436 protein-coding genes, 3 tRNA genes, 2 pseudogenes and 1 riboswitch (2 of these 442 cut by a window edge) are annotated in these 448,445 nt (G+C 65.7%); of the genes and pseudogenes, 191 read left to right on the top strand and 250 right to left on the bottom strand.

Annotated elements, in window-relative coordinates:
• From DIZ22_RS03025 to DIZ22_RS03010, 4 genes are all read left to right on the top strand, one after another.
• Nucleotides 1–147, top strand: the 3' end of a protein-coding gene (locus DIZ22_RS03025) for a patatin-like phospholipase family protein (protein ID WP_240626796.1). The gene continues 732 nt to the left of window position 1, outside the view; 147 of the gene's 879 nt are visible here — the last part of the coding sequence; its start codon lies beyond the left edge, outside the window; its stop codon occupies nucleotides 145–147.
• Entirely contained in the window at nucleotides 140–1,600 is a 1,461-nt protein-coding gene (locus DIZ22_RS03020) for a GntP family permease (RefSeq protein ID WP_048937471.1), read from the top strand. The genes DIZ22_RS03025 and DIZ22_RS03020 overlap by 8 nt, the downstream gene beginning before the upstream one ends.
• Before the next feature lie 45 nt (nucleotides 1,601–1,645).
• The gene (locus DIZ22_RS03015; protein ID WP_122927890.1) at nucleotides 1,646–2,548 is read left to right on the top strand and encodes a DMT family transporter; all 903 of its coding nucleotides are present in this window, start codon (nucleotides 1,646–1,648) and stop codon (nucleotides 2,546–2,548) included.
• A 72-nt stretch (nucleotides 2,549–2,620) separates the two neighbouring features.
• Nucleotides 2,621–3,595, top strand: coding sequence for a cupin-like domain-containing protein (locus DIZ22_RS03010; protein WP_048937469.1), 975 nt, complete (start codon nucleotides 2,621–2,623; stop codon nucleotides 3,593–3,595).
• A 6-nt stretch (nucleotides 3,596–3,601) separates the two neighbouring features.
• On the opposite strand, the gene DIZ22_RS03005 is transcribed toward DIZ22_RS03010, so the two are convergent.
• Nucleotides 3,602–3,880 (bottom strand): chorismate mutase, encoded by a 279-nt coding sequence (locus DIZ22_RS03005; RefSeq protein WP_004207932.1) that lies wholly within the window; start codon nucleotides 3,878–3,880, stop codon nucleotides 3,602–3,604.
• 161 nt (nucleotides 3,881–4,041) lie between these two features.
• Between DIZ22_RS03005 and DIZ22_RS03000 the strand changes: the two genes are divergently transcribed.
• The 8 genes from DIZ22_RS03000 to DIZ22_RS02965 all read left to right on the top strand — a co-directional run bounded on the left by DIZ22_RS03000 (nucleotide 4,042) and on the right by DIZ22_RS02965 (nucleotide 14,484).
• Nucleotides 4,042–5,067: a polyprenyl synthetase family protein gene (locus DIZ22_RS03000; RefSeq protein ID WP_048937468.1), complete on the top strand. Its 1,026-nt coding sequence runs from the start codon at nucleotides 4,042–4,044 to the stop codon at nucleotides 5,065–5,067.
• A gap of 206 nt (nucleotides 5,068–5,273) precedes the next feature.
• Nucleotides 5,274–6,053, top strand: coding sequence for a TSUP family transporter (locus DIZ22_RS02995; protein ID WP_048937467.1), 780 nt, complete (start codon nucleotides 5,274–5,276; stop codon nucleotides 6,051–6,053).
• A gap of 119 nt (nucleotides 6,054–6,172) precedes the next feature.
• Nucleotides 6,173–7,690 carry an arylsulfatase gene (locus tag DIZ22_RS02990; RefSeq protein WP_048937466.1) on the top strand — a complete coding sequence of 506 codons (1,518 nt, stop codon included), beginning with the start codon at nucleotides 6,173–6,175 and terminating at the stop codon, nucleotides 7,688–7,690.
• 118 nt (nucleotides 7,691–7,808) lie between these two features.
• Nucleotides 7,809–10,259: an ATP-dependent helicase HrpB gene (hrpB, locus tag DIZ22_RS02985; RefSeq protein ID WP_048937465.1), complete on the top strand. Its 2,451-nt coding sequence runs from the start codon at nucleotides 7,809–7,811 to the stop codon at nucleotides 10,257–10,259.
• Nucleotides 10,260–10,315: 56 nt separating this feature from the next.
• Nucleotides 10,316–10,594, top strand: coding sequence for an ETC complex I subunit (locus tag DIZ22_RS02980; RefSeq protein WP_004207936.1), 279 nt, complete (start codon nucleotides 10,316–10,318; stop codon nucleotides 10,592–10,594).
• Nucleotides 10,595–10,758: 164 nt separating this feature from the next.
• On the top strand, nucleotides 10,759–11,004 hold the full coding sequence (locus DIZ22_RS02975) for an acyl carrier protein (protein ID WP_010336300.1): 246 nt from the start codon (nucleotides 10,759–10,761) through the stop codon (nucleotides 11,002–11,004).
• Nucleotides 11,005–11,137: 133 nt separating this feature from the next.
• Nucleotides 11,138–12,370: an aminotransferase class I/II-fold pyridoxal phosphate-dependent enzyme gene (locus DIZ22_RS02970; protein WP_122927889.1), complete on the top strand. Its 1,233-nt coding sequence runs from the start codon at nucleotides 11,138–11,140 to the stop codon at nucleotides 12,368–12,370.
• A gap of 122 nt (nucleotides 12,371–12,492) precedes the next feature.
• A complete protein-coding gene (locus tag DIZ22_RS02965; protein WP_107917638.1) occupies nucleotides 12,493–14,484 on the top strand; it encodes an ATP-binding protein in 1,992 nt (663 codons plus the stop codon).
• Here DIZ22_RS02965 and DIZ22_RS02960 read toward each other — a convergent pair.
• The 30 genes and pseudogenes from DIZ22_RS02960 to DIZ22_RS02810 all read right to left on the bottom strand — a co-directional run bounded on the left by DIZ22_RS02960 (nucleotide 14,441) and on the right by DIZ22_RS02810 (nucleotide 48,593).
• Nucleotides 14,441–15,322 carry a hypothetical protein gene (locus DIZ22_RS02960; protein ID WP_048937563.1) on the bottom strand — a complete coding sequence of 294 codons (882 nt, stop codon included), beginning with the start codon at nucleotides 15,320–15,322 and terminating at the stop codon, nucleotides 14,441–14,443. The two genes, DIZ22_RS02965 and DIZ22_RS02960, sit on opposite strands and share 44 nt — an antisense overlap.
• Nucleotides 15,323–15,398: 76 nt before the next feature.
• A pseudogene (locus DIZ22_RS02955) lies at nucleotides 15,399–15,698 on the bottom strand (DUF938 domain-containing protein); the annotation flags it as partial.
• Nucleotides 15,699–16,104: 406 nt separating this feature from the next.
• The gene (locus tag DIZ22_RS02950) at nucleotides 16,105–16,821 is read right to left on the bottom strand and encodes a DUF938 domain-containing protein (RefSeq protein WP_122927888.1); all 717 of its coding nucleotides are present in this window, start codon (nucleotides 16,819–16,821) and stop codon (nucleotides 16,105–16,107) included.
• A 73-nt stretch (nucleotides 16,822–16,894) separates the two neighbouring features.
• Nucleotides 16,895–18,466 (bottom strand): aminomethyl-transferring glycine dehydrogenase subunit GcvPB, encoded by a 1,572-nt coding sequence (gene gcvPB / locus DIZ22_RS02945; RefSeq protein WP_048937462.1) that lies wholly within the window; start codon nucleotides 18,464–18,466, stop codon nucleotides 16,895–16,897.
• On the bottom strand, nucleotides 18,463–19,821 hold the full coding sequence (gcvPA, locus tag DIZ22_RS02940; protein ID WP_026109309.1) for an aminomethyl-transferring glycine dehydrogenase subunit GcvPA: 1,359 nt from the start codon (nucleotides 19,819–19,821) through the stop codon (nucleotides 18,463–18,465). Before gcvPA ends, gcvPB begins: the two co-directional genes overlap by 4 nt.
• Before the next feature lie 152 nt (nucleotides 19,822–19,973).
• Nucleotides 19,974–20,345: a glycine cleavage system protein GcvH gene (gcvH, locus tag DIZ22_RS02935; RefSeq protein WP_004207946.1), complete on the bottom strand. Its 372-nt coding sequence runs from the start codon at nucleotides 20,343–20,345 to the stop codon at nucleotides 19,974–19,976.
• Nucleotides 20,346–20,371: 26 nt separating this feature from the next.
• Complete coding sequence (gene gcvT / locus DIZ22_RS02930; protein ID WP_048937461.1) at nucleotides 20,372–21,535, bottom strand: glycine cleavage system aminomethyltransferase GcvT; 1,164 nt, start codon at nucleotides 21,533–21,535, stop codon at nucleotides 20,372–20,374.
• A gap of 176 nt (nucleotides 21,536–21,711) precedes the next feature.
• Nucleotides 21,712–21,812: riboswitch (glycine riboswitch) on the bottom strand.
• 98 nt (nucleotides 21,813–21,910) lie between these two features.
• Complete coding sequence (locus DIZ22_RS02925; RefSeq protein WP_080993573.1) at nucleotides 21,911–22,195, bottom strand: hypothetical protein; 285 nt, start codon at nucleotides 22,193–22,195, stop codon at nucleotides 21,911–21,913.
• A 1,177-nt stretch (nucleotides 22,196–23,372) separates the two neighbouring features.
• A complete protein-coding gene (locus DIZ22_RS02915; RefSeq protein WP_048939669.1) occupies nucleotides 23,373–24,524 on the bottom strand; it encodes a deoxyguanosinetriphosphate triphosphohydrolase in 1,152 nt (383 codons plus the stop codon).
• A 9-nt stretch (nucleotides 24,525–24,533) separates the two neighbouring features.
• Nucleotides 24,534–26,540 (bottom strand): tetratricopeptide repeat protein, encoded by a 2,007-nt coding sequence (locus DIZ22_RS02910; RefSeq protein WP_122927886.1) that lies wholly within the window; start codon nucleotides 26,538–26,540, stop codon nucleotides 24,534–24,536.
• Nucleotides 26,541–26,792: 252 nt separating this feature from the next.
• A complete protein-coding gene (gene ftsZ, locus DIZ22_RS02905; protein WP_107917640.1) occupies nucleotides 26,793–28,259 on the bottom strand; it encodes a cell division protein FtsZ in 1,467 nt (488 codons plus the stop codon).
• A 108-nt stretch (nucleotides 28,260–28,367) separates the two neighbouring features.
• On the bottom strand, nucleotides 28,368–29,651 hold the full coding sequence (gene ftsA / locus DIZ22_RS02900) for a cell division protein FtsA (protein WP_004207952.1): 1,284 nt from the start codon (nucleotides 29,649–29,651) through the stop codon (nucleotides 28,368–28,370).
• Between the two features lie 3 nt (nucleotides 29,652–29,654).
• The gene (locus tag DIZ22_RS02895) at nucleotides 29,655–30,617 is read right to left on the bottom strand and encodes a cell division protein FtsQ/DivIB (RefSeq protein WP_037510504.1); all 963 of its coding nucleotides are present in this window, start codon (nucleotides 30,615–30,617) and stop codon (nucleotides 29,655–29,657) included.
• A complete protein-coding gene (locus DIZ22_RS02890) occupies nucleotides 30,610–31,566 on the bottom strand; it encodes a D-alanine--D-alanine ligase (protein ID WP_048938802.1) in 957 nt (318 codons plus the stop codon). Before DIZ22_RS02890 ends, DIZ22_RS02895 begins: the two co-directional genes overlap by 8 nt.
• A gap of 121 nt (nucleotides 31,567–31,687) precedes the next feature.
• Nucleotides 31,688–32,614, bottom strand: coding sequence for a UDP-N-acetylmuramate dehydrogenase (gene murB, locus DIZ22_RS02885; RefSeq protein ID WP_170978394.1), 927 nt, complete (start codon nucleotides 32,612–32,614; stop codon nucleotides 31,688–31,690).
• A gap of 5 nt (nucleotides 32,615–32,619) precedes the next feature.
• Nucleotides 32,620–32,817 carry a hypothetical protein gene (locus tag DIZ22_RS02880; protein WP_004207957.1) on the bottom strand — a complete coding sequence of 66 codons (198 nt, stop codon included), beginning with the start codon at nucleotides 32,815–32,817 and terminating at the stop codon, nucleotides 32,620–32,622.
• Nucleotides 32,817–34,244: a UDP-N-acetylmuramate--L-alanine ligase gene (gene murC / locus DIZ22_RS02875; protein WP_048938800.1), complete on the bottom strand. Its 1,428-nt coding sequence runs from the start codon at nucleotides 34,242–34,244 to the stop codon at nucleotides 32,817–32,819. The genes DIZ22_RS02880 and murC overlap by 1 nt, the downstream gene beginning before the upstream one ends.
• A gap of 139 nt (nucleotides 34,245–34,383) precedes the next feature.
• Nucleotides 34,384–35,550 (bottom strand): undecaprenyldiphospho-muramoylpentapeptide beta-N-acetylglucosaminyltransferase, encoded by a 1,167-nt coding sequence (murG, locus tag DIZ22_RS02870; protein WP_004207959.1) that lies wholly within the window; start codon nucleotides 35,548–35,550, stop codon nucleotides 34,384–34,386.
• Nucleotides 35,547–36,749, bottom strand: coding sequence for a putative peptidoglycan glycosyltransferase FtsW (locus tag DIZ22_RS02865; protein WP_010336276.1), 1,203 nt, complete (start codon nucleotides 36,747–36,749; stop codon nucleotides 35,547–35,549). Before DIZ22_RS02865 ends, murG begins: the two co-directional genes overlap by 4 nt.
• 62 nt (nucleotides 36,750–36,811) lie before the next feature.
• Nucleotides 36,812–38,125, bottom strand: coding sequence for a UDP-N-acetylmuramoyl-L-alanine--D-glutamate ligase (gene murD, locus DIZ22_RS02860; RefSeq protein WP_048938799.1), 1,314 nt, complete (start codon nucleotides 38,123–38,125; stop codon nucleotides 36,812–36,814).
• 4 nt (nucleotides 38,126–38,129) lie between these two features.
• Nucleotides 38,130–39,203, bottom strand: a complete 1,074-nt coding sequence (mraY, locus tag DIZ22_RS02855; protein ID WP_037510490.1) for a phospho-N-acetylmuramoyl-pentapeptide-transferase — start codon at nucleotides 39,201–39,203, stop codon at nucleotides 38,130–38,132.
• Nucleotides 39,203–40,594 carry a UDP-N-acetylmuramoyl-tripeptide--D-alanyl-D-alanine ligase gene (gene murF / locus DIZ22_RS02850; protein WP_048938798.1) on the bottom strand — a complete coding sequence of 464 codons (1,392 nt, stop codon included), beginning with the start codon at nucleotides 40,592–40,594 and terminating at the stop codon, nucleotides 39,203–39,205. The genes mraY and murF overlap by 1 nt, the downstream gene beginning before the upstream one ends.
• Nucleotides 40,591–42,033, bottom strand: coding sequence for a UDP-N-acetylmuramoyl-L-alanyl-D-glutamate--2,6-diaminopimelate ligase (locus tag DIZ22_RS02845; RefSeq protein ID WP_010336273.1), 1,443 nt, complete (start codon nucleotides 42,031–42,033; stop codon nucleotides 40,591–40,593). The genes murF and DIZ22_RS02845 overlap by 4 nt, the downstream gene beginning before the upstream one ends.
• Nucleotides 42,033–43,736, bottom strand: a complete 1,704-nt coding sequence (locus DIZ22_RS02840) for a penicillin-binding protein 2 (protein WP_004207965.1) — start codon at nucleotides 43,734–43,736, stop codon at nucleotides 42,033–42,035. Before DIZ22_RS02840 ends, DIZ22_RS02845 begins: the two co-directional genes overlap by 1 nt.
• Nucleotides 43,736–44,389, bottom strand: a complete 654-nt coding sequence (locus DIZ22_RS02835) for a hypothetical protein (RefSeq protein WP_004207966.1) — start codon at nucleotides 44,387–44,389, stop codon at nucleotides 43,736–43,738. The genes DIZ22_RS02840 and DIZ22_RS02835 overlap by 1 nt, the downstream gene beginning before the upstream one ends.
• Complete coding sequence (rsmH, locus tag DIZ22_RS02830) at nucleotides 44,386–45,333, bottom strand: 16S rRNA (cytosine(1402)-N(4))-methyltransferase RsmH (protein WP_122927885.1); 948 nt, start codon at nucleotides 45,331–45,333, stop codon at nucleotides 44,386–44,388. The genes DIZ22_RS02835 and rsmH overlap by 4 nt, the downstream gene beginning before the upstream one ends.
• Nucleotides 45,330–45,827 carry an MraZ protein gene (locus tag DIZ22_RS02825; protein WP_048938795.1) on the bottom strand — a complete coding sequence of 166 codons (498 nt, stop codon included), beginning with the start codon at nucleotides 45,825–45,827 and terminating at the stop codon, nucleotides 45,330–45,332. The genes rsmH and DIZ22_RS02825 overlap by 4 nt, the downstream gene beginning before the upstream one ends.
• Before the next feature lie 183 nt (nucleotides 45,828–46,010).
• The gene (locus DIZ22_RS02820) at nucleotides 46,011–47,234 is read right to left on the bottom strand and encodes a Gldg family protein (protein WP_048938794.1); all 1,224 of its coding nucleotides are present in this window, start codon (nucleotides 47,232–47,234) and stop codon (nucleotides 46,011–46,013) included.
• 6 nt (nucleotides 47,235–47,240) lie between these two features.
• A complete protein-coding gene (locus tag DIZ22_RS02815) occupies nucleotides 47,241–47,558 on the bottom strand; it encodes a hypothetical protein (RefSeq protein ID WP_004207970.1) in 318 nt (105 codons plus the stop codon).
• A 42-nt stretch (nucleotides 47,559–47,600) separates the two neighbouring features.
• Nucleotides 47,601–48,593 (bottom strand): cysteine synthase A, encoded by a 993-nt coding sequence (locus DIZ22_RS02810; protein WP_037510479.1) that lies wholly within the window; start codon nucleotides 48,591–48,593, stop codon nucleotides 47,601–47,603.
• A 198-nt stretch (nucleotides 48,594–48,791) separates the two neighbouring features.
• Here DIZ22_RS02810 and DIZ22_RS02805 point away from each other — a divergent pair, with 198 nt between their 5' ends.
• A complete protein-coding gene (locus DIZ22_RS02805; RefSeq protein ID WP_122928745.1) occupies nucleotides 48,792–49,769 on the top strand; it encodes a cell wall hydrolase in 978 nt (325 codons plus the stop codon).
• A 371-nt stretch (nucleotides 49,770–50,140) separates the two neighbouring features.
• The gene (locus DIZ22_RS02800; protein ID WP_004207973.1) at nucleotides 50,141–50,269 is read left to right on the top strand and encodes an entericidin A/B family lipoprotein; all 129 of its coding nucleotides are present in this window, start codon (nucleotides 50,141–50,143) and stop codon (nucleotides 50,267–50,269) included.
• A gap of 35 nt (nucleotides 50,270–50,304) precedes the next feature.
• Here DIZ22_RS02800 and tatC read toward each other — a convergent pair whose 3' ends face one another.
• The 9 genes from tatC to DIZ22_RS02755 form a co-directional block, all read right to left on the bottom strand.
• On the bottom strand, nucleotides 50,305–51,096 hold the full coding sequence (gene tatC, locus DIZ22_RS02795; protein WP_017501221.1) for a twin-arginine translocase subunit TatC: 792 nt from the start codon (nucleotides 51,094–51,096) through the stop codon (nucleotides 50,305–50,307).
• Complete coding sequence (locus DIZ22_RS02790) at nucleotides 51,093–51,557, bottom strand: translocase (protein ID WP_048938792.1); 465 nt, start codon at nucleotides 51,555–51,557, stop codon at nucleotides 51,093–51,095. The genes tatC and DIZ22_RS02790 overlap by 4 nt, the downstream gene beginning before the upstream one ends.
• A 26-nt stretch (nucleotides 51,558–51,583) precedes the next feature.
• Complete coding sequence (locus tag DIZ22_RS02785) at nucleotides 51,584–51,823, bottom strand: twin-arginine translocase TatA/TatE family subunit (RefSeq protein ID WP_004207976.1); 240 nt, start codon at nucleotides 51,821–51,823, stop codon at nucleotides 51,584–51,586.
• A gap of 28 nt (nucleotides 51,824–51,851) precedes the next feature.
• The gene (scpB, locus tag DIZ22_RS02780) at nucleotides 51,852–52,445 is read right to left on the bottom strand and encodes an SMC-Scp complex subunit ScpB (RefSeq protein WP_004207977.1); all 594 of its coding nucleotides are present in this window, start codon (nucleotides 52,443–52,445) and stop codon (nucleotides 51,852–51,854) included.
• Nucleotides 52,442–53,224, bottom strand: coding sequence for a ScpA family protein (locus DIZ22_RS02775; RefSeq protein ID WP_004207978.1), 783 nt, complete (start codon nucleotides 53,222–53,224; stop codon nucleotides 52,442–52,444). The genes scpB and DIZ22_RS02775 overlap by 4 nt, the downstream gene beginning before the upstream one ends.
• A 17-nt stretch (nucleotides 53,225–53,241) precedes the next feature.
• The gene (gene nagZ / locus DIZ22_RS02770; protein ID WP_048938791.1) at nucleotides 53,242–54,252 is read right to left on the bottom strand and encodes a beta-N-acetylhexosaminidase; all 1,011 of its coding nucleotides are present in this window, start codon (nucleotides 54,250–54,252) and stop codon (nucleotides 53,242–53,244) included.
• 55 nt (nucleotides 54,253–54,307) lie between these two features.
• Nucleotides 54,308–55,027 (bottom strand): SPOR domain-containing protein, encoded by a 720-nt coding sequence (locus DIZ22_RS02765; RefSeq protein ID WP_048938790.1) that lies wholly within the window; start codon nucleotides 55,025–55,027, stop codon nucleotides 54,308–54,310.
• 19 nt (nucleotides 55,028–55,046) lie between these two features.
• The gene (gene argS, locus DIZ22_RS02760; protein WP_048938805.1) at nucleotides 55,047–56,774 is read right to left on the bottom strand and encodes an arginine--tRNA ligase; all 1,728 of its coding nucleotides are present in this window, start codon (nucleotides 56,772–56,774) and stop codon (nucleotides 55,047–55,049) included.
• Nucleotides 56,775–56,903: 129 nt separating this feature from the next.
• Complete coding sequence (locus DIZ22_RS02755) at nucleotides 56,904–57,512, bottom strand: hypothetical protein (RefSeq protein WP_010336260.1); 609 nt, start codon at nucleotides 57,510–57,512, stop codon at nucleotides 56,904–56,906.
• A 167-nt stretch (nucleotides 57,513–57,679) separates the two neighbouring features.
• Here DIZ22_RS02755 and ispH point away from each other — a divergent pair, with 167 nt between their 5' ends.
• The 3 genes from ispH to rnhA are packed head-to-tail and all read left to right on the top strand — an operon-like array spanning nucleotide 57,680 to nucleotide 60,065.
• Entirely contained in the window at nucleotides 57,680–58,639 is a 960-nt protein-coding gene (gene ispH / locus DIZ22_RS02750; protein ID WP_048938789.1) for a 4-hydroxy-3-methylbut-2-enyl diphosphate reductase, read from the top strand.
• Between the two features lie 5 nt (nucleotides 58,640–58,644).
• On the top strand, nucleotides 58,645–59,622 hold the full coding sequence (gene thrB, locus DIZ22_RS02745) for a homoserine kinase (RefSeq protein ID WP_048938788.1): 978 nt from the start codon (nucleotides 58,645–58,647) through the stop codon (nucleotides 59,620–59,622).
• Complete coding sequence (gene rnhA, locus DIZ22_RS02740; protein ID WP_048938787.1) at nucleotides 59,619–60,065, top strand: ribonuclease HI; 447 nt, start codon at nucleotides 59,619–59,621, stop codon at nucleotides 60,063–60,065. Before thrB ends, rnhA begins: the two co-directional genes overlap by 4 nt.
• A gap of 39 nt (nucleotides 60,066–60,104) precedes the next feature.
• Here the strand turns inward: rnhA and DIZ22_RS02735 are convergent, their stop codons facing one another.
• From DIZ22_RS02735 to DIZ22_RS02725, 3 genes are read right to left on the bottom strand one after another with little or no spacing between them, the layout of a single operon-like run.
• Nucleotides 60,105–60,281 carry a DUF1508 domain-containing protein gene (locus tag DIZ22_RS02735; protein WP_004207987.1) on the bottom strand — a complete coding sequence of 59 codons (177 nt, stop codon included), beginning with the start codon at nucleotides 60,279–60,281 and terminating at the stop codon, nucleotides 60,105–60,107.
• Nucleotides 60,282–60,302: 21 nt separating this feature from the next.
• Entirely contained in the window at nucleotides 60,303–61,406 is a 1,104-nt protein-coding gene (locus tag DIZ22_RS02730) for an FAD-binding oxidoreductase (protein WP_048938786.1), read from the bottom strand.
• A complete protein-coding gene (locus tag DIZ22_RS02725; RefSeq protein WP_048938785.1) occupies nucleotides 61,403–62,356 on the bottom strand; it encodes an alpha/beta hydrolase in 954 nt (317 codons plus the stop codon). The genes DIZ22_RS02730 and DIZ22_RS02725 overlap by 4 nt, the downstream gene beginning before the upstream one ends.
• 49 nt (nucleotides 62,357–62,405) lie before the next feature.
• On the opposite strand from DIZ22_RS02725, the gene DIZ22_RS02720 reads away from it, so the two are divergent.
• The 8 genes from DIZ22_RS02720 to DIZ22_RS02685 all read left to right on the top strand — a co-directional run bounded on the left by DIZ22_RS02720 (nucleotide 62,406) and on the right by DIZ22_RS02685 (nucleotide 70,070).
• On the top strand, nucleotides 62,406–62,879 hold the full coding sequence (locus DIZ22_RS02720) for a prepilin peptidase (protein ID WP_010336255.1): 474 nt from the start codon (nucleotides 62,406–62,408) through the stop codon (nucleotides 62,877–62,879).
• 51 nt (nucleotides 62,880–62,930) lie between these two features.
• Nucleotides 62,931–63,947 (top strand): Flp pilus assembly protein CpaB, encoded by a 1,017-nt coding sequence (gene cpaB / locus DIZ22_RS02715; RefSeq protein ID WP_048938784.1) that lies wholly within the window; start codon nucleotides 62,931–62,933, stop codon nucleotides 63,945–63,947.
• Between the two features lies 1 nt (nucleotide 63,948).
• Nucleotides 63,949–65,472 (top strand): type II and III secretion system protein family protein, encoded by a 1,524-nt coding sequence (locus DIZ22_RS02710; protein WP_048938783.1) that lies wholly within the window; start codon nucleotides 63,949–63,951, stop codon nucleotides 65,470–65,472.
• Nucleotides 65,473–65,488: 16 nt separating this feature from the next.
• A complete protein-coding gene (locus DIZ22_RS02705; protein ID WP_048938782.1) occupies nucleotides 65,489–66,142 on the top strand; it encodes a CpaD family pilus assembly protein in 654 nt (217 codons plus the stop codon).
• Between the two features lies 1 nt (nucleotide 66,143).
• Nucleotides 66,144–67,439, top strand: a complete 1,296-nt coding sequence (locus DIZ22_RS02700; RefSeq protein WP_048938781.1) for a P-loop NTPase — start codon at nucleotides 66,144–66,146, stop codon at nucleotides 67,437–67,439.
• A gap of 62 nt (nucleotides 67,440–67,501) precedes the next feature.
• Nucleotides 67,502–68,500, top strand: a complete 999-nt coding sequence (locus DIZ22_RS02695) for a type II secretion system F family protein (protein ID WP_048938780.1) — start codon at nucleotides 67,502–67,504, stop codon at nucleotides 68,498–68,500.
• Between the two features lie 18 nt (nucleotides 68,501–68,518).
• Nucleotides 68,519–69,508: a type II secretion system F family protein gene (locus DIZ22_RS02690; protein WP_004207996.1), complete on the top strand. Its 990-nt coding sequence runs from the start codon at nucleotides 68,519–68,521 to the stop codon at nucleotides 69,506–69,508.
• Between the two features lie 133 nt (nucleotides 69,509–69,641).
• Complete coding sequence (locus DIZ22_RS02685; RefSeq protein WP_037510295.1) at nucleotides 69,642–70,070, top strand: DUF2147 domain-containing protein; 429 nt, start codon at nucleotides 69,642–69,644, stop codon at nucleotides 70,068–70,070.
• 69 nt (nucleotides 70,071–70,139) lie between these two features.
• On the opposite strand, the gene DIZ22_RS02680 is transcribed toward DIZ22_RS02685, so the two are convergent.
• Nucleotides 70,140–70,478: a metalloregulator ArsR/SmtB family transcription factor gene (locus DIZ22_RS02680; RefSeq protein ID WP_004207998.1), complete on the bottom strand. Its 339-nt coding sequence runs from the start codon at nucleotides 70,476–70,478 to the stop codon at nucleotides 70,140–70,142.
• Between the two features lie 288 nt (nucleotides 70,479–70,766).
• Here DIZ22_RS02680 and DIZ22_RS02670 point away from each other — a divergent pair, with 288 nt between their 5' ends.
• Together DIZ22_RS02670 and folP are read left to right on the top strand one after the other, a co-directional pair.
• Nucleotides 70,767–71,900 carry a site-specific DNA-methyltransferase gene (locus tag DIZ22_RS02670; protein WP_010336249.1) on the top strand — a complete coding sequence of 378 codons (1,134 nt, stop codon included), beginning with the start codon at nucleotides 70,767–70,769 and terminating at the stop codon, nucleotides 71,898–71,900.
• 80 nt (nucleotides 71,901–71,980) lie between these two features.
• Entirely contained in the window at nucleotides 71,981–73,105 is a 1,125-nt protein-coding gene (gene folP, locus DIZ22_RS02665) for a dihydropteroate synthase (protein WP_048938778.1), read from the top strand.
• A 24-nt stretch (nucleotides 73,106–73,129) separates the two neighbouring features.
• Here folP and DIZ22_RS02660 read toward each other — a convergent pair whose 3' ends face one another.
• From DIZ22_RS02660 to DIZ22_RS02635, 6 genes are all read right to left on the bottom strand, one after another.
• Nucleotides 73,130–73,822: an amino acid racemase gene (locus DIZ22_RS02660; RefSeq protein ID WP_048938777.1), complete on the bottom strand. Its 693-nt coding sequence runs from the start codon at nucleotides 73,820–73,822 to the stop codon at nucleotides 73,130–73,132.
• 155 nt (nucleotides 73,823–73,977) lie between these two features.
• Nucleotides 73,978–75,399 carry an NAD(P)(+) transhydrogenase (Re/Si-specific) subunit beta gene (locus tag DIZ22_RS02655; protein WP_037517256.1) on the bottom strand — a complete coding sequence of 474 codons (1,422 nt, stop codon included), beginning with the start codon at nucleotides 75,397–75,399 and terminating at the stop codon, nucleotides 73,978–73,980.
• Entirely contained in the window at nucleotides 75,399–75,683 is a 285-nt protein-coding gene (locus tag DIZ22_RS02650) for an NAD(P) transhydrogenase subunit alpha (RefSeq protein WP_004208003.1), read from the bottom strand. The genes DIZ22_RS02655 and DIZ22_RS02650 overlap by 1 nt, the downstream gene beginning before the upstream one ends.
• 1 nt (nucleotide 75,684) lies before the next feature.
• Nucleotides 75,685–76,041: an endonuclease domain-containing protein gene (locus tag DIZ22_RS02645; protein WP_037510285.1), complete on the bottom strand. Its 357-nt coding sequence runs from the start codon at nucleotides 76,039–76,041 to the stop codon at nucleotides 75,685–75,687.
• 102 nt (nucleotides 76,042–76,143) lie between these two features.
• Nucleotides 76,144–77,268 (bottom strand): NAD(P) transhydrogenase subunit alpha, encoded by a 1,125-nt coding sequence (locus DIZ22_RS02640; protein WP_048938776.1) that lies wholly within the window; start codon nucleotides 77,266–77,268, stop codon nucleotides 76,144–76,146.
• Between the two features lie 36 nt (nucleotides 77,269–77,304).
• A complete protein-coding gene (locus DIZ22_RS02635; protein WP_010336245.1) occupies nucleotides 77,305–77,430 on the bottom strand; it encodes an aa3-type cytochrome c oxidase subunit IV in 126 nt (41 codons plus the stop codon).
• A gap of 154 nt (nucleotides 77,431–77,584) precedes the next feature.
• On the opposite strand from DIZ22_RS02635, the gene DIZ22_RS02630 reads away from it, so the two are divergent.
• From DIZ22_RS02630 to DIZ22_RS02620, 3 genes are all read left to right on the top strand, one after another.
• Complete coding sequence (locus DIZ22_RS02630) at nucleotides 77,585–79,021, top strand: sigma-54 dependent transcriptional regulator (protein ID WP_048938775.1); 1,437 nt, start codon at nucleotides 77,585–77,587, stop codon at nucleotides 79,019–79,021.
• A 94-nt stretch (nucleotides 79,022–79,115) separates the two neighbouring features.
• The gene (locus DIZ22_RS02625; RefSeq protein ID WP_048938804.1) at nucleotides 79,116–79,751 is read left to right on the top strand and encodes a hypothetical protein; all 636 of its coding nucleotides are present in this window, start codon (nucleotides 79,116–79,118) and stop codon (nucleotides 79,749–79,751) included.
• 75 nt (nucleotides 79,752–79,826) lie between these two features.
• Nucleotides 79,827–80,327, top strand: a complete 501-nt coding sequence (locus DIZ22_RS02620; protein WP_048938774.1) for a GNAT family N-acetyltransferase — start codon at nucleotides 79,827–79,829, stop codon at nucleotides 80,325–80,327.
• Nucleotide 80,328: 1 nt separating this feature from the next.
• Here the strand turns inward: DIZ22_RS02620 and DIZ22_RS02615 are convergent, their stop codons facing one another.
• From DIZ22_RS02615 to ptsP, 10 genes are all read right to left on the bottom strand, one after another.
• The gene (locus tag DIZ22_RS02615) at nucleotides 80,329–80,847 is read right to left on the bottom strand and encodes a tetratricopeptide repeat protein (protein WP_037517267.1); all 519 of its coding nucleotides are present in this window, start codon (nucleotides 80,845–80,847) and stop codon (nucleotides 80,329–80,331) included.
• A gap of 92 nt (nucleotides 80,848–80,939) precedes the next feature.
• On the bottom strand, nucleotides 80,940–82,115 hold the full coding sequence (locus DIZ22_RS02610) for an RsmB/NOP family class I SAM-dependent RNA methyltransferase (protein WP_122927884.1): 1,176 nt from the start codon (nucleotides 82,113–82,115) through the stop codon (nucleotides 80,940–80,942).
• A 12-nt stretch (nucleotides 82,116–82,127) separates the two neighbouring features.
• Nucleotides 82,128–83,585, bottom strand: a complete 1,458-nt coding sequence (guaB, locus tag DIZ22_RS02605; protein WP_010336239.1) for an IMP dehydrogenase — start codon at nucleotides 83,583–83,585, stop codon at nucleotides 82,128–82,130.
• A 159-nt stretch (nucleotides 83,586–83,744) separates the two neighbouring features.
• The gene (locus DIZ22_RS02600; protein ID WP_048938772.1) at nucleotides 83,745–85,391 is read right to left on the bottom strand and encodes a family 43 glycosylhydrolase; all 1,647 of its coding nucleotides are present in this window, start codon (nucleotides 85,389–85,391) and stop codon (nucleotides 83,745–83,747) included.
• A gap of 151 nt (nucleotides 85,392–85,542) precedes the next feature.
• Entirely contained in the window at nucleotides 85,543–87,489 is a 1,947-nt protein-coding gene (gene ftsH / locus DIZ22_RS02595) for an ATP-dependent zinc metalloprotease FtsH (RefSeq protein ID WP_004208015.1), read from the bottom strand.
• Between the two features lie 100 nt (nucleotides 87,490–87,589).
• Nucleotides 87,590–87,781 carry a hypothetical protein gene (locus DIZ22_RS02590; RefSeq protein WP_017502470.1) on the bottom strand — a complete coding sequence of 64 codons (192 nt, stop codon included), beginning with the start codon at nucleotides 87,779–87,781 and terminating at the stop codon, nucleotides 87,590–87,592.
• A gap of 130 nt (nucleotides 87,782–87,911) precedes the next feature.
• Nucleotides 87,912–88,859, bottom strand: coding sequence for a tRNA lysidine(34) synthetase TilS (tilS, locus tag DIZ22_RS02585; RefSeq protein WP_048938771.1), 948 nt, complete (start codon nucleotides 88,857–88,859; stop codon nucleotides 87,912–87,914).
• 10 nt (nucleotides 88,860–88,869) lie between these two features.
• A complete protein-coding gene (locus DIZ22_RS02580) occupies nucleotides 88,870–89,811 on the bottom strand; it encodes a hypothetical protein (RefSeq protein WP_010336235.1) in 942 nt (313 codons plus the stop codon).
• 96 nt (nucleotides 89,812–89,907) lie between these two features.
• Nucleotides 89,908–90,846 carry a helix-turn-helix domain-containing protein gene (locus DIZ22_RS02575; RefSeq protein WP_107917643.1) on the bottom strand — a complete coding sequence of 313 codons (939 nt, stop codon included), beginning with the start codon at nucleotides 90,844–90,846 and terminating at the stop codon, nucleotides 89,908–89,910.
• Between the two features lie 74 nt (nucleotides 90,847–90,920).
• A complete protein-coding gene (gene ptsP, locus DIZ22_RS02570) occupies nucleotides 90,921–93,194 on the bottom strand; it encodes a phosphoenolpyruvate--protein phosphotransferase (RefSeq protein WP_004208020.1) in 2,274 nt (757 codons plus the stop codon).
• Between the two features lie 196 nt (nucleotides 93,195–93,390).
• Here ptsP and DIZ22_RS02565 point away from each other — a divergent pair, with 196 nt between their 5' ends.
• A complete protein-coding gene (locus tag DIZ22_RS02565) occupies nucleotides 93,391–94,548 on the top strand; it encodes a pyridoxal phosphate-dependent aminotransferase (protein ID WP_122927883.1) in 1,158 nt (385 codons plus the stop codon).
• A gap of 144 nt (nucleotides 94,549–94,692) precedes the next feature.
• A complete protein-coding gene (locus DIZ22_RS02560; RefSeq protein WP_048937677.1) occupies nucleotides 94,693–95,859 on the top strand; it encodes a pyridoxal phosphate-dependent aminotransferase in 1,167 nt (388 codons plus the stop codon).
• 69 nt (nucleotides 95,860–95,928) lie between these two features.
• Here DIZ22_RS02560 and DIZ22_RS02555 read toward each other — a convergent pair whose 3' ends face one another.
• The 4 genes from DIZ22_RS02555 to DIZ22_RS02540 form a co-directional block, all read right to left on the bottom strand.
• Nucleotides 95,929–96,465, bottom strand: a complete 537-nt coding sequence (locus DIZ22_RS02555; RefSeq protein ID WP_122927882.1) for a hypothetical protein — start codon at nucleotides 96,463–96,465, stop codon at nucleotides 95,929–95,931.
• A gap of 78 nt (nucleotides 96,466–96,543) precedes the next feature.
• Complete coding sequence (locus DIZ22_RS02550) at nucleotides 96,544–99,276, bottom strand: TonB-dependent receptor (protein WP_048937784.1); 2,733 nt, start codon at nucleotides 99,274–99,276, stop codon at nucleotides 96,544–96,546.
• Between the two features lie 14 nt (nucleotides 99,277–99,290).
• Nucleotides 99,291–100,004 (bottom strand): EF-hand domain-containing protein, encoded by a 714-nt coding sequence (locus tag DIZ22_RS02545; protein WP_048937679.1) that lies wholly within the window; start codon nucleotides 100,002–100,004, stop codon nucleotides 99,291–99,293.
• A gap of 74 nt (nucleotides 100,005–100,078) precedes the next feature.
• Nucleotides 100,079–100,357 (bottom strand): BA14K family protein, encoded by a 279-nt coding sequence (locus tag DIZ22_RS02540; RefSeq protein WP_234415627.1) that lies wholly within the window; start codon nucleotides 100,355–100,357, stop codon nucleotides 100,079–100,081.
• Between the two features lie 239 nt (nucleotides 100,358–100,596).
• On the opposite strand from DIZ22_RS02540, the gene DIZ22_RS02535 reads away from it, so the two are divergent.
• Together DIZ22_RS02535 and DIZ22_RS02530 are read left to right on the top strand one after the other, a co-directional pair.
• Nucleotides 100,597–101,856: an oligogalacturonate lyase family protein gene (locus DIZ22_RS02535; protein WP_048937681.1), complete on the top strand. Its 1,260-nt coding sequence runs from the start codon at nucleotides 100,597–100,599 to the stop codon at nucleotides 101,854–101,856.
• 567 nt (nucleotides 101,857–102,423) lie between these two features.
• A complete protein-coding gene (locus DIZ22_RS02530) occupies nucleotides 102,424–103,383 on the top strand; it encodes a hypothetical protein (RefSeq protein WP_048937682.1) in 960 nt (319 codons plus the stop codon).
• Here DIZ22_RS02530 and DIZ22_RS02525 read toward each other — a convergent pair.
• From DIZ22_RS02525 to DIZ22_RS02505, 5 genes are all read right to left on the bottom strand, one after another.
• A complete protein-coding gene (locus DIZ22_RS02525) occupies nucleotides 103,346–103,813 on the bottom strand; it encodes an SRPBCC domain-containing protein (RefSeq protein WP_122927881.1) in 468 nt (155 codons plus the stop codon). The two genes, DIZ22_RS02530 and DIZ22_RS02525, sit on opposite strands and share 38 nt — an antisense overlap.
• Nucleotides 103,810–104,301 carry a VOC family protein gene (locus tag DIZ22_RS02520; protein WP_048937684.1) on the bottom strand — a complete coding sequence of 164 codons (492 nt, stop codon included), beginning with the start codon at nucleotides 104,299–104,301 and terminating at the stop codon, nucleotides 103,810–103,812. The genes DIZ22_RS02525 and DIZ22_RS02520 overlap by 4 nt, the downstream gene beginning before the upstream one ends.
• Nucleotides 104,301–105,101: a VOC family protein gene (locus DIZ22_RS02515; RefSeq protein WP_048937685.1), complete on the bottom strand. Its 801-nt coding sequence runs from the start codon at nucleotides 105,099–105,101 to the stop codon at nucleotides 104,301–104,303. Before DIZ22_RS02515 ends, DIZ22_RS02520 begins: the two co-directional genes overlap by 1 nt.
• Nucleotides 105,102–105,269: 168 nt before the next feature.
• A complete protein-coding gene (locus DIZ22_RS02510) occupies nucleotides 105,270–105,629 on the bottom strand; it encodes a DUF1428 domain-containing protein (protein WP_048937686.1) in 360 nt (119 codons plus the stop codon).
• Nucleotides 105,630–105,659: 30 nt separating this feature from the next.
• Nucleotides 105,660–106,106, bottom strand: coding sequence for a VOC family protein (locus DIZ22_RS02505; RefSeq protein WP_048937687.1), 447 nt, complete (start codon nucleotides 106,104–106,106; stop codon nucleotides 105,660–105,662).
• Between the two features lie 113 nt (nucleotides 106,107–106,219).
• Between DIZ22_RS02505 and DIZ22_RS02500 the strand changes: the two genes are divergently transcribed.
• Entirely contained in the window at nucleotides 106,220–106,915 is a 696-nt protein-coding gene (locus DIZ22_RS02500) for a helix-turn-helix domain-containing protein (protein WP_048937688.1), read from the top strand.
• On the opposite strand, the gene sugE is transcribed toward DIZ22_RS02500, so the two are convergent.
• Both sugE and DIZ22_RS02490 read right to left on the bottom strand, forming a co-directional pair.
• Nucleotides 106,887–107,207, bottom strand: coding sequence for a quaternary ammonium compound efflux SMR transporter SugE (sugE, locus tag DIZ22_RS02495; protein WP_010337553.1), 321 nt, complete (start codon nucleotides 107,205–107,207; stop codon nucleotides 106,887–106,889). The genes DIZ22_RS02500 and sugE overlap by 29 nt on opposite strands.
• 127 nt (nucleotides 107,208–107,334) lie before the next feature.
• Nucleotides 107,335–108,075 (bottom strand): SDR family oxidoreductase, encoded by a 741-nt coding sequence (locus DIZ22_RS02490; protein ID WP_048937689.1) that lies wholly within the window; start codon nucleotides 108,073–108,075, stop codon nucleotides 107,335–107,337.
• 101 nt (nucleotides 108,076–108,176) lie between these two features.
• On the opposite strand from DIZ22_RS02490, the gene DIZ22_RS02485 reads away from it, so the two are divergent.
• Nucleotides 108,177–108,614 carry a helix-turn-helix domain-containing protein gene (locus DIZ22_RS02485; RefSeq protein WP_048937690.1) on the top strand — a complete coding sequence of 146 codons (438 nt, stop codon included), beginning with the start codon at nucleotides 108,177–108,179 and terminating at the stop codon, nucleotides 108,612–108,614.
• Between the two features lie 7 nt (nucleotides 108,615–108,621).
• On the opposite strand, the gene DIZ22_RS02480 is transcribed toward DIZ22_RS02485, so the two are convergent.
• The 5 genes from DIZ22_RS02480 to DIZ22_RS02465 form a co-directional block, all read right to left on the bottom strand.
• The gene (locus DIZ22_RS02480; protein WP_048937691.1) at nucleotides 108,622–109,551 is read right to left on the bottom strand and encodes a hypothetical protein; all 930 of its coding nucleotides are present in this window, start codon (nucleotides 109,549–109,551) and stop codon (nucleotides 108,622–108,624) included.
• A 201-nt stretch (nucleotides 109,552–109,752) separates the two neighbouring features.
• Entirely contained in the window at nucleotides 109,753–110,511 is a 759-nt protein-coding gene (locus DIZ22_RS02475; protein WP_048937692.1) for a hypothetical protein, read from the bottom strand.
• 85 nt (nucleotides 110,512–110,596) lie between these two features.
• Nucleotides 110,597–111,610, bottom strand: a complete 1,014-nt coding sequence (locus tag DIZ22_RS02470) for a nitronate monooxygenase (RefSeq protein ID WP_017501365.1) — start codon at nucleotides 111,608–111,610, stop codon at nucleotides 110,597–110,599.
• Complete coding sequence (locus DIZ22_RS21580) at nucleotides 111,607–111,855, bottom strand: hypothetical protein (protein WP_137405873.1); 249 nt, start codon at nucleotides 111,853–111,855, stop codon at nucleotides 111,607–111,609. The genes DIZ22_RS02470 and DIZ22_RS21580 overlap by 4 nt, the downstream gene beginning before the upstream one ends.
• 191 nt (nucleotides 111,856–112,046) lie before the next feature.
• A complete protein-coding gene (locus DIZ22_RS02465) occupies nucleotides 112,047–113,312 on the bottom strand; it encodes an aspartate kinase (RefSeq protein WP_004208043.1) in 1,266 nt (421 codons plus the stop codon).
• Nucleotides 113,313–113,664: 352 nt separating this feature from the next.
• Here DIZ22_RS02465 and ubiG point away from each other — a divergent pair, with 352 nt between their 5' ends.
• The 3 genes from ubiG to DIZ22_RS02450 all read left to right on the top strand — a co-directional run bounded on the left by ubiG (nucleotide 113,665) and on the right by DIZ22_RS02450 (nucleotide 116,054).
• Nucleotides 113,665–114,399: a bifunctional 2-polyprenyl-6-hydroxyphenol methylase/3-demethylubiquinol 3-O-methyltransferase UbiG gene (gene ubiG / locus DIZ22_RS02460; protein ID WP_048937693.1), complete on the top strand. Its 735-nt coding sequence runs from the start codon at nucleotides 113,665–113,667 to the stop codon at nucleotides 114,397–114,399.
• A 383-nt stretch (nucleotides 114,400–114,782) separates the two neighbouring features.
• A complete protein-coding gene (locus DIZ22_RS02455; RefSeq protein ID WP_048937694.1) occupies nucleotides 114,783–115,316 on the top strand; it encodes an energy transducer TonB in 534 nt (177 codons plus the stop codon).
• A 144-nt stretch (nucleotides 115,317–115,460) separates the two neighbouring features.
• A complete protein-coding gene (locus tag DIZ22_RS02450) occupies nucleotides 115,461–116,054 on the top strand; it encodes a YdeI/OmpD-associated family protein (RefSeq protein WP_048937695.1) in 594 nt (197 codons plus the stop codon).
• Nucleotides 116,055–116,058: 4 nt separating this feature from the next.
• Here DIZ22_RS02450 and DIZ22_RS02445 read toward each other — a convergent pair whose 3' ends face one another.
• Both DIZ22_RS02445 and DIZ22_RS02440 read right to left on the bottom strand, forming a co-directional pair.
• Entirely contained in the window at nucleotides 116,059–116,331 is a 273-nt protein-coding gene (locus DIZ22_RS02445; RefSeq protein WP_107917693.1) for a hypothetical protein, read from the bottom strand.
• Nucleotides 116,332–116,381: 50 nt separating this feature from the next.
• Nucleotides 116,382–119,009 carry a TonB-dependent receptor gene (locus tag DIZ22_RS02440; RefSeq protein WP_048937696.1) on the bottom strand — a complete coding sequence of 876 codons (2,628 nt, stop codon included), beginning with the start codon at nucleotides 119,007–119,009 and terminating at the stop codon, nucleotides 116,382–116,384.
• A gap of 445 nt (nucleotides 119,010–119,454) precedes the next feature.
• On the opposite strand from DIZ22_RS02440, the gene DIZ22_RS02435 reads away from it, so the two are divergent.
• Nucleotides 119,455–121,491, top strand: a complete 2,037-nt coding sequence (locus DIZ22_RS02435) for a tetratricopeptide repeat-containing sulfotransferase family protein (protein WP_048937697.1) — start codon at nucleotides 119,455–119,457, stop codon at nucleotides 121,489–121,491.
• Between the two features lie 93 nt (nucleotides 121,492–121,584).
• Here the strand turns inward: DIZ22_RS02435 and DIZ22_RS02430 are convergent, their stop codons facing one another.
• Nucleotides 121,585–122,997, bottom strand: coding sequence for a sensor histidine kinase (locus DIZ22_RS02430; protein WP_048937698.1), 1,413 nt, complete (start codon nucleotides 122,995–122,997; stop codon nucleotides 121,585–121,587).
• Entirely contained in the window at nucleotides 122,987–123,640 is a 654-nt protein-coding gene (locus DIZ22_RS02425; RefSeq protein ID WP_004208051.1) for a response regulator transcription factor, read from the bottom strand. The genes DIZ22_RS02430 and DIZ22_RS02425 overlap by 11 nt, the downstream gene beginning before the upstream one ends.
• Nucleotides 123,641–123,746: 106 nt before the next feature.
• Here DIZ22_RS02425 and DIZ22_RS02420 point away from each other — a divergent pair, with 106 nt between their 5' ends.
• From DIZ22_RS02420 to DIZ22_RS02405, 4 genes are read left to right on the top strand one after another with little or no spacing between them, the layout of a single operon-like run.
• Complete coding sequence (locus DIZ22_RS02420) at nucleotides 123,747–124,820, top strand: ABC transporter substrate-binding protein (RefSeq protein ID WP_048937699.1); 1,074 nt, start codon at nucleotides 123,747–123,749, stop codon at nucleotides 124,818–124,820.
• 2 nt (nucleotides 124,821–124,822) lie between these two features.
• Nucleotides 124,823–126,313, top strand: a complete 1,491-nt coding sequence (locus DIZ22_RS02415) for a porin (RefSeq protein WP_048937700.1) — start codon at nucleotides 124,823–124,825, stop codon at nucleotides 126,311–126,313.
• A gap of 34 nt (nucleotides 126,314–126,347) precedes the next feature.
• Nucleotides 126,348–127,649, top strand: a complete 1,302-nt coding sequence (locus tag DIZ22_RS02410; protein WP_004208055.1) for a CitMHS family transporter — start codon at nucleotides 126,348–126,350, stop codon at nucleotides 127,647–127,649.
• A gap of 4 nt (nucleotides 127,650–127,653) precedes the next feature.
• On the top strand, nucleotides 127,654–128,697 hold the full coding sequence (locus DIZ22_RS02405) for an AbrB family transcriptional regulator (protein ID WP_048937701.1): 1,044 nt from the start codon (nucleotides 127,654–127,656) through the stop codon (nucleotides 128,695–128,697).
• Between the two features lie 157 nt (nucleotides 128,698–128,854).
• On the opposite strand, the gene DIZ22_RS02400 is transcribed toward DIZ22_RS02405, so the two are convergent.
• On the bottom strand, nucleotides 128,855–129,508 hold the full coding sequence (locus tag DIZ22_RS02400; protein WP_048937702.1) for a YjbE family putative metal transport protein: 654 nt from the start codon (nucleotides 129,506–129,508) through the stop codon (nucleotides 128,855–128,857).
• A 117-nt stretch (nucleotides 129,509–129,625) separates the two neighbouring features.
• Nucleotides 129,626–130,276, bottom strand: coding sequence for a DedA family protein (locus DIZ22_RS02395; RefSeq protein WP_004208058.1), 651 nt, complete (start codon nucleotides 130,274–130,276; stop codon nucleotides 129,626–129,628).
• A gap of 201 nt (nucleotides 130,277–130,477) precedes the next feature.
• On the opposite strand from DIZ22_RS02395, the gene DIZ22_RS02390 reads away from it, so the two are divergent.
• On the top strand, nucleotides 130,478–131,524 hold the full coding sequence (locus DIZ22_RS02390; protein ID WP_010335553.1) for an NADP(H)-dependent aldo-keto reductase: 1,047 nt from the start codon (nucleotides 130,478–130,480) through the stop codon (nucleotides 131,522–131,524).
• An 18-nt stretch (nucleotides 131,525–131,542) separates the two neighbouring features.
• Here DIZ22_RS02390 and DIZ22_RS02385 read toward each other — a convergent pair whose 3' ends face one another.
• Both DIZ22_RS02385 and DIZ22_RS02380 read right to left on the bottom strand, forming a co-directional pair.
• The gene (locus DIZ22_RS02385; protein ID WP_048937703.1) at nucleotides 131,543–132,883 is read right to left on the bottom strand and encodes a HAMP domain-containing sensor histidine kinase; all 1,341 of its coding nucleotides are present in this window, start codon (nucleotides 132,881–132,883) and stop codon (nucleotides 131,543–131,545) included.
• Nucleotides 132,873–134,282: a sigma-54 dependent transcriptional regulator gene (locus DIZ22_RS02380; protein WP_170978427.1), complete on the bottom strand. Its 1,410-nt coding sequence runs from the start codon at nucleotides 134,280–134,282 to the stop codon at nucleotides 132,873–132,875. Before DIZ22_RS02380 ends, DIZ22_RS02385 begins: the two co-directional genes overlap by 11 nt.
• Nucleotides 134,283–134,454: 172 nt before the next feature.
• On the opposite strand from DIZ22_RS02380, the gene DIZ22_RS02375 reads away from it, so the two are divergent.
• From DIZ22_RS02375 to DIZ22_RS02360, 4 genes are read left to right on the top strand one after another with little or no spacing between them, the layout of a single operon-like run.
• Nucleotides 134,455–134,655, top strand: coding sequence for a hypothetical protein (locus tag DIZ22_RS02375; protein WP_048937705.1), 201 nt, complete (start codon nucleotides 134,455–134,457; stop codon nucleotides 134,653–134,655).
• A gap of 52 nt (nucleotides 134,656–134,707) precedes the next feature.
• Nucleotides 134,708–136,024: an efflux RND transporter periplasmic adaptor subunit gene (locus DIZ22_RS02370; protein ID WP_048937706.1), complete on the top strand. Its 1,317-nt coding sequence runs from the start codon at nucleotides 134,708–134,710 to the stop codon at nucleotides 136,022–136,024.
• Nucleotides 136,025–136,035: 11 nt separating this feature from the next.
• On the top strand, nucleotides 136,036–136,728 hold the full coding sequence (locus DIZ22_RS02365; protein ID WP_122927880.1) for an ABC transporter ATP-binding protein: 693 nt from the start codon (nucleotides 136,036–136,038) through the stop codon (nucleotides 136,726–136,728).
• Nucleotides 136,729–136,752: 24 nt separating this feature from the next.
• On the top strand, nucleotides 136,753–139,257 hold the full coding sequence (locus DIZ22_RS02360) for an FtsX-like permease family protein (RefSeq protein WP_122927879.1): 2,505 nt from the start codon (nucleotides 136,753–136,755) through the stop codon (nucleotides 139,255–139,257).
• Between the two features lie 63 nt (nucleotides 139,258–139,320).
• Here DIZ22_RS02360 and DIZ22_RS02355 read toward each other — a convergent pair whose 3' ends face one another.
• The gene (locus DIZ22_RS02355; RefSeq protein ID WP_017501382.1) at nucleotides 139,321–139,764 is read right to left on the bottom strand and encodes a pseudoazurin; all 444 of its coding nucleotides are present in this window, start codon (nucleotides 139,762–139,764) and stop codon (nucleotides 139,321–139,323) included.
• An 88-nt stretch (nucleotides 139,765–139,852) separates the two neighbouring features.
• A complete protein-coding gene (locus tag DIZ22_RS02350) occupies nucleotides 139,853–140,398 on the bottom strand; it encodes a rhodanese-like domain-containing protein (protein ID WP_048937708.1) in 546 nt (181 codons plus the stop codon).
• Nucleotides 140,399–140,482: 84 nt separating this feature from the next.
• Between DIZ22_RS02350 and DIZ22_RS02345 the strand changes: the two genes are divergently transcribed.
• Nucleotides 140,483–141,307 carry a quinoprotein dehydrogenase-associated SoxYZ-like carrier gene (locus DIZ22_RS02345; protein WP_048937709.1) on the top strand — a complete coding sequence of 275 codons (825 nt, stop codon included), beginning with the start codon at nucleotides 140,483–140,485 and terminating at the stop codon, nucleotides 141,305–141,307.
• The gene (locus tag DIZ22_RS02340; RefSeq protein ID WP_048937710.1) at nucleotides 141,304–142,257 is read left to right on the top strand and encodes a quinoprotein relay system zinc metallohydrolase 1; all 954 of its coding nucleotides are present in this window, start codon (nucleotides 141,304–141,306) and stop codon (nucleotides 142,255–142,257) included. Before DIZ22_RS02345 ends, DIZ22_RS02340 begins: the two co-directional genes overlap by 4 nt.
• Before the next feature lie 13 nt (nucleotides 142,258–142,270).
• Here the strand turns inward: DIZ22_RS02340 and DIZ22_RS02335 are convergent, their stop codons facing one another.
• Together DIZ22_RS02335 and DIZ22_RS02330 are read right to left on the bottom strand one after the other, a co-directional pair.
• The gene (locus DIZ22_RS02335) at nucleotides 142,271–143,206 is read right to left on the bottom strand and encodes a lactate dehydrogenase (RefSeq protein WP_010335543.1); all 936 of its coding nucleotides are present in this window, start codon (nucleotides 143,204–143,206) and stop codon (nucleotides 142,271–142,273) included.
• Nucleotides 143,207–143,222: 16 nt separating this feature from the next.
• Nucleotides 143,223–144,038 carry a CoA ester lyase gene (locus DIZ22_RS02330; protein WP_048937711.1) on the bottom strand — a complete coding sequence of 272 codons (816 nt, stop codon included), beginning with the start codon at nucleotides 144,036–144,038 and terminating at the stop codon, nucleotides 143,223–143,225.
• A gap of 77 nt (nucleotides 144,039–144,115) precedes the next feature.
• On the opposite strand from DIZ22_RS02330, the gene DIZ22_RS02325 reads away from it, so the two are divergent.
• The 5 genes from DIZ22_RS02325 to DIZ22_RS02305 all read left to right on the top strand — a co-directional run bounded on the left by DIZ22_RS02325 (nucleotide 144,116) and on the right by DIZ22_RS02305 (nucleotide 149,871).
• Nucleotides 144,116–145,087 (top strand): SPFH domain-containing protein, encoded by a 972-nt coding sequence (locus tag DIZ22_RS02325; RefSeq protein WP_017501387.1) that lies wholly within the window; start codon nucleotides 144,116–144,118, stop codon nucleotides 145,085–145,087.
• A 409-nt stretch (nucleotides 145,088–145,496) separates the two neighbouring features.
• Nucleotides 145,497–145,943, top strand: coding sequence for an NfeD family protein (locus tag DIZ22_RS02320; RefSeq protein WP_048937712.1), 447 nt, complete (start codon nucleotides 145,497–145,499; stop codon nucleotides 145,941–145,943).
• A 179-nt stretch (nucleotides 145,944–146,122) separates the two neighbouring features.
• Complete coding sequence (locus DIZ22_RS02315) at nucleotides 146,123–147,286, top strand: DUF3644 domain-containing protein (RefSeq protein ID WP_048937713.1); 1,164 nt, start codon at nucleotides 146,123–146,125, stop codon at nucleotides 147,284–147,286.
• Between the two features lie 168 nt (nucleotides 147,287–147,454).
• Nucleotides 147,455–147,949 (top strand): hypothetical protein, encoded by a 495-nt coding sequence (locus DIZ22_RS02310; protein ID WP_048937714.1) that lies wholly within the window; start codon nucleotides 147,455–147,457, stop codon nucleotides 147,947–147,949.
• Between the two features lie 86 nt (nucleotides 147,950–148,035).
• Entirely contained in the window at nucleotides 148,036–149,871 is a 1,836-nt protein-coding gene (locus tag DIZ22_RS02305; protein ID WP_048937715.1) for a DUF885 family protein, read from the top strand.
• 243 nt (nucleotides 149,872–150,114) lie between these two features.
• On the opposite strand, the gene DIZ22_RS02300 is transcribed toward DIZ22_RS02305, so the two are convergent.
• The 3 genes from DIZ22_RS02300 to DIZ22_RS02290 form a co-directional block, all read right to left on the bottom strand.
• Nucleotides 150,115–150,963, bottom strand: a complete 849-nt coding sequence (locus DIZ22_RS02300) for a ferredoxin--NADP reductase (RefSeq protein WP_048937716.1) — start codon at nucleotides 150,961–150,963, stop codon at nucleotides 150,115–150,117.
• Nucleotides 150,964–151,101: 138 nt separating this feature from the next.
• Nucleotides 151,102–151,419, bottom strand: coding sequence for a hypothetical protein (locus DIZ22_RS02295; RefSeq protein ID WP_048937717.1), 318 nt, complete (start codon nucleotides 151,417–151,419; stop codon nucleotides 151,102–151,104).
• A 125-nt stretch (nucleotides 151,420–151,544) separates the two neighbouring features.
• Complete coding sequence (locus tag DIZ22_RS02290) at nucleotides 151,545–153,146, bottom strand: phosphoenolpyruvate carboxykinase (protein WP_048937718.1); 1,602 nt, start codon at nucleotides 153,144–153,146, stop codon at nucleotides 151,545–151,547.
• A 284-nt stretch (nucleotides 153,147–153,430) separates the two neighbouring features.
• On the opposite strand from DIZ22_RS02290, the gene DIZ22_RS02285 reads away from it, so the two are divergent.
• The 9 genes from DIZ22_RS02285 (at nucleotide 153,431) to DIZ22_RS02245 (ending at nucleotide 161,347) form a co-directional block, all read left to right on the top strand.
• The gene (locus DIZ22_RS02285; RefSeq protein WP_004208080.1) at nucleotides 153,431–154,135 is read left to right on the top strand and encodes a response regulator transcription factor; all 705 of its coding nucleotides are present in this window, start codon (nucleotides 153,431–153,433) and stop codon (nucleotides 154,133–154,135) included.
• Nucleotides 154,104–155,699 (top strand): ATP-binding protein, encoded by a 1,596-nt coding sequence (locus DIZ22_RS02280; protein WP_010335533.1) that lies wholly within the window; start codon nucleotides 154,104–154,106, stop codon nucleotides 155,697–155,699. The genes DIZ22_RS02285 and DIZ22_RS02280 overlap by 32 nt, the downstream gene beginning before the upstream one ends.
• 117 nt (nucleotides 155,700–155,816) lie before the next feature.
• A complete protein-coding gene (locus DIZ22_RS02275) occupies nucleotides 155,817–156,251 on the top strand; it encodes an HPr kinase/phosphatase C-terminal domain-containing protein (RefSeq protein ID WP_004208082.1) in 435 nt (144 codons plus the stop codon).
• On the top strand, nucleotides 156,248–157,186 hold the full coding sequence (gene rapZ, locus DIZ22_RS02270; RefSeq protein ID WP_048937719.1) for an RNase adapter RapZ: 939 nt from the start codon (nucleotides 156,248–156,250) through the stop codon (nucleotides 157,184–157,186). The genes DIZ22_RS02275 and rapZ overlap by 4 nt, the downstream gene beginning before the upstream one ends.
• Before the next feature lie 22 nt (nucleotides 157,187–157,208).
• Nucleotides 157,209–157,613, top strand: a complete 405-nt coding sequence (locus DIZ22_RS02265; RefSeq protein WP_004208084.1) for a PTS sugar transporter subunit IIA — start codon at nucleotides 157,209–157,211, stop codon at nucleotides 157,611–157,613.
• Nucleotides 157,610–157,882, top strand: a complete 273-nt coding sequence (locus DIZ22_RS02260; protein WP_048937720.1) for an HPr family phosphocarrier protein — start codon at nucleotides 157,610–157,612, stop codon at nucleotides 157,880–157,882. Before DIZ22_RS02265 ends, DIZ22_RS02260 begins: the two co-directional genes overlap by 4 nt.
• A gap of 139 nt (nucleotides 157,883–158,021) precedes the next feature.
• Entirely contained in the window at nucleotides 158,022–159,017 is a 996-nt protein-coding gene (locus DIZ22_RS02255) for a sensor domain-containing diguanylate cyclase (protein ID WP_048937721.1), read from the top strand.
• 88 nt (nucleotides 159,018–159,105) lie between these two features.
• Entirely contained in the window at nucleotides 159,106–159,903 is a 798-nt protein-coding gene (locus tag DIZ22_RS02250) for an RNA methyltransferase (protein ID WP_037507764.1), read from the top strand.
• A gap of 172 nt (nucleotides 159,904–160,075) precedes the next feature.
• The gene (locus tag DIZ22_RS02245; protein ID WP_122927878.1) at nucleotides 160,076–161,347 is read left to right on the top strand and encodes an MFS transporter; all 1,272 of its coding nucleotides are present in this window, start codon (nucleotides 160,076–160,078) and stop codon (nucleotides 161,345–161,347) included.
• A 1-nt stretch (nucleotide 161,348) separates the two neighbouring features.
• Here DIZ22_RS02245 and DIZ22_RS02240 read toward each other — a convergent pair whose 3' ends face one another.
• The 12 genes from DIZ22_RS02240 to DIZ22_RS02185 all read right to left on the bottom strand — a co-directional run bounded on the left by DIZ22_RS02240 (nucleotide 161,349) and on the right by DIZ22_RS02185 (nucleotide 171,980).
• A complete protein-coding gene (locus DIZ22_RS02240) occupies nucleotides 161,349–161,864 on the bottom strand; it encodes a GNAT family N-acetyltransferase (RefSeq protein WP_122927877.1) in 516 nt (171 codons plus the stop codon).
• 68 nt (nucleotides 161,865–161,932) lie between these two features.
• Complete coding sequence (locus DIZ22_RS02235) at nucleotides 161,933–164,629, bottom strand: TonB-dependent receptor (RefSeq protein ID WP_122927876.1); 2,697 nt, start codon at nucleotides 164,627–164,629, stop codon at nucleotides 161,933–161,935.
• Nucleotides 164,630–164,955: 326 nt separating this feature from the next.
• Nucleotides 164,956–165,324, bottom strand: a complete 369-nt coding sequence (rplS, locus tag DIZ22_RS02230) for a 50S ribosomal protein L19 (protein ID WP_004208091.1) — start codon at nucleotides 165,322–165,324, stop codon at nucleotides 164,956–164,958.
• A 5-nt stretch (nucleotides 165,325–165,329) separates the two neighbouring features.
• A complete protein-coding gene (gene trmD, locus DIZ22_RS02225; protein WP_004208092.1) occupies nucleotides 165,330–166,067 on the bottom strand; it encodes a tRNA (guanosine(37)-N1)-methyltransferase TrmD in 738 nt (245 codons plus the stop codon).
• Complete coding sequence (locus DIZ22_RS02220) at nucleotides 166,064–166,336, bottom strand: hypothetical protein (protein WP_004208093.1); 273 nt, start codon at nucleotides 166,334–166,336, stop codon at nucleotides 166,064–166,066. Before DIZ22_RS02220 ends, trmD begins: the two co-directional genes overlap by 4 nt.
• A gap of 54 nt (nucleotides 166,337–166,390) precedes the next feature.
• Nucleotides 166,391–167,902 (bottom strand): serine hydrolase domain-containing protein, encoded by a 1,512-nt coding sequence (locus DIZ22_RS02215; protein WP_048937725.1) that lies wholly within the window; start codon nucleotides 167,900–167,902, stop codon nucleotides 166,391–166,393.
• A complete protein-coding gene (locus DIZ22_RS02210; RefSeq protein ID WP_048937726.1) occupies nucleotides 167,899–168,324 on the bottom strand; it encodes a type II toxin-antitoxin system VapC family toxin in 426 nt (141 codons plus the stop codon). Before DIZ22_RS02210 ends, DIZ22_RS02215 begins: the two co-directional genes overlap by 4 nt.
• Nucleotides 168,294–168,560, bottom strand: coding sequence for a hypothetical protein (locus tag DIZ22_RS02205; protein ID WP_004208096.1), 267 nt, complete (start codon nucleotides 168,558–168,560; stop codon nucleotides 168,294–168,296). The genes DIZ22_RS02210 and DIZ22_RS02205 overlap by 31 nt, the downstream gene beginning before the upstream one ends.
• Nucleotides 168,561–168,591: 31 nt before the next feature.
• Nucleotides 168,592–169,086, bottom strand: coding sequence for a ribosome maturation factor RimM (gene rimM, locus DIZ22_RS02200; RefSeq protein ID WP_004208097.1), 495 nt, complete (start codon nucleotides 169,084–169,086; stop codon nucleotides 168,592–168,594).
• A 5-nt stretch (nucleotides 169,087–169,091) separates the two neighbouring features.
• The gene (gene rpsP, locus DIZ22_RS02195; protein ID WP_004208098.1) at nucleotides 169,092–169,532 is read right to left on the bottom strand and encodes a 30S ribosomal protein S16; all 441 of its coding nucleotides are present in this window, start codon (nucleotides 169,530–169,532) and stop codon (nucleotides 169,092–169,094) included.
• 41 nt (nucleotides 169,533–169,573) lie between these two features.
• On the bottom strand, nucleotides 169,574–171,064 hold the full coding sequence (ffh, locus tag DIZ22_RS02190; RefSeq protein WP_010335520.1) for a signal recognition particle protein: 1,491 nt from the start codon (nucleotides 171,062–171,064) through the stop codon (nucleotides 169,574–169,576).
• A 193-nt stretch (nucleotides 171,065–171,257) separates the two neighbouring features.
• Nucleotides 171,258–171,980 carry a hypothetical protein gene (locus DIZ22_RS02185; protein ID WP_048937727.1) on the bottom strand — a complete coding sequence of 241 codons (723 nt, stop codon included), beginning with the start codon at nucleotides 171,978–171,980 and terminating at the stop codon, nucleotides 171,258–171,260.
• A gap of 148 nt (nucleotides 171,981–172,128) precedes the next feature.
• Here DIZ22_RS02185 and DIZ22_RS02180 point away from each other — a divergent pair, with 148 nt between their 5' ends.
• Nucleotides 172,129–173,526, top strand: a complete 1,398-nt coding sequence (locus DIZ22_RS02180; RefSeq protein ID WP_048937728.1) for an amino acid permease — start codon at nucleotides 172,129–172,131, stop codon at nucleotides 173,524–173,526.
• An 80-nt stretch (nucleotides 173,527–173,606) separates the two neighbouring features.
• On the opposite strand, the gene DIZ22_RS02175 is transcribed toward DIZ22_RS02180, so the two are convergent.
• Genes DIZ22_RS02175 through DIZ22_RS02165 form a run of 3 tightly spaced genes read right to left on the bottom strand, consistent with a single transcriptional unit; the run spans nucleotide 173,607 to nucleotide 177,789 of the window.
• On the bottom strand, nucleotides 173,607–175,133 hold the full coding sequence (locus DIZ22_RS02175; protein WP_004208105.1) for a DHA2 family efflux MFS transporter permease subunit: 1,527 nt from the start codon (nucleotides 175,131–175,133) through the stop codon (nucleotides 173,607–173,609).
• Nucleotides 175,134–175,145: 12 nt separating this feature from the next.
• Nucleotides 175,146–176,282, bottom strand: a complete 1,137-nt coding sequence (locus DIZ22_RS02170) for an EmrA/EmrK family multidrug efflux transporter periplasmic adaptor subunit (protein ID WP_010336804.1) — start codon at nucleotides 176,280–176,282, stop codon at nucleotides 175,146–175,148.
• Nucleotides 176,275–177,789 carry an efflux transporter outer membrane subunit gene (locus tag DIZ22_RS02165; protein WP_017501881.1) on the bottom strand — a complete coding sequence of 505 codons (1,515 nt, stop codon included), beginning with the start codon at nucleotides 177,787–177,789 and terminating at the stop codon, nucleotides 176,275–176,277. Before DIZ22_RS02165 ends, DIZ22_RS02170 begins: the two co-directional genes overlap by 8 nt.
• A 90-nt stretch (nucleotides 177,790–177,879) precedes the next feature.
• On the opposite strand from DIZ22_RS02165, the gene DIZ22_RS02160 reads away from it, so the two are divergent.
• A complete protein-coding gene (locus DIZ22_RS02160) occupies nucleotides 177,880–178,533 on the top strand; it encodes a TetR/AcrR family transcriptional regulator (protein WP_026109325.1) in 654 nt (217 codons plus the stop codon).
• 52 nt (nucleotides 178,534–178,585) lie between these two features.
• Nucleotides 178,586–179,209, top strand: coding sequence for a response regulator (locus DIZ22_RS02155; RefSeq protein WP_037507792.1), 624 nt, complete (start codon nucleotides 178,586–178,588; stop codon nucleotides 179,207–179,209).
• Here the strand turns inward: DIZ22_RS02155 and DIZ22_RS02150 are convergent.
• Genes DIZ22_RS02150 through argH form a run of 4 tightly spaced genes read right to left on the bottom strand, consistent with a single transcriptional unit; the run spans nucleotide 179,190 to nucleotide 182,878 of the window.
• Nucleotides 179,190–179,948 carry an NAD(P)-dependent oxidoreductase gene (locus DIZ22_RS02150; protein ID WP_048937786.1) on the bottom strand — a complete coding sequence of 253 codons (759 nt, stop codon included), beginning with the start codon at nucleotides 179,946–179,948 and terminating at the stop codon, nucleotides 179,190–179,192. The genes DIZ22_RS02155 and DIZ22_RS02150 overlap by 20 nt on opposite strands.
• Nucleotides 179,948–181,213, bottom strand: coding sequence for a diaminopimelate decarboxylase (lysA, locus tag DIZ22_RS02145; protein WP_048937787.1), 1,266 nt, complete (start codon nucleotides 181,211–181,213; stop codon nucleotides 179,948–179,950). Before lysA ends, DIZ22_RS02150 begins: the two co-directional genes overlap by 1 nt.
• 25 nt (nucleotides 181,214–181,238) lie before the next feature.
• Nucleotides 181,239–181,505, bottom strand: coding sequence for a hypothetical protein (locus DIZ22_RS02140; RefSeq protein ID WP_048937729.1), 267 nt, complete (start codon nucleotides 181,503–181,505; stop codon nucleotides 181,239–181,241).
• A 5-nt stretch (nucleotides 181,506–181,510) separates the two neighbouring features.
• A complete protein-coding gene (argH, locus tag DIZ22_RS02135) occupies nucleotides 181,511–182,878 on the bottom strand; it encodes an argininosuccinate lyase (protein WP_048937788.1) in 1,368 nt (455 codons plus the stop codon).
• A gap of 43 nt (nucleotides 182,879–182,921) precedes the next feature.
• Between argH and DIZ22_RS02130 the strand changes: the two genes are divergently transcribed.
• From DIZ22_RS02130 to nadB, 8 genes are all read left to right on the top strand, one after another.
• Complete coding sequence (locus tag DIZ22_RS02130) at nucleotides 182,922–183,524, top strand: TlpA disulfide reductase family protein (RefSeq protein ID WP_048937730.1); 603 nt, start codon at nucleotides 182,922–182,924, stop codon at nucleotides 183,522–183,524.
• A gap of 252 nt (nucleotides 183,525–183,776) precedes the next feature.
• The gene (locus tag DIZ22_RS02125) at nucleotides 183,777–186,344 is read left to right on the top strand and encodes a TonB-dependent receptor (protein WP_048937731.1); all 2,568 of its coding nucleotides are present in this window, start codon (nucleotides 183,777–183,779) and stop codon (nucleotides 186,342–186,344) included.
• Nucleotides 186,345–186,501: 157 nt separating this feature from the next.
• Complete coding sequence (locus tag DIZ22_RS02120; RefSeq protein WP_048937732.1) at nucleotides 186,502–187,638, top strand: aminotransferase class I/II-fold pyridoxal phosphate-dependent enzyme; 1,137 nt, start codon at nucleotides 186,502–186,504, stop codon at nucleotides 187,636–187,638.
• Complete coding sequence (locus DIZ22_RS02115) at nucleotides 187,635–188,894, top strand: aminotransferase class V-fold PLP-dependent enzyme (RefSeq protein ID WP_048937733.1); 1,260 nt, start codon at nucleotides 187,635–187,637, stop codon at nucleotides 188,892–188,894. The genes DIZ22_RS02120 and DIZ22_RS02115 overlap by 4 nt, the downstream gene beginning before the upstream one ends.
• A gap of 20 nt (nucleotides 188,895–188,914) precedes the next feature.
• On the top strand, nucleotides 188,915–189,340 hold the full coding sequence (locus DIZ22_RS02110) for a RidA family protein (protein ID WP_037507790.1): 426 nt from the start codon (nucleotides 188,915–188,917) through the stop codon (nucleotides 189,338–189,340).
• Between the two features lie 84 nt (nucleotides 189,341–189,424).
• Nucleotides 189,425–189,712: a hypothetical protein gene (locus DIZ22_RS02105; RefSeq protein ID WP_048937734.1), complete on the top strand. Its 288-nt coding sequence runs from the start codon at nucleotides 189,425–189,427 to the stop codon at nucleotides 189,710–189,712.
• 206 nt (nucleotides 189,713–189,918) lie between these two features.
• The gene (locus DIZ22_RS02100; RefSeq protein WP_004208122.1) at nucleotides 189,919–190,848 is read left to right on the top strand and encodes an ABC transporter ATP-binding protein; all 930 of its coding nucleotides are present in this window, start codon (nucleotides 189,919–189,921) and stop codon (nucleotides 190,846–190,848) included.
• Between the two features lie 101 nt (nucleotides 190,849–190,949).
• On the top strand, nucleotides 190,950–192,569 hold the full coding sequence (nadB, locus tag DIZ22_RS02095; protein WP_048937735.1) for an L-aspartate oxidase: 1,620 nt from the start codon (nucleotides 190,950–190,952) through the stop codon (nucleotides 192,567–192,569).
• 115 nt (nucleotides 192,570–192,684) lie between these two features.
• Here the strand turns inward: nadB and DIZ22_RS02090 are convergent, their stop codons facing one another.
• On the bottom strand, nucleotides 192,685–193,527 hold the full coding sequence (locus tag DIZ22_RS02090; RefSeq protein WP_048937736.1) for an alpha/beta hydrolase: 843 nt from the start codon (nucleotides 193,525–193,527) through the stop codon (nucleotides 192,685–192,687).
• Nucleotides 193,528–193,682: 155 nt separating this feature from the next.
• Here DIZ22_RS02090 and DIZ22_RS02085 point away from each other — a divergent pair, with 155 nt between their 5' ends.
• Nucleotides 193,683–194,831 carry a serine hydrolase gene (locus DIZ22_RS02085; protein WP_048937737.1) on the top strand — a complete coding sequence of 383 codons (1,149 nt, stop codon included), beginning with the start codon at nucleotides 193,683–193,685 and terminating at the stop codon, nucleotides 194,829–194,831.
• Nucleotides 194,832–194,904: 73 nt separating this feature from the next.
• Here DIZ22_RS02085 and DIZ22_RS02080 read toward each other — a convergent pair whose 3' ends face one another.
• A complete protein-coding gene (locus tag DIZ22_RS02080; RefSeq protein WP_048937738.1) occupies nucleotides 194,905–195,708 on the bottom strand; it encodes a transporter in 804 nt (267 codons plus the stop codon).
• A gap of 105 nt (nucleotides 195,709–195,813) precedes the next feature.
• Here DIZ22_RS02080 and DIZ22_RS02075 point away from each other — a divergent pair, with 105 nt between their 5' ends.
• The 3 genes from DIZ22_RS02075 (at nucleotide 195,814) to DIZ22_RS02065 (ending at nucleotide 200,154) form a co-directional block, all read left to right on the top strand.
• Nucleotides 195,814–196,905 (top strand): FUSC family protein, encoded by a 1,092-nt coding sequence (locus tag DIZ22_RS02075; protein WP_048937739.1) that lies wholly within the window; start codon nucleotides 195,814–195,816, stop codon nucleotides 196,903–196,905.
• A 47-nt stretch (nucleotides 196,906–196,952) separates the two neighbouring features.
• Nucleotides 196,953–199,751, top strand: a complete 2,799-nt coding sequence (polA, locus tag DIZ22_RS02070) for a DNA polymerase I (RefSeq protein ID WP_048937740.1) — start codon at nucleotides 196,953–196,955, stop codon at nucleotides 199,749–199,751.
• A 109-nt stretch (nucleotides 199,752–199,860) separates the two neighbouring features.
• The gene (locus tag DIZ22_RS02065; RefSeq protein WP_122927875.1) at nucleotides 199,861–200,154 is read left to right on the top strand and encodes a GIY-YIG nuclease family protein; all 294 of its coding nucleotides are present in this window, start codon (nucleotides 199,861–199,863) and stop codon (nucleotides 200,152–200,154) included.
• 154 nt (nucleotides 200,155–200,308) lie between these two features.
• Here the strand turns inward: DIZ22_RS02065 and DIZ22_RS02060 are convergent, their stop codons facing one another.
• From DIZ22_RS02060 to DIZ22_RS02050, 3 genes are all read right to left on the bottom strand, one after another.
• Entirely contained in the window at nucleotides 200,309–200,590 is a 282-nt protein-coding gene (locus DIZ22_RS02060; RefSeq protein ID WP_122927874.1) for a zf-TFIIB domain-containing protein, read from the bottom strand.
• A gap of 2 nt (nucleotides 200,591–200,592) precedes the next feature.
• On the bottom strand, nucleotides 200,593–201,285 hold the full coding sequence (locus DIZ22_RS02055; RefSeq protein WP_037517646.1) for a Bax inhibitor-1/YccA family protein: 693 nt from the start codon (nucleotides 201,283–201,285) through the stop codon (nucleotides 200,593–200,595).
• A gap of 251 nt (nucleotides 201,286–201,536) precedes the next feature.
• A complete protein-coding gene (locus DIZ22_RS02050; protein ID WP_048937742.1) occupies nucleotides 201,537–202,298 on the bottom strand; it encodes a MerR family transcriptional regulator in 762 nt (253 codons plus the stop codon).
• Nucleotides 202,299–202,383: 85 nt separating this feature from the next.
• On the opposite strand from DIZ22_RS02050, the gene cysS reads away from it, so the two are divergent.
• Both cysS and DIZ22_RS02040 read left to right on the top strand, forming a co-directional pair.
• Nucleotides 202,384–203,898 carry a cysteine--tRNA ligase gene (cysS, locus tag DIZ22_RS02045; RefSeq protein WP_048937743.1) on the top strand — a complete coding sequence of 505 codons (1,515 nt, stop codon included), beginning with the start codon at nucleotides 202,384–202,386 and terminating at the stop codon, nucleotides 203,896–203,898.
• A gap of 63 nt (nucleotides 203,899–203,961) precedes the next feature.
• On the top strand, nucleotides 203,962–206,850 hold the full coding sequence (locus DIZ22_RS02040; protein ID WP_048937744.1) for a CHAT domain-containing tetratricopeptide repeat protein: 2,889 nt from the start codon (nucleotides 203,962–203,964) through the stop codon (nucleotides 206,848–206,850).
• Here DIZ22_RS02040 and DIZ22_RS02035 read toward each other — a convergent pair.
• Nucleotides 206,831–207,844: a 2-hydroxyacid dehydrogenase gene (locus DIZ22_RS02035; protein WP_048937745.1), complete on the bottom strand. Its 1,014-nt coding sequence runs from the start codon at nucleotides 207,842–207,844 to the stop codon at nucleotides 206,831–206,833. The two genes, DIZ22_RS02040 and DIZ22_RS02035, sit on opposite strands and share 20 nt — an antisense overlap.
• 153 nt (nucleotides 207,845–207,997) lie before the next feature.
• Here DIZ22_RS02035 and DIZ22_RS02030 point away from each other — a divergent pair, with 153 nt between their 5' ends.
• Nucleotides 207,998–208,357 (top strand): Rap1a/Tai family immunity protein, encoded by a 360-nt coding sequence (locus tag DIZ22_RS02030; protein WP_037517635.1) that lies wholly within the window; start codon nucleotides 207,998–208,000, stop codon nucleotides 208,355–208,357.
• Nucleotides 208,358–208,484: 127 nt separating this feature from the next.
• Nucleotides 208,485–209,855 carry a 3-deoxy-7-phosphoheptulonate synthase class II gene (locus tag DIZ22_RS02025; RefSeq protein WP_004208138.1) on the top strand — a complete coding sequence of 457 codons (1,371 nt, stop codon included), beginning with the start codon at nucleotides 208,485–208,487 and terminating at the stop codon, nucleotides 209,853–209,855.
• Nucleotides 209,856–209,920: 65 nt separating this feature from the next.
• Here the strand turns inward: DIZ22_RS02025 and DIZ22_RS02020 are convergent, their stop codons facing one another.
• Complete coding sequence (locus DIZ22_RS02020) at nucleotides 209,921–211,249, bottom strand: cytochrome P450 (protein ID WP_048937746.1); 1,329 nt, start codon at nucleotides 211,247–211,249, stop codon at nucleotides 209,921–209,923.
• 139 nt (nucleotides 211,250–211,388) lie between these two features.
• Between DIZ22_RS02020 and DIZ22_RS02015 the strand changes: the two genes are divergently transcribed.
• A complete protein-coding gene (locus DIZ22_RS02015) occupies nucleotides 211,389–213,242 on the top strand; it encodes an acyltransferase family protein (protein WP_048937790.1) in 1,854 nt (617 codons plus the stop codon).
• Between the two features lies 1 nt (nucleotide 213,243).
• Here DIZ22_RS02015 and DIZ22_RS02010 read toward each other — a convergent pair whose 3' ends face one another.
• Complete coding sequence (locus tag DIZ22_RS02010) at nucleotides 213,244–214,140, bottom strand: N-formylglutamate amidohydrolase (RefSeq protein WP_048937747.1); 897 nt, start codon at nucleotides 214,138–214,140, stop codon at nucleotides 213,244–213,246.
• A 135-nt stretch (nucleotides 214,141–214,275) separates the two neighbouring features.
• On the opposite strand from DIZ22_RS02010, the gene DIZ22_RS02005 reads away from it, so the two are divergent.
• Nucleotides 214,276–214,653 (top strand): response regulator, encoded by a 378-nt coding sequence (locus tag DIZ22_RS02005; RefSeq protein ID WP_004208143.1) that lies wholly within the window; start codon nucleotides 214,276–214,278, stop codon nucleotides 214,651–214,653.
• On the opposite strand, the gene DIZ22_RS02000 is transcribed toward DIZ22_RS02005, so the two are convergent.
• A complete protein-coding gene (locus tag DIZ22_RS02000) occupies nucleotides 214,646–215,986 on the bottom strand; it encodes a dicarboxylate/amino acid:cation symporter (RefSeq protein ID WP_010338427.1) in 1,341 nt (446 codons plus the stop codon). The genes DIZ22_RS02005 and DIZ22_RS02000 overlap by 8 nt on opposite strands.
• Nucleotides 215,987–216,129: 143 nt before the next feature.
• On the opposite strand from DIZ22_RS02000, the gene DIZ22_RS01995 reads away from it, so the two are divergent.
• Together DIZ22_RS01995 and DIZ22_RS01990 are read left to right on the top strand one after the other, a co-directional pair.
• A tRNA-Val gene (locus DIZ22_RS01995) sits at nucleotides 216,130–216,204 on the top strand.
• A gap of 109 nt (nucleotides 216,205–216,313) precedes the next feature.
• Nucleotides 216,314–216,910: a 5'-methylthioadenosine/S-adenosylhomocysteine nucleosidase gene (locus DIZ22_RS01990; RefSeq protein WP_107917652.1), complete on the top strand. Its 597-nt coding sequence runs from the start codon at nucleotides 216,314–216,316 to the stop codon at nucleotides 216,908–216,910.
• Here the strand turns inward: DIZ22_RS01990 and DIZ22_RS01985 are convergent.
• From DIZ22_RS01985 to petA, 5 genes are all read right to left on the bottom strand, one after another.
• A complete protein-coding gene (locus tag DIZ22_RS01985) occupies nucleotides 216,907–217,980 on the bottom strand; it encodes an endonuclease/exonuclease/phosphatase family protein (protein ID WP_048938723.1) in 1,074 nt (357 codons plus the stop codon). The genes DIZ22_RS01990 and DIZ22_RS01985 overlap by 4 nt on opposite strands.
• A gap of 71 nt (nucleotides 217,981–218,051) precedes the next feature.
• Nucleotides 218,052–218,588 carry an adenine phosphoribosyltransferase gene (locus tag DIZ22_RS01980; protein WP_048938714.1) on the bottom strand — a complete coding sequence of 179 codons (537 nt, stop codon included), beginning with the start codon at nucleotides 218,586–218,588 and terminating at the stop codon, nucleotides 218,052–218,054.
• 80 nt (nucleotides 218,589–218,668) lie between these two features.
• Nucleotides 218,669–219,517, bottom strand: a complete 849-nt coding sequence (locus DIZ22_RS01975; RefSeq protein ID WP_037507701.1) for a cytochrome c1 — start codon at nucleotides 219,515–219,517, stop codon at nucleotides 218,669–218,671.
• Between the two features lie 14 nt (nucleotides 219,518–219,531).
• On the bottom strand, nucleotides 219,532–220,824 hold the full coding sequence (locus DIZ22_RS01970) for a cytochrome b/b6 (RefSeq protein WP_048938713.1): 1,293 nt from the start codon (nucleotides 220,822–220,824) through the stop codon (nucleotides 219,532–219,534).
• Between the two features lie 11 nt (nucleotides 220,825–220,835).
• Nucleotides 220,836–221,402, bottom strand: coding sequence for a ubiquinol-cytochrome c reductase iron-sulfur subunit (gene petA / locus DIZ22_RS01965; RefSeq protein WP_004208161.1), 567 nt, complete (start codon nucleotides 221,400–221,402; stop codon nucleotides 220,836–220,838).
• 193 nt (nucleotides 221,403–221,595) lie between these two features.
• Here petA and DIZ22_RS01960 point away from each other — a divergent pair, with 193 nt between their 5' ends.
• The 3 genes from DIZ22_RS01960 to DIZ22_RS01950 are packed head-to-tail and all read left to right on the top strand — an operon-like array spanning nucleotide 221,596 to nucleotide 223,530.
• Nucleotides 221,596–222,054: a tRNA (cytidine(34)-2'-O)-methyltransferase gene (locus DIZ22_RS01960; protein ID WP_004208162.1), complete on the top strand. Its 459-nt coding sequence runs from the start codon at nucleotides 221,596–221,598 to the stop codon at nucleotides 222,052–222,054.
• A complete protein-coding gene (gene hemF / locus DIZ22_RS01955; RefSeq protein WP_048938712.1) occupies nucleotides 222,051–222,926 on the top strand; it encodes an oxygen-dependent coproporphyrinogen oxidase in 876 nt (291 codons plus the stop codon). Before DIZ22_RS01960 ends, hemF begins: the two co-directional genes overlap by 4 nt.
• Nucleotides 222,927–222,930: 4 nt before the next feature.
• Nucleotides 222,931–223,530 carry a GNAT family N-acetyltransferase gene (locus DIZ22_RS01950; RefSeq protein WP_048938711.1) on the top strand — a complete coding sequence of 200 codons (600 nt, stop codon included), beginning with the start codon at nucleotides 222,931–222,933 and terminating at the stop codon, nucleotides 223,528–223,530.
• Here the strand turns inward: DIZ22_RS01950 and DIZ22_RS01945 are convergent.
• Nucleotides 223,512–224,306: a hypothetical protein gene (locus DIZ22_RS01945; protein WP_048938710.1), complete on the bottom strand. Its 795-nt coding sequence runs from the start codon at nucleotides 224,304–224,306 to the stop codon at nucleotides 223,512–223,514. The two genes, DIZ22_RS01950 and DIZ22_RS01945, sit on opposite strands and share 19 nt — an antisense overlap.
• Before the next feature lie 76 nt (nucleotides 224,307–224,382).
• Here DIZ22_RS01945 and lipB point away from each other — a divergent pair, with 76 nt between their 5' ends.
• The 3 genes from lipB to DIZ22_RS01930 all read left to right on the top strand — a co-directional run bounded on the left by lipB (nucleotide 224,383) and on the right by DIZ22_RS01930 (nucleotide 226,236).
• Nucleotides 224,383–225,087: a lipoyl(octanoyl) transferase LipB gene (gene lipB, locus DIZ22_RS01940; RefSeq protein WP_048938709.1), complete on the top strand. Its 705-nt coding sequence runs from the start codon at nucleotides 224,383–224,385 to the stop codon at nucleotides 225,085–225,087.
• A 62-nt stretch (nucleotides 225,088–225,149) separates the two neighbouring features.
• Complete coding sequence (locus DIZ22_RS01935) at nucleotides 225,150–225,437, top strand: hypothetical protein (RefSeq protein WP_048938722.1); 288 nt, start codon at nucleotides 225,150–225,152, stop codon at nucleotides 225,435–225,437.
• Nucleotides 225,438–225,540: 103 nt separating this feature from the next.
• Nucleotides 225,541–226,236 carry a hypothetical protein gene (locus DIZ22_RS01930; RefSeq protein ID WP_048938708.1) on the top strand — a complete coding sequence of 232 codons (696 nt, stop codon included), beginning with the start codon at nucleotides 225,541–225,543 and terminating at the stop codon, nucleotides 226,234–226,236.
• A gap of 12 nt (nucleotides 226,237–226,248) precedes the next feature.
• Here DIZ22_RS01930 and queE read toward each other — a convergent pair whose 3' ends face one another.
• From queE to DIZ22_RS01805, 25 genes are all read right to left on the bottom strand, one after another.
• Nucleotides 226,249–226,893, bottom strand: a complete 645-nt coding sequence (gene queE / locus DIZ22_RS01925; RefSeq protein ID WP_037507690.1) for a 7-carboxy-7-deazaguanine synthase — start codon at nucleotides 226,891–226,893, stop codon at nucleotides 226,249–226,251.
• 3 nt (nucleotides 226,894–226,896) lie between these two features.
• Nucleotides 226,897–227,598, bottom strand: a complete 702-nt coding sequence (gene queC, locus DIZ22_RS01920) for a 7-cyano-7-deazaguanine synthase QueC (RefSeq protein WP_004208170.1) — start codon at nucleotides 227,596–227,598, stop codon at nucleotides 226,897–226,899.
• A 47-nt stretch (nucleotides 227,599–227,645) separates the two neighbouring features.
• A complete protein-coding gene (locus DIZ22_RS01915; protein ID WP_037507688.1) occupies nucleotides 227,646–228,053 on the bottom strand; it encodes a hypothetical protein in 408 nt (135 codons plus the stop codon).
• 126 nt (nucleotides 228,054–228,179) lie between these two features.
• A complete protein-coding gene (locus tag DIZ22_RS01910) occupies nucleotides 228,180–229,085 on the bottom strand; it encodes an Hsp33 family molecular chaperone HslO (protein WP_004208172.1) in 906 nt (301 codons plus the stop codon).
• Between the two features lie 123 nt (nucleotides 229,086–229,208).
• The gene (gene argF / locus DIZ22_RS01905) at nucleotides 229,209–230,135 is read right to left on the bottom strand and encodes an ornithine carbamoyltransferase (protein WP_037507687.1); all 927 of its coding nucleotides are present in this window, start codon (nucleotides 230,133–230,135) and stop codon (nucleotides 229,209–229,211) included.
• A 125-nt stretch (nucleotides 230,136–230,260) separates the two neighbouring features.
• Nucleotides 230,261–231,457 (bottom strand): aspartate aminotransferase family protein, encoded by a 1,197-nt coding sequence (locus tag DIZ22_RS01900; protein WP_048938706.1) that lies wholly within the window; start codon nucleotides 231,455–231,457, stop codon nucleotides 230,261–230,263.
• A 175-nt stretch (nucleotides 231,458–231,632) separates the two neighbouring features.
• The gene (locus DIZ22_RS01895; RefSeq protein ID WP_004208175.1) at nucleotides 231,633–232,034 is read right to left on the bottom strand and encodes a flagellar protein FliS; all 402 of its coding nucleotides are present in this window, start codon (nucleotides 232,032–232,034) and stop codon (nucleotides 231,633–231,635) included.
• Between the two features lie 16 nt (nucleotides 232,035–232,050).
• Nucleotides 232,051–233,463, bottom strand: coding sequence for a flagellar filament capping protein FliD (gene fliD, locus DIZ22_RS01890; protein ID WP_122927873.1), 1,413 nt, complete (start codon nucleotides 233,461–233,463; stop codon nucleotides 232,051–232,053).
• 101 nt (nucleotides 233,464–233,564) lie between these two features.
• Complete coding sequence (locus DIZ22_RS01885) at nucleotides 233,565–234,044, bottom strand: hypothetical protein (protein WP_026109657.1); 480 nt, start codon at nucleotides 234,042–234,044, stop codon at nucleotides 233,565–233,567.
• A 110-nt stretch (nucleotides 234,045–234,154) separates the two neighbouring features.
• Nucleotides 234,155–235,291, bottom strand: coding sequence for a flagellar type III secretion system protein FlhB (locus tag DIZ22_RS01880; protein WP_017503353.1), 1,137 nt, complete (start codon nucleotides 235,289–235,291; stop codon nucleotides 234,155–234,157).
• A gap of 3 nt (nucleotides 235,292–235,294) precedes the next feature.
• Entirely contained in the window at nucleotides 235,295–236,077 is a 783-nt protein-coding gene (gene fliR / locus DIZ22_RS01875) for a flagellar biosynthetic protein FliR (RefSeq protein WP_004208179.1), read from the bottom strand.
• Nucleotides 236,074–236,346: a flagellar biosynthesis protein FliQ gene (gene fliQ, locus DIZ22_RS01870; RefSeq protein WP_004208180.1), complete on the bottom strand. Its 273-nt coding sequence runs from the start codon at nucleotides 236,344–236,346 to the stop codon at nucleotides 236,074–236,076. The genes fliR and fliQ overlap by 4 nt, the downstream gene beginning before the upstream one ends.
• A gap of 10 nt (nucleotides 236,347–236,356) precedes the next feature.
• A complete protein-coding gene (gene fliP / locus DIZ22_RS01865; RefSeq protein WP_206364625.1) occupies nucleotides 236,357–237,094 on the bottom strand; it encodes a flagellar type III secretion system pore protein FliP in 738 nt (245 codons plus the stop codon).
• Between the two features lie 40 nt (nucleotides 237,095–237,134).
• Entirely contained in the window at nucleotides 237,135–237,398 is a 264-nt protein-coding gene (locus DIZ22_RS01860) for a flagellar biosynthetic protein FliO (RefSeq protein ID WP_004208182.1), read from the bottom strand.
• An 83-nt stretch (nucleotides 237,399–237,481) separates the two neighbouring features.
• On the bottom strand, nucleotides 237,482–237,820 hold the full coding sequence (fliN, locus tag DIZ22_RS01855; protein WP_004208183.1) for a flagellar motor switch protein FliN: 339 nt from the start codon (nucleotides 237,818–237,820) through the stop codon (nucleotides 237,482–237,484).
• A complete protein-coding gene (locus tag DIZ22_RS01850) occupies nucleotides 237,817–238,701 on the bottom strand; it encodes a FliM/FliN family flagellar motor switch protein (protein ID WP_048938704.1) in 885 nt (294 codons plus the stop codon). The genes fliN and DIZ22_RS01850 overlap by 4 nt, the downstream gene beginning before the upstream one ends.
• 48 nt (nucleotides 238,702–238,749) lie before the next feature.
• On the bottom strand, nucleotides 238,750–239,418 hold the full coding sequence (locus DIZ22_RS01845) for a flagellar basal body-associated FliL family protein (protein ID WP_037517584.1): 669 nt from the start codon (nucleotides 239,416–239,418) through the stop codon (nucleotides 238,750–238,752).
• A 34-nt stretch (nucleotides 239,419–239,452) separates the two neighbouring features.
• On the bottom strand, nucleotides 239,453–241,594 hold the full coding sequence (locus tag DIZ22_RS01840) for a flagellar hook-length control protein FliK (RefSeq protein ID WP_122927871.1): 2,142 nt from the start codon (nucleotides 241,592–241,594) through the stop codon (nucleotides 239,453–239,455).
• 1 nt (nucleotide 241,595) lies between these two features.
• Nucleotides 241,596–242,021, bottom strand: a complete 426-nt coding sequence (locus DIZ22_RS01835; protein WP_010338845.1) for a hypothetical protein — start codon at nucleotides 242,019–242,021, stop codon at nucleotides 241,596–241,598.
• The gene (locus tag DIZ22_RS01830; RefSeq protein ID WP_010338846.1) at nucleotides 242,018–243,346 is read right to left on the bottom strand and encodes a FliI/YscN family ATPase; all 1,329 of its coding nucleotides are present in this window, start codon (nucleotides 243,344–243,346) and stop codon (nucleotides 242,018–242,020) included. The genes DIZ22_RS01835 and DIZ22_RS01830 overlap by 4 nt, the downstream gene beginning before the upstream one ends.
• A complete protein-coding gene (locus DIZ22_RS01825; protein WP_037490446.1) occupies nucleotides 243,343–243,984 on the bottom strand; it encodes a FliH/SctL family protein in 642 nt (213 codons plus the stop codon). Before DIZ22_RS01825 ends, DIZ22_RS01830 begins: the two co-directional genes overlap by 4 nt.
• Nucleotides 243,977–244,993, bottom strand: a complete 1,017-nt coding sequence (fliG, locus tag DIZ22_RS01820; RefSeq protein WP_004208190.1) for a flagellar motor switch protein FliG — start codon at nucleotides 244,991–244,993, stop codon at nucleotides 243,977–243,979. The genes DIZ22_RS01825 and fliG overlap by 8 nt, the downstream gene beginning before the upstream one ends.
• Nucleotides 244,986–246,734, bottom strand: a complete 1,749-nt coding sequence (gene fliF / locus DIZ22_RS01815; protein WP_017500446.1) for a flagellar basal-body MS-ring/collar protein FliF — start codon at nucleotides 246,732–246,734, stop codon at nucleotides 244,986–244,988. Before fliF ends, fliG begins: the two co-directional genes overlap by 8 nt.
• 3 nt (nucleotides 246,735–246,737) lie before the next feature.
• Nucleotides 246,738–247,097, bottom strand: coding sequence for a flagellar hook-basal body complex protein FliE (gene fliE / locus DIZ22_RS01810; protein ID WP_048938702.1), 360 nt, complete (start codon nucleotides 247,095–247,097; stop codon nucleotides 246,738–246,740).
• Nucleotides 247,098–247,110: 13 nt separating this feature from the next.
• On the bottom strand, nucleotides 247,111–248,388 hold the full coding sequence (locus DIZ22_RS01805) for a sigma-54 dependent transcriptional regulator (protein WP_048938701.1): 1,278 nt from the start codon (nucleotides 248,386–248,388) through the stop codon (nucleotides 247,111–247,113).
• 312 nt (nucleotides 248,389–248,700) lie between these two features.
• On the opposite strand from DIZ22_RS01805, the gene DIZ22_RS01800 reads away from it, so the two are divergent.
• From DIZ22_RS01800 to mdoH, 3 genes are all read left to right on the top strand, one after another.
• A complete protein-coding gene (locus tag DIZ22_RS01800) occupies nucleotides 248,701–249,561 on the top strand; it encodes a flagellin (protein WP_010338850.1) in 861 nt (286 codons plus the stop codon).
• Between the two features lie 213 nt (nucleotides 249,562–249,774).
• Nucleotides 249,775–251,262, top strand: a complete 1,488-nt coding sequence (locus DIZ22_RS01795) for a glucan biosynthesis protein (RefSeq protein ID WP_048938700.1) — start codon at nucleotides 249,775–249,777, stop codon at nucleotides 251,260–251,262.
• 60 nt (nucleotides 251,263–251,322) lie between these two features.
• A complete protein-coding gene (mdoH, locus tag DIZ22_RS01790; protein WP_048938699.1) occupies nucleotides 251,323–253,209 on the top strand; it encodes a glucans biosynthesis glucosyltransferase MdoH in 1,887 nt (628 codons plus the stop codon).
• Between the two features lie 16 nt (nucleotides 253,210–253,225).
• On the opposite strand, the gene DIZ22_RS01785 is transcribed toward mdoH, so the two are convergent.
• The 8 genes from DIZ22_RS01785 to DIZ22_RS01750 all read right to left on the bottom strand — a co-directional run bounded on the left by DIZ22_RS01785 (nucleotide 253,226) and on the right by DIZ22_RS01750 (nucleotide 259,508).
• Nucleotides 253,226–253,963, bottom strand: coding sequence for a FliA/WhiG family RNA polymerase sigma factor (locus DIZ22_RS01785; RefSeq protein ID WP_010338853.1), 738 nt, complete (start codon nucleotides 253,961–253,963; stop codon nucleotides 253,226–253,228).
• 12 nt (nucleotides 253,964–253,975) lie between these two features.
• Nucleotides 253,976–256,093, bottom strand: a complete 2,118-nt coding sequence (gene flhA / locus DIZ22_RS01780) for a flagellar biosynthesis protein FlhA (RefSeq protein ID WP_004208198.1) — start codon at nucleotides 256,091–256,093, stop codon at nucleotides 253,976–253,978.
• Nucleotides 256,094–256,102: 9 nt separating this feature from the next.
• Complete coding sequence (locus DIZ22_RS01775) at nucleotides 256,103–256,924, bottom strand: flagellar protein FlgJ (RefSeq protein ID WP_048938698.1); 822 nt, start codon at nucleotides 256,922–256,924, stop codon at nucleotides 256,103–256,105.
• Nucleotides 256,925–257,070: 146 nt separating this feature from the next.
• Nucleotides 257,071–257,382 carry a hypothetical protein gene (locus tag DIZ22_RS01770; RefSeq protein ID WP_048938697.1) on the bottom strand — a complete coding sequence of 104 codons (312 nt, stop codon included), beginning with the start codon at nucleotides 257,380–257,382 and terminating at the stop codon, nucleotides 257,071–257,073.
• A 15-nt stretch (nucleotides 257,383–257,397) separates the two neighbouring features.
• Entirely contained in the window at nucleotides 257,398–257,673 is a 276-nt protein-coding gene (gene flgM / locus DIZ22_RS01765) for a flagellar biosynthesis anti-sigma factor FlgM (RefSeq protein WP_048938696.1), read from the bottom strand.
• A gap of 45 nt (nucleotides 257,674–257,718) precedes the next feature.
• Nucleotides 257,719–258,267 carry a flagella basal body P-ring formation protein FlgA gene (locus tag DIZ22_RS01760; protein WP_010338857.1) on the bottom strand — a complete coding sequence of 183 codons (549 nt, stop codon included), beginning with the start codon at nucleotides 258,265–258,267 and terminating at the stop codon, nucleotides 257,719–257,721.
• 63 nt (nucleotides 258,268–258,330) lie between these two features.
• Nucleotides 258,331–258,843: a flagellar motor protein MotB gene (locus DIZ22_RS01755; RefSeq protein WP_048938695.1), complete on the bottom strand. Its 513-nt coding sequence runs from the start codon at nucleotides 258,841–258,843 to the stop codon at nucleotides 258,331–258,333.
• On the bottom strand, nucleotides 258,840–259,508 hold the full coding sequence (locus DIZ22_RS01750) for a MotA/TolQ/ExbB proton channel family protein (RefSeq protein WP_004208204.1): 669 nt from the start codon (nucleotides 259,506–259,508) through the stop codon (nucleotides 258,840–258,842). Before DIZ22_RS01750 ends, DIZ22_RS01755 begins: the two co-directional genes overlap by 4 nt.
• A 258-nt stretch (nucleotides 259,509–259,766) precedes the next feature.
• Between DIZ22_RS01750 and flgB the strand changes: the two genes are divergently transcribed.
• The 14 genes from flgB (at nucleotide 259,767) to proP (ending at nucleotide 271,999) form a co-directional block, all read left to right on the top strand.
• Nucleotides 259,767–260,135 carry a flagellar basal body rod protein FlgB gene (gene flgB / locus DIZ22_RS01745; RefSeq protein WP_004208205.1) on the top strand — a complete coding sequence of 123 codons (369 nt, stop codon included), beginning with the start codon at nucleotides 259,767–259,769 and terminating at the stop codon, nucleotides 260,133–260,135.
• 2 nt (nucleotides 260,136–260,137) lie between these two features.
• A complete protein-coding gene (gene flgC, locus DIZ22_RS01740) occupies nucleotides 260,138–260,548 on the top strand; it encodes a flagellar basal body rod protein FlgC (protein ID WP_004208206.1) in 411 nt (136 codons plus the stop codon).
• Nucleotides 260,545–261,204, top strand: coding sequence for a flagellar hook capping FlgD N-terminal domain-containing protein (locus DIZ22_RS01735; protein ID WP_010338861.1), 660 nt, complete (start codon nucleotides 260,545–260,547; stop codon nucleotides 261,202–261,204). The genes flgC and DIZ22_RS01735 overlap by 4 nt, the downstream gene beginning before the upstream one ends.
• 34 nt (nucleotides 261,205–261,238) lie before the next feature.
• Complete coding sequence (locus DIZ22_RS01730; RefSeq protein WP_017500436.1) at nucleotides 261,239–262,084, top strand: flagellar hook-basal body complex protein; 846 nt, start codon at nucleotides 261,239–261,241, stop codon at nucleotides 262,082–262,084.
• A 24-nt stretch (nucleotides 262,085–262,108) separates the two neighbouring features.
• Nucleotides 262,109–262,852, top strand: a complete 744-nt coding sequence (locus DIZ22_RS01725) for a flagellar basal body rod protein FlgF (protein ID WP_004208209.1) — start codon at nucleotides 262,109–262,111, stop codon at nucleotides 262,850–262,852.
• Between the two features lie 68 nt (nucleotides 262,853–262,920).
• Nucleotides 262,921–263,709, top strand: a complete 789-nt coding sequence (gene flgG, locus DIZ22_RS01720) for a flagellar basal-body rod protein FlgG (RefSeq protein ID WP_010338863.1) — start codon at nucleotides 262,921–262,923, stop codon at nucleotides 263,707–263,709.
• 8 nt (nucleotides 263,710–263,717) lie between these two features.
• Nucleotides 263,718–264,398 (top strand): flagellar basal body L-ring protein FlgH, encoded by a 681-nt coding sequence (locus tag DIZ22_RS01715; RefSeq protein WP_048938692.1) that lies wholly within the window; start codon nucleotides 263,718–263,720, stop codon nucleotides 264,396–264,398.
• Entirely contained in the window at nucleotides 264,398–265,513 is a 1,116-nt protein-coding gene (locus tag DIZ22_RS01710) for a flagellar basal body P-ring protein FlgI (protein ID WP_004208212.1), read from the top strand. Before DIZ22_RS01715 ends, DIZ22_RS01710 begins: the two co-directional genes overlap by 1 nt.
• Entirely contained in the window at nucleotides 265,513–265,857 is a 345-nt protein-coding gene (locus DIZ22_RS01705) for a rod-binding protein (RefSeq protein ID WP_004208213.1), read from the top strand. The genes DIZ22_RS01710 and DIZ22_RS01705 overlap by 1 nt, the downstream gene beginning before the upstream one ends.
• Nucleotides 265,854–267,194 (top strand): flagellar hook-associated protein FlgK, encoded by a 1,341-nt coding sequence (gene flgK / locus DIZ22_RS01700; RefSeq protein ID WP_004208214.1) that lies wholly within the window; start codon nucleotides 265,854–265,856, stop codon nucleotides 267,192–267,194. The genes DIZ22_RS01705 and flgK overlap by 4 nt, the downstream gene beginning before the upstream one ends.
• A 17-nt stretch (nucleotides 267,195–267,211) precedes the next feature.
• Nucleotides 267,212–268,057 (top strand): flagellin, encoded by an 846-nt coding sequence (locus DIZ22_RS01695; protein ID WP_004208215.1) that lies wholly within the window; start codon nucleotides 267,212–267,214, stop codon nucleotides 268,055–268,057.
• A gap of 123 nt (nucleotides 268,058–268,180) precedes the next feature.
• Nucleotides 268,181–269,044: a flagellar motor stator protein MotA gene (gene motA, locus DIZ22_RS01690; protein ID WP_010338868.1), complete on the top strand. Its 864-nt coding sequence runs from the start codon at nucleotides 268,181–268,183 to the stop codon at nucleotides 269,042–269,044.
• A gap of 3 nt (nucleotides 269,045–269,047) precedes the next feature.
• Nucleotides 269,048–270,103 (top strand): flagellar motor protein MotB, encoded by a 1,056-nt coding sequence (locus DIZ22_RS01685; RefSeq protein ID WP_048938690.1) that lies wholly within the window; start codon nucleotides 269,048–269,050, stop codon nucleotides 270,101–270,103.
• 378 nt (nucleotides 270,104–270,481) lie between these two features.
• The gene (gene proP / locus DIZ22_RS01680) at nucleotides 270,482–271,999 is read left to right on the top strand and encodes a glycine betaine/L-proline transporter ProP (RefSeq protein WP_107917695.1); all 1,518 of its coding nucleotides are present in this window, start codon (nucleotides 270,482–270,484) and stop codon (nucleotides 271,997–271,999) included.
• A gap of 103 nt (nucleotides 272,000–272,102) precedes the next feature.
• Here proP and DIZ22_RS01675 read toward each other — a convergent pair whose 3' ends face one another.
• From DIZ22_RS01675 to DIZ22_RS01650, 6 genes are all read right to left on the bottom strand, one after another.
• Nucleotides 272,103–273,476: an ATP-binding protein gene (locus DIZ22_RS01675; protein WP_048938688.1), complete on the bottom strand. Its 1,374-nt coding sequence runs from the start codon at nucleotides 273,474–273,476 to the stop codon at nucleotides 272,103–272,105.
• A complete protein-coding gene (locus DIZ22_RS01670; protein WP_004208220.1) occupies nucleotides 273,473–274,192 on the bottom strand; it encodes a response regulator in 720 nt (239 codons plus the stop codon). The genes DIZ22_RS01675 and DIZ22_RS01670 overlap by 4 nt, the downstream gene beginning before the upstream one ends.
• A gap of 139 nt (nucleotides 274,193–274,331) precedes the next feature.
• Nucleotides 274,332–275,012, bottom strand: coding sequence for an EF-hand domain-containing protein (locus DIZ22_RS01665; protein ID WP_048938687.1), 681 nt, complete (start codon nucleotides 275,010–275,012; stop codon nucleotides 274,332–274,334).
• A gap of 196 nt (nucleotides 275,013–275,208) precedes the next feature.
• A complete protein-coding gene (locus DIZ22_RS01660) occupies nucleotides 275,209–276,429 on the bottom strand; it encodes an argininosuccinate synthase (RefSeq protein WP_122927870.1) in 1,221 nt (406 codons plus the stop codon).
• A gap of 291 nt (nucleotides 276,430–276,720) precedes the next feature.
• Entirely contained in the window at nucleotides 276,721–277,725 is a 1,005-nt protein-coding gene (locus tag DIZ22_RS01655) for a hypothetical protein (protein ID WP_107917653.1), read from the bottom strand.
• A gap of 161 nt (nucleotides 277,726–277,886) precedes the next feature.
• Complete coding sequence (locus DIZ22_RS01650; RefSeq protein ID WP_037507656.1) at nucleotides 277,887–278,087, bottom strand: DUF4169 family protein; 201 nt, start codon at nucleotides 278,085–278,087, stop codon at nucleotides 277,887–277,889.
• An 85-nt stretch (nucleotides 278,088–278,172) separates the two neighbouring features.
• Here DIZ22_RS01650 and DIZ22_RS01645 point away from each other — a divergent pair, with 85 nt between their 5' ends.
• Complete coding sequence (locus DIZ22_RS01645) at nucleotides 278,173–279,168, top strand: LacI family DNA-binding transcriptional regulator (protein ID WP_048939512.1); 996 nt, start codon at nucleotides 278,173–278,175, stop codon at nucleotides 279,166–279,168.
• A 179-nt stretch (nucleotides 279,169–279,347) separates the two neighbouring features.
• Entirely contained in the window at nucleotides 279,348–279,659 is a 312-nt protein-coding gene (locus DIZ22_RS22110; protein WP_240626794.1) for a hypothetical protein, read from the top strand.
• 64 nt (nucleotides 279,660–279,723) lie between these two features.
• Here DIZ22_RS22110 and DIZ22_RS01635 read toward each other — a convergent pair whose 3' ends face one another.
• Entirely contained in the window at nucleotides 279,724–280,485 is a 762-nt protein-coding gene (locus DIZ22_RS01635) for a hypothetical protein (protein WP_240626793.1), read from the bottom strand.
• Between the two features lie 203 nt (nucleotides 280,486–280,688).
• Here DIZ22_RS01635 and DIZ22_RS01630 point away from each other — a divergent pair, with 203 nt between their 5' ends.
• The 4 genes from DIZ22_RS01630 (at nucleotide 280,689) to DIZ22_RS01615 (ending at nucleotide 286,244) form a co-directional block, all read left to right on the top strand.
• Nucleotides 280,689–281,195 (top strand): sigma-70 family RNA polymerase sigma factor, encoded by a 507-nt coding sequence (locus tag DIZ22_RS01630; protein ID WP_122927869.1) that lies wholly within the window; start codon nucleotides 280,689–280,691, stop codon nucleotides 281,193–281,195.
• A 26-nt stretch (nucleotides 281,196–281,221) separates the two neighbouring features.
• On the top strand, nucleotides 281,222–282,124 hold the full coding sequence (locus tag DIZ22_RS01625; protein ID WP_234415633.1) for a FecR domain-containing protein: 903 nt from the start codon (nucleotides 281,222–281,224) through the stop codon (nucleotides 282,122–282,124).
• Nucleotides 282,125–282,207: 83 nt separating this feature from the next.
• Nucleotides 282,208–285,099 (top strand): TonB-dependent receptor, encoded by a 2,892-nt coding sequence (locus tag DIZ22_RS01620; protein ID WP_048939514.1) that lies wholly within the window; start codon nucleotides 282,208–282,210, stop codon nucleotides 285,097–285,099.
• Nucleotides 285,100–285,113: 14 nt separating this feature from the next.
• Nucleotides 285,114–286,244, top strand: coding sequence for an alkaline phosphatase (locus DIZ22_RS01615; RefSeq protein WP_048939515.1), 1,131 nt, complete (start codon nucleotides 285,114–285,116; stop codon nucleotides 286,242–286,244).
• 72 nt (nucleotides 286,245–286,316) lie between these two features.
• Here DIZ22_RS01615 and DIZ22_RS01610 read toward each other — a convergent pair.
• A tRNA-Gly gene (locus DIZ22_RS01610) sits at nucleotides 286,317–286,390 on the bottom strand.
• Nucleotides 286,391–286,503: 113 nt separating this feature from the next.
• Between DIZ22_RS01610 and DIZ22_RS01605 the strand changes: the two genes are divergently transcribed.
• The 4 genes from DIZ22_RS01605 (at nucleotide 286,504) to DIZ22_RS01590 (ending at nucleotide 292,159) form a co-directional block, all read left to right on the top strand.
• Nucleotides 286,504–287,493 (top strand): LysR family transcriptional regulator, encoded by a 990-nt coding sequence (locus tag DIZ22_RS01605; RefSeq protein ID WP_164488922.1) that lies wholly within the window; start codon nucleotides 286,504–286,506, stop codon nucleotides 287,491–287,493.
• Nucleotides 287,494–287,693: 200 nt separating this feature from the next.
• A complete protein-coding gene (locus DIZ22_RS01600) occupies nucleotides 287,694–289,859 on the top strand; it encodes a TonB-dependent receptor (RefSeq protein ID WP_048939517.1) in 2,166 nt (721 codons plus the stop codon).
• Nucleotides 289,860–290,023: 164 nt separating this feature from the next.
• A complete protein-coding gene (locus DIZ22_RS01595) occupies nucleotides 290,024–291,142 on the top strand; it encodes a DUF47 family protein (RefSeq protein ID WP_010338330.1) in 1,119 nt (372 codons plus the stop codon).
• A gap of 15 nt (nucleotides 291,143–291,157) precedes the next feature.
• Nucleotides 291,158–292,159, top strand: a complete 1,002-nt coding sequence (locus DIZ22_RS01590) for an inorganic phosphate transporter (RefSeq protein ID WP_048939518.1) — start codon at nucleotides 291,158–291,160, stop codon at nucleotides 292,157–292,159.
• A gap of 73 nt (nucleotides 292,160–292,232) precedes the next feature.
• Here DIZ22_RS01590 and DIZ22_RS21575 read toward each other — a convergent pair whose 3' ends face one another.
• The gene (locus DIZ22_RS21575; protein ID WP_004208258.1) at nucleotides 292,233–292,406 is read right to left on the bottom strand and encodes a hypothetical protein; all 174 of its coding nucleotides are present in this window, start codon (nucleotides 292,404–292,406) and stop codon (nucleotides 292,233–292,235) included.
• Nucleotides 292,407–292,546: 140 nt separating this feature from the next.
• On the opposite strand from DIZ22_RS21575, the gene DIZ22_RS01585 reads away from it, so the two are divergent.
• Nucleotides 292,547–293,962 (top strand): XRE family transcriptional regulator, encoded by a 1,416-nt coding sequence (locus DIZ22_RS01585; RefSeq protein ID WP_048939519.1) that lies wholly within the window; start codon nucleotides 292,547–292,549, stop codon nucleotides 293,960–293,962.
• Between the two features lie 89 nt (nucleotides 293,963–294,051).
• On the opposite strand, the gene DIZ22_RS01580 is transcribed toward DIZ22_RS01585, so the two are convergent.
• From DIZ22_RS01580 to DIZ22_RS22325, 4 genes are all read right to left on the bottom strand, one after another.
• Nucleotides 294,052–295,500, bottom strand: coding sequence for a hypothetical protein (locus tag DIZ22_RS01580; RefSeq protein ID WP_010338328.1), 1,449 nt, complete (start codon nucleotides 295,498–295,500; stop codon nucleotides 294,052–294,054).
• 32 nt (nucleotides 295,501–295,532) lie between these two features.
• Nucleotides 295,533–295,853 carry a hypothetical protein gene (locus tag DIZ22_RS01575; protein ID WP_048939520.1) on the bottom strand — a complete coding sequence of 107 codons (321 nt, stop codon included), beginning with the start codon at nucleotides 295,851–295,853 and terminating at the stop codon, nucleotides 295,533–295,535.
• 215 nt (nucleotides 295,854–296,068) lie between these two features.
• The gene (locus tag DIZ22_RS01570) at nucleotides 296,069–298,477 is read right to left on the bottom strand and encodes a TonB-dependent receptor (RefSeq protein WP_048939521.1); all 2,409 of its coding nucleotides are present in this window, start codon (nucleotides 298,475–298,477) and stop codon (nucleotides 296,069–296,071) included.
• Between the two features lie 383 nt (nucleotides 298,478–298,860).
• Nucleotides 298,861–299,691 (bottom strand): cold-shock protein, encoded by an 831-nt coding sequence (locus DIZ22_RS22325; protein ID WP_048939522.1) that lies wholly within the window; start codon nucleotides 299,689–299,691, stop codon nucleotides 298,861–298,863.
• A gap of 234 nt (nucleotides 299,692–299,925) precedes the next feature.
• Here DIZ22_RS22325 and DIZ22_RS01560 point away from each other — a divergent pair, with 234 nt between their 5' ends.
• The 3 genes from DIZ22_RS01560 to DIZ22_RS01550 are packed head-to-tail and all read left to right on the top strand — an operon-like array spanning nucleotide 299,926 to nucleotide 301,769.
• Complete coding sequence (locus tag DIZ22_RS01560; protein WP_048939523.1) at nucleotides 299,926–300,543, top strand: ribonuclease D; 618 nt, start codon at nucleotides 299,926–299,928, stop codon at nucleotides 300,541–300,543.
• 21 nt (nucleotides 300,544–300,564) lie between these two features.
• Nucleotides 300,565–301,212 (top strand): hypothetical protein, encoded by a 648-nt coding sequence (locus DIZ22_RS01555; protein WP_004208264.1) that lies wholly within the window; start codon nucleotides 300,565–300,567, stop codon nucleotides 301,210–301,212.
• The gene (locus DIZ22_RS01550; protein WP_004208265.1) at nucleotides 301,212–301,769 is read left to right on the top strand and encodes an LptA/OstA family protein; all 558 of its coding nucleotides are present in this window, start codon (nucleotides 301,212–301,214) and stop codon (nucleotides 301,767–301,769) included. Before DIZ22_RS01555 ends, DIZ22_RS01550 begins: the two co-directional genes overlap by 1 nt.
• Nucleotides 301,770–301,922: 153 nt before the next feature.
• Here DIZ22_RS01550 and DIZ22_RS01545 read toward each other — a convergent pair.
• The 9 genes and pseudogenes from DIZ22_RS01545 to DIZ22_RS01505 all read right to left on the bottom strand — a co-directional run bounded on the left by DIZ22_RS01545 (nucleotide 301,923) and on the right by DIZ22_RS01505 (nucleotide 310,326).
• Nucleotides 301,923–303,230, bottom strand: a pseudogene (locus tag DIZ22_RS01545) (IS1182 family transposase).
• A 122-nt stretch (nucleotides 303,231–303,352) separates the two neighbouring features.
• Nucleotides 303,353–303,664, bottom strand: coding sequence for a YdeI/OmpD-associated family protein (locus DIZ22_RS01540; protein WP_048939016.1), 312 nt, complete (start codon nucleotides 303,662–303,664; stop codon nucleotides 303,353–303,355).
• A gap of 30 nt (nucleotides 303,665–303,694) precedes the next feature.
• The gene (locus DIZ22_RS01535; protein ID WP_122927867.1) at nucleotides 303,695–304,210 is read right to left on the bottom strand and encodes a DUF2239 family protein; all 516 of its coding nucleotides are present in this window, start codon (nucleotides 304,208–304,210) and stop codon (nucleotides 303,695–303,697) included.
• A gap of 61 nt (nucleotides 304,211–304,271) precedes the next feature.
• Nucleotides 304,272–305,054: an exodeoxyribonuclease III gene (gene xth, locus DIZ22_RS01530; protein ID WP_048939014.1), complete on the bottom strand. Its 783-nt coding sequence runs from the start codon at nucleotides 305,052–305,054 to the stop codon at nucleotides 304,272–304,274.
• Nucleotides 305,055–305,125: 71 nt separating this feature from the next.
• Nucleotides 305,126–305,452 carry an iron-sulfur cluster insertion protein ErpA gene (gene erpA / locus DIZ22_RS01525; RefSeq protein ID WP_004211010.1) on the bottom strand — a complete coding sequence of 109 codons (327 nt, stop codon included), beginning with the start codon at nucleotides 305,450–305,452 and terminating at the stop codon, nucleotides 305,126–305,128.
• Between the two features lie 82 nt (nucleotides 305,453–305,534).
• Nucleotides 305,535–306,263: a M23 family metallopeptidase gene (locus DIZ22_RS01520; RefSeq protein WP_004211009.1), complete on the bottom strand. Its 729-nt coding sequence runs from the start codon at nucleotides 306,261–306,263 to the stop codon at nucleotides 305,535–305,537.
• A gap of 109 nt (nucleotides 306,264–306,372) precedes the next feature.
• Nucleotides 306,373–307,182, bottom strand: coding sequence for a ferritin-like domain-containing protein (locus DIZ22_RS01515; RefSeq protein ID WP_048939013.1), 810 nt, complete (start codon nucleotides 307,180–307,182; stop codon nucleotides 306,373–306,375).
• A complete protein-coding gene (bcp, locus tag DIZ22_RS01510) occupies nucleotides 307,179–307,640 on the bottom strand; it encodes a thioredoxin-dependent thiol peroxidase (protein WP_048939012.1) in 462 nt (153 codons plus the stop codon). Before bcp ends, DIZ22_RS01515 begins: the two co-directional genes overlap by 4 nt.
• Nucleotides 307,633–310,326, bottom strand: a complete 2,694-nt coding sequence (locus DIZ22_RS01505) for a bifunctional [glutamine synthetase] adenylyltransferase/[glutamine synthetase]-adenylyl-L-tyrosine phosphorylase (protein WP_122927866.1) — start codon at nucleotides 310,324–310,326, stop codon at nucleotides 307,633–307,635. Before DIZ22_RS01505 ends, bcp begins: the two co-directional genes overlap by 8 nt.
• An 86-nt stretch (nucleotides 310,327–310,412) precedes the next feature.
• Between DIZ22_RS01505 and DIZ22_RS01500 the strand changes: the two genes are divergently transcribed.
• Nucleotides 310,413–310,604 carry a hypothetical protein gene (locus DIZ22_RS01500; RefSeq protein ID WP_048939010.1) on the top strand — a complete coding sequence of 64 codons (192 nt, stop codon included), beginning with the start codon at nucleotides 310,413–310,415 and terminating at the stop codon, nucleotides 310,602–310,604.
• Nucleotides 310,605–310,688: 84 nt separating this feature from the next.
• On the top strand, nucleotides 310,689–311,003 hold the full coding sequence (locus DIZ22_RS01495; protein ID WP_107917654.1) for a hypothetical protein: 315 nt from the start codon (nucleotides 310,689–310,691) through the stop codon (nucleotides 311,001–311,003).
• Between the two features lie 6 nt (nucleotides 311,004–311,009).
• On the opposite strand, the gene DIZ22_RS01490 is transcribed toward DIZ22_RS01495, so the two are convergent.
• Complete coding sequence (locus tag DIZ22_RS01490; RefSeq protein ID WP_048939008.1) at nucleotides 311,010–311,903, bottom strand: neutral zinc metallopeptidase; 894 nt, start codon at nucleotides 311,901–311,903, stop codon at nucleotides 311,010–311,012.
• 152 nt (nucleotides 311,904–312,055) lie between these two features.
• Here DIZ22_RS01490 and DIZ22_RS01485 point away from each other — a divergent pair, with 152 nt between their 5' ends.
• The 4 genes from DIZ22_RS01485 (at nucleotide 312,056) to DIZ22_RS01470 (ending at nucleotide 315,894) form a co-directional block, all read left to right on the top strand.
• Entirely contained in the window at nucleotides 312,056–313,234 is a 1,179-nt protein-coding gene (locus tag DIZ22_RS01485) for a DUF3734 domain-containing protein (protein ID WP_048939007.1), read from the top strand.
• Nucleotides 313,231–314,022, top strand: a complete 792-nt coding sequence (locus DIZ22_RS01480; RefSeq protein ID WP_004210994.1) for a 3-hydroxybutyrate dehydrogenase — start codon at nucleotides 313,231–313,233, stop codon at nucleotides 314,020–314,022. The genes DIZ22_RS01485 and DIZ22_RS01480 overlap by 4 nt, the downstream gene beginning before the upstream one ends.
• 94 nt (nucleotides 314,023–314,116) lie before the next feature.
• Nucleotides 314,117–314,983 (top strand): SDR family oxidoreductase, encoded by an 867-nt coding sequence (locus DIZ22_RS01475; RefSeq protein WP_122927865.1) that lies wholly within the window; start codon nucleotides 314,117–314,119, stop codon nucleotides 314,981–314,983.
• On the top strand, nucleotides 314,980–315,894 hold the full coding sequence (locus tag DIZ22_RS01470) for a TIGR03619 family F420-dependent LLM class oxidoreductase (RefSeq protein WP_048939005.1): 915 nt from the start codon (nucleotides 314,980–314,982) through the stop codon (nucleotides 315,892–315,894). The genes DIZ22_RS01475 and DIZ22_RS01470 overlap by 4 nt, the downstream gene beginning before the upstream one ends.
• Here DIZ22_RS01470 and DIZ22_RS01465 read toward each other — a convergent pair.
• On the bottom strand, nucleotides 315,891–316,418 hold the full coding sequence (locus DIZ22_RS01465; RefSeq protein WP_240626792.1) for a hypothetical protein: 528 nt from the start codon (nucleotides 316,416–316,418) through the stop codon (nucleotides 315,891–315,893). The two genes, DIZ22_RS01470 and DIZ22_RS01465, sit on opposite strands and share 4 nt — an antisense overlap.
• A gap of 209 nt (nucleotides 316,419–316,627) precedes the next feature.
• On the opposite strand from DIZ22_RS01465, the gene DIZ22_RS01460 reads away from it, so the two are divergent.
• Nucleotides 316,628–318,049 carry an amino acid permease gene (locus tag DIZ22_RS01460; protein WP_048939004.1) on the top strand — a complete coding sequence of 474 codons (1,422 nt, stop codon included), beginning with the start codon at nucleotides 316,628–316,630 and terminating at the stop codon, nucleotides 318,047–318,049.
• Between the two features lie 4 nt (nucleotides 318,050–318,053).
• Here the strand turns inward: DIZ22_RS01460 and DIZ22_RS01455 are convergent, their stop codons facing one another.
• The 5 genes from DIZ22_RS01455 to glmM form a co-directional block, all read right to left on the bottom strand.
• Entirely contained in the window at nucleotides 318,054–318,692 is a 639-nt protein-coding gene (locus tag DIZ22_RS01455) for a L,D-transpeptidase family protein (RefSeq protein WP_048939017.1), read from the bottom strand.
• A 79-nt stretch (nucleotides 318,693–318,771) separates the two neighbouring features.
• Nucleotides 318,772–319,371, bottom strand: coding sequence for a ribonuclease HII (locus tag DIZ22_RS01450; RefSeq protein ID WP_048939003.1), 600 nt, complete (start codon nucleotides 319,369–319,371; stop codon nucleotides 318,772–318,774).
• Nucleotides 319,364–320,125, bottom strand: a complete 762-nt coding sequence (thiD, locus tag DIZ22_RS01445; protein ID WP_048939002.1) for a bifunctional hydroxymethylpyrimidine kinase/phosphomethylpyrimidine kinase — start codon at nucleotides 320,123–320,125, stop codon at nucleotides 319,364–319,366. Before thiD ends, DIZ22_RS01450 begins: the two co-directional genes overlap by 8 nt.
• Nucleotides 320,122–320,346 (bottom strand): DUF1272 domain-containing protein, encoded by a 225-nt coding sequence (locus tag DIZ22_RS01440; protein ID WP_048939001.1) that lies wholly within the window; start codon nucleotides 320,344–320,346, stop codon nucleotides 320,122–320,124. The genes thiD and DIZ22_RS01440 overlap by 4 nt, the downstream gene beginning before the upstream one ends.
• Complete coding sequence (gene glmM, locus DIZ22_RS01435) at nucleotides 320,346–321,686, bottom strand: phosphoglucosamine mutase (RefSeq protein ID WP_122927864.1); 1,341 nt, start codon at nucleotides 321,684–321,686, stop codon at nucleotides 320,346–320,348. The genes DIZ22_RS01440 and glmM overlap by 1 nt, the downstream gene beginning before the upstream one ends.
• Nucleotides 321,687–321,778: 92 nt before the next feature.
• On the opposite strand from glmM, the gene DIZ22_RS01430 reads away from it, so the two are divergent.
• Nucleotides 321,779–323,146: an amino acid carrier protein gene (locus tag DIZ22_RS01430; RefSeq protein WP_004210978.1), complete on the top strand. Its 1,368-nt coding sequence runs from the start codon at nucleotides 321,779–321,781 to the stop codon at nucleotides 323,144–323,146.
• A 159-nt stretch (nucleotides 323,147–323,305) separates the two neighbouring features.
• Here the strand turns inward: DIZ22_RS01430 and DIZ22_RS01425 are convergent, their stop codons facing one another.
• The 8 genes from DIZ22_RS01425 to DIZ22_RS01395 form a co-directional block, all read right to left on the bottom strand.
• Complete coding sequence (locus DIZ22_RS01425) at nucleotides 323,306–323,488, bottom strand: CsbD family protein (RefSeq protein ID WP_122927863.1); 183 nt, start codon at nucleotides 323,486–323,488, stop codon at nucleotides 323,306–323,308.
• 87 nt (nucleotides 323,489–323,575) lie between these two features.
• Entirely contained in the window at nucleotides 323,576–326,128 is a 2,553-nt protein-coding gene (locus tag DIZ22_RS01420) for a DUF3857 domain-containing protein (RefSeq protein ID WP_240626791.1), read from the bottom strand.
• On the bottom strand, nucleotides 326,129–326,341 hold the full coding sequence (locus DIZ22_RS22095; RefSeq protein ID WP_234415636.1) for a hypothetical protein: 213 nt from the start codon (nucleotides 326,339–326,341) through the stop codon (nucleotides 326,129–326,131).
• A gap of 184 nt (nucleotides 326,342–326,525) precedes the next feature.
• A complete protein-coding gene (rpsI, locus tag DIZ22_RS01415; protein ID WP_004210975.1) occupies nucleotides 326,526–327,062 on the bottom strand; it encodes a 30S ribosomal protein S9 in 537 nt (178 codons plus the stop codon).
• Nucleotides 327,062–327,541: a 50S ribosomal protein L13 gene (rplM, locus tag DIZ22_RS01410; RefSeq protein WP_004210974.1), complete on the bottom strand. Its 480-nt coding sequence runs from the start codon at nucleotides 327,539–327,541 to the stop codon at nucleotides 327,062–327,064. Before rplM ends, rpsI begins: the two co-directional genes overlap by 1 nt.
• Before the next feature lie 130 nt (nucleotides 327,542–327,671).
• A complete protein-coding gene (locus tag DIZ22_RS01405; protein ID WP_048938997.1) occupies nucleotides 327,672–328,463 on the bottom strand; it encodes a hypothetical protein in 792 nt (263 codons plus the stop codon).
• Complete coding sequence (gene cutA / locus DIZ22_RS01400; protein ID WP_048938996.1) at nucleotides 328,460–328,789, bottom strand: divalent-cation tolerance protein CutA; 330 nt, start codon at nucleotides 328,787–328,789, stop codon at nucleotides 328,460–328,462. The genes DIZ22_RS01405 and cutA overlap by 4 nt, the downstream gene beginning before the upstream one ends.
• A complete protein-coding gene (locus tag DIZ22_RS01395) occupies nucleotides 328,786–329,829 on the bottom strand; it encodes a COX15/CtaA family protein (RefSeq protein ID WP_048938995.1) in 1,044 nt (347 codons plus the stop codon). The genes cutA and DIZ22_RS01395 overlap by 4 nt, the downstream gene beginning before the upstream one ends.
• A gap of 134 nt (nucleotides 329,830–329,963) precedes the next feature.
• On the opposite strand from DIZ22_RS01395, the gene DIZ22_RS01390 reads away from it, so the two are divergent.
• The gene (locus tag DIZ22_RS01390; protein ID WP_048938994.1) at nucleotides 329,964–332,006 is read left to right on the top strand and encodes a PAS domain-containing sensor histidine kinase; all 2,043 of its coding nucleotides are present in this window, start codon (nucleotides 329,964–329,966) and stop codon (nucleotides 332,004–332,006) included.
• Nucleotides 332,007–332,011: 5 nt separating this feature from the next.
• On the opposite strand, the gene DIZ22_RS01385 is transcribed toward DIZ22_RS01390, so the two are convergent.
• Nucleotides 332,012–332,644: a 2-dehydro-3-deoxy-6-phosphogalactonate aldolase gene (locus DIZ22_RS01385; RefSeq protein WP_048938993.1), complete on the bottom strand. Its 633-nt coding sequence runs from the start codon at nucleotides 332,642–332,644 to the stop codon at nucleotides 332,012–332,014.
• Nucleotides 332,645–332,647: 3 nt separating this feature from the next.
• Nucleotides 332,648–333,550, bottom strand: a complete 903-nt coding sequence (locus DIZ22_RS01380; RefSeq protein ID WP_048938992.1) for a 2-dehydro-3-deoxygalactonokinase — start codon at nucleotides 333,548–333,550, stop codon at nucleotides 332,648–332,650.
• Nucleotides 333,551–333,685: 135 nt separating this feature from the next.
• Here DIZ22_RS01380 and DIZ22_RS01375 point away from each other — a divergent pair, with 135 nt between their 5' ends.
• The 5 genes from DIZ22_RS01375 (at nucleotide 333,686) to DIZ22_RS01355 (ending at nucleotide 339,890) form a co-directional block, all read left to right on the top strand.
• Nucleotides 333,686–335,488: an IlvD/Edd family dehydratase gene (locus tag DIZ22_RS01375; protein ID WP_010337622.1), complete on the top strand. Its 1,803-nt coding sequence runs from the start codon at nucleotides 333,686–333,688 to the stop codon at nucleotides 335,486–335,488.
• A 158-nt stretch (nucleotides 335,489–335,646) separates the two neighbouring features.
• Entirely contained in the window at nucleotides 335,647–337,224 is a 1,578-nt protein-coding gene (locus DIZ22_RS01370) for an aldehyde dehydrogenase (NADP(+)) (protein ID WP_048938991.1), read from the top strand.
• Nucleotides 337,221–338,201 (top strand): AraD1 family protein, encoded by a 981-nt coding sequence (gene araD1, locus DIZ22_RS01365; RefSeq protein ID WP_048938990.1) that lies wholly within the window; start codon nucleotides 337,221–337,223, stop codon nucleotides 338,199–338,201. The genes DIZ22_RS01370 and araD1 overlap by 4 nt, the downstream gene beginning before the upstream one ends.
• The gene (locus DIZ22_RS01360; RefSeq protein WP_048938989.1) at nucleotides 338,198–339,121 is read left to right on the top strand and encodes a Gfo/Idh/MocA family oxidoreductase; all 924 of its coding nucleotides are present in this window, start codon (nucleotides 338,198–338,200) and stop codon (nucleotides 339,119–339,121) included. Before araD1 ends, DIZ22_RS01360 begins: the two co-directional genes overlap by 4 nt.
• A 16-nt stretch (nucleotides 339,122–339,137) precedes the next feature.
• Nucleotides 339,138–339,890 (top strand): FCD domain-containing protein, encoded by a 753-nt coding sequence (locus DIZ22_RS01355; protein ID WP_048938988.1) that lies wholly within the window; start codon nucleotides 339,138–339,140, stop codon nucleotides 339,888–339,890.
• On the opposite strand, the gene DIZ22_RS01350 is transcribed toward DIZ22_RS01355, so the two are convergent.
• From DIZ22_RS01350 to DIZ22_RS01310, 9 genes are all read right to left on the bottom strand, one after another.
• Nucleotides 339,891–340,553, bottom strand: coding sequence for a S8 family serine peptidase (locus DIZ22_RS01350; protein ID WP_048938987.1), 663 nt, complete (start codon nucleotides 340,551–340,553; stop codon nucleotides 339,891–339,893). It lies immediately after the preceding gene.
• The gene (locus DIZ22_RS01345) at nucleotides 340,546–342,240 is read right to left on the bottom strand and encodes an ABC transporter ATP-binding protein (protein ID WP_048938986.1); all 1,695 of its coding nucleotides are present in this window, start codon (nucleotides 342,238–342,240) and stop codon (nucleotides 340,546–340,548) included. The genes DIZ22_RS01350 and DIZ22_RS01345 overlap by 8 nt, the downstream gene beginning before the upstream one ends.
• On the bottom strand, nucleotides 342,237–343,256 hold the full coding sequence (locus DIZ22_RS01340; RefSeq protein ID WP_234415637.1) for a hypothetical protein: 1,020 nt from the start codon (nucleotides 343,254–343,256) through the stop codon (nucleotides 342,237–342,239). The genes DIZ22_RS01345 and DIZ22_RS01340 overlap by 4 nt, the downstream gene beginning before the upstream one ends.
• Complete coding sequence (locus tag DIZ22_RS01335) at nucleotides 343,253–344,344, bottom strand: hypothetical protein (RefSeq protein WP_048938984.1); 1,092 nt, start codon at nucleotides 344,342–344,344, stop codon at nucleotides 343,253–343,255. Before DIZ22_RS01335 ends, DIZ22_RS01340 begins: the two co-directional genes overlap by 4 nt.
• Before the next feature lie 8 nt (nucleotides 344,345–344,352).
• Nucleotides 344,353–344,733, bottom strand: coding sequence for a quinohemoprotein amine dehydrogenase subunit gamma (qhpC, locus tag DIZ22_RS01330; RefSeq protein WP_048938983.1), 381 nt, complete (start codon nucleotides 344,731–344,733; stop codon nucleotides 344,353–344,355).
• A complete protein-coding gene (gene peaB, locus DIZ22_RS01325) occupies nucleotides 344,730–346,178 on the bottom strand; it encodes a quinohemoprotein amine dehydrogenase maturation protein (RefSeq protein WP_122927862.1) in 1,449 nt (482 codons plus the stop codon). The genes qhpC and peaB overlap by 4 nt, the downstream gene beginning before the upstream one ends.
• Nucleotides 346,175–347,899 (bottom strand): quinohemoprotein amine dehydrogenase subunit alpha, encoded by a 1,725-nt coding sequence (gene peaA, locus DIZ22_RS01320; protein ID WP_048938981.1) that lies wholly within the window; start codon nucleotides 347,897–347,899, stop codon nucleotides 346,175–346,177. Before peaA ends, peaB begins: the two co-directional genes overlap by 4 nt.
• Before the next feature lie 175 nt (nucleotides 347,900–348,074).
• Nucleotides 348,075–350,258, bottom strand: coding sequence for a molybdopterin cofactor-binding domain-containing protein (locus DIZ22_RS01315; RefSeq protein ID WP_048938980.1), 2,184 nt, complete (start codon nucleotides 350,256–350,258; stop codon nucleotides 348,075–348,077).
• Nucleotides 350,255–350,722 (bottom strand): (2Fe-2S)-binding protein, encoded by a 468-nt coding sequence (locus tag DIZ22_RS01310; RefSeq protein ID WP_048938979.1) that lies wholly within the window; start codon nucleotides 350,720–350,722, stop codon nucleotides 350,255–350,257. Before DIZ22_RS01310 ends, DIZ22_RS01315 begins: the two co-directional genes overlap by 4 nt.
• Before the next feature lie 188 nt (nucleotides 350,723–350,910).
• Here DIZ22_RS01310 and DIZ22_RS01305 point away from each other — a divergent pair, with 188 nt between their 5' ends.
• Nucleotides 350,911–352,749, top strand: coding sequence for a DUF885 domain-containing protein (locus tag DIZ22_RS01305; RefSeq protein ID WP_048938978.1), 1,839 nt, complete (start codon nucleotides 350,911–350,913; stop codon nucleotides 352,747–352,749).
• Nucleotides 352,750–352,818: 69 nt separating this feature from the next.
• Here the strand turns inward: DIZ22_RS01305 and DIZ22_RS01300 are convergent, their stop codons facing one another.
• The 3 genes from DIZ22_RS01300 to DIZ22_RS01290 form a co-directional block, all read right to left on the bottom strand.
• The gene (locus tag DIZ22_RS01300; protein WP_048938977.1) at nucleotides 352,819–354,990 is read right to left on the bottom strand and encodes a TonB-dependent siderophore receptor; all 2,172 of its coding nucleotides are present in this window, start codon (nucleotides 354,988–354,990) and stop codon (nucleotides 352,819–352,821) included.
• A 323-nt stretch (nucleotides 354,991–355,313) separates the two neighbouring features.
• The gene (locus tag DIZ22_RS01295) at nucleotides 355,314–356,081 is read right to left on the bottom strand and encodes an energy transducer TonB (RefSeq protein ID WP_107917655.1); all 768 of its coding nucleotides are present in this window, start codon (nucleotides 356,079–356,081) and stop codon (nucleotides 355,314–355,316) included.
• A gap of 4 nt (nucleotides 356,082–356,085) precedes the next feature.
• Nucleotides 356,086–358,179 (bottom strand): TonB-dependent receptor, encoded by a 2,094-nt coding sequence (locus DIZ22_RS01290; protein WP_234415638.1) that lies wholly within the window; start codon nucleotides 358,177–358,179, stop codon nucleotides 356,086–356,088.
• Nucleotides 358,180–358,312: 133 nt separating this feature from the next.
• Between DIZ22_RS01290 and DIZ22_RS01285 the strand changes: the two genes are divergently transcribed.
• Nucleotides 358,313–359,119 (top strand): DUF4198 domain-containing protein, encoded by an 807-nt coding sequence (locus tag DIZ22_RS01285; RefSeq protein WP_048938728.1) that lies wholly within the window; start codon nucleotides 358,313–358,315, stop codon nucleotides 359,117–359,119.
• A 17-nt stretch (nucleotides 359,120–359,136) separates the two neighbouring features.
• The gene (locus tag DIZ22_RS01280; RefSeq protein ID WP_048938729.1) at nucleotides 359,137–359,628 is read left to right on the top strand and encodes a hypothetical protein; all 492 of its coding nucleotides are present in this window, start codon (nucleotides 359,137–359,139) and stop codon (nucleotides 359,626–359,628) included.
• Between the two features lie 211 nt (nucleotides 359,629–359,839).
• On the opposite strand, the gene DIZ22_RS01270 is transcribed toward DIZ22_RS01280, so the two are convergent.
• A complete protein-coding gene (locus DIZ22_RS01270; RefSeq protein ID WP_048938730.1) occupies nucleotides 359,840–360,118 on the bottom strand; it encodes a DUF2218 domain-containing protein in 279 nt (92 codons plus the stop codon).
• Nucleotides 360,119–360,122: 4 nt separating this feature from the next.
• Nucleotides 360,123–360,863 carry a PadR family transcriptional regulator gene (locus DIZ22_RS01265; protein WP_240626790.1) on the bottom strand — a complete coding sequence of 247 codons (741 nt, stop codon included), beginning with the start codon at nucleotides 360,861–360,863 and terminating at the stop codon, nucleotides 360,123–360,125.
• A gap of 283 nt (nucleotides 360,864–361,146) precedes the next feature.
• On the opposite strand from DIZ22_RS01265, the gene DIZ22_RS01260 reads away from it, so the two are divergent.
• Nucleotides 361,147–363,351 (top strand): TonB-dependent receptor, encoded by a 2,205-nt coding sequence (locus DIZ22_RS01260; protein WP_122928743.1) that lies wholly within the window; start codon nucleotides 361,147–361,149, stop codon nucleotides 363,349–363,351.
• 38 nt (nucleotides 363,352–363,389) lie between these two features.
• Here the strand turns inward: DIZ22_RS01260 and DIZ22_RS01255 are convergent, their stop codons facing one another.
• From DIZ22_RS01255 to DIZ22_RS01235, 5 genes are all read right to left on the bottom strand, one after another.
• Nucleotides 363,390–364,631 carry a threonine synthase gene (locus DIZ22_RS01255; RefSeq protein WP_048938732.1) on the bottom strand — a complete coding sequence of 414 codons (1,242 nt, stop codon included), beginning with the start codon at nucleotides 364,629–364,631 and terminating at the stop codon, nucleotides 363,390–363,392.
• Between the two features lie 94 nt (nucleotides 364,632–364,725).
• Nucleotides 364,726–365,289: a nucleotide exchange factor GrpE gene (gene grpE / locus DIZ22_RS01250; protein WP_048938733.1), complete on the bottom strand. Its 564-nt coding sequence runs from the start codon at nucleotides 365,287–365,289 to the stop codon at nucleotides 364,726–364,728.
• On the bottom strand, nucleotides 365,286–366,329 hold the full coding sequence (gene hrcA, locus DIZ22_RS01245) for a heat-inducible transcriptional repressor HrcA (protein ID WP_037510582.1): 1,044 nt from the start codon (nucleotides 366,327–366,329) through the stop codon (nucleotides 365,286–365,288). The genes grpE and hrcA overlap by 4 nt, the downstream gene beginning before the upstream one ends.
• Before the next feature lie 228 nt (nucleotides 366,330–366,557).
• On the bottom strand, nucleotides 366,558–367,742 hold the full coding sequence (locus DIZ22_RS01240) for a hypothetical protein (protein WP_122927860.1): 1,185 nt from the start codon (nucleotides 367,740–367,742) through the stop codon (nucleotides 366,558–366,560).
• Between the two features lie 422 nt (nucleotides 367,743–368,164).
• Complete coding sequence (locus DIZ22_RS01235; RefSeq protein WP_037516263.1) at nucleotides 368,165–368,692, bottom strand: DUF6438 domain-containing protein; 528 nt, start codon at nucleotides 368,690–368,692, stop codon at nucleotides 368,165–368,167.
• A gap of 96 nt (nucleotides 368,693–368,788) precedes the next feature.
• Here DIZ22_RS01235 and rph point away from each other — a divergent pair, with 96 nt between their 5' ends.
• Both rph and rdgB read left to right on the top strand, forming a co-directional pair.
• A complete protein-coding gene (rph, locus tag DIZ22_RS01230) occupies nucleotides 368,789–369,505 on the top strand; it encodes a ribonuclease PH (protein ID WP_037516262.1) in 717 nt (238 codons plus the stop codon).
• Nucleotides 369,506–369,601: 96 nt separating this feature from the next.
• Nucleotides 369,602–370,231: an RdgB/HAM1 family non-canonical purine NTP pyrophosphatase gene (rdgB, locus tag DIZ22_RS01225; protein ID WP_037516261.1), complete on the top strand. Its 630-nt coding sequence runs from the start codon at nucleotides 369,602–369,604 to the stop codon at nucleotides 370,229–370,231.
• Between the two features lie 27 nt (nucleotides 370,232–370,258).
• Here the strand turns inward: rdgB and DIZ22_RS01220 are convergent, their stop codons facing one another.
• The 3 genes from DIZ22_RS01220 to DIZ22_RS01210 all read right to left on the bottom strand — a co-directional run bounded on the left by DIZ22_RS01220 (nucleotide 370,259) and on the right by DIZ22_RS01210 (nucleotide 372,433).
• Nucleotides 370,259–370,879: a CAP domain-containing protein gene (locus tag DIZ22_RS01220; RefSeq protein WP_048938735.1), complete on the bottom strand. Its 621-nt coding sequence runs from the start codon at nucleotides 370,877–370,879 to the stop codon at nucleotides 370,259–370,261.
• A 134-nt stretch (nucleotides 370,880–371,013) separates the two neighbouring features.
• Nucleotides 371,014–371,742: a hypothetical protein gene (locus DIZ22_RS01215; RefSeq protein WP_080993665.1), complete on the bottom strand. Its 729-nt coding sequence runs from the start codon at nucleotides 371,740–371,742 to the stop codon at nucleotides 371,014–371,016.
• Between the two features lie 115 nt (nucleotides 371,743–371,857).
• On the bottom strand, nucleotides 371,858–372,433 hold the full coding sequence (locus DIZ22_RS01210) for a CAP domain-containing protein (protein ID WP_010337592.1): 576 nt from the start codon (nucleotides 372,431–372,433) through the stop codon (nucleotides 371,858–371,860).
• Between the two features lie 52 nt (nucleotides 372,434–372,485).
• Here DIZ22_RS01210 and hemW point away from each other — a divergent pair, with 52 nt between their 5' ends.
• Nucleotides 372,486–373,661, top strand: coding sequence for a radical SAM family heme chaperone HemW (hemW, locus tag DIZ22_RS01205; protein WP_080993666.1), 1,176 nt, complete (start codon nucleotides 372,486–372,488; stop codon nucleotides 373,659–373,661).
• 6 nt (nucleotides 373,662–373,667) lie between these two features.
• Here hemW and DIZ22_RS01200 read toward each other — a convergent pair whose 3' ends face one another.
• From DIZ22_RS01200 to DIZ22_RS01165, 8 genes are all read right to left on the bottom strand, one after another.
• Nucleotides 373,668–375,266, bottom strand: a complete 1,599-nt coding sequence (locus DIZ22_RS01200) for a M56 family metallopeptidase (protein WP_048938738.1) — start codon at nucleotides 375,264–375,266, stop codon at nucleotides 373,668–373,670.
• Complete coding sequence (locus DIZ22_RS01195; protein ID WP_004210924.1) at nucleotides 375,263–375,631, bottom strand: BlaI/MecI/CopY family transcriptional regulator; 369 nt, start codon at nucleotides 375,629–375,631, stop codon at nucleotides 375,263–375,265. Before DIZ22_RS01195 ends, DIZ22_RS01200 begins: the two co-directional genes overlap by 4 nt.
• Nucleotides 375,632–376,065: 434 nt before the next feature.
• Complete coding sequence (gene grxD / locus DIZ22_RS01190) at nucleotides 376,066–376,398, bottom strand: Grx4 family monothiol glutaredoxin (protein WP_004210908.1); 333 nt, start codon at nucleotides 376,396–376,398, stop codon at nucleotides 376,066–376,068.
• Between the two features lie 65 nt (nucleotides 376,399–376,463).
• Nucleotides 376,464–376,697, bottom strand: a complete 234-nt coding sequence (locus tag DIZ22_RS01185; protein ID WP_004210906.1) for a BolA family transcriptional regulator — start codon at nucleotides 376,695–376,697, stop codon at nucleotides 376,464–376,466.
• Between the two features lie 13 nt (nucleotides 376,698–376,710).
• The gene (locus tag DIZ22_RS01180; protein ID WP_004210904.1) at nucleotides 376,711–377,034 is read right to left on the bottom strand and encodes a DUF1476 domain-containing protein; all 324 of its coding nucleotides are present in this window, start codon (nucleotides 377,032–377,034) and stop codon (nucleotides 376,711–376,713) included.
• Nucleotides 377,035–377,091: 57 nt separating this feature from the next.
• Complete coding sequence (gene leuD / locus DIZ22_RS01175) at nucleotides 377,092–377,685, bottom strand: 3-isopropylmalate dehydratase small subunit (protein WP_010337589.1); 594 nt, start codon at nucleotides 377,683–377,685, stop codon at nucleotides 377,092–377,094.
• Nucleotides 377,686–377,794: 109 nt separating this feature from the next.
• Nucleotides 377,795–379,246, bottom strand: a complete 1,452-nt coding sequence (gene leuC, locus DIZ22_RS01170; RefSeq protein ID WP_048938739.1) for a 3-isopropylmalate dehydratase large subunit — start codon at nucleotides 379,244–379,246, stop codon at nucleotides 377,795–377,797.
• 99 nt (nucleotides 379,247–379,345) lie between these two features.
• Nucleotides 379,346–380,032, bottom strand: a complete 687-nt coding sequence (locus DIZ22_RS01165) for a glutathione S-transferase family protein (RefSeq protein ID WP_048938740.1) — start codon at nucleotides 380,030–380,032, stop codon at nucleotides 379,346–379,348.
• A 1,074-nt stretch (nucleotides 380,033–381,106) separates the two neighbouring features.
• On the opposite strand from DIZ22_RS01165, the gene DIZ22_RS01160 reads away from it, so the two are divergent.
• Together DIZ22_RS01160 and DIZ22_RS01155 are read left to right on the top strand one after the other, a co-directional pair.
• Nucleotides 381,107–381,415: a hypothetical protein gene (locus tag DIZ22_RS01160; RefSeq protein ID WP_048938742.1), complete on the top strand. Its 309-nt coding sequence runs from the start codon at nucleotides 381,107–381,109 to the stop codon at nucleotides 381,413–381,415.
• Between the two features lie 310 nt (nucleotides 381,416–381,725).
• Entirely contained in the window at nucleotides 381,726–383,534 is a 1,809-nt protein-coding gene (locus DIZ22_RS01155) for a DUF885 family protein (RefSeq protein WP_048938743.1), read from the top strand.
• Nucleotides 383,535–383,788: 254 nt separating this feature from the next.
• Here DIZ22_RS01155 and DIZ22_RS01150 read toward each other — a convergent pair whose 3' ends face one another.
• Nucleotides 383,789–385,381, bottom strand: coding sequence for an isocitrate lyase (locus DIZ22_RS01150; RefSeq protein WP_048938744.1), 1,593 nt, complete (start codon nucleotides 385,379–385,381; stop codon nucleotides 383,789–383,791).
• A 147-nt stretch (nucleotides 385,382–385,528) separates the two neighbouring features.
• Between DIZ22_RS01150 and DIZ22_RS01145 the strand changes: the two genes are divergently transcribed.
• The 5 genes from DIZ22_RS01145 (at nucleotide 385,529) to DIZ22_RS01125 (ending at nucleotide 392,539) form a co-directional block, all read left to right on the top strand.
• A complete protein-coding gene (locus DIZ22_RS01145; protein WP_122927859.1) occupies nucleotides 385,529–386,926 on the top strand; it encodes a helix-turn-helix transcriptional regulator in 1,398 nt (465 codons plus the stop codon).
• Nucleotides 386,927–386,972: 46 nt separating this feature from the next.
• Nucleotides 386,973–388,250, top strand: a complete 1,278-nt coding sequence (locus DIZ22_RS01140) for an MFS transporter (protein WP_048938768.1) — start codon at nucleotides 386,973–386,975, stop codon at nucleotides 388,248–388,250.
• Between the two features lie 66 nt (nucleotides 388,251–388,316).
• Nucleotides 388,317–389,831 (top strand): peptidase S10, encoded by a 1,515-nt coding sequence (locus tag DIZ22_RS01135; protein ID WP_048938746.1) that lies wholly within the window; start codon nucleotides 388,317–388,319, stop codon nucleotides 389,829–389,831.
• A gap of 228 nt (nucleotides 389,832–390,059) precedes the next feature.
• Nucleotides 390,060–391,067, top strand: a complete 1,008-nt coding sequence (locus tag DIZ22_RS01130) for a DUF2279 domain-containing protein (protein WP_048938747.1) — start codon at nucleotides 390,060–390,062, stop codon at nucleotides 391,065–391,067.
• A gap of 95 nt (nucleotides 391,068–391,162) precedes the next feature.
• On the top strand, nucleotides 391,163–392,539 hold the full coding sequence (locus DIZ22_RS01125; protein ID WP_048938748.1) for an amidohydrolase: 1,377 nt from the start codon (nucleotides 391,163–391,165) through the stop codon (nucleotides 392,537–392,539).
• Here DIZ22_RS01125 and DIZ22_RS01120 read toward each other — a convergent pair.
• From DIZ22_RS01120 to bdcA, 3 genes are all read right to left on the bottom strand, one after another.
• Nucleotides 392,536–393,522 (bottom strand): phosphatase PAP2 family protein, encoded by a 987-nt coding sequence (locus DIZ22_RS01120; protein WP_048938749.1) that lies wholly within the window; start codon nucleotides 393,520–393,522, stop codon nucleotides 392,536–392,538. The genes DIZ22_RS01125 and DIZ22_RS01120 overlap by 4 nt on opposite strands.
• Before the next feature lie 87 nt (nucleotides 393,523–393,609).
• Nucleotides 393,610–394,800, bottom strand: coding sequence for a chromate efflux transporter (chrA, locus tag DIZ22_RS01115; RefSeq protein ID WP_048938769.1), 1,191 nt, complete (start codon nucleotides 394,798–394,800; stop codon nucleotides 393,610–393,612).
• 172 nt (nucleotides 394,801–394,972) lie between these two features.
• Nucleotides 394,973–395,686 (bottom strand): SDR family oxidoreductase, encoded by a 714-nt coding sequence (gene bdcA / locus DIZ22_RS01110; protein WP_048938750.1) that lies wholly within the window; start codon nucleotides 395,684–395,686, stop codon nucleotides 394,973–394,975.
• A gap of 72 nt (nucleotides 395,687–395,758) precedes the next feature.
• Here bdcA and DIZ22_RS01105 point away from each other — a divergent pair, with 72 nt between their 5' ends.
• Nucleotides 395,759–396,352: a TetR/AcrR family transcriptional regulator gene (locus DIZ22_RS01105; protein ID WP_048938751.1), complete on the top strand. Its 594-nt coding sequence runs from the start codon at nucleotides 395,759–395,761 to the stop codon at nucleotides 396,350–396,352.
• A 1-nt stretch (nucleotide 396,353) separates the two neighbouring features.
• Here the strand turns inward: DIZ22_RS01105 and DIZ22_RS01100 are convergent, their stop codons facing one another.
• From DIZ22_RS01100 to DIZ22_RS01080, 5 genes are all read right to left on the bottom strand, one after another.
• A complete protein-coding gene (locus DIZ22_RS01100) occupies nucleotides 396,354–397,343 on the bottom strand; it encodes a nucleotidyltransferase family protein (protein WP_048938752.1) in 990 nt (329 codons plus the stop codon).
• Nucleotides 397,340–398,203 carry an HprK-related kinase A gene (locus tag DIZ22_RS01095; RefSeq protein ID WP_048938753.1) on the bottom strand — a complete coding sequence of 288 codons (864 nt, stop codon included), beginning with the start codon at nucleotides 398,201–398,203 and terminating at the stop codon, nucleotides 397,340–397,342. The genes DIZ22_RS01100 and DIZ22_RS01095 overlap by 4 nt, the downstream gene beginning before the upstream one ends.
• The gene (locus DIZ22_RS01090) at nucleotides 398,200–398,484 is read right to left on the bottom strand and encodes an HPr-rel-A system PqqD family peptide chaperone (RefSeq protein ID WP_048938754.1); all 285 of its coding nucleotides are present in this window, start codon (nucleotides 398,482–398,484) and stop codon (nucleotides 398,200–398,202) included. The genes DIZ22_RS01095 and DIZ22_RS01090 overlap by 4 nt, the downstream gene beginning before the upstream one ends.
• 65 nt (nucleotides 398,485–398,549) lie before the next feature.
• On the bottom strand, nucleotides 398,550–399,728 hold the full coding sequence (locus DIZ22_RS01085) for a glycosyltransferase (protein WP_048938755.1): 1,179 nt from the start codon (nucleotides 399,726–399,728) through the stop codon (nucleotides 398,550–398,552).
• 97 nt (nucleotides 399,729–399,825) lie between these two features.
• Nucleotides 399,826–400,266: a hypothetical protein gene (locus DIZ22_RS01080; protein WP_048938756.1), complete on the bottom strand. Its 441-nt coding sequence runs from the start codon at nucleotides 400,264–400,266 to the stop codon at nucleotides 399,826–399,828.
• 99 nt (nucleotides 400,267–400,365) lie between these two features.
• Here DIZ22_RS01080 and DIZ22_RS01075 point away from each other — a divergent pair, with 99 nt between their 5' ends.
• The 7 genes from DIZ22_RS01075 (at nucleotide 400,366) to phoB (ending at nucleotide 407,767) form a co-directional block, all read left to right on the top strand.
• Nucleotides 400,366–401,619: an ATP-binding protein gene (locus DIZ22_RS01075; RefSeq protein WP_048938757.1), complete on the top strand. Its 1,254-nt coding sequence runs from the start codon at nucleotides 400,366–400,368 to the stop codon at nucleotides 401,617–401,619.
• Between the two features lie 143 nt (nucleotides 401,620–401,762).
• Nucleotides 401,763–402,818: a substrate-binding domain-containing protein gene (locus DIZ22_RS01070; protein ID WP_122928740.1), complete on the top strand. Its 1,056-nt coding sequence runs from the start codon at nucleotides 401,763–401,765 to the stop codon at nucleotides 402,816–402,818.
• A 7-nt stretch (nucleotides 402,819–402,825) separates the two neighbouring features.
• Entirely contained in the window at nucleotides 402,826–404,220 is a 1,395-nt protein-coding gene (gene pstC, locus DIZ22_RS01065) for a phosphate ABC transporter permease subunit PstC (protein WP_004210867.1), read from the top strand.
• A complete protein-coding gene (gene pstA / locus DIZ22_RS01060) occupies nucleotides 404,220–405,464 on the top strand; it encodes a phosphate ABC transporter permease PstA (protein ID WP_048938758.1) in 1,245 nt (414 codons plus the stop codon). The genes pstC and pstA overlap by 1 nt, the downstream gene beginning before the upstream one ends.
• Before the next feature lie 8 nt (nucleotides 405,465–405,472).
• Entirely contained in the window at nucleotides 405,473–406,261 is a 789-nt protein-coding gene (pstB, locus tag DIZ22_RS01055) for a phosphate ABC transporter ATP-binding protein PstB (RefSeq protein WP_004210863.1), read from the top strand.
• Between the two features lie 108 nt (nucleotides 406,262–406,369).
• Nucleotides 406,370–407,065 carry a phosphate signaling complex protein PhoU gene (phoU, locus tag DIZ22_RS01050; protein ID WP_004210862.1) on the top strand — a complete coding sequence of 232 codons (696 nt, stop codon included), beginning with the start codon at nucleotides 406,370–406,372 and terminating at the stop codon, nucleotides 407,063–407,065.
• 3 nt (nucleotides 407,066–407,068) lie between these two features.
• Complete coding sequence (gene phoB, locus DIZ22_RS01045) at nucleotides 407,069–407,767, top strand: phosphate regulon transcriptional regulator PhoB (RefSeq protein WP_004210860.1); 699 nt, start codon at nucleotides 407,069–407,071, stop codon at nucleotides 407,765–407,767.
• 84 nt (nucleotides 407,768–407,851) lie between these two features.
• Here phoB and def read toward each other — a convergent pair whose 3' ends face one another.
• Nucleotides 407,852–408,382: a peptide deformylase gene (def, locus tag DIZ22_RS01040; RefSeq protein ID WP_004210855.1), complete on the bottom strand. Its 531-nt coding sequence runs from the start codon at nucleotides 408,380–408,382 to the stop codon at nucleotides 407,852–407,854.
• Nucleotides 408,383–408,481: 99 nt separating this feature from the next.
• On the opposite strand from def, the gene DIZ22_RS01035 reads away from it, so the two are divergent.
• The 3 genes from DIZ22_RS01035 to DIZ22_RS01025 all read left to right on the top strand — a co-directional run bounded on the left by DIZ22_RS01035 (nucleotide 408,482) and on the right by DIZ22_RS01025 (nucleotide 410,709).
• Nucleotides 408,482–409,072 (top strand): TetR/AcrR family transcriptional regulator, encoded by a 591-nt coding sequence (locus tag DIZ22_RS01035; RefSeq protein WP_048938760.1) that lies wholly within the window; start codon nucleotides 408,482–408,484, stop codon nucleotides 409,070–409,072.
• Nucleotides 409,073–409,180: 108 nt separating this feature from the next.
• Nucleotides 409,181–410,374, top strand: coding sequence for an aromatic ring-hydroxylating dioxygenase subunit alpha (locus DIZ22_RS01030; protein WP_234415639.1), 1,194 nt, complete (start codon nucleotides 409,181–409,183; stop codon nucleotides 410,372–410,374).
• Nucleotides 410,371–410,709 (top strand): hypothetical protein, encoded by a 339-nt coding sequence (locus tag DIZ22_RS01025; protein WP_048938761.1) that lies wholly within the window; start codon nucleotides 410,371–410,373, stop codon nucleotides 410,707–410,709. Before DIZ22_RS01030 ends, DIZ22_RS01025 begins: the two co-directional genes overlap by 4 nt.
• A gap of 588 nt (nucleotides 410,710–411,297) precedes the next feature.
• Here DIZ22_RS01025 and recR read toward each other — a convergent pair.
• Nucleotides 411,298–411,894: a recombination mediator RecR gene (recR, locus tag DIZ22_RS01020; RefSeq protein ID WP_048938762.1), complete on the bottom strand. Its 597-nt coding sequence runs from the start codon at nucleotides 411,892–411,894 to the stop codon at nucleotides 411,298–411,300.
• Between the two features lie 179 nt (nucleotides 411,895–412,073).
• Between recR and fmt the strand changes: the two genes are divergently transcribed.
• Nucleotides 412,074–412,982, top strand: coding sequence for a methionyl-tRNA formyltransferase (fmt, locus tag DIZ22_RS01015; RefSeq protein ID WP_048938763.1), 909 nt, complete (start codon nucleotides 412,074–412,076; stop codon nucleotides 412,980–412,982).
• 4 nt (nucleotides 412,983–412,986) lie between these two features.
• A complete protein-coding gene (gene truA, locus DIZ22_RS01010; protein ID WP_048938764.1) occupies nucleotides 412,987–413,745 on the top strand; it encodes a tRNA pseudouridine(38-40) synthase TruA in 759 nt (252 codons plus the stop codon).
• On the opposite strand, the gene DIZ22_RS01005 is transcribed toward truA, so the two are convergent.
• Nucleotides 413,718–414,662 carry a GGDEF domain-containing protein gene (locus DIZ22_RS01005; RefSeq protein ID WP_048938765.1) on the bottom strand — a complete coding sequence of 315 codons (945 nt, stop codon included), beginning with the start codon at nucleotides 414,660–414,662 and terminating at the stop codon, nucleotides 413,718–413,720. The genes truA and DIZ22_RS01005 overlap by 28 nt on opposite strands.
• 141 nt (nucleotides 414,663–414,803) lie before the next feature.
• On the bottom strand, nucleotides 414,804–415,526 hold the full coding sequence (locus DIZ22_RS01000) for a queuosine precursor transporter (protein ID WP_037517900.1): 723 nt from the start codon (nucleotides 415,524–415,526) through the stop codon (nucleotides 414,804–414,806).
• An 87-nt stretch (nucleotides 415,527–415,613) separates the two neighbouring features.
• Between DIZ22_RS01000 and DIZ22_RS00995 the strand changes: the two genes are divergently transcribed.
• Nucleotides 415,614–415,690: transfer RNA gene (locus tag DIZ22_RS00995), tRNA-Arg, on the top strand.
• Between the two features lies 1 nt (nucleotide 415,691).
• Here DIZ22_RS00995 and DIZ22_RS00990 read toward each other — a convergent pair.
• The 3 genes from DIZ22_RS00990 to fsa all read right to left on the bottom strand — a co-directional run bounded on the left by DIZ22_RS00990 (nucleotide 415,692) and on the right by fsa (nucleotide 418,024).
• Nucleotides 415,692–416,888 (bottom strand): GGDEF domain-containing protein, encoded by a 1,197-nt coding sequence (locus DIZ22_RS00990; protein ID WP_234415641.1) that lies wholly within the window; start codon nucleotides 416,886–416,888, stop codon nucleotides 415,692–415,694.
• A 69-nt stretch (nucleotides 416,889–416,957) separates the two neighbouring features.
• Complete coding sequence (locus tag DIZ22_RS00985) at nucleotides 416,958–417,284, bottom strand: antibiotic biosynthesis monooxygenase (protein WP_010338587.1); 327 nt, start codon at nucleotides 417,282–417,284, stop codon at nucleotides 416,958–416,960.
• Between the two features lie 86 nt (nucleotides 417,285–417,370).
• Nucleotides 417,371–418,024: a fructose-6-phosphate aldolase gene (fsa, locus tag DIZ22_RS00980; RefSeq protein ID WP_004210778.1), complete on the bottom strand. Its 654-nt coding sequence runs from the start codon at nucleotides 418,022–418,024 to the stop codon at nucleotides 417,371–417,373.
• A gap of 141 nt (nucleotides 418,025–418,165) precedes the next feature.
• Here fsa and DIZ22_RS00975 point away from each other — a divergent pair, with 141 nt between their 5' ends.
• Genes DIZ22_RS00975 through DIZ22_RS00965 form a run of 3 tightly spaced genes read left to right on the top strand, consistent with a single transcriptional unit; the run spans nucleotide 418,166 to nucleotide 421,187 of the window.
• Nucleotides 418,166–418,804 (top strand): DUF2490 domain-containing protein, encoded by a 639-nt coding sequence (locus tag DIZ22_RS00975; RefSeq protein ID WP_240626789.1) that lies wholly within the window; start codon nucleotides 418,166–418,168, stop codon nucleotides 418,802–418,804.
• Nucleotides 418,805–418,842: 38 nt separating this feature from the next.
• Nucleotides 418,843–421,011: a primosomal protein N' gene (locus DIZ22_RS00970; RefSeq protein ID WP_048938601.1), complete on the top strand. Its 2,169-nt coding sequence runs from the start codon at nucleotides 418,843–418,845 to the stop codon at nucleotides 421,009–421,011.
• A complete protein-coding gene (locus tag DIZ22_RS00965) occupies nucleotides 421,011–421,187 on the top strand; it encodes a DUF1289 domain-containing protein (RefSeq protein ID WP_048938600.1) in 177 nt (58 codons plus the stop codon). Before DIZ22_RS00970 ends, DIZ22_RS00965 begins: the two co-directional genes overlap by 1 nt.
• On the opposite strand, the gene DIZ22_RS00960 is transcribed toward DIZ22_RS00965, so the two are convergent.
• The 4 genes from DIZ22_RS00960 to ada form a co-directional block, all read right to left on the bottom strand.
• On the bottom strand, nucleotides 421,184–421,675 hold the full coding sequence (locus DIZ22_RS00960) for an OmpA family protein (RefSeq protein WP_048938615.1): 492 nt from the start codon (nucleotides 421,673–421,675) through the stop codon (nucleotides 421,184–421,186). The genes DIZ22_RS00965 and DIZ22_RS00960 overlap by 4 nt on opposite strands.
• A 14-nt stretch (nucleotides 421,676–421,689) precedes the next feature.
• The gene (locus DIZ22_RS00955) at nucleotides 421,690–422,910 is read right to left on the bottom strand and encodes a diguanylate cyclase (RefSeq protein WP_122927857.1); all 1,221 of its coding nucleotides are present in this window, start codon (nucleotides 422,908–422,910) and stop codon (nucleotides 421,690–421,692) included.
• Between the two features lie 2 nt (nucleotides 422,911–422,912).
• On the bottom strand, nucleotides 422,913–423,458 hold the full coding sequence (locus tag DIZ22_RS00950; protein WP_234415643.1) for a YfiR family protein: 546 nt from the start codon (nucleotides 423,456–423,458) through the stop codon (nucleotides 422,913–422,915).
• Nucleotides 423,459–423,544: 86 nt separating this feature from the next.
• Nucleotides 423,545–424,633: a bifunctional DNA-binding transcriptional regulator/O6-methylguanine-DNA methyltransferase Ada gene (ada, locus tag DIZ22_RS00945; protein ID WP_048938598.1), complete on the bottom strand. Its 1,089-nt coding sequence runs from the start codon at nucleotides 424,631–424,633 to the stop codon at nucleotides 423,545–423,547.
• 125 nt (nucleotides 424,634–424,758) lie between these two features.
• On the opposite strand from ada, the gene DIZ22_RS00940 reads away from it, so the two are divergent.
• The 8 genes from DIZ22_RS00940 (at nucleotide 424,759) to DIZ22_RS00905 (ending at nucleotide 433,666) form a co-directional block, all read left to right on the top strand.
• Complete coding sequence (locus tag DIZ22_RS00940) at nucleotides 424,759–426,318, top strand: serine protease (RefSeq protein ID WP_048938597.1); 1,560 nt, start codon at nucleotides 424,759–424,761, stop codon at nucleotides 426,316–426,318.
• Between the two features lie 181 nt (nucleotides 426,319–426,499).
• Entirely contained in the window at nucleotides 426,500–427,054 is a 555-nt protein-coding gene (locus DIZ22_RS00935) for a F0F1 ATP synthase subunit delta (RefSeq protein ID WP_004210769.1), read from the top strand.
• 2 nt (nucleotides 427,055–427,056) lie between these two features.
• On the top strand, nucleotides 427,057–428,586 hold the full coding sequence (gene atpA / locus DIZ22_RS00930; RefSeq protein WP_004210768.1) for a F0F1 ATP synthase subunit alpha: 1,530 nt from the start codon (nucleotides 427,057–427,059) through the stop codon (nucleotides 428,584–428,586).
• A gap of 42 nt (nucleotides 428,587–428,628) precedes the next feature.
• Nucleotides 428,629–429,219 (top strand): LysE family translocator, encoded by a 591-nt coding sequence (locus DIZ22_RS00925; protein ID WP_037511450.1) that lies wholly within the window; start codon nucleotides 428,629–428,631, stop codon nucleotides 429,217–429,219.
• A 3-nt stretch (nucleotides 429,220–429,222) separates the two neighbouring features.
• Nucleotides 429,223–430,107: a F0F1 ATP synthase subunit gamma gene (locus DIZ22_RS00920; RefSeq protein WP_004210766.1), complete on the top strand. Its 885-nt coding sequence runs from the start codon at nucleotides 429,223–429,225 to the stop codon at nucleotides 430,105–430,107.
• Between the two features lie 24 nt (nucleotides 430,108–430,131).
• Nucleotides 430,132–431,577, top strand: a complete 1,446-nt coding sequence (gene atpD / locus DIZ22_RS00915; protein WP_004210765.1) for a F0F1 ATP synthase subunit beta — start codon at nucleotides 430,132–430,134, stop codon at nucleotides 431,575–431,577.
• Between the two features lie 153 nt (nucleotides 431,578–431,730).
• Nucleotides 431,731–431,985 (top strand): ATP synthase F1 subunit epsilon, encoded by a 255-nt coding sequence (locus DIZ22_RS00910; protein WP_048938594.1) that lies wholly within the window; start codon nucleotides 431,731–431,733, stop codon nucleotides 431,983–431,985.
• Nucleotides 431,986–432,106: 121 nt separating this feature from the next.
• Nucleotides 432,107–433,666, top strand: coding sequence for a hypothetical protein (locus DIZ22_RS00905; RefSeq protein ID WP_048938593.1), 1,560 nt, complete (start codon nucleotides 432,107–432,109; stop codon nucleotides 433,664–433,666).
• Here the strand turns inward: DIZ22_RS00905 and DIZ22_RS00900 are convergent.
• A complete protein-coding gene (locus DIZ22_RS00900; protein ID WP_048938592.1) occupies nucleotides 433,640–434,365 on the bottom strand; it encodes a class I SAM-dependent methyltransferase in 726 nt (241 codons plus the stop codon). The two genes, DIZ22_RS00905 and DIZ22_RS00900, sit on opposite strands and share 27 nt — an antisense overlap.
• Nucleotides 434,338–435,363 (bottom strand): glycosyltransferase family 2 protein, encoded by a 1,026-nt coding sequence (locus DIZ22_RS00895; RefSeq protein WP_048938591.1) that lies wholly within the window; start codon nucleotides 435,361–435,363, stop codon nucleotides 434,338–434,340. Before DIZ22_RS00895 ends, DIZ22_RS00900 begins: the two co-directional genes overlap by 28 nt.
• A gap of 243 nt (nucleotides 435,364–435,606) precedes the next feature.
• Here DIZ22_RS00895 and DIZ22_RS00890 point away from each other — a divergent pair, with 243 nt between their 5' ends.
• The 7 genes from DIZ22_RS00890 to DIZ22_RS00860 all read left to right on the top strand — a co-directional run bounded on the left by DIZ22_RS00890 (nucleotide 435,607) and on the right by DIZ22_RS00860 (nucleotide 442,318).
• Nucleotides 435,607–437,139 (top strand): CpaF family protein, encoded by a 1,533-nt coding sequence (locus tag DIZ22_RS00890; protein ID WP_004210759.1) that lies wholly within the window; start codon nucleotides 435,607–435,609, stop codon nucleotides 437,137–437,139.
• Nucleotides 437,140–437,218: 79 nt separating this feature from the next.
• Nucleotides 437,219–437,944 carry a hypothetical protein gene (locus DIZ22_RS00885; protein WP_234415644.1) on the top strand — a complete coding sequence of 242 codons (726 nt, stop codon included), beginning with the start codon at nucleotides 437,219–437,221 and terminating at the stop codon, nucleotides 437,942–437,944.
• Nucleotides 437,945–437,990: 46 nt separating this feature from the next.
• Nucleotides 437,991–439,214: a glycosyltransferase family 1 protein gene (locus DIZ22_RS00880; protein ID WP_048938589.1), complete on the top strand. Its 1,224-nt coding sequence runs from the start codon at nucleotides 437,991–437,993 to the stop codon at nucleotides 439,212–439,214.
• A 5-nt stretch (nucleotides 439,215–439,219) separates the two neighbouring features.
• Entirely contained in the window at nucleotides 439,220–439,747 is a 528-nt protein-coding gene (locus DIZ22_RS00875) for a sigma-70 family RNA polymerase sigma factor (RefSeq protein WP_234415645.1), read from the top strand.
• Nucleotides 439,740–440,465: an anti-sigma factor gene (locus DIZ22_RS00870; RefSeq protein WP_048938587.1), complete on the top strand. Its 726-nt coding sequence runs from the start codon at nucleotides 439,740–439,742 to the stop codon at nucleotides 440,463–440,465. The genes DIZ22_RS00875 and DIZ22_RS00870 overlap by 8 nt, the downstream gene beginning before the upstream one ends.
• 87 nt (nucleotides 440,466–440,552) lie before the next feature.
• Nucleotides 440,553–441,359, top strand: coding sequence for a class I SAM-dependent methyltransferase (locus DIZ22_RS00865; RefSeq protein ID WP_010338569.1), 807 nt, complete (start codon nucleotides 440,553–440,555; stop codon nucleotides 441,357–441,359).
• A gap of 53 nt (nucleotides 441,360–441,412) precedes the next feature.
• The gene (locus tag DIZ22_RS00860) at nucleotides 441,413–442,318 is read left to right on the top strand and encodes a DMT family transporter (protein ID WP_048938586.1); all 906 of its coding nucleotides are present in this window, start codon (nucleotides 441,413–441,415) and stop codon (nucleotides 442,316–442,318) included.
• Here DIZ22_RS00860 and DIZ22_RS00855 read toward each other — a convergent pair.
• Nucleotides 442,315–442,746 carry an OsmC family protein gene (locus tag DIZ22_RS00855; RefSeq protein WP_017500508.1) on the bottom strand — a complete coding sequence of 144 codons (432 nt, stop codon included), beginning with the start codon at nucleotides 442,744–442,746 and terminating at the stop codon, nucleotides 442,315–442,317. The genes DIZ22_RS00860 and DIZ22_RS00855 overlap by 4 nt on opposite strands.
• Nucleotides 442,747–442,832: 86 nt before the next feature.
• Between DIZ22_RS00855 and DIZ22_RS00850 the strand changes: the two genes are divergently transcribed.
• The 6 genes from DIZ22_RS00850 to DIZ22_RS00825 form a co-directional block, all read left to right on the top strand.
• Nucleotides 442,833–443,198, top strand: coding sequence for a PRC-barrel domain-containing protein (locus tag DIZ22_RS00850; protein WP_004210742.1), 366 nt, complete (start codon nucleotides 442,833–442,835; stop codon nucleotides 443,196–443,198).
• A 174-nt stretch (nucleotides 443,199–443,372) separates the two neighbouring features.
• Nucleotides 443,373–444,041: an alpha/beta hydrolase gene (locus DIZ22_RS00845; RefSeq protein WP_010338566.1), complete on the top strand. Its 669-nt coding sequence runs from the start codon at nucleotides 443,373–443,375 to the stop codon at nucleotides 444,039–444,041.
• A gap of 110 nt (nucleotides 444,042–444,151) precedes the next feature.
• On the top strand, nucleotides 444,152–444,340 hold the full coding sequence (locus DIZ22_RS00840) for a YezD family protein (RefSeq protein ID WP_010338565.1): 189 nt from the start codon (nucleotides 444,152–444,154) through the stop codon (nucleotides 444,338–444,340).
• A 167-nt stretch (nucleotides 444,341–444,507) separates the two neighbouring features.
• The gene (locus tag DIZ22_RS00835; protein ID WP_122927856.1) at nucleotides 444,508–446,967 is read left to right on the top strand and encodes a TonB-dependent receptor; all 2,460 of its coding nucleotides are present in this window, start codon (nucleotides 444,508–444,510) and stop codon (nucleotides 446,965–446,967) included.
• Nucleotides 446,968–447,069: 102 nt separating this feature from the next.
• Complete coding sequence (gene panB, locus DIZ22_RS00830) at nucleotides 447,070–447,942, top strand: 3-methyl-2-oxobutanoate hydroxymethyltransferase (protein ID WP_004210735.1); 873 nt, start codon at nucleotides 447,070–447,072, stop codon at nucleotides 447,940–447,942.
• A 74-nt stretch (nucleotides 447,943–448,016) separates the two neighbouring features.
• Nucleotides 448,017–448,445, top strand: the 5' portion of a protein-coding gene (locus tag DIZ22_RS00825; RefSeq protein ID WP_004210734.1) for a tetratricopeptide repeat protein. It continues 270 nt past the right edge of the window; only the first 429 of its 699 coding nucleotides appear in the window; it begins with the start codon at nucleotides 448,017–448,019; the stop codon falls past the right edge of the window.

Raw genomic sequence — 448,445 nt, 5'->3', positions numbered from 1 at the left:
TCGTCCAAGCTGAACGCCGAATGGGCTTTCCTGTGGAAGCTCAAGAAGATCGGGCGCAAGGCGGCGGACGATTTCCTGAAGGATCATGGCCAGGCGATCGGCCGGGAATCGACGCTCGATATCGACGCGCTGCTCGCCCATGTCTGAGGCATTGAGCTTCCTTGGCATATTGGTCGCGCTCGGCGCGCTGATCGCCATGGCCTATCGCGGCTGGAGCGTGCTGTTCCTCGCCCCGGCACTGGCGATGATTGCCGCCAGCTTTTCGGGCTATCCGATGCTGGCGAGTTGGACCCAGATATTCATGGTCGCCGCCGCCGGCTTCCTCGCCCAATTTTTCCCGCTCTTCCTGCTCGGCGCGATCTTCGCCAAGCTGATGAACGACAGCGGATCGGTGCGCACCATTGCCGACGCCATGATCGGCTGGCTGGGGTCCGGCCGCGCGATCATGGCGGTGGTGCTGGCCGGCGCGATCCTGACCTATGGCGGGGTCAGCCTGTTCGTCGCCTTCTTCGTGCTGGTGCCGATGGCGCAGGCGCTGTTCCGCGCCGGCAACATCCCCCGGCGGCTGGTGCCCGCGACCATCATCCTGGGCACATCGACCTTCACCATGACCGCCCTGCCCGGCACGCCGGCGATCCAGAATGTCATTCCCATGCCCTTCTTCGGCACCTCCATCTATGCCGCGCCGGGCCTGGGCCTGATCGCCGCGATCATCATGCTGGCGGTGGGCCTGGGCTGGCTGTTGCGGGCACAGGCAGCGGCCGCCGCCCGGCAGGAGGGCTATGATCCCAGCCTGTCCCCCGTGGCGCCGGTCGACAGCGCGCGGATGCGCGAGCATACGACGACGGCCTCCACCTTCGACCCCGCAGAGATGGACAAGGGGGCGCCCACCGACGACCGCCCTTCGCTCGGCATCGCCTTCCTGCCGATCGGCGTGATGATCGGTTGCAACCTCATCCTCTCGCTCTGGCTGTTCCCGACCTGGGACGCGCCCTTCCTGGCGGAGCCTTTATGGGGCAGCACCAGCCTGGGCGCGGTTGCGGGCATATGGTCGGTGACGGCGGCGCTGATGATCGCGACGCTCGCCATCATCCTGTGCAACCGGGCGCGCCTCGTCAGCCTGCGCGACAGCATCGATTCGGGCGCCAACGCCGCCGTGCTGCCGATCATCAGCGTGGCGAGCCTGGTCGGCTTCGGCGCGGTGATCGCCGCGCTGCCCGCCTTCCACATGATCCGCGACTGGGTGCTGGGCATGGGCGGCGGGCCGCTGGTGTCGCTGGCGGTGGCGACCAACCTGCTCGCCGCGCTCACCGGATCGGCCTCGGGCGGGCTCACCATCGCGCTAGAGGCGCTGGGGCCGACCTATATGGACATCGCCGCGCGAACTGGCACCGACCCCGCCATCATGCACCGGGTGGCGGTGATCGGGTCCGGCACGCTGGACATATTGCCGCATAATGGTGCGATCGTGACGTTGCTGGCGCTGAGCGGCGTCACCCACCGCGAATCCTATCTGGATATCGCCATGGCCGGCATCGTCAGCTCGCTTGCGGCGCTGGTCGCCGTGATCCTGATCGGGTCGACGCTGGGCAGCTTCTGATCCCTTCGCCCCTTGGCCGGGTCGACAGGCGCGCGCGCATCGGCCATGGGCTGCGCCATGTTCGGCATTATCGCATCCCTGTTGTTCGTTCTGATCTGGTCCACCGGTTTCATCGTCGCCCGCGCGATGGTGCCCCATGGCGCGCCAGAGCTGATCCTGGCCGCGCGCCTGTGCCTGACGGCGCTACTTCTGGGTGCGCTGGCGCTGCATGGGCGTCAGCCCTGGCCGCGCGGCCGGCGATTGGGGCTGCATCTGGCGGCGGGCGCGATGCTGCATGGCCTTTACCTCACGCTCAGCTGGTGGGCGGTCAGCCATGGCATGCCGGCCGGCATCATGTCGCTGCTGGGCGCGACACAGCCGCTGATGGTGGCGGTCGCCAGCGTCGCGATCCTGGGCGAGCGCTTGCCCGCGCGCGCCTGGAGCGGCCTTGCCATCGCCATCCTGGGTGTCGGCTGCGTGCTGATGCCGGCGATCGCCAAGTCGGGCGCGGGCGCGATCACGCTCATTCCCGCGATCGGCGGCATCGTCGCGGTGCTGGCGATGACCGGCGGCACGCTGATCCAGCGCGGCACGATCGGCGGCGATCCGATCTGGGTGTCGGGCGCGGTGCAGAATGCCGGCGGCGCGCTGGTGGCGATCGCCGCCACCCTGATCGTGGGCGAATGGCGCTGGGACAATAGCCCGATGTTGTGGATCGGCCTCAGCTGGTCGGTGCTGGGCCTGTCGGCCGCCGGCCTGTCGCTGCTGGTCTGGCTGGTGCGCACCCAGGGACCGACGCGCATGTCGATGCTGCTGCTGCTGGTGCCGCCACTGGCCGCGGTGGAGGCCTGGCTGCTGTTCGGCGAGAAGCTCGGCCCGGTGCAGATCGCCGGCTTCGCGCTGGCGCTGGGCGGCGTGCTGCTGGGCCGGTCGCAGCCCAAGCGGACCGAGGTGGTGGAGCCGGCCTGAACCGCCACCGCGCCGTCACAGGTTCGTCACATCCTGCAACATGGCGGTCATGATCGCGCGCTAGGGCGGGTCATGAGCAAATCCGGCCGCGCCCCGCCGCTTCCCTCGATCCTGTCGCAGGCGGCGGACATGCAGATGCAGATGACCCTGCGCCAGGTCGGCTTTGGCGCGCCGTCCGCCAATGCCGTGCCCCATGTGCCGCCCAAGCCCGCGCCCGCGCCCCGCGACGACAGCGCGCTCGCGCTCAAGCGGCGCGACTGGCTGCTCAACGTCATGGAACAGCAGCGTGCCCTGTCGCCCTATGCCTCCGGCCTGCTGACCGCCGACGCGCTGTCGGGCGAGGACTTCCTGCATAATTTCTATGCGCCCGGCCGCCCGGTCCTGATCAAGGGGGCGATGGAGGGCTGGCCCGCCCGTGCAAAATGGACGCCGGACTATCTGACCGATGCCGTTGGCGCGGCGGAAATCGAATATCAGGGCGGCCGCGCACAGGCCGCCGACTATGAACTGGCCAAGGACCGGCACAAGCGTCGCGCGCCGTTCCGCCAGTTCATCGATCTGGTGCGCGATGGCGGCAATGACGCCTATCTGACCGCCTATAACAGCGCGGCCAATGGCCCGGCCCTCGCGCCGCTCCAGGCCGATCTCGGCCATCCCGACGCCTATCTGGCGCCGACGCCGGGCATGCTCTGGATCGGCGGCGTGGGCGCGTTCACCCCGCTCCATTTCGACCTCACCAACAATCTGCTGGCACAGGTGACCGGCACCAAGCATGTCATCCTGGTGCCGCCGTCGCAGACCCATCGGCTGGCGCATAACCGCCATGTCTTCAGCGATGTCGGCGACCTGACCGATCCGGCGCGGCTGGCTCGACACCCGCGCGCCCGCGACGTTCTGCGCTACGAAGTGCGGCTGACGCCGGGCGACCTGCTCTTCATCCCGATCGGCTGGTGGCATCAGGTCCGGTCGGAAAGCTTCTCGACCATGCTGACCTACACGCATTTCCACTGGCCCAATGCAGGCCATGAAAATTATCCGAAGGATTAAAGCCTCTTATCCCTCCCGCAGCCGCTCGTGATGGCGGATCACCTCATCGATGATGAAGCGCAGGAATTTCTCGGTGAAGTCGGGGTCCAGATTAGCGTCGAGCGCGAGCTGGCGCAGGCGCGAAATCTGGCGTTCCTCGCGGCCCGGATCGGCCGGCGGCAGGTCGTGGGTCGCCTTATATTCGCCGACCGCCTGGGTGACCTTGAACCGCTCCGCCAGCATGAAGACGAGCGCCGCGTCGATATTGTCGATGCTCTCGCGATAGCGCTTCAAAGTCTCGTCCACCTGGCATTCTCCACAGCGGCATCGCGGCGGGAAAAGGCGTGGCTTTTCCGTTACTGCGACGCGTCAATCAATCGTCCGGCGCGCTTTTTGCGCCATTGCGCCGCGCAGGCAAGCTATTCCCGCTTGCCATCTGCTTTTTGCCCCGCCAGAGGACGCTTGTCATGACTGCATCCTCCCCCGGCAACGTCCACCCGATCGGCCGCACCAGCGCCCCTTCGCTCGCTCCCATCATGGCGCTCGTCGCCGATGGCATGAACCAGGTGAACAGCGTGATCCTGGACCGGATGCAGTCGCGCATCCCGCTGATCCCGGAACTGGCCGGCCATCTGATCGCCGGCGGCGGCAAGCGGCTGCGGCCGATGCTGACGCTCGCCTGCGCCGACCTGGTCGGCTATGCCGGATCGCGCCATTACAAGCTGGCCGCATCGGTCGAATTCATCCACACCGCCACGCTGCTGCATGACGATGTCGTCGACGGATCGGGCCTGCGCCGCGGCCGCAAGACCGCCAACATCATCTGGGGCAACAGCGCCTCGGTGCTGGTCGGCGACTTCCTCTTCTCCCGCTCGTTCGAGCTGATGGTCGAGGCCGAGTCGCTCAAGGTGCTGAAGATCCTGTCGGGCGCATCGGCGATCATCGCCGAGGGCGAGGTCAACCAGCTGACCGCCCAGCGCAAGATCGACACCAGCGAAGAACAATATCTCGACATCATCGGCGCCAAGACCGCCGCCCTGTTCGCCGCCGCCTGCCGCATTTCCGCCGTGGTCGCCGACCGCAGCGAGGCGGAGGAACATGCGCTCGACGTCTATGGCCGCAACCTTGGCATCGCCTTCCAACTGATCGACGACGCGATCGACTATGAATCGGACGGCGCCACCATGGGCAAGGATGCCGGCGACGATTTCCGCGACGGCAAGGTCACCCTGCCGGTGATCCTGGCCTATGCGCGCGGGTCGGACGAGGACAAGGCCTTCTGGAAGGCCGCGATCTCGGGCCATCGCATCAGCGACGAGGATCTGGCTCATGCGACGCAGCTGCTGCGCCAGACCGGCGCGATTGCCGACACGCTGGCCCGCGCCCGCCATTATGGCCAGCGCGCGATCGACGCGCTGGGCATGTTCGATGCCGGCAAGGCGAAAGCGGCCCTTAGCGAAGCGGTCGAATTCGCGATAGCACGGGCATATTGAAGCATTTTCGAAGCGGACGGCACGTCCGCTGACTCGGAAAATGCGGCAAGCCATAAGTTGAGGGAATGAACGGTTTCGCTCGTTTCCCCTTCCAATATCCGTTCGCCCTGAGCGAAGTCGAAGGGCAGAACTGAGCCACAGGCGAAGTTCCTTCGCTTCGCTCTGGTGCGGGCTTCGACGTCGCTCAGCCCGAACGGGGTAATATCGTGATCCTCTCCCCCGAAACCATCGCCTTCCTCATGGCCGCTGCCTTCATGGCCGGCTGCATCGACGCGATGGCGGGCGGGGGCGGCCTCATTGCCCTGCCCGCATTGCTTGCCGCCGGCGTACCGCCGGTGCCGGCGGTCGCGACCAACAAGCTGCAAAGCTGCCTTGGCACCTTCGGCGCCTGCGTCGCCTATGCCCGGCGCGGCCATATGGACCTCAAAACCTACAAGGGTCCGGTGATCGCCGCCTTCATCGGGTCGATCGGCGGCGCCTGGCTGCTGCAACGGGTCGATCCGTCGATCCTGGCCGGACTGATGCCCGCGCTGCTGATCGCCATGGCGGCCTATTTCACCTTCTCGCCCAAGCTGAGCGATGCCGATCGCCATGCCCGCGTCGGCATGTGGGGCCTGTCCGGCATGATCGGCGTGGTCGGCTTCTATGACGGCTTCTTCGGACCCGGCGCCGGCGCCTTCTACACCACCATCTTCATCGCGCTGGGCGGCCTGTCGCTGCTGCGCGCCACCGCCCAGACCAAGGCCGCCAATTTTGCGTCCAATGTCGCGGGATTGCTGACCATGGTGGCGGGTGGCCATGTCATCTGGATCGCGGGCCTCGCCATGGCGGTCGGATCGATCACCGGCGGCCAGATCGGATCGCACCTTGCCATGCGCTTCGGCTCGAAGCTGATCAAGCCGCTGCTCATCATCATGTCGCTGGCACTGACGACCAAGATGCTGCTCGATCCGAAGAACCCGATCCACATCTATCTGTTCGGCTAGGCGCCCCCCTTCTCCGGGCATAGGGGATGTCCCCGCCGCTTCTCGGGATTATCCCCATGCAGCGTCGCGGACCGCCCGCCATTAGCCTTCCGCCGATCCATCATGGTCGGAGACTCGGCATGGCTACGAAGAAACCCAATATCCTGGTCATCTGGGGTGACGATATCGGCTGGCAGAATGTCAGCGCCTATGGCCTGGGCACGATGGGCTATACCACGCCCAATATCGATAGCATCGGCTATGGCGGCATCCGCTTCACCGACCATTATGCGCAGCAAAGCTGCACCGCCGGCCGCGCCGCCTTCATCACCGGCCAATATCCGATCCGGTCGGGCATGGTGACCGTCGGCCAGCCGGGCGATCCACTGGGGCTGCAGCCGGCATCGCCTTGCCTGGCCGAAGTGCTCAAGGCGGCGGGCTATCGCACCGGCCATTTCGGCAAGAGCCATCTGGGCGATCGCAACGAGCATCTGCCGACCAACCATGGTTTCGACGAATTTTTCGGCAATCTCTACCATCTCAACGTGTCGGAAGAGGAAGAGCAGCGCGATTATCAGAATTTCGCCAAGGCCCATTCTGGCAGCGTCGAAGCCTATATGAAGAAATTCGGCCCGCGCGGCGTGATCCACAGCTGGGCCACCGATGTCGATGATCCGACCGAGGATCCGCGCTACGGCAAGGTCGGCAAGCAGAAGATCGTCGACACCGGCCCGCTGCACCAGGAACGGATGCACGAGGTGGACGAAAAGGAGTTCATCCCGCCCGCGCTCGACTTCATGCAGAAGGCCAAGGATGCCGACGAGCCCTTCTTCGTCTGGCTCAACACCAGCCGCATGCACCTCTACACCCGCCTCAACGACAAATGGCGCTATGCGGCGGAAAAATACACGTCGGACGCCGACCTGCACGGCTCGGGCATGCTGCAGCATGACCATGATATCGGCATCGTGCTCGACTGGCTGAAGGAAAGCGGGCTGGAGGAGGATACCATCGTCTGGTATTCGACCGACAATGGCCCGGAACATTCCTCCTGGCCGCATGGCGCGACCACACCCTGGCGCGGCGAGAAGATGACCACCTATGAAGGCGGCGTCCGTGTGATCTCGATGCTGAAATGGCCCGGCGTGATCGAACCGCTGCAGCTCAAGAACGGCATCCAGTGCCATCAGGACATGTTCACCACCCTCGCCGTCGCCGCCGGCGTCACGGACGTGAACGAGAAGGTTCTCAAGGAGAAGAGCCAGTATATCGATGGCGTCAACAACCTCGACTACTGGACCGGCAAGGCCGAGGATTCGGCGCGGAACCATGTGTTCCATTATAATGAATCCCGGCTCACCGCGCTGCGCATGGGTCCCTGGAAATGGCATTTCTCGACCAACGAGGATTATTACGGCACCATGGTCGGCCGCTCAAAGCCGATGGTCTTCAACATCCGCATGGATCCGTTCGAAAGCTATGACAACAGCGACTCCTACGGCCATCTGCTCCAGAAGGTGGCGTGGCAGACCGGGCCGCTCGGCGCGTTGATGACCGAACATCTGACGACCCTCGCCCAATATCCGCCAGTCCAGGGCGGCAAGAGCTTCGACATGTCCAACGTCGTCGAACAGTTCATGAGCAAGGGCCACGACTGACCCTCGCGCACCATCGCCGGAATAGACGCAATGCCCGGAGCCGCACGGCTTCGGGCATCGCCGTTTCTGCCCAGCGCGCCTTGCGCTCGGCCCTGATTGGCGCGAGAGGGGGCGGATCATGACCGCCCCTGCCCTGCCGATCCATGCCGTCCTGCCCGACCTGCTCGCCGCCTTGGCGCGCGGCAGCAATGCCGTGCTGGTGGCGCCGCCGGGCGCGGGCAAGACGACAGCGGTGGCCCCCACCCTGCTCGACCAGTCCTGGTGCGAGGGGCAGGTGCTGCTGCTCTCCCCCCGCCGCCTCGCCGCGCGCGCCGCAGCCGAGCGCATTGCCGAGATGCTGGGCGAGCAGCCCGGCGGCACGGTCGGCTATGCGACGCGGATGGACAGCAAGGTCAGCGCGAAGACGCGGCTGCTGGTGCTGACCGAGGGCATTTTCGTCCGCCGCATCCAGGATGATCCCGAACTGGCCGGCGTGTCCGCAGTGCTGTTCGATGAAGTACATGAGCGCAGCCTGGACAGCGATTTCGGCCTGGCGCTGGCGCTCGACGCGCAGGCGGCGCTGCGCCCGGACCTGCGCATCCTGCCGATGTCGGCCACGCTCGACGGCGCGCGTTTCTCCACCTTGCTCGATGGCGCGCCCGTCATCGAGAGCGAGGGCAAGATCCAGCCGCTCGAACTACGCCATATCGGCCGCCATGCCGAAAAGCGGATCGAGGATGAGATGGCCGCGGCCATCCGCCGCGCGCTGGAAGAGGAGGCCGAAGGCGACCTGCTCGCCTTCCTGCCCGGCGTCCGGGAAATCGAGCGCACCGCCGAACGGATCGAGGGTGGCGCGTTCGAGGTCCACATGTTGCACGGCTCGCTCGATCCGGCGGCTCAGCGCGCGGCCATCCGCCCCTCGCGCGAAGGGCGGCGCAAGGTGATCCTCGCCACCTCGATTGCCGAAACCAGCCTGACCATCGATGGCGTGCGCATCGTCGTCGACAGCGGCCTTGCCCGGCGCCCGCGCTATGACCGCGCCGCCGGCGTCACCCGCCTCGTCACCGAACGCGCCAGCCAGGCGTCGGCCACCCAGCGCGCCGGCCGTGCCGCGCGCCAGCGCCCCGGCGTCGCCTATCGCCTGTGGGAAGCCGCCGCGACGGCGGGCATGCCGCCCTTCGACCCGCCCGAAATATTGGAAAGCGACTTGTCCAGCCTGCTGCTCGACTGCGCGCTCTGGGGCGTGAGCGACCCGGCCAGCCTGCGCTGGCTCGACGCGCCGCCCGCCGCCGCCGTGGCCGAGGCCGCCAAGCGACTGACCGCCCTGGAGGCGCTCGACGCCGACGGCCGCATCACGGCCCATGGCAAGGCGCTGGCCACCCTGCCGCTGGCGCCGCGTATCGCCCATATGCTGGTGCGTGCCGGCGAGCGCGGCCTCGCCCGCACCGCCGCCGAGATCGCAGTATTGCTGGGCGAACGCGGCCTTGGCGGGCAGGATACCGACCTCACTTTGCGGCTCCAGCGCTGGCGCCGCGAAGGCGGCAAGCGGGCCGAGGCCGGACGGGGATTGGCGAAGCGCTGGGCCAGGCTGGTCGATGCCCGCCCGCCCGCAGAGGGTGGACTGCACGATGTCGGCCTCTGCCTCGCCCTTGCCTTTCCCGATCGCGTCGCCAAGCGCCGCTCCGCCGATGGCGCGGACTGGGCCAGCGTGGGCGGGCGCGGCTTCCGGCTCGATCCACTCTCGCCATTGGCCAGCGAAGCCTGGCTGGCGGTGGGCGAAGTGCAGGGCAGCGCCGCCGGCGCGCGCATCCTGTCGGCCGCCCCGATCGGCGAGGCGGAGGTGATCGCTCTGTTCGGCGAGCGCATCGCCGAGCATCGCACGGTGAAGTTCCGCCCCGCCAATGGCGGGATCGAGGCACTGCGGGAGCGCCGGCTGGGCGCGGTGCGCCTGTCCTCCGGCTCCGATGACCGGCCCGATCCCGATGCCGTGGTCGCCGCGCTGGTCGATGGCGTGCGGCAGGGCGGCCTTGCCCTCCTCCCCTGGTCGGAGGCGGCGCAATCGCTGCGGATGCGGGCGGACTTTGCCGGGATCGAGGCGCTGTCCGACGCGGCGCTGATCGACACGCTGGACGAGTGGCTGCCGCCGCTGCTGGCGGGCAAACGCCGCCTGTCCGACATCGACCGCTCGCAGCTGTCGGGCGTGCTCGAAACGCTGATCGGCTGGGACGGCAAGCAGCAGCTCGACCAGCTCGCCCCGCCCGATTTCCGCTCGCCCGCCGGCTCCACCCATGCGATCGACTATGCGGCCGAAGGTGGCCCGCGCGTGGAATTGCGGGTGCAGGCGCTGTTCGGCCTGTCGCAGCATCCGACCGTCGGCAACCAGCGCATCCCGCTGGTCCTTTCGCTCACATCGCCCGCCGGCCGGCCGATCCAGACGACGCGCGACCTGCCCGGCTTCTGGGCCGGCAACTGGCGCGACGTGGCCAAGGAAATGCGTGGTCGCTATCCCCGCCACCCCTGGCCCGACGATCCGGCGAGCGCCAATGCCACATTGCGCACCAAAAATGCGGATGCGCGCCGCAACTCTTGACTTCACGGCGACCGCTGGTGCAACGCACAATGACGATTTTACGGAGTTTCATCGCGATGACCGCGCGCATTTACCAGATCCAGAAGAACGCCCTCCAGTCCGGCAAGGCGCTGACTCACAAGTGGGTGCTGGAATATGCGCCCGCCGAAGCGAAGAAGGCCGATCCGCTGACCGGCTGGGCCGGCTCGGGCGACACCAAGCAGCAGCTGAAGCTCAGCTTCTCCTCGCAGGACGCCGCCGTCGCCTATGCCGAGCGCGAGAAGATCGCCTACACCGTCATCGCGACCCCGCCCAAGACGCTGAAAATTCAGGCCTACGCCGACAATTTCCGCTGATCCTCCCGCCCCTTCGGGGCTGGAATAGCAGAGCGCGGCGCGACACGGCGCGCCGCGAACAAGGCATTTTGCCCCAGATGCTGCCCGATTGACGCCTTATTCGCTTGCCAAAGAGCAAGCCAAGGCGGCAAAAGCCGTGCTTTCATGGAAAGATTGAAGAGATAATGACCGATCGCAGCGAGATTTTCGACAGCGTCGCAGCGCAGATCGCCCCCTTCAACAAGAAGGGCGTCGAGCTGACCGAAGCCACCACCTTTGCCGGCGACCTGGAATGGGACAGCCTGACCGTGATGGATTTCGTCGCCGCCATCGAGGACGAGTTCGACATCATCATCACCATGAACATGCAGGCCGAGATCGAGACCGTGGGCCAGCTGGTCGACGCGGTCGCCAAGCTCAAGGCCGCCTGACACTTTAACTACCGTTCGGGCTGAGCGAAGTCGAAGCCCATTGCCGAGCGGAGCCGAGGCTCCATGCTTCGCCTTCGCTCAGCAGCGTCCTTCGACTTCGCTCAGGACGAACGGGTTTGGGATCATTGATATTATGACCGACGCCGCCATCGCCACCGAAACCCGCGATCTCTTCTCCAAGTTCGATCCGCTGATCAACGAGCGCGAGGCGCTGCTGGCGACGGGCGTGCGCGATCCCTATGCGATCGTCATGGACCAGGTGCTCTCGCCCACGCGCGCGATCATCAAGGGCAAGGAAACCATCCTGCTCGGCACCTATAATTATATGGGCATGACCTTCGACCCGGATGTAGTCGAAGCCGGCAAGAAGGCGCTGGACGAGTTCGGCGCCGGCACCACCGGCAGCCGCGTCCTCAACGGCACCTATCAGGGCCACAAGGAAGTCGAGGACGCGCTCAAGGAATTTTACGGCACGAGCGGAGCCATGGTCTTTTCGACCGGCTATCAGGCGAACTTGGGCATCATTTCCACCCTGGCGGGCAAGGGCGACTATGTCGTGCTCGACGCCGACAGCCATGCCTCCATCTATGATGGCTGCGCCATGGGCAACGCGGAGATCGTCCGCTTCCGCCACAACAGCGTCGAGGATCTGGACAAGCGCCTGGGCCGCCTGCCCGCCGACGCGCTGAAGCTGGTCGTGCTGGAAGGCGTCTATTCGATGCTGGGCGACGTCGCGCCGCTGCCCGAGATGGTCGCCGCCATCCGCAAGCACCCCAATTGCATGATCCTGTGCGACGAAGCCCATGGCATGGGCTTCTTCGGCCCCAACGGCCGTGGCGCCTATGAGGAACAGGGCGTCGAGGGCGAGATCGACTTCGTGGTCGGCACCTTCTCCAAGTCGGTCGGCACGGTCGGTGGCTTCTGCGTCTCGAACCATCCCAAGTTCGAGATCCTGCGCCTCGTCTGCCGTCCCTATGTCTTCACCGCATCGCTGCCGCCCAGCGTCGTCGCCACCGCCGCGACCAGCATCCGCAAGCTGATGCACGCCGGCGAGAAGCGCGCGCATCTGTGGAAGAACAGCCAGCGCCTGCACCAGGGCCTGTCCGACCTCGGCTTCAAGCTGGGCAGCGCCACACCGCAGTCGGCGATCATCGCCGTCATCCTGACCGACCAGATGCAGGCGGTGGCGATGTGGCAGACGCTGCTGGAGCTGGGCCTCTACGTCAACATGGCGCGCCCGCCGGCAACCCCGGCCGGCACCTTCCTGCTGCGCTGCTCGCTCTGCGCCGAACATAGCGACGAGCAGGTCGAACAGATCATCGCCATGTTCGTAACCGCCGGCAAGGCCACCGGCGCGATCAACTGATCGCGCTTTTCGACACTCCGACGATCGACCGGGTATTTCCTGCGATAGAATCTGCTACAGCAGCGGAACCATCTAACCTGCATATTCGCGCGGTTAACATAGTTCGGTTAGTGTAACGGTATATGGCGGAACGCGAAGTGATCGATGAACAGGACCGGGGCTGGCGCGCCGCGGCGCGGCGCTACATGCCCCTGGTCCTTGGCATATTGCTGATCGGATCGCTCGGCGCCCTGCTCTACAGCGCCAGCAGCGCCTCGCGCGATCATCAGCGCGCCCTTGCCGAACAGCAGCGCAGTTGGGAAATCATGGCGCTTGCCCGCGCCTTCGAGGCCAAGACCGCCCGCGCCGAAGTGACGCTGGCCCGCTATGTCATCAGCCTAGACCCCGACACCGGCCGGCTGTTCCAGGACCAGTGGCGCACCGCCGCCAGCCAGCTCAAGTCGCTGACCTATGCCACCCGCAAGTCCGACTGGCAGCGCGGCAATGTCCGCGCGCTCCAGGCCGCCTTCGAACAGCGCGGCAAGACGCTGAGCGAAATCGGCCTGCGCACCACCTATGACCAGAAGATGGGCGCGCTCGCGCAATTCCATCAGGCCGGGCGATCACAGGATATCAAGCGACTGACGGCGCTGATCGACCTGGTGATCCAGGCCGAAAATGCGCGGCTGCGCGAACGCAGCCTGGCCGTCAGCCTGGCGGGCGACCGCACCGAACTGGTCGGCAAGACGTCGCGCATGGTCGGCCTCGCCCTGCTGGTCTGCGTGCTGTTCGCGCTGTGGCTGGTCAACGCGGCCTATACCGAACGGCGCAACGCGCGCCGCATGGCGGAGATGGAGGCGGAACGCGCCGACCGGCTGGAAGAGGCCGTTTCCGCCCGCACCAGCGAATTGTCGGACGCCTATGAGCAGTTGAAGCGCGAATCCGCCGAACGCGCCGCCGCAGAGGATAATCTGCGCCAGATGCAGAAGATGGACGCGGTCGGCCAGTTGACCGGCGGCATCGCCCATGACTTCAACAATATGCTGGCGGTCGTCGTCGGCGGGCTGGAACTGGCCAAGCGCAAGCTGCGGCTGAAACCGGCCGAGGCCGGCCATCATCTCGACAATGCGATGGAGGGCGCCAACCGCGCCGCCGCGCTGACCCGCCGCCTGCTTGCCTTTGCCCGGTCCGAACCACTGCTGCCCAATGCGGTCGATCCCGACAGCCTGCTGCGCGGCATGGCCGACCTGGTCGACCGCACGATCGGCGACCAGATCATCGTCAGCTTCGCCCACAAGGCGAGCGGCTGGCGCATCTTCGTCGACCAGCATCAGATGGAAAATGCCCTCCTCAACCTGTGCGTCAACGCCCGCGACGCGATGGAGGGTCGCGGCAAGCTCACCATCTCGACCGGCCAGGCCCAGCTTGCCGCCAACCAGATCGGCGAATGCCCGGCCGGCGACTATGTCACCGTCTGCGTCACCGACAATGGCTGCGGCATGACGGCCGAGGTCGCCGCCCGCGTGTTCGAGCCCTTCTTCACCACCAAGCCGGTCGGCAAGGGCACCGGCCTTGGCCTCAGCCAGATTTTTGGCTTCGTGCGCCAGAGCCAGGGCGAAATCCGCATCGAGTCCGAACTGGGCACCGGCACCAGCGTCCATATCTACCTGCCGCGCCGCATCCTGACCGAGCAGGAGGCCGCGGCAGAGGCCCCGGCGAGCGAGCAGCTGCACACGCTCCATCCCCCTACCCGCATCCTGGTGGTAGAGGATGATCCGCGCGTGCTCAACCAGACGATGGCGGCGCTGGCCGAACTCGGTCACCTGCCGATCGCCTGCGACCATCCCAGCAAGGCGGCCAAGCTGCTCAGCAACAATGCCGATATTGGCCTCATCATGAGCGACGTGCTGATGCCCGACATGACCGGGCCGGAAATGATCCGCACCCTGCCCGCCCATATGCGCCATCTGCCGGTGCTGTTCGTCACCGGCTTCACCGGCGATGCGACCGACAGCGACGATTTCCGGGGGCATGAAGTGCTGCGCAAGCCCTACACGCTCAATGCCCTGGGCCTTGCGCTGTCGAACGCGCTCAGCGGATCGAACCACCCAGGAACAGCCGCGGCAGCAGAGTGACCGCGCCCAGCAGCGGCCAGCGCCGCTGCCAGGGCTTGATCTCGATTGCGGTGCCGGCATGGCGGTTGATCTTCCACGCCAGATAATCGATCCCGCCGGCATAGGTGAAGCTCGCCTTGGCGAGGCGCATCACCGACAGATATTTGCCGCGTCGCTGCAGCCCGCGCCACAGCTTGTCCGCATGGTCGGGCGACGGCGGCAGCCCCTCGGCCAGCGCCGCCGCGCCGAAACGGCGATAGCGCTCAGGATCGGCATCGACGATCGAGAGCGAACGCCCCGTCTTCTCCGCCCGCAATTCGGCATTATAGGTGAGGGTGAAGCCGGTCTTCCACAGCTGGATCGGGTCATCCCCATGCCCGTCCGCCATCGGCCGGGCCAGCGACAACAGGGTCGGCGCGGCCTGCGCCACCGCCGCCAGCGCGCGCTGGCGCGCCAGATCATCCGCCGACCATAGCAGCCGCGACGGTTGGGCAAAGCGCGCCCAGACCGAGACATTGTCGGCCTTCATGCTGTTCAGCCGGGCAAAGTCGGCCTCCGACAGCACGGCATATTTGGCGATCAGGCCGCCATGTTCGAACGGAAAGACATTGGGCGGGATCGCCCGGTTGGCGCGCGCCAGCCAGCCCTTGCCATAGGCCGCCTCATAATCGGAGACGATCAGGTAGAAATCGAGCATCAGCCCGTCGAGATTGGCCTCGCGCAGGCAGGAGCCGTAGAAGAGCACCGCCCGTGCCGCGCCGGGATATTTCGCCGCCAGCGCCCCGGCCATGGCGGCCGCGCGCGGATCGGCCGGCGCGGACAGTTCAGCAGCGACAAGCGAGAACAGGCTGTTGGTCATCGCCAAGCGCTTTAGAGCCAGATCCCGCCGGGTGGAAGCATCTTGCGCGGATCATGCGCGCACGACCATCAGCGCCCTATCCCCGACGATAGACCAGCATCAGATTATTGGCCGGCATCGCCACCCGCCGGGTGCGTTCCAACCCGACATCGGCCGCCGCACGGTCGACATCGGTCAAGGTCCGCAGGCCCCATTGCGGGTTGCGATCCTTCAGCGACAGGTCGAACGCCAGATTGGAGGAGGCGGTCGGCACATCATCCTCGACATAGGGGCCATAGAGGATCAGCGGCGCGCCCGGCGCCAGCAATTGCGCGCCACGCGCCAGCAGCCCCAGCGTAGCGCCCCAGGGGCTGATATGCACCATGTTCATGGTTAACCACTACGCCACGGTCACTCTGAGTGGAGCAGCACTTTTGGGTGAGAAGCGGACCGGCGGCTTCCACCCTGTTTCAAGCCAATACCTGACAGAGAAATCTACGAAGGGCGGCTTGGGCTATTGGGGGGATGCCCGGCGTCGCCAAAGCCCCCAGCACAGCCAACCTAAATTAAACAAGCAGAGCAGCCCTCCGCCCAAATTCATCCAATCGCGCTTAACCCCCTGCAACGGGCTAAAATGGAGCCCCGCCCAAAGCAAGGCAGCAAAAGCCAAGCCGTTGAACCACAAAAATAGAGAGTTACGCAGGTCTTCGCTCATCGGATGGCCAATTCTTTCGCTCGACGGCATATGTGTCTGCTTCTGGGGAGCGCTGCAAGCAGCATAAACGGCAAGAAATGGTCGGTTTTCAGATATCTTGGTCGTGATGGTAGATCAGCATCAGATTGTTAGCTGGCATTTCAACCCGCCGGACCCGTTTGAATCCAAACTCAACAGCGACCTTATCTATGTCAGACACGTTACGAATGGCCCACTTCGGGTTACGCTCCATCAATGAGCGATCAAAGGCCAAATTCGACGGCGCAATTTCGACACCATCTTCCAGATACGGGCCATAAAGGATCAGCGGTGCCGCAGATGGCAGCAGCCTCTCGCATCCCCTGAATAGTCCTACTGTTGCTGCCCATTCGCTTATATGGATCATGTTGATACATAAACAGGCAACATAACCTACTGATTTTTCTTCCCCACAACTGTTAGACTGCATGTTGATGCACAGGAGCGCGTCGGCCGCATCGATCGGCCAGTCGGCGCCCGCCGCGTCGATCAGCAGCGGCGTGCGCAGATTGGGCAGATTGGCGTCGCCGCGCAGCGCCGCGATCGAAGCCAGCGCGGCGGGATCGGGATCACTGGGCTGCCAATCGAGCGCGGGGAACGTGACAGCGAAGTGGACTATATGTTCGCCGCTGCCGCTCGCCACTTCCAGCACCAGTCCGGCATCGGGCAGTTCGTTCCGCAGGACAGCCGCAATCGCATCGCGGTTGCGCAGCGTCGCGGGGGCATGGCGGCGCGGATCGGGGCCGTCGCCCTGCGGCGTCCAGGGTGCGGGGGCATCCTGTGTCATGGACAAATCCTTGTCTGTGGCCGACCGATGCAAAAAGGGCGGTGGAGATCCTCCACCGCCCTTTGCTTCCGGCTTATTCGGCGGCGACCGCCAGGTCCGGCTCGGACCAGGTCAGCACCGGCTTGCGCGCGGCCAGCGTCTCGTCGAGGCGACGGCGCGGGGCGTGATAGGGCGCGCCCTTCAGCGCCTCGTCACCCGCCTTGGCCCGTTCGGCGAGGCTCCGCAGCGCCATGATGAACTGATCGAGCGCCGCCTTGCTTTCCGTCTCGGTCGGTTCGACCAGCATCGCGCCATGGACGACCAGCGGGAAATACATGGTCATCGGGTGGAAGCCTTCGTCGATCAGGCCCTTGGCGATATCCAGCGTCGTGAAGCCTTCGGCCAGCCCCTTGTCGCTGAACAGTGCCTCATGCATGCACGGGCCAGCCGCACCGAAGGGCGCGTCGAGCACGTCATCTAGGCTGCGCAGGATGTAATTGGCGTTCAGCACCGCATCGCTCGCGACCTGGCGCAGGCCGTCGGCGCCGTGGCTGAGGATATAGGTCAGCGCGCGGGTGAACATGCCCATCTGGCCATGGAAGGCGACCATCCGGCCAAAGGTCTGGGCGTGGTGATCCTCCGCCGTTTCCTCTTCGACCAGCACGAACTTGTCGGCCTGCTTTTCCACGAAGGGGAGCGGCGCGAAGGGCGTGAGCGCTTCCGACAGCACCACCGGACCCGAACCCGGACCACCGCCGCCATGGGGCGTCGAGAAGGTCTTGTGCAGGTTGATGTGCATCGCGTCGACGCCCAGGTCGCCGGGGCGGACCCGGCCGACAATGGCGTTGAAGTTCGCGCCGTCGCAATAGACGAAGGCCCCGGCGGCATGGACCGCGTCGGAGATGGTCTTCATGTCGCGCTCGAACAGGCCGCAGGTGTTGGGGTTGGTGATCATCACCGCCGCAACGTCCGGTCCCAGACGGGCCTTCAAGGCTTCCAGGTCAACGCGGCCATCCGGGGTCGCCGGGATATCCTCGACCTTGTAGCCGCAGAAGGCGGCCGTCGCCGGGTTGGTGCCATGGGCGCTTTCGGGCACCAGGATGACGCTGCGCGCGTCGCCACGGGCTTCGAGCGCGGCGCGGATCGCCAGCAGGCCGCACAGTTCGCCATGGGCGCCCGCCTTGGGCGACATGGCGACCGAGTGCATGCCGGTCAGCGTCACCAGCCAGGCGGCCAGTTCATGGATGACCGCCAGCGCGCCCTGCACCGTCGACTGCGGCTGCAGCGGGTGGATGTCGGCGAAACCGGGCATCCGCGCGACCTTTTCGTTGAGGCGCGGGTTGTGCTTCATGGTGCAGCTGCCAAGCGGGAACAGGCCAAGGTCGATGGCGTAGTTCTGGCGCGACAGGCGGGTGTAATGGCGCACCGTTTCCTGTTCCGACAGGCCGGGCAGCCCGATGCTGTCGGTGCGGGCGAGCGAGCCGAGGCGGCTGGCCACCTTGGGCGCATCGGCGAAATCCACGCCGGTCGTGTCGGTCGAGCCGATCTCGAAGATCAGCTTTTCCTCCAGCATCAGGGCGCGATTGCCGGTGGCGGTTTCCGGGGCCATATGCTCCTGCGCGACGGCCTGCGGGGTGGTCGGGCGACCTTCCTTCAACATGGTCATGCCAGTTCCTCCTCAAGCGCTGCGGCAAGCGTTTCGATATCCTCCGGCGTGACGGTTTCCGTCACGGCGACGACCAGGCCGTTGCCGATCTCCGGCGCGTCCGGGAACAGGCGGCCGAGCGAGACGCCGGCCAGCACGCCCTTGTCGGCGAGGTTGCGGACGACGTCGCGCGCGTCCTTGGTCAGGACCAGCGTGAATTCGTTGAAGAAGCCGTCGTTGAGCAGCGTCACGCCCGGCACCTTGGCGAGGCGATCGGCAGCCTGCACGGCCAGGCCGTGGTTCAGGGTCGCCAGTTCTCGCAGGCCCTTCTCGCCCAGCAGGGTCATGTGGATGCTGAACGCCAGCGCGCACAGGCCCGAGTTGGTGCAGATGTTCGACGTCGCCTTTTCGCGGCGGATATGCTGCTCGCGAGTGGAAAGCGTCAGCACGAAGCCGCGCTTGCCGGCCGCGTCGACCGTCTCGCCGCACAGGCGGCCCGGCATCTGGCGGACATATTTCTGCTTGCAGCCGAACAGGCCGAGATAGGGACCGCCAAATTGCAGGCCGACGCCGATCGACTGGCCTTCGCCCACGACGATGTCCGCGCCCATATGGCCCGGTGCCTTGATCGCGCCCAGAGCGACGGGTTCCGTCACGACCGCGACCAGCAGCGCGCCAGCGGCGTGCGCCGCTTCGGCCAGCGGCGTCAGGTCGGCGATGCGGCCGAGAATGTCGGGATATTGCACGACGACGCAGGACGTGTCCTTGTCGATCGATGCGATCAGCGCGTCGATATCGGTCGCGGCGTCCAGCGTCGGCGCCTGATGCACCAGCGCGTCGCCGGTGAACTTCGCCATGGTGTTGGCGACCGAGACATAATGGGGGTGCAGGCCGGACGACAGCAAAGCCTTGCCGCGCTTGGTGATGCGGCGGGCCATGCCGATCGCTTCCCAGCAGGCGGTCGAGCCGTCATACATGGAGGCGTTGGCGACATCGACGCCCAGCAGGCGGGCAACCTGGGTCTGGAACTCGAACAGCACCTGCAACGTGCCCTGCGCGATTTCCGGCTGATAGGGCGTGTAGGCGGTCAGGAACTCGCCGCGCTGGATCAGATGATCGACGCTGGCGGGGACATGATGCTTGTAGGCGCCGGCGCCCAGGAAGAAGGGCGCTTCCCCTGCCGACAGATTCTTGCGAGCGAGGGCGCCCATGTGGCGCTCGACCGCCAGTTCGCTGGCATGATCGGGCAGGCCGGCGATGGTGCCGCTCAGGCGGGCTTCGGCGGGCACGTCGATGAACAGGTCGTCGATCGTCTCGGCGCCGATGACGGACAGCATCTCCTGCCGGTCGGTGTCGGTAAGGGGTAGGTAGCGCATGTATTTCTCCACTCCCCTCCCTTTTAGGGAGGGGCCGGGGGTGGGTGCGATTGCGCAGCAATCGCCGGCAACGCCTGAGGCCAGGTTGCAAGGCTCGCTTCGCTCGCCACCCACCCCAACCCCTCCCTTGAAAGGGAGGGGCGATTATCGGATCAGAGGCTCGCCACGAACTTCTTGTAAGCGGCTTCGTTCATCAGGCCTTCCAGCTCGCTGGCGTCGGCGATGCGCAGCTTGAAGAACCAGCCATCTTCCTCGGCATCGCTGTTGACCAGCGCCGGCTCGTCTTCCAGCGCGCCATTGGCTTCGACGACTTCGCCCGAGATCGGGGCATAGACGTCGGACGCGGCCTTGACCGATTCCACGACGGCGGCGTCGTCGCCCTTTTCGAAGGTCGTGCCTTCGGCGGGCAGTTCGACGAACACGATGTCGCCCAGCTGTTCCTGCGCATAATCGGTGATGCCGACGGTGGCGATGTCGCCTGCAACGTCGATCCATTCATGTTCGTCGGTGAAATAGCGGCTCATGCTTGCTCTCCTCGAAAAGCGGTAATTCAGGCCTTGCGGCGATAACGATGCGGAACGAACGGCATCGGCGCAACCGCCGCTGCAATCCGCTTGCCGCGCACTTCGATCTCCAGCGCGGTGTCGAGCGCGGAATAAGGCAGGCTGACCCAGCCCATGGCGATCGGCGCGCCCACGCTCGGCGCGAAGCCGCCCGAGGTGACTTCGCCCACCAGCACATCGCCGGCATAGATTTGCGCGCCTTCGCGGGCCGGCAGGCGGCCTTCGATCTTCAGGCCGACGCGCTTGGAACCGGGGCCTTCGGCCAGTTCCTTCATCACGCGGGCATGGCCGATGAAGCCACCTTCCTCGCGGCGGCGCTTCTGGATGGCAAAGCCCAGGTCCGCACCGATGGTGCTGACGGCGGGCGACAGGTCATGGCCATAGAGCGGCAGGCCGGCTTCCAGACGCAGCGAGTCACGCGCGCCAAGGCCGATCGGCTTGACCTGCGGCAGTGCGCACAGCGCATCGGCCAGCAGCGCGACGGAATCGCCCGGCACGCTGATTTCAAAGCCATCCTCGCCGGTATAGCCAGACCGGCTGATCCACAGCGGCACGCCGCGCCAGGTGAAGGGACCGGACTGCATGAAGATGAGGTCGGCGGTTTCCGGGATGAGCGCGGCCATTGCCTCGCCCGCTTCGGGGCCCTGCAGCGCCAGCAGCGCCTGGTCGGCCATATGGTTCATGGTGACGTCGTCGGGCAGATGCTCGATCATCCAGCCGATATCGTCATATTTGGTCGCGCCATTGACGACCATGTAGATCGCCGCGCCTTCGAATGCACCGTCGCCGGGACGCGAGACCATCAGGTCGTCGAGGATGCCGCCTTCCGCGTCCAGCAGCATCGAATAGCGCTGGCGGAAGGGCTTCAGCCCCTTGATGTCGCTGGGCAGGAGGGTTTCGAGCGCGGCATCGACGCTGGCGCCGCCGGTCTCGTCGGAAAAGGTGAGCTGACCCATATGGCTGACGTCGAACAGGCCGGCATGTTCGCGGGTCCAGCTATGTTCCGCCATGATGCCTTCATACTGGATCGGCATATGATAGCCGGCGAAGCCGACCATGCGCGCGCCCTTGGCACGGTGCCAGGCGTCCAGCGGCAGGGCTTCGAGGGGCAGTTCCGCTTCGAGGGCGGCGACGTCGTCAGTGGCGGTCATGGCAAGACCTTTCCGTAGGAGGGATGCGGCGACAGGCCAGCGCAGCCGACGAATCGGCGCTTCCGGCATGCCACCCCCTCTGTCACGGAACCTGAGAGCTTTGACCAGCGGCTTGGGGCCGGCTGGCTTACCCCTTCGGTGGGACGGCACGGGGCCATCCGCTTTCCAGAGTATCTACGCGCGATGCGGTCCTTTGGCCTGAGAGATTCCGGGGCGGTTGCTCCTTCGGCGACGGGCTCAAGCCTGAAAGGCGCCCATGCTCTCCCGCATCGTGCCCGCTGCCGAATCCTCGGCACCGGAGACGCCCCACGCATTTGCCCAAAGCGCGGGCGGCGTCAATCGGGCAAATGTCGCAGGGTGCAGCTTAGAGCCGGATCAGCCTTCTTCGCGGGCCAGCCGCTGCGCCATGGCGAGGGCCGCCGCCCGGCATTCGGATAGCCTCACATCGGAAGCGTCGTCCGAGAGGGTCAGGTCGGCAAAGCCCGCCTCTCCCTCGAACATCTCCAGGAAGCGGGTGACGCCGGCATAGTTGGAGTCCGCCACGGCGCGCTGGATGAGGTCGATCCGATCCGCCCAGGGCCGCGCGCCCTGCGCCCGCAGCAGGCGGGAAAGATCGTCAAGCTGGGCGGCAAAGGCCGCGATCTGGGGATGCAGTGTCATGGGCAGAGAGATAAAGCCCGCGCGACGACCGGACCAGCCGGCGGAACGCCAACGCAGCGTTTCCGTTGGCGGAGTTGGGTGGGTTTGAGACGGTCTGCTTTTGGTCTAGGCCTATCACGACGCGGACCGGATCACGGGAACAAGGAAATGCTTTTTAATAAAATATCCATGCCTCTCCTGTTGATATGGGGCTTTGTTTCCGTTGTATTATTTTTGCTTGGAATTAGATTTTCTGGTGGCATTCTAAACGTCTTTATAGGTCCGCCGGCCAATGTTGACCTCATATCTATAGCATTTTGGTTGATGGCATGGGCATTTGTACTTGCTCCATTTCCATTACTAATGCTTCGGCTCATCCAATTTTTTATGCGTTAAATTCTGAGCAATTTGCTTGCGGCCTTTGGATAATTTTCTGCTCTTGGGGACGCTCATAGCCGCGACAAAAGCCGAACTGTGGTCGTTACCTGATGCTGCCTCCCGGAAGGCGTGATCTCCACTCCAGCATCGCAACCAGCGTAATTACCAAGAGGCAGATGATGCGCCATTTGCTTGGAAGATCGATAAACAGCAGTAGAACTGGCGCTAGGGTCGCAATGAAAGAACTGCTGTCGACGCGGACTGACCGTCGCGCTTGGAACGTGAGATAGGTCGCGGTCCCAAGGCCCAACAAGGCAAGAAGCACATAGCAGATAGTATATACGATGGGTGACAGGCCGACATAGCGAAAGAAGGCGCTGGCTGCGCTAAGCATGCCTAGCATCAGCCATATGTCGCGCGAAGGCCTGATGATGCTCATGGTTGCACTTTAGCGGTGAACAGAATGTCCGCAATCGCGAACAACTGGCGGTAGTCTAAACGGCAAAAAATGGTCGTCAGCGGCCAGAGCCCTGATCGCCCGTGCCCTTTCCTACTCGGCCTTTCTCTGATCTATTCTGCGCGATGGAACAGTCCCCTGCCCTTTCCGCCTTATCTCCCGCAAAGCCCCACTGGCGTCGCTTCGCTGTCGCCTGGCTGTCGCCTCATTGTCGCGTCGGTGTCGCGCGGGAGAGGCGTCATAGGCGCGTCGACATGATCCAGGCGGCGCGTCGCAGGCGCGTGGGCCGTGCAAACACGCCAGAATGCGCGTGCAACGACGCTGTGAACTTTCAACTGTCGCGTCGGAGGCGGCCGCTCGCGCTTAGACCAGTGCGCCACAAATTTCGGCATGCCGCTTTTCGGCATAGCGATCGGTCATGCCGGCGATGAAGTCGGCGATGTGGCGGCTGCGGGTCGGTTCCTCCAGCGCGCACTCGTCGCGCCATTCTGGCGGCATCAGCGCGGGATCGGCCAGATAGGCGCGGAACAGGTCCATCACGATCACCCGCGCCCGGTCGGCGGCAGCCAGCTGGTCGGGATGATGATAGAGGGTCGCATACATGAAGCGCTTCAGTTCCCGCTCCTGCGCCGCCAGTTCGGGCGAGAAGGCGACCAGCGTGCGGCCCAGCGCGCGGACATCGGCGACCGTCTCCACCCCGGCGGCCGCGATATTGGCACGGGTGGTGGTGAGCAGATCATTAGCCATCACGCCAATCTGTTCGCGCACCAGTTCGCGCAGCAGGCGATCCTGCGGCACATCGGGATAGCGGGTAGTCACCCGATCCCAGCAATGGCGCACCAGCGGCACCGTCAAAAGCTGCTCCAGGCTCAGCAGCCCGGCGCGCAGCCCATCGTCAATGTCGTGATTGTCATAGGCGATATCGTCCGACAGCGCCGCCAGCTGCGCCTCCAGCGAGGCATGGCTGGCAAGGTCGAGCGGGAACAGCGCGTCCAGTTCGCGCATCGCCCAGCCGGGCCTGGTCACCGGCCCATTATGCTTGGCCAGCCCCTCCAGCATTTCCCAGCTGAGGTTGAGGCCGCGAAAGCGCGGATAGGGCGAATCCAGCAGCATCAGCGTGCGCAGCGTATGCGCATTATGATCGAAGCCGCCATGATCCTCCAGCGCCGCCTCCAGCGCATCCTCGCCGGCATGGCCGAAGGGCGGATGGCCGATATCATGGGCCAGGCACAGCGCCTCGGTCAGATCCTCGTTGAGGGCAAGCGTGCGGGCGATGGCGCGGCCGATCTGCGCCACCTCCAGACTGTGGGTCATGCGCACGCGATAATGATCGCCGTCGGGCGACACGAACACCTGCGTCTTGTGCCGCAGCCGGCGGAAGGAGATCGAATGGATGATGCGGTCGCGGTCGCGCTGAAACACGTCGCGCGGGCCGCGCATCTCGCCGCCCGGTTCGGCATGGAGCCGCCCCCGGCTCTGGTCGGGCTGAGAGGCGTAGGATGCGAGCATCGTCATGCGAACCCCTTATTTGCTGCCCAGCTTTTCGACCACCTCGCCCGCGTCGCTCTGCCAGGCGAAGGCGTCGGCGCCAGCCTTTTTGAGGTCCGCCTCGACCGCCCTGGCGCGGGTGAAGCTGGCAAAGGGACCGATCAGCAGGCGCGAGGTCTGGCCCCAGCTTGCGCTCCAGCCATCCTGCGGCGCGACCGCGTCATATTTGCCCTGCAAGCGCTTGAAGGTGAAGGCCAGCGCGCTCTTCTGCCCGGTGCCGATCTGCACCCAGTTGCGCGCGGGGTTGGCGGCCAGTCGCTTCTTTTCCTCGGCTTCCTTCTTCGCCTTGGCATCGGCTTCCGCCTTGGCCTTGGCGGCGGCCGCCTTCTTCGCCTTGTCCGCCTCCGCCTGGCGCGCAGCGGCGCGGCGGGCAGCCTGCAGCTTCTCGACCTCGGCTAAGTCGACCGCGACCACGTTCGAGCGGCGTTCGCTGTCGGGCACGTCGATGGCGTGGATGATGTCGGCCAGACTGCGCGTCGCCTCCGGCGCCGGCTGCGGCGCAGCGCTGTCGGCCGGCGGCGTAAATTGGGTGGCGACCGGCGCCGATGGCGTCTCTGCAGGCGGCGTGCCCTGCGGCGCGGGCGGGGTCACGCTCGACGCCTGGGCAAGCGCGCTCGAATTGAGCTGCGAGGCGGCGCTCGGCTGGCCGGTGGTCGGCGCCGGCGCGGTGGAGCGCGGCGCGCCGCCATCCAGCGCATCGAGGCCCGGCGCAGGCGGCCCCTGCACATCGGCCGATGCGCTGCGGACCGGGGCAGGCGTTGGTGCCGGGGTCGGCGCAGGCGCTGTCGCCTGACCGGGCACCGGCTGCACCATCTCCGAACGGGCGCTCTGGCTCGGCGTCGGCTGGACGATCGGCTGGCGGCCGCGCGTGTCGGCGGGCAGCGGCTGGACCGTTGCGGGTGCAGGCGTCGGCGTCGGCGTCGGCGTGGGGGCAGCAGGCTGCGTGGCTTGTGCGGCAAGCTGCGTCCCGCTCTGTGTCGGCGCGGGCTGGCTGGCGGCAGGCTGGCTGGCAGTAGGCTGGCTGGCAGTAGGCTGGCTGGCAGCAGGCTGGCGGGCGGCGGGCGTGCCGAGCGGCGCGCGGGCCAGCGACGTGCCGCGCTGCCGGCCACTGCCGTTGCGGGTCGTACGGCGATCCCCCTGGGCCGGCGCGGTCGACGCGGCGGCGGCGGGTGCGGCGTCGCGCGACGCCAGCTGGACGCCCGGCGCCGGCGGGGTCGGCACGATCGGCGTGATGCTGGTTGCGACCACCTGCGGGAAATGGCCGAAATGGACCGCGGCCGCCTTCTGCGCCGCCGTCAGATAGGGCATTTTCTGCATATAGGGGGTGATGGCGCTCGCCAGCTGGGCCGGCATGGTCTGGTCGACCACCTTCTTGGCCTCGGCCTGGCGGTTGTTCATCGCCAGGATGAAGGCATTATAGCGCCAGGCGGCCCGGTCGCTCTTGTAGAGCAGCGGCTGCAACACCTTGTCGGCGGCATCCACCTGCCCCGAAATACCGAGCGAGGCGGCATAGCGGCGCACCAGTTCGGCATCGTCCGGGGTGCGTTGCAGGGCGGCATGATAATCGCGCTGCGCCCCGGCCTGGTCGCCGGTCATGTCGCGCGCAAGGCCACGGTCGCCCTGGATGGTCGCTTCGGGATAGCCGGCACGGGTCGCCTGGTCGAACAGGCGCAGCGCTTCGGCCGGGTTCTGCATCTTCAGCATGACCCGGCCCAGGCCCGCCTTGGTGCGTCCATTATTGGGCTGGATCGCGTCGGCGCGGGCAAAGAAACCGGCGGCCGCGCGGGCATCGTCCAGCTCCAGCGCGGCTTCGCCCGCCCCCACCAACGCGTTGAAATCCCGCGGATTGGTGGCCAGTTTCGCCAGATTATTGTTGAGGTCTGCGGCGCCCGAGGGCCGGACCAGATCGGCCTGGTCGGTTTGCGCCTGCGCAGCCGTGGCAAGAAGCAGGCTGCCGAGAATCCATAGATGAGATCGTGTCACATCGCTCCCTTAGAGCCTGATCGTTTGAGGGGGAAGCGCTTCGCGCTTCCGCCGATAACGTGAATCAGGCTCTAGTCGATGATTTCAGACCTTGATTCACGCTTCGGGCTGATTCAGCCCGAAGCGATCAAGGTCTAGCGGATCGCGGAAGCAATGGGAAATGACCTGCACAAAAAAGCGCGCCGGGTCGCCCGAAGCGACCGACGGCGCGCCTTTGGCAGGCCGGTGCGGGCCTATGCCCGCACGCTGGCCTTACTGGTTGTTCTGGCGGTTGAGAAAGCGCGGGATATCCAGACCCTGCGTGCCTTCTTCGGCGCCCGGTGCCTTTTCGCTGCCACGGGTCAGGCCGGCCATACGTTCGAACAGCGTGCCACCGGTCGCGACGCGCGGCGCCGGCTGGGCGGGCTTGGGCGCGGCTTCCGGTGCGGTCGGTTCGGCTGCTTCGGCGCCGAGCAGCAGTTCATCCTGCGAGGGATCCTCGTCGGAGAAGACGGCGGCGGGACGCGCAGGTGCGAAGGCCGGCGGCGCCTTTTCGGCGGCAGGCGCAGCGATCGGCGCAGGCGCCGGGGCTTCGGGCACGTCCAGTTCCAGCGCTTCGGACTCAGGCGCGGCGACCGGGGTCGGTGCAGCAGCGACCGGCGCGGCCGGGGCGGGTGCGGCCACCGGTGCCGGGCGCGGCGCCTGCGGCACGGCGACGGCCGGGCGGCTGGCGAAGCTGAACGGCTGGGTCAGCGGTGCGGCCTGGCTGCCGACTTCATTGTCGATGCCGGTCGCGACGACCGACACGCGGATCTTGCCGTTCAGATTGTCGTTGAAGGCGCTGCCCCAGATGATGTTCGCATCGGGGTCGACCAGTTCGCGGATATGGTTGGCCGCTTCGTCGACTTCCATCAGGCGCATGTCGTCGCCACCGACGATCGACACGATCACGCCCTTGGCGCCGCGCATCGACACGCCGTCGAGCAGCGGGTTGGCGATCGCCTTTTCCGCCGCCTGGAGCGCACGGCCGTCGCCTTCCGCTTCGCCGGTGCCCATCATCGCCTTCCCCATCTCGCCCATCACCGAACGCACGTCGGCGAAGTCGAGGTTGATGAGGCCCGGCATGATCATCAGGTCGGTGATCGAGCGCACGCCCTGCTGCAGCACCTCGTCCGCCATCTGGAACGCTTCCTTGAAGGTCGTGTTCGGGTTGGCGATCAGGAACAGATTCTGGTTCGGGATGACGATCAGCGTGTCGACATGCTTCTGCAGCTCGTCGATGCCGCTTTCCGCCGACTTCATGCGGCGATTGCCCTCGAAGGTGAAGGGCTTGGTCACGACGCCGACGGTCAGGATGCCCTTTTCACGCGCCGCCTTGGCGATGACCGGGGCCGCACCGGTGCCGGTGCCGCCGCCCATGCCGGCAGTGATGAAGCACATATGGGCGCCTTCCAGCGCCTGTTCGACGGTGATGATGGTTTCTTCCGCAGCCGCGCGACCGATTTCGGGGCGCGAACCGGCGCCCAGACCCTCGGTGATCTGCGGGCCAAGCTGGATGCGCCGTTCGGCCGGCGAGGCGTTCAGCGCCTGCGCGTCGGTGTTGGCGACGATGAAGTCGACGCCCTCGACGCTGGCCGCGATCATGTTCGCGATGGCGTTACCGCCTGCACCGCCAACGCCTATCACCGCAATGCGTGGCTTCAATTCATCCACATGCGGCGGGCTGATCTCGATGCTCATATACTTTGCTCCCTCAGCTTCCTCGTCAGGAAGTGACAACCGTCATCAATTGTTAACACCAGAAAATAGAGTATTTCACCTGCTATTTTCGTTTTCGTTCAAATTCGCTCAGTAATTCGTCCGCATCGCCCGCATCATGCGCTGCCACCATTGCGGGGCGCCCAGACGATGCACGGTTTGCGGCGCAGGCGCCATCGCCCTAAGATCAACCGGGTTTGAAGCGCCGTAAAGCGCCAATCCGGCCAAAGTAGCGAAGGCCGGGCCACTATGCGCTTCGGGCATGGCTGACAAGCCGCGCGGGCGACCGACCCGCACCGCACGCCCCAGTGCGCCTTGCGCATAGTCGGCAATGCCCTTCATCTCCGCGCCACCGCCGGTCAGCACGACCTGACGCCCGGTGCTGTTGAAGCCCATGCCGGCCAGCGCCGCATTCACTTCCGCCATGATCTGGTTCAGTCGTTCGCAAATGACGCCGACCAGCGCCGCGCGGGTGATCTTGCCGCCCTCTGCATTGGGGCCGGCGCTCTGCCCCGGAATGGCGACATCGCCATGGGGCGTCGCGATCTCGATCATCTCGCGGAAGTCGCGGCGGTTCTGCATCGCTGAACCATAGAAGCATTTGATCCGCTCCGCCTGGCTGCGGCGAATGCCGAAGGCCGAAGCGATATCATCGGTAATGTCGGACGCACCCATCGGGATCGAATGCAGCCCCACCAGCATGCCGCCGGCATAGAGCGATACATTGGTGACCCCTGCCCCCATCTCGACCAGCGCCACGCCCAGGTCGCGTTCCTCTTCCGACAGGCAGGCGAGGCCCGTGGCGATCGGCGAAGCGACGATCGAATTGACGTTCAGATAGGCGCCACGCACGCACAGGTCGAGATTGGCGAGCGGCGCGCCATCCGCCAGCACCACATGGATATCGACGCCCAGCAGATCGGCATGCATGCCAAGCGGCTTCTTCACCGGCACCTTGCCATTGATGGTAAAGCAGGTCGGCTGCGCATGCAGGATGATGCGGCCATCGGGGTCGATACCCTGCTGGCCGGTGGTCAACAGATCGTCGATGTCCGGCTGCTCGACGCGATAGCCGCCCATGTCGCGCTCGACCGTGACGACGTCGCTGACCAGGCTGCCACCCGAGAAGCTGACCCAGACATCCTCGATATTGGTGCCGGCGACACGCTCGGCCTGTTCCACCGTCTCGCGCACGGCCAGTTCGGTGCGTTCCATGTCGGCGATGAAGCCGCGGCGCACGCCCCGGCTTTCGCGCTGGCCGGTGCCCAGGATCGCCAGCTCACCCGTATCGGTACGCCCCGCGATCAGCGCGGACACCTTCCACGATCCGATATCGATCGCGGTGATGAGCTTTTCGACCTTGGGCTGTGCCATGACTTAGCCTTCCTCGCCCGCGGCAGGCGCACTTGCGGTCTTTTCCGCCTTGGCGTCCGCCGCTGCCGGCTTATCGCTGGTCTGGCCCTGCGGCAGACGCAGCACGAAACGATCGGGATCGCGCATGTCGAACTTGACGATGCCCCGGCCGAGCAACCGGTTGACGCCATCCATGCGCGCGAAATTCACCAGCGCGGCCGCCGATGTCTGTTCCCCCTCAGGCAGCGACAGCGTCTCCCCAGACTGAAAGCGCAGATCCCAGCGACGGTTTCCGACCCAGGTCGCACCAGCCAGCATCGGCTTCAAGGCAGGCGCGCTTTCCATCAGCTTGTTGAGGCCAGCGGTCTGGAGATTGGCGTTGGGGCCGACCACCAGCGGCAGGTCCGGCATCGCCCCGGCCGACACCGATTGCAGCACCACGCCCGCCACGTCGATCAGATGCAGTTGCCCGTCATGCTGCCACACCGCGACCGGATCACGCTCGACGATATCGACGACCAGCGTGTCGGGCAGGCGGCGGGAAATGCGCGCATCCTTGACCCAGCCGAGCTTCAGCATTTCCTGCCGCACCTTGGGCAGGTCGAGCGAGAGCATCGAGCGATCGACCTGGCCGAGCGCGATATTATAGACCGGCATCTCGTCCATGCGCTCGACGCCGCGCACCTCGACCTTCTCCACCTCGAAACCGGCGCGCGCGGCCAGGCTTGCCGCCTGCTGGCGCGCCATGTCGGGCAGCCCCGCATAGATGGCGATGGCGATCAATATACCACCGAAGATCGCGAAGATCGCCCAGGTCGCCAGCTTCTGCAGCGTATCCTCGCTGATCGGCAGCAGTTCGAGCAACCGATCGAAGGAGGACTGGCGCTTGAGCTGGCGGCCACGGCCCGATCCGGCCTTGGCGCGCACCTTGCCCCGCGCCGTGCTCAGCCGCGCCGTGCCGCCGCGCCGGATCCGTGCCTCAGCCATTGCCAGCCCCCATGTTCGGCCCCCTCGTCAATGCTTCCTCGCAGATCCGCTCGACCAGCTCGGCATATTCGATACTCAGCTTTTTCGCCTGTTCCGGCACCAGGCTCAAGGGGGTCATGCCCGGCTGGGTATTGACCTCCAGCAGGTAAAGCCCCTCGACGCCCTGGCTGTCGTCCCAGCGGAAGTCGGAGCGCGACGCGCCCTTGCAGCCAAGCAACTGGTGCGCCTGGAGCGCGATCGCCTTGCATGCCTGCGTGATCTCGTCCGGTATCTCCGCCGGGCAGACATGTTCGGTCATGCCGTCGGTATATTTGGCGTCGAAATCATAGAAGCCGCTCTTGGGGCGCAGCTCGGTAACGAGCAGCGCCTCATCGCCCAGCACGGCGGTGGTCAGCTCGCGCCCGCGAATATAGGGTTCGGCCAGAAGCTCGGGAAATTCCTGCCAGGGGCCGACGCTGTCACGGGCGATGGGATTGCCATAATTGCCCTCGGCCGTGACGATCGCGACGCCGACCGAGCTGCCCTCATTGACGGGCTTCAGAACATAGGGGCGCGGCAGCGGATCGCCGGCGTACAGGCTCTCGCTCGTCACGATATGGCCGCCGGGCATGGGGATACCGTGCGGCACCAGCGCCTGCTTGGTCAGCTGCTTGTCGATCGCGATGACCGATGTGGCAAGGCCGCTATGGGTGTAGGTGAGGCCCATCAGGTCCATCATGCCCTGCACCGTGCCATCCTCGCCCGGCACGCCATGCAGCGCGTTGAACACCACGTCCGCCCCGGTTTCGGTCAGGCGCGCGGCAACGTCGCGATCCATGTCGATCCGCGTGACCCGATGCCCACGCGATTCCAGCGCCTTGGCAACGCCCTCGCCGCTCGACAGCGACACCGGCCGCTCCGCCGACCAGCCGCCCATCAGTACGGCGACATGCCAGGGACCACGGCTCATGCGTAACACTCCAGATACATCGTCATGCCAGCGAAGGCTGGCATCTCACTGCCTTTGAACGCAGCGAAGGAAGAAAAGAGGGATCCCAGCCTTCGCTGGGATGACGGATTGGGAGCACAAATCACTTCGCCAACCCCACGGCATCTCTGTTTGCGCCGTCGGCAAACATGCCGACACGCTGGATTTCCCATTCCAGCTCGACGCCGCTCTTTTCCTTCACGCGGCGGCGGACTTCCTCGCCCAGCGCTTCGATGTCGGCGCTGGTAGCATCGCCGGTGTTGAGCAGGAAGTTGGTGTGCTTCTCACTTACCTGCGCGCCGCCCAGCGCGAGGCCGCGACAGCCCGCTTCATCGACCAGCGCCCAGGCCTTGTGCCCGTCCGGATTCTTGAAGGTCGATCCGCCGGTCTTGCTGCGCAGCGGCTGGCTTTCCTCGCGCGCGGTGGCGATGCGGTCCATTTCCGCCTGGATCGCGGCCGGTTCGCCGGGTTCGCCGCGGAAGGTGGCCGACACGACAACCGCGCCGTCGACCATGTTGGAATGGCGATAGCTGTAATGAAGATCGCGGTTGAGCAGGGTCACCTGCTCCCCCGAACGCAGCACCACCTCGCATTCGACCAATATGTCCGCAGTCTCGCGGCCATAGGCACCGCCGTTCATCCGCACGAAGCCGCCGACCGTGCCGGGGATGGAACGGAGAAATTCAAGACCGGCAATGCCGGCATCCCGCGCCGTCGAGGAGACGAGGATGCCCGACGCACCGCCGCCGCAGACCAGGGTGGTGGCGTCCAGCGCCTCCACCTTGGCGAAGGGCTTGCCCAGGCGCACGACCACGCCCGGCACGCCGCCATCGCGGACAATGAGGTTGGAGCCGAGGCCGAGCGCCATCACCGGCATGGCCGGATCGAGCATGGCAAGGAAATCGGACAGGTCGTCGGCGTCCTTGGGCTCGAACAGCCATTGCGCCGCCCCGCCCGCCTTGAACCAGACGAGCGGTGCCAGCGGCGCATCGGCCTTGAGCGTGCCGCGAACGGCCGGGAGAGAAGCCATCACCGTCAACCGCGCACGCCCCAGAGATTCATCCAGCTCTTCATCGCCTTCATGCCCGCCTCGCCGGCCTGATGCGCCGCCATGCCAGTCTGCACCTGCTTCTGCGCCGCCTCGACCATGTCGCGCGCGACTTCCACGCCCTGCATCTGCATGTCGATCATGCGCTTCTGCATTTCGAGGCCGACATTGAAGAGCTCGAACATCAGGCGGTTTCCTTGACCTTGGCGGTGACCGCAGCGGACAGGCCCGCCGCCCATTTGGTGATGTCGCCGGCCCCCAGGCAGATGATCATGTCGTCGGCCTGGACATCGGCGGCGATGACGCGGGCAAGATCGTCCGCATTGGCGACGGTGGCGGCGTTGCGATGGCCACGGCGCTTGAGCCCGGCGACCAGCGCCGCGCTGTCGACATCCTCGATCGGCTGCTCGCCAGCGGTATAGACCGGGGCGGCATAGACGATGTCGGCGTCGTTGAAGGCCTGCTGGAAATCATCCATCAGGTCGCGCAGGCGGGTGAAGCGATGCGGCTGGACCACGGCGATCACCCGGCCCTTCGCGCCTTCGCGGGCGGCGGCGAGCACCGCCTTGATCTCGACCGGATGGTGGCCATAATCGTCGATGACGGTGGCCACGCCTGCCCCGGCCGGGATTTCGCCGACCTTGGTGAAGCGGCGCTTCACGCCGCCGAACTTGGCAAAGCCGGTCTGGATGGTCGCGTCATCAATGCCCATCTGCAGCGCCACGCCGATCGCGGCCATCGCGTTCAGCACATTGTGGCGGCCGGGCATAGGCAGTTCGATGCCCTCGATCCGGCGGGTCGCGCCGTCGCGCTCGCGGATCTGGACGTCGAAGCGATTGCCGCCGGGCACCGGCTGGACATTCTCGCCGCGAATATCGGCCTGGGCAGAGAAGCCATAGGTGACGATGCGACGGTCCTGCACGCGCGGCAGGATAGCCTGCACCTCGGGATGGTCGAGGCAGAGCATCGCCGCACCATAGAAGGGCACATTTTCGACAAACTCGACAAAGGCGTCCTTCACCGCGTCGAAGCTGCCATAATGGTCGAGATGTTCGGGATCGATATTGGTCACGACCGCGATCGTGCCGTCGAGGCGCAGGAAGCTGCCATCGCTCTCATCGGCTTCCACGACCATCCAGTCGCTGTTGCCCAGGCGCGCGTTGGAGCCATAGCTGTTGATGATGCCGCCGTTGATGACGGTCGGATCGACCCCGCCCGCGTCCAGCAGTGCCGCGACCATCGAGGTGGTCGTGGTCTTGCCATGGGTGCCGGCGATGGCGACCGTGGACTTCAAACGCATCAGTTCGGCCAGCATTTCCGCGCGGCGGATCACCGGCACGCGATTTTCCAGCGCCAGCTCGACTTCCGGATTGCCGCGCTTGATCGCGGTCGAGGTGACGACCACGGCGGCATCGCCCAGATTTTCGGCCTTGTGGCCGATCATCACCTTGATGCCCTTGGCGCGCAGCCCTTCCACGACATAGCCTTCGGCGACGTCGGATCCTTGAACCTTGTAACCCAGATTATGCATGACTTCGGCGATACCGGACATGCCGATGCCGCCAATGCCGATGAAATGGATCGTGCCGATGTCGGTGCCGACACCCTTCATGCCTGATATTCCTTGTTCCAATATCCGTTCGCCCTGAGCGAAGTCGAAGGGCCCAGCAGAGCCGCAGGCGAAGCGGCTTCGCTCCGCTCAGCAGAGGGCTTCGACAGGCTCAGCCCGAACGGGGAGAGATATGTGCGGATCATGCAGGGACGCCCTGCAAATTGAGCGTGGTCGGCGTGGGGCCGACGCGAAGCGGGTCATTCATGATCGGCGCGGGGCCGATGCTTTCGAGCAGGTCGGCCATGTCGCGCGCCGCATCCGGGCGGCCACAGGCGCGGGCGCGCTTGGCGGCATTTTGCAGGGCGCCCGGTTCCAGCGCCATCTTCTGCATCTGCTTGGCCAGTTCCACCGCAGTGAAGCGCGACTGGGGGATGGTGCGGGCGCCACCGGCCTCGGTCATCTCGCGCGCATTGGCGGTCTGATGATCGTCCATCGCGCTGGGCAGCGGCACCAGGATGGCGGGGCGGCCGGCGCAGGTCAGCTCGGCCAGGGTCGATGCCCCTGCCCGCGCGATCATCAGGTGCGACCAGCCCAGCTTTTCGGGCACGTCGTTGAAATAGGTGGCGAGATCGGCCGGGATTTCCATCTCGGCATAGGTGGCGCGGACGCGCTCGATATCCTCCGCGCGGCACTGCTGCGTCACCTGAAGGCGGCGGCGCAGCGCGATCGGCAGCATCGACAGCCCTTCGGGCACGACGCTCGACAGGATGCTCGCCCCCTGGCTGCCGCCGATCACCAGCACGCGGAACACGCTCTCGTCGGTCAGCGCGGGAAATTCCTCGTCGCGCAGCGCCTTCACTTCCTCGCGCACCGGATTGCCGACCAGATGCACCTTGCCGGCATATTTGTCCTTGAGGCGCTCGACCACCGGATAGGCGGTGGCGATCGCGTCGACCCGACCGGCGAGCAGACGGTTGACCCGGCCCAGCACCGCATTCTGTTCATGGATCGCGGTCGGGATGCCGTCGGCCAGCGCGCCCAGCAAAGCGGGCATGGCGGGATAGCCGCCAAAGCCGACCACGGCAGTCGGCTTGAACGTGTCGTTGAGACGGCGAGCCATCGCCCGGCCGGCCAGGATCGCCTTCAGGGCGCCGGGCCAGCTCGCCGGATTCTTGGTCATGCGGCCCGCCGGCATGACATGGACCTGCGCCTTATCGAAGATGCCGGGGATCTTGGCGCCGCGTTCATCGGTGACAAGGGCGACATGATGGCCGCGCGCCATCAGTTCCTCTGCCACCGCATGCGCGGGAATCATGTGACCACCCGTCCCGCCGGCGGCGAGGACAAAGTGACGGGAAATGCTCATCGACCACTCCATTTGACGACCGTGTGCCGACCCATGAAGGGGTTGCGCCGCGTGAATGCGAGCAGCAGGCCGACGCCGATACAAAGCGCGAGCATAGAGGAGCCACCGTAGCTGATAAAGGGCAGCGTCATGCCCTTTGACGGAAAAATCTGCGCATTGACGCCCATATTGATAATCGCCTGCAGCCCGAACTGCGTGGTGAGGCCGGCGGCGGCAAGGATGGTGAAATTATCCTCCTCGTCCAGCAGGCGCAGCAACACGCGCACGACGATCGCCAGATAGACGCAGGCGATGGCGATGCAGGCGAGCAGGCCGAACTCCTCGCCGATCACCGAGAAGATATAGTCGGTATGGGCTTCGGGCAGGCGGAACTTGTTCTGCCCCCCGCCCGGCCCGACGCCGGTGAAGCCGCCATGGGTGATGGTGCGGAAGGCCAGGTCCGTCTGGTCCGGGCCAGTATCCATCTGGACGCCGATGCCCAGGAAGTCGTTGATGCGCTGGCGGCCATTTTCATAGAACATGTAGACCGCGACAAGCCCCGCCAGCGCCAGCCCGCCCAGCATGGCGATCCAGCGCATTTCGAGGCCCGAGAGCATCAGCAGCACGCCCCAGCAGGCAAGGAAGATGACCGTCTGGCCAAAGTCCGGCTGCTTCATCAGGATCGCGGCGATCAGCAGCGTCATCGCGCCGGTGAGCGGCATCACCGGCAGGCTCTGGTCCTTGGCGCGCAGCGACAGCAGCCAGGCCAGCGTCACGACATAGACGGGCTTCAGAAATTCCGAGGGCTGGAAGCGGAAGCCCGGCAGGTCGATCCAGCGCTTGGCCCCGTTCACGGTGGAACCCAGCAGCGGCACGAACAGCAGCATCAGGAAGAAGAAGACGGCCAGGAAGATTGCCAGCCGCCGCGCCTGTGGCCGGGGCAGCATGGAGATGACCAGCATGATCGGCAGGCCGATGAACACCCACATCAGCTGGCGGTAGAAATAGATCAGCGGATTGACCGCCACCTGCGCGGTCGAGCGGTCGATCGCGGCCACCGGCGATGCGGCGGCCACGGCGACCAGCCCGATCGCCATCAGCGCGACGATCAGCGACAGCAGCACCCGGTCGATTTCCCAGAACCAGATGGCCAGCGCGGTACGCTCGCGCGGCACGGTGCGGGTCTTGAAGCCCTTCACCAGTTCGCCCGCCCTGAACATGCCCTTACGTCCCTCGCTATCCATCCCGTTGCCCCCGATCGCCCTGCCTATTCCAGTGCGTTCTATTCCAGTGCGTTCACGGCCGCGGCAAAGGCATCGCCGCGCGCCTCGAAATCCCGGAACTGGTCGAAACTGGCGCAGGCCGGCGACAGCAGCACGACATCGCCCGGCTGGGCAATACGCGCGGCGCGACGGACGGCGGCGCTCAGCATCTCGCTGTCATCGACCGCCATGTGCGGCCGCAACAGGTCGGCAAACATGTGGCCCGCCTCACCGATGGTGTAGGCATGGGCGATATTGCCATAATAAGGCGCGCATTCGTCCAGATTGTCGGACTTGGCGACACCGCCCAAAATCCAGTGGATGCGCGGCTTGCCATCCTTGGCCGGCCAGGCGCCCAGCGCCGGCGCGGTCGAGGCGGCATTGGTCGCCTTGCTGTCATTGACGTAGAGCACGCCATTATGCGTTCCCACCGCCTGCATCCGGTGCGGCAGGCTGGCATAGCTGGCGAGCGCGGCCATGATGGTCGCGTCATCAATGTCCAATGCCCGGCCGACGGCGATCGCGACCGCGGCATTCTGGGCATTGTGCGGCCCCCGCAGCGACGGCCAGCCAAGCTGAGCCTCCGGATCGATATCGGCGGCCTTCACTTCGCGCAGTTGCGCCGGGGCCGATGCGGCGATGCCACGGCTCGGCTCATCCTCGGTCGCGATGACCGCGACATGGTCGGCCGATTGCATGGCGAACAGCCGCGCCTTCGACGCGACATAGCCGGCAAAACCATTGTAGCGATCAAGATGGTCGGGCGTGATGTTGAGCAGCACAGCGACATCGCAGTCGAGGCTGTGGGTCAGGTCGATCTGGTAGCTGGACAGTTCCAGCACATAGATGCCCACGCCATGCAGGTTCGGCTCCAGCGGCTCCTGCCCCAGGATCGGCAGGCCGATATTGCCGCCCATCCGCGCCGGGAAGCCGGCCTGTTCGATGATGTGATGGATCAGCGCGGTGGTGGTTGACTTGCCGTTGGTGCCGGTGATGCCGACGACCTTGTGCGGCGGCAGCGTCGGCCGGGCGAGCGCGAACAGTTCAATGTCGCCGATGATCGGCACGCCGGCGATCTTCGCCCGCATCGCGATCGGATGCTTGTTGAGCGGCACGCCCGGCGACACGACGATGCCGTCGAAACCGGCCAGGTCGATCTCCATCGGGTCGCCCAATTCAGCCTTGTCGGCGACGGCCGCCCGCGCTTCCTCGCGACTGTCCCAGGCGACGACGCGCGCGCCGCTGGCGACGAGCGTCTCGACCGTGGCCAGCCCCGAACGGGCCAGCCCCAATACGGCGTAGGTCTTCCCCTTGAAGGCCTGCGAAACGATCATCCGCTTACCTCAGCTTCAGCGTGGCGAGGCCGGCGAGTGCCAGCACGAAGGAGATGATCCAGAAGCGGATCACCACGGTCGGTTCGGCCCAGCCAAGCTGTTCGAAATGATGGTGGATCGGCGCCATCTTGAACACGCGCTTGCCGGTCCGCTTGTAGAAGAAGACCTGGATGATGACCGACAGTGCCTCGACCACGAACAGGCCGCCGACGACGCCCAGAACGATTTCATGATGGGCGGTCACCGCGATCACGCCAATCGTGCCACCCAGCGCCAGACTGCCGGTATCGCCCATGAAGACCGCGGCAGGCGGTGCGTTGAACCAGAGGAACGCCAGCCCCGCGCCGATGATCGCCCCGCACAAGATGGTAAGGTTGCCCGCGCCCGGCACATGCGGGATGCCCAGATAGGTGGCGAAGTCCGCGCGGCCAACCAGATAGACGATCGCCATGAACGCCATGCAGGCGATGATGACCGGCATGGTCGCCAGGCCATCGAGCCCGTCGGTCAGGTTCACCGCATTGCCGAAGGCGACGATGACGAAGGCGGCAAACAGGAAATAGAAAGGCCCAAGCTCGATCGCAGGCCCATTGTAGAAGGGCACATAGAGCGCGGTGTTGCCATGTTGGTTGACGATCATCCAGGCGGCGAAACCGGCGATCAGGAACTCGAAGGCCAGGCGCATCTTGGCCGACAGCCCCTTGTGGCTGGCCTTGGTCACCTTGTCATAATCGTCGAGGAAGCCGATCGCGCCGAAACCCAGGGTCACGAACAGACAGGCCCAGACATAGGTGGAGGACAGGTCCATCCACAGCAGCACCGATACGACCATGGAGGTCAGGATCATCAGGCCGCCCATGGTCGGCGTGCCGCGCTTGGCCAGATGGGTCTGCGGCCCGTCGCTGCGGATCGGCTGCCCCTTGCCCTGGCGCACGCGCAGCCAGCCGATGAACTTGGGGCCGATGACGAGGCCGATGATCAGCGCGGTCGCGATCGCCGCGCCCGCCCGGAAGGACAGGTAGCGGATGAGGTTGAAGGCCCCCGCAAAATCCAGGGTCTGGGCAAGCCAGTAGAGCATCAGTCTTTATCTCCGTCGCGGGCGGCATCGCCAAGGGCGGCGACCAGGCGGGACAGCCCGATGCCATTGGAGCCCTTGACCAGGATCGCGTCACCCGCACGCATTTCCTTGTTGATCAGATCGGTGGCCGACGCGGCGTCCGGCACATGGTCGAAGGCGACAAGGCCGCCAAGGGCGTCGGCCAGCGGCGCCATCTCCTCGCCCACCAATATCGCATAGTCGACGCCATTCTCGCTCAACGGTTGCGAGAGTGCGGCGTGCAGTTCGGTGCTGCGGCTGCCCAGTTCGCGCATGCCGCCCAGCACGGCGATGCGGCGGTCGGCCTGCTCGCGCCCCAATTGCTTGAGCGTCGCGGCCATGCTGAGGGGGTTGGCGTTATAGCTTTCGTCGATCAGCAGCGCCTCGCCCCCCGCCACCGGCAGAATGCGGCGCGCACCGCGTCCGGGCAGGCCCGGCATTTCCGCGAGCGCAAGGCCCGCAGCGGCCAGATCGCCGCCCAGCGCCTCGACCGCCGCCAGCACGGCAAGCGAATTGGACACCCAATGGTCGCCCGGCGCGCCGACGGTGAAGCAAAGCTCCACCCCCGGCAGCGCGGCGGTCACCAGCGTGCCACCACCCGGCGCCGGCACGGTATCGCGCACGAAAATATCCGCCTCCGGGCTGAAGCCAAAGGTCAGGATATGATCGGCATGGCGCTCCGCCTTGCCATAGAGGGTCGCGACATGCGGGCTATCATAGGGGATGACAGCGGTGCCGCCCGGCTCCAGCCCCTCGAAAATCTCGGCCTTGGCTTCGGCGATCTTTTCCTCGGTCCCGAAAAATTCGATATGGGCCGGCGCGATGGCGGTGACGATCGCCACGTTCGGGCGCACCTGCCGCGTCAGCGCAGCCAGTTCGCCGGCATGGTTCATGCCCATTTCGAACACGCCATAGGCCGCATCGCGCGGCATCCGCGCCAGGCTCAGCGGCACGCCGACATGGTTGTTATAGCTTTTGACCGACCGATGGACGCCGCCCGGACAGGCCCGTTCAAGGGCATGGAACAGCGCTTCCTTGGTGCCGGTCTTGCCGACCGACCCGGTCACGCCGATGATCTTCGCGCTGCTGCGCTTGCGCGACGCGCGGCCCAGCGCTTCCAGCGCGGCGGCACTGTCGGCCACCAGCACATGGGGATAGTCGACCGGCTCGCTGACAATCGCGCCGGCCGCGCCCTGGGCGAAGGCCTTGTCGACGAATTTGTGGCCGTCGGTCGTTTCGCCCTTCATCGCGACGAACAGGTCACCCGCGCCCACCTCGCGACTGTCGAAGGCTACGCCAGAAACGGCGAACGGCGCCGACACGGCGCCGCCCGTAGCGTCTGCGATCTCGGCCGAGGTCCAGAGATCGCTCACCCCGCGCACTCCCGTGCCACGGTGACATCGTCAAAGGGTAGCACCCGGTCGCCGATGATCTGGCCCTGCTCATGCCCCTTGCCGGCGAGCAGGACGATGTCATCGCCCCCCGCCTGGCCGATGGCGGCGGCGATCGCCGCGCGGCGGCCGCCAATTTCCTCCGCCCCCGGCGCGCCCGCCATCACGGCGGCGCGGATCGCGGAGGGTTCTTCCGAACGGGGATTGTCGTCGGTCACGATGACATGGTCGGCCAGATCGGCGGCAACCTTGCCCATCAGCGGGCGCTTGCCGGCATCGCGATCACCGCCCGCGCCGAACAGCGCGATCAGCTTGCCCCGGGTATGGGGACGCAGTGCCTCGATCGCGGCGCGCAGGCCATCGGGCGTATGGGCATAGTCGACATAGACGGGCGCGCCCGCCTTGCTGATGACCGCGCGTTCCAGACGGCCGCGCACCGGCTGGACCCGACCCAGCAATTCCAGCACCTTGGCGGTATCGCCGCCGGTCGCGATGACCAGACCAGCCGCCGTCAGCGCATTGGCCGCCTGATAGGCGCCGATCAGCGGCAGATTGACCTTGTAGAGCTTGCCATCGGCTTCGATTTCCAGCGTCTGGCCCAACTGGGTCGGGGTGCGGTTGGCAAGACGCAATGCCTGCCCCTGCACCCCGACGCTCAGCACACGAAGCCCCCGCTTCGTAGCCCGCTGGATCGCCTTGTCCGACCATTCATCGTCGGCCCAGATGACGGCCGCGCCGCCATCGCCCACGACTTCGTCGAACAGGCGCATCTTGGCATCGAAATAGCTGTCCATGTCGCCATGATAATCGAGATGATCGCGCGACAGGTTGGTGAAGGCGCCGGCCGCAACCGGCAGCCCCTCGGTGCGATACTGGTCGAGGCCATGGCTCGACGCCTCGAACGCGGCATGGGTGATGCCCTCGCGCTTGAGGCCCGACATGTTGGCGAGGAAGGTGACGATGTCCGGGGTGGTGAGCCCGGTCGACACCTGATCGACCGAGGTGGTGACGCCCAGCGTCCCGATCGAGGCCGACTTGTGACCCAGCATGCGCCACAACTGGCGCGCCAGCTCGACCGTGCTGGTCTTGCCATTGGTGCCGGTGACGGCGACGGTCACATCAGGGAAAGGCGCGAAATAGCGCGCGGCCAGTTGCGCGAACAGGCGGCGGGGATTGGCGTCGGCGATATGCACCGCGCCCTCGACCTTCGCCTCCGGCCGGGCGACGATCGCGACCGCGCCCGCCTTCACCGCATCGGCAATAAAATCCTCGCCATTGACGCGCAGGCCCTGAAAGGCACCGAAGATGGTGCCCGGCGCAACCTTGCGATTGTCGATGGCAAAACCCGTCACGGACGTGTCGAGGCCGGTGTTGCCACCGACCTCGACGCCCAGCTCCTCGATTAGCGACCCGAGGCGCATCACTCTGTCTCCTTGTCGCCGTGCAACAGCGGCATCAAATCCGAAATATCCACGTCCCGCCGCTCGTCCGGCATTACGCCAAGCATCGGCCCGGTGCGCTCCACCACCCGCTTCACCACCGGCGCCGCCGTCCATGCAGCGGTGCGCAGGCCATATTGGCCCGTCGCCTCGTCCATCGTGACGAGAACCACATAGCGGGGATTGTCCATCGGGAAGGCGGAAGCGAAAGTCGTCACCAGCGAAGTCTTGTTGTAGCGCCCTTCCTGGGGCTTTTCAGCGGAACCCGTCTTGCCGCCCACCCGGAATCCCTTGGCGTCGGCGCTACGCCCTGTACCCGCCGACACGATCATCCGCAACAGCTGGCGCATGCGCGCGCTGGTCGCGGCGGAAAAGACCCGGCGCCCCTCGGGCACTTCATCGGCCTTGAGCTTGCGGATCGTCGCCGGGCGCCAGATGCCGCCATTGACCAGCGCCGCATAGGCCGCCGCCAGATGCAGCGGCGTCACCGCGATGCCATGGCCATAGGAGGTGGTCATGCTGGTGATCCGGCCCCAATTGGTCGGCCACAGGCCACCGGCACGCTCATTGAACTCGATCGGCGCACGCTGGTCGAAATCCAGGCTGCGGAACAGCTTCTGCAGCGGCGCGGCGCCCATTTCGTCGGCGATCCGGGCGGTGCCGATATTGGAGCTGTGGACCAGGATTTCCGGCACGTTGATCCAGCGGCCGAGCGAGTGGTCGTCCTTGATGCGGAAGCCGCCAACGGCCAGCGGCGCGGTCGCGTCATAACGCTTGCTCATCGAGGTCACGACGCCGGCGTCCATGGCCGCCGCGATCGACAACGGCTTGAAGGCCGAACCCAGTTCGTAGCGGGCCTGCACCATATGGTTGCAGAGTGGCGATTCGGAGCAGCGCTTGCCGGCATAATTTTGCAGCTTGTTGGGATCGAACACCGGGATCGATGCCATGGCGATCACTTCGCCGGTATTGACGTCCAGGATGATGCCACCGGCACCCTTGGCCCGTGTCTGGACCAGCTGGGCATACAGCTCGCTTTCCAGCGCGCCCTGCACCCGGCTGTCGATCGACATGGCGAAGGGCCGGCTACGCTGCGCCGGATCGATCATCCGATCATTGAACGCGGCCTCCACGCCCATGCCGCCCTTGCCCTCGGCATTGGGCGCAAAGCCGAGAATATGCGCGGCCAGCGTGCGCTGGGGATAGAGACGCTCTTTCTCGCGCGGAAATTCGATGCCGATCTCACCCAGCGCGTTCACCGCCGCCACTTCCTCGGGCAGCGCGCGCCGGCGCAGATAGGCCCAGCCGCGCCCCCTCAGCTTCTTGGCGAACACCGCTTCGGACTCGTCCGGGAAGATTTCGTGCAGCTTGCGCGCCAGTTCGTCGGGATCGCCGATCAGCTTGGACGGGCGCACCGCGATCGAATAGGCGTCCATGGTCCGCGCCAGCGGCACCCCATTGCGGTCGACAATGTCCGCGCGCGCCGGGGTGAAGCCCGACAATCCATCACCATTGCCATTGCCGCTCGCGAAAATGCCGACCCAGGTCAGACGCAGGATCAGCACGGCCGTGATCATCATGAACAGGATCAACAGCAACATCAGGCGATTATGCGCGATCGCCGTCAGGTTGACCCGTTGCCGCCCGGCACGGGCGCCGCCCGGCTGGACGATGATCGTGGCCATTAGCGACCTCCCTTTCGCTCGCGCGCCGCACGCGCACTGAGGTCACCCATGGTGCTGTCGTCCAGCAGCTTGGCATCCAGCATCGCCATGCGCTCGGCCCGGCGCGCGACCGGATTGGGCCGCGACACATCTGCGTCGGCCTTGGCACGCTGTTCAGCCAGTTTCACCGGCGCGGCGGGCTTGGCCAGCTTCTCGACATTGTCGGCGGCATGCGCCTCGCGGATCACGGCGATATCGCTGCGGATCTGGCTGGCGGCGGGGCTGGCCGGCGCGGCCTGCGGCGCGGACGGCAGATCGGCCGGCGTCTCGACCATCGCCACCATCACCGGCGGCGCGACATAGTCCGGGCCATTGGGCTGGACGCCATCCAGATGCGCCAGAGCCTGTTCGCCTGCCAGATACTGGCCGGCGGTCGGCGTCGCATACATGAAGTCGTCCTGGTTCCACCGCTCCAGCTGGCGCATGCTGGCGCGCGCGCTGAACTCGGTTTCCAGATAGCGGATATCGCCGCGCGCCTGCGCGATCTGCATCCGCACCCGCATCACGTCATTGCGCTCGGTCGCGACCTTCAAGGAGACGAGATAGGCGCCAAGCGCACCAAGCGCGACCAGCAACACCCAGATCAGGCTCTGCAATCTCTTGACCGCGATCATGGCCGGGCACTCCGATGGGCATTGGCAACAGGGGCGCCGGTCCGCACGGCGCTGCGCAGGGTGGCGGAACGGGCACGCGGATTGCGCGCCAGTTCCGTTTCGCCAGACTTTACGGCCTTGGCGGGCTTTTCGAATGCAGGCGCAGCCTCGGCCTTCTTCTCGGGCAGGTGGCGCGATCCGCCCGCCTCGCTGCCGCTGCGCTTGCGCAGGAACTGCTTGACGATGCGGTCCTCCAGACTGTGGAAGGTCACGATCGCAAGGCGGCCGCCCGGCTCCAGCAGCGCTTCCGCCGCTTCGAGCGCGCGCTCCAGCTCCTCCAGTTCGCGATTCACATGGATGCGGATCGCCTGGAAGGTGCGGGTCGAGGGGTCCTTCTTGTCGTGCGGCTTGTAGCCCAGCGCCCGGCGCACCACGGCAGCAAGCTGCCCGGTCCGCTCCAGCGGCCGCGCATCGACGATCGCGCGGGCAACCCGGCGCGAACGCGGCTCCTCACCATAGCGATAGATGACGTCGGCAATATCCTCTTCCGCGGCGGTGTTGAGGAAATCGGCCGCGCTCATGCCGCCCTGACTCATCGTCATGTCCAGCGGACCATCCGCCTGGAAGGAAAAGCCGCGTTCGGGCCGGTCGAGCTGCATCGACGACACGCCGATATCCAGCGTGATGCCCGACACGCTGCTGACACCGCGCTCAGCCAACAGCTCCTCCATCCGCGAAAATTCGCCGGGGATCAGCGTGATACCCTTTTCATCGGCCAGCGCCTGCCCTTCCCGGATCGCATCGGGGTCGCGATCAAAGGCAAAGACCTGCGCGCCAGCCGCCGCCATGGCGCTGGAATAGCCGCCCGCGCCGAAGGTGCCGTCGACATGTCGCTCGCCCGGGGTAATGGCGAGCGCATCGAGCACTTCGGTCAGGAGGACGGGGATATGCGGCGCGGCGCTCACTTGCAGCCCTCCGCTGCGCGCTGTTCCAGCCAGCGGCGCACCTTGTTGCGGATCAGCGCCGGGCGATCCGGGCTTTCGACCAGCGCCTCGGGCTTCCAGATCTGGAAATAACGGCCAACGCCATAGAAGAACACGACGTCGGTGATACCGGCCTCTTCCTTGATATCGGGGTGCAGGAAGAAGCGGCCACCCTCGTCGAAATTCACGTCCTCGATCGTGCCCAGGCGATTCTCGCGCTCCAGATCACCATTGAACGGGCGATTGGCGGCGCGCGCCTCGCGCTCCAGCTCATTCACTTCCTCGAACAGGAACAGCTTGTGGGACAGGCCGAAGCCGGTGGCGCAGCCATTGTCCATATGGACCGACAGGCACAGACGGTTTTCGCCGCCGCTCGCCAGCTTCACCTGGCGGCGCATCTCCAGGGGCAACACGAAACGGCCCTTGCCGTCCGCGACGCTGAACGCGTTGCCCGAATAGAGAATGACGTCCGACACGCTGGAAATTCGCCCCTTTTAAGCAGGGCGCAGGCTTCCCGTCGCCGGAACCGCATTTTCGAATCCCGGCGCAAGACTCTCGCAAAGCCTGACTAACCCCAATGTTGGAATATCTACCAAGCATGAGGCGGCCTGCAAAGGGAAATGTTGGGTGAAGTTGGGAAAAGCCGGTCAGAAACGGGATTAACCGTTTTTTACTCCTTTCACCAGCTTATTTTCACTTTTTGTTCTCATGCCATTCCGCCCGCAACGATGGCGCAGCAGCATCAGACCCACTATCGCCCAGCCTGTCCCAGCCAGAAGCGCCGATCGCAGCCCCAGCCGGACATCCGCGACATCGCGCATCCAGCGGCGACCATCCGGCATCTCCGCCCCCAGCCATTGCGCCACCAGCGCCGGCGTATCGGCGCTCCAGGCGCGCGGATCGAGCGGCCGCGCCGGATCGGCCAGCCACAGCCGGTCGTCGATCAGGTCCGCGTCGCCCAGCAGAAGCACCTCCCCGCGGCCGATCCGCAACCGCAACGGAACAGCGCCCTCCTGCCCCTCCAATGACAAGGGCTGCATCCCGGCCATCGTCAAAAGCCGGCCATCGGGCAGGAAATGGCGTATTTCCCGATCGCGCACCGCCCCGCCCCGCACACCCCAATGCGCCAGCAAGGGGCCAAGCGTGCCGACCATCGGCGCCCGGCGCCGGTCACCCAGCGGCAAATCGGACGGCCAGCGCAGACGCGGATCGGTGAACAGCAGCAGCCGGCCGCCATCCCGGACCCAGCGGTCAAGCGCGACCAGCGCCTGCGGCGTCATCGGTCGGGGCTGCGCCAGCAGCAGGACCGGCGCGCCGGATGCGGCCAGTGCCCGCACATCATCGATCGGCCGCACGTCGAACCGGCTGCGCAGCAGCGTCACGATCGGCGCGTCCCGCCTTGTCCCAGCCCAACCCTCTTCCCAGAAGAGCGGCAGCGCGGTGATGACGGCAAGCACCGGACGATCAGGCTGGGAGGAAATGGGACGGGCCGGACCGAAGCCGAGCAGCAGCAGCGCTGCGGCCAATGCGACACATGCCGGCAGCCAGCGCCGCTGCCACAGCAAAGCGCCACCGCCGGCCGCCGCCAGCACCAGCAGCACCAAGCCGATCATGGCCCAGGGATCGGGCATGCGTGCAGCGGCCAGGGCGCAGAAGAGCAGCGCCATCCCGGCGCCACCCAGCCCCACCCACAACGCATGCAGAAAGTCCTGCCGCGCCAGCCACCACCCCGTCGGCACGAGCAACAGCAGCGCCGGCCAGCCCCAGCACCATGGATCCGCCTGCCCGGTGCGCCAGGCAGCCGCCAGACCGGCGAACAGCATCAGCGTCGCCGGCAGCAACAGGGTGAGCAATCGCGAAAGAAAGCGAACGAGCGACATCATCGCCCGTCAGGGCGTCTGCGGCGTGGGTTCCTGGTCCATCGGCTTGCGGATCTTGGGATCGGGCTGCAGATCGGGGACGATCGGCGCCATTTCCGGCGCGGGCTGCACACCCAGTTCGGCGAGCGGCTCCTTGGGCGTGGTGGCGGCGACAGCGGCATTGACGTCGATCGTCGGCACGGCCGGCGGCGCGGACGCAATATCGTCCACCCGCGCCTTGTCGATGACGATGTTCGCCAGCCCGACCAGCAGGACAACGCCTGCCAGGCCGGTCAGCCCTATCTGAACGCGCTGCAACCCCTCCTGTCGGCGGGAATGATCAGCCATGAACATGCTCTATTTTATGCCGCCGCGACCCGTGTCGGCCCGTCAATTGTGCGCGAGCCAGGGGAATATCGTCAAGCCCTTCGATTCGAGCCACTGCCGGTTGTAGAGGGTCGACAGATAGCGGAAGCCGGTATCGCACAGGATTGTCACGATTTTCTTGCCCGGCCCAAGCTGTTTCGCGAGCGCAACGGCACCGGCGACATTGATGCCCGAGGACAGGCCCAGGCACAGTCCCTCCTCGGCCAGCAGGCGGCGGACCCACTCCAGCCCTTCCTCGTCGGAAATGCGGAACTGGGTGTCGATCGGCGCGCCTTCCAGATTGGCGGTGATGCGCCCCTGGCCGATGCCTTCGGCGACCGAATTGCCCTCCGCCTTCAACTCGCCATGGGCGTAGTAATTATAGAGCGCCGCGCCATGGGGATCGGCGAGGCCGATGACGATATTCTCGTCATGCGCCTTGAGGCCCAGGCCCACGCCGGCGATCGTGCCGCCGGTGCCCGCCGCACAGATGAAGCCGTCGATCCGGCCTTCCATCTGGGTCCAGATTTCCTCGGCCGTGCCGACGATATGCGCCTTGCGATTGGCGATATTGTCGAACTGGTTGGCCCAGATCGCCCCTTCCGTCTCCTCGGCCAGGCGGCGCGAGGTGTGGACGAAATGGCCGGGGTTGGAATAGGGCGCCGCCGGCACCGTCACCAGTTCCGCGCCCAGCGCGCGCAGCGTGTCCATCTTTTCCCGGCTCTGCGTCTCGGGCATGACGATGATCGACTTGTACCCCTTGGCATTGGCGACCAGCGCCAGGCCGATGCCGGTATTGCCGGCCGTCCCCTCGACGATCGTGCCGCCGGGCTTCAGCAGCCCCTTCTCCTCGGCATCATTGACGATGAAAAGGGCGGCGCGATCCTTCACCGACGCGCCGGGATTGGCGAATTCGCACTTGGCGTAGATATCGCATCCGGTGGCTTCGGACGGACCGGCGAGACGCACCATCGGGGTATTACCGATCAGGGCGAGGCTATCTTTCTGGAGCAGCATGCACCCCGCATAGCGGAGCCGATACGTGCTTGCCAAGCAAGGGAATGCTGCACCACGAAAAGAGCCGGTTTGCCCCGGCTTTGCGCGCCGGTCGCCCGTCCCCGATCCAGGACCGCCCCTATTCCGTGGAGGAATTGGAAAGGAAAATCGGCTATGGCCAAGGCCGCGCGGCAATCAGGCCCGCTCGATACCGGCTGGATGATGCGGCTTTCGCGACAACAGGAACGATGGATCTGGCATGGCGGCCTGGGCGCACTGGCGCTTGCGGTGCTGGTCGTGCCGCATCTCATCACCGCCGCGCCGCTCGACATGCTGGCCGAGGATCATCATGGCCCCGACCCGGCCGAGCAGGCGGGCGCCAATTTCCCCGGCTCCGCCTTCTTCTATGCCGAGGGCGCCTTCGATCCGGCGCCCGGCGCACTCACCATCCAGAGCCCGCATGTCATGGGCCTGGCCGAGGTCAAGGCAGCGCCGGCCGCCACCTTCCGCGGGCTCACGGCGACCGACAGCTATCGCGCGCTCAACTGCCTGACATCGGCCATCTATTATGAAGCCGGGAACGAGCCAGAGGAGGGCCAGCGCGCCGTGGCACAGGTGGTATTGAACCGCGTGCGCAGCCCGCTCTGGCCCAACAGCGTCTGCGGCGTGGTCTATCAGGGGTCGGAACGCACCGACTTCCACTGCCAGTTCACCTTCAGCTGCGATGGCGCCATGGCCCGCCTGCCCAACGCCGTCGCCTGGGTCCGCGCGCGCGGCATCGCCCAGCAGGCATTGTCGGGCAAAGCCTATGCCCCGGTGGGCCTTGCCACCCATTATCATACGCTGGCCGTCCGCCCGGCCTGGTCCGCCACGCTGCAGCCGGTTGCCGTGATCGGCGCCCATATCTTCTATCGCGGCATGGGCTTCAACGGTACGCCCGCCGCCTTTAGCGACGCCTATCCGGGGCGCGAACTGATATCCGGCCCTGCCCGCCGGATCTGGCCAGTCCAGCCGGTGACGCCCGTCGAACTGATGAGCGCGGGACCGGCAACCGCCTATGTGCCCCTGCCGACGGTCGCGCCCTCCACGCCGGCGACGCAGCCCGCGCCCGCGGCGCCCCTTGCCGCGCCGATCGACAATCTGCCGGAATCGACGATCCGTCCCGAATATCGCAACAGCGGCCGGCCGCTCGGTTGAACCGCACCATCTTTTTGCGCTCGCCCGGCGAGATTATTTTAGGTTAATATCCAATCAACCAGCGAAATGCCTGAAAACAAGGGCAATTAAAATTCGCGATCGGGAGCGGAAATCGGGAACCACCCGCTTTGCCGCTCGTTCTGAATTTCGGATAGCAAATCTTTTGCCCCCCGCTCTTGCTATCCAAAAAATATGAGCCCGGAACGCATCATCCCCCCCCCGACGCGTTCCGGGCTCAGACTTTTTCGGGCCACCCTCCCCCATCGTCGAACCAGCGCCAGCCGGCGGAACCCTTCCCGTCCAGGCGTGTTCTCCAGCGGTCACCGATATGGCTCGCCATGCGGTCGGCCGAATTTCGGAAGGAGAAACCGATGACCAAGACAATCGTCACCGCCCTGCTGCTCACCGGCTCGCTGCTGGTATCCGCCTGCAACACGGTGGAAGGCGCTGGCAGGGACGTGCAGAGCGCCGGCAAGGCCGTCGAGAAGTCGGCCAACTGATCAGATAAAAAGGCCCGCGTTTCGCGGGCCTTTTCTTATGCGGAAACTTCCTCTGCCGCCGCTTCTGCGGCGGCCCGTTTCGCCTGGCTGCGATCGGTGAACCAGATCGCGACCAGCGTGATTTCGTAGAGCAGCAGCAGCGGGATGGCGAGCATCAGCTGCGACACCACATCCGGCGGGGTCAACACCGCGGCCAGGATGAAGGCGCCGACGATCATGTAGCGGCGCATACCCTTGAGCTGGTCACGCGACACAAAGCCGGCCCGGTTGAGCAGCATCAGCAGCACCGGCAGCAGGAAACAGATGCCGAAAGCCAGGATAAACTGCATCACCAGGCCCAGATAGCTGTCCGCGCTCGGCAATGCCTCGATCTGCAGCCCGCTTGCATCCCCCTGATAGCCCAGGAAGAAATGGAAGGCGGTCGGCATCACCACGAAATAGGCCAGGCTCGCGCCCAGCGCGAACAGGAAGGGCGTGGCGATCAGGAACGGCAGCAGCGCCTTCTTTTCCTTCGCATACAGGCCCGGCGCGACGAACGCCCAGAGCTGGTTGGCGATGATCGGAAAGGACAGGCAGAACGCACCGAAGGCCGCGATCTTGATCTGCACGAAAAAGGCTTCGTAGAGTTTGGTGTAGACCAGCTTGCCGCCGGCGTCGCCAAAGGCTTCCTTGAGCGGATGGACCAGGATGGCAAAGAGCTGTTCGGAGAAATAGAAACAGATCCCCCCGGTGATGAACAGCGCATAGACGCATTTGAGCAGGCGGCTGCGCAGCTCGATCAGATGGTCCAGCAAAGGCGCCTTGCTGTCGTCAATCTCGCCGATCATGCCGCCGCATCCCCCTGCTTGGGCGCCACCGGCTCCTCGGCAACATAGGGTGGCTTGTCCGCCACCGGTGGCGGCGCGGCCTCCGCCACATAGGGCGGCGCATCGGCAACGGGGGCCGCCGGCGCTTCCGCCACATAAGGCGGCTTGTCGTCTACAGCCGAAGCAGCGGGCGCATCGCTGGCCGAACCATGCTCGATGACCTGGGTTTCTGGAACCTGGGTCTCGGGCGGATGCTCGGCCATGATGCGCTTATTCTGCTCGGCCCATTTCTTTTCCAGCTCTTCCAGCTCAACTTCCCGCACCATGGCATCGATGCCGGTGCGGAAATGCCGGGCCATGCCCTGGGCCTTCCCCACGATCTGCCCCACCTTGTAGAGCGCGCGCGGAAGATCCTTCGGGCCGATCACGATCACCGCAATGATCACGATCACCAGAAATTCGGTCGAATCGATGCCAAACATGCGCGACTACCAGCCTGCGTTAGAGATCAGGCCTTGGTCTTTTCTTCGGTTGCGCTCGGCGCATCCTGTTCGGGCACGCGATGACCCTCGATCCGGGTCGCGGGCTTTGCCGGCGTCGCGTCGTCCTCGTCGTCGGCCATGCCCTTCTTGAAGCTCTTGATGCCCTTGGCCACGTCACCCATCAGGCCGGAAATCCGGCCGCCACCGAACAGCAGCATGACGACCAGGAGCACGATCACCCAGTGCATCAGCGAGAAAGAACCCATTTTCACATACTCCTGAAAGGAGGCCTTTCTAGGCCTCTTCCTCATCCTTTTCCAGAACGGATTGACCGCCCAGACCCTCCAGCGCCAAATCCACCGGATCCAGCAACCCCGCAGCCCGCAAATCGTCCAGACCCGGCAAGTCCCGGCGGCTGCTAAGGCCAAAATGTGACAGAAACTCTACGCTGGTCGCATAGATGAGCGGGCGACCCGGCACTTCGCGCCGCCCCACCGGACGCACCCAGCCAGCCTCCATCAGCACATCCAGCGTGCCCTTGGCCACCTGAACCCCGCGAATCGCCTCGATCTCCGCGCGGCTCACCGGCTCATGATAGGCGATGATCGCCAGCGTCTCCATCGCGGCGCGGGACAGCTTGCGCGTCTCGTCCCGTTCCCGCCGCAGGATATGCGCCAGGTCGGCCGCCGTCTGGAAATGCCAGCGCCCGCCCCGCTCGACCAGATTGACGCCGCGCCCGGCATAATCCTGCGCCAGCCCGGCCAGCGTCGCGGGCAGATCACCGCCATCGCCGACATGGGCGCGCAGTTCGGCAGGCGTCAGCGGCTCCTCCGACGCGAACAAGGCCGCCTCCACCGCGCGCGCGAAATCATCCATCTCCCGGATCACCGCAACTGCTCCCATTGATCGCCCGACAGCGCCGCCCGCAGATAGATCGGCTCGAATATTCCGTCCTGCCTTATGTCCACCCGCCCCTGCTTGGCCAGTTCCAGCATCGCCACGAAGCTGCTGGCCAGCGCCGATTTCGCCATCGGTCCGTCGCGATCGTCGGGCAGGAAGGATTCCAGGGTCGTCCAGTCGAGCGCCGATCCGACCAGCGCACTCACCCGCTGGATCGCCTCGTCGAGGGTCATCACCGGCCGCACCGCAACCATATGCACCACCGGCTGGTTACGCGCGCGGATCTGGCCATAGGCCTGGATCAGATCATAAAGGCTGGCGCTCCACTTCGCCCGCCGCACCATGTGCAGCCCCTCGGGCCGGGGGCGGACGAACACGTCGCGCCCGATTCGATCGCCGGCCATCAGTCGCGCGCCGGCCTCGCGCATGGCGTGCAGCCGTTGCAGCCGCAATTGCAGCCGCAGCGCCATTTCCTCGGGACTGGGCTCGGGCTGCGCTTCCTTGGGCAGCAGCATCGCCGATTTGAGATAGGCGAGCCACGCCGCCATCACCAGATAGTCGGCCGCCAGTTCCAGCTTCAGCTGCCGCGCGCCATCTACATAGGCCAGATATTGCTCGACCAGCGCCAGGATGGAGATTTCGCGCAGGTCGACCTTCTGCGTCCGCGCCAGCGCCAGCAACAGGTCGAGCGGCCCCTCCCAGCTTTCGAAGCTGACGGTCAGGACCTCGGCGGGCGTCGCGGCCGGGGCGGTGAAGAGATCGTCCATCGCCCCCGCGTCCGCGATCAGGCCGGAACCAGCGCCAGCAACGTGTCGCGGGTCGCCAGCAACTCCTCGAACGGCGGCAGGTCGGCGACATGGGCCGAGCCCATCGCCCGATCGAGCCGCGCCTGCGCCGCCGGCGTGATCTCCGGCAGCAGATTGGCGATGCCGACCATATCGTCCATCCGCCCCCAGCAATTGAGCGCCAGGTCGCACCCGGCCGCGACCACGCCGGCGGCCAGTTCCGGAATCGAGCCCTTGAGCGCCTTCATGTCGAGATCGTCGGACATCAGCAGCCCGTCAAAGCCGATGCGCTGGCGAATAATCTCCTCGATCACGATCGGCGACAGGCTGGCCGGCCGATCGGCATCCCAGGCGGTGTAGACGACATGGGCCGTCATGCCCATCGGTGCGTCCTTGAGCGCGCGGAACGGCGCCAGGTCGGTGTCCAGTTCCTCCGTCCCGGCATGGACGACCGGCAGTTCCAGATGGCTGTCGACCAGCGCGCGGCCATGGCCGGGCATATGCTTGACGATGCCCACCACATTGCCGTCGGCCAGCCCCTCGATCACGGCGCGACCAAGCGCCGCGACGCGCATCGGTTCGGCGCCCAGCGTCCGGTCGCCCATGATGTCGCTTGCGCCCGCCTGCCGCACGTCCAGCAGCGGCAGCGCATCGACCGTGATGCCAACCTCCGCCAGCATCAGCGCCAGAGCCCGCGCATTGGCCCGCGCCGCCGCGATCGCGCTGGACGGCGCAATGTCATAGAGATGATCGAACACCGCGCCGGCGGGAAAGCTGGGCCAGACCGGCGCCTGCATCCGCGCGACCCGGCCGCCCTCCTGATCGATCATGATCAGCAGGTCGTCGCGCCCGTGCAGCGCGCGCAGTTCGTCGGTCAGCGCCCGCACCTGCGCGCGATCGGCGATGTTGCGCTTGAACAAGATATAGCCGGCCGGCTGCGCCTCGGCAAAGAAGGCGCGCTCGTCGGCGGTCAGGGTTTCGCCGGATAGGCCGAAGATGACGGGTTTCATGACGCCGATGCTAATGACTAAGGCGCGGGCTGTCGACGCCCGCGCCCTGTTTGGGTCAATTGACGATGATGCAGCTTTCGCCCGCGACCTTCAGCTTGCCGCAAACGGTGCCCGCCTGCCCGCCGGCGCTGGCGCGCAGACGATAGACGGTGCTGCCGCCCACTTCGGCCGGCTCGACCGACATGGCGAGCGGCGCCAGATAGGCAAAGCGCTTCGACAGGCGGCCCCAGGCATCCTTGGCGCCCGACGCACTGCCATAGGCGCCCAGCTGGATGACGCCGCTGCCAGCCGCCTTGGGCGCGGCTGCCTTGGGCGCGGCCCTGGTCTCGTCCTCGACCTTGGCGGTGACGCTCTGCGCCGGCTTGGCCGGAACAGCGGGCTTGGTGCCTGCGGGGGCAGCGCCGGTCGGGGTGATCGGCGCCTCGGGCACGCGGCTCGGATCGATCTGGCCATCGCGGGCCACGCCCTCGCTCGCGGCGAAGCTGGCATCGCCCTCGCCCTGGAACTTCTTGGCGTCCGCTTCCTTGGCCGCGATCTTGTAGTCGCCCTGCGGCGCGGCGATCAGCTGCCCCTCGCCCGCGCCGCCGTCGTTGCGGTTCTGCAGCCACCACATGCCCGCGACCACAGCGCCGATCAGCACCAGCCCCAGGATGATGAGGCCCAGCAGGCGCAGCGGCGAAATCCGCTCCTCATCCGCCTCGTCGAGCGCAGGCTCCAGCCAGGGCAGCCGGTCCTCGTCATCGAGGTCAAGTCGCCCACGTGCATAGTCACCCATTATCGAAACTCCGCTCGGCTCACTGCATTTCGGTCAGCGCGACCACGCCCATCAGGGCAAGGCCGTTGCGGATGATCTGCCCGATTCCGCGGCTCAAGAAAAGCCGGGCCGAGGTGAGCGCCGGATCGTCCGCCAGCACCACGCGCGCGCGCGGATCATCATTGCCCATATTCCACCAGCCATGGAATGCCGAAGCCAAGTCATTGAGATAGAAGGCAATACGATGCGGTTCGCGAGCCTGCGCCGATCCTTCGACGACGCGCGGGAACTGCGCTGCCAGCTTCACCAGGCTCAGCTCCGCCGTCCCAAGCAGGGACAGGTCAGGCGCGGGAAGGTCGATCCCGGCCTCCTCTGCACGGCGGCCGAGCGAGGAAATGCGGGCATGGGCATATTGCACATAGAAGACCGGATTGTCCTTCGAAGCTTCCACCACCTTGGCGAAATCGAAGTCCATCTGGGCATCGGCCTTACGCGTCAGCATGGTGAAGCGGACGACATCCTTGCCCACTTCGCGCACGACATCGGCCAGCGTCACGAAATTGCCGGCGCGCTTGGACATCTTCACCGGTTCGCCATCGCGCAGCAGGCGGACCATCTGGATGAGCTTCACGTCGAACCGCGCCTTGCCCTCGGTCAGGGCGGCGACGGCGGCCTGGATGCGCTTCACCGTGCCGGCATGGTCCGCGCCCCAGATGTCGATCAGTTGATCGGCCGATTGCGCCTTCTGGAAATGATAGGCCATGTCGGCGCCGAAATAGGTCCAGCTGCCATTCGACTTCTTGATCGGCCGATCCTGGTCGTCGCCGAACTTGGTCGAACGGAACAGCGGCAGCTCCACCGGCTCCCAATCGTCGGGCAATTCGCCCTTGGGCGCTTCCAGCACGCCGTCATAGACCAGGTCATGGGCGCGCAGCCAGGCCTCGGCCTCGGCCGGCTTGCCTGCCGCCTGCAGTTCGGCCTCCGATGAGAAAATGTCATGATGGATGCCCAGCAGCGCGAGATCGCTGCGGATCATGTCCATCATCTTTGCCACGGCAAAGGTGCGGAACAGGACCAGCCAGTCGCCTTCCGGCGCGCCAACGAACTTGTCGCCATATTCGGCGGCCAGCGCCTGACCCACCGGCACCAGATAATCGCCCGGATAAAGCCCCTCGGGGATCGCGCCGACATCCTCGCCCAGCGCTTCGCGGTAGCGGACATGCGCCGAGCGGGCGAGCACATCGACCTGGCCGCCGGCATCATTGATATAATATTCGCGGATCACCTTGTGCCCGGCATATTCCAGCAGGGTGGCGAGCGCGTCACCGACCACCGCGCCGCGGCAATGGCCCATATGCATGGGACCGGTGGGGTTGGCCGAGACATATTCGACGTTCACGGTCGTGCCCGCGCCGAAATCGGACCGGCCATAATCGGCGGCTTCGGCATGGATCGCCGCCAGTTCGGCGCGCCAGGTCGGGTCGGTCAGGGTCAGGTTGATGAAGCCGGGGCCGGCGATGCTGGCTACCTCGACCTCGTCCAGCGCCTGCAGCTTGGTCACGATCGCATCGGCCAGCGCGCGCGGATTGGTGCCGGCGGGCTTGGCCAGCACCATCGCGGCGTTGGTGGCCAGGTCGCCATGGCTGGGATCGCGCGGCGGCTCCACCGTCACCGGCTTGCGGTTGAGGCCGGCGGGCAGCGTGCCTTCAGCCTCCAGCGCGTCGAGCACGGCATCGAGATGGGCGGTGAAACGGGTGTAAAGGGACACGGGCATTTCCTTCAACTCCGTTCGCCCTGAGCGAAGTCGAAGGGCCAGGCTGAACGGAGTGAAGCACTTCGCTTCGCTCAGTGGCGGGCTTCGACTTCGCTCAGCCCGAACGGAAACAAATCAACGGGCTTAACGGGTCGCGTTATATTTGAGCTGATCCTGGGTCAGATTGAAACCCACGAGCAGCTCGAAGCTGGTTCGCTGCAGCGCCGCCTTGACGTCCGGCTGGGCGAAGGGGTCGATCGCGGCATCCGCGTCGCCTGCCTTGCGCTTCTGCGTGATCTTCTGCTGAATTTCCGGCGGCAGCGTGGCCGATGCCTTGTCGACATAGGAACCGGCCGTCGCGGTCGCGGTCGCGCGATATTCGCCCGGCGCGAAGTTCAACGTCACCTGGCCGATCCGCTTGGCGACGACGGCGCTGCCGCCGCGCACGATCGCCGAGAAATAGGGCAAGGTCACCTGGCGCGCGGCGCTGGCGTCGTTGCGACGCGCATTCACCACGAAGGTCGCCTGGGTATAAAGCTGGGCGCCATCGGAACAGGTCGAGCGCAGATCGGTGATGTTCGCCACCACGTCGATCGCGGAAGCATCGCGGCTCTGGGCCGGATTGAACAGGGTCACGTCACCGGTATAGGCCGGGATTGCAGCCACCGGGCAAGCCGAACGCACCGTGACGATACCGCCCGTCGGGTCGATTTCCCCCCGACGAGAACAGCCGGCAAGGGCAAGGGCGAGCATTCCGGTCAACGCAATTCGGGACAATGTCACAGGCAGCAATTCCTCAGCATGCCCCTTGGACAGAGGCGTCCGGCTTCCTTATCCATCCCCCGCCGCCCACGCAACACAAAGCGCGGTGATTTGCGTTGGCCCTTCCTTCGGGCGCGACATTGCCCTAAGCCGCGCCCATGACGCAGAGCCCCGCCCCTCGCCCGCCGATGACCCTGTTGATCGCTGCCCCGCGCGGCTTCTGTGCCGGTGTCGACCGCGCCATCATCATCGTCGAGCGCGCGATCGAGAAATATGGCGCGCCGGTCTATGTCCGCCATGAAATCGTCCACAACAAGTTCGTGGTCGACAGCCTGAAGGCCAAGGGCGCGATCTTCGTCGAGGAACTGGACCAGGTGCCCGACGGCGTGCCGGTGGTCTTTTCCGCCCATGGCGTGCCCAAGGCGGTGCCGGCCAAGGCGGAGGAGCGCGGCCTCGACTATCTCGACGCCACCTGCCCGCTGGTCAGCAAGGTGCATCGCCAGGCCGAACGCATGGTGACCGCCGGTCGCCACATCCTGTTCATCGGCCACAAGGGCCATCCGGAAGTGATCGGCACCTTCGGCCAGGTGCCCGAGGGGACGATGACGCTGATCGAGACGGTCGAGGATGCCGAAGCGCTGGCGCCTGTTGACGCCGACAATCTCGCCTTCCTGACCCAGACGACCCTGTCAGTGGACGACACCGCCGCGATCGTCGCCACGCTGGAGCGCCGCTTCCCCGCGATCATCGCGCCCAAGGGCGAGGATATCTGCTACGCGACATCGAACCGCCAGACGGCGGTCAAGGCGATCGCTGCCCGCTGCGACGCCGTCTATGTGATCGGCGCGCCCAACAGCTCCAACTCGCTGCGCCTGGTCGAGGTCGCCGAGCGTGAGGGCACCCCCGCCCGCCTGATCCAGCGCGCCGAGGAGATCGACTTTGCCTGGCTGGAGGGCGTGACGACGCTCGGCCTCACCGCCGGCGCCTCCGCGCCCGAAATATTGGTGCGCGAAGTCGTCGACCGGATTGCGGAGCGCTTCGCCGTGACCGAGGAACAGGTGGAAACAGCGCAGGAGAATATCTCCTTCAAGCTGCCGCGCGGACTGGAGGTCGCATAACCCCCATGGCCGTTTATACGCACGTTCCCGCCGAAGAGATTGATGCCTTCCTCAGCCGCTATGATGCCGGCCGGCTAGTGTCCGCCAAGGGCATCGCCGAAGGGGTGGAAAACAGCAATTATCTGCTCGAAACCACCGCACATGACGGAAGCGGCCACCGCTATATCCTGACCCTCTATGAAAAGCGGGTGGATGAGGCGGACCTGCCCTTCTTCATGGACCTGCTCGACCATCTGGGCGCGCGCGGCTGTCTGGTGCCGCGCTTCATCGCCGACACCGATGGCAAGCGGCTGCAACAGCTGGGCGGGCGCCCGGCCTGCCTGATCGAGTTTCTGACCGGCATTTCCGTGACCGAACCGACCCCGGCCCAGGCGCGCGCCTGCGGCGTGGCGCTGGGCGAACTGCACAGGGCGGCGCAGGGTTTTGCCGGCGAGCGGCGCAATGCGCTGGACAAGGATGGCTGGCACGCGCTGGCGGCCAAGTGCGGCGATGACTTCGACCAGATCGCGCCGGGCCTTGGCGCCCGCGTGGCGGAGGAACTGGCCTTTCTCGACGCCCATTGGCCGGCCGACCTGCCGCGTTCGGTGATCCATGCCGACCTGTTCCCGGACAATGTCCTGATGCTGGGCGATGAAGTCACCGGCCTCATCGACTTCTATTTCAGCTGCACCGACATTCGCGCCTATGATCTGGCCGTCACCCACAGCGCCTGGTGCTTCAGCAATGACGGCGCCACCTGGTATGGCGACCGCGCGGTCGCGATCGGCGCGGGCTATGGCGAGGCCCATGGCCTGACCGATGCGGAACGGGCCGCCTTCCCGATCCTGTGCCGCGGCGCAGCGCTGCGCTTCCTGCTGACCCGCGCCTATGACTGGATCAACACGCCCGCCGATGCACTGGTGACCCGCAAGGATCCGCTCGCCTATCTGCGCCGCATGGATTTCTACGCCAAGGCCGACCCGGCGGAGCTGCTCGGCGCATGAGCGACCTGCCGCAAGTCCAGATCTTCACCGACGGCGCGTGCAAGGGCAATCCTGGTCCGGGCGGCTGGGGCGCGGTGCTGCGCTTTGGCGACCAGGAGAAGGAAATCTTCGGCGGCGAGGCGATGACCACCAACAACCGAATGGAGATGATGGCCGCGGTCGAGGCGCTCAACACGCTCAAGAAGCCGTGCGAGGTGACGCTCTACACCGACAGCAAATATGTCATGGACGGCATCACCAAATGGATCTTCGGCTGGCAGAAGCGCGGCTGGAAGACCGCCGACAACAAGCCGGTCAAGAATGTCGAGATCTGGCAGGAACTGGTGAAGGCCGCCGCCCGGCACAAACTGACATGGCAATGGGTCAAAGGCCATGCCGGCCACCCGGAAAATGAGCGGGCCGATGCCCTCGCCTGCGCCGCGGCGGAAAGCTTCCGCAAATAGGATACGGACGGGGAGGTCACCCTCCCCGCGCCGCGCAGCTTATTCGGCTTCTTCGATCGGCGCGCCGGGGCCGTTCTTCAGGATCGACTCGATCGCATTCTTCGCGCTGGCCTTGGAGCTGTAGCCCTCGGTCCAGAAGATGATCTCGGCATTATATTTGAACTTGGCCACGAACTCGCCGGCCTTGTTCTTCTCGATCACGAACTTGTGCGCCATCATGCTCTCCTGCTGGTTGCGCTATCGAAACCGTTCGGGAGCATAAGCAGCGATATCGAGGCTGGCAATCGCCTGCGGCATCGCCTTGCCAGTCAACAGGCTGGCGCCCAGCAGCGCCGCCGCCGGGGCGGTCTGGATGCCGAAACCGCCCTGCCCGGCGAACCAGAAGAAGCCCTCGACCGCCGGCTCGAAGCCATAGACCGGCACCCGGTCCGGCGCGAAGCTGCGCAGGCCGGCCCATTTGCGTTCGACCGCCGCGATCCGCCAGTCGACCGCCGCCTGGAACCGGTCGATGGCCTGGGCGATCGCCAGTTCCTCGGGCGCGGCGTCGCAGGGGGGCGAGGCAACCTCGTCATGCGGCGTCAGCCAGATCCGCCCCTGCCCCTCGGGCTTGAAATAGAAGCCGCCCTGCATGTCCATCACCAGCGGCATCTCGTCGGCTGGCATATCCTCCAGCCGCAACTGCACCACCGTCCGGCGGTAGGGCGTGATGCCGACCGGCGCGACACCGCAGGCCACAGCGACATCATCCGCCCAAGCCCCGGCGGCATTGACCAGCAGGCCGCATTCGATCGGCCCGTCACCGGTCTCGATCCGCCAGCCATCGCCCTGTCGTTCGGCGCGCTCCAGCCTTGCCCCCAGCCGCATTTCGCCGCCCAGCTTGCGGAACCGGCGCAGATAGGCCTGATGCAGCGCCGCGACATCGATGTCGCGGCAACTCGGTTCCAGCACGCCCAGCACCCAGTCGGACCGCAACCCCGGCACCAGGCTCGCCGGCGCCACCGGCTGCAATTCGACCGCCCCGGCAAAATCGGCCAGCAGCGCGTCGCGCAAGCCTTCATCCCCGGCCCGGCCGATATGCAGCGTGCGGCGCGGGGAGAGGAAGGAGCCATCGAAGAAATCGGGATCGGGCGACTCCAGCAGCCTGCCCGAAGCCGTGGTCAGCGGCTGGACCACCGGCCCGCCATAGGTTTCTTCCCAGAAGGCGACCGATCGCCCCGTCGCATGATAGCCGGCGCTATCCTCCATCTCCAGGATCAGCACCCGCGCCGTTTCCGCCAGCGTCGCGCCCAGGCTGGCGCCTGCAATCCCGCCACCGACAATCACGATATCGGGTCTGTTCAACGGGCAACCTCATCCAGGAAACGGTCGATCCGCCCCAGCGCATCGAGCCGCACCGGGTCGAGCTCGCGCAGGATTTCATGCGCGGCCTCGCGCCCATAGACATGCAGGCGGGCATCGGGCAAGCGCGCCGCGATCCGCCGGATGGCCGGCGTCGCCACCAGCCGGTCGCGACTGGCCGCCAGGACAAGAGTCGGCGTCGCGATTCGCTCCGGCCCGTTTCCGGCCTCCAAAGCGCGAGTCGACTCGAGCGCCAGCCGCACCCAGTTCCAGCTCGGCGGCCCCAGCGCGATGTCCCGACTATGGTCCCGCCACCAGATTTCATCGGCATAGCGATCGGGGTCATGGGTCAGCCGCTTCTGCCGCATCTGGCGCTGCCGCTCGCTCTCTTCCTTCTGTGTCCAGGCCTGCTTTTCCCCTTGGCCGATCCCGCACATGACATTGGCGATCGCCACCGCCAGCCAGCGCGGTAGCGGGGCCGTATGCAGGCCCAGCATCGGCGCCACGGCCACGGCCGCACCGGGTGCAGGCAGGCCTTCGGCCAGCGCCCGCAGCAGCATATGCCCGCCCATGCTGTGGCCCAACATGACCGTCGGGCCACTGCCCTCCGCGCGCCAATCATTTGAAAGCGCGCGCAAATCGTCAATCCACCGGGCGAAGTCGTCGATATGGCCGCACAGCGGATCATCGGTCAGCCGGCCCGACCCGCCCTGCCCGCGCCAGTCGAAGCTGGTCACAGCCCAGCCCCGCTGCGCCCAGTGGTGGATCACCTCCAGATATTTCTCGATCATGTCGCCACGACCGTTGAGGATCAGCATCCGGCCACGGGTACCAGCGCCCAGCCGATAGCGGCGGATCGGCCAGCCGTCGGGGGCCTGCCAATAATCCAGCTGGCCACCCATCGGCCAGGCACGACGGTCAAGGGCGGGCGACGGGAAGATCGGCGAATCCATGGGCCATGGTTACGGTTTGGTAAGCCATATGGTCTAGTGCCTGACCCTCATGTTGGGGGAATATTTCAGACTGGCGCTGATCGCCGCACTGGGCATCCTGCTGATCGCAGCCGCGATCACGGACCTGCGCGCGCGCATCATCTCCAACCGGCTGAACCTGGGCGTCGCCGCCCTGGCGCCACTATGGTGGATCGCCTGCGGCTTGCCGCTCTGGCCGGGCATGGCGGTGCAGTTGCTGGTCGGCCTGCTGGTCTTCGTCCTGTTCGCCGCGCTGTTCGCGTTCGGCATGATGGGCGGGGGCGATGTGAAGCTGCTCGGCGCGCTGGCGCTGTGGTTTCCGTGGCAGGCGGTGCTGACCCTGTTGACGCTGATGGCGATTCTGGGCGGGGCCGTGACGATCGTCACGGTGATCCACCACCGCCTCCGCCGGAAGCAGGGCCAACCCGAAATACCCTACGGCGTAGCCATATCGATCGCCGCCCTTTGGTTACTTGGCGAACGATATCTTAACCAATTTGCGTGATGATTGGGCCCCTGGGGGCAGGCCGCCCATTTGAGAAAGGCGAGTTTCGTCATGGATGCTAAGAAGATCGTGCTGCTGGTGGGGGCGCTAATCATAGCGGTCACTACAGCCTTGCTTGCGCGCAGCATGCTGAGTTCTTCATCTACGCCGCAGGTGAACGCGGCCGCAATGCCGAACGAGGCGGACCAGCCGCATGTTCTGGTGGCGACCAAGGCCCTGCCGGTGGGGACCATTTTGGACGCGGAAAGCTTCCGCTTCCAGCCCTGGCCCAAGGATCTGATCGAGGCCGCTTATTATCTCAAGGGCCAGGCCGATCCGCTCAAGCTTGCAGGCAGCGTGGTGCGCAATCCGATCACCGCCGGCCAGCCGCTGACCCAGGGCGCCGTCATCCGTCCGGGCGACCGTGGCTTCCTGGCCGCAGCTCTCGGTCCGGGCATGCGGGCCGTGACGGTCCCGGTCTCCTCGCAGAACGCGGTTGCCGGCTTCGTTTTCCCGGGCGATCGCATCGACCTGGTATTGACCCAGACGGTCGCCGGTGGCGGCGATGGCGCCCCGCTCAAGGTGTCGGAAACGATCCTGCGCAACCTGCGCGTGCTCGCCACCGACCAGCGCACCGACGCGCTCGGCCCCGATGGCAAGCCCGTCGTCCAGACCTATTCCAACGTCACGCTCGAAGTGACGCCCAAGATCGCGGAAAAGATCGCCGTGTCGCAGACCATCGGCTCGCTGTCGCTGTCGCTGCGCTCGATCGCCGACACCGCGTCGGACCTTGACGCCGCCATTGCCGGTTCCGACGTCGACCTGCCCGATGGCAGCAATCCGGGTTCGGAAAAGTCGATCATTGCCAAGATCGCGGCCCGTCCGGTCGATCGCGGCTCCACCTATTCGACCGGCGCCGACGTGTCGCGCTACCAGCGCAGCAGCGTCCCGGCCAAGCCTGATGCAGCGGCCATGCCCGCCATGGCGGCTCCGGGTGGCGCACCGGTCGGCACGGCCGAGTTCAAGGGGCCGACCGTCCGCATCGCCCGCGGCACCAGTGTGACCGAAGTTCCGGTCGGGGGGAAGTAAGATGAACGCTTATCAGATGCTTGCGCGGCACAAGGCGGCTCGTCCGCTCGCCGCCCCGGCGATCGCGCTCGGCCTGGCTATCGCCGCCGTCGCGGCGCCCGCCACGGCCCTCAACGCCGCCCCCGCAGCGGATCAGGACAATGCGATCCTGATGTCGGTCGGCGGCAGCAAGGTCGTCAACCTGCCGGCCAAGATGTCCGATGTCGTCATCGCCAATCCCGATGTCGTCGATGTCCATGTCCGCTCGAACAACCAGCTCTATCTGATCGCCAAGAAGCCGGGCGAAACCACCGTCTTCGTCACGGCCGGCAATGGCAAGGTGCTGTTTTCCGGTACCGTTCGCGTCGGCAACAACCTGACCACCATCGACGACATGCTGCGCCTGGCGATGCCGGGTGCCAATATCGCCGTCAACAAGATGAACGGCATGGTGCTGCTGACCGGCACGATCAAGGCGCCCGAGGACGCGGCCGAAGCCGAACGTCTGACCCAGGCTTTCGTCGGCAAGGAAACGACCGTCGTCAGCCGCCTGCTGATGGCGACCCCGCTTCAGGTCATGCTGCAGGTCAAGATCGCCGAAGTCAGCAAGGATGTCGGCCACAAGATCGGCACCAACTTCGCCACCACGGATTCAGCCACCGAAAGCACACGCGGGATGATGGGAGGCGGTTCGCGCGCCTTCGCCACTTATGACCGCAATGAGGACGTCTGGAATTTCACTTACCCGTCTGACGGGAGCTACAGCTTGGGCGGCGTTGCCCGGCTGTTCGGCATGGATGTCGCCGGTGCGCTCGACCTTGCCGAATCCAGCGGCCTGGCCACCATGCTGGCACAGCCAAATCTGACGTCCTTGTCGGGCGAAACCGCCAGCTTCCTGGCCGGTGGCGAATATCCCTACACGGTCAACAATGGTCCGTCGTCGGGCAACAGCATCCAGTTCAAGCAATATGGCGTGCAACTGGCCTTCACGCCGACCGTGCTGGCCGATGGCCGCATCTCGCTGCGCGTCCGCCCGACCGTGTCGAGCCTGGACTTCAGCGTCAGCAGTTCGGTGCCTGCACTCAAGAGCCGCACTGCCGAAACCACGGTGGAACTGGGTTCCGGCCAGGCCTTCATGATCGCCGGCCTGCTCAACAATGAAACCGGCAACACGGTCAACAAGGTGCCGGGCCTGGGCAATGTCCCGATCCTGGGCAGCCTGTTCAAGTCGCGCAGCTTCCAACGCAACGAGACCGAACTGGTGATCGTCGTCACCCCCTATCTGGTGAAGCCGGTCAACGCGTCCGACATTCGTCTGCCCACCGATGGGTTCCGCAACGCCAATGTCGGCCAGGGCCTGTTCCTGGAACAGATGCATGACGGCGTCAGCGGCGCCCAGCCCAATATGCCGACCCGTGCGCCGGGCTCGCCCGTCGCCCCCGCACCCGGTCCGCAGGCTTCGATCGCCGCACCCGCGCTCGCCGCTCGCGAAGACAGCCGGTCGTCCGGCAAGTCGGGCGGCGCGACCCCCGGCTTCAGCTTCTGACGGAAGGACGAAAGATATGACTTCCACGTCCCGCAAGACCCTCGTCCGCCTCGGCACCCTCGCCCTGCTGGCGCTGCCGCTCGCGGCCTGCTCGACCGACAGCCCCAATCGCGGCGTGGACTCGGTCCACCAGCCGGTCGTCAGCTATAGCAGCTACACCTTCGACGTGCAGGCTGGCGGCGGTCGCCTTTCGCCTGCCGAAGCCGCGCGCCTGGATGACTGGTTCGCCACGATCAAGCTTGGCTATGGTGATCGGGTCGCAATCGTTACCGACGCAGGCTATTACAGCCCGGACATTGGCGAAGATATCGCCAATGTTGTCGCGCGCCATGGCATGTTGCTGGGCCAGGACAGTTCGGCAGCCGCCGGCTCCGCCCCGGAAGGCAGCATCCGACTGGTCGTGCGCCGCACCACCGCGTCAGTCCCCGGCTGCCCCGACTGGTCGAACAAGGCTGAAACGCCGATGAGCTTGGGCGTCTCCTCCAATTTCGGTTGCGCCATGAACAGCAATCTGGCGGCGATGGTCGCCGACCCCGAAGATCTGGTCCGTGGCCAGAGCAGCGATAGCGAATTGCGCACCGCGACTTCGAACCGCGCCATTTCCACCTATCGCGACAAGGCACCGACCGGCGCTGGCGATCTCAAGCAACTCTCGAACGGAGGCCAGTAAGATGAACGCACCCTGGAAACATGGTTCCGTGGGCCAGCGTGACCCCTTCCACGCCTTCGTTTGCGACGATCACAGCTTCGATCTGCTGCGCGCAGTCGCATCCGAAATGGGCTGGGCACCGGAAAAGGTGAACAAGGGCGGCATGCGCAACGCAGTGCAGAGCCTGTCGATCACCGCCAGCCCGCAGATCCTGTTCGTCGACATGTCGGAAAGCGGCGATCCGCTGAACGACATCAACAGCCTCGCGGAAGTGTGCGAACCCGGCACTGTCGTGATCGCCGCAGGCCAGGTCAACGACGTGCGCCTCTATCGTGATCTGGTCGCCAGCGGCATCCAGGATTATCTGCTCAAGCCTTTTGGTGCTGACCAGCTGCGCGATGCGCTGGCGCAGGCGCAGGCCGTCTTCCTCGCCCCGCGCGACGTGGGGCCTGAACGCCCGCACATGACGGTCGCCGTCGTCGGCACCCGTGGCGGCGTCGGCGCCTCCAGCATGGCGACCTCGCTCGCCTGGATGCTGAGCGAAAAGAAGAAGCGCCCAACCGCACTGCTCGATCTCGACATCCATTTCGGCACCAATGCGCTGGCGATGGATCTGGAACCGGGCCGTGGCCTGACCGACGCGATCGAGAATCCCAGCCGCATCGACGGGCTGTTCATCGAGCGCGCCATGGTTCGCGCCAGCGACATGCTGGCCATCCTGTCGGCCGAAGCGCCGATCAACCAGCCGATGATGACCGATGGTGGCGCCTTCTACCAGTTGCTGGAAGAGTTCCGTCAGGCGTTCGAATGCAGCATCATCGATCTGCCGCGCAACATGCTGATCCAGCACACGCACCTGATGACCGACGTCAATGTCGCGGTGGTGGTGACCGAACTCAGCCTGGCGGCGGCGCGCGACACGATCCGCATCCTGTCCTGGCTCAAGTCGAATGCACCGCAGGCCCGCATCCTGGTGGTCGCCAATCGCGTCCATCCCGGCGCACCGGAAATCAGCCGCAAGGATTTCGAACAGTCGATCGAACGCAAGGTCGATGTGATCGTGCCGTTCGACCTGCGCATCGCGGCCCAGGCCGCCAAGCTCGGCAAGACGCTGGCCGAAACCGCCAAGGGCAGCAAGGTCGGCGCCGCCTGCACCGCCATGATGGACGAAGTTCTGGGTCTGGCCGGCGATGAAGCCGATAATGCGGGCGGCAAGTCCGCAGCGAAGAAGGGCGATTCCCTGCTCGGCAAGATCGGCGATTTCAAGAGCATGATCCCGTCGCGCCGCAAGGACAAGGCGACGGCACTGGAAGGCTGACGCGCGGGCCGCTTCAGGGCGGCCCCGCACAGCCATATTCACGCACGGGGAACGGGCGAACAATGGACGGCAATTTCCTTCTGATCTTGGTGTTGATCGCGACCATGCTTGGCTTGGTCGTGGTTGCCTTTGCCGGCCCCTCGCCCGACAAGGCGCAGAAACGCCGGGTCGCGCTGATCCGTGGCCGCCACAGCGACTCCACCGAGGCGATGATGGAAGCGCGCATGCGCAAGGCCATCTCCACTCGGGCGACCGGCAACGAAGCCAAGATGCTGGTCTCGCTGATCCCCAATCCGGAGAATCTGGCCAAGCGCATCCGCATGACCGGCAAGAAATGGACGCTCAGCCAATATATGACGTCCTGCGCGGTGGTCTTCCTGGTCGCGACGCTTTTCCTGCTGATGCGCGGATTTCCCTTCCTGCTGGCCCTGATGGTGGGGCTGGCGGCGGGGCTCGGCCTGCCGCATCTGTGGGTCGGCCGCCTGATCAAGAAGCGCATCAACCAGTTCACGACGAAATTTCCCGACGCGCTCGAGCTGCTGACCCGCGGCCTGCGATCGGGCCTGCCGGTCGGCGAGACGCTGGGCATCGTGTCGAGCGAAATCCCCGGCCCGGTCGGCGAGGAATTCAAGCTGATCACCGAACGGATCAAGATCGGCAAGAGCATGGACCAGGCGCTGCAGGAAACCGCCGATCGCCTGGGCACGCCGGAATTCCAGTTCTTCGTCATCACCCTGGCGATCCAGCGCGAAACCGGCGGCAACCTCGCCGAAACGCTGCAGAACCTTGCCACCGTGCTGCGCCAACGCGCCCAGATGAAGCTCAAGATCCGCGCCATGTCGTCGGAATCCAAGGCGTCGGCCTATATCATCGGCGTCCTGCCTTTCCTCGTGTTCGGCATGATCTGCTACATCAACTTTGGCTATATGAGCCCCTTCTTCACCCCCGATCCGGCGGGCATTTTCGGGCTCTCGACGATGCAGGTCGTCGGCATCGGCGGCATGTGCTGGATGGCCATCGGCGCCTTCATCATGGCCCAGATGATCAACTTCGAGATTTGACGGGGAACGGATAGAGATATGGACGCCCCTACCCCCACCGGCACGCTGTTCGGCATGACCGCGACCGATTTCGGCACGCTGCTCGCCGCGCTGGCCACGCTCGCCACCCTCTACGCGCTCTACGCCGTGATGACCGTGCGCGATCCGATGGCCAAGCGCGTCAAGGCGCTCAACGAACGTCGTGAGCAGCTCAAGGCCGGCATCACCGCCTCGACCGCCAAGCGCCGCGCCAAGCTGGTCAACAAGAACCAGACGACCGACCAGATGCGGTCCTTCCTGACCAGCCTCAAGGTGCTGCAGGACGACCAGCTCAAGGACGCCCAGATCCGCCTGGCCCAGGCCGGCATCCGCTCCAAGGACTGGGCGGTCGCCGTCATCTTCGGCCGCATGATCATGCCGATCCTGATCGGCGGCACCGCCGCGATCCTGCTCTATGCCGTGGGCATCTATCCCGAATGGGGCGGTGCCAAGCGGTTCATGGCCTTCGCCGGCGCACTGCTGCTCGCCTACAAGGCCCCCGACCTCTTCATCGACAACAAGATCGCCAAGCGTTCTGCCGCGATCCGCAAGGGCCTGCCCGACGCGCTCGACCTTCTGGTCATCTGCGCCGAGGCCGGCCTGACCGTCGACGCCGCCTTCAGCCGCGTCGCCCGCGAACTGGGCCGCGCCTATCCCGAACTGGGTGACGAGTTCCAGTTGACGGCGATCGAGCTCAGCTTCCTCACCGAACGCCGCATGGCCTTTGAGAATCTGGCGACCCGCGTGAAACTGGACGCGGTCAAGGGCGTGGTCACGACCATGATCCAGACCGAGAAATATGGCACGCCGCTCGCTTCCGCGCTGCGCGTCCTGTCGGCCGAGTTCCGCCATGAACGCATGATGCGCGCGGAAGAAAAGGCCGCCCGCCTCCCCGCGATCATGACCGTGCCGCTGATTCTCTTCATCCTGCCGACCCTGTTCGTCGTCATCCTGGGGCCGGCCGCCTGCTCGATCAGCACGGCTTTCTAAAAAAATTCGGGCTAGGAGGGGGCGCTGCCGTAGCGTCCCCTCTTTCCGTTTCCGTAAACTGCAAGCGAAGCGCTGGCGCGCCGCATTTTCCTCCCTTATTCTCACCCTCAACCCAAAAGGAGAGGATCGCATCATGACCATCAAGACCGGCGCTCGCGTCGCCATCGCCGCTCTGGCCGCTTTCACCACCGCCCTGCCCGCTTATGCGGCCCAGCCCATCACCGGCCGCTGGTCGACCGTTGATGGCAAGGCGATCGTCCAGATCGCGCCGTGCGGAAAGAGCATCTGCGGCAAGATCGAGAAGATCGTGAAGCCGACGCCAGGCCGCCCGCAGACCGACATCAAGAATCCCGATCCGGCGCTGCGCTCCAAGCCGCTGGTCGGCCTTGCCCTGCTGTCGGGCTTCAGCGATGCGGGCGACATCTGGAAGGGCACGATCTACGACCCGGAAAGCGGCAAGAGCTATACGTCCAAGGTCAGCCGCAATGGCGACGGCACGCTCAAGGTTCAGGGCTGCATCGCCTTCTTCTGCAAGACCCAGACCTGGACGCCGCTGCGCTGATCCCGCGCACAGCCTGGAAAACGAAAGGGGCGCCAAATGGCGCCCCTTTTCCTGTCGATACGGTCCCGTTCAGTCCCCGGCATGCTCCATCGGCGTGAAGCGCTGCGACCAGAGCGCGCCATAGATCGCCATCCACTGCACCACCGGCCCCAGCCCCTTGGTCCGCGCCGCGAACCAGGTTTCGCGCCCCGTCCGCCGGGCCGTCACCAGACCGGCACGCTTGAGCTTGCCCATATGGCGCGACACCATCGGTTGCGACACGCCGGCCACGGCGGTCAGCGCGACGACATTCTGCTCCCCTTCGCGCACCAGATATTCCAGCAGGGCACGTCGTGTGCCGTCGGACAGCGCCTTGAAGAGTGAATCGCTGTTCGCTCCAAGGTCGCCTCTGAATTTCACTTCCGTCATGCAAATTTCATAATCATCTGGTTATGATTTGGTCAAGCGAAGGATGATTTTGGACTCGGTCGCGCCATTAACGAAAAAAAGTGCGAACCGCCTCCTCGCTGAGTCTTTTGAGTCACACCACCCGATGATGAGTCTCGCGCGACTCGCATGACTCAATATGTTGTGGCTACCCGCTTCGTTCTCCACCATCCTCGCAATCCTGACAGGGATGAGCGCTAAATCCCTGACCTTGACGGCAGACTCCTGAGGACTCAGTGCTGACGGACGAAACATATGGGGGTTGCACACATGGGTGTCATGGAACGCGTCGCACCGCGGCGGAAGAAGGCGGTTGCGCTCGCGCCGGCACCGGCGATCGAGGCAAACCGCCTGCTGCGCGGTGACTGTATCGCGGAAATGGCCAAGCTGCCCGACGGCTGCATCGACATGATCTTTGCCGATCCGCCTTATAATCTCCAGCTCGGCGGCGACCTGTTCCGCCCCGAGGGCGGCCGCGTCGATGCGGTCGACAATGACTGGGACAAGTTCGACACGCTTAGCAGCTATGACCGCTTCACCAAGGCGTGGCTGGCGCAGGCGCGCCGCATCCTCAAGCCCAATGGCACGATCTGGGTGATCGGCAGCTATCACAACATCTTCCGCGTCGGCGCTGCCTTGCAGGATGAGGGATTCTGGATCCTCAACGACATCATCTGGCGCAAGGCGAACCCGATGCCCAATTTCAAGGGCACCCGCTTCACCAACGCGCATGAGACGCTGATCTGGGCCAGCCAGGGCGAGGACGCCAAGTACACGTTCAACTACAAGGCGATGAAGACGCTCAATGACGAGCTGCAGATGCGCTCCGACTGGGTGCTGCCGATCTGCGGCGGCCAGGAGCGGCTGAAGCGCAACGGCACCAAGGCGCATCCGACGCAGAAGCCGGAATCGCTGCTCTATCGGGTGATGCTGTCCTGCACCAAGCCGGGCGACATCGTGCTCGATCCCTTCTTCGGCACCGGCACCACTGGCGCCGTCGCCAAGCGCCTGGGTCGCCAGTGGATCGGCATCGAGCGCGAGCCCGACTATATCGAGGTGGCCGAGGAACGCATTGCCGAGGCGCTGCCGCTCGATGAATCCGCGCTCGCCATCATGCAGACCGCACGCCAGCAGCCCAAGGTCGCCTTCGGCACGCTGGTCGAGACCGGCTATCTCCAGCCCGGCTCGGTGGTGATGGACAGCAAGCGCCGCTGGAGCGCCACCGTGCGCGCCGACGGCTCGCTCGCCGTGGGCAGCGACACCGGTTCGATCCACAAGCTGGGTGCCACGCTTCAGGGCGCGCCGAGCTGCAACGGCTGGACCTTCTGGCATATCGAGAAGGCGGGCAAGCTGCACCCAATCGACACGCTGCGCCAGACCTATCTGCTCGCCAACGAGCCTTGATTTCCGTCCCCCGTTCGGGTTGAGGCAGCCATAGTTCTTCCAAGACATGGCCCCGACCCGTCCGGGGCGAACGGAGCTTTATGACCCTCTCCTCCATCCCCGCTGACGCCCGGCTATACCTCAAGCCGACCTGGTTCGTGCCGAGCCCGATCGGCCTGGCGGACGGATCGGCGGCGCGGATGGGCAATGGCCTGATCTGGTTCCAGGCCTATGAACTGACGGCGCGCCATGCCGGCCGCCGCATCGCCCGCGAAACCATCCCGGTCGCCGCGTTCGAGACGGTCACCGCCACCCTGCCCGACCCGCTGGCCGAGCGCGCCCGCCAACTGGCCGCGAACATCTCCGCCCAGCGCGCGCCACTCAGCCTTGGCGATCGCGTCATCCGCTTCGACGCGCCGCAGGCGATGGCGATCCTCAACATCACGCCCGACAGCTTCTCCGACGGCGGCAAGCATATGACGGACCCGCAGGCGGCGGCCGATGCCGGCTTTGCCATGGCGGCGGCCGGCGCCGCGCTGATCGATGTCGGCGGCGAATCCACCCGGCCCAAGGCGCCCAAGCTATGGGAGGGCGATGAGATCGCTCGCATCGTGCCGGTGATCGAGAAGCTCGCCGCAGCCGGCGTCGCCATGTCGGTCGACACGCGCAAGGCGGCGGTGATGGAGGCGGCGCTGGCCGCCGGCGCCCATGTCATCAACGATGTCAGCGCGCTGGAGCATGATCCCCGCAGCCTGGAGGTCGCGGCCCGTGCCGGCTGTCCGGTGATCCTGATGCACGCGCCTTCGACCGGTGACGATCCGCACGACAATCCCAACGGCTATGCCGATGTCGTCACCGACGTGTTCGACTATCTCGACGCCCGCATCGCCGCCTGCCTCGACGCTGGCATCGCGCGCGAGAAGATCATGGTCGATCCGGGGCTGGGCTTCGGCAAGAGCCTGGCGGACAATCTGGCGCTGGTGAACGGCCTTGCGACCTTCCAGGGGCTGGGCGTGCCGCTGCTCTTCGCCGGCAGCCGCAAGCGCCTGATCGGCGCCCTGTCGAACGAGGCACCGGCGCCAGACCGGCTCGGCGGTTCGGTCGCCCTCGCCTTCCGCGCGGCACAACTGGGCGCGCAGATGGTGCGGGTCCACGACGTCAAGGAAAGCGTTCAGGCGCTCCATCTTTGGCGGGGCCTGGCCGATGCGGGGCTGAGCGCGGTCTGACACCGCGCCCGGCCACCGCCATCCTTATTCGCTCAGGATGAACTCCACGCCCGCCATGGCGTGGATTTCGGTGCAGTCGTAGATCGGCAGCACATTGGCCTTCACGTCGACGATCATCTCCAGTTCGGTGCAGGCCAGCACGACGGCCTGCACATCCTCCTTGGCGATGTCGGTTAGTTCCGACTTCATGAAACGCTCGGAATCGCGGTTGATCTTGCCGACGGTCAGTTCGTCATAGACGATCCGGTCGATCCGCTCGGCCAGCGCCACATCGGCCGGCAGCAGCGACACGCCATGCGACACCAGCCGCTGGCGATAATATTTCTCGGTCATCACGTTGCGCGTGCCGATCAGCGCGGCGCGATCGATCCGGTCGGCCTTCATCCGCGTGCCGACGACATCGGCGATGTGGATGATGGGAATGGCGATGCTCGCCTGGATCCGGTCATAGATGCGGTGCATGCTATTGGCGCAGATCAGCAGCGCTTCGGCCCCGCCCTGTTCCAGCCGCTGGGCCGCGCCGATCAGATGGCCCGATGCGCAATCCCAGTCTTCCTGCGTAATGCAGCCGGAAACCTGCGCGAAATCGAGGCTTTCGATCAGCAGCCGCGCACTGTGCTGGCCACCCTTGGCCCGGTGGATCGCCTGGTTGATGATCTCATAATAGCGGGCGGTGGACGTCCAGCTGAGACCACCAATCAGACCGAGTTTACGCATGTCGCTCCCAATATGGGGGCGCCTGTCCGGCCCCGTGCGGGCCGGGCATGTCGGTGCCCCAGCCCTTCTTTTACGAAAGATGCGGGCTTCGACAAGTCAGGACGATCCACCCGCCCCGTCGACGGGGCGATCCGACGCGGGTGGATCGGGTCACTTTAGTGGGCCAGCGCCTTGACGATCTCCTCGACCATCTTCTTGGCGTCGGCCAGCAGCATCATGGTGTTGTCCATGTAGAAGACCTCATTGTCGACGCCGGCATAGCCGGCCCCGCCCATGGAGCGCTTCACGAACAGCACCGACTTGGCGTTGGCGACGTCCAGGATCGGCATGCCATAGATGGGCGACGTCTTGTCGGTCTTGGCCGCCGGATTGGTCACGTCATTGGCGCCGATGACGAAGGCAACGTCGGCCTGGCCGAACTCGCTGTTGATGTCCTCCAGCTCGAACACCTCGTCATAGGGAACGTTCGCTTCGGCCAGCAGCACGTTCATGTGGCCGGGCATGCGCCCTGCGACCGGATGGATCGCATATTTGACGTTCACGCCTTCCTTCTTGAGCAGGTCGGCCATTTCGCGCAGCGCATGCTGCGCCTGGCTGACCGCCATGCCGTAACCCGGCACGATGATGACATTGTCCGCCTGGCTCATCAGGAAGGCCGCATCCTCGGCGCTGCCGCGCTTGTAGGGACGGTCGACCGCCGCCGCGCCGCCGCCCGACGGACCGGCTTCCGCGCCGAAGCCGCCGGCGATCACGCTGATGAAGCTGCGGTTCATCGCCTTGCACATGATGTAGGACAGGATCGCGCCGGAACTGCCCACCAGCGCGCCGGTGATGATCATCGCCGTATTGCCCAGGGTGAAGCCCATGGCTGCAGCGGCCCAGCCCGAATAGCTGTTCAGCATCGACACCACGACCGGCATGTCCGCGCCGCCGATCGGGATGATCAGCAGGAAGCCGATGACGAAGCTCAGCGCCGTCACGGTCCAGAAGATCCAGGGCGACTGGTCGGTCACGAAATAGGCGATCAGGCCCAGGATCGCCGCCAGCGTCGCCAGATTGATGACATGGCGGCCCGGCAGCATGATCGGCTTGCCCGACATGTTGCCGTTCAGTTTCAGGAAGGCAATGACCGAACCCGAGAAGGTGATCGCGCCGATCGCGACGCCCAGCCCCATCTCGATGCGGCTGGCATTGTGGATCTCGTTCGTCAGCGGATCGAGAATGCCGAACGCGCCGGGATTGAGATAGGCGGCCGCGCCGACCAGCACGGCGGCCAGGCCGACCAGCGAGTGGAAGGCCGCGACCAGCTGCGGCATCGCCGTCATCTCGATGCGACGGGCGATGATGAAGCCGATGCCGCCACCGATGGCGATGGCGCCCAGGATCTCGGGCAGGCTCAGCACATCATGGGTATAAAGGGTCGTGACCACGGCGATCGCCATGCCGACCATGCCCATGCGGTTGCCGCGACGGCTGGTCGACGGGCTCGACAGGCCGCGCAGCGCCAGGATGAAGAGGACGCCGGAAACCAGATAGGCCAGCGCAACGAAGGGCGAGACGGGCGCAAGCTCGTGCATCACTTGCGCTCCTTCTTCTTGTACATGGCCAGCATGCGCTCGGTCACGGCAAAGCCACCGAAGATGTTGACCGACGCAAAGACCACCGCGACCAGCCCCAGCAGCTTGGCCGCCAGGCTACCGGCCTCCGCCGACGCGACCAGCGCACCGACGATGATGACCGACGAAATGGCATTGGTAACCGCCATCAGCGGCGTGTGCAGCGCGGGCGTCACCGACCAGACCACATAATAGCCGACGAAGCACGCCAGCACGAAAATCGACAGGATGGCAATGAAGTCCATTCTAGTCCTCCCCACTTGTTTCGACTGCCCTGGCCAGGATCGCGGCTACGGCATTGTCCCTATCATTCATGATTGCGGCGGCCGGCAGACGCAGAACGGACAGTCCCCGTTCCGCAAACCAGCAGTCGCGTTGCTCATCCCTCATCGGCGCATCCCCTCTTGCATGCGCTTCGCCGTCGACCTCGATCACCAGCCGCGCCTCATGGCAGTAAAAATCTGCCACATAAGGACCGGACGGGTGCTGACGGCGAAATTTCAGACCTTGCGGCCTTTGCCTCAATATCTGCCAGAGCAGGACTTCCGGCTTCGACATCGCCTTGCGCAACTGCCGTGCCCTGTTCGCCTGCCCTTGCAGCACATCATCCTCCCCTGGAAGGGGAGGTGGCTGGCGAAGCCAGACGGAGGGGTGTCCCGTTCATGACAGGGCGATACCCCTCCACCAGCCTGCGGCTGGTCCCCATCAGCTTGCCAGCAGCCGTTCGTTGACGACCTTGCCCCCCTGGGTCAGGCGGATGGCGTTGCCGATTTCCTCGTCCAGCACCGGCGCATTCTTGTCCTTGTCCCAGAAGGCGGACAGGAAATTATAGAGATTGCGCGAGAACAGGGCCGAGGTGTCGGCGGCCAGGCGGCTGGGCACGTTGCGATGGCCCACGATCTTGACGCCGTGGCGCACGACCACTTCGCCGGCGACCGCGCCCTCGACATTGCCACCCTGCTCGACCGCGAGATCAACGATCACGCTGCCCGGCTTCATCGACGCGATCTGCGCGTCACTGATCAGGCGCGGCGCAGGCCGGCCGGGGATCAGCGCGGTGGTGATGACGATGTCCTGCTTGGCGATGTGCGACGATACCAGCTCGGCCTGGGCCGCCTTATATTCGTCGGACATTTCCGTGGCATAGCCACCGGTGCCCTCACCCTCGATGCCGGCCACCTTCTCCACGAAGATCGCCTTGGCGCCGAGCGATTCGATCTGCTCCTTGGTCGCGGCACGCACATCGGTGGCGCTCACCTGCGCGCCCAGGCGCCGCGCGGTGGCGATCGCCTGAAGGCCGGCCACGCCTACGCCCATGACGAAGCATTTGGCCGCCGACACGGTGCCTGCTGCCGTCATCATCATCGGGAAGGCGCGGTCATATTCGGCCGCCGCGTCCAGCACGGCCTTGTATCCCGACAGGTTCGACTGGGATGACAAGATATCCATCGATTGCGCGCGGGTGATGCGCGGCATGAACTCCATCGCCAGCGCCTCATAGCCACCGGCGGCATAGGCATCGACCCGCGCCCGATCGCCAAACGGGTTGAGGCCCGCGACGATCCAGGCTCCCGCCGCAGCGCCGCCAAGGCTGGCCGGATCGGGGCCTTGCACGCCCAGCAGGATATCGGCGCCCGCCAGCGTCGCGGCACGATCGCCAACGCTGGCACCGGCCGCAGCATAAGCGTCGTCAGCAATCGACGCCGTCGCGCCAGCGCCGGCCTCGACAGCCACGCTTGCGCCCAGCGCGATGAACTTCTTCACGGTCTCGGGCGTGCCGGCCACGCGCCGTTCGCCCGCAGCCTGTTCCTTCAATATCGCAATTTTCATTATATCAGCATCCCCCTCCTATAGCGTCGACATGGCTCAGCTGGAGATCAGCAGCACGACAATCGCGGCGACGATGAGGCAGGCAATGGTGCCCCACTTCACGAAGCCGACAAACCCTTCATAGGTCTGGGTTGCGCTCTGGATGTTCCCGTCAGAAGCCATATCCGTTCCCCTAGTTATTACATCGTTGTGCAACCTCTTATCCTGTCCCCCCACCCCCCTCAAGCCGTAGGGGCACAAGAAAATCTTTACAGGTTAAGGGCGCTTTTACCCCCGGCGCCTAGGATGACCTCCTGTTTGCACAAGAGGGGTCCAGATGGTTCGCGAAGGCGTTCCCTTGCTGATGTTGATCGACGACGAGCCCGCGCAGCGCCGGCTGGTGTCCGCGCTGGCCGCGCGCGCGGGATGGCGGACCATCTTCGCCAGCGATGCCGAAACCGCCCTGGCGACGCTGGGCACGCAGGACGGCATGCAGCTCGACGCGGTCCTGATCGATCAATGGAGCCCGGATTTCGATCCGGCCGACCTGATCGGCGCCATCCATGCGCAGCGCCCCGCCCTGCCGATCCTGGTGCTGACGGCGCATAACAGCGTCGCCGTCGCGGTGCAGGCGATGCGCGCCGGCGCCACCGACTATCTCTCCAAGCCGATCGCGCCCGAACGGCTGCTCGCCGCGCTCAACGCGACGCTGGAGGGCAATGTGCGCGGCGAACTGCGGCCGCTCACCGAGAAGATCAGCGCCCCGCTGGCGTTCGAGGATGTCGTCGGCGCGGCGCCCCAGTTCCGCACCGCCCTTGCCATCGCGGCCAAGGCCGCACGCGCCCGCGTGCCGGTGCTGATCGAGGGCGAAAGCGGCGTCGGCAAGGATGTCGTCGCCCGCGCCATCCACGCCGCCTCGCCGCGCCACAAGCAGGCGATGGTGACAGTCAATTGCGGCGCGATCCCCGCCAACCTCGTCGAATCAGAACTGTTCGGTCATGAACGCGGCGCCTTCACCGGTGCCTTTGACCGCCATGTCGGCAAATTCCTGTCGGCCGACATGGGCACCATCTTCCTCGACGAAGTCAGCGAAATGCCGCTCGACGCGCAGGTCAAGCTGCTGCGCGTGCTCCAGGATGGCGAGGTGCAGCCGATCGGCGCGCGCCGCCCCGTCCATGTCGATGTCCGCGTCATCGCCGCCACCAACAAGAAGCTCAGCGACGAGATCGAGGCGGGCCGGTTCCGCGAGGATCTCTATTATCGCCTCAACGTCGTCCAGTTGACCGTGCCCCCATTGCGGGAGCGTATGGGCGACATTCCCGCCCTCTGCCGCCACCTCCTCGCCCGCATCGCGACGCAGCCGGGCCTGCGGGGCCTGGGCCTCACCGACGATGCGCTGGCGCTGCTGATGCAGCATGACTGGCCGGGCAATGTCCGCCAGCTCCAGAACGCCCTGTTCCGCGCCGCCGTGCTGTGCGAGGGCGATGCGCTGACCCCGCATGACTTCCCGCAGGTCGCCGCCCATATCCTGTCCCGCCGCGCCAGCGGTCCGCGCCAACGCGTTGCCGCCACGCCGCCGCGCGAAGCCGCCGGCATCACCCTGTTCGAAGGCGACGGCCATGTCCGCCAGCTCGCGGAGATCGAGGCCGACGTCATCCGCCTGGCCATCGGCCATTATCGCGGTCGCATGACCGAAGTCGCCCGCCGGCTGGGGATCGGCCGTTCGACCCTCTATCGCAAGCTCGCGGAACTGGGCATCGACAACGCGGCCTGATCGCGGGACCGGGCGCCCTGCGGCTGGGGCATATTGTCGCGGGGGTTCCGCTACGGCGTTGAATTATCCCCGCGCCTATGCTTTTGAACGGGGCATGAAAGCGCCCCTCCTCGCCGCCTGCTCCCCCCTCCTGCTGCTGGTCGCCTGTGGCCGTGCCGAACCGGTCGCGGACATGCCGAGCCAGGAGGAACTGGCCGCCGCCGCCAATGCGGCCGCTGCCAATGCGCTGGCCAACGCGCAGAAGGATGATGCCGGCGACAGCCGCAACTATGTGAATATCGACCATGGCTATTCCGTCACCATGCCCGAAGGCTGGATGAAGGATGGCGAAGCCAGCAATGCCGATGGCGTCGTCTATCAGGATCCCGGCGCGGGCGCCGACGTCCGCGTCTTCTGGCAGAAGAATGACAATGACCAGACGCTGCAGCAGATCGTCGAGGCACTGTCCGACGGCGCTGAGGGCGTGGATGGCGATTTCATCGGCGAGAATGAATATCGCGGCACCGCCAATGACGGCGAAGGCAATAATGTCGCGCTGCGCCTGCTGAAACAGCCTGACGGCGCGATCGTCACCGCCACCTTCGTCTATCCCGAGATGCTGAGCGAACAATATCAGCCGATCGCGCAAGCCCTGCTCGACAGCCTGCGTATCTTCGCGCCCAAGGCCCAGACGCCGGAGGGCGCCAGCGCCACGGCCACGCCCGCACCGGCCTCCAACGCCAGCAACTGACCGGCGGCTTTCGGCGCGGTCGTTCGTTTCCGTCCGCGTCGATCATTCCGAACCGCTGCCAGGAAGCCCAGCCCCTTGCCCCTGATCCGCCCCTTCGCCCCCGCCGACCAGCCGGGCATTCTCGACCTGATCCTTGGCATTCAGCGCGACGAATATGGCATCGCCATCACCGCAGCGGACCAGCCGGACCTCACCGACATAGCCGGCTTCTACCTGCCCGGCGCCGGCGGCTTCTGGGTCGCGGAGGAGGACGGCCTGATCATCGGCACGATCGCGCTCAAGGATATCGGCCAGGGTCAGGGCGCGCTGCGTAAGATGTTCGTGGCGTCCAGCCATCGCGGCCGCGCCGCCGGCGTCGCCCAGGCGCTGCTCGACCATCTGCTCAACGCGGCGGCCGACCGCGGCCTCGCCCAAATCTATCTCGGCACCACTGCCCGTTTCCTGGCGGCGCACCGCTTCTACGAGAAGAATGGCTTCGCGCTGGTCGAAGCCGACGACCTGCCGCCCGCCTTCCCCAGGATGGCGGTCGACACGCGCTTCTACGAAAAATCGATCGAACCGCCGAAAGCCGGATAGATTACGGATTATCGGTGCTGTTGGCCTTGGCGCCCGGCACCGCTTCCTTGCTGGTCATCGCCACTGCCGGCGGTCCTTTCTGGATCGCGGCATTGAGCTGCGCGACTTCGGGGCAGCTGCCCTTGCACAGGTTCTGCGCCTGGGCCAGATTTTCCTTGGCCTTGGCGATCGCGCCCTTCTCGACCATCGCCTCGCCCTGGCCGGCGATCGCGGTCACGTCGGTCGGGTCGAGCAGCAACGCTTCCTTGTAGAGGCGGATGGCCTTGCCCTGCAGTCCCTGCGCGCGGGCCACTTCGGCCAGTTCGATATAGGCCGCGCGATTGCGCGGATCGACCGCCAGCGCGCTTTCCAGCGCGTCGGTGGCACCGGTCAGATTGCCCGCCTTGCGCGCCGCCTCGCCCGCCTTCTGCCATTCGATCGACCGCGGTTCGATCTGGGTATCAGGGCGCTGGGTCAGGCCCACGCTGGAAACGGTGGTCAGAAGGACGGCAAGGGCAATCGAGGCCGGGGTGAAACGCATCAAAATCTCCAGCCATGTTTCAGGCATTGACTCAGGCCCGCAGACCGAAGGGCAAGTGTCGCTATTTTGCGCGCGCTTGTCCATGGCCTGTTTCAGGCGGCCCTCCGCAGCCTGGCGAAGTAGAAGCCATCGGTGCCGTCATGGCCGGGCGTCAGCAGCAGCCCATGGCCATGGGCGCGGCCCATATCCGCTTCGATCGGCTCGGCACTCCAGCCGGCCTGACGCGCCAGAAACGCATCCACCTGATCCCGCCCCTCTCTGTCGGTCAATGCACAGGTAGCATAGACCAGCAAACCGCCGGGCGCCAGCAAGGGCGCGGCGAAATCCAGGATCCGGGCCTGTTCCGACACCAGCCGGTCGAGCCGCGCCTGGGTCAGGCGCCAGCGCGCCTCGGGATTGCGGCGCCAGGTGCCCGTGCCCGAGCAGGGCGCGTCGACCAGCACGATGTCCGCCTGCCCCGCCAGCGGCGCCAGCGCGCGTGCCTCATGCCCCTGGTCCAGCAGCAGCCTCTCGATACAGGTCACGCCAGCCCGTTCGGCACGCGGCGCCAGCCGATCGATCCGGTTGCGGATCGTGTCGGCGGCGATCAGCCGGCCCTTGCCGCTCATCGCCGCAGCCAGCGCCAGCGTCTTGCCACCCGCACCCGCGCACAGGTCGATCACCGTCTGGCCGGCCTGCGCCCCGCAAGCGGCCGAAATCAGCTGGCTGCCGGCATCCTGCACCTCGACCGCGCCGCGCTTCCACGCCTCGCTCTGCTCGACCGGATAGCCTTCGGGCAGGCGCAGCGCGTCCGGGATGCCGGCGATCGGCGTCGCGTCCGGCAATTCGGGCGCCACTTGCGCGGGCGTCGCCTTCAGTCGATTGACGCGCAGGTCCACCGGCGCGCGGCCCAGCAACGCATCCTGCTCCACCGGCGCGGCCAGCAAGGGCTGCAACCAGCCCGGCACCGCGCCAGCCGCCGCGCCTGCTTCGCCCGGCTCGATCGGCAGCGGCGCATGGGCCGATCCGTCGAACAGCGCGGCCAGCTCCGGCTGCGCATCGACCAGGCCGATCATCGCCGCGCGGCCGGTTTCGGGCCGATCGGCGACGCGGCGGATCGCGTCATAGACATGGTCGCGCACCGCGCGGCGATCGCGCGACCCGGCATAGCGCCGTTCCTTGAAATAGCGCGCGATCAGCGTGTCCGCCGCCGGCCCGCCATCGCGGGCGGCAGCAATGATCGCGTCCAGCAGGTCGATCGCGGCCTGCACTCGGGCCGCAGGCGTCATGCCGCCTGCTCCTTAGCGCGTCGGATAGTTGGGGGCCTCACGCGTGATCGTCACATCGTGAACATGGCTTTCCGACAGGCCGGCATTGGTGATCTGGACGAAGCGGGCACGCTCCTGCAGATCCTTGATGGTGCGGCTGCCGGTATAGCCCATCGCGGCCTTCACGCCGCCGACCAGCTGGTGAATGACATCCTTGGCCGGGCCCTTGAACGGCACCTGGCCTTCGATACCCTCGGGCACCAGCTTCATCTGGTCCTTGATGTCGGCCTGGAAATAGCGGTCGGCGCTGCCGCGCGCCATTGCGCCGACGCTGCCCATGCCGCGATAGCTCTTATAGGCGCGGCCCTGATACAGGAAGGTTTCGCCCGGCGCTTCGGCCGTGCCCGCCAGCAGAGAGCCCACCATGACGCAGCCAGCGCCCGCCGCCAGCGCCTTGGCGACGTCGCCCGACGTGCGCAGGCCACCATCGGCGATCACCGGCACGCCATGCTTGTGCGCTTCATTGGCCGAATCCATGACGGCGGTCAGCTGCGGTACGCCCACGCCGGCGACGACGCGGGTGGTGCAGATGGAGCCGGGGCCGATGCCGACCTTCACGCAGTCCGCGCCGGCGTCGATCAGCGCCTTGGTCGCTTCGGCGGTGGCGACATTGCCGGCCACGACCTGGACATGGTTGGACAGTTTCTTGACCGCTTCCACCGCGACCGCGACCTGCTTGCTGTGGCCATGGGCGGTGTCGATGACGATCAGATCGCATTCCGCGTCGATCAGCGCCTTGCTGCGCTCCAGCCCCTTGTCGCCCACGGTCGATGCCGCGGCGACGCGCAGTCGGCCCGACGCATCCTTGGTCGCCTGCGGATAGGTGACGGCCTTCTCGATATCCTTGACGGTGATCAGGCCCACGCAGTGATAATTATCGTCCACCACCAGCAGCTTCTCGATCCGGCGGGCATGCAGCAGGCGCATCGCCTCATCCTGGCCGACGCCGGCCTTGACCGTCGCCAGATTGTCCTTGGTCATCAGCTCGCTGACCGGCTGACCGGGATTTTCGGCAAAGCGGGTATCGCGATGGGTCAGGATGCCGACCAGCTTGCCGTTCGCCTCGACGACCGGAATGCCGCTGATCCTGTGGCGCTGCATCAGCATCTGCGCGTCGGCCAGCGTGGCGGTCGGCAGGATGGTGATGGGATTGACGACCATGCCGCTCTCGAAGCGCTTGACCGCGCGGACCGCATCGGCCTGCTCCTCGACCGTCAGGTTACGGTGCAGCACGCCGATACCGCCCAGCTGCGCCATGACGATCGCCATGTCGGCCTCGGTCACCGTGTCCATCGCCGACGACAGGATCGGGATGTTCAGCTTGATCGCCTTGGTCACATGGGTGGACGTGTCCGCCTGGCTGGGCAGCACATCGGATTCGGCGGGCTGCAACAGCACGTCGTCAAAGGTGAGGCCAAGGCGGATGTCCATGTGAAAGCCACTTTCTGCTGCGCGGGTCGGGCGGAGGGGAACCGGACCGCTGGGGATTCGTGGCGGCCCATGTAACCATTAACCCGCAAAACGGCCAGACCCCTTGGGGATTTTCTTGCCGCCTTTCTTGCGATCCCGATCTTGGCGTTCGGCTGGTCGCTATGCCCCCTGGCTGCCCCGCCCTCGATAGAGCAGATTGGAAAAGCGCGCCTGCCCGGCTCCCGATACGAACAGCGCCGGGCGCAGGCTCAGGAAGCCATCCGCCAGATTATGATGATAGCTCGACACTTCATAGGAAATGATCTTGCGCCACACCTTGCCTGCACCGCGAATATGGAAGCTCGCGACATTGTCGTCATTCACGACCCGCAGCGAAAAACGGCCGCCTTCCGCCGGTCCGGGCGGCGGATAGCCCTGCTCGCGCCCGACCTTGTAATTGTGCAGCGCGCCCACTTCCGACCCCAGGCCGACAAAATATTGGGGATTGTAGAAGAGCAGCAGACCCGCCTGAGCGCCGCCCTCCAGTTCGACATCGACGCTCACCTCATAGGAACGATCCCCGGCGATGAAGGCCAATGGCGATGACTCCGCCGGCCCCTTGCCCTGCGCCTTCAGCACCAGCGCACCATCCCTGAAAGCGGCACGATCGAGATAATCCTTCTGCGGCGCAAAGAAGGCCAGCCGGCTCCCCATGTCGCTGGGCTTGAACGGGCCGGACAGCGCAAGCCCCGATCCGCCCGCGCGCCTGGCCGCCGGCATGGGCAGCGCCGCCGACAGATCGCCACCGGTCATGCCCGGCCAGCCATCCGCGTCCCAGACGAACGGCTCCAGCAGCATCTGCCGTCCCAGCGTGCGATAGCCATTTTCATAGCCATGATAGGCGAGCCACCAATCGCCCGCCGGCCCTTCCACCGCCGTGCCATGGCCACGCGACCACCAGGGTTCGCCCGCCCGCGCCGTCCGCACAATCGGGTTATGTGGACAATTTTCCCACGGTCCGTTGATCGATCGGGACCGGGCGACGATCACCATATGGCTGGTCGGCGGCCCGGCCGTCCCGCCCTGCCCGGAAAACAGGTAGAACCAGCCATCCCGGCGCAGCACCTTGGGGCCTTCAAGTGCCGGCGCCTCGATGATCCAGTCCTCCGGGATCGGCCACCCCTCATAGACCTGCTCGATCGGCCCGTCCCGGCGCAGCCCGTCATCGCTGATCCGCACCCGCGCGCCGCCATTCAGGAACAGATAGCGTTTACCGTCCTCGCCCACCGCATGGCCGGGGTCGATATAGCCCTTGATGTCCAGGTCGACGGGGGCGCTCCATGGCCCTTCCATCCGGTCGGCATGGACGACGAAAATCTTGCAGGGAATGGCCGGCCCCGCCGAAAAGCTGGGATCGGTCGGATTGAACACCGGAATATAGATGAAATAGCGACCTTCATGCTTGGCGATGTCCAGCGCCCAGACCGAACCCAGCGGCGCGGTCAGCGCCGGCCCCACCGGCCGCCAGTTCACCAGATCGCGCGAATGCCAGATCACGACCGCCGGGAAATAGTCGAAGGACGAAAAGGTCGCCCAATAGTCGTCGCCATCCTTCAATATGTTGGGATCAGGCCGATCCCCCGACAGCACCGGGTTCAGAAAGCGGCCATTGCCAAGGTCCGCCAGCCGCTCGCGCTCGGCGCCATAGCGCCAGGCCGGCGCAGAGGCACAGCTATCCGACGCCCTCGCCTCGCCCAGCCCCGGCATCGCCAGCCCCGCCGTCGAAGCCAGTCCCAGAAACATCGCGTCACGGCGGGAATGGGCCAAGATATTTCCCCAAAATTGATGGTGTCCGGCCCCGCTTCTGGTCCGCTCGTGCATGCAACGCAATGGTCCGAAACGCAAAAGTACCGGAAACGAAAAAGGGGCGCGACCATCATGGCCGCGCCCCTTTTTCATTCCACTGCCTGCTCGGCGCTTACGCGCCAGCGGGGGTCGGATCGCCGAACGGCCCCTTGCGCTTGCGCGTCTTGGGGATGGACGACCCCGCCGCCGGGATCACCGACGGCTTGATCGTGGTGCCGTCGTCGCGGGTGATCTCGCCCTTTTCCAGCAGCGCCTTGATCTCCTCGCCGGAGAGCGTCTCATATTCCAGCATGGCATTGGCCAGCAGGTGCAGCTGGTCCTCATGGCCCTTGAGCAGTTCCTGCGCACGGGCATAGCCCTGCTCCACCAGGCCACGGATTTCCTTGTCGATCAGCTTCGCCGTCTCGTCCGACATATGGACGCGCTGGCTCTGCGAATAGCCCAGGAAGGTCTCGCCCTGCTGCTCTTCATATTGCAGCGGCCCCAGCTTGTCGGACATGCCCCACTGGGTCACCATGTCGCGCGCCAGCTTGGTGGCATATTGGATATCGCCCGACGCACCCGACGACACCTTGTCGTAACCGAAGATGATTTCCTCGGCGACGCGGCCACCCATGGCGACGGCCATGTTCGCGTGCATCTTGTCACGATGATAGCTGTAGCTGTCCCGCTCCGGCAGGCGCATCACCATGCCCAGCGCGCGGCCGCGCGGGATGATCGTCGCCTTGTGGATCGGGTCGGACGCCGGCTCATGGACTGCGACGATGGCATGGCCCGCCTCATGATAGGCGGTCATCTTCTTCTCGTCGTCGGTCATGACCATGGAGCGGCGCTCGCTGCCCATCATGACCTTGTCCTTGGCCGCTTCGAACTCGTCCATGGCGACCAGACGCTTGCCGCGACGGGCCGCCATCAGGGCGGCTTCGTTGACCAGATTGGCCAGGTCCGCGCCGGAGAAGCCCGGCGTGCCGCGCGCGATGGTGCGCGGGTTGACGTCGGGCGCCAGCGGCACCTTCTTCATGTGGACAGCCAAAATCTTCTCGCGCCCCTCGATGTCGGGACGGGGCACCACGACCTGACGGTCGAAACGGCCCGGACGCAGCAGCGCGGGGTCCAGCACGTCGGGGCGGTTGGTCGCCGCGACGATGATGATGCCCTCATTGGCCTCGAAACCGTCCATCTCGACCAGAAGCTGGTTCAGCGTCTGCTCGCGCTCGTCATTGCCATTGCCCAGGCCCGCGCCGCGATGGCGACCGACCGCATCGATTTCGTCGATGAAGACGATGCACGGCGCATTCTTCTTGGCCTGCTCGAACATGTCGCGCACGCGGCTCGCGCCGACGCCGACGAACATCTCGACAAAGTCCGAACCCGAAATGGTAAAGAAGGGCACGCCCGCTTCACCCGCAATCGCGCGGGCCAGCAGCGTCTTGCCGGTGCCCGGCGAACCGACCAGCAGCGCGCCCTTGGGGATCTTGCCGCCAAGACGTGCGAACTTGCTCGGGTCCTTCAGGAACTCGACGATTTCCTGCAGTTCCTCACGGGCTTCGTCGATGCCGGCAACGTCATCGAACGTCACCTTGCCATGCTTTTCGGTCAGCAGCTTGGCCTTGGACTTGCCAAAGCCCATCGCGCCACCGGCGCCGCCGCCCTTCTGCATCTGGCGCAGCACGAAGAAGGCGATGCCCAGGATCAGCAGGAACGGCAGCGACTGGTACAGCATGATCTGCCAGAAGCTGGGCTGCTGTTCGGCCTGGCCCGAATATTTGACATTATAATCGTCCAGCAGGTCGGTCAGCTTGGGGTCATTGACCGGGACCGTGCTGAAACCCTGGCCACTCGACAGGGTGCCGGTGATCCGGTCGGGCGCGATCGCCACATCCTTGACCTGGCCTTCCTGCACCTTGGCACGGAATTCCGAATAGGCGATGGCGCTGCCGGCCTGGGTGGTCGGGCGCTCGAACAGCGAAACGAACAGGAGCAGGGCGATGATGACCCCTGCCCAAATCATCGCACTCTTGATCCAGGGATTACCCTGTGGGTCTTTTTCGTCGTTCATCATCACTCTCTTTCACCCCGCAAGATAGGGTGTGGCCGGCAAAGCGCAAGCTGGACGCGCTGTCCGCTGCCGATTTCCAGCCCTGTCGATATCCGGGCGATCAGTTGCCGGTCAGCTGGAACAGCGCGACATAGGCCAGCACCAGCGCCAGGCCGGCGGACAGGCCGCACAGCAGATAGCCCATATAGAGAAGCAGCGGCGGATGCGCCTTGTTCAGCTTCCGGTTCCGCTTCACGGCCGAGAGGATCACGCTGACCAGCAAGCCATAGGTCAGCGCCGCAAATTCCATCATTCCGAACAAATCCCGCTATTGGTCACGCCACGTGGTTAACGGCCCATGGGTTAAGAACCGGTCAGCATGCCGCCCAAAAGCGACCAGCCGTTGATGTCCCGCGTTGGACGGTGGAACTTTTCCGAAAATCTCAGCGTCGCGGGGGTGCCGGTGACAGGGTCCATACCGCGCCACCGCGCAGCAGCCAGTCGCCCAGACTCGCCTGGCGCCCCGCCCGCGCAGCGGCAATCGCCCGGTCCAGCGCCTCGCCGCGCGGCAGCACGATCTCCGGGTCGGCGGAACAGAGCATCTCGATCAGCAGCCGCCGCAACAGTTCGCGCGGCAGGTCGGTGCGGTCCAGCACCCAGGCGTCGGTCGATGGATGGATATGCGTGGCCGCCAGCCCCGCCACCGTCCATATCAGCGCAGCCTCCGCCTCCGCCAGCGCCGCCGCGCTGCGCGCCGCCGCCTCGGCATCGATCCAGTCGACGCCATCCAGCCACTTGCGCAGCGCCGCCCGGTCGAAGCGCGGATCGGCATTGGACGGGTCCAGCACATAGGGCAGCCCCGCCTGGTCGGCATGGGCCTGCAATTGCGCCTTGCGCACCGTCAGCAACGGCCGCAGCACCCGGCCGGCCCGCGCCCGCACCCCGGCCAGGCCGCCGACCCCCGATCCCCGGTTGAGCCGCATCAGCAGGGTTTCCAGCTGGTCGTCGGCATGATGGGCGGTCAATATCCAGTCCAGCCCGGCGCCGGCCCGCCATGCCTCCAGCTGGGCATAACGCTGCCGCCGCGCCCAATCCTGGATATTGCCGGACACCGCAGTCTCCGGCGCGAGCGTCGCATGGGGGACGCGCCGCTCCGCGCACCAGCGCGCAACCATCGCCGCCTCGGCCGCAGATTCAGCCCGCAATCCATGATCCAGCGTCGCCGCCGCCACCCGGCCGGGCCAGGCCTGCACCGCCAGGTCCAGCAGCGCCATGCTGTCCGGCCCGCCCGACACCGCAATGCCGAACCGGGCCGTCTCCTCTCCGTCCACCAGCGCGCGCACGGCCAGCCGCAGCGCATCGGGGCGATGGGAAGGTGCCAGCTCCGGCACGTCTATCGGCTCAAACGCTGCACTTGGCCTTGGTCCGGCCCTTGTCCATCATGCCGCGCAGGCCGCTCGACAGGGTCGAACCATAGACCTGTTCCAGCTCCGCATAGACCTTGCAGGCATCCGCAGGCTTCTTGAGCTGGATCAGCGCCTCGCCCAGATAGGCCAGGCTGTCGGGCGCGCGCTCGCCACGCGGGCGCTTCTGGTAATTTTCGTAGAAGGCGACCGACGCCAGCGCCGGCTTGCCATCGTCCAGATAGGCGCGGCCCAGCAGGTTGGCGGCGCGGCTGCCGACCGACCCGTCGCCATATTTGTCGACCGTCGCCTTGAGCTGTGCCTGCGCCTCGGGATAGAATTTCGCGTCCCATAGGCGGAAGCCATAGCTATAGGCATCGCCCGCCGCATCGCCGGTATCCGGCTTCTCGATCGCCGCCACCGCCGTCTTGCGCGCATCGCTGGCCACCGGCGCGGCGGCCGACTTTGCGGGCGGGGTCGTCGGCTTGGCAGCAGCCGGCTTGGGCGCGGGCGCATCGGTCGCGACCGTCGGACGCATCACCGGCGGGCCGGCCTCGACCGGCGTTGCGGCCCGCGCTTCGGCTTCCGCCTTGTAGCGGTTGAACGCCTCTTCCAACTGCTTGAGCTTGTAGCTGTTTTCCTCGACCTGGCCGGTGATCGAGGCGAGCTGCGATTCCAGCGCCCCCACCCGCGCGGTCAGGTCGGCCACCGGGCTCGACGTCGGGCTGCCCGGCGCGATGGTCGGCGTCTGGGGACGGGTGATTTCCGCCTCTACCGGCGTGCCGGCCGGGAACACCTTGCGCTGCACCGCCCGCATTTCCTTTTCCAGCCGGTCGACACGCAGTTCGACCGTGGGATTCTGCTGGGCAGCGGCCGGCACGGCCGACAGCAGCGGGGCCGCCAGCGCGATGGCGGTGGTGGCGAAAAAGGCGTAACGCATGATGATCCCCGACTAAATCTTTCCGCCTTTAACCATAGGCGGACGCGCCACGCAATAAAGCGCGGCCCGCTCGTGCCTGTCCGGCTATGGGACGGGTCAGTTGCCCGCGCTGGGCTGCGGCGCGGCGGTCGGCGGCGGGGACGAAGCCGGCGTCGGCACGCTCCCCTGCCCGCCCGCGGGCGTCGTCGGCGTGCGCGGCGGCTGGCCAGCCGGCGCCGGAGCGCCCGCCGGAGCCCCTGCCGGTGCGGCGGCCCGTGCCAGCAGCGCCTCGGCACTGACCGGAACGTCGGCAATGGTGCGGTCGGCCGCGCCCAGCGGCGGGATCGCCTTGCCACCCACGGTCACGTCCAGCGCCTGCGGGCGACCGGTCAGGATCGTCGGATTGCGCGCGCCGGCCGGCAGGGTGAAGCTCTCGCCCTTCTTCAGCAGCCCGTCCTTCAGCCGCTCGCCCGCCTCGTCGACAATGCGCATCCACACATCGTCATTGGCGGTGAACACCACCGGCCCGGTCACGGGCGCCGCAATCGGCGCCTGCACGCCGGCCTTGGGCGCGGCAGCGGGCTTTTCTGCCTGCTGCTCGGCGATTTCCTCGCCGGTCGGCGGGGTCAGCAACTGGGTGCGCCAGATGGTGAAGCCGGCAATCACGATGATGCCGATCACCGCCGCGGTCCAGGCCAGGGTTCGCGACGGCACCCGCGCCGGATCGGCCGGCTCGAACGCTTCGTAGCGGGTCGCCCCCATGTCGGAATTATGCACGGCATTGCGCACGTCGGCGGCGATCGCCACCTCGTCCAGATCGATCGCGCGGGCATAGGCGCGGGCGAAACCCACCGCATAGGGAATGCCCGGCAAGGCGCCATAATCGTCCCGCTCGATCGCCTCCAGCTGGCGCTGGGCGATGCGGGTCCGGGTGGCGATATCCTGCACCGACAGCCCCTGCGCCTCGCGCGCGGCGCGCAACTTGGCGCCGGGGGTGCTGGGCTGCGCTGCCGTCGCGTCGTCCGCGACGGGTTCGAATTCGGGTTCGTCTGCCATGCTGCTCCGCGACCTTGATTGGCGGCCTTGTCTCATTGCGGGACGGCGCTTGTCAACGCCGGGGCGGTGTCTTTTCAGGCCAGCTCGATGTTCCGCTGCTCGGCCCAGCTGGTCAGTTGCGCGCGCAGATCGCTTGCCCCGCTGTCCAACAGATCGCGCATCAGCGCCTGCAATTCGGCCGCATCGATCGCGCGGATCATCGCCTTGACCGGCCCGACCGACGCCGGCGTGATCGACAGCCGCCGCACGCCCAGGCCAATCAGCGCCATCGCCTCCAGCGTGCGTCCGCCCATTTCGCCACAGACGCCGACCGGCACCTTGTAGATCTCGCAGATCCGCACCACCCGATCCAGGAAACGCAGGATCGCCAGGCTCAGCCAGTCATAACGCTCCGCCAGCTTGGGATGGGCGCGGTCGGCGGCGAACAGGAACTGGGTCAGGTCGTTGGTGCCGATCGACAGGAAATCGAGCTGCGGCAACAGCAGGTCCAGCACCTCGGCCAGCGCCGGCACCTCCAGCATCGCGCCATAGCGCACCGCCACCGGCAGCTTCTTCTTCTGCCCGATCAGCCATTGCCGCTGATGCTCGACCAGCGTGCGCGCCTCCTCGAACTCCCAGGGTTCCGACACCATCGGGAACATGATGTTCAGCACCTTGCCCGCGCTCGCCTCCAGCAATGCGCGCGCCTGCGCCTTCATCAGGCCGTCGCGGTCCAGCGCCAGCCGGATCGCGCGCCAGCCCATCGCCGGATTATCCTCATGCTCGTCATCCTCGCGCGTCATGTAAGGCAGCGCCTTGTCACCGCCGATGTCGACAGTGCGGAAGATGACGGGCCGGTCGCCGGCCGCGTCCAACACATCCTTGTAGAGCCGCTGCTGCTTCTCGCGCTGCGGCAGCGTCGCCGAGACCAGGAACTGGAATTCGGTGCGGAACAGGCCGATGCCGTCGGCGCCGACCATGTCCAGCGCCTGCGCATCCTCGCGCAGGCCGGCATTGACCATCAGCTCGATCCGCGCCCCATCCTGCGTCACCGACGGCAGGTCGCGCAGCGCGGCAAATTCCGCCCGCCGCTTCTGGGTGATGTGCAGCTTGGTCTCGAACGCCTCCTCCATGTCGGGCGTCGGCCGGATCAGCAGCGCATTTTCGGCGACATCCATCAGGATCAGGTCGCCTTCATTGACCCGGTGGCGAATGTCGCGCACCCGGCCCAGCACCGGCACGCCCATGGCGCGGGCGACGATGGTGACATGGGCGGTCAGCGACCCTTCCTCCAGGATCACGCCCTTCAGCCGCCGCCGGTCATATTCCAGCAGCTCCGCCGGCCCCAGGTTGCGTGCGATCAGGATCGCGTCCTGCCGCAGCCCCAGTTGCGCCGCCGTGCCCAATTGCCCGGACACGATGCGCAGCAGCCGGTTGGCCATGTCCTCCAGATCGTGCATCCGGTCCTGCAGCAGCGGATCGTCGATCTGGCGCATCCGCATCCGGGTGCGCTGCTGCACCCGCTCGATTGCAGCCTCGGCGGTCAGGCCGCTGTCGATCGCCTCGTTGATGCGGCGGATCCAGCCCTCGTCATAGGCGAACATCTTGTAGGTTTCGAGCACCTCCTGATGCTCGCCCTCGGTCCCGAAATCGGCCGTGCCGGTCATCCGGTCGATCTGTTCGCGCATCTTGGCAAAGGCGGAAATGACCCGCTGCCGCTCCGCTTCCGTATCCTCGGCGACGGTATGCTCGATATGGACGCGCGGCTGGTGGAAGACGACATGGCCCCGCGCCATGCCCATCACCAGCTGCAGGCCGGTCATGATGTTCGATCCGGTTTCCTGCACCCGCGCATCGGTCGGGCCGTCATCGGCCAGTTCGGCATTGGCGATCAGCTCGGACAGCACCATGGCGACCGTCTGCAGCGCCTCGATCTCGACCTCTTCATATTTGCGCGGCTCGACATGCTGCACGCACAGCACGCCCAGCGCGCGCTCGCGCCGCACGATCGGCACGCCGGCAAAGCTGTGGAACAGCTCCTCGCCGGTTTCCGGGCGATAGGAAAAGTCGGGATGGGCGGCGGCCTCGTCCAGATTCAGCGGCTCGACATTGGTGGCGATCAGCCCGACCAGACCCTCGCCCTTGGCCATGCGGGTGACATGCACCGCCTCCTGCTTCAGGCCGCGGGTCGCGAACAGTTCCAGCACGCCCTCGCGCACCAGATAGATGGAGCAGACCTCGCTCGACAGCGATTCGCCGATGATCTCCACCACCTTGTTCAGCTTGGCCTGCGCGCTGGTGCGCGCCGCCATTACCTCCTGCAGGCGGACGAGGATCTGGCGGGCGGCGGCGGCGGGCGTACTGGGCATGGCAAATCGCTAACAGATGGATGGCTTTCTTTCCAAGCGCTTTCCTCGCGATATGTTCATGAACCCCGCAGAAAAGCACGATTGTTACGCATCGCTGATAAGCTAGGTCATCTTCCTCATTTGCGTGGCGGATACATGCTGTACATTCGTCTAACGCCGCAAAGGCAGCATCAAGCATGTCTGGGAGTCAGGGATCATGGAAACGACCACGCCAACGGAGTTTGAACAGGAGCTTCTGGACCGCGGCTATTCGCGCCGCCAGCTGGTCAAGGTGACCGCGCTGCTCGGCGCCGGCGCCGTTGCGATGCGCACCGTCGGTGCCGCCGCACAGCAGGCCGCCAAGCCGGTCGAAGGCGCGGTCCGCATCGGCGCCAACGAATGCTGGACCGGCCCCTTCCCGGTCGCCGCCGAAGCCGCCTTCAAGCTGGTGACCGAAGGCAATCGCTACGAACCCGACAATGAGCATGAGAAGCTGTTCGCCGCGGTCGCGCAGGTGGAGGGCATTCCGGCCGACCGCATCGTTGCCTGGCCCGGCTCGTCCGATCCGCTGAGCCGCGTCGCCGTTGCCTTCGCCTCGCCGACCAAGGGCATCGTCACCGCCGACCCGACCTATGAAGCGATCTGGCGCACCGGCGCCTGGCTCGGCGCCAAGGTGACGAAGGTGCCGCTGACCAAGGACAATGCCCATGACGTGAAGGCGATGCTGGCGGCCGATCCCAATGCCGGCGTCTATTATATCTGCTCGCCCAACAACCCGACCGGCACGATCACGCCGATCGCCGACATCGAATGGCTGGCCGCCAACAAGCCCAAGGATTCGGTGCTGGTGGTCGACGAAGCCTATATCCACTGGACCGATACGCCGCGCGCCGCCAAGCTCGCCGCCACCCGCGACGACGTGCTGGTGCTGCGCACCTTCTCGAAGCTGTTCGGCATGGCCGGCATGCGCCTCGGCCTCACCTTCGCCGCGCCCTCGCTGATGGAAAAGATGATGCGCTATGACGGTGGCCAGGTCACCGCCATGCTGCCGATGACGGCCGTCGCCTGCGGCACCGTCTCGGTCGCCCAGGCCGATCTCATCAAGGCGCGCCAGGCCGAAATGGCGGCCAACCGTGACAAGGCGATCGCCCATTTGACCAAGAAGGGGATCAAGGTGCTGCCGGGCAGCATGGCGAACATGTTCATGGTCGACTGGGGAAAGCCCGCCAAGGACATGCAGGCCGCCCTGCTGACGCAGAAGGTGCAGATCGGCCGCAACTGGCCGATCTGGCCCAATGTCTCGCGCATCTCGGTCGGCTCTGCCAGCGAGATGGACGCCTTCTGCAAGGCTGTGGACGCGGTCTGGAAGGCCTGATCTGACCTGACCTTACCAAAAAGGGGCTGCGGCACGCAAAATAAAGCGTGCCGCAGCCCCTTTTGCATTGCGGAAATTGTTTCCGCCTTCGTTTCTCCAGACGAAATCCAAGGCATTTCGCAGGAAAACAAGGGGACAATCGGCATGACCATGATGTTGGACAAGGAAGCGCGGGAAGACCTGATCGAGCGCGGCTATTCGCGCCGCCAGCTTGCCAAGGTTGCCGCCCTGATCGGCGCTGGCGCCGCGATGCACGAAATGCTGGCCGCGCCCGCCTTCGCGCAGCAGCAGGCCGCCCGCGGCATCAAGGGCGCGGTGCGCATCGGCTCGAACGAATGCTGGACCGGCCCCTTCCCCTCGGGCGTCGACGCCATCGCCAAGGCCGGCGCCGTCGGCAACTGGTATGACCCCGACAATTATCGCGGCGACCTGGTCTCGACCATCGCCAAGGTGGAGGGCATTCCCGAAGCCCAGGTGATGCTGTGGCCCGGCTCGGGTGGCCCGCTGGTCTCGACCGTCGCGGCCTATTGCTCGCCGACCAAGGGCCTGGTCACCGCCGACCCGACCTTCGAATCCGCCTGGCGCACCGCCGATTACCTCAAGGCGCCGATCGCCAAGGCACCCCAGGCCGTCGGCAAGGGCCATGACGTCAAGGCCATGCTGGCCGCCAACCCGAACGCCGGCCTCTATTATATCTGCACACCCAACAACCCGACCGGCACGATCACGCCGATCGCCGACATCAAGTGGCTGCTCGACAACAAGCCGGCCGATTCCATGCTGCTGGTAGACGAAGCCTATATCCACTTCTCGGACGCACCCAGCGCCGCTTCGCTGATCGGCAACCGCAAGGACATCATCGTCATGCGGACCTTCTCGAAGCTGTTCGGCATGGCCGGCATCCGCCTCGGCCTCACCTTCGCCGATCCCGAAGTGCAGAAGCGCCTGATGCTGTTCGGCCCGTCGGCCGGCGGCCTGTCGATCACCGCCATGGCCTGCGGCAACGCCGTCTATCCCGAAGCCGCGCTCATCAAGGCGCGCCGCGACGAGATGATCGCCGCCCGCGACCAGACCATCGCCTGGCTCACCAAGAAGGGCATCGAAGTCCAGCCCGGCAGCGAAGCCAACATGTTCATGGTCAACTGGAAGAAGCCGGCCAAGGAAATGCAGGCCGCCCTGCTCGCCTCGCCGGAAAAGGTGCAGATCGGCCGCAACTGGCCGATCTGGCCCAATGTCTCGCGCGTCACCGTCGGTTCGGCCGAAGACATGACGAAATTCTGTGCGGCTGTGGACAAGGTCTACAAGGCCTGAGCCACGGCATCCCATAGCAAAGCCGTCACGAAGGAGGGGCGTTCGGACAACCGGGCGCCCCTTTTCATATCAGGGCGCATCGCCTTCCTGACTGTCGAGCGCCTTGCGATCCTCATGCGACACGAACTCGCAGGTCAGCAATGTCCGCCCCGCCAGGGCAGGCCCCTGCCGCGCAACGACGGAAATCAACCCCATCTCGCGCATGTCCTGCGCCCCATCGTCCAGTTGCCGCGCAAAGCCCAGGCTCGACGCGCCGAACAGGCGGCTCTTTTCCCTGGCAAGCCCATAACGGGCGGCCGCGGCCTCCGCGACCTCGCCATCCAGCAGCACGCCGACCGACATGCCGGCAAAGACCACCGCCCGCGCCACAAAGCCGTCCCGCTCGATCGGCGTGGGCAGCGTATAGATCGCCGCCCCCAACATCGATGTATCTGCTTTGGCGACCTTTTCGGCGGCTTCATACAGGGCGGTCGCGCTGTCGGTCGAATAGGGCGGCTGGCACAGCGCCGCGCCGAAAAAGTCCGGTGCCTCCTGCGCTGCGGCGGGCGTCCCCAGCAGGACGCCGATCGGCGCCACCATCCGGGCAAGGAAAGAGATTTTGCTCATCCGCGCCAGATGCGCATTTTATGACCGGTTTTCAATCAGGTTGAAGGGACGCCGATTCAGCAGGTGCCCCTTCCCAATTCACAATAGCTTCCGCACCGACAGCATCAGCGTCCGCCCCTCGGGATCGAGATAGGCGGGCTGATAGGCGACCGGCGTCGCACCCGTGCCATCGGTCACCTTCTGACGCCGGTTCAGCAGATTTCCGACGGTGAAGCTCACCCGCATGCCCCGCGCCCAGTCCTGGCCGCGGAACCGGTTGGCCATGTTGGCGAACAGCCGCAGGTCGAACGTCACCAGCTGGCCAAAGCGCAGGTCGCCACCCGACGCCGTCTGGTCCCCGGTCACATGCGACGCACTCTGCCAGTTGCCGTCCAGCCGGATGCCGACGCCATTGTCGATCACGCCACTGCTCAGCTGCACCTTGTGGCGCGGCTGCGGACTCCCGCCCAGCGTGCCACCATTCAGCAAATCGACCCATGGCCCACCCTCGCTCAGCAGCACCGCGTCGCGCAGCATGATGCTGTGATAGAGCGAGAGTTGCAGCCGCGCGCCATTGTCGCTGCCGCCGCCGAACGGACCACCACCGGGCGGACCGAAGCCGCCCCGTCCGCCCGGCCCACCGGGACCGCCCGGACCACCAGGTCCACCGCCGGGCGGCGGGCCATCGGGCGGCCCCATGCCATCGGGCGGGGGGCCAGGCGGCGGACCGAAGCCGTCCGGCCCGCCAAAGCCGCCGGGCGGCCCCATCGGCGTCGCATCATCGGGCCGATGGCCATCGACCAGGATCGCATCCTGCTCGGCATCGGGACCACCGCCGGGCGCGCCCTCTGCGGGCTGCCCGTCGCCACCCTCCGCCTTTGGCGCCGCCATCTGCGCCTCATCGCCCTGCACCGCCGTCCGCCGCCATGGCGGCACGAAGCCGGCCGGCGGCTCGGGCCGCTTGGGCTTGCGCAATAGCTGCGTGAAATTGAGGCCCCAGCGCAGCTGCTTCACCTCCTCGCGCGCGACATTGACGGAGCGTGTGTCGATCCGCGTCAGCATCCCTTCCTCGTCGCGGCTGTAGCGATCGGGGAAGGCCGCCTCCAATGCGGAAGACACGCCGGTCAGGCTGATGATCGCGTCGCGCGTCTCGCTGCTCACATAATTGGCCGACAGGGTCAGGTTGACCTTGGTGAGCGGCTTCACCGTCGCGCCCAGCTTGAACTGGTGGCGATTGTCGGCGGTCAGCGCCGGATTGCCGCCGCTCACCTGCGTCACCGTCACGCTCTGCCCGCGCACATAGTCATAGACGCGTACATTGCTGGTCGTGATGGTCGGGCTGTTGCGCTGGTCCAGCGTCGGCGCGGTCCGGTCATTATTGACCGCCGTGATGATGGTGATGCCGGTGCGCGGCGTCCAGCTGAGGCCATAGCCCAGCGTGCCGAGCGTGCCATAGTCGGAAACCTGCGTCACCGACGCGTTCATATTGGCGGTCAGCGTCCCCAGCACCGGCAGGAAGCCATTGCGCCGGCTGGCGATCGGCAGGTCGAAACTGATCTGCGCGCCGCCATTGGTGCGGCTCGCGGTCCGCTGCGACATCACCCCATCCAGCATACTGGACGATCGCAGGCTGCTCGTGTCGCCGCTCAGGCGCAGGTTCATGCCGACATTGCCGGCCGGCAGCTTGAACAGCTTGCCATTGACCAGCAGGCTGGCGCTGCCCGTGTCCTGCAACGCGCGCGCCTTCTGCGTGCCCATGCCCCCCAGCAGGCTCGCGGGCAGCACGCCATCGGTCGCCACATCGCCCGCGTCCAGCGCCGCCTGCACATCGTCCAGATCATAGCCGCGATCGCTGTCGGTGCGGCTGTCGCTATGGCTGTAGCTGCCGATCACCGACATGCGCCAGGTCTTGGACAGGTCGACATTCAGGCTGATGCCGCTGCTCAGCGTCAGCGCGCGCGTATCCTGATGCAGCGGATCGAGCGACAGGATGCGGTCGACCGTCTCGTCGCCATCGGTCAGGCTGCCGGTGGGCAGGCCATTCAGCGCCTTGCTGGTCTTGTAGTCCGCCCGCCCGTTCCAGGACAGGTTCGCCGTCTCGCTCAACTGATGCGCGACCGTGGCGTTCAGCATATAGCTGCGGGTGGCAGGCGACAGGGTGCGATAGGCGCGGTCGTCACTGACCCGCCCGGTCGGATCGCCCGCCGCCTCCGGATCGACGATCACATCGCGCTCGCTTTCCAGCAGCGAGGCGGAGGACTTGGCCCGCGCCGTCACACTCACCCGGTCATTGTCGCGAATGCGGGTATAGCCGACGTCGCCGGCCAGATTTTCGCCCTGCCCCGCCGTCGCCATCCCGCCGCCCGCATTGGCGACCTGCGATCGGAAGCGGCGGTGCAGGATGATGTTCACCACCTTGCGCTGCGCATCATAGCCATATTTGAGCGCGACCTCCTCGGGCAGGATGTCGAGCCGCAAGATCGCCTCGGTCGGCAGGTCGATGACCTCGTTGACGCCCGAAATCCGCTTGCCATTGACCAGCACCACCGGGCCGTCATCGCTGCGCCCCTGGTTGCTGCTGGTCTGCGACGCGATCTCGTCCAGCAATTCGCTGACCGTGCCGACGCCATAGGCATCGATGTCGGCACGGCCGAGCTGGTTCTGCGCGGGAATGTCGCCGATCACCGCGCCCGGCGGCGCCTGCCCGGTGACGACGATATCGTCGCTCGCCACGCTCTGCGCCGCAGCGGGCGTCGATAGGGCGAACAGGCTGCATCCGGCGAGCAGCAGGGCGCTGCCCGCCCGACGGCAGGACAAGGATAGGCAAGGCATCGGCATCAATCCCGTCAGTTGCGCGGCGGCGGTCCGCCCGCGCCGCCCGGTCCACCCGGACCGCCGGGGCCTCCCCCCGGACCACGCCGCGGCATCAGGCTGCGCATCTCCTCGGCCGACAGCACGCCGTCATGATCGGCGTCCGCCGCGTCGAAGCGGGCATGTTCGAACGCCAGCACTTCCTCCAGCGATGCGCCGGCATCATAATTGCTGTTGGCCTGCGCGATCGCGCTGGCATTGAGCGGTTCGATCAGCCGGCCCAGTATCGCATCCTCGGGGTCGTCGCCCAGCTTGGGCATGATCGCCTCGGCCACCGGCCCGCCCTGATCGCCCATCGCGCCCGTTTCCGACAGCGCGACCGATCCCATGCTGCTCTGCCACGCCTGGAACTCGGCCAGGCTCAGCGTGCCGTCATGATTGCTGTCGATCGCGTCGAAACGCGTGCGGATGATCGCTTCGCGCCGCGCCTGCACCACCAGCCGCAATTCGTCGATCGTCACGATGCCGTCGCGATTGCTGTCGGCTTCGGCAAACATGGCGGTCACGATCCTGTCGATCTGGCTACGCTTGATCGGCTTCATCTCGCGCGGCTTTTGCGGCCGGCCTTCGCCGCCACCGGGAGGGCCGCCGCCGCCGGGCGGGCCACCGCCCATGCCACCCATGCCCCCCTGGGCCAGCAACGGCGCCGAACAGAGCAACAGCGCCGCCCCGATCATCATCTTGCGCATCGCGCATCGTCCTTCTTCATGAAAACAGGAACGGGGCGGCGCCGTCCCCCGGCGCCGCCCCGTGTCGATCGCGATCAGAGCGTGCAGCGCACCCGCTTGCCGCGATAGAGATAGCTGTCCAGCCTGGCGTCATAGCTCTTGTAGCGATTGCGGCAGGCCTTCTGGTGCGCCGCGCCGGTCGAACGGCCCTGGGCCTTGGCCGGCTGGGCCTTTGCCGGAGCAGGCTTCTTGGCCGGCGCCTTGCTGCTCACCGGCTGGCTCGCGCCATGATGCGGCGCCTGCGCCATGGCCGGCGCGCCCAGCGTCGCCATCAGCGCGGCGGCGCCCAGGGTCAGGAGCGAGGGATAAGTCATGTCATGGCCTTTCATCTGGGTGGAAAATCTCCGCCCCGTCTGTGGCCACCCGATTTTGCCCCGTCATTTCACGAATATTTCAGAAGCCCGCGCCTTATTGCCCTCCTCTGTCAAAGACTTGGCCCCGCAAGCACGCGCCGCGCCGCGATCACAGCCGCCTTGCCAAATTCCCGATATGCGGTATCCAATCCCGCAAATTGAACTTGAACTGGGAGGATGGGATGCGGTTGAGGCAGGCAATGATCGGGCTGGCCCTTCCCCTGCTCGTCGCAGCGCAAGCACCCGCGCCCGCCAGCTGGACCGACCCGACCACCGGCCACCGCATCGTCCGCGTCGATGACCGGCCCGGCAATTACGGCCTCTATTTCAACTATAATCCCTTCACCCCCGACGGGAAGCGCATGGTCTATCTGACGCCGGAGGGTATCCGGGTCGCCGACACGAGCGACTGGACCACCCGGCTGGTGCTGAAGGAAAAGGTCGACCGGCTGCTGTTCGTCGGCCACCGCGCCAATGTCGCTTATTATACCACCAACCCGACCGGCAGCAGCGAGGGCGAGCCGTCCTTCATCGTCTGGTCGGTCGATCTCGACAGCGGCAAGCGGCGCCGCATTGCCGAAATGCCGGGTGGCCGCATCGAATCCATCAATGCTAACGACACGCTACTCGCCGGCCATCGCGAACTCGCCCCGCCGCCGCCTGCCATCGCCGCCCAGGGCAAGCGCGATCCGAAAACCGGCTCGCCCAGCTATAGCGGCACCGACGATCAGGGCCGCCCCCTCTCCTTCGCCGCCGCCAAGGAAAAATGGATGGAGGCCCGGCTCGCCGCCGGCGTGCCGATGGAAATCTTCGCGATCGACATCGCCACCGGCCAGCAGCGCCGCATCACCGCGTCGAAGGACTGGCTCAACCATGTCCAATTCTCGCCGACCGATCCCGATCTGCTCATGTATTGCCATGAAGGCCCCTGGCAGCAGGTCGATCGTATCTGGACCATCCGCACCGATGGCAGCGCCAGGACCAAGGTGCATCAGCGCATCCTGCAGGGCGAGATTGCCGGCCATGAATATTGGGCGCCCGACGGCCGCACCATCTGGTATGACCTCATCATGCCGCAGGGGATGCGCTGGCTCGCCGGCCATGACGTCGCCAATGGCGCGCGCCGCTGGTATGCGATCCGTCCGGGCCAGGGCTCCTATCATTTCGCCTCATCGCCCGACGGCCGCAGCTTCTCCGGCGACGGCGCCAATGACGGCAAATATATCAGCCTCTTCCACCCCCGCCCCGACGACAATCCCCGCGCCCGCAACACGCTGGACGGCGACACGCTGATCGCCACCGGCACGCTGGAGACGGAACGGCTCGTCGATCTGACAAGCCATGACTATACGCTCGAACCCAACCAGCATTTCACCCCCGACGGCAAATGGCTGGTCTATCGCAGCAATGTCGCCGGCAGCCCCGCCATCTACGCCGTCGAAATCGCGAAACCCCGCTAGACCGCGCGCGCACAAGTCCGACGCCCGCCGAATGGCGAGGATGGGTAGGGTGCGCAATGCCCCTTATCCCGTCACCCCAGCGAAGGCTGGCATCTCAGGCAGGCGACCGCGCGGACAACGGATAGCGCAAGACGGCTGACCTCCTTCTGCCACCGCCTCAAACCCCAGCCTTCGCTTGGGTGACAGAGTTGGGTGGGAACAAGACATAGCCCCTCCCTTCCAGGGAGGGGTTGGGGTGGGTGGCGAGCGTAGCGAGCTTCTGCCCTATCGACCGTAGACCGCCGCTACGCGGCGCACCCACCCCCGGCCCCTCCCTGGAAGGGAGGGGAGTAGGAAACGTCCGCTTCTGGTCGCTTCCAGACCGCCCGAATTTGTCTACATGGCCCAGAACCAAAGAATAGCGCCTGTTTCACGCCATCGGCGAATGCGCGTGACGCTTCCGTCTCGGGCGATCTGGCCCAACAGGGTAAACACCCCCTTCATCCCATCCCCTCATATTCCGGTAACAGCTTCCCCGTCAGGCTGCCGCCGCGGCGCGCCCGCATTCCTTCCTGCCGGATCCTTGCCATGCGCCGCCTCACGACCAGCTTCATCGACAGCGCCTTTGGCCATGGCGCGGACGGCCGCCCGTTGTTCATGCCCTTCGGCCTGATCGGCGGCCAATATGCCATCCCCGACATGGCCACCGCGCAGCGCCTGCGTCGTGGCGTCGCGCGCCTGCTGCCGCTCGCCCTGCTGCCGATGCTCTGCCTGCTCGCGCTGTTCCTGCCGCCACTGCGCCACGCCTACGCCCTGCCGCTGCTCGGCGCCATGGCGGCCAGCTTCGCGCTGTTCAGCATCACCTTTTTCCTCTGGGTCCGCCACGCCACGCGCGGCCTGCACCGCGTCGATCGCGCGCGACAGGGCATGCCCGCCCTGCTCGATCCGGACGAAGCGCTCGCCCGCCGCCTGCTCGACCGGGTCCGTCCGCCGCGCACCCGTTCGGCCGAAGAGACGCTTGGCGCCCTGGCCGGTTTCGCCTGCCAGATGCTGCTGCGCCATCGCGCCGAGCAGGAGGGCACCGCCGCCCCGTTGATCGAGGTCGCGACCCATGACGGGCGGCTGCGCTATTTCGGCGATGCCCTGAATGGCCTGCTCGCCGAATATCCCGGCTCGCTCTGGGCGGGCCTGGGCGATGGCAAGCCGGCGCTGCTACTTGGCCCGATCTTCCGCGAGATGACCGATGCCTGTGTCGGCGACTCCCGCGACTATGCCGACATGATCGGCCTGCTCCAGCGCCACTGGAGCGCCACCGCGCTGATCCTGCGCGGCCAGGGCGTGGATATCGAACGCTGGCCCGACCTGTTCGTCCGCGCGCTGCGGGAACTGGTGCAGGAAAGCGGCGACACATCGCTGCGCCCCGCCCTCCTCTTCATGCGCGCCGCCATCGCCATGTCGAAAATGGACCCGGCGGAAATATTGGTGCCCGACCAGCCCGCCGGCGATCCGCTCAGGCGCTCGCGGCCGACGTCTCGCACAGCGCCTTGAACTGGGCCATCATTTCGTCCCAGCCGGGATGGAATCCCATTTCCTCATGCCGCGCCTTCGCCTCCGCGTCCCAATGGCGCGCTGTCGCGGTGAAGCGGGTGCCATCGCTCTCCGCCGCGAATTCCCAGATCGCGGTCATGAACGGGCTCTGCGGTATCCAGCCGGCGGCATAGGCGTCGGTGGTGACGATCCGCGCACCGGGCACCACCTCCAGGAAAATGCCCTCCATCGGCCCGGTTTCCTCGCCATTCGGCCCGAACATCTGCACCGCGCTGCGGCCGCCGGGGCGCATATCCTCCTCGATCACCTCGGCCCGCCAGGGTCTGGGACAGAACCATTCGTCCTTGAGGTCGGTCCACACCTTCCAGCAAATCTCGCGCGGCGCCTCGATCAGGCAGGTGACCGACAATTCATGCTCCGCCCCGCTCATGCCGCCTCTCCCAGGAACGCCGCGTGCATCGCGCCGCTGTCCAGCTTCTGCATCGTCATCATCGCCTGCATCATGCGGGCAATGCCGGCGCGGTCGCCGCTATGATAATTGTCCATGATCTGGCGCGTCACCAACTGCCAGGAGAGGCCATATTTGTCGGTTACCCAGCCGCACGGCCCGGCCGTGCCGCCATCGCCGGTCAGTCGATCGAAATAGCCGTCCAGCTCGGCCTGGTCCGCGCATGCCACCGACAGCGATATCGCCTCGTCGAAGCTGAATTGCGGCCCGCCGTTCAACGCCTGATAGCTTTGCCCGAACAGGCTGAACTCGACCAGCAGCACGCTCCCGCCCGGCAGCGGCGAAGGCGAGGGATTGACCTCGGGATAATAGCTCACATGGTCGACCGACCCGCCGAACACCGACGCATAATAATGCGCCGCCTCCTCGGCCTGGCCGTCGAACCACAGGCAAGGGGAAATCTTGTCCATCACCCCTCTCCCTTGCTGCCGACCAGCGCGAACATCGCGCCCTGCGGATCGGTCGCCTGGATGATCCAGGCGCCACCCGGCACCTCCATCGGCCCCTGCAGCACCGTGCCGCCACCGGCCGTCACCCGCTCGACCGCCGCATCGATGTCGCCGACGGTGAAGTAGAACAGCCATAGCGGCACCGGCATCATCGGCGGCACCAGCATGATGCCGCCGGTCATGCCGTCAAAGTCCGTCGAGCCGGTCTGCGAGACAAGCTGGTAACTGCCCATCTCGCCCATATCCATGGCCTCGCCCTTCGACCAGCCGAGCTGCCCGGTATAGAAGGCCAGATCCTTGTCGAAATCGCCGGCATATAGCTCGTGCCAGCCGACATGGCCCGGTGCCATGGGCGGCGGCGCATCCATCCCCTCGGGGCTTGATCCCTTGAGCAGCATGAACACCGCGCCGCCCGGATCGGCCATCACCGCAAAGCGGCCGACGCCCGGAATATCCTCGGGCGGACGCTTCACGCTGCCCCCGGCCGCGCTCAGCCGTTCGGCATCGGCATCGACATCGGCAGACCCGACATAGCCGCCCCACCAGGGCGTCATGCCACAATCCTTCGCCTCGGCCGGGATCGCCATCACACCGCCCAACGGCCCGGCGCTGCCGGAAATCACCTGATAAGGGCCGTCGGGCAGATCGCCGCCAAACGGCTCTGCCGTCCAGCCGACGACATCGCCATAAAAGGCCAGCGCCGCCGCGGGATCGCTGGTCATCAGTTCATACCAGAAGAATTTGCCATTGAAGTCGGTCATCGTCCGTCTCCCGAAAACACGAGTTCCAGGATTGATCGTCATTGCGGTCAGGTGGAGCCGAAAAGCGTGATTTTCGAGTAACGGAGCGCAGCGTACTTAAAGTACGTGAGCACCGGAACGCAGAAAAGCGCGCTTTGCAGGCCCGCCTGGGCGGAATGGCGGTCAATCTTACTTGTGGTCGACCAGCACCTCGAACCCGCCATATATCAGCCGCGCGCCGATGAAGGGCATGTCCTCGCCCTCCTTGGGCTGCATCCGCTCATCCTTCATCACCTTCTCGGCGCCGGCATCGCGGGTCGCCTTGTCGGGCCATTCGATCCAGGAGAAGACGACTTCCTCATCCTCTTCGGCGATGACGGCAGTGCGGAAATCATTGACCTTGCCGGGCTTGATGTCGTTGGCCCAGCATTCGACCACGCGCAGCGCGCCATGTTCGATGAAGATCGGCGCGGCGAATGCCGCGACCTCCTTGTAGCGTTCCTTGTTGCCCTTGGGCACCGGGATCACGAACCCGTCCATATAGCTCATCGTCTCTCTCCTTCTGCAAGGTCGTCGACATCAGGTGTCGGCAGTTTCTCCCTGGTTCGCGGCCATTGCGGCGGCGACATCCATCCACATCACTTCCCAGATATGGCCGTCCAGATCGGCAAAATTGCGGCCATACATGAAGCCATGATCCTGCTTGGGGTTCGGCTCGGTCCCGCCCGCCGCCAGCGCCCTGTCCACCGTCACGTCCACCGCGTCCCGGCTCATCTCGCTCAAACACAGCAGTACCTGCGCGGTTTCATGGGCATTGGGGATCTTGCGCGGGGTAAAGCCGGCGAACCGTTCATGGGTTAGCAGCATCGCATGGATCGTCTCGGAAAAACTGATCATCTGCGCGCTGTCATCGGCGAAATCATTGTTCCGCACGGCGCCGACCGCTTCATAGAAGGCGATCGCGGCGGGCAGATCGGTGACGGGCAGGTTGACGAAGATCATCTTCGGCGCGGGCGCATCGGCCATCGTCTCTCTCCTCATGCTTTCCCGGCGGCTCGCACCTTGTCGTGAGTCGCCGACTTGAACTTTGTGCGCCTGAAGATTATATTATGCAACAGACAAGTTAGAAAAGATAACCAATGAGTCCCAACCCGCGCAAACGCGCCTATCAGGATGGCTGTGCCACCGCCCATGCGCTCGATCTGATCGGCGATCGCTGGGCGATGCCGATCATGCGGGAATTGCTGCTCGGCCCCAAGCGCTTCACCGACCTGCGCGCCAGCCTGCCCGGAATCAGCGCCAATGTGCTGACCCAGCGGCTGGAGGAACTGGAAGCGGCCAGCATCCTTGTCCGTCGCCGGCTGCCCCCGCCCGCCGCCAGCCAGATTTACGAGCTGACCGAATGGGGCCGCGAGTCGGAAATATTGTTCATGGTGCTGGGCCGCTGGGCCTGCCGATCGCCGACGATGCAGCCGGGCATGCCGATGAGCCAGGTGTCGGTGGTGATGTCGATGCGCACCATGATCGATCGCGCCGCGATCGGCGATCTGGATGCGACGATCGGCTTCCGCTTCGGTGAGGAGGAATTTCGCGCCACGCTCCATGACGGCGATTTCAGCATCGATCGGGGCGAAGCGGCCGGCGCCGACCTGATCTTCACCGGCGACCAGAATGCACTCGCCGCCATCGTCTATGGCGGCCAGTCCTTCGCCGCGATGGCGCCGGCCCTGCAAATGGAGGGCGACCGGGCGCTGGCGGAACGCTTCGTCCGCCTCTTCCCCCTACCGCCCAAGGCGCCCTCAACCGTCAGCCCGGCGACGCCAGCTTCATCATGACAAGACCGGAGAGGATCAGCGCCGCCGCCGCCAGCCGCGCCGGGCTGATCGCTTCGCCCAGGAAGGCGACGCCGACGGCAAAGGCCCCCAGCGCCCCGATCCCGGTCCAGATCATATAGGCGGTGCCCAGCGGCAGGCTGCGCATCGCCAGCGACAACAGGCCGAAACTGGCAATCATCGCGCCAAGGGTGATGAGGCTCGGCACCAGCCGGGTGAAACCATGCGACTGCTTCATCGCAAAGGCCCAGACGATTTCCAGCAATCCGGCAAAAAACAGGGCAATCCAGGCCATGATGGCGCTCCTTCAAGAGGGGCGCCGGGCCGTCCCGGACTTGAAACCCGCATGGCGGGGGAGGACGTGGCCTCGCTTGACGAAGCCCAGATAGTCCTCCCCCCGGCAGGAGACAAGGGTCAGGGTCTCAATGCGCCCCGTTCAGCATCCCGAACACCTGGTCGAATTCGCCGCGCCGGGTCGCCTCGCTCAGGAACTTGACCCGCTCGACATGGATTTCGGCCGGGGTCGGCTCCTGCCGCAAAAGGCCCATCGTCTCGCTGATGAAATCGGCGAGCGGCATCATCTGCGGATTTTCGGCATGGCCGGGCATCAGGTCGGTCTGCACGCCCGGTGGCACGATCTCCACCACATCGACGCTCGTGTCCTTGAGCTGCTCGCGCATCGAGATCGACCAGCCATGGATCGCCGCCTTGGTCGCGCAATAGGTCGGCGTCGCCGCCAGCGGCACGAAGGCCAGGCCCGACGACACGGTCAGGATGGTCGCGCTCTTCTGCGCCAGCAGATGCGGCAGCAGCGCATGGGTCAGGCGGATCGGGCCGAGCAGATTGGTCGCCACCGTCGCCTCGGCAATGGCGAGGTCGATCTGGTCCTCTGCCACCATGATGCCGGCATTCAGCAGCACCGCGTCGAGTGCCGGGAAGTCGGCGACCAGCTTGTCCGCGAAGGCGGCGATCGCCGCCGGATCTTCCATGTCGATCACCATCGACGCCATGCCGGGGTGCGCCGCGACCACCTCGTCGAGTGCCGCCTGCCGCCGCCCGGCGATGATGACCTGGTTGCCCGCTGCGTGGAATTCATGCGCCAGCGCCGCGCCGATGCCCGAACCGCCGCCGGTGATGAGGATGGTGTTGCCGGAATTTTTCATGGGAAAGCTCCTTAGTTTGGTGGCTTGCCCATCAATTTAGGCCTATACTCTCTTTTGGAAAGAAGGCACCGAAAAGTGCCATAGGCACCCAAAGGTAAGAAATGGCAAATCCTCTAGAATCCCGCTTCGCCACCGCCGAAATAGCGGCCGCAGAGCAGTATCTCGACCATGATCCGCCGACCGATCTCGATCCGCGGGTAGAGCGACTCGTCAACGAACTGATCGGCCGGGTGGCCGACAAATGGACGATGCTGATCCTGGAATTGCTGGAGGAGCGCGGCACGCTGCGCTTTACCGAGGTCGGCCGCGCGGTCGAGGGGATCAGCCAGAAGATGCTGACCCAGACGCTGCGCCAGATGGAGCGCGATGGCCTGCTCACCCGCACCGTCCATCCGGTCGTGCCGCCGCGCGTCGACTATGCCCTCACCCCACTCGGCAACAGCCTCAGCGCCGCCTTCTGCGGCGTATGGGTCTGGGCCGAACGCAATCTCGCCACGGTCGAGGACGCCCGCGCCCGCTTCGACGCGCGCGACGCCTGACCGGCGATCAGCTTTCGGGCGGCGCGGGAACCGGCTGCAACGGCAATTTGGGCGCCTGCACCTGCGGCTGGGTCGGCACCACCGGCGGCGGCGCGCTCGGCGTTGCAGGAACAGACGGGGCCGGCGCAGCCGGAGCCGGAGCAGCAGGCGCGGAAGCCGGTGCATCGGGCAGGATCATGTCCGATGGCCGCTGCATCGGCGTGGCCGGCACCTGCCCCATCGGCGCGGGCGCGGTCGGCGCCGGCGGCTCATGGTCGTTCAGATCATCGCCGCCGACCGGGCCGACCAGCTTCACCGTCGCGCCGAAGCGCTTGCGCCATTCCTCCAGCCGCCGCAGATAATCCTCATATTCCGCCCAGAAATCGCGGAAGGGCTGCTCCAGTTCGTCCAGCGCCTTGGGCGCATAGGCGGCCAGCGCGTCGGGCGTCAGCCCGTTGATGATCGTCATCGTCGCCACCGCCTTCTGGCAGAAGGCCTTCTGCGCCGGCGGCAGGGCGAAGAAATTATAGACCAGCGTGTTCAGCACTTCGCGCATGCGGATCGCGCTGCTGCCGTAACGCTGCTGATAGCTGACCTCCAGCGTATCGTTGGCGCGCTTCAGCGACGCGCCATGCACGGTCAGCATCTGGTTGTACAATATGCGCGTCTGGCCATTGGTCTCGGGACAGCCCAGCGCCGCGACGTTCAGCCCCATGCGCACATGCCACAGCGCCTGGTCCCCCTCGGAATCGCGATTGGGGGTGATGAACTTCCCGGCCTCGTCCTTGTCGGGCGGCACCATGTCGGGCGCGGAATAGCGCGGCGGGGTCGGCATCACCGTCGGCACCACCGCCGGCGGCGGCGTGGGCGGCACTTGCTTCACCGGCGTCGCACAGGCCGCCAGCGCCGTCAGGGCAAGCAGCGACAGACGGGAAGACAGGGAACGTGGCAGGAACATCAACTACTCCGACGATCTGGCCCGGCCAACATGCCGGGCATTTCCACCGGAGGAAATATGCTTAACGCGCAGCCAGGGACGGCCCCGCCTGTGGTTCACCGCTGAACCCCCGCCCGGTTGCTGTTAAAAGCCCGCTATCCCAATTGGTTGCAATGCGGCAAGCCGAGCATCGCGAAAAAGGCCGGAAATAACCGATTTTTCTCAGTCGGCGCGCGCCAGCAGGCGCGGCATCGCTCCCTTCGGCACCGTCACGCCATCATCCGCGATCAGGTCCGCCCGGCTCAGCCGGACCTCCAGCACCACCGGCGCCGCCGCCAGCGTCCGCCCCGAACGCCATGCCGCCAGGTCGGTCTGATAGCGGGCATAGGCATCGAAGAAGTCGGTGAAGGGCTTTTCCAGCGCGGCGAGGCCGGTCGGCGCATAGGCCAGCAACTGGTCCGTCGGCAGACTGTTGACGGCCGCCCCCACCCGCACCGCCTCCGCGCAGAAACCCGCCTGCGCCGGCGGCAGGGCAAAGAAATTATAGACGATAGTATTCAGCCGCTCGCGCTGCGCGATCGCGCCGCCGCCGAACTCCGCCTTATATTCCCCCTCGACCTGCGCATTGGCCCGCGTCAGCGCCGCCCTGTGCCGGGCCAACAGCGCATTATATTGCAGCCGCGCCGCGTCGCCGCTCCCCTGGCAGGACAGGGCGGCCACGTTCAGCGCCATGCGCATATGCCATAGCGTTGCCGCCCCGCTCAGGTCGCGGTTGGGCGTGACGCGCAGGCCATCGGCGCCGATCGGCGGTATCTGCATATTGGCCGTCGCGCCCATCGGCGGCAGCGGCTGGGGCACGGGCTGCGTCCGCACCGGCACAGGCGGCGGCGCAACCGCCACCTCCCGCTGCCCCGCGCAGCCCGACAGCAGCGCAATCCCGCCCAGCGGGCACAATAGCAGGTGACGGATCGAGGCACGCATGGACGGTCTCCGACAAATCTGATGCCGGAAACCATGCCCGATATTGGTTAAAAGCCGATAAAGCCTGTTTTTTAGGCAGCGGGGATCAGGCCGCGCGGCGTTCCAGCGCCGTTGCGGCCTGCGCCATCAGTTCGGCGATGATGTCGGCAACCGGCTCTTCCTTGGTCACCATGCCGACCGACTGGCCCGCCATCAGCGACCCGCCCTCGACATCGCCGTCGATCACCGCCTTGCGCAGCGCGCCGGCCCAATAATGCTCAATCTGCAACTGCGCCTCGCCCATGTCGACCGCGCCGCTGTCCAGCAGGTTGGCGACTTCGCGCTGCTTCGCGGTGAAGGCTTCGGTGCCGGCATTCTTGAGCGCGCGCACCGGGATCACCGGCAGGCGCGGGTCGATCTGCACGCTGGCGATGGCATCGCGCGCCGACGCGCGGAAGAAGGCCTTCTTGAACGCGGGATGGGCGATGCTCTCGCTCGCGCAGGCAAAGCGCGTGCCCAGCTGCACGCCGGCGGCGCCCATTTCCAGATAGGCGGCGATCGCCTCGCCCCGGCCGATGCCGCCGGCCACGAACACCGGAACCTGCTGCGCCATTTCGGGCAGGATTTCCTGCGCCAGCACGCTGGTCGCGACCGGGCCGATATGGCCGCCCGCTTCCATGCCCTCGACCACCAGCGCGTCGACGCCCGATCGCACCAGCTTCTTCGCCAGCGCCAGCGCGGGCGCAAAGCAGATCAGCTTGGCGCCATTGGCCTTGATCGCCTCGATGCTGCCCTTGGGCGGCAGGCCACCGGCCAGCACGACATGGCTCACCTCATGCTTGGCGCACACCGCGATCAGGTCGAACAGCTGCGGATGCATGGTGATCAGGTTCACGCCGAACGGCTTGTCGGTCAGCGCCCTGGTCGCCGCAATTTCCGCGTCCAGCAATTCGGGCGACATCGCGCCACAGGCAATCACACCGAAACCGCCGGCGTTCGAGATCGCCGACACCAGATGCCGCTCACTGACCCAGCTCATCGCCCCGCACAGGATCGCGCTCTCGCAGCCGAGAAATTCGGTGCCGCGGGCCATCAGGGAAGCGAGTTTGGCAGTGGTCATCGTCGGAAAAACTCCAAAGGCAACCAACCCTTCGCATTGCGCTTAGGAGGTTCGATACCTTTTTCTTCAAGTCGTTTCAGGATAATAGGTTCAGGGAATGGTCCCCAACCATCTTCGTTAGCCGAGCAGCATATCGTACACGCCATGATGCCGTAGCCTTGCAGCTTTCGCAAATCGTAGACGTGCGGTCCATAGTCTTTTGGACGACCGCAGACCTCACAGTTGATTTTGATCGCTTCAGACATGAATTGCCTCAAATGGTGATTGCACCATCCGAGGCATAGCCGATATTTGGCTCAGGCCGAGCCGAAAATGGTGCCTTTCGAGACCCTCGGGCCGAGTCACGCGCCTCGGCCCGACGCAGCGGGCTTAAAGCACGTGAGCACCGGAAGCGGAGAAAGGTGCCATTTGCAGGCCGGCCTCAGCCAAATAGCGATTAAGCCGCCGGGGCGTCGAGGCCATAGGCGGTATGCAGCACGCGCACCGCCAGTTCGGTCTCGTCCTCGTCGATCAGCACCGAAACCTTGATCTCGCTGGTGGAGATCGCCTCGATGTTGATGCCGCGCTCGGCCAGCGTCTTGAACATGGTGGCGGCGACGCCGGCATGGCTGCGCATGCCCACGCCCACGACGCTGATCTTGGCGACTTCGGTGTCGGTGATGATGCGGCGGAAGCCGATCGCGTCCTTGTTGGCTTCCAGGATGTCGACGCTGCGGGCGAGGTCCGCGCGCGGGACAGTGAAGGTGACGTCGGTCTCCTCATTGTCCTTGCTGTCATTCTGGATGATCATGTCGACGTTGATCGCCGCATCGGCCAGCGGGGTGAAGATGCTGGCCACCGCGCCCGGCTTGTCGGGCACGCGGGTGACGATGATCTTCGCCTCATTCTTGTCATGGGCGATGCCGGTGATGAGCTGACGTTCCATCTTGGTTTCCTTGAGCTTGGCTTCCAGTTCCTCGTCGCTCACGATCAGCGTGCCGGGGAGGTCGTCCTGGGTGGGATCATCGAAGGAGGAAAGCACCTGCACGACCACGCCTTCCTTCATGGCGAGGCCGACCGAGCGGGTCTGCAGCACCTTGGCGCCGACCGAAGCCAGCTCCAGCATTTCCTCATAGGTGACGAGGTCCAGCTTGCGGGCACGCGCCACGATGCGCGGGTCTGTGGTGTAGACGCCGTCGACGTCGGTGTAGATGTCGCAACGATCGGCCTTGACCGCCGCGGCCACCGCGACCGCCGATGTGTCCGAACCGCCACGGCCCAGCGTCGACACCCGGCCATCGTCCATCATGCCCTGGAAACCGGGGATGACGGCGACCTGGCCGGACTGCATCGCCGCGATCAGCGCATCGGTCTCGATCGTGCTGATGCGCGCCTTGGCATGGGCCTCGATCGTGCGGATCGGCAATTGCCAGCCCAGCCAGCTGCGCGCGTCCACGCCGATCGCCTTCAGCGTCATCGCCAGCAGGCCGCTGGTGACCTGTTCGCCTGCCGCCACGACGACATCATATTCGGCCGGGTCGTAAAGGGCGGAGGCTTCCTTGCAGAAGCCGACCAGGCGATCGGTCTCGCCGGCCATGGCCGACACCACGACCGCCACTTCATGGCCTTGGTCGACGACATGTTTGACGCGCGCGGCCACGTTGCGAATTCGCTCCATCCCCGCCATGGAGGTGCCGCCGAATTTCATCACGATGCGCGCCATTTGCTTGTCGAACCTGTCCTTTAAGCGTTTTCGAAGCAGGTGGAACACCTGCTGACTTCAGAAAACGCGACCAACAAAAGATATGGAGCAGCCGAGCCGATGCAATCGGATCGGACATTGCTCCAATTGTGAAACAAAATGTCCCAAAGGGGCAAAACGGCTGCCCTATTAGCAGCCGCGACGGATATGGCAAGCAATCCCGCCATCCGCTCGCCCTCCTTGCCGCCACCCGCGCTCCTACATGCCCCGCCTTCAAAGACATAGCTATGACAGCATGGCACATTGGCCTTCCCGCCGCCCGCTGCTAGAACGGCGGCACGAGTGCTTCGCCACCCAGCAAGACCCAAGGTGCATGATGACTGAGACGACCGCGACGATCGACCCGAAGGAAGCCGCCCATTTCGGCACCATGGCCGCTGACTGGTGGGATCCCAAGGGGTCGAGCGCGATGCTGCACAAGCTGAACCCGGTCCGCCTCGCCTATATCCGCGCCGCGATCGACCGGCATTGGGACAGCGACGATCATGGCTTCCGTCCGCTCAGCGGCAAGCGCGCGCTCGATGTCGGCTGCGGCGCCGGCCTGCTGGCCGAACCGCTTGCCCGCCTCGGCGCCAGCGTCACCGGCCTCGACGCCGCGCCCGAAAATATCGCCGTCGCTGTCGCCCATGCACAGGGCCAGGGCCTCGCCATCGACTATCGCGCCACCCCGGTCGAGCAGGTCGGCGACAGCGGCTATGATCTCGTCACCTCGATGGAAGTGATCGAACATGTCGCCGATCCCGCCGCCTTCGTTCGCGCCCTCGCGGCCAAGCTCGCGCCGGACGGGCTGATGATCCTCTCCACCCCCAACCGCACGCCGATGTCGCGCCTCGCCATGATCACCATCGGCGAAAGCATCGGCGGCATTCCCAAGGGCACGCATGACTGGGCCAAGTTCATCACCCCCGAAGAACTGACCGCCCTGCTCGAAGACGCGGGCCTGGAAGTCACCGACAGCAGCGGCCTCGCCTTCGATCCGGCACGCGGCTTCACCCTGTCGGCCAACACAGCGATCAACTATCTGCTGACGGCGCGGCACAAGGGCTGACGAAGACTCGGGCGCGCCAGCCTCAAGTCGACCGTCCCGCCATGGTCGAACGCGCCCCCGCCGCTTTGCGCCATGCCGGTCCGCGCACCGGAATAGCGCGCGGTTTTCCGGGACTTCCTCCCTTCCCCTGCCATCCAGCGCCAGAGAGGCCGCCCAAGAAACGCTGTTCTCACGAAAAGCATTTGCAACTAAATTTTAATTTACAAACATCTTAAGCATCTAAATGGCAAATTCATTTGTGAAATTGTCATTTCATATTTCGCCTGATAAAAATGCGGGTGCAGACATTGCCGGGTCGCCGTCTGCACCTTCGACCGCATGCGGGCCGACCAACGACGTCCTTCCCGCCCCCGGCCGATCATCCGCTCTCAGGAGATCGAAACATGAAACTGCTTTTTTGCCTCTGCCTTGCCGTGCCGCTGCTGCTGCCGGCCGCATCCCGCGCCCAGTCATCCGCCCCCTCGATCGACGTGACGGCGCCCACCACCGCCCCGCCCACGCTCGACCGCTGGGTCGAACGCACCGGCAACATCCTCTCCAACCGGCTGCGCTATCCCACCATCCTGTCCGGGCCGGAGGAAGGCATCGTCCAGGTCAAGTTCGCCTGCAGCGACAGCGGTGCGCCGGCCGGCATCGCCCTGCTCAACTCGTCCGGCTCGCGCCAACTCGACAAGGCGGCGATGCGCGCCATCCAGAGCATCCCGACCCTGCATCCGCTGCCCGCCGGCATCGGCGCCGGGCAGAATTATGTCGCCACCATCCTCTTCGCCACGACCCAGGCCAGCTACAATCGGCAGATCCGCGATCTCCAGCGGCAGGCGCTCGACAATAATGCCCGCTTCGCCCGTCGCGCGGGTGGCCCCGCCATGGCCATCGCCCTGCTCGACACGCCGGACACCCCGCGCGCTGTCAACTGAGCCAGGCTCTGCGGGCGCGTGAAAGGGGCGCGCCCGCAGTCCCTCTCGCTGCGCCCCGTGCGTTGCACTATCCATCGGCTGATGGCATCACCGGCCGATCGGGACAGCCGCTTGAGCCCGCGGCACAGCGAGGGGGATCATCCTATGGCCATGGATCCGCGGATCGACGCCTATATCGCCGCCCAGGCGGACTTCGCCCGCCCCATTCTCGACCATATCCGCGCGCTGATGCACGCCGCGTCGCCGGACATGGGCGAAGCGGTCAAATGGGGCATGCCCTTCTTCACCTACAAGGACCAGAATCTCGCCAACATGGCCGCCTTCAAGGGCCATGCCGCCTTCGGCTTCTGGCATGACAAGGTTGGCAGGGAAGATGCCAGCGACGACGCCATGGGCCAGTTCGGCCGCCTCACCGTCCTTTCCGACCTCCCGTCCGATGCCGCCATCGCCGGCCTGATCGCCCAGGCCATGGCCCTGATCGACGCCGGCGATCGCCCACGCACCGGCCCCAAGCCGCCCAAAGCGCCTTTGCCCGTCCACCCCGCCTTCGCCGACGCCATCGCCGCCAACTCGGTGGCGGCGGCCATCTGGGCCGCCTTCCCGCCCGGCAAGATCCGCGACTATTGCGAGTGGATCAATGAGGCGAAGACCGACGCCACCCGCGACAAGCGCATCGCCCAGGCCGTCGACTGGATTGGCGAGGGCAAGGGCCGCAACTGGAAATATGAGAAGAAATAGGGACTTACTTCCGTCCCTCCCGCGGCTCTGCGGGCCAGCAATTGGTGCAGCGCCGCCAGCAACTGACGCCCGGCATCGCTGCCGCCGGCTTCAGCCCCGGTTCGGGATGCAGCCCTGCCAATATCTCCGGTGAGACGCCCTCTGGCGCGGCGCGACTGTGGCACATCAGGCATCGGGCGCGATAGGCTGCGCGCGTCAGGCCGGAATGATCCTCCTGCGCGCGCGGCCGCTCCGGCATGGCGAGCAGCATGCCCGCCACTCCGATGAAAATGGCCATGCCCCGCGCGCATATCGTGCGGGGCATGGCCATCCTGTTCGGCGACCTGTTTAGAATTTTTGGCCGAACCTTATGCCGAAGAATTGCGGCTTGATCGTGAAGGTGCGCGAGCTGTTGGCGCAGAAGTCGATCGAGCAGAAGGTGTTGCGCGTCAGCTGCCCACGCTTGTCGAAGGCGTTCTGCAGGAACAGAGTGACGCTCCAATTATCCTTCTTGATCCCGCCCGAAAAATCGAAGCTGACAAAGCCCTTGGTATTGCCCAGCAGCTCGTTGCTCTCGACGTTCAGATCCTGCGTCGCGCCGGTCTGGTAGAGCGCCGCGCCCTGGATATAGGCGGCATAGTCGCCCAGGTCGGTGTCATAGCGGATCGATGTCGTCCCCTTGAAGCGCGGCTGGCGCGGCAGGCGGGTGCCGTTGGCGGCCGCGACCTGCGGCGTCGGCGGGCTCGATCCTTCGACGAAATCGCCCAGCGTACAGCTGCTCAGCTGGGCGATCGACTCGGTCTCGGTATTGAGCGCGAAGTTGCAGAAATCGCCCTTCAGCTTGGCATCGTTGAACGCGCCGGAGGTGGAGATCGTCACCTTGCCCAGCCGCAGGTCCGCATCATATTCGATGCCCTTGACCTCGGCCTTGCCGGCATTGCCGGTCATGCCCGCGCCCTGTGCGCCCGACACGACCACGCCATATTGGATATTGTTCCACTTCTCATAATAGACGGCGGCGTTGAAGCGGAAGATATTGTTCCAGGTGGTCTTTACGCCGACTTCGAAATTGGTCAGCGTTTCCGACTTGAACGGCGCGACATTGACGATCTTACCCAGGCTGCGGATGCGCAGCGGCCGGTTGAACCCGCCGGGGCGGAAGCCGGTCGAATAGTTGAAATAGACCATCTTGTCGGGCTGGAACTGCCAGTCGAGCGCGACCTTGTGGGTCTCGCCATCCTCCTTGTAGCGGCCGGTGCCGTCCGCCGCATTGGGGTTGGTGTTGACGCAGGTCAGCCGCTCGTCATCGGGCAGCGGCGTGGTGCAACCCACGCCTGCGGCCGATCCGGCCACGCCGGCAAAGCCCCGAACCTTGTAGTCGGTCCAGAAATAGCGGATGCCGCCGGTCAGCTTCAGCGTCGGCGTGATGTTGTAATGGCCTTCGGCAAAGATCGCCTTGTCATGATAGAGCTGGTCCTGCTCGACATAATAGAAGGCGTCGCCCTTCACCGCCTGGGTGCCCAGGATCATCGTGCCCAGCGGATTGCCGTTGGCGTTGATGACGTCGCTGGTATCGAAATAGGGATTGCCGTCCTCGTCATAGGCGATGCCATACATGGCCGGCACGCCGATCAGCCCGCCCGCCACATCGCCGCCGCCGGTCGCGGTATAGCCGGTGATCGTATCCAGTCCGCGGATCGCATAGCTGGTGTTCAGCTCATTCTTCTGCCGCTGGTAGAAGCCACCGACGGTCACGTCGAACGGCCAGTCCTTGGGCGTCGAGATCCGCAATTCCTGGGTGAATTTGTTGCGGTGCGTGTCGGCATGATAATATTGGGTCGGATTGATCATCTGGCACTGCTGGCTGGCGCCTGAGCCCGTGCAATTGTCGAAGAATTGCAGATAGCTTTCATAGCCCGGCCCGAAGCCGTCATAGGTGACCGTGTAATAGGTATAGTCGTTCAGCGTGCGGGTGCGGCGCTTGAAATAGCCGGTAGCCGAGACGATGTCCCAATCGCCGATATGGCCATGGATCGACAGCGCCGCCTGATACCAGCGATCGTCATTCTTGGTCTGGTCATAGTCATGGACTTCCAGGTCGCCGACCCGCGGATCATAGCCGAAATAGCCGCGCGCCACCTGCTTCTGGGCCGTGATCTCGGGCGTGATGTCCCAGCCCTCGGTCGGCTGCCACAGCAGCTGGAAGCGGCCGCCAAATTCGCGGATGGTGTTGTAATCATCCTTGGCGATGTCGCTATTGTCGAGCGTGTAGGATGTGTTGGGGTTGTTGTCGCCCAGCGTCAGCGTCGACGAACTGCCATCGTTGAACGTGCCATTGTTGGGCGTATTGTCGATATAGCCGCCGTCGCGCCGATAATAGCCCATGGCCCGCACCGCCAGCGTCGGCGCCAGCGGCACGTTGATGTAGGATTCCAGCTGGCCGCCGAAATCGCCCTTGCCATATTTATTGGCTTCCACGTCATAGCCGAACTCGAACGTGTCGAGCTTGGGCTTGTTGGTGATCAGGCGGATGGTGCCGGCCAGCGAGCCCGCGCCATAGAGCGTGCCCTGAGGCCCCGACAGCGCCTCAACCCGCTCCAGGTCATAGGCATGGATATCGGGCACTTCGGTGCCGGTGATCGGCATGTCGTCCAGATAATAGCCGACCGAGGCATAGGCACCGCCGGCGGGCACGATGCCGCGGAAGAAGGCGGTGTTGCGGCCGGGGCCAATGCCCTCGAACGAAACCGACGGCAGCAGGGCGGCGAAATCGCTCAGGCCCTTCACCTGTCGTTCCTGCAATTTCTCCGCGCCCAGCGCCTGCATCGAAATCGGCACCTTCTGGATGCTCTGCGCGCTGCGCGTCGCGGTGACGACGATCTCGCCCAGCCCCTGCTCGGCCTCGGCGGCGGCCGCATCGGCGGCGGCGGCATCGGCTGCCGGGGCCTGCGCCAGTGCCGGCGCGGACAGGATCATCGGTGTGAGGAACGTGCTCGTGCCAAGCGCGCAGAACGTGCGCACTCTTCGCGAGCGGAGACGAATGGCCATACGAATACCCCCTGATACGCGTTGCGACTCGTCCTCTCCTGCGAAATTCGCCCGGTGCTCCGGGTCTCGTTCCCTGACGCGTTCGCATGGCCTCGCGCACCGGCGGCCGACAGGGCGAAGGATGCCCCGCCCGAAAGAGAGACTCTTTCAGGATCGCCGCCAGACGCTGGCCACGCTGTTTATCTGTTCCATAATCCCCGGACAGTTCGCTTTTGCAGCAATCAGAACAACTGTCCTAAATTCGATACTGCCGATCGGACACGCCCTGTCAAGCAGCTGTTCGGCGACTTTTTGAAACTTTTACGACAAGCTGACTCGACGCCTGCCTGCGGCCGACATAAGATTTTGAGCAGTCGCACAAATATGAGGGGCTATGGGGAACGCGTCCGCCGTATCGGCAACCGACAGCATCCAGACGGCGCTGGCAGACGCTGCCGCCCTGCTCGACGCCCGCCCCGATGCGGCCTTGGCGCAGGCCGAGGCTATCCTGCGCCGGGCCGGGCGCCTGCCCCCCGCCGAACTGCTGATCGGACAGGCGCTGCGCCGCCTCGGCAAGCCCAAGGCCGCACTGGCCCGGCTCGCCCCCCTCGCCCGCCAGCATCCCAGCGTCCCGGCGATATTGTGGGAACTGGCCCAGGCCGCGCAGGAAGCCGGCGACCAGCGTCAGGCGATCGGCGCGCTCGAAAGCCTGACCCGCCAGCAACCCGGCGTCCCCGGCGGCTGGTTCATGCTGGCCGGGCTGCTACGCACGATTGGGCGCGATGGCGATGCCTGGCGTGCCGACCTGTCGGGCGTCCACGCCGCCTCGCGCGATCGCGACCTGCTGGCAGCGGCAATGGCGATGAACGAGGGGCGACTGGACGACGCGGCCACGCTGCTGTCGGCGCGCGCCGATCGCCTGCCCGACGATCCCGCCGGCATCCGCCTGATGGGTGAGGTGCAATGGCGGCGCGGCGACATGAATGCCGCCCTCGCTCATGTCGAGCGCGCCGTCGCGCTGGCACCCGGCTTCGACCTCGCCCGCGATTTCCTCATCCGCCTGCTATTGCAGAACAACCGCCTGAGCGAAGCGCTGGCCCATGCCGAAACCCTCGCCCGCTCGCCGATCCATAATCCGGGCTATGACCTCATCCGCGCATCGGTGCTGGTGCGGCTGGGCGATCAGGACGCTGCGCGCTCCATTTATGAAAGCCTGCTGGCCGACCGTCCCGACCAGCCGCAGGTCTGGCAGAATCTGGGCCATGCGCTCAAGACGCTGGGGCGACAGGCCGACGCGGTCCATGCCTATCGCCAGGCGGTGCATCATCGCCCGACCATGGGCGAAGCCTGGTGGAGCCTCGCCAACCTCAAGACCGTGAAGCTCGACGCCGCCGACATCGCGACGATGGAGCGCGCGCTCGAAACCCTGGCCCGCGATGGCCAGACGGAGGGCGAGGATGTCTTCCACCTCCATTTTTCGCTCGGCAAGGCGCAGGAGGATCGCAAGGCGGACGAAGCCGCCTTCCGCCATTATGACGCCGGCAACCGGCTGCGCCGCGCCATGATCCGCCACGATGCCGGCGAATTTTCCGCCGAAGTGGCGGCCACCGCCGCGACCTTCAGCGCGCCCTTCATCGCCGCCATGGGCGATGGCGGCTGCCCCGCGCCCGACCCGATCTTCATCGTCGGCCTGCCGCGCGCGGGATCGACATTGGTCGAACAGATCCTCGCCAGCCACAGCCAGGTCGAAGGCACGATGGAACTGCCCGAGATGATGATGATCGCCAGCCGCCTGCAATCGCGGGTGGACGATGGCGAATTTGCCGATTTCGCGGCCATGGCGGCGTCGCTGACCCCGGCCGACCGCCGGCGTCTGGGCGAGGAATATGTCGAGCAGACCCGCGTCCACCGCCAGAGCGGCAAGCCGCGCTTCATCGACAAGATGCCCAACAACTGGCAGCATGTCGGCCTCATCAAGCTGATCCTGCCCAATGCCAGCATCATCGACGCGCGGCGCCATCCGATGGGCTGCTGCTTTTCCGGCTGGAAACAGCATTTTGCCCGCGGCCAGGCCTTCACCTATGACCTCACCGACATAGGCCTTTATTATCGCGACTATGTCGCGCTGATGGCCGCCTATGACGCGGCCGCGCCGGGCCGGGTCCACCGCGTCATCTACGAACAGATGGTCGCCGACACGCTCGGCGAGGTCGACCGGCTGCTCGCCTATCTCGGCCTCGATTTCGAGGCGGCCTGCCTGTCCTTCTGGCAGACCGACCGGGCGGTGCGCACCGCCAGTTCCGAACAGGTGCGCCAGCCCATCTATACCGGCGGCGTCGATCATTGGCGGCGATTCGAACCCTGGCTGACCCCGCTGGCCGACGCGCTCGGGCCGATCGCGCAAAGCTATCCCGACCTGCCGCCGCGCTGATCATGCGCGCCTTTCATCCCCTCCCTTCCAGGGAGGAGCCGGCGGTGGGTGCTCCGCGAAGCGGCGGCCTGCGCACAAGTGGGCAGAAGCGCGCTAAACCGCGCCACCCTCCCCCCGTCGCGGAAAGCGCACGCGGATATGCGTGCCCGCGCCGCCCTCGACAATCTCCACCTGCGCGCCCATGCGCGACGCGGCGGACTGGACGATGGCAAGGCCCAGCCCCGTCCCCTCCGGCGCGCTGGCGCCGCCCACGCGAAAGAAGCGTTCGAACACCTTGTCGCGATGCTCCACCGCAATGCCGGGGCCGTCGTCGCTGACCGTCATCAGGGTCGCGTCCTCGCCCTGCGCCAGCGCGATCGTCACCGTGCCGCCGGACCGGTTATAGCGGATGCCATTGTCGACCAGATTGGCCAATATCTCGAACACCAGCGTGCGATGCGCCTCGACGCGATAGCTTTCCGCGTCCGACGCTTCCAGATTGAGTTCGACCTGCGCCTGGATCGCCTGGTTGATCAGCCGGTTGACCACCACCGCGCTGACCTCTTTCAGGTCCACCGTCTCCAGTGGCGGCGATGCCCCGGCTTCCTCGGCCCGCGCCAGCGCCAACAACTGCGTCACCAGCCGCTCCAGCCGCTGCGCCGCATCGGCAATCTCGTCGAACGCCTCGCGCGATCCCCGGCGCGCCAGCTCGATCTGCACCTTCAGGACCGAAATCGGCGTGCGCATCTGGTGCGAGGCATCGGCGGTGAAGCGGCGCACGCCCCCCGTGGCCTGGTCCAGCTGGCGCAGCAGCCGGTTGAACGCCCGCGCCAATGGCCGCAATTCGCTCGGCAACGGCCCCGCATCCAGCGCCGAGAAATCCGGCCGCGCGCTGCCATCGCGCACCTCGACCGCGCGCCGCAGCCGCAGCAACGGCCGCAGGCTCCAGCCCAGCGCCGGCCGCAGCAGCAGGATCGCCACCCCCACCAGCGTCAGTTCGCCGATCAGCAGCGCGATCATCAGCCGGTGCATCAGCGCCCGCCGGTTATCCAGCGTCTCGGCCACCTGCACGATCACCGGGTCGGCGATCCGCGGCAGGCTGCGCTTCACCTCGCCGATGCGGATGTCCTGCCCGCGATACCGGGCAAAGCGGAACCGCGGCTGGTCGACCGGCATGGTCCGCGGGTCGGGCGCGGGCAGATCGGCATAGCCGGTCAGCAGCGTGCCGCCCACCGCGATCCGGTAATAGACATTGTCCCGCTCGCTATTCTCCAGCATGCCAAAGGCGGCGGGCGGCAGGTCCAGCGTCACCTCGCCCCGTTCCACCTGCACGGTTTCGGCGATCGCGCCCAGCGCGCCGCCCAGCACCCGGTCGTTGGTCCGGCGGACGACGTCGGAAATCAGCGTCGCGCCGCCCACGCCGATGATCGCCGCCGCGCCCAGCATCGGCCCCAGCATCGCCGCCAGCAGGCGGGTGCGCAGGGCAATGGCCCGCCCCTCGCCCGATGGCCGTCCCTCATTGGGCATCGAGCATATAGCCCACGCCGCGCACCGTGCGGATGCCCGGCCCGTCGGGCGCCAGCTTGCCGCGCAGCCGGGTCACATGCACCTCGATCGCATTGCTGCCGACCGGCTCGTCAAAACCGAACACCTCGCCGATCAGCAATTCGCGCGGCACCACCTGCCCGGCTCTGGTCGCCAGCGACTCGAGCACCGCCAGTTCACGCCGGCGCAGGTCCAGCGCCCGTCCGGCGACATCGGCGGCACCGGTCGATCGATTGATGGTCAGCGGCCCGACCGTGATTTCCGGGGTCGGATCGCCACCGCGCCGCCGCCCCAGCGCCCGCACCCGCGCTTCCAGTTCCTGCGGCTCGAAGGGCTTGCGCAGATAATCGTCGGCGCCCAGGTCCAGCCCCCGCACCCGGTCGTCCAGCGCATCGCGTGCGGTCAGCATCAGCACCGGCACTTTCTCGCCGCGCCGGCGCAATTCCGCCAATACGGTGAAGCCGTCGATATCGGGCAGGCCCACGTCCAGTATCACCAGTGCATAGGGTTCCCCGCCCACCACCGCCAGCGCATCCTCGCCGGTCGCGACATGGTCCACCGCATGGCCGCCCGCCCGCAGCAGGGCTGCAATGCTGCGCGCCAGTGCGGCGTCATCCTCGATCATCAAAATCCGAATAGGGCACCCGATGCTGAAAGGTTGATGACAGCTTGGCTTCGTAACTGCCTCTCCCAATCCGACAGAAGAACGGAACATGTGAGGAGCAGGGTCGATGCGAAGGGTTATTCAGATAGTGGCGGCGCTGGCAAGCCTGTCCGTCACCAGCGCGACAGCGGTAGCGCAAAGGCCAACCGGCTATCCGCGTTCCTATGACGATCTGATCGGCGATGCCCGTGCCGAACGGCAGGTCATCGTCTATGCCAATGCCGACACGTCGGAAATGGCACCGGTCATCCTGGCGTTCCAGCGCCGCTATCCCGGCGTCACCGTCAGCTATTCCGACCTCGGGTCGAACGAGATGTTCCGCCGCTTCTCGACCGAGGCGCGCAGCGGCCGGATGTCAGCCGACCTGGTCTGGTCGTCAGCGATGGACCAGCAGGTCAAGCTCATCAACGACGGCTTTGCCCAGGCCTATGCCAGCCCGGAAAAGCCCGCCCTGCCCGCCAATGCGGTGTGGAAGAATATGGGCTTTGGCGTCACCGCAGAGCCGATCGCCTATGTCTACAACAAGAAGGCGATTGCCAATCCGCCACGCAGCCACGCCGCGCTGGAGGCGATGCTGCGCAAGGATAGCAAGACGCTGACCGGCAAGGTCGCGACCTTCGATCCCGCCCGGTCGAACACCGGCTATCTCTATCTGACGCAGGATTATGCCATCACCCGCGACACCGGTTCGCTGGTGGAGGCGATGGCCGCGACCCGGCCGCAACTGCACATCACCACCGAACCGATGCTGCGCGGCGTGGCCGAAGGCAAATTCTCGATCGCCTATAATGTGATCGGCTCCTACGCGCAGGAACGCGCCCGCCGCGACCCGCGCATCGGCGTCGTCTTTCCCGAAGATTATACCATCGTGATGTCGCGCATCGCCTTCATCGCGCGCGAGGCGCGGCACCCTGCCGCCGCCAAGCTGTTCCTCGACTTCCTCCTCTCGCGCGAAGGGCAATCGCTGCTCGCACAACATAGCCTCTGGCCGGTGCGGACCGACATCAACGGCCGCCGCCTGCCCGCTGCCCAGGCCCGCTCGATCCGCGTCGGCCCGCAGCTTCTCGTCAATCTCGACCGCCTCACGCGCCAGCGCTTCCTGCGCGAATGGCAGGCGGCCCTTATTTCCGGAGCCCGATAAGCATGTCCCATCTGATGTTGCGCGGCGGTTGCGCCGCGCTGGCACTGATCGTCGCCACGCCCGCCCTCGCCCAGACGCCCAGCGCCGATGACCTGGCCGCTCTGGTAAAGGCCCAGGCGGCCGAGATCGCCGCGCTCAAGGCCCGGCTCGACAAGATCGAGGGGCAACAGGCCGCCGCCCAGGCCGCGACGCCCCCCGCCGCTGCGCAGCCCGCGCCGCAAATGGCCCAGCAGGACACGGCCCAGCCGCTGGTCATCGCCCCCTTCGCGCCGCAGATCGTGCCCCCCGGCCCGGCCGATATCGACGTGGCCCAGGCCCGCGCGGTCGCCGCCAATCCGTCCGGCGTCACCACCGAATGGGGCGCGGGCCTGCCCGTCTTCCGCTCGGCCGACGGCGTCTTCACCTACAAGCCGCGCGGTCGCATCCTGGTCGACGTCAGCTCGACCATGGGGTCGAAATATGGCGGCCGCAACACCACGACGACCGGCATGCGCGCGCTGCGCCTGGGTCTGGAAGGCGGCGTCGGCCCGCATTTCTTCTACCAGTTCGAAAGCGATTTTTCGGAGAATGAGGTCGACATCGTCACCGCCTTCCTGGGCTATCGCAACAAGATCAGCAGCAAGGTCGATTATGACGTGCGCGCGGGGCACCTGTTCAACGACCGCGCCTTCGAAGGCAGCACCGGTTCGGACTCCACCCCCTTCCTGGAACGGGGCGTGGTGTCGACCGCCATCATCCCGCAGCGCGGCTTCTACGGCATCGGCATCATGGGCCGCATGTTCGGTCCCAACTGGCATGCCTCGCTCAGCGTGACCGGCGACCGCGTCGATGGCGAACAGGCGACCAATGACAGCCGCACCTTCAGCGGCCGTGCGCACTGGAACCCGATCAGGACCGATCGCTCGCTGCTCCATGTCGGCGGCTGGTTCTTCGACGAAGCCCTGTCGTCCGCCGCGACCACGCTGACCCGCAGCACCGTCATCGGCGGCCGCTTCAACGGCGCGGTCCGCGTCACCACCGGCGAACTGCTCGGCGGCCGCTCGACCACCGGCTATGGCGCGGAACTGGGCGGCTATGTCGGCGGCCTTTGGGTGATGGGTGAGGCCGGTCGCCGCATCGCGCGGCTCGACGGCGGACGCCCCAGCTTCGAAAGCAAGGCCTGGAGCCTGTCGAGCGGCCTATTCCTGACCGGCGAACTGCCGCCCTACAACCCGCGCCTCGGCAGCTTCGGCCAGCCCAATGTGCTCGACCCCGTGCTCGACGGCGGCCTCGGCGCGATCGAGCTGACCGCCCGCTACGAAAATCTCGATTATACCGACCTGGTGCTGGGCGGCGACGGCTGGGCCGCGACGCTGGGCGTCAACTGGTATCTCAACAGCTTCACCCGGATCCAGCTCAACGGCATCCAGTGGCACACCAACAACCGCGCCGGCACCTACACGGGCGGCGATGACGGCCAGACCGTCAGCGCCCGCGTCGGCGTGACCTTCTGATCCTCCTTCCTCCAGCCCCCTCAAGGACGCAGCGATGAATCTTGCCCTGCTCGGCTTCCTGATGGTCGCCACCTTCATGACGCTGATCATGACCAAGCGGATGACGCCGCTGGTCGCGCTGATCGTCATCCCCTCGCTGTTCGGCGTGATCGCCGGTCAGGCCGCCGGCCTTGGCGACATGATGATCGACGGCATCAAGAATCTGGCGCCGACCGGCGTCATGCTGCTGTTCGCCATCCTCTTCTTCTCGACCATGACCGACACCGGCCTGTTCGACCCGCTGGTCGCCCGGCTGGTGAAGATCGTGCATGGCGATCCGCTGCTGATCCTGCTGGGCACCGTGGTGCTCTGCTCGATCGTCAGCCTCGACGGCGACGGGTCTACCACCTACATCATCACCATCGCCGCGCTGCTCCCCCTCTACAAAAGGTTCGACATGAACCGGCTCTATCTCGTCTGCCTGCTGATGGTGACGAGCGGGATCATGAACCTGACCCCGTGGGGCGGGCCGACCGCCCGCGCCGCGAGCGCGCTGAAGCTGGACCCGGCCACCCTGTTCCTGCCGCTCATCCCCGGCATGATCGCCGGCCTCGCCTTCCTGCTCGGCCTCGCCTTCTGGTTCGGCATCAAGGAACGCCGGCGCCTCGGCAAGGTGCAGGCGCGCCAGTCGGTCGCCCCGTCGGACCTGGGCGTCTCGCAATATCCCGAAGCGCGCCGGCCGCATCTGCGCTGGTTCAACGGCCTGCTGGTGGTGGCGCTGCTCGTCCTGCTGGTCTGGGGCGTGCTGCCGCTCTCGGTGCTGATGATGATCGCCTTCGCCATCGCCATGATCGTCAACTATCCCGGCGTCGCCCAGCAGAAGGAACGGATCGCCGCCCATGCCGGCAATGTCCTGTCGGTCGTGTCGCTGATCTTCGCCGCCGGCATCTTCACCGGCATCCTCGGCGGCACCGGCATGGTGGAGGCGATGAGCAAGGAAGTCGTCGGCGTCATCCCGCCCGCGCTCGGCCCCTATATGGCGCCGATCACCGCCCTGCTCTCCATGCCCTTCACCTTCTTCATCTCCAACGATGCCTTCTATTTCGGCATGCTGCCGATCCTCGCCGAAGCCGGCGCCCATTATGGCGTCGAACCGATGGCGATCGCCCGCGCCTCGCTGATGGGCCAGCCGGTCCACCTGCTCAGCCCGCTGGTCCCCTCCACCTATCTGCTGGTCAGCCTGGCGGGTGTGGACCTGGCCGATCATCAGCGCTTCACCCTGCTGCCCGCCGCGGCGGTCGGCATCGTCATGACTTTGGTCGGCATGATCGCCCTGGCCTTCCCCTTTGTCGCCTAGGGGATTGGACACACTCCTCCGCTTCCTGGCGGCGCTTGCCGTCGGGGCGGCCGGCGGCGCGCTTTTCTGGTCGATCCATGCGCCACTGCCCTGGGTGCTCGGATCGATGGCGGCCTGCGCGGTCGCCAGCGTCGCCGGTTTGCCGATTCAGGCTTCCGCCGCCACCCGCCGCCCGATGGCGGCGGTGATCGGCGTGGTGCTGGGTAGCAGCTTTGGCCCGCATTTGTTGCCACAGGCGCGCGACTGGATCATCCCGCTCGCCGCCCTGCCCTTCTTCCTCGCCACCGCCGCGCTGCTGTGCGTCACCTATTTCCGCAAGGTCGCGAAGTTCGACCCTGCCACCGCCTATTTCGCCGGCATGCCCGGCGGCATTGCCGAGATGGTGGTGATGGGGGCGGAGCGCGGCGCCGACGAGCGCGCCATCGGCCTGATCCATGGCGCGCGCATCTTCCTCGTCGTCTTCATCCTGCCCTTCCTGATCCGGCTCGACCATGCGCCGGTCGCGGCCAGCGCCATCACCCCGGTGACCGGCGATGTCGCCAGCTGGTCGCTGCTCTTCTGGGGGCTGGGCTGCGCGCTGCTGGGCCTGCTGATCGGCCGGCTGCTGCGCCTGCCCGCCTGGCATCTGGTCGGGCCGCTGGCGGTCAGCGCCGCCGTGCATATGAGCGGCCTCGCCGATTTCCGCATTCCCGGCTGGGCGCTGGCCGCGGCACAGGTCGGCCTTGGCGCCACCATGGGCTGCCGCTTCGTCGGCCTGACATTGAAGGAATTGCTGCGCATCCTGGCGCTGGCGGCGGGGTCGACGGCGATCCTGCTGGCCGTCACCTTTGCCTGGGCGGCGGGGATCGGCACGCTTGCCGGGGTCGATCCGGTACTGCTGACTCTCGCTTATTCGCCGGGCGGTCTCGCCGAAATGAGCATGGTCGCGCTCAGCCTGGCGCTGGAACCGGGCGTCGTCGTCATCCACCATCTGACCCGCGTCATCCTGGTGCTGATCTGCGCGCCGCTCGGCTTTGCTTCCATGGGGCGGAAGAGCGGGGCCGACTGACCGGCCCCGCGCTCTCTTATGCGCCTCTGGCGCATCCGCACCGGCCCGCGCCCCCACCCGACCGCCCAGACATGGTACCCTGATGGGAGGTCGGGTGGGGGCGCGGGCCGGTGCCGCATCGAAAATGCGCTCTTCCGCGCATTTTCCAAATCAGCTCTCAGAACAGGGTGATGAGGCCCGTGGCCGGGTCGATCGCCCCTTCATAGATCATCTTGCCGGCGACATAGAGGATCACGATCAGGCCGAAATAGGCGATCGCGCGATAGCGTTCGATCACGCGGGCCAGCAGGTTCGCCGCCACGCCCATCAGCGCCACCGACAGGACAAGGCCGATCACCAGGATGCCGGGATGCTCCCGCGCCGCGCCGGCCACCGCTAGCACATTGTCCAGGCTCATGCTGACGTCGGCGATCGCGACCGCCCAGGCCGCCTGGGCAAAGCCCTTGGGCGCAGCCTTGCCGGCAATATCCTCGGCATCTTCCGGTTCGCCATGCGCGCGCAGTTCGCGCCACATCTTCCAGCCGACCCAGACCAGCAGCAGGCCGCCGGCAAAGACCAGGCCGACAAGCTGCATCAGCTGCGTGACCAGCAGGGCAAAGGCGATGCGCAGAACCAGCGCGGCGATCACGCCGATCGCGATCACCTTGCGCCGCGATGCAGGCGGCAGGCCGGCGGCCAGCGCGCCGACGACGATCGCATTATCCGCCGCCAGCATGATGTCGATCAGCACCACCTGGCCAAAGGCGGCCAGCGCGGATGGAGAGCCGAGATTGGAAAAATCGGCGACTATGTGAGTCCAGATATCGTTCATAAATCCTCTCGCCGTCCCGCAAGGCAACGACGTGAAGAACATCACCGCCGCAGCGAACAGCCTATTGGGTGTGAATTGGGCCGCCGCCGATTAGCGAAGCAGCCTGTCATCAACCTTTCAGCCGCGCTGTGCGGACATGGTGCGATGCCGCTGGCGCGGCTTGTTGAAGAAACGGATCGCCAGCCACCCCAGCAGCAGCGGCACCAGGCACAGGCCCAGCGCCATCATCGCGAAATGCTCCGCCTCGAAATCGAAATGGGTCAGCCGGCCGCCAGCCAGATAGCCGGGCAACAGCAGCGCCGGCACCCACAGCAGGGCGGACAGGATATTGGCGATCTGGAACGGGCCATGCGGCATCTTCACCACGCCCGCGACCACCGGCACGGTCGAGCGGACCGGCCCCAGGAAGCGGCCGAGCAGCACCGAGATGAAGCCATAGCGGCGAAAGAAGAGCCGCGCCCGCGCAAAGGCCAGCCGATGCCCGCGCAGCCAGCGATGGCGATAGATGGCCGGCCCGACCGACCGCCCCAGCGTATAGGATACCCAGTCGCCCAGGATCGCGCCGAACACGGCGCAGGCGAACACTGGCGCCGGATCGACCAGCCCCGCCCCGATCAGCCCGCCGACCGCGATCATCGTGGCGATCGCCGGCACGAACAGCCCGATCACCACCAGCGATTCGAAAAAGGCCAGCACGCCGATGATCGGCCCGCTCCACCAGCCATAGCGGGTAATCATGTCCAGGATGAGATCAGACAGGTCAGACATGCTCGATCAACGCACCAACAGGGAAGGAGTCGCAACCTAGGGCGATCCGATGAGCCTTTGGTTAACCGATGGACGAGCTGTTTCCTGTCTGCGGCCGGACGGATGCTGTCAATGATAGTTTCTCAACCGATCCCGCCATGGCTTTGCATTTCCCGACAAACGGCTAGAAACCAGTCGCTTGCCAAGAAAGGGCCATGACATATGGAATATCGCACGCTCGGTCGCACCGACCTCTGGGTCAGCCTGATCTGCCTTGGCACCATGACCTGGGGATCGCAAAACAGCGAAGCCGAAGCGCACGCCCAGCTCGACTATGCGATCGGCCAGGGCGTCAATTTCATCGACACCGCCGAAATGTATCCGGTCACCCCGGTCAGCCGCGAGACCCAGGGCCTGACCGAAGCCTATATCGGCAGCTGGATCGCCGGGCGAAAGAAGCGCGACGACATCATCCTGGCGACCAAGGTGGCCGGCCCCGCGCGCGATCCCTCGCGCGGCATCCGCACGGCGGACCGGCTCGATCGCCGGAACATCGAACAGGCAATCGACGACAGCCTGCGCCGGTTGCAGACCGACTATATCGATCTCTACCAGGTCCACTGGCCCGACCGGCCCGTCCCCTCCTTCGGCGTGCGCGGCCTGTCCGCTCTGGCCGACCGGCCCGACACCGTGCCGATCGAGGAAACGCTCGATGCCCTTGCCGATCTGGTGAAGGCGGGCAAGATCCGCCATGTCGGCGTGTCGAACGAAACGCCTTGGGGCGTCAGCGAATATCTGCGCCTGGCGCGGGACCAGGGCCTGCCCCGCATCGCGTCGATCCAGAACGCCTATAATCTGCTTAACCGCGTGTTCGAAATCGGCCTGTCCGAATTTGCCCTGCGTGAAGATGTCGGCCTGCTCGCCTATTCGCCGCTCGCCGGCGGCAATCTGACCGGCAAATATCTGGGCGGGGTGATCGCGCCCGGCACCCGCCGCGACGTCGCGCGCCAGTTCGTCCGCTACGACCTGCCCGGCCAGGCACCGGCCGCCGCCCGCTATGTCGCGATCGCCCATGCCCATGGCCTTGATCCCGCCCAGCTCGCACTCGCCTATGTCAACAGCCGCCCATTCGTCACCGCGACGATCATAGGCGCGACCTCGCTGGACCAGCTCAGGGCTGACATCGACAGCGTCAACCTGACGCTCAGCGCCGACGCCATCGCCGCGATCGAGGCGGTGCATCGCGACCTGCCCGACCCCTGCCCCTGACCGGGGCCGGCCGCCGCGCTACAGCGTCAGCCGGAACAGCGCGCCGCCCGATGGCGCGCTGTCGATCTCGATCGTGCCGTCATGCGCCAGCAGCACCTGCCGACCAAGGCTCAGGCCGATGCCGCTGCCGGTCTTCTTGGTGGTGAAGAAGGGCAGGAAGATGTCGTGGCGCAGCGCCTCGGGCACGCCGGGGCCATTGTCCGCCACCTCGATCCGGGTGCGCCCGGCGCTGATCGCCGCGATGCTCAGCGACACTTCCGGCCGGTCGCGATGGCATTCGGCTGCATCCGCTGCATTGCGCAGCAGGTTGATGACCACCTGCGCCAACAGGTCGGGATCGGCATCGATGCGATGGTCGGCCGGGCTGACCCGCACATCCAGATGCACGCTCGCGCGATCGGCATCGGCCGCGAACAGCTTGGCCAGTTCGTCGGCAAAGGGCCGCGCCGCGAACAACCGGCGATCGACCAGCGGCGGGCGGGTGATGGTGCGATAGGTTTCGACGAAATGCATCACCCCGTCGGCGCGCCGGGCCAGCGTATCGACGGCAGCACGGGCATCGGCGATCAGCGGATCGCCGCCATCGTCCGCCTGCGCCATCAGGTCCGACGCGGTGCGGGCGAGCGAGGTCACCGGCGTCATCGAATTCATGATCTCATGCGTCAGCACGCGGATAAGGTCGCTCTGCGCCGCCACCTCGACCGCGTTCAGGGCCTGCTGGATCACCTGCACCGCAATCACCCGCGTCGCCCCGCCCAGCCGGGTCAGGCTGGCGCAGCGGATCAGCACGCGCTGCGGCCCGATATCGGTCTCGATCAACATGGTCTGACTGCGCCCCGGCTCCAGCGCGGTCAGCGTCGCGGCGAAATGGCCGCCATAGGGGGCATAATCGTCCGGCCGCACCCCGGCATGGCGGTTGAACAGCTTGCGCGCTGCCTTGTTCACCGGCTCGATGCGGCCATCGGGCGCGATCGTCAGCAGCGCGGCGGGCGCATCATCGGCCAGCGCCTCGTAGAAGCGCGACGCCTCCTGCAAGCGCACCCGATCGTCGCGGAGCTTGCGGATGCCGCGGTCGAGCGCCGCGCCCAACTGGTCGAAGCCGCTGTCCGACCCCGGCCGGGCGAAGCGCGCCTGCAGGTCGCCAAACTCGATCGCCTCGACAAAGCGGGCCAGTTCGAAATTGGCGCGGCGCACATGATGCCATAGCGCCATAGCGCTGACTGCCGCCCCGATCGCGCACAGGATGCGCACGGCGCCAAGGTCCGGCGTCATCAACGCCCAGGCGAGCGCCGCCAGGCACGCCATCGCCATGATGAGCCGCAGCGCCAGGCCGATCGAGAAGCGCCGATCAAAGCCCATGTTTTTCCATGCGGCGATAGAGGGAGGCGCGGGTCAGGCCCAGCTCGGCGGCGGCGCTGGATATATTATAGCCATGCTTCATCAGCGCGGTCTCGACCAGCCGCCGCTCGACCCGTTCCAGATTCATGTCGTCGGGTGGTGGCGGCGCCTCCACCACGGCGGCCCGGTCGATCCGGACCGGCTCGGGACTTCCATGGCTGCGCAGCGGGATATCCTCGATGCCAAAGGGCGCGTCGCCGGCCAGGATCACCGCCCGTTCGATCGCATGGCGCAGCGCGCGGACATTGCCCGGCCAGTCATAGGCGACCAGCGCCGCCATCAGCTCGGGCGCGATCGGATGGACCGGCCGGGCATATTTGCGGGCATAGAGCGCATGATAATGGGCGACCAGCGCGGGAATATCCTCGCGCCGTTCGCGCAGCGGCGGCAGCACTATCTCGACCGTATTGAGCCGGAACAGCAGATCCTGGCGGAACCGCCCCTCGTCCGCGATCTGCCCGGCGCTCAGGTTGGTGGCGGCGATCACCCTGATGTCCACCGGCACCGGCTTGTTGGCGCCCACCGGCGTCACCTTGCGCTGCTCCAGTGCGGTCAGCAGCTTGGGCTGCAGGTGCAGCGGCAGATTACCGATCTCGTCCAGGAACAGGGTGCCGCCATCGGCCGCCTGCAACCGCCCGATCCGGTCGGCCCGCGCATCGGTGAAGGCGCCCTTCACATGCCCGAACAATTCGGAATCGATCACGCTCTCGGCCACCGCGCCCAGGTCGACCGGCAGCATGATCCGCTCGGCCCGCCGCGATCGGCGATGCAGTTCGCGCGCGACCAGTTCCTTGCCCGTGCCATTCTCGCCCAGGATCAGCACATTGGCGTCGGTCGGCGCGGCACGGTCGATCAGTTGCTGCACCCGCGCCATCGCCGGTGACGTGCCGAGCAGCGGCGTTTCGCCCGCCGGCGCCGCCGCGATCATCGCCACCTTGTCCTTCTGCGCCACTGCCTTGCGCGACGCGCGCAGCGCTGCGGCCGTGCGCACCGTCGCCAGCAGCCGCTCGTTCGACCAGGGCTTGGTCACGAAGTCGGTGGCCCCGCGCTTCATCGCCTCGATCGCGACCTGCACCCCGGCATGGGCGGTAATCATCACGATCACGGCTTGCGGATCGCGCGCCAGGAAACGGCCCAGCCATTCGAACCCTTCCGCCGCATTGGTCGCCCCGCGCGAGAAATTGGCGTCGAGCAGGAATGCTTCGGGGGTCAGACCGGCGGTCGCGGCAAAGGCGGATTCGGGGTCGCGGAAGGTCAGCACTTCGCCAAAGATCGCGCGCAGCAACAGGCGCGCGGCCAGCAATATGTCGTCATCATCATCGATGACGACGCACAGCTCGAATGGCTTCTCCTGTGTCATCCGCCCCTCTGTCATCCGTTCGCTCCCGTACAGCGCCTGTCCGGAACCGTGCAATCAATATCCGTGCCAGACCCGTCACGGCCCGCATATGCTCGCAAAAAGGCAACTGGCACGCCGCTTGCGAAGCATCGGGCAAAGGGCGTGCGCGCCCATGTCCAGATGGAGACTGACAATGTATCGCCGGCCCGGCTCCTTGCTGTCAAAACCGCTTTCGATCCTGCTCGGCATCGCCGCCACCCTGCTGGTAATGGCGGCGCCGCAGGCCGCTTCCCGGCCGTTCGGCTGCGAAGCGCCGCGCCAGATGGCGGCCGAGGCCGGGCATCTCCGCTGCCCCGCCCGCGCCGGCACCGGCTGCAAGCCCTTCCTCGCCTGATGTTCGCTATCGGACAAGCAATGTTCGGAATCGGACAGTGGAGCCGCCGCGCATGAGCGTCGTCAGCATGCCCAGCGAAACGCCGCGGGCCGCCGCGCCCACCAGCGGCGGCGCGATGGACCGGGTGGTGGCGCGCAAGACCCTGCCGCTGCGCGCAAAGATCGCACTGGGCGCCGCCGGCGCGATCGCGCTGCTCGGCACCGCCTGGTATTATATGCCCAGCAGCAACAGCCAGACCCTGCCGGCCGACCGCATCGTCGTCTCCACCGTCAGCCAGGGCCGGTTCGACGATTTCCTGCCGCTCCGCGCCCGCGTCACCCCGCTCATCACCGTCTATCTCGACGCGATCGAGGGCGGCCGGGTCGAGGAGGTGCTGGTCGAGGATGGCGCCACTGTCCAGAAGGGCCAGTTGCTCGCCCGCCTGTCCAACGCCGAACTGCAACTGTCGGTCCTCGCCCGCCAGACCGAAGTGACACAGCAGCTCAATTCCATGCGCAGCCAGGAACTGGCGCTGTCGCAGAACCGGCTCACCAACAACCGCGCCATGCTGGAGGCCGATCTCGACCTCAAGAAGGCGCAGCGCCAATATGAGCGGGAAGCACCGCTGGCCGCGCGCGGCTTCGTCGCCGGCCGGACCTTTGCCGACACGCGCGACGACCTTACCTATCAGCGCGACCGGCGGGCCGTCCTCGCCCGCACCCAGCAGACCGACGAGCGGCTCCAGACCAGCCAGCTCGCCCAGCTGCGCGCCTCGGCCGAAACCCTCCAGTCCAGCCTCGGCGTCGCCCGCGCCAGCCTGGAAGCGCTGAACCTGCGCGCGCCGGTCGCCGGAACAGTCTCCGCCTTCTCGATCCAGGTCGGCCAGTCGATGGCGCGCGGCGAGCGGCTGGGCCAGATCGACAGCCCCGGCCGCAACAAGCTGGTCGCCGGGATCGACGAATTCTACCTGCCCCGCGTCCAGCTCGGCCAGACCGCGACGGTCGACTGGAACGGCAAGAGCTACCGGATGAAGGTCGCGAAAATCTATCCGACCGTGCGCAACGGCCAGTTCGAGATCGACCTGCAGTTCCTCGACGGCGAACCGCCCCAGATCCAGCGCGGCCAGACGCTCCAGGCCAAGCTGACCCTGGGCGATCCGGTGCGCGCGCGGCTCATCCCCAATGGCAGCTTCTACAATGATACCGGCGGTAGCTGGGTGTTCGTGGTGACGCCCGACGGCGGCGAGGCGGTGAAGCGCGCCGTGCGCCTCGGCCGGCGCAACGCCGACTATATCGAGATTCTCGACGGGCTGGAGCCCGGCGAGCAGGTGCTCACATCCCCCTATACCGGGTTTGCCGACAAGGATCGGCTGGTCCTCGAAAAGAAGTGAAAGGCAAAGACATGACCCAAGCGTTGCTCAGCCTGCGTGACCTCAGCCGCGTCTATCGCACCGACATGGTCGAAACCACCGCGCTCGACGCGATCGACCTCGACATCTTCCAGGGCGAATTTGTCGCGATCATGGGCCCGTCGGGCTGCGGCAAGTCGACCCTGCTGAACATGATCGGCATGCTCGACAGCCCGTCGAGCGGCTCCTACCGCTTTGGCGACACCGAGATTGCGGGCCTGCCCGAACCCAGGCTGGCGGGCATCCGCAAGACGCATCTGGGCTTCATCTTCCAGAGCTTCAACCTGATCGACGAGCTGAGCGTGGCCGAGAATATCGAGCTCGCCCTGCTCTATCACGCCATGCCCGCCGCCGAGCGCAAGGCGAAGGTCGAGGCGGTGATGGACCGGGTCGGCATCGCCCATCGTGCCCGCCACCGGCCCAGCCAGCTGTCGGGCGGCCAGCAGCAGCGCGTTGCCGTCGCCCGCGCGCTGGTGTCCGAACCGCGCCTGATCCTGGCCGACGAACCGACCGGCAATCTCGACACCAGCCATGGCGAGGAGGTGATGAAGATGCTCCAGACGCTCAACGCCGAAGGATCGACCATCGTCATGGTCACCCATTCGCCCGCCCATGCCGATTATGCCAGCCGCGTCGTCCATATGCTGGACGGCCGTATCCTGCAGGAACGGCGCCGCGCTGCCTGACAGCCCAAGACGGAGAGACTTCCCATGTGGCGCAATTATCTGACGGTGGGCCTGCGGTCGCTGCTCAAGAGCCGCACCTATGCGGCGATCAACATATTGGGGCTGGCGACCGGCATGGCGGCCTGCCTCATCATCCTGCTGTTCGTCCGCAATGAACTGACCTTCGACGCCTGGATGCCGCAGGCGGACCGGACCTTCCAGTTCCAGACCTATTATACCGATCCGCATGGCGGCCGCGAAAATAATCTCCAGATGGCGCCCTATGTCGCGCAGGCGGCGCTGCGGAAGGATTTTCCGCAGATCGCGGCGGCCGTCCACCTGCTGTCGGCGGGGCCGGTCGTGCTGCGCAACGGCGTCGCGACCGAAGTCGACGACATGAAATTCGTCGACGGCCCGGTGTTCGATGTGCTCGACCTGCCGCTGGTGAAGGGCGATCCGCGTACCGCGCTCGCAAAGCCCGGCGACATGGTGCTGACCGACAGCGAGGCGAAGCGCCGCTTCGGCAGCGAAGACCCGATGGGCCAGACGCTGACGCTCATCTCGCGCGGCATCTCGACCGACTATCGCGTCAATGGCGTGCTCAAGGATCTGCCCAAGGCCTCGCACCTCAAGCTCACCATGCTCGCCCGCTATGATCCGCCCAGCTACTGGGCGCAGACGCCCGATTTCCTCAGCCAATATGGCTGGCAGTCGGGCTGGATCTATGTCCGGCTGAAGCCCGGCGCCGACGTCAAGGCGATCAATGCCCAGCTGCCGCAATGGGAAAAGCGCAACATCCCCGACCAGTTTTTCGGCGGCCGCCGCTTCAACCAGGGCGACGACATGAACTTCGCCCTCGTCAATGTCCGCGACGTCCATCTTGGTCGGGCTCAGAACGGGTCGATGACGCCGGGCAATGATCGCGGCTCGATCGTCACCTTCGCCATCGTCGCCCTGCTCATCCTCGGCATGGCCTGCGTCAATTTCGTCAACCTCGCCACCGCCCGCGCCAGCCAGCGCGCGCGGGAAGTTGCCCTGCGCAAGGTGCTGGGCGCCAATCGCCGCCAGTTGGTGCTGCAATTCATCGGCGAATCCATCCTGGTCTCGGCGGTGGCGATGCTGGTCGCGCTGGCGCTGACCGAATTGCTGCTGCCGCTGGTCAGCCGCTTCCTCGACGCGGACCTCAGCCTCCATTATTTCGGCAGCGGCGGCCTCATCCTGCCGATCATCGGCCTGGTGCTTCTTGTGGGCGTGGCCGGCGGCGCCTATCCCGCCTTCTACCTGTCCCGCTTCCAGCCCGCCCGCGTGCTCAAGGCCAACAAGTCGGCGGCCGATGCGGAAGGATCGGGCCGGCTGCGCAGTGCGCTGGTCGTCGCCCAGTTCGCGGTGTCGATCGGCCTCATCATCTGCACCGCGGTGGTCTATGCCCAGACCCTCTACGCCCGCAATTCCGATCCCGGCTACAAGCGCGAGGGGCTGATCCAGATTTCCGGCATCAGCCGCCGCCAGCTTGATCCGGTGCTCGACACGATGGTGCGGGAAATCGAGAAGGTCGACGGCGTGACCTCGGTCGGCCGCACCAATATCGGCATCAGCACCACCAACAACACCAACAGCGGCATCCTCGTGCCCGGCCGTGAAGAGCCGATCAGCATGGGCATCTATCAGGTCGACACCAAATTCTTCGACACGATGGGCATCAAGCTGCTCGCCGGGCGGAGCTTCGACATCAACCGGCCGATCGACGACATCACCCGTCCCTTCCCGGAAGTCCCGGAGGCCGAGCGGGCCTTTGCCGCGCGCGGCGCCAATACCGTGGTCAACGAACTGGCGGTCAAGCGGCTGGGCTTTACCTCACCGCAGGATGCGATCGGCAAGCAGGTCCGTGGCGGCCTGGTGCGCGACGAATTTGGCGGCAGCGTGCCCATCACCATCATCGGCGTCGTCCAGGATTCGCGCTTCCGCTCGATCCGCGATCCGATGGACCCGATCTTCTTCCTCTTCGATCGCGACAATCATAACGAAATGCTGATCCGCTATCATGGCAATCCGGCGACGGTGCTGGCGCGGATCGAAAGCGTGTGGAAGCGGCTCGCTCCCGAAGTGCCCTTCACCGCCCGCTTCAGCGACGACATCGTGCGCGAAGTCTATCATGCCGAGGAAGCACGGGCCCAGGCCTTCGCCGCCTTCGCCCTGCTGGCGGTGATCGTCGGCTGCCTCGGCCTGTTCGGCCTGTCCGCCTTCACCGCGCAGCGCCGGACCAAGGAAATCGGCATCCGCAAGGTGCTGGGCGCCAGCACGGGCAAGATCGTGCAACTGCTGGTCTGGCAGTTCACCCGCCCGGTGATGATCGCCAACCTGATCGCCTGGCCGGTCGCCTGGTGGGTGATGCGCGACTGGCTCAACGGCTTTGACTCCCGCATCGCGCTGACGCCCCTGCCCTTCCTGCTGGCAGGCGGGCTGGCGCTGCTGATCGCGATCCTCACGATCGGCGCGCACAGCTTCCGCGTCGCGCGCACCAACCCGATCCACGCGCTGCGCTACGAATGACAGGAAACAGGCCGGCTATCCTGGTGGATGACCGGCCTGCCTGTTCGCGGGACTGGCCCGCGCCTATTTCACCTGGGCGAGCGCCGCATTCATCCGCTTGGCGGCGAAGGGCGGCAGCTTGACCGCCTTGGCCGCCGTCACATCGGCCGCCGTCGGCTTGCCCACCTGCACCAGCGCCACCATGCCCATCGAATAATGGGGCATGCACTTGATGCCATAGAGGCCCGGCTTGCTGACGGTCAGCACCGCTTCCTTGTTCATCGCGCCCTTCATCGGGGTCGCGCCGGCCGGCAACATGGTGGAGATGGTCTCGGCATTATGGCTGGGGTCGGTCGGCTGGAAATGGATCACGTCGCCCGGCGCCGCCTTCACGAAGGACGGCTCGAACACCATCGCGCCATCGGCGCCCTTGTTCTTCATATGGACGGTGATATCCTTGGCCGCGGCCGGCATCGCACTGGCCATGGCCAGGCCGCCGATGATCGCCAGCGCCGAACGATGAAGCATTTACTCTCTCCCGAAAATCAATGGTTTGAACTACCCCGTTAGCGTGCAACATGCCCAAAAACGGGGGCCAGACAATTGACCTTTGGTCCTATCGGCGCGCGGGTTGGACGGGCGTCAGGTCGCGTCCCAGATCGCGCCAGCCGTCCGTTCCCTCGGCCAGCCACCAGATATTGCGATAGCCCATCGCCCGCAGCCGTCGCGCCGCATTCCAGCCCATCCAGCAATCCGCGCGGCAGAAGGTGACGATCATCCGGTCGCGCTTCCCCCCGGTCAGCCGCGCAACCCCGCGCGCGAACCAGTCGGCGATATCCGGCATCGGCGCGCCCCGCCCGCTTTCGGGAAACCAGTGGGCACCGGGAATGCTCTCATGCGGCTGCGCCAGTTGCCAGCGTCCGTCCGCCTCGCGATGGCCGCCCTCGGCCGGCAGCACGTCGATCAGGATCATGTCGACATCCGGCCGCAGCCCGGCGATCGCGGCCGGCGCGATCCGGCCCACGCCCTCGGGCGGGCGATGCACGGGACTGCGATAATGAGCGATGCGATAGCCCTCCGCATCGAACAGCCCCGCCTCCTGCGCCTGCGTCACGCCAGGCACCAGCAGCAGCACCGCCATCAGCCCTATCCTCGCCCGCATCCCCATCCCTCCCAGGCTCCACGACCCAAGGTGCAATGGTAGCCGGTTTTTCCCGGCGCTAGGCATGGACTTTGGGAGAAGAGGATGAACAGGCGCAAGACCCTGACAGCCATGGCCATGTCCTGCCTGCTGGCAGCCGGCAGCATCGCGCCTGCCCGCGCGCCCTATCCCGCCGATCCGCTGCACTCGCCGATGTGGACCGCCCATGCGCAGACCATCTTCGGCGACGATCCGGTCCGCTTCGATCCGCGCGTGAAGGTCAGCTATCCCGAAATCGCGGAAAATCAGCGCAGCTTCCCGGTCGCGCTCGACGCGCGCGGCCTCGGTCCGGTCAGGCGCATGCTGATCCTGGCCGATCTCAATCCCATCCCGATCGCCATCGACTATCGCCCCGCCGGCGCGCAGCCCTATGTCGCCACCCGCATCAAGCTCGACCAGCGCACCCCGGTGCGCGGCGCGGTGCAACTGGCGGACGGCCAATGGCTGGTCAGCGGCGGCTGGGTCGATGCGGCGGGCGGCGGCTGTTCGGCCCCGCCGGTCAGCCGGGTGAAGGGCGACTGGGCCCAGCATCTGGGCGAAATGCGGGGCGAAGCCTGGCCGATGGCCGACGGCGCCAGTCGGCTGCGCGTCACCTTCCGCCATCCGATGGACACCGGCTTCGTCGCCAATATCCCGACCTATCATATCGAACAGATGCGCGTGACCGGCCCTGACGGCCGGCTGCTCGGTCAGATGGAGATATGGGCCGCCGTCGCCGAAGACCCCGCCATCACGCTGATGCCCCGCGCCCATCCCGGCGACACGCTCTCCATCGCCGCGCGCGACACCAATGGCCGCGCCTATCTCGCCAAGGTGACGGTCGCTCGCCAATCGCCCCTGCCCGCTGCCACCGGCGCGACCGGCCGATGATGCTCAGCCGCCGACAGGCGCTGGCCGGCATGACCGGCGCCCTCCCGCTGCTGGCCGGCGCCGCGACGGACGAGTATCGCATCGATCCGCAGCCGGTCGCCGATGGCCTGTGGATGATCCATGGCGCCGACGAACCGATGCTCTTCGCCAATGGCGGCGCGATCGCCAATATTACGATCATCGCCACCCCGGCCGGCACATTGCTGGTCGATGCCGGCCCGTCGATCCGCTATGGCCACATGCTCAGGAAAGTGGCGGAGACGCTGACCGGCCAGCCGGTCATACGGGTCTATGTCACCCATCTCCATCCCGACCATGGCATGGGCATCGCCGCCTTCGATCCCGCCACCGTCGCCGCCCTGCCCGGCACCATCACCGACATGGAACGGGACGGACGCGGCTTTTCCGATGCGCTCTATCGCCTGCTGGGCGACTGGATGCACGGCACCGACCTCGCCCTGCCGGGGCGGCGGATCGACCAGCCGGCGGAGGATTTCGGCGGCCGCCGCCTGCAACTACTGCCGCTCGCCGGCCACAGCAATGCCGATCTCGCCTTATTGGACGAACGCACCGGCACGCTGGTCGCAGGCGACCTGCTCTTCCTCGACCGCGCGCCCAGCACCCCGACCGCGAACCTTGGCCGCTGGCGCGAAAGCCTGGATGCGCTCGCAAAGCTGCCGCACAAGGCGGCGATCCCCGGCCATGGCCCGTTCGATCCCGCCGGCACCCGCGCCATCGCCCAGACCCGCGACTGGCTCGACTGGCTCGACATGACGCTGCGCGCCGCCGTGCAGTCAGGACTCGACATGGTGGAGGCCGGCACTCTCCCCATCCCCGCCCGCTTCGCCACCATCGCCGCCGCCCGCTACGAGCTGCAACGCAGCGTCGCCCACCTCTATCCCGCCCTGGAGGCGGAACTGCTGCCCAGGGTGGACCTGCCGGAGGGATGATCGCCGGCGATTTTCAATGGGATTCCAGCCCGTCCATGATGCCCTGCAACACCGCTGCCGACGCCCGCAGCGCCGCCCGTTCCTCCGCATCCAGGTCCGGCGCCAGCACCCGGCTCACCCCCAGCGCCCCGATCACGCAGGGCAGGCTCAGATAGACGCCCGCCACGCCGCATTCTCCATGGGCCAGGGTCGACACCGGCAGCACCACCTGCTCGTCGCGCCGCACCGCCTCGCACAGCCGCACGATCGCCGTCGCCACGCCATAGCTTGTATGGCCCTTGCCATAGTTGATCGCATAGCCCGCCCGCATCGTCTCATGCGCCAGTTCCGCCCGGTCCAGCACCGCGCCGCCGCGAAACTGGTCCAGTGTCACCCCGCCGATCCGCACGCCCGAAAAGACCGCCACCTCGCTGTCGCCATGTTCGCCCAGCACCTGTCCCTCGACCGACACCGGCGCCACCCCCAGCCGGTCGGCCAGCCGCCGGCGAAAGCGCGCACTGTCGAGCAGCGTCCCCGTGCCGATCACCTGCCCCACCGGCAGCCCCGACGCGCGCTGCGCCACCTGCGCCATCGCGTCGACCGGGTTGGACGCGACGATCATCACCCCGCCAAAGCCTGCTTCCACCACCCGCCGCGCACAGTCCGCCACGATGGCGGCGCTGCGTCCGGCGACTGACAGCCGGCTTTCCTCGCCATGGGTGGTCGCGCCGGCCGTGATGACGACGATCGCCGCGTCGCCCGCATCCCGATAGTCGCCGCGCAGGACATGGGCCGGCCGCGCCAGCGCATTGGCGTCGGCAATGTCCAGCGCCTCGGCCTGCGCGCGCGGCCCGTCCGCATCGATCAGCAATATCTGCGTGAACAGCCCGCGCAGCATCATCGCATAGGCGGCCGTGGCACCGACATGACCGGTCCCGATGATCGCAACCTTGTCGAACCGTACCGCCATGCCTTGTCGCCTTTCGCTATTGCCCGACCGCCTCCGCCCGCGCCACCAGCGCCCGCGCCTCGTCGACATGCATCGCCTCGATCATCCGCCCCTCGAAGCGCTCGGCCCCGCCGGTCGCCGCCTCGATCAGCCGGCGCGCATCCGCCACCGCCTGCGCGTCCGGGCCGAACGCCTGGTTCGCCACCGGCACCTGTCCGGGGTGGATCAGCGTCTTGCCGTCAAAGCCGAAGCCATGCCCCTCGGCGCATTCCGCCTCCAGCCCCGCCTCGTCATCCAGCCGGTTGAACACCCCGTCGAACACCGCGATCCCCGCCGCCCGCGCCGCCAGCACCACGCTCTGCAGCACATGGACCAGCCCCGCCCGCCCGGCCGAGGGCGGAATGGCCAGATCCTTGCGCAAATCATTGGTGCCCACGAACAGCGCCGCGCAGCCCTCGCCCGCCGCGATTCCCGGCGCCGCCAGCACGCCCTTCGCGCTCTCGATCATCGCGATCACCGGCTTCTGCGCGACGGAATAGACATCCTTCACCTGCTTGGCATTCTCGACCTTGGGCAGCACCACATAGTCGACCGCGGTGCGCTTCAATGCCACCATCTCGGGGCCATGCGACGGCATCCCCTCGACATTGATCCGCACCGCCATCAGCCGCCCGCCAAAGCCCTCGCCCACGGCCTCCACCGCCGCGTCCAGCGCCGCCGCCTTGTCCGCGTCGGGCACCGCATCCTCCAGGTCGAGGATCACCATGTCGCACGGCAGCGTGCGTGCCTTGGCCACCGCGCGCGGGTTGGACGCGGGCAGGAACAGCAGGGATCGGGCGTGGCGCAACTGCATCTTATGTCTCTCCATCACTTTGCCTTTTCCCGTTAACGAATAGCCGCCATAGTGCGCTCCCACATTGGGGAGGACATATGGTGACGACCTTCGCACTCACGGTCACGTTTCTGGTGCTCTTCTACCTGGCGGTCAGCGTCAAGGTGGTGCGGCAGGGCTATCAATATACCATCGAGCGTTTCGGCCGCTTTACCGAGGTGGCGAAGCCCGGCCTCAATTTCTATCCCGCCTTCTTCTACGCCGTCGGTCGCAAGATCAACATGATGGAGCAGGTCGTCGACATTCCGGGGCAGGAAATCATCACCAAGGACAATGCCATGGTGTCGGTCGACGGTGTGGTCTTCTTCCAGGTGCTCGACGCCGCCAAGGCCGCCTATGAAGTGTCCGAACTCTATGTCGCCATCATGCAGCTCGCCACCACCAATTTGCGCACCGTGATGGGCTCGATGGACCTCGACGAGACCCTGTCGAAGCGCGACGAGATCAACGCCCGCCTCCTCTCCGTGGTCGATCATGCCACCAACGCCTGGGGCATCAAGATCACCCGCGTCGAGCTCAAGGACATCCGCCCGCCCGCCGACATCGTCAACGCCATGGGCCGGCAGATGAAGGCGGAGCGCGAGAAGCGCGCCAACATCCTGGAGGCCGAGGGCCTGAAAAGCAGCGAGATCCTGCGCGCCGAGGGCCAGAAACAGTCGCAGATCCTGGAAGCCGAAGGCCGCCGCGAAGCCGCCTTCCGCGATGCCGAGGCGCGCGAACGCGAGGCGGAAGCCGAAGCCAAGGCGACGCAGATGGTGTCGGACGCGATCGCCGCGGGCAATCCGCAGGCGCTCAATTACTTCATCGCCCAGAAATATACCGACGCGGTGCAGCAATTCGCCACCTCGCCCAATGCCAAGACCATCCTCTTCCCGGTCGAGGCGACCCAGCTCATCGGCACGCTCGGCGGCATCGGCCAGCTCGCCAAGGAAGCGCTAGGCGACACCCCCACCCCACCAGCGCCACCCGCCGCGCCACGCCGAGGCCCGTTCGGCCAGACCCAGGGCTGAGGGGGAGAGCGATGGCGCCCCTGCGCAACCGGTCCGCTCTGTCAGGCCATAGCGGCCAAGCCACCGCGCGCTACGCACCCATCCCGCTTGCCGAAAACGCCACCACCACCCCGAACCGCCCACCACATCCGTTCGCTTCGAGCGAAGTCGAGAAGCCTATAGCGCAACGCATCCTCCTAAAACCGTTCGCCCTGAGCCTGTCGAAGGGTCTCTCTTTTTTTAAAGGCAAAGGGCTTCGACAAGCTCAGCCCGAACGGACGAAAGCTGGCCCCACCCACCCCCGTCATTCCCGCGAAAGCGGGAACCCATCTCCCGCACTTTCCGCTATCCGCGACGCCAGAGCGATAGCGCCCCGCCGCCACCGAAACGACACAAAACCACCCCACCCCACCAACCACAGGACCACCCCATGAACGACTGGCTCAGCATGCTCCAGGATCATTGGGCCTGGCTGGTCTTCGCCGCGCTGCTGGCTATTGCGGAAGTGCTGATCCCCGGCGTCTTCCTGATCTGGATCGCGATCGCCGCCGCCATCACCGGCCTCGCCGCGCTGGCGCTGCCGATCGGCATTCCGCTCCAGCTGCTGATCTTCGCCGCGCTCTGCGTCGTCTCGGTCTGGGCCGGGCGGCGCTGGTATGTGGACAATCAGGTGCCCTCGACCGACCCCAATCTCAACGACCGCACCGCCCGCCTGATCGGCGAACTGGTGACAGTCGTAGAGCCGATCCGCGGCGGCGAAGGCCGGGTCAAGGTCGGCGACAGCGTCTGGACCGCCCGCGGCCCGGACAGCGAAGCCGGCGCGCGGGTCCGCGTGACGGGTGCGGAAGGCGCGGTGCTGTGGGTGGAAGGGGTTTAGGGGCTACGACCGGCTAGCGCCATTTTCGGTCGTTCGAGGGCCCACATGTGGTGCTTACGAGCTGCCATTTGCGCTTCCAAAAACTTGACGGCTACAGCGAGGGCCTCTTCGCGTATTCCCGCTAGATTCGACGCTCATGAAGGTTATGACTTAGCTAATTGGGGAGCGGTGGGGCAGGCATGGCTAAAGTGATTCTCTCTGATCAGGAAATCGGACTGATAAAAGGACTGATCCAGCACCGGGCGTTGAACGATCAGCAAGTGCTAGCAATTTTCAGTTTTCTTGACCGTAACTTCAACCACCGCGAAATTGGAGCCATTCGCAAAGGGACGAAGGCACGTTATGCAGGCATTGCAGCAGCCACGGCTCCCGAAGTAGATGCATTGCTCTATCAGTATTCCAAGCTGGCGGCATTGGCAGAGCAGCTCGGATTTTATGCGACGACGTATGCTGAGGCTCAGGTTCGCAAGGCCGTAGAAATCTTCAAGACCGCCGTCCTCGTCTATAACAACAATATACTTTTCACACGGTCAGAGACCTTTATCGTTCTCTCAATCATCGCGTGGACCTATGTTCTTCACGCCCGTTTGATCGGAGAGGGCATCTGCCCGGTTTACAAGAACGCGGACGGGACATCTGTTCTGATCGATGGGCAGGAAAAGCTTTGGGAATTGAGCTACTGTATCGAGCGGCCGGAAGCAGGCCTTTCAGCAGGTGAGATAGCTAATCTCAAATACCTTATCGCTATCCGTAACGCGATCGAGCATCGGTCATCGGAGGACATCAATGATGCTCTTCAGGCCAAGATACAAGCCAACGCACTTAATTTCCTCAAATACGCTAAAGAGAAATTTGGCGCAAAGTATGATTTCTCTCATGACTTGGCCTTCGCCATCCAGCTTCAGGCGCTAACTCTCAAGTCGCCAAACGTCCTTAAAGGCATAGCTCCCGTCGCCAAAGCAGTAGCGGCTGTAAATGCGCTTCTCGAAGGGCCAATGACGCAGGCGGAGTTCAATGATCCTGCCTATTCGTTCCGCGTATATGTCGTTCCCAAGGTCACTAACAACGCTAAGAAGGCTGACCAAGCCGTGACCTATAGCCCTGTTGGCTCGGATGTGGAGGTAGCTATCAAGCTTGTTGAGCGTCCAAAATATAGGATGACGGATGCCATTAAAAAGCTTTTGGATGATGATGGTCTTACCGTTTCTAGCTACGAGTTTCAGCAGGCGTGGAAGCTCAACGACCTCAAAAACCCGGCAAAGGGGCTAGCGGTTCAGCTCGGCGGGCAGTGGTTCTGGTATCAAGAGGGCATCGACAAGATCAGAGAGATTATAACGGCGTGATCGGCAGTGGAAGAGCACTTCCAATGATTCAATCAATTTACGATGTGTTCCGGCCAAATCAAAGAGATGAACGAATGGCGGTTCCGTGGATCAATTGACTTGATAACGGTCATTCCGAAATGATCCGACCCTGTCCTACACCTCCCGCCCCATGATAGCCTCGCCGGCATGACCGACATGCCCCTTCTCCATTTCACCTCCGTCCCGATGTTGCGCCGGCGCGCGTCGGGTTGGTCGCCGGCCGCGCAGCGGGCCTTCATCGACATGCTGGCGCGCTGCGGCGTGGTGGCGCAGGCGGCGCGCAGCGTCGGCTGTTCGCCACGATCGGCCTATCAGTTGCGGCAGAAACAGGGGGCACAGAGTTTTGCCGCCGCCTGGGACTGGGCGCTGGAGATGGGGCTGGACGCCGCCCGTGCCCAGGCGATCGCGCTGACCCGCTGCGCGCAGGTCCGCCCCATCGTCCGGCGCGGCGTGGTGGTCGGCCATCGCCGCGCGCCCGACAATCGGGTGATGCTGGCGGCGATGCGCACCATCTGTGCCGAGCGCAGCGGCGCCCGCGCCGCCATGCCCCATCGCCAGCGCATCGCCCTGCGCGATCTGGTCGCGGAACTCTCGATCAGCGCGCCGGAGATCGACCTAGGCAGCCTCGCCCAATTATTATGATCTGTCGCGGGTAGGAAATAAGATGTCGAAATGTGCGGGAAATATGCGAAGTTAAGAGGGCGAATTCCTACGGAGACCCAATTCCCATGACGACCTCCCGCCGCGATTTCCTCGTCGCCGGCTCCTCCGCCCTCGCCCTGTCCGCCCTCCCCGGCCGCACCCTGGCGCAAGCAACGACAGCCGACGCCCGCGCCGAAGCCCTGCTCGCCGGCATGGCCGAAGCGATGCTGGCCGATGCGCCCGAAACCGCGAGCGGCCTTGGCCTCGACACCGGCGCCCGCGCGCCGCTCAAAGCGCGCCTGGGCGACAAGAGCCCGGCCGGCCAGGCGCGGATCGCCGCCCATGTGAAGGATCGCCTGACCCAGCTCCGCGCCGTCGATCTCGACGCCCTGTCGCCGGCTACCCGCACCGATGTGGAGGTGGTGCGCGCCGCCCATGAACTGGCCGATGCCGGCTTCGCCTTCCCCTTTGGCGACATGGCGATGATGAACAGCAACTGGTCCTATCGCAACGCGCCCTATGCCGTCGCCCAGAATACCGGCGCCTTCATCGAGACGCCCGATTTCCTCGACGCCAATCATGGCATCGCCACCCCGGCCGACGCCGACGCCTATCTCGAACGCCTCAGCCAATATGCCGCCAATCTCGACGGCGAGACCGAGCGGTTGAAGCATGACGCCGGCATCGGCGTCGTCGCCCCCGCCTTCCTGCTCGACAAGACGCTGGGCCAGATGAAGGCGGTGCAGGGCCAGCCGCTCGACCAATGGGTGCCGGTCGCCTCGATCGCGCGCCGCACGAAGGATATGAACGGCGACTATGCCGCGAAGGCGCAGCAGATCACCCGCACCGCCATCGCCCCCGCCCTCGCCCGCCAGGCCGCCGAACTCACCCGCCAGCGCGCCACCGCCACCATGGATGCGGGCGTGTGGAAGCTGCCGCAGGGGGAGGCCTATTATGGCTGGGCGCTGCAGGCGGGCACCACCACCACCCTGTCGCCCGACGAAGTCCATGCGCTGGGCCAGGAACAGCTCAAGGCCCTCCAGTCGGAAATGGACCGGCTGCTCAAATCCCTCGGCATGACGAAGGGGACCGTGGGCGAGCGGATGACGGCGATGGGCAAGGATCCGCGCTATCTCTTTCCCAATGACGACAAGGGTCGCCAGCAGATCCTCTCCTATATCGACGGGCGCCTCGCCGATATCCGCACCCGCTTGCCCCGCGCCTTCGCGACCCTGGTGCCGGCCAGGCTGGTGGTGAAGCGGGTGCCGGTGGAGATCGAGGCCGGGGCGCCGGGCGCCTATGCCGGCGCGGGCACGATCGACGGCAGCGTGCCGGGCAATTATTATATCAACCTGCGCGATACCAGCATCTGGCCGCGCTATTCGCTGCCGACGCTTTGCTATCATGAGGGGATTCCGGGCCATATCTGGCAGGGCGAATATACCTACAAGCTCCCCCTGATCCGCTCCATGCTCGCCTTCAACGCCTATTCGGAGGGCTGGGCGCTCTATGCCGAGCAGCTGGGCGACGAGCTGGGCGCCTATGATGGCGATGTCGCCGGGCGGCTGGGCTATCTCCAGTCGATCGCCTATCGCTGCTGCCGCCTGGTGGTCGACACCGGCCTTCATGCCAAGCGCTGGACCCGCGAACAGGCAATCCACTGGTTCGCCACCACCAACGGCTCCACGGTCGAGGATGTGCAGGGCGAGGTCGACCGTTATTGCGCCTGGCCGGGCCAGGCCTGCGGCTACAAGGTCGGCCATGGCGAAATCGTCCGCCTGCGCGGAATGGCGCAACAGGCGCTGGGCGACAAGTTCGACTTCCGCCTGTTCAACGACGCCGTGGTCAAGGGCGGCGGCGTGCCGATGACCGTGCTGGCGAAAAATGTCGACGCCTATGTCGCCCAGAGGAAGGGGGCGTAACGGCCACGTCCGTCAGTGGACATGACATCCTCCCCTGCAAGGGGAGGGGGACCGGCGAAGCCGGTGGAGGGGTGTCACGCTAACGACGGCACGACACCCCTCCGTCAGCACTTCGTGCTGCCACCTCCCCTTGCAGGGGAGGATGAAAGAGCAGCCGGCCTGCTGAACATCCACTGCGCGATCACAAAGAAAAAAGGCCGGAGGATCGCTCCCCGGCCCTTCCCTATTCTCGCTGCCGAGCGCTTAGCCGACGAACGCGCGCTCGATCACGAACTGCCCCGGCGCCGCATTGGACCCTTCGGTGAAGCCCTGTTCCTCGAAGAACGCCGCGAACTGCTTGATCATTTCCATGCTGCCGCACATCATGATCCGGTCGGTCTCGGGGTCGAACTTGGCCGCGCCCGGAATCCCCTCGAACAGCTTGCCGCTCTCGACCAGCTTGTCGATGCGCTCATTGTTGGGGAATTCTTCGCGCGTCACGGTCGGCACATAATGGAACTGGCCCGCAGCCTGTTCCGATACCAGCGGGTCTTCGGCCCACTTGCCTTCCATCTCGTCGCGGAAGGCCAGGTCGCTCACCCGGCGCACCGAATGCACCACCACGACCTGCTCGTAGAATTCATACACATCCGGGTCGCGCGGCAGGCTCAGGAACGGCGCCAGGCCGGTGCCGGTCGACAGCATGAACAGCCGCTTGCCCGGCAGCAGCGCGTCGGTCACCAGCGTGCCGGTCGGCTTGCGGCCGAGATAGATCTGGTCGCCCGGCTCGATCTTCTGCAGCTTGCTGGTCAGCGGACCGTCCTGCACCTTGATCGACAGGAATTCGATTTCCTCGTCCCAGGCGGGGCTGGCGATGGAGTAGGCGCGCAGCAGCGGCTTGCCGTTGTCGCCCTTCAAGCCGATCATGATGAACTCGCCCGAACGGAAGCGGAAGCTTGCCGGGCGGGTGATGCGGAAGCTGAACAGATGCTCGTTCCAGTGCTTCACCGACAGCACGGTTTCCACGGAAAGCGCGCCGGTGGGTTCCAGAACCGGCTTTTCGATCGTCACGTCGGTCAAGACCTTATCCTTGCATTTCGTCGGCACCGCCATGATCGGGCGGCGCTAGTTGCGGATCATTCGCAATAATGGTGTAGTCCGCAAATGGCCCCACCGCATCGTGAAGGCAAGGCCAAAAAAACTTGGGGGGCACCAAGGGCCGGCTTTTGCCGGCCCGCCCCTCGCCGTCTGTTAGCCGAACAGCCCCTTGGCCAGGCCGCTCAGCTCGTTGAGCGGATTGCCGTCGCCATCGCGGTCCAGGAAGCCGCCGAGCTGGCCCAATATCGCCTCCGGCCCGCCAAACTGGCCCAGCAGCTGCTGCAGCGCATCGGCCGACACGCCATGTTCGGCCGCCGTCTCGGCCAGTGCCGACACGCTGGTTTCGCCGCTGCCGATCTTGGCGCCGATCTCGTTCAGCAGGCCCTGCATCTGTTCCGGCTCCAGCCCGACCTTCTGCGCGATCGCTTCCAGCCCGCCCAGATTGCCCATCAGATTGTCGAACACGCCCATGCTAATCTCCGCTGCCATGATAGGCGGACAACATAGCACCGCCGCGCCCGCGCCAAAAGCAAAAGAGCCGGAGCGTTTCCGCCCCGGCCCCTTCACTAGAATGCTGCGTCCGATCAGGCGCCCATTCAGGCCGCCGTCAGCGCCGCGCTGCGCACGCCATCGTCGACATGCTCCTCGAACTGGGCGAAATTGTCGACAAAGGCCTTCACCAGCGTCGCCGCCGTCGCGTCATAGCCGTCCTTGTCCGCCCACATAGCGCGCGGGTCGAGGATCTGGCTGTCGACGCCATTCACCGCCACCGGCACCTCGAACCCGAAATTGGGATCGGTGCGGAATTCGGCGCTGTTCAGGCTGCCGTCGAGCGCCGCGTTGAGCAGCGCGCGCGTTACCTTGATCGGCATGCGCTTGATCCCCGGCATGGTCGCCTTGCCACCGGCCCAGCCGGTGTTGACCAGCCAGCAGGTGACGCCGCCCTTGTTGATCCGCTCTTTCAGCAGATTGCCATAGACGCTGGGGTGGCGCGGCATGAAGGGTGCGCCGAAGCAGGTCGAGAAGGTGGCGGTCGGCTCGGTCACGCCGATCTCGGTGCCCGCGACGCGCGCGGTATAGCCGGACAGGAAGTGATACATCGCCTGTTCCGGGGTCAGCCGCGCGATCGGCGGCAGAACGCCATAGGCATCGGCGGTCAGGAAGATGATGTTCTTGGGCACCGGCCCCAGATTCTTCTCCGACGTGTTCGGGATGAAGTCGATCGGGTAGGAACCCCGGCTATTCTCGGCCAGGCTATTGTCGTCCAGGTCGATGACGCGCGTATCCTCGTCGATCACGACATTTTCCAGCACCGTGCCGAACCGCTTGGTGGTGGCGAAGATTTCCGGCTCGGCCTCGGCCGACAGGTTGATCATCTTGGCATAGCAGCCGCCCTCGAAATTGAAGACCGCCTGGTCCGACCAGCCATGCTCGTCATCGCCGATCAGGGTGCGGCTGGCATCCGCCGACAGCGTCGTCTTGCCGGTGCCGCTCAGGCCGAAGAAGACCGCGGTGTCGCCATTCGGGCCGATATTGGCCGAACAGTGCATCGGCATCACGCCCTTGGTCGGCAGCAGATAATTGAGGATGCCGAACACCGACTTCTTCATCTCGCCGGCATAGCGGGTGCCGCCGATCAGGATCAGCTTCTCGGTGAAGTTGACCGCGATCACCGTCTCGCTGCGGCAGCCATGGCGCGCCGGATCGGCGACGAAGGTCGGCAGGTCGATGATGGTATATTCGGGCGCGAAGTCGGCCAGCGCCTGCGCCTCGGGCCGCACCAGCAGGGTGCGGATGAACAGATTATGCCAGGCGAACTCGTTGATGACGCGCACATTGACCCGATATTCGGGCTGCGACCCGCCATAGAGGTCGGCGACATAGAGCTTGTCCTTCTCGCCCAGTGCCTTGAAGAAATCCTCCTTCAGCGCGGCGAAATGCGCCGGCGTCATCGGAACATTGGTCTTGCCCCACCAGACCGTATCCTGCGTCTCGGCATCCTGGACGATGAACTTGTCGCTGGCGCTGCGGCCGGTGTGCTTGCCGGTCTTGACGACCAGCGGGCCATCCTTGGCCAATATGCCCTCGCCATTGGCAAGCGCGGCCTCGACCAGCGGCGCGGTGCCGAGGTTCCAAAACTGGGTGGCATGGGTGGAGATGCCCTGGTCGACCAGGGTGATTGAGGATTTGGCCTGCACGCCTTAGCTCCTGATGTAAAAAGTCCCTTAGTCGCTTGTCTTTTTATGCGACCGGCCCGTCCGGGAGCGCCGCGATCCTTGTCGCGCGGACATCCTCCCCTTCAAGCCATACCGGCATAGGGCTTTGCGCTACGGCCGTCAAATAGGGGTGAACCACAGCCCGTCCCGAAAAACGACGCACGGGTCGCAGCAACAATTGCAACGCCCCTTCCTTGCAGGCCCGGCAGCCATCGTCTAACGCTGGATGCCTTCACCCATTTTATCATGACGTTCCGGGACGCAGCATGACCGCAACCATCGCGCTGGTGGATGATGACAAGAATATCCTGACGTCGGTGTCGATCGCGCTGCAGACCGAAGGGTTCGTCACGCGCATCTATACCGACCCGGAAGCCGCGCTGAAGGCGTTGACCGACAATCCGGCCGATCTTGGCGTGTTTGACATCAAGATGCCGCAGATGGACGGGCTGGAACTGCTGCGCCGTCTGCGCGAAAAGAGCCAGATGCCGGTCATCTTCCTGACCTCCAAGGCGGACGAGCTGGACGAGGCGCTGGGCCTGGCCATGGGCGCGGACGATTATATCTCCAAGCCCTTCTCGCAGCGGCTGCTGATCGCGCGCATCCGCGCCATCCTGCGCCGCGCAGAGATCAGCCGCACGCCCGAAGCCGCCGACGAACCGCCGTCCGACCCGATCGTGCGCGGCCGGCTGGAGATGGACCCGCCCCGCCACCGGGTGAAATGGGACGGCAAGGATGTGACGCTGACCGTCACCGAATTTCTGATCCTGGAAACCCTTGCTGCACGGCCCGGCGTGGTGAAGAACCGCAACCAGCTCATGGACGCCGCCTATCAGGACGACGTCTATGTCGACGACCGCACGATCGACAGCCATATCAAGCGGCTGCGTCGCAAATTCCGAGAGGTAGACCCTGACTTCAACGCAATCGACACGCTCTATGGCGCCGGATACCGCTTCTCCGAAGAATGAGGACGCGCCGCTCGCGGTGCGCTGGTCGGGGCGATTGAGCCTCACCCCGCGCATCCTGGCGGTCAATGTCTTCGCGCTCGCCCTGCTGGCGGGCGGCTTCTTCTATCTGGACAGCTATCGCACGCGGATCGTCGACGATCGGCTGGAACAGTCGGCGCGCGAGCTGAAGCTGCTCGCCATCGGCCTGGAAAATGCGCCTGCCGACCGGCAGAATGCGCTGATCGCCGCCTATGCGCGTCAGACCGGCGACCGGGTGCGCCGCTATGACGCGGCCGGCAATCTGATGGCCGACAGCTTCGCCATGGATGCGCCGCGCTATCGGCTGCGCCTGCCCTCGGAAGAGGAATGGCAGCGTCATGTCGCCCGCTTCCTCGACAAGGCGGTCGACCGTGTCGTCTCCGCCGATCGCCCGCCCAATTTCGAGGAACCCGCCGTCGATCGCGCCAGCGCCTGGCCCGAACTGGTGCTGGCCGCCAAGACGCGCCAGCCCCAGGCGATGAACCGCTACGCGCCCGACCGTACCTTCATGATCTCGGCCGCCGTCGCCGTGCGCGACGGTTCGGGCCTGCTCGCGACCGAAAATGCGCGCGACATCACCCGCATCGTCCGCGCCGAACGCCTCCGCCTGGGCATCGTGCTGGCCGCCGCCGTCCTCGCCTCGGTGCTGCTGTCGCTGTTCCTCGCCCGCACCATCGTCCAACCGCTTCAGCGCCTGGCCCGTGCCGCCGTGCGCGTTCGCCTCGGCCGCGCGCGGGAGGTCACCGTGCCCCGCCTGCCCGAGCGGCGCGACGAGATCGGCATGCTCGCCCGCGCCCTGTCGGACATGAGCCATGCGCTGCGCCAGCGGATCGACGCGACCGACGCCTTCGCCGCCGACGTCAGCCATGAACTCAAGAACCCGATCGCCTCGCTCCGCTCCGCGCTCGATTCGCTCGAACGGGTGGACCGGCCGGACCTGCGCGACCAGTTGATGGCGATCGCGCAGGATGATGTCCGCCGGCTCGACCGGCTCGTCACCGACATCGCCGAAGCCTCCCGCATCGACGCCCAATTGTCCCGCACCCGGTTCGAGCCGATCGACCTTGGCCTGCTGATCGAACGCATGGTGCTCGCCCGCGAGGCACGCGGCGTGCCACGCGGCATCCGCCTCGCCTTTGCCCGCCCGCGCAAGGAAGTCGCGGTCGTCCTGGGCGAGGAACAGCGGATCGTGCGCGTGCTCGACAATCTGATCGACAATGCCATCTCCTTCTCGCCCGACGACGGGCTGGTCCAGATCATCGCCACCGTCGCCGACAATGAAGTGCTGGTCAGCGTCGAGGATGAAGGCCCCGGCGTCCCCGAGGGCGAGCGCGAGCATGTCTTCCGCCGCTTCCACAGCGTCCGCCCGGAAGGTGAGGCGTTCGGCAAGCATTCGGGTCTCGGCCTCGCCATCGCCCGCTCGATCGTCGAGGGGCATCAAGGCAAGATCAGCATCGCCGACCGCGAGGATATGCAGAGCGGCGCCCGCTTCATCGTCCGTCTGCCCATGGCCGTGGAACGCGACCCCGGCATAATGTCCGAATGAAAGCAATAAGCTGTTCATTCCTGCTGGCCACAATGTGCCGCTGCGATGTCGCGTGAATCGACGCAATTCGATTTCCAACGCGGCGAACTGGGGCTAGAAGCAGGAAGGCAGGGGAACATGGTGCGGGCACTTTCATCAGAGACGCTTCACGCAACGACCGTCGCGATCGAGGGACGCTCGGTGCTGCTCTATGGCGCAAGCGGCATGGGCAAGTCCGACCTCGCCCTGCGCCTGATCGATCGCGGTGCGACGCTGGTTTCCGACGATTACACCCTGCTCAAGCGGGTCGACGGCCGGCTGATCGCCACCGCCCCCGAAACCATCAGCGGCAAGATGGAAGTGCGCGGCATCGGCATCGTGCCCGTGCCCCATGTCGGCGATTCGCCGGTCGCGCTGATCGTCGATCTGGCTGAAACGGTCGAGCGCATGCCGATGCACGCCGCCACCCGCACCATCGCCGGTGTCGAAATTCCGCTGGTCGCCGTCGTCGCGCATGAGGCGTCCGCCCCGATCAAGGTCGAACTCGCGCTCAAGGCCCTGGGCAAGACATGAACGATAGCGCGCCCAAGACCATCCTGCTCGTCTCCGGCCTGTCGGGTGCCGGCAAGACCACGGCGCTCAAGACGCTGGAGGATATGGGCTGGGAGGTGGTGGACAATCTGCCGCTGGTGCTGCTCGACCGCCTTCTCGACACGCCCCTGCCCGCCGGTCATGGCGGGGAGGATGACCGGCCGCTGGCGCTCGGCATCGACGCACGCACCCGCGGCTTCGACGCCAATGCCATCGTCCAGCGGATCAAGGCGCTGCGCGAACGCCATGGCCATGATATCGAGACATTGTTCCTCGACTGCTCGGGCGCCGAGCTGGAACGCCGCTTTGCCGAAACCCGTCGCCGCCACCCGCTGGCGCAGGATCGCCCGGCCGCCGACGGCATCGCCCGCGAACGCGAACTGACCGAACCGCTGCGCCGCTGGTCGGCCCAGCTGATCGACACCACCAGCCTGTCGACCAATGCGCTGCAGCAGGAAATGCGCGCCCGCTTCGCCCGCGAACAGCTCTCCGACCCGGTGCTGACCATCCTCTCCTTCGGCTATTCGCGCGGCGTGCCGCGCAATGTCGACCTGATGTTCGACATGCGCTTCCTGCGTAACCCCTTCTGGGACGAGGATTTGCGTCCCAAGACCGGCCTCGACGCCGATGTCGCCGCCTATATCCAGGCCGACCCGGCCTATCAGGAGGCGCTGGGCAAGATCCAGGATCTGCTGACGACCCTGCTGCCGCGCTACGCCGAAGCCGGCAAAACCTATATTACCGTGGCTTTCGGCTGCACCGGCGGGCGCCATCGCTCGGTCCATGTCGCCGAACATGTCGCTAGATACTTGCAAGATGCGGGCTTTTCGCCCACCGTCTCGCACCGCAATATGGAATCAGCGCCCCAGGACAGTCTGGAGAAGCGCAGACCGGGAGGCCCGAAAGCAATATCATGACAAAGGTGGGCCGCGGAAGCAGATGATCGGACTCGTACTCGTCACCCATGGGTCGCTTGCGACGGAATTCGTCGTGGCCATGGAACATGTCGTGGGACCGCAACAGCAGATCGAAACGATCTGCATCGGGCCGGAGGATGACATGGAATTGCGCCGCGCGGACATCGCGGCGGCGGTCGCGCGCGTCAATGACGGCGCCGGCGTCATCCTGCTGACCGACCTGTTCGGCGGCACCCCCTCCAACCTCGCCATCTCGCTGCTCAAGGCCGGCGAGATCGAGGTGATCGCGGGCATCAACCTGCCCATGCTCATCCGCCTGGAAAGCGCCCGCAAGGTGATGGACGTGCGCGCCGCCGTCGCCGCTGCCCGCGAAGCAGGCCAGAAATATATCAGCGTCGCATCGGAATTGCTGGGCAGCACCTCATGAATGATATCAGCTGGGAAGTCAGGATCAGCAACAAGCGCGGCCTCCACGCCCGCGCCAGCGCGAAATTCGTGACCCTGGCCAGCGGCCTGCCCGCCCAGATCACCGTCAGCAAGGATGGCAGCGAAGTCACCGGCACATCGATCATGGGCCTGATGATGCTCGGCGCCGCCATGGGCGACAGCATCACCATCAGCGCCGCCGGCCCCGACGCGCATGACAGCCTGCACCAACTCGTAGCCCTGGTCGAAGACAAGTTCGGCGAGGAATAGGCACGCGACCAGCGGCCGCGTTGCCGCGACGGGTTCCCATCCCGACATTGACGTCACGGCCCCGCCGCCCCATCTTGCGACATAGGGCGACCGCTGATCGGGAGGCAGCATTCGCCACCGGTTCAAGTGGATAGGCGCCATGCTCGACACGAAATTGAACGACGAAGCCGCCCGCCTGGCCGCGCTCGGGCGCTATGAAATTCTCGACACGCCGCCCGAGCCCGCCTTTGATCGCATCACCCAGCTTGTCCGGTCGATCCTGGGCGTGCCGATGTCGGTCGTGTCGCTGATCGACGGCGATCGCCAATGGTTCAAGTCGCGCACCGGCATCGACGCGACCGAAACCCCGCGCGACATCGCCTTCTGCAACCACACCATCCGCGACCGTGTGCCGATGGTCGTGCCCGATGCCTGTTCCGACCAGCGCTTCAGCAGCAATCCGCTGGTCACCGGCGATCCCAATATCCGCAGCTATGCCGGTGTCCCGCTGGCGACGCCCGACGGCTATAATGTCGGCACCCTCTGCGCGATCGATACCGTGCCGCGCGAATTTGATCCCGGCCAGATCGCCATCCTCGAAAATCTCGGCGCGCTGGTGGTGGAGCAACTGGAACTGCGCCGCATTGCCGAGCGCGACCATCTGAGCGGCGCCCTCACCCGCCGCGCCTTCGTGGCGGAGATGGACAAGCATATCGCCCTCTTCCGCCGCTATGCGCGTCCGGCCAGCCTGTTGCTGTTCGACATCGACCATTTCAAGCGGGTCAATGACACCCATGGCCACCCGGCCGGCGATGTCGTGATCCGCGAGGTCGCGGCCTGTTGCGACCGGACCAAGCGCCCGAACGACATATTGGGCCGGCTTGGCGGGGAAGAGTTCGGCGTGCTGCTCCCCGAAAGCAATGCGGCGCAGGCCGGGGCCGCTGCCCAGCGTTTCTGCGATGCCATCGCCGCGCTGGAAATCGTCCATATGCCGCCGCTGCGCGTCACCGCCAGCTTCGGCATTGCCGAGATCGGGCCTGACCGGATCAGCAGCGACGCCTGGATCGCCGCCGCCGATGTCGCCCTCTATTCGGCCAAGCATGGCGGTCGCAATCGCGTGGTCATCGCGAAAACGGACGCCGCCCAGCCCGACTGACACCGAAAGGCTGTCCTTTTCCCCATTCCCTCGATAGAGAGGCCGCTTCGTCCGCACTGGTCGCGGACCAGAAGGCAGGACGCAGAACGTGGCACGCGAAATCACCGGTTTTTCCAACCCGCTGGTCAAGCGCGTGCGCTCTCTGCGGGAAAAGAAATATCGCAAGGCCGAAGGGCTGTTCCTGGCCGAAGGGCTGCGCATCCTGACCGAAGCGCGCGAGGAAGGCGTGCTGCCCGAAATGCTCTTCCATGCCGGCTCCACCCACCCGCTCGCACTCGACCTGATCGACGCGATCGAGGCGGACGGCGGCGACGTGATCGAAACCACGCCCGATATTCTGTCCAAGATCAGCGGCAAGGATAATGCCCAGGCCGTGGTCGGCGTCTATCGCGACCGGCTGACTCCGCTGGAGAAGCTCGACCGCAGCACGGCCGACATCTGGATCGTCGCCCAGTCGCTGCGCGACCCCGGCAATCTCGGCACCATATTGCGCACCGGCGACGCGGTCGGTGCCGGCGGCCTCATCCTGATCGACGATTGCGTCGACCCCTTCTCGGTCGAATCGGTGCGCGCCAGCATGGGCGCCCTGTTCACCCAGTCGATCACCCAGGCCCGCTGGGGCGAATTCATGCACTGGCTGCGCCAGGGGCCGGGCGAACTGATCGGCACCAGCCTGAAAGCGACCCAGGATTATCAGGAGCCGAGCTATCAGAGCCCCAGCTTCCTGCTGGTCGGCAATGAGGCGCAGGGCCTGCCAGAAAGCTATGAAGCCGAATGCGACCAGCTGGTGAAGATGCCGATGCTGGGCAAGGCCGACAGCCTGAACGCCGCGGTCGCGACAGCCGTCATGGCCTATGAGCTGCTGAACCAGAAACGACGGAAATAGAGGCGAATGTCATCATCCTCCCCTGTAAGGGGAGGTGGCAGGGCGAAGCCCTGACGGAGGGGTGTCGCCCTATCGCGCGCGGCAACACCCCTCCATCATTTGCCAGGCAAATGGTCCCCCTCCCCTTGCAGGGGAGGATGGCGGCGCGAACGGATTGAGAAGGATGGGGGCGATGACGAAGACGAGCGGCATGAGCGCAATGTGGCTGCACAAGCGAGTGCTGGCGGCCAGCCTCATCGGCACGGCGGTCGAATTTTACGACTTCTATATCTACGCCACCGCCGCCAGCCTGATCTTCCCCTCGCTCTTCTTTCCGGCCTCCTCGCCCTCGGCGCAGTTGATGGCCTCCTATGGCAGCCTCGCCCTCGCCTTCCTCGCCCGGCCGCTCGGCGCCGCCGTCTTCGGCCATTATGGCGACCGCATCGGGCGCAAGGCGACGCTCGTCACCTCGCTCATGCTGATGGGCGGCTGCACATTGCTGATCGGCTTCCTGCCGACCTATCTCATGATCGGCTTCTGGGCGCCGCTGATCCTGTGCGTGCTGCGTTTCGGCCAGGGCTTTGGCCTGGGCGGCGAATGGGGCGGTGCGGCGCTGCTGGCGGTCGAAAATGCACCCGAAGGCTGGCGCGCCCGCTTCGGCATGTTCCCGCAACTGGGCGCCCCGGTCGGCTTCATCGCCGCCAACGGCCTGTTCCTGCTGCTCGGCGCCTTCCTGACCGATGCGGAATTCTTTGCCTGGGGCTGGCGCCTGCCGTTCCTGGGCAGTTCGGTCCTCGTGATCCTGGGCCTCTGGGTCCGCCTCAAACTCACCGAGACGCCCGAATTTGCTGCCGCGCAGCAGGAAGCACCGCCGCCGGCCGTGCCGCTTGCCACCCTGCTCTCGACCCATCTGGGCGCGGCCATCGCCGGCACCTTCGCCTGCGCCGCCTGCTTCGCCGTCTATTATATCGCGACCGCCTTTGCGCTGGGCTATGGCACCACCGCGCTCAAGATCGACCGGGAAATCTTCCTCGCGATCCAGCTTGGCGCCATCATGTTCATGGCGCTCAGCATCGTGATCGCCGGCTGGTGGTCGGACAGGAGCAGCCCGACCCGCGTCCTCGCCTGGGGCTGTGCCGGCACGCTGGTCATGGGCATCGTCTTCGGCCCGCTGATCGGCACCGCCGCGCTGCTGCCGATCTTCGTCGCGCTCAGCCTCGCCCTGTTCGTGATGGGCTTCATCTACGGCCCGCTCGGCGCCTATCTGCCCGCCCTCTTCCCGACCCAGCTGCGCTATACCGGGGCGTCCTTCGCCTTCAACCTGGGCGGCATCCTGGGCGGCGCGCTGGCGCCGATCGTCGCCACCTGGCTGATCGGCATGCAGGGCGTCGCGCTCGTCGGCCTCTATATGTCGGCCGCCGCGCTCATCAGCTTGGCTGGCCTGTGGTGGACCAGCCGCAGCTGAATCAGATGGCCTTGCGCATCAGGATCATCGGCACGCCGCTATCCTCGAACGGGCGGACGTCGATGAACCCGAAGCTGCGATAGAGCGGCACGCCGGCCATCGTCGCCGACAATTCCAGCGCGGCAAAGCCCTCCTGCCGCGCGGCGGCCTCGCACAGCGCCAGGATGGTCGTGCCGACGCCTTTGCGGACATGGTCGGGATGGGTGTACATCGCCCGCACCTTTGCCGCCTCGGTCGCGGGGTCGAGCATGCGGTCGTCGCGCCCGGCCGTGTGGTCGCCGCCATAGGCGGTCGCCCGGCGGCTCCATCCGCCACATCCGGCGATCGCACCCTCCGCCCCCACCACGAAATAGGTCCGGTCACCGATCAGCCGCCGGTCCAGCCCCATGAAGCCATGGCTGGCCTGTACCTGCGCAGCGGTCAGATAGGCCGACTGCAATTGCTCGATGGCCAGCGACATCAGGGTGGACAATGCGGGTTCGTCGGCGGCGGTCGCCAGGCGGTTGGTCAAGGGCATGGCCCCTCCTGCAACGAAATCGGCCGGCCCCGCAAGGGAACGGCCGATCGGATCATGATGATGCGGGATCAGAACTTGAATCCGACCTTCGCATACCAGAAGCCGCCGTTGAAGCCGAAGGGCGATACGTCGGGATAGATGTCACCGGTGAAGCGACCACCCGTCGACGCATAGACCGGCCCCAGCCCGCCGGCGCGATTGTCATATTTGTCGGGATAGTTGCTGAACAGGTTCTGCGCGCCGGCACTCAGCGTGAAATTGTCATTGAGCTGATAGCTGACTTCCAGATCGAACACGAACTCGCTGCCAAAGCTCTGATTGACATAGCTTTCGCCGTTCACACCGGTGCCGTCGTCATAGACCTTGTACTTGCCATACCAGTTCGCCCGGCCCAGCACCGACAGCGCACCACTGGTCCAGTTCTCGGTCAGGATCACGCGCGTCTTGGGCAGCGTATTCTGCAGCTGCATGATGCGCGTGTCGCTGATGATCGGCGATCCGGTATCGGGGTCCAGCCCGACGCGGATGACCTTCGTCTTGTTGTAGTTGAAGGCCAGCGTGGTGTTGAACGTCCCCATGCTGTCGGTCGAGAAGCGATAGCTGCCAACCACGTCGACACCCTGGGTCCGGGTATCGAAGGCATTGGTCAGGAACTGCACCTCATTGACCGTGGCATAGTTGGCCAGGCCCAGCGCCTGAAGTTCGGGTCGCTGATCGTCGGTGATCACCCGCGATCCGGTGGTGCCGATGCGGTCCTTCACCTTGATGTTGTAATAGTCGATCGTCAGCGACGCGCCGGGGGCTGGCGTGAACACCGTACCGGCCGAGAAGCTGACCGACTCTTCCGGCTTCAGCGGCACCGCGCCCAGATATTGGGCGACCGGGCTGGCGACCGGCAGCGTCATGAACTCGATCGCGTTGGGATTACCCGGATTGAAGGTGGTCGCGATGCTGCTGGTGTTGGTCTGGCCCGGCGTCGGCGCACGGAAGCCGGTCGACAGCGTGCCGCGAACCGCGAACACATCCGGCACGATGGCGTAGCGTGCCGACACCTTGCCCGTGGTCGAATTGCCGAAGTCGGACAGATGCTCGTAGCGGCCGGCAAAACCCAGCGAGAAGGCTTCGGTGATGTCGCCTTCCACGTCGATATAGAGGCCCTTGGAATTGCGGCTGCTCTCACCCGCGATCGCCGGACCATAGCCAGGGAAGCCATTGGCACCGACCGGCAGCGCGACCGAGAGCTGGCTGCCATCCGCGTTCAACACCGGCGTGCCATCCTGATGGAAGACCAGGTTCCCGGTATAGGGCCCGATCGCATAGGAAGCGGCGTCGCCTAGGCCCAGTTCATAGGATTCCCGGAAATACTGCCCACCAAACGCAATCGTGATCGGGCTCGCCAGCCCGACTTCCCAGGGATAGCTGAAGTCCGCATTGAACAGCGTTTCGCGCTGTTCCAGCTTGCCGAGGTAGAATTCGGTCGGCGAGGTGATGCCCAGCGACGGGTTCATCGTGCCGTTCATCGTATATTTCAGCGTGGACTGGCCATAGCTGCCCGACAGGTCGTAGTTCAGGCCAAAGCCGAGCGTGCCCTTGTAGCCGACGGTGCCCGAAATATCGTCGATCTTGCCGAAGAAGATCGGCGTGAAGCCGCCCGAATAGACGCAGCTCCAGTTCTGCACCAGCGGATCGGAGCAATCCGACACCTGCGTATAATCCCGCGTCGTGGGGTCATAATCGTTGGGCGCATAGACATTGCCGCCCGCCGCGCCGGTCTGGATGCCCGGTGTCGTATTGTCGAAATCGGTAAAATAGTCGTTGAAGATGCCGTTGAGGCCGAAATTGGCGGAATTGACCGACTGGCGATAGTTGAAGCTCTCTTCCTGGAAGCTGTGGCCATAACTGCCAAAGAAGTAGATGCTGCTGTCGTCGCCCAGGTCGAAGCCGCCATTCACGAAGAATCGATAGGATTCCATCTTCGGATTGCCATAGCGCTGCGCCAGCTTGGGTACGCCGATGTCGGGCTGCTCCTGCGACAGTTCCAGCGCGCCGGGTCGGGTGACGCCGCGGCTGGTCTTGCCGGCGTTCACATATTCGCCGCTGATGTTGATGAAGCCATTGTCGCCCAGCTTGAAACCACCGTTCAGCGCGACCTGATAATCCTCGCCATCGCCGCGATAATATTGGCCATAGCGGGCATAGCCCGAAATGCCGTCGGTATCGTCGCGCAGCGCCATGTTGATGACGCCCGCGATCGCGTCGGAACCATATTGGGCCGAAGCGCCGTCGCGCAGCACTTCGACGCTGCGCACCGCAATCGCCGGAATCTGCGCAAGGTCGGCCGAATGGGCGCCAGCGGACTGGGCGTTCGCGCCGATCTGGACCAGCGCGGAGCGATGCATGCGCTTGCCGTTCACCATCACCAGCGTCTGGTCGGGCGCCAGCCCGCGCAGGTTGGGCGGCCGGACGAAGGAGGAGCCGTCACCAATGGCATAGCGCGCCACCGAGAAGGACGGGACCAGGTTCTGGATCACCTGGTTCATGTCGGCGACGCCCTGCTTCTGCAGTTCCTCGCCGGAATAGACATCGATCGGCGTCGGCGATTCGGCGACGGTACGGTCGGTACGCCGCGTGCCGGTGACGATGATCGTCTGGCCGGGCGTTTCCGCTGCGGCCGCCTGGGGCGCAACATCCTGCGCAAGAACAGGCATTGAATAGGACAGTGCAATGGCAATCGCACTGCATGAAAACAGACCCTGATACTTCATCAAAAAGCCCCCTATTTCTTTTTTTAGAGACCTTTCGACACCCCCCTCTTCTTGTTGCCGGATGAGATCGGAATGGACGCAACTATCCGTTCCTGAAATCGGAAATTTCAGTGCGTTTCACTCAGTAACATCTGGAAATATCAGGCTGGCATAATTGCATCGACTGCGAAATGGCCCTTTGGGTGGCCGCAAAAATTTGTTCGCAAGCGCAATAATTCATGCCGTAAAACAATGTGTCAAATCATTGTAACACAAAGAAAAAGGCGGCAGCCCTGGGGGCCACCGCCTGTTTCATTTTTACAACTGTCAAGAACAGTTTTGAAGGATCAACCTTCGGTGCGGGTATCGCGGCGCTCGGCGATACGAGCGCGCTTGCCGGTGCGGCCACGCAGATAATAGAGCTTGGCACGACGCACGACACCGCGACGAACGACGGTGATCGAATCGAGGTTGGGCGAGTAGAGCGGGAACACGCGCTCCACGCCTTCGCCGAACGAAATCTTGCGAACGGTGAAGTTGCTGCCCATGCCCTTGTTGGAACGGGCAATGCAGACGCCTTCATAGTTCTGGACGCGGCTGCGCTCGCCTTCGACAACCTTCACGCCGACGCGCAGGGTGTCACCGGGACGGAAATCGGGGATTTCCTTCGCCAGGGCGGCAATGTTTTCGGCCTCGATCTGCTGGATCAAGTTCATGTAACTTAGTCCTTATTTTCGCGTTGCGCACCAGAGGGCGACTGGTCCCGAACGCCGATATGGCGTTCCCAAAGGTCCGGCCGCCTTAGCCGTGTATCTGCCTCCGCCTGTTGTTTCCGCCAGGCGGCGATCTTCGCATGATCCCCCGATCGCAACACTTCGGGAATCCTGCGCCCCTCCCATTCGACTGGTCGGGTATAATGCGGATATTCGAGCAACCCCGTTTCAAAGGATTCCTCGACACCGCTGGAAGCGGCGCCCATTACACCGGGAAGCAGGCGGATGCAAGCATCCAGCAGCATCAGCGCGCCCATTTCCCCGCCGGACAGGATGATGTCGCCCATCGATATCTGCTCGATCGGTCGGGCATCGAAAATCCGCTCGTCAAAGCCCTCGAATCGCCCGCACAGCAAGGTCACGCCGGGGCCATCCGCCAGCGCCCTGATCCGCGCCTGCGTGATCGGTTTGCCGCGCGGCGTCATCGCCAGGATCGGCAGGTCGGGCCGCTGCGCCAGCGCATGGTCGATGCCGCGCGCCAAGATGTCGGGCTTCAGCACCATGCCCGCCCCGCCCCCGGCCGGCGTATCGTCGACGGTGCGATGCTTGTCGGTCGCAAAGCCGCGCATCTGGATCGGATCGCACGACCATTTCCCCTCGGCCAGCGCACGTCCCGCAAGCGACACGCCCAAGGGGCCCGGAAACATCTCGGGATAGAGGGTCAGGATCTGGGCCGCAAAGCTCATCGCCGGCGCGCCCGCAGCCGGGCGGCGGACAGGCCGCCAACCAGGCAGAGCGCACCGCAGCCCATCATCACGAAGCCGATCATCCGCAGCATGTCGGCAAAGGGCCGTTCGGGATGCAGCATGCCCGGCAGCAGCACCAGCAGCGGCAGGGGACAGACCAGCCCGATCGCCACCAGCCCCTTCACCCAGAGCGGCCAGCCAAGGCCGAACAGCCGCCAGCCCCCGGCCAGCATCATCAGCAGATAGATTGCGGTCAAAATTTGCGCCATGGCTGCGCGCCTAGAGCATTTTCGCCGCAGGGGGAACTGTCGATCGCCAGCGCCTCAGGGCGCCTTGACCTCCAGCTTCAATTCCTGGATTTCCGCGTCGGCCGTCGGCGCCAGCAACAGACTGCCTGCCACCCGCCCCTTCTCGCAGGTCCAGGTGAACTTGCCCGACAGATTGCCGGTCGCGCTCAGCGGTGCATCGACCGCGCAGCTACCGACCTCACCCTTCAACGCCGCCAGACGCTTGCCCCAATGCACCGCATCGGCATCCATCAGGAAATTCATCGCCAGATTGTCGCGGGCGGCCAGCACATCGCCCGACGCATAGATGCGCCCCGCCGCGGCATAGCCCTGCGCCAGCAGCGGACTGACCGGCACGTCCCGCGCGATCAGCGCTCCCGCCTTCTGCAACAGCATCGCCGCATCCCAGGCGGCGCCCGCCCCGCCATTATAGGTGCGATTGGTGAAGACGAAGATGCCGACACCATAATCCGGCATCAGCATCACATGGCTGCCATAGCCGGGATAGCCGCCGCCATGGGACAGGGTCAGCCCCAGGTCGCAATCCTGCGCGATCCGCATGGCAAAGCCATAGGCCGCCGCCTGACGGCAGGCGGTCGCCCCGCTCTTGCCGTTGCGCTGGCCGACGCTCATGAAATTGCTACCCTCCGCCAGCATCCGCACCGACGCCCGGCTGACCGGACCGCTCTCCGCATCGTCGCGCGGCGGCCAGGCCGACAGCAGAAAGGCCACCCAACGGGCATAGTCATTGGCACTGGTCTGCAGCCCGCCCATCGCGCCAAAGGCGCCGTCGGCCATGTCGGGCTCGCGCTTCCAGCGCCCATCTTCCCAGCGATAGCCGAGCGACCGCCGCGCAGCCGGCCATTCGCTCAGCTGATAGCCGCTCGACGTCATGCCCAGCGGCGTCAACAGGCTCTGCTCGACATAGCGGCGATAGGGCATGCCCGAGACATTGGCGATGATCCGCCCCAGCAGCGCATAGCCGAAGTTGGAATATTCATAATGGGTCGCCGGCGCGCTGCTCATCGGCACGCCCTGCTCCAGCATCCGGGTGAAGTCCGCGTCGGGCAGCGGCGTCTGCCGGTCGCCCCACGGATTATCGTCGACAAAGCCCGCGCTGTGCGTCAGCAGGTCGCGGATGCGGATGCGCGGACTATCCTTGGTCGCATAGGTCCAGCCGCGCATTTCCGGCACATAAGTCTCGGCCAGATCGTCAAGCGAGAGCTTGCCCTCTTCCCGCAATTTCAGGATCGACAGGGCGGTAAACGCCTTGGTCATGGATGCGATACGAAACAGGCTGTCCCCCGTCACCGGCCGCTTCTGCACCAGATCCTGCGCGCCAAAGCCCTTCACATGAACCAGCCTGCCATCGGAGACGATGCCATAGACCAGCCCCGGCGCATGACTGTCGACCTGGAAATCGGCAAAGAGACGGTCAATCTCGGGGATGGCAGCGTCGATCTTCCTGGCATCGGCAGCAACCGCCGGCGCGGACAGGATGGACAGAAATCCCAACAGGGTCACCATGCGCACAGCCATGGTCATCATGCGCTCCAATCCTCCACTGTCAGGCCGGGAATATCGGCGAAATCCTTTTCGTTGCGCGTCACCAGCACCATGGCCGACGCCATCGCCTGCGCTCCGATCAACCGGTCGACCCCCCGACGACGCCCCCCCACCAGGCGCACCATCTCGGCATAGGTGTGCGCCGCCGCATCATCGAACGGCAAGATATTCAGCAGCGCCAGAAATGTATCGACGCGCCGCAGGTCTCCGACCGGATCGCTAGAGCCGCGATTGCCGACCCGCAATTCGGCAGCAGTGACAGCGGAAACCGACAGGCGATCGAACTCGGCCGCCATCCGCTCGGCCAGACGGGCGCTTCGTCCGAGCAGGAAATCGATGCAAACATTGGTGTCGAGCAGATAAGCGACCTGCGTCATGCCGCAGACGACGCCGGCCCGGTCCAATCGCGATCCCCCTGATCGATATCGCCGCGTCCTTCCGCCATGAAGCCCGCCGACATGCTGCCGAACAGGGACAAAAGGATGTCGCGCTGCTGACCCTGCTTCCAGAAGGAAAAACTGCCATCGGCATGCGGTATCATGACGACTTCCTCGCCGTCATTCAGGCCCAGACTCTTGGGCAGCCGCAACGCCAGGCTGTTGCCCGACTTGAAGACCTTGGCCCGATATTCTTCGCCCATGGAGAAGCTCCGTATATACGGAGCGTATATACTATTCGGTAAAAGCCGCGTCAATCACGGCGCCGTCCTCGCTCAGCACCACCACATGCATCGGCGCCATGAAGCGCTTGCCGGGCTTGCCCTCGATCGACGGACGCTGCACCTCGATGATGTCACCGGCGCCGAAATTCTCGACCGCGATGATCTCGCCCAGCGTCTCGCCGGTGCTGCTTGTGCAGGGAAGGCCGACCAGGTCGGCATGATAATATTCGCCCTCGGGCAAGGCCGGCAGGGCGGAACGCGGGACGGTCAGCGCCGTGCCGCGCAGGGCTTCGGCCGCGCCGCGATCGCCGATCTCGGCAAAGCGGGCCACCGCGCCATTCGGGCCGGGGCGCACCGACTTCAACGTCAATGTGCGCCCCGCCGCATCGAAGCTCTTGTAGCTTTTCAGAGCCTCGGCCCCTTCGCCAAACAGCTTCAGACGGACTTCGCCCGCCACGCCATGGGCACCGATGATCGCGGCCAGGGTGACGGGCTTGTCGGTCAAGAGGATCAGCCCTCAGCCTGCTCGGCAGCAGCTTCCTCGGCGGGAGCGGCTTCTTCAGCGGCCGGAGCAGCGGCAGCGGCAGCGGCTTCGCGCGCAGCTTCTTCAGCTTCGGCAGCCTTGGCGGCGCGGTCTTCAGCGCGGTCCTTGGCCTTCTGGCCCGGCTCTGCCTTCTTCGGGTTGTTGCGAGCAGCGCGCTCCTTCACGCCAGCGGCGTCGAGGAAGCGGGCAACGCGGTCGGTCGCCTGGGCGCCGGCGGCAACCCAGTGCTTCGCACGCTCGACGTCGATGATGACGCGCTTTTCGTCGCCCTTGGGCAGGACGGGGTTGTAGCTGCCGATGCGCTCGATGAACTTGCCGTCACGCGGGGCGCGGCTGTCGGCCACGACGATGCGGTAATAGGGGCGCTTCTTGGAGCCGCCGCGCGACAGACGGATGGAGGTTGCCATGGAACTAGACCTTTCTACTCAAACCAAATTACGGAAATTGCTTATTTCTTCATGAAATTCTGAAAGCCGGGCGGAAGCTTGGGCATGTTGCCGCCCAGGCCACCAAGGCCACCCAGACCCGACAGGTCGGGCGGACCGCCCTGCCCATCCGCGCCGCCCGGACCACCCAGGCCGCCCAATCCACCCATGCCACCGCCGGTGAACATCTTGGCCAGCCCCTTGAGGCCGCCCATCTTGCGGATCTTCTTCATCGCCGTTTCCATTTCCTGATGCATTTTCAGGAGACGGTTGACGTCCTGCACAGTGCGGCCGGCGCCCTTGGCGATACGGATCTTGCGCTTGGCGTTGATCAGCGCGGGCTTCTCGCGCTCCTTGGGGGTCATCGACCCGATCATCGCGTCCAGATGCAGCAGCGTCTTGTCGTTGGCGCCGCTATTGGCCATCGCCGCCTGCGCCTTCTTGAGGCCCGGCAGCATGCCGGCCAGCGCGCCCAGACCGCCCATGCGGCGCATCTGGTTGAGCTGGCTGCGCAGGTCGTTCATGTCGAACTGACCCTTGGCCATCTTCTTGGCCAGCTTGTCGGCTTCCTCGGCGTCGATCGTCTCGGCGGCCTTCTCGACCAGGCTGACGACGTCGCCCATGCCCAGGATGCGTTGGGCAACGCGGGCCGGATGGAAGGGCTCAAGCGCATCCAGCTTTTCACCGGTGCCGGCAAACTTGATCGGACGGCCGGTGACCGCGCGCATCGACAGCGCCGCGCCACCACGGGCGTCGCCGTCCATACGGGTCAGCACGACACCGGTCAGCGGCACCTGCGCGGTAAAGCTGGTCGCGACATTGACGGCGTCCTGGCCGGTCAGCGAGTCGACCACCAGCAGGATTTCCGCCGGATTGGCGACGTCGGCGACCGCCTTCATCTCGTCCATCAGCGCCTGGTCGACATGCAGTCGGCCGGCGGTGTCGAGCATGACCACGTCGAAGCCCTGCAGCTTGGCCGACTGCAGCGCGCGCTTGGCGATCTCCACCGGCTGCTGGCCGGCGACGATCGGCAGGGTCGCGACATCGATCTGGGTGCCAAGGACGGCCAGCTGCTCCTGCGCGGCCGGGCGCTGGACGTCGAGCGACGCCATCAGCACCTTCTTGCGCTCCTTGTCCTTCAGGCGCTTGGCGATCTTCGCGGTCGAGGTCGTCTTGCCCGAACCCTGAAGGCCGACCATCATGATGACGGCGGGCGGGGTGACGTCGATCAGCAGGTCGCTGGTTTCGGCGCCCAGCGTCTCGGTCAGCGTGTCGGAGACGATCTTGACGACCATCTGGCCGGGCGTGATCGAGCGCAGCACATCGCTGCCGACAGCCTTTTCGGTCGCCTGGTCGACGAATTGGCGAACCACGGGCAGCGCCACGTCGGCTTCCAGCAGTGCGACTCGCACTTCGCGCATCGCGGCACGGACATCGTCCTCCGTAAGCGCACCGCGCCCACGCAGCTTGTCGAATACCCCACCGAGACGATCGCTTAGCGAATCGAACATCATCACCTCAATTCGGGCCAAGACCCGGAAAATCCATGCGCCACCCCAAAACGACAAAATCGCCGGCGGGCGAAAACTCGCCGGCCAGCGTCCATTCGATATCCCTCTTGGACATCCTGGAGTCGTCAGGGTTCCAGGACCAGAGTCCCGGATGCAGGGCGCCCCTTAAGCCAAAGCGGCCGCAAGCGCAAGTGCGCTATCCCGCAGCCAGCGCGGCCGCCGCCCCACTCATGATCGCCGTGCGCCCCAGCAACTCGACCAGCAGCAATCGTCCGGCGATCACCGCCAGCCCCCAGCGATAGGCCGGATGCACCGCGCCGCGCAGCCCGGCATCGGCGCGCATCGCGATCCCGACATAGAGCAACTGCATCAGTGTCGCACAGGCGCCCGCCCATGGCCCCAGCAACGGCATCGGCAATATCCGGCCGAATGCCGGCTCCATCATCGCGATGGTCCCGCACAATATCAGCCGCTTGTGCCAGTCGCTCCGCTGCCGCAGCAGGATCGCCGCCAATGTGAGCGAACCAAAGGCCAGCATGTCGAGCGGCCCCAGCACCAGGAATATGCCCGGCGGAAAAAAGGGCGGCACCCGCCCCATCTGCACCGCCAGGATCGACGTCGCGATACCCCAGGGGATCAGGAAGCAGGCAAGCCCGGCCGCAACCCAGCCCAACTGGCGATGGAGATCGGTCCGCCGCTGCGCCACCAGCAGTGCCTGCGCCAGGAACAGCAGCGTCCATGCCAGCAGCGACAGCGCATGGACATGCACCCACCACGGCACGGTCGCCACGTCGACATAGCCGCGCAGGGCAAAGCTGCCGAAGCCGCCAACCACGGTGACGGCGACCAGCGCCGCCATGCCGGTAAAGATGCGCCGTTCCCGCGCCTGTCGTTCCACTGCACCGATTGCCGTCGCCATTGCGTCGACCTCCCGCTCTTTGGCAACAATAGCGCAGCAACCACGCCCAATATTGTAAGAAGTCGCCACGTTCCGGCTCGGCGCTTGCGCCCGCCCGTCGTTTGCGCCAGCAAACCCGCCACAGACCGCATAACAGGGGGAGCTTTCTATGAGTTGGACACGTCGCAAGCCGATGGAGGCGATGACGCCCCAGGGAGGCGGCCACAGCATGGCGCGCACCCTGTCCTGGCCGCATCTGCTGGCGCTGGGCGTCGGCGCGATCGTCGGCACCGGCATCCTCACCCTGATCGGCGTCGGCGCCGACCGCGCCGGCCCCGCCGTCCTCATCTCCTTCGCCATTGCCGGCGCGATCTGCGCCTGCGCCGCGCTCGCTTATGCCGAACTGTCGACCATGATGCCGGCAGCGGGCAGCGCCTACAGCTACTCCTATGTGGTACTGGGCGAAGGCATTGCCTGGATCGTGGGCTGGAGCCTGATCCTCGAATATTCGCTGGTCGTCTCGACCGTGGCAGTCGGCTGGTCGGGCTATGCCGCCCCGCTCCTCACCCCGCTCGGCTTTCCCGAGGCACTGACCAAGGGGCCGGAACTTGGCGGCCTCATCAACATCCCCGCCATCTTCATCATCGGCGTCGTCGCCGCCCTGCTGATGTTCGGCACGCGCGAAAGCGCCCGGCTCAACACGCTGCTGGTGCTGATCAAGATCGCGACCTTGAGCCTGTTCGTCTGGGTCGCCCTGCCCGCCTTCGATGCCCAGCATCTCGAACCCTTCATGCCCTTCGGCTTTGCCAAGCATATGGGGCCTGACGGCATCGAGCGCGGCGTGATGGCGGCGGCCGCGATCATCTTCTTCGCCTTCTACGGCTTCGACGCGATCTCGACCGCGGCGGAGGAAGCCAAGAACCCGGACCGTGACCTCGCCATCGGCATCGTCGGCTCGCTGATCGTCTGCACCCTCATCTATGTGCTGGTCGCCGCGGCCGCGGTGGGCGCCATGCCCTTCACCCGCTTTGCCGACAGCCCGGAGCCGCTCGCCCTCATCCTGCGTGAAATGGGCCAGGGGCCGATCGCCCGGATCGTCGCGATCGCCGCCGTCATTGCGCTCCCCACCGTGCTGCTGGGCTTCCTCTACGGCCAGAGCCGCATCTTCCTGGTGATGGCGCGCGACGGCTTCCTGCCGCAATCGCTCGCCCGCATCTCGAAGCGCGGCACCCCTGCGCGCATCACCGCCGTCACGGCCGTGCTGGTGGCGATCATCGCCGGCGTGCTGCCGATCGACCAGATCGCCGCGCTCGCCAATGCCGGCACGCTGATCGCCTTCACCGCAGTAGGCGCCTGCCTGCTGATCCTGCGCCGCCGCGCGCCGGACCTCAAGCGCCCCTTCCGCACGCCGGCGGCGACGCTGGTGGGCCTGGGCGCCGTGCTCGGCTGCGCCTATCTGTTCCTCAGCCTGCCGATGAAGACCATCTACGCCTGCCTGATCTGGAACGCGATCGGCCTCGTCGTCTATTTCCTCTATGGACAGAAGCGCGCCTCGGCCGCCCGCTAGGGCCGAGGCCCGCACAAAGAAAAAGCCTCCCGTCGCGACAGCAACGGGAGGCTTTTTCTTTGCCTCGAACAGGGCAGCGCTCAGTGCGCCGCCGACGTATCCACCGGTCCGCTAGGCTTGGGCGCCAACCAGACGATCACCGCCGCCGCAAACAGCACCAGCGCGGAGATGAAGAAGACATAGTCGACCGAAATGGCGATCGCCTCCTGCTCCACCAGATTGGATATGGTCTGGCGGATCTGCTCGGTCGTCATCCCCATGCCCGACAGCGCCCGCTGCGCATCGTCGGGCTGCAAGGCGCCGGCCAGTTCGTTGCGCGACACACGCTGGCTATCGCTCCATCCGGTCAGCACCAGCGACGTCGCGATCGCGATCGCCATGGTCCGCAAGAAATTCTGCAGGCCGGCGGCCGACGCCGTCTCGCTCGGCGGCACCGACCCCAGGGTCAGCGTCGTCAACGGGATCATGAAGAAGGGCATGGCAAAGCCCTGCACGAACTGCGGCAGCGCCAGTCCGAAAAAGTCGATGCCGCTGGTCCAGTGCGCCCGCCACAAGGTCATGCAGCCCAGCCAGAAGACCGCGCCCGAAATCATGATGCGCGGATCGACCTTGCCGGTGAAACGCGCGGCGAAGGGGGCACTCATCACCGCCGCCATCGCCGTGAAGGCGGTGACGATGCCCGACCAGGTCGCGGTATAGCCCATCGACATCTGCAGCCATTGCGGGATGACCACGATGCTGGAGAAATAGGCGCCGAAGGCCAGAGCCAGCGTGAAGACGCCCGATGAGAAGCCGATATGTCGGAACACCCGCAGGTCGACGATCGGATGCTCCTCGGTCAGCTCCCAGATGATGAAGACGATGAAGCCGATGCCGGCCAGGATGGCGAGCGTCAGGATCAGCGGGTCGGAGAACCAGTCATGGTCGCGACCGATGTCCAGCATCACCTGCAGGCAGCCGATCCAGAAGATCAGCAGGCACAGGCCGATCTTGTCGATCGGCTGGTGCGCCGTATCGGTCTCCACCGGCCGCAGCATCGCCATCGCCGCGAACACGCACAGCGCCGCGATCGGCAGGTTGATGAAGAAGATCCAATGCCAGCTCCAATTGTCGCTGATATAGCCGCCGACGATCGGCCCCATGGCCGGCCCCAGCAGCGTCGTCATCGCCCACAGGCCCATGGCGCGCGGTCGCATTTCCGGCGGGAAGATGCGCAGCAACAGGGTCTGCGACATCGGCATGATCGGCCCGCCACAGATGCCCTGCCCCAGGCGCGCGGCCACGATCATGCCCAGCGTGGTCGACAGGCCGCACATCATCGAGAAGAAGCCGAAGCCGATCATCGCCCAGATGAAGGTCCGCACCACGCCGAAACGCAGCGCCAGCCAGCCGGTCAGCGGCACGCAGATCGCCTCCGCCACCGCATAGGATGTGATGATCCAGGTGCCCTGGTCGCCGGAGATGCCCAGATTGCCGGCGATATGCGGCACCGAGACATTGGCGATGGTCAGGTCGAGCACGACCATGAAGTTGCTCAGCGCCAGCACCAGCCCGGCAAGCGTGCGGGTGCGCGGCGAGAGCAGATTGAAGGTTTCGGGACCGCTCACGCGCTCGCTCCCTTACTTGCCGGCCAGATCGATCTCGACTTCGGTGGACAAGCCCACGCGCAGCGGATGCTCTGCCAGTTCCTTGGGGTCGAGCGCGATGCGCACCGGCAGGCGCTGGACCACCTTGATCCAGTTGCCGGTCGCGTTCTGCGCCGGGATCAGCGACAGCGACGAACCGGTGCCGCCGGAGAAGCCCACGACCTTGCCATGATAGACGACGTCGCCGCCATAGATGTCGGCCACCACCGTGGCGGGCATGCCCACCTTCACATGGCGCAGCTGGCGCTCCTTGAAATTTGCGTCGACATAGACTTGCGAGAGCGGGACGATGCTCATGATCGGGCTGCCCTGCGCGACACGCTGGCCGATCTGGACCGCACGCTTGGTCACAACGCCGTCGATCGGCGCACGGATGATCGTGCGTTCCAGGTCCAGCTTGGCGTCTTCCAGCTTCGCCTTGGCAACCATCACCGCGGGATCACTTTCCTCGGTCGAACCGCGGATCAGCGCGTCGTTGGCGGCCAACTGGCCGGTGGCGGCATTGCGGGTCGCCTGCGCGGTCTCGACACCGGCACGGGCCAGGTCCAGCGCCGCCTTGGCAGCGGCATAGGATTTGCGCGCCGCGGTGACTTCGTCACCCGAAACCGCGCCGCCCGCGACCAGCGCCTCGCGGCGCTGCAGGTCGATGCGGGCCTTGTCGAAATCGGCCTGCGCGGTCGCCAGTTGGGCACGGGCCTGGACGATGTCGGCGCCACGCGCCTCGACCTGCGCCGACAGCGAACCGCTGGTCGCGCTCGTCTGGCGGAAGCGGCGACGGGCATCGGCCAGGTCGGCCTCGGCCTGCTGCAGCGCGATCTGCGCGTCGGTCGGGTCCAGCTTCACCAGGATATCGCCACGCTTCACCGTCTGGGTGTCGGTGACGTTGACCTCGATCGCCTGCGCCGACAGCAGGGGCGTCACCTGGGCGACCTCCGCATTCACATAGGCATTGTCGGTGCTGACATGGTTGCGCCCGATCAGGAAATACCAGGCCGCCCACAGGACGCCGACCACCAGCACGGCGATCGCCAGACGGGTCAGCCAGGTCTTGCGGGCATTGCCGCGCTGCTCGGCCAGTTCGGGGGAAGTTTCGGTGGCGGCATCAGCCATTGGGTCGATCCTTGGACTGAGCGTCGCTCGCGGCAAAGCCGCCGCCGAGCGCGCGAATGAGGGCAATATCGAGAGAGAAGGCGCTCGCTTCCAGCTGCGCGACGGACTGACGCGCCGCGAGCAGTTGGTCTTCGACGTTCAGCACGTCGAGATAGGTGGAAAGCCCGCCCTTGTAGCGTTGCTGGGCGACGCCATAGGCATCCTGCGACGCGGTCAGCGCCGCCTTGGCGTCGGTCAGCCGCTGGTCCAGCGTCCGGCGGCTGGTCACGGCGTCGGCGACGTCCTGATAGGCGCCCAGCACCGTCTTGTCATAGCTGGCGACCGCCTCGTCATAGGTCGCGCGCGCGCCGCGATACTGGCCGCGCAACTGCCCGCCATGAAAGATCGGCAGGCTGATCGCCGGGCCGGCGCTGCCGAACAGCGAATCCTTCTTGAACAGATTGTCCGCAAAGGACGTCGAACCACCCGAAGCACCGGTGCCGGTAAACAGCGTTTCATACCCCAGCGACTGGACGCCGATCAGGGCGCTCAGGCTCACCGCCGGGTAGAAGGATGCCCGCGCCACCTTGATCCGGCTGGCGGCGGCCTGCGTCCGGGCCAGCGCGGCGGCGACGTCGGGACGACGCGCCACCAGATTGGTGGTGACGTCCGCCGGCAGGCCCAGTGGCGCCAACTGGCCGATCTGCGGCCGGGTCATCGCCAGGCCACGGTCCGGCCCGGCGCCGATCAGCGCGGCGATCTGATGCTGGCGCAGCTCGATCGCCACGCGGGCGGCCGCCAGTTGCGCCTTGGCCGAGGACACGGTGGCGTCGGCCTGGCGTACGCTGCCGCGCGTTTCCAGGCCATTCTGCCGCCGGTCGGCGACCAGCTTCTGGCTGGCCGTACGGATTTCCAGCGTGCGCTCCTGGATTTCCGCCTCGTCATAGAGGCGGGCCAGATCGGCATAGGCATCGGCGATCGCGGTGGTCAGCGCCAGGCGTGCCTGCTGCGCGTCGATCTCGGCCGCGCGGGCCTCCGACGTGGCTGCCGCCAGCGACGCCCGGTTCTTGCCCCACAGGTCGATGTCCAGACCAAAGTCCAGCCCGACCTTGCCGGTGCCCAGCCAGCCCTGCGGCACGAAATCCTTGGGCATGCCCATATTATAGCTCTGCTTGGTCACGCCGGCATTGGCCGTGGCGTCGACCGTGGGCAGCAGCGCCGCGCCCGATTGCTGGGCCATCGCCGTCGCCTGGCGGAAGCGCGCCAGCGCCACCGCCATGTCGGGCGAATTGCGCAGCCCCTCCTCGATCAGCGATGTCAGTTGCGGATCGCCATAGGCGCTCCACCAATTCTCGCTGGGCCAGGCAACCGTGTCGGCGCTCAGGCTGCGCCCCGCCTCCACGCTCTGCGGCGCGCGAATCTCGGGCTTGTCGCCCAGATCAGGTATTGAAGCACAGCCGGCCAGAAGCAGCGCTGTCACTGCAATACCGCCGGTGCGAATGGAAAAACTGATGCGACTCACGGACATATCCAAACCGTACCATCCAGTATGAAAATCGCCTTTGCCCCGCCGTACCACCCTTGTCAATATAAATAGCGTACTCTATGGTACGCTTATATGACATGCCCGGAAAAAGCTTTAGCCCCCAGTCGTCGGGAGGCCCGCCGCCTCGACCGGCGCCAGACGATATTGGAGGTGGCTGCCCGGCATTTTCTGGAAAATGGCTATGCCGCGACCAGCATGTCGGCCATCGCCGCCATATTGGGCGGGTCAAAGGGCACGTTGTGGAATCATTTCCCTTCCAAGGAGGAATTGTTTCGCGCGGTTCTCGAAAATGCGACTAGCACCTATCGCGCGCGGCTTTCGGAAATATTGGACCCCGGCGGAGACCTCCCCTCGACGCTGCACCGCACCGCGCTCAGCCTGCTCGAAAAGGTGACATCGCCCGAAGCGATCGCCCTGCACCGGCTGATCGCGTCGGAAGGTGGCCGTTTCCCGGAAATGAGCCGCATCTTCTATGAAATGGCGCCCAGCCATACCCGCATGCTGCTCGCCCGCTTCCTCGAAGGCGCGATGGATCGCGGCCAGTTGCGCCGCGACGACCCCGACAAGGCCGCCCGCGTGCTGATGCGCCTGACGACATCGGGCTGCCATGAATTGCTGCTGCTCAGCCAGATCGAACGGGTCACGCCGCAACAGATGGAAAGCGACGCCGCCTTCGCCGTCGACATCTTCCTGCGCGCCTATGGCGCCGAAGGCATGGCGCGTTAACCATTTCTTTGCCGCCAGCTTCTATCCTGCCGATCGCAGGAGTTGCTATCCAATGCCGTTTTTCAAGCGCAAGCCCCTTCATCAGATCGTCGCGCAGCAGCCGGAAAGCGGGGCCACAGCCTCGCGTCGGCTGCGCGTGCTGCTGATCGACGAGAATGCGACCGCCCGCGCCGTCATCGCCCGCCGCCTGTCGCGGCTTAACTATGACGTGGTGCTGGCCGAAAATGGCTTCATCGCCCTCAACCTTCTGGTCACGCGTCCGGTTGACCTGATCCTGATCGACATGGACCTTTTGATGCTGCCCGCCGTGGCGACGATGAAGCGCATCCGCGCCACCGCCCTCGCCCCCCATGCCTGCATCGTCATGCTGACCGGCCGCATCGACAGCCAGTCCGCCGTCGAAGTGCTGGAGGCCGGCGCCGACGACCATATCGTCAAGCCATTCGATTTCGACCTGCTCGATGCGCGGCTGCGCCATCTGTGCGCCCGCGCCGAACGGCTCGGCATGCTCAGCCGGCACAATGCCGAACTCGATGCCCGCATCGCCCGCCGCGCGGTGGAGCTGGGTGAAACCCGCGACGCCCTGCAGGAAATGCAGCTCGACCGCGCCCGCCTCGTCTCCTCGATCCAGGCCTTGCAGGATGAAGTCGCCCGCCTCAGCGCGCGGCAGAACTGACCCACAGACTGAGGCCGGTTTCAAGCCGTTCGGGCGGACCATCCGCCGCGATCCGCTCGGCATCCGCCCGCGCCCGGTCCAATATCGCCGCCGCCACCGACCCATCATGATAGACCCGGTCGGCCAGCGCCAGCATCCGCGCATCGCGCACGCTCAGGTCGTCGGGATCGGCCGACGACAGCCGGACAAGATATAGCTCGCCATTGTCCGCCTCCGGATTTTCCGCCAGCCAGACATCGACATCCGGATCCCCCCCCAGCGGATCGATCGCCCCGCCCGGCGCCAGCGCCTTGCCGATCGCCTGCCGCCGCGCGCCCGCATCGGGCCACAGGTCGCGCAAGCGCCCCCGCGCCGCGAACAGCGCCCGCGCCAGATCGCCCAGCCCGCTCGGCAACAAAGCCTCGATCCGCTGCCGCAGCGCCGCCGCCAGTCCCGCCGACGCCCCACCCGTGCCGATCGCGATCAGCACCGGATTGCGATCGACGATAGCCGGCAGGGTGAAATCGCACAGGTCCGGCTTGTCGGTCGCATTGACCAGCACGCCGCGCGCACGCAGTCGTTCCACCACCGCCGCGTCGCCATCCGACACGATCGCGACCCGCGCATCCGCATCATCCTCGCCGACGATGCGCGCGCCGGCGCGCTCCAGCAGCCGGCGCTTGGCATCGGCCGCCTCGCCTTCTCCGGTCAGGATGACCGCCCGCCCCTCCAGCCGCAGAAAGACGGGCAGGCTATGCATCAGCCAGCCACCCAATCGGGAATATGGTCGCCCGCGATCAGCGCCTCGATCGGCGGACGCGCGCGGACCACCGCCCATTTGTCGCCCGACACCAGCACTTCGGGGGTCAGCGATCGGCTGTTATAGGTGCCCGCCATGGTCGCGCCATAGGCGCCGGCGGTCATGAAGGTCAGCAGGTCGCCGGCCGCCACCACATCCATGTCGCGGCCCATGGCAAAGGTATCGCCGGTCTCGCACACCGGTCCGACCACGTTCGACGCGATCCGGTTGCCGTCCGGCGCCACCGCGCGGATATCGTGCCAGGCGTCATAGAGGCTGGGGCGCATCAGGTCGTTCATCGCCGCATCGACGATCACGAACGGCGCCTGTGCGCCCTGCTTGACGCGGATCACCTTCGACAGCAGCACGCCGGCATTGCCCACGATCACCCGGCCCGGCTCGAACATCAGCCGCGCATCCCAGCCCTGCGTCACCCGCGTCACCATCGCGCCATAGTCGGCCGGGCTCGGCGGCAGCGGCTGCGACGGGTCGTAGGGCACGCCCAGGCCACCGCCCAGATCGGTGGTGCGGATGTCATGGCCGGCCGCGCGCAGCTGCTTGATCAGCGCGCCGACCTTGACGAAGGCCGCCTCCAGCGGCGCCAGGTCGGTCAGCTGGCTGCCGATATGCACGGCGACGCCCTGGACATCGAGGCCCGGCAGGTCGCGCGCGGCGGCATAGCTTTCCAGCGCCCGGTCATAGGGGATGCCGAACTTGTTTTCTGACTTGCCGGTCGAAATCTTGGCATGGGTGCCGGCGTCGACATCGGGGTTGATGCGATAGGCGACCGGCGCCTTCTTCCCCATCGACTCCGCAACCTCCGACAGCATTTCCGCTTCCGGCTCGCTTTCCAGGTTGAACTGGAAAATGCCCAGCTCCAGCGCCAGCTTCATTTCCTCGGCGGTCTTGCCGACGCCCGAAAAGACGATGCGATCGGCCGGAATGCCCGCAGCCACAGCGCGCTGCAACTCGCCGCCCGACACCACGTCCGCGCCCAGCCCCAGCTTCGCCAGCGTCGCCAGCACGGCGGCGTTGGGATTGGCCTTCACGGCAAAGGCGATCAGCGGATTGTCGAGCTGGGACAGCCCTTCGCGGAACACGCCGACATGGCGTTCCAGCGTCGCGGTCGAATAGACATAGACCGGGGTGCCGACCTGCTGCGCAATTTCCGTCATCGGCACCTGCTCCACATGCATGGTGCCGTCTACATAATCGAAATGGTCCAAGGTCTGATCCTTGCGGGAATAGGGACTATTGTTGCGGCCGGCTTTCCGGCGGCAGGTCGAACTCGTCATTGCCGCGCTGGCGAGACTGGGTCAGCAGTTCGACATTACGCTCCGGGCGGGCCTGGGTGCCCGGATCCATCATGTCGGCGGCGGTCGGCGCGGTCGCCGCCCCCACCGGCACGGCAGGCAGTTTCTGGCCCGCCACGGGTTTGAGCGATTCACGGCCACCACAGGAGGCCAGCACCAGCGCCATTGCCCCGATCATCAGCCCGTTGCGGACATGCCGTGCCATCTGCCTCACTCCTGTGTCGCGCGCGCCGCGGCGATCCGCGCGCGCACCTGATCGGGCGCCGTGCCGCCATGGCTCTTGCGGCTGGCGACCGACGCATCGACCGTCAATACCGCATAGATGCGATCGTCGATACGCGCATCAATGGCCTTGAGCGTGTCGAGCGGCAGGTCGGCCAGTTGCAGGCCGGCCTCTTCCGCCGCCGCCACGGCACGACCGGTGATATGATGCGCCTCGCGGAAGGGAATGTCGCCCTCGCGCACCAGCCAGTCGGCCAGGTCCGTCGCGGTGGCAAAGCCGCTTTCGGCCAGCCCCCGCATCCGGTCGGTGCGGAACGTCACCGTCTCGACCATGCCGGTCATCGCCGCGATCGACAGGCCCAGCAGGTCATGCGCCTCGAACACCGGCGGCTTGTCGTCCTGCATATCCTTGGAATAGGCGAGCGGCAGGCCCTTCATCGTCACACACAGCGCATTCATGCAGCCCATGATGCGGCCGGCATGGCCGCGCACCAGTTCGGCCGCGTCGGGATTGCGCTTTTGCGGCATGATCGAACTGCCGGTCGAATAGGCGTCGGGCAGCTTGACGAAGCCGAAGGGCTGGCTCGCCCAGATGATAAACTCCTCGGCCAGGCGCGACAGATGCAGCGACGCCTGCGTCGCGGCCATCAGATAGTCGAGCGCGAAGTCGCGGTCGGACACGCTATCCAGGCTGTTGTCGGTCGGCTTGGCAAAGCCCAGCGCCGCCGCCGTGGCATGGCGATCGATCGGGAAGCCGGTGCCGGCCAGCGCGGCGGCGCCCAGCGGGCATTCGTCCAGGCGCACGCGCGCGTCGGCAAAGCGGCTGCGGTCGCGACGCACCATCTCATAATAGGCCATCAGATGATGGCCCAGCGTCACCGGCTGCGCCGACTGGAGATGGGTGAAGCCCGGCATCACCGCATCGACATGTTCCTCGGCGCGGGCGAGCAGTGCCTGCTGCAAGCCGGCCAGCCCCGCCATCACTTCATCCATGGCGTCGCGGACCCACAGGCGGAAATCGGTCGCCACCTGGTCGTTGCGGCTGCGCGCGGTGTGCAGGCGGCCGGCGGCCGGGCCGATCAGTTCGGCCAGCCGCGACTCCGTGACCATGTGGATATCTTCCAGGTCTAGATTGACCGGAACGCCATTGGCTTCATATTCCGCCGCGATCCGGTTCAGCCCCTCGGTGATCGCCTGCGCATCCTCGCCATCGACGATGCCCTGCTTGGCCAGCATCGCGACATGCGCCTTGGACCCGGCGATATCCTGTTTCCACAAGCGCTTGTCGAAGGGGATGGAGGCATTTATCTCACGCATGATCGATGCCGGGCCGGCCGCGAACCGGCCACCCCACATGCTGTTGGAGCCTGCTTCCATGATATCGTCCTTGCGCTCGGTAATGACACTGCTCCTGCTGGCTGGGCTGGCGGCATGCGATAGGCAATCCCCGCCCGCGGGGCAAGCCAATGCGAGCGCCAGCGGCAAGGTGACGGGCGACGAAGTGCAACCCGCTGCCGGCGACAGTGCGAAGGGCGAATTCAACTACACGATCGACCGCAGCAAGGCGGGCACGCCTGCGCCGACCTTCGCGTTCGAAAATCCGCAGGGCGGCACGGCGACCCTACAGGACTTTGCCGGTCGCCCGCTGCTGGTCAATCTCTGGGCGACCTGGTGCGCGCCCTGCGTCGCGGAGATGCCGACGCTCGATGCCCTCGCCGCGCAAAGTGACAGCGAAGGTGACAGGAGCCTGGCCGTTTTGACGATCTCGCAGGACGTGCAGGGCCAGGCCGCGATCAAGCCCTTCTTCGCCAAGCACAAGCTGCCCCACCTCAAGGGCTGGACCGATCCCGAGAACAAGCTCGGTCTGGGCTATGCCACCGGCGTCCTGCCGACCACCGTCCTTTATGATGCCAAAGGCAAGGAGGTTGCGCGCGTGGTCGGCGCGATGGACTGGACCGGCGCGGAAGCCCGGAAGCTCATCGCCATGGCCAAGGGCGAATGAGGCACAAGTAAATCAACAACGAACCAGGATCAAAAATCCGCCATGCCAGTTGATTGCAAAACGCATCAATGTCGATGCATTACATATAATTGCACAGTCCGGCAGCACCGCAATAAGCTAATGAATCCTGACACGGAAAAATTGCAGAAACATTTCATTTTTACTTAAATTTTGTGCGGCGCAATAGAGGATATTCCGCAGATCATTCGTCACCCCCTATGTCGATATAATGACAAAATCAGGGGGCATCGAATGAATAGACTATCTGCTCTAAAAATTTCTCTGATCGCCGCATCATCCTGGTCGGCCTGCGCCATAGCGCAGGAAGCACCGCAGGAACCGCAGGCCGATGAAGGTGCAGCCATCATCGTTACCGGCACCCGCGCAACCGGCATGCAGGCCGCGGAAAGCGCCGCACCGGTTCAGGTCTTCGGCGAGGAAGCGCTGAGCCATGTCGGCCAGCCTAACCTCAACCAGGCCCTGACCCAGATGGTGCCAAGCTTCACCGCCCAGACCCAGGGCACCGACATGTCGAACTTCTCGCTGTCGGCCCGTCTGCGTGGCCTGAGCCCCAACCACACGCTGGTGATGGTGAACGGCAAGCGTCGCCATGGCTCGGCCATTCTTCAGGTCATCGCCGGTCCGTTCCAGGGTTCGGCCGCCCCCAGCATCGACCTCATTCCGCCAGATGCCGTATCCCGCATCGAAGTGCTGCAGGATGGCGCCGCCGCCGTCTACGGCACCGACGCGATCGCCGGCGCCATCAACATGATCCTCAAGGATGACAGCGAAGGCGGCAGCTTCAAGGTCACTGGCGGCCAATATTACAACAGCGAGGGCGAACTGTTCTCGGCTTCGGGCAATGTCGGCTTCAAGCTGGGCGAAGACGGTTTCTTCAACCTGACCGGCTTCCATCGTCGCCAGAACTACACCTCGACCGGCACCGGCCAGGTGACCATGTCGGACATTGACGGCAATCCCTATGTGCCGACGGCCGGCACCTATCCGGGCTCGTTCGGATCGACCAACAATTATTATGACCCCGCCTGGGCTGGCCTCGACCTCAACGGCATCAACGGCGGCCAGGCCAAGTCGCAGCTCAACCTGCTCTTCTACAATATGGGCTATGATTTCGGCGGCGTCGAACTCTACAGCTTCGGCGACGTGTCGCGTCGCGTCGGCTATGCCAAGCAGGGCTATCGTCCGCCCAACCGCATCTGCGCCAGCACCACCGACACCAGCACCTGCTTTGGTGACACCGGCACGTTCGGCATGGTCCCCCAGCAGAAGGTGGAGCAGAAGGAATATAGCTTCACGGTTGGCGCCAAGGGCGAATTTGGCGGCGGCTGGAACTATGACGTCAGCACCACCTATGGCTATGACCAGAACAAGATCTGGACGATCGAATCCGCGCATCGCGCCATGTGGATCGAAAGCTATACGGCTGCACAAAATGACTCCAGCATCACGCCCTACACGCCGACCGACGCCTATGACGGCGGCTTCAAGCTTAGCCAGCTGACCAACACCCTCGACATCCGCAAGGAGTTCGACGTTGGCATGGCCGAACCGCTGACCCTGGCCTTCGGTGGCGAATATCGTCGCGACACCTATGAAATCGTCGCCGGCGACTTCGCATCGACCTACAAGGAAGGCGTCCAGTCCTTCCCCGGCTACAAGGATGTCGATGCCGGCAAGCACAGCCGCAGTTCGAAGGCTGGTTACATCAACTTGATCGCCAGCCCGGTCGAAGGCTGGACCATCGACCTTGCCGGCCGCTACGAAGATTATAGCGACTTCGGCGACACCACGATCGGCAAGATCACCACCCGCTACGACTTCTCGGATGCCTTCGCGATCCGTGGCACGGCCAGCACCGGCTTCCGTGCGCCCACGCTTGCGGAATCCTTCTACTCGACCGTCAATGTCGGCCCGACCAGCGCGGTGCTCCAGTTGCCGGCCGGTTCGCCAGCCGCCATGCTGCTGGGCTTCAATGCCCTGCGTCCGGAAAAGTCGACCAACTTCTCGGCAGGCATCGTCCTGCGTCCGGCTCCCAAGCTCGCGATCACGATCGATGGCTATTATATCAAGATCAAGGATCGTATCTCGGCAACGGCTTCGCTGCCGGCCATTCAGGGCGGTCTGCCCGTCGCCGGTGCGGAAGACATTCTCGCGGCGATCGCGTCCACCGGCCTGGTGCTCGACACCGGCCTGCAGACGCTGGGCGTGGCGAGCTTCACCAACCTGATCGACACGGAAACCTATGGTGTCGACTTCTCGGCCAACTATGTCGTGCCGCTCGACTTCGGCAAGCTCAACCTGTCGCTGAACGCGAACTACAACAAGACCAAGATCACCGACAACAAGAACACCAGCCTGTTCAGCGCGCAGTCGGAAAGCTACATCGAAGACGCTTCGCCCGACTACAAGATTGTCGCCGGCATCAACTTCGCCAGCGGCCCCTTCTCGGCCAATCTGCGGCAGACCTTCTACGGCAAGACCAGCATCCTCGTCCGCTCGGCCCTTTCGGCAGCGGCGATGAACGGCCAGCCGCTTGAACGTGACGGCGTGGTCAAGGCGACCGGCATCACCGATCTGGAGCTGGGCTATGACTTCACCGATTATGTGAAGTTCTCGATCGGCGCGAACAACCTGTTCGACAAGCGCCCCGAAAAGCCCAAGCTGCTCAGCGGCGTGACCGTCCTCCCCGGCCAGTCGCCCTATGAGAACGGCTCCACCAGCTGGAACTCCTATTATGGTCACGGTGCCTATGGCTCGGCCGGTGGCTATTACTACGCCCGCGTAGACTTCAAGTTCTGATAGGCTAGAACTGAAGGGCCGGTCTCCCAGGAGACCGGCCCTTTTGCTTTGTCAGCGTTCTGAAGCCGGTCGGCACGACCGGCGGCTCGCAGAACGCGGCAACAATGATAGGGATGTGGATCGATGCCTCGATCCCCATCAGGGGGAAGCGAAAACCATGACCGACCGTCCGGACACTCTCAGCCGCCGCATGCTGATGCGCGGCGCCATGGGCGCGGCGGCAATAGCCGGCGCGGCGCCCGCCCTCGCCCAGCGCGACCGCAAGGTGGCGATGAGCGATGATCCCAAGGCAATGGTCGCCACGCTGACCGACGGCATCTTCATCAACAGCAACGAAAATCCGCTCGGCCCCGCCCCCGCCGCGCTGCAGGCGCTGTCCGGGCTCGATCCGCTCGCCGGCCGCTATGGCATGGCCTTCGCGTCGAAGCTGGAAAGCCTGTTCGCCCGCCAGAACGGCCTGGCGCCCGACCAGGTCCAGGTCCATCCCGGCTCGTTCATGCCGCTGCGCTCGGTCGCGCTGACCTATTCGTCCAAGACCCGCCCGATCGCCTATTTCGAGCCGACCTTCGACCAGGGGTTCCTGGGCAAGGGCAACCAGCCGGTCACCCGCGCCGTCGCCCTGCCGCTGGCCGGCGACTTCACTGCCGACCTGCGCAAGCTGCTCGCCGCCGCGCCCGACGCCGGCGTCTATTATCTCTGCAATCCCAACAATCCGACCGGCCTGCCGATCCCGCGCGCCGACATCGAATGGCTGCTCGCCAACAAGCCGGCCGGTTCCGTGCTGCTCGTCGACGAGGCCTATATCCATTATAGCGACGCGCAAAGCTGCCTCGACCTGGTGGCGAAGGGCGCGGACGTGCTGGTCACCCGCACCTTCTCGAAAATCTACGGCCTGGCCGGCCTGCGCTGCGGCCTGATCGCCGGGCGCAAGGATCTGCTCGACGGCATGGCCGACTATGGCGTCAACATCACGCCGATGCCCGCCGTGGTCGCGGCCGAAGCCAGCCTGCTCGATCCCACGCTGCTGCCCCAGCGCAAGGCCTATAACAAGGCGGTGCGCGACGATCTCTTCGCCTGGCTCGACGCGCGCGGCCTCAAATATCTCCCCTCGCAGACCAGCTTCGCGATGATCCATGTCGGCCGCCCCGGCGCCGATGTCACCGCCGCCCTCGCCAAAGAGAAGATCTTCATCGGCGGCCCGCGCAAGCATATGGACGATTGGGTCCGCGTCTCCTTCGGCACGCCGGCCGAGATGCAGGCGTTCAAGACCGCGCTCGCCCGGATCATGGCATGAGCCTCAGCCGGCGTCAGGCACTGGGGGCAGCGCTCGCCGTGCCGCTGGCGGCACAGGCCGCCCGCGCCGTCGCCGCGCCACCGTCGCTCCCCGACAAGGCCAGCTTCGCCGCCACTCCGCTCGCCTATCTCGACAGTGCCTCCACCCATCCGGTGAGCCTGGGCGCCAAGGCCGCCGCCGACGCCTATCTCGCCGGCCGCACGCTCGATCCCGTCGCTGCCGCGCGCAAGCCGGTCGATCGCGCCGCGCTGATCGCGAAATTCGCCGCGCTGATGGGCGCCGACGCGGATGAGATCACCTGGGTCCAGTCCACCACCATGGGCGAGCAGGCAGTGCTGCGCGCACTGGGCTTCCCGCATGCTGGCGGCCGCGTCGTCACCGACACGCTCCATTTCTACGCCGCCTTCCCCATGTATCAGGAAATGGCAAAACAGGGCGTCGATGTCGCCTGGGTGCAGGCGCGCGAGGGCCGCATCGCCCCCGAGGATATGGCCCGCGCCATCACGCCGGGGACGAAGCTGGTCAGCATCTCGGCCGTCTCCACCTATAATGGCTTCCAGCATGACCTGAAGGCGATCAGCGCGATGGCGCACAAGGTCGGCGCGCTGGTCTATGCCGACATCATCCATGCCGCCGGCGCGGTGCCGATCGACCTGCATGACAGTGGCGTCGATTTCGCCGCCTGCGCCACCTATAAATGGCTGATGGGCGATTTCGGCCTGGGCTTCCTCTATGTCCGGCGCGGTGTCGCGGACCAACTGCCGCGCAGCGAATATGGCTATTATGGCTTTGCCGCGCCCGGTGCGCCGCCCGGCATCGGCCTGTCCCCACCGCAGACCCATGTCTTCCCGCTCGATCCGCCCGGCGATACACCGACCAGCTATGTCGCCCGCCCCGGCGCGCTCGGCCATTTCGGCACCGGCACCTATGCCCAGGCGATCAGCGCCATGCTCGATCATTCGATCAGCTACATCTCGGCCCTCACCGTGCCGGCGATCCAGGCCCATGCCCAGCAATTGATCGGCCAGCTGCGCGACGAGCTGCCGCGCAAGGGCTATCGCCTCATCACCCCGCCCGGCACGACCAGCCCGCTGCTGAGCTGCGTCCTGCCCAATGCGAAGGGCCTGCTCACCGATCGGCTGGCGCGCGCGCAGGTCCGCATGTCCGTCCACGACAATTATTTCCGCATCTCGCCATCGGTGTTCAACGATGACAGGGATGTCGAACGGCTGATCGCCGCCCTGCCCCGCGTCTGATCCTTTTTCGGAGCCCTATGATGAAAAAGCTGCTCGCCTCCCCCCTTCTCGCCGCCCTGATGATCGCCGCACCCGCCGCCGCGCAGAAGCCGCTGCCGGCCAAGCTGCCCTTCTCGCCCGCGATCCGGGTCGGCGACATGCTCTACATGTCGGGCCAGATCGGCCAAGTGCCCGACGGCATGGACCCGCACAAGGAAGGGTTCGATGCGGCAGTGAAGAATGCGATGGATTCGATCGGCAAGATCTTGAAGGACAATGGCCTCGACTTCGGCCATGTCGTCAAATGCACGGTGATGCTGGACGACATGGCCGACTGGCCGCGCTTCAACACCACCTATGTCAGCTATTTCGAGGGCAAGCGCCTGCCCACCCGCAGCGCCTTCGGTGCCGACGGCCTGGCGCTCGGCGCCCCGCTCGAAGTGGAATGCCTGGCCTCGTTCAAATAGGCCAGCCGGGCCTCGCCTGGACCGTCACGGACAGGCGAGCCTCCCACCTTTCCTACACGCGTTTTTCCTGATCTATCCTGACGGATGGACCAGCCCCTCCCCAATCCGCCCATCCCCGCACCCCGGCGCGCCCGCCGCCAATGGACGCCCGATCGCCAGCGCCGCTTCCTCGCCGCGCTGCTCGAAACCGGCAATATCAGCCATGCCGCGCAACTGGTCGGCATGTCCCGCTCCAGCGCCCACCGCTTGCGCGATCGGCTGGCCGGCACCGGCTTTGATCGCAGCTGGGCCAGCGCACTGGCGCTCCACGCCTCCCGGCGGGCTGATCCGCTCGCGCCGATCCGCCCGCACCGGGGTCCGATCGGCCGATAAATGTCGCCTCACTGTCGTTTCGCTGTCGCCTGACTGTCGCTTCGGCGTGACCTTAGTGTCGCGTCGGTGTCGCGTTACAGGCGCGTCACAGGCGCGTTTCCGCCGAAATCGCCCGGAAATCGCGACGCAGAACGGTGTGAACTTTCAACTGTCGCGTCGTTTCAGCCCCTTCCCTTCCCCCGCTTCGATCCCCATAGAGATCAGCCATGACCGACCAGCCTGCGCAAGCCGCCATCGAGATCCGCGACCTGACCAAGGTCTATAAGGGCGGCAAGCGCGCGCTCGACGGGATCAACCTCACCATCCCGCGCGGCCAGATCTATGGCCTGCTCGGCCCCAATGGCGCAGGCAAGTCGACCACGATCAACATCCTCGCCGGCCTCGTCAACAAGACCAGCGGATCGGCCAGCATCTGGGGCTTCGACATCGACGCCAATCCGCGCAATGCGAAGAACAGCATCGGCATCGTGCCGCAGGAGATCGTCTTCGATCCCTTCTTCACGCCGTTCGAGACGCTGGAGAACCAGGCCGGCTATTATGGCGTGCCCAAGGACAGGCGCCGCTCGATGGAGCTGCTGCGCGCGGTCCATCTGGAGGACAAGGCCAATGCCTATGCCCGCACGCTCTCTGGCGGCATGAAGCGCCGGCTGCTGGTGGCCAAGGCGATGGTCCATTCGCCGCCGATCCTGGTGCTGGACGAACCCACCGCCGGCGTCGATGTGCAACTGCGCCAGCAGCTCTGGGCCTATGTGAAGGAACTGAACGCCATGGGGGTGACGATCGTCCTCACCACCCATTATCTCGAAGAGGCCGAGGAGCTGTGCGACCGCATCGGCATCATCAACCATGGCCGGGTCATCACCGACAAGCCGACCCGCGAGCTGATCGCGATGGCGCAGGAAAAGGTGGTGCAGGTGACGGTCGACCGCGACATCACCGCCCCGCCGAGCGACCCCAGCTTCGAGAAGGTCGAGCTGACCGACGAGCGCACCCTCACCATCACCTATATGAAGAACCGCGCCAATGCGGGCCAGGTGCTGAGCGCGGTACAGGCCGGCGGCCTCGCCATCGTCGACGTGGTGACCCGCGACCCCGACCTGGAGGATGTCTTCCTCAACCTGACGGCGGCTGCGTGAAGAAACCCCGTTCGGTTCGAGCCTGTCGAGAACCGGTGCGCAGGGTTCTCGACAAGCTCGAACCGAACGGGATAGGGCAAAAGCCCGGAGAGTGAATATATATGCCCACCATCACCCATGACGTCGTCATCATCGGTTCCGGCGCGGCCGGGCTGACAGCCGCCATCAACCTCGCGCAGGATCGCAAGGTGGTGGTGCTGGCCAAGGGCGCGCTGGATGGCGGATCGACCAACTGGGCGCAGGGCGGCATCGCCGCGGTACTCGACGCCGGTGACAGTTTTGCGGCCCATGTCCATGACACGATGGTTGCGGGCGCCGGCCTCAACGATCAGGACACGGTCGAGTTCGTCGTCTCCGAAGCCCCCGCCGCGATCGAGCGGCTGGCGGAACTGGGCGTGCCCTTCAATCCCAATGAAGAGGGCGATGGCGACGAGTTCGGCGAACGCTGGCACCTGACCCGCGAGGGCGGCCACAGCCATCGCCGCATCGTCCATGTCGACGACGCCACCGGCCATGCCGTGCAGGTCGCGCTGCTCAAGGCCGCGCGCGCCAATCCCAACATCACCCTGATGGAGGATATGGTCGCGGTCGACCTCATCACCTCGCGTCATGGCGAGCGCTATTCGGGCGACGGCCATGTCTGGGGCGTCTATGCCTTCAACAAGCAGACCGGCCATGTCGACGCCATCCTCGGCCGCGCGACCATCCTCTGCACCGGCGGCGCGGGCCGCACCTACCTCTTCTCCACCGCGCCGCGTGGCGCGACCGGCGACGGTATCGCCATGGCCTGGCGCGCGGGCTGCCGCGTGTCGAACATGGAGATGAACCAGTTCCACCCGACCTGCCTCTATAATCTGGAGGTCAAGAATTTCCTGATTACCGAGGCGGTGCGCGGCGAAGGCGGCCACCTGAAGCTCCCGCCCGGCGTGCCGGGCGGCGGCGAGCGTTTCATGCCCCGGTTCGACGCCCGCGCCGAACTGGCGCCGCGCGACGTGGTGGCCCGCGCCATCGACCATGAGATCAAGCGCCTGGGCCTCGACTATGTCCATCTCGACATCAGCCACAAGCCGCCCGAGTTCGTGAAGCAGCATTTCCCGACCATCTATGCCCGGCTGCTCGACCTCGACATCGACATCACCAGGGAACCGATCCCGGTCGTCCCGGCGCAGCATTATACCTGTGGCGGCGTCATCATCGACCTGGACGGCCGCACCGACCTGCCCGGCCTCTATGCCGCCGGCGAAGTGACCGAAAGCGGCCTGCACGGCGCCAATCGCCTCGCCTCCAACTCGCTGCTCGAATGTTTCGTCTTCGGCGAGGCGGCGGCCAAGCATATCCGCGCCCATTGGGACGAACTGCCGGCCCCTCCGCCGATCCGGCCGTGGGACGAAAGCCGCGTCACCAATGGCGACGAAGAGGTCATCGTCCAGCATAACTGGAAGGAAATCCGCCGCTTCATGTGGGACTATGTCGGCATCGTCCGCACCACCAAGCGGCTGGAGCGCGCCCAGCACCGCATCGACCTGCTGTCGAAGGAAGTCGATGAATATTACGGCAATTTCCGCGTGACGCCGGACCTGATCGAGCTGCGCAACCTGCTGGAAGTGGCCCGGCTGGTGGTCCGCTCGGCGCTCCATCGCAAGGAAAGCCGGGGCCTGCACTACACGCTCGACTATCCCGAGACGCTGACGCAAGCCGTCGACACGGTGCTGGCGCCCTGACCAAAAAAGAGGCGCGGCCGGGCAGCCGCGCCTTTGAAGGGAGGAGGAGCAAACGCCAGGGGCGTCGTCTCGCCGACCAAATTAGCGCCGATCCAGGCCGGCGCTTTGATCGAGGTCAAACGCCCTTGAGGAAATTGCCCAGCGCCGCGTTGAACCGGGTCGGCTGGTCGGCCATCACGACATGGCCGCTCGGCCCGATCGGCATCAGCTTCGCGTCCTTCTTGGCCGCATAGGCAGCCCGGAAGCGGCGGGTGATCTCGACCGACTGGGCCTGGTCCGTGCCGACGGCATAGACCACCGACATCGGCACCCCGATCCGGCCGAGCTGGGGACCAAGATCGGTATTGGCCAGGTCACGCAGCGCGGTGGCGATCACCTCCGGATTGCTGCCCTCCGCCCCCGGCGCCTGCGCGACGATCTGGGCGAGGTAGCGGCGCCCGGCCGCCGTGCCGGTGAAATATTGGCTGAGCTGGTCGGCCAGATAGCCCATGCCATTGGCGGTGCCGCCGACCATCGCCGCCCCGGCCGGCAGCATGTCGACCACCATGACCCGGCTGGCGAGGCCTTTGATGCCCTGCATCATCGCCAGCGTGCCGCCCATGCTGTGCCCGACCACCGCCGGCCGCCGCAGTCCGGCGGCGGCGATATAACGGGCAATCTCGTCCGCCACCGGCTGCACCACCGGCCCGCTGCCATTGGCGTCGGCAGCAAGGCCCGCAAAGCCGCGGACATGAACCAGATGCCAGCGATAGCCCGGCATCTGCCCCGTCACGCCGTTCCAGATGCCCGGACCGCTGGCAAGGCCGGGGATCAGCAGCACGTCCCGGCCGCTGCCGCGCACCGTCACCATGATCCGGCGCGAGGCAAAATCCGCCGCCAGTGCCGGCATCGCCCATCCCGCCGCCAGCGCTCCCGCGCCGCAGAGCAGGCCGCGTCGATCCATCAGTCCATCCGTCATCCGCTCCCTATTGCCGCCCCGCCGCTGAACCGCAACTGAGCGCCGTTCCGCCGTTCAGACTCCTTACATCGCAATTGTGGAATCATTCGTCGCATCGTCCTTGCCTACAATGCGGGTCGCCGCGCCTTGTAACGGCTTGAAGTGCGGGGTTAGTGATGAGTTCGAATGATAGCAGGCGCGTCTCGTCGCGCCTTGTGCTTGCGGTGGTTGCCTTGTCCGCCTGCGTCGGCGCGCCCCCCCAGCCGGGTGCCCAGGCCAGCAGCGCGCGACCGAATAATCCGCCGCGCCAGACGGTGCAGCCCACGACCAACACCTGGCCGATCAAGCAGGTCGCCAATCCCCCCGCCCCGTTCAAGGATATCGACCAGCGCGAGCAGCCCTCGCCCGCACTCGTCAGCGTGATCCAGAATCTGGGTCAGAGCTTCCGTGGCAAGGTCGGCATCGCGGTGCGCCGGGTCGGGGCGGACTGGACCGTCGCCTATAATGGCAATGCCCTGTTCCCGCAGCAGAGCGTGTCGAAGCTGTGGGTGTCGATGACCTTCCTCGACGCGGTCGATCGCGGCAAGATCCGCCTCGCCGATTCGACCACCATCACGAAGAAGGATCTGACCCTGTTCCACCAGCCGAGCGCGGCGATGGTGGGATCGGGCGGCTGGACCACCACCTATTCCGACCTGATGCGCCGCGCGATGACGCAGAGCGATAATACTGCCAACGACACGCTGCTGCGCGCGGTCGGCGGGCCGGACGCGGTGCGCGGCTATCTGGCGCGCCGCCATATCGCCAATATCCGCTTTGGTCCAGGCGAACGCCTGCTGCAATCGACCACCGCCGGCCTCGACTGGCGGCAGGATTATTCGATCGGCCGCAATTTCTACGCCGCCCGCGCCGCGCTGCCCATGTCGGTGCGGCAGAAGGCGCTCGACAATTATCTCGCCAGCCCGCCGGACGGCGCCGCCCCGGCCTCGATCGTCGAGGCGCTGGCCAAGCTCAAGGAGGGCGACATGCTGTCCTCCGCCTCAAGCCGCCTGCTGATGTCGACGATGGAGGAAGCCAAGACCGGGCCGCAGCGGATCAAGGGCGGCGTGCCGCACAGCTGGACCTATATGCACAAGACCGGCACGGGGCAGGATCTGCCGCCGCGCTCTACCGGGTTCAACGATGTCGGCATCATGACCGCGCCCGACGGCACCAGCTATGCGGTTGCGGTGATGATCGGCAGCACCACCGTCTCGATCCCCGAACGCTGGCAGCTGATGCAGGCGGTGGCGCGGGCCGTGGTCGCCAATCACGAGAAGCGCTAGAGCATTCTGAAGTCGGCAATCAAAACAATTAGATCGTCCTCCGATTCAACCTAATCGGAGGATACTCTAAGGATCAGAAGCGCCTGACGATGCCGACATAGAGTTCGGCGTCGGGGCTGTCATGGTTGAGGCCCAGATTGGCGCCAGCATCGAACTGCATGTCGTCGCCCGCCTGCCAGCCCAGCGACAGTCCGGCCAGCGCCTGGGTGGCATGGCCGTCGGGATCATCGTCGCGCATCAGCGACGCCTCGATCGATCCGGACAGGCTGTCGCTGATGTCGAAGCCCAGCCCGGCGACGCTGCCATAGGCGAGATGCCGGCCATCGCCATCCTCATCGACCGCCGCGTCGACTTCTGGCGTGGCCTGGAGCGTCAGGCCATGGCCCAGATCATAGCTGATCGGCACCAGCATCCCGGCGCCCCAGTCACCATCGCCGATCGCGTCGCCGCCAGTCGGCAGGCTGACATAGGGCATGACCGCGATCGAGAAGCCCGAACCATCGGGATTGCGCAGATTCTGCCGCAATGCGACGCGCATGTCGCCGATGCCATTGTCCGTCTCGACTGCGCCGGTCACCCGATCGCGCGTGCGCACATGGCCAAAAGCGGTCCAGCCCAGTTGCGCTTCCAGGCTGTCGGTCAGGCCGATGCGCAGCAGTGCGTCGCCGACGTTCACAGTGTAGATGCGACTCTCGCCGTCCTGCTCGCCGGTCCAGTCGCCCAACCCCAGTTCGACCTGAACCTTGCCCGGAGCCATGGTGCAGGGCGGCGTGTCGAGCCCCGGCCGGTCGGCGCAGAATTCCCGATCATCCTGCGCCCAGGCCGCGCCACCCTGCGCCGCCATCGCCAGCAGCATCGCCGCGCCCCATGCCCGCATCACATGCCCTCCCCTTCCCAATCTGTTTCCAGCGCAACAAAACGGATAGGAAGCGGCGAATATCCGGCGCTGGCCTTTACTGCCCCGCTGCGGCACTAAGTCCCTATGCCGCGCCCCTTTTCCTCGCTGCTCGACCGCGTGACGCCGCGCACCATCGATGAACTGGAATGTGCGCTGTCGGTGCTGGGCGCGATCCTGCTCGCCCATCTGCTCGGCGCCACCCATGTCTCCTGGGCCGCCTTTGCCGGCTATATGGTGATGCGTGGCCATGCCGCCGAAACGCTGGCGCGCGGCGTGCTGCGGATTATCGGCACGGTCGCGGGCGGCCTGATCGCGCTGGGCAGCGCCCCCTTTATCGTCGGCTACTGGCCCGCCGCTGCGGCGGCGCTGGCGCTGATGGGGACGATCAGCCTCTATGCCGCGATCACCTCGCGCCGTTCCTATGCCTGGCTCTTCTTCGGCCTGACCTATGCGATGGTCGTGCTCGACAAGATCGAGCACCCCGCCATCGCCCTGCCCGAATTCGTCCAGACCCGCGTGCTCGAAACGCTGGCCGGCATCGCCGCCAGCCTGATCGTCAGCCTCGCCTCCACCCTGACCCTGCGCCGCCGCTGGCCGGCCAAGCGCACGCCCGCCGCGACCGGTGCGGGCTGGCACGGGGATTCGCTGCGCCATGCGCTGCAGGCCGGCGTGGCGCTGGCGCTGCTGGTGGCGCTCAATGCCTGGATCCCGGTGCCCGCGCTGGCGCAGGGCGCGATCATGATCATGGCGGTGATGCTGCTGCCGGTCACCGGCATCGGATCGAGCGGCCTCGCCCCGGTCAGCCAGCGCATATTCCAACGGATGATCGGCTGCATCGGCGGCGCCCTGTTCGCGGCCTTCTTCCTGGTCGCGGGCGCCGACAATATGGCGCTGTTGCTGGTCGCCACCGCGATCGGCGTGATGCTGGGCCGGCATCTGGAAAATGGCGATCCGACCCATCGCTATGTCGGCACCCAGTTCACTTTGGCGGTGCTGGTGATGCTGGTGCCCGACCGCTATGACCAGTTGGTGCTGGAACCGGGCGTCGAGCGGCTGATGGCGATCTTCATCGGCATGGCCGTGCTGATGCCCGTGCTGCTGATTGGCCATATGCTGCGCGGCCGGCGCGCCGACGACGCGACCGCCCCGGCCGGCGGCGAGAGCGGCGGCGTATAAGCGTCGGGCACTGGAGCGGCGGGCCAATCCCCGCTATCCCCTGCCCCATGTCTCAGCAGAATCATCTCTATCTGGTCGACGGCAGCGGCTATATCTTCCGCGCCTATCACCAGCTTCCGCCGCTCACCAACCAGCATGGCCAGCCGGTCGGCGCGGTCTATGGCTATACCACCATGCTGTGGAAGCTGGCCGAGGAGTTGGGCAAAGCGGAAGGCCCGACCCATCTGGCCGTCGTGCTGGACAAGGGCAGCCACACCTTCCGCAACGACATGTATGACCAGTATAAGGCGAACCGGCCGCCCGCGCCCGAGGATCTGGTCCCCCAGTTCCCGATGATCCGCGACGCCACCCGCGCCTTCTCGCTCCCCTGCATCGAGGAAGCCGGGTTTGAGGCGGACGACATCATCGCAAGCTACACCCAGGCCGCCGTGCGCGCCGGCTGGCATGTCACCATCGTCAGTTCCGACAAGGATCTGATGCAGCTGATCCAGCCCGGCGTCGACATGTACGACACGATGAAGAATGAGCGGCGCGGCGCCGACTATGTCATGGGAAAGTTCGGCGTGCTGCCCGAGCAACTGGGCGACGTGCTGGCACTGATGGGCGACAGCGTCGACAATGTGCCGGGCGTGCCGGGCATCGGCCCCAAGACCGCGGCCAAGCTGATCACCGAATATGGCACGCTGGAAGCGGCGCTGGATGCGGCCCCCGCGATGAAGAAGTCGAAGATGCAGGAAAACCTCATCGCCCATGCCGACATGGCGCGCCTGTCGCGCCGGCTGGTCGCGCTGCATGACAGCATGGACCTGCCCGAGCCGCTGGACGACCTGACCTTGAAGGGCATTCCCAAGGAGCCGTTGCAGGCCTTCCTGTCGCACCATGGCTTCAAGACCCTGCTCAACCGCCTGGGCGCGCCGGCCGCTACGGTTGCGGTCGCCAGCACGGCCGCTGCGACCGGCAGCGCCGACACGCCACCGCCCCCCCCGGTGATCGAGGTCGAGCATCCGCCGATCGACTGCGCCCTCTATGAAACCGTCACCACGGTCGAGGCGCTGCAGGTCTGGATCGACGAAGCCCGCGCGCTGGGCGTGGTCGCGGTCGATACCGAGACCGATGCGCTCGACAGCATGGAATCGGGCCTGGTCGGCATCAGCCTGTCCACCGGCCCCGGCCGTGCCTGCTACATCCCGCTCGCCCATCGCTCCGCCGACGACATGTTCGGCGAAGTGCCGCAGCAGATCGCGCTCGATGACGCCATCCGGTTACTCAAGCCCCTGCTCGCCGACGATGCGGTGCTCAAGGTCGGCCATAATATCAAATATGACCTCAACGTCCTGGCTCGCGTCGGGCTGGAGGTGACACCGATCGACGATTCGATGGTGATGAGCTTCAACCTCGACGCCGGCAAGTCGCTGGGCGGCCATGGCATGGACGAGGCGGCGAGCGTCCACCTCAATCACACCTGCATCAGCTTCAAGGAAGTGACCGGCACAGGCAAGAAGGCGATCAGCTTCGCCCATGTGCCGCTCGACAAGGCCACCGCCTATGCCGCCGAGGATGCCGAGGTTACCTGGCGCCTGTGGCACAAGCTTTCGGGCCGTCTGCCGGCCGAAGGCGCAACGCGGGTCTACCAGCTGGTCGACCGGCCGCTGATCCCGGTGGTGGCCGGCATGGAGCGGCAGGGCATCAAGGTCGACCGCGAAGCCCTGTCCCGCCTGTCGGGCAGCTTCTCCCAGTCGATCGCCGGCCTTGAAGCCGAAATCCACGAACTCGCCGGCCATCCCTTCACCATCGGATCCCCGCAGCAGCTGGGCGTCGTGCTGTTCGATGAAATGGGCCTCAAAGGGGGAAAGAAGGGCAAGAGCGGCACCTACTCCACCGACGTCACCGTGCTGGAGAAGCTCAAGGCGGAAGGCTCGGCCATTTGCGGGCTGGTGCTGGAATGGCGCCAGCTTTCCAAGCTCAAATCGACCTATACCGACGCGCTGCAGCAGCAGATTAACCGCGACACCGGCCGGGTTCATACCAGCTACTCGCTGACCGGCGCCCAGACCGGCCGCCTGTCCTCGACCGATCCCAATCTGCAGAATATCCCGATCCGCACCGAGATCGGCCGGCAGATCCGCCATGCCTTCGTCGCCGAACCCGGCAATGTCATCCTGGCGGCGGACTATAGCCAGATCGAACTGCGTCTGGCCGCGCACATGGCCGACGTGCCCGCGCTCAAGGACGCGTTCGAACAGGGCGAGGATATTCATAACCGCACGGCCATGGAATTGTTCGGCGAGGTCAATCGCGACACGCGCGGCCGCGCCAAGACGATCAATTTCGCGATCCTCTACGGCATTTCGCGCTGGGGCCTGGCCGGCCGGCTGGAAATCAGCGCGGACGAGGCGCAGGACATGATCAGCCGCTATTATGAGCGCTTCCCCGGCATCAGCGTCTATATCAACGAGACACTGGAGAAAGCGCGCGCCAACGGCTTCACCGAAACCCTGTTCGGCCGCAAGACCTGGTTCCCGCGCATCAAGGCACCGGTCCAGCACGAACGGCAGGGCGCCGAACGCGCCGCGATCAACGCGCCGATCCAGGGCACCAGCGCCGACATCATCAAGCGGGCGATGGCGCGCATGGGCCCGGCGCTCGAGGCCGCCGGCCTGCCGCGCGTGCGCATGCTGCTGCAGGTGCATGACGAACTGGTGTTCGAACTGCCCGAAGCCGATGTCGAGGCGGCGAGCAAAGTGATCCGCCAGGTCATGGAGAGCGCGGCCGAACCGATGGTCAGCCTGTCCGTGCCGCTAGGCGTGGAAATCGGCACCGGCCCAAGCTGGGGCGCGGCGCACTAAAAAATCCAAGATACCAACATCTGCTGGCATGACCGGGCTGTGACCCTCCACTCCCCGTCATGCCAGCGAAGGCTGGCATCCCAATGCCTTTTGACGCAGCATCACGGCCATGACGGGCGGCTGGATCTATATCATGACGAACCGCGCTTATGGCGTGTTGTATATTGGCGTGACATCCAGCCTGCCGCATCGAACCATGCAGCATCGCGACGGGACGGGTTCGGACTTCTGTCGCCGATATGGTCTGGATCGCCTGGTCTATGCCGAGCGGCATGCAGCGATCATCGATGCCATCGCCCGAGAAAAGGCGATGAAGGCGTGGAAGCGCGAGTGGAAAGTGCAGTTGATCGAAAGCATCAATCCCAAATGGCAGGATTTATTCGATACGCTGCACATGGACTGAAGCGCGGCGCCAGAAGGAAGTGGGATGCCAGCCTTCGCTGGCATGACGGAGTATAGGAACCACTATCCACTGCCGTCATCCCAGCCCAGGCTGGGATCTCTCTTCTTCCCCCTTCCAACGAAAAAGGCCGGTCCCATCGGGACCGGCCTTTTTCTCAATCGAACAGCTCTTCCAGAAAGCTCTTCTTGCGCTTCTTGGGATAGCCCCGCCCGTCGTCGCGATATTCGCGGTCCGGGCGGTAGCTCATCTGCGGCGCGGCGGGGGCCGGAGCCGGCTGAGCGGAACGCTCGATGATCTTGTCGAGTTCGCCCCGGTCCAACCAGACGCCGCGACATTGCGGGCAATAGTCGATTTCCACCCCCTGCCGGTCGCTCATGTGGAGCCCCACATGACAGACCGGGCAGAGCATGGACGACACGGTGGCCTGGTCCCGCATGCTTATTCGCGCTCGCCGGTCAGGCTCAGTAGCATCTGGAACAGGTTGACGAAGTTCAGGTAGAGCGACAGCGCGCCCATCACCTGCATCTTCTGCGCCACCTCATGGCCGGCATAGTAGAAATATTCCGACTTGATGCGCTGCACGTCCCAGGCGGTGAGGCCGGTGAAGACCACCACGCCGATGATCGAGATCACCATCGCCATGGCCGACGAGCCGATGAAGATGTTGATCAGGCTGGCGACGACGATGCCGATCAGGCCCATCATCAGGAAGCTGCCCATCTTGGTCAGGTCACGCTGGGTGGTATAGCCCCAGAGCGCCATGGCGAGGAACATCACCGCCGCCGAGAAGAAGGCCTGGGCGATGCTGCCGCCGGTGAAGACCAGGAAGACGCTGCCCAGCGACACGCCCATCACCGCCGCGAAGGCGTAGAAGGCGGTGCGTGCGCCAGCCGTCGTCATCTTGTCGATGCGGAAGCTGAAGAAGAAGACAAAGGCCAGCGGCGCGAAGATCGCGACCCACTTCAGCGGCGTGCCGAAGATGGCGGCAGCCAGCACCGGGGTGTTGCCGACCAGGGCGGCGACCAGGCCGGTGATGACCAGGCCGATGCCCATGTTGCGGAAAACGCCGAGCATGTGCGCGCGCAGGCCAGCATCGGTCTGCGCCGTCTGGCTGGCACCATAGCCCGGCATGCGTACGGGATTGTTCACGGCTTCACTCACTCCATCATAAATGTGGTTCGAGTGAGCCCGATGCGGTCTCCTGCGGCAAAAAGAGGGGGGAATTGCCACAAAACCTGCACCGGGCGCACCCGATGCGGTCCGACATCGCGACCTGGATCAAGGGGGAAGAGATCCATGTCGCCAGAGGGGCCCGGTCCGCACAGCCAATATCGGGTCGCCCGGACGATCGCGCAAGGCGCCACCGCCCAAGCAACAATTTATTACATTTGCCGCGCCGCGCCGACGCTGCGGATGAAATCCCACACTTCCGAGGCGAAGGGCGGCTGCCGCTCGTCTTTCCACTCGTCGACATGATCGTACATGCGCGTCACCCCCTCCATCATCGCCGGTGTGGCGATGGCGGTGAAGGGCGCGAGCAGCGCCTGCCATTCGTCATAAAAGGCCCCTGCCGCCGCGCTCGCCGGGTCGAGCGGCAGTGCCGCCTCGATCCGGGCGGTGAGGTCGGCCCATTGCGCGCTATAGGCCGCCTGATCGAAATCGGCCGGCATGTTGGGCATCGTCTCGGCAAAATCGGCCTCGGCCTGGGCGCTGATATAGCGGCCACTGACCGCCTTCCATTCTTCTTGCATGGTCATGCTTTCTCCACTGCGGATCAGCGAGCAAAGAGTCGCGGCATCGAGCGGCTCGCCACGGTCGATGCGGGACAAGGCGATTTCCAGATGGCTGCGCGCCTGCGCCAGTTCCTGCGCCTGCGCGTCGATCGCCGCGACCTGCGCGCGCAGCAGCGCGCCAAGGTCGATCGGCCGGCCGTCGAATAATGTCTTGATCTGGGCAAGGCTCAGCCCCGCCCGCTTGAGCGCCAGCAATTCATGCAGCCGCGCCAGCTCGGCCGGACCGAACAGGCGCCGCCCCGACGCGGTGCGCAGCGGCGCGACCAGCCCGCGCGCCTCATAGAAACGCAGCGCCCGGCTGGTGAGGCCGGTGGCGCGGGCGACGGCAGCAATATCCAACATATCGGTCATGCCCCTTGCTACTGCTTGACCCAAGGTCAAGTTCAAGCGCTTTTTTGCGGTGTCCGACCCGTTGACGATCGCGCCGTCTCGCGACATGGCTGGCGCCATGAGCCAAGACCAGCATAGCGACGCGCCCCTGCGCCTGTTCAACAGCCTGACCCGGTCGATCGAGCCGTTCGCGCCGATCGAGCCCAACCATGCGCGCGTCTATAGCTGCGGCCCGACCGTCTATAATTATGCCCATATCGGCAATCTGCGCGCCTATGTGTTCGTCGACACGCTGCGCCGGACCCTGCTGTGGAAGGGGCTGGACGTCACCCAGATCATCAACATCACCGATGTCGGCCATCTGACGTCGGATGCCGATGCCGGTGACGACAAGATGGAGGCCGCCGCCCGCGCCAGCGCGAAGAGCATCTGGGACATCGCGGCCCATTATACCGAAGCATTCAAGGCCAATATCGCCGACCTCAACATCATGGCGCCCAGCGAATGGACGGTCGCGACCGACTATGTGCCGCAGATGATCGAATTTGCGCAGAAGATCGCCGACGCGCATTGCTACGAACTGGACAGCGGCCTCTATTTCGACAGCAGCACCGTGCCCAATTATGGCGCGCTGGCCGGCGGTCGCGACGATGCTGCCCATGCCCGCATCGATCCGGTGGCGGGCAAGCGCAACGCATCCGACTTCGCGATCTGGCGCAAGTCGCCGCCGGGCGAGCAACGCCAGATGGAATGGGACAGCCCCTGGGGCAAGGGCGCGCCGGGCTGGCACCTGGAATGCTCGGTCATGAGCCAGGCGCGCCTCGGCCAGCCGTTCGACATCCATACCGGCGGCATCGACCATCGCGAGATCCATCATCCCAACGAGATCGCCCAGAACCAGGCCTATTGCGGCTGCACCGACACGCAGCCCGACTTCACCGGCGCGCGCTGGTGGATGCACAATAATTTCCTGGTCGACCGGCAGGGGAAGATGTCGAAGTCGAAGGGCGGCTTCACCACCCTGTTCAGCCTGGTCGATGCCGGCGTGCATCCGATCGCCTATCGCCTGCTGTGCCTGGGCGCCCATTATCGCAGCGAACTGGAGTTCAGCGCCGACAATCTCGCCGCCGCCCTGACCCGCCTCAAGCGGCTGGTCATGGGTGTCGAGGGGCTGAAAAGCCGGGCCGAGGGCATCACCTGGCAGTCGGTCACGCTCGATTATCTGCGTGCCAATCTCCACCCCAAGCTGGTGCCGCTGCTGGAGCAGTTCGACGCAGCGATCGCCGACGACCTGATGACGCCCCGCGCCTTGCCGCTGCTGGAGGAAGCGATCAGCATGAAAAAGGTGCCGGTCGACGAGAAGCTCTGCCTGATCGCCGCCTTCGACCAGGCGCTGGGCCTGCGTCTGCTGGACCTCACCCGCGCCGAGTTGCGGGTGCAGCCCAAGGATGCGCAGATCACGCCCGAGGAGATCGAGGCCGAACTGGAACGGCGCACCACCGCCCGCGCCGAAAAGGATTTCGCCCTGTCGGACGAGATACGCGACGCGCTGATCGCGCGCGGGGTCGAAGTGATGGACGGCGATCCGCTGCGCTGGGACTGGCGCCTGACACTGGCCTGATGACTTGACGCCGTCCTGGGTTCGACCCAAGACGGTATCGGGTCGAGAAAAGTGGGGCGCATCATGCTGTTTTCCGCGCGCGCGGGCGCGTTTCTGCTGGCCTTGGCCGGCCCCGCGCTGCTGCCCGCTGCCGCCGCCCCGTCGCCCGCCTTCCGCACTGATGATCCGCACTATGCCCGGCTCTACGCGCTGGAGGACAAGGCCGACGCGCTGTTCGAGAGCGACGATTATGCCCTGTCCATGTCGCAGAAGACACGCGACGCCTGGACAGCGCTCGAAACGGCGGCATCCCACAGCAAGGTGCAGGGCCAGGCCCATCCGCTGGCGGGGGTCGCGCTCATCAACCTGTCGTCGATGGACCAGATCGACGGCCGCAACCCCGACGCGCTCGCTCATGCGGACCGCGGCCTTGCCCTGCTGTCGCCCTTCCGCGACGCCTATCCGATCTACTGGATGCAGGGCCTGTCGATCAAAGGCTATGTCCAGGTCACTCTGAACCAGATCGGCGCCGGGGTCGAGACGCTGGCCGAAGCGAGCCGCTATATCGACGGCTATTTCGCCCGCACCGATCCCAAGGCGCTGGATGAATCGGCGATGATGCTGAAGTCCAACATCGCCTTTGCCCATGCCCAGGCGCTGTCCCGTCTCGGCCGCAACAGCGAAGCGGTCGAGGCGCAACGCCGCAGCATGGAGGCGCGGGTCGCCGCCAGCGGCCAGAACAGCGCGGACGCGGTCGGCGCCTATTATATGTATGCGCAGATGCTCTCGCGCGCGGATCGCGATGCCGAGGCGGAAATCTATGCCCGTCTGGCGGTGGATACCGCGACCGACCATGTCGATCGCAAGCATCCCAATTATGCCCGCGCGCTCGAAGCGCTCGGCCTGCTGCTCTCGCGCACCGGGCGGCGCAACGAAAGCCTCGCCTATCTGGAACGATCGATCGCGATCAAGCGCGAGACCAGCGGCACGAAGAGCCTGGCCTTTGACTTCGCGCTGCAGAATCTCGGCAATCTGCTGCTGCCGCTGGAACGCTATGACGAGGCCGAACCGCTGTTTCTGGAGGCCGAGCGCGGCTTTCGCGACATCGAAGGTGACACCAGTCCGCAGTCCGCACGCGCGCTGGCCTTTGCCGGCGTCGCCGCTTTCGCCCAGGGACGCAGAGAAGAAGCGATCAGCCGGCTACAGACCGCGCTGGCGCGTGGCCGCACCGGCAGCGCCGAGGATCGCGACATGGGGCAGCGCGTCTATCCCTTTCTGATCCCGGCCCTGATCCAGGCCGGCCGGATGGACGAAGCGCGCGCCGCCGCCGCCGATTTCGACCGAGAGACCCGTGAACTCGACAATCTGCCGGGCTTCGCCATCGCCAATGCCGGCATGCTGTCCGCCTGGGCCAATGGCGGCGACAGCGTCGATGCGGCCTGCCGGCTGATCGCGCTGCTGCGCACCAGCCTCAGCCTGCAGGAGGACGGCGCCCTGACCGAGGATCAGCGCGCCGCGCTGGACAGCGTGCTGGCGATCGCGACACAGGCGCACGACGCCGGACTGGCGATGGACGCGATGGCGCTGCTTGCCGGATCGGGTATCGTCCAGGCCAATCATCTGGTCGCGCAGCGGATGGTGGACGACCCCGCACTGGGCAACCGGGTCCGCGCGCTGCAGGACCGGACCCGCGCGCTGCAGGCCGCCGACAGCCTGTTGCTGCAGGCGCTCGCCCGCGACGAAGGCTTCGCGGCTGCGCGCGCCAATCGCGCGACCCTGGCAAAAGAGGTCAATGCCGACCGCACCGCCATCGCCCATGACTTCCCCCGATGGCTGGAGGCGCGTGGCGGCGCCCTGCCCGACCTGGCATCGCTGCGCGCCAATCTGGCGACGGACGAGGCGCTGCTGGCGGTGACGCCTGCCTTTGACGGCGTCTATATCCTGGCCGTCAGCCGCGAACGGACCGCCATCATCCGGGCGCAGGAGACGCGCGCCGATCTGGTCGGCCGGATCGCGCGCTTGCGCGCATCGCTGAGCGCCACCGGCTTCGACCAGGACGGCGCCCATATCCTCTACACCCAGATCTTCACGCCCGATGTCCAAGCCGCGCTGGGCAAGGCGCCACGCCTGCGGGTCGTGCCGACCGGCGCTTTCGCCGCCTTGCCCTTTGCCATGCTGCCGCAAAAGCCGGTGGAGCATATCGACCGGAACACGCCCTGGCTGATCCGGCGCTATGCGCTGCGGATCGACAGCGGCTTCCGCCCCGTCGTGCCGCAAAAGCTGGCGGCGCAGGATGACCGGATGCTGGGCATCGGCGCGCCCCTGCCCTTTTCGCAGGAGACGCAGGCGATCGCCCTCAAGCAACGCGGCGGCGGCGTGGCCACGCTGGCGCAATTGCCGCCCCTGCCCGGATCGGCCGAGGAATTGCGATCGGTTGCGCGCTATTTCGGCCCCGATCATGCCCGGTTGCTGATCGGCGCGAATGCCAGCGAGGCGATCCTGCGCACCAGCGACCTGCGCCCCTATTCGGTCATGCTGTTCGCCACCCACGGGCTGGTCGGCGGCCAGATGGAGGGGCTGGACGAACCAGCGCTGCTGCTTTCGCCACCGGACATCGATTCCGGCAATGACGGGCTGCTGACCGCATCGGAAGTGGCGCAGATGCGGATCGGCGCCGATTGGGTGATCCTGTCCGCGTGCAACACCGCCGCCGGCAGCAGCGCCCAGGCCCAGACCTATTCCGGCCTGGCCCAAGCGTTCCGCTATGCCGGTGCCGGCGCCCTGCTGGTGTCGCACTGGCCGGTGCGGGACGATGCCGGCACCTTCATCACGGTCGAGACGGTCAAGGCCAACCGGCGCGGCGCCTATCGCGGCGTGGCGTTGCAACGGGCGATGCTGAAGCTGATCCGGTCCGGCAAGCCGGACGCGGTGCAGCCCTATGTCTGGGCGCCGTTCATCCTCGTGGGGCAATAGCCGCTTGCGGATCGACCCGGTTGGCGAGCGGACGACCGGCGGCGAAATCGCTGATATTGGTCATCGTCGTCTCGGCGATGCTCGCCAGCGCCTCTTCGGTCAGGAATGCCTGATGCCCGGTGACCAAAACATTGGGGAAGGTCAGCAGCCGCTGGAACAGATCATCCTCGATGATCTCGTTGGACAGATCCTCGAAGAACAGGTCCGCCTCCTGCTCATAGACGTCGAGCGCGACGCCGCCGATCTTGCGCGACTTGAGCCCCGCCACCAGCGCCTGCGTATCGATCAGCGCGCCGCGGCTGGTATTGACGATCACCAGTCCATCGCGCGCCCGGCCGATCGCGTCGGCATTGATGATATGGCGCGTATCCGGGGTGAGCGGGCAATGGAGCGAGACGATATCGACCTGTTCCAGCAGGTCGCGTGGCGACATGTAGCGCACGCCCATCGCCAGCAATTCGGGATCCTGGGCCACATCGCTCGCCAGCACCTCGCAGCCAAAGCCCAGCTTCAGCGTGCGGGCGACCAGCGCGCCGATCCGCCCGGTGCCGATCACGCCCGCCACCCGGCCATGGAGGTTGCGGCCGATCAGCCCGTCGAGCGCAAAATTATTTTCCCGCACCCGCGCCCAGGCGCGATGGATGCGCCGGTCGAGCGCCATCAGCAGCGCGACGGTGAATTCCGCAACCGCATGGGGCGAATAGGCCGGCACCCGCACCACCGTCAGCCCCAGTTCCGCCGCCGCGACAAGATCGACATTATTATAGCCGGCACAGCGCAGCGCGATCAGCCGGGTGCCGCCGGCCGCCAGTTTGGCCAGCACGGCCGCGTCCAGCCGGTCGTTGACGAACACGCAGACCGCCTCGAACCCTTCGCCCAGGCTCGCGGTATCCGCGTCCAGCCTGGGTTCCAGGAAATGCAGTTCATGTCCCTGATTGGCGGCCGACAGGAAATGCCGGTCATAGCCCTTGGTGCCGAAGATCGCGATGCGCATGGCGCCATAGTGCCCGCCCGCCCGCCATCGTCAAGCCGCGGCATATACTGAGCCAGTCCGTTTCACATGTCGGCCAGTCCGGTTGGACAGGCTATCCCAAAGACGGCACTTTGCGTCGCATCCTCAACGATCCGATATGAGTGCCCCGCCCCCATGTTTGCGCTTCTGCTGGCGATCGCCGCCGCATCATCCAGCAAGGTTCCGCCGCCCGCATCGGACGAAGGCGGCATCTACATGTTCGAGACCGGCACCAGCCTGCTCGCCAAATGCCGCAACAAGGCACCGGAATATAAGCTGGCCTGCACCGCATACATCGCCGGGGCGACCGACGGCATCCGCAAGGAGATGTTCCTGGGCCGTGCCCGCACCGTCTGCTGGCCAAAGCGCATGGCGGCCGAGGATGTGAAAGGCACTGTCGTCGCCTATCTGGAGCGCTACCCCGATCAGCGCGGCGCGGCGGCGTCGGCGCTGGTCAGCATCGCCCTCAACGATCGCTATCCCTGCCAGAAATAAAGCCGCTCGATCAGTCTGATCGATAGTATCCTTGCGCAAAGAGGCGCCGCAACCGCTATAAACTTGCCCTGCCGGGCGGTTGCGCGTAGATGCGGCCCCTATTTTTTTGACGTGAAGGAGACTCGACGTGGCGGCGAAGTGGACGCCGGAAAGCTGGCGGGAGCATAAGGGCATCCAGATGCCCTTTTATCGGGACCAGGAGGCGCTTGCCTCGGTAGAGGCCCAGCTTGGCCAGTTTCCGCCCCTCGTCTTTGCGGGCGAGGCACGGAATCTGAAGGCCGATCTTGGCCGCGTCGCGAACGGCGAAGCCTTCCTGCTGCAGGGCGGCGACTGCGCCGAGAGCTTTGCCGAGTTCCATCCGAACAATATCCGCGACACGTTCCGCGTGCTGCTGCAGATGGCGGTCGTCCTGACCTTCGCCTCGAAGCTGCCGGTGGTGAAGGTCGGCCGCATGGCGGGCCAGTTCGCAAAGCCCCGCTCGGCCGATACCGAGACGATCGGCGGCGTGGAATTGCCCAGCTATCGCGGCGACAATGTCAACGACATCGCCTTCACCCCTGAAGCGCGCGAGCCCGATCCGCAGCGGATGATCCGCGCCTATAACCAGTCGGCAGCGACGCTGAACCTGGTGCGCGCCTTCTCGACCGGCGGCTATGCCAGCCTCGACCGGGTGCATGGCTGGATGCTCGATTTCATGGGTCGCAGCCCCTGGGCCGCGAAGTTCGAGGCGATGGCCGACCAGATCGGCCAGGCGCTCGACTTCATGCGCGCCTGTGGCCTGGACGCGGACAGCGTGCCCCAGCTTGGTGGCACCAGCTTCTACACCAGCCATGAGGCGCTGCTGCTGCCGTTCGAACAGGCGCTGACCCGTCAGGACAGCCTGACCGGCGACTGGTATGACACCTCGGCGCACATGCTGTGGATCGGCGACCGCACCCGCTTCGAAGGGTCGTCGCATGTCGAATATCTGCGTGGCATCGGCAACCCGATCGGCATGAAGTGCGGCCCCACCCTGGAGCCGGACGAATTGCTGCGCCTGCTCGACCTGTTGAACCCGAAGCGGGAAGCCGGGCGCATCACGCTCATCACCCGCTATGGCCATGACAAGATCGAGGCCGGCCTGCCCAAGCTGGTGCGCGCGGTGAAGCGCGAGGGCCATTCGGTGGTCTGGTCCTGCGACCCGATGCACGGCAATGTCATCAAGGCGGCCAATGGCTACAAGACGCGGCCGTTCGACCGCATCCTGGCCGAAGTGCGCGGCTTCTTTGCCGTGCATCGCGCCGAAGGGACGTTTGGCGGCGGCATCCATGCCGAAATGACCGGCCAGAATGTCACTGAATGCACCGGCGGTGCGATCGCGATCACCGACGAAGGCCTGGCTGATCGCTATCACACCCATTGCGACCCCCGCCTCAACGCGGCGCAGAGCCTGGAACTGGCTTTCCTGCTGGCAGAAATGCTGAACGAGGAACTGAAGGAACGCCGCGCCGCGGCCTGACGAAAAAGGAACCGGCCCCTCCGAATCGCAAGGAGGGGCCGGCTCATCCGGCCTCTGCTCCCTGTTCAGCCGGGATCCGCGATCGGATCGAACTCCAGATGCAGGTGCCGCAGCGCCCGCAATATATAGGTGGGCTCATAATCGAAGCGCAGCGCCTCACCCGCCCCATGATGGGCCGGGGACAGGCGGATATTGCCCATCCGCGCCAATAGCCGTTCGATGCTGACCGCCACCTCGCGCCGGGCCAGCGGCGCGCCGATGCAGGTATGGGCGCCCCGGCCAAAGGCCAGATGCTCCTTGGCGCGCGGCCGATCCATGTCGAACTGCGCCGGATTGTCGAAGCGGCGCGGATCGCGATTGGCGGCCATGTGCGACATCAGGATCGTCGTCCCCGCCTTGATCTCGACCCCGCCCAGCTCCGTCGTCCGTGTGCAGATGCGCCCGCCACTCTTCACCGACCCGTCATAGCGCAGCACCTCCTCCAGGAAATTGGGGATGCGCTTGGGGTCGGCGCGCAACTGCGCCTGGATATCCGGCCGGATGGCGATGATGCGGAAGGCGTTGGCCAGCAGCCGGTTGGTCGTGTCCTGCCCCGCACCAAACAGGAAGGCCGCCATCGCCGTCAGATCGACCAGGGTCGGGTTCGTCCCATCCGGGAACTTCGCCAGCGCCAGCGTCGTCAATATGTCCTTCTTCCCCGTGTCCGCGCCCAGCAGCCGGCGCACCGGCAGCACCGCCGGATGGTTCTGGAAGCGGCGCCAGGCGATGTAGCGGAACATATGCTTGCCAAGACCGACCAGCGGATTGTGCTTCAGATCCTCGGGTGATCCGTCGATCTGGGCCGGCACCGCCCCCTCCAGCAGGACGCGGAAGGCCGCACGCCCCTTGGCCGGGATGCCCAGCAGGTCGGCGATCACCAGCGTCGCATAGGGGCCGCCATATTGGCGCACCAGATCGACCTTACCATCGACGGCAAATTCGTCGATCAGGCTGTCGGCGGTCGCATAGAGGGATGGCTCCAGCGCCTTCAAGCGGCTGGGTGTGAACAGGCTGCCGATCACCGATCGCAACTTGGCATGGCGGGTGCCGCTTTCCGTCACGATCTGGTCGGCGAAGGCGATCTTGGGTCGCGCCGCCTCCAGTTCCGCCGCGATATCGTCGCCCTGCGGCGTGAACGGCAGGTCCGTCATTGGCCCGGTCACGGCGTTGATGCTGGAAAAATGCTCGGTATCGAGCATCACCTGCACCGTTTCCTCATAGCCCGTCACCGCCACCACATTGCGATGGGGCAGCCGCGTCACCGGCCCCTGGGCACGCAGAAAGTCGAAATAGGCATGGGGATCATCGACCAGATCCACATCCTTGTAGAAGTCCGCCGTGGCGTAATCGCGCATGATCCTCACCCATTTATGATATACATTGGATCATATCACCCGCAATGCCGCTGTCAACGACGGCAAAATGGTAAAGCAAATCGCAGGGCTTTCGCGCTAGGACAGCGCCATGCATGGGTCGGCACCACAGGAAAGCAGCATGATCGCGGCGGGTCGCTATCGCCGCGACATTGACGGGCTGCGCGCCATCGCCATCCTGCCGGTGCTGCTCTTCCATGCCCATGTGCCAGGCTTTTCCGGCGGCTATGTCGGCGTCGACATCTTCTTCGTGATCTCCGGCTTCCTCATCACCGGCATCATCGCACGCGAGGTGGATGAACAGCGCTTCTCGCTCGTCCATTTCTACGAACGCCGCTTCCGCCGGATCATGCCGGCGCTCAGCCTGATGATCCTGGCCGTGCTGGCGGCGGCCTGCTGGCTCTATCTGCCCGGCGATATAGAAGGCGTGCCGAAATCCGCGCTCGCCGCCACGCTGTTCGCCTCCAACCTCTGGTTCTTCACCGACACCGGCTATTTCGCCGGCGGCGCCGACGTAAAGCCCCTGCTCCACAGCTGGTCGCTGGCGGTGGAGGAGCAATTCTACATCGGCTTTCCGATCCTGCTGATGCTGGTCGCGCGCTTTGCCGCCCGCTGGCGCGGCCTGATCGTCGGCGCGATCGCTGCGCTGTCGCTGGCACTGGCGATCGCGCTTCAGCGCGACACCAGCGGCTTCACCTTCTATCTGCTGCCCACCCGCGCCTGGGAATTATTTGCGGGCGCCTTGCTGGCGCTCGGCGCCATCCCGCCAGCGCACACGCGCTGGCTGCGGGAGGCGCTCGCGTGGAGTGGCCTTCTATCTGTCGCCTTCGCTGTCATCTTCTACACGCGCGAGACCGTCTTCCCCGGCATCACCGCCCTGCCCCCGGTGCTGGGCGCGGTGCTGCTGCTCCACAGCGCGCCGGGCACCAGCGTCGGGCGCCTGCTCAGCCTGCGCCCTTTCGTCGGCGTGGGCCTCATCTCCTACTCGCTCTATCTGTGGCACTGGCCGCTGATCGTCTTCACCGAATATGCGACCGATGCGGCCCTGACCGGCTGGACGGCAAGTGCCGTCGTGGCCACCTCCTTCATCGCTGCCATCCTCTCCTGGCGCTTCGTCGAGCGTCCCTTCCGCGATGCCCGCCGCATCCCCGCCCGGCGCATCTTCCAGTTCACCGGCGGCGCCATGGCGCTGCTCTGCCTCCTGTCGCTGGCGCTGCTGGCGATGGGCGGCTGGCCGCAGCGCTTTGCGCCGCAGGTGCTGCAACTCGCCGCCGGCCGCACTGACATCAGCCCCGCGCGCAAGGCCTGCCACGACACGTTCGCCCGCGGTGCCCAGCCCTGCATTCTCGGTGCCAAGGTCCGGCCCGACGCCCTGCTCTGGGGCGACAGCCATGGCGTGGAAATGGCCTATGCCCTGTCGCTCAGGGCCAGGGCAGAAGGCCGCGCCCTGATCGAGCGGACCACCTCCAGTTGCCCGCCGGTGCTGGGCTATGACGCGCCCAAGGATGCCCGCTGCGCCCGCGCCAACCAGGCCGCCTTTGCCGCGATCCGTGCCGATCCGGGCATCCGCCGCGTCTATCTCGCCGCCTTCTGGGCCAATAGCGAATTTGACGATCCCGCCTTCGTGGCAAAACTCGACGCCACCATCCATGCGCTGCGCGCCGAAGGACGGCAGGTCATCCTGATCGGACCGGTGCCGCCCCAGCCTTTCGACGTGCCACGCCATTTGGCCCATCTCGCCCGCGCCGGACAAATGGGCCAGGCCCAGGGTGTAGACCGCGCCATGATCGAGGCCCGCACCCGCAATCTGCGCGCGCTGTTCGCGCGATGGCAGGCTCGGGGCGTGACGCTGATCGATCCGATGGCGCGGCTATGCGACGCCCGCCGCTGCGCCATCATCCATGACGGCAAGCCGCTCTATTTCGATTCCCATCATCTGAGCGTCGCCGGCGCGCGGCTGGTGATGAACGACTAAATCATTCCGCCGCCATCGCGTAGCTGCGCGGCAGTTCGTTCGCCAGCGCCTCGGCAATCGCTGCCACCATGCCCTGCATCCGCGTCAGTCCCGGTCCCGGCCGGTCGAGCGTGACGTCGAGATAGAGGGCACGGTCCACCTCCAGCTGCAGCGCATGGAAATCGCGCTCCGGCCGGCCATGCCGCTCGATCAGATGGTCGCCGGCATAGGGATGGTTCTGCGAGGTCAGCACGCCATGCCCGGCCGCGACATCGGCCGCCAGCATCATCAGCCGTGTCGCGGCGCTGCGGCCGAAGCGATCGCCCAGCACCAGCGCCGGGGCAGCCTGTCCGGCGGCCGGTGGCGGCAGCGGCGGCATGGAATGCAGGTCGATCAGGATGGCATGACCATGCCGCTCCCGCGCCGCCGTCATCATCTGTGCTAGCCGGGCATGATAGGGCCGATGCACCGTCTCGATCCGCCGCCGCGCTTCTTCCCAGGGGATGGGGCGCTGCCACAATTCCAGGGCGCCGGGCAGGCGACGGGGAATGAGGCCCAGCCCGCCGCGCAATTTGGCGCTGCTCTGCAGCGGCTGGTCGCGGGGCAGGCCGGTCACCATCACCGGATCCAGCTCCCGCTCATGCCGGTTGAGGTCGATCATCGCACGCGGCGCGCGGGCGACCAGCACGCTGTAGCCCCGCGCGACCAGCGGCCCCGCCAGCATGTCGGCCCAGCGATCCTCCAGCCGACGCAGCACCTCTGGCCGCACCCGCGCCAGAGCGAGCAATTCAGGGGAATAGTCGCGCCCGGCATGGGGCACGGACACAATCAAAGGACCATTGGGAAGAGCAGGACCATGAAGATCATAGGCCGCCGTCGATTCGGTTGGCGGACACGTACCAAAATGATCCAACGCCATTCCTTTCACCGGCCGTGGAAAAATTTGGTCGGCTGGATAATCTTTAATCCTTGTCGCATATATCCGAACGGCTTGCCAGTCTGTGGGCAAGGCAAGGGGCGCCGCGGAAGACGGCTTACAGGAAATTTGGGGTCAATGGTTCGAATCCTGCTGGCGGAAGATGATGACAGCATGCGCGCCTATCTGGCGCGGGCGCTGGAAAAGTCGGGTTATGAGGTGGTGGCGGTCGCCACCGGCACCCAGGCCGTGCCGCATATCGAATCGGATCGGTTCGACCTGTTGCTGACCGACATCGTCATGCCCGAGATGGACGGCATCGAACTGGCGCAGCACACCGCCAATGTCGCGCCCCAGACCCGCATCATGTTCATCACCGGCTTTGCCGCAGTGACGCTGAAGGCCGGCAAGGCGGTGCCGCAGGCGAAGGTGCTGTCAAAGCCCTTCCACCTGCGCGACCTGGTGCTGGAAGTCGAACGGATGTTCGGCAGCGAGACGCTGACCGGCCTTAGCTGAGCGCTTCGGCCTCATCCGCGCCTTGCCCCAGCGGCGGCAGCGGCTTGCCCGCCATGGCCGCCGCGAAGCGCTCGCGATCCAGACCCTTTTCCCAGACCGACACCACCACCGTCGCCACCGCATTGCCGACGAAGTTGGTGAGGCTGCGGCATTCGCTCATGAAGCGATCGACGCCCAGGATCAGGGTCATGCCCGCGACCGGCACCGACGGCACGATCGACAGGGTGGCGGCCAGGGTGATGAAGCCCGCGCCGGTCACGCCCGCCGCGCCCTTGGACGACAGCATCGCCACCAGCAGCAGCAATATCTGCTCCTCCAGGCTCAGATGCACGTTGGTCGCCTGCGCGATGAACAGCGCCGCCAGCGTCATGTAGATATTGGTGCCGTCGAGGTTGAAGCTGTAGCCAGTCGGCACCACCAGCCCGACCACCGACTTGCGGCACCCCGCCTGCTCCATCTTCTCGATCAGGCTGGGCAAAGCCGCTTCCGACGAGGAGGTGCCCAGCACCAGCAGCAGTTCGGCGCGCAGATAGCGGATCAGGTGCAGGATGTTGAAGCCGGCGAACCAGGCGACCGTCCCCAGCACGACAAGCACGAACAGCAGCGAGGTGAGGTAGAAGGTCGCGACCAGCCCGGCGAGGTTGGCGAGCGTCCCGACGCCATATTTGGCGACGGTGAAGGCCATCGCGCCGAACGCGCCGAAGGGCGCCGCCTTCATCAGGAAGGATACCAGCTTGAAGATGGCGAGACTGGCCGATTCCAGCACCGTCATCAGCGGCTCGGCCTTCTCCCCGATCATGCTGAGCGCGATGCCGAACAGGATCGCGACGAACAGCACCTGCAGGATATTATGCCCGTCGGCCACCGCCGACACCAAGGTCGCGGGAATGACGTTCAGGAGGAAGGCGACCAGCGTGCGATCATGCGCCTGCTGCGCATAATCGGCGATCTTGCTGGCATCCAGGGTCGCCGGATCGATGTTGAGCCCGGCGCCAGGCTGCACGACATTGGCGATGATCAGGCCGACGATCAGCGCCAGGGTGGAGAAGGTCAGGAAATAGGCAAAGGCCTTGGCCGCGACCCGGCCGATCGCGCCCAGTTCCTTCATTCCGGCAATGCCGGTGACGATCGTCAGGAAGATGACCGGCGCGATGATCATCCGCACCAGCGCGATGAAGGCATCGCCCAGCGGCTTCATCGCCTCGCCCGTCGCCGGGAAATAATGGCCCAGCAGCACGCCCAGCGCGATCGCCACCAGCACCTGGAAGTAGAGATGGCGATAGAAGGGGAGCGGCCGAACCGGTTCCGTCGGCGTCGATGGCGTAGGCAACATGATGTTTTTGCGTCCCCCCTTATTTGCACCGCAGCATATGGCCTCCCCACCCCCTGTCCAGCGGGTTGGAAAAGTTTCTACAAAAAAGTGTCATTTAGCGCTTGCGCGAGTCACCGACCCCCGTTATTGGCCCCCTCCACGGCGGGCGTGTAGCTCAGTGGTAGAGCACTGTGTTGACATCGCAGGGGTCGCAAGTTCAATCCTTGCCACGCCCACCATGATAAGGCCTTGGAAGTCTCCGGATTTCCGAGGCCTTATTTTTTGCGCTTTTCCGGCTATGACGCGCAGCAGCGAGACGGAGACCAGCAGATGACGGCGACATGTGGGATGATGGGCGGACGGCGGCTGCTGTTCGTGATGGCGATCGACGCCGAATATGGCCCGCATCTGCAAGCCCGGATCACCCCGCTGATGACCGGCGTCGGCCCTGTCGAGGCGGCACTGGCCATGGCCGTGACGCTCGACCGGATGGCGCAGGCGGGCACCCTGCCCGATCTGGTGGTGTCACTAGGCTCCGCCGGGTCGCGGGTGGGCATGCTGGGCGAGGTCTATCAGGTCGCCAGCGTCTCCTGGCGCGACATGGATGCGTCGCGCCTGGGGTTCACCAAGGGGGTGACGCCGCTGATCGACCATCCGGTCGACATTCCGCTGGTCACGCCGCTCGAAATCCGCGCCCTGCGACTGTCGACCGGCGCCAATGTCGTAGGCGGCGAGGAATATGCCGCGATCGACGCCGACATGGTCGACATGGAAACTTTTGCGATTGCCCGCGCCTGCCAGCGCTTCGGCGTGCCGCTGATGGGGTTGCGCGGCATTTCCGATGGGCCGGGCGAGCTTGAAGACATGCTCGGCTGGACGCAGTTGCTCTCGCTGATCGACGAGAAGCTGGCGGTGGCCGTCGATGCCCTGGGCGAGGCGCTTTAACAGCCGCCCGGCTGGCGCGCGGCGCCGCGCGGCCAGGACAGTTCATAGGTAACAAGGAAGCCATCATGGTCGGACAGTTGCGGCCCGCTCGGCCCGCCATCGAACATCGCCTCCACCCGGATCGGGCGAACCGAGACCCGGTCACCGGGCCAGAAGAATTGCAGATCCTGCGTATCCATCCAGGGTTCGTCGCCATCCCAGGACATGCGCACATCGCAGCCTGACGCCGCATCGGCGCAGACGCGATGGACCAGGTTGAGCGCCTGATAGCGGGAGAAATTCTCCCAGCGCGGTTCGGAATGGCGCATGTTGAAATCGCCACCAAAAATCAGCGGATAGGCGTCGTCATGGCTGGCATCGATGAAGGCCGAGGCTTCGAGCGCCTGCCGTTCATGGGCGGCGAGGTTGCGCGGTCCGGGCGCGCGGGAGGCCCCGCGCGAGTTCATGTGGGTGTCATAGATGTCGATCGGCGTCGGCACGCCGGGCATGGCGATGCGGGCCAGCACGATCCCCTTGTTCGACAGGCAATCGAGGCCCGCACAGGATTTGCGCCCATAGGCGCGCCTCTGTGTCAGGAGAATCGGATAGCGGGAGGCGACCGCCAGACCGCTGCCGGAAAAATGGATACCAATCTCGCCCCGGTTGATATGCGACTTGCCGGGCAGCTTGTCCTTGGTCGACCCGCGCGCGCGGGTCGTGCGATGCGGGCCGGCGGCGATCGCCGGATAGCCGGTATCGGCCACCGCCTGCTTCGCCGATCCGCTGAACATTTCCTGGAACAGCACCACGTCGGGCGCCGTTCCCGCCGCGCGCATGGCGGCCAGTCGCTCCGCTATCTGGTCAAGGGACGGCCCCCGTCCGCTGCGTGCCGGCCAGCCCAGCCCCTCAATATTATAGGTCAGCACCGACAGGGTGGTGGTGATCCGCTGTGCATCCGGGGCGGCGAGCGCGGGCGCGACTGCCGCGCTACAGGACAATTCCCGATAGGGTGCCGGCGTCGCACAGGCCGATAGCAGCAGCGGCGCCACACAGCCGCCGAACCGGTGGAGGAAGCGGGAAGTAGCGGCCATATGCTCCTCGTCATCGGATCGGCGCATCATGGCGCGAAAGGGCGCCGGCGACAACCGGCGCCTAGACCGGATCAGTCGCCCTCGAACAACAGGATCGCGCGCGAGGGGACACCGTCCTGCTCCAGCGCGGCAAGCCCGCCCAGGTCCGGCAGGTCGATCGCGAACAACGCCATCAGCACCTGCGCGCCCTGCTCGCGCAGCAACCGCGCCGCGGCCTGCGCCGTCCCGCCGGTGGCGATCAGATCGTCGACCAGCAGCACGCGCGCGTCCTGCTGCACCTGTCCTTCATGCAGTTCCAGCCGGTCGGTGCCATATTCCAGCACATAGTCGATGCCGACGGTCTTGCCCGGCAGCTTGCCCTTCTTGCGGACGGGCACGAAACCCTTGCCCAGCTTCAGCGCCAGCGCAGCGCCGAGGATGAAGCCACGCGCCTCCACGCCGACGATCAGGTCGGGGTCGAGCGGTCCTGCCACCTTCGCCATCTGGTCGATCAGTTCGGCCAGACCCGGCCCGTCGGCCAACAGGGTCGTGATGTCGCGGAACTGGATGCCCGGCTTGGGGAAGTCGGGGATGGTGCGGACCAGCGCGGTCAGACTGTCGATGCTCATGGTTGAAGCCCCATAAGGAAAGGGCGCGCTCCCGACAAGGAAGCGCGCCCTTTCTTTCATGCCATCGGGCAGAGGTGCGGTCAGGCCGCCTTCTTCTTGTCCGCCCAGATATTCTGATAGGCCATATAGGCAAGGCCCGTGGCGATCAGCAGGAAGAGGATGGTCGCCACGCCCGCGCGGCGGCGATTTTCCAGCTTCGGCTCGGCCGTCCAGGTAAGGAAAGCGGCCACGTCCTGCGACATCTGGTCGATGGTCGGCTTGGTGCCGTCGCCATAGGTCACCTGGCCATCAGCCGACAGCGGCGGCGCCATGGCAAGGTTCAGGTTGGCGAAATAGGGGTTGAAGTGCAGCCCCTCGGGCGTCTTGGCATCCGGGAAATGCTTGAGCAGTTCGGCCGGCTGTTCCTGGAAGCCCGTCAGCAGCGAATAGACATAGGCCGAACCATGATGGCGCGCCTTGGTCATCAGCGACAGATCCGGCGGGATCGCATTATTGTTCGCCGCCGCCGCCGCGACATTGTTCGCGAAGGGGGACGGGAAATAATCGGCCGGAATGCCATCGCGGGTCGAGGCCTCACCCGTCGCCGGATCGACGCTGGGGGTCTTGATCGCCCAGTTCTTGGCGATCGCCTTGATCTCCGCCTCGTTATAGCCAATGCCGGCCAGGTCACGGAAGGCGACGAACTTCAGGCTGTGGCAGGCCGAGCAGACCTCCTTGAACACCTGGAAGCCGCGCTGGAGTTGCTGATTGTCATAACGTCCCAGCGGCCCGTCGAACGAGAAGGAGACATGCTTGGGGGCCAGGTGGAACTCATGCTCCACCGTCTTGGCCGGAGGCTCCACCACGTAGGAATAGGCACCCACGAGGAAGGAGATGAGCAGCCAGCCGGCGAAGAAGAGGCCGACAAGGAATGCGCCGATGCGTACCATGCTTGTCTTCCCCCTTATTCGGCCGGGACTGCGGCGGTTTCGCCGTCAGCCTTGGCATATTTGGCCAGTACCGCTTCGGTGATCGAATTGGGCAGCGGCAGCGGCTTTTCGAAACGCGCGATCATCGGCAGGATGATCAGGAAATGCGCGAAATAATAGGCCGCGGCGACCTGGCTGATCATCACATAGGGCTCTTCCGCCGGCGCACCGCCGCAATAGCCCAGGATCAGCACGTCGAGCACCAGGATCCAGAAGAACGTCTTGAAGGTCGGGCGATAGCTGCCCGAGCGCACCGGCGAGGTGTCGAGCCAGGGCAGGAAGAAGAGCAGCAGGATCGATGCGAACATCGCCAGCACGCCCAGCAGCTTGGCCGGCACGAAGAAGAAGTCGACGGTGAAGGCGCGCAGGATCGCGTAGAAGGGCCAGAAATACCATTCGGGCACGATATGCGCCGGGGTCGAGAGCGGGTTCGCCTCGATATAATTGTCCGGGTGGCCCAGATAATTGGGCGCGAAGAACAGCAGGATCGCGAACAGGATCAGGAAGACGCCCGCCCCGAAACCGTCCTTCGCCGTATAATAGGGATGGAAGGGCACGGTATCCTGGGGGCCCTTCACCTCGACACCGGTCGGGTTGGAGGAACCGGGAATATGCAGCGCCCAGATATGCAGGATCACCACGGCCGCGATCACGAAAGGCAGCAGGAAGTGGAGAGAGAAGAAGCGGTTCAGCGAGGCATTGCCGGGAGCAAAACCGCCCAGCAGCCAGGTCTGAATCGGCTCGCCCACCACCGGGATCGCGCCGAACAGGCCGGTAATGACCTTGGCGCCCCAATAGCTCATCTGCCCCCAGGGCAGGACATAGCCCATGAAGGCGGTCGCCATCATCAGCAGGAAGATGACGAGGCCGAGCAGCCAGACCATCTCGCGCGGCGCCTTGTAGCTACCGAAATAGAGACCGCGGAAAATGTGCAGATAGACGACGATGAAGAAGAAGCTGGCGCCGTTGGCATGGGCATAGCGCATCAGCCAGCCCGCATTCACGTCACGCATCGTCTGTTCGACGGTGCCGAAGGCGACCAGCGTGTTGGCGCCATAATGCATCGCCATGACCACGCCGGTGACGATCTGGATCACCAGCGCCAGCCCGGCAAGCACACCGAAATTCCAGAAATAATTGAGGTTGCGCGGCACCGGATAGCCGGCACCGACAGCATTGTAGACGAGGCGCGGCAGCGGTAGCTTCTCGTCGACCCACTGCATCAGCGGATGCTTGGGGGTATAATGTTCAGCCCATGGAAAGCTCATGACGGTCCCCCTCAACCCACAAGAATGGCAGTGTCGGAAGTGAAGCTATACTTCGGCACTTCCAGATTCTTGGGGGCAGGCCCCTTACGGATGCGGGCGGCCGTGTCATAGGACGAACCGTGGCAAGGGCAGAAATAACCGCCGAATTCGCCGCGATTTTCGCCCTCGCCCGCGCCCAGCGGCACGCAGCCCAGATGGGTGCAGACGCCCATGGTGATCAGCCACTGCTTCTTGCCGTCGACGGTGCGTTCCGCCAGCGTCTGCGGATCGCGCAGCGTGGACGGGTCGACCTTGTCGGCCTCGGCAATTTCCTTGTCGGTGAGCTGGCGAACGAACAGCGGCTGCGACCGGAAGGTCGTCTTGATCGCCTGGCCCGGCTGGATCGCGGAAAGATCGACCTCGGTCGATGCGAGCGCCAATACGTCGGCGCTGGGGTTCATCTGATCGATGAGCGGGAGAATGACGCCAACGGCGCCCACCCCTGCGAAGCTCACCGCAGCGATATTGATGAAATCGCGGCGACGCACTCCGTCTTCGCCGGATAGACCCTGCCCGTCAACTTGTTCTGAGTTCGCCATGCACCTCTACCCTTGCAAGACTTCCCTATTCACGCCGGAATGCCTTGAGTGATCCTGATTATCAAGGGAGTTAGGGTATACCCCGCCTCCCCCCGGCGTGGGTCAAAGGTCTGATAACCGGACTGTCAGGGCTTTGCCAACCGCAAAGTCATCCAGACTATGACAAATCGCCGCGCTGCATTATGCGACAGCCATGCGTATCGCTCTCTACCAGCCCGAAATCGCCGGCAATGTCGGCGCCATCCTGCGCCTCGCCGCCTGTTTTGCCGTGCCCGTCGACATCATCATGCCGACCGGATTCGCCTTTTCCGACGCCCGGCTGAAGCGCGCGGCAATGGATTATGGCGCAGCGGCCGAAGTCGTGCGCCACGCCAATTTCGAGGCATTTGATGCCGAAAGACGGGCCGCCGGCCGCCGTTTGCTGCTGATGAGCAGCCACGCGTCGGAACGGCTGCCCGACGTGACATTTCGCAGTGACGATGTCTTGCTGATGGGATCGGAAAGCGCGGGCGTGCCCGATCATGTCCGCGATCTGGCCGATATTCGCGTGCGCATTCCGATGGCGCCGGGCTTCCGCTCGCTCAACATCGCCGTTTCCACCGGCATCGCCGTTGCCGAGGCCCTTCGCCAGACCGGGAGCTTCCCCGCATGACGCCTGACATACGCTTCACCCTGAACCCGCAGCAGCAGGCGGCCCGTACCTGGTTCGAATCGCTGCGCGACCGGATCTGCGCAGAGTTCGAGGCGATCGAGCGCGAAGCCGGCAGCGACGCCAGCTTCGCCTACACCCCCTGGGACCGCGAGGCCGACGGCGTGGCGCCGGGCGAAGGCGGTGGCGGCGTGCGCGGGGTGATGAAGGGCAAGGTCTTCGAGAAGGTGGGCGTCAATGTCTCGACGGTGACCGGCGATCTTGCCCCCGGCTTTGCCCAGACCATCCATGGCGCGGCCGACAATCCGGCCTTTTTCGCCACCGGCATCAGCCTGGTCGCGCATATGGCGAACCCGCATGTGCCGTCCGTCCACATGAACACCCGCTTCCTCAACACCAGCAAGACCTGGTTCGGCGGCGGCGCAGACCTCAATCCGCCCCTGCCGCGCGACGAGGATACGGCGGATTTCCATGCGGTGTTGCAGGCCGCCTGCGACGCCCATGATCCGGCCTTTTATCCGCGCTTCAAGGCCTGGGCGGACGACTATTTCTTCATCCCCCATCGCGGCGTGCATCGCGGCGTCGGCGGCATCTTCTACGATCATCTCGACTGCGCGGACGATGCCGCGTTCGACGCCAATTTCGCCTTCACCCGCGATGTCGGCGATGCTTTCCTGGCCGCCTTCCCGCCGATCGTACGGCGGCGGATGAACGAGGCGTGGAGCGAGGAAGAGTATCGCACCATGCTGGAATGGCGCGGCCGCTATGCCGAATTCAACCTGGTTCATGACCGCGGCACCCTGTTCGGGCTCAAGACCGGCGGCAATATCGACGCGATCCTGATGAGCCTGCCGCCGATGGCGAGCTGGAGCTGACCCGATGGCGCTGACCCCGGTCGATCCGCGCGAGATCGCGACCATCGTCACCCATCTGGAAATGCGCGAACGGCCAAAACCCGCGCCGATCCCGCCCGCGCCGCTGCGGCTGGTGCCGTGGAAGACGCCGGACCTTGCCGCCTATCGCGCCCTGTTCCGCCGCGTGGGCGAGCCATGGCTGTGGTTCTCGCGGCTGGTGATGCCGGACGATCAGCTCGCGGCCATTCTGCATGATCCCTTGGTCGAGGTCTATGCCGTCACCGATCCGCGCGGGGTGGAGGTCGGCCTGCTGGAGCTGGATTTCCGCAGCCCGTCACAATGCGAGCTGGCCTTTTTCGGGCTGGTGCCCTCGCTCAACGGCAAGGGCCTTGGCAAATGGCTGATGGCGCAGGCCAAGTCACTCGCCTGGCGCAAGGGGGTGGAGCGCTTCTGGGTCCATACCTGCACGCTCGACAGCCCGGCGGCGCTCGGCTTCTACATCAAGTCGGGCTTCACGCCTTATGGCCGGGAGATCGAAACCTTCGCCGATCCGCGCCTGCTGGGCCTGCTGCCGCCCGACGCGGCGCCGCAGATTCCGATGTTCGGTCAGCCCGCCGACGCCTGACGATAGATGCGGGCCAGCATCACCAGCATATAGACCTGGATCACCGTCGATACCGCCGCCGAGGCGACGCCGCCCACCAACCGGGCGGCCTCCGGCCCAGCGGCAAGGCCAGCGAGCGCACCGAAGATCGTCTGCGCCGCCATGCTGGCAATGCCCGACAGCAGGGTGATCAGGATGATGAAGCCCAGCAACCGCCAGAAGCAGCCCCGCGTCAGCACCCAGGCATGGCGCAGCGAGGGCACCACCCCCTGATTGCCGTCGATCACCGCCGGATTGAGCAGCATCAGCCGGACGCTGGCGAAGATCGTGGCGCCGCCGACAAAGGCGCCGAGGATAGCGCCGATGCTGGTGCCCACAGACTCCGAGACCAGGCTGGCCAGAACGGCGACCAAAATCGCGGCCAGCATCAGCCCGCCGATCAGGAACATGGCGAGCAAGGCTGTGCCCAGCAGCACAGGCAGTCGCGCGAAGCCGAGGCGCAACGCCTCCCCCACGCTGATGCCCGGCCGCAGCGCCAGCGCAAACAGCGTCAGCGATCCGAACCAGATGATGATAACGCCCAGCAGCGTCGCCAGCGCAAAGCCCGGCGGAATATCGGGCAGGCCGGTGCGCTGGGGATTGGCCATCCATTCGGCCAGTTGCGGCGGCGTCATTTCCTGCAGGATCAACCCCGGCAGGGCCAGGAACAGCAGCGCGACGGGAAAGAGCAGCGACGCTTCGCGGGCGACGAAGGCAACCGCCTCCTCCCACGCCTTGCCGATCGAGACTGCCGCCATATCTAATGCCTACCCCTGTCCTGCGAAATGCGGCCCGAGACTTGATCGCTCGCCCCGCTCAAGTCAAGGAAGCGCCATGACCGATCCCCTGCCCTTTCCTGACGTCGAGTGGCGCAGCGATGCTACCCCCGTCGACTATCCGACCGCCCTTGCCGATATGGAGGCGCGGGCCGCCGCCATTTATGAAGGCGATGCGCGCGAGCGCGTCTGGCTGCTAGAGCATCCGCCGCTCTACACCGCCGGCACCAGCGCCGATCCGGCCGAACTGATCGACCCGCGCTTTCCTGTCCATGATGCCGGACGCGGCGGCCGCTACACCTATCATGGGCCGGGCCAGCGCATCGGCTATCTCAACATCGACCTGCGCGAACGCGGCAAGGATGTGCGCAATTTCGTCCATCATCTCGAAGGCTGGATGATCGACGCGCTCGCCGACCTGGGCATTGCCGCCCGCCGCGCCGAAGGGCGCATCGGCATCTGGACCGACGACCGGCAGGGGCGCGAGGCGAAGATCGGTGCGCTGGGCATCCGCGTCCGTCGCTGGGTCACGCTGCACGGCTTTTCGATCAACGTCGATCCCGACCTGTCCCATTTTGGCGGCATCGTGCCGTGCGGGATCAGCGAGTTTCCGGTGACCAGCATCGCCGCACTGGGCCGCAATGCCTCGATGGAAGCCCTTGATGCCGCGCTCAAGGCGCATTTCCCCGCCTTTCTCGGCCGGCTGCGGCGCTGCGGATCGGGCGACGGCACGGGACTTGAGCAATGCGGGACCGCCCGCTAGGGTCCGCCACTTCGCCAGGTGGGGGGCCGCCGGGCATGTTGAGCCATGTTATGGAGACCCGGATGCGCCTTGACGCAAGGATGATGACTGCCGCCCTGTTGATCGGCTGCATGCCGCTGGCAGGCTGCGGCGGTGGCGGCGAAAAGAGCGGCAACACGGTGCAGATGAAGGATATGGAAGTGGTCGATGGCACCGCCACCGACGCCATGACCGATCTGGACGGCGTGCAGAGCGAGGGCACCAGCCTGGCCCTGCCGGACAACCGCACCGAACCCAAGGCCGCTGCCCCGGCCAAGGCGGACAATGGGACCGCACCCGCCAATGATGAGGAAGTCGTGTCGGATCAGTGAGGCTTTTGCCGTTCACTTCCGATACAGCCGCGCTATAGTCGATGCCGTTATGGGGGTATGGGGCGTTCGCGCCGTCAAGACCCCGGCTGAGAGGGTTTATTCAATGACGTTCCGTTTTCGCTCGCGCCAGGCCTTTGCCGCCCTGACGATCGCTGCCGCGTCGCTCGCCGCCGCGCAGCCGGCCACCGCGCAATTCTTCTGGTCGCCGCCCGACATGTCGGCCCCTGCCCTGACGGACGAAGCCGCCGCCACCGCGCTGGGCCTGCCTGGCGCCACGGCCGACGAGATCAAGGCTGGCCTCACCTGGAACCTGCGCGCCGCGATCAACGTCGCCGCGCTGCAGTGCCAGTTCGAACCGACCCTGCTGTCGGTCAGCAACTACAACGCCATGATCGCCCATCATGACGCCGAACTTGACGCGGCGCAGGCGACGCTGCTCAGCTATTTCCAGCGCACCAAGGGCAAGGGCAAGCCCGGCCAGTCGGCGTCCGACATGTATAATACCCGCATCTATTCGGGCTATTCGACGGTCCAGGCGCAACGCGGCTTTTGCCAGGCGGCGGCGGCGGTCGGTCGCCAGGCGATCTTCGCCGATCGCGGCCAGCTCAACGTCGTCGCGCGCCAGGGCCTGGCTTCGATCAAGAAGTCGCTCGTCCATGCCGGCGAGCAATATTATGGCGATCCGGGCTGGAACTATCAGCTCGCTTTGCCCTCGCTCGACGCCAAATGCTGGAAGAAGGGCGTGCTGCTGCCCGAATGCCACCAGCAGTGGAACCAGAAGGCAGGCGTCCAGCCCTGATCTGACGGAGACTTAACGCAGGCCCAGATATTTATGGGCCTGCACCGTCAACCGCCAGCGCGGCCGGGCCATCACCAGATCGATGGCCGCGCGGGCATTGTCCACGGCATGGGCATCGTCGAGCGGCTGGACCAGCAGATGGTCGAAGCCCCAGCCCTCCATCGCCTCGACATCGGCCAGGCTGTGGCCGCCATCGGGCTGCGGCCAGACCAGCTTCAGCTCATTGCCCTTCACTTGGACCACGTCGCTGCCCGCCTTGGGGCTGATGCAGACCCAGTCGATGCCCGGATGCGCCGGCAAGGTGCCGTTGCTTTCGATCGCGATGGTGAAGCCACGGGCATGGAGCGCGTCGATCAGCGCATCGTCGACCTGCAACATCGGCTCGCCACCGGTCAGGACGATATAGGGGCCTTCCCCCTCGCCCCAGAAGGCGAATGCCGCATCGGCGAGCGCGTCGGCGGTCGCGAACTTGCCGCCGCCATCACCGTCGGTGCCGACGAAATCGGTATCGCAGAAGCGGCATACGGCATCGCGCCGGTCCTGCTCGCGCCCGCTCCACAGGTTGCAGCCGGCAAATCGCAGGAAGACCGCGCGCCGCCCCGCCTGCACCCCTTCGCCCTGCAGGGTCAGGAACATTTCCTTGACCGCATAGGTCATGTGTCAGGCCTTTCCAGGACGCGTCGCATAGACGGTGGGATCGGGCAGCCCTGCTTCCTCGAAGCCCTTCGAGCGCAGGCGGCAACTGTCGCACAGGCCGCAATGCTTGTTGTCGGGCGTCGGATCATAGCAGGACCAACTGAGCCCGGCATCCAGGCCCAGGCGATGCGCCTCGCGCACGATGTCCGCCTTGGTCATGAACTGCAGCGGCGTATTGATGCGGATCGGATGGCCCTCGACCCCCGCCTTGGTCGCCAGCGTCGCCATTTTCTGGAACGCGTCGATAAATTCGGGACGGCAGTCGGGATAGCCCGAATAGTCGAGTGCATTGACGCCGATATAGATGTCGCTGGCCGAAGCGACTTCGGCCAGGCCCAGCGTCAGCGACAGGAAGATGGTGTTGCGCGCCGGCACATAGGTGACGGGGATTTCGTCGCCCACGCCGCCCTTGGGCACTTCGATGTCGGCGGTCAGTGCCGACCCGCCAAAGGCCGTGAGGTCGAGCGGCAGCACGATATGCGACATGGCATTGAGCGCCGTCGCCACCTTGGCCGCGGCGCGCAGTTCGACGCGATGGCGCTGATTATAATCGATCGTCAGCGCCAGGACGCGATAGCCCGCTTCGCGCGCGAGCCCGCCCGCGACCATTGAATCCAGCCCGCCCGAAAGCAGGACGACGGCGAATTTTCCATTCTGTGCGACCATGATGCTGCGCTAGACCTCGTTATGTTGCAGTGCAAGGGGGCCGCCGGTCAGCGGCATGCCCCGACATGGCGCCCTTCGACCATGTTGGAAAAGGGCGCGCCGTCGCTGATCCCCTGCGATCGTATCTGGATGAGGCGCGGCGTTTCGACGCGCAGGTCGGTGCGCGCATTGCCGGCCGCACCGCAATCGAAGGTCACGGTGGCGGCAGCAGGCGCATCGCTGACCACGAACGGCTTGCAGCCGGGGCCGGCATTGGCCGGCTCCAGCAACTGATGCGGCATCGTCACGCACAGGCGGCGGGGCGGCGCGGTGGGATCATCGCGCAGGCGCAATTCCCATTCGCCCGTTTCCAGCTTGGCGAGCGCAGCCAGTTGCGGAGCATTCGCCGCCCCGGCCCAGCTTGCCATCATCATTGCCGCCGCGGCGCCCAGCGCCTGCAGCCCCAGCCTTGCCATCTTGCGTCCAGACCTTGTCATCGGCGCCGGGGAGCGGCGCCATGCTTCATCCTGTTGTGCCGCGCAATTGCGGCAATTTGATAGCGCGGGGCGAACGGCCCTGCCGCAATTGCCCCGCGCCAGCTTTCAATGGGTGACGAAACTGTCCAGCGCCAACGGGAACAACCGCGAGCAGAAGGCGCAATCGACGCCGATAATGCCCTTCTCGTCCGCCATCGCCACCCGTTCGTCGGCCGGGAAGCGGCCGATCACATCGCGAATATGGGCAAGGTCACAGCGACAGCCCTTGGCAAGCGCCGTCGTTTCGGTGACGCGCACCTCTTCCTCCTCATGGAACAGGCGCCAGGCGATGTCGGTCAGCGGCAGGTCGAGATCGGTCAGTTCCTCGTCGCGCAGCGTGCCGGCCAGCGCCTGCACATGTTCCCATTCGGGATGGTCATGGCGCACATGCAGGCGCTCGCGCCCCACTTCGCCCTCGGGCAGATGCTGGAGCAGCAGGCCCGCCGCGACGCAGCCTTCGCCCGGCTCATGCCGGGTCGCGATCTGGACGATGCTGGGGATCTGTTCGGACTGGAAGAAATAATGCTCCGCCGCCTCGGCCAGCGACGATCCGTCCAGCGGCACGATGCCCTGATAGCGCTCGCCGGTCGCCGCCTGGTCGAAGGTGATCGCCAGATAGCCCTTGCCGAACAGGCCGAACAGGGTCGGATCGCTGCCGATTTCCGCCAGCCGTTCGGCATCGAACTTGGCATAGCCGCGCAGTTCGCCGCCCTTGTAATCGGCCACCAGCAGGCTGACGACGCCATTTTCGGTCTGCGCCTGCAGGGTCAACTGGCCGCCGGCATCCTTGAGCAGGCTACCGAGCAGCGCGCCCAGCACCAGCGAGGACGCCAGCACCCGCTCGATCGCCGGGGGATAGGCATGGGCAGACAGCACCTGGTCCAGCACCGGCCCCAGCCGAACGAAACGGCCACGCACATGGCGCGAGGGGATGGTGAAGCCAAGGGCCTGATCGACATTGCTACTGGTCACGATATTTCCTTCCGATCCACCCGCCCCGAAAGCCGCGAGGGCCCGTCCTCCGCTTCCCAGCGCAGGACAGGCCCCGTCATCTTTCAGGGCGAACGGAAAATTTCGCCCGAATATAGGGTGAGCTTACAGCTTTCCAAGCGCCCAGAGCAGAACCGACTTCTGGGCATGGATGCGGTTCTCCGCCTCGTCCCAGATCAGCGACTGCGGACCGTCGATCACCGCCTCGACCACTTCCTCGCCGCGATGGGCGGGCAGGCAGTGGAGGAATTTGGCGTCGGCCTTGGCGCCCGCCATCAGCTCCGGCGTCACCTGATAGGGCATCATCGCCGCCAGCTTTGCCTCGGCATGGGCCTGGCCCATGGAGATCCAGGTGTCGGTGACCACGACGTCGGCACCGGCCACCGCCTGCGCCGCATCGCGGGTCAGGGTGATGGTCGAACCCGCTGCCTGCGCTGCGGCGGCAAAGGACGGATCGGGATCATAGCCCTCAGGGATGCCCATGCGCACGTCGAACTTCATCAGGCCGGCGGCCTCGACGATCGAGTGGAGGACGTTGTTGCCGTCGCCCAGCCACGCCCATTGGCTGCCGGGCAGCGCCAGGCCATGCTCGACCACGGTCAGCAGGTCGGCAACGATCTGGCAGGGATGCGACAGGTCCGTGAGGCCATTGATGACCGGGACGCTGGCATATTCGGCCATTTCCTCGATCTTGGCATGGTCATCGGTGCGGATCATGATCGCGTCGGCCATGCGGCTGAGCACGCGGGCCGTGTCGGCGACGGTCTCGCCGCGTCCCAACTGACTGGTCGCGCCGTCCAGGATCAGCGAATTGCCGCCGAGCTGGCGGATCGCCATGTCAAAGCTGACGCGGGTGCGCGTGCTGTTTTTCTCGAAGATCATCGCCAGCGTGTGGCCGGCGAGCGGCGCATCGGCGTCGACCCAGCCCTTGGGCTTGCCTGCCCGTGCCGCCTTGCGATCGATGGCATCAGCGATCATCGCGGCGATCGCGTCGCCGCCCGCATCGGTGAGATTCAGGAAATGCTTGGTCATTGGAAACAACCTCTAACCCGTTCAGGCTGAGCGAAGTCGAAGCCCCCGCCTGAACGAAGTGAAGGCACCTCGCTTTGCTCGGCGATACCCTTCGACTTCGCTCAGGGCGAACGGAAACTAAATGGTCAGGCCGCCTTGGCGTCCGCGAAGCTCCGCGCACCGGCGGAAATCTTCTCGATGCACTCGGCGATATGGCTTTCGTCGATGACGAGCGGCGGCAGGATGCGCAGCACATTCTGGCCCGCCGATACCGACAGGAAACCATGATGGTCGCGCAGATGGCCGACGAAGGCGCGCGCATCATAGGCGTCCTTCATCTTGACGCCCAGCATCAGCCCCATGCCGCGCACATCCTCGAACATGTCGTCATGGTTTGGGATCATCTGCTCCAGCGCGGAGCGTAGACGCGCGCCCATCGCCGTCACCTGCTCCAGGAAGCCGTCCGCCAGCACCTCTTCCAGCACCGCGATGCCCACCGCCATGGCGAGCGGGTTGCCGCCATAGGTGGAACCATGGGTGCCGAACACCATGCCCTTGGCCGCTTCCTCGGTGGCGAGACAGGCGCCGAGCGGGAAGCCCGCGCCGATGCCCTTGGCCACCGCCATGATGTCCGGCGTCACGCCATATTGCTCATGGGCGAAGAAGGTGCCGGTGCGGGCATAGCCGCACTGCACTTCGTCCAGGATCAGCAGCAGGCCATGCTCGTCGCACGCCTTGCGCAGGCCGGTCAGGAATGCCTGGGTTGCCGGGGTCACGCCACCTTCACCCTGCACCGGTTCCAGCAGGAAACCGGCGGTATTGTCATCGATCGCGGCCAGTGCCGCGTCGAGATCGTTGAAGGGCACGACCTGGAAACCGGGCAGCAGCGGCTCGAAACCATCGCGCATCTTGGGCTGGCTGGTCGCCGAAATGGTGCCCAGCGTGCGGCCGTGAAAGGCGTTGTCGAAGCTGATGATCTTGTGCCGGTGCGCTTGCCCATTGGCATAATGATAGCGGCGCGCGGTCTTGATCGCGCACTCGACCGCTTCGGCACCCGAATTGGTGAAGAAGACGGTGTCCGCGAAACTATTATCAACCAGCTTCTGCGCAAATTCCTCCCCCAGCGGCGAACCGTAGAGGTTGGAGATATGCATCAGCGTCGCAGCCTGATCGGCAATGGTCTTCACCAGCTTGGGGTGGCCATGGCCCAGCAGATTGACGGCGATGCCGCTGGCGAAGTCGAGATAGCGCTCGCCGCGCTCCCCGATCAGGTAGCAGCCCTCGCCTCGGACCGGACGCACATCGCACCGGGGGTAAACGGGCATGAGCGGCGTAATCGACATGTGCCTTCCCTTTCTGGGTTGATGCTGCGCGTCCGTGCGCATTGGATATAACGCAAAAAGGCGGCCCCCGCCGGGCCGCCCTTGTGCGAGTGCCGCCTATACAGGCCACCGGAAGGGGGTGCAACCCCGCAACCGGGCCAGTCGACAGCCTATGGACTGATCGCGCCGTGAGCGATCAGGGCTGGCCGATCTGGCTCCAGGCATCGGCAATCTCGCCGACCATGGCGCGGGCCTGCTCGACCGGCGCGGCATCATGCTCCTTGGCGCTGACCAGCAGCAGGCGGCGGGCCTCGCGATAGATGCGCGCCAGGCCGGTGGCAATGTCGCCGCCCTTGTCGAAGTCGAGGCTCGCTTCCAGCGCGAACAGAATCGACATGGCGCGCGCCTGCTTGTCGGACACCTTCAGCCGGTCGCCATTGCGTTCGGCCAGCGCCGTGGCATCGAGCGCGATCAGCAGTTCGTCGAACAGGATCTTGACCAGCGCGTGGGGCGTGGCGCCCTCGATCCGGCTGCCCGAATGCACCGCCGCATAGCGCCGTGCCGCTGCCGTACCCGCAAAGCTGTGATTATAGAACATGTTTCAAAGTCCCCGATTAACTGTCGCTCTTGTTCCAGGCATCGATCTGCTGCTGGAGATAGCTTTGGGTTGCGTTGAGCGCAGACAGCTTGGTCTGCATTGCCGAATAGATGGAAGTCAGGCGCGCCTCATAGTCGGCCATGTCCTCGTCCAGCTTTTCGAGCTGTTCGGTCAGGCTGTCGGCCAGCTTCTCATAACGGTCCTGCGCCGCCCTGATCGGGCCGTTGTCCAGCTCGATATTGTCGCGCACGCTGTCCATCAGGCCCGACAGGCCCAGATTATCGGCGGTCGACTTGGCGGGATTGAGCATCTTGGTGATGCCCGCCGGATCGGCGGCCAGCGCCTTGTCCAGCGTATCGGTGTTGAGTGTCAGCGTGCCGTCGCGGTTGGTCGCGATGCCGATATCGGCCAGCGTCTTGTAGCTGCCGGTCGAGGCCAGCTGGGTCGATGTGATCTTCGACAGCTGCGACTTCATGTCGCGCACTGCCGACACACCGTTGAGGACGCCCGCGGTCGACGAATCCGTGCCGGTCGAGGTCGACGTGTTCAGCGCCTTCATCAGCGTATTATAGGCGTCGACAAATTCCTGCAGCAGATCCTTCATCGTCGCGGTCGGCTGCGTCATGGTCAGGTTGACCGTGCTGTTGACGTCCGCCGCGGTCAGTTCGATCCGCAGATAGGGGATCGCATCGTCGATGGTGTTGCTGGCATATTCATAGTCGGTGCCGTCGAGCGTGATCTTCGCATTGGCCGGGTCCGACGTCGAGGTCATCGCGCTGCTGTTGAGGCCGGCGAGAACGCTGGTCGAGCTGTCAGCCGAGCTGGTGATGGTGAAATCATTGGCCGCGCCGGTTTCGCCCTTGAACACTAGCCGCGTGCCCTGTGCATCGGTGACGACGCTCGCGGTCACGCCGATGTCGGCGGCGTTGATCGCCGAAGCCAGGCCGGAGAAACTGTTATTGCTCGAATCGACGGTGATCGTGGCGGTCTTGCCGCCCGCCGTCGTGATGGTGAGCGAGCCAGTGCCGACCGCCGTGCTGCTGGTGGCGCCGCTGGTCGCGGCCGAGGCGAAGATGCGGGCGGTCGCCAGCGACTTCACCACCAGCTGTGCCGGCATGCCCGTCGGCGTGCCGCCGCTCAGCAGGCTGACCGACGCGATGTTGGTGTTGGTCGAATTGGGCGTGCCGGTATATTCGGCTCCCGACAGGACGCTGGTGAGCGCATCGGCGAAGGTGTCGAGCGAACTGATGGCCGACGCCAGCGCCGAGATGCGGGCATTGTTGGTCGTCTGCTGGGTGGTGATCGCGGACTGGCGCGGGTCGCGGGTCGCGCTGACCAGGCTGGTGACGAGCGCGCTCGTGTCGATGCCCGAATTGGCACCCAGCGCCGACAGGATGCTGCTCCCTACCGATGTCGTCGTCGTTGCCATGGGCCGTCCTTTCAAATGAGAGAACGGCCGTAGCGCGAAGATGTTTAGGAATGATTTTCAAGCTGATGGCAAAGCCCGCAAAAAAGCGGGCATGGCCGCGATCAGATCGCCGATGCGGACAGGATCTGGTCGACGGTTCCGCGCGCAACATGCGCCTGAGCCGCATAGGCATAGCTGGCCTGCTGGGCGATCCGCTTGGCCAGATCGGCGGCCTGCTCCACCGCCTCGCGCGTGGCGGGCGGCAGCGGAATGTAGATGAAGGGCTGCGGCATCATCGCCTGGACGGCGGCCGATGCGCCATCGACCGACACATCCCCTTGGCCGGCGCGCATATCGGCCAGGATATCGGCGATCCGGGCATGGATGCGCGCATATTCGGCGGCGCCGGCGGCATCTTCGTCGACCGCAACGATATCAACTGCAAAACTCTCCTGCCTGCGCGCATCGCTGGCAGACATGTTGCCCTGCTCGGTCGAAGATTCCGTCGCTGAAACCGGCTGAACGGCCGCAGCCGGCACCGGCGCGCGAACGACGCTCCGATCCACTGGCGAAATCTCGCTACGCGAAAAATACTCGTTCATGACGCACCATCCTAATGCGTCCCCGTAAACAGAATACGGACAAGCGTGGCTAAACTTTAATTCACCATCGCCCTAATTCTTCGATCAACTGCCAAGTATCAGCAAATTCTCTACAATTTCTTTCCATCCGGATCGAAACGCAGATCTTCGGGCACGGTAATGAATGGACGGTCCATTTCCGTCGCCATCTTGTTCTCGACCCGGAAGACGAAGGCCAGCACCGTCGCCACCGCCATGTAGAGGCCTTCATTGACGATCTCGCCAGCGCGCGAGGTAAAGTAGATGGCGCGCGCCAGCTCGGGATATTGCAGCACCGACACGCCATGATCCTCGGCCAGTTCGCGGATCGAGGCCGCGATCGCGTCACAGCCGCGCGCGACCACGACCGGCGCGGCGTCCACGCCGGGCCGATAGCGCAGCGCCACCGCGAAATGGGTCGGGTTGGTGATGATGACACTGGCCTCTGCCACCGCCTGGCGGGTCGATCCGTTCAGCACCTCGAACTGGCGCCGGCGGATCTGCCCCTTGAGTTCGGGCGAGCCTTCGCTTTCCTTATGCTCGTCCTTGATGTCCTGCTTGCTCATGCCCAGCCGCTTGCCGCGCTGGAAAATCTGCATCGGCACGTCGATACCGGCGATCACGAACAGCCCGCCCGCCATCACCAGGCAGACCAAGATGAACATATTGCCCAGGTCGCTGATCGCATTGCCGACGCCGGCCTTGCCCAGGCCGATGATCGCGGTCAGCCGGTCCCAGATCATCCAGAAGCCGACCGCGCCCAGCAGCCCCACCTTGGCAATCGACTTGACCAGTTCGATCAGCCCCTGCGCGCCGAACATGCGCTTGAGGCCCGAAGCCGGGTTCATCTTCGACGCCTTGGGCGCGAAGGCGCCGGGCCGGAAGCCCAGCGATCCGAGCAGCGCCGGCGCCGCGATCGCGGCAAAGAAGGTCGCGAGCAATACGCCGCCCACCGGCAGCGCGATGTCCGCCAGCAGGCCGGTGCCGCGCGTCACCGGCGAGAAGTTCACGATATCCTCGCGCCCGAAGCGCAGCGCGCGGGTCAGCATGCCCGACAGCGCGTCGATCAGGCCCGGCCCGGCGACCGCCAGCCAGCCGATGCCGGCCATCACCACCAGGGCCGTCCCCAGTTCGCGGGACTGGAGGATGTCGCCTTCCTTGGCGGCATCCTGCAATTTCTTCTGTGTCGGTTTTTCGGTCTTTTCGCCGCCCTCGGATCCGCCCGCCATGGCTCAGCGTCCTTCCGAGATGGCGCGGGCCTGTTCCAGCCCCGACTTGAGCGCGATGGTGATGCCCTCGCCCATCACCGGCACCGCCATCGCCAGCAGCACCAGCCCCGCCATCACTGCCATCGGCATGCCGACGGCGAACAGGTTGAGCGCGGGCGCGGTGCGCGCCAGCATGCCCATGACGATCTGCACCAGCACCAGCGCAAAGCCGACCGGCAGCGCGATCGTGACCCCGGCACCCAGCAGCGAGCCGCCAAACTGGATCATGTGCCAGACCGCATCATTGCTGAGCATCGCCGCGCCCGGCGGCAGCGCCTTGTAGCTCTGCACCACGAAGCTGACGAGCAGCAGATGGCCGTCCATCGCCAGCAGCAGGAAGGTCGAGAGGATCGACAGGAACTGGCCGACCGCCTGCGTCCCCTGCCCCGACCCCGGATCGACCATCGCGGCAAAGCCCAGCCCCATGGTGTTGGCAATCGCCTCACCCGCGACGAAGGCGGCGGAATAGCCGATCTGCACGGCAAAACCCATGGCAAGGCCCGTCAGCACTTCGCCGGCGACCAGCATCACGCCTTCGAAACTGGCGACGCCATCATGCGGCAACTGGATGGTGACGCTGTTGAGGGCGGCCATGCCAAGCGCGAGCGAGAGGATCAGGCGCAACTGAAGCGGCATCGCGGGCGCACCGAAGACGGGCGCGGCCAGAAAGGCCGCACCGGGGCGGATCATGGCAATCAGCCAGATCCACAATTGCGTCTCGACGCCTGCGAAGCCGGGTGCGATCATTGCAGCAGGTCCGGTATCCGCTCGAATATCTCGCGCGTGAAGTCAGCGATCAGCACCATGATCGACCCACCGAACAGGGTCAGCATCGCCCCCACGACCAGAATCTTGGGAATGAAGCTGAGCGTCTGTTCGTTGATCGACGTCGCGGCCTGGACCATGCCGATCAGCACGCCCGCGACCAGCGCCGGAATCAGGATCGGCGCCGTCGCCAGCGCCGTGATCCACAGCGCATGCTGTGCCAGGCCCATGAAGAAATCCGCATTCTCCATTGCCGCCCTCCTATGTCGCGAAGGAGCCGGCGAGCGACCCCATCGTCAGCGCCCAGCCATCGACCAATACGAACAGCAACAGCTTGAAGGGCATGGAGATGATCGTGGGCGACAGCATCATCATGCCCAGCGCCATCAGGGTCGATGCGACGACCAGGTCGATGATGAGGAAGGGCAGGAAGATCATGAAGCCGATCTGGAACGCGGTCTTCAACTCGCTGGTGACGAAGGCCGGCAGCAGGATCGTGAAGGGAATATCGTCGGGCGTGCGGAAGGCCGGGGCCTCCGCCATATTGGCGAACAGCTTGAGGTCGCTCTCGCGCGTCTGCTTGGCCATGAAGCCGTGCAGCACCTTGCCCGAACGGCCGACCGCTTCCTCGATCGATATCTGGCCCTTGCCATAGGGATCATAGGCCTGGCCGTTGATCTGGTCGATCACCGGTCGCATCACGAACAGCGACAGGAACAGGGCAAGCCCGACCAGCACCTGGTTGGGCGGCGTCTGTTGCAGGCCCATCGCCTGGCGCAGCAGCGACAGGACGATGATGATCCGGGTGAAGCTGGTCATCATGAGGATCAGCGACGGCAGGACCGACAGCAGGCTCATGAGGACGAGGATCTGCAGCGACAGCGACAGCGAGCGGCCGTCGCCCGAAATCTGTCCCATCGCGCGGGTCAGCGCGCCGCCATTGTCGACCGGCGCAGGCGCGGCCGGCACCGCCTGTGCCAGCGCAGGATCGACCAGCATCAGCCCGGCGGTCAGCAGGATGCCGCCGACCAGCCAGTGACTAGCGCGCACGATAGGGGTCGCCTTCCGCGATCTTCTCGATCCGGCCACGGGTGACCGACAGCAGGATCTTCTTGCCCTCGAACTCGACCACGGCCAGCTTGCCGAACGTGCCCATCGGCAGCGCTTCCAGCAGCTTCAACGACCGATCATTCTGGCCGACCATCATGCCGGGCTGATATTTGCGCCACAGCCACAAGGCACCAAAGGCCATGCCGCCCACAAGCGGCAGCAGGATCAGCAATTTGACGAAATACCAGAACATGCACGCGCCCCGCGTTTAGGTTAATGCGTCATCCGATCCGCAAGAATGGGCCGCAAGGCAAGCGCAAAAGCACGGCCCTGCGATCAGCCGCGCCGTTCGACCCCGGCCATGCGGGTTTCGGTGGCGGCGATATCGACGATGCGGATGCCATAGCGGCCGTTCACCGTCACGACCTCGCCCTTGGCGATCAGCGCGCCATTGACCATGATGTCGAGCAGTTCGTCGGCCTGGCGATCCAGTTCCACGATGCTGCCTTCGGCCAGGTCCATGACTTCGGCCAGGCGCAGCGAGGTCGATCCGACCTCCACCGACATGCGCACCGGAATATCGGCCAGCAGCTTGAACTGGCGGTTCGCCGCCATGCGGCTGGCGCTGTCTTCCCCACGGGGATCCATCATCGGGGCGTCGCTCATATCACTCATTGTTCCGGTCCCTGTGCAATCTTTTCAATCTGGAAGGCGGCACGGCCATCCTGTTCGCCGATCGTGCCGTGCGCGACGATCCTGTCGCCGACGATCAGCGGCAGGCTGCGGCCGATCGTCACGGGTATGATGTCGCCAGTCTTGAGCTGCATCAGCTCCGCCAGCGAGAGATTGGGGCGGGCCAGCACGGTCCGGGCCGGCAGGCGGATGTCGCGCATGCGGCGCGCCACGCGCGCCTGCCATACCGGATCGACATGCTCGTCATCGCTTGCGACCTTGCTGCCCATCAGCGCCTCGACGCCGCGCAGCGCCGCCAGCGGGAAGACCATGTCGATCGACCATTCGCGATCCCGGTCCAGCCCGACACGGAAGCGCTGCACCACCATCTGGTCGGCGGGCTGGGCAGCGGCGGCAAAGCCGATGCCGGTTTCACGCAGCAGCAGGCCGGGTTCCAGGGGCAGGACTTCGGACCAGCATTCGACCATGCGGGCCATGATGGTTTCGGACAGGCGGGCGATCAGCCGGTCCTCGGTCGGAGTAAATTCGCCGCGCGCGGGCAGCGCCCGGTTGCCAAGGCCGCCATAGAAACAGTCGACCAGGGTCGAGATCATGGTGGCGTCCATGCACAGCAGCATCTGCCCCTTCAGGGGCAGCAGGCGATAGATGGACAGGCTGCAGAAATTGGGGGCGCCGGCCGACCAGGCGCCAAACTCCACGACCCGCGCATCCTCGGCCGCGACATGCGGGCGGATGCCGGAAATGGGTTCGATCAGCGCACGGATACGCCGGCCGAGCTTTTCACCCAGCCGGTCGAGGCCCGACAGCATTACCGGAGCTTGCGCGTCCCCCCGCCCGAAGGCGAAGGATTGAACGTGATTCATGTCTGTCCCCTGCCCTCGGCCAGGGGACTTCCCAGCGTTCAGGCAGCGCTATTGAATAACGAAATTGGTAAAATAAACGTTATCGACACCGCCATAGCCGGTCTTCTGCTTGAGTACATCGTTGATGATGCCCCGGATTTTTCCTTGCAGCATGCGCTTGCCGTCGGGCGTGACCAACTGCTCCTCGGGCTGTTCGGCGAGCATCATCAGCACCTGGCTGCGAATCGCCATCTCGTGCATCTTGATCGCGGCGATCACGCGATAGTCATAATAGGTCGACACCGCGACGGTGATCTGGGCGAAGGCGTCGGTGTCCGTCATGTTCGACGTGAAGGGCGCCTGAAGCTGGAAATAGGTGGCCTGATAGGCGGTCGGATTGGCCGGCGCGGGCAGGTCGATGCCCTTGCCCGGCGCATGGGCGGCCGACGGGGCATGCCCCTCGCCACCGGCACTCGCATGGCCGCCGCCTTCGCCACCACCACCGCCTTCACCGGCCCAGCCATGGGCGGTGGCGACAGCCTGCGCATCCTCGCCCGCCAGGACGAGCACGGGCTTGTTGGGATCTTCCTTGGGGCCTTCGGCCTTGGGGCTGAAGAAGCCGGCGGCGTACAGCCCGCCCGCAGCGCCGGCACCGCCCACCACCATGGCGACGGCGACCAGCAGGATGAGCTTCATCCCCCCACCCTTCTTCTTCTTCGCCTTGGGTTCATCGCTCATCGTTCACGTCCCCTGGAATATCCCGTCCCGGCCGTCAGGCGTAGCGCGCGCGGCGGACGTCACCGGCGCTATCGCCGGTGTCACCATGGTTAAGAACGGCCGGATCGCTCCCGGCTTTATGGCCAAGGCCATTATTTTCACGGCCCTGCCAGCGGCCCTGCGACGAGGATTGGCCCATCGACTGGCCCGCCATCTGGCCGGCACCTTGCCAGGCGCCCTGCTGCTGGGATGCATTGCCCTGCTGGCTGTTCGACTGGCTGCCGGTCTGACCATTGGCATCGGCCTTGGCCGCTTCGGCAACATGCGGCGCGCGTTCGATCTTCACTTCATGGATGCGCACGGCGGCAAGGCCGGCGTCCAGCTTCAGCCGGTCGCTATCCTGGCGCAACGCCATTTCCGCCGCCTCGCTGGCAACGGTCAGGCTGACCGCCGCGCCATCGCCATCCTGGCGGATATCGACCTGGATCGGGCCAAGCTGGTCGGCATTGATCTGGAACCGGCCCTGCGCGCCATTGGCCGACAGGCCGGCAATGTCGCGGGCCAGCCCGTCAATCCACTGTCCCGACACGCCCATATCGACCACCTGCTGGCCAAGACTGGCCGACAGGTCGACCGTCGGCATCGCCGCCGGGGTGACCGAAGGTGCCTGGGGCGTGGCGGCCTGTGGCGCGGAGACTTCCGAGCCATGATGGGGCGCGGCCGGGGTGGCAGCGACCAGCGGATCGACGGCCGTGGTCGCCTTGTCCGGCGTGCGATCGCTGACCGGCGCTGCCGCTTCGGCGCTGTCGCGCACCGGCGTCGCCCGGCGGTTCATATGGTCGCGCACCAGTTGCAGCAGCGACAGGGCTTCCGCCTTGGCCGGCTTGGCAGCCATGGGCGCGGCCGGGATGTCGGTGCCGGCGGATGCAATCTCGACATCGGCCGCTTCCGGGCTGCTGGTTACAGCCGCAGGCGCGGTCTTCTCGGCCGGCCTGGCCGCCGCCGCGACCATTTCTACCGGCATGTCGGCGTCCGTCGCCGGTGCTGCCGCCACAGCGGGCATGACCTGCTCGACCGGGCGCGGTGCGTTCACGGGCTGCGGCACGGCCTGGACCGGGGCCTGCACGACATTCGGGGCCGCGTTGGGGGCTGGCGCAGGCTGGGCCGGGATCATCGCAGCGACCAGTTCGGGCGTCATTTCAGGCGCCGCCACGGGCGCTGCAACGATCGGGTCATCCTGCCCATCCGCGCCGACCACCGGGGCCGTCACCGCTTCCTGTCCCACGGCCGGTTTCGAAGGGGCCTGGGTGTGGGACAATGAAGGTGACAGCGAAGGAGACACGCTCAAAGGCATCTCCCGGGTCGGCGCGGATGGAGCCGAAGATGCGGGGGCATCGATCGGCGCCTGCGGCAAGGGGGGGAGTGCAGCAGGCAAGGAATGGGCAATCGGATCGGCGACGATCGGCGCGTCATTGTCGACGGGCGCATCGGCCGTCACTATGTCAGCTTCGCTGTCAGCATCGGCGATGTCGTCGGCCTCGGGCACGGCCATCGCAGCCGGCAGAGGCTGCGGCGCGGGCGTCGGCGTGGCCTTGATCGGAGCATCAGCAAAGGCGAGCGCGATCGGCCCTTCGGCTTCCACCGGCAGCGGCAGGGCGGCAGCGGCAGTCGGAGCCGGTGCTTGGATATCGGCAGGCGCAGGCGCGACCACCAGCGCCGGGGTCGGTAGAGGCAGCGGTAGGGCTTCGGTGACAGCCTCGCCCTCCGGCAGGACGATCGGGGCGGGCTCGGCCGATACGGGCGCAACGGCCGCCTGATCCTGGACCGGCGCAGCGACGGGCAGGACCGGCTCTGCAACCGGCAAAGCGGCCGCAACGACCGGCAACGCCGGTTCTGCGGCCGGCTGGACCGGCATGGCCCGCTGGGTCAGAAATTCGGCGGTGTCCGGCAGAGCCGGCGCCTCGATTGCTTCGGGCGTCACGACCGGCGCATCACCCTCGATCGTCGCTTCCACCGGCAGGGCTGGCGCGCCCACGGTCGTGGCAGGCGCAGCCGGCTGCGACGCGCCATCGACATCGCCCAGCAGTGCAGCGAAGTCGGCCGCACCCTCGGCAACCGCCGAAGCAGCGGCCGTCGTCGCACCGGCCAGCGGCGTCGAGGAGAAGAGCAGCGATTTGAGGCTGGCGAGCATGGTCATGTCAATTGTCCCCCGTGCGCTGCATGCGGCGATAGCGCGGCAGCGCGGCAAGCTTGTTCTCGCGCCATTCTTCCAGCGCGACGCGGGCCCGATCCTTCAGGCGCGCAGCAATTTCCTTCTCGCGGTTGGCCGCGATGCTGAGCCCTTCCTTCGCCTCCACCTTGCGGCGAGCGTCGTAGAGCGCGCCGTCGAGCTGGCGACCGGCCTGCTCCAGACGGCTGGCCAGTTCCTGCATCGAGGCGAAGGAGGCGCCGGTGGCGCCGCCCTGAACGCCAAACAGCTCGCCCCGCACCCGGCGCAGACGTTCCAGATTGGTAGCGATCCCCTCCGCCTCGTCACGCGCGCGCGCGGTCTCGGCCATGGCCATGGCATGCTGGACATGGCGCACGCGCAGCACGCGGTGGCGGCGGGACACCAGCCCCTTCACGCCCCGAACTCCGCGATCAGCGCGTTGGCGCTGGTATCAAGGTCGATCCGGCTCTTCTGGTCCTGGCGGATGAAGTTCAGGATTTCCTGGCGACGCTGCACCGCCTCGTCGATCACCGGATCATTGCCGGGACGATAGGCGCCCATCAGGATGAGGTCGCGATTTTCCTCATAGGCGGCCCAGAGGCGGCGATAGGCGGCAGCGGCCTGGCGATGCTCGTCCGGCACGACGTCGGCCATCACGCGCGACAGGGACTTGCCGATGTCGATCGCAGGGAAGATCGCCTGTTCCGACAGGCTGCGCGACAGCACGAAATGGCCGTCGACAATCGCGCGGGCGGCGTCGACGATTGGATCGTCGGTGTCGTCGCCATCAGCGAGAACGGTGTAGAGCGCAGTGATCGAGCCGCCAGTGCGGGCGTCGACGCCGGCCCGTTCGACCAGGCGCGGGATCAGCGCCAGCGCCGAAGGCGGATAGCCCTTCATCGCCGGCGGTTCGCCGAGCGCCAGGCCGATCTCGCGCTGGGCATGGGCGCAGCGCGTGAGGCTGTCGATCAGCAACAGCACCTTCTTGCCGCGAGCGCGGAAATATTCGGCGATGGCGGTGGCGCGCGCGGCGGCCCGCAGGCGCAGCACCGGCGGATGATCGGCCGGCACGGCAACCACGATGCTCTTGTGCATCGCATGCTTGAGCTTGGTTTCGAGGAAGTCGCTGACCTCGCGGCCACGTTCGCCGATCAGGCCGGTGACGACGATATCGGCTTCTGCGCCGGCGATCATCTGGCCCATCAGGACGGACTTGCCGACGCCCGAGCCGGCGATGATGGCGATGCGCTGGCCGCGCCCGGCGGTCAGCAGCGCGTTGACGGCGCGCACGCCGAGGTCGAACGGCTCGGTCACGCGGCCGCGATCGAGGACATTGCCCTTCACACCGTTGAGCGGCCAGACGCCGCCGGCGATGATCGGCCCCTTGCGGTCGAGCGGCTGACCCATGGCGTCGATGACGCGGCCGATCAGGCCCTCGCCCACCTGCACCATATTGGCCTGGCTGTCGGGTTCGACACGAATGCCGTTTTCCAGCGGCGCGTCAGCGTCGAGCGGCACCAGCAGGGTGCGTTCGCCGCGAAAGCCGACCACTTCGGCGCGGCAGACCGATCCGTCGCTGGCAAGGACGCGGGCGCCCGAACCGATCGGACGGCGGAAGCCGGTGACTTCCAGCATGCCGGCATCATGGCTGACCAGACGGCCGACATGGCGCGGCTGGCGGTTCTGGACCTGAAGATGCTCGAACAGCGTTTCGGCCTGCGCCAGCTCGGCGCGGATCATGCCTTACCCTCCATGTCGTCCATCAGGGCGCGCAGGCGCGCCAGACGAACGTCCGGGCCATCCTCGACCCAGCCATCGGCGGTTTCGAGGCGCACGCAGCCGCGCTGCATGTTCTTGTCCGACACCAGCGGCACGCCGATCTGCTCGCCTTCGAGCAGGGCGACGTCGTCAGGATGCAGATGCAGCGCGCTCTTGTCGCTGCTGTCATCAATGAAGGCGGCGACCGCTTCGCAACGCTGGGTCAGCCGGTCGAGATCGATCTGCACTTCGCCGACAATCTGTTCGACCAGACGGACGACCGTGGCCGACAACATGGTCGACAGGCTGCCGCTGGGCGCCGGTGCCAGCATTTCGAGCGCGGCGGTCAGGCGGTTGCGCGCCTCGATTTCGTTCGCCTGATCCTCACCGGCAGCGCGATAGCCTTCCTCGAAACCCTGCGAGAAGCCCGCCATATGCGCTTCGTCGATCGGATCGGTTTCCGGTTCGGCATGGATCGGCGCGCGGGCGGGCGCCGCGACGACGTCGCCGGGCAGCGCCGAATAGAGGCTGCGGAAGCCGTTGCTGGCCACCTGGCCAACGCCGATCATCGGCACGCTCGATACGTCGTGGCTGGCTTCGGCGGCCCAGATCTTAGACAAAGTCGTTCCCCTTGCCACCCAGCATGATGGTGCCGGCATCCGCCATGCGGCGGGCGGTGGCGATGATCAGCTTCTGCGCGTCGATGACTTCGGCCAGGCGGATCGGGCCGCGTTCCTCGATCTCGTCGGCGATCGCCTGTGCGGCGCGGGCCGACATGCAGCTGAAGATCTTCGCCTTGAGCATGTCGTTCGCACCCTTGAGCGCCACGACCAGCACCTGGCTGTCGACGGTGCGCATCAGCGTGCCCAGATTCTTGTCATCCATGTCGATCAGGTTATCGAAGACGAACATTTCCTCTTCGATGGTCTGGGCGATCATCTTGTCGCGCTTGGCGACGGCCTTCATGATCCGCTGCTCATTGTCCTTGCGGACATTGTTCATGATCGCGGCCGCTTCGACCGTGCCACCGCGCTGCGACGCTGCACCCTGCTTGTTCACCGGACCGCGCAGCAGCAACTGCTCCAGATCGTCCAGCGCCTCGTTCGACACCGGGCCGAGCGTGGCGATGCGATAGACGATCTCTTCCTGATATTCGGTCGGCAGCAGTTGCAGCACGTCGGCGGCAACCGGCGCTTCCAGATGGGCCAGCACGATCGCCATGATCTGCGGATGCTCCATCTCGATCAGGACGGCGATTTCCTTGGCGTCCATCCACTTCAGCATTTCCAGCTGGGTGGAGCGGGTCGGCGGGGTGATGCGGGCCAGGATGGTTTCGGCCCGTTCCTCGCCCAGAGCCTTGGTCATCGCGCCGCGGATATGGCGGGTGGCGCCATAGCCGATGGTGGTGCGCTTCTTGGCCTTGGTGACGAAATGGTCGAGCGCCTCGTTCACTTCCTCAGGATCGACATCCTGCACGTCATACATGGCATAGCCGAGCTGGCGGACTTCTTCGGGCTCCAGGCGCGACAGGATCTGCGCCGCTTCATCCTCATCGAACAGCATCAGCAGGACGGCGGCGGCGGCGCTGCCCTTGAGCGCCTCGGGACGGCCGGGGACGATCTCAGGCATTTTCCTTCTTCCCTTCCTTCAGAAGGTCGCGGACCACCAGGGCGGCGCGATCGGGATCCTGCTTGACGAAGTTGCGGATCAGGTCGGCGCGCTGGGCATAGTCATAGGTGGACGAGATCATGTCGAGCGTCACCGGACGGCTGGGATCGGGATTTTCGGTCGCCTGCTTGGTCAGTTCGCCTGAAATTTCGCGACCCAGGCGCTGCCCGACTTCAGCGGTCTCGACCGCCTTCGCTTCCTGGGCGGCGGCGCGGCGCTTGAGCAGCGGGCGACCGATGCCGAAGATCACCAGCAGCGCGACCAGCAGGGCCGAGACATTGCGGATCAGCGGCGACATCCAGTCGGCCTCATACCAGGGCGCCTTGACCTCTTCGGCCTTGGCGAAGCTGCGCGCCGACAGGGCAACGACGTCGCCACGGGCCTGGTCGAAGCCGACGGCCCCCTTCACCAGAGCTTCCAGCGCGGCAATTTCCTGGGCCGAGCGCGGCTTGCCATCAGCGCCGGTGTCGAGCGCGACGGCGACCGACAGGCGCTTGACGGTGCCGACAGCATCCTTCGTGACCGACACTTCACGGCCCAGCTCGAAGCTACGGTTGAAGGTTTCCTCGGTCTTCATCGGCGGCAGGCCCGGCGTGGCCGGCTGCTGCTGTTCGGCCGTCTGGCCCTGCGTCACTGCCTGGCCGTTCGGGTTGGTCTGGGTCACGGTCGGGTTGACCGGCGCCTGGTTGCTGAGCGCGCCGGGAATGCCCGATGCCTCGCCAGCCTTCTGGCCCCGCTCGTCCGACGACCAGCTGCCCTGCTCGGCACGCAGGCGCGCCTCGTCCTGGGGGAAGCTTTCGCGGGTCGCCTGGCGTTCGGCGAAATTCAGTTCGGCGTGGACTTCGGCCGAGAATTTGCCGTCGCCCAGGATCGGGGTCAGCAGCGCGACCACCGACTGGCGATAGCGGTCCTCGATCCGGGTCTGGATGGCGAGCTGGCGATCGTCGGCGGCATTGCCGTCATTGTTGCTGAGCAGGCGGCCATTCTGGTCGACAACCGAAATATCCTCCGGGTTCAGTTCCGGGATCGACGAGGCGACGAGATGGACGATGGCGCTGACCTGCGCGTCGGTGAGCGTGCGGCCCTGCGACAGGCGGAGCATCACCGAGGCGGAGGGCTTGGTGCGTTCGCGCAGGAAGACGCTGGGCGCTTCGACTGCGAGATGAACCTTGGCGCTTTCGACGCTGTCGATCGCCTCAATCGTGCGAGCGAGATCGGTTTCGCGGGCGCCGCGCAGCTTCTCATTCTCGACCGCGCGACTGGCGCCCATCGGCAGGCTGTCGATCATGCTGTTGCCGTCGGGCGCGCTCTTGGGCAGGCCCTGCGCGGCGAGCATCATCTTCGCCTTGAAATAATCGCCCTCGCCAACGGTCATGCCGCCGGCATTGTCGAAGTCGTACTTGATGCCATTCTGGTCGAGCACCTGGGCGACCGCAGATTTGTCGCCATCGGGCAGGCCGCGGAACAGGTCGCGCTGCGGCGGTTCGCGCAGGGCCAGCCAGGCCGCGCCAGCCACCGCAACGGTGCCGAGCAGGCCGAGCAGCGGCAGGCTTTTGGCCACGGCCGGCTGCTTGATGAAGCCGGCGAAGCGCGCCTTGAGCGCATCCACGCCCTTGGCATTGCCGAAGCTGGCACCGGTGACGGCCGGGAGGGCCGGGGCAGCGGCCGAGCCGCCATCGATGGTGAGTGCGTTCTCGCTCATGGGTTAGACCGGCATGCTCATAATGTCCTTGTAGGCGGACAGGAGTTTGTTGCGGACCTGGAGGGTCGCCTCGAAGCTGACCGATGCCTGCTGCTTGGCCAGCATGACCGCAGCGATATCGGTGGTTTCGCCCCGCTCGAACGCCGAGGCGGCGTCGCCGGCCTGGGCCTGCAGGCCGTTGACCTGCTGGAGCGCGTTGTTGAGCGCATCGGTGAAGCCGCCGGGCGCGGTGCCCTGCGTTGCGCCAGCGCCGCCAGCCGAACCGACATTGCCGGTCGAGGCGACGTCGCGCAGCGCGGCGTTCTTCTGCAGGATGGCATTGCGCATCGCCATCACGCTGTCGGTGGGAGAGATACCGGTCATGCCCTAACCCTCCTTAAGCCGCAGCCAGCTCGCGCATCTCGGCGAGCCGATAGCGCAGCGTGCGTTCGGAAATGCCCAGCTTGCGGGCGGCGGCGGCGCGATGGCCATCGGTCTCGCGCAGGGCGGTGCGGATCGCTTCCAGCTTGGAATGATGGGCGACGTCGCGCAGGCGGATCGGTTCGGCCGGCGCGGCAGCGACTGCGGCGACCGGCGCGGCCGAAACGATACGCAGCGGCTGCGGCGCGCCGGCGACATGCAGGTCGTCGGCTTCGATACGCTCGCCGTCGCGCAGCACCAGCGCGCGCTGCAGCACATTACCCAGCTCGCGGGCATTGCCCTGCCAGCGATGGGCAGCCAGCTTGCCTAGCGCCGCGGCGGTCGGCCAGACAAAGCCGTCCTTGCCGGCATCCTGGTGGCGCAGCAGCATGGCGGCGGCGATCGCGGCGATGTCGCCGGGACGTTCGGCCAGCGGGCGCAGTTCCAGCGCCATGACATTGAGGCGCCAGTAAAGGTCTTCGCGGAAGCGGCCCGCGGCGACTTCATCGGCCAGGTTGCGGTTGCAGGCGGCGACGATGCGGACATTGACCGGCACCGGATGGGTGGCGCCGACCGGCAGCACTTCGCCTTCCTGGAGGGCACGCAGCAGCTTGGCCTGGAGCGCGAGGGGCAGCTCCGCAATTTCGTCGAGGAACAGGGTGCCGCCGTCCGCGGCCAGGAACAGGCCGTCCGAGGCATTGGATGCGCCGGTGAAGCTGCCCTTCTTGTGGCCGAACAGCATGGCTTCCATCATGGTTTCGGGCAGCGCGGCGCAGTTGACGGCGATGAAGTCATGGGTGACCCGGCCGGACTGGGTATGAAGGAAGCGCGCCATGCCTTCCTTGCCAGTGCCGGTGTCGCCCTGGATCAGGACGGTAGCATCGCTGCGGGCCACGCGGCCGGCCAGTGTCATCAGGCGGGCGCTGGCGGCATCGCCAACGGCCGGGACCGAAGCCGGGCGGGCCAGCTCGGCGATCAGCGCGAAGGCAAAACCCATGTCTTCGAGGCCAAAGGCGACGCGGGCGGGCAGGCCATTGGCCGCCGGCACCAGCGACGGCTTGCCGTCGACCAGGTTGATGAGGATATCGCGATGGGTGGCATGGCCGATCTCGGTCGCGAGAAGGACGCGGCGGCTATCCCGCTCACGCGGGCTCTGCGCATCCACGATCCGCACCGTGTACAAGGCATTTTCGAGCCAGTGCTGCAAGCCCGGAACGAGCGCGCAGACCCCACGGCTCACGTCAAGCGATGACATGAACTGTCCCCAGTGTCTTGGCAGGTTTGTGCCCCCGCACGCCCCTACCCCCTTCGATGACTTAAATTTACGCCTACGTGGTTATTAGATGGTTAACGCGGCCATTAACTTGCCGGTGACCGGCAATTTTTTTCCGCTCCGCCGGCAGAAAAATCGCACTCTATATATACGCGCACGCGTAGAGGGCTGTTTTTCCGTCTTTTTCCAGAAAAATCGCATCATCCCCTAAAAGCTTTTCGCGGCCCGCCGTTATCCCCTTTCGAGGCCGCAAGCGTCAGACGACAGCGACCTGATGAACGGAAAGGGAATATCATGACTGTTATCGGAACCAACTCGTCGGCGCTGCGGGCCACCAATGCTTCGGCCGCCTCCAGCAAGGCTCTGTCCACCGCCATGGAGCGCCTGTCGACCGGCAAGCGCATCAACTCGGCCAAGGACGACGCCGCCGGCCTCGCCATCGCTTCGTCGATGACCTCGCAGATCAAGGGCATGACCCAGGGCATCCGCAACGCCAATGACGGCATCAGCCTGGCGCAGACCGCAGAAGGCGCACTGGGCGAAGTCACCAACATGCTGCAGCGCATGCGTGAACTGACCGTCCAGGCCGGCAACGACACCAACGACGACACCGCCAAGGGCAACATCAAGTCGGAAATCGACCAGCTCGCCACCCAGATCGGCAAGGTTCTGTCGGACACCAGCTTCAACGGCATCAAGCTGTTCGACGGTTCGGCCGGTCCCGCCTCTGACGGCAAGATCAACATCCAGGCTGGTGCCAACTCCAGCGACGCGATCGAAATCGACCTGGGCAATGTCGAAGACGACACCGATGTCGCCGCCGTCGTGACCGCTGGTGCGACCACCACCGCCCTCGACGTCACGGCCGGCACCTTCGACGTCGGCGCAGCGCTCGACCTCTACGACTCGGCCCTGAAGGCGATCGACACCTCGCGCGCCAATCTCGGTGCGGTGCAGAACCGCCTGGAATCGACCGTCAACACGCTGACCGCGAACGTCACCAACCTGACCGACGCCAAGAGCCGCATCGAAGACGCCGATTTCTCGACCGAAACCACCGCGCTCGCCAAGGCCCAGATCCTGAGCCAGGCATCGACCGCGATGCTGGCCCAGGCCAACCAGAGCCAGCAGAACGTCATGAAGCTGATCCAGTAATCCGGATCGGACACCGAAAATGACGGGTTGAGGTATTGGTCACCGGCAACCCGCCATGTCACCCCCGGCACATCAACAGTCCCCACCGTGCCGGGGGTAACACCTTCGATCAAACGGCCAAATTCGAAGCCTCCGTCCCCCCGGACGGGGGCTTCATCGCGTTTGATTACAGGCACATCTTGCATTGCCGCGATCAGCACCCATGATGGACGCATGACCATGATCGACCGGCGCGCCTTGATCGCTGCTTCGGGCGCAGCGCTGCTGCTCCCCCGCCCTGCCCTTTCCCAAGCCAGAAACGACCGTTTCTCGTGGGATGGCATCATCGCCATGGCGCAGAAGCTGGCGCGCGCGCCCTTTGCCGAAACCCCGCCCAATCCGGTCGCCGCCAAGGTCGGTTATGACCAGATGCACCAGGCCCGGTTCCGCGACGAGAAGACGATCTGGGGCGACCTGCCCGGCGACACCGGCGTCCGCCTGTTCCCGCTGAGCGGCACGGCCCAGCAGCCGGTGCAGATCGCACTGGTGGACAAGGGCGTGGCGACGCCGCTGCGTTATGACCCCGCCATGTTCGAGACGCCCGACGGCAATGCCGTCGCGGATCTTGGCCCGGACGCGGGCTATGCTGGATTCCGCATCATGAATGCCAGGCGCGACGGCGACTGGCTGTCTTTCCTGGGTGCCAGCTATTTCCGCGCGCCCGGCCCGACCAAGCAGTTCGGCCTGTCCGCCCGCGCGATCGCGATCAACACCAGCATTCCGGGCAAGGAGGAATTTCCCCGCTTCACCCATTTCTGGCTGGAGCGGACCGGCGACAACAGCGTCACCGTCTATGCCCTGCTGGACGGGGCATCGATCACCGGCGCCTTCCGCTTCGTCAACCGGCTTGGCGCCAAGGGGGTGACACAGGACGTGACCGCCGCCCTCTTCCCGCGCCGGCCGATCCCCGAACTGGGGCTGATGGCGATGACCAGCATGTTCTGGTACGACGAGGCGCATCGGACCAAGGGCACCGACTGGCGCCCGGAAATCCATGATTCCGACCTGCTCTCCATCGCCAGTGCCGATGGCAGCGCGCAGGCCCGGCCGCTGGTGAACCCGTCCGTCCCGCGCGTCGATGGCTTTGCCGAGACTAGCCCCAAGGGCTTTGGCCTGTTGCAGCGCGACCGCAATTTCGACCATTATCAGGATGACGGCGTCTATTATGACCGTCGCCCCTCGCTATGGGCGACCCCGTCTGCGCCGCTGGGCGCAGGACAGGTGCGGCTCTACACCTTCCCGACCGACAGCGAATATACCGACAATGTCTGCGCCTATTGGACGCCGGCCAAGGCCGCGCGTCCCGGCAGCCGGATCGACGCCGCCTATCGGCTGGACTGGACCGCGGACCGGGCACCCGCCGCCAGCAATCTGGCGATCGTGCAGGCGGTCTGGCGCGGTCGTGGCGACGAAGCCGGGGTCGAACGATTGGTGATCGACTTTGCCGGCCTGCCCGCCGACGCGAAGCCCGAACTGTGGACCGACATCGGCAATGGCACCATCGTCAAGAAGGGCGGATATCCGGTACTGGGCCAGGAGGGATTGTATCGCGTGGCGATCGACATCCGCAAATCGGGCGACAGGGCGGCGGATATCCGGGTCCAACTTCGCTCTGGCAATCGCGCGTTCAGTGAATATGTGCATTATCCGATAGGCGCATGAAGGGAACCACGCGGGTAGCGAAAGGTTCTAGCGCTCGGGTTAACCAGGAATGGGTCTGACATGACATCGACAGGAGGCACGAACGTGGCCGATGGGGCCACGGGGGCGCAAGCGCTTGTCCGGGCGTTCGAAAGCGTGCCGGCAGAAGCGCCGCTTGCCATGCCGGTGCAGGATTTCGCGACCGCGCCTGGTCGGATCCATCGGCCACTGAACATTGACCTGTGGGCCCGCCGGCTGCTGGTCGTGCTGCTGGCACTGCTGCCCGCCGCGCTTGCCGCGCACGAGATGCGCCGGTCGATCGGCCTGGATGGCATTTCCTTCTGGGAGGGCGTCTATCTTGCCCTGTTCATCCCGCTTTTTGCCTGGATCGCCTTTGGCTTTGCCACTGCCGCGATCGGCTTCCTGCTGCTGACGGTCGGCAAGGGCAAGGGCGTGCGCCCCTATATCCCGCGAGACCGCACACCGCTCAAGGCGCGCACCGCCATCCTGCTGCCGGTCTGCAACGAGGATTTCCTGGGCGTGCTCGGCCGCCTGTCGATCATGGAACGATCGCTGTCGCAGGTGATGGGGGGCGAGCGCTTCGAATTCTTCATCCTGTCGGATTCCAACCCGGAAAATGGCGAAACCGAGCGCAAGGCCTATCTGGAAATGCGCAAGGCCTTCTCGCGCCCGGTCCATTATCGCCGCCGCGCCCGCAATATCGGCCGCAAGCCGGGCAATATCGAGGAGTGGGTGACCCGTTTCGGCGGCGCATATGACCATATGATCGTGCTGGATGCCGACAGCGTGATGAGCGGCCAGACCATGGCGCGCCTGTCGGTCGACATGGAACGCCACCCGCATCTGGGCCTGATTCAGACCGTGCCGACGGTGATGGGCGCGGCCACGCTGTTCGCCCGCTGGCAGCAATTTGCCAGCCGCCTGTTCGGGCCGATCTCGGCCGCCGGCATGATCTGGTGGGCCGGGTCCGAAGGCATGTTCTGGGGCCATAATGCGATCGTGCGGGTGCGCGCCTTCGCCGAAAGCTGCGGCCTGCCCGAACTGCCGGGCCGTGCGCCCTTTGGCGGCCATATATTGAGCCATGACATGCTGGAAGCGGCGCTGCTGCGCCGGCGTGGCTGGGACGTCCACATGGTCACCGCCGACGACAGTTTCGAGGAATTTCCGCCGGCCATGCCCGACCTGTTCACCCGCGATCGTCGCTGGTGCCAGGGCAATATCCAGCATGTCCCGCTGCTGGCGAAGATCAAGGGGCTGCATCCGGTCAGCCGGTTCCAGCTGTTCGTCGGCGCATCGGCCTATTGCACCTCGCCGCTATGGCTGGCGATGATGCTGGTGGTTCTGGGCGGCGTCGCCACCGGCGTCTGGCCGCCGGCCGCCGTGCTGCCGTCCAGCACGCTGCTGACGGTGACAGCGGTGCTGCTGTTCGGTCCCAAGATATTGGCGATCGGCTGGGCCATGGCCGACCCGTCGCGGCGGATCGGCTTTGGCGGCGCAGTGCGGATGACGCGCGGCGTGATCGCCGACATAATCCTGTCGATCCTGATGGCGCCTGTCGCGATGCTGACCCAGACGATCAACCTGTTCAGCATCCTGATGGGCCGCAAGGCGAGCTGGAACGGCCAGACCCGCGACCGCGACGGCATGGCGATCCTGGGTGCGATATGGCTGTTCAAATGGCATATCTTGCTGGGCGTCGGCCTGACCGTGCTGGCGGTGCGCGCCAATGCGATCGGCTGGATGAGCCCGGTGCTGGCCGGCCTGTTCGCCGCGCCCATTCTGGCCGCGCTGACCGCACGCAAGGATCTGGGCCAGCGGGCGGAAAATAGTGGCCTGTTCCAGGTGCCCGAACCCTGGTGGCGGACACAGAATTACCGGCCGCTGCGTTTCCGCTGGCCGGTTCCGGGTCGCAAGGCATCGGTATCGCGCCCCGCCAACGACGGTTGACGGGCGTGCGAGCCGGTCAGTTCCAGTCGCTGAGCTTGCCGCGCAGCTTGTCCAGCGCCGACTTCTTGATCTGGCAGACGCGCGCCGCACCGATGTCCAGCGTCTGGCCGATTTCCTCCAAATTGAGTTCCTCGACGAAATAGAGTTGCAGCACCAGCGCCTCGCGCTCGGGCAGTTCGCCGATGCATTTGGCGAGCGCGCCCTTGAGCGATTCGCGCTCCATGATGTCGTCGGCACGATCCTCGACATCGGCGAACCACATGGACTGGTCGGAATAGACCTCATCCATGCTGGTGTGCTGGACCATCTCGGCGCCATCGGCCGCCTCGCGATAGTCGGCGGCGTCCATGCCCAGTTCAGCGGCCATTTCCGCTTCGAGCGGCGCCCGTCCTAACTTCTGTTCCAGCTTCGCGCGGGTGGCGGCCAGCTTCTTGCGGGTCGCCATGGCGGAGCGGCACAGGGTCGAATGGCGCCGCAGATGATCGATCATCGCGCCGCGCACGCGCAACTGCGCATAGGAGGCGAAGCCCAGGCCTCGATCCTCGAAGCTGTTGGCAGACTCCACCAACGCGACCATGCCGATCTGCAGCAGATCCTCCACCTCGATCGCGCTGGAGACGCGGCCATGGACATGCCAGGCAATCTTGCGCACCAGCGGCATATAGCGGCGCGCCAGCTGTTCGGGGGAATTGGCAAGCCCTGCCCGTCCATAGGTAAGGACATCCGAGCCTGCAGCGACCTTATTCATATACATTGGTCAGTCTCCTCAGGCGACGCGTTCACGCGGCAGCGGATCGTGCCGGGGCGTGGGACGCTGCTCGCCACCGACGACGGCGACAACCTCGACACCCTTGCCGTCCGGGATTTCCAGGAAGGACAGCACCGGGGTCTCGGGCAGATGGGGTTTGAACAGCCGGGCGAGCGCGCGGCGCGCGACCGGCGAGGTGACGATGGCGAAATTGCGCGCCTGGCCCAGCATCGGCCGGGCGGCATGCACGACCGATTCGACGATGCGGTTGCCCAGGCTCGGCTCGATCGGATGCTTGGCGTCGCCGGCGACACGCATCGCCTGCGCCAGCATCGCTTCCAGATCGCCGTCGAGGGTGATGACCGGCAGCGGCATCTTCACCGGGACGAGGCCCTGGATGATGAGCGCGCCGATGCGCTGGCGCACCGCTTCGACAAGCTGTTCGTGGTTCATGTCGGGGCGGGCCGCATCGACCATCGCCTCGCAGATGCGGCGGAAATCCTTGAGCGCGATCCCTTCGGACAGCAGCGCGCGGCAGAGCGCGGAAATCTGCGTCAGGCTGAGCGTGCCGGGGGTCAGGCCGTCGACCAGCTGCGGCGCGACATCCTTGAGATTGTCGAGCAGCTTGCGCGCTTCGTCCAGACCGAACATCTCGGCCGCGTTCATCGCGATCAGCTGGTTGAGATGGGTGGCGACCACCGTCGGCGGATCGACCACGGTATAGCCGGCGACCACCGCCTCGCTGCGCTTGGCCGGCGAAATCCAGACAGCGTCGAGGCCGAAGGTCGGATCCTTGGCCGGGCGACCGGCGACCGTGCCTTCCAGCATGCCGCTGTCCAGCGCCAGCAGATCGTCGGGCCAGATATCATCCTCGCCCACGACGACGCCGGCGATGGTGATGCGATACTGATTGGGTTCGAGCGCCAGATTGTCCTTCACGCGGACCATCGGCACGACAAAGCCCAGTTCCTTCGACAGCTGGCGACGAATGCCGGTGATGCGGGCCATCAGCGGCGCGCCCTTGCGCTCGTCGACCAGGCCGATGAGGCCATAGCCAATCTCCAGACCCAGGATCGCGCCATCGGACACGTCGTTCCATTCGATGATGGCCGGGTTGGGCGGCGGCGCAACCGGTTCGGGTTCGGCGGCCTTGCGCTGGCCGGCCTTGCGCAGCTGCCAGGCGATACCGCCGGCGATGGCCGCGGCCGTCAGGATGATGAGATGCGGCATGCCCGGCAGGATGCCGAGGAAGCCGAGGATCGCGGCAACGGGCACCCAGGCCTTGCCAGTGCCGAACTGGCCGGCGACCTGGGCCGACAGATCCTGTTCGGACTTGACGCGGGTCACGATCGAGGCGGCGGCGATCGACAGCAGCAGCGCCGGGATCTGCGCGACCAGCGCGTCACCGATGGCGAGCAGGATATAGGTCTGGGCCGCATCGCCCATCGCCAGGCCATGGCTGACCACGCCCAGGATGATGCCGCCGATGATGTTGATCGCCAGGATCAGGATGCCGGCGATCGCGTCGCCCTTCACGAATTTGGACGCACCGTCCATCGAACCGTAGAAATCCGCCTCGGTCGCGACTTCGGCGCGGCGCAGCTTGGCTTCCTCAGGCGTCATCAGACCAGCGTTGAGATCGGCGTCGATCGCCATCTGCTTGCCCGGCAGGGCATCCAGGGTGAAACGCGCCGACACTTCCGACACGCGGCCCGCGCCCTTGGTGATGACCACCAGGTTGATGATCATCAGGATCGCGAAGACGAAGATGCCGACGACATAGTCGCCGCCGATCAGGAAGTGGCCGAATGCCTCAATCACCTGGCCCGCGGCGTCCGATCCCTCATGGCCCGACACCAGCACGACGCGGGTCGAGGCAACGTTGAGCGCCAGGCGCAGCAGGGTCGCGAACAGCAGCACCGTCGGGAAGCTGGAAAAGTCGAGCGGCTTGGCAGCGTTGAGCGCCACCATCAGCACGGCAAGGCTGATCATGATGTTGGTGATGAAGCCGATGTCCAGCATCACCGCCGGCACCGGCACCATCATGAACAGCACGACCATCAGCGTGGCGAACGGCAACACCGCCCCCTTGGCGGCGCTCATCCAGATCTTCGCTTTGACTTGGGTGGGAGTCATGAGAGGCCGTTACCTTCCGAGGGTGGCGAGCATGAGATAGGCGAGACGCGCGGTCTGCGGTTCCGGGCGGACGGTGACGTCGGCCTGGGTTGCAAGGCGCTGGGTTTCTATCCGCACATAATCGGCGGGGGCGACGGTCTTCGCGCCGCTGGGCAGCGAAGCATCGGCATATTGGACATTGCCGGTGCCGATCGAATCGACACCCTTTTGCAGCTTGCTGGCGAAGCGATCGCGAATATCGGCGAAGCTGCGGGCATTGCCCTGCTTGTCGTAGAAGATCGAGCGATTGGCACGCGCCGCCGCCGGGAAGATCGAGGCAGCCGTTGCGCCAGGCGCGCGATCATTCATCGACAGGAATTTGGAGGCACCACCCACGCCCAGGAAATGGGCGAGGTAGAGATCGACCGGCTCGGCCTCACGGCCCAGGCGGCTTTCCAGATAGGCCTTGTTGTCGGCGGCATGTTCCGCCGCCATGACCGAGGCGGTCTCGGGATGCTTGCGCAGGTCCAGGATCTGCTGGCGCAGATCAGGGTCCGACACATAATAGCGGCCATTGCTGCCCTTGCTGATCGCGTCAGCCGCCCAGCCCAGCCCATATTCGTCGCCATGCTTGTCGACGACGGCGAGCCAGCTCTGGTCGACGAACTGATAGAGGCCGGTGGCGGAAGAGGTGGCGGCACGGGCGCTGGGGTTCAGGCTGGATTCGATCTTGGCCTGACCAAGCAGGTAGGAGAAATCCACACCGGTACGACGGCTCGCCATCGCAATCGCGTTGGTGACGCGATTACCGGCCGAAGCTCCCGTTGCTGAAATGTCTGCAAGTGCCGACACTGACCCACAATCCCCATTTGGTACCGTGGGCTATTAGAGCAATGCTTGTGCCAAGATTTGGTTAACGCGGTTAAACAAGATTCTGCGTAAAACGAAAAACGGCGCCGATTGGCGCCGCTTTAGCCCGAAAGCAAAATTTATTTTTGTCAGCGCCGACCGTAGGTGAGCGGCGCATTGCGAGCGCCGTTGGAGGTCAGGATCGCGAGTCGCTGGCTGGTATAGTCCGCCAGCACATTGGTGCGGACGCGCGCCGCTTCGATCAGCGGCAGGAGCCGGTTGAGCCGTTCGACCACATCGGGTTCGGAACGCCAGGCGCCGATCGCACGGGCAGCAGCCGCGGCCGTGCTGACCTTGGTGCTGGCGGCTTCGATCGCGGCCGCATCATTGCCGTCCAGCGCAGCGCGCAGGTCGTCAAAGGCGGCGAAGAGACCATCCAGTGCAGCAAGGCCGAGGGGCATGAAGGAATGTCCTGTTTAGGCGGGAAGATCGAGCGCCATCATCCGGTCGGCGATCACCGACGGGTTGACGGGGTAATTGCCCGAAGCGATCGCAGCCTTGATGGCGGCGATGCGGTCCATGTCGACAGGCGCGCCCTCGGCCGCCATGCGCGCCGCCGGGCTGGCCGACGTCGATGCCGACGCGGCGGTGCCGGTCGATCCGGTTGCCGATGCGGCGCGGGTCTTACCCCCTTCGCGCAAGCGGTTAGCCTCGATTGCCGAACTGATGCTCTGGCCGACTGAGTTGATCATTGGTTCATTCCTTCACTCGTCCCTTGAACGCTATAACGGACAAGTTCAAAAATTATTAAATCCCGGAATGCGCACTACGCCCATGTCCACGATCTGGGCAAGTACAGGCGATGACTTCTTGTCTTCGCGCACGCGAATCGTCTCGCCAATTGCGCCATCTTCATCGGCGATCATCATGCGCGATACGCTGAAACTGGCATTGCCAGCCATGAGCTGGACCGGATCGCCGCGTTTGACGACCGATTCCTTGGCAACCGGCCGCGCGGCGGGGGCATAGCGACCGACCGGGCCGGAGGCAGCTGCGGCGGCGCCCGCGACCAGCGGCACACGAATGCGCCAGCCCAGTGCATCGCACTTGACCATGGCGGCGCCGAAGATCGGTCCTTCGACGCTGGGCGTGGTCGGGCAGGCGGCAAGGCGGAGGCGACGATCGACCGGCGCCAGCGGGCCACCGGGTTCGCCCATGTTCGCGCCGACGGTCATCGCGACCAGGCTGTCGATGCGATCCAGATTCTCGAACTTCTGCTGCGCCAGCGCGGGCTGCGCAGCGGCGCAGGCCAAGGCGATGGCGAGGAACTGAACGGGTCTGGTCACGGCGCTTCTCCGAAAATGCGGACTTTCGCCATGGTTAAAAGCAACAAACGTGCCAGTTAAGGATCAGGGCTTCACGGTCTCGCCCGGTGCGATGCGGATCACCTGCCCCTGCCCGTCGGCGCTGTCCGCCTGATCCAGGCCGCGGATGAGCAGGCGATCGCCGCCGATGCCCTGCGCCTTGAGCGCGCGCGCCACGGCGCCAAGCCGCGCTGCCGCCAGATCCCAATCGTCGAAACGCTGTCGCGCCCGGTCTTGCCCCTGGCTGCGCAGCTCGATCATGCGGTCATCCTGCATATAGGGGCGCACCGCTGCGCGCAGGCGTATCTGCCCCTGCGGCGTCAGCATCGCCTCGCCCGGCGCAAACAGCTCTGCCGCGCGCAGCTCGATCGCGGTGCGGGCGGGGCGGCCGCCAAATTGGCGACTGACCTCGGCCAGCATCGCATCGCGGCGCTGGCCGCCGGTCGCCTGGAGCAGCACGAAGAAGCCGAGCAACAGCATCAGCAGATCGGCAAAGCTGACGGCCCAGCGATTGCGCCGGGCCGCCGTTGCTGCCGATGGGATTGCGGGCGCGGTCATGCGACTTCGCGGATCGATGCGCGGCGCAGCGGCGCATTTTCGCGCCGCGCAATCGCCAGCATGCGCGCCACCGCCTCCTGCTGCCAGGCAAGTTCCTGTTCGGACAGGGTCGCCAGCCGCGCGGCGATCGGCGCGGCGAGCAGGTTGGCGATGACCACGCCATAAAGGGTTGTGAGCAGCGCAAGCGCCATGGAAGGGCCAAGCGCGGACGGATCATCCATCGCCGCGAACATGCCGACCAGCCCGATGATCGTGCCGGCCATGCCCAGTGCCGGCGCTGCATCGGCGACCGACAGCCAGACATTGCGCACGCTGGCGTGGCGCTGGGCGCGATCGGCCAGCGCCTGCGACGCCCAGGTTTCGAATTGTTCGACGCGATCGCAATTGGCAAGGCGCCGCGCAGCATCGACCATGAAGCCGCTGTCGCTCTTCACCCGGTCGATGCACATCAGGCCGCGCAACTGGGCCACCTGGTCGATCTGGAGCAGGGCCGTGCGCGCCGCATCCCGGTCGCGCAGCGGATCGGCGCGCAGCAAAGGCCGCAACGCCACGCAGGCTCGGCCGACCGCCTGAACGCCATTCTGCGCCAGCGCTACGACCGCGACGCCACCCAGCATCGCGGCGAGCGTAAGCGGATCGAACAGATGCGCCAAAATCCCGATCATCCCACCTTCCGTTCCGCCATCCCGACCGGGCGGCAAAAGATTGCCGCCACCCGGCAAATTTTTGCCGCCCTTGCCGCCCGATGCCGCGAAAGCCCGGATTTGCGGCAGTTTGCCGCACCATCCTGCGTCACCCACGCAAATTGGCACGGTCCTTGCGGATATCCGGCTGGATCGCTCGCATCGAACGCCATCAGGCAGGAGAACGGCGGGACGATCGAAAGCTTTAGGCCCGAAAGGGCAAAAAGGGACTGACGGGAAATGTCGCTGGAAGACGGTTTGTTCGGGATCCACGGAAAGGCGCTGGCGCTTCGCTCGCAGCGCCTGTCCCTGCTCGCGTCCAACATCGCGAACGCTTCGACCCCCAATTACAAGGCGCGCGACATCGATTTCGATGCTGCGCTCAAGGAAGCGACCGCCCAAAGCGACCGCGGCCCGGCCGATGTCGGCCAGGCAGTGGACGATGCCATGGGCTATCGCGTGCCGTTGCAGCCCAGCCTTGACGGCAACACCGTCGAACTGAGCACCGAACAGACCCTGTTTGCGGAAAATGCGGTGAAATATCGCACCACCCTCTCCTTCCTGGAGGGGCGCATCAACACCATCAACCGCGCGCTGAAGGGAGAATGAGCATGAGCGGTTCAGGCCCCATGAATGTGTTCGACATCGCCGGCCGCGCCATGAGCGCGCAGCTGGTGCGTCTGAACGCCACCGCATCGAACATGGCCAATGCCGGCAATGTCACCGGCAGCGCCGCCGAAGCCTATCGCGCGATCAAGCCGGTTTTCCAGTCGGTTACCGACAGCCCCGGCGTATCGACGGTCAAGGTCGCCAATGTCGTGACCACCAATGCGGAACCGACCAAGCGCCACGACCCCAATCATCCGCTGGCCGATGCCAATGGCGATGTCTGGGAGTCTGCGGTCGATAGCAATGCGGAGATGGTCGACATGATCGAGACCGCCCGCATGTACCAGAATAATGTGCAGGTGCTCAACACCGCCAAATCCCTGATGCTCGAAACCATAAGGATCGGCAAATGACGACGACGTCTACCGTCACCGATAGCGCAGGCCTTTCGGTCTACAACCCGAATGCCAATGTCGGCACGGGCAGCGCGACCATGGATCAGTCGAGCTTCCTGACCCTGCTGACCGCGCAGATGCAGTATCAGGATCCGTTCGAACCGGTCGACAATACCGAGATGGTGTCGCAGATGGCGACCATCACCCAGTCGACCGGCATCGCCGAAATGAACCAGTCGCTGAAATCGCTGGCTTCGGAACTGAGCGGCACGCGGCTTGGCGATGCGGCCAGCTGGATCGGCAAGTCGATGCTGGTTCAGAGCAATGTCGCGGTGCCCGATTCCAGCGGCTATTATGCCGGCCAGATTACGCTGAGCGGCGCCAGCGATGCCGTCAGCGTCGACCTGGTCGATGGCGACGGCAATGTCGTCAAGTCGATCGACCTGGGCGCGCAGAGCGCCGGCGAAGTCGCCTTCTACTGGGACGGCAAGGATGATGCGGGCGAAACCGTTTCCTCCTCCGCCCTGCAGGTCAAGGTCAATGGCGGCACCACCAGCCAGGTCGCGACCTGGGCCACCATCGCCGCCGTCCAGTCACCCGCCGACGGTTCCTCCTCCAAACTGATCACGGCGCTCGGCAGCTTCGCCCCGACCGACGCGATCAGCCTGATGTAATTTCACCCATCCTTTTCACCCAAGGAGCTACGCCATGTCCTTCTATGTTTCGCTTTCCGGCCTCAAGGGCGCACAGGCCGACCTGTCCGCCGTCTCGAACAACGTCGCCAACGTGAACTCGACCGCCTTCAAGAAGAGCAAAGCCCAGTTCGGCGACATCTTCGCCGCTGCGCCGATGCAGACCACCCACCAGGTCGCCGGCCAGGGCGTGCGCGTGCAGGGCATCACCCAGCAGTTCACCCAGGGCACGATCGAAACCACCGACAAGACGCTGGATATGGCGATCTCGGGCGAAGGCTTCTTCACCGTGAAGGGCGAAGACGGCACGATCAGCTATACCCGCAACGGCGCCTTCTCAGTCGACAATGACCGCTATGCCGTCGACACCACCGGTTCGCGCATCCAGGTGTTCGCGGTCGACCCCGACACCGGCGAAATCACCACCCCGGCGACCAGCGCGACCACGCCCAACGACCTGACCGACCTGCAGATCCCGACCACCTACAAGGGCGAAGCCGATGGCGCGCAGCTGACCAGCGTGGGCGTGGGCAAGGACGGCCTGGTTTCGGCCATCTATGCCGACGGTTCGACCGTCTATCTGGGCCAGGTCGCCATGGCATCGTTCAACAGCCTGGAAGGCTTGCGCCAGCAGGGCGACGCGCACTGGACCTCGACCGTGGAAAGCGGCAACGCGATCATCGGCACGCCCAACCAGGGCATGTTCGGTGCAGTGAACTCGGGCTCGCTGGAACGTTCCAACGTCGACATCACCGACGAACTGGTCCAGCTGATCGCTGCCCAGCGCAACTTCCAGGCGAACTCGAAGGCGATCGAGGCGGCCAACACGCTGACCACCACCATCGTCAACATCCGTAGCTAAGGCTTAGGGTAGAAGGGGTAGCCCATGGACCGGCTCGTCAACACGGCACTGACCGCGATGCGCGGTGCGATGGCCCGCCAGGCGTCGATCGCGAACAATCTCGCGAACGCCAACACGGTCGGCTTTCGCGCCGAAATCGCCAATGCCGAGACGCGCTGGATCAAGGGCGACACCTTCGACACCCGAGCCCAGGCCTCCGAACAGGTGATCGCCGCCGACATGGCGCAGGGGGCGGTCACCGAAACCGGCAATCCGCTGGACGTGGCAATGAACGGCGACGCACTGCTCGCCGTTCAGGCCCCGGACGGACAGGAAGCCTATACGCGCCGTGGCGACCTGAAGGTCAATGACAGCGGCCTGCTGACCACTGGCGACGGCCTGGCCGTGCTGGGCCAGGGCGGCCCGATCACCCTGCCCCAGATGGACAGCGTGTCGATCGCCCAGGATGGCAGCATCTGGGGCGTACCCCAGGGCGGCGATCCGGCCAATCCGCAGCAGGTCGACAAGCTGAAGCTGGTCAATGCCGCCGGTTCCAGCATCGCCAAGGGCACCGACGGGCTGTTCCGCGAAGTGAATGGCGGCGCCCTGCCCGAAGATCCGATCGCGACCGTCACATCGGGATCGCTGGAAGGATCGAACGTCAACGCCACCGCCGCGCTGGTCCAGATGATCGAAGCCAGCCGCGCCTGGGAAACCCAGATCAAGATGATCGACACCGCCAAGCAGATGGACGACGGCGGCGCATCGCTCATGAAACTGGATGGTTAATTCTGGCACGCATCTTGCTGTGAACGACGCATGAGCATCCCTTCGGGGAGCCGCACGGAGATTGAACGATGACCAACGCCGCCCTTCATGTCGCCCGCACCGGCCTTGACGCGCAGAACACGAAGATGCGCGTGATCGCCAACAACCTGGCGAACGTCAACACGACCGGCTTCAAGAAGGACCGGGCCGACTTCGAGACGCTGGCCTATCAGCAGATCGTCGCCGCCGGCGCCAACAGCGACAGCCAGAACAAGTTCGCCACCGGCCTCAATCTGGGTTCGGGCGTCTCGTTGCAGGGCACGAGCAAGATCAACACGCAGGGCACGTTGCAGGAAACCGGCAATGCGCTGGACATGGCGATCGAGGGATCGGGCTATTTCCAGGTGCAGCAGGCCGACGGTTCGACCGCCTATACCCGTGCCGGCAATTTCAGCGTCACCGCCGAAGGCACCGTCGTCACCAGCGACGGCCTGCCGCTGATCCCGCAGATCACCGTGCCGCAGGGCGCGACGTCGGTCACCGTCGGCAATGACGGTACCGTGTCGGCGACGCTGCAGGGCGAAAGCGAACCGACCCAGCTGGGCCAGATCGAGCTGGCGAGCTTCATGAACCCGGCAGGGCTTCAGTCGATCGGCGGCAACCTGCTGGTCGAAACCGCCGCCAGCGGCACGCCGCAGGTCGGCACTGCGGGCCTGGAAGGTCGCGGCCTCATCCGCTCGGGCAATCTGGAAACCTCGAACGTCAACATCGTCGAGGAGCTGGTCGACATGATCGAGACCCAGCGCGCCTATGAGGTCAATTCCAAGATGATCAAGGCGACGGACGAAATGCTCCAGTACGCCAACCAGAATATGTGAGCTGACTGATGCGCGCGCTCTCCACTTCGCTCGTCGTCCTCGCCATGGTCTCCATGGCCGCGTCGCCCGCCTTCGCTGCAAAGAAGAAGCGCGAGGTCGAGCGCGAATATTATGCGCCGACCGTCATCGCCCAGCCGCAGGCCCCGCAGGCCAATGGCTCGATCTTCCAGGTGTCGACCGGCTACACGCCGCTGACCAGCGGCGCGCGCGCCGGCAATGTCGGCGACATCATCACCATCGTGCTGGTCGAACGGACGCAGGCGACCAAGAGCAACAGCGCGGACACCAACCGCAGCGGCTCGATCGGCCTCAATCCGCCGACCACCGGCCCGCTGTCCAAGCTCTTCTCGTCCAGCGACATCGCGATGAGTGGTAACAACGCATTCACCGGCAAGGGCGCGGCGACCCAGTCGAACGCGCTGAACGGCGAGATCACCGTGACGGTCGCGGCCGCCTATCCCAACGGCACCATGCTGGTGAAGGGCGAGAAGGCGCTGACGCTCAATCGCGGCGACGAGTTCATCCAGATCAGCGGCCTGGTCCGCCAGGCCGATATCGGCCCGGACAACCGCATCCTGTCGACCCGCGTGGCCGACGCCAAGATCATCTATACCGGCAAGGGCGAGATCGCCCGCGCCAGCCGCCAGGGCTGGCTGCAGCGCTTCTTCTCGATGATCAGCCCCTTCTGATGGAGACCCGGACCGCCATGACACGCCTGTTCCGCTTCCTCCTGCCGCTGCTGGCGCTGATCGCCGCGCCGGCCCATGCCGAACGCGTCAAGGATCTGGGCACCTTCCAGGGCGTCCGTCCCAACCAGTTGACCGGCTATGGCATCGTCGTGGGTCTGGCTGGCACCGGCGACGACAGCATCGAATATACGGTGCAGGGCATGAAGGGCGTGGTCTCGCGCTTTGGCCTGACCCTGCCCGCCGGCGTCAACCCGGCGCTCAAGAATGCCGCCGCCGTGCTGGTGACGGCTGACCTGCCGGCCTTTTCCAAGCCCGGCCAGCGGCTGGACGTCACCGTGTCGGCGATGGGCAAGGCCAAGTCGCTGCGTGGCGGCACGCTGATCATGACGCCGCTGCGTGGCGCCGATAACGAAATCTATGCGATGGCGCAGGGCAATCTGGCCGTTGGTGGCCTGGGCGTGTCCGGTGCCGATGGCAGCCAGGTGTCGGTGAACATCCCGTCGGCCGGCCGCATCCCCGAAGGTGCGACGGTCGAGCGTGCGGTTGCCACCGGCTTCGACACCGCGCCGACCCTGACCTTCAACCTGTCCGAAGCCGATTTGACCACCGCCCTGCGCGTGGCCGACGGCATCAACAAGACCTTCGGTGATCGCCGCGCCCGCGCGATGGATGCCGTGTCGGTCGCGATCGACGCGACGCCGGGTGCCGAGGAACGCATCCTGATGATGGGCATGATCGAGAATATCGAGATCACGCCCGCCGATGCCCCGGCCCGCGTGATCGTCAACGCGCGCACCGGCACCGTCGTCATCAACGGCGCGGTGAAGATTCATCCGGCCGCCGTCGCCCATGGCAAATTGACCGTCAGCGTCAATGAAAGCCCGCGCGTCGTCCAGCCCGCGCCCTTCAGCCAGGGCCAGACCGCCGTCGAGCAATCGTCGAACATCAGCATCGACGAACAGAAAAAACCGATGGTCAATTTTAAAGGTGGGGCGTCGCTGGCCGATATAGTCAAGGCGGTCAACGCCATCGGGGCCTCCCCGGCGGACATGGTCGCGATCCTTGAGGCGCTGAAACAGGCGGGCGCGATGAAAGCGGAACTGGTGGTGTTGTGATGCAGGTATCGAACGCAACCGCGGCAAGCGGCACATCCAACCCCTTCGAGACCAAGGCTGCGCTGCAGAAGGCGGCGCAGCAGTTCGAAGCGGTATTCCTGCGCCAGATGATCGGCGCGATGCGATCGGCCAGCCTGGCCGAGGGCATCACCGATTCGAGCGCAACTCAGCAATTCCAGGACATGGCCGATGCGCGCACCGCCGACGCCATGTCGACCAAGGGCGCGATGGGCATCGCCGAACTGCTGATGCACCAGTTCGGTGCCCGCGTGAAGGACGACAGCCCGGCCCAGACCGGCAGCACGGCCGCGACCGGCACGGCAACCACGGCTGAGGGCGCATGAGCGACCTGTTCATCATCGGTGCGTCGGGCACCAAGGCCTATCGCACGGCGATGGCCGCCATTTCCGAGAATATCGCCAATGCCAGCACCGACGGCTATGCCCGCCGGTCGGTGACGACGGTGGAATCGGGATCGTCGACCGCGACCATGGCGACCTATGTCGCCAAGGCGAATTTCGGCGGTACTCAGGTCGCCAGCATCAATCGCGGCACCGACCCCTATCTGGATGCGTCAGTGCGCATCACCGCCATGGCGCTGGGCAGCGCGAACGCGCGCGTGCGCTGGCAGACCGACATCGAAACCGCACTCAATGACACCGCAACCGGTGTCGGCCAGCTGATGACGACGATGTACCAGAATCTGGACAAGCTGGCGGCGAGCCCCAGCGACACGTCATTGCGCGTCACCACGCTGGACAGCATTGGCCGCGTCGCCGAATCCTTCCGGCAGACCGCCGCCGACCTGGAAACCATATCGACCGGCATCAATACCGAGGCGCAGGCGTCGGCCCAGACGATCAACCAGCAATTGTCGTCGCTGGCCGCGATCAACAACAGCCTGCTGCGCGCGCAGCCGGGCACGTCGGCCTATGCCCAGTTGCTCGACAGTCGCGATTCCGCGCTGCAGACGCTGTCTTCCAACCTGAATGTGACGATCAGCTTCGGCGCGCATGACAGTGCCGAGGTCAGCTATAACGGCACCACTTTGGTATCGGGCGACACCGCCGCGTCGGTCGCGGTGACCGCGTCCGCCACCGATGGCCGCCTGTCGCTGGCCCTGTCCGACGGCACGGCACTCGCCGCTCCGTCCAACGGCACGCTGGGCGGGCTGTTCGCATCGGCCGACACCACCGCCGAACGCCGTGCCAGCCTCGACACGCTGGCCGAGCAGTTCGCCACCGACGTCAATGAGTGGCATGCGCAGGGCTATACCGATACCGGCGCCAGCGGCGTGCCGCTGCTGTCCTATGGCGGCAGCGCCGCGACGCTGGTCGCGCTGGACGTGGAGCCGGATGCTCTCGCGACCAAATCGGCCGACGGCACGCTGAACGGCAATCTGCTGACGGTGTCATCGACCCTGCGCGGCAGCGGCAGCGTCGAACAGGGTTGGACGACCCTGATCACCAGCAACGCCAATCTGCTGACTGCCAGCACGGCGGAAAAGACCACGGCTCAGAGCCGCAGCGACCAGGCGGTCGCCGCGCGCGAAGCGGTGAGCGGGGTCGATCTCGACATGGAGGCGGCAGACCTGCTGCGGATCCAGCAGGCCTATTCGGGCTGCGCCAAGATCCTGCAGGTCGCCAAGGACACGGTCGATTCGATCCTGCAGATCATGTGACGGAAGGACGCTGAGACATGGTAGGCATCACCAACAAGATCATGCTCGCCGAGATCCGCCGGCAACAGCAATTGTCGCAGAGCATCGTCGACGGGCAGACCTCGATTTCCACCGGCATCACCCTGAACAAGCCGTCGGACGACGCGCTTGCCTGGGTTCAGGTGTCCGACATCGGCCGCGCCCAGGCGCAGCAGTCGGCCTGGCAGACCAATGTCAGCTATGGCACGACCCGCGCCGGCAATGCCGAAGCCAATCTGGAAGAAATCAACAATCTGATGACGCGGGCGCAGGAACTGGTGACGTCGGCGCGCAATGGCGCGCTGAACGACACCAGCGCCGCCGCCATCGCCGAGGAACTCAAGACGATCCGCACCACGGTCGGCGAATTGCTGAACCAGAAGGATTATCAGGGCGTGTCGGTGTTCGACGACGGCCAGAGCGTACTGGTGCCGGTGAGCCGCGGCCTCAACCTGGCAGTGGTCGGCACCAAGCAGGAAATTTCCGAGAATATCGACGTCAACGGCACATCGATGTCGCTGGACGATATCCTGGGCAAGGCGATCGACGCCGTCGAGGGCGGCAATGACACCGACCTCGCCAGTTCGCTGGATGCGATCCAGATCGGCCAGAACCGGGTCGTGGTGGAGCGCGCCAAGCAGGGCGTGCGCGCCGACCGGCTGGACGTGATCGGCACGCGGCTGACCGATGTCGACATCAACCTGTCGGAACGGCGCGACACGCTGGAATCGGCCGATCTGACCACGGTCATTTCGAACGTGAAGGCGCAGCTGCTGCAGCTGGAGGCGGCCCAGTCCGCCTTTGCGCGGATCAACCAGCAGACCCTGTTCGACCTGATCAGTTAAAGGCGGCGAAAAAGCGTCGCCGTCCTAAAGGGGACGGTAACCAGTCCGTATTAACCAGAAAGGGACTGGCGCCACGGGGCGCCGACGGAGCCACCGCCTCCAGGCGCATTTTCGGGGATCAACATGTTTGCAATCATCGGCCTTGTCGTGCTTTTGGGCATGGTCTTCGGTGGGTTCATCTTCACCGGGGGCGACATCGGACCGGTGCTGCACGCCCTGCCCCACGAAATGATCATCATCGGCGGCGCCGCCGTCGGGGCGCTGATCATCGGCAATTCGGGTTCCGACCTGAAGGCGCTGGGTGGCGGCCTGGGCAAGGTGTTCAAGGGACCGCAGTACAAGAAGCAGGACTTCCTGGACTGCATCTTCCTGGTCAGCAAGCTGATGAAGACGCTGCGCGTCGAAGGCCCGGTGGCGCTGGAGCCGCATATCGAGGATCCGGGCACCTCGCCCATCTTCGGCGAATATCCCAAGCTGATGAAGGACAAGACGCTGATCCACCTGATCAGCGACACGCTGCGCCTGGTCGTGGTGTCGTCCGGCACGCTCGATCCGCATGCGGTCGAGGAAGTGATGGATAACAGCCTCAAGACCCATCATCATGAAGCGCTCAAGCCCGCCGACAATCTGCAGGGCCTGGCCGACGCGCTGCCCGCGCTGGGTATCGTCGCCGCCGTGCTGGGCGTGGTGAAGACCATGGGATCGATCGACCAGCCGCCTTCGGTGCTGGGTGCGATGATCGGCTCCGCACTGGTCGGCACCTTCCTGGGCGTGTTGCTCGCCTATGGCATGGTCAATCCCTTCGCCAATCGTTGCCGCGCGGTGATCGAGCAGGACGGCGCCATCTATCATGTCGTCAAGCAGATCATCATCGCCTCGCTGCACGGCCATCCGCAGCCGCTGGTGATCGAGGCCGCCCGTTCCAGCCTGATCCATGCGAACCAGCCCGGCTTTGCCGAAGTGTTCGACGGCATGCGGAACAAATAAGCCATGGCGGAGAAGAAGCGCGGCGCGAACGAGCCCGAACCCCGGCCGATCATCGTCAAGAAGATCATCGTCGATGGTCATGGCGGCCATCATGGCGGCGCCTGGAAGGTCGCCTATGCAGATTTCGTGACGGCGATGATGGCTTTCTTCCTGCTGATGTGGCTGCTGGGCGCGACCACCGAAAAGCAGCGCAAGGCGCTGGCCGACTATTTCACGCCGACACTGGTCGAGCTGAAGATGAATTCGGCCGGGTCCACCGGCATGTTCGGCGGCGACAGCCTGATGGCGAAGGAAAATTACCCGACCACCGGCGGTCAGGGCAATCTGGCCATCACCATCCCGCGCGACGCCACCGGCACCAAGGACCAGGGCGGCAAGGCGCTGCGCGCGGCCGACCGGCAGAAGTTCGAGAATATCAAGAAGCAGCTTGAGGACCGCATGTCCAAGAAGGGCCTGGCCCGGCTGCGCAAGAATGTCCGCTTCACCGAAACCCGCGAGGGGCTGCGCATCGACCTGATCGACGAGGCGGATTTCGCGATGTTCCGGTCGGGCACCGACCAGTTGCTGCCCGAAGCCAAGGCGCTGATCGCCGAGGTGGCCGACGCACTGGCGACCATGCCCAACCCGCTGATCGTGCGCGGCCATACCGATGGCCTGCCCTATGCGTCGGGCCGGAGCATGAACAACTGGATGCTGTCGTCGGCCCGTGCGGAATCGACCCGCAAGGCGCTCGCCGAAACCGGCATTCCCAATGCCCGCTTCGCCCGGATCGAGGGGGTCGCCGATCGCGAACCGTTCGTGAAGAGTGACGCCTATGATCCGCGCAACCGGCGCATGTCGGTCATCCTGGGCTGGACCCGTGGCGGCAATGCCTCGGCCGACGAGGATGAAACCCAGGATCCCGAAACCCAGGCGGCGATCAAGGAACGGGACGATCCGCAGCGGGTCGCGCGGGAACAGGCGCAGAAGCTGGACATGGGCGGCACCGGCCTGCCCAGCGGCGCGGCGCTGATCAATCCGACGGCGGCCGGGACATCGTCCAAGCCGGGCAAGCATTGAGTCGGACAGTCGGGGCGGCAAAATAGGAAATCGCCGCCTTAACTTCCCATATTTCCCGCACATTCGGCAATTTTGATGCAGGGGTTGGAAATCTTGTTTCCAACCCCTGCTTCGTCATGTCCGGCCGAAATCCCATCGCGACGCAGCATAAGCCATGATGCGCAAATAGGACAGGCCGGGGTCGGCTCACCCCCATGCGGGCACGGCCTGCCCCTTTGTTGCACCTTTTTGCGGGCGATTGCCTATATGGGGCCCTCCTCGCTTGATGCCTCATGCGGCGTCGCAACGTTCTAAGGCCCTGATTATTGGCCGACATTGCCTGTCCGATGGCTGTGAGGCGCGCCCCGCGTGCCCGCCTGGACGGGCCGGGAGATTAATGTGTCCACATCTGCCGCGCATGCCGCGCGCCACACCCATTTCGGCTGGTTCAAGCGCCGCCGCGACCTGGAAGTCGATGATGTCACCGTCGTCGACCGGTCCCTGCTGAACCGCGCCGTCGGCGCCGCAGCACTGGGCAATGCCATGGAATGGTTCGATTTCGGCGTTTACGGCTATATCGCCGTTACGCTGGGCCATGTCTTCTTTCCGTCGAGCGATCCGGCAGTGCAGCTGATCGCGACCTTCGCCACCTTCACCGTCGCCTTTCTGGTCCGGCCGCTGGGCGGACTGGTGTTCGGGCCGCTGGGCGATCGCTATGGCCGGCACAAGATATTGGCGATGACCATGATCCTGATGGCGGTCGGCACCTTTTCCATCGGCCTCATCCCCTCCTATGCGCAGATCGGCATCGGCGCGCCGCTGATGCTGCTGGCCGCGCGGCTGGTGCAGGGCTTTTCGACCGGCGGCGAATATGGCGGCGCCGCGACCTTCATCGCGGAATATTCGACCGACCGGAAGCGCGGCCTGATGGGCAGCTGGCTGGAGTTCGGGACGCTGGGCGGTTATATCGCCGGCGCCGGCACTGTCACCGCCCTGCAGATGTCGCTGAGCGAGACGCAGATGCTGGACTGGGGCTGGCGCATTCCCTTCCTGGTCGCCGGGCCGCTGGGCCTGCTTGGCCTCTATATGCGGTTGAAGCTGGAGGAAACGCCGGCATTCCAGGCCTATAGCGAACAGATCGATGCGCGCGAAAGCGAGCGACCGGGGCTCGGCACCCTGTTCCGCGTGCATTGGCGGCAGCTGTTGAAATGCGTCGGGCTGGTGCTGGTGTTCAACGTCACCGACTATATGCTGCTGACCTACATGCCCAATTATCTCAGCGTGACCATGGGCTATGCCGAGACCAAGGGGCTGCTGCTGATCATCATCGTGATGCTGGTGATGATGCCGCTCAATGTCGTGGGCGGGCTGTTCAGCGACCGGCTGGGCCGGCGGCCGATGATCATCGGCGCCTGCGTCGCGCTGATGCTGTTGTCGGTCCCGTGCATGCTGCTGATCGGCACGGGCAATGACGCGCTGATCTTCCTGGGGCTAATGCTGCTGGGGGTTGCTCTGGTCTGCTTCACCAGTTCGATGCCCTCCACCCTGCCCGCGCTCTTCTATACGCCGGTGCGCTACAGCGCGCTGTCGATCGCGTTCAACATCTCGGTCTCGCTATTCGGCGGCACGACGCCGCTGATCACCGCCTGGCTGGTGCAGAAGACCGGCGATCCGCTGGTGCCGGCCTATTATCTGATGGGTGCGGCGCTGATCGGCCTGCTGACCATGCTGACGGTGCGCGAGACGGCGGGCATGCCGCTGCGCGGATCGCCGCCGGCGGTGGCGAATGAGGCCGAGGCGATCGCGCTGGTCGAAAGCGGCGAGCCGGTGACGGTGGACAAGGCGCTGCCCGACCTGCCGCCGGTGGCGCCGGTCGCGGTGGAGACTCCGGCGATGATCCGGCCGTTGGCGAGCTAGGGCCGGCGCTTTTCCGACGCTGCGCCATCGGGCCTGTGCCCCTCCACCACTCGCTACGCGAGCGGTCCCCCTCCCCAAGCGCGCTTGGGGAGGAATGGCCTAGTCAGGCGGGGAGGACGAGGCTGGCTTCGAGGCCGCCGCCGGGGCGGTTGGCGAGCTGGAGCGCGCCGCCATGTTCGGCCATGATCGCGCGGACGAGGGCCAGGCCGAGGCCAGCGCCACCGGTCTCGCGGTTGCGCGAGCCTTCGAGCCGGGTGAAGGGCTCCATCATCTCGCCCATCTTGTCCTCGGCAATGCCCGGCCCTTCGTCGGCAACGATGATGCGGATCATGCCGTCCTGATGCTGGACGCTGACATGGGCGCGGTCGCCATAGACGATCGCATTTTCGATCAGGTTGCGCAGCGCGCGGCGGATCTGCTGGGCGCGGACGAAGGCAACGGCGCGATCGCTGTCGATCATGTCGACCGGTGAACCCAGTTCGATGAAATCCTCCACGACGGCATCGGCAAGCGAGGTCAGGTCGACCTTCTGCGCCGTCTCGCTGCTGCGGCCGGCGCGGGCGAGCGAGAGGATGTCGTCGAGCATCCGGTTCATTTCCTCGATCGTCTCCGACATGCGGGCGCGCTCGGCCTCGTCATCGACCGATTCGGTGCGGACCCGCAGCGATGCGAGCGGGGTGCGCAGGTCATGCCCGATCGCACCCAGCATCCGGTCCTTCTCGTCCAGCATGGCGATGATGCGCGCGCGCATGGCGTTGAAGGCGGTGGTAAGCTGGCGCACGTCGCCCGGCCCGCTTTCCTCGACCGGGTCGGCCGAACCGGTCTTCGCGAACTGACGGGCGGAGCCGGTCAACTGCTTGAGCGGGCGCGCGAAGCGGCGGCCCATCCAGAGCAGCGGAATGAGGACGATGACGTAGAGGATCAGCGTCTGGGCCACCAGCCAGCCGCCAAAGCGCGGCGGGCGGCTGCCGATGCGGGCCTCGGTCGTCAGCCATTTGCCCGGTTCATATTCGACCGCGAGGGTGAGCCGGCCGACGCGATGGTCGCGCGGCGCCTCCCCCGTGGCGCGGCTGCGTATCTGTTCCCAGCGGCGCAGCGGCATGATGCGGCTGTCCTCCGCCGCCTCGATCGTGCGGACGGTGAGGCCGATATCGTCGAACATCGCGCCGGCGCGGGCCGCGACATCGGGACGCGGCTTGCCACTCAGGGTCGGGCGGCTGGCGAGGAAGTCGATATTGCGCCGGTCGCGATCCTGATTGGCGCGCGGATGATCGCGGTCGGGGGCACGATCCGGCCTGGTGTCGAGCGCATTGATGACGCGATAGACCAGTGGCGCGGTCTGGCTGGTCAGTTCGACCCGATTGCGTTCGCGCAGCAGCAGGCCGAAATTGATCGCCTGCGCCACGAACAGCGCGATCGCGACCAGGATGATGATCTGTCCGACCAGGCTTTGCGGCCAGAGGCGCAGTTGCTTCACAGTTTGCGAACCTCCGACGACAGGGTGTAGCCGCCGCCCCAGACGGTCTTGATCAGCGTGGGGTTCTTGGCGTCAGGCTCGATCTTCTTGCGCAGGCGGCTGATCTGGTTGTCGATCGCCCGGTCGAAGGCGTTCGCCTCACGCCCCTGGGTGATGTCGAGCAGCTGGTCGCGGCTGAGCACCTGATTGGGCCGGGTCGCGAAGGCGAGCATCAGATTATATTCGGCGGTCGAGAGCGGCAGCGACACACCTTCGGCATCGACCAGGGTGCGTTCCTGCGTCTTCAAGAGCCAGCCGGCAAAGGCATAGGTGGCGCCGTCGGGCGCGGTGACGCGCTGGCCGCCGGTGGCGACGCGGCGGAAGATCACCTTGATGCGGGCGACCAGTTCGCGCGGCGAAAAGGGTTTGAGCACATAATCGTCCGCGCCCATTTCCAGACCGACGATGCGATCGGTCTCTTCCGACCGAGCGGTGAGCAGGATCACCGGAATCTCGCTGGTCTCGCGGATATGGCGGCAGAGCGACAGGCCGTCTTCTCCGGGCATCATGATGTCGAGGATGACAAGGTCGATGGCGTTGGCGGCCAGACGCAGCCGCGCCTCCGCCGCATTCTCGACCGCGGTCACGCGGAAGCCGTTGCGGGAGAGATATTGGGCCAGCGGCTCGCGGATCGATCGCTCGTCATCGACGAGCAGGAGATGGGGACGTTCGCTCATTTTGCCTGTCTGTCATGCCGGGGGACGGGTTGGAAGGGCGAAGGCAGGGGAACCTTCGCCCTTCCCCCTTGGGACGATCGACTGGAGCGGGGCGCTAGGGGGAAAAGCCCCGCTCCGGATCGTCGGCTCTGTCAGCCGATCAGTTGGCCGGCGGCGGAGGCGGCGCCTGGTCGGCGCCGGGGCCACGACCCGGACCACGATCATGTCCGCGACCCGGACCACGCATCGCCTGGCGGGCGGCCTTCATTTCCTCGGCCGTGACCTTGCCATCCTTGTTGGCGTCGGCCTTGTCGAACATGGCGAGCGGGCCGGCCATGAACTCTGCCTTGGTCATGGTGCCGTCCTTGTCTGCGTCACCAAAGCCGGGACCGCGGTGCATCATGCCGCGGCCGGGACCGCCATGGCCACGCCCGCCCCAGCGCTTGCCGTCGGGGCCGCCCGGCTTGCCGGCTTCCGGGCCGCGATCGGCGCGCGGCTGATGACCGGCCTGGAACTCGGCCTTGCTGATCTGGCCATTCTTGTCGCTGTCGAGCGCGGCGAAGCGTTCGTCCAGACGCTGCTGGCGGCGGATGTCACGATCCTCCTTGGTCAGCTTGCCATCCTTGTTCGCGTCGAGCTGGGCAAAGCGAGCTTCGAGCGAGGCGGTCAGTTCCGCCTTGGTGATGGTGCCATCCTTGTTGGCGTCAGCCATCATCATGGGACCACCGCGCATGCCGCGCGGCCCCGGACCACCATCCTGCGCGAAAGCGAGGTGCGACGCCGCCAGACCGCCGACGAACAGCGAACCAACCGCGACGGTGGCGAAGAAATTGCGGAGCATTGGGTCTTTCCTTCCAAGTTCAGTCGTGGATGGCGTGTCGACCATCCTTGACGTCGCTTATCGGCAAGACTTGTCCCGCAACTTTGTCATGTCACCCAATAGTTTGTCGCAATTTGTATCGGGAAGGAAAGAGAAAGGCCCCGGCCCGCCTATGTGCGGACCGGGGCCTTTCCCGAAACATCAATGCCGCACTAAATCAAAGCCCGTCGCGGCGACCCAGCAGGCGCAGGCGGAGCGCATTCAATTTGATGAAGCCCTCCGCGTCGCGCTGGTCATAGGCGCCGGCGTCGTCCTCGAAGGTCACGACCTTCTCGCTGTAGAGCGTGTAGGGCGACTTGCGGCCGACGACATAGACGCCGCCCTTGTAGAGCTTGAGGCGAACCGTGCCGGTCACCTTTTCCTGGCTGTGGTCGATCGCCGCCTGGAGCATCTCGCGCTCGGGCGAGAACCAGAAGCCGTTATAGATCAGCTCGGCATATTTGGGGGCCAGCTCATCCTTCAGATGGGCAGCGCCACGGTCGAGCGTGATCTGCTCGATGCCGCGATGGGCGAGGTGATAGATGGTGCCGCCCGGCGTTTCATACATGCCGCGCGACTTCATGCCCACGAAGCGGTTCTCGACCAGGTCAAGACGGCCAATGCCATGCTTGCGGCCATAGTCGTTGAGGGTTTCGAGCAGGGTCGCGGGCGACATGGCGATGCCGTTGATCGCGACGCCGTCGCCACGCTCGAAATCGACCGTGATATATTCGGGCGCGTCGGGCGCGTCTTCCGGGTTGACCGTGCGCGAATAGACGAAGTCGGGGGTTTCCTCCCACGGATCTTCCAGCACCTTGCCCTCGGACGAGGTGTGCAGCATGTTCGCGTCGGTCGAGAAGGGGCTTTCGCCACGCTTGTCGCGCGGGATCGGGATCTGGTGCTGTTCGGCGAATTCGATCAGCTTGGTGCGGCTGGTCAGATCCCATTCGCGCCAGGGGGCGATCACCTTGATGTCGGGCTGCAGGGCGTAATAGCCCAGCTCGAAACGGACCTGGTCATTGCCCTTGCCGGTCGCGCCATGGCTGACGGCGTCGGCGCCCAGCTTCTTGGCGATCTCGATCTGGCGCTTGGCGATCAACGGACGGGCGATCGAGGTGCCAAGCAGGTAGAGGCCTTCATAGAGCGCATTGCCGCGCATCATCGGGAAGACATAATCCTTCACGAATTCCTCTCGCAGGTCGTCGATGAAGATATGCTCTTCCTTGACGCCCATCAGGCGGGCCTTGGCACGGGCGGGTTCCAGTTCCTCGCCCTGGCCGAGATCGGCGGTGAAGGTGACGACTTCGCACTGATAGGTCTGCTGCAGCCATTTCAGGATCACGCTGGTGTCGAGGCCGCCCGAAAAGGCGAGGACGATACGATTGATCTTGTCGGACATGGTGGGCGACTCTTCTGCAGGCCAATGATGGCGTGGGATATAAACCGCGCGCCGGTAACAGGCGGGAGGGGCAAGCGCAACAGCGCGGGGGTGCCTGTTGGAAGCTGCGGGCCTTAACTTCCCATATTTCCCGCAGATTTTGACATAATCTTGCTGGACGCTGATCCTATCGGAAAGCGCGATGCTCTCCCCTGCCCCTGCTTCTATCAGGCAAAGCGGATTGTAGGACAGACAAGACAAAGGGGACGATGACGGGCCAACGTCCCCTTCATTGTCAACTCAGGGCGTCGATCAGCTGGTGCGCGGCTTGAACAGGCCCGGACGGGCGCGGTCGCTGCCGAAGCGATAGACGGTCTGGCTGCGATTGGTAGCCGCGGCGCTGGCCGGGGTTGCGACCGGCGCGGCGCGGGCGACCGGATCGGCCGTGCGGAGCGCCTGCCGCTGCGCGAGCAGGAAATGAGCGCGGCGACGGCGGTTGCGCTGGGTCAGGAAGGGATTGTCGCGGCTGGGGGCAGCGGCGACCATCGCTTCGACATCGCTGGTGGGTGCCGTGGCAGCAGCCAGCGGGGTGCGCGCAGCAATCGGAGCTACAGACGCAGCAGCCGGTGCGAGAGGCATCGGTGCCGGGGCCGGGCCGGTTTCGATCGGCGTAATCGCTTCACGCTCGGCTTCGACACGCTGGCGGCGGCGACGGACGACGGCGGTGGCGCCAAGGCCGACCAGCAGCAGCGAACCACCACCCAGCGCCAGCAGCAGCGCCGGATCGATCAGGGCCGAGGGCTGTTCGGCCGGCGCGGCAGTCGGGGCCGGTTCGGCAACCGGGGTGACGGCGGCGGGTTCCGGAGCCGGCGTTGCGGCCGGGGCTACGGGTGCCGGCGCTTCGGTGCGTTCGGCCGCGACCGGGGTCGGAGCAGGTGCCGGGGTAGGTTCAGAAGCAGGTTCAGACTGGCGGACTTCCGCGCGGCGCAGCGCCGGCGCGGCCGGGGCAGCGCGGCTTTCCTGCGCGGCGGGCGCTTCAGGCTGCGGCTCCGGGGTCGGCGGGGTCTGTTGCACGACCGGCTGGCTGGGCGCGAAGACCGGCGCCGCCGGGGTAGCAGCCGGTGTGGCAGGCGCTGCGGGTGCGGGCTCAGCCGCCGGCGCCGCGGGGGCGATGTCGACCGGCGCGGTCGGCACCGCCATGGGCGCGGCCGGCGAGGGCGTCATCACCTCCTGCGCGAACAGGGGCGTTGCGGACAATGCCAGGACAGCGGCGATCGCGGCCGAGGCGGGACGGATGGATCGAATATTCTTGGTCATAGCGATAGATCAACCGCCGACCATCTCCATTGGCCTCAAACATATCGTCAAATGCGGGACGATCTGTTCGTCAATATCGATTAATTGAAAAATCAATCATCAACATGAACGGATGTTCATTTCGAACATGAACAACAGATTTATATCATGACTTCACAGCATCAGACATCGTCGCCGGACTCTTCCTTGCGCTCAAGACGCGCGCCATCCAGTAGAGCCGCCTTTCGACGTTCTTCTTGCTGGTCGGCAAGTTTCTGCGCCTTTGTCCGGCCGAACTTGGCGCGGTTGCTGTCTGCCGCCTGCGCCTTGTCGGCCCGATCCCTGGCCTTGCGCGCCAGACGAAAATTAATGACGTTGCTCATCTTCCATCCTTGGTCCTATGGGGAATAGTGCCACAGAGATCCGGGGCAGCACCAGTCGCCTTCGGCCCGGCCCTATAGGAAAATCATGCCCAGCATCCATGACGTCGCCGCCCTCGCCAAAGTCTCGATCAAGACGGTGTCCCGCGTTGTCAACAAGGCGCCGAACGTCAGCGACGAACTGCGCGAGCGGGTGAACGCGGCGATCGAGCAACTGGGCTATCGCCCCAACCAGTCGGCGCGGCGGCTGGCCGGTGGCCGCTCCTTCATGATCGCCTATCTCTACAGCAACCCCGCCCCCGCCTATACGGGCGGGATCCAGTCGGGCGCAGCCGCGCGCTGCCGGGACCTTGGCTATCATCTGGTGGTGGAGCCGATTTCCGACGGTGGCGAGGAGCGGATCGAAGTGCTGGACCGGCTGGTCGCGGCGCTGCGCCCGGACGGCGTGTTCCTGGTGCCGCCGCTGTCCGACGACGCGCTGCTGCTCGACCGGCTGGCGGAAATGAACCTGCCCTGCGCGCGGATCGCCGGCACGGCGGACGCATCGAAGGGTGGCATCAACATGCCGACGCCCGAACATGCCGCCGGACGGATGGTGGCCGATCATCTGGCGTCCTTGGGCCATAAGCGGATCGCGGTGATCACCCCGCCCCCGACCCACAAGGCGGCGCTGCAGCGCGTCGAGGGCTTCCGCGAGGGGATGGCGGCGGCCGGCCTGCCGATCGACGACAGCCTGTTCATGCAGGGCAGTTTCGATTTCGCGTCCGGCATCGCCTGCGCGGAAGCGCTGTTGCAGCGGGACGACCGGCCGACCGCGATCTTTGCGACCAACGACCCGATGGCGCTGGGCGTGCTGACGCTGGCGCATGACCTGGGCCTGCGCGTGCCCGAGGATCTGTCGGTGGCCGGGTTCGACGATACGCCCGCGAGCCGCACCAGCTGGCCGCCGCTGACCACCGTGCGCCAGCCGCTGGACCATATGGGCCGCGCCGCGATCGACGCGCTGATCAATGGTCCGGGCGAACCGCCGCGCTTCACCTTCTCGCTGGTCGCGCGCGGCAGCACGGGCGCAGCGACGCCGTAAGACGAAGGCAAGGCCCGGCATTGCCAGCGAAAAATCCGTCAGCCCGTCCCGGCGCAGGGAACCGAAAGCGGCGCGGGCCGTCATGCTCATTCGCGCCCCTATCGTTCATGCGCGCCCTGCCCCGTCGACCTGCCTGGAGCATCATCATGGCAAAATCATTCGGACCCGCGGCCATCGCCATGACGGCGATGCTGGCCCCTCTCATCGCCGCGCAGCCGACAAAGGCGGCGGCCGCGCCGCCCGAGATCGTCGACTTCCTGGTCCAGGATGTGTGCCTGAACGATAACGGGAACATCATCGTCGGTATGATCCCCACCGATGCGCGCTGCAAGAACCGGCGCGACCTGACGTCGGCGGACCGGATGCCCTATCACCTGACCAAGGTGGTGCCCCAGAACGCATTGGATTGCGGCGCCCGACGGACGATCCGCGACAATATCCTGTGGCAATATCGGGGCGATGCCCCGACGATTATCCTTCGAAAGTCCTGACGCTGTGGACCAGGGGCGATTTCACTTACAGTTCGGGCAAGCGACTGAACACCAAATTGCCCCCCTATTCGCAGGTCGATCCATCCGGCTTGACGCGCGGCAGATGGAGCGGACCTACTGGACCCGCGAGTTTGGCCAGGTGCGCTGGGAAGAGTGGAAGCGGGACGATTATACCCGGTCGCGCGATGGCAAGTCGGCATCGGAAATGGCGGAAAGCTTCTTCGACGACATAGCCGGGCGCGGGCTTCCGCATCCTGGCGAGGAATTTCGCGGTGTCCCCGGTCAGCCGGTCGATATGCCGGCGATCCACGCCCGGCGCGGGAACGATCTGCACCGGCGGTCCCATCAGGGCCGGCAGCGGCGCGGGAAAATGATGGGACGAAGGTTCGCCCTTCATGTCCCAGCCGCCATTGGTCGCAGCATCGAGCGCCGCCTCCAGCGCGGCTTTGCGCCCCTCATCACCGCGATTGAGGCTGATCGAACGGCGCAGAAACAGGGCGTATCGCTGATCGGCCGCAGCATTGGCGCGCGCCAGCAGCATGTCGGCCGCAATATCGCCATGTCCGCTTCGCTGCAACTGCCCGACCAGCGGAAAGAAAAGGGCATGGCCATCCGGCAAGGCCCCGATTTCCGTTCCCACGGCCGCGACCAGCGCTTTGTCGTTCAGCGCGCAGGCGGCTGTCAGCTTCATGCGCAACAGAGCAGTGTTGAGTTCTGCCGGCTCGACCGACGCCGCAAGCGCGTAGGCATCATGCCAGCGCAAATCCAGGCAGAGCGCGCGGCAGGTTGCGATGATCCGGCCAATTGCCGCCGCATTGTCCACCATATCCATCGACCGGTCTTGCCCCTGTAATCAGATCGAACCCCAGCACCCATTGGCACTTCGTCCTGCACATCCGCATATTGCCGCTTGCAGCGCTTCGGACAATCCCCCGTGTTCACGTCGGCAAGTCACAAGATCGCAGCGTCATCCAATTGAAATGCCTTGGTCATCAAACTGACCGCAGCGCCCGCTAAGCGGCCGGTCGCATGAGCGAGCATCCTTCTGAACAGGCGCTGCGGGCGCCGCGGCGGCTATGGACCGGCTGGGCCGGGCTGCTGGCGCAGGTCGAGCGGATGACGCGGCGTTCCGACAGCGAGGATCTGTTGCACGATGCCTATGTCCGCATGGCGGCCCGGCCCGAACGGCCCGACAATGAGGAAGCCTTTCTGGTCCGCGCGGCGGTCAACCGGGCGAAGGACAGCTATCGGCGGGAAAAGGTGCGCGGGCCAGCGGGTGGCGAGGATGCGCTGGCGCTGCTGCGCGACGGCGCGCCGTTGCAGGACGAGGCGCTGATGGCGCAGGCGCGGCTGCGGCGCGTGTCGGAAGGGATCGACAGGCTGCCGCCACGCACCCGCGCGGTGTTCCTGCTGCAGCGGATCGACAATCTCAAATATCGCGAGATTGCCGAACGGCTGGACATCAGCCAGAGCGCAGTCGAGAAGCATATGGCCAGGGCGATGAGCTTCCTTGGCGAATGGACGAAGGATTGGTGAGCCCCGACATGCCCGGTGAGCGCCCCATGGCCCGGACCGCCGCCGAGTGGATTGCAAGGCTGAATGCGGACGAACGGACGGTGGACGACGAGCAGGCCTTTCGCGCCTGGATCGCGGCTGACCCCGCACATGCGGCCGATTTCGAGCGGGCGACCGATATCTGGGCGCTGGTGCCCGGCACCGATGCGGCGGCGCGTCCTGCGCCGGCATCCGTACGCCCCCTTTCGCGCCGGCGGATGATGGCGGCCTGCGCCGGCACTTTGGTGGTGGGCGGCGGTGGCATGGCGATCATGCAGACGGCGATGGCGGGCACCCGCTATCGCACCGGCATCGGCGAACAGCGGCGGCTGACCCTTCCGGAAGGATCGGCGCTGTTCCTGGATGCCGATACCGATGTGCGGGTGCTGGCGAGCGCCAGCCGGCGGCGGTTGTGGCTGGAACGGGGGCGCGTCGCGCTGACGGTGAAGCCGTCCGCCGTGCCCTTTGCGATCGATGCCGGCCGGGGGCGTTTCGTCGCCGGCAGCGGCCGGTTCGATGTGCGGCGCGACAGCGATGACCGGCTGGCGATGACGGCGCTGGCGGGACAGGCCGATGTCGCGGTCGCCGGCGGGCAACGCAGCCTGTCGGCCGGGCAGCGCATCCGCACCGATGCCGCCGATGTCGTGCAGCTCGATCGGCCCGATGTCGAAACCACCCAGGCCTGGCTGAGCGGGCGGGCGGCCTTTCATGACGACCGGCTGGATGCGGTGGCGGCGGAGGCCAATCGCTACAGCCTGACCCGGCTGGTGATCGCCGATCCCGCCACCGCTGCGCTGCGGGTGAGCGGCATGTACCGGATGGGCGACAATGTCGCGCTGGGCCAGGCGCTGTCGCAATTGCTGTCCGTGCCCGTCCGCCAGGTGGACGACCGGGTGCTGCTGGGCGGCTGAAAAAAATCGCCGACGCCGGGGTGGGGTAAAATCCCGCTGGCGCGTCGGGGAGGCGCGGCGCCTTCTGCCGCTGTCCACGGGGGATGATCGTGACCGTTTCTTCTTCGCGCACTTTGCGCCGCTCTCTGGTGCTGGGCGCCGCTCTTGCCGCCTTCTGCGCGGTTCCGGCCCAGGCGCAGCCGCGCCAGGCGACCGTCCAGATCGCCGCGCAGCCGCTGGGGACCGCGCTGGAGGCGCTGGCCCGCCAGACCGGCACCGACATCTTGTTCGCGCCGCAACTGGTGGCCGGAATGACCGGCCCGTCGCTGAGCGGCCGGATGGACGCGATGGCGGCGGTCGAGCGGCTGATCCAGGGCAAGCCGCTGGCGGTGCGGCGGCAGGGCAATGGCGCGCTGCTGATCGTGGCGGCGGTGGCCGGTCCGCAGGAGACGGTGGCCAGCGGCGGCGTCGAAGTCGCGCCCGACATCATCGTCACCGGCTATGCCGCCAGCCTGTCCGGCGCGCTGGCCGAAAAGCGCAAGGCGACCAATGTCGTCGACGTGGTGAAGGCCGAGGATATCGGCAAATTCCCCGCCCAGAACATCGCCGAAGCGCTGCAGCGCGTGCCCGGCGTATCGATCGTGCGCGATCGCGGCGAAGGCGTGTTCGTCCGCATCCGCGGCCTGGGCGCCAATTTCCAGGTCGTGACGCTCAATGGCCGCTCGGCCGCGGTGAACGAGAATGTGCGCGACAGCGGCCAGAGCGGGCGCCAGTTCCGTTTCGACACGCTGCCGTCCGAACTCATGTCGGCGGTCGAAGTCATCAAGAGCCCGCGCGCGGACCTGGCCGAAGGCGGCATCGGCGGCATCGTCAACCTGCAGACCTTCCGCCCGATCGACCTCAAGAAGCCGGTGCTGGCGCTGTCCGCCACCGCCAGCTCGCCGCGCCTGGCCGATACCGTCGATCCGCGCCTGTCGGGCATGGCCAGCTGGGTCAATGAGGAAGGTACGTTCGGCGCGCTGATCGCGGCGGTCTATGACGAGCGCACCACGCGGCAGGACCGCGTTACCGGCGTCGGCTGGGCCGACGGACGGATCGATGCAGACGGCGACGGCACGCTGGACAGCGACACCATATTGGTGCCGACCAGCACGCGCCCGACGCTGGAGCGCGAGAATCGCGACCGCATCGGCCTCAATGGCGCGATCCAGTGGAAGCCCGACGACCGGTTCGAACTGAACGTCGATGGCCTGTGGAGCCGGCTCAACATCGATTATGACGAGCTGACCTATTCGACCGATTTTTCCGCGACCACGCCGGGCGCGATCGTGCCGGGCACGGCGGTGATCGAAAATGGCGTGCTGACTGCCGCGACCGTCAACACATCGACCCAGATCGGGCGCGAGACGTCGCGGCTGGAATATGAGAATTGGCTGATCGGCGCGAACGCCAAATGGTCCGCCAATGGCTGGACGCTGGCCGCCGATGCGAGCCTGGGCCGGGCCTATTCCAATACGCCTACGCCCATCTATCGCACCCGCCTGCTCGGCAGCGTCGGCCAGGTCGCGTTCGATTATGGCAAGGTGGGCGAACGGTTGCCGAACCTGGAGTTCCTGACCGCCGACCTGACGCAATCGACCACCTTGCCCGGCCGCCGGATCGAATATCGCGTCAATGACTCGCTCGATCGCCAGCGGGCCGCGACCTTCGACGTGACGCGCGAGCTGAGTGGTGTGGTGCAGGCGCTGCGCTTCGGCGCCAAATATGAAAAGCGCGACCGCACCTATAATCGCCGCGACATTAATTTCACCAGCGGCATCGCCGGCCAGCGCTTCGACGACAGCTATTTCGAGGCCTTCCCGGTCGATGATTTCCTGAGCGGCGTGGGCGGCAACCTGCCGACGAACTGGGTCATGCCCGATCCCGACCGCTTCTGGGACGCGGCGACCGGTAAGGAGGCGCTGCTGGACGCGCCACTGACCCGTGGCGACCGGCGCAACAGCTATGCCATCGATGAACGGATCATCGGCGGCTATGGCATGGCGGAGTTCAGCCTGCCGCTGGGCGGCATGACCATCCGGGGCGACGCGGGCCTGCGCTATGCCCATACCCGCCAGACATCGTCGGGCTATGCCGACAATGGCAGCGCGGCGCTGCCGGTCAGCTATGAGCGCAATTACGGGAATTTTCTCCCCTCGCTCAACCTGGTCGCGGAGTTCACGTCGAACCTGCAAATGCATCTGGCCGCGTCCAAGGTCATCACCCGGCCGTCGCTGGCCGACCTGGCGCCGCGGCTGACGATCAATTCCAACCCGACCGTGCTGACGGCGGTGGGCGGCAATCCCGAACTGCGACCATTCGAGGCCTGGCAATATGACGGCACGGTCGAATGGTATTTCGCGCCGGGCAGCGCGCTGATCGGGGGCGCCTTCTACAAGGACATCACGACCTTCGTCTTCCAGCAGACCCGCAATTTCGACCTGGATGGCCAGATCTATCGCCTGACCGCGCCGCAAAATGGCGGCAATGCCTATGTCGCGGGGATCGAGATCGCTTATCAGCAACTGTTCAAGATGCTGCCGGCGCCGTTCGATGGCCTGGGATTCCAGGCCAATTACACCCATACCAAGAGCAAGGGCACCTATGCCCTGTCCGACGGCACCACCTTCCGCGACGACCTGACCGACGTAGCGGGCGACAGCTTCAACCTGACCGCCTTCTATGAAAAGGGGCCGGTCGGCGCGCGGGCCAGCTATAGCTGGCGCGGCAAGGTGCTGCGCGACGTCGGCGGCGCGGGGCTGGCCGCCAATAACGACGCGGCGTTCGGCAGCCTGGACTTCGACATTTCCTACAAGGTCACGCCCAATGTCACATTCGTGGTGCAGGGCATCAACGTGGCCGGCGGCGTCCAGTGGCAATATGTCCGGGACGATCGCTTCGCGGGCTACACCGATTATGGCACCACGCTGATGGCCGGCGTGCGCGCCCGTTTCTGAACGGAAGGACGGCAATGACGATGCGATCGATCGGGATCATGCTGGCGGCGGGCGCAATGCTCGCCGCCGCTCCGGCGCAGGCCCGCAATGATGACGGCGCCGCGCCGCAGCGGGCGCGCAACATCATCCTGTTCCTGGGCGACGCCGGCGGCGTGCCGACGTTGAACGCTGCGGGCATCATGGCGCATGACCGGCCGCAGTCGCTGTTCATCCAGTCCATGCCCCATGTCGGCCTGTCCGACACCTCGGCTCTCGACAATTGGGTAACGGATTCGGCGGCGGGCATGAGCGCGATCATGACCGGGCACAAGACCAACAGCGGCATGATCTCCGCGCTGCCGGCGGCCGATGGGGCGATAACCCCGGTCAAGAGCTTCCTGGAATATGCCGAGCAGCGCGGCCTTTCCACCGGCGTCGTCACCAACATGCCGATCTGGGACGCGACGCCGGCCGCCTGCTTCGCCCATGTCGCCACGCGCAAGGACAAGGACCAGATTTTCCGCCAGATGCTGACGCCCCGCTTCGGCAATGGCGTCGACATCCTGATCGGCAAGGGCCAGGCCGATGCGGTCGCATCCTTCGCCAAGGATGGCACCACGCCCCAAGCGGCCTTTGCCAAGGCGGGCTATCGGTTCGGGGACGATCCGGCACTGGTGAAGGATAACGGCCGGGCGGCGGTGCTGCGCGATGCGGATTATGCACCGATACCGGCGGTCGAGGCGACGATCGGCCAGCTTGCCCGCAATCCCAAGGGCTATTTCCTGATGGTCGAATGGGACATGCACACCGACAAGCCGGAAAATGGCCTGAAGCATGTGATCGAGATGGACGAGATGATCCGCCGGGTGAGCGCGATCGCGGGCAAGGACACGCTGATCCTGTTCACCGCCGACCATAGTTTCGGCCTGCGCATGACCAGCGGCAAGCGGAACGCGCCGATGGCCCAGCAATATGCGACCGCCGCCGCCAAGCCGGGGGCAACGGTCGCGAGCAATGCGATCATCGGCGTCGAGGACAGTCACACCGGCGAGGAAGTGATCGCCGCCGCCGCCGGGCCGGGCGCCGATCAGGTCCACGGCTTCTTCGCCAACACCCGCCTGTTCGACGTGATGCTGAAGGCAATGGGCTGGACGAAGGAGGATTGAAGGCCGCAGCGGCACCCGGCCCGATCCTGCGGATCAAGCTGTGGTGCCGCTGATATGTCGGGGATGACGGACTGGAGCGGGTAGCGGGGATCGAACCCGCATCACAAGCTTGGAAGGCTAGTGCTCTACCATTGAGCTATACCCGCCCGTCAGGTGACGCGCCCTGCCATCATTCACCGGGGCTCGTCAACAGCGCATTGATGGTAAATGCGTGAGAACGCCTCTTAACCCGGCCTCGTCTTTGTTCTATCGCTCGGCCATGACCAACCCGTCCCTGCGCCAACTCGACATTTTCGCGCAGATGGTGGCCGCGGGCAGCCTGACGCGCTGCGCCCAGACGCTGGGCGTTTCATCCGCCGTGATCGAGCGCGACATGGCGTCGCTGGAAATGCGGCTGGGCTATCGCCTGTTCGACGATATTCGCGGTGCGGCGCGGCTGACCCCCGCGGGGCGACGCACGGCGCAGGCAATGACCCTGCTGGCGCAGGACGACCCCGAGGATTGGGCCGAGGAAGCCACGCCCGCCCCCACCCCGCAACCTGTTCCATCGCCGGCCCCGCCGCCCGCGCTGCCGGAATTGCTGCTGGAAGCGGATGCGCAATTGCCGTCGCTGCAGGCCACGCCGCCGCCCGCCAATCGCGCCATCATCCTGGCGACGCCGGCGCCGGTATTCGGCCATTTCCAGGATGCACTGACCGCGTTCGAGGCGGCCAATGACGATATCGCCATCACCCTGGACCTGAGCGTCCAGTCGGCGCTCGAGGCGGCGCGGGCGATCGAATCGCTGCGCGCCGACATCGCCTATTTCTATGCGCTGGAGGAGCCGGCCGGCCTGCCCTCGCGCTATGGCTGGTCGGAACAGGTCAATCTCTATGCCGGGGCGGACCATCCGCTGGCGCGCGCGGGCAGCGTGTCGCGCGGCGACCTGACCATCACGCCGCAACTGGCGGTCGATCCACGCAACGGGCTGCGCCCGATCATCGATGCAGCGCTGGCGCGCGGCGGCGCCCGGCTGGGCCCGGTGATGCTGGAAACCGACAATATGTTCGACATCATCACCGCCCTGCGCGAAGGCGCGGGATGTTTTGCGGCCTTTGGCCCGATGGCGCGCGACCTGGGGCGGATGAGCGGCATTCGCCGGCTGGCGCTGGACGTGCCATTGCCCGCGATCGAGGTGCGCCAGACCGTCAACGAACGATCGCTGTCGCGCCCCGGCGTGCAGGCGCTGGCGGATTTCCTCTTCCTTTGACCAGCAAATAATGGCGGAATTGCGCGGCTGATCCGTTTTTGCGGCCGGTAATATGCTGCGCGGCAGGCCGTGCAAAAATGCAACAGTTGGTGATGAATGCGGCAGAAACGGCCTTCATTTCGCCGATCGTATATTGATACGATGTATCATGACAGATACGCGGAGGCCGACCCACATATTCTGCAAGGATAAAAAGCCTGATGCTTCGTTCCCCGTCGCTACGCGCCGGCTGTGCCCTCACGGCCCTTTGCCTGGCATGGCCCGCCGCCGCCCAGACCGCAGCCCCCGCCGAAACCCAGGCCGATGGCAGCTATCATGACCCGCGCAGCGACATCGTCGTCACCGCCCTGATCCCCCGCAGCCAGGGCGACATATTGTCCGGCACCTCAATCGTCACCGGCGAGGAACTGACCCGCAGCCTGCGCCCGACCATCGGCGAGACGCTGGCGCGCCAGCCCGGCGTGTCGGCCACCTCCTTTGGCCCCAACGCATCGCGCCCGATCCTGCGCGGCTTCCAGGGCGAGCGCGTGCGCATCCTGACCGACGGCATTGGCAGCTTCGACGTGTCCAACACCTCGGTCGACCATGCGGTCGCGATCAACCCGCTGACCGCCGACCGGATCGAGGTGCTGCGCGGCCCGTCCGCCCTGCTCTATGGATCGTCGGCGATCGGCGGCGTGGTCAATGTGATCGACAGCCGCATCCCGCGCCGCGTGCCGGACGAGGCGATCCATGTCGACGCGATCGGCACCTATGGCAGCGCCGCCAACGAACGCAGCGGCTCAGGCGAGATCGAGGTGCCGCTGACCGAGAATTTCGTCGTCCATGTCGATGGCAGCTACAGCAAGACCGACAATCTGCGCACCGGCGGCTATATCCTGTCCAAGGCAATGCGCGAGATCGCCGCCGCCTCCGACGAGGAGGAAATCCAGGACAATGCGCGGCTGAAGGGCAAGCTGGCCAATACCGCGGCGGAAGTGTGGGAAGTGGCCGGCGGCTTTGCCTATATCGGCGATGGCGGCAATCTGGGCATGTCGATCTCGCACAGCGAGAACACCTATGGCGTGCCGTCGCGCCTGGAAGTAGCCGAGGAGCATGATCACGATCATGACCATGATCATGATCATGAGGAAGAGGGCCACAGCCACGAGAATGTGACGCTGGCGATGAAGCAGACCCGCGCCGACCTGCGCGGCGAGGTCGCGGTGAATGGCGGCTTCCTCGACAGCATCCGCCTGCGCGCGGGCTGGGCCGATTACCAGCATCAGGAAATCGAACCGTCGGGCGAGGTCGGCACCACCTTCAAGAACCAGTCGATGGAAAGCCGGCTGGAATTCGTCCAGGCCGACCGCAATGGTTGGCAGGGCGCATCGGGCGCGCAGTTCTTCACCCGTCGTTTCCAGGCCGATGGCGAAGAGAAATTCCTGCCCAAGAACCAGACCGACCAGTTCGGCCTGTTCACGCTGCAGTCGCTGGACCTGGGCGATACGCGCCTGGAAGCGGGCGCGCGCTATGAACATACCAAGCTGCAGTCGGACCCGGATGCCGACCTATTTGCCGAAGCCAGCCAGCGCAGCTTCGACGCCCTGTCCGGATCGCTGGGCATCAGCCAGGCGATCATGCCCGGCTGGCGCGTGGGCCTGAACCTGTCGCGCAGCGAGCGCGCGCCGTCGGCCGAGGAACTGTTCGCGCGCGGCAATCATGCCGGCACCCAGGCGTTCGAGCTGGGCAATCCCGATTTCGGCAAGGAAAAGAGCTGGGGCGTGGAAGGCACGCTGCGCGGATCGGGCAATGGCTACAGCTTCAGCCTGGCCGCCTATCACAACTGGTTCAGCGGCTTCATCTATGAAAGCGTGGTCGACGACAGCGTCTGCCAGGCGGCCAATGGCGGGGCCGAGATGGAATTCCCCTGCTATGCCTATGCCCAGGCCGATGCGCGCTATTATGGCTTCGAAGCCGAAGCGTCGGTGAAGCTGGCACAGGTCGGCAGCTATGCGATCAACATCGACGGCGTCGCCGACTATGTCCGCGCCACGATCAAGGGCAATGGCCCGGCGCCGCGCATTCCCCCGCTCCGCCTGCTGGGCGGGATCGAGGCGCAGGGCGCACGGCTGAGCGCCCGCGCCGAGCTGGAACATGTGTTCGAGCAGGATCGGGTGACCGATTTCGAAACGCCGACCGATGGCTTCACCATGGTCAACGCGTCGATCTCGTTCAAGCCGCTGGCCGGCAATGACCGCACCACGCTGATGCTGTCGGCCAACAACATCTTCGACGTGGAAGCCCGGCGCCATGCCAGCTTCCTGAAGGATTTCGCCCCGCTCGCCGGGCGCGACATCCGCCTGACGGCGCGCATCTCGATCTGATCCGCCTCCCGGCCTCGCCCAGCGGGGCGCCGGTCGCTCCCTTCGCCTGCCCCTCTGGGCGAAGGGAGCGATTGCAAAAAATGACATTTTCGTTACATAGCGCCGATGGAACGCGCTGCGGCAGAGCATGAGGATTCGGGCAGGTCGCCCGTAAGCCGCCGATAATGCGCCAGATTGCCGCTCTCCCCTATACCAGCGACCCGATCGACGGGTCGATGCAGATCCTGCTGATCACGTCGCGTGACACTGGGCGCTGGGTGATTCCCAAGGGCAATCGCATCAAGGGGCTGGCCGGCCATCGCGCCGCGGAAGTCGAGGCGTTCGAGGAAGCGGGCATCCATGGCATCGCCTGTCCCGCGCCGATCGGCCGATACAGCTATGACAAGCGCAAGCGCAGCGGCAAGTCGCGCGAGGCGAATGTCGAGGTTTTTCCGCTTGCTGTGACCGGCCATCTGACGCAATGGCCCGAAAAAGGGCAGCGCGAGCTGCGCTGGTTTTCCGTCGCCGAAGCCGCAAAGGCCGTCGACGAACCCGAACTGCAATCGATCATCGCGGCTTTCCGCGAACCGCCCGCCGATCCGGGCTGGTTCCTCCGGTTGCTGCTGTCGATCCGCGAGAAGCAAAGTGAAAGGACTGGAATGCTGCGCTGGTTTCACGCGCTGATGCCCAAGCAGGGGCGTTTCTTCGAGCAATTCGAAGACCATGCCGCGACCCTGGTCGCCGGCGCCGACGCCCTGGCCAAGCTGCTGAAGGGCGGCCCGGACATGGACGCGCATATCAAGGAGATTTCGGACCGCGAGCATGAGGCGGACGACATCATCCGCGAAGTGCTGCAGGACGTCCGCCGCATCTTCGTCACCCCGTTCGACCGCAGTGCCATCACCGGCCTGATCGGCGTGATGGACGACGCGATCGACCAGATGAACCAGACCGCCAAGGCGATCGCGCTCTATGAGGTCAAGGATTTCGCGCCGCAGATGCAGGACATGAGCGCGCTGATCGTCGAATGCGCGCGGATCACGGCGGAGGCGATGCCGCTGCTGCGCTCGCTCAACATCAATTCGGCGCGCCTGCACGAGCTGACCGAACGGCTGGTCAAGCTGGAAGGCCATGCCGACATATTGCATGAGGCGGGCCTCAAGGCCCTGTACAGCCAAGCCCGCGCCGGCAACCCGATGGACTTCATCGTCGGCAACGAAATCTACAGCCATCTGGAAAAGGTGACGGACCGGTTCGAGGACGTCGCCAACGAGATTTCCGGCCTGGTCATCGACCACGCCTGACAGGCCTGACCGGATATGGAAGCCCATCTCGCCTTCCCGCTGCTGATCGCGCTGATCGGCGTTGCGCTGCTGTTCGATTTCCTGAACGGCCTGCATGACGCCGCCAACTCGATCGCGACCATCGTGTCGACGCGGGTGCTGAAACCCCAATATGCGGTCGCCTGGGCCGCTTTCTTCAACTTCATCGCCTTCCTCTTCTTTGGCCTGCATGTCGCCGAGACAGTGGGCAAGGGCATCGTCAACGCGGACATCATCGATGCGTCGGTGATCTTCGGCGCGCTGATGGGGGCCATCGCCTGGAACCTGATCACCTGGGGCCTGGGCATTCCATCCTCCTCCAGCCATGCGCTGGTCGGCGGCCTGCTGGGCGCGGGCACGGCCAAGTCCGGCCTGTCGGCCATCGTGTGGAGCGGCGTGTTCAAGACCAGCGCGGCGATCGTGATATCCCCCGCCGTCGGCTTGTTCCTGGCGCTGATGCTGGTGCTGGCGATCAGCTGGATCTTCCGCAAGTTCACGCCGCAGGGCGCGGACCGGGTGTTCCGCAAGCTGCAGCTCGTCTCCGCATCGCTCTATTCGCTGGGCCATGGCGGCAATGACGCGCAGAAGACGATGGGCATCATCGCGGTGCTGCTCTATTCGCAGGGGCTGCTGACCGGCGGCTTCCATGTGCCGATGTGGGTGGTGCTGAGCTGCCAGGCGGCGATGGGCCTGGGCACCTTGCTCGGCGGCTGGAAGATCGTCCACACCATGGGATCGAAGATCACCCGCCTGACCCCGGCGCAGGGCTTCTGCGCGGAAACGGGCGGCGCGATCACCCTGTTCATGGCCACCCATCTGGGCGTGCCGGTATCGACGACCCACACCATCACCGGCGCCATCGTCGGCGTGGGCGCATCCCGCCGGCTGTCGGCCGTGCGCTGGAACGTCGCGTCGAGCATCATCGTCGCCTGGGTCGTGACCCTGCCGGCGGCGGCCGCGATCGGCGCACTGTTCTATGGGCTGACGCGTTTGTTCTGAGCGGAACAGGCAGAGACAAGGAAAAGGGCGCGGGAGTGATCCTGCGCCCTTTCTCGTTCAGGCACTCCGCCGGTCAGGCAACGCGGCCGAGGCGGTGGTACAGATTGGCATATTTGACCGATTCCGGCTGGTCCTGCACTTCCTTGAGATAATGGGCGATGGCGGTGCGGATCAGGCCGAAATCCTCCTGGCTGAAGACCGCGCGCGAACGGGCGGGCTGGGGCGCTTCCATCGTATCGGTCGTCATCTTCCTGTCCTTCCTGCCTTGTGGCTGTGCTGGTTGATGACAGCGATATTGACAGGTCGAAGGCAAAGCGGAAGGGCGATGAGTGGCCGCAAGTCACGTCGCGACTTGTTCATATTGTCAAATCATGACAATATGACCTTATGGCAGATGTGACCGACCGGAAGCTCTATCTCGGCCCCAAGCTGCGCGTGCTGCGCCGCGAGCTGGGGCTGAACCAGACGCGCATGGCCGAGGAACTGGGCGTGTCGCCCAGCTATCTCAACCATCTGGAGCGCAACCAGCGCCCCCTGACAGCGCAGATGCTGCTGCGGCTGGCCAATACCTATGACATCGACATTCGCGACTTCACCGCCAGCAGCCAGGATGGTGCGGCGAGCGACCTGGCCGAGATATTGTCCGACGCGCTGGTGCGCGACATCGGCATCGCGCGCGACGAAGTGCTGGAGGTGGCGGAAAATTATCCCGGCGTCAGCGAGGCGATCGGCCGATTCTACCGCGCGCTGGCCGATCTGCGCCGCCTGCCCGAACAGATGCAGGCGAGCGGGCGCAGCGGCGCCCCTGCCCCGCTGGTCGCGCCGGTCGACTGGTGGCGCGAGACGGTGGCCAAGGCCGGTAATCATTTCGCCGAAATCGACGCCGCGGCCGAAGGGATCGCCGCGGAAATGGAGGAAGACCCGGCGCTGTTGCAGGCCGGGTTGCGCGCGCGCCTGAAGGAACAGCACGGCATGACGGTGCAGATGGTGCGCGCCGATGTGCTGGCCGGGACGGTGCGCCATTATGACATGCACCGGCGGCGGTTGATGCTGAGCGAGCGACTGCCGGCATCGGGGCGACTGTTCGCCATGGCCTATCAACTCTGCGCGCAGGAGATGGCCGACCTGATCGCGGCACAGGTGACGCGCACGGCGCCACCGGACGAGGACAGCCGGCGGCTCGCCGTCATTGCGCTGACCAACTATGCCGCCGCGGCGCTGATCATGCCCTATGACCGGTTCCGCCAGGCGGCGGAGGCGAGCCGGCACGACCTTCCCCTGCTGCGCGCGCGCTTCGGCGTGTCGACCGAGCAGCTGGCGCACCGGCTGACCAGCCTCAACCGCACCGGCGCGCGCGGCATCCCCTTCTTCATGGTGCGGATCGACCGGGCGGGGATCGTGTCCAAGCGCTTCGATGGCGAGGCCTATCCCTTTGCCCGCTATGGCGGCACCTGTCCGCGCTGGGACGTGCATGCGGCCGACGCGCCCGACATCGTGCTGCCGCAGCTGATCGAGACGCTGGACGAGCGGCGCTTCCTGACCCTGGCGATCGCCCTGCCCCGTGCCGATGGCGCGCACGGGCGGCAGGTGATTGCGCTGGGCTGCGAGGCGAAACATGCCGGGCGGATCATCCATGCCGACGGCATCGATACCGAGCGCGACGATGCGGTGACGGTGGGGCCGACCTGTCATCTGTGCGAGCGGCGCGATTGCCCGGACCGGGCGCGGCCGCCGGTGACGCGCGCGCTGGACCTGCACAGCTATGAGCGGACCGCCAGCCCCTTCCCGTTCCGGCGGGTATGATGGGCGCTCCGCCCCGCCCCCGTCACTGAGAGGGGCCCCGACCGTCGCCGGGATGAAGGGGGCGGAAACGGAGCGCCTGCCGTTAACCCTCAGGCAGCTACGGGTCTGGGTTGGGGCGATCGGGCGGAGCGGTTCTTCACGCGGCGCATCGGCAGGTTGCGGCAATGGCGCTTGAAATAGACGATCTCCAGCAGGGTCGGCCAGATTTCGAGCGAGGAGCGGATCAGCCCAACCTCGTCATCGACCATGCGGCTGACATTCTGCTGGAAGAAATCCGGCTCGAAATCATAGAAGGTGCGTGACAGGCCGGCGGCAAAATGGCCCAGCGCATCGCGCCGCTCGGTCGTGCGCGCGTCGGCCATGCTCTTGAGCACCCGGTCATGCAAGGCGCGGGCGCTGTCCAATATCTCCTCGCTGTCCTGAAGGCTGACCGCGCCGTCATAGTCGAAGGCGATCGACCATTCGTCGGTGCGCTTGAGGCTGGTGCGGATCTTGCGCTTGAGCAGGCCGCAGATCGCCTCGTTGAACACCTCCGACGCCAGCGGATTGCGCATATAGCTGTTCTTGATGTGGGTCTGGGCGGAATCGACATGGGCCGAAACCATGTTCGACTGCTGGATCCACAGGCGATAAATATAATCCTCGAACCGCAAGCGGGTCGGGAAGAAGGGCGGCAGGCCTGTGCGATTGTCATAGCCCGCGACGCCGCAATCCATTCGCCAGTTGAGATTGGTGAGGCAGGGGCGAAAATTGACCAGCACATAGGTGTCGTTGAGCCGTTCGGCATCGACCTCGTCCGGATCGTCGAGGAACATGTCGACGAAATCGACCGCGTCGATATCGTTGGTGCCGGTGCGGAAGGTCTGCGCCATTTTCACCACCGCCGAGCGGGGCAAGCGCCCTTCCTGCAGGGTCAGGCTGTTTTCCCGCGCGAAGCCGAGCGAATTGTTGGATTCCAGGTCCATGGCGCTGTCGATCACCAGTTCGCCCTGGTCGTAATTGGCCGGCGCGTCGGCCACCGTCTTGCCCAATATGTCGCGGAAGGACTGGAGGATGTCATAGGATTTGCGGCAATGGCCATTGGCGCCGCGCGGGATGGTCTTGCCCCGGCTGATTTCCCGTTCGCCCAGCGTTTCCGGGCTGTCCTCGATCAGGGCATAGGGGCGCATGTCATCGTCGGCGCTGACCATCAGGTCGCCCAGCGTATACATCAGGGTGAAGTTGCGGTTGCCGCCATAGCTGGGGCGGAAGAGGTTGCGGACCAGCACGTCGAGCTTGCGGTCGCGCAGCCGCTTGCAGATGTAGGAAACGAACTGCTCCTTTTCGGCCGGGCCGACATACCAGAGGTCGTTGACCGTCTTGGTCGCCTCCAGCGCGCCGAAATATTTGTCATGATTGGCGACCGAGGAATCATCGAAGACGATGATCGGCGCGGTCTGGCCGCTGCGGGCAAAATTCTCGTCATAGGCCTCGACGGTCGCGCCGACGTCGCGCAGGCGATAGGTCGGGATCACGAAATGCAGGTCGCGTTCGCTCACAAATTTGTCCTTTGGGGATATGGGAATGGGGGTCAGTCGCGCCGGGCGCGGGCGGCCAGAAAGGCCGCGAGCGGGGCGCGATCTTCGGCCAGACTCAGAGGATCGCGATGGCCGTCGCGCTGCGCCTGGCGCCGGTCGAGGTCGCGGCGCCAGCCATCGCGCAGGCGCACGCCCTGGCAGAGCAGCAATATGCCGAGGCTGGCGAAGCTGAAGCTGGCGAGGGCCAGCGCCATTTCGAGCGGCGCCGATGCCGGGCCGTCCAGGGTCAGGGCGCGATGCAGCAGCGAACTGCCGGTGGCCGCGCCGACGAGCAGCAGGCCCAGGCCGCGCCAGGCGAGGTCGCGCCGGGTCATGATGCCCGGCTCCGTTGCCGTGCCGGAGGAGCCAGGGTGGCGCGCGGCCGGATCGACAGGCGTCCGGTGAGCCGTGGCCGATCGCTGCGCCGCCCGGCATCAGCAGAGGCGGCAGGAGGAGGTCGGTGGGTCATGGGACAAGGGACTTAATGGCCCCCGTCGGTCAAATTCCAGCCGACCTCCGGCCCGTTTTCATAGTATTTGCATAGGGATGATCAGCGGCCGCCCAGCAGGCCGCTCTTCACCGTCAGTTGCAGCATCACCGCGCGCGGGGCGCCGAGCGAACCCAATATGTCGCCTTCGCGCACGGCGTTGGTGCCGGTGCCGGCTGCGCTCGCGCCCACCACCGATCCGCCGACGATGATCAGCTTGTTGGTGAGGTTGCGGCCGATCAGCGACAATTCCCAGGGCTTGCCCGCGCCGCCATTGATCGACAGAGCGGCGTTGAGCTGGGCATAATCATCCTGCAGCGTCCTGCGGTTGCCCTCCGTCTGGGTGACATAGGCGCTGCTGTAATTGAAATCGACCGACAGCGATCCGCCGAGCCGGTCGGCAAAACTATGGTCATAGGTGAAGCCGCCGGTGATCGCGATTTCGGGCGCGCGGAACAGGCGTTGACCGGTCTGGTCCTGATTCTGATAGGGATTGGCCGCCGTGCCCCAGGTCGATTGCGGCAGATTGGGGTTGAGCGGATTGAGATTGCAGCCCTGGGCGATCGACTGGCCCGCATAGCAGCCACCGATGAAATCGGTGTAGCGGGCGTTGTTGTAGGCGATCGCCGTGTTGAAGGTGAGGCCCGCCAGCGTGCGCGGCCGGATGGTGAGGCTGAGCTCCGCGCCCTTGATCTCCGCCCCGCCCGCATTCTGGGTCAGCTGGGTGAAGGAAGCATTGTCGTAGCGCGACAGCTGGAGCCCGCTATATTTATAATAATAGCCGACCAGATCGTAGAGGATCTGGCGATCGGCGACATAGCCCTTGGTGCCAATCTCGCCGCCCTTGGCGGTCATCTGGTCATAGGACAGGTCGATCGCGGCGCGGCTCTGGTCGGCATCGGTGCGCAGCCGCGTCGGCACGGTGTTGAAGCCACCCGAGGTGAAGCCCTCGCGATAGGCGGCGTAGATGGTGCGATCGCTGTCGGGACGCCAGGTCAGCGTCACGTCGGGCGAGAAATCACTATAATTCTGCTTGGGACCGAGAATCTGGATCGGGCTGCCGAGCGAGGTGCCGGTCAGCGACTTGTCTTCCCAGCTATAGCGGCCGCCAACGGCCAGTTCGAGCGGCTCCGCGATCTTGTAGCGCAGCTGGCCGAAGACCGACGTCGCCTTGGTATGGACGTCATAATAGGTCGATCCGACCACGAAGGGCGTGCCGAAATTGGTGGTGAAGGCCTGACGCGTGAGGAAATGGGCGTCCTGGAAGAAGCCGCCGACGAGGAAGTTCAATGGCCCGTCATAGTCGGACGCGAGGCGCAGTTCCTGGCTGAAGCCCTTGGCGGTGATGTCGTTCGACGCGCCGAAATAGGGATTGTTGGAGAAGGTAAAGCTGTCGACCGAGCGTTCGCGCAGACGGTAATAGCCGGTGACCGAGGACAGGGTATAGGCGTCGCCCAGATCCTGGTCGATGCTGAGCGAGGCGAGGAACTGCTTCGACTTCATGAAGGGCACGCCGTCGCCATAGCTGGGATCGCTGGCCGCAGTCGCCGGCGCGAGGATGGCGTCGTAGAAATTGCGGTTCAGCGTGCAGTCGGTCGAGCCATAGCGGCTGACGCCGGCGGGGCAGTAGATGATCTGGCTGAGGCCGGTGGGGCCGACGCCGTCCCGTTCGCGCTGGCCATAATTGACCTTCGCCTTGATCCGGGTCGATCCGCCCGCATCATAGGCGAGCGTGCCGCGGACGAAGACATCTTCGGAATTGAGGCTGTCGGCGCCGCGCCCCGGCGTGATGCCGGCGATCGGTTCGGCGACGTTGCGGAACCAGCCATCCTCCTTGGAATAATAGCCGACGACGCGGGCGGCGAGGCCGTCGGTCAGCGGCACCGAGGCGCTGGCCTCGACAAAGCGCTGGTCGGCCATGAATTCATAGCCGGTGCGCAGCTTCGCCTCGAAATCCTTGCCCGGATCCTGGGAGATGAGCGAGACGATGCCGCCTGGGCTGTTCTTGCCATAGAAGAGCGCCTGCGGCCCCTTGAGCACCTCGACCCGGCCAAGGTCGATCTGCCCAAGGCGGATGGCATTGCCATAGCTGATCGGCACGCCGTCGAAATTCAGGGTCACGGCGGTTTCGGTCGAGGGGTTGGAGATGCCGGCGCCGATACCGCGCAGGTTGATCGAGCCGCCGACCTGATTCTGCGATTCGGCGATGACCAGTTGCGGCACCTGCTGGCTGATCGCCTGGAAGCTGGTGGTGGCATAGCGTTCGATCTGGTCGGTCGAGAGGGCCGATACGGCAACCGGCACGTCGATCAACCGCTCGTCACGCTTGCGGGCGGTGACGATGATCTCCCCTGCCCCGGCGTCAGCCTGGGGCGCGGGTGCGGCGGCGTCCTGCGCCTGTGCGGTTGCGAGCATCAGGGCCGGGCCGGCAGCGACAGTCGCCAGCAGACGGCCGATCAGGGCCTGCTTCATATCATCCTCCCATTGGGTCAGGCCTTGTCGACAATGCCGCAAGGCTCATTCCATTCGGGACGATTATGATCCGAGGCTAATGGTCAGGCAAATTCGCCAAATTGACCGACGGGGCAAATCATCATCAGAAAAACATGCAGATCAACATGTTGATCAATTGCACATAAGCGCCGAATTTACGGCAACTTTGATCCGAATATCATCGGACGCTTCCGTCGATATTCACGATTCATGCACCACATCAAGGCGCATCGCTTTGACGATATATGGCGATCTGCCGGCTGATCGAGATGAACGACAGAAACGAAAAAGGGGCCGCCGGGCAGGCGACCCCCTTCGATATTCCTGTCACGTCGCCCGTACGGCGAACGGGCGACGGCCGATCAGTCGGCCTTGGACTGGAGATTGACGGCCGCGTACTTGCCGCGACGATCGACTTCCAGTTCGAAGTCCAGACGGTCACCCTCGTTCAGGGCGCCCATGCCGGCGCGTTCGACAGCGCTGATGTGGACGAAAGCGTCCGGCTGGCCGTCATCACGCTGGATGAAGCCGAAGCCCTTCATGGCGTTGAAGAACTTGACCGTGCCGCTGGCGCGTTCGCCGGTCAGCTGACGCTGCGGGCCACGCTCTGCACCACCGAAACCACCGGCGCGGGGTTCGCGCGGTTCACGCGGCGGCGCACGATCGGTCACGGGGAGCGGTTCGCCGTCGATGACCAGATCGGTCGCCGACACCTTGCCACCACGATCCACCAGGGTGAAGCCGAGCGGCTGACCTTCGGCCAGACCGGTCAGACCGGCCTGCTCGACCGCGCTGATGTGAACGAACACGTCTTCGCCGCCATCGTCACGAACGATGAAGCCGAAACCCTTCTGGCCGTTGAAGAACTTGACGACACCCTTGCCTTCGCCAACGACCTGGGCCGGCATGCCGCGACCACCGCCGCCGCCGCCGCCAAAGCCGCCACCGCCGCCGAAGCCACCGCGGCCACCGCCGCCGAAACCACCGCCGCCGCCGAAGCCACCGCGATCACCACCGCCGAAGCCACCACGACCACGATCACCACCGCCGAAGCCGCCACCGAAGCCGCCGCGGTCACCAAAGCCACCGCCGCCGAAGCCGCCGCCGCTGCCCTGGTCGTAGAAATTGTCGTCGCCGAAACCGTCGCGCTTGTCCTTGCCGCGCCCGCCGCGGCGCCCTCTGTCAAAACTCATGCCCTGTTAGTCACTTTCGCTTCGCCCCAAGACACATTGGACAAACATGTCGGGCGAATGACATGCACAATCCACCGCAAAGTCGCGGTTTGGGAATCACTATATCAAGTTTTCCGGGCAGCGCGAATGATTTCGCATATCGGGCAAAAAGAGCGCCCGCAGCGCCGATTTACAGGCCCTATCTGCCAAAGCCTTGATTGCGATATGGCCCGTTTCCCCATAGAGGGAAAAGTCATGACCGTCCATTTCCATGAAGAAGATCTGCCCGAGGGCGTCCTTGCCCCCGGCCCGATCGCCGTCGATACCGAAACCATGGGGCTAATCACCCCGCGCGATCGCCTGTGCGTCGTCCAGATCAGCGACGGCAAGGGCGATGAGCATCTGGTCCGCTTCAACCCCGGCAGCGATTATGCCGCGCCGAACCTGAAGGCGGTGCTGGCCGATCCGGAGCGGATCAAGATCTATCATTTCGGCCGATTCGATATCGCCGCGATCCAGCATTATCTGGGCGTGGTGGCAGCCCCCGTCTATTGCACCAAGATCGCGTCGAAGCTGGTGCGCACCTATACCGATCGCCACGGCCTGAAGGAGCTGGTCCGCGAACTGCTGGGCCAGGACATCAGCAAGCAGCAGCAGTCGAGCGACTGGGGCGGCCCGAACCTGTCCGACGCGCAGAAGGATTATGCCGCGTCCGACGTGCGCTTCCTGCACCAGCTGAAGACCGAACTGGACAAGCGCCTGATCCGCGAAGGACGGATGGAACTGGCCCAGGCCTGTTTCGACTTCCTACCCCATCGTGCGGCGCTGGACCTGGCGGGCTGGCCCGAGAACGACATCTTCTCGCACATGTAAGCGACAAGGCGGCAGGCAGACATGTCCATCCAGGCCGAGCAACAGCGCAACGTCCGCCGCCATTGGGCCCGGCCGGGTGGCAGCCATGACAAGCTGGTGCGCCTGCTCAAAAATTATCTGCCGGTGGCGGTCGGCGTGCTGACCGCCCTGCTGGCCATGGCCCCCTTCACCGGCGGCGACAAGGTCAGCTTCGTGCTCGACAAGAACAAGGTCGAGGTGGCGAAGGAGCGGATGCGCGTGTCCGAGGCGCTCTATCGCGGGCAGGACAGCAAGGGCCAGCCCTTCTCGCTGCGGGCCGGTTCGGCCGTGCAGAAAAGCTCACGCGAGCCGATCGTCGACCTGAACGACATGGCCGCGCGCATCCTGCTGCCCGAAGGACCGGCGGTGCTGAACGCGCAGAAGGGCCGTTACGACATGGAGACCGAGCGAGTCGCGATCGTCGGCCCGGTCCAGTTCGAGGCGGCCGGCGGATATCGGCTGGTCACCCGCGACGTCGGCATCGATTTGCAGACGCGGCGGATGAAGAGCGCGGGCCGGGTCGACGGGCGCATCCCGATCGGCACGTTCAGCGGCGACCATCTGGAAGCGGACATGAATGCACGCACGGTCACGCTCAACGGCCGGGCGACCTTGCGCATCGAACAAAATGGCCTCAAAGGGCAAAAGTGATGAAACGCACCCTCATCCTGCTGTCGACCGTTGCGCTGGGCGCGACCGGCCTCCTCTACGCCGGCGCCGATGCGCAGGTGTTCAAAAATCATGACAGCAATGCGCCGGTGAACTTCACCGCCGACCGGATCGAGGTGCAGGACCGCGCCGACCGGGTGGTGGTATCGGGCAATGTCGAGGTGACGCAGGCCGGCATGACGCTGAACGCCGCCCGCATGACCGTGGCCTACAAGCAGCAGCCCAATGGCGCGGCGAACACCGGCAATGGCGTGGAAATCCAGCGCATCGACGCGTCGGGCAATGTCGTCATCACCAAGGCCGACCAGACCGCGCGCGGCAATGTCGCCATCTATGACCTCAATGCCAAGCTGATCACCATGGTCGGCAATGTCTCGCTGACTCAGGGCGTCAACCGCCTGACCGGCGGACGGCTGGTGATGGACCTCAACAGCGGTCGCACCACGGTCGACGGCCGCTCGACCGGCGGCGCCGGCACATCGACCAGCCCCAGCGGCCGCGTGTCGGGCACCTTCACGGTGCCGCAGCGCAAGAACTGATCCGGGGCCCGCAGGCCAGGCGACGCGTTTCAGGCGGTCCAACGGCTGTCGATTGGCGTCATTGATGCCGGGCTTTGGCGGCTAACGACCGATAGTGTTGAAGAAGTCGGTGATTACCAGTTTCTGACGTTGGGACGAAGTCGGTTCCCGGTGTCACGCTGGGGCAATAGCCGACTGGATCGGGATGAGTTTCGCGAGCTTGCGTAGGTTCTGGGCTGTGGCTGCTAAGTGAAACTCATTTTTTGCGCTATTTGGTCCTCGTAGGCGCAAGCGATCGAGCTTCAGGATACGCTTGAGATGGGCAAACAGCATTCTCGACCTCCTTTCGCTCGCGCCGGGATGTGACATAGGCGTCGGTCGGGGACAGCATTGGGGCTTGAGGGCGCAGGATTGGCAGTCATGCTGACTGGCGCGGTAGCGCATGAAACCATCCTTATCGACGCCGGGCCGTGGGCTGACATAGTCCCTGCGATGCTGGACGAGGTGCTTGCCGCCGGGACAGACATAGAGATCGTTCCGGTGGTCATAGCGGAACGCGGTGTGCTGGAAGCTGCCGGTCCTGCGGCTTGCATGGTCGAAGACGGGGATATGCGGCTCAATGCCGCGCTCATGGACGAGCCAGGCAAGATTAGCCGCATCGCCATAGCCGGTATCGGCAGCTAACCGTTGGGGCCAGATGCCGGAGCGCTCCAGTGTCCTGTCGATCATCGTTCACTGCGCTGCCACCTCAGCCTGACGGATGGCGGTGCTGACCTCCACATCGACGATCACGGCATTAGCCAGATCGATGAGGTAGTTGGTGCTGTAGGCGAAGAAAGCCTGCCCACCATGGGCACCCGTCCAGCGTGCTGCCGGATCAGCCGGCCACAGATATTTGGGCGTGACGGGCGACGCCGCTCCGAAGGCCACCTCGTCGAGCACCTCCAGATACTCCCGAACAGCATGATTGACGATATCCGGCGAGAGCCCCTCTGCGCCGGGAACGCCGCACTGGCGATTGGCGTCGGCCTTGATCAGACTGGCGTCCACGGCAAAGCCTTCGCCACCGACCAGTCCTTCCTGGATGCAACGCGAGACGGTCATCTCGAACAGCTGCCGTAACAGATCACTGTCCCGGAAGCGGCCGTGCCGGTTCTTCGAGAATGTTGAGTGATCGGGCACGGATCCGTCGAGACCGAGGCGGCAGAACCAGCAAGAGGCCAGATTGAGATGCACTTCCTCGCACGGCCGCCGCTCAGGCCGGATTCCCAGACAATAGCCGATCAGTAGCATCCGGATCATCAGTTCAGGATCAATCGAGGGCCGGCCCGTCTCGCTATAGAATGACCGCAGCTTCTCCCAGATCCCGTCCAGATCAACGAAACGATCCACCGCCCGCAACAAGTGGCTCTGGGGAACATGATCTTCCAGGCTGAAGCTGTAAAACAGCGCCTCCTGCATCACCGTCCAATCACCCATCATCAGCCTGTCTCCTAACAACAAAGCCAGTGAATCAGAACCGCGCCATCACTGCAAAGACCGGGTCCTCAACACAACCCACCTATCCCGGCCCTTCGGCGAGGGTTGAATCTGTCCACGCCGGCCTAGCGCCGCTTCCCCTTCCTCTCGATCAGCACCGCCTGTTGCCAGCGGCTCGGCGCCTTGTCGGTGCGGTGGATGCAGCCGGCCCAGCAGCAGGGCCGCTTCTTGCCCTCCTGCAATTCCTCGACAGTGCGCGCAATGCGCCGCGCGCGGGTCGCGGCCTGCTTGGCATCCTCGACCCAGCAGATGAACTCGTTGCGGCCAAGCGGCGTCAGCCCCTGCCACAGCGCGAAGATGCCGGCGTCGGCCCGGATCGCCGCCTGCATGTCATCGGCCGCCTCATGCACCATGCCCTGAAGGAAATCGTCCGTCACCCAGCCTCTCCGATCATTGCGATGCGCAGGCTAGGCGGAAAAGGCCGGCTCCGCCAGCGCCAGACCATGCGCCCGGATCGCGCCGGGCCAGCCTTCCGCCGCCGCCTCGAACGCCGCCCTGTCCCTGGCATAAAGCGCGCGGATCGCCGCTTCATAGCCGGCCCGGTCGCCCGCCATCGCGGTCAGGAAATGATATGCCGCGTCCATCGCCGCGCGGGGCGATGGCTTGTCCGCGCTCGCCTTCACCGCATCCTCGACCAGCTGGCGCAACGTGGCGGAGGCGCCGCGCGGCTGCGCCGCCAGCCAGTCCCAATGGCGCGGCAGCAGGGTGATCTCGCGCGCCTGCACCCCCATCTTGGGTCGCCCCCGCCCCCGCGGCACCGCATCGACCTGCAGGTCGATATCCACCTGCCGCCCGGTGCGATCGTCGAACAGCAGGATATTCTGCGCGTCGTCCCCCATGGCCCGCAGCGCCGCGCGCACCTCATCCTCGTCGCCGGTCGCGATCCAATAGTCGCCCGAAAAGGCCGTCAATGGGCGGTCCATACCGAATCTCCTTCGGCACGGTATTTATTACCCGGATATAATAGAGTCAATAATATCCGGATTAAATTCCGATATCGCGCAGCTCGACCCAGGTCGGCGCATGATCGCTCGCCTTTTCCCGGCCACGAAATGCCTTGTCGACCTGGGCATCGACCAGCCGGTCGGCCGCCGCCGGGCTCAGCAGCAGATGGTCGATGCGGAAGCCCGCGTCGCGCGGCCAGGCCCCGGCCTGATAGTCCCAATAGGTCCACACGCCCCCGGCCGGATGGCGGGTCAGGATCGAATCGGTCCAGCCGTCGCCCAGCAGCCGGCGATAGGCCTCCCGGCTTTCGGGCTGCATCAGCGCATCGTCGGCCATCGCCTTGGGCGAATAGATGTCCACGTCGCGCGGGATGACATTATAGTCGCCGGCCAGGATGGCGGGCACTTCCTCCGCCCAGATTTCCGCCGCCCGCTCCCGCAGCCGCTTCATCCAGCGCAGCTTGTAATCGAATTTCGGCCCCGGCTGGGGATTGCCGTTGGGCAGGTAGATGCTGGCCACCCGCACCCCCTTCACATCGGCTTCCAGATAACGGCTCTGCTCGTCCTCGGGCTCGCCCTCCAGGCCCCGGCGCACCTCCACCGGCTGGTCGCCGCGCGCCAGGATGGCCACGCCGTTGAAGCCCTTCTGCCCGTGCCAGATCACGCCATAGCCGGCATCCTCGATATCCTTGACCGGGAAGGTCTCGTCGGATGTCTTGATTTCCTGCAGGCAGGCGATGTCGGGCCGGGTCTCGTCCAGCCATTCCAGCAGGCGCGGCAGCCGCGCCTTGATGCCGTTGATGTTGAAGGTGGCGATACGCATAATGGACCTGTCCCTTTCGCTGTCCACCTCCCTTTAGAGAAGTGGGCTGCGTCTACAAGCCAATGCGCCGATCAGACCGAGAAGCTGGTGCCGCAACCGCAACCGGCGGTCGCGTTGGGATTGGTCACCTTGAACGCCGCGCCGCCCAGGTCCGACACGAAATCGACCGCGGAGCCGCGCACCAGATCCAGGCTGACATCGTCCACCACCAGCGTCACGCCATCGCGCTCCACCGCCAGATCCTCGGCCTCCACCTGCTCGGCCAGGCCAAAGCGATATTGGAAGCCCGAACAGCCGCCGCCTTCCACGGCCAGCCGCAATATGGCGGGCTTGCCCTGCTTGGCGGCGATCGCCGCGACGCGCGCGGCAGCGGAGGGGGTGAGGTCAATATCGGCCATGGCGCCTAGATAGGATCAAGCAAAAGCCCCGGCAACCCATGGGCGCCGGGGCTTTGGAAAAGTCGGGATCAAAAGCGGTCGATCAGTCGACGGCCTTTTCGTCCGCCTTGGTCGGGCCGCCCATGGCGACCGGCGGCTTGGTGTTCATCGCGATCAGATAGTCGGGACCGGCGACGAACGGGATCGGGTTGATCGCCGCGCCATCGACGCGGACTTCATAATGGAGGTGGCTGCCGGTCGAACGGCCGGTCGACCCCATCAGGCCGATCACTTGGCCGCGATGGACATAGGAGTTGGGCGCAACCAGCAGCTTCGACATATGGCCGTAGCGGGTTTCCATGCCATTGCCGTGCGAAATCTGGACCAGGTTGCCATAACCGCTGGCCCAGCCGGCGCGGCTGATGATGCCGTCGGCGGTCGCGTGGATCGGGGTGCCGATGGGCCCTGGAATATCGATGCCCTTGTGCATGCGGGCGCTGCGGTTGAACGGGTCGGAACGCACGCCGAAGTTCGAGGTCAGCGACAGCTTCTCGACCGGGCGGCCCGAGGGGATATAGGCCGCGGTCTTGGCGTTGCCGTCCATGCGCTGCAGGCTGGAAAAGATGTTGGAGAAGCCGACATCGGCCGGGCCGAGCGCGCTGGTGTTGATTTCCGAGGCGTCGCCATATGGATCATCTTCATCCTTGGCGTTGGCCGGGGCTGCGGCGCACATCACGCCTACCATGCCGACCATCCCGAAAATCTTGGCCGTCTTACTGGCCGATTGGAACCAACGCGCACCAAGCGCATTCACAGTACGAAGAATCAACATGCCGACCCCGACTTATGCCCGCGAAGGCTTTTGCCTCTCGTGGGTTCCCCATGTTCAATAAAATGGCGACCTAGATCGCCCCCGCTGGATGCAGACTGCAAATCGCCGCTCAGCTTGCAAGCGCGTCGTAGAAATCCCGCGTCAAACCGGCCTGCCGACGCGCCGAGTCGTTGAACGGTGGCTTAACGCTCCCCCGAAAATGGCGTTTCACAAGGATTTGGTAATGTTTGACGGGGTCTAGCCCCAATCGGTTCGTCGCCTGGTTGAACCATGTCGTCCCCGCCGACACATGGCGAATCTCATCCGTCATGATCCGCTGCAACATCTTTGCGGATATATGGTCGCCCACCCCCTCGAACCGCGCGATCGTCGATGGCGTGATGTCCAGTGCCCGCGCCTCCAGCACCATCGGCACCACGGCCAGCCGCGCCAGCGCATCAGCCGCCGTCTCGCTCGCCGCCTGCCACAGCCCGTCATGCGCGGGTAGCGCGCCATAATGGCTGCCCAGCTGCCGCAGCCGCCGGTCGAGCAGCGCGAAATGCATCGCCTCGTCCGCGCCGACCCGCATCCATTCGTCGGTGAAGCCTGTCGGAAATTCGCCGCCAAAGCGCCCGATCAGGTCGAACGCCAGGTCGATCGCGACGAACTCGATATGCGCCAGCGCGTGCAGCATCGCGATCCGCCCGCGATCCGTGCCCATCTTGCTGCGCTTGGGCATCTGCCCCGGCGGCAGCAGTTCGGGTGCATCGGGCCGGGCCGGCCGGTCGGGCATCACCGTGTCGAACCGATGCGCCAGCCGGCCCAGTCGCCAGGCCCGCGCCACCGCCCGCGCCGCCATCAGCTTGGCGGTCGGATCGGCAATGGTCAGCACATGGGCGCACCCTGCGCCCACGGAATCAATGGCAGGTGGCAGGGTCAAAGCGCCTTCGCCGCCTCCAGCACTTCGGCGGCATGGCCCTTGACCTTGACCTTGGGCCAGACCCGCACGACCTTGCCGTCGCCGTCCGCCAGGAAGGTCGCCCGCGCGATCCCCATATATTGGCGGCCATAGAGCGACTTTTCGACCCAGGTGCCGAACGCCTCGCAGGCCGTGCCCGGCTCGTCCGACGCCAGCGTCACCGCCAGCCCATATTTGTCGCCGAACTTCTGCAGCTTTGCCGGCTTGTCCTTCGACACGCCAACCACCGCGACGCCCAGCGCCGCGAACTCACCGGTCAGTTCGGTGAAATCCTTCGCCTCGCTGGTGCAGCCGGGCGTATCCGCCTTGGGATAGAAATAGACCACCACCGGCTTGCCGCGATAGCGCGCCAGGCTGAAATCCGCGCCATCCGCATCCTTCAGCGCCACGTCGGGCAGCATCGCCCCCTGTTCAAGCATCTTGATCCTCCTGATAGGGCGCGGCCAGCGCGCGCCATGCATCGCCGACGCTTTGCCGGGCCTTGGCATAGCTTTCAAGCAGCGCGTCCCAATCACCTGCGCCACAGGCCCGCGCCACCAGCGGCCGGGTCGCCTCCGGCGGCTCGGTCGACTTGGGCGATACCAGCCGCGACACGATCAGGAAGCGGGTGATCAGTTCCTGCGCCGGGATCAGCTCGGCGGGCAGATGACCGGCCGCCACCAGCTCGGCCAGCGCCTCGCCCAGATCCGGGTCAAACCCCAGGCGATAATGGAACTGGCTGATGTGGATCAGGAACTCGATGTCGACCAGCCCGCCGGGCACCAGCTTGACGTCCAGCTCGCTTGCCGGCGGCTTGTGCCGGGCAATATCGCCGCGCATCTTCACCGCCTGCCGCGCCAGTTCGTCGAAGTCGCGCGGCCGTTGCAACGTCTCGGTCAGGATCGCCTCCAGCGCGCTACGCGCCTGCGGCGATCCGAACACCGGCCGCGCCCGCGTCAGCGCCAGATGCTCCCAGGTCCAGGCTTCCTCGCGCTGATATTTGGCGAAACTGTCGAGGCTGACCGCCAGCAGCCCCTGCGCGCCCGACGGCCGCAGCCGCGTATCCACCTCATAAAGCGGCCCCGCCGCCGTCGACACCGACAGCGCATTGGTGATGCGCTGGCCAAGGCGGTTGAAATATTGGGTCGCGCCCAGCGACCGCGCCCCATCCGATTCCGTCAGGAAATCGCCGGTGAAGAGATAGACCAGGTCCAGGTCCGATGCGTGGGTCAGCACCCCGCCGCCCATCCGGCCGAGCGCCAGGATCACCATCTCGCCGCCCGGCACCTTGCCATGCGCGCTCTCGAACTCGGCCACGGTGGCGCCCGCCAGCGCCTCGATCGCCGCTTCCGCAACCCGGCCATAGCCGCGCCCGGCCTCCAGCGGATCGCCACCCCGCACGATCTGCACGCCCAGCGCGAAGCGGCGATCATTCACCCGCTGCCGCACCCGGTCGAGCAGCGCCTGATAATCCTCGCCCGCCTCCAGCGCGGAAAATTGCTGCGCCAGGACATCGACCGGCGGCACCGGGTCGAAGGCCGACGCATCGATCAGCCCTTCGAGCAGCTCGACCCGGCGGCTCAGCACATCGGCAAGCGCGGGCGCATGGCTCAATATCTCCGCCAGCAGTTCGACCAGCCCCGGCCGCGCGCCCAGCAGCTTGAAGAAGTTGATCGCGCTCGGCAGCCGGCCGATCATGTCGTCCAGCCGGTTGAGCGCCCGGCCCGGATCGGGCGCGGTGGCGAGCGCGGGCATCAGCACCGGCAACAGCCGCTCCAACGCCTCGCGCGACGCGCCGCTGCGCAGCGAGCGGATCGTGCCGTCGCGCCAATGGGCGACCCGCGCCGCCGCCCAGTCGGCATCGGCAAAGCCCATCTCCTTGAGCTGCGCCTTCAGCCTGTCCTCGTCATGCGACAGGCTGCCATCGTCGGGCGCGGCGGTCAGCCGGTCATAATTGGCGCCGACCCACTCGACATGCGACCGCAGCAGGTCGAGCAGCGCCGCCCCGTCTGCCAGACCATGCAAGCGTGCGACATTGTCCAGCGAGTCCGGGTTCTTGGGCAATTCATGGGTCTGGCGATCCTCGACCATCTGCAAGCGATGTTCGATCGTACGGAACAAGACATAGGCTTCGTCCAGCCGCGCAGCCACTTCCGCCTCGATCACCCCCGCCGCCGCCAGCGCCCGCAGCGCCGTGCGCGTATGGCCCGACCGCAATGACGGGTCGCGCCCACCATGGATCAACTGATGGACCTGCGCGAAAAACTCCACCTCGCGAATGCCGCCGCGCCCGCGCTTCAGGTCATAGCCCGGCCCGAATGCCTGCCCCTGCGCATAATGGTCGCGGATGCGCCGGCTGATGTCGGTGATCGCATCGATCGCTCCGAAGTCCAGGCTCCGCCGCCACACGAAGGGGCGGATCTGGCGCAGGAAATAGTCGCCCAGCGCCATGTCGCCCGCCGCCGGCCGGGCGCGGATGAAGGCGGCCTGTTCCCAGCCCATCGCGGTCGATTCATAATAGCCGATCGCCGCCTCCACCGGCAGCGCGATCGGCGTGGCTTCCGGGGACGGCCGCAGCCGCAGGTCGACGCGAAAGACATAGCCGTCGCCATCGCGCGCGTTCAGTATCTCGCTGACCCGCCGACCGATCCGCACCGCCGCGTCGGCCACATCCTCCCGCTCGCCATGCGGCAGGGTGGTGGGGTCATAGAGCAGGATCGGGTCGATATCGGATGAGTAGTTGAGCTCGCGGCTGCCATGCTTGCCCAGCGCCAGCACGACGAAGCCCTGCGGCACGGCATCGGGGTAACGTTCGGCAAAGGTCGCGGCCAGCGCCTCCGCCAGCGCCTGGTCGGCAAAGTCGGACAGGGTGCGCGTCACCCGGTCCATGTCCCAGGCGCCGGCCAGGTCGGCCGCCGCCGTCACCAGCGCGATCGCGCCGCGCCGCCGCCGCAGCGATTTGGCCACCCCATCCTCTGGCACGCCCTGCGCCTGTGCCGCTGCCATCGCCGCGTCGAAATCGCCCGTCGCCAGCAGCGCGACGACGGCCGGATAGCGGTCCATCTGCCGCGCCAGAAATGGCGAATGCGCGCGTATCCGCGCTTCCAGGTCGATCCAGTCCGTCACGCTTCCGTCTCCTTGTTGACGGCGATATCGCGTCCGAATGCGACGAAATCCAGAAACTTTTGGCTTACATGGCCGTTCTGTGTCTCATGGAAATGCAGCGCAAACCTCTTGGCCGATCGGCACCGGGACGGGACAACGGCGGCGCCCGCGTCGTCAATGTCGGCCTGCCCCTGCCCTATGAAGGCGTGGGCAAGGCGCTGCGGTCCAGCTTCTCCGCGCAGCGCGACACTCTGCCGGACGACATGCTGGCGCTGCTGGCAAAGCTTGATCAGCATTAACCAATAAAGCGCAGACATTTTTTCATGTCTTCCCGCTAAGGCCCGAATCTCTTTCCATTTTCAGGCGGGAATGCGGGTCAATCGATGATGTACAAGGTCTTTGCCGGCGGCACGCTGGTGGTCGCACCGATGATCGTCCTGGCGCTGCAGAATTTCGCGCCGCATCACCAGCCGGTTGTCCAGCCGGCAGCGGCGCCGGCTGCGATCGACATAGCCCCGGCAGCAGCGGCCGTTACACCACCGCCCGTCACCCCCAGCGCGCCGCAGAGCTTCGTCGCGCCGCCCGCTGGAGAACCGGTGGCAGACGCCGGCCAGCCCAGCATGGGCCTCGTCCACACATCCTCGGCTCACCCCGCCGTCTCGCCCGAACAGAGCGAGCCGGCGCCCGATTCTCTCTGACCGGCGTTATAGCGTCTCCTTGAACGTATCGCACTGGGCCGGATCGCCACTGTCCAGCCCCTTGCGCAGCCAGCTCATGCGCTGCTCGCTGGTGCCATGGGTAAAGCTTTCGGGCACGGGCCGCCGCCCGGCCGACTTCTGCAGCGTATCGTCGCCGATCGACTGCGCCGCCTTCATGCCCTCTTCCAGGTCGCCCGGCTCCATCAGGCCCGTGCGCTTGGCCCAGACGCCGGCATAACAATCCGCCTGCAGTTCCACCTTAACCTGCAAGGCATTGCCCTGCGCCTCGCTGGCGCGGCGCTGCTGCTGGTTCACCTGGCCCAGCGTGCCTTCCAGATCCTGGACATGATGGCCCACCTCATGCGCGATCACATAGGCCTGCGCAAAATCGCCCGGCGCGCCGAAGCGGTCGCGCAATTCGGTGAAGAAATCGGTGTCGAGATAGACCTTCTGGTCGTTGGGGCAGTAAAATGGCCCCATCGCGCTCTGCGCCGCGCCACAGCCCGACGTGCCGCTCTGCGCATAGAAGGACAGGATGGTCGGCTGATAGGTCTGGCCCGCTTCCTTGAAGATCTGGCCCCAGACCCGCTCGGTCGATCCCAGCACCTTCAACGACCAATGCTGGATCTCGGTCAGCTTGCTCGCATCCTGGCTGCCCGCCGGCGCACTCTGCGGCGCCTGCTGCTGCACGCCGCCACCGCCGCCCAGCAGGCTGAGCGGATTGACGCCCATCACCGCCAGGATGATCAGCACCACGACGATGCCGCCACAGCCAAAGCGACTGCCGATCAGCGGCAGCAGCAATCCCAGGCCGCCCATCCCGCCGCCGCCGCCGAAACCGCCGCCGCGCCCGTCCTGCACCTCGAAATTGCTGCTTTCCTGTTCGTCGTCGAGCCGCACCCTGGCCTCCCTCGCATCCTGTTCCCGTGCCTACTGCATAACCGGCTGGCTGCAAACCATCGGCTGACGATGCACGTTCCATCGACGGGAAGGACTTTGTTACGAGACATTAAGTTGGAATGGCCGGACCAAAACCTATATTGCAGTGCGACATGGCCGACACCGAATCCCGACCGCGCCGCCGCGCCACCACGCCCCTCCCCCTCCCCCGCGAAGTCGCATTGCTGTTGCAGGGGGGTGGCGCGCTCGGCTCCTTCCAGGCTGGCGTCTATCAGCGGCTCGATGAACTGGGGGTCGATGTCAGCTGGGTCGCGGGCATTTCGATCGGCGCGGTCAATGCCGCGATCATCGCTGGCAACCCGCCGCACCGGCGCCTGAGCCAGCTCAAGAAATTCTGGCTGACCGTCTCGGGCGGCATGCCCAACATGATCCTGCCGGAAATCGACCATATCCGCGAAGCCGCCCATCTGATGGCCGCCGGCACGGTCGCGACGCTGGGCGTGCCGGGCATGTTCCGCCCGCGCCTGTGGCCCGCGCCGCTGATGCCGGAAGGATCGGCCGGCGCGATCAGCTTCTATGACAGCGCGCCCTTGAAGGAGACGCTCGACGCCTGCGTCGACTGGGATCTGCTCAATGACGGGCCGGTCCGGCTGTCGGTCGGCGCGGTCGATGTCGAGACCGGCAATTTCGCTTATTGGGACACGCGCGGACCGGGCGGCAACACCCGCATCGACGCGCGCCATATCATGGCCTCGGGCGCGCTGCCGCCGGGCCTGCCCCCGGTCGAGATCGATGGGCGCTGGTATTGGGATGGCGGCATCGTCTCCAACACCCCGCTCGCCCATGTCCTCAACCACCAGACCGACGACATGCTGGTGTTCCAGGTCGATCTCTTCCCGGCCGAAGGGCCGATGCCGCGGCAGATGACCGATGTCTATTCGCGCATGAAGGACATCCAGTATAGCAGCCGCACCCGGCAGGTGACCGACCAGTATCTGCGCCTGCGCCGCGAGCATGGCGCGATCAAGGCGCTGCTCGACAAGCTGCCGCCCGAATTGCAGGACGGGCCGGAGGCGCAGAAGCTGCGCGACATGCTCGATGGCGGATCGGTCAACATCGTCCACCTCATCTACCGCACCCGCGCCTGGGAAAGCGGCGCCAAGGATTTCGAATTTTCCCGCGCGACCATGCTCGACCATTGGAGCCAGGGTCGCGAGGCGGTGGAAGAAGTGATGCACAAGGGCGACCTCATCGCCCGCAACATTCTCGACGGAAAGAGCGCGACCTTCGATCTCGACGCGCCGGATCATCTCAAGGAGAAAATGGCATGAGCAAGTCCCTCGCTGGCAAGACCGCCCTGATCACCGGTTCCACCTCGGGCATCGGGCTTGCCTATGCCAAGGCGCTGGCCGGCGAAGGCGCCAATGTCGTGATCAACGGCTTCGGCGATGCGGACGGAATCGAGAAGGAACGGCTCGGCCTTGAAGCGCTCTCGGGCGCCAAGGCGCTCTACAGCGGCCATGACCTGACCAAGGTCGATCAGATCGAGGCGATGATGAAGGAAGCGGCCGATGCCTTCGGCGGCATCGACATCCTCATCAACAATGCCGGCATGCAGCATGTCGCCCCGGTCGAGGAATTCCCGCTCGACAAATGGGATCTCATCATCGCGCTCAACCTCAATGCCGCCTTCCACACCACGCGCCTTGCCATCCCGTACATGAAGGACAAGAAGTGGGGCCGGATCATCCAGACCGCCTCGGCCCACTCGCTGGTCGCCTCGCCCTTCAAGAGCGCCTATGTGACCGCCAAGCATGGCCTCAACGGCTTCACCAAGACGGTCGCGCTGGAAGTCGCCACCTTCGGCATCACCGCCAACTGCATCTCGCCCGGCTATGTCTGGACCCCGCTGGTCGAAAACCAGATTCCCGACACGATGAAGGCGCGGAACATGACCCGCGAGCAGGTGATGAACGACGTGCTGCTCGCCGGCCAGCCGACCAAGCAGTTCGTCACCGCCGAACAGGTCGCCGCCACCGCCCTCTATCTCTGCAGCGACGCCGCCGCCCAGATCACCGGCGCCAATCTCTCGATCGACGGCGGCTGGACCGCCCAATAAGCACCATCGCCCGGTCGATATGACCGGGCAGGCGATTGACTCCCCTTCCCCCTTGGCCGCGAACTGGCGGTCAAAAGGGGAAGAGGATCGCGCCATGGCGCCAGACCAGTGCCGCATCACCGATCAGGTCGCCATCGTCACCGGCGGCGGCGCGGGCATCGGCCGCGCCATCGCGCTCGCCCTGGCAGAAGCCGGCGCCGACATCGTCATTGCCGACATCATCCCCGAACGCGGCGCGGAAGTGGCGGCGCGCATCGCGGAGCATGGCCGCGCCTGCCTCGCCATCCCGACCGACATGGCCCAGCCCGATCAGGTCGCAGCGATGGTGGACGCGGCCCAGGCCCGCTTTGGCCGGATCGACATCCTCGTCAACAATGCCGGTGGCGTCAGTCGCAAACCCTTTCTCGACCAGAGCGCCAATAGCTGGCGCCGCCATATCGACCTCAACCTCGTCTCGATGCTCGCCGCCACCTCGGCCGCCGTGCCGCACATCATCACGGGCGGGCGCGGCGGCGCCATCATCAACGTCTCCAGCATCGAAGGATCGCGCGCTGCGCCGGGCTATGCCGTCTATGCCGCGTGCAAGGCGGGAATGAACAATTTCAACCGGACCATGGCGCTGGAGTTGGCCGATCATGGCATCCGCGTGAACGCGATCGCGCCCGATTTCACCACGACGCCGGGCACGCGCGGCAATCCCCCCGGCCCGGTGGACGAAGCGACCTGGTTCCCCGTGCCGCCCGCCATGGCCGATGCCACCGCCCGCCGCATCCCGCTGCGCCGCCCCGGCATCGACCACGAATGCGGCCAGGCCGCCCTGTTCCTCGCCTCGCCGATAAGCAGCTACATCACCGGCACCATATTGCCGGTCGACGGCGGCAGCTGGGCCTCGTCCGGCTGGGTCCGCAATGCCGCCCGCCAATGGGTGCTGGTCGAACCGCATGGAGTGTCCGACGCATGAAGATCAACGTTCCCCTGCCCTTCGACCATACCGATCTGCCGGACGAATTCGGCACGATGGCGGCGGTCGCGGAAATCGGCCGCACGGTGGAACAGGCCGGCTTCCACGCCGGCCTCGTCACCGACCATCCGGTGCCGACCGGTCGCTGGCTCGACGCCGGCGGCCATCATGCCCAATCGCCGTTCGTCATGCTGGCCCTGCTCGCGGCCCACACCACGACCCTGCGGCTGCAGACCGGCATCCTCGTCCTGCCCTATCGCAATCCCTTCATCGTCGCGCGCGACATCACCACGCTCGACGCCTTCGCCGGCGGCCGGGTGACGCTCAGCGTGGGTGCCGGCTATCTCAAGGGCGAATATCGCGCGCTCGGCGTGGACTTCGATCAGCGCAACGAATTGATGGACGAATATCTGCGCGCCATCCGCACCGCCACGTCGGGCGAAGAATTCGCCTTCGAGGGCAGTAGCTATCAGGCGTTCGGCAACCGCATCATTCCCGGATCGCCGCAAAAGCCCGGCCTACCCCTCTATGTCGGCGGCAATGCCAAGCGCGCGATCCGCCGCGTGGTCGATCTCGCCGATGGCTGGAACCCCTTCTTCACCGCCGGCGGCGGGGTCAACAGCGCCACCACCCGCACCGCCGCGATGGAGAATGAGGAAGATCTGAAAGCGGGCATCGCCTATATGCGCGACTATGCGGCGCAGGTCGGTCGCACCGCATTACCTGACGTGATCCTGGGCGGCGTCAACAAGCCGGGCGAGAATCTTTCCAACCAGCAGATCGTCGATCGCATCGGCACTTATGCGCAACTGGGCGTCACCGCCTGCGGCGTGACGGTCAAGGGCCGCACCCGTTCCGAATGGTGCGACAATGCCGCCCGCATCGGCGAAGAGGTGATCGCGAAAATCTAGGGAACGCCGATCACCGTTTCGGGCTGCTCGGGATAGGCACGCAGCAGCGCGTTGCACAGTGCCGTGGCGGCACTAGCCCGCTTGTCGGCCGGGCGGACCGTCACCGCGCTGCCGCTCCAGATCACCGCCGCGTCGCCGCGCCGATGCAGGCGCATCTCCAGCTCGGTGCGTTCCAGCGCGACATGGCGCGTCTTGCCGGATGGCACCGCCAGCGAGAGGCTCGATCCGACCGCGCCCGACACGCCGCCGGGCATCAGGTCGGAATTGCTCTTCTCGACCTTGCCGGTCCCGGTCCCGACCTCGGACGCGCGAATGACCAGTTCCATGACCAACGCGGCATGGCCGTCGTCGAGCAAGGTGAAGCCCTTGTCCGACAGGGCCAGGGTGGCCGCATCGACAAAGGCATCCGCCGCGCCCGCCTGTCCGCTCGCATCCTCTTGCATGGACACCGATATGGTGCCGCCGCTCGGCACATCCGCCGCCGATGCCATCGCCGGCAGCAGCAGCGCCGCCGCCATCAGCATGGATCGCGCCCATTTCCGCGCGCCAGGCAATCGCTTCTGATCCATCAAGGCTCGATCATCCATCCCAAGCCGAACAGGTCGGCGGCCAACACCCCCATGCCTAGCCCAGCGGCGGCCCGCCGACAATCGCGCGCCCTCACCGGTCCCGCCGCGCCAATCTCACACGATATTCATTTGCCTTCCCGCGCTCGGCATGACAGCGGCGGAGCATGACGAACCGATCGCCCCGCCATCCGCTCCTGATCGCGCTGCTGCGCTGCAAGCCGGTGCTCGACTTCATCGGCGACGATCCCGACGCGAAACCGCTCGCCCGCAATATCGGCCTGTTCCAGCTGACCATGTTGGGCGTGGGCGCGACCATCGGCACCGGCATATTCGTGGCGCTGACGACCGCCGTGCCCGAAGCGGGGCCGGCGGTCACCTTGTCCTTCGTCATCGCCGGCATCACCGCCGCGCTGACCGCGCTCTGCTATGCCGAAATGGCATCGGCCGTGCCGGCGTCGGGCTCCTCCTATTCCTATGCCTATGCGACCATGGGCGAACTCGCCGCCTTCCTGATCGGCAGTTGCCTGCTACTGGAATATGGTGTCTCCGCCTCCGCCATTGCCGTGGGATGGGGGCAATATCTCAATGAACTTCTCTCGATCAGCACCGGCTGGCGCCTGCCCGACATCATCGCCCGGCCACCCGGTGCGGGCGGTATCGTCAACCTGCCCGCCGTGCTGCTGGTGGGCCTCTGCCTCATCCTGCTGCTGCGCGGCACGCGGGAATCGACCACCGCCAACGCCATATTGGTGATCGCCAAGCTCGCCGTGCTGGCGCTGTTCGTGGTGGTCGCGCTCGCCCATTTCCAGCCGACCAACTTCCACCCCTTCGCGCCCAAGGGCATGGTCGGCATCGGCGCTGCGGCCTCCTCCATCTTCTTTTCCTATATCGGCATCGACGCGGTCTCGACCGCCGGCGAGGAAGTACGCAATCCGCGCCGCGACCTGCCGCTTGCCATCATCCTGTCGCTGCTGATCGTCACCGCCGCCTATATATTGGTCGCGGTCGCGGCGATCGGCGCCCAGCCCTGGACCGAGTTTGCCGGGCAGGAAGCGGGCCTGGCCGTCATCCTCCACAACCTCACCGGCGCGGGCTGGCCGGCGGTGATCCTGTCGCTGGGCGCCATCGCCTCGATCTTCAGCGTCACCCTGGTGGTGATCTACGGCCAGACCCGCATCCTCTATGCCATGGGTCGCGACGGGCTGCTGCCCGCCTTTTTCTGCCGGGTCGATCCGGTGCGCCATGTGCCGCGCCAGAATACGTGGATCGTCGCGATCGGCGTCGCCCTGCTCGCCGCCTTCGTGCCATTGGACGTGCTGGTCAACCTCACCAGCATGGGCACGCTGATCGCCTTTGCCACCGTGTCGATCGGCGTCATCATCCTGCGCCGCACCCGGCCGGACCTGCCGCGCGGCTACAAGGTGCCCTTCTATCCGGTCCTGCCGATCGCCAGCACGCTCTTCTGCGCCTATCTGATCTTCGGCCTGCCGGCCGACACCTATGCGCTGTTCGCGGTCTGGGTTGGTGCGGCGGCCCTGCTCTATTTCGGCTATTCGATGCGGCGTTCGGCACTGGCCCAGCGCTGACCGTTTACCTCCGCGATACCCTTGGCACGAAGATGATCGGGTCGATATCCAGCACCGGCTTTGCCGGGGCCGGCGCAGCGACCTTGGCCATGGAATCCGCCGCCGCCATCTGCTCGATCGGCAGCGAGGGATGCAGCCGATCCCTGGTCACCGTCACCAGCCCACCCAGGCTGGTCATGCCGAACAGCTTCTGGGCAAAGGCATAGGGCAGGCGGATGCAGCCATGGCTGGCCGGATAGCCCGGATTATGCCCGGCATGCAGCGCAATGCCGTCCCAGGTCAGCCGCTGCATGAAGGGCATGGGCGCATTGCTGTAGAGATTGGAGCGGTGCCACTGGTTCTTCTGCAGGATCGGATAGTCGCCGGTCGGCGTGCTGTGCCCGGCCATGCCAGTCGACACGCTCGCCATGCCGACCAGCCGGTCGCCGCTATAGACATGGGCCATCTGCCGATCGATGCTGATGACCAGATGGATCGGCCCGTCGAGCGGCCCGTCCTCCAGCCAGCGATAGCCACCCGGCGCCAGCGCACCAACCTTGGCCGCCGGCCGCGCGCGCTTGACCGGCGCAGCCGCCTGCACCGGCAGCGACAGCGCGCCGACAAGCAGGAACAGGCAGGAAAGGCCGGAACGGGCGAAGGACATGAATCCCTTCTTAAGCATGCGCCACACCCGCGCCAGCCCTCAAATCATCCCCATCCCGCCCCGCGACGGGACAGCATCGTCAGATCAGCAGCAGTTGCGCCACCGGCGAAAAACTGCGCCGGTGCAGCGGCGTCGGCCCATGCTCACGCAGCGCCGCCATATGCTTGGCGCTGCCATAGCCCTTGTTGCTCTCCCACCCATAATGCGGATGTTCGGCGGCGGCCGCGATCATGATCCGGTCGCGCTCTTCCTTGGCCAGGATCGACGCGGCGGCGATCGACAGGCATTTGGCGTCGCCCTCCACCACCGCGGTCGAGGGCCAGCGCCAGTTGGGACAGCGATTGCCATCGACCAGCACATGGCTGCACTCCTGCGAAAGCGCCTCGACCGCGCGGGTCATGGCCAGCATCGTCGCCCATAATATGTTGAGTTCGTCGATCTCGGCCACGCTGGCGATGCCCAGTCCCCAGCACAGCGCGCGGGCCTTGATCTCCCCCTCCAGCGCGGCCCGCTTCCTGGCGGTCAGCTTCTTGGAATCATTGAGCCCCTCGGGGCAATCCTCCTGTCGCAGGATGACGGCGGCCGCGACCACCGGCCCCGCCAGCGGCCCACGCCCGGCCTCGTCCACCCCGGCAACCAGGCCGGGATGATGGATCAGTTCATGCGCAAAATCAGGCATAAGCGTGGAAGCCGAAGGGGTTGCCCATCGGGCCATGGCCCGCGCCAAGCCCCGGCGCCAGCGCCAGCGCCTCGCGCACATATTTGCGGCCACGCTCGACCGCCTCGATCAGGTCCAGCCCCTGCCCCAGGCCGGTCGCGATCGCGCTCGCCAGGGTGCAGCCAGTGCCATGGCTGTGCCGCGTGTCGATCCGCGCATTGCTCCACGCCTTGCGCACGCCCTGCGGCCCGATCAGCCGGTCGGTCAGCATCGGCCCCTCGCCATGGCCGCCCTTGGCCAGCACATGGGTGGCGAAACGGATCGCGATCTCCTCGCCGCCCAGCGCCGCCAGCTCGGGGATATTGGGCGTCACCAGCGTTGCGATGGCCATCAGCCGCTCGAACGCTGCGATGGTCGCGTCGTCGGCCAACGGCGATCCGCTGGTCGCGACCATGACGGGATCGAAGACGATCGGCACATTATCGAGCTGCGCCAGCCGCTCGGCCACCGCTGCCGCCGTCTGCGCCGAACCGATCATGCCGATCTTGACCGCGTCGACGCCGATGTCGCTGATCACGCTTTCCATCTGCGCCAGCACCATCTCGGTCGGCACCGGGTGGACGCCCTGCACGCCCAGCGTGTTCTGCGCGGTGATCGCGGTGATCGCGGTCATGGCATGGCCGCCCAGCAGCGTGACCGTCTTGATATCCGCCTGGATACCGGCACCGCCGCCGCTGTCCGACCCGGCAATGATGAGAATGCGGGGCACGCTCATCCCTTGAACTTGCGCTCCGTGGAGGCGGGGTTGTTCGCCAGCGCCTTGCCCATCCGGGTCGGCCGGTCCATCAGTTCGCCGCCGCAATTGGGGCAGCAATCGTCCAGCGCCTCGGCACAGGGCGCGCAATAAGTGCATTCGAACGAACAGATGAACGCGCCGGGCTCATCGGCCGGCAGGTCGGTGCCGCAACGTTCGCAATCGGGGCGCATTTCTAGCATCACGCCGCCGCCTTCTCGACCGCGGCGCAGATGCGTTCGACCACATCCTTGACCTGATCCTCGCGGTCGCCTTCCGCCATGACGCGGATCACCGGTTCGGTGCCGGACGGACGGATGACCAGCCGGCCCGATCCGTTCAGTTCCGCCTCGGCCTGGGCGATCACCCGCTGCACCGCCTCATCCTCCAGCGGCTTGCCGCCGGCGAAGCGGACATTCTTGAGCAATTGAGGCACCGGATCGAACTGGTGCAGCGTCTCGCTCGCCGGCTTGCCCGAGCGGACCAAGGCGGCCAGCACCTGCAGCGCCGCGACCGTGCCGTCGCCGGTCGTCGCATAGTCGGACAGGATCATGTGGCCGGACTGTTCGCCGCCGACATTGAAGCCGCCCTCACGCATCCGCTCCAGCACATAGCGATCGCCCACCTTGGTGCGTTCCAGGCCGATGCCCTGCCCGGTCAGGAAGCGTTCGAGGCCCAGGTTCGACATGATCGTCGCCACCAGCCCGCCACCGCGCAGCGTGCCGGCGCGGGCGAAATTGGATGCGATCAGCGCCATGATCTGGTCGCCGTCGACAATCTGGCCCTTTTCATCGACGACGATCAGCCGGTCGGCGTCGCCGTCCAGCGCAATGCCGATGTCGGCGCCGGAAGACACGACCGTTTCCTGGCACAGCAGCGGCGCGGTCGATCCGCAGCCGTCATTGATATTGGTGCCGTTGGGCGTGACGCCAACCGCGACCACTTCAGCGCCCAATTCCCAGAAGGCCGACGGCGCGACCTGATAGGCGGCGCCATTGGCGCAATCGACCACGATCTTGAGGCCGTCGAGCCGCAGGTCGGCGGGGAAGCTCGATTTGACCGCATGGATATAGCGGCCCCGCGCATCCTCGACCCGGCGGGCGCGGCCGATATCCTTGGACGCGGCCAGCGGCACATCCTGGTTCAGCAGCGCCTCGATCTTCAGCTCATCCTCGTCCGACAGCTTGTAGCCATCCGGGCCGAACAGCTTAATGCCATTGTCATAATAGGGATTGTGGCTGGCCGAAATCATGACGCCCAGGTCGGCGCGCATCGAATGGGCGAGCATGGCGACGGCCGGCGTCGGGATCGGCCCGAACTGGACCACGTCCATGCCGACCGCGGTGAAGCCCGCGACCAGCGCATTTTCGACCATATAGCCCGACAGGCGGGTATCCTTGCCGATCACCACCCGGTGGCGATGGCTGCCGCGCTGGAAATGGGTGCCCGCGGCCATGCCGACCTTCATGGCCAGTTGCGGCGTCATCGGCCACTGGTTGGTGCGACCACGAATACCGTCAGTGCCGAAATATTGTCTGCTCATGCGATCCTGCCCAGGGCGGCTATGGGTAAAACTCACCTCCCCCATAGCAATCTTTGATCGACTTTCCACCGCTGTCCCGGCATCGCCGCCGCATGGAAAATTTCAATGCCGCCGTCGATGCGCTGTCCAGCGCAGTCTTCTTCAAGGTTCCCCTGTTCGGCGCGCAGATCGAGCTGATCGTGCTCTATCTGGCGCTCCCCATGCTGTTCTTCACCATCTGGCTGGGCTTCCCCAATGTCACCCAGGTCGGCCGGGCGATCCGTATCCTGCGCAGCCAGCCGCATGAGGGCGAGGCGAAGGGCGATGTCAGCCAGTGGGGCGCGCTGTCCACCGCCCTGTCCGGCACCATTGGCCTCGGCAATATCGCCGGCGTCGCGGTGGCACTGACCATGGGCGGGCCGGGCGCAATCCTGTGGATGTTCATCATCGGCTGGTTCGCGATGACGGTGAAGATGGCGGAGGTCACGCTGGGCCTCAAATATCGCGTCTTCGACGAACGCGGCCATGTCCATGGCGGGCCGATGTATGTACTCAAAGCCGTCGGCGCGGCGCGCGGCTGGCCCAAAGTCGGCCTGGTGCTGGGCGGCGCCTATGCCTTCTTCGCCCTGTTCGGCGCGATCCCGATGGTGCAGGTCAACCAGAGCTTCGCCCAGGTGAAGGTGGTCACCGGCATGACCAATGGCTGGGCCTATGGCGTGTTCATCGCGGCGGCCGTCGCGCTGGTGACGATGGGCGGCGCGGCCTGGCTGGGCGAGGTGTCGAAGCGCCTGACCCCGCTCAAGGTCACCGTCTATCTGGGCGGTGTCGCCGCGATCCTGATCCTGCATGCCGACGCCATTCCTGGCGCTTTGGCGCTGATCTGGCACGGCGCCTTTTCCAGCGATGCGGCCACCGGCGGGGCGATCGGCGCCTTTGTCGCGGGCATGCGCCGCGCGGTTTTCGCCAGCGAGGCCGGCGTCGGCTCCGCCGTCATGGCGCACAGCCTGGCCCGCGCCCGCCATCCGGTATCTGAAGGGCTTGTCGCGCTGCTGGAGCCGTTGCTCGGCACGATGATCGTCTGCGCGCTGGGCGGGCTGGCGCTGGTGGTCGCGGGCACCTGGAACAACGGCCTTGAGGGCATCGCCATCACCTCCGCCGCCTTTGCCAAGGTGTCGCCCTGGTTCCCCTGGCTGCTCGCCGTCGTCGTCTTCCTCTTCGCCTATTCGACGCTGGTCGCCTGGGGCTTCTATGGTCTTCAGGCCTGGGGCTATCTGTTCGGCAATGGCCCCCGCGCCCAATGGGTCTACAAGATCCTCTATGTCGTCGCCCTGCCGCCTGCCGCCGCGATCGACCTCGGCCGGGTGGTCGGCATCGTCGACAGCAGCTTCTTCCTGATGGCGATCCCCAATGTGATCGCCCTCTATCTGTGCGCCGGCGAGCTGCGCCGCGACGTGAAGGCCTATCTGGCGGAACAGGCTTAACTTCGCACATTTCCCGCACATTCTGACATAATCTTGCGGGGCCGCGATCCTATCGGAAAGCGGCCCCGTTCCTATAGCATGGCCTTAACCAGATAGGACAGAAACGAAAAAGGCCCCGCCTGTCGGCGGAGCCTCTTCGTTCGTGCAGACGGTGGGGCGTCAGATCTTGTCGCCGAGCGCACCCTTGACCGAGCCGGCCACATCCTGGGCCGTACCCTTAGCCTTCTGCAGCTTGCCTTCGGCTTCCAGGCGTTCATTATCCGTGGCCTTGCCGATCGCTTCCTTCGTGGCACCGGCGGCCTTGTTGCCCGCAGACTTCACCCTGTCGGTCAGTTCACCCATATGGTTTCTCCTTGGAAGTGGCTTTCCCCCTGTCAACCATCGGACAGGGGGAAAGGTTTCCATCGAAACGCGGGCGTCACGACAAAATCAGGGCTTGATCCCGTAGCGGGCATAGACGGCGTCGATGCGCGGATCGATGCGGCGGGCGACCGCGATTTCCGCGTCCCCCTCGCTCGCTCGGCCCAGCCGGTGCAGCACGATGCCGCGCATGTAGCGGCTCGGCTCCTTGCCCGGCTCCTGCGCGACAACGACATCCAGGTCGCGCAGCGCATCATCGAACCGGCCCATGCGGAACCACAGCATCGCCCGGCTGTCGAGCGCAGCCATGCTGCCCGAACTCAGTTCCACCGCCTTGGTGCAATCCTGCATCGCGCTGTCCAGTTCGACATTGCGCGATCCCTTGACCCAGCAGCGCTCGTTGAACAGCCCGGTCATGCCCGGCTTTTCCGCCAGTTGCGCATCGATGATCTCGATCGCCTTGGCCGGATCGCCATAGGTGCCGAGCAGCGTCGCCTTGAAGCTGCGATAGCCGTCCCGCGCCTCGCCACCGATCGCGATCTTGGCGTCGACCATGCCCAGCGCATCGTCCAGCTTGCCGCTTTCCGCCAGATAGGTCGCGACCGTGCCGACCGCCGCGCCCGACGCCGGGTCTAGCTGGCGCGCCATGCGGCCATCGGCCAGCGCGCCGGTCACGTCGCCGGTCTGGAACCGGCGATAGGCGCGCTGCAGATAGAGGTCGACGTCGGGCTTGATCCCGATCGCCTTGTCGAGATCGACCAGCGCATTCTTGTAATCGCCAATGCCCCAGCGGAAATTGCTGCGGCTGGAATAGCCGGTCGCGTCCTCCGCATCGGCGGCGATCGCCTTGGCAAAGGTCGCCTCGACCGCCTTGGACTGCGGCCAGGCGGCGATGGTCGCCGGGCTGTAATCCCACAAATAGGTCGGCTTGGCCGGGCCGATCACATGCGGCGACATGGCCTGCACCGTGGCCAGCGCATCGCGCTCGTCGGGCAGGCGATCGGCCGCAATCTCGACGCCGGTGGCGTCGGTCCGCTCCTCGACATCCAGCACGCCATCCTTCAGCTGAACGGTCCGGCGCAGGTCATAGCCGGCCACCGTCTTGCTGAGGCCCTGCTCGCCTTCGATCGCATAGCCCTTGCCGCCCTGGGGCAGGCGCAGGCGCAGATGATAGCGGATGCCGATCGGCGCGCTCGTCGCCACCGGGATCGCCAGCCAGGCGGGGCGTGCCCGGTCCGGCGCGAAGCTGATCTCGTCGATCAGCTTGCCGGCGTCGCGGCGATAGCGCCGGTCGCTGAGCTTCCAGGGCGAACTGGTGACGCCATGGGCGGTGAAGGTAACGGTGGCCGACGCCGCATCGGTGGTGACGCCGACCTGGCTATATTGGGCGGTGCCGACCTGCTCGCTGAAAAAGCCCTGCACCATCTCGTCGCGCCGCTTGGCATCCATCTGGCCAAGACCGGTGCTGATCATGGTCGCGATCTGCCCGCGCAGCACCGCCCTGGCATCGAACACGGTCGGCAGCTTCTCATGCCCGCTTTCGTCCGCCTCGACACTGACGTCGATCGTCGGCCGGGCATTGGCATGGGTCTGGATCGGCATCAGCTCCGCGCCGGCGGTGCGAACCGGCAGCACCGATCCGAAGCGCGGCGTATCGCCGATATCCTCCAGTCGCGATCCCAGGCCCGTGCCGTCCAGCCAGTATGACTGGCCATCGATCACCGCACGCACCAGCACATGGTCGAAGGCTGCGGCCGTGGGCAGCCGTTCCGGCACGGAATCGCCCAGGGTCGAACTGGCCAGCACCGGCTCCGCCTCTATCCCCAGTCCGCGCAGCAGCGAAAGCAGCAGCAGCGTCTTCGCCTTGCAGTCGCCATAGCGCAGCGTCCAGGTCTCGGCCGGCTTCTGCGGGACATAATTGCCGCCATTCATGCCGACCATCAGATAGCGGACATGGTCCTGCACCAGTTGCAGCGCAGCCGCCGCCTTTTCCTTGGGCGATCCCGGCAGCGCCTTGAGCTTGGCCAGTTCACCCGCCAGCGGCGATCCATCGGCGATCAGCCCATCGGTCGCATAGAGCGGCGCCATCGTCTTCGACACATCGGCCCAGCTGGCAAAGGTCGACAGTTCGAACAGCGGCGGATGGGTGAAGCGGGTCGGCGCGTCGGCCGGCATTTCCGGCTGCTTGGCCAGCGGCACGGCAAAGCTCAGCTCGGTCAGGCCACCCTTCTTGACCGGCTTGGCATCGACGCCGCTCGCCAGCAGCTTCCAGCGCAGCGCATCCGCATCGTCCCACAACAGGCGGACCCGGCCATAGCCCAGCCGCAGCGGCGCGGCCGGCAGGGCCGAGACATTCTGGACATGGCCGCCCAGCGCATCATCCTTGCTGGTGGTCGAATAACGCAGCCGCACCACATCGCCCACCTGCACCCCCTCGACCGCCATGGTCGCGGTCAGGATACCGCTGATCTGCAACGCTTCCAGCCCCTGCTCGCGGCGCAACACGGTGAACTTCTTGCCGCTGGCCAGCGCATCGATCACCTGATCGCCGCGCAGGATCGACAGTTCATGGATGATGAGGTCGCCCTTGTCCGGCGCCCAGGGCAGCGTCAGCGACGACAATTAGGTCAGCGCCTCGGCCGAACCGGCGCGGGTGGCGATGTCTGCATAGCTCCACAGCTGGCCCTTCTCGACCCGCTGCTGGCTGTCGAGGATCATCATCGAAGGCGGATCGCCATCGGCCGCCAGCTTGGGCATCGCCGCCTTGTCGATCCAGCCGGGGGCAGGCTGATACAGCGGCACCTCTCCGGCAAAGGCAGGCGCCACAACCGTCATGGCCGCCGAAGCCGCCAACCACCCAAAATGTCTCATTTCCCCCCGAACATCCTTTTGCACTAAGCCCCGTTTGACCGAAGGCTATGGCATCGCGGCGAAGCGCTCAAGGGGAAGCATCACGCGCAAAGAAAAAGGGGCCGGAAAACCGGCCCCTTCTCGAAATTCGCGGCAGTCGCGAAGCGGATTAGCGCTTCGAGAACTGGAAGCTGCGGCGGGCCTTGGCCTTGCCGTACTTCTTACGCTCGACGACGCGGCTGTCGCGGGTCAGGAAGCCTTCGGCCTTGACCGCGCTGCGCAGCGCCGGCTCATACTTCGACAGAGCCTGGGCGATGCCGTGCTTGACCGCACCGGCCTGGCCCGACAGACCGCCGCCCTTGACGGTGGCGATCACGTCATACTGACCTTCACGGTCGGTGACGCCGAAGGGCTGGTTGATGACCAGACGCAGGGTCGGGCGAGCGAAATAGACTTCCTGGTCACGGCCGTTGACCGTGATCTTGCCGGTGCCGGGCTTCACCCACACGCGGGCCACGGCGTCCTTGCGGCGGCCGGTGGCATAGGCGCGGCCGAGGCCGTCGATTTCCTGGGCGCGCAGCGGAGCCGAGGGCTGGACCGGCGCGGCAGCGACGGGCGCTTCGCCTTCGACGGCAGCCGGGGCAGCGGCAGGAGCGGCAGTGGCCAGCGACGCGAGGTCGGACAGGGACTGACGGTTATCGGACATTATGCACCCACCTTGTTCTTGCGGTTGCGCGACGCGAAGTCGAGCACTTCGGGGTTCTGGGCTTCATGCGGATGCTCGGTGCCGGCGAAGATGCGCAGGTTGCGCATCTGCTGGCGGCCCAGCGGACCACGGGGGATCATACGCTCGACGGCCTTTTCCAGGACGCGCTCGGGGAAACGACCTTCCAGGATCTTCTGGGGGGTGGTTTCCTTGATGCCGCCGGCATAACCGGTGTGCTTGTAGTAAACCTTGTCGGTCAGCTTGCGGCCGGTGAACTTGACCTTGCCCGCGTTGATGATGATGACATTGTCACCGCAATCGACATGGGGGGTGAAGCTCGGCTTGTGCTTGCCGCGCAGGATATTCGCCACAGTCGAAGCGAGACGACCCACGACCAGCCCTTCGGCGTCGATCAGGATCCACTTCTTTTCGACCGTTGCCGGGGTTGCCGGCTTGGTGGTCTTCATCAGCGCCTTCATGGTGCCAATTCTCCAAGAATGAACAGTGAACCAGCTACCCTAGGGTCGCCGGAAGATGGGCGCTAATGACGTTTGGGGGCCGACAAGTCAAGAGATTCGGCGGCTTTCACGACGGGTAAAATAATACCACTCACTTGCCGGCGACGGTCAGGCTCCGCTTTTCGGTCAGCGTCTGGGCGCCCAGGGTCAGGGTGCGCTCCTGCGCATCGACCAGTCCCGTCTGTGCCGACACGATATAGCGCATCGCGACATGGGCGCCCTCCCCCTGCAGATCCTCCTGCAAGGTCAGGCGGTTGCCGTCATGGGCGGCAACGGTGGACTCGCCCTCCACCGCGACGGCGCGGCCCAGCGGCGGGCCGGCCATGGTGCGCACGCCACGCGGCCTGGCATCGTCAACTTCGCTGTCAACGAACAGCAGCAACGGCTGCACCTCGCCCGACAGCAGTGCCAGCCGCCCTTCGGGCGTCAGCCCGTCGAGCAGGGTCAGGACATTCTTCGCCGTGCGCTGCCCCGCACTGCCCTCCGGCGCCTTTGCCACCATGGCGTTGAGCGCCTTTTCCATCGTCGCCCGGACATCGTCGACATTGTCGAGGCCGACGATCTTGCCACGGCTATCAAGGCGGAAGCGATGCTCCACCCCGATCAGCGGCGAGAGGGCCGCGCGATAGGCATCGGCACCCGCACCGGGCGCATCGCTGTCCAGGCTGCGTAGCGTGACGTGCAGGATATAGCCATCCCCTGCCTTCTCGAAACGCAATATCCGGTCGGCCCGGAACAGGCTGTCACGGCCGTCGACCGGCCGATGCTGTTCGATGCGATAGAGCAGATCCTGCCCGGTCGGCGGCGCGAAGCCGATCGCGACCGGGGCGGCCAGCGCCGACGATGCGAACGCCAGCGACAGGAAGGCGATCGCCCGCTTCATGCCAGTTGCTCCGCGACCCAGGCGGCGAAGGGCGGATGGGCGGCATCGACCGGCAGCGCCAGGATCGCCGGCACATCATAATCGTGCAACTGCGCGATCCGCGCCATCAGCGCGGCGCGCCGGTCGGCGCTGGCCTTGAACAGGACCGGGACTTCGGTGCCTTCCTCCACCTTCCCCTGCCATTCATAGATGGAGGTGCAGGGACCAAGGATATTGGCGCAGGCGACCAGCCTCTCCTCGACCAGCGTGCGGGCGACGGCGCGCGCCTGCTCGGCCGATCCGAACAGGCTGTAGACCAGCACCAGCTCGTTCCGCTCAGGGCTCATGCTCGGCGCGATCCCACGGCATGGGCGCCCCAGGCAGCGGAAGCCACCACCAGCGCGCCGACCGCCTGGTGCAGCACGGCCAGCGGCAGGGCGATGCCGCTGATGACAGTGGCGATGCCCAGCAGCACCTGCGTGCCGACCGCCGCATTGATCGCGATCGACGCGCCGCGATGGCCCGCCGCCTTGGCCTTGCGCGCCAGGATGATCAGCATCGCCGCCGCAACCCAGGCCCACCAGCGGTGGATGAAATGGACCAGATAGGGATCGCTGGAGACGGTCGCCCAGAGCGAGCCGAGCCATTGGATGCCTTCGGGCACCAGATGGTCGTTCATCAGCGGCCAGGTGCTGGAGACATAGCCCGCATCGAGGCCGGCGGTGAAGGCGCCGAACATCAGTTGGACCAGCAGCACCAACAGGGTCGCCAGCGCAAAGGGCTGCAGCGCGGCGGGCCGGGCATAGGGATTGCGCGCCAGCGCCAGCAGGTCGAGCGCAGTCCAGATCAGCCCGCCGATGATGAACAGCGCGGTCAGCAGATGCACCGCCAGCCGATAATGGCTGACATCGGTGCGCACCGACAGACCCGACTTCACCATCCACCAGCCGATCGCGCCCTGCAGCCCGCCCAGCGCCAGCAGCGCGACCAGGCGCCAGCCATAGCCGGCCGGGATCGCCCGCCGCGCCGCGAACCAGATCAACGGCAAGGCAAAGGCCACCCCGATCAGGCGGCCGAGCAGCCGGTGCAGCCATTCCCAGAAGAAGATGAACTGGAAGGCGGCCAGGCTCATGCCCTTGTTGATCTCCTTATATTCGGGGATCTGCTGATAGTCGCGAAACGCCTCCATCCACTGGTCGTCGGTCAAGGGCGGGATCGCGCCGGTGATCGGCTTCCACTGGGTGATCGACAGGCCGGATTCGGTAAGGCGCGTGATGCCGCCCACCACCACCATGCAGAAGACCAGCGCCGCCACGATGAGCAGCCAGCGGGCAATGGCAACGGGACGCGGAGCCGCGCTGAACGCGGTCGGGGAAGAACGTGTCATGCCCGGTCCATGCGCCCATGCCGCCCCCTATTCAAGAGGCACGGACTGGGACAAAAGGTCATGGGGCTGCCATCGCCGGGGGATACAAATCGGCGCACGGGCGTCTCCCACCAACGCATTGCAACGACAGGGTTATGATGAGCCAGCAGAGGGACATTGCCGACATGATCGCCGAACAGGGGCCGATGGGCGCCCTGACCGCGACGATCGACGCATCCTCGCCTCTGGGGCCCGCCTCGGCCTGGTCGCCATCGCTCGTCTCGACGGTGCGGCTGATGCTGTCGTCGCGCGCGGAGATCGTGCTGTTCTGGGGGCCGGATTATTGCGCCCTCTACAATGAAGCCTATGCCCCCACGATCGGCGACAAGCACCCCCGCGTGCTTGGCCGCCCGGCCCGCGAAGGCTGGGCCGAGCTGTGGGATGATCTTGGCCCGCTGCTGCAATCGGTGCGGGACACGGGCGAAACCTTCCATGCCAAGGACCGCCCCTTCTATATCGAACGCGACGGCGGACGCGGCGAGGAGGTCTTCTTCGACATTTCCTATTCGCCGGTGTTCGAACTGGATGGGTCGATCGGCGGCGTGCTGTGCATCGTCAGCGAAACCACGGTGCGCGTGCTCGCCGAGCGCGAGGCACGCGCTGACCGCAACCGCCTCTGGGCGCTGGCGCGCGACCCCTTCCTGATCGCCGACAGCGAGGGGATCTGGCTGTCCGCCAGCCCCGCCTGGACCGACATATTGGGCTGGTCGCAGGAGGAATTGATCGGCCGCACATCGGAATGGATGGAGCATCCCGACGATGTGAAGCGGACGCGCGGCGAGGTGCAGGATCTGGCCGACGGCCATCCGACCATCCGGTTCGAAAACCGGTTCCGCACCAAGCGGGGCGATTATCGCATCTTCAGCTGGACCGCCGTGCCCGAGGGCGACCTCATCTATTGTGTCGCCCGCGACGTGACCCGGCACCGCGCCGACGCCCAGGCCCTGGCCGAAACCGAAGCCGCGCTGCGCCAGGCGCAGAAGATGGAGACGCTGGGCCAGCTCACCGGCGGCGTCGCGCATGATTTCAACAATCTGCTGCAGATCGTCACCGGCAATCTGGACCTGCTGCAACGCGCCCTGCCCGACGATCAGCCGCGCCTGCGCCGCGCCGCCGACAATGCCATGGCTGGGGCCGAGCGGGCGGCGATACTGACCCAGCGGCTGCTCGCCTTTTCCCGTCGCCAGCCCCTGGCCCCCGACCGGGTCGATCCCAACCGGCTGATCGCCGGCATGTCGGACCTGCTGCACCGGACGCTGGGCGAGATGATCGAGGTGGAGACGGTGCAGAGCCCGCGGGTCTGGCCGGTCGAGATCGACGTCAACCAGATGGAAAATGCACTGCTCAACCTGGCGGTCAATGCGCGCGACGCGATGCCGCAGGGCGGCAAGCTGACGATCGAGGTCGCCAACACCCATCTCGACAGCCATTATGCCGCGACCGAGCAGGAAATCACGCCCGGCCAATATGTGCTGATCTGCGTGTCGGACACCGGCATGGGAATGGACGCCGACACGCTGTCCCACGCGATCGAACCCTTCTTCACCACCAAGGATGTCGGACGCGGCACCGGCCTTGGCCTGTCGATGGTCTATGGCTTCGTCAAGCAGTCGGGCGGCCATGTCAGGGTCTATTCGGAGGCAGGCCATGGCACGACGGTGAAAATCTACCTGCCGCGCTATCATGGCCTGCTGCCGGTGGCGACCGAAGAGACGGTGCAGGCCCCGCCCCCGCCCTGCCCGCAGGCCGGGCAGGAGGTGATCCTGGTGTGCGAGGATGACGAGAATGTCCGCGCCTATTCGGTCGAGGTACTGCGCGACCTGGGCTATCGCGTGATCGAGGCGGGCGATGGCCCGACCGCCCTTGCGGCGCTGGATGCCGCGGCCGAGCCGATCGACCTGCTGTTCACCGACGTGGTGCTGCCCGGCGGCATGACCGGGGCGGACATTGCCCGCGCCGCCAAGGCGAAGCAGCCGGGCCTGCGCGTGCTGTTCACCACCGGCTATGCCCGCAACGCGATCATCCATCATGGCCGGCTCGATCCGGGGGTCGAGCTGCTGACCAAGCCCTTCACCTACAGGGCGTTGGGCGAGAAGATCCGCGACATGCTGGACCGGGTGGAAAGCCCGGTCCAGTAAAAGGGTCAGCCCTTGGCGCGCTGCCAGGCGGCAACCAGATCGACCACCCGTTCGCGCACGGTGAGCGCATCGTCGCCCGGACGATAGAGCGCGCCACCCACGCCGATCCCTTCGCAGCCACCGGCGAGCCAGTCGCCGATCGTGTCCGCGCTGGTGCCGCCCACGGCCCAGACGCCGACATGCTTGGGCAGCACGTCCTTGACCGCCTTGACATAGGCCGGGCCGAGCTGGGCGGCGGGGAACAGCTTCACCCGGCGCGCACCGGCCTCGACCGCGCGGAACGCCTCGCTCGGCGTCATGAAGCCGGGCAGCAGTTCAAGGCCGAGTTCGGCACCGCGTGCGATGACGTCGGGGACGGTATTGGGCGTCACCATGATGCGCCCGCCCGCGCCCGCCAGCGCCTCGACCGCCTGGATCGTCAGCACCGTGCCGCCGCCGATCAGCGCGCGATCACCGAAGGCCTGCTGCATCGCCGCGATGCTGACCAAGGGATCGGGCGAATTGAACGGCACCTCGATCACGCGGATGCCGGCTTCCACCAGGGCGGCGGCGATGTCGAGCGCCTCTTCAGGCTTCACGCCACGCAGAATGGCGGCGATCGGCGGCGCGCCGTCGGCCAGCAGGTCGTCGAGGATCATCGGTCAGTTCTCCAGAAAGCCAAGGCCAGCCCGCGCACAGGCGTCGCCGTCGAGCGATTGCGAAGCGATGCCCTGCGCATCGAGGGCACGGGCATAGCGATCCGAAAGCCGCGCGTCACCAATCAAGACGACGCCGGTGTCGCCCGCCAGCGCGGCCCGCGCCTCGGCAATCTCGCAGCCGATGACGAGGCCCGACAGATAGCCCAGCGCCCAGTCGGCCGAACGCCCGGCGCGCAACCGCATCGCCCGCGCCGCGAACAGGGATGCGAGCAGCCGGCCCGCGCCGGCCCGCTCCAGCCCCTCGGCAAAACCGGCCGCTTCCTCCGCCGGATCGGCATCGGCGGCGGCGATATTGGGGCTGAGCGTCGAACGATCGCGCAGCAGCGCAAAGAGTTCGCCGGTCGGCACGGTGCGAAAGCGGATCACCCGGCCATCCTCCACCAGCGTCCATTTGCTGTGGGTGCCGGGCAGCACGATCAGGTGACGGCCAGTGGCGAGCCGGGGATCGAGCGCCATCGCGCCGAAAATCTGCGCCTCCTCGCCGCGCATCACATCGGCGATGCCGTCGGCGTCAGTGCAGGCCAGGCCTGCCATGATCGCCAGCGGTGCGCCGCGCCAGTCGAAGCGCACGGCGACCTGCGCCCAGCTATCGGCATCGGCGGGACAATCGGCATAGGGCGCCTCGACCCAGCCGTCGCGCGCGCCGACCATGCCGCACAGGCGGATCGATGTCGGCAGGCCGTCCTCCAGCCAGGGGGCGATCGTCTCGGCAAAGGCGGCTTCCGCCTCGCGGCCGACCACACCGATGCCCGGCCCGTCGCGGCGCGCCACGATCCGCCCCGCTTCCACCCGGAACAGCCGCAGATTGCTGGTGCCCCAGTCGCCGATCACTGCATAGTCGCTCATCGATGATCCGCCCGATTTTTCGCGTTCAACCGCACTTTCCCTCTCTTTGTATCCTTGAAAAGTTATTTGTCTGAGTATATCGGAGAGGCAAGCGCGTCAACGTGCCAAGCCTTTTCAAAGTGTCAGGATGCCCACATGAGCGATTCGTCCAAGCCTACTCCCAAGCTGCGTAGCCGCGCCTGGTTCGACAACCCAGACAATATCGACATGACCTCGCTCTATCTGGAGCGCTACCTGAACTTCGGCCTCAGCCTTGAGGAATTGCGCAGCGGCAAGCCGATCATCGGCATCGCCCAGACCGGCAGCGACCTGTCGCCCTGCAACCGCCACCACCTCGTGCTGGCCGAGCGCATGCGCGAAGGCATCCGCGAAATGGGCGGCATCGCGCTCGAATTCCCGGTCCACCCGATCCAGGAAACCGGTAAGCGCCCGACCGCCGGCCTTGACCGCAACCTCGCCTATCTGGGCCTGGTCGAAGCCATGTATGGCTATCCGCTCGACGGCGTGATCCTGACCAGCGGCTGCGACAAGACCACCCCGGCGCTGCTGATGGCCGCCGCCACCGTCAACATCCCGGCGATTGCCCTGTCGGTCGGCCCGATGCTCAATGGCTGGCACAAGGGCGAGCGCACCGGTTCGGGCACGATCGTGTGGCATGGCCGTCAGCTGCTGGCCGCCGGCAAGATCGACGATGAAGGCTTCATCAAGCTGGTCGCCTCGTCGGCTCCCTCGACCGGCTTCTGCAACACCATGGGCACCGCCAGCACCATGAACGCGCTCGCCGAAGCGCTGGGCATGATGCTGCCGGGCAGCGCGGCGATCCCCGCCCCCTATCGCGACCGTCAGGAAGCCGCCTACCGCACCGGCAAGCGCATCGTCGAAATGGTGCATGAGGATCTCAAGCCCTCCGACATCATGACGCTCGACGCCTTCCACAACGCCATCGTCGCCAACTCGGCGATCGGCGGTTCGACCAACGCGCCGATCCACCTGGCCGCCATCGCCCGCCACATGGGCGTCGACCTGCCGCTCAAGGATTGGGAAACCGTCGGTCACAAGGTGCCGCTGCTGGTCAACATGCAGCCGGCCGGCGAATATCTGGGCGAGGATTATTACCGCGCCGGCGGCCTGCCCGCCGTCATCAGCCAGCTGATCGACCAGGGCCTGATCAAGGAAGGCGCGATGACCGTCAATGGCAAGACCATGGGCGAAAATTGCAAGGGCGTGGAGATCGAGGATGAAAAGGTCATCCGTCCCTTCGGCCAGCCGCTCAAGCAGGAAGCCGGCTTCCTGGTGCTGACCGGCAACCTGTTCGACGAAGCGGTCATGAAGACCAGCGTCATCAGCGAAGAATTCCGCATGCGCTACCTGTCGAACCCCGACGATCCGGAAGCCTTTGAAGGCCCGGCGGTCGTGTTCGACGGTCCGGAAGATTATCACCACCGCATCGACGATCCGTCGGTCGGCATCACCGCCGACACGCTGCTGTTCATGCGTGGCGCCGGCCCGATCGGCTATCCCGGCGCGGCCGAGGTCGTGAACATGCGTCCGCCGGCCTATCTGATCACCGAAGGCGTGTCGGCCCTGCCCTGCATCGGCGATGGCCGCCAGTCGGGTACCTCGGGCAGCCCGTCGATCCTCAACGCCTCGCCCGAAGCGGCGGCGATGGGTGGTCTGGCGCTGCTGGAAACCGGCGACCGCGTCCGCATGGACCTGAAGGCCGGCGTGGTGAACGTGCTGATTTCCGACGAGGAACTGGAAGCCCGCCGCGCCAAGCTGATCGCCGAAGGCGGTTACAAATATCCCGCTTCGCAGACCCCCTGGCAGGAAATCCAGCGTTCGGTCGTCGGTCAGATGAACACAGGCGCCATTCTGGAAGGCGCGGAGAAATATCAGCGCATCGCCCAGACCATGGGCCTGCCGCGCGACAACCACTGATTTGGCATTGATCCGGTAAACGGCGCGTCATTCAAAGGAGGCAACAGGACGTAATTTCCGTGCAGCGATGCTCGAAATTGCGTCCCCTCGTCCCCATCTGATGGGCGCGCCGTTCCGGCAAATATTACCCCCTTTCCACGACATTTCGGGAGATATCCATGTTCAACGGAGCCATTCTGGTCGGTGCTGCCGAGCGCACCGGTGGTGAGCCCTTCTTCGCGGTCGATCCGTCGACCGGCGCCAAGGGCGACGTCGCCTTCCACAACGCCTCGACCGCCGATGTCGCCGACGCCTGCGCGCTGGCCGACGCCGCGTTCGAAGGCTTCTCGACCCTGTCTCCCGAAACCCGCGCTTCCTTCCTGGAAGCCGTGGCCGACCAGATCATGGAAATCGGCGATCTGCTGATCACCACCGCCATGAGCGAAACCGGCCTGCCGCGTGGCCGCCTGGAGGGCGAGCGTGGCCGCACCGTCGGCCAGTTGCGCCTGTTCGCTTCCTATGTCCGCCAGGGCGACTGGCTCGACGTCACCATCGACAAGGCGCTGCCGGAACGCACCCCGCTGCCGCGCAGCGACCTGCGCCGCGTCAACCAGGCCGTCGGCCCGGTCGCCGTGTTCGGCGCGTCCAACTTCCCGCTCGCCTTCTCGGTCGCGGGCGGTGACACCGCATCGGCCTTCGCCGCCGGTTGCCCGGTCGTCGTGAAGGGCCACCCGGCCCACCCCGGCACCGGCGAACTGGTCGCCCGCGCCATCGCCGCTGCGGTCAAGGCCAGCGGCCTGCATGAAGGCGTCTTCTCCTACCTGCCCGGCACCACCAATGATCTGGGCGGCGCGCTGGTCGCCGATCCCCGCATCAAGGCGGTTGGCTTCACCGGTTCGCGCGGCGGCGGCATTGCGCTGATGAAGATCGCCGCCAACCGCGAAGAGCCGATCCCGGTCTATTCGGAAATGTCGTCGATCAACCCGGTCGTGCTGCTGCCGGGCGCGCTCGCGGCCCGCGCCGAAGCGCTGGGCACCGCCTTCGTCGGTTCGCTCAGCCTGTTCGCTGGCCAGTTCTGCACCAACCCCGGCATGGTGATCGCGCTCGACAGCCCCGATCTCGACCGTTTCGTCGCTTCGGCGGCAACGGCCCTGTCGGCCAATCAGCCCCATGTCATGCTGACGCCGGGCATCCACGCCGCCTATGAAAAGGGCGTCGCGGCGCTGGCCGGCGCAGAAGGCGTCACCACCGTCGCACGCGGCGCCGAAGCCGAAGGCGTGAACCTGGCCCAGTCGGCCCTGTTCGCCACCAGCGGCGAGCAGTTCCGCACCAACCCGGCGCTGTCGCATGAAGTGTTCGGTTCCTCGTCGATCCTGGTGAAGTGCGCCACGATCGAGGAAGTGATCGCCACCATCGCCCAGATGGAAGGTCAGCTGACCGCCACGCTGCAGATGGACGAAAGCGACAATGACAATGCCGCCAAGCTGCTGCCGACGCTGTCCCGCAAGGTCGGCCGCGTGCTCGCCAATGGCTGGCCGACCGGCGTCGAAGTGACCCATGCCATGGTCCATGGTGGTCCCTTCCCGTCGACCTCGGACGGCCGCACCACCTCGGTCGGCACGCTGGCCATGATGCGCTTCCTGCGTCCGGTCTGCTATCAGGACGTCGTCGACGCCGTGCTGCCGCCGGCGCTGCAGGCGGCCAACCCCTGGAAGCTCAACCGCCGCATGGAAGGCAAGCTGGAGCTGGCGCAGTGACCGTCATTTCGCTGGTTCAGTTCAAGGATGGCGACGCACGGGGCGTTGCCGCCATTGACGAAAGCGGCGCGGCGAAGCGGGTGACGGGCGCAAGCTCCACCCGCCAGCTGGCGCTGGACGCGATCGCGGCGGGCCAGGGCCTGGCCGCCTTTGCGGCAGGCAAGCTGGGCGATGCGGTGGACCTGTCCACCGTCGCCCTGCTGTCGCCGATCGACCATGAGGATGCGGCGCATCTGCTGGTCGCCGGCACCGGGCTGACCCATCTTGGCTCGGCCGAAGGCCGCGACAAGATGCACAAGGCCGCCACCTCGGGCGACCTGACCGATAGCATGCGCATGTTCCTGATGGGCGTCGAGGGCGGCAAGCCCGCCGATGACGGCATCGGCGCGCAGCCTGAATGGTTCTACAAGGGCGACGGCCAGATCCTGGTCGATCCGGGCCAGGACTTCACCATGCCGGCCTTTGCCGAGGATGGTGGCGAGGAACCCGAAGTCGCCGGCATCTACCTGATCGACGCCGACGGCACGCCGGTGCGTCTGGGCTTTGCGATCGGCAATGAATTTTCCGATCATATCACCGAACGCGGCAATTATCTGTGGCTCGCCCACTCCAAGCTGCGCCAGGCCTCGCTCGGCCCGGAACTGCTGCTGGGCGACCTGCCGCAGGATCTGCGCGGCACCAGCCGCATCGTCCGCAATGGCGAGACCGTCTGGGAAAAGCCGTTCCTGTCGGGTGAGACCAACATGTCGCACACGATCGCGAACCTGGAACATCATCATTTCAAATATGGTCTGTTCCGCCGCCCCGGCGACATTCACGTCCATTTCTTCGGCACCGCCACCCTCTCCTTCTCCGATGGCTTCGCCACCCAGGAAGGCGATGTGTTCGAGGTCGAGGCCAAGCCCTTCACCCTGCCGGTCCGCAATGGCCTCACGCGCGCAGCGGACGAGGGCAAGACCAAGGTAAAGGCGCTATGAGCATCAAGGCCGGCCTCGTAGGCCTGGGCAAGATCGCCCGCGACCAGCATCTGCCCGCGATCGCCAAGATCGACGGCATCGATCTGGTCGCCGTCGCCAGCCGCAACGCGCAGGGCGAAGGGGTGAACAATTATCCCGATCTCGGCGCGATGCTGGCGGGTGAGCCCGACATGGACGCCGTCATCCTGTGCCAGCCGCCGCAGGTCCGCTATCAGGCGGCCCGTCAGGCGATCCTGGCCGGCAAGCATGTCTTCCTGGAAAAGCCGCCGGGCGCGACCGTGTCGGAAGTGGATGCGCTGATCGCGCTGGCCAAGGCCAATGGCGTCACTCTCTATGCCAGCTGGCACAGCCGCTATGCCGCCGCCGTGGCCCAGGCCAAGGACTGGATGGCGTCGCGCACGGTCGAGCGCATCTCGATCCAGTGGCGCGAGGATGTCCGTCACTGGCATCCGGGCCAGCCCTGGATCTGGGAAGCGGGCGGCTTTGGCGTGTTCGATCCGGGCATCAACGCCCTGTCGATCCTGACCGAAATCGTTGCCGAACCGATCACCCTGCTGTCGGCCGAACTGGAAGTGCCGTCGAACAAGCAGGCGCCGATCGGCGCGACGCTGGCGATGGCGACCGCTTCGGGCGCTCCGATCGACACCGTATTCGACTGGCGCCAGACCGGTCCCCAGACCTGGGACATCGCGGTCGAAACCAGCAATGGCAAGCTGCTCCTGTCCGAAGGCGGCAATACGCTGACCCTGGACGGCGAAGTCCAGTTGAAGGCGCCGGACGAGGAATATCCGACCATGTATCGGCGCTTCGTCGGGCTGGTGGCGGATAAGGCGATCGACGCCGACACCGCGCCGCTGCGCCTGGTGGCCGATGCCTTCCTTTGTGGCCGGCATTGCCCTACGGCTGATTTTGAGGACTAAATTCAACGGAGGTAGAATGGGGAGCGAGCGCAAGGACGGACCGGAACGCAAGTTCGCGTCGGACGAAGGCTCGCTCCGCATTCACCAGGCGATCGCCCGCGACATGGGCACCGCCATCCTGACCGGCAAGCACAAGCCCGGCGACCTGTTCGAGGGTGAGATCGAGGCATCCGAACGCCTTGGCGTATCGCGCACCGCCTATCGCGAGGCGATCCGCATCCTGATCGCCAAGGGCATGCTGGAAAGCCGCCCCAAGGCCGGCACCCGCGTCCTGCCGCGCGCGCGCTGGAACGTGCTCGACCCCGAAATGCTCGCCTGGATGTTCGCCGGCGAACCCGACCGCGCCTTCATCCGCGACCTGTTCGAGCTGCGCGGCGTGATCGAGCCGGCGGCGGCCGAATTTGCCGCGCGCCGCCGCACCGACGATCAACTGGCGATCATGGACGCGGCGCTGGCCGAGATGGAACGCTATGGCCTGTCCACGCCGGAAGGGCGCGCCGCCGACCAGCGTTTCCACAATGCGATCCTCGCCTCCACCCATAATGACGCGCTGGAGGCGCTGGCCAGTTCGGTCGGCGCGGCGGTCAGTTGGACCACCACCTTCAAGCATCGCAAGAAGCTGTTGCCGCGCGATCCCTTGCCCGATCATCAGGCGGTGCATCGCGCCATCGCCGCGCGCGACACGGCGGCCGCGCGCAACGCCATGGCCGAACTGCTGCGCCTGGCCTTCGCCGACATGGATATTGCCCTCAACGAACCGGGCGCCTGATCAACCTACCTCTGCGCGGGCGCCGGCCGGCATCCACCGGGCAAGCCCCGCCCGCCCCTGCCGCGCGATCAGGCCGGTCATGTTGGCGACAGCGAAACTGACACCATGGAGGTTGCGACGCTGGGGCACGCCGGGGATCGGCCGGGGATGCCCCGACGCGAAGGCCAGCCCCGCCCGCAGCCGAAAATCGTCGCGCGGACACTCCCAGTCGAGGCCGACGCCCAAGACCATATCCAGACTGCCGGGATAGCAGGGCGTGCCCTCATTATCGCGCGCTGCGACGATCAGGATGCCGGCCGCCAGCGCACGATCCGCCGCTGCCGCGAACGCCTCGCCATGGGCCGGATTGACCGTGCCGAGGCTGAGGTTGATGAGGTCCACCCGTGCCGCCACCGCCCGGTCGATCGCCGCGACCAGCGCCCGTGCCGTGGTGCTGAGCGCATCATGAAAGACCCGGATCGGCAGGCAGAGCGCATCGGGCGCCTGATCCTGGATCGCGGCGGTCACGGCGGTGCCATGGCCAAGCCGGTCGCCTGTGTCAGCTTCGCTGTCACGCCCATCCTTGGCAATGGCAAAGCCGGGCAATAGCCGGGCGGCAGCGATATGGGGATGATCGGGATGGACGCCGCTGTCGATCACGGCGATGCGCAACGGATCAGGCATGAACCAGCTCGAACTGCTGCACCATATGCGCCTGCCCGTCGGTGACCGTCACGATCCGGTCGGCGATCCGCGCCAGCGCCGGCTTATGGGTGATGAGGATGATAGTCGCATCGGGCAGCGCGCCGCGCAGCCGCTGCGCCACCAGCGCCTCGGCCTCGCCATCCAGCGCCGATGTCGGTTCGTCCAGGATCAGCACCGATGGCCGGCGCAGCAGCGCGCGGGCGATGACGATACGCTGCCGCTCGCCCGCCGACAGCGCCAGCCCGCGCTCGCCGGTGCGGGTGTCCAGCCCCTCGGGCAGACGCGCCAGAAAAGTGTCCAGCCCGGCGGCATGGGCCGCCGCCTCGATATCCTCGATGCGCACGTCCGGCAGGGCAAAGCCGATATTGGCAGCGATACTGTCATTGAACAGCCAGGGCGACTGGTCGACCAGCATCACCTCGCGCCGCAGATCGTCGAGCCGCAGGTCGCGCAGATCATGCCCGTCGAGCAGGATGCACCCCCCGGTCGGATCGGCATGGCGCACCATCAGGTCAGCCATGGTCGACTTGCCGACGCCGCTCGGCCCCAGGATCGCGCAGATGCTGCCGGCGGGGATGGTCAGGTCCATGTCGCGCAGCACCGGATCGCGATCATAGCGCATCGCCACCTGTTCGAAGCGCAGCTCGCCCCGCACCCGGCCGATCGGCGCGGCATCGGCGCGCTCCTCGACATCGGGCCGGGTGTCGAACAGTTCGAAAATCCGCCCCAGCGACACCCGCGCCGACGCCAGCCCGGACGTCAGCCCCATCAGCGTCTGGATCGGCGACAGGAGCCGCATATGATAGGTCATGAAGGCGACGAGCGTGCCGATGCTCATGTCGCCCTCGATGATCCGCCAGCCGCCATAAAGGATCACGGCGGAGGTCGCCCCGGTCATCAGCGTGCCGGGCAGCGCCCCGGTCATGTAGGAGGCGACCTGCATCCGCAGCATCGCGCCGACAAAGGCGTCATTCTTCGCCTTGAAGCGCCCGACCTCATGCTCGCCCGCCCGCAACGCGGTGACGACGCGCATGCCCATCACCGTATCGACCAGCAGGCTGCCCAGATCCGCGCCCCGCTCGCGCATGTCGCGGGTCAGCGCGGTCAGCCGCCGCTGATAATGAGTGAAGGCCGCCAGACTGGCCGGCACCAGCAGTATGCCGACCAGGAACAGCCGCCAGTCGAGCCAGAGCATCATCGCGACGCAGCCGATGAAGAAGAGCAGGTTGCTGACCACCGAGAGCAGGGTATCGGACGCGATCCGCTGCACATCGCTCACATCGCTGTTCATCCGCGAGACGAGATCGCCCAGCCGGAAGCTGGCATAGAAGCGCGGCGACAGCGTCTGGAGATGACGCAGCAGCGCGGCGCGCATGTCATAGAGCATCGCCGCCGACAGCCGGACATAGCGATAGCTTGCGAGGATGTTGACGCCAAAGCCCAGCACTGTGACCGCGATCATGATGCCAGCAATCCGCCACAGCGCGCCCATGTCCCGCCGCAGCAGCGCCTGATCGATCATCAGTTTGGACAGATAGGGTTGGGCGAGACCGAGCGCGGTCGACAGCACACTGATCGCCAGCACCAGCAGCAGCCCACGCCGATAGGGCCGGATATAAGGCAGCAGCCGGCTATAGCTGCGCCATTCAGCGACAGGCGTGCTCATGCCGCCACCCGCCGTGGCACCAGCCGCAAGCCATGCAGCGCATATTGCGGCTCGGGCAGCGTCGCCAGCAGCCCGGTACACCAGTGATGCCCCTGCATCAGCGCCTCATGTTGGGTGCGCCACCAGTCACCCCGGCCGCCATCGGCATAAAATTGGGCGCAGAGCAGCAGGTGCCGCCGCATCGCCGCGATCAGCATCGCCTGATAATGACCGAGCAGCGCGGCCCGGTCGCCGCCTTCCGCGATGCCCGTCAGCACCGCACTCGCCAATATGGCCTCGCGCACCGACTGGGCGGTGCCATCGCCACAGATCGGATCGAAGCCGATCGCCGCCGTGCCGCAGGCCAGCCAGTCGTCGCCGACCAGCGGCAGATGCAGCCGCGGCGCGGCGAGAAAGGGGCGCGTCGATCCGCCGATCGGATCGACCACCGGTGCGATCAGCCGGCTCTGCGCCAGCAGCGCGTCGATTTCGCCACCGACGCCCAGCAGCCAACCCTCGTCCCCGTCCGCCGGGACCAGGAACAGCCAGCCGCTCTCGACCGCCTCGACCCGGCCTTCCTCGCGGCAGGCCGGGTCGCGCAGCCACACGCGAGCGGCGACGGCATGGCGCTCGCCAAAGACATGAAGCTCACCCATCGGCAGCGGCGTCGCGGCATATAGGGTGAAATCGGGCGCGGCCATTGGCGCGTCGCCCGGCACGGCCAGCGCCGCCTGCACCGTCGCCTCCGATGCCAGCACCGCCTCATGCGGCACCGTCACCGGCGCCCCGCCCCAGGCGACCAGCCGGCGCCGCACGCGCGGCGCGTCCGCGAGCAGGTCCGGCCGCGCGAACAGCTCCCGCATCAACGCCAGCGCCGCATCGCTGAGCAACAGGCTGGGCACCGGCGGGCGATGGGCGGGCTCCTGTCCGACGCGGAGCCCCGCCCCTTTCAGCAGATGCGCGCAGGCATTGGCGGCCATCCCGCTGCCCCGGATGGCCACGGCCATCGGAGTGTCGGGACGGCCGGAACGGGTCACGGCACCGCCACCATGCCGGCGCCGGTCGCGTCATTGCCCAGATCCCAGGTGGCTTCCAGCTTCAGCGTCTTCGCGTCATAAACCTCGATGTCGAAGCTGGCGCCGTAGATATAGAGCTTCGCCCCATCCATCGACATGCCGAAGCGGAAGCGCGATCGGCAGGGGAATTCCGCCTTGTCCACCACCGCGTTGGTGGAAAGGTCCATGTGCCAGAATTCGCACCGCTTCGATCCCAGCGTGCCGTTGGTGACGACGGTATAGGCCTGCTTGCCATCGGGCGTGATTTCCAGCCCCGCCATGGCGGCCGGCGCCGGGCCGATCGGGGTGAAGTCGAACTGGCGGCTGTTGAGGTCGAACCGGGCAAGGCCGAACATCTTGCTGTGGATATAGGGGTCGGCCGCGTTGAACAGCGAGACATATTGGCCGGGCGTCCGCAGCGTTTCGAGCGATCCGCCAAAGCCGACATTCTCCAGCCCCGTGCCTTCGGGCCGGGCGAGGTCGATGCGGTCGGTGGCCTTCAGCGTCGCGGTGTCGATGACGATCACCTTCTCGCCAAAGGCGTAGAGATATTTGCCATCGGCCGACACCTTGAAGGCGACACGATAGCCGCCGATCGCCTTTTCATCATCCTTCTCGATCTCGGCGGTGCGCACCAGCTTGCCGAGCTTCAGGTCGACCACGCCATAGAGGGGCTTGCTGACCTTGTAGCGATCCATTTCCTTGTCGATCCTGGTGACGATCGTGTAGAAATAGCGTCCCGCCGGGTCCGCCACACCGCCATAGAAGCGCACCCGGTTGGGGCCGTCATTCAGGCTGAACTTGCTCACCACCTGCCGGCTGGCGGCGTCGATCACCTCGATCCCGCTCGTCGTGATGGTCGACACATAGATGCGCTTGCCATCGTCCGACAGGCTCATCGCGGTTGGCAGGCCGGTATCCAGCTTGATCTTCTGCGTCACCGCGCCCTTGCCCTCGTCAAAGACCAGCAGGACATCGGGATAGGCGCCCATGAACAGGGTCGCGGCATGGATGGGGATGGTCGCCAGCGCGGTGAGGCCCGCCGCCAGGACGAAGCGGATTTTCTGCATCGCGCGCCTCATGGGAATACCAGGTCGAGATTGCGCCAGTCCTTGGTCGCGGTGGCGCAGTTGCTGGCCCAGTCGGGCGAATAATTCACATGGTCGGGCACCTGCACCGGCCAGAAGCAGGTGACGTAGCAGTCATAGATGTCGCGCTCGACCGGCTGGCACAGCCCCGCCGTGCCGCCGCCCGCATCCACTTCCCAGCCGGGCGAGAAGGACAGGGTGCAGCCCATCGGCACATGCGGACGCGGCGCCTGTTGCAGGGCGACGACATCCTCCTCCATGTCGGACGGCGTGGTGCCCGACGCAGCGGCGGCCTCGATCGCCGCCTCCATCTGCATCACGGCGTCGTCGATCCGCCGCGCCTTTTTGTTGATGGCACGAAGATGCTTCATGACAGCCCCTTTCGTTCAGCGAAATGCTCCAGAAAGCCGGGGTTCTTCACCGCCAGCTCGCCATAGATATGCAGGCAGGTGTCGGTCCATTGCCGGATCCAGTCGCAATAATGGAGATTGGCATGGCCGGTGTCGCCATAGCGGACGAACGCCTCATGGTGGCACCCCCCGGCGCAGAGCGGCCGCGCCCAGCAGCTCTGGCAATCATATTTGGCGCCGACATGACCGCGGCTCAGGAAATCACCCTGCTTGGCCCGGTCGATGCCGCTCGACACATGGCCCATCACATGGGTGTCGGCGTCGGTGAAGCGGTGGCAGGGCGACAGGTCGCCCGACGGGCTGACCCCCATCAGCCCCATGCCTGCGCCGCAGGGATGCGATTTGTTGACGCCCGAAATCAGCTCGCTGATGGTCTCGCTGACATTGGTGAAGCCATGGACCTGCCCTCGCAGCGCATATTCCAGCCATTCGCGCGCCAGCAGGTTGAACTGCGCCAGCACGTAGTCCATGCCGTCTGCATCGATCGAATAGGCCCGCGTCTCCCCCGTGGTCACCGGCGCGAAGCCAACCTCGTGAAAACCCAGATCATCCTTCAGATGGCGGAAGATGCGCACGACATCGGTCACGCCTTCGGTCAGGGTGACGCGCGCGGTGACGGCACGGGTGCGATGATGCGCGATCAGCGTGCGCAGCCGCGGCTCGATCACCGCATAGCTGCCCTTGCCATTCTTGTAGACGCGATGCTTGTCCTGCAGTTCGGGCGGGCCGTCCATCGACACGGTGACGCCGACCCGATTGTCCGACAGGAAGGTGACGATCTCCGGCGTCAGCAAGGTCGCATTGGTGGTCAGGCTGTAGGTGATCCCCTTGCCCGCCGCCGCCATCGCGCCATTGGCATAATCGACCACATCGCGCAGAAGCTTGAAATTCATCAAGGTTTCGCCGCCGAAGAAGGTGATGTGGACCGACGGACGGTTCGCCGCCTCCGCGATCAGCAGGTCGACCGACGCCCTGGCCGTCTCCAGCGTCATATATTTGGGTTTGCCGGCCGGGGTCGCGATCTTGTCCGCGCCGAATTCATAGCAATAGGTGCAGGCAAGGTTGCACTGGTTGGTGATGTTCAGCACCAGCGCCTGCAACGGGAAATCGGCCGGCGGCGCCTCCGGCACGGACACCGGCGCCGCGCCCAGATGGATGAGCTGCACCGCGCGCAATTCGCGCACCAGCGCCTCCGCCTCGGCCAGGTCGCCTTCCTCGCCCGCCAGTTCGCGGACCAGCGCGGCATGGCTCAGCTCCTGTCCATCAAGCCGGTCCAGCACCGCCTGCACCTGCGCATCAATCTCGAAGATTGCGCCGGCACTCACCAGATAGACGAAGTCGCTGCCGCCGGCGGCAAAGCCATGATATTCGGCGCGGCGATAGGCGGGGGCCTGCATGACGGTCATCGCGACACCTCCGGCTGGTCGAAGCGCTGATACATGGGCACGGTCACGACCAGATAGGACCGCGCGCTCAGGGGCTTGCCGAACTTGTCCTTTTCCGCCTTCGCCGTCGCGACGACCCAGACCTCGCCATAATTGTTGCGGCTGAACCGGCGTTCGGGATTGGGGCCTTCCAGCCCCGGCGTGAAGAAGGCGGTGGGGCTCAGCGCCCCCACATATTTCATGTCGTCATCATAATAGACCGACATGAATTCCTGCATCGACCAGGTCGCGTCGATCGGGCCAATCGTGACGTCGTCGCTGGTGTTCGGCTTGCCATCCAGGCCATTGTCATAACCGATCGCCTCGAACTGCTGATAGCCCTTGGCGAACTTGATGCCGCCCAGTCGGGCCAGGCTCGTTTCCGGCGTGACCTTGAGATAATCGACCTTGCGATAGACCGGGAACGCCTTTTCCAGCACCGCGCCGCCGATGCCGACATCGCGCTGGCCGGCAGGGGCGCTGGCCGCGACATCGACGCTCAGCACCGCCTTGCCCGGCGTCGCCGACACGACCTTGCTGACGGTCACACCCGCGCCCAGATCGACGTCACCCGCCGTCAGGGATGCGGGCAGATTATGGCCCCAGATGGTAACATCGACGCCCTTCGTCCCGGCCTTCACCGCACCCGGCGTCACCGCCAATATGGCCGGCGCGGCGGTCGCGCGGACCAGCTTCACGTCATAGCCGAATTCCTGATATTCCCCCCAGAACCAGCGCCCCTCCGCGCTCTGCTGGTCGGGCGCGAACCACATCGTCTCGCGCGCCGGGCTGCCAAGGTCATCGGGCTTGCCCGGCGCCGCGCCGCCCTTGGACGAGCCGCGCCAGCTATAGCCGGAATAGACAAGGCCGGTGCCGCTGCGGCTGATGGTCGCGCCGTTAGTGAGCGAGGTGAGCGACGCGTTGGTCTTGAACTCGTCGGCGGCCGCGCCCGGCGCCACCGTCATCGTGCCGACGAAGCGGCCCTGCCCCGGCACCGACGCCACCACCAGCCAGTCGCCCGCCAGCCGCGGCGCGCGCAGGCGCGAACTCCAGGCGGCCCATTCGGGCGTATGCAGCCCCGCCACCTTGGGCAGATAGGTCAGCGCATATTCGCCGCGCGTCATCTTGTCCTTGGGGTCGCGGCCGGTGGGCTGCTCGCTATCCTCGGCCGGCCGGCGATATTGCGCGTCCGCCTGTGAATAGAGGGCGACATGCAGATCCTGCAGCGTCTTCCATTCCAGCTTAGACCGGCGCCAGGACAAGGGCTGGGCAAAGGCATGGCAGCTGGCACAGGCGCCGCGCATCGTCTCATTGGGCAGCACTTCGTCGATGATCCGCTTTTCGGGCAGATACATGACCGGCCGCGCCTCCTCCGGCGCCAGCCCGTGCGAGGCGGACAGCGACTTGATGACCGCGCGCGATTCCTGCGGCGTGATATCCAGGCCATTCAGTCGCACCATCCGCTTGATCGCCTGTGCCCAGCCCTCCGGCGTGGTGCGCACCCAGCTGATGCGGGACAGGTTGCCCTTAGCATCGGGCGCGTGACAGCTGCCGCATTTTTCCTGGACCAGCGGATCGGTGACGGGGATGCCCTCCTCCGTCTCCTTCATCGTCGCGCCGTCGGGACCGCCATCGGCCTGCGCGAGCACGACCGATGCGGAGAACAACCCCAACAGACCGAACTTCACCGGAAGCTGCTTCACCCTGATGTCCCCCTTTGGCGTCCGGTCTTTTGCCCTGGACGCGGCCCAATCTCAGGCGGGGGCTTTTTTGCCCCTCTGACCGGCATGACGGATGACGCCATGTCGATCCGCCATCAGATTCTTGACGATCATCAAGATTTTTCTGGCCAAGTAAAGAGGGGTTGGAAAACAGGGTTCAGGCGAACATCTCCGGCACGATCGGCAGGGTGCGGATACGCTTGCCGGTGGCCGCGTGCAGCGCATTGACCAGCGCCGGGATCACCGGCGGCAGCGCCGGCTCGCCCATGCCGGTCGGCGGATAATCGGTCTTCACGAACTCGACGATGATCTGCGGCGTATCGGGGATGCGCTGCAACGGATGGGTGTCGAAATTGGCCTGCTCCACCGCGCCGGCAACCTGCGTGATCTTCTGCCCGGCCAGCGCCTGGCCCAGCCCCTCGATCACCGATCCCTGCGCCTGGTGCAGCGCATTCATCGGGTTGATGATCTGGCTGCCGACATCGCCCGCGACCCACACGGTCGCGACCTTGGGCATGCCATCGACCAGCGCCACCTCCAGCACCTCGGCGAAATAGCCCATATGGCTGTAATAAAAGGCAAAGCCCTTGCCCCGTCCCTTGGGCAATTTGCCACGATCGGCCCAGCCGCTCATCGCCACCACCTTCTCGATCACGCCCCTGGCGCGGCCGGTGACGAAGGGCGGCGCATTGGGGCCGCGCGGCAATTCGCGCGGGTCGCCCAGCAATTCCAGCATCAAAGTCGGCAGATCCTTGCCCGCCGCCTGCGCCACTTCGTCCAGGAACGCCTGGGTGACGAAGGCCAGCGCGTTGGAGCCGGGCGCGCGCAGCCAGCCGGTCGGCATGTTGGTGGCGAGGAAACTCTGTTCCAGCAGCAACGTGTCGATCAGGCCGGCGGGGATTTCGCTCGCCGGCATCTCGGCCGACCGCACCGGCTTGCCGTCCTTGCCGAAGGTCACGAAATGATCGTGGAAGGCGGTCATTTTCCCGCCCTTGTCCAGCGCCGCACGGAAGCCGTGCCAGCCGGCCGGGCGGTAGAAGTCGCGCTGGATATCCTGCTGCCGGTTATAGAGCAGCTTCACCGGCACGCCGGGCAATTGCGCCGCGATCGCCGCCGCCTGCACCATATAGTCGTTCATCAGCCGCCGGCCGAAACCGCCGCCGATGCGGGTGAAGTTGATGCGGATCTTGTCCGGCGGCAGGTTCAGCGCCTTGGCCACCAGCCCGCGCCCGCTTTCCGGATTCTGCGTCGGCGCCCAGATCTCGATCGCGCCATCCTTGAACAGGGCGGTGCAATTCTGCGGCTCGAGCGTCCCATGCGCCAGGAAGGGATAATCATATTGCGCGCTGACCGTCTTCGCCGCCCCGGCAAAGGCCCCATCCACATCACCCGCGCGGACGATGTCGCCATCGGCCTTGCCCTTCAGCCGTTCGGCAGCCTGCGCGGCATAGCCCTCGGTCGAAAAGCCGCTCACCGCGCCCATGTCCCATTCGACCTTCAACGCCTCGCGCGCCTGGTTGGCGCTCCACCAGCTTGTCGACAGGATGGCGACGCCATCGAACAGCGATTCCGGCGTCCCGTCCCCCTTGATCGTCAGCACATGGGCCACACCGGGCAGCGCCTTCACTTCGTCCAGATTGGCCGATTGGAACGTCCCGCCAAAGGCCGGGCAGGTCTCCAGCACGGCATAAAGCATGCCGGGCAGCTTGAAATCGATTCCGAACAGCGGCTTGCCAGCCACGATAGCCGGCGTATCCACCCCGCCGATTGACTGGCCGATGATGCGAAAATCCCTGGGATCCTTCAGCGTCAATGTCGCCGGATCGGGCGGGGACTGCTGTGCCGCGGCGGCGGCCAGCGCGGCATAGCTGATGCTCCTGCCCGACGTCGGATCGCTCACCTTGCCGCTGCCGGTCTTCAATGTCGCGGGCGCCACGCCCCATTGTTGCGCCGCCGCCGCGACCAGCATCGCGCGGCCCGCCGCCCCGGCCTTGCGCGTCGGCAGCCATTCGCGCGGCGTCGTGCGACTGCCGCCAGCCGTCTGCCCGCCGAATATCTTCTGGTCGGCATGGGTCTGCTCGATCGTCACCTGCGCCCAGTCGACGTCCAGTTCCTCGGCGATCAGCATCGGCAGCATGGTCTTGGCGCCCTGCCCGATCTCGGCATTTTTCGCGCCGATGATGACGCGATTGTCGGGCAGGATGCGCACGAAGGCGGTCAATATCTGCGGCGCGCCCTCCGCCGCCTCCGCCAGCGGGATGTTGAGGTCGAACAGCAAGCCACCGCCCGCGACCAGCGAGGCGCTCAGGAAGCGGCGGCGCGACAGGATCGGCGCGTTCATGCCTTCGCTCCCGCCCTGGCCGCATCCTTGATCGCAGCGCGGATGCGGACATAGGTGGAGCAGCGGCACAGATTGCCCATCATCGCCGCGTCAATATCCTCGTCACTGGGGTCGGGTGTGGTCGCCAGCAGCGCACTCGCGCTCATGATCTGCCCGGCCTGGCAATAGCCGCATTGCGGCACGTCCAGCTTCACCCAAGCATCGGATATCCGCTTGCCCGCATCGCTCTGCGCCACCGCCTCGATCGTGGTGATCGCCATGCCCTGCGCCTCGCCGATCGGCGTCTGGCAGGCCCGCGCCGGGCTGCCGTCGATATGGACGGTGCAGGCGCCGCACAGCCCCGCGCCACAACCGAACTTGGTGCCGACCATGTCCAGATCCTCGCGCAGTGCCCACAGCAACGGCTTGGCCGGATCGGCCTCCACCGATCGTGTCTGTCCATTGACCTTGAGACTGATCGCCATCGCCCTACCCCCGCTCAACCTTTGATTGTCGCGCGCAAAATAGATGGCAGAAAGGCACGGCCTGTCCAGAGGCTTCGAGGACGGCCACCCAAGCCCCGGAAAAGCGATCGCTTTCGCAAGGCCCGGCTTGACTTGGCGCCCGCGCGCCTGTCTCTCCCTGTCCATCCCTATTCGCGACAGGAATTGCCATGACCGTCCGTATCTCGCTCGCGCTGCTCCTTGCCCTCGGCGCCTCCGCCCCGATCCTGGCCCAAGCCCCAACCACGTCCCCAACCACGGCGCCCGCATCGGCGACCGCTCAGGAAGACAAGGCACTGCTCGCCTTCCTCGACCAGGCGTTCGACCAGCAACTGGCGCTCAGCCCGGAATCGATGACCAGCCTTGGCCTCAAGACCGACTATGGCAAGCTGGACGATTATAGCGAACGGGCCGACGCCCGCAGCCTGGCGCTGCAGGAACAGCAGCTTGCGCAGCTGCATCGCCGCTTCTCGCCCGAACGCCTCGGCCCCTCGGCGCGGCTCAGCTATCGTCTGTTCGAAGCGCAGGTGGCGACATCGAAGCAGCAGGCGCCCTTTGCCAAATATGCCTTCCCCGTGTCCACCAATGGCAGCCCGGCGGGCAATATCCCGGTCTTCCTGATCAACGAACATCGCGTCGACAGCGTCGCCGATGCCCAGGCCTATATTGCCCGCCTGCGCGACAGCGAGCGGGTGATGAACGAGGTCGCGACCAAGATGCGCGACCAGGCGGCACAGGGCATCGTCCCGCCGAAAATGGTGTTCGCCCCCGCCCGCGCCGACGCAAAGAAGGTGATCAGCGGCGCCCCCTTCGATCAGGGGCCGGACTCCACCCTGTTCGCCGATTTCAAGAAGAAGGTCGGCGCGCTCAACGCATCGGATACGGAAAAGGCCAAGCTGATTGCCGACGCACAGGCCGCGCTCACCGGCCCCTTCGCCAAGGGGTTCCAGACCCTGTTCGCCGCGCTCGATGCGATCGAGCCCAAGGCCAAGGGCAATGACGGCGCCTGGAGCCTGCCGGGTGGCGAGGCCTATTATAACGCCCGCCTCGCCTTCTACACCACCACCAGCCTCAACGCCGATCAGATCCACCAGATCGGCCTCGATCAGGTGAAGGCGATCCGGACGGAAATGGAAGCGGTGAAGGCGCGGATCGGCTTTGCCGGTTCACTGACCGATTTCTTCCAGGCACTGCGCACCGACCCCAAGTTCAAATATCCCAATGATGCCGCCGGCCGCGAAGCCTATCTGGCGGACGCCCGCGCCGCCATCGCCCAGACCATGGATGCCGCGCCGCGCTTCTTCCGCGTCCTGCCCAAGGCGAAGCTGGAGGTGCGCGCGGTCGAGGCCTGGCGCCAGGAAACCGCCTCGGTCGCCTTCTACAACCAGCCCGCGCCCGACGGATCGCGCCCCGGCATCTTCTACGTCAACCTCGCCGACATGAATCAGGTGCAGAAGCCGCAGGTCGCGGCGATCGCCCATCATGAAGGCGCGCCGGGCCATCATTTCCAGATCGCCCGCGCGCAGGAACTGCCCGACCTGCCCAAATTCCGCCGCTTCGGCTATTATGGCTCCTATACCGAGGGCTGGGGCCTCTATAGCGAGCGCCTGGCCAAGGAAATGGGCGCCTATCAGGATCCCTATTCGGAATTCGGCATGCTCTCGCTGCAGATGTGGCGCGCAATCCGGCTGGTCACCGACACCGGCCTGCATGCCAAGCGCTGGACGCGCGAACAGGCGATCCAGTATTTCCGCGACAATGCCCCCCTGTCGGAACGCGACATCGTCAAGGAAGTCGATCGCTACATCAACAATCCGGGCCAGGCGACCAGCTACATGATCGGCCAGATCCGCATCGCCCAGTTGCGCAAGGAAGCCGAGCAGGCGCTGGGCCCCAAGTTCGACATTCGCGACTTCCATGAAGTGGTGCTGGCCAATGGCGCCCTGCCGCTCGACGTGCTGGGCGAACAGGTCCAGGCCTATATCGCAGCGACCAAGGCCAAGGGCTGAACCAGCCTACATGCCCGGCTTGTCCCGCCAGCAGGGGACAAGCCGGGTGAAGGCGGCACTCCCTGCCCCTTACAGCGTGCCGCGCAGAGTGAACTTCACCGCGCGGGGTTCGCCGTAGCGGGCGCTGCCGAGATAGAGGCCGGAATAATAGGTCTTGTCGAAGATATTCTCGACATGGACCGACAGCGAGAGATGGTCGGTGAAGCGATAATTGGCGAGCAGGTCGACCACCGCCAGGCTGCCCTGGCTGTAGGTTTCGCCATTCGGCCCTTCGCCATCGGCCGTGGTCTTGCCCTGCCACTCGACATTGCCGCCGATCGTCAACGCGCTGAACTGGCCGGGCAGCGTATAGGCGCTGAACATCTTGAAGCTGTTCTTGGCGATCTGCGGCATCTGGCGCACGCCGTCGCGATCTTCCGCACGAGCATTGGCAAAGCCGCCGGCGATCCGCCAGCCGGGCAGGATTTCGCCCTTCACCTCCAGTTCGAAGCCCGACGACTTCATGCCCGACACCGCATGATAGGCCGAACTGCCATCGGGCGCGAAAATGCCGGGGCCGTCGGCCAGGGCATAATTATCCTGCTGCATCTTAAACACGGCGGCGGTGGCGCTGAGGCGGCCATCAAGGAAGTCGGCCTTGAGCCCGGCTTCATAGGTATTGCCTTCGAGCGGGGCGATGACATCGCCATCGACGGTGCGTGATGTTTGCGGCGTGAACACGCTGGCATAGCTGACATAGGCCGAGAGGGTCTTGGTAAAGTCCAGCACCAGGCCGGCATAGGGGGTGAAGACCGCCTTTTCATCGACCACCGGGGTCCAGACCTTGGGGCCGGTCACGTCCTGCGCATAGCTGTCCTGCTTCCACCAGGTGAGGCGGCCGCCGGCGATGATCGAGAGCGGGCCGATCGGCTTCAGCCGGGCGACACCGGCGATCGAACTGGTCTCGATCCGGTTGCCCGCGGTGCTGCCCGATGGCGTCAGGTCGGGCTTGGCCACGTCGCCGGTCGGGAAATAGCTATAGGCATTGATCGGATACATATAGTCGCTGCCACCCCACCAGCCGGGATAGGGCGTCTGGTCATCGTCGAAACGGGTGTGGCTCACGGTCAGGGCCACATGCTGTTCCTGGCCCAGCGCCTCGAACGCGCCGCGCAGATTGGCATAGACCGCGTCGAGCGTCAGGTCGGATGCCCAGCGGGTGGCGTAGAAGGTGCCGCCATCGCCCGTTTCCTTGTCGATCGCGGTGCCAAAATAATAGCCGATCGTCTCGTCATAGGAACCCGACTTATGCTCGGCATCGACCTGCAGATGCCAGTTGGCGTCGAAATCATGGGCAATCGAGGCGAAGATGTTGACGCTCTTGCGGCGGAAGTCGGACCAGTCGGCACCGCCATTGGTGGAGCGGGCGAAATCGGTCTTCGTGCCGTCGGTGAAGAAGAGCGGCACGCCGCCGCGCGAGGCGCCTTCATTGCGGAAATTCTGATATTCGATGCCGGCGGTCAGCAGGGTGCTGGGGCCAAGATCGGCCTCGATCACGCCATAGAGCGCCTGGCGCTTGGCATGTTCGCGGTCGATGAAAGTATCATTATCCTGCCAGGCGCCGGCGACGCGGGCGCGGATATGGCCGCTGGCGGTCAGCGCGCCGCCGATATCGCCTTCCAGCCGGTACTTGTCCCAGGAGCCGATGGTCGCCGCGATCGTGGCGCTCAGGTCCGCGCCGGGCCGCTTGCGGATCATGTTGATCGCCGCCGACGGCTCGCCGGTGCCGGTCATCATGCCGGCCGAACCGCGGATCACCTCTATCCGGTCATAGGCGATCATGTCGGCGGTATCTTCGGTGAAGCCATAGATGTTGGACGGTCGGGCGACGCCGTCGACCAGATAATTCTGCACCGCAAAGCCGCGCGCGGTATAGTTGGTGCCGTCGGTGCCGAGCGCGCTGGAGCGGTTGGTCTGGATGCCGACGATCTGCGCCATCACTTCGGAAATGTCGGTCAGGCCCTGTTCCTGCATGCGCAGGCTGTCGAGACTGGTGACCGACTGGGGCGTTTCGCGGGTGGTGAGGTTGAGGCCGTTGGTCTCATTCTGGCCGGTAACGACGATCGAGTCCGGGGCGGGCGCGTTTGCATCCGGCTCGTCCGCAGGCGCCTGGGCCTGGGCGCTGGTGGTAGCCAGCAGCATGCAGGCGGCGATCGACGCCGCGCCGTAGCGGACGAAATTCTTCTTCGATGCAAAGGACATAAGGCACTTCCCCCATATTTCGCCCTGCCCTGAACATGGCGCCCTGGATGTTGGGGCGGCGCTTTAATGCGATTGATTTGCAAATGCAACGATTCGGAAACGAACTGATGCAAAATGTGCATCGGGGCGCAATATGGCGCTATCGATCAGTCATGATGGCTGCCGGGATGAGTGGGCGATTGATGCCGGGACAGCTCCGGCCGTTGCTTTCGTCTGCCTCTTCGCATCGCTGCACGGGTTCGTTGCGCCCGGAGCCGCAGACAAGAATAGTGAGGGTGTGGAAAGGCAAGGCCCGCTTCTGGTCGCTTTCAGACCATCCCCCGCTATACCGGCAGCACGAACTCCACCGGCGCAGTGAATTCGATGCGGTCGCCGGATATGTCGGACGGGGCCTTGGGATAGGGCGAGGCGCGGTGCAGCATGGCGGCGGCCTCCTCGTCGAGCGAGGCGCGGCCGGAACTGCTGATCACCCGCCCTTCGATCAGCATGCCGGCGCGGTCGATCACGAAGCGGACCTTCACCACCCCTTCCTCATGCCGCATCTTGGCGCGGCGGGGATAAATTTTGTGGGCATAGAGCCAGGAACGCACCCGCGCGGCATAGGCGCGGCTGTTGCCGGCCGGGGCATTGGCGTCCAGCCCGTCGGCAATGCCGCGCCGGGCCGGCGGCGCGCCGGCGCTGGCGGCCATGACCGGCGCCGCCCGGGCCGCGGGCTGCGATGACGGCGCCGCTGCGGCCGCCGGCGTGGACGGAGCAGCCGGCGCCACCGCGACGGGCAGCGACAATGCGGAAGGGATCGCCACCATCGGCGGCGGCACCGGCTGCGGCGGGCTGACCGGCGTTGGGGGCGGCGCCTGCGTCGGCACCGGAGCTTCGGGCTGCGCCGTCGCCTCCGCCGCCTCGGCCTGTTCCGCCCCCTGCTCCACGCCCTTCAGCGCCGCCAGCGACATGACGGTCAGTGCAGCCCCCTCCTCGCGCTTCGGCGCGCGGCCCATGCCCAGGTTCAGCAGCGCTGCGATCAGCAACGCGTTGATCCCGAGCGAGGCCGCCGCCGGCCCCGTGACGCGAAAGGGACGCCGCACGCCCGTCATGGCGTCAGAAGGTATTCGCCACGGTGAAGCGGAAGCTCTGTCCCTCGGCGGCGAGCGAGGACAGATGGCGGCGATATTGCTTGTCGAAGATATTATCCATGGCGATGCGGAATTCGAAGCCCTTGGCCACGCCACCCTGCGGCTTGAAGGCGAAGAACAGGTTGTGGACGCTGTAGCCCGGCGTAGCCAGGCCCGACCCGGCCGAGGCGAAGCTGCCCGGCGTCACCTTGTCCTGCCGCTCGGCAAATTCGCCGGTCCAGCCGCCCGACAGGCCGCTCGCCATATCATTATAGCCCAGCGTCAGGCGATAGTCGTTCGCCGGGATGGTGTTGAGATAATCGCCGGTCAGCCGGTTCTTGCCATCGATGAAGCTGGCATTGCCGCGCGCATAGAAGCCGCCCATGCCATATTCGGCCTCCAGCTCGATGCCCTTGAAGCGCGACCGGTTGATATTCTGGAAATAGGGCGTGCCCGCCGCGGCCGAGACGTTGACGATCAGATCCTCGACGTCGTTCTGGAACAGGGTGGTCTTCGCGCGGAAGCGGTCATTCTTGCCCAGCATATCGTCGAAGGACAGAGTGAAGCCGGCTTCATAATTGTCCGACTTCTCGGGCTTCAGGTCCGGATTGTTCGGCCGGGTTGCGCTGCGGGTGAAGATTTCGTCGATATTGGGCATGCGCACGGTGCGCGCGACCGACCCGAACAGGCCGAACCAGGGCGTGAGATTGTAGAGCGCCGCGAGCTTGGGCGACACGCCGCTATCCTTCACCTTGTCGGTCAGGACAGTGCCGCCGACCACCGTGTCGCCCGGCGTCAGTCGGGTCCAGTCGACGCGTACGCCAGGCATGATGGTCAGCTTGTCGGACCAGACGATCTCCAGCTGACCGAACAGGCCATAGCGGTCCATGTCGCCTTCGGGATGGGTGCCCGCGCCCGGCGTCACCGTGCCGTCGAAATTGACGCGGGGGTTGCGCCGTTCCTGCGTGCTCCACTGGCCGCCCAGGATCAGGAAGGTCGTCCAGTCGCCGCCCATGGCGAACTCGCTGGTATTCTGGACCTTGGCCTGCCAGCTTTCATAGGAGAAATCGGAATATTCCAGGTTCGCGCCCAGGAAGGTCGTCTCGGTCTGGTGGACCTTGGACAGCGAATAGGCGACCTGCGCCTCGACATTGAAGAATTTGCTGCCGTCGAAGTCGTTCACATAGCCCAGCACGGCGGTCTTGTCGTGAACCCGGCGGCGCATCAGCGAGCTGCCGGTGGCGGCCGAAATCTGGTCATAGACCTGCGGCGCGTCGCTGATCCAGTCCTGGTAGGACGCCCAGATCGCATGCTTCTTGTTGCCGCCGATCGCGACCCGGCCCTTGACCAGCCAGCTGTCGGATTCGGTGGCGGAGGCAGCGACGGTGTCGCCATTGCCGCTCTTGTAATCGTCGGTGCGGCGATAATTATAGCTGCCCAGCAGTTCGACGCCGTCGACTGGCTCGGTCGCGACGATGCCCGACAGCGTATGGCCCTGCGCATTGGTTTCGGTCGCACCCTTCAGGCGCACGGCCAGCTTGTCGCCGTCGCGCAGGAAGTCCGACGCATCCTTGGTGGTGAAGTTGATCACGCCCGCCAGCGCGCCCGCGCCATAGAGGGTGGAGGATGCCGGGCCGCGCAGCACCTCGACCCGCTTGTAGAGTTCGGGCTCGCTGAAGAAGGCACCCATGCGATATTGTTCGTAGAATTTGGTGACGCCATCGACCGTCATCAGGATGCGGTTGTCGCTGTCGCCGATCGCCGTGCCCATGCCGCGAATGTTGAAGCCCTGGCCGAGCTGGCCGACGCCGCCCTGCACATTGACGCCCGGCATGCCTTCCAACAGGTCGCCGATCGTCGTCGCCTGCAGCTGGTCGATATCCTCCTGGTCGAGCGCGGTCACCGCCTGCGGCGTGTCCAGCGCGACCTTCTCGACGCCTGCGGAGATGATCATCCGGTCGAGCGCGAACTGCGAATCGCTCGCCACCGCGATGTCGTCACTCTGCGCCTGGGCCATTGCCGGCAACGGCAGTGCGATCAGCGCGGTGCCCAGCAGAAGCAGGGTCTTGGACTTGGTCATGAAAAATGCCCCCGTATCATTGTTGCGGCGCATCACGCGCCGGGTTGGCCGCTCTCTAACCGCATTAAATGCTATTGCAAGTGATTCTCACTATATATTATAGAGAGGCGTAACGAAACCAAGGGGAACCCCATTGTCCAACCATCGCCGCCCGGTGAACGCCCTGTTCGCCGCCGCCTTGCCTGTGCTGCTACTGGCCGGCGCGACCGCCGCCCAGGCGCATATGCCCTATGTGCTGCCCACCCTGTTCGACGCCGGAAAGGCCGACCATGTCACCGTCACCTCGGCCTTTGCCGAGGATGCCTTCGTCCCCGAAGTCGCGATGCGCGACGCGCCCTTCCACCTGGTCGCGCCGGACGGCAGCCAGGCGACGACCGGCCCGGTCACCTATCTGCGTGACCTGTCGGTGTTCGAGGCAGATCTGAAGGCGGACGGCACCTATCGCATCACCACCGGCCAGCGCGCCGGGCGCAAGGGCAAGATGTTCCGCGTCGGCGATGCCTGGGTGATGCGCGGCGAAGGCAGCGATCCCAAGCCCGGCGCGCAGGAGGTCGAGGTGCAGAGCATGACGCTGGCCGACGCTTATGTCACCCGTGGCCAGACGACGCAGGCGGCGCTCAAGCCCGTCGGCACGGGCCTCGAAATCCAGCCGGTCACCCATCCCAACGCCATCGTGTCGGGCAGCGACGCCAGCTTCGTGCTGCTGTTCGACGGCAAGCCCCTGCCCGCCACGCAGGTCACCCTGTTCCGCAGCGCTGGCGTGCATGACGGCCGCAAGGTCGCGACCGAGACCAAGAGCGACGCACAGGGCCGCTTCAGCCTGAAGCCCGACGACGCCGGCACCTATCTGATCCTGGTCCGCCATCGCGGCGCCGCACCGGCCGGGTCGGAAACACCCTATCGCAGCTACACCTACACGCTGGCCTTCGACGCCGCCTGATATTCCGGAGACACATCATGAACACCCGTTCCATCCTGATCGCCGCCGTCATTGCCGCCGCCGGCACGCCCGCCTTTGCCGCCCCGCATGAAGGCGGCGCCTTCGTCCACGACTATGACAGCAACCATGACGGCCAGGTCAGCCGCGCCGAGTTCGACGCCGTGCGCGTCACCCGCTTCAAGGCGACCGATGCCAATGGCGATGGCTGGGTGTCGGAGGATGAATATGTCGGCGAATATGCCGCCCGCCTCGAAAAGCAACTCGCAGAATCGAGCCTGACCGAAGAGAAGAAGACCGAGGAGCGCCAGCGCCAGATCCGCCAGGCCCATGTCCGCTTCAACGTCCTCGACAAGGACAAGGACGGCAAGATGGCGCAGGCCGAATATGACGCATCGGGCGCGCGTGCCTTTGCCGAGCAGGACGCCGACAAGGACGGCATCGTCACCGCCGCCGACGTGCAGGCGACCAACGCCCGCATGGCCGCCATGCGCGCCAAGACCGACAGCTGACACAAAGAAGGACCGGGTTTGCCGGTCCTCATGGAGCTTACCAGGGAAGGGGCCGGGCCGTGCAGACCCGGCCCCTTTCGCATGCGCACCCGCGCCCAAGTCATCGCCGTCATCCCGGACTTGATCCGGGATCCATTCAGCGCTTCCTTGCAGGTGTAGCGCCGAATGGATCCTGACTTTCGTCAGGGTCGAGCAGCCGGAAAGCCCTTCTTCAGGCCCAGTTGAAGGGCAAGGGCGCTTCGCGGAAGGCGAAGCGGTCGAGATGGTCGGCTACGACCTTTTTGAACGTCTCGACATCCGCGTCCGCATTGGGCTCCAACACCACGGTCAGCAGCTCGGCATCGGCACTCAGGTGGATCGGCCCCATCGGAAAGGCGATCTCGCCCTTGTCCGCGTCGAAGCTGGTCTCGAACTTGTGGCTCCAATGCTTGCACAGCTGCTGCAGGTAACGGCTGCCATGGGTGGTCGGCACGGTGGCGGTCAGCGTCATGGGATCAGAGCCTTTCGATCTTGCTGGCGGCCTCGTCGATCAGGGCCGCGACGTCGAACATGGTTTGGGAATCGGCACCTTCCTTTTCAAGCCGATGCTGGATCGCCACCCGCATATTCTGCAACGCGCGGCGGACCGGCGCAGCATCATTACGCTGCGCCTTGCGGGCCAGATGCGCCAGCTTCTCCATCACCTCGGCAACGCCGGCCTCATGCTCGGCCAGATGGGCGGTGCCCGCCTCGGTAATGGCGAACAGCTTGCGACTGCCTTCACCGGGCTGCTCGGCGATCAGGTCCATGTCGGCCAGCAGGGTCAGGGTCGGATAGACGACGCCCGGACTGGGCGCATAGACCGACCCCGACAGACTCTCGATCTCGCGGATCAGGTCATAGCCGTGACGCGGCGCATCGGCGATCAGCTTGAGCAGGATGAGCTTGAGCGCGTCATTGCCGAACAGCCGCCGGCGCCCGCCGCCACGCCCGCCCCGGCCACCGCCGAAGGGACCGTCACCAAAACCGTCTTCACCGAACGGACCGCCCCGCCCCCCGGCCCGACCACCGCCGAAACCGCGCCCGAAGCCCTCGGGGCCAAAGCCGCCCGTTCCGAAGAAGCGGCCATGGCCGCGTCCACCACGATGGCCAAAGCCTCGCGGATCGGCATTGCGCGGGTCGAAACTGCGCGGGTCGAAACTGCGCGGGTCGAAACTGCGCGGGTCGAAACCGCGATCGACCATGGCGTCATCCATGTGCCGGCCCGGCCGGCAACCCCGGCGCCCAGCGCCGCGATCGGAATGGGAAAAATGCATATTCTCTCTTTCAAAATGCTTCATGATGCATTGTGATATATCTTAAAATTCATCAGCGTCAATGCATGAGATATATCTTTATGCATCTTATGATGGAGACACCCACCCGAAACGCCGGAAAATCTGGCTTATCTCCTCAGGGTATAAGCATTATGCAGAATGTGATTGTTCTTGCGATCGATTGTCGTTAGCAGCCCTGCCCAACATGGATCAGGGGATCGCGATGCTGCATCATATCGAAATTCGTCACTCTGCAATCGCGCTGGCGGCGCTGACCATCGCCCTCGCATCGCCAGCCATGGCGCAGCAGGCCGAGGCTGACGCTGACATCAAGAACAGCGAATCGATCGTCGTCACCGCGGCCCGCTCGATCCTGCCGCCCAATGCGCTGCCACTGACGATCGACCTGATCGACAAGCAGATGCTCGACCAGCAGATCGCGATCTCCGGCTCGGTCACCGATGCCATCTCCACCCTCACCCCCAGCTTTTCCCCCACGCGCGGCAAGCTGTCGGGCGCGGGCGAAACATTGCGCGGCCGCTCGCCGCTCTACGCCATCAACGGCATCCCCCAGTCGACCCCGCTGCGCGACGGCAGCCGCGACGGCTTCACCATCGACGGCTTCTTCATCGACCGGGTCGAACTCATCTATGGCTCCAACGCGCTGCAGGGGATTGGCGGCACCGGCGGCATCGTCAACCAGGTGACGGTCGGCGCGCCCAAGCAGGAGGGCATCAGCGGCCGGGTGCTGCTGCAGGGATCGGCCAGTGACGATTTCGACGGCGACGGCTTTGGCGGCAAGGCGGCCGGACTGGTCCAGTATAAGGCCGGCGCTTTCGATGCCACGGTCGGCGCCTCCTATGAAAAGCGCGGCGCCTTCTACGACGCGCGCAACCGCCGCATCGGCATCAACCTGACCCAGGGCGAGACCCAGGCATCGCAGACCACCGATATCTTCGCGCGATTGGGCTATGCCGTCGGCGATACCGGCCGGCTCGACCTGATCCTCAATCGCTATGAGCTGAAGGGCGATGGCGATTATGTCCCGCTCCCCGGCAGCCGCGCCAACGGCCTCCCCACCACCGCGGTCAAGGGCGACGCCCCTGGCACGCCGGGATCGAACCGCACCGAAAGCGCATCCATCTCCTACACCGACAGCGATGTCGCCGGCGGCAACCTCGTCACCCAGCTTTTCTTCAACCGCAGCCGCGACATTTTCGGCGGCGAATTCGCCGCGATCGCGACCTTCCAGGATCCCAGCATCGCGCCGGTCGGCACCCTGTTCGACCAGTCGCAGAACCGGTCGCGCAAGATCGGCGGCAAGATCAGCTATGAACGCGCCCTGCCCGGCTTCGAGGCGCTGACCACCACGGTCGGCCTGGACGTCCTGTTCGACAAGACGGAACAGCGATTGATGGTCACCGGCCGCACCTGGGTGCCGCCCAGCGATTTCCGCTCCATCGCCCCTTTCGCTCAGGCCAATCTTAAGATCGCCGACGGGCTGTTTCGCGTGGCGGGCGGCGTGCGCTGGGAAAATGTGCAGGTAAAGATCGACGATTTCCACACCTTGGCATCGACCACCTATGACGGGAAGAATGTAGCGACCTATGGCGGCGTCGATGTCGATGGCGGCAAGCCCAAATTCTCCGACGCACTGCTCAACGGCGGCCTCATCTTCGAGCCGATCGATGGCATTCGTGCCTATGCCAGCTATGCCGAGGGCTTCACCATGCCCGATGTCGGCCGCGTCACCCGGTCGATCGGCGTCGCGGGCGTCGACCTCGACGATTATCTCGACATCAGCCCGATCGTCTCCAACAACCGCGAGATCGGGCTGGAGGTGAAGCGCGGCCCGATCGACGCCAGCGCCACCTATTTCTGGTCATCCAGCGACAAGGGCCAGATTTTGATCGCGCAGGGCGACGGTATCTTCACCGTGCAGCGCCAGCGAGTCGAGATCGAAGGGCTGGAGATCAACCTGGGCGTACAGACGCCGCTGCGGGGGCTCAAGCTCTCCACCGGCTATGCCCATCTCAAGGGCCGCTATGACAGCGACAGCGCCAATCCCGACGGCATCGTCGATACCGATCTGGACGGCACCAACATCTCGCCGGATCGCCTGAACGTCGCCGCCGACTATCGCCATGGCGCCATCTCGGCGCGGCTGCAGACCCAATATTATCTGTCGCGCAATTTCCATGGCAAGGCGAACCCGGACCGGCGCAACAATTTCGGCGGCTATGCGGTCACCGACGCCTATCTTCGCTACGACACCGCATCACTGGGCGGCGTCTATCTCAGCGTCCAGAATCTGTTCGATAAATTCTATATCGACTATAATAGCGACACGCGCCTGCCCAACGACAATCTGGCCTTCTTCGCCGGTCGAGGGCGGCTCTTCACCCTGGGCTGGGATTATCGCTTCTGATCATAAGCGGGCGGGCCACGGCCCGCCCGTTCAGGCCATCAGAGCGACGCGAAATCGATCGGCGCATGCCGGTCGAGCGTGCGGCTCTGGTCCTCCAGCGGATATTTGAGGCCGCTGGCGCAATTGAACAGCACCGCCCGTTCACCCCGCCCGATCAGCCCCTCGTCCAACGCGCGCTGGTAAGCCGCCAGCGTCGCCCCGCCCTCCGGGCACAGCAGCAGGCCATCATCGCGCGCCACGTCGCGCACCGCCGCCGCAATCGCCGCGTCCGACACCGCCAGCGCGGCGCCGCCGCTTTCCCGCACCGCGCGCAGGATCAGGAAGTCGCCCACCGCCTTGGGCACGCGAATGCCCATGGCGATGATCTGGGCATCCTCCCAGCGCTCGGCAAATTCCACGCCCTGCTCGAACGCGCGGACCATCGGCGCGCAGCCTTCGGCCTGTACCGCGAACATCTTGGGGCGCTTGGAGCCGATGAAGCCGATCTTCTCCAGCTCATCGAACGCCTTCCACATGCCGATCAGGCCGGTGCCGCCGCCAGTGGGGTAGAAGATCGCATCGGGCAATTCCCAGCCGAGCTGCTCGGCCAGTTCCAGCCCCATCGTCTTCTTGCCCTCGATCCGATAGGGCTCCTTCAGCGTCGAGAAATCGAACCAGCCGCGTTCCTTGACGCCCTGGCCGACGATCGCGCCGCAATCGTCGATATAGCCGTTGACGCGATAGACCCGCGCGCCCTGCGCCGCGATCTCGCGCACATTCACTTCGGGCGTGTCGGCCGGGCAGAAGATCACCGATTCCATGCCGGCGACCGCCGCATAGGCGGCCAGCGCCGCGCCGGCATTGCCGTTGGTCGGCATCGCCACCTGGGTCACGCCCAGTTCCTTGGCCATGGAGACCGCCATGACGAGGCCGCGCGCCTTGAACGACGCGGTCGGCAACCGCCCCTCATCCTTGGCCAGCAGCTGCGCGCCGCCCAGCCGCTCCGCCGTGCGCGGCAGCGGGATCAGCGGCGTCGCATTCTCGCCCAGGCTCACGATGTTGCTGGTCTGCCGCACCGGCAGCAATTCGCGCCAGCGCCACAGGTCCATCGGCCGGCTGCTGAGCGCTTCCTTGGTCAGCGCGGCCCGCACGCCGTCCAGATCATAGCGCACCAGCAGCGGCTTGCCCGCCGCCGACAGCCCATGCAGGCGATCCGCCTCATAACGCTCGCCGGTCAGCGAACATTCGAGATGGGTAACAAAGGTCGGACGGTCGGTGGTGAGGTTGAGATCGTGGCGCATGAAAATCCCGTTCGTTCCAAGCCTGTCATTTGCCCGTCCCTCTCAAAAGAAAGAACAAGGCTTCGACAGGCTCAGCCCGAACGGGTTGAGAAAATTAGTCCGGCTTCTTCGCCACGCTGACCATGGCGGGGCGCAGCAAGCGGTCCTTGATGCTGTAGCCAGCCTGCATTTCCACCAGCACGGTGCCCGGCTCGGCGTCCGCCGACGGCAGTTCCATCACCGCCTGATGCTTGTTCGGGTCGAGCGGCTGGCCGACCGATTCGATCTTGGTGATGCCGTTGCGGCCGAACACCGCCTCCAGCTCGCGGCCGGTGGCTTCCAGGCCGGTCACCAGCCCCTTGAACTTGTCGTCCTCGCGCAGATCGGCGGGGATGGCGGCCAGTGCCCGGCCCAGATTGTCGGCCACCGACAGCACGTCGCGGGCAAAGCTGGTCGCGGCATAGGCGCGCGCGTCGGCCAGTTCCTTCTCCAGCCGGCGCCGCACATTCTGCGTATCGGCATGGGCGTAGAGAATGTCCTGCTTGGCCGTTTCCAGCTCGGCTTCCAGCGCTGCGATACGCTCGGCATGGGCGTTTTCAGGGGCGTCCACGGGGGTCTCCTCCTCGGGCAGCTGGTCCAGGGTTTCGGTATTTTCGATAGTCTGCTTGTCTTCGCTCATCTCATCAATCTCGACAGCGTCTGTGCGGTGAAATCCACCATGGGGATCACTCGGGCATAGTTCAAGCGCGTGGGGCCGATCACGCCAACCACGCCGACGACCCGGCCGTCCCCACCGCGATAGGGGGCGGCTATGACCGATGAACCCGAAAGGGAAAAGAGCTTGTTTTCCGAACCGATGAAGATTTTGGTCGCGCTGCCGGCCAGCGCGCTCTCCAGCAGGCGCGAAATCTCCTGCTTGCCCTCCAGTTGCTCCAGCAATTGCCGCACCCGGTCGAGGTCGGCGGCGGTGCCATCGTCGATCAGATGCGCCTGCCCCCGCACGATCAGCACGGGCCTGTCATCGGCATCATGGCTCCAGATCGCGATGCCGCGCGTCACCAGTTCACGCGCCGCGCCCTCCAGCGTGGAGCGCTCCTGCTCCATCTCGCGCGCCAAGAGGTCGCCGGCCTGGCGCAGGGTCAGCCCGCCAAAGCGCGCCGACATGAAATTCGCCGCCTCGTTCAGCATCGATGGCGTCACCCCGCGCGGCAGGTCGAGCACGCGATTCTCGATCGACCCGTCCTGCCCGACCAGCACGGCCAGCGCCTGCCGATCATTCAAGGGCACGAAACCGAACTGGCGCAGCACCGGCTCGCGCCTTGGCACCATGACGATGCCGGCACAGGCAGACAGGCCCGACAGCGTCGCCGTTGCCGCCGACAGCGCCTCCTCGATCGGCCCGCCCTCGGCCAGCCCCGCCTCGATCGCGCGGCGCTCCTCGACCGATGGTTCGGCTGCCTGCATCATCCCGTCGACGAACAGCCGCAGCCCGGTCTCGGTCGGCATTCGCCCGGCCGAGGTGTGCGGCGCGGCGAGCAGACCCAACTCCTCCAGATCCTGCATCACATTGCGGATCGAGGCGGCCGAGAGGCTGAGCCCCATCTTGCTGATCGTGCGCGATCCCACCGGCAGTCCGGTGCCCAGATAGCTATCCACCACCATGCGAAACACGTCGCGCGCGCGGTCATTCAGTTCGGCGATGGAGGCGGTGGCGGCCATGGCGATGATGTAGGCGGCTTTGATCGCTGGCTCAACGGGGGAGATTGGCCATTTCCCTATCCGTCATGCCGGGCCTGACCCGGCATCCCGCTTTTCTTGGTTCCAGCTGGAAAGCAGCGAGGTTCTGCAACTCGAAGCCGAGGTGGTGATGCGCGCAAATGGCCGGTTACGGAATGTCGGGTTTTGGGTTGCTGTCAGCCGAAGCAGCCAACAGTCTTTGGGATCATGCTAGGGAAGCTCCTGCGAATACCTAATCTCAAAGATCGACTGACCCGATTTCTCTTCTCGGCAGATGGCGTGCATCAAACTGCTTGCAGGCTGGGACTCAATAAAATTCTGCACAAAACTCTGCGTAATCTCCGTCGCCATCTTCCGCGTCACCCTTGTGCCCGGCATGTTGATATTCGTACGTGCTTGCTTCGGCTTCCCGTCGCCATCATCGTCAACATAGGTATAGTCGATCCTAAGCACGATTATCGCTCCTGACTTTGTGGCCTCGGCGAAATGTCTGGCGCCAAGCTCCTCGGCAAACATTGGAGCCGAATATTCTTCTGATAGATAGAAGCATATCATGGAGCATAGCCATGACAGATCGCGGGCTTCGTCCTGCTTATCTGGACTCCATGCCCCAGGCTTGCGCCGGTTGCTGTGAAAGTAGTGGCCTCGCCGTTCGATCAGGTGGTCGGCGATCTCATCCCTGGTAGGCGAACCGCGAAGAAAAGTGCCGGTCGGTGTGGCAGGCCGCGTTCGATCCTCTCGGAAGTCGGCCTTCGCTGAATTGATCGCATCCATAAGCACCGCATGACCTTTAAACGCCTTTTCGAGACCAGCCTTCTTGAATTGCCCGTTGCTGAAAAAGGCGTCGAGGATCAGGAAATAGTAGCGGAAAGCGTCAATGTATCGCGCTTCCTTGGACGCCTCACGAGCGTAGCCGGTCAGGGTGGCAAAGAGCCGGTATCGTTCGTCGTACGGCTTTTCCGCGGCCATCATGGCTCGCGTAAAATAGTCGTATGTCAGAGCAAGCGGGCGGTCATCGGCCTCGCCATAGGTGAAGCGGCTAATGGCAATAGCATCGGTCTCTTCCGGCGTTTCCCCTTCATATTCTGCATCCGTCCGATCGAACGCAACTTGGACCGGAAAGAGTGCCTGCATGAAGCTAAAGCCATTTCGAACCTGCTGGCGAAGCAGCGTGTGAAGTGGATCGCTCACTGAAATCGTCGGCGGTTGCCCCGGCTTTTCAGGGTCGGTCATAGTCGGCGCAAGGGATGTGGGCTGGCCCGTGAAGGTAAACAGCAGTCCACTGACCATATCGCCGTCCCCAACTAGTGTCAGACGCGCGCCCAGCACATCAATGGGCCAATGGTCCCGCATGCGGATAGGCTGCTTCAAGTGGACGGTATAGCGCGCGATCATAGTCGAACGCTATGGCGCCACCATTGGAACGCAACCCTTTACCTTAGAGGACACGATAGAAAATGTTCGCTCGTTAACGGCCGGTTTCAGGTCCTAAGCGCACGTCACAGAATGTCCGACATGGGGCGCAACCCCGCCTTCGCTTTCCTACTCGCCGCTCTTCTGATCTACCCTACACGATGGAACAGGCCGCTCTCACGCCCCGCTTAACACCCCCGCCCCACGCGCGAATCTGTCGCGTCGCTGTCGTTTCAGTGTCGCCTCGCTGTCGCGTCAGAGGCGCGCGACCGTCGCGTTGGCGTGACCCACGTGTCGCGTGGCCGTCGCTTCGCTGGCGCGTGGCAGGCGCAATTCGCCGGAATCGACGCAATTTATCCCTGCGACACTGTGAACTTCGGGCTGTCGCGTCGCGGGGCGGCGGTTCAGCTGGCCGGCTTGGGCTTCAGCATCGGTTCGATGCCCAGCGTCTTGGGTATCCCGCCGATCGTCGTGCGGAGTTTCGCATAGCGGCTGTCCATGCAGCCCGACTGGAAATCGAGCCGGGTCGGCTTCGTCCCGTTCTTCCCGCCGCCGCGCGTCCATTCGATCGTGTAGCTGGGCATGTCGGTGGCGAAGCGGGTGCAATTCTCGCCCTGGGCGATGCGCTTTGCCGTGCCGGTCGCCGGCTTCCACGGGGCAAGGCCGGTGCGCAGCTGGCGATATTGCGCGGCGCTGACGGTGAAGCGGGTCGGACCGGGGACGGAGGTAAAGCGCTCGGGCTCCAGCAGGCCGGAGCCATCGGGCGTCACCGTGAGCGTATAGGCGGGACAGGCGCCGAAGCAGCGACCGGCGGTAAAACGGATCGTGTCGCCGGCGGCCGTTGGCGGCTCCAGCTCCACCTTCTCCCGATCGGTCACGCATCCCGCCAGCGCCAACATCGCAACCGGCCCCATCATCATCGCTCTCTTCATGGCGCCCCTCTTATCGCAACTTTTGGCGCTTGGCACTGGCATGCAGCGCAGCCGAGCGCTAAGGCCCGCCACCTGACCGCTTCGGAGTAGAATATTATGCGTCCTTCCGGCCGCGCGCCCGACCAGATGCGCGACATCACCATGGAACCCGGCTTCACCATCCATGCCGAAGGCTCGTGCCTCGTCAGCTTCGGTGACACCCGCGTCCTGTGCACCGCCTCAATCGAGGAAAAGGTGCCTCCCTTCCTGCGCGGCAAGGGTTCAGGCTGGGTCACGGCCGAATATGGCATGCTGCCCCGTGCCACCCACACCCGCGGCAGCCGCGAGGCGGCCAAGGGCAAGCAGTCGGGCCGCACCCAGGAAATCCAGCGCCTGATCGGCCGATCGCTGCGCACGGTCGTCGACCTCAAGAAGCTCGGCGAGCGCCAGATCGTGATCGACTGCGACGTGATCCAGGCCGATGGCGGCACCCGCACCGCCGCCATCTCGGGCAGCTGGGTTGCGCTGCGCATCGCCGTCGACAAGCTGCTCGCCTCCGGCGCGCTCAGCGAAGACCCGATCATCCAGAAGGTCGCGGCGATCAGCTGCGGCATCTATGAAGGCACGCCGGTGCTCGACCTCGACTATGCCGAGGACAGCAATGCGGAGACCGACGCCAACCTGATCCTGACCGGCAACGGCAAGTTCGCCGAAGTGCAGGCCACGGCTGAGGGTGCGGCGTATGACGAGGAAGAGCTGCTCCGCCTGCTCCGCCTCGCCCGCATCGGCTGCGCCAAGATCTTCGCCGCGCAGGATGTGGCGACGGGTCGGTAATTGAAATCCGTTCGCTTCGAGCGAAGTCGAGAAGCAGATAGCGCATTCGTGCGTTTCTCGACTACGCTCGAAACGAACGACACAGGGTAGAGCCAGATGAGCGACGATTTTGGACAGGAACAGGCGATCCGCAAGCTGAAGCCAGGCAAGCTGGTGATCGCCAGCCATAATGCCGGCAAGGTGCGGGAAATCGCCGCCCTGCTCGGCCCCTATGGGATCGAGCCGATCTCCGCCGCGTCGCTCGACCTGCCTGAGCCGGAGGAGACCGGCACCACCTTCATCGCAAACGCCGAGCTGAAGGCGATGCAGGCTGCCGACCTCTCCGGCCTGCCGGCGCTGGCCGACGACAGTGGCCTTTGCGTCGAGGCGCTGAACGGCGATCCGGGCCTCTTCTCCGCCCGCTGGGCCGGGCCGGACAAGGACTTCGGCATGGCGATGCAGAAGGTGTGGGACGGGGTGCAGGCCAAGGGGCCGGACGCCGGCCATGGCGCCCATTTCATCTGCGCCCTCGCCCTCGCCTGGCCCGACGGCCATGTCGAGGCGTTCGAGGGCCGGGTCGACGGCCTGCTGGTCTGGCCGCCGCGCGGGGCAAACGGCTTTGGCTATGACGCGATGTTCCAGCCCTTGGGCCACGACATCAGCTTCGGCGAGATGGACCCGGACGCCAAGCACGCGATGAGCCACCGCGCCGACGCCTTCGCCCAGTTGGTCAAGGCCGTAATCTGAACCAGATGGGGGCAGTCCCGACCGCCCCTATTCCTCGCCGCCCGCCAGCACCGGCGCCGCATCCAGCGGCCCCATGCCGAAAATGTTGCCAGCGGGATAATAGCGGCAGACGAGATAATCGAAGCTGCGCCCCTCGGCCAGCGCACAGCCCACCGACCGGGTGCCGCGCCAGATGATCTGGGTATAATGGGCGACATCCTGCCAGCGGCCGGTGGTGCTGAAATTGGGCATCTTGCCCGCCCGGCGAAAATAGCGCCGTTCATTGAGGAAGGCGCCGACCATCACCTCATAATCATAGAGGCCCCGGCTCCCCATCCACAGATTCTCCCCGCTCGGCACCGCGCGGGTCGCGCGTGGGCTGTGGGCAAAGATGTTGGTCCGCGCCATCTGCCGCGCATAGCGCGCCGCATCTGCCGCCAGCGTCCGGTCCCAGGCAAGCGGAGTCAGGCCCCAGCGGCTGCGTTCGTCATTATGCATGCCCAGGACCACATCCTGCAGCAGCCCATCGTCGCGATCGGCCTCTTCCATGCCATATTGTTCGGCCGGGCTGGGCGCACGCCGCGCCGGCGCCGCCTGCCCCTTGCCACCGAAAATCCCCAGCATCATGGCGGCCGTCGCAACGGCCAGCCCCCATTTCCACCCGCGCATCGTCTTTGTTCTTTCGACCCGATAGCCCGCGCCTCTCCCCCGGCCCGGCCGGTTCGGAACGCGATGCTGCGGCTAAACGCCCGATCGTGTGAAGCAGGGATGAATAGTCCGGCGCAGGCGATCGCCTGTCGGCGTCACTCCGACGAAACGGGTCGCAGCTTCGCCGAATCGATATGCCAGCGCCGCTGCGCGGCCGATGCCCCGTCGACAGCATTGACGCGCCGCACGACATAGGTGCCGGCAAAATGCTGGCGGGTTCCATCCGCCAGTTCCGCGTCGATCGTCACCGGCACCGGCTGGTAGACGGAGCCGGCGCCCGCATCGCCCGGCGTCATCCGGCCGATCGTCACATGGGTCGCGCGGGTGGCGGCAAAGCCGGCCTGGAATCTCTCCATCGTCTGCCCTGCCGGCCCATTTTCGCCCCACTGGCTCCAGGCGGTGCCATAGTCGCGCGCGTTGATCGCGGCATAATAACGCTGCACCACGGCCGCCGCGGCCGCCATACTCTTGGGTTCGGGCGTGCATCCGGCCATCGGCTCGCCCTGGCCGTCGAACAGCGCGCAACTGCGCGCGATCTCATCCTCGATCATCGCACAGCTATTGGCTGCATTGCAGGGCGGATGGGTGGCGGGCGACACGCTGATGCACAGCTTGACGCGGCGCTCGGCCGCAGCCGCGCCGATCTCGGCGGTGCAGGACAGGGGCGTCAGGTCGGCCTGGCTGGATCGGGGGACCGGTGCCGTGTCTGGCTGGGCGGCGGTGGAGGCATTTTCGGGCGTGGCAGGCGCAGCGCCCTGATTATCAGACGTGGGAGATGGTGAACCACACGCAGAAAGGGCAAGCAGCGTAATCGCCGTGCCCATGCAGGCCCATGGCCTTGTTCTTGAAACGGGCTGCATTTTTCCTCCCCCCTTTTGCCGACTGCGCTTCAAGGCATAATCGACAGAGAGGAAAAATGATCCGCCTGGGATAAGGTCTTCAGCCCTGCCAGCCGCCAAAGTCGCGGTCGAACGGGCTCATGCCATAGACATTGCCGGCCGGATAATAGCGGCAGACCAGATAATCATATTGGGCGCCCTCGCCCAGCGCGCAGCCGACCCGACGGGTGCCGCGCCAGATCATCTGGGTATAGTGACCGACATCTTCCCAATTGCCGGTCGTGCTGACATCGGGGAAGCGGGCCTTGAACACGAAGGCGCGGCGTTCGTCCATGAAGGCGTCGAGCATGGCGGTATAGCCATAGGCCCGGTGCGTCCCCATCCACAGATTTTCGCCGATTTCCTCGTCGCGCTCACCGCCGTGCGAATGGCGAAACTGGTTGGTATGCACCATCTGGCGCGCATAGCCGGCTGCATCGGCGGCCAGGCGATCGTCCCAGGCCAGCGCGGGCACGCCCAACGACTGGCGCTCGCGATTATGCACGTCCATCACCACCTGGCGCAGCATCGCGTCGGAACGCGGCGCCGGCTGGATATTATAATAATTCCACACGTCGCGATTGACCGAAGCCGATGCCGGTGCGACCGCCCCTGCGATCATCCCGCCGAAAAGCATCAGTGCAGCCGCTAGCGGGCCGCGCTGAACGCGTCTAAAGATATGTCCACTCATGTCACCCGAAGTCCTTCTCGCCCCACCGGCTTTCACCGAGGCTCTTGGCCTATATGTTCATTGGCCATTTTGTGTTTCGAAGTGTCCTTACTGTGATTTTAACAGTCATGTGCGCGACCGGATCGACGCCGATGCGTGGCAGGCTGCGCTGCTCGCCGACCTTGCCTATGAGGCGGAAAAAACCGGCCGGCGACCGCTCCGTTCGATCTTCTTTGGCGGTGGCACGCCGTCGCTGATGCCGCCCCGCATCGCCGCTTCCCTGATCGAGGCGGCGGAAAGACATTGGGGCTTTTCCAACGACATAGAGATCACGCTTGAGGCCAACCCGAACTCGGTGGAAGCCGCGCGTTTCGGCGATCTGGCGGCCGCCGGGATCAACCGCGTGTCGCTCGGCCTGCAGGCGCTCGACAATGACGCCCTGGCTTTCCTGGGGCGTGCCCATGACGTCGATGAGGGGCTGGGCGCACTCGACACGGCTCGTCGCATTTTTGACCGGGTGAGCTTCGATCTCATCTACGCGCGCCCCGGCCAGAGCGAATCGGACTGGGAAGCGGAGCTGGCGCGCGCCCTCTCCTTCGGCACCGGCCATCTGTCGCTCTATCAGTTAACGATCGAGCCGGGCACGCGCTTCGCCACGCTCGCTGCGCAAGGCAAGCTGACACCGGTCGACCCGGATCATGGCGCCACCCTTTATGAGCTGACCCAGGCGATGACGGCGCAGGCCGGCATCCCTTCCTACGAGATCAGCAACCATGCCCGGCCGGGACAGGAAAGCCGCCATAACCTGATCTACTGGCGCTATGGCGACTATGTCGGCATTGGCCCCGGCGCCCATGGCCGCCGCGGCGGCATGGCGACATTGCGCCACAAGAAGCCGGAAAATTGGATGGGCGCGGTCGATCGCAACGGCAACGGCCTGCAACAGGAAGTGCCGCTGCAGGCCGAGGACAAGGCGCGCGAGGCGCTGCTGATGGGATTGCGTCTGGGCGAAGGGGTCGATCTGGCCCGGATCGCCGGCCTGTCGGGCCTGCCGATCGGCGCGCTGGTAGATGATCGGGCGATCGACCGGATGAATGATCTGGGTCTGGTCTGGCGAACCGGCAACCGGCTTCAGGTCAGCCCGGCGGGCATGTTGCTGCTCGACGCCATCCTGCCCGAAGTGGTGGCGGTCTAAAAAGCCTCAGTCCGGATTGCGATCGAGGTCGGCCAGTTCCTGGTCGATGTCGCGCAGTGCCTCAGCCCGGTCGCTTTCCGGCATGCGGCTGGCGGCGATCTGGGCACGGGCAGCGGTCAGCCCGGCGCGCGCGGCATTGCGCCCCTCCCGTTCGGCATTGCGGGACATGCGCTCTGCATCGCGAGCGTTCAGCATGGCGATCCGCTCCGCCTTGCGGGCCTGCGCCTCGATCGCCCGCTCGCAGATGCGCACCCGGATGTTGCGGCGGCCATTGGCATCGACAAATTCGCGATGGCTGGTGACCTTGTCACCCTCGCAGCCTTCGCGCACGTCGACCACCGGCACCATGCGGGCAATCTCCGCCTCGGTCGGGATGCGATGGGTTTCGACCCGGCCATTGGCATGGGTAACGATCACCCGCCCCGGCTCGCTGCGCACCGTCACCGGCGGCACGGGCGGGACCGGCGGAACCGGGGGCACGATGTCGGCGGCCGGAACCGGCGGCACGGGCGCTGCAGGCGGCACGCGATCGGCATGGGCGACCGGCGCGGGCGCTGCCGCCGGCATGGGCGCGGCGGCGGGAACCGGCGCGGCCTGCGGCAGGGCCTCCCGCGCCGATACGGGCTGCGACACCAGGTTGGTCAGCTTGGCGAAATCGGCCTGATCGACCTTGTCGGTGATCGCCGCCATCTGCTGCGCGGCGCGGCTGCCCGATGCGGTGAGGGCAAGGCCCGTGGCGACGACCATGGCGACGGCGGCCATGCCCCAGCTGATGCGCTTCAACGATGTTTCATGGCTCGAAAGCATTTTCAGCCTCCCCTTGAGCGTGGTGATGCGGGTGAGATGGCAGGCGCCGGCAAATTGGCGACCACCGGCGGCCTTCAATATGGCGCGGCCATAGGCATGGGCCTGATCCTGGCCGTAGAGCGAGAGGACGCGCGCGTCGCAGGCGGTTTCCTGATCGGCGCGATAGGCGCGATAGGCGATCCAGGCGACCGGATTGCACCAGTGCAGCGCCAGCAGCAGCAGCGCGACCATGTTGGCGGCCAGATCGCCGCGCTCATGATGGGCGCGTTCATGGGCGATCGCCATATCCTGCTCCTGCGCGTCATAGCGCAGCCCGAAATCGGTCGGCAGGACAATATAGGGCCGGAAAATACCGAAGGCGAGCGGCCCCGATGCCTGCGGACTGGTGATCAGGCGGATGCGCCCTTCCTCGCCCAGCGGCGTCGATCCGGCCAATATATCGCGGCGAAACCGGGCATAGCCGATCGCCTGCACGACCAGGAACAGGACGACGCCCAGCGCCCACAGGCCGATCGCCATTTCCAGCCAGGGGATGCTTGTCGCGGCGGCCTGTGCCGCGGGCGAAGGCGCGACCTCCAGCAGCGCCGGCAGGCCCGCTTGGTCCACGACATTATGCAGCGGCGAAGGCGCGGCAACCTCGCGCGGAAGCGTTGGCAACAACATGCGGGCCAGAGGCAGCAGCCACAGCCAATAGGCCGCCCCCGCCCCCAGCCAGCGCGCCACCGGGCGTCGCAACATCATCACCATCGCCATCAGCAGGGTCGTGGCGATCAGCGTTTCGGCCATCCAGACGCTCATGATTTCAACCCCTTCAGGATTTCCTCAAGCTCCGCGATATCATCCGCGCTCAACTGGTCCTGGCTCGCCAGCTGGGCGACCAGGGGAGAGATGCGACCGCCGAACAGGCGATTGACCAGCCGGCCGGACTCGCTCGCCACATAATCCTCGCGCGCCACCAGCGGGCGATAGAGGAAACGGCGGCCATCCTGGTCGGCGGCGATCACCTCCTTGGCCATCAGCCGCGACAGCAAGGTCTTGACCGTCTGCAGGCTCCAGTCACGTTCGGCGGTGACGCGATCGGCGACGTCATTGGCGGTTGCCGGCGCCTGTTCCCACAGCGCTTCCATCACCACCAGTTCCGCTTCGCTGATCTTCTCGCTCACTGCCCGATCCCGATCCTGTTCCGACTCTCCAACTACACATGTAGTCGCATCGATTACGGATGTAGTCAATCAGGAAAGCGGCTCGGCCCAAATGGCTTTTCGACGAAAGTGTCGGGCGACCTTACAAACGACAGCGGACGACTGGCGGCGTTAACCCTTGAACCATGCACGAATGCGTGGCTTTCCACTTCTGGCACGCCGGATGCTTCTCTTCCCACATACCCACCGTTCAACTACCCGGGGGATGCCGGCACGGTCTCCGCAGGCATCCCCCACCCGGTGGCCGTTCCCAAAGCTTTCACAGACCTAATCGCCAGCCGGGCTTGCAGCACATTGAACCGTCCCTGGCCGGCTTCATATGCCCGCACTGCAGACAAGAAAAAGGGCGGCCCGACCAGCGGACCGCCCCATGATCTTTTGCCCTGAGCCGGCGATCAGTTCGCCGCAGCGACGCCGTTGTCGGTCATCAGCTGCTGAAGCTCACCGGCCTCATACATTTCCATCATGATGTCGCTACCGCCGACAAATTCGCCCTTCACATAAAGCTGGGGAATGGTCGGCCAGTCGGAGAAGGTCTTGATGCCCTGGCGGACCGCCTGGTCCTGCAGCACGTCGACCGTCTCGTAATTCACGCCCAGATGCTCCAGGATCGCGATCGCGCGGCTGGAAAAGCCGCACTGGGGGAAGAGCGGCGTGCCCTTCATGAAGAGCACCACGTCATTACCGTTGACGATGTCGGCGATCCGCTGCTGCACGGCGTCGGTCATTTCACTGGGTCCAATTCTCTTGTCTGGCGTCGCCGCGCGGCGGGACGCGAATGTCGCTATGGCGGTTAGTTGGGAACGGCGGTGGTCAGTTGCAAGGCGTGAAGCACCCCGCCCATGCGTCCGCCCAGCGCCGCATAGACGGCGCGCTGCTGCGCCACCCGGCTCATGCCCCGAAAGCTTTCGGACACGACCTTCGCCGCATAATGATCGCCGTCACCGGCCAGGTCGGTAATCTCGACCTGCGCATCCGGGATCGCGGTCTTGATCATCTCGGCAATATCGTCTGCTGCCATCGGCATGGCGATACCTGCCTTACTGCGCTTCGATGAACATGCGGCGGGCGATCACCGCCTGCTCGTCGAGCGCGGTGCGCACGCCGGCTTCGTCGATGTCGAGGCCGGCCTGGGTCATGTCGCCCAACAGCTTGCGGATGACATCCTCGTCGCCCGCTTCCTCGAAATCGGCCTGCACGACGGCCTTGGCATAGGCGTCGGTTTCCTCAGGGGTCAGGCCCATCTTCGCGGCCGCCCATTCGCCCAGCAGGCGGTTGCGGCGCGCCTGGATGCGGAACTGCATCTCCTGGTCGTGCGCGAACATATTTTCAAATGCGCGCTCGCGGTCGTCGAAAGTGGTCATGCGTGAAGCCCTGTTGAAATGCGTCTGTCGCGTTCAGAGATAGGCGGAACCGCGCCTTTAGGCAACGGCCGGCACCAGCCAGGGGCGCAAAGCCGCATCCTTCGCCTCGAACGCGTCGATCACATCCGCCTCGTCCAGGGTCAGGCCGATCTCATCCAGGCCGCCCAGCAGGCAATGCTTGCGGAACGGGTCGATCTCGAAGCTGAAGCGATCCTGATATTGGGTGGTGACGCTCTGCTGCTCCAGATCGACATGGATCGGATCGGTCTTGGCGACCTCCATCAGCCGGTCGATCGCCTCCTGCGGCAACACCACGGTCAATATGCCGTTCTTGAACGCATTGCCCGAGAAGATGTCGGAGAAGCTCGGCGCGATCACCACCTTGATGCCCAGGTCGCCAAGCGCCCAGGCGGCATGTTCACGGCTGGAGCCGCAGCCGAAATTGTCGCCCGCGATCAGGATCGGGCTGCCGGCATATTCGGGATCGTCGAAGACATTGTCCGGTTCCTTGCGCAGCACCTCGAACGCGCCCTTGCCAAGGCCGGCGCGCGAAATCGTCTTGAGCCAATGCGCCGGGATGACGATGTCGGTGTCGACATTCTTCATCCCGAACGGATAGGCTCGGCCGTCAACGGTAGTCAGCTTGTCCATCAGTGCGCCCGCTTCGCCTCCACCGCGGGACCGTCCTCAGCGCGGCCCAGCGTCGCGGCCATCGCCGCACTGGCCAGCGCACCCAGCGCCAGCACCCAGAATACCTTCTTCATGCGACCATCCCCTCTTTTTCACCCATCAATGCGCGCACATCGGTCAACCGGCCGGTCAGCGCGGCGGCCGCCGCCATTTCCGGCGAGACCAGATGCGTGCGCGACCCCGGACCCTGACGGCCCATGAAATTGCGGTTGCTGGTCGATGCGCAGCGTTCGCCGGCCGGCACCTTGTCCGGATTCATGCCCAGGCATGCCGAACAGCCCGGCTCGCGCCATTCGAAACCGGCGTCGAGGAAGATGCGGTCCAGCCCCTCGGCCTCGGCCATGCGCTTGACCAGGCCCGAACCCGGCACCACCATCGCATGCTTGATGCCGGCCGCGATATGCCGCCCCTTCAGCAGGCCGGCGGCGGCGCGCAGATCCTCGATCCGGCTGTTGGTGCAGCTGCCGATGAAGACATGCTCGATCGCGACATCTTCCATCTTCTGCCCGGCGATGAGGCCCATATAGTCGAGCGACTTCTGCGCGGCGGCGCGCTTCGACGCATCGGCGAAGCTTTCCGGATCCGGCACGACGCCGGTCACCGGCACGACATCCTCGGGGCTGGTGCCCCAGGTAACGTTGGGCACGATGTCGGCTGCGTCGATCACGACGGTCTTGTCGAAAGTCGCGCCTTCATCCGTGTGCAGCGTCTTCCACCAGGCCACGGCCGCATCCCAGTCGGCACCCTTGGGCGCCATCGGACGGCCCTCGATATAGGCGAAGGTCTTCTCGTCCGGCGCGAACAGGCCGGACCGGGCGCCCGCCTCGATCGACATGTTGGCAACGGTCAGGCGGCCCTCGATCGACATGTCGCGGAATACCGACCCGCGATATTCCATGACATAACCGGTGCCGCCCGCGGTGCCGATCGTGCCACAGATCGCCAGCGCCACATCCTTGGGGGTGACGCCATAGCCCAGCTCGCCCTCGACCACGACCTGCATGGTCTTCGACTGTTTCAGCAGCAGGGTCTGGGTGGCCAGCACATGCTCGACCTCGGACGTGCCGATGCCGAAGGCCAGCGCGCCCAGCGCGCCGTGCGAGCTGGTATGGCTGTCGCCGCACACCAGGGTGGTGCCCGGCAAGGTGAAGCCCTGTTCCGGGCCGACGACATGGACGATGCCCTGTTCCGGGTCCGCGTCACCGATCAGGCGCACGCCGAACTCCGGCGCATTGCGTTCCAGCGCGGCGAGCTGCTGCGCGCTTTCGGGGTCGGCGATCGGGATGCGATGACCGTCGGCGTCGCGGCGCGGCGTGGTCGGCAGATTATGGTCGGGCACCGCCAGGGTCAGGTCGGGCCGGCGCACCTTGCGCCCGGCGAGGCGTAGGCCTTCGAACGCCTGCGGGCTCGTCACTTCATGCACGAGGTGACGATCGATATAGATCAGGCAGGTTCCATCGGGACGCCGTTCAACGACATGCGCGTCCCAGATCTTCTCATAGAGGGTGCGTGGCTTAACCATGGTCCCCTCCCCCTAGACCCGTAAGGCGCCAGGGGAAAGGGGGAGAAACAGGCCTTGCGATGGAAAATGTGCGTTTTTCGCAAGGCTGAAGCAATAATGTTACGCCGCGCGATAATCCTCGACCACGCGGCCGACCGCCGCCAGCTCCGCCTCATGGCCCTCCTCGCGCCAGGTTTCGGCCAGCGCTGCCTGTTCCCATTCGCGCATCGCGGGATGGGCCAGCATGGTTTCGACCCAGCCGCGCGCGATCGGCCCGACATCCAGGCCATAGCTGCGCACCCGGAAGGCGACCGGCGCATAGAAGGCGTCGAGCGCGCTGAACTCCGCGCCGGCCAGATAGGGCCCGCCAAAGCGCGCCAGCCCCTGCTCCCAGAGTTCGCGCAGCCGGGCGATATCCTTGTTGAGCGCCGGCTCGATCAGGTTCAGCTCCACCCGCACCCCGACATTCATCGTGCAGGTCGACCGCAGCGCGGAAAAGCCGCTGTGCATTTCCGCCACCGCGCACTGGGCAAAGGCCCGCGCATCGGCGTCGGCGGGCCAGACGCCCGCATGCCGGTCGGCCAGATAGAGAAGGATGCCGAGCGAATCCCAGACCGTCCGGTCGCCATCGATCAGCGCGGGCACCTGCCCCGTCGGCGAAAAGCTGCGAAAGGCGCTGTAATTGACCGGCGCGGCAAAGGGCTCGATCCGATCGACGAAATCGATCCCCAGCCCCTTCATCAGCAGCCAGGGCCGCAGCGACCAGCTCGAATAATTCCGGTTGGCGGTGATGAGCGTATAGGCCATCGATCAATCTCCCCTTGGCGTGGTCGCGTCCCCTTAGCGCAACGGGGAACGGCCCGACAGGCGAAACGATCCACGGGTCTGACAAGCTGAGCTTATCAGGCGAGATGGCGAAGCTTGACGCGCCTCTGACGAGCAAGTGGAAAGCGGACCGGTTGCTTACCCTCTCCCGTTCACGGGAGAGGGAGGGGCCCGCACCATAGGCGTGGGAGGGTGAGGGCCTTCTGAAACAAGCGCCCCTCATCCAACTTCGCCTGGCCGGCTTTGCCGGCAAGGCTTCCTATCCTTCTCCCGCCAGCGGGAGAAGGAATGAGCGCTTCTGATCGGTTGCGGCTGGGCGGCTTTCGGCACCCTGATTTCGATCTGCTGGGCAACACGAACGGGTGGATCAGGGGACGGCCATTTTTATGCCGTCATCCCCGCGGAGGCGGGGATACATCTCACCAGCGTGGGGCCAGATGCAAGGTCAGGAGATGGATTCCCGCCTACGCGGGAATGACGAATAAGGGTGGGTTGGAGACTGTCTGCTTTTAGTGAAGTGAGTGGGAATATCTGACGCTGGCGGAGAAGGTCTCTTGGCAACACTTGCCCATTTGCGGACATCTAACGATCAGCTACGATGGCTGGATGGGAACCATACATTGCCCCGGCGGTCATGCCTTCTCCGATGGTGAAATACCGAGTCCTTACCAGTGGCAGCTTATATCGGAAGCTCGTTTCGAGGAGGCCTTCGACGAAGTGGAAGCGCTTGATTGGACATCAGAGTTTGCCGGAGATAAAGCGGATTGGGCCTTGCGCAGTCGAGGGCATGCCACATACCGCTGCCCTCAGTGCGATCGGATTCTTATTTTTGAGCAGGGGATAGACAAACCTGCGACAAGCTATCGCCGCGAATGACTGCTTCCCGAACGATTTGATCCCTAAGTCTTCGACTTGCCATATGGATGGGCGGCCGGTTTTAGTGACGCCGACGATCTAACGGGATGGCCAGAAATGGTCGCTTCCAGACCGACAGCTATTCCTCCCTCCCGCCGCAGCTCTTTCCTACACAGGGCTTTTTCTGTTCTATCCTGTCGGATGAACCAGCCCCTTCCTCCTCCGCCCGCCGCGCCGGCCCGGCGCCCTCGCCGCCAATGGACGCCCGATCGTCAGCGCCGCTTCCTCGCCGCGCTGCTCGAAACCGGCAATATCAGCCATGCCGCGCAGATGGTCGGCACGTCCCGTTCCAGCGCCCACCGGCTGCGCGATCAGCTCGCGGGCACCGGCTTCGACCGCTACTGGGCCAATGCGCTGGCGCTCCATGCCGCCCGCCGGGCTGATCCGCTCGCGCCGAACCGCCGACATAAGGGCCGATCGGCCGATAAATGGCGCCCGGCTGTCGCCTGACTGTCGCGTCGCTGTCGCTTCGGTGTGACCCCAGTGTCGCTTCAGTGTCGCTCCACTGTCGCTTCATGGGCGCGCGACAGGCGCGTTGTCGCCAAAATCGCCCCGAAATCACGACGCATGACGGTGTGAACTTTCAACTGTCGCGTCATTTCCCCCTCGCCCCTAGAGCGATTTCCAAGCAATCGGCATCGATTGCTGATTAAGAAATCGCGGTAAAACAAATAATAGCCAAGCCCTTGCAGGCGCGGCACTAAGGCGGCCCCGGCGGGCGGGCGACCGTTCGTGCCAGGGCCAGAACAGGGAGCATTTCGTGAACCGACGCCAATTCCTCACCACCAGCGGCGCCACGGCGCTGGCCGCATCCGCCCCGCGCGCCTTTGCGCAGCCGGGATCGCAGGATGCCCGCCTGCGCGCCATGCTGGACGGCTTCTTCTATGAGCGGCTGGACGACAGCCCGGAACAGGCGACCCGCCTTGGCCTCGACACCGGCGCCCGCGCGGCGCTGCGCGGCAAGCTCAGCGATACCAGCGCCGCCGGCGCCGCGCGCGACCTGGCCCGCACCAAGACGCAGGCCAAGCAACTGGCGGGTCTGGACCGCGCGGCGCTCAGCCCGGCCAGCCAGCTCGACTATGATGTCGTCGCCTATCAGCTCGACCGCGCGGTGGGTGGCGAGCGTTTCGCCTATGGCGAGACGGCGGGCCGCTATGCGCCCTATATCCTGAGCCAGTTGACCGGCTCCTATCGCGAGACGCCCGATTTCCTCGACAGCCAGCACCGGGTGAAGGACGCGGCCGATGCCGACGCCTATCTAGCGCGGCTGGAGGCCTTCCCCGTCAGCATGGATGGCGAGTTGGAGCGGCAGAAGGCGGACGCGGCCAAGGGCGTGTTCGCGCCCGACTATATCCTCGACACGACGATGAAGATGCAGGCGGCGCTGCGCGACCAGCCCGCCGCCCAGACCGTGCTGGTGGCGAGCTTTGCCAAGAAGCTGGCCGCCGCCGGCCTGCCGCCCGAACGCGCGGCGCAGGCGGAAAAGATCGTCGCGGAAAAGGTCTTCCCCGCGGTCGATCGCCAGCGCGCGCTGGTGCAGCAGTTGCGCGCCAAGGCGGTGCATGACGCCGGCTGCTGGCGCCTGCCCGATGGCGAGGCCTTCTACGCCGCCGCCGCCGAGGCCGCGACCACGACCCGGCTGACCGGCGACGAGATCCACCAGATGGGCCTGGATCAGGTCGCCAGCATCTCGTCGCGGATCGACGCGATCCTGAAGGGCGAAGGGATGAGCCAGGGCAGCGTCGGCGACCGTCTGGTCGCGCTCAACAAGCGCCCCGATCAACTCTACCCCAATACCGATCCGGGCCGGGAGGCACTGTTGGCGCAGCTCAACAGCCAGATCAAGGCGATGCAGGCGCGGCTGGGCGAGGCGTTCAACACCGTGCCCAAGGCGCCGGTCGAGGTGCGCCGCGTGCCGGTGACGATCCAGGCGGGCGCGCCGGGCGGCTATTATCAGAATGCCTCGCTCGACGGGTCGCGGCCGGCCATCTATTTCATCAACCTGCGCGACACGTTCGACCGGCCGAAATTCGGCCTCGCCACGCTGACCCATCATGAGGCGGTGCCGGGCCACCATCTGCAGGTGACGGTGGCGCTGGAATCGGATTCGATTCCCATGATCCGCCGCCGCGGCTTCTACAGCGGCTATTCCGAAGGCTGGGCGCTCTATTCCGAGCAGCTGGCCGACGAGATGGGCATGTACAAGGGCGATCCGCTGGGCCAGGTCGGCTATCTCCAGTCGCTGCTGTTCCGCGCCACCCGTCTGGTGGTCGACAGCGGCATGCACGCCAAGCGCTGGAGCCGCGAGAAGGCGACCGATTATCTGATCGCCACCACCGGCATCGCACGCGGCCGCAGCCAGGGCGAGATCGACCGCTACACCGTCTGGCCGGGCCAGGCGTGCAGCTACAAGATCGGCCACACCGTGTGGAACGACCTGCGCGAGCAAGTGAAGACGGCGCAGGGCGACAAGTTCGACCTCAAGCAGTTCCATGAGGTGCTGACGCTGGGCGCGATGCCGCTCGACATATTGAAGCAGGCCGTGCGCCAGCGGGCGGGGATCGCTTAAACGCCTCCCCTTTGGGGCAGACAAAAAACGGCCCGGTGGTGCGCCACCGGGCCGTCGAGGGTCCTTCCACCCAAATCGCGAGAGGAGTGTCGAATTCCCCGCGAACTGGCTGTCTTCACGGCCCCGGCCGCGAAACTGCAATCTTCCATGCTTGTTACGCTTGCGGAACCCATCTTCCCGACAAGCATCGGGATATCGCCGGGAAGATGGGGCGCCTGCGGTGTTTAGGCCGCAAACTGGTTCCCCCGCGGCCTTTAGGCCGCGAATTGATTCATCGTGTTGTGGGCGCCGCCGGCCTTGAGCGCGGCTTCGCCGGCGAAATATTCCTTATGGTCGTCACCAATGTCGGAGCCGGCCATATTCTGGTGCTTCACGCAGGCTAGCCCCTCGCGGATTTCCCGCCGCTGCACGCCCTCGACATAGGCCAACATTCCGGCATCACCGAAATAGCCCCTGGCGAGATTGTCGGTGCTGAGCGCGGCGGTGTGATAGGTCGGCAGGGTGATGAGGTGGTGGAAGATGCCTGCCTGCGCCGCCGCATCCTTCTGGAAGGTGCGGATGCGTTCGTCCGCCTCGACGCCGAGGTCGGTGGCGTCATAGTCCGCGCTCATCAGCCTCGCCCGGTCATAGGCACTGACATCCTTGCCCGCCGCTTCCCAGGCGTCGAACACCTGCTGGCGGAAGTTCAGTGTCCAGTTGAAGCTGGGCGAGTTGTTATAGACCAGCTTGGCATTGGGGATCACCTCGCGGATGCGGCTGACCATGCCGCCGATCTGGCCGATATGCGGCTTTTCGGTTTCGATCCACAGCAGGTCGGCGCCATTCTGGAGCGCGGTGATGCAGTCGAGGACGCAGCGATCCTCGCCGGTGCCGGCGCGGAACTGATAGAGGTTCGACGGCAGGCGCTTGGGCTTCAGCAATTGCCCGTCGCGGCTGATGAGGACGTCGCCATGGCCGATCGCGCCGGCATCGACCGGATCGCAATCGAGGAAGCCATTATACAGGTCGCCAATGTCGCCCGCTTCGCGGGTGAAGGCGATCTGCTTGGTGAGGCCCGCGCCCAGCGAGTCGGTGCGCGCGACGATCACGCCGTCGTCGACGCCCAGTTCCAGGAAGGCGTAGCGGACCGCCCGGATCTTCGCGAGGAAGTCTTCGTGCGGGACGGTGACCTTGCCGTCCTGATGGCCGCACTGTTTTTCGTCCGAGACCTGGTTCTCGATCTGGATGCAGCAGGCGCCGGCCTCGATGAACTTCTTGGCGAGCAGATAGGTCGCCTCGGCATTGCCGAAGCCGGCGTCGATGTCGGCGACGATCGGAACGATATGGGTTTCGTAATTGTCGATCTGCTGCTGCAGCTTGGCGGCGCGAACCTCGTCGCCTTCCGCGCGGGCCTTGTCGAGATCGCGGAACAGGCCGCCCAGCTCGCGGGCGTCGGCCTGGCGCAGGAAGGTGTAGAGTTCCTCGATCAGCGCCGGGACGCTGGTCTTTTCATGCATCGACTGGTCGGGCAGCGGGCCGAACTCGCTGCGCAGCGCCGCGACCATCCAGCCCGAAAGATAGAGATAGCGGCCCTTGGTGGTGCCGAAATGCTTCTTGATGCTGATCATCTTCTGCTGGCCGATGAAGCCGTGCCAGCAGCCCAGCGACTGAGTGTAGTTGGCCGGATCGGCATCATAGGCGGCCATGTCGGCGCGCATGATCTTCGCGGTGTAGCGGGCGATGTCGAGGCCGCTCTGGAACCGGTTTTGCAGGCGCATCCGGGCGACGGATTCGGGCGCGATGCCGTCCCAATGGCCCTGGCCGCCGATCAGCGTGTCGGCCTTCGCGATTTCACTTTGATAGGTCATGTCGTCATTCCCTCGGGGTGAGCTGCAAGAAAGAATGACAGCGAAGTAGACACAGGAAACGGGGTGCGGCACCCCTGCCAAAGTCCAGTTGTCGATCTTTACAAAAATCTGCTGTAAAGTTGTAAAGAGCGTACAGGAGTCGGTGCCATGGCCAAGGATCGTCCCGTCTATATGGGGCCGCGATTGCGGCGATTGCGGCGCGAGCTGGGCCTGACGCAGGCGGACATGGCCAATGATCTGGAGATCAGCGCCTCCTATGTCGCGCTGCTGGAGCGTAACCAGCGGCCGCTGACCGCCGACATGCTGCTGCGCCTTGCCCGCACCTACAAGCTCGACATGGCCGAGGTGGCGGGCGACGGCGGCGCGGAGCAGACGGCACGACTACAGGCGGTGCTGAAAGACCCGATGTTCGCCGATATCGACCTGCCGCAACTGGCGACCGGCGATGTCGCGGTCAATTACCCCGGCATTACCGAGGTTTTGCTGCGGCTCTACACCAGCTATCGCGAGGAGCATCTGGCGCTGGCGGACCGGGGGGCGGAGGCGGAGCCGCAGGAGGATGGCGCCGATCCGGTGGCGGAGGCGCGGCGCTTCATCGCCGCGCGGCGCAATAGTTTTCCGCTGCTCGACGATGCGGCCGAGAAGCTGGCGGCGGAAGCGGAGGCCGAGGGGGGGCTGGCCGGCTGGCTCAAGGCGCGGCACAATTTGCGGGTACGGCGATTGCCGTCGGACGTAATGGCGGGATCGATGCGGCGGCTCGACCGGCATCGCGACGCAGTGCTGCTGGACGATGCGCTGGATGGCGCCAGCTCCGCCTTTCAACTGGCGCTCCAGATCGCCTATCTGGAGATGCGCAAGGGCTTCGATACGCTACTGAAGGACGGACAGTTCGCCAGCGAAAGCGGGCGGCGGCTCGCCCGGCGGGCGCTGGCCGGCTATGGCGCGGCGGCAATCCTGATGCCCTATACCGCCTTCGCCAAGGCGGTGGAGGCCAGGCGCTATGATGTCGAGGCGCTGGCTCGGCAGTTCGGCGTCAGCTTCGAGCAAGCGGCGCACCGGCTGACCACGTTGCAAAAGCCGGGGCAGGAACGCGTCCCCTTCTTCTTCCTGCGGGTCGACCAGGCCGGCAATGTCTCCAAGCGGCTGGACGGGGCCGGCTTTCCCTTTGCCCGCCATGGCGGCTCCTGCCCGCTCTGGTCAGTGCATCGCGTGTTCGAAACACCGCGCGAGGTGGTGACGCAATGGCTGGAACTGCCCGACGGCCAGCGTTTCTTCTCGGTCGCGCGCACCGTCACCGCCGGCGGCGGCAGCTGGGGCGCGGCGAAGGTGGAGCGGGCAATCGCGCTGTGCTGCGCCGCCGACCATGCCCATCGGCTGGTCTATAGCCAGGATGCGCCGCCGCCCGCGCCGACGCCGATCGGCGTCACCTGTCGCCTGTGCCACCGCAGCCAGTGCATGGCCCGGTCTGCCCCGCCGATCGGCCGCGACATGCTGCCCGACGATTATCGGCGGACGCGGGCGCCGTTCGGCTTTGCCGATGGTTAAGCGAACGGATGGGGGATAGGGGTTGATGGATGAGGAGATGCCGCCGATGGGACAGCCGCCCGCTCTTTCGAAGCGATCGCTGGCGATTGCCGGGCTGTCGACCATCGTCGAATGGTATGACTTCACCCTCTATCTCTATCTCGCCTCCCTGCTGTCGCGCATCTTCTATGGCGGGGGCGCGGCGGGCGTGGGGCATGTGCTGGCGGGCTTTGCGATCGCCTATCTGATGCGGCCATTAGGGGCGATATTCTTTGGCCATATCGGCGATCGCCATGGCAGGCGGCCGACCATGTTGCTGTCGATGGCGCTGATGAGCGCGGCGATGCTGGCGACCGCGCTGCTGCCGACACAGGCGCAGGCTGGGGCGATGGCGGGATGGCTGCTGCTGGCGCTGCGCTGTGTCATGGCCTTCTCGGTCGGGGGCGAATATACCGGCGTCGTCGCCTACCTGCTGGAAGGGGCGCCGCCCGGTCGGCGCGGCCTCATCACATCCCTGGCGTCAGCGGCGAGCGAGGTCGGCGGGCTGCTGGCGGTGGCGCTGTCCGCCCTGACCGTGGCGCTGCTGGACGAGGTGGCGCTGGCCGACTGGGGCTGGCGCATGCCCTTTCTGGTCGGCGCGGGTCTCGCCGCCCTCATCCTGCTGGCGCGATCGCGGATCGAGGAATCGCCCGATTTCCTGGCGCAGCGCGCCCGTGGAAGCATCCCGGCCCAACCCCTGCGCCTCAGCCTGCGCGCCTATCGGCCGGCGATCGGCCGCGGCTTTGCCATTTCGGCACTGGGGTCGATCACCTATTATGTCGGCATCGTCTATGTGCCGAGCTTCCTGATCGGGGCCGGCCGCATGGGCGAGGCCGATGCGCTGACACTCTCGACGCTGGCGGCACTGGTGGTGATCCTGGTGACGCCGCTGGTCGGTGCCTTGTCCGACCGGATCGGGCGGCGGCCGGTTCTGATCGCGCTGGCGCTCGCCGGTGTGGCGCTGCCGGCCCTGCTCTTTGCCCTGATGGCGCAGGGCAGCGCATTGGGCGGCGCGCTGATCGGCGCGGTCCTGCTGGCGGCGCTGGGCGGGGCAGTGAGCGCGGTCGGCGCCGTGACCACCGCCGAGCAATTTCCCGGCGAAGGGCGGCTGAGCGGCCTTGCCTTTGGCGCGACCGGCGCGACGGCGCTGTTCGGCGGCCTTACCCCCTATCTGTCGCACCAGCTGACACAGGCAAGCGGATGGGCGTCCGCGCCCGGATGGCTGATCGCGATCGTGGCGCTCGGCGTATTTCCGGTGCTCTGGCGCCTACCCGAAAGCGCGCCAAAGCGACAACAGCCCTGCTGAGCCCCCTTCCCGCATGGCCCTCTCTCCGCTAGCGCATGCGCCACAAAAGAAAGGGGAGCATCCTTAATGCGTTTGACGATTTCGCTGGCCGCGCTCGCGCTGGCCATCATGCCCATGGCCGTGCAGGCCCAGGACGGGGACAAGAAGAAGAATGAGGCACCGGCCGTTGAGGCTGGCGTGCCCGCCCCCAATGTCTCGGTCACCCATCATAAGGGCGTGTTCGGCGGCAAGGCGATCAGCTACACCGCGACCACCGGCGAAACCTATCTGAAGGACAAGGACGGCAAGCCGCTCGCGGCGATCTATGCCACCTCCTATGTCAAGGATGGCGGCGACAAGAAGCGCCCGATCACCTTCCTCTATAATGGCGGCCCCGGCTCGGGCTCGCTCTGGCTGCATATGGGCGCCTTCGGCCCCAAGCGCGTGGTGCTGCCCGACGCACAGGATGACGGCGCGCCGCCCTATCCGCTGGTCGACAATGCGGAATCGCTGCTCGACGTCACCGATCTCGTCTTCATCGATCCGGTCGGCACCGGCTTTTCCCACGCCATCGGCAAGAAGGATCCCAAGGATTATTGGGGGGTGTCGGCCGACGCCAAGTCGATCGCTGAATACATCCGCCTGTGGCTCAATGAGAATGGCCGCTGGTCCTCGCCCAAGTTCATCGGCGGCGAAAGCTATGGCACCACCCGTTCGGTCGCGCTGATCAATGAGCTTGAAGGCAGCTATAACGACGTCGCGGTCAACGGCATCATCCTGATCTCGTCGATCCTCGACTTCGGCGCATCGGCCGAGGTGCAGGGCAATGAAATGCCCTATATCCTCAATCTCCCCTCGATGGCGACGACCGCCTGGTATCACAAGAAAATGGGCAATCCGCCCGCCACCGTCGCCGAAGCCGCCCAGCAGGCCCGCGCCTTCGCGATCGGCCCCTATGCCGCCGCGCTGCTGAAGGGCAATCAGTTGTCGGACCAGGAACGCGCCAGCGTCCGTGCCGAACTCGCCCGCCTCACCGGCCTGTCGGAGCAGTTTGTCGACCATGCAGAACTGCGCATTTCGCCCGGCCGTTTCTACAAGGAATTGCTGCGCGATCGCGGCGTCTCCATCGGTCGCCTCGACACCCGCTACACCGGCAAGGATTATGATGCGGCCGGCGAGGAGCCGGACAATGACCCCAGCTTCTACGCGATCGACGGCGCCTATACCGCCGCGATGAACAGCTATGCCCGCGACGAGCTGAAGTACAAGACCGACCGCAGCTATGTGACGATCGGCGGGGTCAGCGGCTGGGACTGGAAGCTGCAGGGGCAGCGCGGCCGCGACGGCGAAGTTTACGCCAGTGTTGCCCCTTATCTGAGCAAGGCCTTGCGCGAGAATAGCGGCCTCAAGGTGTTCGTCGGCCAGGGCTGGTATGATTTCGCCACCCCCTTCTTCGGCGCGGAATATGCGATGAGCCGCACCGGCTTCGATCCCGCGCGGATCCAGTATCATTATTATGATGCCGGCCACATGATGTATGTCCGCCCCGACGACCTGCGCAAGCTGAGCGCGGATATCCGGGCGTTCATCTCGCAGCGATGATGATGCCGCCCGCCCGGAAAACAGCCGGGCGGGCGCTGTCTTCGCCTGCGAGACCATCCATCGCCATTCCTGCCCGCCTATAGGCATTTCACACGAATATATCCGCTGCCGCCCGTCCGATAATATGTCTTCCAGAACAAGGGTCGCTTTGTCTTTTCACAGGGGCAAGGGGCGTTGGCGCGACAATCGGACCATGCAGGCTCAAGCGGGCGATCGTTACGCGCTGCGATGCTGACGGTGTTCCTCGCAGCCGTCGCACCGTCGCAAGTCCGCGCCCAGGAAAGCGCCGACAGCTCCCCGCTCGCACATGATTCAGGCGAAACGGCATCGCCTGCCGCCCTGACCGTGAACGAGGCCATCTCCTTCGATCTCGCCAGCCTCACGCCGGAAAAGCAGCGGGAAACCGAACTGCCGGACGGTGTCGGTCCATCCATTACCGTCGATACAGATAGCCCGGCTGCAATCGATCCCGACCGTTACCGGTCGCTCGGCAGCCGGATGGCGGCGGCCAAATGGGAAACATTGGGACTCTTCGCCTATATCACCGCTACCCAGGCCTATTGGACCGACGACACGACATCCTTTCATTTCAAGGATGAAGGATGGTTCGGCAAGAACACCAACAATCTTGGCATCGACAAGCTGACACACGCCTTCAATGCCTATCTCTTCGCCGAATTTCTGGGCGCGCGCATCGCCCGCAAGACTGATGACCGGGCTGCCGCCGCCTTGCCGGCCGCTATGCTGTCGACCGCGCTGCAATTCTACGGCGAATTTTGGGATGGGCATAAGAGCGACAGCGGCTTTTCCTACCAGGATATCGCCTTCAATACTGCCGGTGCCGCTTTCTCGGTGCTGCGTCACACCGTACCGGGGCTGGAGGAGAAGCTGGATTTCCGGCTGATGATGGTGCCCAATTCCAACGTCTACAGCTTCAAGGGGAAGCGCCATTATGAACAGCAGCATTTCCTGCTGTCGCTCGAACTGGCCGGGTTCAGGAAATTGGAGGCTACCCCGTTACGGCTCGTCGAATTGCAGGTCGGCTATCGCGGCAAGGATTTCACCCTTGCCGACCGCGCCGCCGGCATCCCCCCGAAACGCGACATCTTCTTCGGCGTCGCGCTCAACATCAAGCAACTCTTCTTCAAGAACAGCCGGTCGCGCGTCGGCCGCATGATCGGCAGCGGCCTCAACTATTTCCAGCTCCCCTATACTGGCATCTATGACTATTATTGAACCTTGCCGCGCGCGCAGGCCAGCACCGTAACAATCCCCCTTTAACGCCCGTAAAATCCCCCTATGCTCCTGCCTAGCAAGGGAGATTCAATCATATGCGCCACGCGCTCACGGCCTTTCTGGCCGCTGTCAGCTTTTCGTCCATCGCCGTCGCCCAAACCCCGGCTGCGCCGCCGCCGGCTCAGCCAGCCATGGTCCAGCCGACGCCCACGCCGCAGAGCGAACTGCCTGGCCTGATCGCCAGGGACATGGAGGGGCTGATGACGCTCTATCGCGACCTGCATGCCAATCCCGAGCTTTCGCTGCAGGAGGTGAACACCGCCGCCAAGCTGGCCAAGCGACTGAAAGCGATGAAGTTCGACGTGACCGAGAAGGTCGGCGGCACCGGCGTCGTCGCGGTGATGAAGAATGGCTCGGGCCCCGTGCTGCTGATCCGCGCCGATATGGACGGCCTGCCGGTGGTCGAGCAGACCGGCCTCGACTTCGCGTCCAAGGTCCGCACCAAGACGCCCGAGGGGGTCGAAACCGGCGTGATGCACGCCTGCGGCCATGACACCCACATGACCGCCTTCATCGAGACCGCCAAGCTGCTGTCGAGCCAGAAGGACAAGTGGAAGGGCACGCTGGTGATGATCCTCCAGCCGGCCGAGGAAGTGGGCAAGGGCGCCCGCGACATGCTGGAGGACGGGCTCTACACCCGATTCCCGCGCCCGACCCATGCCATCGCCTTCCATGACGCCGCCAATCTCCAGGCCGGCGTCGTCGGCTATACGCCGGGCTATGCCCTCGCCAATGTCGACAGCGTCGATATCGTGGTGAAGGGGCTGGGCGGCCATGGCGCCTATCCGCAGACGACCCGCGACCCGATCGTCCTTGGCTCGCGCATCGTCACCTCGCTGCAGACCCTGGTCAGCCGCGAACAGGATCCGCAGGATCCCGCCGTCGTCACCGTCGGCAGCTTCCAGGCCGGCGCCAAGCACAACATCATCCCCGACCAGGCGCTGCTCCTCCTGACCGTGCGCAGCTATTCGGACGAGACCCGCGCCAAGCTGATCAAGGGGATCGAGCGGATCGCCCGTGGCGAGGCGATTGCGGCGGGCGTGCCCGACGACAAGATGCCGGTCGTCAGCGTCAAGGACGAGTTCACGCCGTCCACCTACAACCCGCCCGAATTTGCCGAACAGATGGGCGCGCTGCTCAAGGGGCATTTCGCCGAGGGCCGCGTGGTCAAGACCCCGGCGGTGATGGGCGGCGAGGATTTCGGCCGCTTCTACCGCGCCGACAAGTCGATCAACAGCTTCATCTTCTGGGTCGGCGGCGTGCCGGCGGACAAGATGGCGGCAGCCGAGGCCGGCCAGATCACCCTGCCCTCGCTGCATAGTCCATTCTGGGCGCCGGAGGCCGACAAGGTGATCGCCACCGCCAGCGAGGCGATGACCGTCCTCGCCATGGATATCCTGAAGAAGGACTAAGCCTGGTCGCTGACCGCGCAGCGGCGCCGATGGATGTCCATCAGCGCCAGCGCGGTCAGCGCCACACCCAGCCCCAGGATCATGTCGATCAGATAATGGGTGCCCTCGACCGGCGTGGACAGCAGCATCGCCGCGTTGAGCGCGACGATCGGCCAGCGCAACGCCGCGATCCGCCAGCCCGCCGCGATATACAGCACCGCCGCCGCGGTATGGAAGCTGGGCGCCGATACGATGCCGCGCAACTGCCCCAGATCGATGGCATGGACCGCATGCGTCCGCAGCGCCGGGATCAGCCCCTGCTGCCACAGCTCGCTTTCGGGCATGTAGCGGATCGGTTCGTGCCACAGATAGGAAAAGGGGCCGACCGCCGGCATCAGGCTGAACAGGATCAGGGTAATGACCGCCGCCAGCCAGAAGGTCGCGATGAAGCGCCAGGCCCGTTCCTGCTCGCCCGCCCGCGCCATGCACCATAGCAGCAGGGCCGGCGTCACATAGATGCTGCGATAGGCGGCCGTTTCCAGAAATTGGAGGCCCCGGTGCGATGCCGTCAGCCGATACCAATGGAGCCAGTCGAACCCCAGCGCCGCGTCGATGCGCTGCAAGGTCGCGTCGGCATAGCCATGGGTCAGCGCCGCCACGGGATAGCTGGCCGCCGCCCCCATGACCGAGATCAGCGTGAACAGGCCGACATAGGTGGCAAATGGCGCCACCGTCCCGGCATGGCGCCAGCCGCTGCGCGGCAGGCCAAAGCGCAACACCAGCAACAGCGCCGCCGCCGCGCCATAGGCGATACTGCTCGGCTGCCAGAAGTCGATGCGCAAGTCCGCCATGTCCAGCAGCAGGGCGAGCAGCAGCATGCTCCCGCCCAGCGCCGCCAGAAAATGCCGCCGGATTGCCAATGGTCGCGTGACAATCGGCACCAGACGCACCGTCTGCGCGGCAACAGGCTCAGCCAGGGGCCAGGAGGTTTCGATCGACGGCATCACGCTTATGTCCGGGAAGAAAGGCGGAAAGGCCGCCCTTCCGCCTCCCGTGCTTAAGCTGCGATGAACCGTTGCATGACGCCCCTGTCAGGGCTGTAGCAGCCAGCCCGCGCCACCGCCCAGCGCGATGATCGCCGGCATGCTCCAGCGCCCCTTGATCCGCCAGGCACAGAGCGCACCGACCAGCAGGATCAGGCCCGCCGCCCAGAGCCGGTCCGCCCGCATCGCCGCCGCCCAGCCCAGTTGCACCAGGGTCGCCGCGATCACCCCGACCACGGCCGCTGCGACCCCGGCCAGCAGATGGTGGAGCGCCGGATTTTCGACCAGCGCCTCCAGCCGCTCATAGAAGATCAGGGAAAAGGCGAAGGCTGGCAGGAACATGCCCGCCGTGATCGCCAGCGCGCCGCCCAGCCCACCGGCCATATAGCCGGCAAAGGTCGCGAAGATGACCAGCGGCGCCGGCAATATGCCGGCCAGCGCCACCCCGTCGAGGAACAGCCCGTCCGACAACCAGCCGCGCCCGACCGTATCGCCGCGCACATAGGGAATGGCGGTATAGGCGCCGCCAAAGGTCAGCAGCCCGCCCTTCAGCCCGGCAATGAACAGCAGCAGCATGTCGGGCCGCGCAGCGCCAGCCACCGTCGGGACCGGCGCGACCGCCACGCTCCCCTTGTGCAGCAACAGCGCCAGCATGACCGCCCCGACCAACACCACGCCAATGACCATCGGCCGCGCGCGAAAGCCATAGACCAGCCCCGCCGCCAGCAGCGGAATCCAGAACGGCGTGCCGAGCAAGGTCGCGGCAAAGGCGCCGATCGCCAGCGCCCAGAGCAGCCGGTCCTCCAGCACATGGCCGCCGATCCGCTGCACCGCGCGCGCGATGATCGCCAGCACCACCAGCTGGATGCCGAACAGCACCGGCAGCGCCCAGCCCGCGCCGGCAATCCAGTCGCGATAAAGCCAGGCGGCGACCAGCATCAGCAGCAGACCGGGCAGCATGAAGCCCAGCCCCGCCAGCAACCCGCCGATCCGCCCGCGCGCCATCATCCCCATATGGACGCACAATTCATGCGCCTCCGGCCCCGGCAATATCTGCATCACCGCCAACAGGCGGTTGAAGCGCGGCCCGGACAGCCAACGCTCCTCCTCGACCAGGGTCTGGCGCAGCATCGCGATCTGCGCGACCGGCCCGCCAAAAGCCAGGCAGCCAAAGCGCAGGAATTTGAGGAATAGCGGGAACAGGCGGATCGGCGGCGGACCATCATCCAGTGTCGTCATCGTCATCGGCTCCTGCCGCAGGCGCGGCCTATGGAGCGGAACTTGGACGATCATCGCCTGAACGGGCGCCCGCACGGCCCGTTGGCGCGCATCATAGCATCGCGCGCCGCGAAGAAAAGAGGTCGCGCAACAGGATGGGGCGGCCTTTCAGCCGCCTCTCCAGAACTCCCGATCAGGCGCCGAAACCGCCGTCGATCGTGTGCATGGCACCGGTGATGATGCCGGCTTCCGGCCCCGCCAGATAGGCGGCCAACCCGGCAATTTCCTCGCCCGTGGCATGGCGCTTGATCGCCATGAAGCCGTGCATGGTGGCGCTCATCGGGCCATCGGCCGGGTTCATGTCGGTATTGGTCGGGCCGGGCTGGATGATGTTGACGGTGATGCCGCGCGCGCCGAAGTCGCGGGCGAGACCTCGGGCCATGCCCTGCAGCGCCGACTTGGTCAGGGCATAGGCCGCGCCGCCCTCGAACGGCATGCGATCGCCATTGACCGAACCGATGACGATGATGCGGCCGCCATCATTCATCTGCCGCGCCGCCTCGACCGCCGCATGATAGGGCGCGCGGACATTGATATCGATCATCCGGTCGACCGCATCGGCGTCCAGCGTCAGCGGATCGCCCAGCACCAGCGTGCCGGCATTGACGACCAGCACGTCGAGCGCGCCCTCGCCCGCCACCACGTCGATCACCGCCTGGCGATCGGCCGCGTCGGATCGGATGGCACGGGCGCCGACATCGGCAGCAAGCGCGGTGGCAGCATCCTGCGACCCGGCATAGGTGAAGGCGACATCGGCGCCGTCATCGGCGAAGCGCCGCACGATCGCGGCACCGATACCCCGGCTGCCGCCGAGGACGAGGACTTTTTTGGCAGTGAAATCGGTCATGGGACAATTCCTTGCTAAATTTGTAATGATCGCTATATAAATTACCAATCGCGCCCGTCAAGGATTTTTGTAATGACCATTAAAGAAAAAGCCAAGAGCCGGGGCCGCCCGCGTTCCTTTGACGAGGACGCCGCCCTTTCTGCGGCGCAGGCGCTGTTTCATCAACATGGCTATGATGGTGTCGGTGTCGCCGCGCTGGCGCAGGCGATGGGGATCAATCCGCCCAGCCTCTATGCCGCTTTCGGTGACAAGGCGGCCCTGTTCGACCGGGTGCTGGCGCGCTACGCCCGCGATGCCCTGCCTGTGGACGAGATATTGGCGCCCGGCACGCCGCCGGCGGCCGCGCTTACCGAACTGCTGCGCACCGCAGCCCGCATCTATGCCGCCAACCCGGCCGCGCCGGGCTGCATGGTGCTGGAGGCCGCACGGGGTGCCGACGCCATCGCCGCCGCCCAGGCGCGCTGCTGGAAGGACAAAAGCGTCGACCGGGTCCGGGACTATCTGACCCCCGACCATCCCGACCAGGCGCTGCCGGTCGCCGATTATATGGTGGCGGTCATGTCCGGCCTGTCGTCCGATGCCCGTGACGGCAAGCCGATCGAGCGGCTGCTCGCCATCGCCGACATGGCCGGTCTCGCGCTGGAAGCGGCCCTGGCCCAACCCTGACCTATTGCGGCCGATGCCCCTTGCGCCATTTGGTGAACAGATGGCGCGCCAGCATCAGGGGCGGCATGCGCAGCCAGTGAGACCGCACGAAGAAGGCGAAGACCAGCGCTTTGCGCGTCTCCTGCCCCCAGCCGTTGCGCGCCAGCAGTCGTGCCCGTACCAGCCGGTCCCACAGGGTCAGCCGCCCGCCCGCGCCATAGATCGCCGCCGCCAGCCGCTGCGCCTGCCGCACATGGGGAAGCATCCCGTGCCGCGCTGCCCGTGCCTCCAGCGCCACCGGATCGGCATCCGCCAGCAGGCCATGAATATCCCACAGGTTGCGCAGACCGCCCTGCAAATCGCCGTCCGCCAGCAGATGGGCGACCGCATGACAGACCCGGTCCTCCGCGCATAGCATGTATAATCCATCGGTTATCAACACCGCATCCGCCATCATCGCGGCCGCGTCCGGCGTGGGCCGCGCGGTCAGCGGCAGCACGGTATGATGCACGTCGATCATCCGGTCGCGCTCGGTGTGGATCATCGGCGGCAGCTCATGCATCCACTGCCGATAATAGGCGTCGTCATACGGGTCTTCCTTGACCCATTCCCAGCCGGCCGCGATCAGCGCATCGGCCGCCGCATCGATCCGGTCGCGCGGCACCAATATGTCGAGATCGCCGATGAAGCGCCCCTGCCTCGCCGCCAGGCCCGCCGCCGCATAGGCCGTGCCCTTGAGCAGGATCACCGGCAGGCCGATCGGCGCGAGTGCCGCCCGCGCGCGGTCCGCCTCCCATATCGCCTGCCGCGCCTCCCGTGCCGCATCCGCCTTCGCGTCCGTCAGGATCGGCCGCACCGCATCGGGCACGGCCTGCCCCTCCAGCCGGAAGGCGAGCGTGCCGATCAGCCGCTCCGCCCGCGCCATCGCGATCAGGCTGTTCCAGCCGGCCGCATCCAGCCCCACCACCGTCGCGGGATCGCGCAAGGCCCTGACCAGCAGCGCCGCGCTCATGCGATCTCGCTCCACAGCCTATCGACCATGGCGATCGCCGCATCCCCCGACGGGAAGTCGATCGCCCGCGCTGGCACCTGCGCCACGAAGCGCGTCAGCGCAGCAAAGGCCGGTTCACCCAGCGCGACATAATTGGTCGACGCCTGGGTCAGGCGCATGAACACCTCTCCCTGGCCAACCGGCCGTTCCGCCGGCCCCGAACCGAAGCGGGGGAACAGCAATAGCGCCGGCATCCCGCCCTCGCCCATCCGCGCCACGGCATCGGCGCGCGGCACCATATGGCGGATGTCACCCTTGGCCGTCGTCCCCAGCAGCGGCCCCATGCGCGCACCCGGCACCTCAGCCGCGATCACCTCGATCGCCTTGTTCTTGAGCGACACCAGCCGAGGAAAGGGCAGGATCGCCCCGCTGTCGAGATCGAGCAGCGCAAACTCGTCGCCCATCAGACGCCAGCCGCGCTCGCCCAGTTGCGCCGCCAGCGTCGACTTGCCCGATCCGGACTCGCCGGTCATTACCAGCACCCGCCCGTCCTTCTCGACGCTCGACGCGTGGAGCAGCAGATGCCGGCGCCAGCCCAGCGCCATCTGCAGGTTCATCCCCATCTCCGCCGCCAGTAGCCCATGGGCCAGGCTCATCGGCGCGGCGTCGGCCAGGCCATGGTCGCCGGTGATGAAGATGGACGGTCGCACCCAGCGCCGGACAGCGCTGGTTGGCTGCAACCGCACGGTGAAATCGGCGATCGCGCTACCGACGTCGGGATAATCGGCGTAGAGGCGCTTCAACTGGTCGATCGGCTGCGCCCAGGCGGAACCGATGCGGAAGGTCGCCGGGCCGATGCGCAGGGTCAGGCTGTGCCTCATGCCGGCCGCACCAGCCCGATCCGGTCGAGATAGGCGAGATGCTGGCCGATCTCGCCCACCACATCGCCCTCGCCCAGATCATAGAGCAGGGCCAGCCGATCGCGCAGCATCGCCGCGCTCGCCGGCAGGCCGTCGGCCATGGCGTCCAATATCTCGGGCACCGGGCTGATCACCATATGGGTCTGGCCCGACGGGCGATGATAGAGCAGGACGATATCATCCAGCGGCCGGACGATGATCGCCTCCGCCCCTTCGCGACGATAAAGATCTTCCCTGACCACGCGTCCGGCACCTCCATGGCTCCCTCTTGCCCTAAAGCCAAAAGGGTAGCCAAGTGCCTAACGCATCAGGGAAAGGCCTGCAGCGCAACGCCGACCGGAAGCTCGCGCGCGCCGACCGTCATCAGCGCGCGCATATAGGTGTCGAGCGCCCGGTCCAGCCCATGTTCGCGCACCGCCTGCGCCAACTGCTCGGGCGGCGCGGGATGGGCCAGCGCCCATTCGATCGCACGGGCAAAGCCATCGACATGGCCGACCGGCACCGGCGGATGCTGGCCGGCGGCGGCCAGCAGCGGATGGATATTGCGGGTGCAATCGGTCGCCACCACGCCCGCGCCACAGCCCAGCGCCTCAATCATCGTGCCGGCCAGCCCTTCCCAGCAGGACGGCTGCAACAGCAGGTCCGCTTCGGCAAACAGGCTGGCCATGCGGTGCGGGCAATCGACGAAGCCCAGAAACTCGACCCGGTCCGACAGGCCCAACCGCGTGCATTGCGCCTCCAACTGGGCGCGCAGCGGTCCCTGCCCGACGATGCGCAGCCGCCAGTCGCGGCCCCGCAATTGCGCCAGCGCAGCCAGCGCGGTTGCTTGGTCCTTCTGCGGCGCCAGCCGCCCGACCATCAGCAATTGCGCCGGGCGCTGCGGGCAGCAGGCGGTGCCGCGATCGTTGCAGGCCTGCTCCATCAGCCGGGTGACAGTGGGACGCGGCATCAGCCGCACGTCGCGACCGCCAAGCGGCCCCTCCTCGGCCAGCAATTGCCGATCGGTCTCACCCATGACGATGGTCATGCTGCAGGCCCTGGCAATTGCGCGAAACCGGGTCTTGCGCGCCCAGGCGGACAGGCCCTGCTGTCCCGGCCGGACGATCGGGTTGGAAATGCGGCCGACCGCGCGGGTCTGCGTGCCCAGCGTCGCGGCGGCGACCAGCATGTTGCTCTGGTTGCCGGCCGAATAGACGACATCGGGCCGATGGCGCCGCACCATCGCGGCCAACGGCAGGAATTGCGCGATCATCGACAGGCGCCGGGCCCAGCGCGGCGCACAGACACGGCGCACCGTCAGCGCCGGGTCGATCATCCCGGCCAGCGGCCCGTCCAGATGCGCCAGCCACAATTCGACCCGCAGCCCGCGCCGATGGAGATGATTGGCAAGCTGGATCGCGACCCGGTCAAGCCCCCCGTCACCGGGGCGATAGAGATAGACGACCGCGAATGGAGAATGTGCCGCCACCTGGCGTGCATGGAACATGGTGTCGCCCTTGCGCTCGACGGAAATGTCGATGCTTCGACGCCGTCAACGCGGGCGACCCGTAATCGGTTCTTTCAGTTCGACGCAGCTTTAGGGCTTAGCGTGGCATTTGCAGCGATGCGAAACAGGTGAAGCCGCTCTGTCCCGACTGCAACCGACGGATATAGTTCAGATAGGCCTGATTCTGCTCATAGCTGGTGCCGGGCAGCGGCCGGCCGCGCAGCGCCTGCTTGACCTGCTCGCCGGTATAGGTGCGCCCGCTCGCCGGATAGGCGCCCGGCGTTCCCGCCGGCACCATCTGGCCATTGGGCGCGATATAATTGCCCGAGCGCGACGGATCGGGAACCGGAATGGTGCAGTTGAGAACAGACGCTGCCGTGTTGGCCAGAGCCGGGCGGATCGACACGATCGCCGATGCCGCGACCGCGCCGCCCATCAGCAACTGGCGCCGCGACGCAACAGCCAGATCGGGTGCAGATACGTCCGTTGCCGCCTTTTCAGGCTCCACGCTTTCCGGTCCGGGGATGGGCTCGCTCATGTCACAATGTTCCGCTATCGCGCTTGCCAAAGCGTAAATATTGGGCGCTATTCTCTGTAGCCATCGCAGCAAATGCGCGCAAAATCCAGCACGGTAACCATGAATCGACTGACAATTTCTCAGATTACAGCCTCGCTGGCCGTGCTTCTACTCGGTACCGGTGGCGCGCTGATTCTCGGCGGATCACCGCTCGCCATCGCCCTGCCGGTACTCGCCGGCCTGATCGTGCTGGTCATCACGGCCGAAGGCGTGCCGGTCGGCCGCGACGTGCCGACGATCGCGCTCGATGCGCCCGACCTGTTCGCCCACCCCGAATTTCCCGGCCTGCTGGAAGCCATTTCCGATCCGCTGATGCTGGTCGAGCGGGGCCGGATCGTCCATGCCAACCAGGCCGCCAAACGCCTGCTCGGCAGCCATATCGAGGGGGAGGATGCACGCATCGCGATCCGCCACCCCGCCGCCGCCGAACGGCTGGCCAGCGTTGCACCACTGGCCGAACCGGTGATGATCGAACTGGTGGGCCTGGGCACCCGCGAACAGCGCTGGCAGATGCGCATCGCCTCGGTAGGCGCAGTCGGCGACATGCGCCGGCTCGTCCATCTGGTCGACCATAGCGGCACCTATGCGGCCGAGCGGATGCGCGTCGATTTCGTCGCCAATGCCAGCCATGAACTGCGCACCCCGCTGGCCGGCATATTGGGCTTCATCGAGACGCTGGCCGACCCGGAACTGGGCAAGGACGTCGAAACCCGCAAGCGCTTCCTCAAGATCATGGACGGCGAAGCGCGCCGGATGCAGCGGCTGATCGACGATCTCATCTCATTGAGCCGGATCGAGGCGGAGAAATATCGCCTGCCCGAAGCCGCCGTCGACCTGTCGGAGCTGACCGCCGAAGTGGTCGGCGTGTTCCGCACCAGCAATGGCGATCGCGGCCGCGAGGTGGAGATGGAGATCACGCCCGGCCTGCCCGCGATCCAGGGCGACCGCGCCCAATTGTCGCAGCTCATCCACAATCTCGTCGGCAATTCGGTCAAATATGGCCGCCCCGGTACGCCGATCCATGTCACCCTGGGCGAAGGGCCCAGCGGCATGGTGCGCCTGTCCGTGGCGGACGAAGGCGAAGGCATCGGCCCCGATCACCTCCCTCGCCTGACCGAGCGGTTCTATCGCGTCGATTCGGGCCGCAGCCGGGCGATGGGCGGCACGGGCCTGGGCCTGGCCATCGTCAAACATATTGTCGAACGGCATCGTGGCAGGCTGGATATTTCCAGCGTCCTTGGAAAAGGCACCAATGTCAGCATCTTGCTGCCCGGCGCCCCGACCGACGACACCGCGATCAAGACCAGGGTGTAAGAAAATTTCACTCCGAAGACGCGATCCGGCCCCTATGTCATGAAAATGCAATCTGACTGTCACAAAGGCGCGATGGTCCGCGGCTAGGCGCCTCCGTGAGGGGCGCGACATTGCGAATCGCGGCCTGTTAGTTGGAGGTTTCCGTGAAGCAATTCGCCCTTTTCGCCGCGACCGCTGTGGCCGCTCTTTCGCTTGCCGGCTGCGGCGATCAGTCGGGCGGCGGCGCTGGCGCGACCCGTGACCAGATCCGCGCGGTAGGTTCCTCCACCGTCTATCCCTTCGCCACCGCGGTCGCCGAACTGTTCGTTCAGGGCAATCCCGGCATGAAGTCGCCGATCATCGAATCGACCGGCACCGGCGGCGGCATGAAGCTGTTCTGCGCCGGCGTCGGCGCCCAGCATCCCGACATTGCCGACGCCTCGCGCCGCATGAAGAAGGCCGAGTTCGATCAGTGCCAGAGCAATGGCGTGAAGGACATCATCGAGATTCAGGTCGGCGTCGACGGCCTTGCCTTCGCCGAGAGCAAGCAGGGCCCCGGCCTCAAGCTCACCCCCAAGATCGTCTATGAGGCGCTGGCCGCCAATCCCTATGGCAAGGGTCCGAACAAGGCCCAGACCTGGAAGGATGTCGACCCCAGCCTGCCCGCGATCGCCATCTCCGTCTTCGGTCCGCCCTCGACCAGCGGCACGCGCGACTCGCTCGCCGAACTGATCCTGACCAAGGGTTGCGAGACCGACCCGGCGATGGAAGAACTCAAGAAGAAGAGCGAGGATGAGTTCAAGGCCACCTGCACCCGCGTGCGCGAGGATGGCAAATATGTGGACTCGGGCGAGAATGACAATCTGATCGTCCAGAAGCTGGGTGCCAACCCCAACGCCGTCGGCGTCTTCGGCTACAGCTTCCTGGAAGAGAATAAGGACACGCTGAAGGACGTGCCGATCAACGGCATCGAAGCCAGCTACGAGACCGTCTCGACCGGCCAATATCCCGGCGCCCGCCCGCTCTACATCTATGTGAAGAAGGCGCATATGCCGGCGATCCGTGGCCTGCAGGGCTTCCTCGACACCTTCGCCGCCAACTGGAACCCCGACGGCGCGCTGACCAAGCGCGGCATGGTCGCGGCGCCGGAAGACGTGCGCAAGAAGAGCGCGGAAGTCGTCAAGTCGCTCAGCGTCCTCGACGGTTCGCAGCTGAAGTAAGGGCATCATGACCGGTCCTGCAATCCTCCTGCTGCTGGCGGGCCTGGGCGCGATCGCCTGGGTCAGCGCCCGCGCCCGTGCGCTGCGCCTTGCCGGCGTGGCGCGCGCCAGCGGCCGCCGCGACGCGGTACACAGCCTGCCCGGCTATCATGGCTGGTATGTCGCGCTGTGGACGCTGATCCCCGCCGGCATCTTCCTGGCGGTATGGGCCAATGTCTCGCCCGGCCTCGTCACCCAGTCGGTCCTGGCCGACCCGGCGGCGCAGAGCCTGCCGATGGACGGCTTCTCCCGCTCCGCCATCCTGGGCGAGGCACGGGCGATCGCCACCGGCGCGCAGGCCGGCGCCTTCAACCCGGCCGCCAACGCGCTGGTCGAACCCTATCGCACCGCGCTCAGCCATTATGGCATTGCCGGCGCGGTGCTGGCGCTGGTGCTCGCCTTTGCCGGCGGCGCCTATGCCTTCACCCGCGTCCGTCCGGACTTTCGTGCCCGCACACGGGTCGAGCGACTGGTCATGGCAACGCTGCTGATCGCCTCGCTGATCGCGATCATCACCACGCTCGGCATCGTCGCCTCGCTCTTGTGGGAAAGCTTCCGCTTCTTCTCGATGGTGAACCCGATCGACTTCCTGTTCGGCACCAAATGGAGCCCACAGTCGGCCGCCATGGGTTATGGCAATGAAGATGCGTTCGGCGCGGTGCCGCTCTTCTGGGGCACGATCTTCATCGGCGCGATCATCGCCATGATCGTCGCTATCCCGCTCGGCCTGATGAGCGCCATCTATCTCACCCAATATGCCAGCCCCACGGTGCGCAAGTGGATGAAGCCGACGCTGGAGATGCTCGCGGGCGTGCCCACGGTCGTCTATGGCTATTTCGCCGCGCTCACCATCGCCCCCGCCCTGCGCGACTTTGCAGTGATGATCGGCATCCATGGCGCCTCTTCGGAAAGCGCGCTGGCCGCCGGCCTCGTCATGGGCGTGATGATCATCCCGTTCGTTTCCTCCATGGCCGATGACAGCATCGCCGCCGTGCCGCAGTCGATGCGCGACGGCAGCCTGGCGATGGGCGCCACCACCAGCGAGACGATCAGCCGCGTGCTGATCCCCGCCGCCCTGCCCGGCGTCGTCGGCGGCGTGCTGCTCGCCGTCAGCCGCGCGATTGGCGAGACGATGATCGTGGTGATGGCGGCTGGTCTGGCTGCCAACCTCACCCTCAACCCCTTTGCCAGCGTGACCACGGTGACGACCCAGATCGTCCAGTTGCTGACCGGCGACCAGGAATTTGACAGCGCCAAGACGCTTGCCGCCTTCGCGCTCGGCCTGGTGCTGTTCATCGTCACCCTGCTGCTCAACATCGTGGCCCTGCGGGTCGTGAAGAAATATCGCGAGGCTTACGAATAATGAGCGCCGAACGCCTCCCCACCGACTGGAAGTCGGACGCCATGCGCAAGCGGATCGCCCGGCGCTACGCCGCCGAGCGCCGCTTCAAGGCCGCCGGCATGGCCGCCGTGCTGCTCAGCGCCGCCTTCCTCGCCTTCCTGCTCTTCACCATGGTCGGCAACGGCATGCGCGGTTTCACCCGCACGGAAATCGCCCTCAAGGTCGATTTCCCGGCCTCGCCGCTGCTGCTCGATCCGGCCAACATCACCGACGAGGCACTGGCCAACGCCAATCTGCCGATGGTGACCAGCGCCGTCGCGCAGAAGGCATTGGGCAAGGATGCAGACGCGATGATCTCGCCGAGCGCCTGGATTGCCATCCGCGACGCGATCAAGGCCGATCCCAAGATCCTCGCCCGCACCGAGACCATCGACGTGCCCGCCGCAACCGCGATCGACCTCGCCGCCAAGAGCAAGGGATCGCCCGAAGCCGAGGCGCAGGTCGCGCGCCTGCGTCAGGCCGGCCTGCTCGCCACCGGCATCAACTGGGGCTTCCTGACCGCCAGCGACGGCACCGATCCGACCCAGGTCGGCATCTGGGGCGCGTTCAAGGGGTCGCTGCTGACCATGTTGGTGACGCTGGTGCTCAGCTTCCCGATCGGCGTCGCCACGGCGCTCTATCTGGAGGAATATGCCCGCAAGAGCTGGTGGACCGACATCATCGAGGTGTCGATCAACAATCTGGCGGCCGTGCCCTCGATCATCTTCGGCCTGCTCGGCCTGTCGATCTTCCTCAACCTGCTGCACCTGCCCCGCTCGGCCGCGCTGGTCGGCGGCATGACCCTGGCGCTGATGACCATGCCGGTCATCGTCATCGCCGGCCGCAACGCGATCAAGTCGGTGCCGCCCAGCATCCGCGACGCCGCGCTCGGCATCGGCGCCTCGCCGGTCCAGGTCGTGTTCCAGCATGTGCTGCCGCTGGCCCTGCCCGGCATCCTCACCGGCACGATCATCGGCATGGCCCGCGCGCTCGGCGAAACCGCGCCGCTGCTGATGATCGGCATGCGGGCCTTCATCGCCACGCCGCCCGGCGGCATTGTCGATCCGGCCACCGTCCTGCCGGTGCAGATCTTCCTCTGGTCCGATGAAGTCTCGAAGGGCTTCGTCGAAAAGACCTCGGCCGCCATCATCGTCCTGCTGGCCTTCCTGCTCGCGATGAACGGCCTCGCCATCTACCTGCGCAACAAGTTTGAAAAACGGTGGTAATCACACCCATGACCGAAGAACAGCAAAGCCTGGCCGTGGCCAATCCGAAGATGACGGCCCGTGACGTCAAGGTCTTCTATGGCGAGAAACAGGCGATCAAGGGCGTGTCGATCGATGTCGACATGGACCATGTCACCGCCTTCATCGGCCCGTCGGGCTGCGGCAAGTCGACCTTCCTGCGGACCCTCAACCGCATGAACGACACCGTCGCCTCGGCGCGGGTCGAAGGCACGATCACGCTCGACGGCGAAGATATCTACGCCCCCTCGATGGACGTGGTGCAGCTGCGCGCGCGGGTCGGCATGGTGTTCCAGAAGCCCAACCCCTTCCCCAAGTCGATCTACGAGAATATCGCCTATGGCCCCCGCATCCACGGCCTCGCCGCGGGCAAGGCGGACATGGACGTGATCGTCGAAAAGTCGCTGCGTCGCGCCGGTCTGTGGGACGAGGTGAAGGATCGCCTCAACGACAGCGGCACCGCCCTGTCGGGTGGTCAGCAGCAGCGTCTGTGCATCGGCCGCGCCATCGCGGTCGAACCCGAAGTCATCCTGATGGACGAACCCTGCTCGGCGCTCGACCCGATCGCCACCGCCAAGATCGAGGAACTGATCCACGAACTGCGCGGTCGCTATGGCATCGTCATCGTCACCCACAACATGCAGCAGGCCGCGCGCGTGTCGCAGCGCACCGCCTTCTTCCACCTGGGCGAACTGGTCGAATATGGCGTGACGAGCGACATCTTCACCAACCCGCGCCAGGAGCGGACCAAGGACTATATCACCGGGCGCTACGGCTGATCCCGCGCGCTTTCGAGCCAGATGCTTGCATCTGGCGGCTTGGAAAGCGCGCCACTTGAGATTCCGGCATCGATCCCTGCAGGATCGATGCCTGCGGAGAGAAGAAACATGGCTGAACATACGATCAAGGCATTTGACGAGGAAATCGACCGGCTGCGTGGCCTGATCGCCGAAATGGGCGGTCGCGCGGAAGCGGCGATCGAGAATGCGATGCTGGCGCTCCAGCGCCAGGACCAGCGTCTCGCCGCCGAAGTCGTCGCCGACGACAAGCGCATCGACGCGCTGGAAGCGGAAGTCGAGAAGCTGGTGGTGCAGATCATCGCCCTGCGCGCGCCCATGGCCAACGACCTGCGCGACGTGATCGCCGCCTTGAAGATCGTCAGCGTGGTCGAACGGATCGGCGACTATGCCAAGAATATCGCCAAGCGCGTGCCGCTGATCGCCGCCAACCAGCATAAGCTGGAACCGGTGTCGCTGCTGCCCTCCATGGGCCAGGTCGCGGCCGAAATGGTGCATGACGTGCTCAACGCCTTCGCCGCGCGCGACGCCGAACTGGCGCTGGCGGTGGTGGAGCGCGACCAGGTGGTCGACGATTTCTACGACAGCGTGTTCCGCACGCTGGTGACCTATATGGTCGAAAATCCCAAGACGATCAGCGAGTGCGCGCACCTGCTGTTCATCGCCAAGAATATCGAACGCATCGGCGACCATGCGACCAATGTCGCGGAAATGGTCTATTATGCCGCAACGGGCCAGACCCTGCCCGAACGCGAACGCGGCGGCACCCAGCAGCAGGAGAATTGAGGCATGGCGCGGGCGAAGATGCTGTTGGTGGAGGATGACGCGGCGCTCGCCGAACTGCTCATCTGGCATTTCAAGCGTGAGGATTTCGAGGTCGCCCATACCGTCGATGGCGAGGAAGCGCTGCTGATGGCGCAGGAAAACACGCCCGACATCGTCCTGCTCGACTGGATGGTCGAAAGCCTGTCGGGGATCGAGGTCTGCCGTCGCCTGCGCCGCATGAACGGCACCGCCAATGTGCCGATCATCATGCTGACCGCGCGTGGCGAGGAAGAGGATCGCGTGCGCGGCCTGGAAACCGGCGCCGACGACTATGTGACCAAGCCCTTCTCGCCCCGCGAGTTGGTCGCCCGCGTCGGCGCGGTGCTGCGCCGCGTGCGCCCGGCGCTGGCTGGCGAGACGCTGACCTTCGCCGATGTCGAAATGGACACGGTCGGCCACAAGGTCCGCCGCGGTGGCCAGGTCATCCCGCTCGGCCCCACCGAGTTCCGCCTCCTGAAGCATTTCCTCGAGCATCCCGGCTGGGTCTTTTCGCGGGAACGTCTGCTCGACAGCGTCTGGGGCCAGGATAGCGATATCGAACTGCGCACCGTCGACGTCCATATCCGTCGCCTGCGCAAAGCGATCAATGTCGACGGCCGCCACGACATCATCCGCACCGTCCGCTCGGCCGGCTATGCGCTGGACACCGACGGCCTGAACTGATCGTCGCCCCGCACATGCGGACAAGAAAAACCTCCCCGGCAAGCTGTGCCGGGGAGGTTTTTCTATTTCGGCAATGAGCCGCGATCAGGCCGCGCGGCGCGCCTTGTTCAGCTTCTTGAGCAGCATGTCGCGCTTCAGGCGCGACAGATGGTCGATGAACAGCACGCCTTCGAGATGGTCCATCTCATGCTGCAGACAGGTGGCGAGCAGCCCTTCCAGTTGCTCCTCATGGATGCGGCCGTCGCGGTCCATCCAGCTGGCGCGGATCACCGCCGGGCGCTCCACCTCGGCAAACTGGTCGGGCACCGACAGGCAGCCTTCATTATAGACCGACTGCTCGTCCGATTCCTTCAGGATTTCCGGATTGATGAACACCATCGGCTTCTTGACCGGCGGCGCGCCTTCCTCATCCGATTCCGGTTCCTGCAGATCCATCACCAGGATGCGCTTGGGCACCCCCACCTGGATCGCGGCCAGGCCGATGCCCGGCGCGTCATACATGGTTTCGAACATGTCGTCGATCAGACGCTGCAGATCGTCGTCGATCGCCTCTACGGGGGTCGAGATGGTACGCAGGCGCGGATCGGGCGCCTCAAGGATCGGAAGAATGGCCATGGCGAAAACATAGGCGGAACGGGGGAAAATTTCAAGCGACACGGGCGCCGGCCCACGCGCCGCTTGCCGCCCCGCCCGGCGGGGTCTAGGCGAAGGGGCGTGACCGACGAAACCGCACAGCAGCGCCGCTACAAATCCTTCGAGGATACCCACCAGATGCTGATCGAGCTGGCGGTCGGGCTGATCGCCGATCGCGGCATCGATGCGCTGTCCCTGTCCGCCCTCGCCCGCGCCGCCGGGGTCAACCGCACCACCATCTATTATCATTTCACCGATCGTGACGCCCTGGTCGCGGCGGTGAAGCTCTGGTCCTCGCAGCAGATCGTCGCCGCCTTCCGCCCGGAACTGCCGCGTCAGGCGCGGATCGACTATGTCACCCGCTTCGTGCTCGACAATCCCGCCATCATGTCGCTGTGGATCGAGGATTTCATCGCGCCGGGCGACATCCGCGCCAGCTATCCGCATTGGGACGCCCTGGTATCGGGCATCGGCACCAGCCTTGCCGCCGCCTTCCCCGACGAGCCGATCGACGCCGAAGTCTATTGCGTGATGCTGCTCACCAGCGCGCTGATCGGCCCGCGCGTCTTTCGCCATCGGGTCGCCCCCGATCTCGACACCGAAGCCACCATCGCCCGCTTCCGCCAGGAACAGCAGCGGGCGCTGCGCCGGGATGGCATCGCCGACGACTGACACAATTTACAACAATCGTGTTGCAAATTCAGATTGACCCGCTCATGCTGTCGAAAAGACAGACAGCGGAGAGCGATGATGCACGGCGAACGGCCCGGCTTTCAGGGCATGAGCGACGACAGTCTGGCCTGGCTCGGCACCGCGCCGATCCCCGCCGCCCCCTATCATGATCCGGCCTGGTTCGAGCTGGAACGGGAAGCGGTGTTCCGCCGCGCCTGGTTGCAGATCGGCCATGTCTGCGAACTGCCCGACAGCGGCAGCTTCATCCGCCGCGAGATCGAAGCGCTCAATGTGTCGCTGCTGATCGTGCGCGGCCGCGATGGCGAGATTCGCGCCTTCCACAATGTCTGCACCCATCGCGGCACCCAGCTGGTCGAGGAGGAAAGCGGCAGGCGCGGCACCTTCTCCTGCCCCTATCATCGCTGGTCCTTCGGCACCGATGGCGCGCTGCTCGCCGCCCCCGATTTCGATCGTTTCTTCATCGACAAGGCCGACTGCGCCCTGCCCCGCGTCGCGCTCGACATCTGCGGCGGACTGATCTTCGTCCATCTCGGCACGCCAGACAAAGGCCTGCGCGACGATCTTGGCCCCTATGCGACCATGCTCGACGGCTTCCCGGCGGCACAGGCCACCACCTTTTCCGAATATGTCTATGAGATCGACGCCAACTGGAAGCTGACCTACGACAATTTCCAGGAAAACTACCATCTCCGCTTCATCCATCCCCGCTCGGGCGCACCCGCCGTGGGGGAGGACAACCCCTTCGGCTATCCGGTGAAGATGGGCTTTCACGGCCCCCACCGCACCCAGACGATCTGGACCAATCCCGCCCCCGCGCCCAAACCGGTGCAGGCGCAATCCTTCGGCCGCGCCGCTCGCTTCGCCATGGCCGACGGTACCGCCGGCCCGCACAGCCGCGACTATCTCGCGCTCTTCCCCAATTTCTTCATCCTCGGATCGCCGGCCCAGCCCTTCTCCCACACCGTCTGGCCGATCGATGCCCGTCGCTCGCGCGGCGTGATCCGCCTCTACTGGAAGGGCGAGGATGACTGCGCCAGCCGCCGCTATGCCCGCGAATATGCGATGGCCAGCGCGCGCGACATCCATGCCGAGGATCGCGACGTGATCGAGGCGGGGCAGCGCGGCCTCGACAGCGGCGCGCTCAAACATATCCATTTCCAGGCGCAGGAGGCGCTGTGCCGCCACCTCTTCAACGCCGTCGACGAAAGGGTGCAGGCTTATCGTGCCGACCTGGCCAGCACTGCGCCCCGGCCCGTCTCGCAGGCGGAGGCAATGGCATGAGCACGCTCCTCCCCGCCGGCTTCGAGGCGCTCGTCCCCTTTGCCGATCGCTGGGCGATCGACGGATCGATCGCCCGCGCCGCCCGGCGCGGCGATGCCGCCCCCGCCGACCGCACCGCCTTCTTCGCGGCGGCCGCCCCCCTGCTCGACGCCGCCCTTGCTCATCTCGACCGCCACCCGATCGACGCGCTGGACGCGGCCGAGCAGCGGCTGATGGACATGATGCTGACCCTCGCCCATGTCTCGCTGACCGAAGAGATATTGGGTGACCAGGAACCCGCCCACGCCCGCCAGCGCCAGCATATGCACATTACCCGGACCCCGGCAGGCGCCTGAGAGACGCAGGCCCGCCCCGTCATTCCAAGCGCAGCAAAGCAATTACGAGGATCGGGTTTTGACCGCTGACGACCAGAAGCGGACGTTTCCTACTCCCCTCCCTTCCAGGGAGGGGCCGGGGGTGGGTGCGCCGCGTAGCGGCGGTCTACGGTCGATAGGGCAGAAGCTCGCTACGCTCGCAACCCACCCCAACCCCTCCCTGGAAGGGAGGGGCTATGTCTTGTTCCCACCCCATTCCGCCACCCTTCCCGTCCATCATCCGGCCTGTCCTACACGCCGCTTGTCTGATCCACTGCCCGGATGGATCATCATCCCCCCACCTTTCCATCCCTGTCATTGCCCGCTGCGCACGGGCCATCGACGCGTGATGATCGCGCCATAGGGGCGTTCCTGGTGCGCGGCAGAAGCGCGATTGTCGCGTCACAGGGGCGATGCGGGCGCATATTGGACACCTCCACCCCATGGATGGTGACGCGCCACCGGCGCAAAGCCGACGCGTCACAGGCGCGTTCGCGGCGCATTTCGCCCAGAAAGCCCGATAACGGTGTGAACTTCGGGAGACGCGTGTCCCCGCCTTTGGCCCGTCCCTCAGCCCAGCGGTCGCCGCGCGCGCAGCGCCTGGGCCAGCGTGCCCTCGTCCAGATAGTCGAGTTCGCCGCCCACCGGCACGCCATGGGCCAGCTGGGTCAGGCGGATCGGGAAGCGCTCCAGCCGCTCGGCCAGATAATGGGCGGTGGTCTGCCCCTCCAGCGTGGCGTTCATCGCCAGCACCACCTCATCTATGCCGCCGGCCTCGACCCGCGCGACCAGCGCGTCGATGCTCAGATCCTCGGGCCGCACCCCCTCCAGCGCAGAGAGGCGCCCGCCCAGCACATGGAAGCGGCCGGGGAAGAGGCGCGACTTGTCCAGCGCCCACAGGTCCGCGACATCCTCCACCACGCACAGCGCACGCGCGTCGCGGCGCGGATCGGCACAGATGCCGCAGGGATCGACCGTATCGACATTGCCGCAGACCTGACAGGTGACCAGCCGTTCGTTGACCGCCGCCAGCGCGCGCAGCAGCGGCTCCAGCGCGCCCTCGCGCTTCTTGAGCAGATGCAGCACCGCGCGGCGCGCCGAACGGGGGCCAAGGCCGGGCAGTCGCGACAGCGCCTGGGTCAGCGTCTCGATTTCTGGGGATGCCATGGAACCGAGATAAGGGCTTGCAAGTCGTCCCGACAAGAGGTTTGAGAGCGATCTTGGAAATAGGCCCCAGGCAGATTTCAAATGCGGTGCCAGCCCGCTCCCCCACCCGGCCACCCAACGGCAGTATCTTGAAGGGTGGCCGGGTGGGGGAGCGGGCTGGTGCGGGAAGCGGAAAAATTATGCGTATCATTTACATGGGCACCCCCGATTTCGCCGTTCCAGCGCTCGATGCACTGGTGAAGGCCGGGCATGACATCGTCGCCGTCTATAGCCAGCCGCCCCGTCCGGCCGGCCGTGGCAAGGCGCTGCGCCCCTCCCCGGTGCAGGCCCGCGCCGAGCAACTGGGTATCGAGGTGCGCACGCCGGTCTCGCTCAAGGACGAGGCAGTGCAGGCCGAATTTGCCGCGCTCGACGCCGATGTTGCGGTGGTCGCTGCCTATGGCCTGATCCTGCCGCGCGCGATCCTGGCGATGCCGCGCCATGGCTGCCTCAACATCCATGGCTCGCTGCTGCCGCGCTGGCGCGGTGCCGCGCCGGTGCAGCGCGCCATCCTGTCCGGCGACAATGTCACCGGCGTCACCATCATGGACATGGAGGCCGGGCTCGACACCGGGCCGATGCGCGCCAAGCATGTCACCCCGGTCGAGGACAAGACGGCCGGCGAATTGACGCAGGAACTGGCGCAGGCCGGTGCCGAGCTGATGGTCGATGTGCTGGACGATCTTGCCGGCCATCCGCCGGTGGTCCAGCCCGAAGAGGGCGTCACCTATGCCGCCAAGATCGACAAGGCGGAGGCGCGGATCGATTTCAGCCGCGACGCGCATCAGGTCGAACGGCAGGTGCGCGCCTTCAACCCCTTTCCCGGCGCCTTCTTCGAATATGGCGGCGAACGCTTCCGCATCCTCGCCGCCACGGTCGAGGATCATGCCGGGCCTGCGGGTGAACTGCTCGACCACAGCCTGCTGATCGGCTGCGGCCATGGCGCGATCCGTCCGACGCTGATCCAGCGCGCCGGCAAGGCGGCGATGTCGGCGGGCGAATTGCTGCGCGGCTTCGACATGCCCACCGGCAGCCGGGTCAACGCCTGAGCCGATGGCCCGTTTCGCCTTCACCGTCGAATTTGACGGCCGTCCGTTCATGGGCTGGCAGCGTCAGGCCCATGGCCCCAGCGTCCAGCAAGCGATCGAGGATGCGATCCATGCCGTCACCGGCGAACGCGCGATCCTGCACGCCGCCGGCCGCACCGATGCCGGCGTCCATGGCCTTGCCATGCGCGCCCATGCCGATGTCGAAAAGCCGCTGACGCCCTTCCGCCTGATGGAGGCGATCAATGCGAAACTGCGGCCCCATCCGGTCGCGATCCTCGCCTGTGAGGAAGTCGCGCCGGACTGGCATGCCCGTTTCAGCTGCACCGGCCGCGCCTATATCTACCGCATCGCCAATCGCCGCGCGCCGCTGACCCTGGAATCGGGGCTTGCCTGGCGGGTGATCCAGCCGCTCGACGCCGACGCCATGCATGACGCCGCGCAGATCCTGGTGGGTCATCATGACTTCACCACCTTCCGCTCGGTCCATTGCCAGGCGGCCAGTCCGCTGAAGTCGCTGGCGATGCTGGATGTCTCGCGTGAAGGCGATCGCATCGCCATCCGGGCAGAGGCGCGATCCTTCCTCCATCATCAGGTCCGCTCGATGGTCGGCTGTCTCGCGATGGTCGGCATGGGCCGCTGGAGCGCCGATGACCTGCGCGATGCGCTGGAGGCGCGCGACCGCGCCCGGCTGGCGCTCAACGCGCCGCCCGACGGCCTCTATTTCGTGCGTGCCGATTATAGCAGCGCGGTAGTCACCAACTGATTCTTGCCGGCGCGCTTGGCCGCCAGCATCGCCTCGTCCGCGCGCGCCACGATGCTGTCCAGTTCGGTGTCATCGTCGGGGATCAAGGTCACCAGGCCAAAGCTGCCGCTGACACCGCCATGCGCGCCGCCCAGCGTCATCAATCCGACGCGCAGCGCCTCGCCCAGGTCCGTGCCTTCCTCGTCGACCAGCAGCACGAATTCGTCGCCGCCCATCCGCGCCACGACATGGCGGGTGGCGACCATATCCTCGATCAGCCGCGCCACATCGACCAGGCAGCGATCCCCGGCGCTATGTCCGAGACTGTCATTGAGCTGTTTGAACCCGTCGAGGTCGAGATAGATCAGGCTGACGGCGCGATGCGCCTCGGCTGCCTGCCGCAGCAAAGCCCGCGCCCGCACCACAAAGCCACGCCGGTTGAGCAGGCCGGTCAGCGGATCATGGATCGCATCGAAATGGGCCTGCCGCATCTCCGACAGATCCTCGACCACGGCGACATAGAATTCCGGCTCATCCCGCTCATCGCGAACCAGCGCCACGGTGAGGTTGATCCAGATCAGCGATGCATCCGCACGAATATAGCGTTTTTCCAGCGTATAGCGCTGCAACTCGCCCCGGTGCAGCCGGCCAAGCAGCGCGACATCGGCATCCAGATCATCGGGATGGGTGATCTGCTGGAAACCCAGCCGCATCAGCATCGCGGCCGGATAGCCGGTAATCTCCTCGAAACGAGGATTGACCGTCAGGAAGCTGCCATCGAGCGCGACATGGGCAATGCCGACCGGCGCGTGCTGGAAGGTCGCCTGAAACCGGCGCTCCGCATTGGCCAGATTGGCCTGGATCGTCTGCGCCTCCTGGCTCAGCGCCCGCGCGACATGGGTCAGGCGGTCGATCCGGCAGATCGCATCCGGGGACATCACGGGATCGCGATCAGGAACAATGGACTGGGCGGAGGCGATGGGCACGATGGGCGACTATTCTTTCCTGACTTTGTCGCCTCCTCCTGCGCCCAACAAGGTAAAGACTCTCTTTAGATTACGTAATTTACTGGCTCCAGCCTATTGGAGCCGAGTGCGGAACGGGGTGAAGTCGGTGCCCGCATCATAGACGTCGAGCCCCTCGCGTCGCTTGAGACCATTCACCACCACATAGGTGACGGGCGTCAGCACCGCTTCCCAGCCGACCTTCATCGCCCAGTTGGTGACCATCACGGTCAGCACCTGCGTCGTGGTCCAGTCGCCATAGAAAGCGAGCGGGTAGAAGAGCAGGCTGTCCACCCCCTGCCCCACCACGGTCGAGCCGATGGTGCGCATCCACAGATGTCGTCCCTGGGTGATGATCTTCATCTTGGCCAGCACGAAGCTGTTGGCCAGTTCCCCCGCCCAGAAGGCGCAAAGCGAGGCAAAGACGATCCGCCAGGTGCTCCCGAACACCGCCTCATAGGCTTTCTGGTCGGGCCAGCCCTCGGCCGGCGGCAAGGCCACCACCACCCAGCTCATCAGCGCCATGAACAGCATCGCGGCAAAGCCCGCCCAGACGCAGCGTCGCGCCCGCGCATAGCCATAGACCTCTGTCAGCACGTCGCCGATCACATAGCCGAGCGGAAAGAAAAGGATGCCCGCGCCAAAGGTCACGCCGCCCAGCGACGACAGCTTGGCCGCGCCGATCAGGTTGGACAGCAGCAAGATGGCGACGAAGGCCGCCATGAAGAAATCATAATAGCGCAGCGGCCGTGCGCCAAGCACGGTCGCGTCGATTTTCCGGATGCCCGCGTCGCTCATCCTTCGGTGCATATCCCGCCGACACACGATTGCAACGGCTGCGAAAGATTGCGCCGCGGCGCAAGCCCCGCTATCGCTCCCGCGCACGGCCCCGTAGCTCAGTTGGATAGAGCATCCGCCTTCTAAGCGGATGGTCGCAGGTTCGAATCCTGCCGGGGTCGCCAATCAGGCGCGACGTGCCACTTTGGCGAGGCGCAGCGGCGGAGTCGCGACGCTCAGGTCCACGCCCGATTCAACCGACATGCGATCGCGCCCCTTGCGCTTGGCATCATAGAGCGCGCGGTCCGCCCGATCGAAAAGATGCGGCAACTCCTCCGTGCCCGTGATGCTGGTCGCCGCGCCGATGCTGGTCGAGACCGGCAACGTCAACCCGCCGCTCTGCGCAAAACGATGGCAGATGCGGCGACCGAGCGCCGGCAGATTTTCGGGCGAAAGACCAAAGAGCAGAACAGCAAACTCGTCGCCGCCCAGCCGCGCCACCAGTGCATCGGCGGGTACGCAATCCGTCAATATCCCGGCCAGCGCCGACAGCAGGCGGTCCCCGGTGGCGTGGCCGAAGCCGTCATTGACCGCCTTGAAATGATCGACGTCGCACAGCAGCAGCGCCACCGGCTGGCCGGCCCGCCGCGCCAGCGCCATCCCGGCGGCCGCCTTCGCCTCGAACGCGCGGCGATTATAGGCCCCGGTCAGCGAATCCCGCTCCGCCAGCGCCGTGATCTGCCGTTCGCGCCGGTGACGCACCGCCGCCAGCATCAGCAGCGCCAGCGATACCTCGACCAATATGCCCTCATAGAGCGAGGCCTTGATCAGCAGCCCCTTGAAGCCCACCAGGCTAACGAACAGGCCCGGCATGAAGATCAGCCCCGACTTGGCGAGGTAGAAGATGCCATGGCCAAGGAAAATATGCCCCAGCCGCACCGCATCGCGCACTTCGCTGGTGCGGCGGAGCGAGAGCAGGAGGGACGCGGCCTTGAGCGACAGGATCGCGACCAGCGCCGAATTGACGAGGCCGAACAGGGCGGTGCGGTCATTTGCCGGATCGGTGCCCAGCAGCGCCACCCAGACCAGCAGCACGCCGAGCCAGATGCCAGGGAGGCGTCGCCCGGCAAAGGCCGCCGCCCCCTTGGCGAACAACAGATGCGCCACCACCAGCAGGCCATTGGCCAACCAGACATAGAGAAGGAAGCTGTCCACCGTGCGCAGCACCGACATGCCGCTGCCCACCACGATGGTCGCGAATCCCGCACTCCACCAGGCGAGCGAGCGCACCTTTGCCAGACGCCATTCGGCAGCCAGCACCAGCGCCGCAACAAGGGCGATGGCCTGGGTCATGAGCAGCATGGTGACGGCGTCGATCGGCATGGACAGGTTCATCGGGGAAAGGAGCGTGCTATCTAGCCCAATATGCTGAACAAAAGGTTCCCACCCGGATCAGCTCGTCGCACGCATCAGCAGGTCGTCGGTGACCGTCATGGTAAAGATCGGATCGGCATCCGCCGGCACTTCGGCGATCGCGTCGACAAAGGCGGCGCGGGTTGCCGGGTCGTCATAGACCATCTTCGCGTCGAAGGCCGCGCGCCAGGTCGCCTCGTCCGGCCATTCGGCATAGCCCACGAACCGCCCGTCCGCATCGCGGTGCAGGCGCGATCCATAGCTGCCATATTTTTCACGGATGAGGTCGGTGCCGCGGCGCCAGGCTGCGCGGAACTGCTCCTCCTTGCCGGGGTGGACGCGCCACCAATAGACCGCGACGAACATGGCCACCTCCTTGTGCGGAGACAATGGCCGGGCGGCGGCAGGAGTTCCGGCGGGCAGGCCGATCGCCCGCCCGCCGGCAATGTCGCTTAGAGGATCGACTGGCCGGTCTTGGCCCAGTCCGACATGAAGCCGGCAATGCCCTTGTCGGTCAGCACATGGTTGAACAGTGCCTTGATGACGGCCGGCGGCGCGGTCATCACATCGGCGCCGATCTTGGCGCTGTCGAGCACGTGGATCGGGTGACGGACCGACGCGACCAGGATTTCGGTGTCGAACGCGTAATTGTCGTAGATCAGGCGGATGTCTTCGATCAGCTGCATGCCGTCGAAGCCATTATCATCATGACGGCCAACGAAGGGCGAGATGAAGCTGGCGCCGGCCTTGGCCGCGAGCAGCGCCTGGTTGGCCGAAAAGCAGAGGGTGACGTTCACCATCACGCCATCGTCGGTCAGCGCCTTGCAGGTCTTGAGGCCGTCGATGGTCAGCGGCACCTTGATGCAGACATTGGGCGCGATCTTCCGCAGGACCGCGGCTTCCTTCATCATCGTCTCATGGTCGAGCGCGACGACTTCGGCCGATACCGGGCCGTCGACGACGCCACAGATTTCCTCGATCACTTCCAGGAACTTGCGGCCCGACTTGTGGATCAGCGACGGGTTGGTGGTGACGCCGTCCAGCAGGCCGGTGGCGGCCAGGTCACGGATTTCGGCAATGTCGGCGGTGTCGACGAAGAATTTCATGGGATGCTCCGGGGCAGGATTCGCGAATCGGCTCCCTTTAGCGGCTGGCCGATGGATTGGCCATCGGGGCGAACGGTGATTGCCTTGCCCCCCGCCGCCTTCTACCTCTTCCGCGACAGGGGAGCGGCCATGATGTTTGCGATGCGCGCATATATTTGCCTGACCGCCCTCGCCATGCTCGTCCTGCCCTTTTCTGCCCGCGCTGCGGATCAGGAGGCGCAGACCTGGATCAGCGCTGGCGGCGTCGCGCAGATTGACGACAATGATCGCATCGGCATCGAAACAAGCTATCGCCTGCGGCCGGCCGATGACCAACTGCTGCAACGGATCACCCTGGACCATCGGATTGCCGACGGCGTGCAACTGGGCGGCGGCTTCGCCTTCGTTACCAGCCGAAGGCAGAAGGAAATGCGCTTCCACCAGCAACTGATCATCGACTTGGGCGTGCTGCAGAGCCGCACCCGGCTGGAACAGCGCTACATCGACAGCGCCGCGCGCCCGGCCTGGCGCCTGCGCGAACGTATCCAGATCGACATCCCGCTGGAAAAGCAGCGCAAATGGTTCCTCCTGACCTCCGCCGAATTTTTCTTCGAACTGCACAAGCCAAGCGCGGTCCAGGACAGCGAACTTGTCACCACGCGGCAGCTGATCGGCCTGCGCCATGTGCTGACGCCGCGGCTCGGCATCCAACTCAGCTATATGCGCCAGCATAGTTTCCCCGATAACCGACCCGACGAGGTCGTCCATGTCCCCTGGCTGGCGATCGCCTGGCGGCTCTGACGATTTGCCAGAACGGCAAGAGCGGTTAAGGACGCTCCATGGCCCGCGCCCGTGTCCTCCTGCTCAATGCCGCCCTCGGCCCGCTCGACTATCGCATCCCCCATGGCATGACGGCCAGGCCGGGCAGCATCGTGGTCGCCCCGCTGGGCCCGCGCCAGCTGGTCGGCGTGGTCTGGGACGAGGAATCCTTCCCGGATGTCGAGACGGTCGGCGACAACCGTCTGCGCAACCTGCTGGAAGTGCTTGACGCGCCGCCGCTGCCCGAAACGCTGCGCCGGCTGATCGAATGGACCGCCGACTATTATCTCGCCCCGCCGGCCGCCGTGCTGCGCATGGCGCTGGCGTCGATGTCGGCGCTGGAGGGAACGCGCACCGTCATCGAATATCGTGCCACCGGCCAGCTTCCCGATCGCATGACCGAACAGCGAACCCAGGCGATGGAGCGGATCGGCGACCGGCAGGGGCTGGTGCGCGAACTGGCGATGATCGGCGGGGTCAGCGATACGGTGATCCGCGGCCTGGTGAAGGCCGGCGCGTTCGAGCCGATCGAGGTCAGCGTCGACACCCCCTTCCCCGAGCCCGACCCGGCCCACGCGCCGCCGGCCCTGTCCGATCAGCAGATGGCGGCCGCGACCGACATGGCGGACGCAGTGCGTGCCCATGAATTCGCCCCCTTCCTGCTCGACGGCGTCACCGGATCGGGCAAGACCGAGGTCTATTTCGAGGCGATCGCCGCAGCCATCCGCGCCGGCAAGCAAACCTTGGTGCTGCTGCCCGAAATCGCCCTGACCGAACCCTTTCTGGAGCGGTTCGAGAAACGCTTCGGCACGGTCCCGGTCAACTGGCATAGTGGCCTGCGCCAGAGCGAGCGCCGGCGCGCCTGGCGCGCGATCGCGGCGGGCGAGGCCCGCGTCGTCGTCGGTGCCCGATCCGCCCTGTTCCTGCCCTACCCCAATCTGGGCCTGATCGTCGTCGACGAAGCGCATGAGGCGAGCTTCAAGCAGGAGGAAGGCGTCCATTATCACGCCCGCGACGTCGCCGTGATACGGGGCCTCATCGAACATTTCCCGGTCGTTCTGGCCTCCGCCACGCCGGCAATCGAGACACGGCATCAGGTCGATCTCGGCCGCTATCGCGAGATCAAGCTGCCGGCCCGTTTCGGCGGCGCACAGATGCCCGATATCGAGGGCATCAACCTACTGACCGATCCGCCCGAGCGCGGTCGCTGGATCGCCCCGCCGCTGGTGGTGGCGATGGAGGAAGTGCTGGCCAAGGGCGAGCAGAGCCTGCTCTTCCTCAACCGGCGCGGATATGCGCCGCTGACGCTGTGCCGCCATTGCGGCTATCGCTTCCAATGCCCCAATTGCACCAGCTGGATGGTCGAGCATCGGCTGACCAAGCGGCTCGCCTGCCATCATTGCGGCCATGTCATCCCGGCGCCGCGCTTCTGCCCCGAGTGCAAGGAAGAGGACAGCCTGGTCGCCTGCGGCCCCGGCGTCGAGCGCATCGCCGACGAGGTGAAGGCGCTGTGGCCACAGGCGCGGGTGGCCATCGCCACGTCCGACACCCTGCATTCGCCCGCCCGCGCTGCCGATTTCGTCAAGTCGGTGGAGGCCGGCGACATCGACATCATCGTCGGCACCCAGCTCATCACCAAGGGCTATCATTTCCCCAACCTGACGCTGGTCGGCGTGATCGACGCGGACCTGGGGCTGGAGGGCGGTGATCTGCGCGCATCCGAACGCACCTTCCAGCAGATCATGCAGGTCGCCGGACGCGCCGGGCGCGGCGAAAAGCCGGGCCATGTCTTCATCCAGACCCGCATGCCCGATGCCGAAGTGATCCAGGCGCTGATCGCCGGCGACAGCGAGCGCTTCTATCTGATCGAGACCGAAAATCGCCGCCGCGCCAATGCCCCGCCCTTCGGCCGCTTCGCCGCGATCATCATCTCCAGCGAGGACAGCGACGAAGCTGCACAGACCGCCCGGCTGATCGGCAAGTCGGCGCCGCAGGTGGAGGGCATGCGGGTCTATGGCCCCGCCCCTGCCCCCCTTTCCGTGCTGCGCGGCCGGCATCGCCACCGGCTGCTGATCCACGCCACGCGCCAGGTCGACATCCAGTCGGTGATCCGCGAATGGCTGGGGAATCTGGTGTGGAAATCGACCACCCGCGTCGCAGTGGACGTCGATCCCTACAGCTTCATGTGATGGCCGCGCCGATCGAGAGCCCCTGTCGCAATCTCTGTTCGCTCGATGCCGAGCGCAAGGGCTGCACCGGCTGCGGCCGCACCCTCGACGAAATCGTCCATTGGCGCAGCATGACCGATGCCCAGCGCACCGCCGTCATGGCGCGGGTGAAGGATTTCGAGCCGATCCGCCGTTAAAGCGGCATCGCATCGCCTGGTGCGACGATGATGACCACGCGGCGGTTTTCCTGACGGCCGACCTCGCTATCATTGCTCGCCACCGGCACCCGCAACCCCATGCCCACCGGATGCAGAGCCGCCGGTGCCATGCCGCCCGCCGCCAGCGCGTCGGCAACGGCCTGCGCCCGCTTCTGCGACAATTGCTCATTATAGGCGGCCGTGCCGGTATTGTCCGTATGCCCCTCCACCTTGGCGCCGCGCACTTCGACGGCGACCAGCGCGCTCGCGATCCGGCTGATCACATCGCGCTGCGCCGGGATCAGCACGCTCTGGTCGGTCGAGAACAACAGCCGGTCGGCCATGCCGAATTCCCAGTTGCTGCCGACCGGCTGAAAGCCATTGGCACGCAGCACCGTCTTCTGTGCTTCGGTGAAGCCATCACTCGGCTGCACCGTCTGACAGGCTGCCAGCAAAGTCAGCGCCAGGAGGGAAAGAAGCTTTCGCATATTGTTCCTCATCATCAATTCCGGCCGTCGCTCCGCGCCTTGGCCGCATACATGGCCGCGTCGGCATGGCGCAGCAGTGCGCGCGGATCGACACTGTCCTGTGGATAGAGAGCGCTGCCGATGCTCAGCGAGGATCGGATGCTGACGCCGCTCGGCAACATGATCGGCTGGGTCATGCCGGCCCCGATCTGGGCCGACATCTGATCGGCTTCGGCTCGGGTCGCCCCGGCCGCCAGGATCAGCGCAAATTCGTCGCCACCCAGACGGAAGGCCATGTCGCCCGGCCGCAAAGCCATGCGCAGCCGCGCCGCGATGACGATCAGCATGACGTCGCCGGCATCATGGCCATGGCTGTCATTGACCTGCTTGAACCGGTTCACATCGACATAAATGACCGCGAAGGACGTATCGCCTTCATCGGCCTGCGCCATGGTCGCCGCCAGCTCTCGCTCGAACATCGCACGATTGCCTAGGCCGGTCAGCGGATCGCGCGTCGCCTGGCGCTCCAGGATACGATTCTCGTTCAAAATGCCGGTGTGCCATTCGTCCAGTTCATCCAGCAGCGCATTGAAATCGCGCGCGAACTGATCGACCTCATGAATGCCGGCGACCGGCACGCGCCGATCGAACTGGCGGTCAGTGCGAACTGCATGGGCGACTTGTGCAATATGGGCCAGCGGTCCCGTCACGTCGCGCTGCAACCGCCGCGCCAGCAACTGGGTCGCGACGATGGTCAGACCAAGGCAGGCGAGCGCAGTGGCGACCCCGGACAGGATATAGCGCCCCAGCCCGCCGGCATCGCCGAACACCTGCACTTCGGCCACGACGACCGGCCCATGATGGACCGGCACCCGCACCGGGCTGGGCCAGAACAGCGCGTCCACGATCCGGGACAGGTTGCCGGCCATGCCGCGATCGGGCCGGTTCCAGGCCGCGATCAACCGTCCGTGACGATCATGCAACTCGACCGATCGCACGCTTTCAGATGCCGCCACCGTGGCGATCCCCTGTCGTGCCGCATCGACATCATCGAACACCAGAGCCGGCTCGACCGTATAGGCGACGGTCTGGGCGATCAGCGTCAGGTTCCGGGCGGCATAGCCGCGAATGACGGTGACACCTGTCACCGTCAGCGTCAGGCCCGCCATCAGCACGGCGAACAGGATCAGGCGCAGATGCGCCCGCGCCAGCAACTGACGCAAGGTCGGCATTGCGGTCGAACTTGGTTCGGCCATGGTCAATAGCCCCCCTTCGCCACGCGCAGCACGCGCGGATCGATCCGCACCGTGGATCGGGATACCGCATCGATGTTGAGCTGGAAGGACAGGGTCTGCGGCGCGAACAACAGGCAGAACATTGCCCCGCCCGCACAGTCGCGATCATCCTCCGCGATGGTCACCACCGGATTGCCGCGCACTGCCGCGATCAGCCGCTGGCGCACCACCGCGTCCAGGCTTCCGAGATAAAGCGCATCGCACCGCGCGGCCGGCGCGGCCTCGTCGGCGGCCAGCGCCACCGTGGCGATCCGCGCCCCGTTCGTCAGGCTGATCTCATCCAATTGGTCGCCATGGGCGACGACACCCGCCATACACATGCGCACGACCGGCCGCGCGGTTGGCCAGCGGGTAAATTCCAGGATGGATCCGACCATGCGCGCCACGCCGGCCGCCATCCGGTCGGGGCCGGGGCCGATCGGCATCGCCACCGGCCGCGCCAGCGGCAAGGCCACTGTCATGGTCGGCGTCATCAGCAACAGCCAGAACAACAGACTACGCAAGCCCACCCGCCCCCATCGAAGAAGGCGCGAGCCTATAGTTAATCAAAAGTTAAATTACGAGAATATTGTGACGCAAGCGGATCGAGAAAGGATCACTCACCTGTCGCCTTCGCTGTCATCTTTGCACGTCGCTCCCGCTCCAGCAGGTTCCGCTTGCGATCGACGCCATAGGCGTAACCGCCCAGGCTTCCGTCGCTGCGCAGCACACGATGACACGGCACCAATATTGCCAGGCCATTGTCGCCGCAGGCCGTCCCTGCCGCGCGCACCGCGCCCGGCCGGCCGATCGCCGCGGCGATCTCGCCATAGCTGCGCGTCTCGCCCGCCGGGATCGCCCGCAAGGCGGCCCAGACCGCCTGCTGAAAGGCGGTGCCGCCGACATCGGTTGGCAGGTCGGCCCCCGCCCCCGGATCATCCACCAGTGCAGCCACGACACGCGCCCAGCGATCCAGCGCTGCGTCCGAGGGCAACAGAGTCGCGTTGGGATATCGGCGGCGCAGGTCCGCCTCCCCTTCATCGAAGGCGATGCGGCACAGGCCGCGCTCGGTCGCCGCAACCAGCAGCGCGCCCAGGCTCGTCCCGATCACGACATGGCGGATATCGACACCGCGCCCGCCCTCGCGCCAGGCGCTCGGCGTCATGCCCAGATGCCGTTCGGCATCGGCATAGGCGCGGCTCGGCGCGTTATAGCCGGCCTCATAGATCGCATCGGTCACGCTGCCGGGCGTCGCCAGTGCCGCCTTCAGCCGCTCGGTGCGCAGATCGCGGGCATAGGCCGCCGGGGTCAGGCCGGTGATCCGTTTGAACAAGCGATGGAAATGATGCGGCGCATAGCCGACATGGTCGGCCATCTCCTCCAGCCGGGGCGGCGTTTCGGCGGTGCGGATCAGGCGGATCGCCGCTTCCACCGCCTGCTGGTCGCGCCCCACCTCATCCGGCCGGCAACGCAGGCAGGCACGGAAGCCCGCCGCACGGGCCGCCGCACCATCAGGCAGGAAGATCATATTCTCCCGCTTCGGGTGCCGGGCCGGGCAGCTGGGCTTGCAATAGATGCCGGTGGTCAGCACCGCGCCCACGAAGCAGCCATCCTGTCGGCGATCGCGCGCCAGAAAGGCGGTCCAGCAGGCTGCGGCATCGGGCATGGCGGCAGGGACGGGTTCGGGGCGTGTCATCTGGTTCATGGATATGGGGTAATCCAGACGGCTTGGCGAGGCTTCCCGTCGCTTGCGGTCAAAAGCACACGGCCCGTCGCATCCGCTTTTTCCCGATTGCCTAAAGCGGGCCTTCGCATATGTATGCGCCTCCTATGGTCGCCCTTTTCCGTCGCCTTCGCCCGATCGCCGCGCTTGTCGCGTCCCTCGTCCTGCTCAGCCCCGCACGGGCCGAACAGCAGGATATCACCGCCGCTGCGCGCAGCGTGGTGCGCGTCGCCCTGGTCGCGACCAATGGCGCGGACGCCTATTTCGTGGGCCATGGCAGCGGCATCGCGATCGCCCCGGACAAGGTGCTGACCAACGCCCATGTCGTCGAACTGGCGCGCGAGGAGAAGGATCTCGTCATCGGCGTGATCCCGTCGGAGGGCAAGAAAAGCTATGGCGGGCGGATCATCGCCTATTCGCCGGGCAATGACCTGGCCCTGATCCAGCTGGAGGAAGGCAGCCTGCCGGTTGCCACCTTCTATGCCGGGGCGGTCGATGACGGCCAGCATGTCACCGCCATCGGCTATCCCGGTACCGTCGATCGCGCCCAGGGCCTCAGCCTCAAGCAACTGGTCGAACCGCTCGGCACGGTGAAGACCAGCGGCAGCATCTCGTCCGGCCGCTCCAGCCAGAGCTTCGACACCATCCTGCACACCGCCCCGCTTGCCGCAGGCAACAGCGGCGGCCCGCTGGTCGATGATTGCGGCCGGGTGCTGGGCGTCAACAGCTTCGGCTCGATCTCGGACGGCAATGATGCCGAATTCGGCTTTGCCGTATCCTGGCGCGAAGTCGCCTCCTTCCTGCGCCAGGCCGGCGTGTCCTCGCTCCACACCGTCGTCGCCTGCCGCACCATGGCCGAAGCCGACGCGGCCGAAGCCTCGATCACCCAGCGCGAATCGCAGTTGACCGAACAGAATGACCGCGCCGCCGCCGACAAGCGCGAGCAGGCGCTGCAGCAGGCCCGCGACACCGCCGAGCGCGATGTTATTTCCGGCCGCGAAAATGCGATGGCGGGCGCCGCCGTGCTGCTGGCCCTCGCCGTGCTGGGCCTGGGGGCTGGCGGTCTCTTCTACAGCCAGGGCCGCGAAAAGCGTGCCACCTGGTTCATCGCCGGTGGCGGCATCCTGCTGATGGGCGCGCTTGGCCTGTTCGTCTTCAAGCCCAGCTTTGCCAGCATCGACGAGCGGGTGAAGCTGCCCGAGGACCAGAGCGTGGTCAGCAACAAGGCCTTTGCCTGGGCCGGCGACAATATCTGCCGGATCGACCTCAACCGCAGCCGGCTGACCGTGTCGCAGCCCAATGATGTCGGCCTGAACTGGACCGAGGGCGGCTGCGTCAACGGCGACACGCAGTATCAGGCGACCGGCACGACCTGGCAGCGTGCCCATGTGCCCGACGAGGGCAATTATGTCAGCCGCAGCGAATTCGACCCGGCCACCGGCCTGTTGCGGGTCCAGCGCTGGCTGCCCGACGGCGATACGATGGACAAGGCCCGCGCCCTGCTGAAGGATGGCCCGATCAAGGGATGCAGCAGCGATTCCACTATGTTGACCCGGATTGCGACGCTCCAGTCGGACCTCGCCGCGCTGCTGCCGCCCCAGCCGAACGAGCGGCTGGTCTATCATTGCCAAAAAGGACGGCTTGCCCCCGCAGACCCCGCTCCCTAGCCTGTCCGTTTTCCCGAAAAACTCAGTCAAATTGGCTTGATTTCGTCGATGCGATGGAATCGTGTCACATGACTTGCATAGTCATATTGGCACTGCTAACCGGCCCGACAACAGGGGACGGTTATTACTGCTCCCCCTCTTTTTGCATGACCGGCAAATCAAGTTGGAGGACGGTAAGCGCGTGGAGACTACCGGCGGTATTCAGGCCAGCCTCAGCGGCCGCTATGCGGTGGCGCTGTTCGATCTGGCCCGCGACGGCAAGACGCTCGACACCGTCGCAGCGAGCCTCGCGGCAATCAAGGCGGCGATCGCAGAATCGTCTGATTTCAAGGGCCTGATCAACAGTCCCGTTCTCAGCCGCGACGCAGCGGGTAAGACGATCGCGGCGGTTGCATCCGCCATGTCGATCGATCCGCTGACGACGAATTTCCTGGGCGTACTCGCCCAGAACCGTCGCCTCTCGCAGCTTCCCGCGGTCATCCGCGCCTATGAGACGCTGCTGTCGAATCACAAGGGCGAGGCCCGCGCCGAAGTGACGAGCGCGCATCCGCTCACCAAGACTCAACTGACCGCGCTGGCCAAGGGCCTCAAGGCGCGTGTCGGCCGCGACGTCGCCGTCGAGGCCAAGGTCGATCCCGCGATCCTGGGTGGGCTGGTCGTCAAGATCGGCAGCCAGATGATCGATTCCTCCATCCGCACCCGTTTGAATAGTCTCGCCCTGGCGATGAAAGGCTGAACATGGATATCAACGCCGCAGAAATTTCGAAGGTCATCAAGGACCAGATCGCCAATTTCGGCACCGAAGCGCAGGTCAGCGAAGTCGGTTCCGTTCTGACCGTGGGTGACGGCATCGCCCGCGTCCATGGCCTCGACAACGTCCAGGCGGGCGAAATGGTCGAGTTCGCCAATGGCGTTCAGGGCATGGCACTCAACCTCGAAGCCGACAATGTCGGCATCGTGATCTTCGGCTCGGACGCCGAGATCAAGGAAGGCGACACCGTCAAGCGCACCGGCACCATCGTCGACGTTCCCGTCGGCAAGGGTCTGCTGGGCCGCGTCGTCGACGGCCTCGGCAACCCGATCGATGGCAAGGGTCCGATCGAATATACCGAGCGCAAGCGCGTCGAAGTCAAGGCGCCGGGCATCATCCCCCGCAAGTCGGTGCACGAGCCCGTGCAGACCGGCCTGAAGGCGATCGACGCCCTCGTCCCCGTCGGCCGTGGCCAGCGCGAACTGATCATCGGTGACCGCCAGACCGGCAAGACCGCCGTCGCGATCGATACCTTCATCAACCAGAAGGGCATCAACGCGGGCGACGACGAAAGCAAGAAGCTCTACTGCATCTACGTCGCCGTCGGCCAGAAGCGTTCGACCGTCGCGCAGATCGTCAAGCAGCTCGAAGAAAATGGCGCGATGGAATATTCGATCGTCGTCGCCGCGACCGCTTCGGAGCCCGCTCCGCTCCAGTATCTGGCGCCCTATACCGGCGTCACCATGGGCGAATTCTTCCGCGACAACGGCATGCACGCCGTGATCGTGTATGACGATCTGTCCAAGCAGGCCGTCGCCTATCGTCAGATGTCGCTGCTGCTGCGTCGTCCTCCGGGCCGTGAAGCCTATCCGGGCGACGTCTTCTATCTGCACAGCCGCCTGCTGGAACGCGCTGCGAAGATGAACGACGCCAATGGCAATGGCTCGCTGACCGCGCTGCCGATCATCGAGACCCAGGCAGGCGACGTGTCGGCCTATATTCCGACCAACGTGATCTCGATCACCGACGGCCAGATCTTCCTCGAAACCAACCTCTTCTACCAGGGCATCCGTCCGGCCATCAACGTCGGCCTGTCGGTGTCGCGCGTCGGCTCGGCCGCGCAGACCAAGGCGATGAAGAAGGTTTCGGGCTCGATCAAGTTGGAGCTGGCCCAGTATCGCGAAATGGCGGCCTTCGCCCAGTTCGGTTCGGACCTCGACGCCTCGACCCAGAAGCTGCTGAACCGCGGCGCGCGCCTGACCGAACTGCTGAAGCAGGGCCAGTTCTCGCCGCTGCCGTTCGAAGAGCAGACCGCGTCGATCTTCGCCGGCACCAACGGCTATCTGGACGGCATCCCGGTCAAGGACGTGACCCGTTATGAAGAGCTGATGCTCGCCTATCTGCGTCACGACCACCCCGAAGTGCTGACCGCGATCCGCGACAGCAAGGATCTGGGCGACGACGCCAAGGGCAAGCTGAAGGCTGCGCTGGACTCGTTCGGCAAGACCTTCGCTTAAGACGCTGTGCTGACCGCCCATTCCCTTCTTGCCTGGACCGTGATGTCGATCGGTCTGGTGCTGCTGCCGGGGCCGGACACCATGTTGGTGGCCGGCCACGCGGCGCGCCGCGGGTTCAAGGCGGGAATGGCGGCGATCGGCGGCATACAGCTCGGCGGCCTGTTCTACATGCTGTTGTGCGGCTTCGGCTTCCTCAGCGTGCTGAATGCGGTGCCGGGGCTGTTCTTGGGCGTTAAGATCGCCGGTGCCCTCTATCTGGCCTGGATGGGCTTTGGCCTGCTGCGCGGCGCGATCAAGCCGGCGCCGGCAAGCGAAACGCCCAAGGTCCGGATCGGCGGATCGCCCTTCGCTCAAGGCCTGGTCAGCACCGTGCTGAACCCCAAGGTCGCGATCTTCTTCCTCGCCGCGCTGCCGCAGTTCGTGGGCACTGGCCCGGATGCGCCGTGGCAGGGCATGCTGCTGATCGCGATCGTCTATGGGCTGGGCTTCCTGTGGTGCGCCCTGCTCGCGCTGCTCGCCACCAAGGCGGGCCGCAAAGTGGGGCAGAGCAGCGCGATGCGCTGGTTCGAAGGCGCCATGGGCGTCGGTTTCTTTGGTCTCGCGGGCCGTTTGGCCCTTGCTCGGAATATTTGAACTATGGCTAGCCTCAAGGAACTGAAGCTGCGCATCGGGTCGGTGAAGTCGACCCAGAAGATCACCAAGGCGAAGCAGATGGTCGCCGCGGCCAAACTGCGCAAGGCGCAGGCCGCTGCCGAAGCTGCCCGCCCCTATAGCGAGCGACTGGAAGCGGTCGTCGCGAGCCTGGCGACCAAGATCGCCGGTGGCTCGGGCGAAGGCGCTTCGCCGCTGCTCGCCGGCACTGGCAAGGACGAAGTCCATCTGCTGGTCGTCGCCAATAGCGATCGCGGCCTTGCCGGCGCGTTCAACGCCAATATCGTTAAGGCCGCGCTGGCCAAGGCCCGCGCGCTGGAGCTGGATGGCAAGAAGGTGCTGTTCTACCTGATCGGCCGCAAGGGTCGTCCGGTCATCAACCGCACCTATCCGGGCAAGATCGTCGCCAATTACGACACCACCGGTGCCAAGGAGCCGGGCTTTGCCCAGGCCCAGGCGGTGGCGCAGGAACTCAGCCAGATGTTCCTCGACGGCAAGTTCGACGTCGCCCATCTCTTCTATTCGCGCTTCAAGTCGGCGCTCGCGCAGATCCCGACCGAACAGCAGATCATCCCGGTGAAGATCCCCGCCGACGCCGACCGCAACGCGATCGCCGCCACGGTGGAATATGAGCCGAGCGAGGAAGCGATCCTCGACGACCTGCTGCCGCGCAACGTCACGGTGCAGCTCTTCAAGGCGCTGCTGGAAAACAACGCGTCCGAACAGGGTGCGTCGATGACCGCGATGGACAATGCGACCCGCAATGCCGGCGACCTCATCAACAAGCTGACGATCCAGTATAACCGCAGCCGCCAGGCCGCGATCACCACCGAACTCGTCGAAATCATCTCGGGCGCCGAAGCCCTCTAAGGACAAGCAGGCAAGGACATAGTCATGGCAACCACCAACAATGTAGGCCGCATCTCGCAGGTCATCGGCGCCGTCGTCGACGTGACCTTCCCCGATGCGCTTCCGGCGATCCTTTCGGCGCTGGAAACCAGCAACAACGGCCAGCGCCTGGTGCTGGAAGTCGCCCAGCATCTGGGTGAGAACACCGTCCGCACCATCGCGATGGACTCGACCGACGGTCTGACCCGCGGCCAGGAAGTCACCGACACCGGCGCGCAGATCTCGGTTCCGGTCGGCCCGGCTACCCTCGGCCGCATCCTGAACGTCGTCGGCGAGCCGATTGACGAGCGCGGCCCGGTCGCCACCGAACTGCGTTCGCCGATCCATGCCAAGGCACCCGAGTTCGTCGACCAGTCGACCGACGCCTCGATCCTGGTCACCGGCATCAAGGTCATCGACCTTCTGGCCCCCTATGCCAAGGGCGGCAAGATCGGCCTGTTCGGCGGCGCCGGCGTGGGCAAGACCGTTCTCATCCAGGAACTGATCAACAACATCGCCAAGGGCCATGGCGGCACCTCGGTCTTCGCGGGCGTGGGTGAACGCACCCGTGAAGGTAACGATCTGTACCATGAATTCCTCGACGCCAACGTCATCGCCAAGGATGCCGACGGCAACGCGATCAGCGAAGGTTCGAAGGTGGCCCTGGTTTATGGCCAGATGAACGAACCGCCGGGCGCCCGTGCCCGCGTCGCCCTGTCGGGCCTGACGATCGCCGAATATTTCCGCGACGTCGAGAACCAGGACGTGCTGTTCTTCGTCGACAACATCTTCCGCTTCACCCAGGCGGGCGCGGAAGTGTCGGCTCTGCTCGGCCGTATTCCTTCGGCCGTGGGCTATCAGCCGACCCTGGCGACCGACATGGGTCAGCTGCAGGAACGCATCACCTCGACCAACAAGGGCTCGATCACCTCGGTGCAGGCCGTCTACGTCCCCGCGGACGACTTGACCGACCCGGCGCCGGCGACCTCGTTCGCGCATCTTGACGCCACCACCGTTCTCAACCGCGCCATTTCGGAACTGGGCATCTATCCGGCGGTCGATCCGCTGGACTCGACCAGCCGCGTTCTGGAGCCCCGCGTCGTCGGCCAGGAACATTACGACACCGCCCGTGCCGTCCAGTCGATCCTGCAGAAGTACAAGTCGCTGCAGGACATCATCGCGATCCTGGGCATGGACGAGCTGTCGGAAGAGGACAAGATCACCGTTGCCCGCGCGCGCAAGATCCAGAAGTTCCTGTCGCAGCCGTTCCACGTCGCCGAAGTCTTCACCGGCATCTCGGGCAAGTTCGTCCAGATCGAAGACACGGTGAAGTCGTTCAAGGCCGTGGTCGATGGTGAATATGACCATCTGCCCGAGAACGCCTTCTACATGGTCGGCGGCATCGACGAAGCCATCGAAAAGGCGAAGAAGCTGGCTGCCGAAGCAGCCTAAGCAACAAACCCTCCCCTCCCTTCCAAGGGAGGGGATTGAGGGGTGGGTAGCGAGCGAAGCGCGCTTCCTGTCTCTCGGCTAGGGCGCAGGCCATCGCATCGCGATGGCACCCACCCCCGGCCCCTCCCTGGAAGGGAGGGGGGAGATTTTAGAATGGCACTGCATTTCGAACTCGTGACTCCTGAAAAGCTCGTCCGCTCGGAAGAGGTCTATCAGGTCGTCGTTCCCGGCACCGATGGCGACTTCGGCGTGCTGGAGGGCCATGCGCCCTTCATGTCGACCGTGCGCGATGGCGCGATCCAGATCTTCGCATCGGCTGGCGCCGCGCCGGAAATCATCCCGGTCCAGGGCGGCTTTGCCGAGGTCAATGAAAAGGGCCTGACGGTTCTCGCCGAAAAGGCGGGCTGAGGCTTCCTGGCGCGCAGGCCGATGGGGGAGCCAGGCTCTTTCCAACCTGCCGCATTCATGCCAGACGAACGGACCAAGGGGCGCGCTTTGCGCCCCTTTTTCTTGTGAGTGCCGCCCGCCGATGACCGCCCTCGCCGCCAAGACCGCTGTTTCTGCGCCACCGGCCGGCTCTGGCGGCCTGCTCGCGCACACCGTTCCGGCCGGCTGGCTGATCGCCGCGCTGTTTGCCTGGCTCGGCCTCGACCAGTTGCTGCTCTGGCGCTTCCTGGACGTCGCCCCGTTCTGGGCCTATCCCCTCGCCCTGCTGCTGATCGGCGGGCTGTGCACCGTCATGCTGCGCACCATGCCCGACCGATCGGGACCGAGCATCGGCACGCTGCTGCTATGCACGGGGGTCTCTCTGCTGCTGCTGATGCTCGGCGGCGAAGGCCGGTTCTTCTATGCCAATGTCGACTGGCAGGTGCGGCTCGCCGCGCTTCGCGACATGGCCGTCAATCCCTGGCCCTTCGTCTATACCGAACGGGCTGTCCCCGACCTGTTGCGGGCGCCGATCGGCATGTTCCTCGCCCCTGCCCTGCTCTACAAGGCGCTGGGCGTGCGCGCGGGCGATATCGCATTGCTGGCGCAAAATTCCCTGCTGCTGGGCCTGACTCTCGCGCTTGCCGCGCAACTGTTCGACGGCCGGCGCGGTCGACTGGTCGCGCTGCTCGTCTTCCTCGGCTTCAGCGGCATAGACGCGATCGGCGACCTGGTCCTCAATGGCCGGCTGGGCGACCATCTGGAGGACTGGATCGGCCTCCAATATTCCTCGACCATCACCCTGGCCTTCTGGGTTCCGCAACATGCCATGTCCGGCTGGATCGGGGCGATGGGCTATCTGCTCTGGCGCCGCGAACGATTGCCATTGGCGTCCTATCTCGCACTGCTGCCGTTGACGGCCCTATGGTCTCCGCTCGGACTGATGGGCGCGATGCCCTTCGCCGCGCTGGCCGGCATCCGTACCCTGGCGGCGCGCCGGCTGCGTATCGCCGACATGCTGCTTCCGGCTCTGGCCAGCCTGTTGGCCGTCCCGTCCCTTCTTTATCTCGGCGCGGCATCTGGCGCGGACGTGGGACTAAGATTCCAGCCGATCCCGCCGCTGCAATGGTTGATGTTCCAGGGGATCGAAACCCTGCCCTATCTGGTGCCGTTGCTGTTGGTCGCCCGACCGTCGCGATTTGGCCGAGACACGCTCTGGCTGGCCTTCGCCTGGCTGATGCTGATCCCGTTCGTGCAGATCGGATGGTCGATCGATTTCATGGCGCGGGCATCCATCGCCGCGCTGGCCATCCTGGCAGCGATGCTCGCCGATGAGCTGGGCAATGGGACCGAACGGCGCACCTGGCTGATCGCCATGCTGCTGATCGGCAGCCTGACGGGACTGGCCGAAATCCGCCGCGCGCTTGTCCATCCGCCTGCGCCCGAAGTGCGCTGTTCGGTATCGAAGGCGTGGGACCAGACCTTTGCCGCCTTCCCCAAGGGATCCTATTTCGCGCCCCTGCCCGCCATGCCCGCCCTGGTGCGACCGGCAAGGCCCACACCTGTTCCTGCCAGCGAACCAGCCCGGTGCTGGGACGGACTATGGTTCAGTCCGCATAATTTCCGGCAGCCAGGATCAGGCGGAGAGAATCGCGTAAAGTGACAGGCCGATCGGGAAATTGATGCGGCCCAGCATGTGGCGTTCGGCCGCGAACACCTGTTGCAGCGAGCGATTGAGCCAGGGGGCCGGGCGGGCATCGAGCGGTGCTTCCCGCCGAAGCAACTGATGCGCCATCCGCTGGGCAACGGCGAGCGGGAACAACAGGCTGTTGAAATAGCCCGATGCCTCAACCCGCAAGCCGGCCGCCGCGGCGACGCCAGCAAGGCCATCATGGGTATAGCGGCGCTTGTGATGGTGCAGCACGTCATGATCGGACCATAGCCAGGGAACCGCCGGCACGGTGACGAGCAGTCGCCCGCCTGCCGCAAGCCGGCCGCGCAGTGCGGTGAGCGACGCTTCATCCTGGTCGACATGCTCCAGCACGTCGAGCAGGGCGATCAGGTCATAGCGCCGATCGCCGAAGCCGACCTTCTCCGGCAAGGCGCCTGCCTCCACGGTGGCGACGCCCCGCGCGGCCGCGATGGCCCGTGCTTCGTCATCATATTCAAGCGCATCGACGCTACCATGCTGCGCCAGAAGCGCCAGATTGCCGCCGGTACCGCAGCCGGCTTCCAAGATGCGGGCGTCATCGGGCAAGGCGACATGATCGCGGATCAGGCCATCGATGATGGCGCGGCGGGCGACGAACCACCAATGTTCGCCCTCCTGAGCATTCATGCTCGTATAGGCTGAGCGATCCATTCTTCGTCCCTTTCCAGTTGATCGAGCGTCGGGGTCGCGGCGCCCCCGACGTTGCGCGCCCCGGCATCGGCGGCGACGATATATAGTGGCCGCTGCCGCACCTCGCGGGCGATCCGCCCGACATATTCGCCCATGATGCCCAGGCTGAGCAGGTTAAGCCCGCCAAGGCCCAGCACGGCAACCATCATCGAGGCATAGCCGGGCACGTCGACGCCGGTCGCCAGCGTATGCACGACCAGAAAACCGGCATAGGCAAAGGCAATGAGCGCGATCGCGCCACCGACATAGGACCAGATGCGCAATGGCATGGTGGTCGACGCGGTGATGCCGTCCACGGCCAGGGACCAGAGCTTGCCCAGTCCCCATTTGCTGCGTCCGGTTTCCCGCCGCGCCCGGATATAATCGACCGTCGCGACCCGGAAGCCGATCCAGGAAAACAGGCCCTTGTTGAACCGGGCCTGTTCCCCCAATTGCTTGACGACATCGACGGCCTGCCGGTCAAGCAGGCGGAAATCACCGACATTTTCGGGAATGGGATAATCGGACAGGCGGTTGAGCAGCGCATAGAAGCCCCGCGCGCTCCAGCGCTTGAACCAGCTGTCGCTCGATCGATCGGCCCGCCGCGCGTTGACCACTTGGGCACCAGCGAGCCAGAGACGAACCATGTCGACGATCACTTCGGGCGGGTCCTGCAGATCGACATCGATCGGGATGACCGCGTCTCCGACAGCATGGTCGATGCCGGCCGCCAGGGCGGCCTCCTTGCCGAAGTTGCGCGACAGCCGGACATAGCGCAGGTCCGGGTTGAACCGCGACAATATCTCCAGCACGTCACCGGTGCGGTCCGCGCTGCCATCATCGACGAACAGATATTCGGCGCGCGCGTCAGCGCCGATCAGGGACAGCGCCTCATCCACAGCAGGCCGTGCCGCATCAAGGAAAAGGGAGATGCCATCCTGTTCGTTGAAAACGGGAATGACGATGGACAAGGTTCGCATGGCACCGAAATCCTGAAAGCCTGCAATCCCTATCGGCGAGATTGGTTAATGTCGGGTAACCGTGCCCCGCCCTTCACCCCGATCCGGTACGGCGCCATCCTTGCCGGCGATCCGCGATCCTCAGAATGGGCACCGGCGCATTAGCCATTTGTCAAAGTTTCCAGCTTATTCACCTTCTCCAGCCATGGTGAATCGGCCCATTTTGGGGTGGCTGGCCCGATCGCAGAATTCCGGCGGAGAGTTATGAGCGCATTTGGACGGAAAAATGGACCTGCCGGCATCAAGCCGGGTTTCGGCGTCGCCCGACCGATGCACAGCGGCGGCGCAGCGCGCGAGGAGGCCCCGCGCGGCGGCGAGCAGTTCCCGCCGCTCGACCTGGCGGCCCTGCCGGGCGAAATTCCGCTCGATCCGCTGTCGGCGCCGACCAGCCAGATGCAGCGCAATGCGGACGCCATGTCGCGCCTGTCCGAACGCGCCAATGCCGAACATGTCGCCGATGCCGGCCCGCAAGGGTTCGAGGCGTCGGTTCACAAGATCAAGGAACAGGTGCTTCCCCGCCTGCTCGAACGCGTCGATCCCGAAGCGGCCGCGACCCTCACCAAGGATGAACTGGCGGAGGAATTCCGGCCGATCATCATGGAAGTGCTCGCAGAACTGAAGCTGACGCTCAACCGGCGCGAGCAGTTCGCGCTGGAAAAGGTGCTGGTCGACGAGCTTCTGGGCCTCGGCCCGCTCGAGGAATTGCTGGCCGACCCGGACATCAGCGATATCATGGTCAACGGCCCGGAACAGACCTATGTCGAAAAGAAGGGCAAGCTCCAGATCGCACCGATCAAGTTCCGCGATGAAGAACATCTGTTCCAGATCGCCCAGCGCATCGTGAACAAGGTCGGCCGCCGCGTCGACCAGACCACGCCGCTGGCCGACGCCCGCCTGCCCGACGGTTCGCGTGTCAACGTGATCGTGCCGCCGCTCAGCCTCAAGGGCACGGCCATCTCGATCCGTAAATTCTCAGCCAAGCCGATCACCATCGACATGCTCGCCCAATGGGGCGCGATGAACCAGAAGATGGCGACCGCACTCAAGATCGCCGGCGCCTGCCGTTTCAACATCGTCATTTCGGGCGGTACCGGTTCGGGCAAGACGACGATGCTCAACGCGCTGTCGAAGATGATCGATCCGGGCGAGCGCGTGCTGACCATCGAGGACGCGGCCGAACTGCGCCTGCAGCAGCCGCACTGGTTGCCGCTCGAAACCCGTCCGCCCAACCTGGAAGGCCAGGGCGCGATCACCATCGGCGATCTCGTCAAGAACGCCCTGCGTATGCGCCCGGACCGCATCATCCTGGGCGAAATTCGTGGCGCGGAATGTTTCGACCTGCTCGCCGCGATGAACACCGGCCATGACGGTTCCATGTGTACGCTCCACAGCAACAGCCCGCGCGAATGCCTGGGCCGTATGGAAAACATGATCCTGATGGGCGACATCAAGATCCCGAAGGAAGCCATTTCCAAGCAGATCGCCGACTCGGTCGACCTGATCGTCCAGGTGAAGCGCCTGCGCGACGGTTCGCGCCGCGTCACCAACGTGACCGAAGTGATCGGCATGGAAGGCGACGTCATCGTCACCCAGGAACTGTTCAAGTTCGAATATCATGACGAGGATGACAGCGGTAAGATCATCGGCGAATATCGCTCGATGGGCCTGCGCCCCTATACGCTCGACAAGGCCCGCATGTTCGGCTTCGACCAGCCCTTCCTCGAAGCCTGTCTCTGACCCTCAGGGAATAAAGGCTTCCGCTCCCGCGTAGACGGGGATGTGAATCGTCACATCCTCATCGCGGGAGCAGCCTTTCTTGTCCGTTCGATCCCTTTCGCGCCATGGCCTTGCCGCCATGGCGAGCGCCTTTCTGGGCGATGCCGCGCTGGCGTCAGACGCCTATCCCGACGTGCCCGAACCGATGATCTTCGACATGATGCGGCCGCTGGGCGCCAAGCGCGGCGAACTGGAGGTCAATACGCTGGCGACCGTTCCGCTATCGGGCGATGACGACGCCGTCCATTGGGCGCCGGAAATCGAATATGCCTTTGCCGACGGCTTCGCGATCGAGGGCGAACTGCCCTTCGTCAACGGCCGGCTTGCTGAACTGAAACTGGGTCTGCAGGCGAGTTTCGGCACCACCGGCGGCGGACGCACCGGTCATGGCGTCCAATATCTCGGCATCTATGACCGCCGCGCCAAACAATATCGCAGCAGTTTCGCCTATATGGTGGCCCATCGCTACAATAGCCGCTGGAGCAGCGTGACGATGGCAGGGCTTGCCGACGTAAAGCTGTCGGGCGGCCATGGCCGCAACGGCGTGATCCTCAACCACTCAACCTTCTACGACAGCCGCGAAGGGCAGGTATTGGGGCTGGAGATCAATTATCAGGGCGGCAGCGAGGGCGGCCTGCTGCTGATGCCGCAATTGCACCAGCAACTGGGCGGCAATTTCGCCATGCAGGCGGGCCTTGGCGCGGAACGGCCACGCGGCGATATCTTCCGCCCCACCGCCGGCCTGCGCATCATTCGTCAATTTTAATTGCCCATCGATGGAATAGGCGCGATCCGACAAGCGTAAGCGGGGCATGACGCTGCATTCCCCGCTCTCTTCCCTTCGCGCCCATATTCATGCCGCCCTGCCGGTCGCCACGGCGCCGACATCATCCCGGCCGCTGAAGATCGCGCTGTTTTCGGGCAATTATGATTGCGTGCGCGATGGCGCGAACCGAGCGCTCAACCGCCTGGTCCGGCATATGCTGGACCAACATAAGGCAGAGGTGCGCATCTATTCGCCGACCGCGCCGACGCCGGCCTTCGCCTCGGCCGGCGATGTCCGATCGGTGCGCTCGCTCTGCATTCCCGGTCGCCCGGAATATCGGCTCGCGATCGGCCTGCCCCGTGCCGCCCGCGCCGATCTGGAGGCGTTCCAGCCTGACATCGTGCATCTGTCCGCGCCCGACCTGCTCGGCCGGCAGGCGCTGAACTGGGCGCGGCGCAACGCCGTGCCGACCGTCGCCAGCCTGCACACCCGGTTCGAGACCTATCTTGCTTATTACCGCCTCGGCTTCCTGCGGCGGCAGGTCGTGGCCTATCTCGATCGCTTCTATGGCGATTGCGACCGCATCCTCGCCCCGACCCCGCCGATCGCTGCGGACCTCGCCGCAATCCATGGCGCCGAGCGCATCGCGCTCTGGAGCCGGGGCGTCGATCGATCCGTCTTTCATCCGGCGATGCGAGATGAAAGCCTGCGCGCCCAGCTTGGCTATGCGCCCTACGATGTCATGCCGCTCTTCTTCGGCCGGCTGGTCCGGGAAAAGGGGCTCGACATCTTCGCCGACGCCATCATGGCGGCGCGCGCCAACGGTCTGTCGCTGCGCCCGCTGATCCTGGGCGATGGCCCGGCGCGCGATGCCCTCGCCCGCCATCTGCCCAATGCCAGCTTTGCCGGCCATGTCGAAGGGGCGCGCCTCGGCGCGCTGGTCGCCAGCGCCGACATATTGGTCAATCCCAGCGTCACGGAGGCGTTCGGCAACGTCAATCTGGAGGCAATGGCCAGCGGCCTTGCCGTCCTGTCGGCCGACGTCCCCAGCGCGTCCGCCCTGATCGATAATGGCGTCAACGGACTGCTGGTCCCGCCGGGAGACGTTAGCGCCTATGCCGGCGGCCTGGCTTCCCTCGTCCGCGACACCGGCCTAAGGCGGCGGCTCGGCCGCGCGGCGGAGGCGACGGCAGGCGACTATCGCTGGGACCATGTCCTGGATTCGGTGGCGCGCGTCTATCGCGAACTGGCGGGCGCCCCAATGGAATGATGTGGATGACGGGCAAGCGGACGGACATGGAAATGGAGGCGGACCTGCGCGCCATGCGCCGCTATGCCCGCGCCCTGTCGCGCGACCATGTCGTCGCCGACGATGTGGTGCAGGACGCCGTGATGCGCGCGATCGAACGGCGCGACCAGTTCCAGCCCGATCGCAGCCGCCGCCGCTGGCTGCTGGCCATCGTCCACAATGTCTTCATCTCGGCCAAGCGGCGCGAGGCGGCGGAAACGCGCCGCAATCTGGCCTTTGCCCAGATCCAGGTCGATCATGCCGATCCCGAACAGGAGGTACGCGCCGACCTGATACAGGTCGCCCGCGCCTTTGCCGACCTGCCCGACCATCAGCGCGCCGTCATGCACCTGACCGTGGTCGAAGGGCTGAGCTATCAGGAAAGCGCCGACCTTCTGGGCATAGCGGTCGGCACGGTAATGTCGCGCCTTGCCCGTGCGCGGGCGACATTGCGACAGGACAGAGACAGGCAGCCGCGCGATCGGCTGCGCATCGTAGGAGGACAGGATGAGTGAGGATCCTTCGGAGATCGAACTGATGGCCTATGTCGACGGCCAGCTCGATCCCGGCCGGCGCTTTGCGGTGGAGACCCGCCTGTCGCGCCGGCCCGACCTCGCCGCGCAGGTGATGGGCGACCTCAGCGCCCGCACCGGGCTGCGCCTGTTGGCGCAGGACCGCGCGCCCCTGCCCGAAACCATGGCGGCACAGGTGAGCGCGCTCCACCCGCCGGCCGCGCGCCATCGTCGCTTTGCGATTGGCGCCGGCGGCGGCCTTGCCCTGCTGGCGGCAAGCTTCGTTGCCCTTCTCATGGTACGCGACGGGCCGCCCGCCTATGTGGTCGATGCCGCAACCTCCCACCGCGTCGCCATGATCCGCGCCCGGATGCAGGGGCAGATCGAATCACCCAGCTTCGACCCGCGCGAGATATTGGCCAGCACCCATATCGACATTCCCGGCCTGCCCGCCGACTGGCGCGTGACCGATGTCCAGCTCTTCCCCGGTGAACGCACGCCCGCGCTGCTGATCGCGCTGCGCACGCCCGAAGGGCGCGACCTGTCCATCTATGCCATGCACCGGCGCACCGACGCCCCAGAGCGGCCGGATTCGGTGCGCGAGGGCGCCCAGTCGGTGGCCTATTGGCGGCGCGGCGACATGTCCTATGCGCTGACCGGCGAGGATGAACCGGCCGAGATCGACGCCACGGCGGAATCGATCGCGGGCAGCTGGTCCTGACCGGCCGGTCCATAAGCACCGGATTTCCTTGCCAGTGGGATGCGGGCACGGCACACCCTGCGCTCCAGATCCGTTGAGAGGTTGCCCATGTCCGCTTTTCCCCGCCGATCGATCGCGCTTGCCGCTGCCCTTGCCCTCCTGCCGCTGGGCGCGGCCGTCGCCCAGCATGCCGGCCATGGCGCCGATCCGGTGGCAGCCGCCATCGGCGCGTCCAGCCGCACCCCGGCCAATGTCGCCCGCGACAAATATCGCCATCCGCAGGAAACGCTCGCCTTCTTTGGCGTGACGCCGACCCAGACGGTGGTGGAATGGGCGCCCAGCGGCGGCTGGTACACGGAAATCCTGGCGCCGCTGCTGCGCGACAAGGGCAGCTTCTACGCGCTCCAGCCCACCGGCCGCTATCTTGACGGCTACAAGAAGTTCCTGGCCGAAAAGCCGCAGGCCTATGACAAGGTGAAGCTGGTCGCCTATCCCGAGGAAGCCGCCAGCATCCCGGCCAACAGCGTCGACACCGTGCTGACCTTCCGCAATGTCCACAACATGGTCATGGGCGGCAGCGAGGATGCGACCTTCAAGGCCTTTTTCGCCATGCTCAAGCCCGGCGGCACGCTGGGCATCGTCGACCATCGCCTGCCCGAGGATCGCGACACGGCGCTGGAAAAGAGCAGCGGCTATCTCAAGGTCTCGACCATCCGCCGCATCGCGGAAGGCGCGGGCTTCGAATATGTCGGCGCATCGGAAGTGAACGCCAATCCCAAGGACACGGCCGACTGGGAAAAGGGCGTCTGGACCCTGCCGCCGACTTTGCGTAACGGCGAAGTTGACAGGGCGAAGTATGTTGCGATCGGCGAGAGCGACCGCATGACGCTGAAATTCCGCAAGCCGCTCAAGTAAGAAACCCGACCCAGCCCGGTTGCGCCATCGCGTAACCGGGTTAAGGAAGCGGCGTGTCCAGCGCCGCCGCCCCGTCCCGCCCGCATCGCCCGCTCTTCGCCATCGGCCTGCGCCTGGTCGCGGTCATCTGTCTGGCGGTGATGTTCGTGACCGGTCGGGTTGCCGACGCCCATGGCGTCCATCTGGTCGAAACCCTGTTCTACCGTCAGGCACTTGCCCTGCCCGTGGTCTTCGCCTGGCTGGCGATGAGCAGCGGCATCGGCGCCATCCGCACCCGGCGGATCAGTGTCCATGCGACCCGCATGGTCATCGGCCTCACCGGCATGGCGCTCAATTTCCTGTCCTACATCCTGTTGCCGCCGGCCGAGGCGACGACGATCGGCTTCACCATGCCGATCTTCGGCACGATCCTGTCGGCGCTGATCCTGCGCGAGCCGACGGGCATCCATCGCTGGGCTGCGGTCCTGATCGGCTTTCTGGGCGTCCTCATCATGGTCCGGCCCGAAGGCGGCCATTTCCCGCCGATGGGCGTTGCCGTCGCCATCACCGCCGCGCTGGTGACGGCCAGCGTCAGCCTGGTGCTGCGGGAACTGGGCCGCACCGAGAGCGCGGGGGTCGTCGTCTTCTGGTTCACGGCCCTGTCAGTCCCACCGCTCGGCATCGGCATGCTCTTTTATGGTCAGGCGCATGACGCGCAGACCTGGGGCCTGTTGTTGATGATCGGCCTGTTCGGCGGCATCGCGCAACTCTGCCTCACCGCCGCGCTGCGCTGGGCGCCGGTGTCGGTGGTTCTGCCGATGGATTATAGCTCGATCCTGTGGACCACCCTGCTGGGCTGGGCGATCTGGGGCGACTGGCCGATGTGGACCACCTGGGTCGGCGCCGCACTGATCATCGCCAGCGGTCTCTATATCGCCTGGCGTGAACATCGCCACGCCAGGCGTATCGCGACTGGTTAGGCCAGCAGTTCCGCATCCAGGCTGATATCGGCCTTCAGCAGTTTCGATACCGGGCATCCGGCCTTCGCCTTCGCCGCCAGTTCCTGGAAGGTCGCATCGTCGGCGCCGGGGATCTTCGCCTTCAGCGTCAGCTTGCTCGCGGTGATGGCAAATCCGCCCTCCTGCTGCTCCAGCGTGACGACCGCGCTCGTCTCCATCTTCTCCGCCGTCAGTCCGGCTTCGCCCAGGATCAGCGACAATGCCATGGTGAAGCAGGAGGCATGGGCCGCCGCGATCAGTTCTTCCGGATTGCTGCCCGGCATGCCCTCGAACCGGGTCGCGAAGCCATAGGGATAGGCGTCGAGCGCGCCGCTCTGGGTCGAGATCGTGCCCTTGCCGTCCTTCAGGCCGCCGCTCCAGGCCGCCGAACCGCTGCGATTGATCTTCATGCCGATGCTCCTTGCTGTGAAGCGGAGGAACCCCAGCGGTTCCCCATGGTTGCATCAGAATAGAATGTTTTTGCAGGAGAGTGACAATGGCCGAGATGATGAGCGCGCATCGCCATGACCTGATCGCGTCCGACCGGGTCGAGGGCACCGCCGTCTACAACCGCCAGGGCGACAGGCTTGGCAAGATTTCCCATTTCATGGTCGACAAGCGCAGCGGCCATGTGCGCTATGCGCTGCTGTCCTTCGGCGGCTTCCTGGGCATGGGCAACGAACATTATCCCCTGCCCTGGTCGATGCTGGCCTATGATATGGACAAGGGCGGCTATGTGATCGAACTGGCCAAGGAGGTGCTGGAACAGGCGCCCCATTATCTGGACGAGGACCGGCCGGCCTTCGACGATGCCTATGGCCGCAACGTCTACCAATATTATGGGCTGATCTACCCCTGGTAGCTTTTCCCTGCCCGTTCAGGGGCTTGATGCGGGCGCGCGGCCATGGTGTCGACGCGCCCGTTTACCTGCCATTCAGGTTGCCCAGATTCTGACACATTTCGGCGCTCGCCCATTGTCTACCAGATGAATAGTATTATTTTGGGAGGCTCAGAATATAGGACGAGGATAAGGATAATGGAGCGATTCGGACATTCGGGTGACGCGCGCCAGCCGGTCGTGCTGACCATCCCCGGCCTCAACAACAGCGGCCCGGATCATTGGCAGACATTGTGGGACAGCGGACGCGGCGATTGCCAGCGCGTCGACCTGGGCAGCTGGGCCAGCCCCAATCGCAATGCCTGGGTCACGCGGCTCGACGCTGCCATTCGTCAGGCGGATGGGCCGGTCATCCTGGCGGCGCACAGCCTGGGCTGCCTGGCCGTCGCCTGGTGGGGTGCCCTGCAAAGCCAGGCCTATGGCTGGCCGGTGACCGGCGCGCTGCTGGTCGCGCCGCCCGATTGCGACCGGATGGAAACGCCCGAGACGATCGGCGGATTCGGCCCGACGCCGCGCACGCCCCTGCCCTTCCCGTCGATTCTCGTCGCCAGTCGCAACGACCCCTATATCTTCTTCGAACGCGCCCACAGCATCGGCAAGAATTGGGGCAGCCAGTTCGTCGATGCCGGCCATAGCGGCCATATCAACGCGGATTCGGGGCTGGGCGCCTGGGGCTTTGGTCAGGCGCTGCTGGAACGGCTGATCGACAATGCGCAGGAACAGGCGTCCGCCGTGCGCCAGATGCGCCCGGCCATGCCGATGGCGCGCCTCGATCGCCCGTCCGACGGGCTGCGCATGACCAGCTGATATCGGCCCCAGACATCGCCGGGGCGCGACAAGAGAATCTTGCGCGCCCCTTATATTTGCTTTTTTGTCTACTAATGCAGTTGAGTTAAAACGCGGCCAGAGGGATGAACATGACCGAACATAGAACCATCGAACTTCGCCACAGCCGCGCCGAAAGCCAGCGCCCCGACATCATCGCCAGCATCGACAAGGTGCGCGACGTACTGGAAGGGCTGCGCTTCGGCTCCATCACATTGACCGTCCATGACGCCCGCGTCGTGCAGATCGACGTCACCGAAAAGACGCGCCTGACCGCCTGACCGATCAAGGGAGGGCAAGCGCATAGATCAGGGCATGTCGGGGATGGCATGCCGATGCGGCACTGGGGACGCCGCATCACCAGAAACGCCCCCAGCACGGCTTTGACCGGACCACCGGAAACGCCGCGATCAAAACTCACCGGACCTCCGGAACCAAGGGGAAGAACATGATTGCGCGTTTTCTGTTGCTCGCCAGCGTGGCGAGCGCGTCATTTGTCACGCCTGCCGCCTTTGCGGCCGAAGCCGCCCAACCCGCTGCCGCCGATGACCAGCAGGCCAGCAGCCCGCGCGGCGACGTGATTGTCGTCACCGCCCGCCGCCGTCAGGAAACCGCGCAGGAAGTGCCCCTGGCCATTTCCGTGGTGAAGGGCGACAGCATCGAGGCGACCGGCAATTTCAACATCGTGAAGCTGCAGCAGCTCGCGCCGACGCTGCAGGTCTACACCACCAATCCACGCAACACCTCGGTCAACATCCGTGGCCTTGGCGTGCCGTTCGGCCTCACCAGCGACGGCTTTGAACAGGGCGTCGGCATCTATGTCGACGATGTCTATAACAGCCGCGTCGCTGCCGCGACCTTCGACTTCCTCGACGTCAACCAGGTGGAAGTGCTGCGCGGTCCGCAGGGCACGCTCTATGGCAAGAACACCACGGCGGGCGCGATCAACATCACGACCAACCAGCCGACCTTCGACTTCGAGGGGCGCGCCGAACTGACGGTCGGCAATTTGAACTACAAGCAGGCGAAGGCCGCCATTTCCGGCCCGCTGACGGACACGATCGCCGCCCGCATCGCCGTCGCCGCCACCAGCCGCCGCGGCACGCTCTACAATGTGACCAGCCAGCGCTGGATCAACGAGCAGGATAATCTGGGCATTCGCGGCCAGTTGCTGTTCCAGCCGACCGAGGATTTCAGCCTCACCTTGTCGGGCGACTATAGCAAGCAGGATCCCGAATGCTGCGGCACCACCTTCGTGCGCGTCGGCAAGACCCAGCGTCCGCTCAATCGCCAATATGATGCGCTGGCCGCTGCCCAGGGCTATGTCGTGCCCAGCCGCAACCCCTATGACCGACTGACCGACCTCGATTCCAACCTCAATGCCGGCAACAAGATTGGCGGCGTGTCGGCCAAGATCAAATGGGATGTCGGCCCCGGCACGCTAACCTCGGTCACCGCCTGGCGCTTCTGGGACTGGAAGCCGGAAAATGACCGCGACTTCACCGGCCTGTCGATCGTCTCCAAGTCGCAGAACCCCTCGCAGCAGGACCAGTATAGCCAGGAATTCCGCTATAATTACGAAAGCAAGGACATCGACTTCGTCGTCGGCCTGTTCGGCTTCAAGCAGCGGATCGACACCCAGGGCACTGAACAGCAGGGCGAAGATGCGGCCCAGTGGAGCCTTGCCCCCTCGACCGACCCGACCAACCCCGCCAATATTCCGGCCACTCTGGCGGGCCTGACCGCCAGCAACACGCAATGGCTCAAGGCCGACAGCGCCGCCCTGTTCGGGCAGCTCAGCTGGAAGGTCACGGATGCCCTGACCATCCAGCCCGGCGTGCGCCTGAACTATGACAAGAAGTCCGGTTTCTACCAGCGTGTCGTCACCAATGCGCAGGGCCAGGCCATCAGCTGCACCACGGTTGCGGAGCCCGGCACCATCAAGGGGACGACGCAACAGTGCGGCGTCTATCAGCCGCAGGTCAGTTCCCCGTCCGACAGCGCCTGGAACTTCACCTATGACTTCAACGTCAATTACAAGATCGCGCCGGACGTGCTGGCCTATGCGACCTATGCGAAGAGCTTCAAGACGCTGGGCATCAACCAGAATGGCCTGCCGCTCAACGCCGACAACACCGTCAATTATGACGCCAGCACGGTGAAGCCGGAATCGGTCAATCATTATGAAATCGGCCTCAAGACCCAGTTCCTGGATCGCCGGGCGACCTTCAACCTCACCGCCTTCCGCACCGACATCAAGAATTTCCAGGCAACCGTGAATGGCGGCCAGTTCGGCACGGTGCGCGGCTATCTCGCCAATGCCGGCAAGGTCCGTTCGCAGGGGATCGAAGCGGATTTCAAGATCGTCGCCAGCGACCGCTTCACCGCCTATGCCAATGGCGCCTTCACCGACGCCAAATACAAGAAGTTCGTCGACGCGCCCTGCCCGCCCGAATTGTCCGGCGGCACCTACCAGCCGTCGGGCGCCACGCCGGATTATTCGCAGCCCGGCGTCCCCGGCGCACTCAGTCCGCGCCAGTGCGACATCTCGGGGCAGAACCTGCCCGGCGTGTCGAAATGGGCCTTCTCCTACGGCGCGGAATATAACATCCCGGTCACGCTGCTGGCGAAGGACGGGCAGCTCTATCTGGGCGTCGACGGCAATTACCGTTCGCACTGGAACAGCAATGCCTCACCATCCATCTACACCGAAGTGAAGGGCTATGCCCTGACCAACGTCCGCGCCGGCTTCCGCGGCGAAGGCTTCGATGTGTTCGGCTGGGTGCGCAACGCCTTCGACGTCAACTATATCGAAAATCTTCAGGTCGCACCGGGCAATACCGGCCTGATCGCCGGCCAGGTCGGCGATCCGCAGACCTGGGGCGGCACGATCAAATTCTCCTTCTGATCCGACCGGACACGGACAGGACGGCCGGCCGGCGCGCGCATCATGCCGCGCCGGCCGGTCCGGCATTTGCACGCCGCCCCGCGCTGGGCTAGACCGCGGCCCATGTCCACGACCTTCACGCTCGACACCGCGACCAGCCGCGCCAATCCCACGCCCGCGCCGATGAAGCGGCTGACCGTGCCCCAGATCCAGCGCCGCAAGTTCGAGGGCAAGACCGACGAGCCGCTGGTGATGCTGACCGCCTATACCGCGCGCCAGGCGCAACTGCTCGATCCGCATTGCGACATGCTGCTGGTCGGCGATTCGCTGGCGCAGGTCATCTATGGCCTGCCCTCCACCCTGCCGGTCACGCTCGACATGATGATCGCCCATGGCGCCGCCGTGGTGCGCGGCAGCTATCACAGCGTCGTCCTCGTCGACATGCCCTTCGGCTCCTATGAGGCATCGCCGCAGCAGGCCTTTGCCAGCGCCAGCCGCGTCATGGCCGAAACCGGCTGCGCCGGCGTCAAGCTGGAAGGCGGCGAGGCGATGGCGGAGACGATCCGCTTCCTCACCCAGCGCGGCATCCCGGTGATGGCCCATATCGGCCTGACGCCGCAGGCGGTGAATGCGCTGGGCGGTTATGGCGCGCGCGGCAAGAGCCAGGAGGAACATGCCAAGATCCTGGGCGACGCCAAGGCCGTGGCCGCTGCCGGCGCCTTCGGCATGGTGGTCGAAGGGGTGATGGAGGAACTGGCCGACATCATCACGACCAGCGTCGACATACCCGTGATCGGCATCGGCGCATCGGCCCGGTGCGATGGCCAGGTGCTGGTGGCGGAGGACATGCTGGGCATGTTCGAACGCACCGCCCGCTTCGTGAAACGCTACGCCAACCTTGCCGAAACGATCAGCCAGGCGGCGGAAAGCTATGCCGCGGAGGTGCGCAATCGCAGCTTTCCGGGCGATGATCAGGTGTATCGGCCGAAAAAGTGATTTGCGAGTCTCTGCCACGCCGCTAATGATCCCGCCTTCCGGCTGCCCCTACTGACCATTTTTCGGAGATTCCCGTGGCCCTGACGCCGCAAAACAGCGAAGCCTTCATGCGCGAGGTCGATGACGCCGTCCGCCAGGACCAGCTCCTGACCTTTTGGCAGCGTTATGGCCGCGCCCTGGCCGTCCTGCTGATCGTCGGCCTCGCCGCCTTTGGCGGCTGGCTCTACTGGCAGCATTACAGCAAGACCCAGTCGGAAGCCGTGTCCGAACAGATGGACAAGATGCTGGCGACTGCGGTCGGCGGCGGCACGCCCGATGCCAAGGATGTCGATGCCCTGGCCAAGGCCAGCCAGCCCGGCTATCGCGCCTCCGCCCTGCTGGTGAAGGCCGGCCTCGCCGCGCGCAAGGGCGACAACAAGGCCGCGATCGAAGCCTATAAGGCAATGGCAGCGGACAGCTCGCTCGACCAGCCCTATCGCGACCTGGCCCTCATCCGTCAGACC

It is taken from the genome of Sphingobium sp. LF-16 (genome assembly GCF_003711185.1).
Classification (GTDB): Bacteria; Pseudomonadota; Alphaproteobacteria; order Sphingomonadales; family Sphingomonadaceae; genus Sphingobium; species Sphingobium yanoikuyae_A.
Note: the sequence above shows the minus strand (reverse complement) of the source record. Positions and strands in the feature narration are given on the sequence as shown.

Bases quoted from the DNA above. Each gene is read 5' to 3' on its own strand.
- DIZ22_RS01405 (WP_048938997.1), bottom strand. From the start codon at position 328,463: ATGAAGCGGGCGATCGCCTTCCTGTCGCTGGCGTTCGCATCGTCGGCG.
- DIZ22_RS01240 (WP_122927860.1), bottom strand. From the start codon at position 367,742: ATGATCGCGCGCTATACCGTCCACTTGAAGCAGCCTATCCGCATGCGG.
- DIZ22_RS01235 (WP_037516263.1), bottom strand. From the start codon at position 368,692: ATGAAGAGAGCGATGATGATGGGGCCGGTTGCGATGTTGGCGCTGGCG.
- DIZ22_RS03010 (WP_048937469.1), top strand. From the start codon at position 2,621: ATGAGCAAATCCGGCCGCGCCCCGCCGCTTCCCTCGATCCTGTCGCAG.
- DIZ22_RS02345 (WP_048937709.1), top strand. From the start codon at position 140,483: ATGAACAGGCGCAAGACCCTGACAGCCATGGCCATGTCCTGCCTGCTG.
- DIZ22_RS01885 (WP_026109657.1), bottom strand. From the start codon at position 234,044: ATGAACGAGTATTTTTCGCGTAGCGAGATTTCGCCAGTGGATCGGAGC.
- grxD (WP_004210908.1), bottom strand. From the start codon at position 376,398: ATGACCGACGCCGTGCAGCAGCGGATCGCCGACATCGTCAACGGTAAT.
- DIZ22_RS02805 (WP_122928745.1), top strand. From the start codon at position 48,792: ATGATGCGGCTTTCGCGACAACAGGAACGATGGATCTGGCATGGCGGC.
- DIZ22_RS00865 (WP_010338569.1), top strand. From the start codon at position 440,553: ATGTCCGCTTTTCCCCGCCGATCGATCGCGCTTGCCGCTGCCCTTGCC.
- DIZ22_RS01075 (WP_048938757.1), top strand. From the start codon at position 400,366: ATGAATCGACTGACAATTTCTCAGATTACAGCCTCGCTGGCCGTGCTT.
- tatC (WP_017501221.1), bottom strand. From the start codon at position 51,096: ATGATCGGCGAGATTGACGACAGCAAGGCGCCTTTGCTGGACCATCTG.
- DIZ22_RS02820 (WP_048938794.1), bottom strand. From the start codon at position 47,234: ATGATGTCGCTCGTTCGCTTTCTTTCGCGATTGCTCACCCTGTTGCTG.
- DIZ22_RS02415 (WP_048937700.1), top strand. From the start codon at position 124,823: ATGTCCCATCTGATGTTGCGCGGCGGTTGCGCCGCGCTGGCACTGATC.
- DIZ22_RS02335 (WP_010335543.1), bottom strand. From the start codon at position 143,206: ATGGCGGTACGGTTCGACAAGGTTGCGATCATCGGGACCGGTCATGTC.
- DIZ22_RS02035 (WP_048937745.1), bottom strand. From the start codon at position 207,844: ATGCGCATCGCGATCTTCGGCACCAAGGGCTATGACCGGCATTTCCTG.
- erpA (WP_004211010.1), bottom strand. From the start codon at position 305,452: ATGGCCGATATTGACCTCACCCCCTCCGCTGCCGCGCGCGTCGCGGCG.
- DIZ22_RS02330 (WP_048937711.1), bottom strand. From the start codon at position 144,038: ATGCAGTTGCGCCACGCCCGATCCCTGCTGTTCCTGCCCGCGTCCAAC.
- DIZ22_RS02575 (WP_107917643.1), bottom strand. From the start codon at position 90,846: ATGGCAGACGAACCCGAATTCGAACCCGTCGCGGACGACGCGACGGCA.
- def (WP_004210855.1), bottom strand. From the start codon at position 408,382: ATGGCCATTCTTCCGATCCTTGAGGCGCCCGATCCGCGCCTGCGTACC.
- DIZ22_RS02375 (WP_048937705.1), top strand. From the start codon at position 134,455: ATGTATCGCCGGCCCGGCTCCTTGCTGTCAAAACCGCTTTCGATCCTG.
- DIZ22_RS01770 (WP_048938697.1), bottom strand. From the start codon at position 257,382: ATGCCCCTCGGCCTTGCTGCACTGGATGGTCTCTTCGCCGCCTTTGAC.
- DIZ22_RS01935 (WP_048938722.1), top strand. From the start codon at position 225,150: ATGCGCCTTGACGCAAGGATGATGACTGCCGCCCTGTTGATCGGCTGC.
- DIZ22_RS01560 (WP_048939523.1), top strand. From the start codon at position 299,926: ATGACCGTCCATTTCCATGAAGAAGATCTGCCCGAGGGCGTCCTTGCC.
- DIZ22_RS01480 (WP_004210994.1), top strand. From the start codon at position 313,231: ATGAGCAAGTCCCTCGCTGGCAAGACCGCCCTGATCACCGGTTCCACC.
- recR (WP_048938762.1), bottom strand. From the start codon at position 411,894: ATGGCATCCCCAGAAATCGAGACGCTGACCCAGGCGCTGTCGCGACTG.
- flgG (WP_010338863.1), top strand. From the start codon at position 262,921: ATGACCAACGCCGCCCTTCATGTCGCCCGCACCGGCCTTGACGCGCAG.
- DIZ22_RS02430 (WP_048937698.1), bottom strand. From the start codon at position 122,997: ATGCCCAATGAGGGACGGCCATCGGGCGAGGGGCGGGCCATTGCCCTG.
- leuD (WP_010337589.1), bottom strand. From the start codon at position 377,685: ATGGACAAGCTGACTACCGTTGACGGCCGAGCCTATCCGTTCGGGATG.
- DIZ22_RS02735 (WP_004207987.1), bottom strand. From the start codon at position 60,281: ATGGCGCACAAGTTCGTGATCGAGAAGAACAAGGCCGGCGAGTTCGTG.
- DIZ22_RS01460 (WP_048939004.1), top strand. From the start codon at position 316,628: ATGACGAACCGATCGCCCCGCCATCCGCTCCTGATCGCGCTGCTGCGC.
- flhA (WP_004208198.1), bottom strand. From the start codon at position 256,093: ATGACTCCCACCCAAGTCAAAGCGAAGATCTGGATGAGCGCCGCCAAG.
- DIZ22_RS02895 (WP_037510504.1), bottom strand. From the start codon at position 30,617: ATGGCTGAGGCACGGATCCGGCGCGGCGGCACGGCGCGGCTGAGCACG.
- folP (WP_048938778.1), top strand. From the start codon at position 71,981: ATGACCCTCTCCTCCATCCCCGCTGACGCCCGGCTATACCTCAAGCCG.
- DIZ22_RS01535 (WP_122927867.1), bottom strand. From the start codon at position 304,210: ATGGACCGCCCATTGACGGCCTTTTCGGGCGACTATTGGATCGCGACC.
- DIZ22_RS02630 (WP_048938775.1), top strand. From the start codon at position 77,585: ATGGTTCGCGAAGGCGTTCCCTTGCTGATGTTGATCGACGACGAGCCC.
- DIZ22_RS01000 (WP_037517900.1), bottom strand. From the start codon at position 415,526: ATGAGCGACGCGGGCATCCGGAAAATCGACGCGACCGTGCTTGGCGCA.
- DIZ22_RS01950 (WP_048938711.1), top strand. From the start codon at position 222,931: ATGGCGCTGACCCCGGTCGATCCGCGCGAGATCGCGACCATCGTCACC.
- DIZ22_RS02950 (WP_122927888.1), bottom strand. From the start codon at position 16,821: ATGACACAGGATGCCCCCGCACCCTGGACGCCGCAGGGCGACGGCCCC.
- DIZ22_RS02625 (WP_048938804.1), top strand. From the start codon at position 79,116: ATGAAAGCGCCCCTCCTCGCCGCCTGCTCCCCCCTCCTGCTGCTGGTC.
- DIZ22_RS02050 (WP_048937742.1), bottom strand. From the start codon at position 202,298: ATGACCGATATGTTGGATATTGCTGCCGTCGCCCGCGCCACCGGCCTC.
- DIZ22_RS01455 (WP_048939017.1), bottom strand. From the start codon at position 318,692: ATGTCCTTCGCCCGTTCCGGCCTTTCCTGCCTGTTCCTGCTTGTCGGC.
- DIZ22_RS02355 (WP_017501382.1), bottom strand. From the start codon at position 139,764: ATGCTTCATCGTTCGGCGCTGGCGATCATCGGCGGCCTGGCCATGGCC.
- DIZ22_RS02670 (WP_010336249.1), top strand. From the start codon at position 70,767: ATGGGTGTCATGGAACGCGTCGCACCGCGGCGGAAGAAGGCGGTTGCG.
- DIZ22_RS22095 (WP_234415636.1), bottom strand. From the start codon at position 326,341: ATGACGGTTGTGGCGCCTGCCTTTGCCGGAGAGGTGCCGCTGTATCAG.
- DIZ22_RS01750 (WP_004208204.1), bottom strand. From the start codon at position 259,508: ATGATCGGGATTTTGGCGCATCTGTTCGATCCGCTTACGCTCGCCGCG.
- peaB (WP_122927862.1), bottom strand. From the start codon at position 346,178: ATGACCGTCATGCAGGCCCCCGCCTATCGCCGCGCCGAATATCATGGC.
- DIZ22_RS02380 (WP_170978427.1), bottom strand. From the start codon at position 134,282: ATGACACAGGAGAAGCCATTCGAGCTGTGCGTCGTCATCGATGATGAT.
- DIZ22_RS01290 (WP_234415638.1), bottom strand. From the start codon at position 358,179: ATGACCAAGTCCAAGACCCTGCTTCTGCTGGGCACCGCGCTGATCGCA.
- DIZ22_RS02925 (WP_080993573.1), bottom strand. From the start codon at position 22,195: ATGACACTGCATCCCCAGATCGCGGCCTTTGCCGCCCAGCTTGACGAT.
- DIZ22_RS02470 (WP_017501365.1), bottom strand. From the start codon at position 111,610: ATGACCACTGCCAAACTCGCTTCCCTGATGGCCCGCGGCACCGAATTT.
- DIZ22_RS02545 (WP_048937679.1), bottom strand. From the start codon at position 100,004: ATGCGCAAGATGATGATCGGGGCGGCGCTGTTGCTCTGTTCGGCGCCG.
- DIZ22_RS02465 (WP_004208043.1), bottom strand. From the start codon at position 113,312: ATGGCGCGCATCGTGATGAAATTCGGCGGCACCTCCATGGCGGGGATG.
- DIZ22_RS00850 (WP_004210742.1), top strand. From the start codon at position 442,833: ATGGCCGAGATGATGAGCGCGCATCGCCATGACCTGATCGCGTCCGAC.
- DIZ22_RS02090 (WP_048937736.1), bottom strand. From the start codon at position 193,527: ATGACGGATGGACTGATGGATCGACGCGGCCTGCTCTGCGGCGCGGGA.
- DIZ22_RS01300 (WP_048938977.1), bottom strand. From the start codon at position 354,990: ATGTCCTTTGCATCGAAGAAGAATTTCGTCCGCTACGGCGCGGCGTCG.
- DIZ22_RS02115 (WP_048937733.1), top strand. From the start codon at position 187,635: ATGAGCCTCAGCCGGCGTCAGGCACTGGGGGCAGCGCTCGCCGTGCCG.
- DIZ22_RS22110 (WP_240626794.1), top strand. From the start codon at position 279,348: ATGACGGCGATGCTGGCCCCTCTCATCGCCGCGCAGCCGACAAAGGCG.
- DIZ22_RS02140 (WP_048937729.1), bottom strand. From the start codon at position 181,505: ATGGCACGGCATGTCCGCAACGGGCTGATGATCGGGGCAATGGCGCTG.
- DIZ22_RS02285 (WP_004208080.1), top strand. From the start codon at position 153,431: ATGACCGCAACCATCGCGCTGGTGGATGATGACAAGAATATCCTGACG.
- DIZ22_RS00880 (WP_048938589.1), top strand. From the start codon at position 437,991: ATGACGCTGCATTCCCCGCTCTCTTCCCTTCGCGCCCATATTCATGCC.
- DIZ22_RS21580 (WP_137405873.1), bottom strand. From the start codon at position 111,855: ATGTCTGAAGCGATCAAAATCAACTGTGAGGTCTGCGGTCGTCCAAAA.
- DIZ22_RS01185 (WP_004210906.1), bottom strand. From the start codon at position 376,697: ATGCCGATGGCAGCAGACGATATTGCCGAGATGATCAAGACCGCGATC.
- DIZ22_RS01830 (WP_010338846.1), bottom strand. From the start codon at position 243,346: ATGATCCGCGCCGAGCTGGCGCAGGCCGAAACGCTGTTCGAGCATCTT.
- argF (WP_037507687.1), bottom strand. From the start codon at position 230,135: ATGACCAAGCATTTCCTGAATCTCACCGATGCGGGCGGCGACGCGATC.
- DIZ22_RS02235 (WP_122927876.1), bottom strand. From the start codon at position 164,629: ATGAAGTATCAGGGTCTGTTTTCATGCAGTGCGATTGCCATTGCACTG.
- DIZ22_RS02640 (WP_048938776.1), bottom strand. From the start codon at position 77,268: ATGAAAATTGCGATATTGAAGGAACAGGCTGCGGGCGAACGGCGCGTG.
- hrpB (WP_048937465.1), top strand. From the start codon at position 7,809: ATGACCGCCCCTGCCCTGCCGATCCATGCCGTCCTGCCCGACCTGCTC.
- DIZ22_RS01270 (WP_048938730.1), bottom strand. From the start codon at position 360,118: ATGACGCTGACCGCCACCGTGCCGACCACCCATGGCAGCCGTTACCTG.
- DIZ22_RS01630 (WP_122927869.1), top strand. From the start codon at position 280,689: ATGAGCGAGCATCCTTCTGAACAGGCGCTGCGGGCGCCGCGGCGGCTA.
- ispH (WP_048938789.1), top strand. From the start codon at position 57,680: ATGACGCAGAGCCCCGCCCCTCGCCCGCCGATGACCCTGTTGATCGCT.
- thiD (WP_048939002.1), bottom strand. From the start codon at position 320,125: ATGAGCGTGCCCCGCATTCTCATCATTGCCGGGTCGGACAGCGGCGGC.
- DIZ22_RS01990 (WP_107917652.1), top strand. From the start codon at position 216,314: ATGATGGGCGGACGGCGGCTGCTGTTCGTGATGGCGATCGACGCCGAA.
- DIZ22_RS01805 (WP_048938701.1), bottom strand. From the start codon at position 248,388: ATGTCATCGCTTGACGTGAGCCGTGGGGTCTGCGCGCTCGTTCCGGGC.
- DIZ22_RS00960 (WP_048938615.1), bottom strand. From the start codon at position 421,675: ATGCGAAAGCTTCTTTCCCTCCTGGCGCTGACTTTGCTGGCAGCCTGT.
- DIZ22_RS02080 (WP_048937738.1), bottom strand. From the start codon at position 195,708: ATGCGGGCATGGGGCGCGGCGATGCTGCTGGCGATGGCGGCGCAGGGT.
- DIZ22_RS01915 (WP_037507688.1), bottom strand. From the start codon at position 228,053: ATGGCAAGGCTGGGGCTGCAGGCGCTGGGCGCCGCGGCGGCAATGATG.
- DIZ22_RS00975 (WP_240626789.1), top strand. From the start codon at position 418,166: ATGCGCGCATATATTTGCCTGACCGCCCTCGCCATGCTCGTCCTGCCC.
- DIZ22_RS01795 (WP_048938700.1), top strand. From the start codon at position 249,775: ATGACCATGATCGACCGGCGCGCCTTGATCGCTGCTTCGGGCGCAGCG.
- DIZ22_RS01135 (WP_048938746.1), top strand. From the start codon at position 388,317: ATGCGTTTGACGATTTCGCTGGCCGCGCTCGCGCTGGCCATCATGCCC.
- DIZ22_RS01730 (WP_017500436.1), top strand. From the start codon at position 261,239: ATGTCCTTCTATGTTTCGCTTTCCGGCCTCAAGGGCGCACAGGCCGAC.
- DIZ22_RS02970 (WP_122927889.1), top strand. From the start codon at position 11,138: ATGACCGACGCCGCCATCGCCACCGAAACCCGCGATCTCTTCTCCAAG.
- DIZ22_RS02725 (WP_048938785.1), bottom strand. From the start codon at position 62,356: ATGGATTCGCCGATCTTCCCGTCGCCCGCCCTTGACCGTCGTGCCTGG.
- DIZ22_RS01665 (WP_048938687.1), bottom strand. From the start codon at position 275,012: ATGCTCCGCAATTTCTTCGCCACCGTCGCGGTTGGTTCGCTGTTCGTC.
- mdoH (WP_048938699.1), top strand. From the start codon at position 251,323: ATGACATCGACAGGAGGCACGAACGTGGCCGATGGGGCCACGGGGGCG.
- DIZ22_RS01465 (WP_240626792.1), bottom strand. From the start codon at position 316,418: ATGCTGATGGCGGCGGCGCTGCTGCTGCCGGCGATGGCATCGGCGGCG.
- DIZ22_RS02350 (WP_048937708.1), bottom strand. From the start codon at position 140,398: ATGCGGGCGAGGATAGGGCTGATGGCGGTGCTGCTGCTGGTGCCTGGC.
- DIZ22_RS01165 (WP_048938740.1), bottom strand. From the start codon at position 380,032: ATGGCCTATACGCTCATCACCGCCAACCGGAATTATTCGAGCTGGTCG.
- guaB (WP_010336239.1), bottom strand. From the start codon at position 83,585: ATGGACATCCGCCTTGGCCTCACCTTTGACGACGTGCTGTTGCAGCCC.
- DIZ22_RS00925 (WP_037511450.1), top strand. From the start codon at position 428,629: ATGTCGATCGGTCTGGTGCTGCTGCCGGGGCCGGACACCATGTTGGTG.
- DIZ22_RS02840 (WP_004207965.1), bottom strand. From the start codon at position 43,736: ATGGCCACGATCATCGTCCAGCCGGGCGGCGCCCGTGCCGGGCGGCAA.
- DIZ22_RS03000 (WP_048937468.1), top strand. From the start codon at position 4,042: ATGACTGCATCCTCCCCCGGCAACGTCCACCCGATCGGCCGCACCAGC.
- DIZ22_RS02315 (WP_048937713.1), top strand. From the start codon at position 146,123: ATGGCTAAAGTGATTCTCTCTGATCAGGAAATCGGACTGATAAAAGGA.
- rdgB (WP_037516261.1), top strand. From the start codon at position 369,602: ATGAGCGACGATTTTGGACAGGAACAGGCGATCCGCAAGCTGAAGCCA.
- DIZ22_RS01570 (WP_048939521.1), bottom strand. From the start codon at position 298,477: ATGAAGCAGGCCCTGATCGGCCGTCTGCTGGCGACTGTCGCTGCCGGC.
- murD (WP_048938799.1), bottom strand. From the start codon at position 38,125: ATGATCGTTTCGCAGGCCTTCAAGGGGAAGACCTACGCCGTATTGGGG.
- DIZ22_RS01305 (WP_048938978.1), top strand. From the start codon at position 350,911: ATGACCGTCCGTATCTCGCTCGCGCTGCTCCTTGCCCTCGGCGCCTCC.
- cpaB (WP_048938784.1), top strand. From the start codon at position 62,931: ATGGATGCTAAGAAGATCGTGCTGCTGGTGGGGGCGCTAATCATAGCG.
- gcvT (WP_048937461.1), bottom strand. From the start codon at position 21,535: ATGACCGCCACTGACGACGTCGCCGCCCTCGAAGCGGAACTGCCCCTC.
- DIZ22_RS02710 (WP_048938783.1), top strand. From the start codon at position 63,949: ATGAACGCTTATCAGATGCTTGCGCGGCACAAGGCGGCTCGTCCGCTC.
- DIZ22_RS02310 (WP_048937714.1), top strand. From the start codon at position 147,455: ATGACCGACATGCCCCTTCTCCATTTCACCTCCGTCCCGATGTTGCGC.
- rph (WP_037516262.1), top strand. From the start codon at position 368,789: ATGCGTCCTTCCGGCCGCGCGCCCGACCAGATGCGCGACATCACCATG.
- DIZ22_RS01840 (WP_122927871.1), bottom strand. From the start codon at position 241,594: ATGACCATGCTCGCCAGCCTCAAATCGCTGCTCTTCTCCTCGACGCCG.
- atpD (WP_004210765.1), top strand. From the start codon at position 430,132: ATGGCAACCACCAACAATGTAGGCCGCATCTCGCAGGTCATCGGCGCC.
- DIZ22_RS01085 (WP_048938755.1), bottom strand. From the start codon at position 399,728: ATGTTCCATGCACGCCAGGTGGCGGCACATTCTCCATTCGCGGTCGTC.
- DIZ22_RS01425 (WP_122927863.1), bottom strand. From the start codon at position 323,488: ATGGGTGAACTGACCGACAGGGTGAAGTCTGCGGGCAACAAGGCCGCC.
- ftsZ (WP_107917640.1), bottom strand. From the start codon at position 28,259: ATGAGCATCGAGATCAGCCCGCCGCATGTGGATGAATTGAAGCCACGC.
- DIZ22_RS01350 (WP_048938987.1), bottom strand. From the start codon at position 340,553: ATGCCTGATCCGTTGCGCATCGCCGTGATCGACAGCGGCGTCCATCCC.
- DIZ22_RS01785 (WP_010338853.1), bottom strand. From the start codon at position 253,963: ATGTATATGAATAAGGTCGCTGCAGGCTCGGATGTCCTTACCTATGGA.
- DIZ22_RS02000 (WP_010338427.1), bottom strand. From the start codon at position 215,986: ATGTTGCCTACGCCATCGACGCCGACGGAACCGGTTCGGCCGCTCCCC.
- DIZ22_RS01695 (WP_004208215.1), top strand. From the start codon at position 267,212: ATGGTAGGCATCACCAACAAGATCATGCTCGCCGAGATCCGCCGGCAA.
- DIZ22_RS00855 (WP_017500508.1), bottom strand. From the start codon at position 442,746: ATGAAGATCAATCGCAGCGGTTCGGCGGCCTGGAGCGGCGGCCTGAAG.
- DIZ22_RS02320 (WP_048937712.1), top strand. From the start codon at position 145,497: ATGAACGACTGGCTCAGCATGCTCCAGGATCATTGGGCCTGGCTGGTC.
- DIZ22_RS02280 (WP_010335533.1), top strand. From the start codon at position 154,104: ATGGCGCCGGATACCGCTTCTCCGAAGAATGAGGACGCGCCGCTCGCG.
- DIZ22_RS01315 (WP_048938980.1), bottom strand. From the start codon at position 350,258: ATGAACGCGCCGATCCTGTCGCGCCGCCGCTTCCTGAGCGCCTCGCTG.
- chrA (WP_048938769.1), bottom strand. From the start codon at position 394,800: ATGACGACACTGGATGATGGTCCGCCGCCGATCCGCCTGTTCCCGCTA.
- DIZ22_RS01380 (WP_048938992.1), bottom strand. From the start codon at position 333,550: ATGAGCGACTATGCAGTGATCGGCGACTGGGGCACCAGCAATCTGCGG.
- DIZ22_RS02295 (WP_048937717.1), bottom strand. From the start codon at position 151,419: ATGGGCGTGTTCGACAATCTGATGGGCAATCTGGGCGGGCTGGAAGCG.
- polA (WP_048937740.1), top strand. From the start codon at position 196,953: ATGTCTCAGCAGAATCATCTCTATCTGGTCGACGGCAGCGGCTATATC.
- nagZ (WP_048938791.1), bottom strand. From the start codon at position 54,252: ATGAAACCCGTCATCTTCGGCCTATCCGGCGAAACCCTGACCGCCGAC.
- DIZ22_RS02785 (WP_004207976.1), bottom strand. From the start codon at position 51,823: ATGGGTTCTTTCTCGCTGATGCACTGGGTGATCGTGCTCCTGGTCGTC.
- DIZ22_RS01470 (WP_048939005.1), top strand. From the start codon at position 314,980: ATGAAGATCAACGTTCCCCTGCCCTTCGACCATACCGATCTGCCGGAC.
- DIZ22_RS00840 (WP_010338565.1), top strand. From the start codon at position 444,152: ATGACCGAACATAGAACCATCGAACTTCGCCACAGCCGCGCCGAAAGC.
- DIZ22_RS02240 (WP_122927877.1), bottom strand. From the start codon at position 161,864: ATGCCCTTGACCAACCGCCTGGCGACCGCCGCCGACGAACCCGCATTG.
- DIZ22_RS01655 (WP_107917653.1), bottom strand. From the start codon at position 277,725: ATGACCAAGAATATTCGATCCATCCGTCCCGCCTCGGCCGCGATCGCC.
- DIZ22_RS02915 (WP_048939669.1), bottom strand. From the start codon at position 24,524: ATGACGATGCTCGCATCCTACGCCTCTCAGCCCGACCAGAGCCGGGGG.
- DIZ22_RS01030 (WP_234415639.1), top strand. From the start codon at position 409,181: ATGAGCGACGACAGTCTGGCCTGGCTCGGCACCGCGCCGATCCCCGCC.
- DIZ22_RS02755 (WP_010336260.1), bottom strand. From the start codon at position 57,512: ATGCTCGCCCTTGCCCTTGCCGGCTGTTCTCGTCGGGGGGAAATCGAC.
- fliG (WP_004208190.1), bottom strand. From the start codon at position 244,993: ATGCCTGAGATCGTCCCCGGCCGTCCCGAGGCGCTCAAGGGCAGCGCC.
- DIZ22_RS02525 (WP_122927881.1), bottom strand. From the start codon at position 103,813: ATGAGCGGGGCGGAGCATGAATTGTCGGTCACCTGCCTGATCGAGGCG.
- DIZ22_RS01280 (WP_048938729.1), top strand. From the start codon at position 359,137: ATGAACACCCGTTCCATCCTGATCGCCGCCGTCATTGCCGCCGCCGGC.
- cysS (WP_048937743.1), top strand. From the start codon at position 202,384: ATGGCTGGCGCCATGAGCCAAGACCAGCATAGCGACGCGCCCCTGCGC.
- DIZ22_RS02960 (WP_048937563.1), bottom strand. From the start codon at position 15,322: ATGACCAACAGCCTGTTCTCGCTTGTCGCTGCTGAACTGTCCGCGCCG.
- DIZ22_RS01125 (WP_048938748.1), top strand. From the start codon at position 391,163: ATGCGCCACGCGCTCACGGCCTTTCTGGCCGCTGTCAGCTTTTCGTCC.
- DIZ22_RS02700 (WP_048938781.1), top strand. From the start codon at position 66,144: ATGAACGCACCCTGGAAACATGGTTCCGTGGGCCAGCGTGACCCCTTC.
- pstA (WP_048938758.1), top strand. From the start codon at position 404,220: ATGAGCGCCGAACGCCTCCCCACCGACTGGAAGTCGGACGCCATGCGC.
- DIZ22_RS01140 (WP_048938768.1), top strand. From the start codon at position 386,973: ATGGGACAGCCGCCCGCTCTTTCGAAGCGATCGCTGGCGATTGCCGGG.
- DIZ22_RS01220 (WP_048938735.1), bottom strand. From the start codon at position 370,879: ATGCGCGGGTGGAAATGGGGGCTGGCCGTTGCGACGGCCGCCATGATG.
- DIZ22_RS01585 (WP_048939519.1), top strand. From the start codon at position 292,547: ATGGCAGATGTGACCGACCGGAAGCTCTATCTCGGCCCCAAGCTGCGC.
- DIZ22_RS02010 (WP_048937747.1), bottom strand. From the start codon at position 214,140: ATGGCGTTGGATCATTTTGGTACGTGTCCGCCAACCGAATCGACGGCG.
- DIZ22_RS02040 (WP_048937744.1), top strand. From the start codon at position 203,962: ATGCTGTTTTCCGCGCGCGCGGGCGCGTTTCTGCTGGCCTTGGCCGGC.
- DIZ22_RS02565 (WP_122927883.1), top strand. From the start codon at position 93,391: ATGGAAACGACCACGCCAACGGAGTTTGAACAGGAGCTTCTGGACCGC.
- xth (WP_048939014.1), bottom strand. From the start codon at position 305,054: ATGCGTATCGCCACCTTCAACATCAACGGCATCAAGGCGCGGCTGCCG.
- DIZ22_RS02845 (WP_010336273.1), bottom strand. From the start codon at position 42,033: ATGCGCCTCGGGTCGCTAATCGAGGAGCTGGGCGTCGAGGTCGGTGGC.
- DIZ22_RS02660 (WP_048938777.1), bottom strand. From the start codon at position 73,822: ATGCGTAAACTCGGTCTGATTGGTGGTCTCAGCTGGACGTCCACCGCC.
- bcp (WP_048939012.1), bottom strand. From the start codon at position 307,640: ATGCTTGAACAGGGGGCGATGCTGCCCGACGTGGCGCTGAAGGATGCG.
- pstC (WP_004210867.1), top strand. From the start codon at position 402,826: ATGACCGGTCCTGCAATCCTCCTGCTGCTGGCGGGCCTGGGCGCGATC.
- DIZ22_RS02400 (WP_048937702.1), bottom strand. From the start codon at position 129,508: ATGAACGATATCTGGACTCACATAGTCGCCGATTTTTCCAATCTCGGC.
- DIZ22_RS01590 (WP_048939518.1), top strand. From the start codon at position 291,158: ATGGAAGCCCATCTCGCCTTCCCGCTGCTGATCGCGCTGATCGGCGTT.
- DIZ22_RS02060 (WP_122927874.1), bottom strand. From the start codon at position 200,590: ATGCGGGACCAGGCCACCGTGTCGTCCATGCTCTGCCCGGTCTGTCAT.
- DIZ22_RS02775 (WP_004207978.1), bottom strand. From the start codon at position 53,224: ATGGACGATCTCTTCACCGCCCCGGCCGCGACGCCCGCCGAGGTCCTG.
- DIZ22_RS02360 (WP_122927879.1), top strand. From the start codon at position 136,753: ATGTGGCGCAATTATCTGACGGTGGGCCTGCGGTCGCTGCTCAAGAGC.
- flgK (WP_004208214.1), top strand. From the start codon at position 265,854: ATGAGCGACCTGTTCATCATCGGTGCGTCGGGCACCAAGGCCTATCGC.
- DIZ22_RS01945 (WP_048938710.1), bottom strand. From the start codon at position 224,306: ATGGCGGCAGTCTCGATCGGCAAGGCGTGGGAGGAGGCGGTTGCCTTC.
- DIZ22_RS02835 (WP_004207966.1), bottom strand. From the start codon at position 44,389: ATGATCGCGGTCAAGAGATTGCAGAGCCTGATCTGGGTGTTGCTGGTC.
- DIZ22_RS02265 (WP_004208084.1), top strand. From the start codon at position 157,209: ATGATCGGACTCGTACTCGTCACCCATGGGTCGCTTGCGACGGAATTC.
- flgM (WP_048938696.1), bottom strand. From the start codon at position 257,673: ATGATCAACTCAGTCGGCCAGAGCATCAGTTCGGCAATCGAGGCTAAC.
- DIZ22_RS02085 (WP_048937737.1), top strand. From the start codon at position 193,683: ATGAGTTCGAATGATAGCAGGCGCGTCTCGTCGCGCCTTGTGCTTGCG.
- DIZ22_RS02455 (WP_048937694.1), top strand. From the start codon at position 114,783: ATGAAACTGCTTTTTTGCCTCTGCCTTGCCGTGCCGCTGCTGCTGCCG.
- DIZ22_RS01895 (WP_004208175.1), bottom strand. From the start codon at position 232,034: ATGTTCTATAATCACAGCTTTGCGGGTACGGCAGCGGCACGGCGCTAT.
- ftsH (WP_004208015.1), bottom strand. From the start codon at position 87,489: ATGAACGACGAAAAAGACCCACAGGGTAATCCCTGGATCAAGAGTGCG.
- ffh (WP_010335520.1), bottom strand. From the start codon at position 171,064: ATGATGTTCGATTCGCTAAGCGATCGTCTCGGTGGGGTATTCGACAAG.
- DIZ22_RS00920 (WP_004210766.1), top strand. From the start codon at position 429,223: ATGGCTAGCCTCAAGGAACTGAAGCTGCGCATCGGGTCGGTGAAGTCG.
- bdcA (WP_048938750.1), bottom strand. From the start codon at position 395,686: ATGACCGATTTCACTGCCAAAAAAGTCCTCGTCCTCGGCGGCAGCCGG.
- DIZ22_RS02185 (WP_048937727.1), bottom strand. From the start codon at position 171,980: ATGGCGACGGCAATCGGTGCAGTGGAACGACAGGCGCGGGAACGGCGC.
- DIZ22_RS02980 (WP_004207936.1), top strand. From the start codon at position 10,316: ATGACCGCGCGCATTTACCAGATCCAGAAGAACGCCCTCCAGTCCGGC.
- DIZ22_RS02615 (WP_037517267.1), bottom strand. From the start codon at position 80,847: ATGCGTTTCACCCCGGCCTCGATTGCCCTTGCCGTCCTTCTGACCACC.
- DIZ22_RS02170 (WP_010336804.1), bottom strand. From the start codon at position 176,282: ATGGCTGATGCCGCCACCGAAACTTCCCCCGAACTGGCCGAGCAGCGC.
- DIZ22_RS01105 (WP_048938751.1), top strand. From the start codon at position 395,759: ATGACCATTAAAGAAAAAGCCAAGAGCCGGGGCCGCCCGCGTTCCTTT.
- DIZ22_RS02130 (WP_048937730.1), top strand. From the start codon at position 182,922: ATGACACTGCTCCTGCTGGCTGGGCTGGCGGCATGCGATAGGCAATCC.
- DIZ22_RS02480 (WP_048937691.1), bottom strand. From the start codon at position 109,551: ATGTTCCTGCCACGTTCCCTGTCTTCCCGTCTGTCGCTGCTTGCCCTG.
- DIZ22_RS00955 (WP_122927857.1), bottom strand. From the start codon at position 422,910: ATGGCCGAACCAAGTTCGACCGCAATGCCGACCTTGCGTCAGTTGCTG.
- DIZ22_RS02965 (WP_107917638.1), top strand. From the start codon at position 12,493: ATGGCGGAACGCGAAGTGATCGATGAACAGGACCGGGGCTGGCGCGCC.
- murG (WP_004207959.1), bottom strand. From the start codon at position 35,550: ATGAGCATTTCCCGTCACTTTGTCCTCGCCGCCGGCGGGACGGGTGGT.
- DIZ22_RS02260 (WP_048937720.1), top strand. From the start codon at position 157,610: ATGAATGATATCAGCTGGGAAGTCAGGATCAGCAACAAGCGCGGCCTC.
- DIZ22_RS01310 (WP_048938979.1), bottom strand. From the start codon at position 350,722: ATGGCGATCAGTCTCAAGGTCAATGGACAGACACGATCGGTGGAGGCC.
- petA (WP_004208161.1), bottom strand. From the start codon at position 221,402: ATGGCGAACTCAGAACAAGTTGACGGGCAGGGTCTATCCGGCGAAGAC.
- DIZ22_RS00985 (WP_010338587.1), bottom strand. From the start codon at position 417,284: ATGTTCGTCGCGGTCTATTGGTGGCGCGTCCACCCCGGCAAGGAGGAG.
- DIZ22_RS01295 (WP_107917655.1), bottom strand. From the start codon at position 356,081: ATGACGGGCGTGCGGCGTCCCTTTCGCGTCACGGGGCCGGCGGCGGCC.
- DIZ22_RS00990 (WP_234415641.1), bottom strand. From the start codon at position 416,888: ATGCCGATCGACGCCGTCACCATGCTGCTCATGACCCAGGCCATCGCC.
- DIZ22_RS02245 (WP_122927878.1), top strand. From the start codon at position 160,076: ATGACGAAGACGAGCGGCATGAGCGCAATGTGGCTGCACAAGCGAGTG.
- phoU (WP_004210862.1), top strand. From the start codon at position 406,370: ATGGCTGAACATACGATCAAGGCATTTGACGAGGAAATCGACCGGCTG.
- DIZ22_RS01800 (WP_010338850.1), top strand. From the start codon at position 248,701: ATGACTGTTATCGGAACCAACTCGTCGGCGCTGCGGGCCACCAATGCT.
- DIZ22_RS02450 (WP_048937695.1), top strand. From the start codon at position 115,461: ATGGCCATGGATCCGCGGATCGACGCCTATATCGCCGCCCAGGCGGAC.
- DIZ22_RS01495 (WP_107917654.1), top strand. From the start codon at position 310,689: ATGATGTACAAGGTCTTTGCCGGCGGCACGCTGGTGGTCGCACCGATG.
- argH (WP_048937788.1), bottom strand. From the start codon at position 182,878: ATGTGGGGTGGCCGGTTCGCGGCCGGCCCGGCATCGATCATGCGTGAG.
- truA (WP_048938764.1), top strand. From the start codon at position 412,987: ATGGCCCGTTTCGCCTTCACCGTCGAATTTGACGGCCGTCCGTTCATG.
- DIZ22_RS01265 (WP_240626790.1), bottom strand. From the start codon at position 360,863: ATGGATGACGCCATGGTCGATCGCGGTTTCGACCCGCGCAGTTTCGAC.
- DIZ22_RS01575 (WP_048939520.1), bottom strand. From the start codon at position 295,853: ATGACCCGGCGCGACCTCGCCTGGCGCGGCCTGGGCCTGCTGCTCGTC.
- DIZ22_RS02685 (WP_037510295.1), top strand. From the start codon at position 69,642: ATGACCATCAAGACCGGCGCTCGCGTCGCCATCGCCGCTCTGGCCGCT.
- DIZ22_RS02445 (WP_107917693.1), bottom strand. From the start codon at position 116,331: ATGGCCATTTTCATCGGAGTGGCGGGCATGCTGCTCGCCATGCCGGAG.
- lipB (WP_048938709.1), top strand. From the start codon at position 224,383: ATGACCGATCCCCTGCCCTTTCCTGACGTCGAGTGGCGCAGCGATGCT.
- DIZ22_RS02370 (WP_048937706.1), top strand. From the start codon at position 134,708: ATGAGCGTCGTCAGCATGCCCAGCGAAACGCCGCGGGCCGCCGCGCCC.
- DIZ22_RS02150 (WP_048937786.1), bottom strand. From the start codon at position 179,948: ATGCATAGCCTGCCCGTCTTTCTGCGGCTGGAGGGGCGGGCGGTCATC.
- rplM (WP_004210974.1), bottom strand. From the start codon at position 327,541: ATGAAGGCGCTGATGAAGACCACCAAGCCGGCAACCCCGGCAACGGTC.
- DIZ22_RS01355 (WP_048938988.1), top strand. From the start codon at position 339,138: ATGGGGAGCGAGCGCAAGGACGGACCGGAACGCAAGTTCGCGTCGGAC.
- DIZ22_RS01645 (WP_048939512.1), top strand. From the start codon at position 278,173: ATGCCCAGCATCCATGACGTCGCCGCCCTCGCCAAAGTCTCGATCAAG.
- DIZ22_RS01555 (WP_004208264.1), top strand. From the start codon at position 300,565: ATGTCCATCCAGGCCGAGCAACAGCGCAACGTCCGCCGCCATTGGGCC.
- DIZ22_RS00870 (WP_048938587.1), top strand. From the start codon at position 439,740: ATGAGTGAGGATCCTTCGGAGATCGAACTGATGGCCTATGTCGACGGC.
- DIZ22_RS02205 (WP_004208096.1), bottom strand. From the start codon at position 168,560: ATGGGCGAAGAATATCGGGCCAAGGTCTTCAAGTCGGGCAACAGCCTG.
- DIZ22_RS02100 (WP_004208122.1), top strand. From the start codon at position 189,919: ATGACCGACCAGCCTGCGCAAGCCGCCATCGAGATCCGCGACCTGACC.
- DIZ22_RS03020 (WP_048937471.1), top strand. From the start codon at position 140: ATGTCTGAGGCATTGAGCTTCCTTGGCATATTGGTCGCGCTCGGCGCG.
- DIZ22_RS02110 (WP_037507790.1), top strand. From the start codon at position 188,915: ATGAAAAAGCTGCTCGCCTCCCCCCTTCTCGCCGCCCTGATGATCGCC.
- DIZ22_RS02515 (WP_048937685.1), bottom strand. From the start codon at position 105,101: ATGACCGACTTCAATGGCAAATTCTTCTGGTATGAACTGATGACCAGC.
- DIZ22_RS02530 (WP_048937682.1), top strand. From the start codon at position 102,424: ATGCGCCGCCTCACGACCAGCTTCATCGACAGCGCCTTTGGCCATGGC.
- gcvPA (WP_026109309.1), bottom strand. From the start codon at position 19,821: ATGCGCTACCTACCCCTTACCGACACCGACCGGCAGGAGATGCTGTCC.
- rplS (WP_004208091.1), bottom strand. From the start codon at position 165,324: ATGAACTTGATCCAGCAGATCGAGGCCGAAAACATTGCCGCCCTGGCG.
- DIZ22_RS01705 (WP_004208213.1), top strand. From the start codon at position 265,513: ATGCAGGTATCGAACGCAACCGCGGCAAGCGGCACATCCAACCCCTTC.
- DIZ22_RS02390 (WP_010335553.1), top strand. From the start codon at position 130,478: ATGGAATATCGCACGCTCGGTCGCACCGACCTCTGGGTCAGCCTGATC.
- fliF (WP_017500446.1), bottom strand. From the start codon at position 246,734: ATGAGCGAGAACGCACTCACCATCGATGGCGGCTCGGCCGCTGCCCCG.
- DIZ22_RS02435 (WP_048937697.1), top strand. From the start codon at position 119,455: ATGGGGAACGCGTCCGCCGTATCGGCAACCGACAGCATCCAGACGGCG.
- DIZ22_RS02385 (WP_048937703.1), bottom strand. From the start codon at position 132,883: ATGGGCTTTGATCGGCGCTTCTCGATCGGCCTGGCGCTGCGGCTCATC.
- DIZ22_RS01100 (WP_048938752.1), bottom strand. From the start codon at position 397,343: ATGAGCGCGGCGCTGCTGGTCAGGGCCTTGCGCGATCCCGCGACGGTG.
- DIZ22_RS02255 (WP_048937721.1), top strand. From the start codon at position 158,022: ATGCTCGACACGAAATTGAACGACGAAGCCGCCCGCCTGGCCGCGCTC.
- DIZ22_RS01520 (WP_004211009.1), bottom strand. From the start codon at position 306,263: ATGTTGATTCTTCGTACTGTGAATGCGCTTGGTGCGCGTTGGTTCCAA.
- DIZ22_RS00965 (WP_048938600.1), top strand. From the start codon at position 421,011: ATGGCCGCGCCGATCGAGAGCCCCTGTCGCAATCTCTGTTCGCTCGAT.
- DIZ22_RS21575 (WP_004208258.1), bottom strand. From the start codon at position 292,406: ATGACGACCGATACGATGGAAGCGCCCCAGCCCGCCCGTTCGCGCGCG.
- glmM (WP_122927864.1), bottom strand. From the start codon at position 321,686: ATGAGCAGACAATATTTCGGCACTGACGGTATTCGTGGTCGCACCAAC.
- DIZ22_RS02765 (WP_048938790.1), bottom strand. From the start codon at position 55,027: ATGGGTGACTATGCACGTGGGCGACTTGACCTCGATGACGAGGACCGG.
- queC (WP_004208170.1), bottom strand. From the start codon at position 227,598: ATGGTCGCACAGAATGGAAAATTCGCCGTCGTCCTGCTTTCGGGCGGG.
- DIZ22_RS02500 (WP_048937688.1), top strand. From the start codon at position 106,220: ATGAGTCCCAACCCGCGCAAACGCGCCTATCAGGATGGCTGTGCCACC.
- DIZ22_RS01130 (WP_048938747.1), top strand. From the start codon at position 390,060: ATGCTGACGGTGTTCCTCGCAGCCGTCGCACCGTCGCAAGTCCGCGCC.
- DIZ22_RS01150 (WP_048938744.1), bottom strand. From the start codon at position 385,381: ATGACCTATCAAAGTGAAATCGCGAAGGCCGACACGCTGATCGGCGGC.
- DIZ22_RS02365 (WP_122927880.1), top strand. From the start codon at position 136,036: ATGACCCAAGCGTTGCTCAGCCTGCGTGACCTCAGCCGCGTCTATCGC.
- DIZ22_RS01660 (WP_122927870.1), bottom strand. From the start codon at position 276,429: ATGTCCGACAAGATCAATCGTATCGTCCTCGCCTTTTCGGGCGGCCTC.
- DIZ22_RS00905 (WP_048938593.1), top strand. From the start codon at position 432,107: ATGACCGCCCTCGCCGCCAAGACCGCTGTTTCTGCGCCACCGGCCGGC.
- hemF (WP_048938712.1), top strand. From the start codon at position 222,051: ATGACGCCTGACATACGCTTCACCCTGAACCCGCAGCAGCAGGCGGCC.
- DIZ22_RS02160 (WP_026109325.1), top strand. From the start codon at position 177,880: ATGACATGCCCGGAAAAAGCTTTAGCCCCCAGTCGTCGGGAGGCCCGC.
- DIZ22_RS02590 (WP_017502470.1), bottom strand. From the start codon at position 87,781: ATGATGGAATTTGCGGCGCTGACCTATGGCTTGCTGGTCAGCGTGATC.
- DIZ22_RS01685 (WP_048938690.1), top strand. From the start codon at position 269,048: ATGGCGGAGAAGAAGCGCGGCGCGAACGAGCCCGAACCCCGGCCGATC.
- DIZ22_RS03015 (WP_122927890.1), top strand. From the start codon at position 1,646: ATGGGCTGCGCCATGTTCGGCATTATCGCATCCCTGTTGTTCGTTCTG.
- DIZ22_RS02535 (WP_048937681.1), top strand. From the start codon at position 100,597: ATGATCGGGCTGGCCCTTCCCCTGCTCGTCGCAGCGCAAGCACCCGCG.
- DIZ22_RS01440 (WP_048939001.1), bottom strand. From the start codon at position 320,346: ATGCTAGAAATGCGCCCCGATTGCGAACGTTGCGGCACCGACCTGCCG.
- DIZ22_RS02520 (WP_048937684.1), bottom strand. From the start codon at position 104,301: ATGGACAAGATTTCCCCTTGCCTGTGGTTCGACGGCCAGGCCGAGGAG.
- DIZ22_RS01620 (WP_048939514.1), top strand. From the start codon at position 282,208: ATGATCGTGACCGTTTCTTCTTCGCGCACTTTGCGCCGCTCTCTGGTG.
- DIZ22_RS02005 (WP_004208143.1), top strand. From the start codon at position 214,276: ATGGTTCGAATCCTGCTGGCGGAAGATGATGACAGCATGCGCGCCTAT.
- DIZ22_RS02800 (WP_004207973.1), top strand. From the start codon at position 50,141: ATGACCAAGACAATCGTCACCGCCCTGCTGCTCACCGGCTCGCTGCTG.
- DIZ22_RS01880 (WP_017503353.1), bottom strand. From the start codon at position 235,291: ATGGCGGGCGGATCCGAGGGCGGCGAAAAGACCGAAAAACCGACACAG.
- DIZ22_RS02580 (WP_010336235.1), bottom strand. From the start codon at position 89,811: ATGCGTTACGCCTTTTTCGCCACCACCGCCATCGCGCTGGCGGCCCCG.
- DIZ22_RS02410 (WP_004208055.1), top strand. From the start codon at position 126,348: ATGAATCTTGCCCTGCTCGGCTTCCTGATGGTCGCCACCTTCATGACG.
- trmD (WP_004208092.1), bottom strand. From the start codon at position 166,067: ATGAGCTTTGCGGCCCAGATCCTGACCCTCTATCCCGAGATGTTTCCG.
- flgB (WP_004208205.1), top strand. From the start codon at position 259,767: ATGTCGCTGGAAGACGGTTTGTTCGGGATCCACGGAAAGGCGCTGGCG.
- DIZ22_RS02695 (WP_048938780.1), top strand. From the start codon at position 67,502: ATGGACGGCAATTTCCTTCTGATCTTGGTGTTGATCGCGACCATGCTT.
- murC (WP_048938800.1), bottom strand. From the start codon at position 34,244: ATGAAGGGTGTCGGCACCGACATCGGCACGATCCATTTCATCGGCATT.
- sugE (WP_010337553.1), bottom strand. From the start codon at position 107,207: ATGGCCTGGATTGCCCTGTTTTTTGCCGGATTGCTGGAAATCGTCTGG.
- DIZ22_RS00875 (WP_234415645.1), top strand. From the start codon at position 439,220: ATGACGGGCAAGCGGACGGACATGGAAATGGAGGCGGACCTGCGCGCC.
- DIZ22_RS01615 (WP_048939515.1), top strand. From the start codon at position 285,114: ATGACGATGCGATCGATCGGGATCATGCTGGCGGCGGGCGCAATGCTC.
- DIZ22_RS02305 (WP_048937715.1), top strand. From the start codon at position 148,036: ATGACGACCTCCCGCCGCGATTTCCTCGTCGCCGGCTCCTCCGCCCTC.
- DIZ22_RS01725 (WP_004208209.1), top strand. From the start codon at position 262,109: ATGGACCGGCTCGTCAACACGGCACTGACCGCGATGCGCGGTGCGATG.
- fliQ (WP_004208180.1), bottom strand. From the start codon at position 236,346: ATGGAGAATGCGGATTTCTTCATGGGCCTGGCACAGCATGCGCTGTGG.
- DIZ22_RS02550 (WP_048937784.1), bottom strand. From the start codon at position 99,276: ATGCCTTGCCTATCCTTGTCCTGCCGTCGGGCGGGCAGCGCCCTGCTG.
- DIZ22_RS01345 (WP_048938986.1), bottom strand. From the start codon at position 342,240: ATGAGCACGCCTGTCGCTGAATGGCGCAGCTATAGCCGGCTGCTGCCT.
- DIZ22_RS01385 (WP_048938993.1), bottom strand. From the start codon at position 332,644: ATGATCCTCGACGACCTGCTGGCCGACGGCGCGCCGCCGATCGCCGCC.
- DIZ22_RS02560 (WP_048937677.1), top strand. From the start codon at position 94,693: ATGACCATGATGTTGGACAAGGAAGCGCGGGAAGACCTGATCGAGCGC.
- ptsP (WP_004208020.1), bottom strand. From the start codon at position 93,194: ATGCCCAGTACGCCCGCCGCCGCCGCCCGCCAGATCCTCGTCCGCCTG.
- DIZ22_RS01005 (WP_048938765.1), bottom strand. From the start codon at position 414,662: ATGTCCCCGGATGCGATCTGCCGGATCGACCGCCTGACCCATGTCGCG.
- DIZ22_RS02505 (WP_048937687.1), bottom strand. From the start codon at position 106,106: ATGGCCGATGCGCCCGCGCCGAAGATGATCTTCGTCAACCTGCCCGTC.
- ftsA (WP_004207952.1), bottom strand. From the start codon at position 29,651: ATGGCACAGCCCAAGGTCGAAAAGCTCATCACCGCGATCGATATCGGA.
- queE (WP_037507690.1), bottom strand. From the start codon at position 226,893: ATGACCTATGCGGTCAAGGAAATGTTCCTGACCCTGCAGGGCGAAGGG.
- fsa (WP_004210778.1), bottom strand. From the start codon at position 418,024: ATGAAATTCTTCGTCGACACCGCCGACATTGCCGAAATCCGTGACCTG.
- ada (WP_048938598.1), bottom strand. From the start codon at position 424,633: ATGAACCAGATGACACGCCCCGAACCCGTCCCTGCCGCCATGCCCGAT.
- DIZ22_RS01390 (WP_048938994.1), top strand. From the start codon at position 329,964: ATGATGAGCCAGCAGAGGGACATTGCCGACATGATCGCCGAACAGGGG.
- leuC (WP_048938739.1), bottom strand. From the start codon at position 379,246: ATGGTTAAGCCACGCACCCTCTATGAGAAGATCTGGGACGCGCATGTC.
- DIZ22_RS02065 (WP_122927875.1), top strand. From the start codon at position 199,861: ATGACGGGCGGCTGGATCTATATCATGACGAACCGCGCTTATGGCGTG.
- murB (WP_170978394.1), bottom strand. From the start codon at position 32,614: ATGGCTTCTCTCCCGGCCGTTCGCGGCACGCTCAAGGCCGATGCGCCG.
- nadB (WP_048937735.1), top strand. From the start codon at position 190,950: ATGCCCACCATCACCCATGACGTCGTCATCATCGGTTCCGGCGCGGCC.
- DIZ22_RS01475 (WP_122927865.1), top strand. From the start codon at position 314,117: ATGGCGCCAGACCAGTGCCGCATCACCGATCAGGTCGCCATCGTCACC.
- DIZ22_RS01650 (WP_037507656.1), bottom strand. From the start codon at position 278,087: ATGAGCAACGTCATTAATTTTCGTCTGGCGCGCAAGGCCAGGGATCGG.
- DIZ22_RS02420 (WP_048937699.1), top strand. From the start codon at position 123,747: ATGCGAAGGGTTATTCAGATAGTGGCGGCGCTGGCAAGCCTGTCCGTC.
- DIZ22_RS00940 (WP_048938597.1), top strand. From the start codon at position 424,759: ATGGTCGCCCTTTTCCGTCGCCTTCGCCCGATCGCCGCGCTTGTCGCG.
- DIZ22_RS02220 (WP_004208093.1), bottom strand. From the start codon at position 166,336: ATGGCGCAAATTTTGACCGCAATCTATCTGCTGATGATGCTGGCCGGG.
- rpsI (WP_004210975.1), bottom strand. From the start codon at position 327,062: ATGTCCGATAACCGTCAGTCCCTGTCCGACCTCGCGTCGCTGGCCACT.
- DIZ22_RS02155 (WP_037507792.1), top strand. From the start codon at position 178,586: ATGCCGTTTTTCAAGCGCAAGCCCCTTCATCAGATCGTCGCGCAGCAG.
- DIZ22_RS01180 (WP_004210904.1), bottom strand. From the start codon at position 377,034: ATGACCACTTTCGACGACCGCGAGCGCGCATTTGAAAATATGTTCGCG.
- panB (WP_004210735.1), top strand. From the start codon at position 447,070: ATGTCCACGACCTTCACGCTCGACACCGCGACCAGCCGCGCCAATCCC.
- DIZ22_RS02975 (WP_010336300.1), top strand. From the start codon at position 10,759: ATGACCGATCGCAGCGAGATTTTCGACAGCGTCGCAGCGCAGATCGCC.
- DIZ22_RS02395 (WP_004208058.1), bottom strand. From the start codon at position 130,276: ATGTCTGACCTGTCTGATCTCATCCTGGACATGATTACCCGCTATGGC.
- DIZ22_RS01375 (WP_010337622.1), top strand. From the start codon at position 333,686: ATGAGCGATTCGTCCAAGCCTACTCCCAAGCTGCGTAGCCGCGCCTGG.
- DIZ22_RS02120 (WP_048937732.1), top strand. From the start codon at position 186,502: ATGACCGACCGTCCGGACACTCTCAGCCGCCGCATGCTGATGCGCGGC.
- DIZ22_RS01360 (WP_048938989.1), top strand. From the start codon at position 338,198: ATGAGCATCAAGGCCGGCCTCGTAGGCCTGGGCAAGATCGCCCGCGAC.
- fliR (WP_004208179.1), bottom strand. From the start codon at position 236,077: ATGATCGCACCCGGCTTCGCAGGCGTCGAGACGCAATTGTGGATCTGG.
- flgC (WP_004208206.1), top strand. From the start codon at position 260,138: ATGAGCGGTTCAGGCCCCATGAATGTGTTCGACATCGCCGGCCGCGCC.
- DIZ22_RS01080 (WP_048938756.1), bottom strand. From the start codon at position 400,266: ATGAGCGAGCCCATCCCCGGACCGGAAAGCGTGGAGCCTGAAAAGGCG.
- DIZ22_RS01860 (WP_004208182.1), bottom strand. From the start codon at position 237,398: ATGTTCTGGTATTTCGTCAAATTGCTGATCCTGCTGCCGCTTGTGGGC.
- cutA (WP_048938996.1), bottom strand. From the start codon at position 328,789: ATGAGCCCTGAGCGGAACGAGCTGGTGCTGGTCTACAGCCTGTTCGGA.
- DIZ22_RS01550 (WP_004208265.1), top strand. From the start codon at position 301,212: ATGAAACGCACCCTCATCCTGCTGTCGACCGTTGCGCTGGGCGCGACC.
- DIZ22_RS02540 (WP_234415627.1), bottom strand. From the start codon at position 100,357: ATGACTTATCCCTCGCTCCTGACCCTGGGCGCCGCCGCGCTGATGGCG.
- DIZ22_RS01430 (WP_004210978.1), top strand. From the start codon at position 321,779: ATGGAAAATTTCAATGCCGCCGTCGATGCGCTGTCCAGCGCAGTCTTC.
- DIZ22_RS01120 (WP_048938749.1), bottom strand. From the start codon at position 393,522: ATGCCGTCGATCGAAACCTCCTGGCCCCTGGCTGAGCCTGTTGCCGCG.
- hemW (WP_080993666.1), top strand. From the start codon at position 372,486: ATGTCACCCGAAGTCCTTCTCGCCCCACCGGCTTTCACCGAGGCTCTT.
- pstB (WP_004210863.1), top strand. From the start codon at position 405,473: ATGACCGAAGAACAGCAAAGCCTGGCCGTGGCCAATCCGAAGATGACG.
- gcvH (WP_004207946.1), bottom strand. From the start codon at position 20,345: ATGAGCCGCTATTTCACCGACGAACATGAATGGATCGACGTTGCAGGC.
- DIZ22_RS01735 (WP_010338861.1), top strand. From the start codon at position 260,545: ATGACGACGACGTCTACCGTCACCGATAGCGCAGGCCTTTCGGTCTAC.
- DIZ22_RS01500 (WP_048939010.1), top strand. From the start codon at position 310,413: ATGGAAATGCAGCGCAAACCTCTTGGCCGATCGGCACCGGGACGGGAC.
- DIZ22_RS02300 (WP_048937716.1), bottom strand. From the start codon at position 150,963: ATGGCGGTGCCGACGAAATGCAAGGATAAGGTCTTGACCGACGTGACG.
- DIZ22_RS02075 (WP_048937739.1), top strand. From the start codon at position 195,814: ATGCCGCGCCCCTTTTCCTCGCTGCTCGACCGCGTGACGCCGCGCACC.
- DIZ22_RS02165 (WP_017501881.1), bottom strand. From the start codon at position 177,789: ATGTCCGTGAGTCGCATCAGTTTTTCCATTCGCACCGGCGGTATTGCA.
- DIZ22_RS02880 (WP_004207957.1), bottom strand. From the start codon at position 32,817: ATGTTCGAGCTCTTCAATGTCGGCCTCGAAATGCAGAAGCGCATGATC.
- DIZ22_RS00835 (WP_122927856.1), top strand. From the start codon at position 444,508: ATGATTGCGCGTTTTCTGTTGCTCGCCAGCGTGGCGAGCGCGTCATTT.
- DIZ22_RS01395 (WP_048938995.1), bottom strand. From the start codon at position 329,829: ATGACACGTTCTTCCCCGACCGCGTTCAGCGCGGCTCCGCGTCCCGTT.
- DIZ22_RS02705 (WP_048938782.1), top strand. From the start codon at position 65,489: ATGACTTCCACGTCCCGCAAGACCCTCGTCCGCCTCGGCACCCTCGCC.
- DIZ22_RS00910 (WP_048938594.1), top strand. From the start codon at position 431,731: ATGGCACTGCATTTCGAACTCGTGACTCCTGAAAAGCTCGTCCGCTCG.
- DIZ22_RS01210 (WP_010337592.1), bottom strand. From the start codon at position 372,433: ATGCTTTTCGGCGGGATGATCGCAGGGGCGGTCGCACCGGCATCGGCT.
- DIZ22_RS02635 (WP_010336245.1), bottom strand. From the start codon at position 77,430: ATGGCTTCTGACGGGAACATCCAGAGCGCAACCCAGACCTATGAAGGG.
- DIZ22_RS01145 (WP_122927859.1), top strand. From the start codon at position 385,529: ATGGCCAAGGATCGTCCCGTCTATATGGGGCCGCGATTGCGGCGATTG.
- DIZ22_RS02030 (WP_037517635.1), top strand. From the start codon at position 207,998: ATGTTTGCGCTTCTGCTGGCGATCGCCGCCGCATCATCCAGCAAGGTT.
- fmt (WP_048938763.1), top strand. From the start codon at position 412,074: ATGCGTATCATTTACATGGGCACCCCCGATTTCGCCGTTCCAGCGCTC.
- fliN (WP_004208183.1), bottom strand. From the start codon at position 237,820: ATGAGTGATATGAGCGACGCCCCGATGATGGATCCCCGTGGGGAAGAC.
- DIZ22_RS02990 (WP_048937466.1), top strand. From the start codon at position 6,173: ATGGCTACGAAGAAACCCAATATCCTGGTCATCTGGGGTGACGATATC.
- fliE (WP_048938702.1), bottom strand. From the start codon at position 247,097: ATGACCGGTATCTCTCCCACCGACAGCGTGATGGCGATGCGCAATGCC.
- DIZ22_RS02610 (WP_122927884.1), bottom strand. From the start codon at position 82,115: ATGACGCCTGCGGCCCGAGTGCAGGCCGCGATCGACCTGCTGGACGCG.
- DIZ22_RS01160 (WP_048938742.1), top strand. From the start codon at position 381,107: ATGAACCAGCCCCTTCCTCCTCCGCCCGCCGCGCCGGCCCGGCGCCCT.
- DIZ22_RS02510 (WP_048937686.1), bottom strand. From the start codon at position 105,629: ATGAGCTATATGGACGGGTTCGTGATCCCGGTGCCCAAGGGCAACAAG.
- DIZ22_RS02340 (WP_048937710.1), top strand. From the start codon at position 141,304: ATGATGCTCAGCCGCCGACAGGCGCTGGCCGGCATGACCGGCGCCCTC.
- phoB (WP_004210860.1), top strand. From the start codon at position 407,069: ATGGCGCGGGCGAAGATGCTGTTGGTGGAGGATGACGCGGCGCTCGCC.
- DIZ22_RS01595 (WP_010338330.1), top strand. From the start codon at position 290,024: ATGCGCCAGATTGCCGCTCTCCCCTATACCAGCGACCCGATCGACGGG.
- DIZ22_RS01845 (WP_037517584.1), bottom strand. From the start codon at position 239,418: ATGAGCGATGAACCCAAGGCGAAGAAGAAGAAGGGTGGGGGGATGAAG.
- DIZ22_RS02810 (WP_037510479.1), bottom strand. From the start codon at position 48,593: ATGCTGCTCCAGAAAGATAGCCTCGCCCTGATCGGTAATACCCCGATG.
- DIZ22_RS02440 (WP_048937696.1), bottom strand. From the start codon at position 119,009: ATGATCCTGTCCGCGCCGGCACTGGCGCAGGCCCCGGCAGCCGATGCC.
- DIZ22_RS01755 (WP_048938695.1), bottom strand. From the start codon at position 258,843: ATGACCGCGCCCGCAATCCCATCGGCAGCAACGGCGGCCCGGCGCAAT.
- DIZ22_RS01985 (WP_048938723.1), bottom strand. From the start codon at position 217,980: ATGGCCGCTACTTCCCGCTTCCTCCACCGGTTCGGCGGCTGTGTGGCG.
- DIZ22_RS01635 (WP_240626793.1), bottom strand. From the start codon at position 280,485: ATGGTGGACAATGCGGCGGCAATTGGCCGGATCATCGCAACCTGCCGC.
- DIZ22_RS02425 (WP_004208051.1), bottom strand. From the start codon at position 123,640: ATGATCGAGGATGACGCCGCACTGGCGCGCAGCATTGCAGCCCTGCTG.
- thrB (WP_048938788.1), top strand. From the start codon at position 58,645: ATGGCCGTTTATACGCACGTTCCCGCCGAAGAGATTGATGCCTTCCTC.
- DIZ22_RS01625 (WP_234415633.1), top strand. From the start codon at position 281,222: ATGGCCCGGACCGCCGCCGAGTGGATTGCAAGGCTGAATGCGGACGAA.
- DIZ22_RS02650 (WP_004208003.1), bottom strand. From the start codon at position 75,683: ATGGACTTCATTGCCATCCTGTCGATTTTCGTGCTGGCGTGCTTCGTC.
- rpsP (WP_004208098.1), bottom strand. From the start codon at position 169,532: ATGGCAACCTCCATCCGTCTGTCGCGCGGCGGCTCCAAGAAGCGCCCC.
- DIZ22_RS02655 (WP_037517256.1), bottom strand. From the start codon at position 75,399: ATGCACGAGCTTGCGCCCGTCTCGCCCTTCGTTGCGCTGGCCTATCTG.
- DIZ22_RS02475 (WP_048937692.1), bottom strand. From the start codon at position 110,511: ATGCGTGCCTCGATCCGTCACCTGCTATTGTGCCCGCTGGGCGGGATT.
- DIZ22_RS01260 (WP_122928743.1), top strand. From the start codon at position 361,147: ATGCTGCATCATATCGAAATTCGTCACTCTGCAATCGCGCTGGCGGCG.
- DIZ22_RS02215 (WP_048937725.1), bottom strand. From the start codon at position 167,902: ATGATGACCATGGCTGTGCGCATGGTGACCCTGTTGGGATTTCTGTCC.
- DIZ22_RS02815 (WP_004207970.1), bottom strand. From the start codon at position 47,558: ATGGCTGATCATTCCCGCCGACAGGAGGGGTTGCAGCGCGTTCAGATA.
- DIZ22_RS00890 (WP_004210759.1), top strand. From the start codon at position 435,607: ATGAGCGCATTTGGACGGAAAAATGGACCTGCCGGCATCAAGCCGGGT.
- DIZ22_RS01605 (WP_164488922.1), top strand. From the start codon at position 286,504: ATGACCAACCCGTCCCTGCGCCAACTCGACATTTTCGCGCAGATGGTG.
- DIZ22_RS02865 (WP_010336276.1), bottom strand. From the start codon at position 36,749: ATGTTCAGGGCGGGCGAACTGGTGAAGGGCTTCAAGACCCGCACCGTG.
- DIZ22_RS00895 (WP_048938591.1), bottom strand. From the start codon at position 435,363: ATGCGAACCTTGTCCATCGTCATTCCCGTTTTCAACGAACAGGATGGC.
- DIZ22_RS01025 (WP_048938761.1), top strand. From the start codon at position 410,371: ATGAGCACGCTCCTCCCCGCCGGCTTCGAGGCGCTCGTCCCCTTTGCC.
- DIZ22_RS01200 (WP_048938738.1), bottom strand. From the start codon at position 375,266: ATGAGCGTCTGGATGGCCGAAACGCTGATCGCCACGACCCTGCTGATG.
- DIZ22_RS01335 (WP_048938984.1), bottom strand. From the start codon at position 344,344: ATGCAGAAAATCCGCTTCGTCCTGGCGGCGGGCCTCACCGCGCTGGCG.
- DIZ22_RS01715 (WP_048938692.1), top strand. From the start codon at position 263,718: ATGCGCGCGCTCTCCACTTCGCTCGTCGTCCTCGCCATGGTCTCCATG.
- DIZ22_RS01485 (WP_048939007.1), top strand. From the start codon at position 312,056: ATGGCCGACACCGAATCCCGACCGCGCCGCCGCGCCACCACGCCCCTC.
- DIZ22_RS02105 (WP_048937734.1), top strand. From the start codon at position 189,425: ATGGACCAGCCCCTCCCCAATCCGCCCATCCCCGCACCCCGGCGCGCC.
- DIZ22_RS02325 (WP_017501387.1), top strand. From the start codon at position 144,116: ATGGTGACGACCTTCGCACTCACGGTCACGTTTCTGGTGCTCTTCTAC.
- DIZ22_RS02275 (WP_004208082.1), top strand. From the start codon at position 155,817: ATGGTGCGGGCACTTTCATCAGAGACGCTTCACGCAACGACCGTCGCG.
- DIZ22_RS02555 (WP_122927882.1), bottom strand. From the start codon at position 96,465: ATGAGCAAAATCTCTTTCCTTGCCCGGATGGTGGCGCCGATCGGCGTC.
- grpE (WP_048938733.1), bottom strand. From the start codon at position 365,289: ATGAGCGAAGACAAGCAGACTATCGAAAATACCGAAACCCTGGACCAG.
- DIZ22_RS01930 (WP_048938708.1), top strand. From the start codon at position 225,541: ATGACGTTCCGTTTTCGCTCGCGCCAGGCCTTTGCCGCCCTGACGATC.
- rapZ (WP_048937719.1), top strand. From the start codon at position 156,248: ATGAACGATAGCGCGCCCAAGACCATCCTGCTCGTCTCCGGCCTGTCG.
- fliP (WP_206364625.1), bottom strand. From the start codon at position 237,094: ATGCTGGTCGATCCTGCGCTGGCACAGGCGGTGCCGGCCGCGCCTGCG.
- fliD (WP_122927873.1), bottom strand. From the start codon at position 233,463: ATGGCAACGACGACGACATCGGTAGGGAGCAGCATCCTGTCGGCGCTG.
- DIZ22_RS01095 (WP_048938753.1), bottom strand. From the start codon at position 398,203: ATGAGGCACAGCCTGACCCTGCGCATCGGCCCGGCGACCTTCCGCATC.
- DIZ22_RS01960 (WP_004208162.1), top strand. From the start codon at position 221,596: ATGCGTATCGCTCTCTACCAGCCCGAAATCGCCGGCAATGTCGGCGCC.
- DIZ22_RS00845 (WP_010338566.1), top strand. From the start codon at position 443,373: ATGGAGCGATTCGGACATTCGGGTGACGCGCGCCAGCCGGTCGTGCTG.
- atpA (WP_004210768.1), top strand. From the start codon at position 427,057: ATGGATATCAACGCCGCAGAAATTTCGAAGGTCATCAAGGACCAGATC.
- DIZ22_RS02720 (WP_010336255.1), top strand. From the start codon at position 62,406: ATGTTGGGGGAATATTTCAGACTGGCGCTGATCGCCGCACTGGGCATC.
- DIZ22_RS02890 (WP_048938802.1), bottom strand. From the start codon at position 31,566: ATGAGCCGTGGTCCCTGGCATGTCGCCGTACTGATGGGCGGCTGGTCG.
- DIZ22_RS01900 (WP_048938706.1), bottom strand. From the start codon at position 231,457: ATGTCGATTACGCCGCTCATGCCCGTTTACCCCCGGTGCGATGTGCGT.
- DIZ22_RS00900 (WP_048938592.1), bottom strand. From the start codon at position 434,365: ATGGATCGCTCAGCCTATACGAGCATGAATGCTCAGGAGGGCGAACAT.
- DIZ22_RS02790 (WP_048938792.1), bottom strand. From the start codon at position 51,557: ATGTTTGGCATCGATTCGACCGAATTTCTGGTGATCGTGATCATTGCG.
- hrcA (WP_037510582.1), bottom strand. From the start codon at position 366,329: ATGGCCGCCACCGCCTCCATCGCCGAACTGAATGACCGCGCGCGCGAC.
- DIZ22_RS02055 (WP_037517646.1), bottom strand. From the start codon at position 201,285: ATGCCGGGCTATGGTGCCAGCCAGACGGCGCAGACCGATGCTGGCCTG.
- DIZ22_RS22325 (WP_048939522.1), bottom strand. From the start codon at position 299,691: ATGAGTTTTGACAGAGGGCGCCGCGGCGGGCGCGGCAAGGACAAGCGC.
- DIZ22_RS01215 (WP_080993665.1), bottom strand. From the start codon at position 371,742: ATGGGCACGGCGATTACGCTGCTTGCCCTTTCTGCGTGTGGTTCACCA.
- motA (WP_010338868.1), top strand. From the start codon at position 268,181: ATGTTTGCAATCATCGGCCTTGTCGTGCTTTTGGGCATGGTCTTCGGT.
- gcvPB (WP_048937462.1), bottom strand. From the start codon at position 18,466: ATGACCATGTTGAAGGAAGGTCGCCCGACCACCCCGCAGGCCGTCGCG.
- DIZ22_RS01975 (WP_037507701.1), bottom strand. From the start codon at position 219,517: ATGGTACGCATCGGCGCATTCCTTGTCGGCCTCTTCTTCGCCGGCTGG.
- DIZ22_RS02485 (WP_048937690.1), top strand. From the start codon at position 108,177: ATGGCAAATCCTCTAGAATCCCGCTTCGCCACCGCCGAAATAGCGGCC.
- DIZ22_RS01970 (WP_048938713.1), bottom strand. From the start codon at position 220,824: ATGAGCTTTCCATGGGCTGAACATTATACCCCCAAGCATCCGCTGATG.
- DIZ22_RS01370 (WP_048938991.1), top strand. From the start codon at position 335,647: ATGTTCAACGGAGCCATTCTGGTCGGTGCTGCCGAGCGCACCGGTGGT.
- DIZ22_RS01255 (WP_048938732.1), bottom strand. From the start codon at position 364,631: ATGCGCCACGATCTCAACCTCACCACCGACCGTCCGACCTTTGTTACC.
- DIZ22_RS02490 (WP_048937689.1), bottom strand. From the start codon at position 108,075: ATGAAAAATTCCGGCAACACCATCCTCATCACCGGCGGCGGTTCGGGC.
- qhpC (WP_048938983.1), bottom strand. From the start codon at position 344,733: ATGAAGCATCTTCGTGCCATCAACAAAAAGGCGCGGCGGATCGACGAC.
- DIZ22_RS01600 (WP_048939517.1), top strand. From the start codon at position 287,694: ATGCTTCGTTCCCCGTCGCTACGCGCCGGCTGTGCCCTCACGGCCCTT.
- DIZ22_RS02690 (WP_004207996.1), top strand. From the start codon at position 68,519: ATGGACGCCCCTACCCCCACCGGCACGCTGTTCGGCATGACCGCGACC.
- DIZ22_RS02015 (WP_048937790.1), top strand. From the start codon at position 211,389: ATGATCGCGGCGGGTCGCTATCGCCGCGACATTGACGGGCTGCGCGCC.
- DIZ22_RS02020 (WP_048937746.1), bottom strand. From the start codon at position 211,249: ATGCGCGATTACGCCACGGCGGACTTCTACAAGGATGTGGATCTGGTC.
- DIZ22_RS02125 (WP_048937731.1), top strand. From the start codon at position 183,777: ATGAATAGACTATCTGCTCTAAAAATTTCTCTGATCGCCGCATCATCC.
- DIZ22_RS01450 (WP_048939003.1), bottom strand. From the start codon at position 319,371: ATGCCTGATTTTGCGCATGAACTGATCCATCATCCCGGCCTGGTTGCC.
- DIZ22_RS02180 (WP_048937728.1), top strand. From the start codon at position 172,129: ATGAGTTGGACACGTCGCAAGCCGATGGAGGCGATGACGCCCCAGGGA.
- DIZ22_RS00970 (WP_048938601.1), top strand. From the start codon at position 418,843: ATGGCCCGCGCCCGTGTCCTCCTGCTCAATGCCGCCCTCGGCCCGCTC.
- DIZ22_RS02680 (WP_004207998.1), bottom strand. From the start codon at position 70,478: ATGACGGAAGTGAAATTCAGAGGCGACCTTGGAGCGAACAGCGATTCA.
- DIZ22_RS01850 (WP_048938704.1), bottom strand. From the start codon at position 238,701: ATGAATCACGTTCAATCCTTCGCCTTCGGGCGGGGGGACGCGCAAGCT.
- rnhA (WP_048938787.1), top strand. From the start codon at position 59,619: ATGAGCGACCTGCCGCAAGTCCAGATCTTCACCGACGGCGCGTGCAAG.
- DIZ22_RS01670 (WP_004208220.1), bottom strand. From the start codon at position 274,192: ATGAGCGAACGTCCCCATCTCCTGCTCGTCGATGACGAGCGATCGATC.
- DIZ22_RS01980 (WP_048938714.1), bottom strand. From the start codon at position 218,588: ATGAGCATCGACAGTCTGACCGCGCTGGTCCGCACCATCCCCGACTTC.
- ubiG (WP_048937693.1), top strand. From the start codon at position 113,665: ATGATGACTGAGACGACCGCGACGATCGACCCGAAGGAAGCCGCCCAT.
- mraY (WP_037510490.1), bottom strand. From the start codon at position 39,203: ATGCTCTACTGGCTTGCCCAGACCCTGGATTTTGCGGGGGCCTTCAAC.
- DIZ22_RS01710 (WP_004208212.1), top strand. From the start codon at position 264,398: ATGGAGACCCGGACCGCCATGACACGCCTGTTCCGCTTCCTCCTGCCG.